Below are 461,373 nucleotides of genomic sequence, written 5' to 3' on the forward strand. Positions count from 1 at the left end.
CAGGGAAGGCGCTTGATTATAGGGCAGATCAAATAACGCCAGTTGATTAAATAACCAGCCAAATAGACCTTCTGTGGTGGGGCGGGAGAGCGAAAATTTCAGGGGAAACAGTAGGAATCCAATGCAGGCAATCAGTGATGCGGTCATTAATCGCCAGCCGTGAAGCCACTGTTCACGGCGATGGGTACAGATAAATAACGATATTCCGTAGAACAGGTCGATACTCCAGTAAGGGATAATCGACCATGACCAAAAAGGGATGTTATGTTCCCAACCGAACATCACAGTGCCGACATCGCCTCTTTGTGCCGTGAACTGATTGACCTGACCATAAGTAAGAAAGAAAAACGGAGTCAGAAACAATAGCCAGATAACACCTGTCAGCCATAGGCGTCGACGACTATCGAGAGAAGAGTGCATGTAGTGTTCCATCTTATATTTATTTATTCATCAGCGATGAACGCGCTTGGCAATCGAAACAGTGAAAATGCCCCAGTTATCTGTCAGTTGGTACAGTTTTTCAAACCCGGCGGCTTCCACCAATGCGTCCATTTCCCCTTGAGTACGGCGCCGCATGATCCACGGTTGATTGTCACGATGGCTGGAAAGAACACGGGCGATGACCTCAATTTGTGGATGCCACGGTTGGCCGGTGTACACCAGATAACCATTTTCTGTCATAGCATCAGCAAAGCCGCGTAGAGAATTTCTGAGTAAATTATTATCAGGGAACAATTCATAGAGACCGGACACAATACCCAGTGTCGGCGCCGGCGTAATGGATGCGATACTTTCAGCATTAAAGGCATCGCCGATAACAAAACGAATTTTGTCCGTCAGATCGCGCTCCTCAATATAAGCCTGCCCTTGATTGACATTGATTTCGCTATAGTCTCTTAACAAAATAGAGTCGACTTTACTGAAATCGTTGATTGCGTCAAGAATATAGCGACCGTGTCCGGCAGCGATATCAACCATATGCACAGGCATATTCTGTTCACGTAGACTGCGAATAGCATGGCGGATCAACATTTCAATATGGATCTTGCGCTGCCGGATACCGCGCCAGCCAATGCTGTTCAAATAATTTTTATCGAGCATTCGCCCCAAAATGCCCTTACCCTGCGGTTGGTTGCGGTAGACATAATCTAATGTGGAGCCGGAATCAAACCCCGTTTTGAGACCGATGCAGATACCCTCGGAAGCTCTGCCCCAGCGAGTATTCATTACCTTACGCATCAACTGATAGCTGAGTTTCTTCGGACACAGACTCGGTAATGATGTGCTGAGTGTTCGAAATTCATCGGCAGAGTGACTCCAGGTATCTTCTCGGCTGTAATCGTGCTGATAACGCGGAAGTGCAAAAACGCGTTCAATAAAGACCCGGATTTTGTCAAAAACCAGATGGCGATCTTTTTCACCCAACGTATCGTGGTAGAAGCCATCCATCACGTGTTTTTCTTTGATAGGGGTATTTAACTGCTGATAAAACTGATGCTGTGGTTTTTTGTTCACGACATAATCACTGCCTGAAATAAACAACAGGGTAGGTAGTGTAATGGCGGCGGCATCTTTAACTACTCGCTCGGCGGTTTGGTAAAGATCCAAGAGAATATTGACGGCGATTTCCCGGGTAATCAACGGATCGCTATTATAAGAGGCAATTCGGGTTTCATCGTGAGTCAGATACCTGGCTTTCACATAGGAATTCACGAAGAAAATACCTCGTGCTTTTTGCATCAATTGCAGTCCCTGCGTGGCAAAAGGGATATACAATTTAATATCAAATGCGGGTGCTGCGAGGATCATGGCGCGGATTTTCGGCGCATAGTCGTGTACCCAAGCAGAGACTAATACCGCTCCGACACTCTGGCCGATAACTACGATATTTCCCATGGCGATGTTGTACTGATTGGCAATAAATCTGACAAATTCATCAACATCACGAATCGACGTTCCCATGGAAGGGCTGTAACCGCGTGGCCCTTCTGTCTTACCGTGTCCACGGGCATCCCACGCAAACATAGGAACATCAGGCAGATCGAGTCCGTCAATGACATGCTGGATGCGTCCTGAGTGCTCATGACCACGGTGAAAAATAATGATCGCTTTGTCTGGATTGGCCTGTTGCTGTGGCCAGTAACGGTAAAATAGAGAAGCATTATCTGATGTGGTGAAATAATGTTCTTCAGCAATACGTTGATCGAGTTGTGGTGTCATGTTAACGCCTCATTTGGAGTGTGACTGTTCAGCCAGCCGGATTTCACGTAAGGCTTTAACAACGCGCTGATAGCAAGTCACTAAGAGTAAAATGATCATGAAAGCAAACAAAGAGCTACTCCAGCCCAAGGCCGAAGGGAAAATCGCAATAATCAACCCATAAGCTCCGAAGATAAAAGCACGGTCACTTTTTCCTATCGGGCCGTCATAGCGCCGTGATGAACCAATCGTTTGTGCCAGTACGCCGATGAATTCGGTCAAGATAGTGAGGAATAAAATAATCAACAGGCTGAAGCTGTTCACATCAGGTAAAAGGCAGAAGGGGAGATAGAGGGCAACATCAGAAATGACATCCCCCAATTCATTATAAATAGCGCCCAGATGGGACTTCTGGTTATGTTCCCGTGCCAGCATGCCATCAATGGCATTCAGGGCCATGCGAATGAAAAGAAAAATGGGTAGCAGCCAGTAGAGGTGGGGCGAAGGAAATAGGCTCAATAGTGAACCGGCAAAGATTGACAAGAACAGCGCGGTTAAAGTGACCTGATTCGCGTTAATTCCTTGTTTATACAGATAAATTACGATAGGACGCAGTAGATTTTGGAAACGGGGTTTTAAATCGTATATGGTCATTTTCTCTAAGTCCTTTAGAGGTCAATTTATCAGCATTATTAATAAAATAAAATAAAATAAAAAATCTGAAAGGGCAATTAAGATAACAATGATCTTATTTAAGGGATCAAAAAACTATCTTTTTAATCAATTAAATTATGATAGTTGCGTATTATTAGAGATTGATGAGTCGGTTAACTTGAATGGATGGGACGAATTGTCTAGAGCACAGCGTTTGTTATCTCTCATGGAAATATTGCGCCGTTATCACTTTCCGGTTCAGGGAAAAGTGTTGGCGCAGAAATTGAATATCAGCTTAAGAACGCTGTATAGGGATATTGCATCGTTGCAGGCTCAAGGCGCGATTATCGAAGGTGAGCCGGGAATAGGATACGTTTTGAGACCTGGATTTGTGTTACCACCGCTCATGTTTACACAAAATGAAATAGAGGCGTTGGCATTGGGCGCGAATTGGGTGGCTAAACGTGCAGACTCCCAACTAAAAGAATCTGCAAATAATGCAATAAGCAAAATTGCGGCTGTGATCCCGGCAGAATTGAAACAAATGTTGGAGGCAAGCTCCTTACTGATCGGGCCTGCTGCGACGGCTGTTCAGCCGGTTGTCGAGATTCAGCAGATACGTCAGGCGATCAATACCCGGCATAAAATCACTTTCGCTTATCTGGATATAAAAGATATCCCATCAGAAAGAACAATATGGCCATTCGCCTTAGGTTATTTTGAAAATATCAGCATTGTGATTGGATGGTGTGAATTACGCGAGGAATTTCGTCATTTCAGATCAGATAGGATCATGCGTTTGAAAATTGAAAAACAATGTTACCCCCGTTCAAGGCAAGTATTGCTCAAAGAATGGAGAGCAATGGAAAAAATTTCTCGTTAGCCAAATAAAGACTACTGACAGAAATTGTCACTCACCATTGATACTCTGCGGGCAGTTCTACTGTATTAAAAAGCTCGCTTAATCTTCAATGTGATACATTTAACTGTGAGAGTTTTGTCATGTTAACACTCAAATTTTCTACATCGGTAAACGCTAAACCATCCCATATTTGGGCACATTATGTTGATTTTAATTTGCGGAAAAAATGGGAAATCGATCTTGAATATCTTCAATTTGAAGGGGAGATCAAAACGGGTCAATACGGCAAAATGAGATTAAGTGGAATGCCGGAAATTCGCTTTTATCTTTCAAATATCGAAGTGAATAAAGAATTTACCAATCAGGTTAACCTTCCGCAAATGGGAATATTAACGTTCAGACATCAAATTATTACAGATGAAAACAATATGGCGTGCCGTATTCAGGTGACCGTTTCATTTGAACCTGATGCTAATATTCCCGCTGTTCAGGCCGAAGGCTTCTTTAAGCAGGGTACGCAAGATCTGGTTGAAACCGTATTAAGGCTGAAAAATATCGTTGAGACAGTATCCCCAAAACCCAATCTCCAGCTTGTTTACGTCTCTGATATTGAGCATTCAACTGCTTTTTACAAAACAATTTTCAATGCCGAACCGATATTTGCCAGCTCTCGTTATGTGGCATTTTCTGCTGGTGGTGAAGTATTGTTTGCTATTTGGAGTGGAGGAGTAAAGCCTGATCGTGCTATTCCGCGATTTACTGAAATCGGTATTATGCTGCCATCCGGTAAAGATGTTGATCGATGCTTTGATGAATGGCGAAAGAACCCTGAGATCAAAATAGTACAGGAACCCCATACCGAAGTTTTTGGCCGTACTTTCCTTGCTGAAGATCCCGATGGCCATATTATTCGGGTATGTCCTTTGGATTAGCCTAGAATAAGGTGTAATTAAGCCATAAATCTTTAAGATATTCCCATTAGAGCAGGTTGTTGAGGTGAACTCTGCGAAGCTTTTCACCTTTATTTCAGGGGAATATAAATGCGAAAAATCCTGAACATAAGTTCAGGATTTTTCTTGAGATATGGCGGTGAGAGAGGGGTTCGAACCCTCGATACGTTTTCACGTATACACACTTTCCAGGCGTGCTCCTTCAGCCTCTCGGACACCTCACCGTGTTTTGTTTCTGCGGTTATCCTGTTAGGAATTTCCGCAAGGGTTACTAAATAATAGATTCAACGCCCTATCAAGAGTAACCAAAAAAGCCTGATTATTGTGTTCAGGCTCTTTTTTAGAATATGGCGGTGAGAGAGGGGTTCGAACCCTCGATACGTTTTCACGTATACACACTTTCCAGGCGTGCTCCTTCAGCCTCTCGGACACCTCACCGCATTTTGTTGTTGTAGCGATATCACTTGAGTTCGTCGCTGCAACGGGGCGTAACTATAGGGAAAAGCAGGGCAGGCGTCAACAGGCTTATGACGATTTTTTCAGGCTTTTTGACTGATTACACAAATAAAAAACAATTTGAATGTTTGATAGTCATTTACTAAAGCAGATGCACTTTTTGTAATATGTAGTGGTAAATATGTTAACTGGGTAACATTATCAATATTTTCATTCCTCGCTTTTTGGCAGAGGCTTGCAACCATTTCAGCAATCGGTTAACCCTATCAAAAAAACAACAAGGAATAAGATTGTATGAATATTATTTTTTTTCACTCTTCCTCTAATACCGATGAGTGGATTCAAGGAATTCAGGCACGTCTGCCTGATGCCAAAGTGAGGCAATGGTTTAGTGGTGATCAAGAGCCCGCAGACTATGCATTAGTTTGGCAGCCACCTTATGAAATGTTAGCCAATCGTCAGGGGCTAAAAGGCATATTCGCACTGGGTGCTGGTGTCGATGCGATTTTCAAACAAGAATCGAAAAATCCCGGTATGTTACCGGCTGATGTTCCACTGATCCGCCTCGAAGATACAGGAATGGGCAGGCAGATGCAGGAATATACCATTACCTCAGTGTTGCATTATTTCCGCCGTATGGATGAATATAAACGATACCAGGAACAGCGCCTCTGGGCTCCTATGTCTCCACATAACCGGAAAGAATTTGTTATCGGGGTTTTAGGAGCCGGAGTATTAGGGCTAAGTGTAATTGGGAAATTAATGGAATTTGATTTCAATGTGCGTTGTTGGAGCAGGACGCCAAAACAACTCAATAGTGTCGAAAGTTTTTACGGTAAAGAGCAATTGGGTGATTTTCTTTCTGGCTGCAAGGTGCTGATTAACCTTCTCCCTGATACTCCCGAAACGCGTGGTATCCTTAATCTGTCATTATTCAGCCAACTAAAATCGGGTTCATATGTGATTAATCTGGCGCGAGGAGCGCAGCTTGTCGAACAGGATCTGCTCGTTGCTATTGATAAAGGTTATATCGCAGGAGCAACCCTTGATGTGTTTGCCGAAGAACCATTGTCAAATATGCACCCATTCTGGACTCACCCTCGTATCCATGTGACTCCGCATATTGCTGCTAACACTGTTCCTGAGGCTGCTATGGATGTCATCTGTGAAAATATCCGGCGGATGGCACGGGGTGAAATGCCAACTGGTCTCGTCGATAGGGAACGTGGCTATTAACAAGTTGCTTTACAGCATGGCAGGCGATTAGGGACAATAACGCTATTTGATAATCTATTGGGATTGAATCAAGTTATGAACGAATTTTCTATTGTTTGCCGTATATTGGGTACATTGTTTAACCGCGCACCGCAAGATCCCGTTCTGCAACCTTTAATCACTATGATTGCTGAGGGGAAACTAAAACAAGCATGGCCTTTGGAACAGGATGAATGGCTGGATCGTTTACAGCAAAACAGTGAATTGTCAGTGATGGCAGCTGATTATCACGCTCTGTTTACCGGAGAATCGGCGAGCGTTGCTGTTTGTCGATCTGATTATACCGACAGAGAAGAAGGTGAAGTACGTCAGTTTTTGACAGAGCGGGGAATGTCACTGTCCGAGACTCCTGCTGATCAGTTCGGCTCTCTATTGCTGGCTGTGTCATGGTTGGAAGATCAGGCAGCTGAAGATGAAGTCCAAGCACAAATTATGTTGTTTGATGAGTATCTTTTACCTTGGTGTGGGCAGTTCCTCGGTAAAGTTGAAGCCCATGCAACCAGTGGTTTTTATCGAACGCTGGCGATTGTCACTCGTGAAGCGTTGCAGGCATTGCGTGATGAATTAGAATCTGAGTGACAGTGTCACGATATTAGTTCAGCTGAAGGCTATGAACAGGCAAGTGTATCGGTCACTAATTGATAAAATAAAAGGGCAAATTATTAATGGATAATTTGCCCTTTTATTTCAATGACGATAAAAATTATTTATCGGTCAATCCAATAACTAATTTCCCGGGTTTAATTTCCAACCTTTTGGCGAATTGTGAGGCCGCTGCCTCGGCCTTGCTTTTTTCTGGATTCAGAACATAAACCGGATGAGTATCGAAAAACTCACTCAAAGAGGTATTCAGATAAGGAATCAATGCCTTAACCGGAGCCGCTGCTTTTTCCGGTGTTGTCTGGTAGTCTACGATTTCCAGCCCTTTCACGAAAATAGCGCCTTTTTCTGCATCAAATACGGGTTTAGCCTTGATAGTGAGTTTCATATCAGCCTGAATCGTACCCAAGAGCGTTGCAAGTTGAATTTTTGCTTGCGTGGATAGTTCAATTTTTTCAGGATCATGACGGCCTATCTGGCTGGATAAATCCCCCAGCGTGATATTGGCATTCGCGATACCCGGAATGCTGATTTTTTTCTGATAATGCACTTTTTTGAGCAAATAATCATTCATCAGACCTTCGTTGATGCTGAAGTCTTTAAATTGATCACAGCCGCTGACTAATCCTACCAGCACTAATGCTGCCCCTAAGAAAAATCTTTTCATATTGACTCCTTCTTATTTTCAACGGACAGATTCTACACTATTTCTAATAGGATTAGTGTCTGCCAAGCATCACAGGATCAATTTTCTTTTTATTGAATTGGTGATGAAGAGCATAAATGGTAATCAAACCAGACAATCCCAGCAAAATCCAAGGTAATTGCGGCATATTCAAGACACGGCCAGTATCATAGAGCCATCCTCCACCGGTGTAACCTATCGCACCACCCAGAGCTAAACCCAGACGGCTAAATCCCATATAACTGCCACGCGCCCGTGGATCAGATAGTGAAGCACTCAGCGTTTCACGAGCAGGATCTGCTGTTACCAAGCCTAAATAGAACAGGCAAAGCAGGCCAAACAGTGTATGTAATTGATTGACCCAGCCGATCGGAAACATACAGATGCTCATCAAAAACAAGCCCGCCATCAAGCGCTGTTCCAGTCGGAAATGTTTTTCACTCCAGCGTGCGATGGGGTAAAGCAATGTCAGGGAGATAACGGTTTCAATGGCATACATCCATTTGACGGCGGTAGGAGTGCCGGTAATTTCATGAATAATAATCGGAAACATCAGCATCACTTGTACTGACAGGACAAAATAACCCGTCAATGTCAGCACATAGTAAAAGAACCGCCGATCTCTAATAACCCGCATAATACCTTCTTTGATAGGAGTACGGATTGTAGAAATACGGTATGCAGGCAGTAGCCAGGCGTTAAATAACGCGGCCAGCACAAAAATGGATGCACCAATCCAGCAGACAATATTGAAATCATATTGCAGCAACCAGCTTCCGAGGAGTGCGCCAACCACGGCACCTGCGCTGTCCTGCATCATCAGGATTGAATAAAAACGCCCTCGCTCATGGGGACGGGTTAACTTAATGACCAAAGCCGCTCTGGGAGGATCAAACAAGGTTCCTCCCAATCCTGATAGAACGCAGGAAAGTAGCAATATCCATGGCTCATGTGCCATTGCCATCAGAGCAAAACCCAGTGCCCGCAATAACATACCAGTAACAATCATCGGCTTGGCACCAAATCGGTCTGCGATGGCACCCCCGAAGATCCCCAAGCCTTGTTGAACAAGCTGACGAAGCCCCAGAGCGAAACCAACAATCAATGCTGTCCAGCCAAGTTGTTCGACGAAACGAATTGAAATTAGGGGGAAAACGACAAAAAAACCTAAAACAACTAATAAATTATCAAATAGCAGGAAGTATTTACCCAAGCTACGTGCTTGTGAAACCAACGACATTGCGCACCATTGAAATATGAGAGAATAAATATAAAGTTCTTATTATTCTGACCCTAATCTCTTCTTTAAGGTAGAGGGTTATAGATGATATTTTTTTATCGTGGGTAATAGGCAATAATTTTAATAAGAGATAAATTATCCAGAATTTTTCAAGACAAACATCAGGAGAAGGCATGTTTGGTTATCGTTCTGCATCGCCCAAAATTCGATTTATTACGGATAGGATGGTTATTCGTCTGGTATATGAACGTGATGCTTATCGATTGGCTGAGTATTATTCAGACAATAAAAATTTCCTGAAGCCATGGGAGCCAACAAGGGATGGCAGTTTTTATCAACCCTCTGGATGGACAAATCGGTTGAACTATATCGCTGAGTTACAACGGCAGAATGCGACATTTAATTTTGTATTATTGGACTCTGATGAGCGTGAAATTATGGGGATGGCGAATTTTACTAATGTTGTACGCGGCGCGTTCCATTCTTGTTATCTTGGTTATTCTCTGGCGGGGAAATTGCAAGGACAAGGATTGATGTATGAAGCACTGCAACCTGCGATTCGCTATATGCAGCGCTATCAGAAAATGCATCGGATCATGGCTAACTATATGCCACACAACCATCGCAGTGGGAATCTGCTCAAAAAATTGGGGTTTGAGCAGGAAGGTTATGCCAAGAATTATTTAATGATAGATGGTATTTGGCAGGATCATGTGCTGACGGCATTAACTGATGATGCATGGGGTAAAGTGGATTTATGAATATCGAGATAAGTCTAATAGGGCGTAATATAGAAAATGTAGACAGGGTCTTTGTCTGTTAGACTTTAAACACTGGCTGCTATCCCGCTAGGTTGCTTTATATGTCATTTTTATGATGCCTTATGGGATAGCTTTACATTTTTATGCTTAACTCCATAAGAATACAACTTTAGAACAATACCATGAACTTATTGAAATCACTGGCAGCGGTCAGTTCAATGACGATGTTTTCCCGCGTGCTGGGCTTTATCCGTGATGCCATTATTGCTCGTATATTTGGCGCAGGAATGGCAACGGATGCTTTTTTTGTTGCGTTTAAATTACCTAACCTGTTACGTCGTATCTTTGCAGAGGGCGCTTTTTCGCAAGCTTTTGTTCCTATTCTTGCCGAATACAAAAATCAACAAGGGGATGAAGCAACACGTACTTTTATTGCGTACATCTCAGGTATGTTGACATTGATTCTGGCTATCGTCTCAGTGATAGGTGTAATTGCTGCACCTTGGATCATCTATGTGACTGCGCCGGGATTTACGGATACACCGGATAAGTTTGTTTTAACCCGTGATTTACTTAGAATTACGTTTCCTTATATCTTTTTGATTTCGCTGGCTTCTTTGGCTGGTGCAATTCTGAATACCTGGAACCGCTTTTCGGTGCCTGCTTTTGCCCCGACACTGCTTAATGTCAGTATGATCTTTTTTGCATTGTTTGTGGCTCCCTATTGCAATCCGCCAGTGTTGGCACTGGGTTGGGCAGTTGTTGCCGGAGGGATTTTGCAATTGGCCTATCAGCTTCCCCATCTGAAAAAGATCGGCATGCTGGTATTGCCGCGGGTTTCTTTCCGTGACAGTGCTGTATGGCGGGTTATCCGTCAAATGGGGCCCGCGATTCTGGGGGTATCGGTCAGCCAGATTTCATTAATCATTAATACGATTTTTGCCTCATTTCTGGTTTCAGGCTCTGTTTCATGGATGTATTACGCTGACCGTTTAATGGAACTGCCTTCTGGTGTACTGGGTGTAGCGTTAGGGACGATTTTGCTGCCTTCACTAGCGAAAAGTTTTTCCAGTGGTAATCACGAAGAATATCGAAAACTGATGGATTGGGGGCTACGTCTTTGTTTTTTGCTGGCGTTACCCTGTGCAGTTGCTCTCGGTATTCTCGCGGAGCCTCTGACGGTATCATTATTTCAATATGGTCACTTTTCTGCTTTTGATGCTGAGATGACTCAGCGGGCGTTAATTGCCTATTGTTTTGGCTTGATGGGATTGATTGTGGTTAAAGTTCTCGCCCCGGGTTTCTATTCCCGTCAGGATATTAAAACACCGGTAAAAATTGCTATCGCTACTTTAATCCTAACCCAGTTGATGAACTTAGCCTTTATTGGCCCGTTGAAACATGCAGGTCTGGCGCTTTCTATTGGTCTGGCTGCCTGCTTCAATGCCAGCATGCTTTATTGGCAACTGCGTAAGCGTGATATTTTCACACCTTTGGCGGGATGGGGAATATTTCTGTTTAAATTGGTGGTGGCAATTGCTGTGATGGTCGGGGTACTGCTGGCAGTATTGTGGGTTATGCCAGCATGGGAACAGGGCAATATGGCAATGCGCCTACTACGCTTAATGGGCGTAGTGATTGCGGGAGCAGGTAGTTATTTTGCAGCTCTGGCCTTGATGGGATTTAGGCTAAAAGATTTTGCCCAAAGGGGATTGCAGTGATTCCCTGATTAATAAATAATTTCATTTAATACAACCGTCCAAGCTTTTATTGGGCGGTTAATGAGATGGTCCCCACCACCCTGTGAGCGGTATGCTGGCAGGGTGTTTCTTTCAGGAGAAGACCATCATGCAAAACGTTACGCTTATTGGTATTGATCTCGGCAAACATTCTTTCCACGTTCACTGTCAGGACAAATCAGGAAAGGCCCTGCTGCGTAAAAAATTTACCCGCGCCAGACTGATGGAGTTTTTAGCGGGATCGCCATCAGCGACTGTTGTAATGGAAGCCTGCGCCGGTGCTCACTTTATGGCTCGCCGGATCGCTGCTTTTGGTCACGAAGCGAAGCTGATTTCTCCACAATTTGTTCGTCCTTTTGTAAAGAGCAACAAGAACGATTTTGTGGATGCTGAAGCCATATGCGAAGCTGCATCTCGTCCCTCCATGCGATTTGTGCAACCACGAACAGAGGCGCAACAAGCTATGCGCGCCCTGCATCGGGTCAGAGAATCACTGGTCAGAGACAGGGTTAAAACCACTAATCAGATGCACGCTTTTTTACTGGAATTTGGCATCAGTATGCCGATCGGAACCGCCGTGATAAAAAGACTTTCAACCGTCTTGGCAGAGAACGAACTTCCTCCCTATCTGGCACAGTTGCTGATGCGCTTACATGCCCATTATCTTTATCTTGTCGAACAGCTCACCGAGCTTGAGACGGCACTGGAGCAGGAGCTGAGACGTGATGAAACAGGACAGCGTCTTCAGACAATACTGGGCGTGGGTCCGATAACTGCCAGCGTCTTATCATCGCAGCTGGGCGATGGTAAGCAGTATGGCTGTAGCCGGGATTTTGCTGCTTCAACCGGTCTGGTACCACGCCAGTACAGCACGGGTGGCAAAAATACGCTTTTAGGGATAAGTAAACGCGGAGACAAAAATCTGCGACGGTTACTTGTCCAGTGCGCCAGAGTCTTTATCCAGAGAATCGATTATCAGTCAGGAAGGCTGGCTGAATGGGTAAAGGCTCAGCTTGAGCGAAAACACTCAAATGTTGTGGCCTGTGCGCTGGCCAACAAATTAGCCCGGATAGCCTGGGCAATCACAACACGGCAAACTGTGTTCGAAAGGTAACGACGACGCCAGTCTGACTGGCAGGTTAATCGTTAATTAAAGCAGTTCCCAATCTGGTTTTGCGAAGACTGATTATTGATGACATGAACGGCTTATCGACCTGATGGAATCCTGACATAAAAAATGGCTCTCTGAAGCCGTGCGGTTTTTTAGGCTTATCAGGTGCGGAACTCATCGAGGCGCGGGCATCCCTGCCCATAGTGACGCCGGATAGATTTAAGCAAGCCAACATCAATCAAAAATCAGTGTTGCAAAAAAGGTGGGGACCATAGATTTTTATTTTTCTTATTGTTTGTAATTTATTGTTTAATATGTTTTTAAATTATTATCTTAATAGTTTTATATTGTAAATTTTAATTAAAATAATAAATTATATATTATAAAAAATAAATTAATAAGTTTTTTGCGAATCTCTTGTTATTGTTTATAATAACTTACAACCGTAAAATTGGTTATTAATAATTAAACTCAATGATATTCTATTTTAAAATTAATACAGCTATAATAAGTTGGAATAATATAATAGCCAAGTATTTCTCTATAATAATCGCCTCTGTTTTTATATATCTCCATAATTAAATATAAACTGTAATTCCAGTTAAATATTATTTATATGGTAGATGATAAAACGCTAACAGAGGTGAAAAAAGGAAAAAACCAGCGTAATAAAATAATATCACGCCAGTTTTCAGCTTTGTGGAGGGTTATTACATCCGTTCTACAGTCTGGATACCCAGAGTATCCAGACCTTGCTTCAAAGTTTTCGCTGTCAGCAGAGCTAACTTCAGGCGGCTCTGGCGCAGCTCTTCGCTATCGGCATTCAGGATAGGGCAGTGCTCATAGAAACCAGAAAACAGACCGGCGAGATCGTACAGGTATGCACACATAACATGTGGCGTACCTTCACGGGCGACAGTAGTGATCGTTTCTTCAAACTGCAACAGGCGGGTTGCCAATGCCTGCTCGCGTTCTTCATTCAGCATCACCGGCAGTGTCAGGTTGTTTTCATCGATATCTGCACGTTTAAAGATAGATGACACACGTGTATAGGCATATTGCATATAAGGTGCCGTGTTGCCTTCAAAGGCCAGCATATTATCCCAGTCGAAAACATAGTCTGTAGTACGGCTCTTGGAAAGATCTGCATATTTCACCGCGCCAATCCCTACCGCTTCCACGATTTTTTTCAGTTCATCTTCTGGCATATCTGGGTTTTTCTCACGAATGAGGGTATCTGCACGCTCAATCGCTTCATCCAGCAAGTCGGACAGTCTTACTGTACCACCGGCACGGGTTTTGAATGGTTTACCATCTTTGCCCAGCATCATGCCGAACATGTGGTGTTCGAGTAACATAGATGCTGGAATATAACCCGTTTTCCGTATAATTGCCCAAGCTTGCATCAGGTGCTGGTGCTGACGTGAGTCGGTGTAGTAAAGCACACGGCTGGCATTCAGGGTTTCATGACGGTATTTGGCACAGGCTATATCCGTCGTGGTGTAAAGATAGCCACCATCTTTTTTCTGGATGATAACGCCCATGGGTTCGCCTTCTTTATTCTTGAATTCATCAAGGTAAACCACTGTCGCACCATCACTCTTAACGGCGATCCCACGTTGTTTCAGATCTGCAACGATACCCGGTAGCATATCGTTATACAGGCTTTCACCCATAACGTCTTTTTCTGTCAATGTGACATTCAGGCGGTTATAAGTTTGCTGATTCTGGGACATGGTGATATCTACCAGCTTACGCCACATTTCACGGCAATATTCATCACCGCCTTGCAGTTTGACGACGTAGTTACGAGCGCGGATAGCAAACTCTTCATCTTCATCGTAATGTTTCTTTGCTTCGCGATAGAAAGCTTCTAAATCTGCTAATGCCATGTCATTGGCATCTTCGTTCTGGATCTTTTCCAGATAGGCGATTAGCATCCCGAACTGGGTTCCCCAATCACCAACGTGGTTGGCTCGAATGACTTTATGCCCAAGAAATTCAAGGGTACGTGCCGCAGCATCACCAATGATGGTTGAACGCAGGTGCCCAACATGCATCTGTTTGGCGACATTGGGAGCAGAATAATCGATAACGATGGTTTGCGGTTCCACAGGGGTGATACCGAGCTTTTCATCTTTCAGGGCAGTTTCTATATTTGCTGCAATCCACGCTTTATCAAGAAAAATATTGATAAAACCCGGGCCTGCAATTTCAATTTTGCTGGCAATTCCTTGCAGATCCAGTTGGCTGATGACTTTTTCTGCCAATTGTCGAGGAGGCATTCCCACCTTTTTAGCAGCTGCCATCACACCATTCGCTTGATAGTCACCAAATTGTGCTTTTGCAGATTGACGGACGTGAGCTTCACTGTCGGTTGGAGCGCCAGCTTCAATCAGCGCATTGCTGATTTTTTCTGAAAGAATAACCTGTATATTCACTGTGTTACCTTAAGTTACGCACGAAAGCTTACGCATTTTGGAAATGCAATACTTTTAAGCGTGTGGGTTATGAGAAAATAATGGGGTTTATACCATATTCGGGGTCCTGCATGCTACCATCAGCCACCTCTGGTGGTGTTACTTTTTGTTTTTAGTCTGTCTTTCAGGTGATTCGTCGTTATGCCAACTTCAATGAGTCGCTTACTGAGTGATATTTCGGCAAAAATAGACAATTTGTGATTTATATCACATTAATGGAACGCAATTTTTACGGTTTATTTAATGGGGAAGAAATGTCTCATTTTTCAAAAATTTCTGAGTTACAGGATTTAGTGGCTGATTTAGCCGGATTTGAGCAAAAACTTAAGCAATTTGAAGGGCATCTTGGCTTACACTTCGAACAATATTCAGCAGACCATATTTCCCTGCGTTGTAATGAAAGTAAAATAGCTGATCGTTGGCGTAAGGGCTTTCTGCAATGTGGTCAGTTAATATCTGAAAGTATCATTAATGGCCGTCCGATCTGCTTATTTGATCTGAACCAGCCAATAGTACTACTTGACTGGAAAATTGATTGCGTGGAATTGCCTTATCCCAGCCAAAAACACTATGTCCACCAAGGTTGGGAACATGTCGAACTGGTGCTGTCTGTACCACCAGAGCAACTTATTTGTGAAGCTAAAAAGTTATTACCTCAACCTTTACCAGATAATTTTCGGATGAAGGAAAGTCATCCGAAAGGAAAAAATGAACGGTTGCCAAACCCGACTTTGGCTGTTACTGATGGTGAAATCACGATCAAATATCATCCTTTCTGTATCAGAGAAATTGTCAAAAGTGAGGTATAGCCAGCCGGTAAAAATGACGTTTTTATCAACTTCCGGTGTAATTATTCATCAACCTCACTTTTACACAGACTTTCTCTGTTAATACGATAGAGCCGCCCCGCACAATTCACCCCGATCAAGCTTCGCAACGTAACTCGGGTAAGGTATAGTCTGCTTTTTACGGAGAAATCATGCTGATCAACCCATCTATTCGTCTTAACAAATACATTAGCGAGAGCGGCATCTGTTCTCGTCGCGATGCCGATCGTTACATCGAACAGGGGAATGTTTTTATTAACGGTAAGCGAGCTGCTGTTGGCGATCAGGTATTTGCCGGAGATATAGTGAAAGTTAACGGTCAGCTTATCGAGCCGCGTGATGAAGAAGACCTAGTGCTTATTGCGCTGAATAAGCCCGTTGGCATCATCACTACGATGGAAGATAGTGAGCGGGATAACATCAGTGATTTCGTTAACCACAGCAAGCGTGTCTTTCCGATCGGGCGTCTGGATAAGGATTCCCAGGGACTGATTTTTCTGACTAATCACGGCGATCTGGTCAATAAGATTCTTCGTGCCGGAAATAATCACGAAAAAGAGTACGTGGTAACAGTTAACAAACCGGTGACCGATGAGTTTATTCAGGGCATGAGCGCAGGTGTGCCGATGCTGGGAACGGTGACCAAAAAATGTAAAGTGCAGAAAGAAGCTTCTTTTGTGTTTCGTATCACGCTGGTGCAGGGGCTTAACCGCCAGATTCGCCGCATGTGTAAACACTTTGGCTATGAAGTTACTAGGCTTGAGCGTACGCGCATCATGAACGTCAACTTGAAAGGACTGCCACAGGGCGAGTGGCGAGATTTGACCGACGACGAACTGATCGAGTTATTTAAGCTGATTGAAAACTCATCGTCCGAAGAAAAATCGGCGAAAAAAGCGCAGACTAAGCACGTTACAGCTAAAAAAACGGGCTTTAACGAGCCGAAAAACGCCGAAAAATCAGACGGCAACTCGGCTTCCCGTAAGCGCTTTACCCAGTCTGGGCGTAAGAAAAAGGGGCGCTGAGCCGGGATAATTCTTGTCAGCTGCTGGATCTAGCAACTATTTTATCTGCCCACAATAGCCTTTTCATCAAGGGGACAATCCTCCCCTTTAACCCATTGATAGTACTCAAAAACAGGTTTCCGACCATGCCCTTTGGAGAAGAGTTTCTATTATTGGTCATAGCCAGTAAACAGTCCTGTGGTTAATGTCTTTTTCCTAGTCGCAAATCCTTGCCAGTTTGTGTGTGATGTTAACTCTTTGAACAGTCGCTCTACCTGCCAGCGGCAACGATAAATCTATGATGTCATTGCCCGTAAATTCCTCTACAGACAAGTTAGTCAGCCAAAGGCAGAAGCGTTTTTCTTCAGCAAATCATCGACGGATAAGGCGAAATTCATCGCCATTTCGCCGACAAATCAGATCCAGTACTTCGGAACGATGAGTCCTGCGCGTAACGGATTTTAAAGGGGTATCTGACAATCATTGAGATCATAACCCCTTGTATTTATATGGTATAAAAAATCATTATCATATTTTCAATTTTTATATTGCTAATCTGGATTATCAGTTTTTCGCCTTACACGTCAAACTTAATGCAAACAATGCTGCCGAGCAGAGCACAACAGAAGGTCCGGCGGGGGTATTATAAAATGCCGATAAAGTTAATCCTCCCGTGACAGCAAGCATACCAACAGCAATAGCAAAAACTGCCATGTGCTCTGGTGTACGGGAAAATCGACGGGCAGTGGCCGCCGGGATAATTAATAGAGAAGTGATGATCAATGCCCCGACAAATTTCATCGCCAATCCAATGGTCAAAGCTGTAACCAGCATTAAAAGCACACGTAAGCGCTGGATTTTGATGCCATCAACAAATGCTAAATCCTGACTGACCGTCATCGACAGCAAAGCACGCCATTGCCATGTCAGCAACCCAGCAACAATGGCAACACCCGCTGCAATCAGCCAGAGATCTTCATAAGTGACAGACAGCAGATCACCAAATAAATATGCCATCATATCGACTCGGATATTGGTCATAAAGCTGACGACTACCAATCCCAGAGATAGCGCACTGTGCGCCATAATACCCAGCAGAGTATCGACCGCTAATTGTGGGCGTTTTTCCAGCCAGACTAAAATCATTGCCAATATCAACGTAACAGCAATAACGGCATAAAACGGATTAACGTCTAGTAAAAAACCGAATGCCACGCCGAGCAATGAAGCGTGTGCCAGAGTATCACCAAAATAAGACATTCTCCGCCAAACAACAAAAGAGCCGAGCGGCCCTGCGGCGATGGTCAATAAAATGCCAGCCAGCCAGCCTGGAAGTAATAACTCAATCATCGACGTGGCTCCCCACCGTTTTTCAAAATAATTTTTCCTCTCAGATCATGTTGATGATTGTGGTGATGGCGGTAGACCGCCAGTTGCTCTGCACCATGGCGGCCAAACATTGCGATGAATTCTGGATGCATAGACACCACTTCAGGTGTGCCAGAACAGCAAATGTGTTGATTAAGGCATAAAACCTCATCTGTTTTCGCCATCACCAAGTGCAAATCATGGGATACCATAAACACGGCGCAATTAAGTTCTGTTCTGATTTGATTGATCAAATCGTAAAGCGCCAGTTGGCCATTCACATCGACACCTTGTGTTGGTTCATCAAGCACCAGAAGCTGAGGATGATTGAGCAAGGCTCTGGCGAGTAAAACCCGTTGGGTTTCTCCTCCTGACAATTTCTGCATGGGTTGCTGTAATAAATGTTCAGCATTGACACGCTTTAATACGGGCATGATGTCTGCTGATTTAACATTTGGCCTTAGCATCATGAAACGTTTAACCGTTAAGGGCAGGGTAGGATCAAGGCTGATTTTTTGTGGGACGTAACCGATTTTCAGTGGATGACTGTGTTCGATAGTTCCAGAAGTTGGTTGAATCAAGCCCAGAACAACGCGAACCAGTGTTGATTTGCCCGCACCATTTGGGCCGATTAACGTTAGGATCTTGCCTTGTCTAAGACTGAAAGTGATATTGTTTAATACCTTGCGGCTACCAAATTCGACCGTAATGTTTTTTAGGGTGATCATAATGGACATGCTAAAAGAGTCTTGCAGAATCATTGAGATGTTATAATATAACATTTTACAATTCAATGCATGGAATATTAATATATGTTACACAAACCACAGAAAGACGCGCATAAATTTTTTCGCAAAATAGTGTTGGCTACTGCGCTAATGACAGGGGTAAATTACTCTGCGCAGGCCGATGTTGTCACATCTATCCGTCCGCTGGGTTTTATTGTTGCCGCTATTGCTGATGGTGTAACAGACACTCAGGTATTGCTGCCTGACGGTGCGTCTCCACATGATTATGCGTTAAGACCTTCCGATATCCGTAAGATTAATCAGGCCGATTTGGTTATTTGGATCGGTCCGGATATGGAAACATTTCTGGCGAAGCCGATAACCAAAATTGCGCAGAACAAACAGTTGGCGCTTGCTCAATTATCCACCATTAAACCATTGCTATTGAAAAACAATGAAGATGAAAATGATTTAGAAGAATCGAGTCAGCCTAAACATGACGCTGATCACGAACATCACCATCACGGTGAATATAATATGCATATCTGGCTTTCTCCGGAGATTGCGAAGCAGGTGGCTCAGGCAATTTATATTCAACTTGTTGAGCAGTATCCGCAACAAAAGCAGCAATTAGAAGTAAACCTACGTAAATTCAATGGACAGCTTGTACAAACTGACAAAAATATTGCTAGTATTCTAAAACCTGTGCGAGGGAAGGGATATTTCGTTTTTCATGACGCTTACGGTTATTTTGAAAAACATTACAAGTTGGCCCCATTAGGTGTGTTCACGGTTAATCCTGAGATACAGCCCGGCGCACAGAAATTACATTATATACGAACACAATTAGTTGAGCAGAAAGCCACATGTATTTTTGCTGAACCTCAATTCAGGCCAGCCGTTATTCACACAGTAGCAAAAGGTACTGATGTACGTACGGGAACACTAGACCCATTGGGAAGTGGCATAGTATTAAATAAAGACAGCTATATGAAATTTATAACTCAGTTGTCTGAACAATACGCGAGCTGCCTGAATTAGTACAATAAGGAACTTTATTAGTGCAGCAGATAGTTAAAACTATCGTTCTGGTATACAACAACTTGCCGAGACCACACAAGCTAATGCTTGGTTCTCTGACGTTAGTCACCTTAGCTGTCGCAGTGTGGCGGCCAGTTGCTTACCATGAACAAGAAGAAAGAACAGGCAGTATTATTCTGAGTACCCCAAATAATATCTCAGATGCGACCGACGATTCGATAGGCGATATCGATGAGCAGCTCCCTGATGAAGGAATTGGAGATGAAGAGGGTGGTTCGGATACAACTGTAAATTATCCTCACCAATATGTTGTCTCCGATGGGGATACCTTAAGTTCTATTTTGACCCAGTTTGGGATTGATTCATCTGATGTGGCTTTATTGGCCAATCAGTATAAGTCATTGCGCGATTTAAACATTGGGCAGTCATTATCATGGACAATCGATGATAATGGTAATTTAAAAACGTTAACATGGGGTATATCACGACGTGAAACCCGTATTTATACCCGTGAAGGTGATGTCTTTAAAGAAACAAGTGCATTTCAGAAAGGGGAGTGGAAAAATACGATTGTCAAGGGCAAGATAAATGGCAGTTTTTCTGGTAGTGCTCTTTCCGCTGGATTAACCAGTGGTGAAGCAAGAGATATCACAAAAGCGCTGCAATGGCAGATAGATTTTCGTAAATTGCGTAAGGGCGATCGCTTTTCTGTGCTGATGTCCCGTGAAATGCTGGATGGAAAAAGTGAGCAGAGCCAGTTAATGGGCGTTCGTTTGCATAGTGGCGGAAATGATTATTATGCTTTCCGTGCAGATGATGGCCGCTTTTATGATGGCAATGCGTCTGGTCTGGAACGTGGCTTCCTGCGTTTTCCGACTATGAAACAATTCAGATTATCTTCTTCTTTTAATCCGCACCGTTTAAATCCTGTTACTGGGAGGATTACTGCACATAAAGGTGTGGATTTTGCCATGCCTGTGGGGACACCTGTTCTGGCTGTAGGGGATGGGGAAGTTATTGTCTCTAAGTTTGATGGTGCCGCAGGTAATTTTATTGCCATTCGGCATGGTCGCCAGTATACCACTCGATACATGCACTTAAGAAAATTGCTGGTGAAACCAGGCCAGAAAGTGAAGCGTGGTGAACGTATTGCCCTGTCAGGTAATACAGGGCGCTCAACTGGCCCACATTTACACTTTGAATTCTGGAATAACCAGCAGCCAGTAAATCCACTTACGGCTAAATTGCCTCGCTCTGGCGGATTAAACGGTAAAGAGCGCTCGGAATTTATAGCTAAAGTCAGGGGTATCAAGCCTCAATTATTGCTGGATTGAATGCATCGCTCACTCGATTATTAACAGACATAAAAGCGGATGATTGATATCATCCGCTTTTATATTATTTTTGTTGGAAGCTTGTGTATTGAAAGCTTGTTTTGGAACCATCAGAGTTAGCTCATGAATAAAGAGAAAGATACAGATAGTAAACTGGGATATGTCCCAACGTTTCATCTATCCTATTTGCATCCTCGTTATTGGGGGCTTTGGACTGGTGTGGGAATATTGGCTGGATTGGCTTATGTTCCGGTAAAATGGCGTGATCCACTGTTAGCCAAGATGGGTATTTGGGCGGGCAAGAAAGCGAAAAGTGCTCGTCGGAGGGCGAAAATCAACCTGGTTTATTGCTTTCCTGAGCTACAGGAACAGCAACGTGAAGCGTTGATTGATAAAATGTTTGCAACCGCGCCTCAGTCTTTTGTCATGCTGGCGGAGCTTTGTCTAAAGGGAGCTGAATCAACGCTTCAGCGCACCCGGTGGCATGGTGAAGAAATACTTCACTCGTTAAAAGCACAAAGTAAGAATGTCATTTTACTGGTTCCCCATGGTTGGGCTATTGATATTCCAGCTATGTTGTTGGCTGCGCGTGATCAAAAAGTGGCGGGCATGTTTCATCATCAGAGCAATCCCGTTGCTGACTATTTATGGAATAAAGTTCGGACTCATTTTGGCGGCCGCCTGCATTCCCGTGAGGCGGGGATCAAACCGTTTATTGCGTCTATCCGTCAGGGGCACTTGGGCTATTATCTGCCCGATCAGGATCATGGCGAAGAACACAGTGAATTCGTCGATTTTTTTGCTACTTACAAGGCGACATTACCCGCGATTGGGCGCTTGATGAAAGTCAGTCGGGCAGCCGTTGTGCCATTATTTCCTGTTTATAATTGCCAGACTCATCAGTTGGATATCTATATCCGTCCACCGATGGATGATATTGAAGGGCAGGATGACACTTATATTGCCCGTCGCATGAATCAGGAGCTGGAGGAGTTGGTGCGTCCTAATCCTGAACAGTATACGTGGATACTGAAACTGCTTAAAACACGGAAAGCAGGGGATATAGAGCCTTATAAAAGGAAAGATCTCTGATTTTTTAATATCAGGGGCAGCATATTCTGCCCCTGATGCTATTCATTGGTAGCCAATTACTCTACTTCAAGCACTCGACAGGTATTGGTACTACCAATCGTTTCCATCTGATCGCCCTGAGTAACCAGCACCACATCACCAGAAGTCAGATAACCCTTATCGCGCAGGCGATTGACGGCTTCGTTTGCGGCGGAGATCCCATCAGTGTGGGTGCTGCAATAAACCGGTGTAACACCACGGTAGAGAGCGGTGCGGTTCAGGGTGGATTCATGGCGTGACATGGAGAATATAGGCAGACCGGAACTGATGCGTGACATCATGCGTGCTGTGCGACCTGATTCCGTCATGGCAATGATCGCCTTGACACCTTTCAGATGATTGGCAGCATACATGGCTGACATTGAAATGGCCTCTTCAATGCTGTCGAATGTAATATCTAATCGATGTTTGGACACATTAATGCTTGGCATTTTTTCTGCGCCCAGACAAACTTGCGCCATTGCTGCAACAGTTTCCGCAGGATATTGACCCGCGGCAGTTTCGGCTGAAAGCATAACGGCATCAGTGCCATCAAGCACTGCATTGGCAACATCCATCACTTCTGCCCGCGTTGGCATAGGGTTAGTGATCATGGATTCCATCATTTGAGTGGCGGTAATTACGACACGATTCAGTTGACGGGCACGGCGAATTAGCTTTTTCTGGACACCAACTAGCTCAGGATCACCAATCTCAACGCCCAAATCACCACGGGCGACCATGACCACATCAGATGCTAAAATGATTTCATCGATAATATCGTCACTGCTGACAGCTTCCGCACGTTCAACTTTTGCGACAATTTGGGTTTCACAACCTGCATCACGGGCAAGGCGACGGGCATAATTCAGATCTTCACCTGAGCGGGGGAAAGAAACCGCAAGGTAATCAACCCCAATTTTTGCTGCTGTAATGATATCTTGTTTGTCTTTTTCTGTCAGCGCTTCAGCCGACAAACCGCCACCTTGTTTATTGATGCCTTTGTTGTTGGAAAGTGGACCACCTACAGTAACTTCCGTGAAAACTTTCATGCCCTGAACATCCAGGACTCTCAATTGAACGCGTCCATCATCCAGTAACAGAGTATCACCGGTTGTAACATCAGACGGCAATCCCTTATAGTCGATACCAACTTTTTCTTTATCTCCCTCTCCCTTACCAAGATTGGCATCCAGTAGGAATTTATCTCCAATATTCAGGAAAATTTTGCCTTCCTTAAAAGTGGATACGCGTATTTTAGGCCCTTGGAGATCGCCGAGGATAGCCACGTGGTAGCCCAAACGGGCTGCGATTTCCCGCACTTTATTAGCACGTTGAACATGATCTTCCGCAGTGCCATGAGAGAAATTAAGGCGGACAACGTTGGCACCCGCACTGATGACTTTCTCTAAATTGCCGTCACGATCCGTTGCAGGGCCTAGCGTAGTGACGATTTTCGTTCTTCTGAGCCGTCTGGACATGTATTACTCCGTTGACCTGTGAAGTATAGGGTTTTTGATTACCGTAAGCTAACCATTTAGATTCTTGATTATCAACCCCGTAATAAGAATGATACTGACGGGAGGAGACTTTCCATTATGCTACCAGCCTAGAGGGCTGATAAATAGTGAACAAAAACACAGTCTATTTTTCTGATTTACTCATACTTATCAAACCGAGAATTGCGTAACGCTTCTTTGACTCTCTTCAAGTTATCCCTGAATTTTGAGCCTCGGCGTAATGTAAAACCCGTTGCCAGTACATCAATAATGGTAAGTTGAGCAATTCTGGAAACCATTGGCATATAAATATCCGTGTCTTCGGGGACATCCAGCAGAATAGACAGGGTTGCTTCGTGTGCCAGCGGTGAGCCCGTTGAAGTGATGGCGATAACAGTTGCGTCATTTTCACGGGCTAATCTGGCGATTTCTACCAGATTTTTGGTTCGTCCTGTATGAGAAATTAGAACTACAACATCCCCTTCGGCACTGTTAATGCAGCTCATTCGCTGCATGACAATATCGTCAAAATAGGTGATAGGGATATTAAAGCGGAAAAATTTGTTCATGGCATCATGAGCGACTGCGGCTGATGCGCCCAATCCGAAAAAAGAGATTTTTCTTGCCTGAGTCAGCAGATCAACCGCACGGTTAATGGCCGTAATATCCAGATTACTTTTAACCGTTTCTAGATTTGCCATCACCGATTCGAAAATTTTGCTGGTATAAGACGTGACGCTGTCACTTTCCTCCACATTACGATTTACGTAAGGCGTACCATTCGCCAGGCTCTGTGCCAGATGTAGTTTAAAATCCGGGAATCCTTTCGTGTTCAGGCGACGACAAAAACGATTAACTGTAGGTTCACTGACATTCGCCATCTTAGCTAAGGTAGCAATACTTGAATGGATGGCAGTATGTGGTGAATCAAGGATGACCTGCGCAACCTTTTTTTCTGACTTACTCAAAATATCAAGGCTATTTTGGAGACGTTCCAGTGTATTCATAAGACGCAGTTCAACCTTTGGTTTTAACGATTTCATTAACAGGAGAAATCTATGTAACTTTCATGAAAATATACTACTTGTTATTGAAGGCTGGCAGTGGCAAAAACTGAATAAATTGCTATTTTTCATGAAAATATGACAAGTGTCTAATTTTCAACTTGGTAAGATTACTTCTTAAACGTTGGAAATTTTCAGTAAATTGTTACAGTGCGGTATAAATATCAACCAAAATACAGTTTTAACGTAAAAATCGTACACAGAACATGAGGAAGGTAGGATTTACCCTTAGCAGTCTACATGAATAAATGAGTGTTTACTGCTTATAATCAAAAGAGTACATTACCCGCGAGTTCTGTAAAAAAATTACAATATCCCGTAATTGAGGAGATGCAACATGGCGGTGACATCCGTAGCTCAGGCTTGTGATTTGGTGATTTTTGGGGCGAAAGGAGACTTAGCACGCCGGAAATTAATGCCTTCCCTTTACCAGTTGGAAAAAGCGGGTTATATCCATCCAGACACCCGAATTATCGGAGTTGGTCGTGCTGACTGGGATAAAAAAGCCTACACAAAGGTGGTTGAGGAAGCGTTGGCAACGTTTATGTCTGAAAAACTTGATCCAGAATTGTGGAAAAAATTCAGTTCACGTCTGGAGTTTTGTAATTTAGATGTCAATGAAACGGAACATTTCACCCGACTGGCGAAAATACTCAAGCAGGACAGCCTGCCAGCTATTCATTATTTCGCCATGCCGCCAAATACCTTTGGCTCCGTGTGTCATGGGTTAGGGGCTGCGGGATTGAATAAAGAGCCTAATCGCGTAGTGATGGAAAAACCACTGGGGACAGATCTTGCATCTTCCAGAGCGATTAATGATGAAGTGGCAAAATATTTCAATGAAAGCCAAATCTACCGCATTGACCATTATTTAGGTAAAGAAACCGTACTGAACCTATTAGCGCTGCGTTTTGCCAATTCACTGTTTGCCAATAATTGGGATCATCGTACGATTGATCATGTGCAAATTACTGTTGCTGAAGAAGTGGGTATCGAAGGGCGCTGGGGGTATTTTGACCAGGCCGGACAGATGCGCGACATGATCCAGAACCATCTGCTGCAAATCCTGACCATGATTGCCATGTCTCCACCATCTGATTTAACCGCAGACCGCATCCGTGACGAGAAAGTTAAAATACTGCGTTCATTGCGTCGCATTGATCAGACCAATGTGCGGGAAAAAACCGTTCGTGGGCAATATACCGCAGGCTTCGTGCATGGGAAGAAAGTACCGGGTTATCTGGAAGAAGAGGGTGCGAATAAAATCAGTAAAACTGAAACCTTTGTATCGATTCGCGTTGATATTGATGATTGGCGTTGGTCAGGTGTTCCTTTCTACCTAAGAACAGGTAAGCGCTTACCGGCTAAATGCTCTGAAGTTGTCGTCTATTTTAAAGAGCCTTCATTGAATTTATTTGCCAATTCTTATCAGCAATTGCCACAGAACAAACTGACGATCCGTTTGCAACCTGATGAAGGTATTGATATTGAAGTCCTGAATAAAGCACCAGGGCTGGAGCATAAGCATCGTTTGCAGACTACAAAACTTGACCTGAGTTTCTCTCAAACATTCAATCAGACACATCTTGCAGATGCTTATGAGAGATTACTGCTGGAAGCCATGCGTGGTATTCAGGCGTTGTTTGTCCGCCGTGATGAAGTAGAAGAAGCATGGAAATGGGTTGATTCCATCATGGACGCTTGGGAAGCAGATAACGAACCACCGAAGCCTTATCAAGCAGGAACTTGGGGGCCAGTGGCTTCCATTGCTATGATTACCCGGGATGGGCGCTCGTGGAATGAGTTTGAGTAACTTAATAACAAAAAGTAATTAATTTTGTTGTACAATCAGCCGGGTTTAATGTCCGGCTGAATGACTGATTTTTATCAATTCCAACGTGTTGTTGTCATTTGTAATGAAAAGCAAACAGGATATTTCTGATAATCACAAAATGTTACCTGATGAAGAAAAATAGATATTATGTGAAGCAGAAAAATAAGAAATAAAAACAAGACATTGCTTTCTATTTTAGGCTATGTTAGAAATATACCCACAATTAACACCACTAATATGGAGATTCGTAGTATATCATACAGTGATCATCGTGTGATGAAAGAATAAAACATCATGAATAGCGCCAAAAGCGTCACAATTCAATACAGCAGTAAAATTCAACGCAGTACACATGTTCTTTTTCTCTCCGCTATCTTATCTAGCGAACACTACTGGTGCGGTGCACTTTAGGGTCTTCTCCTGCTAACCGGTTTTTCACCGGACGATTCTAGTTTTTCGCCAAAATGTCAGGCTGATTCTGATATCACGTTTTTAAATAATCTTATTGGTATTAATGGTTTGGTGTCTTGGCATGCTACATACAGTATGTTCAGGAGAAAAAAATGATTTATTGGATATTTCTTGCACTGGCGATTATGACAGAAGTGATTGGTACTCTGTCCATGAAACAAGCCAGTGTTTCAGGTGATTTTACCGGCATGATTGTGATGTATTCCATGATCACAACTTCTTATATTTTGCTGGCCATTGCCGTGAAAAAGGTCGCTTTGGGCGTGGCTTATGCCCTATGGGAAGGGTTTGGTATCCTGTTTATTACAGCCTTTAGCGTATTGTGGTTCAATGAATCACTGTCACCTATGAAAATCGGTGGATTGGCTCTGTTGATAGCAGGAATTGCACTGATTAAATCCGGTACAAAAAAAGCCTCTAATCCTCAACTGAAGGAGGCATAACATGTTAACACCATTTGAATGGTGGCATGCCGCTTTCCTTGTTTTGGCGGTTCTGCTGGAAATTGTGGCGAATATTTTACTGAAACTGTCCAACGGTTTTCAGCGCTTCTGGATAGGGGTTTTATCGCTGATGGCTGTTTTGGCAGCATTCAGCGCACTGGCTCAGGCAGTAAAAGGTATTGAACTTTCCATCGCTTACGCGATTTGGGGCGCATTCGGGATTATTGCCACGGTTGCAGCAGGTTGGATTATGTTTAATCAAAGACTGAATTTCAAAGGTTGGGGTGGCATTGTATTGCTATTGATTGGCATGGTTATGATTAAAATGTCTTAAGTGCTATGCCTTCAATGGTGATATTTTAAATTTAATTAATAGAATGGCATTGAGTAAGTTGAAAGGTTCTCAATGCCATAGCAAACCTGGAAAATGAAGGTTATAAAGCTGCGATAATCTTGATTTCCACTTTGTATTTTGGATTCATCAGTTCAGCCTGAACAGTGCAGCGTACAGGTGAGCTTCCTGCAACAACCCATGCATCCCACGCCGCATTCATGCCAGCAAAGTCGGCTTTATTTGCCAGAAAAATCGTCGCATCTATGATCTTGCTTTTATCTGAACCCAGACGCTGTAACATGATATCAATCGCAGCTAGTGTATTGGCAGTTTGTTCAGTAATATCCCCATCCAGATTTTCTGGCACGCTAGTATAATAGATAGTGTCATTGTGAATGATCGCTTCTGACCAGCGGGTATCTGGATCAATGCGTTCAATAGTCATTAAATCTCCTGTTAATTTATACAGTTTTACTGCTTAATTGGCTGGTGATTACTGCTCAGTATTGGCATAATTCTGCCACATTTTATTGTAAAGAGACGGTTCGTGTCAGACGATTTTGCGAAAAATGGCGTACTTGCCAAGGCGATACAAGGTTTCAACCCCCGTGATGCACAGCGGGAAATGGCTTCATCCATTACCGCTGCAATAAAAAAACAGCGGCAATTAGTGGTGGAAGCGGGAACGGGAACGGGTAAGACTTTTGCCTATCTGGTGCCAGCACTACGTTCAGGCAAAAAAGTAATTATTTCCACAGGTTCCAAGGCGTTACAGGATCAGCTTTATAACCGTGACCTGCCCACTGTCGCTGATGCATTGAAGTTTACGGGTAGGATGGCCTTATTGAAAGGGCGCTCAAATTATCTATGCCTTGAGCGTCTTGAACAGCAATCATTTGGCAGTTCTCAGCTTGAGCCGGAAATGCTGGCAGAAGTGGTCAGGCTGAGAAGTTGGTCGTCTCAGACAGAAGATGGCGATATCAGTACTTGCCACCAAATCGCAGAAGACAGCATTGTCTGGCCATTGGTAACAAGTACTAATGACAATTGCCTCGGTAGTGATTGTCCACGCTATCAGGAATGTTTCGTACTGAAAGCCCGCCGCAAAGCGATGGAATCGGATATTGTTGTCGTTAACCATCATCTGTTTATGGCGGACATGGTGGTGAAAGATACCGGATTTGGCGAATTAATCCCTCGTGCAGATGTAGTCATTTTCGATGAGGCACACCAGCTTCCCGATATTGCCAGCCAATATTTTGGCCAGCAATTGAGTAGTCGCCAACTGATGGATTTATCACGAGATATCATTATGGCCTACCGTACTGAAGTACGGGATCAGGCTCAATTGCAGAAAAGTGCGGATCGTCTCAGTCAAAGTACGCAGGATTTCCGTCTGTCCTTGGGAGATAACAGTTATCGGGGCAATCTCCGTGAAGCCTTGCAGCAGCCACAGATACAGCGGATGCTGGTACGGTTGGATGATGCACTGGAACTCTGTTATGACGTAATGAAGCTCTCTCTGGGGCGCTCGGCCATGTTGGATGCTGCTTTTGAACGGGCAACGATCTATCGTAATCGTCTTAAAAGGCTGATCGACGTTGTTGTACCCAATTATAGTTATTGGTTCGAAAGTTATGGACGGCATTTTTTGCTGGCACTAACACCCCTATCCGTATCCGATAAATTCAGTGACATGATCCGTGAACAATCCGGTTGCTGGATTTTCACGTCCGCAACCTTATCTGTCAATGAACAGCTTGACCACTTCACGGCACGCTTGGGGTTAAAACAAGCACAGACGTTGCTCCTGCCCAGCCCCTTCGATTATCAGCGCCAGATGTTACTGTGTGTTCCGCGCCATTTACCATCACCAAACCAGAATGGCGGGGCAAAATGGCTGGCACGTATGCTGAAACCATTAATTGAAAGCAATAAGGGGCGTTGTTTTTTTCTTTGTACTTCCCATCAGATGGTGCGCGGTCTGGCGGAGGAATTCCGTGCTAACCTGACATTGCCCGTGTTGGTGCAAGGAGAAACAAGTAAAGGACAGCTGTTGTCCCAGTTTATTTCTGCGGGTAATGCGCTACTGGTGGCGACGGGTAGTTTTTGGGAGGGTGTGGATGTTCGTGGTGATGCATTGTCCTGTGTCATTATTGATAAACTGCCGTTCACCGCGCCGGATGATCCGCTGCTCAAGGCACGGATTGAAGATTGCCAGCTTAAAGGCGGGGATGCCTTTAGTGAAGTCCAGATTCCTGATGCAGTGCTCAGCCTGAAACAAGGTGTAGGACGCCTGATTCGTGATATTGATGATTATGGCGTGGTTATTATTTGTGATAATCGTTTAGTAATGCGCCCATATGGTGAAATTTTTCTTAACAGCTTACCGCCTGCCCGCCGTACACGTGATTTATCGAAAGCGGTGGAATTCCTTAAATCACGTCCAATAGAGTCAGAGTAAAATCTCAGGGGTTATGGTAGTATAGCCCCCTTATTTCGAATTCTATTCTTGCCGGAGTTAAGGCATGTCCACGCGGATTTTAGCTATTGATACTGCAACTGAAGCTTGTTCTGTTGCACTTTGGAACGAAAGTGTCATTGAGGCACAGTTTGAAATTTCCCCCCGGGAACATACTCAACGCATTTTACCGATGGTTCAGGCGGTATTGTCTCAGGGCAATTTGAGCCTGCAACAGTTGGATGCGCTGGCGTTTGGTCGAGGGCCTGGCAGTTTTACTGGCGTGCGGATTGGTATTGGCGTTGCTCAGGGTCTGGCGTTGGGAGCTGAATTGCCGATGCTGGGTGTTTCATCCCTTAAAACGATGGCGCAGGGGGTATTTCGCCTGAAAGGCGTGCAAAATGTTCTGGTTGCTATCGACGCCCGTATGGGAGAAGTTTATTGGGGGCAATATACCCGTAATTTACAAGGTGAGTGGCAGGGTGATGAAACCGAGGCAGTTTTGAAGCCTGAACAGGCATTGGCCATTATGAATGCCTTAACTGGGGTTTGGGCAATTGCCGGAACAGGATGGGAAGCTTATCCTCAATTATTGGATTCTCATTTAGATTTGGTAAAAAGTGACATTACTTTACCCCATGCGGAAGATATGCTTCCACTGGCTGTTCAGATGTGGAAAGCAGGAGAAGCAACGGCAGTTGAACATGCCGAACCCACTTATCTGCGCAATGAAGTGACATGGAAGAAATTACCAGGTCGTTAAAGTAAATAAACGTAATTATGTAAAACTGATGCAACTTGTGATGGGAAATGATGTCCATGGATATAGAAGATGCTCAGGTTAATTTTTTTGCGTGATTTTTACTGCGATGGAGGAGCTTATGCTTAAGGGGACGCACTATCGAGCCATGCTGCAAGTGGTTGCATTGGCGGGAGCAATGATACTTACAGGTTGTGTATCAGTTCCTGATGCAATAAAAGGAACGACCAAAACACCCGTAGAAAATCTGCTTTCTGTCAAAGATACACCTGAACTATATATTGGGCATGAAGGGCGTTTTGGTGGAAAGGTATTGAGTGTTTTAAATGAAAAAGACAGAACTCGGCTAGAAATTTTGGCTTTACCACTGGCAAGTAATGCGGCTCCGCTTTTGAATAAACCGTCTCTTGGGCGAGTTTATGCCTATGTGAATGGTTTTTTGGAACCGAATGATTTTAAAGATCAGTATGTGACAGTGGTGGGTTCGATTACAGATCTGGAAAAAGGAATGGTGGGGAATAGTCCGTATAATTATGTCGTGATGAGTGTCGTCGGTTTTAAACGCTGGTATGAATCTGAACGTGTTAATCTACCACCTGTTGGTAACTCTGTTTTCTGGAACTATTATGGTTCCCCTTATTTTCCAGACCTGAGCCAGATGGCGAGCATGAAGGACGCTTTGTCGGAAAGGCATTGAGTGACTTAAGCGAGACTCAGGCAGTGCCTGTTGAAACGATTTTGACCGAATGATCCTGTCTGACTGATAAAGTTTGCAGATACAAAATAAATGGCCTCATAAAGTAAGTGGCGAGGCCATCCTCAAGGTTTCATATCTTTGTTTACTATTATCTTCCTAATAATTATACTTTATTGGTTTATTCTGCTTATAACTATTTAGAATAATAAAGTTAGTTTAAGTCAAAAATAATTAAATCAGTGTATAATCAAAGCATTATACATCCAAGTATTGATTAATTAAGTAACCAATTGATAAATAATAAAAAAATAAGGCAGCAGAAGCTGCCTTATTTTTTGGCAGCGACATATAGTATTAAATTAGTGATGTATATCGCCAACCTGAACAATGTTTCTTTTCAAACTGGTACGCTGAGTTAATAATTTGTTAAATATACAGGTCTGGTTTTTGTTTCATGGTCAGTGGTTATACAGCAATTAGATTTCAGGAGTATTCAACTTGGAAAAAGTTTGGTTAAAACATTATCCGGCAGATGTTCCGGCAGAAATCGATCCCGACCGTTATTTGTCGTTGATTGAAATGTTTGAAAATGCTGTGGCACGCTATGCCGATCAAGTCGCATTCATCAACATGGGTGAGGTGATAACTTTCCGTAAATTGGAAGAGCGTAGCCGCGCCTTTGCCGCTTATTTACAGAATGGACTGGGGCTGAAAAAAGGGGATCGCGTGGCATTAATGATGCCAAACTTATTACAATATCCCGTTGCTCTCTTTGGCGTCCTGCGTGCAGGGATGGTGGTTGTCAATGTCAACCCTTTATATACCCCGCGCGAGCTGGAGCACCAGCTTACTGATAGCGGAACATCAGCCATAGTTATTGTTTCTAACTTTGCGCATACCTTAGAAAAGATTGTTTTCAACACTCAGGTTAAGCACGTTATTCTGACGCGCATGGGGGATCAATTGTCCCGTCCGAAAGGGACTCTTGTAGATTTCGTCGTAAAATACGTTAAACGGCTTGTACCGAAATATCACTTACCGGATGCCATTTCGTTTCGCAACGTGATCCACAAGGGTTACCGTATGCAGTATGTTAAACCGGATGTGGACGGTGATGCTCTGGCATTTTTGCAATATACCGGCGGAACAACGGGGGTGGCGAAAGGAGCGATGCTGACCCACCGGAATATGTTGGCGAACCTTGAGCAGGGAAAAGCTAATTACGCTCCGCTGATGGCTCCTGGACAAGAATTAGTCGTCACTGCGTTGCCGCTTTACCATATTTTTGCTTTGACGGTCAATTGCCTATTGTTCATTGAACTTGGTGGGCAAAATCTGTTGATTACTAATCCTCGGGATATCAATGGAACGGTCAAAGAATTGTCGCGTTACCCATTCACTGCCTTGTCGGGAGTGAATACGTTATTTAATGCATGGTTGAATAACCCTGAATTTCAGAAACTGGACTTCTCCTCATTACGTTTGTCGGTTGGCGGTGGCATGGCCGTCCAAAGAATAGTGGCCGAAAAATGGCAAAATTTAACGGGGTGTCATTTACTTGAAGGTTATGGGTTGACAGAGTGTGCACCTCTGGTTTCGGGTAATCCTTATAACCTGACTCATTATAGTGGCAGCATTGGTTTCCCGGTACCTTCGACAGAAATTAAGCTGGTTAGCGATGATGGTAATGAAGTTCCTTTGGAGCAAGCAGGGGAAATGTGGGTTCGTGGCCCGCAGGTGATGAAAGGCTATTGGAATCGCCCTGAAGCAACGGCGGAAGTATTGAAAGATGGCTGGCTGGCGACAGGGGATATTGCCAATGTAGATGAAAACGGGTTTTTACATATTGTTGATCGGAAAAAAGACATGATTTTGGTTTCCGGTTTCAACGTTTATCCCAATGAAGTAGAAGATGTTGTTTCTTCCCATCCTAAAGTGTTAGAGTCGGCAGCAATAGGTGTTCCAAACGATAACTCAGGTGAAACCGTCAAAATATTTGTGGTTCGTAAGGATCAGAGCTTAACTGAGAACGAGCTTAAGACACATTGCCGTCGTTATCTGACCGGATATAAAGTACCGAAACTCATTGAGTTCCGAGATGAATTACCGAAATCAAATGTAGGTAAAATTCTTCGCAAGGAACTGCGTAACGAAGAATTAGAAAAAGCGAATAATGCTGCGACAGCGGCAAATTAATCGTGTTATAGATGGTCGTCTTAAAGGGAGATGGTTTAGCCGTTTATAGCCTTAAGAACGATTTTTAAAAGGGTAAAATAGTTTAAGATTGCCTATCACATCAACAACGCCGGTTTTTACCGGCGTTGTTGTACAAGTCTTATGAATGGCTAAGAGAATGATGTTTTGAATTATCAGTCAATAAATAGCCAATAGGGGAAATTAGCGAGTAGTTTGGGGAGAATTGTGGGCAGATATTGGGGATGGTAACACCTATAAGAATAGGTGTTACGTCTTCGTTAATATTGGATTCATTTATTAACGAATCCATTATAATTCATTTTTTTGTTCAAGTTTTACAATTTCCCAACGTTTCGAGGCTTCATTCTGACGGTAAGCAAAGAGAACTCCATTATTCATGTAGGGAATAAAGGTTTCAAAACCATCTTGAGAGTAATTATCGGAGAATACTAGTTTTGTTTTACCATCCGGAGTTAATTCCAAGAACTGAATAGCTGCACTGCTAGTATTGATACAACAGAGATATTTTTTATCACCATCCTCTAGAATAGTTGCATAATCATAATAAATTGGTGAGCTACCGCTTTCAGTCGTGTGACCCAATCTACCGTCTGGTAATATTTCTTGAATGAAATGCTTATTACCTTGGGTTTCGGATTGTCCAAACATAAATTTCTTGTTATCTATTTCGTATATTGCCATCGCATTTCTATGATAGAAATTATATGCATTTTTATATTGAATTGTCGTAATTGATATGCTCATGTTACACCTCGATTATTTTTATATGTAAGTAGTGTTAATTTTAATGCTTATTATCCTTTCGCTTTATTAACTAAAATATACATAGGATGACATAATTATTGTAAATTTGTAGAATATGGAATATCTGCGAATATATTGATGCGACTTACATAGTAGAAGATAAAAATAAATACTCAATTCCATTTTATATAATGCATGAAAAGAAAATCGTAATTCCTGATTATGATGCCAGCTTATTGATGGCGATGAATATATTAAATAATACCCTATGACTCTGTCATGTATTTCTATGGATTTTGAAAAAGACAACGTATTGCGAGTCAGTCTTGCTAAATATTGACGAAGATTCAGATTATGCCTCTATGCACCTGAATGGCACAATCACAAATAGCTACTATATTTAATGGCAATTGCCAAGTCGCGCTGAGTTGACTTTGCCAGTTTGAGTAGAGTAAGGAAAACGTCATGAAAGTATTGATAGCAAAGAACGAAGTAGGTACACGATATCACAGTCATTATATTGAGAATGCCGTACACAGGTTGGCGGATAAATTAACCGATCGAAATGTTGAGGTGGTTATTGCCGATTCATTTGATGATAGTTACACGATAATTGCATCCAATGAGTCGTTCGATTGCTTAATGGTCAGTTGCGCATTGATGGATGATGAATTATATCGGGAAATACAGCAATTATTAAATAAATTGTTTGAACGCCAGGAAAATGTACCAGTATTTTTATTAAGTGATCGGGAAAAAACTGTATTTCTGCTAAATCATGAATTGCTGGAACAGTTGACCGAATTTGCATGGATACTTGAAGACTCTGCCGATTTCATTGCAGGCAGAGCAATTGCGGCAATGCGGCGTTACCGTCAACAGTTATTACCGCCTTTAATGGCCGCACTCATGAAATATAGCCAAACCTATGAATATTCTTGGGCAGCGCCAGGGCATCAGGGCGGAGTCGGGTTTAATAAAACCCCTGTCGGTCGCCTTTATCATGATTATTATGGTGAAAATCTCTTTCGTACCGATATGGGAATTGAGCGCGCTTCGTTGGGATCGCTGTTAGATCACTCCGGCGCATTTGGTGAAAGTGAAAAAAATGCGGCCAGAGTCTTTGGCGCGGATCACTCTTATTCTGTTGTGGTAGGAACATCAGGCTCTAACCGCACGATTATGCAAGCCTGTATGACCGAAGACGATGTCGTCATCATTGACCGTAACTGCCATAAATCCATCGAGCAAGGGCTTATCCTGACAGGCGCAAAGCCTGTCTATCTGCTACCGAGCCGTAATCGTTATGGCATCATTGGTCCCATTTATCCGCAGGAAATGCAGACAGAAACACTACAGAAAAAACTGAAACAGAACCCATTGACTCAAGGTATGGCCAGCCGTAAACCCGCCTATAGTGTTGTGACAAACTGCACTTATGATGGGGTCTGTTATAACGCCAGGCATGTGCAGGAATTGCTGGATAAAAGTGTCGATAGGATACATTTTGATGAAGCATGGTACGGCTACGCGCGCTTTAACCCCATTTACCATGATCATTACGCGATGCGCGGTAATCCGAAGGATCATGCGGGGCCGACTGTTTTTGCCACCCACTCATCCCATAAGTTGCTGAATGCCCTATCACAAGCCTCTTTCATTCATGTGCGCGATGGTCGAAATTCCGTTGATTTCTCAAGATTTAACCAAGCTTATATGATGCATGCGACGACTTCACCGCTCTATGCGATTTGCGCCTCAAACGATATCGCGGTTTCCATGATGGATGGCAATAGCGGTTATTCTTTGACGCAAGAAGTGATTGAGGAAGCAGTGGACTTTCGTCAGGCATTGGCGCGCTTGCATCGCGATTTCAACGAAAAGGGCGATTGGTTTTTTAAACCGTGGAATCAGGAAAAAGTCCTCGATCCCGCGACAGGCAAAAAAATTGCGTTTGAAGATGCACCAAGAGATTTACTGACCAAAGAACAAAGTTGCTGGACTATGCGTCCGGGAGACAGTTGGCACGGTTTTGAAGACTTGCCCGATGACTGGAGTATGCTTGATCCAATCAAAGTCAGTATCTTGGCGCCCGGCATGGGAGATAATGGTCAATTGCTGAAGCAGGGCGTGCCAGCGGCGCTGGTGACAGCGTGGTTAAGTCAGCATGGTATCGTACCCACCCGAACTACCGATTTTCAAATTATGTTCTTGTTTTCAATGGGGATTACCAAAGGAAAATGGGGAACACTGCTCAATACCTTACTTTCTTTCAAACATCATTACGACGCTAATACGCCGCTCAACAAAGTTTTGCCTGATCTGGTGAATCAATATCAGGAAGTATATGGCAACTTAGGTTTGCAAGAGTTGGGCGATAAAATGTTCGCTTATTTGCGTCAGAATAATCCGGGCGATAAGTTAAATCACGCTTATTCTGGTCTGCCGGAAATGGCGATGATCCCAAGGGCAGCTTATCAGGCCATTGTGACCAACAACGTCGAAATGGTAGCGATCGACGATCTTCCTCACCGTATCGCCGCCAACTCCATCATTCCATATCCTCCCGGCATTCCGATGCTACTTTCAGGGGAAAACTTCGGAGATAAAACCAGCCCGCAAATGAGTTACTTACATGCCCTGCAAAAATGGGATCACGAATTTCCCGGATTTGAGCATGAAACGGAAGGAACAGAGATTATCAACGGTGTTTATCACGTTATGTGCATAAAAAAATGAGAACGGGAAACTAAATTATGACTACGGTTTCTGAGACGAAAAAAGTCGGATTGATCCCCGTTACGCTGATGGTCGCGGGCAATATCATGGGATCAGGCGTGTTTCTCTTGCCAGCCAGCCTGGCTTCCACCGGAGGTATTGCCATTCTCGGATGGCTGGTCACGATCATCGGTGCCGTGGGGCTGTCTATGGTGTATGCCAAGATTTCTTCACTGGATGATAGCCCTGGGGGCTCTTATGCCTATGCCCGACGTGCTTTTGGGCCATTTTTAGGCTACCAGACCAACGTTCTGTACTGGCTGGCCTGTTGGATTGGTAATATCGCAATGGTGGTGATTGGCGTCGGTTATCTCAGTTACTTTTTCGCCATCCTGAAAGACCCGATAATTCTGACCATGACTTGCATCGCGATACTGTGGGTATTTGTCTTCTTGAATATTATCGGGCCGCATGTCATTACCAGAGTACAGGCTGTTGCTACCACATTGGCACTTATTCCGATAGTGGCGACGGCTGTATTCGGCTGGTTCTGGTTCAGCGGTAAAACGTATATGGATGCGTGGAACGTGAGCGGGCTAAATACCTTTGGTGCTATCCAAAGTATTTTAAACGTGACGTTATGGTCGTTTATTGGGGTTGAAAGTGCCTCGGTTGCCGCAGGTGTGGTCAAAAACCCCAAACGCAACGTGCCTATCGCGACCATCGGGGGCGTACTTATTGCTGCCGTATGCTACATCTTGTCCAGCAGTGTGATTATGGGCATGATTCCGAATGCCGCGCTGAAACTCTCATCTTCGCCTTTTGGTGATGCAGCGAGATTGGCACTGGGTGATACAGCAGGCGCGGTGGTTGTATTTTGTGCGGCGGTAGGATGTTTAGGATCGCTGGGCGGTTGGACGTTGCTCGCTGGACAGACCGCTAAGGCTGCCGCCGATGATGGCCTGTTTCCTGCTATTTTTGGCAAAGTGAACAAGGAGGGAACCCCGGTTGCTGGCCTGCTGATCCTCGGTGTATTGATGACTATCTTCCAATTCAGCAGCATTTCCCCGAATGCGGCGAAAGAGTTTGGGTTGGTCTCTTCCGTTTCAGTCATTTTTACCCTGATACCCTATCTGTATACCTGCGCAGCCCTGCTGTTACTGGGGCATGGGCATTTCAGACAGGAAAAGCTGCGCTACATAGTGATCACCTTTATTGCCTTTGCCTACTGTATTTGGGCTGTGATGGGGACAGGCGCCGAACAAGTTGTATGGACGCTGGTTGTGATGATGATAGTCACGGCTATGTATACTTTTAACTACAACACAAAACATCCTGCTCCTTTCCCATTGGAGAAAAATGATTGACATCAGTTTGCGGTATTACAGGGGGCTGAAATATCAGCCCCTTTTTTAGGTCTATTGTTGGTTGGTTTATCGATTTTTCGACGCAATTATGCATGGAGTTAGTAACTTTTCCGCCTAATTTCACATCAAGATCGATTTGTGATAAAACTCACATTGCGATTATTAATGGACGCATGAAAGCGGGATTATTTCAGGAAAACATTGAGTTTCTGGGGAAAGAACGGCATTTGGTTGCAAAAGTCAGCCGCCGTGATCTGCCGTTTGTCGTGGCAGAGGAAAAACACGGGGCGACAACCGTGGCTTCAACGATGATTATTGCTGAAATGGCGGGCATTGCCGACTGAACATCTGGAAGCACATGGAGTGCCACTTGTGGGATATCAAACCGAAAAATTACCGGCATTTTTCTGCCGTACCAGCCCATTTCCGGTGAGTGTGACGCTTGAAAATCCCCGGCAGATAGCCCAAGCCATGAAAGCAAAATGGAATTCAGGGCTGAGAGGAGGGCTGGTGATCGCCAATCCCATCCCTGAGCCATTCGCTATGTCGGAAGTTCAAATCAATGCCGCCATTGAACAGGCTGTCCGAGAGTCGCAGGAACAGGGAATTCATGGCAAGGAGAGTACCCCATTCCTGCTGACCAGAGTATCGGAATTGACGGGAGGCGAAGGTTTACAGGCAAATATCGAACTGGTTTTCAATAATGCGAAACTGGCAGCGCAAATTACCATTGCTTATCAAGCAATAAATAAGCATCAGTAAATATCATCCGATATATCTTATCCAATGTTACAATAAAATAAATGCCAGCCTGAAAGAGAAACATGGTAATATCCCTTGGGATTTTTTTAGGCTGGCTAAAAAACAATGGGAATATAATGATGGATATTTTACGCAGTTTAATGGGAATAGTAATACTTCTTCTGGTTGGATATTTGTTCTCTGTCAATAAAAAAATAATTAGCTTACGTACGGTGGTCGCTGCATTATTACTTCAAGTAAGCCTTGGTGCAATAATGCTGTATGTTCCCGCCGGTAAATGGTTAATTCATAACATTGCCAATGGCGTTAATGCCGTTATTTATTATAGTTCTGCTGGCAGTTCATTTATCTTCGGGAGTTTAGTCGGGCCGAAAATGAATGAATTATTTGATGGGGCAGGTTTTGTTTTCGCATTTCAGGTGCTGCCCGCTATTATCTTTATTACTTCTTTGATATCTATTCTTTATTATATTGGGATCATGAAATGGGTCATTAATATTTTGGGATATGCTTTTCAGAAAGCGATGCGAATTAGTAAAGTGGAAGCCTTTGCTGCGGTAACTACAATCTTTTTGGGTCAAAATGAATTACCGGCGGTGTTAAAACCTTTTGTCAATAAAATGAACCGCAACGAACTTTTCACTGTGATATGCAGTGGTATGGCTTCTATTGCCGGATCGATGCTGGTTGGCTACGCGGGGTTGGGCGTACCGATAGAATACCTGCTGGCGGCATCTTTGATGGCTATTCCGGGAGGGATTCTGTTTGCTCGTTTGCTCAGTCCTGCCACGGAGCCTTCACAAGTACAGTTTGAACAGATTTCATTCAGTGAGACGCGTCCGGCCAGCATTATCGAAGCGGCTGCCGGAGGTGCCATGCTGGGGTTGAAAATTGCTGTTGGCGTCGCGACGGTGGTGATGGCATTTGTTGCCTTGATCGCGTTGCTCAATGGCGTAATCGGCGGCATTGGCGAGTTATTTGGCCTGACGGGGCTGAGTATGCAGAGCCTGCTGGGTTATCTTTTTTCGCCTTTGGCTTATATCATGGGGGTTAACTGGGAGCATACTGATCTGGCAGGGAGTTTGATTGGACAAAAATTAGCAATCAACGAATTTGTGGCTTATGTGAATTTTTCTCCTTATTTAAAAGATCCTGCGGTTCTTCTGGATACCAAAACTATCGCGGTTATTTCGTTCGCGCTTTGTGGCTTTGCCAATTTTGGTTCGATAGCGGTTGTTGTCGGTGCATTTACAGCGGTAGTACCCGAAAGGGCTTCAGATATTGCAAGGCTGGGTCTGAGGGCACTACTGGCAGCAACACTGTCCAATCTGATGAGTGCAACAATTGCTGGCTTGTTCATTAATTTGGCAGGTTAAATGCCTATCTATTAACCGTTATCGGCGCTAACATGTTGAGGTGTTAGATAACTCACAGTAAGTTATGCTGAACCCCTCTACAATCGGGGAATCAACTAGGCTTGGTATTTGAATAATAGGAGCGTGCATATGTACAGAACTATTTTGGTACCGGTAGATATTTCAGAAGAAGAACTAACGAGTAAGGCTGTTCGCTGTGCGCTTGATATCGCCAGAGAAACAGGTGCTAAGTTACATATTCTACATGTACTCCCTATTTCATCCGCAATTATTAATGCTTATGCATTAGGCTATATGGAAATTAAAGACAAAGCGACCGTCAAGGCCGAAAAGGAATTGTCTATGCTGGTAGATTCCATTGATTTACCGAACGATCGCATTTCCTATTCAATTTCTTTTGGCTCACCACGAGACGAAATTACCTCCACGGCTGATGAGATTGAAGCCGATTTGATCGTCATTGGTTCAAGGCGGCCGAATATTACGACCCATTTGTTAGGTTCTAACTCGGCGGGGATCGTCAGATATGCGAAAACCTCTGTATTAGTTGTGAGATAACATAGGTTATTGGCAATAATGGATTAATGATTGTTACTGTTTTTTATGGCGGCTTGATTACTTAGAAAAGCGTAATGGCCAGTAGTTACATTCGATTGCAGGGGAGTATGTATGTATAAAGCGATTTTAGTTCCAATCGATATTCCAGAAGATCAACTCACTGATAATGCGATTAAGCATGCAGAATTCTTGGCGAAAATCTCCGGTGCAAAAATTCACTTGTTTCACGCCGTTCCGGATATCTCAAGGTTTTCTGTAAATTACAGCTATCACTATGATTTGCTTAGTGCTTTTGCTAAAAAAGCCGTTACAAATTCTGAAGAGGAACTCAAAAAAGTCGTAGAAAAAATCAATTTACCGAAAGATAGAGTATCGTTCTCCGTTGCTTTTGGTTCTCCACGAGAAAAAGTACTCTCCACTGCCCGTGAAATTGGCGCAGATTTGATCATCGTAGGTTCAAGGCGGCCTGATATTTCAACCCATTTACTGGGCTCAAATGCGTCAGGAATTGTTTCCTACGCTAATATATCGGTATTGGTTGTTCGATAACTATCTGGTAACATGCCTAAAACCGTGCAGGGAATTGCACGGTTATTTATGTCTGATCAGTAAATGAATTAAGGGTAATATCTAATTGATTTTTACCAGCAGTGATAACTTGAATCTGTAAGTTATTTTTTGAGCTGTTAGTCGTCATTATCGTCACTTTTTCATTCCCTGAATATTTCCTTACAACCTCCAGCAACTCTTGCTCAGGTTGTTTAATTTTATTGCTAATAGTCATTTATTTGGTTAAATTTAATTATTATTAAGTTGGTTTAATACTACTCAAATAATTAGAATTCAATAGTTTAATAAACCTGATTATTTTATGAATTAAGTAATATTAATATTAACTAAGTCAAATAGTGAATCAGTTTAACAATAAATATCAATATACACTCGACGAATAAAATTTGTCATTTTATTGCTTTGTCAGGCAGGATAGGGCAGATGTTATACACAATAATTAAATAGGTATCATTTTGAATAGTAAAATTAGCCTGTGGGCAAGTTATTTTTTGTTTTTCGGATTAACCATATCTTTTAATGCATGGAGTGCGCCGACCAGCTTTGAGCAAGCGAAAATAGAATCAAGAAAAAATGTCTATAGTGAACAAACCAAATCAGAAATTGGCACATTGTATTGTGGCTGTGATTGGCAATGGGTAGGTAAGAGTGGCGGACGTGTTGATCTGGCTTCTTGTGGCTATCAGGTCAGGTCACAGCAGTCACGTGCGGAACGTATTGAATGGGAACATATGGTGCCTGCATGGGTATTCGGGCATCAGCGGCAGTGCTGGCAGAATGGCGGGAGAAAAAACTGTGTTGAGAATGATCCGTTTTTTCGCGTAATAGAATCGGATATGCACAATCTGGCGCCTTCGATTGGCGAAGTCAATGGTGATCGCAGTAACTTCGCTTACGGAATGGTTCCCAAAAACATGGCAAATATGTATGGGGCATGTAGCAGTAAAGTTGATTTTAAATCACGACTGTTTGAACCGCGCGATAGAGTTAAAGGCGTAGTTGCCAGAGTTTATTTCTATATGCACGACCGTTATAACCTTGCGATGTCTCGTCAACAGCAGCAACTTATGATGGCATGGGATCGTCAATATCCAGTAGATGGGTGGGAACGAGAAAGAGATAATAAAATTGCCCGGATTATGGGGCACCATAACCCATTTGTTACCGGAAGCCAGAAATGGGAACTGGGGCATAAAAATTCAGGCCAGGGGTTGAGCGTACAAAATGGTGTCCAAAAGCAAAATAGCTTTCAAGCGGTTGGCAACCAGGCACCCGTCAGAAACCCGACCGTAAAAACCGCGCAGAGTGAAAAAATTAAAGGCAATAAGAATAGCCAGATTTATCACTTTGCCCACTGTTCTGGTTATAAAACTATAGCGGATAAAAACGCGGTCTATTTTCGAACGGAAGCCGAAGCCAAAAAAGCGGGATATCGTCTGGCGGGTCATTGTAAAAAATAACCAGAAAATGCAGAATTATTAATTTTTCACGATGACTGGGTAATCTTTTATCAAAAAAAAGTTAAAAAATATTTCAGTAAAATTTATTTTTTTACCTTGTCATAACTCAACAACCACCGACTTTAGTCGGTGGTTGTTGAGTTAACTTTTTGTTTTATTTTGATAAAAATAAAGTTATTCCACTGTCATGGTTAATAAGTTCACTAATAAAGTAGTTTTAGGTTAAATGATGACTTGTTGACGAATTCGTATTCGGAGGGCTTTTTAATGATAAAGCTGGAAATTTGCTGTTATAGCATAAGCTGTGCGCTGGTTGCACAAAATGCGGGCGCTGACCGAATCGAATTAAGCGCAAGCCCGTTGGAAGGTGGGTTGACACCTAGTTTTGGGGCATTACAACAGTCGTTACAGCGGTTATCTATTCCTGTGCATCCCATTGTGCGGCCAAGAGGAGGAGACTTCTGTTATAACAACATGGATTTTGAAGTCATGAAAAATGATGTTGCCCGTATCCGTGATATGGGGTTCCCCGGCATTGTTTTCGGCATTTTGAGCGAAAACGGCCATATTGACAGACTCCGTATGCGGCAGTTGATGTCACTGTCGGGAAATATGGCTGTGACTTTTCATCGCGCTTTTGATATGTGTTTTAATCCGCATGTTGCGTTGGAACAACTGACAGAGCTTGGAGTGCAGCGTATTTTAACATCAGGCCAACAGCAGAATGCTGAACTGGGGCTGACTCTGTTAAAAGAGCTGATGCAAGCCAGCTGTGGGCCGATAATTATGCCCGGCGCGGGTGTCAGGGTGAGTAATATCAGTAAGTTTCTGGAAGCCGGAATGACGGAAGTTCATAGCTCGGCGGGTAAAATAGTGCCTTCTACCATGAAGTACCGAAAGGCAGGGGTGGCGATGAGTTCGGACGATCGTGATGTAGATGAATATTCTCATTACAGTGTTGATGGTGAGTTAGTTGAGTCGATGAAGGGAGTGATGAACCTGATTGAGCGGTAAATGTGATATCGCTTGCGTCATAAGGAAAGTGAAATCTTAGAAATTAAGGTGTGAACTGCCATATTGGACAGTTCACTCATTAATATTTGTTCAATATTATGGCTTGCGGGCAATGAGAACAGCACGCAATGGGGCAGGGTAGCCTTCAATTGTTTTATTGTGATCTGATGGGTCAAGGAAATCTACCAGTGATTCGGTCTTCATCCATTCTGTCCGGCGTTGTTCATCAGGTGTTGTAGCCGCATGATCGACAATTCTGACATCGACAAAACCACATTTTTCCAGCCAGACTTTCAGCATCTTGGCCGAGGGAATAAAGTAGACATTCCGCATTTGTGCATAGCGTTCACCCGGAATGAGGCACTGATTTTCATCACCCTCAATCACTAAACTTTCCAGCACTAACTCACCATCAGACACCAGTTGATTTTTCAGTTGCCACAGATGATCAAGAGGTGAACGGCGGTGGTAGAGCACTCCCATTGAAAATACCGTATCAAAGGCTTGTAGTTCGGGTAATTGTTCGATGCCTAATGGCAGAAGATGGGCTCGTTGATCGTTCCCCAGCAACTTTCTGACCGCTTCAAATTGACAGAGAAAAAGTTGAGTTGGATCAATACCCACAACCAATTGAGCGCCTTCGCCAACCATGCGCCACATGTGATAACCACTGCCACAGCCGACATCAAGTACGGTTTTTCCTTCTAAAGGAGAAATATGGGGCAGCACTCGCTCCCATTTCCAATCAGAGCGCCATTCGGTATCAATTTCAACGTCATACAATGAAAAAGGACCTTTTCGCCATGGCATCAATATTTTCAGGATATTGTGGAGGCGAGCTTTTTCACCTTTTGACAGATCCGGCTCATGAGTCGCAATGACACCATTTTTCAGGTCAAGGTGGCTTGGCTTGATCTCAGGCAAATTTTCCAGAATTTTTACCCATGAGCTGAACTGACCGTGCTGTGATGTTTTTTGCCAGTGGCTCAATTGTGCTGGCAGACTATCCAGCCAATGGCTTAGTGGGTGCTTGGCGATCAATTGATAAAAATTACCGAAATCGATCATTGTTCAGTTCCTTTTATTGCCAGTAATGAACCGAAATTGAAACACTGGAACCAGACTTCTACATGCTGGAAACCGACTTCTTTAAGGCGTGACTTATGGGTGTCAACAGAATCTGTCCGCATGACATTTTCCAGCATACTGCGCTTTTGGCTGACCTCCAGCTCACTATAACCATTGGCTCGCTTGAAATCATGGTGCATATTGAATAGTAACTCGCCAATTTTCTGGTCTTCAAAATTGAATTTTTCAGACAGAACCAGAACCCCGCCGGGTTTTAATCCTGCGTAAATTTTTCTCAATATTTTCTGGCGATCATCAGGGGGCAGGAATTGTAATGTGAAATTCAAAACTACCATCGAAGCATTTTGAATGTCTGTATCAAGAATATTCTGTTCGATCACCTCAACGGGTGTACTGGCTTTGAAAGAATCAATATGGCGGCGACAGCGTTCAATCATAGCTGGTGAATTATCGATAGCGATAATCCGGCAATCATCAGTATTGATACTGCGGCGGATGGACAAAGTTGCTGCCCCAAGGGAGCAACCGAGATCATAAATTTGGCTACCTGGCGTCACGAAACGACCGGCCAGCATACCGATCATGGAGATGATATTGGAATAACCGGGTATGGAACGTTTCACCATATCAGGAAAGACTTCGGCAACACGTTCGTCGAAGCTCCAGTCACCTAAATTGGCGATTGGGGCAGAGAACAAACTGTCCCGTTGATTATGAGGATCTTGATTTGACATAACAACATTAGTTTTGGAAACAATTAAGAAGTGGGCATTCTAACAGAATGCGGGAAGGGGCAGAAAGGGATAATCAGCAGAAACCTCAGGCGGCTGGAATACCGCCCTTGGTAATGATGGGCTTTCTTATGCATGGGTGTCATGATGTACATTAAGGTTTGCATTTATGCATGTAATTTATACATATCGAGTGTAAATTACGCATAGAAAGAAAATATTTGTTCCCAAGGTAAGTAGTAAATGTTGGTGATAATCATTATTATCATTGATATATACGTTGCACCCATTCCCATACGGCGCCAGCGGATTTCGCGATGACGTAGGCCAAAGTAGTGCAGTATCCTACCCGAAAGCAACAATAGGCCACAAATATGTAGCATCCATACGGCGGCTCCATTCATCTCCATCATCAACAGCAATAGCATTGAAATAGGAATATATTCAACAGCATTGCCATGCACGCGAATGGCTGTCTGCAATTCGTAAAAACCGCCATCGCCATAGGCGACTCGATATTGTGTTCTTAACTTGACGACATCCAGAGACAGCTTAATCAATAATAGTGCGCCCAAAACGATATAAAGCGAGCTAACCATTTTTAACTCCATTGCCTAACCCAAAACGGCCGAATGATGATAAACCTCAAAAAGAAAACTGTCGCTATAAATCATAGTATTTAATAATAAATAGTATGAATATTATCAGTTAGCAAAAAATTGTCTTGCCAGGAACTGTGTTATGCCCTTATCTCTGGTCAGAATTTTCAGTATAATGCCTGCCTTTTTTGACAATTCTTCCTAAAGAACAATGCCAAAATTTCCGCAGCAGAATGCATAACGAGCTGAGTAAAAGGATATTGTATGCGTACTAATTATTGTGGGCAGTTGAGCCTGGCCCATGAAGGCCAAAAAGTAACTCTTTGTGGTTGGGTAAACCGTCGTCGTGATTTGGGCGGCCTGATCTTCATTGATATGCGTGATCGCGAAGGTATCGTTCAGGTATTTTTTGACCCAGACCAAAAAGAAGCATTTGCTCAGGCTTCTGAACTGCGTAATGAATTTTGTATTCAAATTACGGGGATAGTCCGAGCCCGTCCTGACAGCCAGATCAATAAAGAAATGGCCACTGGAGAAGTTGAAGTTTTCGCAGATAGCCTGATGGTTTTCAATCGTTCAGAGCCATTGCCACTGGATAGCAATCAGAACAACAGTGAAGAACAGCGCTTGAAATACCGCTATCTTGACTTGCGTCGCCCAGAGATGTCACTGCGCTTGAAGACTCGCGCAAAAGTCACCAATTTTGTTCGTCGTTTTATGGATAATGCGGGCTTCCTTGATGTGGAAACCCCGATGTTGACCAAGGCCACGCCAGAAGGTGCGCGTGACTATCTGGTTCCAAGCCGTGTCCATAAAGGCAAGTTTTATGCGTTGCCTCAATCACCACAACTTTTCAAACAATTGCTGATGATGTCCGGTTTTGACCGTTATTATCAAATTGTGAAATGTTTCCGTGATGAAGATTTGCGGGCAGATCGCCAGCCAGAATTCACTCAAATCGATGTTGAAACCTCGTTTATGACTGCGGAACAAGTTCGAGAAATCATGGAAAACATGATCCGTGAATTGTGGCTTGACGCACGCAATGTCGATTTGGGTAAATTCCCCATAATGACATTTGCAGAAGCGATGCGCCGCTTTGGTTCAGATAAACCAGATCTGCGTAACCCGCTGGAACTGGTGGATGTTGCTGATTTAGTAAAAAACGTGGAATTTGCTGTTTTTGCTGAACCTGCTAACGATCCAAAAGGCCGTGTAGCTACCATTTGTGTACCGGGCGGTGCTGAACTGAGCCGTAAGCAAATTGATGAATATGGCAAATTCGTCGGTATTTATGGCGCGAAAGGGCTGGCATGGATGAAAGTTAACAATCGTGCTGCCGGTCTGGAAGGAGTGCAAAGTCCAGTTGCTAAATTCCTGTCAGCAGAAGTGGTGGAAGGTTTGTTGTCCCGTACCAATGCACAGGATGGCGATATCCTGTTCTTCGGTGCTGACAAGAAAAATGTTGTTACCGATGCAATGGGAGCGCTGCGCCTGAAGCTGGGACGTGATCTGAACATCACTGATCTGGCGAGCTGGAAACCGCTTTGGGTGATTGACTTCCCAATGTTTGAAGACAATGGTGAGGGTGGTCTGCATGCAATGCATCATCCATTTACCTCTCCATGTGATATGTCGGCGACAGAATTGGAACATGACCCGGAATCTGCCATTGCGAATGCTTATGATATGGTTATCAATGGCTATGAAGTGGGCGGGGGGTCTGTTCGTATTCATCGCAATGAGATGCAGCAGGTAGTATTCCGCATTCTGGGTATCACTGAGGAAGAACAGCAGGAAAAATTTGGTTTCCTGCTGAATGCCCTGAAATACGGAACTCCTCCTCATGCGGGTTTGGCTTTCGGCTTGGATCGCCTCGTCATGTTGCTGACCGATACTGATAATATCCGTGATGTGATTGCATTTCCGAAAACAACGGCGGCGGCATGTTTGATGACTGAAGCTCCCAGTTACGCAAATCCTGCATCATTGGAAGAATTGGCAATCTCAGTCGTTAAAAAAGAGAGCGAATAATGGATTACAAGCGCCCTGAGTCTGTATTGGTTGTGATTTATGCGGCTACCAGCAAAAGGGTGCTGATGTTACAGCGGCGGGACGATCCTGAATTCTGGCAATCCGTAACCGGTAGCCTTGAAGGGAACGAAAAACCGTGGGAGGCGGCGTTACGTGAAGTACAGGAAGAAATTGGCATTGATATTATTAATGCGGGTTTTGAACTGACAGATTGTCAACGCTGTCTTTATTATGAGATTTTTTCACATTTACGTTATCGATATGCTCCGGGTGTAACGCGCAATAAAGAACATTGGTTTTTGCTGGTGTTACCTGAGGAGCGTGAGATCCTGCTGACAGAACATTTGGCTTATCAATGGCTGGCGGTCGAAGAGGCTGCCAGATTAACTAAGTCATGGAGTAACCGGCAGGCAATTGAAGAGTTTGTTATTTAATCTATTAGACGTTTTATCGGAGATATTTTCATGGCAGGTCATAGTAAATGGGCCAATACGAAACACCGCAAAGCAGCGCAAGATTCAAAACGCGGTAAGATTTTTACTAAAATTATCCGTGAATTAGTAACAGCTGCACGTCTTGGCGGAGGCGATCCGGCTTCTAACCCACGTCTGCGTGCAGCCGTCGATAAAGCGCTGTCCAACAACATGACTCGTGATACGCTGAATCGTGCCATTGCTCGTGGTGTTGGCAATGATGACGCAGATAACATGGAAACCATCATTTATGAAGGTTACGGTCCGGGGGGTACAGCAGTTATGGTTGAATGTTTGAGCGATAACCGCAACCGTACCGTTTCTGATGTACGTCATGCTTTCACCAAAACTGGCGGTAACTTGGGTACAGACGGCTCTGTTTCTTACCTGTTTACCAAAAAAGGTGTAATTTCCTATGCACCGGGTCTGGATGAAGATGCGGTAATGGAAGCTGCTTTGGAAGCGGGTGCAGATGATGTCGAAACTTATGATGATGGTGCAATTGACGTTTATACCACACCAGAATCTTTTGGCGATGTTAAAGATGCACTGGATGCAGCAGGTTTCAAGGCAGAATCTGCGGAAGTTTCTATGATCCCGTCCACCAACGCGGAATTGGATGCAGAAACAGCACCTAAATTACTTCGTCTGATTGATATGCTCGAAGATTCTGACGACGTTCAAGAGGTTTACCACAATGGTGAAATCTCTGATGAAATTGCAGCGCAGCTGTAATTACCATCAGGGTTCACAGCGTAGAGAAAGTGTTCCTTATCTCAGGGCACTTTCTCTAACGTTTTTATCCCATATCACAGGTGGAATAAATCGATATGGCGATTATTCTTGGTATTGACCCCGGCTCTAGAGTTACGGGGTATGGTGTGATTCGCCAGCAGGGACGGCAACTTATCTATATTGGTAGCGGTTGTATTCGAACAAAAGTAGATGATTTACCCAATCGTTTGCAGAGGATCTATGCCGGTATTACCGAAATTATTATCCAATTCCGACCAGATGTTTTTGCGATAGAACAGATTTTCATGGCGAAAAATGCGGATTCAGCCTTGAAACTGGGGCAAGCTCGTGGTGTGGCGATTGTGGCTGCGGCCAATGAATCCATTCCTGTATTTGAATATGCAGCCCGTCAAGTCAAGCAGACCGTTGTTGGTACTGGGGCGGCAGAAAAAAGTCAGGTTCAGCATATGGTTCGCTCTATGCTTAAATTGTCTGCTAACCCGCAGGCTGATGCCGCAGATGCTCTGGCTATTGCGATTACTCATTGCCATTTGAACCAAAATTTATTGCGTGTGGGTGATGTGCGGTTAAATTTAACGCGAGGGCGTTTGAAATAAACTATGCTGGATATACGTCCAGCTTTTTTTATGCTATAAGCTGCAGCGGAATGATTTATTTTTATTTTCAGGGGGTAAACAGTGATAGGGCGTTTGAGAGGAACCGTGTTGGAAAAGCAGCCACCATTAGTTTTATTAGAAACCAATGGTGTCGGTTATGAAGTTCATATGCCAATGACCTGTTTTTATGAACTGCCTGAAATCGGCCAAGAGGCTACTTTATTCACTCAATTTATTGTGCGTGAAGATGCTCAGTTATTATACGGTTTTAATGATAAACAAGAGCGCGCACTTTTTCGTGAACTGATTAAAGTTAATGGCGTAGGGCCGAAGCTGGCACTGGCGATCCTGTCAGGGATGTCTGCTCAGCAATTTGTGACTGCGATTGAACAGGAAGCCATTACCTCATTGGTCAAGTTGCCGGGAGTCGGCAAAAAAACGGCCGAAAGGCTGGTTGTGGAAATGAAAGATCGCTTTAAAGGCCTTAACGGTGATCTGTTCAACCAAAGCAACGATATTAATTTACCTGCGGTGGCTAAACAAGCCAACTCTAATACGGATATTGAAGCAGAAGCCGCTTCCGCATTGGTTTCACTGGGATATAAACTGCAGGAAGCCAGCCGGATGGTAAGTAAGGTGGCTAAACCGGGCGCAGATTGTGAAACGCTTATTCGAGAAGCGCTGCGTGCGGCTCTGTAGTTACAGGAGTTAAATGATGATTGAAGCTGACCGTCTGATTTCAGCAGAAGTTCTGCAAGATGATGAAGTCATTGATCGCGCTATCAGGCCAAAACTACTGTCTGAATATGTTGGGCAACCTCACGTTTGTGAACAGATGGAAATTTTTATTCAAGCTGCCCGGCAACGAGGAGATGCACTGGATCATTTGCTGATTTTTGGCCCTCCAGGATTGGGTAAAACCACGTTGGCTAATATCGTAGCGAATGAAATGGGCGTCAATCTCCGCACAACATCAGGGCCTGTTCTGGAAAAGGCAGGTGATCTTGCCGCCATGCTAACCAATCTTGAACCCCATGATGTTCTGTTCATTGATGAAATCCATCGCTTGTCTCCGGTTGTGGAAGAGATCCTTTATCCTGCAATGGAAGATTACCAACTGGATCTTATGATTGGTGAAGGCCCAGCCGCTCGTTCAATAAAAATTGATCTGCCTCCATTTACGTTAGTTGGTGCAACGACTCGTGCGGGGTCTTTAACCTCCCCATTACGCGACCGATTTGGCATCGTACAGCGCCTTGAATTTTATAACGTAGATGATTTACAGAGCATAGTTTCCCGTAGTGCTCGCTATATGGGGTTGGGCATTTCAGAAGAGGGAGCAAGGCAAATAGCCATGCGTTCCCGTGGTACACCTCGTATTACCAATCGTCTGCTGCGTCGTGTGAGAGATTTCTCTCAGGTAAAAGGGGATGGCTCTATTAACGGCGACATTGCAGTCCAAGCTCTCGATATGCTGAGTGTCGACTCGGCAGGTTTTGATTATCTTGACCGTAAGCTATTAATTGCGATTATTGATAAATTTATGGGTGGCCCTGTGGGGGTGGATAACTTGGCAGCCGCGATTGGTGAAGAGCGGGAAACCATTGAAGATGTTCTGGAACCATTTCTGATCCAGCAAGGTTTTATCCAGCGGACTCCTCGGGGAAGGATTGCTACCAATCATGCTTATCGGCATTTTGGACTGAGTAAAGAAGCGGAGTAGAAATATTTCAATACTAGCTCGGGTTGGTTGCTAAAAGCTGGAATGTGTGCGCCATTCGTCGCGGTAACAGTGCTGAAATCAGCCTAAAAGCCAGCATACGACGAAAAACGAATATGGCTAATATGAGCAGTGAGTATTTGGACAAGGTATTAATTGCAGGCTTTCAGGTGTTGAGTGAGAAATAAACACTCATGCTCTTGCCCTGGTTAAAGCCGCCTTCTTATTAGAAGGCGGCTTTTTATTATTATTGTTGGTCAAAAAATCATATAAAGATATAACATGGAATAGTCATAAAATTAATATCCAATTAATTTTGATTTAGATCAACTTTAAATATTTAGTAGATGAAATAATAAATTCATTAATACCTTGTTTTGACAAAAAATCTTTAAAAGATGTGATCTGTCTTGGATCACAAAGATAGACAAACAGGTATATTTTTGGCTGATTTAAAACCATATAAATGGGATGGATAATGAAAAAGATTTCTGCGCTTGTATTGGCTGCTGCTACATTAGCTCCGTCATTGACCTTTGCTCATGAAGCAGGTGACTTCCTGTTCCGCGCAGGTACAGCAACGGTAAGACCGAATGCTGGATCTGATGATGTGTTAGGTCAGGGATCTTTCGGTGTAAATAATAATACGCAGCTGGGTTTGACTTTTGGTTATATGATCACCGATAACATTGGCGTTGAATTATTAGCCGCTACACCTTTCCAGCATCGTGTTAATTTACCGAAAGCCGGTGATGTGGCTAAAGTTAAGCATTTACCCCCAACTTTGATGGCACAATATTATTTTGGCGCCAAAGAAAATAACTTACGTCCTTATGTGGGGGTTGGTGTGAATTACACTACATTCTTTAGCGAAAAATTTAATGACAATAATGCAACCGTTGAAGCAGCAAAACTAAATAGTCTGGATCTGAAAGATTCTTGGGGTATTGCTGGTCAGGTTGGTTTAGATTATCAGTTGGATAAAAACTGGATACTGAATACCTCATTGTGGTGGGTGAATATCGAAACTGACGTGAGATTCAAAGCTGGTGATGCAGAACAAAAATATAAAACTCGCCTTGATCCATGGGTATTTATGTTTGGTGTCGGTTATAAATTCTAACAGATTGATATATAATACTTTGTTAGATGGTAATAGAGTAAGTAAGTTCCGTATGTGTTTGACATAAGAGAGAAGCAATGGAGCCTAATCTGGAGTTGTGCGGCGGAATCCCAGATTTTTCCGTCACTTTAGCTTAAAGTGTTATTTCGTTCCCTACCGGAAACGACTCTTCCTAGGTGAAAGCCTTGTTGTATCTTCGATCCGCAATGGCGATATCGCCATTGCGGATCGAAGCAAGTAGACTTTCTCACTTGATTGTCTCGCTATGGAAGGTTTTCCAATAGAAAACGGATTTGATTCTCACCCATCAGTTTAGCAATCCTCTCTGGATGTGCGCCATTTTTCAGTAAAGCGTCAGTAATACTAACGAGGCCAGTAGCGTCGAAGGGCATCTCAACCGCACCGTCAAAGTCAGATCCAAGGGCTACATGATCATCGCCGGCGATATTAGCCGCATAAATCTGCGCCTTAGCGATACCGGTGGGAGTAGGATCGCACACTGCTTTGTCCCAAAAACCGATACCGATCAGTCCACCCATTGCAGCAATCCGCCTGAGTTGGTCATCGGACAGATTACGAATGTTGTCACAAGTACCTTTGACGCCAGTATGAGAAACGACCACGGGTCGCGTCGCGATTACCAGTATGTCATCAATGGTTTTGGTCGAGGCGTGAGCCAAATCAATGATCATACTCTTTGCCTCCATTCGCCGCACCATATCGGCACCGGCAGCAGTTAGCCCACCTTTTTCAATACCATGGGCAGATCCGCCGAACTCTGTATCGAAGAAATGAGTAGGTGCCATCATCCGGTAGCCGGCTTCGAAAAGCACATCCACATTGGTTGGGTCGCCCTCGAGAACCTGTGCGCCTTCTGAGGCGAGCAGCACACCCACAATCTTTGGGTCACTCCTGCGTCTTTCAAGGAAGGCCTTCAAATCAGCACGGCTTTTGATCACCACCAGTTTCCCATTTGAACGAGCGGCAGCCTCATGCAGGCGTGCTGCTTGATAGAGTGCCCGTTCTTTTAAACTGAACAGAGTTCGCCAAGGCCAACATTGTGCCAGAGCAAGCAAAGTCACATCGTCAGTTTCGGCGCTATTCTTCTCGATATTCAACCCACGTGGTGACTTAGAAACAACAGCAAAGACCTGCACAGCCACATTGCCGTCTATCAAACGCGGTATGTCGACTTGCCCACGCGTCGATCGATCCAAAAGGTCCCTGCCCCAGAGCAGCGTATCGGCATGCAAGTCGGCGATCAGCAGACGCTTGTGCAAGTCAACCGCGGTTTGTGTTGCTACATCAGTAACCCCGATCACACGATTCATCCGTGTTTCAACGAGCCTTGGCAGGACGAAAAAGAAAATCAGGGCACAAACACCAATAATTATCCCTACTCCCGTACTCGTCAGAATGATTTTTTCGCGTCGTGTCATATCCTATCTCTCGACTTATTGAGCCAGCAACATACACCCGATAACGCCAATTTGTCCCATTTTTACGTTTGTGGATATATAGGTTCTAACGGATTATCGAAGCTTGATTGAATTAATCACGGTATTGACACCCTTAATGCCTCTAGTGATTTGTATTGCACGTGTGACGTCTTCAGGAGAGCTAACGAATCCACTTAACTGTACACGGCCTTTGAAAGTTTCTACACTGATTTCCCTGGATTTTAGATTGTTGGCCTCAAGTAATGCTGATTTTACTTTGGCTGTAATGACGGTATCGTCAATATAATTCCCTGTACTTTCTGTTGTTGCTGTTGGAGCACATGCAGAGATCGTCATCGCCATAACAGCAGTTACAAAAAACGTAGAGACCACTTTTAATAGTTTCATAATTATGCTCCGTTGTTCTCAATAACAATGTTTATTTATCGAAACATTATTCTCATTTTTACTTTAAGTATCATGCCATTGTGTCATACCCGTACTCAGAAAGTATTGTTGAAAACAGGAAAATCTACAAATGATAGGGGGAAATATTTATTTTCGGATGGTGAAAGGTTGGCGGCAATAGCTTCCCCCATCATCTATTGATGAGGGAAGGGGGAAAATTAACGTTGTGTCGCGGTTTTCATGGTGCGGACAAACGTCTCCAGTTTTTCCAGCATAATTTGGGGCTGGTTTAAATTATCTTCAATGATTTTTACCACAGCGGAGCCGGAAATAGCGCCAGCCGCGCCGCTATCGAGTACTGATGTGACTTGTGCAGGCTCTGATATGCCAAAACCTTGTAGTGCAGGAGCGGCATGATACTCTTTGAGTTTATTAACCAGATGCGTTAGTGGATATTCAGCCCGGTTCTGAGTTCCAGTGATCCCGGCTCTTGACAGCAGATAAGTGTAACCCCGCCCACATACTGCTATTTCACGCAGTAGATCATCATCTGCATTTGGTGGGCAAATGAATATCGGAGCAATGTCATATTTCAGTGCAGCTGAGCGGAAATTACGCGATTCTGATAACGGTACGTCAGCGATCAAAACAGAGTCGACGCCGGCATTTTTACAGCAGCGATAAAATTCATCGATCCCATTGTGAAAAACCAGATTTGCATACATCAGCAATCCAATCGGGATATCAGGATATTTGGTTCGGATTTGAGACAGCAGCTCAAAACACAATGCAGATGTAACATTGGAAGATAATGCCCGTAAATTCGCATTTTGGATGGTAGGGCCATCAGCGAGAGGATCGGAAAATGGAATGCCTAATTCCAGCGCATCCGCTCCGCCAGCGATAAGTGCATCAATAATCTCCAGAGATAACTCAGGATTAGGATCGCCCAAGGTGACAAAAGGAACAAAAGCGCCCTGGTTTTGGTTTTCTAGTTTTTTAAATAGCTGCTCATAACGTTCCATCAGATTTCCCCCCTGGATTGCAAAATATCGTGTACGGTAAAGATGTCTTTGTCGCCACGACCAGATAAATTAACAATCAATAATTGTTCTTTATCAGGAGCCTGATGGATCATTTTCAAGGCGTGGGCAAGTGCATGTGAGGACTCTAACGCGGGAATGATGCCTTCGTTGTGCGACAGAGCCTTGAATGCGTCAATTGCCTCATCGTCAGTGACTGAAACATAATCAGCGCGTCCAATATTGTTTAGGTAAGCGTGTTGGGGGCCGACAGAAGGAAAATCCAGGCCGGCGGAAATAGAGTAAGATTCTTCAATTTGCCCGTCTTCCGTCTGCATGATCGGAGATTTCATGCCGAAGTAGATCCCTAGCTTGCCATGTTTCAATGGCGCACCATGTTCTCCGGTTTCGATACCATGTCCTGCCGGTTCGACACCAATCAGGCGAACATTAGTTTCTGGAATGAATTCAGCGAACAGGCCAATGGCATTTGAGCCGCCGCCAATACAGGCGATAACGGCATCGGGTAAACGCCCCTCTTTTTCCATAATCTGTGCCTTGGCTTCCTCGCCGATCATTCGTTGAAATTCACGCACTATCGTTGGATAAGGATGGGGGCCGGCGGCGGTTCCCAGCAAATAATGGGCTTTGTCATAGCAACCAGCCCAGTCACGCATGGCCTCGTTGCAGGCGTCTTTCAGGGTTGCGGCACCACTGTGAACAGGAATGACTTCAGCGCCCATCAGACGCATACGAAAGACATTGGGGGATTGGCGTTCAATATCTTTGGCTCCCATGTAAATACGGCATTTTAGCCCCAAAAGTGCACAGGCTAGTGCGGTTGCCACACCATGCTGACCGGCTCCAGTCTCGGCAATGATTTCGTTTTTACCCATTCGCTTTGCCAGCAATGCCTGTCCTAATACCTGATTGGTTTTGTGCGCACCACCGTGGAGCAAATCTTCCCGTTTTAAATACAGACGACTTTTTGTGCCTTTGGTCAGGTTCTGGCATAAGGTTAAGGCGGTCGGACGGCCTGCGTAGTTTTTCAGTAGATCTTGAAAGGTTTGTTGAAATTCAGGATCGTTTTGCGCCTCAATAAATACTTCTTCTAACTGATCAAGTGCGGGGATCAAGATTTGGGGAACAAACTGCCCACCAAAGTCACCAAAATAAGGATTCAGTTTACTCATTATTCGCATCATCCGTTTTCTGTTTGTAAGGTTAGTGATAACAGCGTAATTGTTGGAATATTAGTTTGATTTTTTGACTGTTTTTGATGCCAACGCTTGTTTCGACACCAGAATTAAAATCTAGTCCATAACATCCTAGCGCTGCTGCCTGTTGGCAGTTTTCAGGATTTAATCCACCGGCCAGCATGCTGTTACGTTGAAAACGCTGATCGATTGATTGCCAGTCAAAGGTTTTCCCTGTTCCTCCCGCCCCATTATCCAGCAATAAATGGTCGATATTGGATATTTCGGAAAATTCTGTAGCCTTTGACATATCAATAGCTTTCCAAATCTCACAATATTCAGGTAGTAAAGGACGAAGTGCATTGATGTAGTTTTTATCTTCATTGCCATGCAACTGAACTGCATTCAATGAAAGTTGTCGGGCGATACCACTGACAAAATCTAATGGTTGGTTTTGAAATACGCCAACATATTGCAGGGGAGCTTCATTGATGATCTGCTGGGCTTGTTGCAGATTAATTTTGCGCGGTGATTTTTCTGCGAAAATTAAGCCACCATAAACAGCACCGGCCTGTAATGCAGTTTTGGCATCTTGTGGACGGGTAAGACCACAGATTTTATTGTCACCCAGAATCAACCGACGCAAGGCGAGATCTAAATCTGACTGTACCATTAAAGCACTGCCTATCAGGAAACCGTGGGCAAATCGGCTTAATTCACGTACCTGTTGATGCTGGCTGATGCCCGATTCGCTGATGATAATGGTGCCTTCTGGTAAATCAGTTGCCAGCCTGCGAGTGCGATCTAAATCTATGGACAGATCACGCAGATCTCGATTGTTAATGCCGATGACTTTTGCTCCCAGCACAATTGCCCGGCGACGTTCATCTTCGGTACTGACTTCCGTCAATACGCCCATATCAAGGCTGTGTGCCAGTGCGGATAGTTCACGATAAGTCTCATCATTAATCACCGAAAGCATTAACAAAATGGCATCGGCCTGATAATAACGAGCCAGATAAACCTGATAGGCATCAATGATGAAATCTTTGCACAAAACTGGCTGGTGTACCGCAGAGCTAACCATGCGGAGAAAATCATAGTTGCCCTGGAAATATTTTTCATCTGTCAGCACAGAAATTGCGGCAGCGTAAGGTTGGTAAGTTTTAGCAATGCGAACCGGATCGAAATCGGTACAAATTAATCCTTTTGAAGGGGAAGCTTTTTTACATTCCAGAATAAAAACTGTTTGCTTATGGCTCAGTGCCTGATAAAACTGACGATGGCTCGGCACAAGGGAATCAATAAAGCTTTCCAATGGCTGCTCTGCTTTGCGTTTGGCCAGATATGCTGCCTTATCATCAACAATCTTCTGTAATATGTTGTTCTTCATGATTAAATCCTTGCCGCTAATGCGGTCACTTTTTCGTAGGCTTGACCGCTGTAAATCGTATTTAATGCCAGTTGAGTATTTTCCCGTAGATTTTCTTGTCCGTGGACTTTCATCAAGAGAGCTACATTTGCGGCAACGGCATCAACATGCGCTTTTTGTCCACGACCTTGTAGTAATAGTCTCAACATATCGCAATTTTCTTCCGGTGATCCCCCTTTCAGTGAAGATATTGGATAGTTCGGTAATCCAAAATCTTTTGCGGTTAATTGATATTGGATAATTTCACCATGATTTAGCTCCGCAACGAGAGTGGGGGCATGTAAGGCAACTTCATCCATTCCTCCACTATGCACAACTGCGGCACGCTGATAGCCCAATACCTGCAAGGTATGGGCGATGGGAGCCACCAGTTCGGGGCTGTAAACGCCAATCAGTGTCAGCGGGGGACGTGCCGGGTTGATCAATGGACCGAGTACATTAAATAATGTGCGAACTTTCAACTGTTGGCGAACCTGTACAACATGGCGGAATCCACTGTGATATTGTGGAGCGAACAGAAAACAAACACCGATTTCATCCAGCGCACTGCGTGAATCCTCGGCACTGGCATTTAATGCGATGCCAAACGCGGTCAGTAAATCGGATGATCCCGAACGGCTGGAGGTACTGCGATTTCCATGTTTTGCTACTTTAAGGCCACAGGCTGCCGCGACAAATGCGCTGGTTGTGGAAATATTGATGCTGTTTGTCCCATCTCCGCCTGTACCTACGATATCGCAGAATGTGTAATCAGGACGTGGAAAGGGTGAGGCATTCGCCAATAATGCCTGCGCCGCACCCGCAATTTCTTGTGGCTGCTCGCCGTGCAGTTTCATGCTGACCAGTACAGCCGCCAATTGAGCGTCACTCAGTTCACCGCAAACAATTGCGGTAAATAATTGCTGGCTTTCTTGTTGTGTCAGTGTTTGGGCACTGAACAATTTTTCGAAAATTAACTGCATTTTCCTATTCCTTATTATTCCTGTACCCATGCCAGAGTTTGTTCAAGTAATTTAGCTCCCTGTGTGGTCAGGATGGATTCAGGATGGAACTGGAACCCACAGACTTTGTGCCTGTCATGACGTACCGCCATCACTGTATCACCACAAGAAGCTGAGACCACCAGCGTGTCGGGAATATTTATCCCCGTAAGGGAATGATAACGGGCAACGGGCAGAGGGTTGATTAGGCCGGAAAACATGGCCTGCCCATCATGAGTGGCCAGAGTAGACTTTCCGTGCAGAATTTCTCTGGCGGCAGAGATTGTTCCACCATAAGCTTCAATAATCGCTTGGTGTCCAAGACATATCCCAATCACAGGAATTTGGCTAATAATACGTTTGAGTAACTGGGGCATACAGCCAGCATCTGCCGGCTTTCCCGGGCCGGGTGATAACATTAGAAGCGGTGATTTCATCTGACTAAGCTGTGCCATGATTGTTTCTGTTGACACCGTATTGCGGTAGATAACGACCTGATGATCACCGACACGCAGTTGATCCACGAGGTTATAGGTAAACGAATCAACATTATCGAGCAGAAGAATATTTGCCATTAGAATATCACCTCCGCTTTGTGTGCCTGAATAATCGCACGAATAACGGCTCTGGCTTTACTGTGAGTTTCATCGATTTCTGATTCGGGAATGGAATCTAAAACAATGCCAGCACCTACTTGAACGACAGCTATGCCGTTTTCTACATAGGCAGAGCGAATCACAATGCACGTATCAAAATCCCCCTTACCAGTGAAATAACCGACCGCACCACCATAACTGCCACGTCGTTCACCTTCATGTTGTGCAATGAGTTGCATCGCCCGAACTTTTGGGGCTCCTGTCAATGTGCCCATATTCATGCACGCTTGATAAGCATGAAAGACATCCAGATCGTGGCGGAGTGTGCCTACGACACGAGAAACGAGATGCATGACAAACGAATAGCGATCAACTTTGGTTAAATCTGCCACATAGCGGCTACCCGGTTCACAAATGCGTGCTAAATCGTTGCGAGCTAGATCAACCAGCATTAAGTGTTCAGACAGCTCTTTGGCATCTGTACGCATTTCCAGTTCAATCCGGCTATCCAGATCGGCATCCAGTGTGCCGTTGGCATTGCGTCCACGGGGACGTGTTCCGGCTATTGGGTAGATTTCAATCTGACGACTACTGGTATCATATTTAAGGGCGCTTTCTGGAGAAGCACCAAACAGACAAAAGTCCTGATCCTGCATGAAGAACATGTAAGGACTAGGGTTTTGATGTTTCAGCGTTTGGTAAGCATTGAGTGGGGAAGGACAGGGTAAGGTGAAACGCCGTGACGGAACTGCCTGAAAAATGTCGCCTTGACGGATGGATTGCTGTAATTGTTGCACGATATCTGCATATTGGTCATCACTTTGATTACAGGCAATGGTCATGTCTGGTAATTTCACAGATTCAAGTGGTTGGCCGGGTTCCAAAATAGCAGCAGTTAATGTGGTCAGGCGGTCATGAAGACGCTGTTTTTCTGAATCTGATTCACCAAACAGTGACGTTTGTAAGAATGCGTGTTTATTTCGATGGTCGACCACTAATAGCATTTCTGCGAGATAAAAACAGAAATCAGGGCAACGTTGATGAGTTTTGACCTTGGGAAGCGGTTCAAATCCTGCAACTAAATCGTAAGCAAACAGTCCACCCACGAAAATTGCGTCTGGAGTTCCAGAAAGGGAGGATAATGTCATTAGTGCCCGCAATGCATCGAAAATGGAATCGGCCTTTAAGCGACTGTCTTCATCCAGATTGTGCCTGGTGGCGGGAAACTGTGCTTGGAGAATATGTAATCCAACATGTAGTTGGGCTTTTGCTGAGAGTAAATCGGTGAGTATAGGTAGTAGATTTCGGCCATTTTCGGTGAGGGCCTCAAAAGTGACTTGTTGTTCGTTGGCTGTAATTCTCATGGCACTGTCGATGATTAACAGGCTTTTCAAATTCTTCTTGCTGCTTATTTCAGCCGATTCCAGCAATAACGTGGCTGAACGATTACCACAAAGCTGATTGAAAAGTAGAGTTGGGTCTGTTTGGTAAACAGTGTCTACTTGCTTGATTGAAATCTTAAGGTTTAGATCCGTCATACTTTCCCCTTTTCCACTTTCATCCACATAAACATAGTTATAAAAAAACCCGCTTTTTAGAGCGGGTTTTTGCACTTTCGTATCGATACTTATGTGCGTGATTCAACCGCCCTGAATGGGAAGTTTTGCCACCAACGGATTGCTTTCATAAGTATGATCATCTCCAGCGCCTCATTTGTTAAATGGAATAATGGCCATGTGTTCCTGCCAACCTTCGTACTAGTAAACTGGATCAAAATTCGCTTGTCAATCATTTTTACTGAATTTCTTATTTCTTTCTGTGGCCATGTCTGTGTGTCATATCCGTGATATCTTTTGATGGAATATGGAATAGATGGCTATGACACGAAAGTATTAATGGAAGATATACAAAAATAGGGTGTTGGTGCTAAAGATCCTGTTTATAAACCAAATTAAAAAGATAGAATGAAGTGGGATAGAATAGGGGCTGCTGTAGGATTGAGGATTAGAGGGTGATGACCGTAACCAATGACATGATAAAGCGCTATGATTTACATAGCCATACAACCGCTTCAGATGGAGTTTTATCACCAGAGCAGCTTGTGGATAGAGCGGTTTCTATGGGTATCAACGTACTGGCAATCACCGATCATGACACTACGGATGGTATTCCGCCTGCTCGTGTATATATTCAGCAACAGAATTTACCACTGTCGCTGGTGGCTGGCGTTGAAATTTCGACATTATGGGAGAATTTTGAAATCCATATTGTCGCTCTGAATATCGATACTGATTGCGTTTTTTTGACAAATTTTCTCTCCAATCAGGTAACGTTGAGAAAACAGCGTGGTATTGAAATTGGACAACGCCTTGCTAAGGTGGGTATCCCTGATGCCTGGGAAGGTGCCTCCCGCTTGGCAAATGGAGGGCAGGTCACTCGCGGGCATTTTGCCCGTTATTTGATTGAAGCGGGAGTTGAACCGACAATCCCGAAAGTATTCAAAAAATATCTGGCGAAGGGAAAAATCGGTTATGTCCCTGCTCAATGGTGTACAATTGAGCAGGCTATTGAAACTATTCATCAAGCAGGGGGGCAGGCTGTGATTGCCCACCCGGGCAGGTATGATTTGTCGATGAAATGGCTGAAGCGTTTGATAGCCTGGTTTCAACAGCATGGCGGTGATGCAATGGAAGTTGCGCAGTGTCAGCAGGCACCTAATGAAAGGCAACAACTTGGTCAATTGGCAAAGGAATATGGACTTAAAGTATCATTAGGATCGGATTTTCACCAACCCTGTTCATGGATAGAGCTAGGGCGCAATTTGTGGTTACCCGGTGATGTAATACCGATATGGCATGATTGGTCACGCTAGGGGCTGCATAAAGTAAGAGGTTATACTTGTGAGCCAGTTTTTTTATATTCATCCTGACAACCCACAATCCCGCTTAATTGGGCAGAGTGTAGATATGTTAAAAAAGGGTGGGGTTGTTATTTATCCAACTGATTCAGGTTACGCTATTGGGTGCTGCCTTGAAAACAAGGATGCCATGACACGCATATGCCGTATTCGTCAATTGGATGGACGCCACAATTTTACCCTGATGTGCCGTGATCTTTCTGAAATTGCGACTTATGCGCATGTGGATAATCAGGCATTCAGATTGATAAAAAATAATACGCCCGGTAATTACACTTTTATTTTACAGGCGACGAAAGACGTTCCCCGTCGTTTGATGAACGAAAAACGTAAAACTATCGGCCTACGTGTTCCTTCTAATCCTATTGCTTTGGCATTACTGGAAGGAATGAGAGAGCCACTGATGTCATGTAGCTTGATTTTACCCGGAAATGATTTTGCGGAGTCTGATCCAGAAGAGATTAAGGATGTACTGGGTAAACAGGTTGATTTAATTATTCACGGTGGTTATCTTGGGCAGCAACCGACGACAGTAATTGATTTGACCGGAGATTCTCCGGCGGTTCTGCGCGAAGGTGAAGGGGATGTAACGCCTTTTCTATAAGGTGAATGATTCACATTTTTATTTTATGACACGACGCCTGTGAAGGCGACAACAGAGGTTGCTCAATGAGCGATAAAACACAAAAAACGCAAAAAACAGAAAGAACAGAAAAGTTACAAAAAATTCTCGCGCGTGCTGGTCATGGTTCTCGCCGCGAAATTGAGGGCTATATCCAAGAGGGGCGGATTAGCATCGATGGCAAGACCGCAACGTTGGGTGATCGCATCGAAGTCAAACCTTCCATAAAAATTCGCCTTGATGGGCGTATCTTAAGTATCAAAGAACCACAAAAAACGATTTGTCGCGTTCTGGCTTATTATAAGCCTGAAGGTGAACTGTGTACTCGACATGATCCTGAAGGGCGTCCAACTGTGTTTGATCGCCTGCCCAAAATGCAGGATGCTCGCTGGATTGCCGTAGGGCGTCTGGACATCAATACTTGCGGACTGTTGCTGTTTACGACGGATGGAGAACTGGCAAACCGCCTGATGCATCCAAGCCGTGAAGTTGAGCGTGAATATGCTGTTCGTGTTTTCGGTGAAGTAGACAATGCGAAACTTCGGCAGTTGACACAAGGCGTTCAGTTGGAAGATGGGCCTGCCTCCTTTAAAACAGTCTCATTTAAGGGTGGTGAAGGTATCAACCAGTGGTACAACGTGACATTGACGGAAGGTCGTAACCGTGAAGTCAGACGTTTGTGGGAAGCTGTTGGTGTACAAGTTAGCCGCTTGATCCGTGTCCGTTATGGTGATATCGATCTACCGAAAGGTTTACCACGTGGTGGATGGACAGAATTGGGATTGGAGCAGACTAACTATTTACGTCAGCTGGTTGATTTAAATGAAGAAACTATGTCCAAAGTTGCGGTTGAGCGTGACCAACGCCGTATCAAGGCCAATCAGATCCGCCGGGCAGTAAAACGGCATTCTCAGGTCGGTTCTTCCCGTCCAGCGGGGAAACGCCCTGCAAGTAGCTCTCGTCAGAATGCAGGAAGAAAAGCGGCACCTAAAGGTCGTTAATGTTCCGGAGTCGCTGTTTCAGTGTTATATCAAGGCTGGAACAGCGGCTTTTTATCTATCTTACCAATCAACCCCTTTCTGAGCTTTTATTCCCGCATCAAACGCATGTTTTACTGGGCGCATTTCTGTAATAGTATCTGCAAGTTCAAGTAATTCACGATGGCAGCCCCGTCCGGTAATAATGACAGACTGATGGATAGGACGTTGTTTAAGTGCGGTCAGTACATCGATTAGGTCAAGATATTTGTAACTGACCATATAGGTCAGCTCATCCAAAACGACAAGCTGCAATGAGGAGTCGGATAACATCGTCAGGGCATGTTGCCATACAGCTTGGCAGGCTGCGATATCAGTTTCACGGTTTTGCGTTTCCCATGTAAACCCTGTCGCCATGACATGAAACTCAACACCCTGTTGTGCCAGCAGGTTCCTTTCGCCGCTTTCCCAAGTTCCCTTGATAAATTGAATAACACCAGCACGCTGACCATGGCCGATTGTACGAGTGACTGTGCCAAACGCAGCGGTTGTTTTCCCTTTACCATTACCGGTGAATATTATGACGATCCCTCGTTTTTGTTGAGCCGCCTCAATACGGGCATCAACTTTTTCTTTCAGGCGCTGTTGTCTTTTTTTGTACTGTCCGTTATCCATTGGCATTATTTGGCAGGCCCCGCTTTACGACCCGGCTGAGCATCAAAGCTGATACCTGAATCACTCAGGCTGTCATCACCCATCAGATAGAGGTAGATCGGCATGATCTCGGCCGGGATTTTTAATTTGGTCGCATTTTCATCAGGAAATGCACTCGCACGCATACCGGTGCGTGTCCCTCCAGGATTAATGCAGTTAATACGCAAGCCGATTTCTTGATACTCCTGCGCTAAAACCTGCATTAGACCTTCTGTCGCAAATTTAGAAACAGCATATGCACCCCAGCCACTCCTTCCTACACGCCCCACACTGGAACTGGTAAATACCAGAGAGCCTTTGGGGGATTTTAATAACAGGGGAATTAACACCTGAGTCAGCATGAAAGTCGCGTTGACATTCACTTGCATGACTTCATGCCAAAGCTGAACAGGTTGTTCTAGGACAGGTGCGACAACACCCAGCAGACCTGCGTTGTGCAATACCCCGTCCAAACGGGGATAACGTTGAGTGAGTTCATCTGCAAAGGCCTGGCATTCTTCGGCCGTCACGGTTAAAAGATCTATTGTATAAATGGTAACCGGTAAGCCGCCTTCGTTTTCGATTTGCTGTTTGACCGCTTCCAGTTTTGCTGTTGTGCGCCCCAGCAAAATAACCTGTGCACCGTAGCGAGCATAAGTTAGCGCCGCTTCACGACCAATGCCGTCTCCGGCACCGGTGACTAAAATGATTTTCTGTTGCAGCAGATCATGATTGGGTTGGTAATCTAACATCTGACTATCTTCCTGTTTTTTAAAGCTATTACTTAAGGCGTGTACATCTGCCATTTTAGGCTGACACATGAAGTCTGTCATCAGAACAAAACTTAATGCCCCCGTCAAATTTGCTCAAGGTAGACAGAAAAGAACAGAGCTCTGATGAGATAGGATGCAAGTAAACTGTTAGAGCACAGCCTCCGGTTTTTAGTTAGAATGAAGAATATTGTTCATCATAATTGAAGATAAGGTGGATCTGTGGAGTATTTGTCTCTATATGGACTGTTCTTGGCCAAAGTAGCTACTGTGGTATTAGCAGTCGTCGTTCTTGCAGTATTTTGTATTGGATTGGGTGTACGTAAAACCACGCAGAAAGGTGAATTGCGTCTGACCAATCTGGGTGAATCATACAGGGAAAAACAGCGCCAGATGCAGCAGGCTCGGATGAATGATGCAGAGCAGAAAATTTGGCAAAAGGCGTTAAAAAAACAGCAGAAAAATGATGCCAAGCAGAAAAAGGCAGAGGCTAAAGCGAGTCAGAAAGTTTTACAGAAATCGAACCTTTATGTTCTGGATTTTAAAGGCAGTATGGATGCCCATGAAGTTGATTCTCTCCGTGAAGAGATAAGTGCCATACTCGCTGTGGCAGATAGCAAAGATGAAGTGTTACTACGTTTAGAAAGCCCCGGCGGTATGGTACATGGTTATGGGCTTGCTGCATCTCAGTTGGCTCGTTTGCGGCAGAAAGGAATACGTTTGACGATTGCCGTGGATAAAGTTGCCGCAAGTGGTGGTTACATGATGGCTTGTGTGGCAGATCGTATTATTGCTGCCCCTTTTGCGATTATTGGTTCTATCGGTGTTGTGGCTCAACTCCCGAATATCCACCGATTGCTCAAGAAAAATGATATTGATGTAGAACTGCATACTGCCGGGGAATACAAGCGTACTCTGACTGTTCTGGGAGAAAATACTGAGCAAGGACGGCAGAAGTTTCAAGAAGATCTGAACGAAACTCATCAATTATTTAAATCATTTATTTATCAGCATCGTCCATCTCTGGATGTGGAAAAAGTAGCCACTGGCGAATATTGGTATGGTACGCAGGCAAAAGAAAATGGGTTAATTGATGATGTGGGTGTTAGTGATGATTTCCTGATTGAACAGATCGAACACTGTGAAGTTATTGGGGTCAGCTATTCCCGTCGTAAACGTGTGATAGAACGTTTCATGGGGAGCGCAATGGAGAATGTTGATAAATTGTTTATGCGCTGGTGGCAAAGAGGCGAAAAGCCATTGTTCTGATAATTCAGGTATAAGCTATAACCGTTAGATATCAATTTGTTATAAAACAATAAAGGGTAATAAGGTGGCAGTTTGGATCTCCCTTATTACCCGCACAATAATGAATAATCTGTTAGAGATTACCTGATCAAATTTATCGTCTGCTAAATGATATTTTTCGGATAATCTATGTGCTAAATGTTTAAAAATATTAAACGCAACGGTGCTTTTCACAGTAGACAAATTGTCACTATTCAAAAAATATTCCCCCGTTAAAAACGAGCATTTTACCTTTTTATTCTATATCATCTGTATATATTCCCTGAATGAAATCGTCGTATTTCCTAATGATTTCATTTACTTTTTCCTGTAATTGTTAGCACTTAATGGACAATGTTTCAGTTTGCATAGATTATGCTCCTCTGAGAAATAAGTTGTTGCGCATCGTTTTTTATCAGGTAGAGTGTGGGCTTTTCGTCATGCAGATGGAAGATTTTGTTTACAACTGTTAAATCATACAATTGCATGGCATGTGCTGGTATATAAAATACCTTAAATATTTCAAAGGTTTTTGCGCTTGAGCAAAGTACAGGATAAAAATTAGTTGATATCTTGCAAATCTATCGCAATATAAAAAAGAGAATTTATTTTATATATCGCAACATAACGCCGTGATTTCCGCCATCTGAAAAGAAGATAATTAGGTAAAGGTAACTATGGGTAAAGCTCTTGTTATAGTGGAGTCCCCGGCAAAAGCCAAAACAATCAATAAATATCTGGGGAATGACTACGTTGTAAAATCCAGTGTAGGTCATATCCGTGATTTGCCGACCAGTGGAGCAGCGAGTCAAAAGAGTTCGAACTCATCAACTGATAAGAATAAAAAGAAAAAGGATGAGAAGACAGCGCTGGTTAACCGAATGGGAGTTGATCCCTATCACGGTTGGGAAGCGGATTACCAAATTTTGCCTGGTAAGGAAAAAGTTGTCGCAGAACTGAAAATGCTTGCTGAAAAAGCCGATCATATCTATCTCGCGACGGATCTTGACCGTGAAGGGGAAGCCATTGCATGGCACCTACGAGAGGTTATTGGTGGAGGAGAGGCTCGTTTCAGTCGGGTTGTATTTAATGAGATCACCAAAAATGCTATCACTCAGGCTTTCGACAATCCTGGTGAACTGAATATCGACCGTGTAAATGCACAGCAGGCGCGCCGTTTTATGGATCGCGTCGTGGGTTATATGGTTTCACCTCTGTTGTGGAAGAAAGTCGCCAGAGGGCTGTCTGCCGGGCGCGTTCAATCCGTGGCGGTTCGCCTTATCGTTGAGCGGGAACGTGAAATCAAGGCCTTTGTGCCAGAAGAATACTGGCAATTACACGCGGACTTAATGGCTAAAGGAGACATTGATCTTCATATGGAAGTCACCCATGAAGGGGGAAAACCATTCAAGCCCATTAACGCACAGCAAACACAGGCTGCGGTATCCTTGCTTGAAAAAGCCAGATACAAAGTTCTTGATCGTGAAGACCGCCCGACGTCCAGTAAACCGGGCGCGCCATTCATTACTTCAACACTGCAACAGGCTGCCAGTACGCGGCTTGGGTTCGGTGTCAAGAAAACGATGATGATGGCACAGCGGTTATATGAAGCAGGACACATCACGTACATGCGCACAGACTCGACTAATTTGAGTCAGGATGCACTGGACATGGTTCGTGGTTATATCAATGATCAATTTGGTGACAAATATTTGCCAAAAACGGCCAATATCTATAGCAATAAGGAAAATTCGCAGGAGGCTCATGAAGCTATCCGGCCTTCCAGTGTAGATGTCATGGCGGAAGAACTAAAAGATATGGAAGCCGATGCACAAAAACTGTATCAGCTTATCTGGCGCCAGTTCATTGCCTGTCAAATGATGCCAGCGAAATACGATTCCACTACGCTGACAATTCAGGCGGGGAATTTTGAACTCCGTGCCAAAGGTCGTACATTGCGTTTTGATGGTTGGACTAAAGTGATGCCAGCATTGCGCAAGGGGGATGAAGATCATACTTTACCAGTGGTTGAAGTTGGCACTGAACTTGATTTGAAACAGTTGAGCCCAAGCCAGCATTTCACGAAACCATCGGCACGTTTCAGTGAAGCATCTCTAGTCAGAGAGTTGGAAAAGCGTGGCATTGGTCGCCCATCAACCTATGCATCAATTATTTCAACTATTCAGGATCGTGGTTATGTGCGGGGTGAAAACCGTCGATTTTATGCGGAAAAAATGGGTGAAATCGTTAATGATCGTTTAGAAGAGAACTTCAACGAATTAATGAGCTATGATTTTACCGCAAGAATGGAAGACCAGCTCGATCACGTCGCCAATAACGAAGCTAATTGGAAAGGGGTACTGGACGAGTTTTTTACCAATTTCAGTGAACAGCTTGATGTTGCTAGCAAAGATCCTGATGAAGGCGGTATGCGTCCGAATCCAATGGTGAGCACTTCTATTGATTGTCCGACGTGTAGTCGCCCAATGGGTATTCGCACAGCGACAACGGGGGTATTTCTTGGCTGCTCTGGCTATACGCTATCACCGAAAGAACGTTGCAAGCAAACCATCAATTTAATCCCGGAAAACGAAATTCTGAACATTCTTGAAGGGGATGAGGCGGAAACTAATGCATTGCGTGCCCGCCATCGCTGTAAAGAATGTGGTACAGCGATGGATAGCTATCTTATTGATAACCAACGTAAGTTACATGTTTGTGGTAATAACCCAGCATGTGATGGTTATGAAGTGGAAGAAGGCGAATTCCGAATCAAAGGTTATGATGGCCCAATCGTTGAGTGTGATAAATGTGGTTCAGAAATGCACTTAAAAATGGGGCGTTTCGGTAAATACATGGGATGTACAAGCGAAGAGTGCAAAAACACCCGTAAGATCCTCCGGAGCGGAGAAGTCGCCCCACCGAAAGAAGATCCAGTTCCATTGCCTGAACTGCCATGTGAAAAATCGGATGCCTATTTTGTTCTGCGCGATGGTGCTGCCGGCGTATTTCTTGCAGCTAGTACGTTCCCCAAATCGCGAGAAACCCGAGCACCGCTGGTTGAGGAACTTGTCAAGTTCAAGGATCGCTTGCCAGAGAAGCTATGCTATCTGGCCAAGGCTCCTGTTGCTGACCCTGAAGGGCATAAAACAGTAGTACGTTTTAGCCGTAAGACGAAGCAGCAATATGTATCTTCGGAGAAAAACGGTAAGGCGACCGGGTGGGCAGCATTTTTTGTTGATGGTGCTTGGGTAGTAAAAGAAAAGTAATGATTTTAGTGATAGGTTAGTATGTTAGTTCATTGAAATATATTCAGATAGATATTTCTTTTTTTTACTAACAGCATAATTTTTTTTCTAAAAAGCCAGTCCTAATTGACTGGCTTTTTTTGTTTTTATATGGAATTAAAACATAATATTTCTGCAATAAATGTATGATAATCGTTATCATCTCCAATTATTTGTTATATAAATATACAGCAGGTGATATAGTAGTTATATACCCATAAATATATATTCTTTATAGTTATAAGAAAATAACCATTAGCAATATAGAACATGTTTAGACTACAAAACATTCGTACATTTTATTATTAGGGACAGTGCTGATATGAAACTACAGCAATTACGTTATATTGTAGAGGTGGTTAACCATAATCTGAATGTATCTTCTACGGCAGAAGGATTGTACACCTCTCAACCAGGGATCAGCAAACAAGTCAGAATGCTTGAAGATGAATTGGGTATCCAAATATTTGCTCGCAGTGGCAAACATCTGACTCATGTCACACCGGCTGGTGAAGAAGTTGTCCGTATTTCACGTGAGGTACTGTCAAAAATTGAGTCAATCCGTTCCGTAGCCAGTGAACATACTTATCCGGATCGTGGGTCTCTGTATATTGCAACTACACACACCCAAGCAAGATATGCCTTACCTCCTGTTATCAAAGGTTTTATTGAGCGCTATCCCAATGTTTCGCTTCATATGCATCAAGGTTCACCCACTCAAATCGCGGAAGAAGTCTGTAAGGGCAACAGCGATTTTGCGATAGCAACCGAAGCACTTCATCTCTATAGCGATCTTATTATGTTGCCTTGTTATCATTGGAACCGTTCTGTAGTGGTTACGAAAGATCATCCTCTGGCGGCCAGGCAAAACGTAACGATTGAAGAATTGGCGGAATATCCGATTGTGACATACACCTTTGGTTTTACGGGGCGTTCTGAGTTAGATGTTGCCTTTGACCAGGCTGGTCTTAAACCTAAAATAGTATTCACAGCGACAGATGCTGATGTAATTAAGACTTATGTTCGGTTAGGGCTAGGAGTTGGCGTGATTGCCAGCATGGCGGTAGAACCTGTTCAGGACAGTGATTTGGTGCGCATTGATATGCGTGATAAATTCAGTTATAGCACGACAAAGATTGGTTTCCGTCGCAGTAGTTTCCTGCGTAGTTATATGTATGATTTTATCTGGCGTTTTGCTCCGCATTTAACACGAGATGTGGTTGATAAAGCTATCGCGTTGCGATCTAATGAAGAAATTGAAGATATGTTCAAGGACATCGAATTACCGATAGCATAAAGAATCTATAATGAAAAAATCAGAGGAAGGCAGCTGATGTTATCTTCCTCTATTCTTTATTTAAAAATTAATAATACAGTGTTGATACATGAATAAAAGAGCAGGCTGTACAGGATATTGTCAGATACACGAATCTTTTTGAAAATAATAACTTACTGTAATAATCAGATAAGTAATTTTAACTGCCATTCAAATTACACTTTAAATTCACCGTTGAAAAAATTATCAGAATTTTCTATTGATGATTTTTTGTTATTATGAATGAATAGATCAAAGGATGCCTTAATTTCGGGATCTTCCAATGCTTGATAATCAAATAATGAAACACAGGAAGAGTAAGTGAATTCGACATTGATATTATCATTGGAAGCACAATTTGAAGCAATTTCTGAATTGCTTCTGTCAAAATTCACTTTGTACAGTTTCATTTTAGGAATATAAATCACTTGATCTTCAACTCCAATAGCTTCAATGACACTGGCTAAAGTCAGAGTAGAATAATGATCGTTATTCTTCTTCAACCCAAGCCTAATGGTATCTCCTTGTTTTTGCAGAAATTGAGAAAAACTTTTCATGCTGGAAGAATTTGTATTCAAAACAATATCCATGATAAGTTGCAGCAAGTTCGTCGCGATTGAAAATCCTTTCATTACGTGGCTGTAGGTTTGGCTTTCTATATTCCTGACGCTCATTAATGGCAGTTTCTCTATGATATCACCCCAAAATTGCACGTCAGTTCTATATTGTTGGCCGTGGGTATTAGCATATTTGATGATGTAATCAGTCGCAATTGAGGAAAGAGAAATCTGTGTTCTCTTTATTTCATTTAACCTTTGTATCACGCCGGATTTGTCATTGATTTGTGAAGTAATGACAAATTGGACAAGTCCATCTATATCACTGAATTGGTGGTCTGACAGGGGAAAGTTATTCTCAATTCCATCGGAAAAAAATTGTTCAGCCTGCGCTATATGGTTTAAATAGTGTTGGCGGTTTTTATCGACTTTTATATCCATAATTCATCCTCCGGTATTTAAGTAATGATATTCAGTACCGCATGTGTGCTTTAGTTATGAATAAAACACATGTGCTTTCGGGATGTCATCACTAAAATTTGTCAATAAATGAGGATTTACAGCCGGTTAGCAAAATATGTGGTAACTGAATAACAAACGTCCGCTAGTATGTTATGTTTAATGGTGTAGCTGACCATAATAAGAAAGGAGGAGTTATGTCGTTTAAATTGAAAACGGACTGTGCATCAACACTCTCCATTGGCAGTAAAATATATCATTATTACAGTTTATCCCTGTTATCTGAACGATTGGGTGAGATAGCCCGTTTGCCTAAGTCCATGAAAGTCCTGCTTGAAAATCTCCTGCGCAATATTGATGGCGATTCTGTTGTGGAAGAAGATTTGAAGGCATTAGTGGAATGGCAGAAAAACGGTCATGCAGACAGGGAAATCGCTTATCGTCCTGCCCGTGTGTTAATGCAGGATTTTACCGGCGTTCCGGCTGTAGTGGATCTTGCAGCTATGCGGGAAGCGGTTCTGCGGCTTGGCGGTAATGTTGAACAAGTTAATCCATTGTCTCCCGTTGATCTCGTGATTGACCACTCAGTCATGGTAGATAAATTCGGTACAGAGCAGGCGTTTGAAGAAAACGTTCAGATTGAGATGGAACGTAACTATGAACGTTATCTATTTTTACGTTGGGGGCAAAAAGCCTTTAATCGTTTCCGCGTTGTGCCTCCCGGAACAGGAATTTGCCATCAGGTTAACCTTGAATATCTTGGTAAATCGGTTTGGTATGAAAACCAGAATGGTAAGGATTTTGCCTATCCTGATACGTTGGTAGGGACGGATTCTCATACAACCATGATTAACGGACTCGGTGTATTAGGTTGGGGTGTTGGGGGAATTGAAGCCGAAGCTGCGATGTTGGGGCAGCCTGTCTCCATGCTGATCCCAGATGTCGTTGGTTTTAAACTGACCGGGAAATTGCGGGAAGGGATCACGGCAACCGACCTTGTTTTGACGGTGACACAGATGCTGCGCAAGCATGGCGTGGTTGGCAAGTTTGTCGAATTCTATGGTGATGGGCTGTCTGATTTGCCATTGGCAGATAGAGCAACTATTGCCAATATGGCGCCTGAATATGGCGCAACCTGCGGTTTCTTCCCCGTTGATGATATTACACTGGGCTATTTGCGCTTAACTGGACGCAATAAAGATGAAATCGCCTTAGTTGAAGCCTACTGTAAGAAGCAGGGATTATGGCGTAACGCAGGGGATGAACCCATTTTCACCAACAACCTTGAACTGGATATGTACACGGTTGAAGTGAGCTTGGCAGGGCCGAAACGCCCTCAGGATAGAGTAGCACTTGGCGATGTACCACATGCATTCCAAGCTGCCATGGAACTGGACATCCATAAAATACAGGAGCATCGGGCGGACACGCCAGTCACTCTTGATAATCAGACTTTTGCACTGCAAGATGGCGCTGTAGTTATTGCTGCCATTACTTCCTGTACAAATACATCTAATCCCAGTGTCTTGATGACAGCAGGTTTACTGGCCAAAAAAGCGATTGAAAAAGGTTTGCAACGTCAACCGTGGGTTAAAACCTCGCTGGCACCCGGCTCTAAGGTAGTAACGGGTTATCTTGAACTGGCAGGACTCATGCCATATCTGGAAAAATTGGGTTTCAATCTAGTGGGATACGGTTGTACCACTTGTATCGGTAACTCAGGCCCATTGCCAGAGCCGATTGAAGTAGCGATTAAGCAATCTGATCTGATGGTTGGCGCAGTGCTTTCCGGTAACCGGAATTTTGAAGGGCGTATTCATCCTCTGGTGAAAACTAACTGGCTAGCATCTCCACCACTAGTGGTTGCCTATGCACTTTCTGGCAATATGAAAAAGGATCTCACTAGGGAGCCATTGGGGCAAGACCAACAAGGCCATGATATCTATCTGCAAGATATCTGGCCGGATAGCCAAGAAGTTGCTGAAGCTGTTGGTAAAGTTAGGACAGAGATGTTCCACAAAGAGTACAATGCCGTTTTTGATGGTGATGAAAATTGGCAATCGTTGGAAGTGGAAAGCTCAGAAACTTATTCTTGGCAGCAGAATTCAACCTATATTCGCCTTCCCCCTTTTTTCAGCGATATGACGATTGAGCCCAAACCGATAACTGATATCCATCAAGCCAATATACTTGTGATTTTGGGGGATTCAGTCACAACGGATCATATTTCTCCGGCGGGAAACATAAAAGCTGACAGCCCAGCAGGGCGGTACTTGCAGGAGCATGGCGTTTTGCCGAAAGATTTTAACTCTTACGGTTCAAGGCGTGGCAATCATGAAGTTATGATGCGTGGGACATTTGCCAATATCCGTATCTGCAACGAAATGGTGCCTGGTGTGGAAGGAGGATACACTCGCCATATTCCATCTCAGGCTCAGTTGGCGATTTATGACGCGGCCATGCTTTATCAGGAAGATAAGACACCACTGGCTATTATTGCAGGTAAAGAATATGGTTCCGGCTCAAGCCGTGATTGGGCTGCGAAAGGAACTAGGCTGTTGGGAGCGAGGGTTGTGATTGCGGAATCTTTCGAACGAATCCACCGTTCTAATCTGATTGGGATGGGCGTGTTACCACTGGAATTCCCACAAGGTGTCAGCCGTAAGACGCTAAACCTGACTGGTGATGAACGAATCGATATTGTAGGATTGGGGCATATCGAGCCAGGGCAGATCATTGCGGTGAAAATCAACTATGCCAATGGAAAAGAAACTGTCATTGATGCCCGTTGTCGCATCGATACCAATACGGAACTGGCGTATTTTTATAATGACGGCATCTTGCACTATGTGATCCGTAATATGCTGAAATAATAGTAACCGTATAGTTCATCTTCAGGAATATGAATATTTAGAAAAAAACTGCGTCTACACTGACGCAGTTTTTATTCTTAACTGAAAACCACCTCCTGCGGAGGTGGTTAGCAACAGGTTGGCTCTGCCAATAATGCTACTCATGGGAAAATCCGAATCCGTTATCCCCATAACAGAGAAGGATTTAACCATGAGTAGATTCAAGAAAGCATCGCATGTGCTTTGGTGTTGTCAATACCATATCGTATGGACACCCAAATACCGATTTAGGATCCTGAAAAATAATGTAGGAAAGGAAATAAGCAGATAAGGATTTCCAGTGAGCAGCTCGGAATAGAAATTGTGGAATTGAATGTTCAAATAGATCATGTGCATCTTTTAGTAAAAATTCCGCCAAAATTATCAGTATCTCAAGTGCTTGGTCATCTAAAAGGCCGAACAGCTATTCGTCTATTTAATAAATTTCCCTATTTGAGAAAGAAAAAGTTGTGGGGAAATCATTTTTGGTCAAGAGGCTACTGTGTAGATACCGTAGGTATAAATGAAGAAATGATAAGGAAGTATGTGAAGTATCAAGAGAAGCACGAACATGAGGACAATCAATTATCGTTGAAAGGGATGTGAAGTGAAGGCTCTCAGAGTCTGAACTAATAGCGCCCCTTTGGGGCGAAATCAATGCCCCCTTCTATGAAGGGGGATTTTTACTTTTTTGTAGAGATAAACAGAGAAATTTCAGTTTGATTGGGATAGTAGATGTCCCATCCGGCTGGCTTTGGTATCCAGATAATAAGCGTTTTTAGGATTACGTCCTACAACCAGTGGTACACGCTCGACGATATTAATGCCTGCGTCTACCATGATTTCAACTTTTTTAGGATTATTTGTTAGAAGACGGATTGCATTAATACCCAGCAATTTATACATATCTGAGCATAGAGTAAAATCTCGTTCATCAGCAGCAAAGCCTAGTTGATGGTTGGCTTCCACGGTATCAACGCCTTTATCCTGTAATGCGTAGGCGCGAATTTTATTCAGCAGACCAATATTTCGGCCTTCCTGCCGATGATACAGTAGAACACCTTTACCTTCCTTGCTGATTTGTGAAAAAGCGGCTTCTAACTGAAAACCGCAGTCACATCTCAGGCTGAATAAAGCATCCCCCGTGAGGCATTCTGAATGGATCCGTGATAAAACAGGCTCATTACCGGAAATATCACCGAAAACAAGAGCAACATGGTCACGACCTGTTTTAATTTCTTCAAATCCAATCATCAGAAATTCGCCCCATGGTGTGGGCAGTGTCGCTTCAGCTACTCGTTTTAGCTGTGTTTTAGTATTCATATGTTGATTTAGCCCGTTATAAATATTGTGATACTTAGAACAATACCGGTTTAGAAATCAGCTAAAACTACGTAAAAAATTTTTTCTGATTACAGCGTATATACGCTAACGGATTATAACAGAAATAATACGCCTGTCCGTATATAAAATCATCAGATGAATGGATGAAGGGAATGTTAACATACTAAACTATAAACAGATTTTTGCAGATATACACAGGTGCATAGGATGTCGCTATTTGAGTCAAAATGGGTGTATTTGTCGGCAAATAAATAGAATAATGTGACAAAAAAGAGCAAATCAACATTTGTTGAAATAAATTGCTTCCTTTGCGTGGACGAGAAATGTTAATTTAACGAACCACTATGCCTGTTATTTGGCATAATCAATTAGCAACAATCGATAACAGGAAAGAATGTGAAATATTTTCTAATTTTATTACTGGCACTGATTGTTTTTGTCATCTCAGTAACTCTGGGAGCAAATAATGATCAGGTAGTGACATTTAATTATCTGATTGCCAAAGGTGACTACTCGATATCCACACTGCTGTCTGTATTGTTTGCTATCGGTTTTATACTTGGCTGGGGTATCTGTGGGGGTTTTTACCTGCGCGTCTGTGTGTCATTGCGACGTGCGAAACGTAAAATTAAGCGTCTGGAAGCCCAATTGGAACAGCCTGCTGAGTCATCCGTAAAGACTGCATCGCCTGTAGTATTAACCAAGGAATAATTCTCCATGTTAGAGCTGTTGTTTCTGTTGCTTCCTATTGCCGCTGCTTATGGTTGGTATATGGGGCGCAGAAGTGCTCAACAAGATAAACAGCAATCTGCTGACCGACTCTCACGTGGATATGTTGATGGTGTTAATTTTTTACTTTCCAATCAGCAAGATAAAGCAGTCGATTTATTCCTTGATATGCTAAAAGAAGATAGTTCAGCGTTTGAGGCACATTTAACGCTGGGAAATCTATTCCGTTCCCGTGGTGAAGTTGAAAGAGCTATCCGCATTCACCAGTCACTTATGGAAAGTGCATCTCTGACATTTGAACAGCGTTTACTCGCCATCCAACAGCTTGGACGTGACTATATGGCTGCTGGTGTGTATGACCGGGCAGAAAACATGTTCATTCAATTGGTTGATGAAGCCGATTTCTGTGAGAATGCTTTTAACTCCTTATTAAGCATCTATCAGTCAACCAGTGATTGGAACAAAGCCATCGATGTTTCTGAGAAGCTGGTCAAACTAGGTAAACATCATTTTCGGGAAGAAATCGCCCATTTTTACTGTGAGTTGGCACTACAATACATGGGCAGTGATGCTTCCACTGAAGCAGTAGGGTATCTCAACAAGGCGGCTCAGGCGGACAAAAATTGTGCCCGAGTGTCAATTATGTTCGGCCGTATTTATATAGCACAAAAGGAATATACCAAAGCGGCGGAGTTGCTGAAACGTATTCTCGAACAAGATAAACAGTTGGTCAGTGAATCTTTGCCCATGCTGGAAGAATGTTACCAGAACTTGTCTCAACCGGAAGAATGGGAGGCTTTTGTTCAATGTTGCGTGGAAGAAAAATGTGGCGCCATTGCAGAGCTTTACCTGGCTGATATTATCGAGAAAAAAGAAGGGCGTGATATCGCCCAAAATTATATTAACCGCCAGTTGGAACGCCATCCAACTATGCGGCTGTTTTATCGCTTGATGGACTACCATTTAGCAGACGCAGAAGAAGGGCGTGCCAAAGAGAGCTTGCTCCTTCTGCGTAATATGGTGGGTGAGCAGATCCGCACTAAACCCGATTATCGATGCCATAAATGTGGTTTCACTTCCCGCTCACTTTATTGGCATTGCCCATCATGCCGTTCATGGGACACTATCAAACCAATCCGGGGTCTGGATGGGCAGTGACAGTGTCACTATTATGAGTGGCAATATCTGCGTGTTTTCATTAATACATGTTTCATTACGGACATGTTTACTTTTCATTAGTAAATTAAAGGCTGAAAAATGACATCCCACACAGCTCAAACTTTAGGTAAGCAGATTGATTCACCTGTTATTGTCGCATTGGATTATGACAATCAGGACGCGGCGTTAGCATTTGTTGACAAGATTGATCCGCAGTCCTGCCGTCTTAAAGTGGGTAAAGAGATGTTTACGCTGAATGGCCCGCAATTTATTCAGGTATTGCATCAGCGTGGCTTCGAGGTGTTTTTGGATCTCAAATTTCACGATATTCCTAATACAACGGCAAGAGCGGTAGCAGCAGCGGCTGAATTGGGGGTTTGGATGGTGAATGTTCATGCCTGTGGTGGTGCGAGAATGATGACCGCCGCTAAAGAGGCCCTGCTGCCATATGGTAAAGATGCACCTTTGTTGATCGCAGTGACAGTTTTAACCAGTATGGAACAATCCGATCTGCTGGGCGTTGGTATTGATATGACACCAGCACAGCACGCAGAGCGTTTGGCGATATTGACAAAACAATGTGGTTTGGATGGTGTGGTATGTTCTGCTCATGAAGCACAGCAATTGAAAGCAGTCTGCGGACAGGAATTTCAATTGGTTACGCCTGGCATTCGTCCTGAAGGCGCAGAGGCTGGAGATCAGCGCCGCATCATGACACCGCCGCAAGCAGTTCAGGCTGGTGTCGATTATATGGTGATCGGGCGTCCGATTACCCGGGCAGAAAATCCAGCATTAGCATTACAGCAGATTAATTACTCTATTGGGATCGTTCATGGATAATAATTCTCGCTTGGTTTATTCGACGGATATCGGTCGAGTCCAAGAAGAAAAAATTAAACCTTCACGCCATAAAGGCGATGGTATCGTGCGTATCCAACGCCAGACCAGTGGGCGTAAGGGCAAGGGTGTTTGTATAATCACTGGCATTGATGCTGATGACCAAACGCTTGCCAAGCTGGCCGCAGAATTGAAGAAAAAATGTGGCTGTGGTGGCTCAGTTAAAGAAGGTGAAATCGAAATTCAGGGCGATAAGCGTGATTTGCTGAAGCAGCTACTGGAAGCGAAGGGCATGACAGTTAAACTGGCTGGTGGTTGATTCGTTTCTGTTTTTTAACAGGCTATGCATAACTGGATTGTATAGCCTGTTAAGTCATCTGTAGTAAATGGGTGTTTTGTGTGTTTTTTTATCTTTCTTGCGTCATAATACGTGCAGCTGCGGCAAGAACATCAGGATGTGCCTCGGCGTCTTTATCATTTGGTTGGGTAAAATAAGTCACCAGAATCAAGGGAGCCTTGTTTTTATCAGGCCAAATCACCGCAATATCATTTGTAGAACCATAGTCGCAGCGACCTGTCTTATCTCCCACAATCCAATTATCTGGCACCCCGGCACGAATGCTGGCACCGCCTGTTGTGTTTCCTTTCAACCACTCAACCAATTGTGCGCGTTGTGTTGCAGCAAGTGTGTTACCCAATGCCAATTTATACAGGCTGTCAGCCATGGCCTGTGGGGTTGTCGTGTCGCGTTCATCATCAGGCGTAACCATATTTAACTCAGGTTCTTTGCGATCAAGGCGGAACTCGTTGTCACCGATAGATCGGGCGAATCGTGTCACATCATGCGTACCGCCTAATTGATCAATTAGCAGATTCATCGCTGTATTGTCGCTGTATTGGATGGTTGCGGCACTTAGCTTTGCCAGTGTCATGCCATCTTTGAGGTGTTTTTCTGTAATGGGGCTGTATTCGACAATGTCAGATTGCTGGTAGTGGATGCGCTGATTTAACAAACCCTCATTGGTTTCGCTTTTTTTCAGAAGAGCGGATACCGCCATCATTTTGCTGGTGCTACATAATGGAAAGCGTTCGTGTGCACGATAGGTGATTGTTGAATGGTCTGCGGTGTCTATTAATACAACACCAAGACGGCCATTGGCATTTTTTTCCAGAGCCGAAAGTTGATTGGTAATTTGATTTTGTTGAGTAGTAGCATGTATTGGAAACGTTATCAGGGCACCAAGTAGAGGAAAAATCGTTGCTGATATTCGTGTAAGTCTTAATGAGGAAAGTAGCATATAAGGTATTTCCTTAAGGTAATGGAAATAATGTTTACGGGAAGCTGGATTGAGCAAATTATTTCGTGCTGATTATAAAACTGCCGCTTGTTATTGGCGGCAGTTTATTTACTGTCTATTTGTAATATCAGGCAACAGGGCGTGCCACAATATTACGGGTTTCCATTCTGACTTCTTCAATGCGTACATTAATAATGTCATTCAAACGATGAACGGCTTCACCCTTAATAAGAACGGAACCTGTCTCTTGACTGCATTGAAGCTCATCACGCACAGCATGCAGGAATGATCCTGGAACAAAAGCGATAGCACCATTGTCAACCAGACGGATGCGCAGGCCACCACGGGTAATATCCACAATCTCAGCAGAGAAAGTTTTATCTGTGCCAGCATGAGGATGTAGAAAACGCGCATAGAGCCAGTCGCCTACATCGCGTTCTGCCATGCGGTTTGCACGCCGACGCTCTGTCAGTTGCAGACAGACCTCTTCGGATGGTTTTTCTTCTTCGGTTTGCTGAATGATGGCTTTTAACAAACGATGGTTAATAATATCGCTGTATTTACGGATAGGAGATGTCCAAGTTGCATAGGCATCAAAACCCAATCCAAAGTGTGGACCTGGTTCGGGTCTGATTTCTGCAAACGTTTGGAAGCGACGGATACGGCTATCGAGGAATTGAGTCGGTTGTTGATCTAATTCACGGCGTAACTGGCAGAAACCATCCAGTTCTAGCAGTGCATTTGCTTCAGCTTCAATACCATTTTCCTTTAAAACGTCCACAACTTGATCAATTTGTGTTGGTTCGAAGCCAGTATGAACGTTATAAATGCCAAAACCTAATTTGTCACGCAGGATCTTGGCTGCACATAGGTTCGCAGTAATCATCGCTTCTTCAACAATACGGTTGGCAGAACGGCGTTGATCAATAACGATATCAACAACATTGCCACCTTTATCAAGGACAAAGCGATAATCTGGACGCTCTTTGAAAACCAAGGCATATTGATGACGCCATTGATTGCGACGTTCGCACATCTCTTGTAATAGAGTGATTTGGGTAGTGACTGCTTCTGATTCTGGTTTCCAGCCGGTTTGGTGTTCCAGCCAGTCAGAAACATCATCGTAAGCCAGTTTAAATTTCGATTCTACCCATGCAGCGAAAAATTGCATGTCGTCGCCTAATTGTCCATCTTCCAGAATGGAAACCTGGCAAACCAGTGCAGGACGGCGAGCTTTTGGCCGCAGCGAACATAAATCATCAGAAAGTTCGCGAGGCAGCATAGGAATATTGAAGCCTGGCAGATAGTTAGTAAAGCTGCGCTGATAGGCAATTTTGTCTAATTCACTGTCAGCCTTGATATAGGCAGTTGGATCGGCAATGGCGATGGACAATTTCAGGCTGCCATCATTATTTTTGACGATATGCAGTGCATCGTCCATGTCCTCGGTTGTCGCACTGTCGATGGTGACAAAATCGAGAGCGGTCAGATCGATACGCTCCAGCGAACCATCATCCAACTGACAATCGGGCATTGTTGGAGCTTCACGTTGCAGACTATGGCGTGTCAGAGTTACCCACCAAGGTGCATAGTGATCATCACCTTTGATAATATAACCAGTGATTTCAGCCTGAAACCCCCGATCTCCTTTCAGTGGATGACGGCGCATTTCAGCCACTGCCCAATCGCCATTCTCAAAATTATGGGTGACTTGATTAGCAGGACGACAAAGGATTGTATCTTTTAATAATGGATGATCCGGAATAATCCACAGTCGGTTGTCGTTCTCTTTCTTTTGGACTCTTCCTACAAAACGGGTTAGAAATGGCTCAATCAAGGCTTCTGGTTCAGCGATTTCTTTCTCTTTATCGGTGTGAATGGCAGCGGTAATACGATCGCCATGCATCACTTTCTTCATCTGTGGTGGTGGAATGAAATAGCTTTTCTGGCCATCGACTTCCAAAAATCCAAAGCCTTTTTCAGTTCCTTTAACTAAACCTTCTACGCGTAGGGTCTGAGAGTAGAGTTGCTGTTTTAGCTGTGCAAGCAGCGGATTGTTTTGAAACATAATAATCTGGGGAATATGGAGTTATTATCGATAATTTTGGATAACAGTTTTACGCGAATCAGGGGTATGGAGCAAGTAACATCTTATCAAAACACGCAAAACTGCCTGAAAAGGTCAATAATTACCCAGCTTATATCTGCTGAAAGCGAGTCCCTTTAGGCGATTGACCAATGTCATCAAATCTTGTTGTGGGCGGATCCTTCCTGCAACTCATGGTCAAGCGTGTGATAGACAGTTGTTGGCTGGAGAATGGTTCGGCCAGATCGCTGATTAAGGATTTTCCCATACAATATATGAGCTTATGGGTAATATATTTATGTCGCTGTTCTACTTGGTATTTTGTCACTCGGTTTTATCAGCATACTCACACAGATCTTCAATAATACAAGATCCACAGCGAGGTTTACGGGCAATACAGGTATAGCGGCCGTGTAGAATCAACCAATGATGGCAATCAAGCTTGAATTCATCCGGTACAACTTTCAGTAATGTTCTCTCGACTTCATCAACGTTTTTCCCTGGGGCAAATTGGGTACGATTGCAGACACGAAATATATGCGTATCGACGGCGATTGTTGGCCAGCCAAAAGCAGTATTTAAAACGACATTAGCAGTCTTGCGGCCAACTCCCGGCAGTGCTTCCAGAGCTGCGCGATCTTCCGGTACTTCGCCCTGGTGTTTTTCTAACAAAATGCGGCAGGTTTTAATTACGTTCTCGGCTTTGGTGTTATATAATCCGATGGTTTTTATATACTCTTTCAGATTGTCAACACCCAAATTGAGGATAGTCTGTGGAGTATTGGCAACCGGATACAACTTTGTGGTCGCTTTATTGACGCTGACGTCAGTCGCCTGTGCTGACAGTAATACAGATATCAGCAACTCAAAAGGAGAATTGAAAGCCAACTCGGTGGTTGGCTGTGGGTTGTTATTCTGTAAGCGGGTTAAAATTGCTATCCGTTTTTGTTGATTCATACCTAATTACGTCCTTAGCTTTTCGTAATATGGCTGCCACAGCCTTTCTCTACGTTGTCATAGCGACGTGCTTGATTATCAGCCCGATTTTTGATGCGTTTATCAATGATATATTTTCCTGCCAGCATCAAGCCTAATCCGATGAATGCACCCGGTGGCAGGATGGCTAACAGGAATGGAGAGTCCATATGCATAATTTCAAGGCGTAATGATTTTGCCCAACTTCCTAATAACAGATCGGCACCATCAAAAATGGTGCCATTTCCTAAAATTTCTCGTATGGCTCCTAGTACGAATAGGGAAAAGGTTGCGCCGAGCCCCATTGCAAGGCCATCAATTGTGGAATTGTAGATCGAATTTTTTGATGCGTAAGCTTCAGCACGGCCAATGACGATACAGTTAGTCACGATCAAAGGGATAAATATTCCCAATGATTCATATAATCCGAAGGCGAATGCATTGATTAACATCTGGACGGCACTGACGACAGAGGCAATGATCATCACATAAATAGGAATGCGGATTTCATGGGGAACCCAGTGTCGTAAGGCAGACACCGCAACATTGGTACTTAATAGAACCAATGTTGTCGCCAATCCCAGCCCCAGAGCATTGGTGGCAGTAGAAGAGACGGCCAGCAAAGGACAAAGCCCCAATAGCTGGACTAATGCGGAGTTGTTTTTCCATAACCCTTGAGAAAGTAGTTTTTTGGTTTCACTCATTATTCAGTTCCACAAGTTGGTAGTGAAGAAAGTTGTGCGGGAATGGTTTTCAGATAGAGGGTTGTCCGTTTAGCTGCATTTATGACGGCACGGGGCGTGATGGTTGCTCCTGTAAATTGGTCAAATTCCCCGCCGTCTTTTTTGACAGCCCAATGAGGGTCGTTGTCTGAAATGACTTTTTTGTCAGAAAGAGAATAGATCCAATTGGAAATACGTGTGTCAATTTTATCGCCTAAGCCCGGTGTTTCATGATGTTCAGTTACACGAACACCGAATACATTGCCTGAAAAATCAGCACCTACCAATAATTGGATTGCACCTGAATAGCCATCTGGTGCGGTACTTTCTATCGCAGCCGCAACAGGAGAGCCATTTTTACGGGCGAGATAAAGTCTATGGGGTTGTTTGTTGCCCAATGCATCAGCTGTTACCACATAGCATTCATCTTGCATATTGTTGTTATACAGTGTGGGAGGGACAACTTGATCGAGCAGTATCTTGTGTTGTAGTGCAGCTTGCTCGGCAATCCGATCTTTTGTCAAAGAATAGACAATAGCAGTCAGCCCTGTAGTGCAGGCCGCAAAAATTGCGAGGGTAATCCCGTGACGTCGCATGGTTTCTAACATGGAATCCCCTTATTTATGGCCGTACGCACGAGGTTGGGTGTAATGGTCGATCAGTGGCACGCAGATATTTGCCAATAAGACGGCAAATGCTATGGCATCTGGATAACCACCATATACACGAATAACCCAAATCAACATACCAATAATAGCACCGTAAATTAGCCGGCCTTTTGATGTGGTTGATGCACTAACCGGATCGGTTGCGATAAAAAATGCGCCCAACATAGTTGCACCGGAAAAAATCTGGAGCAAAGGTGGTGAATAGCGGGTTGGGTCGATAAGCCAACTGAGTAAAGCACAGGTGCACAGCGCTAAAATAAATGCGGTAGGGATCTGCCAGCTAATAACTTTTCTGTTCAGCATAATCAGCCCCCCAACCAGGTAAGCAACATTGACCCATTGCCAGCCAATACCGACCAAAGTGCCTTGTAACATTGGTTGCTGTAATACTTCATCAATATTGTGGGTCAATCTGCCGGTTTTAAAGCTGTCCAAAGGTGTGGCTTGACTGAGCCCATCGATACCTTGTTGCAGATGAATCAAAGTAGAACCATCAGGCGTATGCCCTGTAAAGATCACCATCAGGCAATCCCAAGGGGTCAACGTGAGTGCCTGAAAGGACACTGGTGGCAGCCAGCTTGTCATCTGTACAGGAAATGAGATAAGTAAAACGACATAACCCACCATGGCAGGGTTAAATGGGTTTTGTCCAAGTCCCCCATACAGGTGTTTGGCGATGATAATCGCAAAGAATGTGCCAAGTACGATCAGCCACCACGGTGCTAAAGGGGGCAGGCTAATTCCTAATAGTAATCCTGTCACTAGCGCTGAGTTGTCTTTGAGGAATGGAGCTATTACCTGTTTTTTCATGGAAATGGCTACAGATTCAGCGAGTAAGGCGGTAATAACAGCCAGCAAGATCTGGAATAGGGTTCCATAGCCAAATAGATAGGTTTGTACCGCAATACCGGGTACGGCGGCTAAAACTACCCACAGCATGAGCTGGCTGGTACTTTTTTGATTGTGTGTAAAAGGCGAACTAGCGACTTTTAGCTGGTTATTGTCAGTTTTTACTGGCCTGAATTTCATCGATAAATATCACTATTCTGTTGGAGTTTCTTGTTTTTCTAGCGCTGCTTTTTTGGCTTTCACACGAGCAATGGCCGCAGCGACGGCAGCTTTGCGTGGATCAATCTCTTCCGGTACAGCGGTAATATCTTCTTGCTGTGGCGTAGGTTCGGACTGATTTTGCGCGGCTTTTTTAGCTTTAGCGCGAGCGATGGCCGCAGCGACGGCTGCCTTACGTGGATCTTGTTTATCATCCGCGTTATTTGGTGAATCTTTTTGTGACGTTGTCACCACTTCACTTTGAGTCGCTTTTTTCGCTTTTACTCTGGCTATTGCGGCTGCAAGTGCAGCTTTGCGGAGATCATCACTTTCAGTTGGTGTGGCGGGTTCTGTATTTACAGTTATTGTTGCTGGTTTCTCTGCCTGACGAGTACGCAATTGTTCTTTTCTGGCCTTACGTGCTGCAATAGCTGCTTCATTATCAGGCAATTTCCCAGCTTGAACATTGATAGCTTCACCCGCATTTTTCTGTTTTTCCTTCACTCTGCTAAGAGCCGCCTGTATAGCGCTTTGATCTTTGCTATCCACTTGAACAGCCGATTTTTTATGGCGTTCCTCTCGAGCCAGTTTTTCTTGTTCCATACGCGATTGTTTGGCTTCAAAGCGGATTTTGGCTTCAGCCGAACGGCGTGTTTCTGCATCTATGGCGCGTATTTCTGCTTTTTCCTGACGGTAGTATTGAACCAAAGGAATATTGCTTGGACATACGTAAGCACAGGCACCACACTCAATACAGTCGAACAGATGATGATTTTTGGCTTTTTTATGTTCCTGCCCGCGACTGAACCAATAAAGCTGCTGAGGTAATAGCCCCGCCGGGCAAGCTTCAACACATAAGCCACAGCGGATACAGGCCTCTTCAACCGTTTTCGGTTCCATTTCCTGAATGGAAGGGGCAAGAATGCAGTTACTGATTTTGACGACAGGTACGTTTAAATCTGGCAGGGTAAAGCCCATTAATGGCCCTCCCATAATAACCATTTGTTCTGACTTGGCTTTGAATCCTGCTTGTTGCAGTAGGAATTGAACGGGAGTACCCAGACGCGCCCAGAAGTTTCCGGGTGCAGTAACGGCTTCTCCAGTCAGAGTCACGATACGTTCGATTAACGGTTCTCCATCGATAATAGCTCGTTTGATGGCCATGACTGTGCCGACATTCTGCATGAGAACACCAATATCGGAGGAACGCCCGCCAGATGGTACTTCTTTACCTGTCAGGATTTTGGTAAGTTGCTTTGCACCACCAGACGGGTATTTTGTGGGAATAACACGTACAACGATGGAGTCGTCACCATTAAGAGCGGTATTCAGCGCATCAATCGCTTCAGGCTTATTATCTTCAATACCAATCAACACTCGTTCTGGATTGAGTAAGTGCATCAAAATGCGTATACCTTCAATCACTTCGTTGGCATGTTCCTGTATCAGACGATCATCTGCTGTGATGTACGGTTCACACTCTGCTGCATTGATGATCAACGTTTTTAAATCATGCCGACTACCTTGTAGTTTTGACGCGGTAGGGAAGCCCGCACCACCCAGACCGGCAATACCTGCCTGTTGAATGCGTTGCAATAAAGTGCTGGTATTGAGGGAAGTGTAATCCGTGGTTTGAATACGTTCACACCATTTATCTTTACCATCTGGATACAGGCGGACACATAATTCTTTCAGTCCGGAAGGGTGAGCAGTGACACAGGGTTCAATTGCCGTGATAGTCCCTGACGTAGATGCATGAACGGGCACGGTACGGCCTGTACCAACCGTCAAAGGTTGGCCTTTCAGTACCTTGTCACCAACTTTAACCAGTAATTCACCTTCTGGGCCTAAATGTTGTTGCAGAGGAATAATTAATTCATCCGGTATTGGTGCGTAGCGTAATGGGGTACGGCTGGATTGCAGTTTCATTTCTGGTGGATGGATACCACCCTCAAAATCCCAGATTTTATTTTTGTTAAGCAAGTTGAACAGATTAAACATTAGCTTTAACCTCAACAGGCTTAGTAGGAGAAACAAAGATTGGATTAATCGGAATATTTCTGACTGGAATGGAATTCAAATCCCATTTCCAGTTTGATGTAGTAGTAGCGACAGGGATCATTGTGATGCAATCTGTTGGACAGGGTGCGACACACAGATCACAGCCAGTACAGAGATCTTCAACTACAGTGTGTATTGCACGGTTTGCGCCAATAATGGCATCGACCGGACATGCCTGAATGCATTTGGTGCAGCCTATGCAGTTCTCCTCATCAATGAAAGCCACCTTTCTTGCCGGATTCTGAACACTGTCATCGCCATCCAGCGGCTGAGGGTCAACACCCAGCAACTCGGCCATTTTGAGCATTACCTGCTCTCCGCCTGGAGCGCATTTGTTTATCATCTCTCCATTATTGGTAATTGCTTCTGCATACGGGCGACAGCCCGGGTAGCTACATTGCCCACATTGGCTCTGAGGCAACAGGTTGTCAATTTTCTCAACAATAGGATCTTCTTCCACTTTAAAACGACGGGCAGCAAAACCTAGAATTAAGCCAAAGGCTAATCCCAGCAGGCTCAACACACCGATAGCAATCCATAATGACATCATTAGAATTTCACCAAACCACTAAAGCCCATAAATGCAAGGGACATCAACCCTGCAGTAATAAGCCCTATCGATGAACCACGAAAAGGAGCAGGAATGTTGGCAACTGCCAGACGTTCACGAATGGCGGCGAACAGTACCATCACAAGGGAAAAACCGACTGCGGCGCTGAAACCATATATAGCTGATTGCAGAAAGTTATGTGATTGATTGACGTTCAGCAACGCGACACCGAGAACAGCGCAGTTAGTTGTGATCAATGGCAGAAAAATTCCCAATAACCGATAGAGCGCCGGGCTGGTTTTTCGGACGACCAACTCGGTGAATTGGACGACAACGGCGATAACGAGGATAAAACTCAGTGTGCGTAAATAAACTAAATCCAATGGTACAAGAATAAAGGTGTTTATCAGCCATGAACTGATGGAGGCGAGGGTCAGAACAAATGTTGTTGCCAGCCCCATGCCAATGGCTGTTTCGAGTTTTTTGGAAACGCCCATAAAAGGACATAAGCCCAAAAATTTTACTAAAACAAAATTATTAACTAACACTGTGCCAATAAATAAAAGAAGGTATTCAGTCATTGCTATACCTGAAAATAATATATTTGAAAGTAAAGTACTGTTTATAGTCAATGTAAATGACAGAGATTGCCCCACCTTGCGATGAAACAAGCGGGGCAATGATAACAATCGATTGTGGGGGATGTTATCGATCTTGTGTGAAAGTCATTTTCACCCGATGGGAACGCTTGATATAAGGAACGAAAACAGCGGCAGCTAATAGCGGCCATAACAGCGAACGAATAGCCATCTCGTCAGAAATGGGGGAAAAGGCGAAGGTTTTTATGGCAATTAGAACAGAGACCATGAGCCAGATAATAAAGATTCGCGGGAATCTTTTTGAATGAATAAAAAGCAGCTTTAATACCCAAAGAGTAAAACACCACATCATTGCAGTGGTTAATACGGATATATACCACATAGTGGTGAAGTTTCCGTCTACTTGGTGGATAGCTTCGTTTCTGTAGATGAGCGTTATTAAATATAGCAACAGCATTAAACTGGCCGCAATAAGTGTCATAATCAGATAGGCGGCGGGAGCCAATAACCAGCCGTTAATACGGTAATAATCATTGGATTGATACATAAAGAATCTTCACTCCATGATGAGCGTTTTGATATAGGAAAAAGATAGTAACACAGGAACTTTGATTATTTGCTAATTGGTGAAAAGTGGTGATATTTTCTGACCTCTTGATACTCGTTAGCTGTATTACAAAAATTTTGAGAGGTGGTTATGAGTGATTTTTTAAAAGTTGGCTTAGTAGGGTATGGTTATGCAAGCAAAACGTTCCATGCGCCATTAATTGCAGGTACATCTAATGTTGAATTAGCTGCGATTTCCAGCAGTGATACAGAAAAAGTCAGAAAAGATTGGCCGACTGTTACTGTAGTTTCCTCGCCGGAAGCATTATTCAGTGATCCAAATATTGACCTGATTGTGATCCCAACGCCCAATGATACTCATTATCCATTGGCACAGAAAGCGCTAGCAGCCGGTAAACATGTCGTAGTTGATAAACCTTTCACCATCACAGTAGAAGAAGCAGAAGCACTTAAGGAGCAGGCGGAAGAGGCTAACTTGTTGCTGTCTGTCTTCCATAATCGTCGTTGGGATGCCGGTTTTTTAACAGTTAAGTCATTGATTCAAGAAAATCGATTGGGAAAATTGAAATATTATGAATCCCACTTTGACCGCTACCGTCCGGTGGTTCGTCAGCGCTGGCGGGAAGCTGCGGGAGCTGGTGGAGGAATTTGGTACGATCTGGGGCCTCATTTATTGGATCAGGCGGTTCAACTCTTTGGTAAGCCACATGCTATCACCGTGAATTTAGGTATGATTCGTCCTAATGCCGAGGCGGTGGATTATTTTCATGCTCAGTTGAATTATCCAGATTTGAACGTTGTATTGCATGCAACAACAGTCGCAGCGGCAGAGTCTCCGATTTATATACTGCATGGTATGGAAGGTAGTTATGTGAAGTATGGTTTGGACACACAAGAAGAGCGCTTGAAAGCAGGGGAAAGACCACCACGGACTGATTGGGGATACGATATACGTGATGGAAGCGTGACAATGTCACAAGGAGACGATTTGATAACGCAAATTATTCCGACTCTACCGGGCAATTATGGAGCATATTATGCGGCTATCCGTGATGCTATTGTGGCTGGGAAATCCAACCCTGTGACGGCAGACGAGGCTATTTTGATCATGAAACTGATTGAAGCCGGTGAAAAATCGGCAAAAGAGCAACGCACGATCCTTATCGACTGGGAATGATAGAGCAAGGGGAACAATAGTGATGAGCTGGTGGCAGAAGTTAAGAATCGACCCTTTTCTGGTAACACTAATTACAGTAGTGATCATCGCAACGCTTTTCCCCTGTGAAGGAGAATCGAAGAAGTGGTTTCAATATTTGACGACCGCGGCTATTGCACTTCTGTTTTTCATGCATGGAGCCAAACTGTCCCGTGGTGCGATTTTAGCGGGAATTGGGCACTGGCGGCTGCATCTGGTGATTTTCTTGAGTACCTTTGTTTTGTTCCCGATATTGGGAATGGGGCTGTATTTTATTGTACCGGAATGGCTGTCGCCAACGGTCTATATGGGATTTCTTTATCTTTGCGCTTTGCCTGCTACTGTGCAATCTGCTATCGCCTTTACTTCGGTAGCAAAGGGCAATGTCGCAGCAGCCATATGCAGTGCTTCGGCTTCCAGTTTGTTGGGGGTGTTTGTTTCTCCATTATTGGTCGGCTTGTTGATTCAGACTAATGATGGTCATACTGATACGTGGAAAGCAATAAAAGATATTATCCTGCAACTGATGGTGCCATTTATTGTCGGGCATCTATCGCGCCCATTAATTGCCAGTTGGGTGGAAAAACATAAAAAATTAGTCAACTCTACTGACCGATCTTCTATTTTGCTGGTGGTGTATGTTGCATTCAGTGAGGCGGTGGTGGAGGGTATCTGGCATAAAATTGATGCTTACTCGCTTATGATTATTGGCGTCGTGTGCTGTGTTTTATTGACTATGATATTGATGATTAATGTATACAGCTCGCGTTTGTTTGGGTTCAGTAAAGAAGATGAAATTACTATTGTCTTCTGTGGCTCTAAAAAAAGCCTCGCCAATGGTGTACCGATGGCTAATGTATTGTTTCCTGCTCCAATGGTAGGTGTGATGCTGCTACCGTTGATGATTTTTCATCAGATTCAATTGATGGTTTGTGCAGTACTTGCCCGGCGTTATGCAAGGCGTCCAAAAAAGGCAGATTAATTTTCTGCCTTCTCAATAAAGACTGCTTTTTAGCAGTCTTCTAGCGATTTGCAGCCTTGGTTTTCAGCGCTTGTTTTTCTGCTTCACTGAGGAATGCAGTTTTCAACCCATTAATCTGTGCTTGTCGGATTTGTTCGGGTGATAACCCAGCTGCAGGAGCAGCAACGTTATATTCGTGGTGAATTTCGATCCCTTCAACCGCTGGATCATCTGTATTGATTGATGCCAGAATGCCATGAGCAAGGAATTGTTTCAGTGGATGGGTTGACAGGGAATTTACTGTACTGGTTTGTAGGTTCGATGTCAGACAAGATTCAATACCGATGCCGTGTTTTGCCAGGTAATCCATCAATGCGGGATCGGTAATTGCTTTCACGCCGTGACCAATCCGGGTTGCTCCCAATTCACGAATAGCATGCCAAATACTTTCTGCACCAGCAGCTTCTCCAGCATGTACACTAATGTTCCAACCTGCATCACGTGCTTGGATAAAATGCTGCTCAAACAAATAACCAGGGAAGCCAAGCTCATCACCGGCCAGATCCAGCGCTGTAATGTGTTGCTTATGAGCGAGAAGGCCAGACAGTTCCTGAGTACAGGCCTTTTCGCCAAACGTTCTGCTTAGAATGCCGATCAGCCGGATCTGAACATCAAGTTGCTGACTGGCAGAGTGAACACCATCAATTACGGCCTCAACCACTCCTTCAACAGGGAGCTGATGTTTCATCGCCATGTAGTAAGGTGAGAAACGCAGTTCTGCATAATCAAGCCCAGCATTGACTGCATCTTCAACATTTTCAATGGCAACGCGGCGGCAGGCATCTAAATCTGCGAGTACCGTTACCCCCCAATCCAGTTTTTGCAGGAAGCTGATAAGATTGGGTTCGTTTTCAGTAATCTGGACATGAGGACGCAATGCTTCCAGCTCATAAGCCGGTAACGGGATATTATACTGACGGGCGAGTTCCAGAATGGTTTCAGGACGAATGTTGCCGTCAAGGTGACGGTGTAAATCGGTCAATGGAAGCCGTATATCAATCATTTTTTATCCTTATTATCAAATAGATATATACAAAAAAGCCAGTCAACACATTGACTGGCAAGAAAATGAAAGTACTATCGAAGTTTTTGCGATCTCGTATATATAATCAAACGGGTCTGTCTGCCATATTAGGAGCCGATTAAGTGATTATCAAGCAAGAATTGATGCAAGTCGGATTTTTTGTCATTCAATTCAACTTTATCACTGGCATAGTGGAGTTTAAGGCCAATCACGTTATTGTCATCGGTGAGGATTTTAAACGAAACACCTTGGCTGGCTATCATCTGTACTTCTTGAGTTGCCTCGGCTTCTGCGGCTTCTTTCGTTTTTCCATCAAGTATTTTTGCTTGGGTGATGGATTCTATCAACATAGGTTTGGGTATCTTAACATCCAAAGATAGCTCTTGAAGGAGGGTACGGATCATTTCTTCCGGTCCCATGGAGATCAGCGAGTCTTTATTTTCTGGTATGTTTTTCAATGCGAGTTTGAAGTTTACCGAGCTTTCGCCTTTACTGTTTTTCCATGTCATCGGCTCAAGGCTGAATTGCGGACTATTATTAAACAGCAGATGTGCGTTTTCGATAACTTTATTAGACACCGAATCGGTAGATAGAGCCTCTGAAGTTAGTGATTTTGCCGTGGCATCGTTATAAGCCTGACTAAATTTACGGATTGATTGACCATCCAGATTATTCATACCGATAACCAATTGACCTGAGCCAAGATCCATGTTCTTGAGTTTGAGGCCATCAATGCCATAAGAGACATTCAGATTCAGGTTCTTGTCCGTTTCTCCTACCTTAGAAGTTATTTTCATTCCCTTGAGAGAGAAGCTGTCATCACTCGTTGAACTCAAGGTGATTTCATCAATATTATAATTTTGATCACCAAGATACAGGTCAAATTTACCTTTTTTGTTATCACCCTTAAAGCCAACGCCTTTAAGAGTCAGTTCTTCGTGTTTGGAAGGAGAACTGAAAATCAGCCTATCGCTGTTCACATTAAATTTGAAATTACTTAAATCACGGGCAATTTCAGCATCGATTTTTGCACCTGAAAAGACCAGCTTATTGCCATTTTTCGCTGTGTAATCAACAGGAATAAAATCAATATTAGTAGAAAGGCTACTGCTATAACCTATTTTGGTTTCCATGGTGAGCAGGGATTTACCTTTGGTAGCTTCAAATAAGGTTTTTGTTACTTTGCTCTGTTCTAGCTCTGAATGGATAGATGCCATTTTTGGAACCAGATTAAATTTTTTCAGGTCAGAAATGGGTAACGGGCCATGCCCTATACTGGATTTGAAGATAATTTCTTCATTTGGTTTGATGTCCGCATTTTTCACGCCATCTTTGATTTTGAGGATCAAGCGGACATCAGAACTGAATACTCCACGTTGAAAATCTTTCGTTTGCAATTCAATAGCACTTTCTGGAAATGATTTTGCAAGTTGAGTGTTTACAGTCTTAATGATGTTATTCAGGCGGCCTTCAATTTGTTTCCCTGTATACCATGATGCGCCAGTCCATACTGCACCTAACGCAACAATAACACCTACAGCTACTAACGATTTTTTCATGTGGAAATTCCATCCTTTTTATGCATACAACATTATGGAAGTATGCGTTCTGTCTTTAATATCGATATGGGTCTAAACTCATTAATTAGATACTTTAGCAATTTTCCCATTACCATGAACAGTCAAGTTTTTTTCTATAGCAGATAAGAAAACTGATTCACCTGAGAATAATCTCAATTGTTGTTGCTGTTCATCCGAGCTGATAATTATTTGACCTTCAAAGCAAAATAGAACTGAAGCAGAATCATTTTCCAGTGTTATTGGCTGTTCTGAAACATTATAAACAGAAAAGTAAAAATCATTGACAGGAACAGGGTAATTCAGAGCATCTTTTTCCTGTTTTGGGAGAGTCAGTAGAGTATCTGCGGGTTTGGAAACAAAATCCAGATTAGCCATCAATTCGGCAACATCAATATGTTTGCTGGTTAAGCCGGCGCGCAGAACATTGTCTGAATTAGCCATGACTTCTAAGGCCACACCTTCGAGATAAGCGTGAGGTGTACGGGCATAGAGAAACATAGCTTGGCCTGGTTTCAGTTCAACTATATTAAGCAGCAGGGGGGTAAATAAACCATTATCATCGGGATAAAAGGCAGCCACTTTTCTGATGGTATCCCAAGGTTCTCCCTCTCGATTGTTCAGCACTGATTTCAAAACGGCGATCGCCAAACGTTTTTGTTCGCCTTGCATAGTCAGCAACTGGGAAAAGAGAAACGATAGATGCGATTCAGTCGGATTATGGATAAATGCCTGAATATCGGGATGTGCAGCAGAAACATGGCCAAGTAATTGAGCAATGTCTGATAAAGGCCGAAAGGCATTCATTGCCTTGAACGGAGTCAGGGCATACACCAATTCAGGCTTATGATTATCATCTTTGTAGTTGCGCTGGGGTGAATTTAAAGGAATACCCGCTGCATTTTCTCGGTCAAATCCTGTTTCTGCTGATGATTTGTCCGGATGTACTTGAATGGAAAGTGGCTGGGCTGCGCATAATACTTTGAACAAGAATGGTAACCGCTGGAATTGTTCAAACACTTTTTCCCCAAGATATTTTCCTGGCTCTTGGGCTATTAGTGCATTCAATGCGATGATCTCACCTGTTTCGGGATCTGTGACCTGAGAACTGCATTTCGGATGTGCACCCATCCATAGTTCTGCCATTGGCTGATTATTTGGATTCTTAATACCGTAGATGTCCGTCAGGGCGGTTTTACTACCCCAGTCATAATGTTGGATCTGGTTGGTCATTTTCAGCATGGCAAGACTTCCTATAATAAAAAACTAAACTTATTTATATGACAACAATACAATAAACACGATTGGGTCGCATTATGGATAATAACTTTATGGCATGATAATAGAATGCCGACTAATTTATCTGCAAATTTTGATCCGGCGTATTCAATTATTCTGTGTGCTAAGGAGATAGTAATGGCAGCCACTCGCATTGAAAAAGACTCAATGGGGCCTATTGAAGTACCTGCTGACCAATTATGGGGAGCGCAAACTCAGCGCTCACTGGAGCATTTCCGCATTTCTCAGGAAAAAATGCCTGTTGCGCTGATTCATGCTCTTGCATTGACTAAACAGGCTGCGGCCAGTGTCAATATGGATCTGGGGCTTTTGCCTAAAGAACGTAGTGATGCAATTATTGCTGCGGCGAAAGAGGTGCTGGAAGGCAAACACCCAACAGAGTTCCCTCTTGCTATCTGGCAGACTGGTTCGGGAACTCAAAGCAACATGAATATGAATGAAGTGTTGGCGAACCGTGGTAGTGAGATCCTTGGCGGTCAGAGGGGTAATGAACGTCTGATTCATCCCAATGATGATGTTAACAAAAGCCAAAGTTCCAATGACGTTTTTCCAACAGCCATGCATGTTGCAGCAGTTATTGGATTGAGTGAGCAGCTACTGCCTGAGTTGAAAACATTACAAAAAACCCTGGCAGATAAAGCGGCAGCATTTAAAGATATCGTAAAAATTGGTCGTACTCACCTGCAAGATGCGACTCCTCTGACTCTGGGTCAGGAAGTTTCCGGTTGGGCGGCAATGTTGACTCATAACCTGAAACATATTGAAGATAGTATTCCTCATGTATGTGAATTGGCTCTTGGCGGTACAGCGGTAGGAACAGGTCTGAATACGCACCCTGAATATGCCGTTCGCGTTGCGAAGAAAATTTCTGAATTATCTGGCCAACCTTTCGTTACTTCCCCAAATAAATTTGAAGCACTGGCAACTTGTGATGCATTAGTTCATTCACATGGAGCATTGAAAGGTTTGGCTGCATCTCTGATGAAAATTGCTAATGATGTTCGCTGGTTAGCTTCTGGCCCTCGTTGTGGTATTGGTGAAATTTCCATTCCTGAAAATGAGCCAGGTAGCTCAATTATGCCGGGTAAAGTGAATCCGACTCAGTGCGAAGCTATGACAATGCTGTGTGCACAAGTGATGGGTAACGATGTGGCAATTAATATTGGCGGAGCATCTGGTAACTTTGAGCTGAACGTATTCCGTCCGATGGTGATCGATAATTTCTTGCAATCAATTCGCTTGTTAGCGGATGGTATGCGTAGTTTCAATGATCATTGTGCTGTTGGTATTGAACCTAACCATGATCGTATTACTCAATTGCTGAACGAATCTCTGATGCTGGTAACGGCTTTGAATACCCATATTGGTTATGATAAAGCCGCAGAGATTGCTAAAAAAGCACATAAAGATGGTCTGACGCTGAAGCAGTCAGCGATGCAACTGGGTTATTTAACCGATGCTGAATTTGACGCATGGGTTCGTCCAGAAGATATGGTCGGTAGCATGAAGTAATTCTGACTACCCAGTGACAAAATTAAGTCACTGACGATATAAGCCGGAGGAGAAATCCCCCGGTTTTTTGCTTTATATTTCCCGATAAAGATGTAAGCGTGGGATAACTAATTCAAGTGGTTTGGCTTTGGGTTTATATCGGTGTTTGATGGCGTTGGCATTATAATTTGATAATGTACCTATCTTCGGTTTTATTTCACAATCGTCTGTATAAAAAGCAATAATTGGCAATGGACAGGCATATTGTACCTGTTTTTGCAATTCTGAATACCAAACGCGGGTAATGGGTTGAACTTTGACAGGTCGTTTGATTTTTAATATTACGTCATCAGATAATTTCTTAATATCCGTAATTTCTAATGCAACCAATGCCGCCCATTGATCGCTAGAGTAGGGAGGAACCGCTCGTCCAGAATTATAACTTTTTTCCAACTGTTCAAGAACTTGTTGCTTGGTTATTTTATTAATGATGTTCTTATTAGCCCAACCAAAATTGATAGAGTCTGGATTTACAAGGGGAGTAATAGTGCGGTAGGCATTCAGGGTGATTAAACCGCGTAGATGATCATGGACAAATTCAAATCTTTGTTCTTTGTTGACGCCTGACTCTTTGGTGACGATATTTTCCAGTTCGGCTTTAAGCTGGTTAACTTCATTGATGACGCTCATCGCTGTTTTATATTGCTGGTGGCTAACAGAAAAACATAACGCACCAGGTAACCGACTTGCAGCTTTGCTGCTGATATTGGGGTGGTTATGGTGTATGAATAGCTTTTGGTAGAAATGTAGTCCTAAGTTGAGAGCGTTATTTCCCTGTAATGGATTGACTGCAATTTCAGTAATCTGCTCATGTTCTTCGCCTTTTTCAATTTGAGGTAATTCAAACACCCGCGCATCAATGAGCGGATAGTCCATTAATAACCTAACGAGTTCAGCCAATTTTTCTTCCTGTTTTTTGAAGCTGGACGTAAGTGATTCTATTGAAAAGTATTTATTCATAAGGACTCTCAGCGATAGACGATGTGGCGTTTACAAACTATATTTAGTTACAACATACATATTAGTATAACAACAAAAGGAGCAGATCTTCAACAAAACATACAAAAAAGCCTAATAAACAACAAAAAGAAAAACGTCTGTTGCGAAACATTTCACTGTTGTGATAAAAATCAAAAAGGAATTACTGATTTTCTAAAAAGTCTCAATAAATATTCATGTAACACATATAAGAAAAACTGTTCACTTTATATCGTTGATAAAGTGGGGGCAAACACAGCACCAGGGTTGTTTAAGATGAAAAAATTAGTCAAACCAGTGAATTCCTTTGAAAAAGTGGTTGATACGCTATTACCGTATTCTGAATTAATTGCTTCTGATTTACCGACACAAGGTAAATTGCTTAGAGTTGAAAATGAATTCGCTAAACTTTTTTTATTGCAGCAGGGGTATGTAAATATACGAAGGGTAGATGATGGTTTAATCATTGCAACGGTTTTTTCACCTTATATTATAGGGTTATCTTTTTACTCTGGCTCTGATGTCTATTATTCTATTGAACTTGGACCTCATTGCAGGCTATATCAACTCCCTCGTATTAATGCTTTTAATGCTATAAAAAAACATGATCTTTATAGAGAATGGATGAGGATAATTTCATACAAGATGGCTTTTTTGTATGCAAGAGATGTCAGTATTTTTCGTCCTGGTGCCAAAGAAGTTGTGTGCAGTCTATTATCACGACTTATAACTCTGCCTGCTGAATTTCACGAAAACACATCTGTCATCAAATATATAGAACAAAGATGTACGCTTTCACGCAGCTGTATACAACGTGTATTATCATCGTTAAAAAGAGAAAATTATATTGAGATGGTTGATGGGCATTTAGTAAAAATTAACTCATTACCGATTCATTCTTATTATTAAAGTGAAAGGGTAAAACAATTTAATGAAGTTAGACTTTATCTGGTGAAAAATTGCCGGAATATATTTATGGATACCGGCAATTTTATTTTATCATTTTTCAAGTTTTTTGAGTTTTAAACCTAAATACAGTGCAATGGTTGTTAGTAATGACATAAATATGGCTACACCATTCCATTGAAAATACAGCCAGAATACACCACCTAATGTTCCAGCAACGCTGGAGCCTGCGTAATAACAGAATAAATAAAGAGACGATGCCTGAGCTTTAGCCCGCTTAGCTCGCCATCCGACCCATCCACTAGCAACCGAATGAGCAGCGAAAAACCCTGTAGTTAGCACCATCATGCCAAGCATAACTGTCCAAATAGAAGAACATATCGTAATGAAACCACCAATCAACATCATACTGATCGCAACCAGCAGCACCTTTCCACGTCCATATTTATTTGTCAAAATACCGGCTTTTGTCGCACTGTAAGTGCCGGTTAAGTAGACTATCGACAATAATCCAATAATAGTTTGATTATAATGGTAAGGTGCACCCAATAGCCGATAACCAATGTAGTTAAACATAGTGACAAAGCAGCCCATTAATAAGAAAGCTTCAGCAAACAATAAAGGTAGGCCTTGATCACGAAAATGCAATTTTAGATTGATAAACAAGGTCTTGGGTTTTAATGAACTTGATCTGAAATTTTTAGAGGGTGGTAACATTTTCCAAAATGCAATAGCTGAAATTAGTGCAAATGAACCCAATAAAATGACAGCGAACCGCCAAGGAAAATAATCCGCAATCACACCTGTAATCAAACGCCCACTCATTCCTCCCAATGAATTTCCACTGACGTAAAGCCCGATAGACAACGCAACATAACTGGGATGAATCTCTTCGCTTAAATAGGTCATTGCAACAGCGGCAACACCACTTAATGACAACCCAATTAGTGCACGGACAACCAAAAGCCCATTCCAGCTTGTCACTACTGTACTCAAGAGTGTAAAAATGGCAGCAGTAGCCAATGACATTACCATGACATTTTTACGGCCAAGAGCATCTGATAAAGGACCGGTTATCAATAAGCCAAGAGATAACATACCGGTGGATAGAGATAGCGCTAAGCTGCTGCTTGCTGGGGAAACATTAAATTCCTCTGATAAGATGGGCAATATAGGCTGAACAAAGTAAAGTAACGCGAATGTTGCTAGTCCTACGGCAAAGAAGGATAGGGTAACACGAAGATATACGGCATCATCTCGTTGAATATAGCGTTGTTCTTTTTCACGTCGTTGATTGATTTTAACATCACTTTCAACGTCAGGAACTGCTGATTCTTCACTGACGCTTGGGGCTGTATTCACGTTACTTCCTTAATTTATGTAAAAATGCTAGCGATTTGATTTTGATCAAGAATAGGAATTCATGAATATTTTGTCTAATATATTAATCATCATGAATGATATGTTTAAAGTATTAATATGGTGATAAGTGATGAGTATAAACATTGAATTAAGGCACTTACGTTATTTTATTGCTGTTGCGGAAGAATTGCATTTTGGGCGTGCAGCGGAACGATTAAACATCTCACAACCGCCATTAAGCCAACAAATTCACGCTCTTGAAACAAGGATCAAGGCACAGTTACTGGCGCGTAATAACCGCAATGTCAGTCTTACTCCCGCTGGAAACATGTTTCTTAAGGAGGCATACCAGATACTTACCCAAGTAGATGCAGCAGCAACTAAAGCCGCCAGAATGCAGCAAGGTGAACTGGGAGAAATATCTATCGGCTTTACATCCACCACACCCTTCATGCGTAAGGTTACTCTTAGTTTACGTCAATTCCGTGAACATTATTCTGACGTAGCCATTCATATGCATCAAATGAACACTAAACAGCAAATAGCACCTTTGCAGACAGGTAGAATTGATATCGGGATTATGCGGAATACGTTATTGCCTGATAGCTTAGAGCATCGATTACTTTTCAGCGAACGCTTTATGCTAGCGGTATATGATGGGCATCCCCTGCTGAATTATGCTGACGAAGGTATCAGTTTGGAAATGTTATCTGGCTATCCACTCGTATTTTTTGAGCGTGATGTAGGAACAGCCTTGTATGATGAAATTATTTCTCTGCTAGCCAATGCTGGAGTCACTCCTATGATTTCACAGGAAGCGGGGGAAGCAATGACAATACTTGGATTAGTTGCTGCGGGGTTAGGGATCAGTATAATAACGGAATCATTTACCCGGATGAAGATCGATGGTGTTCAATATCTCCATTTAGCAAATGCACCTGCCTGCTCCGAAGTCTGGTTGGTCAATCACAAGAATCGACAGAATAGCGCAGCAGTAGACCGATTAACCAATCTCTTAATTTCAAACATTGTTGATGAAATTTGTTAATTAATCGTAATAATCACGAGAAGTTCGTGTGAACGATCACATTTCTATTGTAAACGGATATCTTCTAATTTAAACAGGGACATAATCGTTACTCATTATTTAGAGTCACAAATTAAATAACGGGAGGTGAAGTGAGTGTCGATATTCAGCCGAGACACATTGACCAGATTAAACAGACCAATATTGGTCTGGTTTATCGGTTAATTGATCAATATGGGCCAATCTCACGTATCGCACTTTCTAAAAAATCTCAACTGGCTCCCGCAAGTATTACAAAGATTACACGGGAACTGATTGATGCTCATCTGATAAAAGAAGCAGAATTTCCCGATCTGAGTTTTCGAGGACGTCCCGCTGTAGGGTTGAAAATCGATAGTAAAGGGTGGCAATTCCTGTGCATACGCATTAACAAAGGAAGTGTTGTCTTTGGTCTTCGTGACTTAAGTAATAACTTGAGAATTGAAGAAGAACGACCGTTCTCATTTTCCCTTAATCAATCTTTTCTGGATTGTATCGTTGATGAAATTGATGATTTCTTCTTTCGACATCAATCTTGTCTTGAACGCCTGACGGCCATTAGTATTACCACCAATGCGATTATCGATCCCAACAGTGGGATTATTCACAGTTCACCGTATTATGATATTCAAAATATCCCACTTGGCACATTCTTGCATCAGCGTACTGGGTTACCGACGTTTCTGCAACATAGCATAACCGCATGGACAATCGCGGAATCTTTATATGGTGCGGGTGAAAACTGCCAGAACATTATCCAGATCGTCATTGACGATAATGTAGGGGCAGGGGTTATTACAGCGGGGCAGATGCTTCATGCCGGAAACCATAGCGTTGTGGAAATAGGGCATACTCAAGTCGATCCTGATGGTGAACGTTGTTATTGTGGTAATACAGGTTGTCTGGAAACCGTTGTCGGAATAAAAAACATCTTGGTGAAAGTTCATCGCCTGGCAGAAAACCATCCTGACTCACTACTTTATTCAATATCACCATTGACAATTGATTCACTTTGTCAAGCGGCGAATCAAGGCGATCTTCTGGCAACAAACATCATTCATGATGTCGGAGAACGAATCGGGCGCATCATGGCTATTATGGTTAATATATTCAACCCAGAGAAAATCTTGATCGGTTCCCCACTAAATGGTGCACAGAACATTCTCTATCCTGCCATTCAACAACAGATAGCCCAACTTTCTCTCCCTGGCTATAGCCAACAGGTTAATATTGTTGCCACCCAATTTGACAATACCGGGACACTGCCAGCGGCATCATTGATTAAACAATCTCTATATAGTGGTGAGTTACTGATCGAACTCATGCAAGGATAGAGCACATCAGGCAAAACATTGCGCTAACGCAATCCCTATCTCAAACACATATCCTAAACTTTAAGTCTGCTCGCTAAAGAGCAACCGGTCTTCTGTCATTATGGAAAAATGAATTTATGTTAACGCGCTTATTTGTTACAGGCACGGATACCAACATTGGTAAAACAGTTGTTACCCGTGCATTACTACAAGTATTTAATCGTGAAGGAACAACCGCCGTGGGATATAAACCCATCGCGACAGAGAAACAAGAAACACCGGAGGGAATACGTAATCATGATGCCTTAGTCATACATAAATCTTCACCGGTTCAAGTCTCTTATGAAGAGATTAATCCTATTATTTGGGAAAGCAATTATGAAGAAGGGAACCAGATTAATTTTGTTCAAATGACAAAAAGCCTGAAAAATTTAAGCCAAAAAGCCGATCGTGTGATTATCGAAGGTAATGGTGGCTGGCGTTTATTGCTACAAGATGACTCATTCTACTCAGACTGGGTGGTACAAGAAAAGCTGCCTGTTATTTTAGTCGTAGGGATTCAGGCGGGATGCGTCAGTCATGCCATCCTGACCGCCCAATCTATTATCAATGATGGTGTCCCACTGATTGGCTGGATAGCTAACCGTATTAACCCTGGGCTTGCGCACTATGCCAAGACACTGGATAGGTTACGGTATCATATACCGGCACCACAACTTGGCGAAATTCCTTATCTTTTGAGGCCTGAAGAAAGAGATTTATCTTGCTATTTGGATGTTTCAGCAATATTCAAGTTTGATAACTAATCATTAGAAAAGGGGAGCCAGACATGCTCCCCAGTTTAATTTTAATAATTTCTCATTTTTGAGCTTCTTTTGCATCGCTAGTAGCGTGAGAACCTGTAGTGTGGGAAAGACGGATATAGACGATTTTCTGTTTTCCATAATCACAGCTACCGACAACTTTCCCAGAGCCTTCTACAACTTGATCATTAGGAACAACTTCAAGCCTAAAATCTTCTTTAGAGACATGATTATCAATGATCTTTTGCGAAATTATTTCTCTCAGGCTTTCACATGTTGTCTTTTGTGAGGCTTGTACTGCAAAGGGAGCAAGCGCAAAAAACAAGGCACCAGTCAGTAGGATCTTTTTCACCATCATCTCCTTATTTATTGATGTCGGTGTTTGGTCTATCAAGGTTTGATCGGAAGACCTGTATTGAGATCCAGACAACGTTTTGTATTGGGTTCCCAATAAGCATTCACGTTGGTACTTTTCAAACAGGCATCTCGATTATCAACGTCCACCTCATACTTATCAAACTGTTTTTCTTCACGTTTGTTAATTTTTTTGCGAAGGCTTCCCTGTTCATTCCATTCTTCTTTTTGTTGACGAGCCATTTCTTTGCTCATCGAATTCTCACCGCCCCCATTAATGGTTACGCAAGTACTACTCGATGTACAAGGCGCAGAAAATGCTGGAGTTTGCCACAATAATGGCAACAACAGAGCAACCGCAGAAACAGTCTTAGCTATCAAAGAATTATGGACATTCATATTTAAACCTCTGTCACAAAACTATCAATTAAAGTTACCCCAGAATAATAGTGTATTTTGAACACAACTTGTATTTGGGATAAAAATAACACTTATAAAGTTAACAGTTCATCAAAAGACAATTACGAATTTCTATGCACACTTAAGCCTGCAAATGACTGGCAAACTGGCATCATTTCCAATGTATTAATATTGACGCGAGAAGGCAGGGTTGCAACCCAAAAAACGGCCTCTGCGATATCATCAGGAGTGAGAGCCTCAGCACCGTCGTAAGTTTTGCTGACTTTTTCATCATTACCTTTAAAGCGTACTTGAGAAAACTCTGTTCCGCCAACAAGCCCAGGCTCAATATCTGTCACTCTAATATTCTTGCCTTGTAAATCAGCCCGTAATCCTAAACTGAACTGCTTAACAAATGCTTTAGTCGCACCGTATACATTACCACCGGCATATGGCCAGTTTGCTGCTGTAGAACCAATATTGATAACGTGTCCATGATTGATTTGTACCATATTAGGCAGCAGGGCGCGTGTCATGTTCACCAACCCTTTAGTATTGGTATCAATCATTGTTTCCCAATCATCTGGGTTTGCTTTATGAGCAGGTTCTAGTCCTAATGCTAACCCCGCATTATTAACTAACACATCAACATTTCGAAGTACATCAGGCAGTTCCTGTACAACTTTCTCTATTGCGTTACGATCTCTCACATCAAGTTGAATGGGGTGGAAATTTTCGCCTAATTCGGTTTTTAACCTGTCCAATCGATCCTGCCTGCGTCCCGTAGCAATGACTACAGAACCGTGTTTAATGAATCTCCGCACAATAGCTTCACCAAAACCGGAAGTGGCTCCTGTCACAAAAACAATCATAGTCATCCTCTTCGTTACCAATTGTTACCATTAATTTCATATCAGTAGAAAAAGTTCTTCGTCATTAGTCAATGAGTGAATTCTTTATCCACTATTAACATTTTGTTTTTTTAGTGTCAGATTAACAATGACAAAAATCCTGAAACTCTGCAACTATAGAGGAATCACTATCATGCCATTGAAACTCTACATTGGTTCGCACAATCTATATTATGTTAAATAAGTTATATCGATCAAATTTCACCTATCTTATCAGAGGAATTTAATATCTCCCCAGCAAGCAGCAGCTTGGCTGCTATCTCTTGTTGTGACACTGATACAGAACGAGAATCGCTGGTTTTATTCTTGAATTGAAACTGTACATAAACAATTACTATGTGTTGTCTATTGGAATGCCAATAGATTTTGATTGAACAGGTTTAATCTTCGAAAAGTAATACCTTATCCATAGCGAAATAAATACCAGAATAATAAAAAAGACTGGTACAGATAGAGTAAGTTCCTTAAAAATAAACCTGCTCATATTTATCCCCGATACTTCCCAGGATAAAAATAATGCTAAAGGGCATGTTAAAAAACCTGAGATAAACCCAATACCAATCAGATGGTAAAGTTTTCTTTTGTTCATTTTTTGAACGCTTAGATCCAATTTTTTCTGATATCGCCAGTACTTCATGGTGAGGTACAATAATCCTAATAACGAACTGAGATGCTGTAGTATTTTATATATACTTATCCCCTGCCCGTTGGTAATGGAATGAAAAACGCGGAACTGTAGTAGAGGAATTAGCTCGACAAAAAAACCTTTATCATGTGTGAATGCATCCCAGCCAATATGAGTTACAGCTCCTATAAATAACGACAACACAAAAGCAACTCTGTCCTTATAGTCTGGTTTTTCATAACGAGCAAAGGATATTGGAAAAAGGACGGATAAAGGATATGACAATAGACGTACAATCAAAAATATCAATAAACATAAAGGAAATGCGGTATAAAACCATCCGGGTAAGTGATGCGCAACCGTTGCAACATCATATAACCCAACAGAGTAAAAGAAATCAGGAGACAAACTGCCAGTAATTAGCGCAGGCAAATTTAACAACCTCCCCCCCGGAAAACTCTTCAAAGGAAAAACGGCTGCTGGATGTGAAAATGTCCATGGCATTACGAAAAATCCTAAAAAAATGTTAAAGTCTGCGATAGGGAATATACCACGGATGAATAAGGATAGTTTCCTCCTTATTAAATGTATGATCTCAGACCTGAGCTGATGAGATGGACGTATTGCATGACGTCGGCTGTCCAAAAGTTATGAAGTTGGATTAAAACAACAAAAAGGAACCGATATGTATGACTATATGATCCAGAATTTTTGCCATCTTCCTGACGAGATACTTTCACCACTGGATTTACTGAGATATGCGTAAAAACGATCATTTTAGTGGAATTATTGCCTTTGTGATGACAGCACAATTAGGCAGTTTTACTGCTGCGGCTGAACGACTTGGACTGACGAAATCTGCGGTTGGAAAAAGTCTAAATCGCCTTGAAGAACGATTGGGGCTTAAGCTTTTTCAGCGTTCTACAAGAAGCTTGAGTCTAACTCCTGAAGGTGATATTTTTCTGCAAAGTTGCCAAAATGCGATAGCGATTTTAGAACAAGCCGAAGCGGGGATAGCTTCTCATATCACTTCACCAATAGGTCGATTACGTATTGATCTCCCTGCTGCTTTTGGACGCCAACGCATTCTTCCTATCTTGTTAAATATCACTAAGGAATACCCTGAACTCACATTGTCAGTCTCTTTTAGCGAGCGGTTTGTTGATGTGATTGAGGACGGTATCGATTTAGTGATCCGTATTGGTGAATTAGCAGATAGTAGTGGTTTGATTGCTAGACGCCTCACGACCCAAAAATTAGTAATTTGCGCTACTCCAGACTATTTACAACGTCGAGGAATACCTACAAGTTCTGATGAACTAAATCAACATCATTGTATTGTCGGGTTTCGGCGTCATCAGCCCTTCCACTGGTGTTTAAGAATAACGAATAGTAATAACAAAAATATTACGCCTCCACCTACTTACGAATTGGCGGATGGTGATGCAATGCTTACTGCTGTGTTAGCGGGTTGTGGATTGGCACAATTGCCACTATGGATGGTGAATCGATACCTAAAAAGTGGTGAATTAAAAACTGTTTTACCTGAATATTCGGGGGCTGAAGTACCAATCAGCGCCATTTGGCCAAAAAACCGTCATCTGCTGCCGAAGATACGTTACGTTATGTTGTCGATACTCTTGTTGCAGCAGCAGAAAAAGGTTTATTGGATGAATAATAATGAATTATTAAATAATCGTTTTATCTGAGGTTTGGTTGGCTACCGTTGCACGATTTTTTATGTAAATACTGAAGAAAGAAAATATTAAAAACAGAATTCCCGTCAGTACAATTGAATGTACACCGTAGTGTGATATAACAAATCCACCAGCCATTGCGCCTAAGGTTATTCCTAAATTAGAAAAAGCGATATATAGGCTGTTGGCAAACTCAGGCGCTTCACTTGCTTCATGCATTAACCATGTTTGACTGACGATTAACCCCGATGAGTGAAAAATACCCCAAAATATAATCAATAGTACCATTACAAAAGGTGAAAAACCCAATAGCCACACTAATAAATAGACCAAAATAAATAAAAATGTATAAGCATAGGTAGTTCTAACTGTGTTTTTTTGTAATAGACGGCTAAAGATAAAATTACCCATATAACCACTAGCACCAAATAAAATAAGGAAAATAGCAATCATACTATTACTGAGATAGGTTACTTTTGTAAGATAATCAGAAATATAGCTAAAACTAGAAAACATAGCTAAAACTAGAAAACATAGCTGAAAAAATAAAAGTAACAGTTGCAATGCTTATCCATAACTTTGTTTTTTTCAATACAGTTACTTGTTCAAGTATATTAATTTGTTGGTTAACAGGTAATGACGGAATAAAATAAACAACACCTATAAATGCAATTAAACATGTCACAGAACCAAAATAAAAGGCCGCACTGAGTGAAATATATTCAGCAATAAAAGAACTTAAAGGCATTCCTAGTACCATCCCAAGTGCAACCCCGGAAAACACAGTCGCTACCGCATCAGCGCTCTTCTCTTTAGGTACTGAGTTTGCTGCTATAACCAGTGCTATTGAAAAAAATAGGGCATGAGTTAATGCAGGTAAGATCCGAAAAATCAGTATTATATTAAATGTATTTTCCGTGGCGTAAATAATGTTAGATGCAATAAAGATAAATAAAATGCATAATAAAACATACTTTCTATTATATCTTAATAAGAGTAAAGTAATAACAGGGCCGGCAATCGCAACGACAATTGCATACACACTCACCAAATAACCAACTTGAATGGGAGTTATATTTAACTGACGTTCTAATTGCGGAAGTAACCCTATAACAGAAACTTCCGTTGTAATAACTCCAAAAACGGCAATCGTTAAAGTCATTAATAAGAAAAATGATTTATTTGTCATGATCGTATCCGCACGATAGAAAAACTGTCGTGATTAATGAGATGTTATCTACAATAAGATTTGTACTAATAAATTATTAAAAATAATGTCTTATGCAGTACAGTAAGAAAGTTTGCAGATAATGACAAGATTTTTTTCAAAAGAGAAGCCTACTTTCGTCTACTGTTTGTAGAAAAAAAGTTGTCAGTTAGCCCAGTTATCGTTCCGATATTCGGGCTAACTTTCATTTGAATTACTGTCAGTCTACAAATACGAGTACATTTCAACCTCACTTAAGACTATCTCTGCCGCTCAAGGCACTAGAGGCGGCTGATTTGCAACAGCTCGCTGAACTGCTTAATGAGTTAGAGCTGGTCTGATAAATCGCGTTGCTGTCGCTAATAATATAACGGCGACTTCACTGGAGTTATCCAGCGGAGTCGTTATAAGATGAGTAATTATCTGTGGGTGTTTTAATTCTTCTTTCTAACTCTTTTGATCAGAAAAAACCATGAGATAGTAATTCCCTGCTAGCCCATCTGAGCTTTTAGCTTTCTTGATAAAACCGTTGAATTCGTAGAAATTAATCGCTTTATGGTTTTTAACCAAACATTTTAAACTTAATTGGTGTGGATATTTGGATTTGACGAAATCCAGTAGTTGAGTGCCTATGCCACACCGATGATATTCGGTAGAAACATAAAGATGATGGATAAAATGATTCTGTGCCCAAACAGAGATAAAACCTAGAATCTTACCGTTTTCTACGGCAATATAAATCATCTCACCTTCAGTATCTTTATCGAAATCAGTAAGTTGATAGTTATCCGTATTCAGCCAAGTAAAAGTGACCTTTCTTGATTCCAAGTAAAGAATTCTCAGTGCCTCAATATATTCAGGGAAAAACACGGTTATTTCCATCAGTTATAGCACCTCAATTACCCCAAACTCGATAACAACAACTTCCATATCTGGAGAAAACGTTCCTTCTCGCTCAAAAGAACACTTATGCTCCATCCGCCAACGATGTAGACTTCTATCACCCTCGCCCTCCTTCCAAGCCAGTTCGGTTGTCATTGCTGAAAATTGGGTTAAATGAACAGCAGTTACTCTAACAACACAAACCGGAAGGTTTTTACCATTTAAGACAATATACTCATTGCCAATTTCGATCTCTTCATTAACCTGTTTATAAGCATGATATGAACAACTCGTTGCTGTTTTAGTGCCTTTGGCAACTAAGGCAGAAAGCTTGTCATACATTTCGATTGAGTCACCAAATACCCAACTTTCAGCAGCAGGATATTTATTTTCAATTACTTCCATGAGTTGATGAATTTTCATATTATCTATTGAGCATTATGGGTTCGTGAATAACCCACTTTATTAACATAACAATGCTGCTGTTAACCACCACTTCTAACCAACTCTATGATCTTCCTCTTATTCTAAGTATAGAAAAATATGAGCGGTGTTTTTCACCGCTCATAAGTCAAATTTTACTGAGTAAGACCGTTGATCACCAACCAACTCGTATCCAGTTCACACAACCCCATTAACCGTCAAAAATGTTTTAACAAAACCGGAAGAAATGCAGTAAGATTGACACCCAATCGTGGGAATTGACATGGATCATTAGCTTGTTATCGCTTTTTCGTCTATCACAACGCCGAATACCTGCTTTGATCGCCTCACTGGCGATTTTGATGTTGTTCATTGGACCAGTGGTATCAAAAACTCTGGAGCATCGGCGTGACAGCATAAAAAGCGAAGCCCACCACAACATGCCAATGTCTGGCATGCAAAATAGCAATAATCATCATTACGCATCATCGGTAAATGGTCATGATATGCATCATGGCGCTTCCCATACCCATACGGGGTTGATGGATGATATTGCCTGTGGTTATTGTCAGCTTCTGATTAACCTGCCATTGCTGACGTGGGTGTTTATTCCGTTTATCTGGCTGGCACTGACTATCTCCCGCACCCCTCCAGTCCGGTTTTTTTTGGGTTCTGCTATTCAGCTGTTTTATGGCGAATCGCAACCGCGCGCCCCACCCCTTAATTAATCTATTTAATTGAAATAATTCATTTATTTTCCTTGCTATACGCTGTTTGTAAGGCAAGTCAATATTTTTTCAAGCAAATTTAAAAACAGGATTTGTTTTTAATTAAGGGATATTTTTTTATGTCTACTACACAATTATTTCGCGTATCACCTCTGACAGCCGCTTTAGCTGTCATTCTCTTTATGCCTGCCAGTAGCTTGGCTGCAACAGGTGAAGATAACAACGACAAAGAGATAAAAGACACACAGACAGTTAATGATAGAGAATCTGTGATAATTGTGACCGCTCCGGCAATTTCACCACTCACTATAGCTACCTCACCCAAAACACCTCGTCAGCCTGTACCCGCTAGCGATGGTTCGGATTACCTGAAAACTATTCCTGGTTTTTCCCAAATTCGTAACGGTGGTACTAATGGTGACCCAGTATTTCGTGGCATGTTTGGCTCGCGCCTCCGTATGTTGGTTGATGATGGTGAAATATTGGGTTCTTGTCCGTCACGTATGGATGCACCAAGCTCCTACATTTCACCTGAAAGTTATGATGTTCTGAGTCTGGTTAAAGGGCCTCAAACTGTACTTTGGGGTGCAGGAAACTCCGCAGGAACGGTTCGTTTTGAACGCACCCGTCCTCAGTTCGACAAACTGGGTGCTCAAGGTAATATCAGTACGGTAGCGGCTTCCAATGGGCGTTGGGATGGTAATGCTGACCTCAGTTTTGGTAATGAACTCGGCTATGTGCGTTTGAGCGGTAATAAATCACGCTCTAACGATTATAAAGATGGTGATAGTAATCGCGTACCTTCTCGCTGGGATAAATGGAATACCGACATCGCAGTCGGCTGGACGCCGGATGATGATACTTTGCTGGAGTTAACAGCTGGTCAGGGTGATGGAAAAGCACGTTATGCTGGACGTAGTATGGATGGCTCCAAATTCAAACGGGAAAGTTTTGGTGTGCGTTTTGAAAAGTCCAACATCAGTGACGTGTTCGACAAGTTTGAAACCAATTTTTATTACAATTACACCAACCATATTATGGACAACTATTCCCTGCGTACCCCTTCCCCAATGAGTATGGGAGGACATGGTAGCCATGGTGGTGGAAAACATGGTGGACATGGAATGGGTGCCATGGAACTGGATCGCCGTACTATGGGCGGCCGTATGATGGGGACTTGGATTTGGGAAGATTTTAAGTTACAGAGCGGTGTAGATACTCAGTCCAATACCCATCGAAACAAATATGACACTGTTTGGGTGAAAGATGCTCGCTACCGTAATTATGGTATTTTCAGTGAGTTAACTTGGGACGCCACTGAACAGAGTAAAGCTATCGGTGGTGCTCGCCTGGATAGAGTACTCGTGGATAATTACGTTAAGGCAGCAGAACGGACAGCCACTCTACCTTCTGGCTTCATTCGGCTAGAACATAATCTGACGGAAGTACCGTTGATGTTTTATGCTGGCGTGGGTTATACCGAACGTTTTCCTGATTATTGGGAACTGTTCTCATCAAAATCAGGGAATAACGTCTTCAGAGATTTGAAAACCGAGAAAACCACTCAGTTGGATATCGGGGCGCAATATCATGGCCAATATTTTAGTGGTTGGGTATCTGCTTACGTAGGTAAAGTTAATGACTTTATCCTGTTCCGCTATTCCCCAACAGATAGGACAAAAAATAAGGCGAATAATGTAGATGCCACTATTATGGGTGGAGAAATGGGTGCCAGCTATCAGTTGAGCGACCATTGGAAAACCGACGCAAGTCTGGCTTATTCTTGGGCGAAGAATACTTCCGATCATCGCCCATTGCCACAAACTCCACCATTAGAAGCGCGATTTGGACTGACTTGGGAGCATGGAGACTGGACAAGTAGCGGTTTGCTTCGTGTTGTTAGCAGTCAAAACCGAGTGTCAATCAATGAAGGCAACGTTGTCGGTAAGGATTTTGATCGTAGTGCCGGATTTGCTATCCTGTCTGCAAACACCACCTATAAAGTGACTAAAAATGTTCAGGTTAGCGCCGGTATTGACAACATTTTTGACAGAACTTACAGCGAGCACCTTAACTTAGCCGGAAGTAACAATTTTGGTTATTCTGGCAATACGCCAGTAAACGAGCCGGGTCGTACTTATTGGGCTAGAGTGAACGTTAAATTCTAAACCTACTTTTCGCCCTGACACATTAGTCAGGGCGAATTTTCCGTCTTTATTAAGTGCCTTTCATTAAAGATATATTTTATTGAATCTACTTTTATATCTTTAAAATAAGATACTTTTTTCTATCTTCATTTCTCGGAAACATTTCAAGTCGCAGATTCATTGGTGAGTAACCAATGGCGTAACAATATGGTAATCTGCTCTTGTTCTTCTTCCGTCAATGGCTGGAGAATAGCTCTTTCGTTCTCCAAATGGCTTTCGACAGCATTATCTATAAGTGTTTTTCCTTCAGGAGTCAGAAAAACTTTGCAGCTACGTCGGTCTTCTTCATTGGCGATACGCTCAATTAGCCCTCGCTGTACCATATGTTCAATACGGGTACTCATTGCACCGGAAGTCAGCATAACTGATTGATACATCTCAGTTGGTGTAATTGGCGTGTTATAACGGCGAAGTGTAGCGAGAATATCAAACTCAATGGCACTCAAACCATGCGCTTTAAAGGCATGTTGCAGACGCTGTTCAATGATTTTGTTTACACGGACTAACCTCCCAATCACACCCATCGGTGAAGGATCGAGGTCTGGACGCTGCTGTTCCCACTGTATTAGCAAACGGTCAACGTGATCGTACTTCATTCTTTTTCCCTATTAATTTATTCCAACAAAAAGATACTTGATAAAAATCGTTTAGGCTATTATTTTAATTTACCTTTAAATAAAGATACTTTATATTGAGTTAAAATCCTCAAAAAAGGAAATTTTCATGCAGGAAACGAGAATACACAGTAATATTTTGCTTACCGCACTAGCGCCCATCGTATGGGGCAGCACCTATATTGTCGCCACTGAAATAATACCGCCCAACATGCCCCTGTTGGCTTCTACCGTCAGAGCGTTGCCTGCTGGCATATTATTATTGTTGATTTGCCGCACCGTGCCAAAAGGAATGTGGTGGCTGCGTCTTACCGTTCTGGGGTTACTTAACATTGGCGCTTTTTTCTATTTCCTTTTCGTTGCAGCGGGGTATCTTCCCGGAGGTATGGCGTCGTTAATTATGTCTTGTCAGCCTGTGATTGTTATATTCCTAAGTGCTTATTTATTAAGAACATCACTGACAAGAAAACATTTTTTTTCGGCAATACTGGGGCTTATTGGAATCACATTACTAGTAATGAATTCAGCCACCAGCCTGAACTGGCAGGGCATTATCGCAGGGTTTGCTGGTTGTAGCTGTATGGCATTGGGGATTGTTCTGACCAAGTATTGGAACCGCCCTGTTAATCTATCATTACTGAGTTTTACGGGCTGGCAATTAACACTGGGTGGATTGATGTTACTACCAATCGCAATTTACACAGAAGGTGTGCCACAACAGCTCACACCAACTAATATCATCGGCTATGGTTATTTGTGTCTGATTGGTGCTGTTTTAGCATACATCATTTGGTTTCGTGGCATTGAAAAACTTCCCGTTGTAAGCATTTCATTCTTGGGATTTCTGAGTCCATTATCAGCCTGCGTTCTGGGATTTGTTTTTCTGAAACAAACATTTTCCTTGCTACAATTTTTCGGAGCCTGCACCATCATTGTTTCTGTCTGGCTTTCTATTCCCCGGAATCAGACACAAAAATCCAATAACTCTACAATCTAATAAAATAGTAAAAAGGATGAAAAGAATCATCAATGAAACTTACCCTTATCTCTGGTAGTCAACGTCCGGATTCTCGTAGTCAACGTGTTGCATCATACTTGCAAGAATTAAGTCGTGAATATGGATTTACTGATATATATCTCCTTGACCTGTCTAATGTAGAGCTTCCATTTCACGATGGTTACACAACGGATATATCAGCAGAATCGCATCCTTGGCAGGCTTTCGCTCCGAATCTAAGAGAAAGTGATGCATTTATTTTTATTACTCCAGAATGGCACGGTATGGCAACGCCGGCACTGAAAAATTTCCTGTTGTATTGCTCAGTGACAGAACTGGGTCATAAACCTGCGCTATTGGCCAGTGTTTCCGCCAGCATGAACGGTGTTTATCCTCTTAGCGAATTACGCATGACAGGCTTTAAGAACAATCACGTCTGTTTTCTGCCTGATCATTTAATTTTCCGCCAAAGTGAAGACCTGATTTCGACAGATTTGGCTTGTGGTAATGCTGAATTTGAAGCACGTGCGAAATATACGCTGAAACTATTGAAGGCTTATGCTGAAGCTTTGAAGCAAGTACGCGAAGTCATTGGAGAAGAAAGCAAAAATTACCCTTATGGTATGTAAAACAGATAAAAACAACAACTTGCACTGATGGATAAACCTCGGCTCAACTATCTGAGCCGAGAATAAAACTGAATGGACATGACATTTTTCTATCTTCCTTCATGTTTTTGATGCCGAAAAACATAATAACTGTATAAAAACACAGTACACCGTATTTTTGGCATTTTTGTTTAAAAAACAGACTTTCTTGGATTTAAAAATAGCCATAAGTATCAAAAATTCAGCATTTAAATAGATGCTAGGGTTTCCTACCCTAGAGTGCTTTAACTTAATGTAAATGGAAAAGCCATTCCTTTTGAATATACGTCAATGGTTATTGATTTAGAAAAGCATCTGCGTTTAATTATTTATGCAGAAATCTGAGAGAAAATTCCCCCTCAACTGGGAAAAAACAACATCCACAGTGATATGTAAAGTACAGAGTTACGGGATATTCTGAGCAGTGTTATGACATAATTTTTTTACAATTGTTTTAAAGTTTTTTTAAAAAAATAATAAAATTAATTATTGTTTAAGCTAATTTTTCTTTTTTAAAACAAATATCGTGAAAGGAGAAATAGTAAATTGTGGGATGGTTAGAATTGATTGTTGGTAAAGAGAAAATCCCATCTCCTCCGAAAGAGTTATTAATTTGCTAAAAGACCAAAATGTATCATTAAAAGTAAACTGTTCCCCTGATTTTGTCCGCATGCTGACAGGTAGTGCCTCTCCATCATGGTAAATTTTACCCTCTTCTCCTGTTTTGAATGTCCCGAAGTCTACTCCTATCGCATTCAAGTTAAAACTAAAAACGATATAGTAACCATGTTCAATAAGAGCATCATTGACTTGGCGTAGCAGTAACTTAATTGAATCTTCGGTATTTAGAGTGCAAAGCAAAAAAGAACTTATGACAGCGTCGAATTTACTATTATTATTAATATAATTTGGTAGTTCGCTTGCGTAAATAAACGTAGCTCCGCTATTTTTATGCTTTTCTCTTGCATTTTCTAAAGCGTGTTCTGAAATATCAGCACCAACTACCTGAGAGGCGATAGATGTAAGAAAAGGAATCAGTTCGCCTGAACCACAACCGAGATCTAATACTTTATTTATTGAACGATGTTGTTTAATGAAATTAGAAATAGCAGTAAATCCATATTGCTCCTCAAGGATATTATCGTACTGTGAGAATAATTTAAATATATCTTTTTCTTTCCACTGACTCATAAACTCACCTCAAGAATTATTAATAAGATACATAATTATCGCACCTACAACTATAAGTAAAATTCCAAAGTGTGACTATGTTATTTTTGTAACTAAACTGTTATAAAAAAGTTAATAAGCTTCTTGCATTTCGGGTTTAATTATTATGCTATAGCGGATGTGGGCGAAGGATAGGTATTGCTATTGCTGGGAATGGGCAGCGGCATCTTAGTCAGAATGATCAGAAATTGGCACCGCCTTCTCTATAAATTTATCTCACTTTTCTTATAAAAACTTTCTGAAGAGCAGTATGAAAGACAGCGAACTGAAAGTCACTACTTTCCGAAAAATGGAAGCACTTTTATGAAAAAAAACAATCAGTTACGGCCTATTTTTTTAGGGATAACATTGTTATTTTGGCAATTACCTACTGGTTCGGTAATTGCTGCCACTGAATATCACGAACAGGGTAAAAAAGGTGTACCTGATAGTTGGTTGTCAGATGAATTCAAAAATCAATGGGGATTGGCCTCTATCGGTGCCCATTATGCCTATGCCAGAGGTTATACGGGTAAAGGCATTAATGTTGGTGTATTAGATCAGTCAGTTACCAACCATTCTGAGTTTGCTGACAAACTAAAGATAATCGCTCCATCCGACATTTGGAGCTATAGTTATGATCCCTACAGCGATCTGATCAGCTTTGGTGCACATGGCAATCATGTGTCAGGAACCATTGCGGCGAACAGAGATGGCAAAGAAATGCACGGAGTAGCATTTGATGCTGGCTTGGTCACCGCAAAGTTTCTGCAAAATGATTACAACCGCACAGAAGCTATGATTCAAAGCGATGCTCGCATCATTAATAACAGTTGGGGAGTTCGTCCGCGCTATTTTGTGGGTAGAGACGGTAAACCTATCCGATGGCCTGATGGAACTATCGCTTACTATCCAGTTACACTGAAACAACTAATTAATTATGTCTCGCCAATTAAAGAAAAACTAAACGAGTTAAGCCGCTCCCCGCTCCCTGTGACAGGGGAACCGTTAGCCAGTGATGCCGGCATGTTACGTGCTGCTCGCCAAGGAAAATTAATGGTTTTCGCTGCGGGTAACGCGAATAATTATAACGTGACTTGGTTACACGCGGGGATGCCTTATTTCTTCCCCGACGCACTGAAAAACTACCTTAGTGTCACCAACCTAAAAGAAAACGATGTGATTGCACCGTCGTCAACTAGCTGTGGATATACCGCCAGTTATTGCCTGGCTGCACCAGGCACCAAGATTTACAGTAGCACTGGCGATTTTGTCTCGAAGAGTGGTGGCAAAATTGATGAGGACGCTTTAAAGAAAGGCGAGCTGGAGATTGATCCTACCTATGATTCTTACACAGGTACGTCAATGGCCGCGCCGCATGTGGCAGGAGCCGCCGCAGTTCTGATGCAACGTTTCCCTTATATGACTGCGGCGCAAATTGCCGATGTTATCAAAACTACCGCGACTGATTTGGGGACGCCGGGTCTTGATGATTTATATGGTTGGGGAAAACTGAATCTGAAAGATGCTATCAATGGCCCCAAAATGTTTATTACTAAGCAGGATATTCCCGCTAAATATTACATTGAAGGTTCGTATACCGAAACACAGTTTATCGCTAATATTGCTGGCATCGGTAGTCTGATTGAGCCAGGCACCACCGTACAACGAGTATGTAACAGTATTGAGTGTGCCTACGACTATTGGAGCAATGATATCAGTGGTCATGGTGGCCTGACTAAAACTGGCAGTGGTGCGCTCCTACTTACCGGAGCCAGTACTTATTCTGGTCCAACATGGGTGAATCAAGGGCTGTTATTGGTAAACGGTTCGATAACCTCCGACGTGACAGTGCAACGCGATGCAACCTTGAGCGGAAAAGGCACGATTGGCTCACTCACTGCTTACAATGGAGCTAACGTTGCACCGGGTAATACTGACGCTGCTCTGAATGTTGATCGCGAAGTCATTTTTGAAACAGGCTCCCGCTATCAGGTGACACTAATGCTGGATGGTAATAGTGATCGTATCCTGAGTAATGATATGGCAGGGTTGGAAGGTGGTGAAGTGCAAGTAACTTTGGAAAACCGGGGTAACTTGCTGTCGCAGCAAAAGGTACACAGTTTGCTTGGCCAGCAATACAATATTTTGCAAGCGAGAAATGGCATCTATGGTCAATTTGACACCGTATCACAGGGGCATCTGTTCCTTGATATCCCGCTCAACTATCAATCTGATCGAGCGTTGCTGGATATAAAACGCAACACAACCGAGTTTGCCAGCCTGGCCACAACGGCTAATGGACGTTCAGTTGCCAAAGCGGCTGATATGTTGAATTCAGACCATCCTGTTCATGAAAGTATTCTGATGGTAAATTCAGCCGCACAGGCCAGTCAGGCATTCAGCCAACTTTCAGGACAGGTTCATGCTGATATTGCTGCTGCACAGATCAATAGCAGCCGCTATCTGCGCGATACATTGAATACTCGTTTGCGTCAGGCCAATGGCGGTGCCACTTCTCAGGAAATCAAAGCGGATACAGATGGTGCCTGGGTACAGATAATGGGTAACTGGCAGCGCGCCAGCGGCAACAATGAAGTCAGCGGTTATCGGATGTCCAACTACGGCGTGTTGTTGGGTGTAGATAAAGACTTGTCCAGCGACTGGCGGCTTGGTGTGGCTACCGGCTACACTCGTTCTTCTCTACATGGGGGCGATAATGCGTCAGCACGCAGTGATAACTATCACTTGGCTTTATATGGCAGCAAACAGATTGATGCTCTGGCATTACGTGCTGGTGTAGCCTACAGTTGGCATCGTTTTGACACCGAGCGCTCAGTTGCTTTTGGTGATCAGTCCGACGATCTGAAAGCTAAATACGGTGCACGTACTGGACAATTATTTACCGAGGCGGGTTATGGTATCAAAACCTCTTGGCTGAATTTGGAACCGTTCGCTAACCTAACTTATGTTAACTTCCACAGCAATCGTATTAATGAACAAGGCGGAGCCGCTGCACTACACGGCGACAAAAAATCGCAGAATGCTACCTTCTCTACACTGGGTCTGCGTGCCGACCAAAAATGGAAAATCGAACGCGAATCCCAAAGAGAATTGCATGTGGGTGTATATGGTGAACTGGGCTGGCAACATCGGTTTGGTAACATTAATCGTGGTACTAAGTTAGGCTTCAGCAATAGTAATACGATGTTTACCGTCAACAGTGTTTCGGCGGGGCGTGATGCAGCAGTGGTGAAAGCAGGTACTGAATTAGATATCGGCAAAAATACCACGCTGGCACTGGGATATAATGGCGTTTTATCAGGCAGTCATAAAGATAATGGTGTGTTTTTGAATGCTAATTGGAGATTCTGATCAGTAAAAATTGCCTGAGTATATTCTCAATAAAAAATTCACTGCTGGCAAGCTGGCAGTGAGTTTTTTTCATCCCTGAATAGGGAAATGCATCTAGGCACCAACGTCATTGATCTTGGTTATGAACTCTTATTCTTACACCATGAAATAAAAAGATTCAGTGTCCCTCCACAAAAAATACCATCAAGAAGGCCGCTTAATAGCCCGAAGAATAAATTATAATGTAATGAGTGTAGCAATATTGGGTAAATACTTAATAAAGCAGTCATAATAAACTTACTTACAAAAGTAATTATGATCACTATCAATGTCAAAGGCGTACCTGGGCGAATAATTAAGTTGCTGTGAGTTTTTTTTCTTAATCGTGGCTGTGATCTCCATAGTATCCAACCAATAGTAGTACCGAAAATCAGACCGATTCCCATCATCACCAGTGATAAATTTGAGAAGTAGGTTTCCGTGAGAACACTATGTATCCCCCAGACTAAAAATACGCTAGGCAGCAAGAAAATGCGCCATATGCTCATTTCACGGCTTGAAAGAGCTTTAATTCCTCTTATGACAAGAAATACAAGCAGAATCCAGACCCATATAGGTGTGTCTTTTATAATGGTGATATATTGTGGCATGTTGTCACTCATGAGTTTTTTTATATGAAAAGTTTATCATTAAGGTGATTTTTCTTTCTGTAAGAATTCCTCAGCAAAAACAATAGTACTTAAGGATAATAAACTGGAATGCGACTTTGATATAAAATATAACCTATGATCCCCTTTTATCCATCCCCTACCCAGCTATCTAATGTGGTAACTGTCACATTTATTTCACCAAGGCTATACATTTTCCCTATTTTCATAAAAGGAGGCCAGAGTATGCCGCCACGTTTTATTCTGTCTGTATTGGCACTCGCTGTATTTTTCATTGGTACAACGGAATTTATGTTGTCTCCCATGCTCAAACCACTGGCCGGTGTATTTAAAACAACGCTTGATAATGTTGCTTGGCTCGTATCCGGTTATGCTTTTTCCTATGCGCTTGCAGCCCCTTTTTTCGGCTGGCTTTCTGATCGTGTAAATCGACGCAGATTGTTACTGATATCCCTGCTGTTTCTTATGTTTGATGGATTGGCGTTAACATTTGCCCAAAATTTGAGTACTGCTATTGGATTGCGTATTTTCGGCGGCATCGCTTCAGCGGCACTAATCCCAACAACGTTTGCCTTGATTGCAGAACTTTTCCCACTCCAAAAGCAAGCGTCAGCCATGGGTCTGGTTATGCTTGGCATGACAGCGGGTATTGCTGGTGGCCCAATATTTGCGGGGATTTTAACGGAATTATTTGATTGGCGGGCGCCATTTCTGGTTAATGCTGCGGGGTGTTTGCTGGTTTTTGTCTTAGGCAGGACATGTATTCCAATTCAAGCACCTGTTGAGAGAATAAAGCACCAGATGGTTACATTTAAATCAATGTTTCAGTGGGTGCGTCAGAAAAATCTAATGATTTTTCTTATTGCAAAAGGGTTTTGGAATGGTACAGCGGTGTCTGCTTTGATATTGGCTGGAGAGGTATTACGAAAACACTATGAGATAGGAACAGGAACGATTGGTATCTCAATTTCGACATTCGGAATCGGTCTTGGTTTGGGCAATTTGTCCGTCGGAATGGTGAAACGTCTGGGATTAAGGGATGAACTTATATTGTTACTGGCGATCGTGTTACTTTCCTCAGCGACGACTGCGTTTATGCTGATGCCTTTATCTCTGCCCTTTAGCCTGAGCTGTTTGATTGTATGGGGAAGCGCCCTTGGCCTTGCTGCACCGATCAGTACCGTTATTCTGGCAAATCGAGCGAAACAGCATAAAGGCCAAGTACTGGCGGTTTCAGAAAGCTTGAACAATCTGATGATTTTGCTTTTGTTCCCGATTGCTGCAATGCTGATGACTCATCATGGCATTGCAGTGACCATGCTAATGTTAGGATTCATTTTAATAATAAGTATCGTGCTGACAATAAGAGATCTTTTGAGTGACACTGTCACTTAATGAAAATTGTGAAATCATCCACTCTGCCAAGGCATAAGTAAAAGAAACGTCATTCATTTTTACGAAAAAATTAAGTATAAAACCACTCTAAAAAATAACCCCTAGCTTTCGTTAAGGGTTATTCAATCTAATATTTTTTATGGATTCATATGCGTAGTGTGTGCAAAATTTTGTGACTCAACTATTTTGTTTATTCTCGACGACCTTATTCAGTAAGGCGTCTTGTATCCGATACACCACACATCTTTGGACTGGATAAAGGTAATTTGGATTGCATTATTTCCTGATGTGTTTTAACTGGATCAATAAATAACTTATTAATTTCATCCAGTTGCAGATCAGATAGATAGCCAGTATCAATACCCTGATAACTATCCGGAATTGTGGTGGTGGTAGGAAAAGAAAGTTTTTCGGGGTATAAACGCCCACTCCAGAATTCATCACCTTTCTCCAGAGGCCTTACATTATGAGGATCGACTAATTCAGAAACTTTGGCATTATGGGGAAATCTCAAACTGTTCTCTGCCGCAGGATAGTCATTTTCTACCATCCACTCGACAATATTATTCTGACGCTCCATCAAAACGATATCTTTGAAAAAAGTGGTCAACACGATAGGAATGACAATGCCACCAGCACGGCGATAATGTTCAATCACACCGAGCCGCAACCTTAATTGCTCATTGGTATCCAACGCACTGACTGAGACTCTGACTTCCGCTTTTGCAGCAACTAAACGTTGGATGATATCGTCAGGCATTTTTCTAAATGCTTTGGTGATAAATATCATCAATAATCCCGCCTCACGTGCCAATTCAGCCATTCTTGTAGAAACTGACCAGTTCCATGAAGGATCACTGTTCCACCCACACCTGACATACTTTTGTGAGTGAGGCAATGCATTAAGGTCGGTAACAAAAACGGTTTCATCCAATTGGTTATCGACCCGTTTACCAAAATCGATACCGTTTTCCCAACTGGATATAGCAGCGAAACACATTCCATAGCAGGCCATACTTTCCGGTAAACAACCTACTACCACATCGGTAGTTAAGCTATTAAATGGAAGACCACCTGCTATCCCTGCACGGATCAACATGGGTTTAGCTGGTTTAAGCTCATGACCCTTGGTGTATTCAGCATTACTTTGTCTGACGAGTCGTTTAATTCGATTTTCTTGTCCTTTCTCGATATACATCTCAAGCCTCCTTAATTTCCCGGCCAGGTATTTCGGATTGGTAGTGAACATCAGGATAGATCTTCAGTGCTTTAATAAATCTGTCGCCAGTAAAACATTCCCTGCGATGTAAAAGTTGACTGTTATCGTACAGCAGTAAATCCCCATCAACCCATTGATGTGAATAGATATTATCGGAGGATAATATTTTTTCTAAAATAGCTTGTTTAAGTGCTTCTGAATGCGGCAGTGGCTGATCGTTGTCGAGGAATTTGATGGCGTTTTCACTGATATATACATACTGCTTTTTTGTTTGCTTATTTTCGATTATCACTGGATGAGCAACAGTAATATGAGGAACATTATCATGTGAGACAGCTGGTTGGCGAGTTGACCACAATGTGTTTAGCGTGGAGATTTCATCAATGGAGTATCCCAGATGAGCGGCCGAAGTTGATGCAAAAGAGGTATTACCTCCCTGGCATTTTACAGACTCACCATAAAGTATGCTGACGGAGGCGGGATTGATTCGAAATTCTTGGTCTGAGTGCCAGAAGTCCGTATTGTTGCCAGAAAAACCCAATTTCTCTCCCTTTTCATCACATAGGTTTGTCAGATAAGCAATATGTTTTCGGTTATCGGTCAGGGAAATTTTCCGTGCAGGCTCTTCCAGTCTTCCATCTCCTACGCGCAGGGCAAAATTAACAAGCGCATCATCATCCATTTTCTGATTATTAAAAACCAGCAGACCATAAACAGATATACCCGTCGTCATTGAAGATGCTTGATTTTTCATTTGTATCAGATCATGATTGCGCCCATGAAAATTAATCTAACAGATGCCCAAAAAGACGCCCTCGAATTGATGCATGATACGACTCGCGATGGACGAGTACGTGACCGCATCAAGGCCGTGCTTTTGGCCTCAGAAGGCTGGACTGCCCAGATGATTGCTCAGGCTTTGCGGATCCATGAAAGTACGGTGAGCCGCCATCTGAAAGATTACTTCTCTGAGGAAAAACTCGCCCCTGAAAATGGGGGCTCTGAAAGCCGTTTGTCTGCCGAACAAACAACAGAATTAGTTGAGTATCTGATGGCAAATTTGATGCACACTACCGCACAAATTGTGGCCTATGTTCGGGCACGATGGCAGGTGACTTTCACTGTCGCAGGAATGACGAAATGGCTTCACCGTCAAGGTTTCAGCTACAAGAAGCCAATGGGTGCTCCGCATAAATTTGATGCGGATAAACAGCAACAGTTTATTGAAACCTACAACGCGCTGAAAGAAGAATGTGGCCAGAATGCGCCTATTTTATTTATTGATGCGGTTCACCCGACCCTGTCCACAAAATTAAGTTATGGCTGGATGAAGAGCGGGCGGAAGCACGTCAAAGTGGTTGAAACCACAGGTAGTCGTACTCGACTCAACATCATGGGTGCCCTTAATTTACAACGGATTGAAGAGACTATTGTTCGTGAATATCCGACGATTAACGCGAAAAATGTCGTCCTTTTTTTCGGCTCAATCCGGGAAACCTATCCACTTTCGCAAAAAATCCACATTATTCTGGATGGTGCGGGTTATCACCGTTCCGGAGTCGTCCAATTTTTTGCCGAGGTTTTGAATATTGAGTTGCACTACCTGCCGCCTTACAGCCCTAATCTCAACCCGATTGAGCGATTATGGAAGTATGTGAATGAGCAGGTACGAAACAATGTCTATTTTCCGGATACCAAAACATTCCGTGAAACGCTGCGCCACTTTTTTCATGTCACATTGCCAGAAAAAGCGAAAGAACTCACCACTCGGTTGACTGATAACTTCCAGATTTTAAAACCCGCATCTTCAAGTTAATTGCGTATAGATGCAATTTCAGTATTTCATACTCTTCAAACGACAGTTCGGAAACATTCTGGCACGTCACATATGCACCAAAGTGTTCTTTAGCGGGTTTGAGCGTAAATGGCATTATTTCACTCCTCTGCTTTAGAAATACAACGGTGATTTAAACACCTGATCACTGAAGAGTCACTGAAATATTGTTGTTTTTTTTGATAAAAATTCATATCTAAAATGAAAATTAATTATCATTATTGCGTTAATTTTTAGTGTTATTAAGTAATAAAAAAGGCTTGGAAGCGTTACTCTCCAAGCCTTGACAATCAATATATGTTCTGAATATAAAACTATGATTAAAAATTCATTCTAGTTTGTAAAAATAAATAACCGTTCACACCAATGCCAGTTATTTTGGTTAATTAAGAAAAGATTCCTCACGATTCAAAATCTGGCGTGATTTTTTTTCTTCTTCATCAACCAATTGAGTTAATTTTTTGGCGAAAATAGTTTGTAGTTGTTTCCAGTACTCATCGAAGTGCTCTGGATTGCGTAAGCAATGTGTCATTACTGCCGCACGTAATACATAAACACGGTGTGTGTTTTCCCACTCACTACGGCTAAAGCCACATTTTTCGGCGTAGTACCACGGTGTATCACCGTACTCTTTGTAATCCAGTATGGTTGAAGATGTGAGAAAATCGTTGCTATATGCACGTCCTGAAGAATATGAACACAGTTCATAAATTCGCTTGTTAAGTGCATTGTGGTTGATAAGGCTGGCGTTTCCGACTTCTTTGAAAGTGAAGTTGATCATGTGAAAATCCGGTGTTGGCATAATATACATTTTAAACCGGTACTCACCGACTTCAATGGGGAGCATATTTGCCATTTTATCTAATAGTTGATTCGCGGTGACTATGCCAGCGGCTATCACTTTTCCATAACCACTGATGTTTAAAGGCAATAATCGATGAGCGGCCCAAAGTGCTGCTGCGGTTGCTCCCGCTTTCGAACCTTCCATTATGGAAGCGCCAAGTATCCCTCGGTTACTGGCAGGAAAATTACTTTGATTGTCATTTTCTTCAAAGACATAAAGGGCACGTGAAGAAATCAAATCGAGAATACGTTTGTCTTTCATACAAATTGCCCCGGCTGAATATTGAATAAATCCAACCTTATGCGGGTCAACTGTAATCGAATCGACATATCGCAATGCCTTGAAGCTCTGGTAAACCTCAGGTTTTGGCCAACTGATATTTTCAGGTATGATGCCTAGCGTGTGATGATAGTTAACCAGATCATCATATTCCATAAATTCACCTTGCTCATTGAGAAGCATAGAACAGGCGTATCCCGCATAAGCAGCATCAACATGGATATAGAATGATTCACCATAACGTTCTTCACATTCCTGCCGCAATGCAATCACTTCATCAATCCGATCAATGGCACCGACTTCAGTCGTACCGACTACACCAATCATCGCCAAAATAGGCTCACCCTTCTCGATTAAATCAAAGGTGATTTCACGCATTTTGCCAATATCGGTTTGATAGTGTTCATTCACAGGCAATGGGATAATATTTTCCTGACCGATCCCCAAAATATCTGCTGCTTTCATCCAGGAATAATGTTTGGATTGTGGTACGAGTAGTTTACCTAAAATTTCAGTTTTACTCCCTGTACCACGACATGTCATATTACGTATTTCATCGAAAATTCCACGTCTTTGTAATTCGCTGATTAAATCGAGCACTTCAGCTGTTGGCATATTCATTAATTGTTTTTGTGACTTATGACTAACCAACTCTTTTGTCTCAGGATGTTGGGATACAGCAAAAGGCAATGTTTTTAAGTTCCTGGCAACCCACAAACCTTCATAGTTAGCAACAGTCCCACCGGAAGTGATATGCCCCCATGCGCGCTGGGGGTCATAACCAAGCATCCGGCAGAGATCTAACCCGGATTCAAGTTCCAGTTCTGTTGTTGTGGGTGATACTTCGTAGGTACAATTGTTGGGGTTGTACATCATTGCCATTACATAGGCGAGATTGGAAACCATCAAAGTGTCACTGTTAATGTGGCCTAGATAACGGGGGGAGAAGAAAGGAATCGAAGTGTTTTTTAGTTTTGCTGATAGTTGATTCAATATTCCTTCTGTCCGATAGAGAGTTTCTCTGTAATTATGCTCATAACGATCAACGGATGTAACCAAGGTAGCATCTTCTGGGTGAAATCCTGAACGCCAGTGCATGTGTTCGCTGACTGCATAGTCCATCATTTCTCTGAAAAAAACTGCATTTTCTGATTTTGGGCCTAGAAACAACGCATCTACATTTAAGTTGGTATAAAGAGGCTTAGTCATAATCACGATACCTTTTTGCTGGTTCTTAGTGTTTTATAATATTTTTCAATTTATGCGTTTATAAATTTGTTAATGTTATAATTTTTGTTTCATACGTTAATGGCGCACCTCTTGTGACAAAAGGAAAAATAACAATAACTAATTGAAATTAAATTATTTAATTCTTAATGAGTGTGCTGAAAATTTTCATTAACACATATCAAATTAATCTATTTTAATCGATATAAAACATACTTTTTAAAATATTAATCATAAGTTAATAAATAGTTTCAAATTTGTGCGCTACAACAAATAAATGTGCGGAATGCGGAGTGATATGAATATGGAAAGGTTTCATTTCGAGACTATGAATGTGAGCATGTTTTACCTAACAAAAAACGTGACGCCGTCACTAACTGTGTTATGTAGAACAGGGGGAAGTGGAAAGTTACCCAATCAAGGTAGAATGGCGGTTACATTTTTGCGTGATGATTTATACAGTTATTAATAAGAGAATCTAGCTCTTATCAGAGCGTTTTAAATATGTTAAATTGACGTATATCAATCACTTCTAATGAGCACTCCCTATGATCCCGGAAAAACGTATTATTCGTCGGATTCAATCTGGTGGTTGTGCAATCCACTGTCAGAATTGCAGCATTAGCCAGCTATGCATTCCTTTCACCTTAAATGAACATGAACTCGATCAGCTTGATAATATTATTGAACGTAAAAAACCAATCCAGAAAGGGCAAACTTTGTTTAAGGCTGGTGATGCATTAAAATCACTCTATGCTATCCGTTCTGGGACTATCAAAAGTTATACGATCACTGAAGAAGGCGATGAGCAGATTACCGGTTTTCACCTTGCTGGCGATTTAGTAGGGTTTGATGCAATCATAAATACTGAGCATCCCAGTTTTGCCCAAGCATTGGAAACTTCCATGGTGTGTGAAATTCCATTTGAAACACTGGATGATCTTTCCGGTAAGATGCCAAATCTCCGCCAGCAGATGATGCGCTTGATGAGCGGCGAAATAAAAGGCGATCAGGAAATGATCCTCCTGCTATCCAAAAAGAATGCGGAAGAAAGGCTTGCAGCATTTATCTATAACCTGTCAAGCCGTTTTGCGCAGCGTGGTTTTTCTCCTCGCGAGTTCCGTTTGACCATGACACGGGGCGATATCGGTAATTATCTTGGTCTGACTGTTGAAACAATTAGCCGCCTGCTTGGCCGTTTCCAGAAAAATGGCATTTTAGGTGTTAAAGGTAAGTACATTGCGGTCGAAAATATGGAGAAACTGACGGAATTGGCAGGAAAAGCCCCTGCTTGCGTGTCCTAAAGTTTTCTTAAATTTTAAGCCGGATCGCTATATTTTGCTGATCTGGCTTTCTTTTACCCTGTTATAGTTGGTCATATTGGTTTATCTTCTTACAAAGATATATCCAGCCTCTGTGAGGAATTAAATATGGCAAACTACCAAAACCTCTTAGTTGCAATTGACCCAAATCAGGATGATCAGCCGGCATTAAGACGCGCAGTATATATCGTGCAACGTAATGGTGGCCGGATTAAAGCATTTTTACCCATTTATGACCTCTCATATGAAATGACCACCTTACTTTCTCCAGAAGAAAGAAATGCCATGCGTAAAGGTGTCATTGGCCAAAGAATTGCTTGGATAAAAAAGCAGGCACACTACTATCTTGAATCAGGTATTGACATTGAAATCAAGGTAGTTTGGCATGGCCACCCTTATGAAGCCATTATCCAGGAAGTCATCACAGGAAAGCATGATTTATTATTGAAAATGGCACATCAGCATTCTTTATTGGAATCCATGATTTTTACGCCGCTGGACTGGCATCTATTACGTAAATGCCCTTGTCCTGTCTGGATGGTTAAAGATCAGGCCTGGCCAGAAAAAGATTCTGCCGTTGTTGCGGTTAATTTATCGAATGAAGAATCTTACCATACTGCACTAAATCTGAAATTGGTGAAAGAAACGCAAGATCTCGCTAACCGAATTGTAAAAGAACCTCTGATTCATCTTGTCAGCGCTTATCCTACCGCGCCTTTAAATATTGCAATGGAATTGCCTGATTTTAATCCTAGTGTATATAATCAGGCATTACGTGGGCAGCATTTGGTTGCAATGAAAGAGTTGCGGCAAAAATTCTATATTGATGAACAACAGACTCATGTTCACGAGGGACTACCTGAAAAAGTCATTCCTGAAATTTGTGATGAATTGAATACGGGGGTGGTTGTTCTGGGCATTCTTGGGCGAACTGGGTTATCCGCTGCATTTCTTGGTAATACGGCTGAACATGTCATCGATAAGCTTAAATGTGACCTGCTGGCAATTAAACCAGATGGTTTTGTTTGCCCGATTAGTGTGGATGAAGAGTAACTGATTGTTTTTTTTCTGAGCAGCTCTATTCTCTGATTTTCTAAAAGCCAGCTCCTTTATGAGACTGGTTTTTTTCTGCCTGTAAAACATGGAGTATAAATAATAAAACTTATTACGGGTTTAATTTCAAAATATCTTATCTTCCATGTTAAAAATTCAAATTTTTGGCTGCATTTTTTAAACGCTCATCGCCTCGTCGATCATATTTCTGGGTAGTAGTGATACTTGAATGACCCATTGCATCTTTCACTGTTACAATATCCTCCCCATTGTCCAGCATGGCTGATGCGAATGTTCTACGCAGATCATGAGGAGCAAATTTTTCCAGTCCACTCTCAATTCTACGTGTTTCCAGTATGTGATAGATTGCCTGATCTGACAGACGGTTATCTGTTACATCATCATCACGACGGATACGGGTAAACAATGGCCCGGCATAATCACCCCGGATTTCATCTATCCAACGGTTCAAACGTTCCCACGTTCCTTCAGGCATATAGGATAAACGTTCTTTGTTTCCTTTTCCCATGACTCTCAATGCTTGTTCACGACGAATAACATGTTTCAAATCCAACGAGATAATTTCTGACCGACGGAGTCCGCAACCGACAAGTACACCAATGATGGCTGCATCACGTAAGCCTTTTGTGCTGAAATCATTTTCACAAGTAAAAAATAACGTTTTGATTTCATAACGGTCGAGCGCTCTTCCTTTCGGCAACCGATTCCCCCTGACAGAACGCACTTGTTTGATATGTTGAAAACTGTCGGTATCGATTTGCTTCATTGTCCAAGCTTCCAGCGCCACGCCTTTTAACGCAGCAAGGTAGGTATTGATCGTCGCTGGAGCTTTGCCGGAATCGGAGAGCATTTCCATGATAGCTTGCACATGATGGCGACGTAGTGCATTCCAAGTACAGTCCTGTACATTTTGATACCCAAGCATTTTTGCCACAATATTAAGAAACGATTTCATAGTCTGGCGACTTCGCTTTGAGCCAAGACTAACAAGATATGCAATCGCGGGATTGTTATGTATCTGCTGGCCAGATACAGACAATGGCATGATCATGCTCTGCTTTTGTTGATTACCTGAAATGACCATCCATGATTTTGTGTCTTCATCACTTCCATCGTTATATTCATCTGGGTTTTGGTGGTTCAAAATTTCCTCCTTGTTGCTGATTTCAATGTCTTCCGTTCAAACAAGCTCAAATCGAATTTTTACAAAACAAGCGTGTCGGATAATGGAACTTATCTTATTAGCCCTATTTTTGAGCATAATTATGATTTCGCTATGTAAAAAATGTGGCTCATTACCAATACAATCCTATTGTAGAAAAGCTACTTTTTCAAATGTATATTTTAATAAGTAGGATATTTATTGAGCATTTATTGGTGTTTTTTAGTTGCTTGGTAACAATAACGTCTGTAGTTTGCGTTTGAAACGGCGGTTTTCAACGAGGTAATGCGATAAGTAAGATAGGTTTTCAACCTGATATTGTGTTGTTTTTCGGTAACTCGAACTCCTGTCTGGATCGTCCTGTATTGAAGCAAGTTTCATTTAGCCCGGATTAATTTGTATATTTCATTAAAAAAGCTTCATGCCACAACATGAAGCTCTCTAATATCAAATTATTATTTTACAAAACTACAGTGCACGGAGGATCGCTTCGACACTGGCTTTTGCATCACCGAATAGCATCTGGGTATTTTCTTTAAAGAATAACGGGTTTTGTACTCCCGCATATCCTGTATTCATGGAGCGTTTAAAGACAATCACGTTTTGTGCTTTCCAAACTTCCAGTACAGGCATTCCAGCAATCGGACTGTGTGGATCTTCTTGAGCTGCTGGGTTTACTGTGTCATTGGCTCCGATAACCAGAACGGTATCTGTCTCAGTAAAATCATTATTGATTTCATCCATTTCCAAGACAATATCGTAAGAAACTTTGGCTTCAGCAAGCAACACGTTCATGTGACCCGGTAAACGTCCCGCAACAGGATGGATGCCAAAGCGAACTTTAACGCCCTTCTCACGCAATTTTGCGGTGATGTCATGTACCGGATATTGCGCTTGAGCAACGGCCATACCATAGCCAGGCGTAATAATAACTGAAGTGGAATTTTTCAGCAGTTCAGCAACGTCTTCCGCATTTGTTTCGCGGTATTCGCCCATCTCTTGTTCATCCCCCGTTGAAGTACCATCAGTACCAAAACCACCGGCGATAACGCTAATAAAAGAACGGTTCATCGCTTTACACATAATATAAGAAAGGATTGCACCAGAAGAACCTACTAAAGCACCGGTCACAATCAGCAAGTCATTGCTTAACAGGAAACCAGCGGCCGCGGCTGCCCAGCCTGAGTATGAGTTCAGCATGGAAACAACGACAGGCATATCTGCCCCTCCGATTGACGCGACTAAGTGCCAACCGAAAGCAAGTGCGATAGCAGTCATCACTAGCATAGTGAAAACTTGCAAACCAACACTTTGAGTTTTTATAAAGATAACTATCAGTACAAAGGAAACAATCAACGCGGCCAAATTGAGTTTATGGCGGTGGGGTAACATCAGCGGTTTGGATGAAATTTTGCCGCGCAATTTACCGAATGCCACAATTGAGCCAGTAAAGGTGACTGAACCAATGAAGATCCCCAAGAAAACTTCTGTCAGGTGAATGTTTTCCATAATGGGAGTAGCAAAAATATCATGAGTAATAAAGCTGTTGAACCCGACCAAAACCGCTGCCAGACCGACAAAGCTGTGCAAGATGGCGATCAATTCAGGCATTTCGGTCATTTCCACTTTTTTGGCCAAGCGAATACCAATGACGGCACCGATGATCATCGCCAAAATAATCCAACCTACTTTGCCAGCATCGGGTCCTAAAATAGTGGCAATCAGCGCAATTGCCATACCGGCTATGCCAAAGATATTACCTCGCCTCGAACTTTCATGGCGGGAAAGGCCGGCAAGGCTGAAAATAAATAAAATGGCAGCAACAATATATGCCGCTGTAACTACTCCGTTCGACATAAGTTACCCCTTACCCTTTACGAAACATTTTCAGCATACGTTGGGTGACTGTGAAACCACCAAAAATATTGATGCTGGCAATCAAAACCGCGATGAATGAGAAAAAACTCACCCATCCACCTTCACCAATTTGTAAGACTGCCCCAACGACAATGATCCCTGAAATAGCATTAGTGACCGACATCAGGGGTGTGTGCAATGAATGGCTAACGTTCCAGACGACGTAATAACCAACCACGCAAGACAAAGCAAATACGGTAAAGTGAGACAGAAACTCCTTCGGTGCAACGTTTGCCAACCAGCCGAACAGAATAATGGCAAGAGCAAACAGACCATATTTCAACCATGGAGACCTCGGATTTTTTGCTGGTTTATCTTCTTTCTTCTTCAGCGTCGTAGGTTTGGTGGGTGGAGCGGAAACTTGAATAGGAGGGGCTGGCCATGTAACTTCTCCCTCTTTAATTACGGTAATGCCACGTACAACGATATCTTCAAAATCGATAGTGATTTCGCCATTTTTCTCTTTGCACAATAACTTTGCGAGGTTAACCAAATTTGTGCCGTACAATTGTGACGATTGAGTGGGTAAACGGCTAGGCAAGTCTGTATAGCCTATGATCTTTACACCATTTGGTGTCACAATGAGTTTATCAGCCTCCGTCAGCTCACAGTTACCTCCATTCTGCGCAGCTAAATCGACAATGACACTGCCAGGCTTCATGGACTCAACCATTTCTTTGGTGATCAGTCGCGGTGCGGGTTTTCCCGGAATCAATGCCGTTGTGACGATAATATCAACTTCTTGTGCTTGTGCAGAAAACAATTCCATTTCTGCTTCGATAAAGGCTTCTGACATGACTTTTGCATAGCCGTCACCACCGCTAGCTTCTTCTTTGAAATTCAATTCCAAAAATTCAGCACCCATGCTTTGTACCTGTTCTTTAACTTCTGGACGGGTATCAAAAGCTCGGACAATAGCGCCAAGACTCCCTGCCGCCCCGATAGCGGCCAGCCCTGCAACACCAGCTCCGATAATCATGACTTTAGCTGGTGGTACTTTGCCTGCTGCTGTAATTTGGCCAGTGAAGAAGCGTCCAAATTCATGAGCCGCTTCAACAATAGCCCGATAACCAGCAATATTTGCCATTGAACTGAGGACATCTAATGATTGCGCACGGGAAATTCGTGGTACAGCATCCATTGCAAGAACAGTTACTCTACGTTTTGACAATTTTGCCATTAATTCTGGGTGTTGCGCTGGCCAGATAAAACTAACCAGCGTCGCCCCTTCTTTCATCAGGGCAATTTCTTTATCTTCCGGAGCATTCACTGTAAAAATAATATCTGATTGCCAAACTTCATGATGTTCTGCAATATCAGCTCCTGCTTTTTGATAAGCAATATCATCAAAACTGGCAAGATGCCCAGCCCTTGTTTCCACTCTAACGCTGAATCCCAATTTTCGCAGTTGTTCCACCGTTGATGGTGTGGCAGCAACGCGAGCTTCATTGGAAAGTCGCTCTTTTGGTACACCAATATGCATAATGTTTCCTTCTCTAAGAATGAAATATTGCTGATTATTACCTGTTGAAGCCAATTTAACGATAAGGTTGATTTTATTACTGCTATCAATAAAACCTACCAATAAAAAATAAAATAGTCACTAATTGAAAACAATATCAGGAAAAAATAAAGTGACCTTCAATGTAAACGATGCTATCGCTCGTATAAATCGCTATTTTTATTTAAATTGCTGGCACCATGTACTAAAAACTAATACTCATTTATTTAGATAGCATAAATTTTTGCGACAATTGGCATTATTACATGTAATAATTGCGGCCTATGTGATACATAACAATGTTCAGCACGTTATAAATATTTTAATGCGCAAGGCGAAAGGATTTTTTATGAAGCTGAAAACAACGATCATCGCTACAGCGATGCTCTCGCTAACAACGATTACTGCTGCACATGCGGCTAAAGAATTAACGCCAGAACAAGCTGTAGAGCTGAAGCCATTTGAACGAATCTCAGTCACTGGCCGTTTCAATGCAATCTATGAAGCTGCTGATGCGATTTCCCGTCAGGCGGATAAAAAAGGCGCCTATAGTTTCTATATTCAAAGTCTCGACGATTTTAATGGTGGTGGCAATTTACGTGTTGTAGCCGATTTGTATCATAAAGATGCAGAAAAATCCGATAAAATAACTAACTATCGCATTTATCGTGGAATTAAAGAACTGCCTAAAACTGAAGCCATTACGCTGGAACCTTTTGATACCGTAACCGTGAATGGTTACTTTTCTACTGCTCCTGATCTGAAAGAGGCCATCGCTAAGGCTGCTAAAAAGAAAGATGCTGCCTCTTTCTTTATTGTCCGTGATATTTCTCCCAATAATGGAGGAAACCAAATAGTTACTGCATATGTTTATAAAACAGATGCACCAAAACGTCAGATACAGTCTAATAATGCGGTTATTCCAGCAGATTCGGAGGCTGGCCGTCAGGCTCTGGCTCAAGGCGGCGAAGAAGCCGAGAAAGTTGAAATTCCAGGTGTTGCTTCCTCAACATCTACCAGCAATTTGGTTGGACGATTTTTTGAAACCCAGTCATCAAAAGGTGGTCGTTACACGGTCACGTTATCTGATGGCACAAAAATAGAAGAATTGAATAAGGCATCTGCCGCTCAAATGGTTCCTTTTGACTCGATTACTTTCTCTGGCTATTACACCACAGATCCAGAAATTTCTTATCAAGTTGCTAAACGTGCAGCAAAAAAAGGTGCGAAATACTACCATGTCACCAGAGAGTGGCAATCTAATGGTGGTAACATTACTGTCAGCGCCGATTTATTCAAATAATTAATCTGTTATTGATGGAAAAGGTACAAATCATCATTTGTGCCTTTTTATTATTGCCAAAATACGTTTTTTGAATAATTCGTTCTTTTATATCCCGCCTAACGTACATTATTTTATGCATAAAATTTATATTTTTTTGCATAGTCACCCATTGCATACAATCCTTTCACTCCGTAGAATCGCCCTGTTTTTGGATTTAACGACTGAATCTTCTGTGCAATCCAGAGTATGGATGCAATAAATGTCCAATATGTGTTCGATAGTCAGAACAAGCGTTCTGACTAATCGTGTCGATTATATTACTTTCAGGAACCTATCTTTGGAAAAAAAATTAGGCCTCACATCTCTGACAGCACTGGTACTTAGTTCCATGGTGGGAGCCGGTGTATTCAGCTTGCCACAAAATATGGCACAAGTAGGCAGTCCTGCTGCATTAATGATCGGTTGGGGGATTACAGGCGTAGGTATTCTCTTTTTAGCCACTTCTTTACTATTGCTTTCACGTCTTCGCCCTGACCTCGACAGTGGAATTTTTACTTACGCAAGAGAAGGATTTGGCGAATTAGTTGGTTTCTGTTCTGCATGGGGATATTGGTTTTGTGCCATTATCGCCAATGTTTCTTATCTGGTTATCGTCTTCGCGGCATTAAGTTTTTTTACTGACACCGAATATTCAGTTATTTTCGGTGATGGAAATACCTGGCAATCTCTGATTGGTGAATCTATTTTGCTTTGGTTTGTTCATTGGCTCGTACTCCGAGGAGTACAAACTGCAGCCAGTATCAACCAGTTGGCCACGGTAGCCAAATTGTTACCATTGGGTATGTTCATTATTTTGGCCGTGATTGCATTCAACATGGATGTATTTACGTTTGACTTCACTGGCATTGAAATGGGGATACCTGTCTGGCAACAAGTCAAAGATACGATGCTGATCACCTTGTGGGTATTTATTGGTGTTGAAGGTGCTGTTGTTGTTTCAGCCAGAGCCAAAAAGCGCAAAGATATCGGTATTGCAACTGTTCTCGCTGTTGTTTCAGCATTAGGCGTTTATATTCTGGTTACCCTGCTCTCTCTTGGATTGGTAGCAAGACCTGAATTAGCGGCAATGCGTAATCCTTCAATGGCAAATCTGATGGTAGGGTTAATTGGCTCTACGGGTGAAATTGTTATTATTGCTGGCCTGATCATTTCCGTTTGCGGTGCCTATCTGAGTTGGACAATTATGGCCGCAGAAGTCCCTTTCATCGCTTCCTTGCATGGCTCATTTCCTAAGGTATTCAATAAACAAAACACTAAAAAAGCGCCTGAGTCATCACTGTGGATAACTAATGGAGCTGTTCAGATTTCCTTGATTTTAATCTGGTTAAGTGGCAGCAATTACAATATGTTGCTTTCCATTGCCTCGGAAATGATACTTGTCCCCTATTTTCTCGTTGGTGCATTTTTAGCCAAAGTGGCATTTCAGCGCAGCAACCGGATTTTGTTGTTGATTTCTGCAGGAGCCTGTACTTATGGTGTGTGGTTACTTTATGCATCTGGTTTAATGCATTTGCTTCTTTCAGTTGTATTGTATGCGCCTGGATTGCTTGTTTTCTTGTATGCACGTAGACAGAATCAAGGACAAAAACCACTGAATATGCTGGAAAAAACAGCTATCGTGATTTTAATACTAATGACTATCCCTTCTACATGGCTACTAATACATTAATCATTTATGTATTTTTTGATAGCTATATAAGTTATTTAGATCCCCTAAGGAGAGAATCATCAACTTCTCTCCTTAATTTTTTTGGTTGAAATAGAACCCTTATTAAGCTTTTTTTTGCGGTGTTTATGGGATTTGTTTTTTAAGCTTAAAATGTATGTTGTAACTAAAACAAAAGAAATATGGATGATAGTTATGCAATCCATAAACATTTATACTATTTCCTTGATGATGTATTTTTATTAATTAATAAACAAAAAATAACTTTTTATCATGCTGAACTAGTTATTATTAACAAAGAGTTAACTTTAATTGGATGAATAAATTATCATTCATCTTTATTCTGGATGTAAGCTCTAACAAATACTAAATTTATAGCATTTAAGTTACCCAGGAAACATTTTGTCACAAATAAATAATACTTAGTTAAAAATATGGTAAAAGTATTCAATTACAAAAATAAACACGTTTAAAATCGTATTCATTTTCGCGGAATTTTATCAACTAATAATTAATCTTATAAAACAGAATAAACGTTCATCTCGGGTGGAGAAACATTCCATTTTCTGAATAACAATGCTATTAATATTTACTTAATAGTTAAAAGATTCAAATAATGACTTATGTCGAGTTATTATTTTTATCTTTGTCAATTAATCGCTACTATATTCTTCGAAATGTCTGTCGATAAAGAAACGTCATTTAACGTTTCTTTATCGTGCTTCGGTATAAATTCGGACAAATTACTTGTTATATCATAATTGTACGGATTTACTATTAACTCAATAATCTATATCTCTGCCGTATCAATTCGTCAGAGGTGGAATATATTAAAAATGAAAACCAATCTAATTATTTCCTCTTTATTTTTATCATCTGCACTTGTATCGGCAGCATATGCCGCCGATGGACAAATCAAATTTACAGGCGATATTACCGCGACTGCATGTAAAATTGATCCTAGTTCTGCAAACCAAACTGTTAATATGGGTACTATCAGTTCAAGTTCATTCAATGGGGTAAATAGCACATCAGCTGCAACGCGTTTCAGTATCATACTGACTGACTGTCCTACAGAAGCTAATTATGCCCAAGTTAAATTTGATGGAAACCCGGACAGCCGAAATAATAACCTTTTGGCATTAAGCAACGACAATTCAAAGAAAAAAGCGGCTGGCGGAGTTGCACTCGGTCTTTATGAAGCCGATAGCGCAACTCTTATTTCTCTGGCGCAGTCATCCATAACTCAGAAACTGACTAATAAGTCCAAACAAGAGTTAAATTTTATTGCTAAATATATTGCTACAAATTCAACTGTTAACCCTGGTTCCGGTGATGCGGTAGCCAACTTTACTATTGTCTACAACTAAGGATCCTTATGGCAGGGATGCCACAATAATACAATATCATCAATGAATATGAAAAATAATAATATATTGTTTGGAGCAACCATTTTGAAATATTTTCGTATTTTTATTATTCTTTATATTTTCAGTATCAATATTTCTTTTGCTGGTGTCGTTATCGGTGGCACTCGCATTGTGTATATTAGTGACCGAAAAGAAGCATCAATCTCCATTAGCAACCCTGAAACAGATGTTTCTTATCTTATTCAATCATGGGTTCAGGATGAAAATAATGAAACCAAAGTTCCTTTTATTATCACTCCCCCACTCTTCAAATTAACCGCCGGGAATGAGAATATTCTGCGAATTGTAAAAACCGGCGAAAACTTGCCAAATGATAAAGAATCTCTTTTCTGGCTTAATGTCAAGTCTATCCCGGGAACAGTAAAATCAGATCAGAATCAATTGCAAATCACCGTGAAATCTCGCTTTAAGCTATTTTATCGCCCTGTCGGTTTAGCAGACAACGCCAGTATTGCCTACAAAGCACTGAAGTTTAAAACCGTAGGGCATAAGCTAATCGCAGAGAACCCAACACCATACTATATCTCATTTTCTGATCTAACCACTGGAAATAATTCAATAAATCATGAAATCAAACCCGCTGGTATGATATCGCCTTATAGTCAATTAAGTTGGGATATTCCCATTAAAAATATCAACTATGTCACTTGGAAAACCATCAATGATTTTGGCGGTGTAACGCCAGAAGAAAAACGCATGTTCTGACCATAAATTTATACAGTCTATCAAGGTTAGAAAATCATTATGGATAACTACCGTCATTATCTTCAACATAACATTTCTGATAATTTGGTATTATTTATCAAGCCAAGCAAAGTGTTTTTATATGCTGTGACAATCACATGGCTTTTCACTCATTATAATGAGGCTTATGGTGAAGAATATTTTAATATTAATGCGTTGGAAACTCACTCCGGCTTTCCAGAAGATATTGATCTGTCAATTTTCACTCAAGATGATCAGCAACTACCCGGCCGCTATTGGGTGGATATTTACCTCAATCGGGAAAAAGCAGACACTGGAAATGTCGATTTTATCATTGTAAACCATAAGCTATCGCCGAAGATTAACCTACAGCGGTTAAAGAAGATGGGTGTAAATATTGATTCATTTCCCTCTTTGCGTGATTTACCACAAGAAACAGAAATAGCCGATCTTGGGCAGCATATTCCATCTGCGTCATCTTTTTTCGACTTCAATAAGCAGCGGCTTGATATCAGTATTCCCCAAGCTGCTCTGAATAGCCAAGTCAGGGATTATGTTTCATCTCATTTGTGGGAACAGGGGTTAACCTCTCTGCTGGTTAATTATAACTATAGCGGTTCAACCAATTGGCTGAATAATCAACCCGGATCGACAAGTAATAATTTTCTCAATCTTAGAACAGGCGCCAATTGGGAAGCATGGCGGTTGCGGAATTACTCTACTTACAGCAGCCAAAACCACAAATGGCAAAGTCTTAACACTTACCTGCAACGTGATGTTCATACCCTGAAAAGCCAGTTGGTATTTGGTGACAGTTATACACCTTCCGCCATTTTTGATGGTTTTCAGTTTCGGGGAATGCAATTGGCTTCTGATGACAACATGCTACCTGATAGCCTGAAAGGGTTTGCGCCCACGATACGGGGAATAGCCCAAAGTAATGCTCAAGTTACCATTAAACAGAATGGTTATATCATTTATGAAACCTATGTTTCTGCCGGGCCTTTTGTCGTCAGCGATCTCTACCCAACCACATCCAGTGGTAATCTGGAAATCATTATCAAAGAAGCGGATGGGAGAGAACATCGTTCTGTACAGCCTTTTTCAGCCGTTCCTATCATGTTACGGGAGAATAGTTTGCGATATTCCCTGACTCTGGGGAAATATCAATCTTTCACTCATCGTGGCAAAGAACCTTATTTTATGCAGGGTACGGTGATATATGGTATTTCCAACCGTGTGACGGTTTATGGTGGAACAACCCTCTCAAAAGATTATCAATCCGCTGCTTTTGGTACAGGATATAGCTTTTCTGATTGGGGCTCTCTATCCTTTGATGTCACTCATGCAAAATCAGATTTAGCTGAAAATATCAGTGATTCAGGGCAATCATATCGTTTCCAGTATGCAAAAGATCTTTCCCAGACAGGTACCAACCTCACTTTAGCGGGTTATCGTTATTCAACTCACCGCTTTTATGATTTTAAGGACGCCAATGAGATCGATATTACAAACAACAAGGACAATCGCAGCAACACCAATAAACGCAGTAAATTGCAACTACACATCAACCAGTCACTGGGGAATTTGGGAAGCGTTTATCTATCTGCTTTTCAGCAAGATTACTGGTATCAACAAGGTTACGAACGGAACATCAGCGCGGGTTACAATACCAGTTATCATTCAATTAATTACAATCTGAATTATACCTACAGTGAATTCCCCGGTTCAAAACACAATGATCAGATTTTATCATTCAGTGTGCAAATCCCGCTTGATCGCTGGCTGAAAAATAGCTGGGTAAGTTATAACCTGACCAATAGTAAAAACAGGGATACATCTCATCAGATCAGTCTCAATGGTACAGCCCTGGAAGATAACAATCTGATTTATAGTATCCAGCAAAATTATACCCACCACGATAAAGATATTGGCGGGAATATCAGCGCGGAATATAAAGGTGCATATGGCCAGATCAACGCGGGTTACAATTACGATAAACAATCCAAGCAACTGAATTACGGCTTAAATGGCGGGATTGTTGCACATCCTTACGGTGTTACGCTTTCCCAATCATTGGGAGATACACTGGCATTAGTACGTGCCCATGGTGCCAAAGGGGTTAAAGTTCAGAATCATACCGGTATTTCAACAGACTGGAACGGCTATGCCATCGTCCCTTATGTCAGTAGTTATCGTAAAAACCGTATTGCTCTGGATACTTATTCAATGGGCAACAATGTTGATATTGATATCAATACACAAACCATCATCCCAACCCAAGGTTCATTGGCTTTAGCCAATTTCCAAACCCGTATTGGCTATCGCGTTTTGATGATGCTTTCCCATAAAGGTAAAGAGATTCCATTTGGCGCAACAGCAACACTGGAAAAACAACATGACATCGATGACACCAACAGCACCATCATCAGTAATGATGGACAGGCTTATCTCAGTGGTGTTCCTAAAACAGGTCGGTTATGGGTGAAATGGGGACACAAAGATATTCAGGAATGTCATGTGAATTATCAACTTCCTGATGAAATACCGATATCAGGTTTGTACATGGTGAATGCGGCCTGTGAATAACAATACCAGAACATCTATTTGATATTTTTTATATTATGGAAATTTTATATGATTAGCGGCTTAAAATTATTATTAGCAAGTACGTTTATCGTGGGCATAATGAGTAGTTTTGATGCTCTGGCAAATTATGACTGCCAATATTCGCCGGGGTTTTCAGCCGGCACTACCTACGTCTCTTTTGGCACTATCGTTATTCCTAGAGATCATCCTATCGGAACAACCATCAAGGAAATTCGGCTGGATCATGTGGATGAAAAAGGCGATATCGCCATCTGTAATACGCTCACTCCTACATCATGGGAGAAACCGGATTTTGATCCGGCACACTACAACTATGATGCAATTTATGAATCTGGAGTGCCGGGTGTCGGTATCCGTATCAATACATGGGCTCCCGGCTATGGTATTGATTGGCTACCCAGAACAGCAACATACCCAGTCACTTGTTCCCCGCCGCGTCAGTTTCAAAATAAAAAGCAATATTGTGGCCGAACATGGGGTTATTTGACCGTTCAATTAATCAAAATTGCACCCGCAACCGGTTCGGGGCCAACTCATCAGAAACTGCTAACCAAAGCCAAATTGGGACTCAATCTCCCTATTCATACTTTCTTTTTGACAAATACTTATATCATGACTCAGGGATGTTCCCTCAAGCAAAAAACGACCTTCGTCAATATGGGAGAAATCAGAACCAGTGCATTTCGCGGCATAAATAGCACAGCCGGTATGCGAAATTTCGAATTAAATCTGGATTGCGATGCCAATGTTAAAGTCGGCGTAACGCTGGATGGACGACCTGCAAAAAGCAATGCCAATAATATCTGGGCATTGGATTATAATAGTGACAACGTCACAGCAACCGGAATTGGTTTACAGATCTTATATCAAAATCAACCGTTATCAATGGGTTCTCCGCTTATGATTCACTCCGTCCAAGCAATAAGAAATTTTGCTATTCCACTGCATGCCCGTTATATCCAAACAGAAGGACGGGTGGCACCAGGCAAAGCAGATGCAACGGCAACTATTACGTTGACCTATCAATAAACGCAAATCTCCAAGACGATCCGCCAAACACAGCCCAAAGGCCTTTTCACTTCTTGGGCTATCCTTTTAGTGGTTAGATTGTTCGAAAGGCTGCAATTTTACCTCGTTGCCCAGAGAACGATAACAATTAAACGAATAATTATCGTATAAGTAGCTGCTAAAACAACCACTTGCTTTTAATCCGAGACAGCATATTTATCCTCTTTATCTAGCTAATTTTTCTTAATAATCATACAACTACAATTCATTCACCCCAACATACCCCCTTGCGACGTTTCCGTCAGCAACAAAATATCGACACCAGGGTTTAATTTAGTTAATTTATCTATAATTACTCATTGCTATATATTTTTTCAGGCAAAAATTCTTATTTTTAGATATGTTTTAAGTTCGTTTTCCATCCAGGCATTAAGTTAATCAAAGTCAGTAATTATTTTTCATATATCAGTGAGTCTTAACTATTACAAAGGGGAAATGAGTATGTCACACAGCCAAAATCGCTCCTCAGAAATTTCCTTAGCCGTTGATAACAACAACACTCTTCTTCCTCATGTACATCCGTTGAGTTCTCCTCAGCAAGTCATCTGGCTCGATCAGGTTATCCATCCCGGTTCTCCCAATTACAATATCGGTTTTTTTATCTGCATCGATGGTGAATTGGATGAAGCCTTGTTCACTCGTGCTTTTGAAGCTGTTGTTTATCGTCATGACACACTGCGTTTACAGCTCATCAACACCCACACCTTACCGCTGCAAGAGGTGGCTGGTACGCTCCCTGCGTCCATAGACATACACGATTTATCTCCGCATATCGACGCAGAAGCCCAAGCCAAACAACATATCAATGCCGAGTTCATGCGTCCGTTTCACTTGGATGGAGCACTATGGCGTACCGAATTATTACGGGTGAGCCATACACGTCGGTACTGGCATTTTTGCTGTCATCATTTGATCATGGACGGTATTAGTTTATCCATACTCAGTGAAGATGTTATCGATACCTACAATCGCCTAATGAGGGGAGAAACACTGAACAAAACTGCCCCTTCTTATCTGAATTTCATTACGGATGACCGAGATTATCTGGCTTCTCAACGCTACTCACACGATTTGCAATTTTGGGTGAAACGCTATGAAAGTCTGCCGCCGCCATTACTCCCACCAGCAAATTCCAACAAAGCAGAAAATCACGGACAAGCCAAACCTATTCTTTGGCAAGTAGACAAGGCGCTTTTTCAACGTATCGAAGACACCGTGTCCCGGCAAGGATTATCTATCCTGCATTTTATGTATGCCGTTCTGGCTAGCTATTTCAGCCGGACGACGGGGGAGGATGAAATTGTCATCGGCATTCCCGTGCACAACCGTAAAAATGCCCAACAAAAACGCACTATGGGAATGTTCGCATCCGTTATTCCGATTGGCGTAACAATTTCGCCAGAAGACACGTTCCTTGATGTTATGCACAAAGCCTCTACCGAATTGCGTCGTTGCTATAAGCACCAGCGTTTGCCCATTTCGGAGATCAACCGACAAACACATATCCAGCAGAAAACGGGGCGTGTTCAATTATTTGACATTACATTGTCACTCGAACCGTTCAAAGCTAACCTGCATATGGCAGGAGAAGATACCAATATCCAATTAGTGGATATACACCATGGTGTACCCTATCCTCTTTCGATCATCATCGAACAGTACACAACCGGTCTTGACGATGACCTTCAATCCATCACAATTGAATTCGATTTCTCTACCGATTATCTGAGCACCACAGAGGTCATGGCTCTCCAATCTCGTCTTGCCGTCTTGATCGACGCCGCCATCACCGCTCTGGATACGCCGATAGTGAATTTGCCCATCTTGCCCGAAGATGAACGCCAACAGATATTGGTGGATTTCAATGCCACTCAGGCCAATTTCCCGCAAAATGCATTGATTCATCAACTATTCGAAGCACAGGTGCAACGCAATCCTGACGCCATCGCCGTGGTCTTCGAAGACCAATCCCTAAGTTATGACGAATTGAACCGCCGCGCCAATCGTCTGGCTCATCATCTGATTTCGCTGAATGTGCGTCCAGACGATCGGGTGGCGGTGTGTGTCGAACGCAGTCTGGATATGGTGGTCGGTTTACTGGGTATCCTCAAGGCCGGTGGAGCTTATGTGCCGCTCGACCCGGCCTATCCTGCCGAACGGCTGGCGTATATGCTTGATGACGCGGCACCGATGGTTCTGCTCACACAGACGGCGCTGCTCGACACGCTGAGCACCACCATACCTACGCTGGTGCTCAACGAGCCAGAATCAACCATGGCAACGCAACCGACCCATAATCCGGACGTGCAGGCACTCGGCCTGACGTCACACCATTTAGCCTATGTGATCTACACTTCAGGATCCACCGGACTCCCCAAAGGAGTAATGATCGAGCATCACGGCCTGAGTAATCTGATCTCGACACAGCAGGATGTTCTGGCAATCGAGCCAGGCAGTCATATCCTGCAATTTGCTTCAAACAGCTTTGACGCCTGTATCTGGGAATGTTGCATGGCTCTACTAGGAGGTGCCTGCCTCCATCTTGCCCATCGCATACATCTCCTACCCGGTACAGCACTATCGGATACCTTGGAAGCCAATGCCATTACCCATATATTGCTGTCGCCAACAGCGTTAGCTGCACTGGATTCAATTCCTGTGACACTACAGACCCTGATCGTAGGTGGAGAAGCCTGCCCATCCTCACTGGTCAAACGCTGGGCTACCAGTCGACGCATGATTAATGCCTATGGGCCGACTGAAAGTACCGTCTGTTCAGCTATTTATCTGTGCGATAACCAAGAAGAAAGGACTCCGCCTATCGGCCGTCCAATCGCCAATACTCGTATCTATATCCTTGATCCGTATGGGCAGCCCGTTCCTCTTGGCGTGGTCGGCGAAATTCATATCGCCGGTGCCGGCGTAGCCCGCGGCTACCTGAACCGTCCTGAATTGACGGCGGAACGCTTCCTGCCCGACCCGTTTTCCGGTATACCAGCAGCACGTATGTACAAAACCGGCGATCTGGGGCACTGGCTACCTGACGGCAATATCGAATACCTCGGTCGTAACGATTTTCAGGTCAAGCTGCGCGGCTTCCGTATCGAACTGGCAGAAATTGAGTCTCAACTGGTGCAATGCCACGGCGTACGCGAAGCGGTCGTCCTTGCCCGCGAAGACATTTCCGATGAAAATACGCCGGGCGAAAAACGGCTTGTTGCTTATCTGCTCGCTGAACCGAATGCGGAACTGGTGCCAGCGGAACTGCGCCAGCAGCTCGCGCAGCACCTTGCCGAGTATATGCTACCCAGCGCCTTTGTAACGCTAGACACCTTCCCGTTGACGCCTAATGGTAAACTCGACCGCCAGGCTCTTCCGGCACCCGATCAGACGGCGGTCGTAGCGCGCATCTACGAAGCACCTGCCGATAAAATGGAAATGGCATTGGCTGAGATTTGGCAAGCATTATTGGGGCTGGAAAAGGTGGGACGTTATGACCATTTCTTTGAGCTCGGTGGTCATTCGCTAATGGCGGTGAACCTGATCGAACGACTGCGTAGCCGAGGTTGGGTTCTTGACATCCGTACCGTGTTCTCCACACCGATGCTGGCCGAAATGGCGCAGGCCATGCTGCTTGCTCAAGACAGTATTGCTGCTTTTAGCGTGCCACCCAATCTCATCCCTGACGGCTGTACCACCATCACACCTGATATGCTACCCCTGATATCCTTGTCCCAGCGCGAGATTGATACTCTTGCCGCCACCATCCCCGGAGGTGCCGCTAATATTCAGGATATCTACCCACTCGTGTCATTACAGGAAGGCATTCTGTTTCATCACCTGTTACAACCGCAAGGTGATATTTATCTGTTACGCAACATGCTCGCTTTCGATACTCGTGAAAGTCTCAATGCCTTCCTGACAGCCTTACAACAGGTCATTAATCGCCATGATATTCTGCGTACAGCAGTCTACTGGCAGGGGTTAGCACAGCCAGTACAAGTCGTCTGGCGTCAGGCTCTTCTGCACACCGACATATTTGTACCGACCAGTGACAAGGACGTCCAATCTCAATTGCTGGCACACACCGATCCAGATCAGCGGTGCCTCAATTTGTGTCAAGCTCCGCTTTTCTCCATCGATATCGCCCATGATCCAATCCAGAACGAGTGGTTGCTGGCTCTGTGCTTCCACCATCTGGTCAGTGACCATATCACCTTGGGACTTATCATCGCTGAAATCAGCGAATTGTTGCAAAATCGTGCCGAAAACTTACCCGCAACACAGCCTTACCGCAATTTTGTCGCCCAGTCCCTGAGCGTACCGGCTTCAGAGCACGAAACTCACTTCCGTGAGATGCTCGCCAGTGTAGATGCGCCGACCACACCCTTCGGGATACTGGATGTCCACAGCGGGAATAGACAGATGACTGAAGCCACGCATCTACTTGACGCGATACTGGCCAGAGCCATCCGCACGCAGGCACGCCGTCAAGGTATCAGTCCCAGTGTGCTGTTCCATGTCGCATGGGCGCAGGTGTTAGCTAAAACCAGCGGGCGGGATGATGTGGTTTTCGGTACAGTCTTACTGGGGCGTATGCAAGGGAGTGCCGGCATCGATCGGAGCCTTGGCCTGTTTATCAATACCCTGCCCATAAGGATCCGGCTGGCAGGAAACAGCGTACAAACGACCGTACAAACGGTCTACCGCGATTTGACGAGGCTGCTGGAACACGAGCAGGCATCACTTACGCTGGCGCAACACTGTAGTGGTGTAGCACCATCCCTGCCACTCTTCAGCGCACTGCTTAACTATCGCCATAGTCAACCAGAGACAACCTTTGCCACGTGGGAAGATAAAGGTATACGTCTGTTGGCAGAACAGGAGAGAACCAACTATCCCCTCACCTTGTCCGTGGATGATTTGGGTGAAGGCTTCCGGCTGGTTGCCCAGACTGTGCCGGATATCGAACCGGCTCGTCTGGCCGCCTATATGACCACCGCTCTTACAGGGCTGGTTGAGGCGTTGGAAACCGAACCTCAACGGCCGATCGGGAACCGCTCTATTCTGCCCGCCACCGAGCACCAGCAACTGCTGGTCGATTTCAACGCCACTCAAGTCGATTTCCCACAGTATGCGTTGATTCATCAACTGTTCGAAGCGCAAGTACAGCGCACACCAGACGCCACCGCCGTCGTCTTTGAAGACCAATCGCTGAGTTATAACGAGCTAAACCATCGTGCCAATCGTCTGGCGCACCATCTAATTACGTTGGGGATACGCCCTGATGATCGGGTGGCACTTTATGTCGAACGCAATCTGGCTATGGTAGTCGGTTTATTGGGTGTTCTAAAAGCTGGCGGAGCCTATGTGCCACTCGACCCGGCTTATCCCGATGAGCGGCTGGCGTATATGCTTGAAGACGCGACACCAAAGGTGATGCTAACCCAGAAGATGCTCGCCGATCGTCTGGCCAGCACGGTGCCTACGGTTATGCCCATAATAATACTCGACAACCCAGAACCATTGATTGAGGCTATGCCAACCGATAATCCAGATGTGCGGTCACTGGGTCTGACGTCACGCCATCTAGCATACGTGATCTACACCTCAGGCTCTACCGGTCTGCCCAAGGGAGTGGCGATCGAACACCGCAATACGGTGAATTTCCTCACCTGGGTACAACAAGCTTTCCGCCCTGAAGAGCTAGCCCACACTCTTTTCGCTACCTCGCTCAATTTTGACTTAGCCGTGTACGAATGTTTTGCACCTTTAATCTCCGGTGGCACAGTTCATCTTGTTTCTGATGCACTTTCGCTGGTTACCAAAAAACCATCGGTCAGCCTAATCAATACGGTGCCATCGGCTATCACGAATTTGATCGACACTAACGCGATCCCTGCGGCTACCCGAACAGTCAATTTGGCTGGTGAAGCACTGAAACCTCACGTTGTCGAACAATTGTTTGCTTGTTCTTCTGTACAGGAGGTGTGCAATTTATACGGCCCTTCGGAGACGACAACCTATTCAACCTGGATACGCATGAACCGGATGACTGGCTTTGTCGCTCATATTGGTCGCCCAATCGCCAATACCCAAATTTATATCCTCGACACCGACAGTCAACCTGTCCCGCTCGGTGTTACAGGGGAGATCTATATCGCTGGTGCCGGTGTTGCCCGTGGCTATCTGAACCGCCCCGAACTGACGGCGGAACGTTTCCTGCCCAATCCCTTCACAACAATAGCCGGAGCGCGTATGTACAAGACCGGCGATCTGGGTCGCTGGCTGCCCGACGGCAATATTGAATACCTCGGCCGCAACGATTTTCAGGTTAAGCTGCGCGGCTTCCGGATTGAACTCGGAGAAATCGAAGCCAGATTGGTGCAATGCCACGGTGTGAGCGAGGCGGTTGTGATTGCCCGAGAAGATATTTCTGATGAGAATAGTACAGGTCAGAAGCGTCTGGTTGCCTATCTGCTGCCTCAGGCCGGCGTTGAACTGGTGCCGGCCGAACTGCGCCAACAACTTGCCCAACACCTTGCCGAGTACATGCAGCCCAGCGCCTTTATGACGCTCGACGCCTTCCCGCTGACCCCCAACGGCAAACTCGACCGACAAGCGCTTCCTGCCCCCGACCTGTCCGCTATAGTGACACGCGGCTATGAAGCCCCGATTGGTGAAATAGAAATCGCACTGGCTCAGATCTGGCAAGCGTTATTAGGGCTGGAAAGAGTGAGCCGTTACGACCATTTCTTTGAGCTCGGTGGTCATTCCCTGCTCGCAACCCAGCTTACTTCACGAGTACGCCAGACGCTGGGGTTGGAACTGTCCTTATCCCAACTCTTTGCCTACCCTGTCCTCACTGATTTGGCTGCCGTACTCATCAGCGCATCAGTGACCACGCAAACCGTCATTCTGACCGCCGACCGCCGTCAGTCACTACCGCTCTCTTTCGCCCAGCAACGCCTGTGGTTCATCGCCCAACTCAATCCTAAGGCCAGTCTGGCCTACCATATTCCTACGGTTCTTCGCCTGCACGGACAGTTAGACCACACCGCATTTACAGCCACACTCGATAACCTTGTTGCCCGACAAGAAAGCCTGCGTACACGCTTTGTCCTGATTGGCGAACAGCCTTACCAACAAATCGACGACGCAGATATCGGTTTTACCCTGATCTGTCAGGATCTGCGCGGATTAGACGAGGCTTCCCGCCTAACCCGTATTGACGAATTGATGGAACTCGAAACACAAACCCTGTTTAATTTTGCCAGCGAACCGCTGGTTCGGGGTCAATTGCTGCAATTGGCGGACGAAGAGCATGTGTTGATCCTCACCCAGCACCATCTCATCACTGACGGTTGGTCAGTGGGGGTATTGATCCACGAACTGAGAGCACTCTACTGTGCTGCTCTTGAGGGGCATGGTGATCCTTTACCGCCCCTGTCTATTCAATATGCCGACTATGCCGTCTGGCAACGCGAATGGTTGCAGGGTGATATTCTCACTGCACAACGGGATTTCTGGCGAGAGCGACTTCAGGGCGCACCGACGTTGCTGGCACTGCCCACCGACCGACCACGCCCACCAGAGCAGCGTTACGTCGGCAGTCATGTGCCTATCCATCTGGATGCTGACTTATTGACTGCCCTCAAAGCGCTCGGGCAGCGTCAGGGCACAACGTTATTTATGACTCTGCTTACGGCTTGGGGGATAGTGCTTAGCCGTCTGAGTGGTCAGGACGATATCGTCATCGGCACCCCCGTCGCCAATCGACCACGGAGTGAACTTGAAGGGTTGATCGGCTTTTTCGTCAATACCCTACCTTTGCGTATCGAATTGGGGCAGTGCAACACAGTGGCGGAACTTAGCGTGGCAGAACTGCTCGCCCACGTCCGTGAGCGAGCGCTGGCAGCCTATGCTCATCAAGACCTGCCTTTTGAACAAATAGTGGAAATCCTGCAACCTGAGCGTAGTATGAGCTACAGCCCGATCTTTCAGGTCATGCTGGCGCTGAACAATACCCCCACCCAACCCTTTGAATTACCCGGTTTATCCGTTTCGTTGGTTGAACAAACACATCACAGCGCGCACTTTGACCTGACATTGTCACTCATTGAAACCGTGGATGATCTCAATGGTTATCTGGAATATGCCTCGGATCTGTTCGACCGTGCGACGGTTGAGCGCATGGTGGGTTATATCACTCAAGTACTGACCGCCATGGCGGCCGATGAAACGCAAGCCATTGCCCGTCTGCCGATGTTGTCTGTTGCCGAACGTCAGCAGTTGTTGGTTGATTTCAACGCCACTCAAGTTGACTTCCCGCAACATGGGCTGATTCATCAACTGTTCGAAGCTCAGGTGCAACGCACACCGGACGCCGCTGCCGTAATCTTTGAGAAACACTCACTGAGTTATAGTGAACTCAACCGCCGCGCCAATCAATTGGCACACAGCCTGATAGCCTTTGGCGTGTGCCCTGATGATCGTGTGGCGATTTGTGTTGAACGGGGTTTGGATATGATCATCGGTCTGTTCGGGATCTTAAAAGCCGGTGCCGGTTATATCCCACTCGATCCAGAATATCCCACTGAACGGCTGGTTTATCAGTTGTCAGACAGCAAACCTGTCATATTGCTGACTCAGAAGCATTTACAAACACGCTTCTCAATACAAGACCTGTCCATCTGGCTGCTGGATGATAAAATTCATCAAAATAGCGTAGCGAAACAACCTGCACATAACCCTGACAGCGAGCAAATTGGGCTTCAACCGCACCATTTGGCCTATATCATCTACACTTCCGGCTCAACCGGACACCCAAAAGGCGTCATGCTGGAACATCACAATGTCGTGAGCCTTATCCATGCTCAATGCCAGATCAGTAAGCCCAGCTTGGGCGACCGTATTCTGCAATTTGTAACCGTATCATTTGATATTTCGGTGTCAGATATTTTCCCCACCCTTGCATCAGGCGCCACACTGGTTCTGCGTCCACCCCATATCAAAATACCAAATGTCACTTTTGTCGATTTCTTACGCGAACAGAAAATGACTATCATCAATATCCCGACCGCCTTCTGGCACCATTGGGTACAAGAGATCATGGCAGGACGCGGTGGTTTCAGCCCCTATCTGCACACCGTGATTGTTGGCGGTGATAAAGTAGAACACCGTTATTTAATGGACTGGTTGTCGTGCCCAGAAACGCAATCCTGCCGTTGGTTCAACGCCTATGGCCCCACAGAGATAACCATCACTGCCACGGCACTGATGATAGATGACAAACAGACTCCATCTATGACCGACAACGTTCCGATTGGTCGCCCGCTGTCCAATACCCGCATCTATATTTTGGATGCGCTCGGTCAGCCGGTTCCTGTCGGCGTGAGCGGCGAAATTCATATCGGTGGTATGGGCGTCGCCCGTGGTTATTCGAACCAACCGGAACTAACCGCAGAGAAATTTGTTGTCGACCCATTCAGCAACCACCCCAACGCCCGTATGTATAAAACCGGCGACTTGGGTCGCTGGCGGACTGACGGCAATATCGAATACCTCGGTCGCAATGATTTTCAGGTTAAAATACGCGGTTTCCGTATCGAACTGGGGGAAATCGAAACCAGATTGCTACAATGCCACGGCGTGCGTGAGGCTATTGTGCTTCATCGAGAAGTCCTTACCTGTGAAGGTATGCCGGGCGACAAGCGCTTGGTTGCTTATCTGCTCGCCGAACCGAATGCGGAACTGGTGCCAGCGGAATTGCGCCAGCAGCTCGCGCAGCACCTTGCCGAATATATGCTACCCAGCGCCTTTGTAACACTCGACGCCTTCCCGCTGGCACCCAATGGCAAGCTCGATCGTCAAGCACTGCCGACGCCGGATCAGGCAGCGATCGTAACCCGTGTTTATGAAGCGCCAGTCGGCGACATAGAAATGGCACTGGCCGAGATCTGGCAAGCGTTATTAGGTCTGGAAAAGGTGGGTCGTTATGATCACTTCTTTGAACTCGGTGGCCACTCGCTGATGGTGGTGAGCCTGATCGAACGGCTGCGTGGGCAAGGTTGGAGCCTTGACATCCGCACCGTGTTCGCCACACCCGTGCTTACCGAAATGGCGAAAGTGATGCTGATAGCCGGGGATAACGCGGCTACATTTACCGCACCGTCCAATCTCATTCCTGATGGCTGTACCGCCATCACCCCAGACATGTTGCCCCTGATCTCCCTGACGCAATGCGAGATTGATGCCATTGCTGCTACCCTTCCCGCTGGTGCTGCTAATATCCAGGATATCTACCCACTCGCCCCGTTACAGGAAGGTATGCTGTTCCACCACCTGCTGCAAACACAAGGGGATAATTATCTGTTACATATCTTGCTTACTTTCGACACCCGCGAACGTCTTGATGCCTTTCTGACGGCCTTTCAACAAGTCATTGACCGCCACGATATTCTACGCACCGCCTTCTGCTGGCAGAAATTACCCCAGCCAGTGCAAATTGTCTGGCGTCAGGCGCCCCTGCGCATCGACACCTTTGTGCCGGACAGCGACAAGGACATTCCCGCTCAGTTACTGGCACACACTGACCCGTACCGACACCGCCTTGATATCAGTCAGGCTCCACTCTTATCCACCGATATCGCCCATGATCCGCATCAAGATAAGTGGTTACTGGCTCTATGCTGCCACCATATACTCAACGACCATATGTCATTAGATCTCATCATCAATGAAATTAACGAACTGCTGTACCATCGTACAGGGGACTTACCTCCTGCACTACCTTACCGTCACTTTATCGCCCAGTCCCTGCGTGTACCGATGTCAGATCACGAAGCCTATTTCCGTGAGATGCTCGCCGACGTGGATACACCGACTGCGCCTTTCGGAATACTGGATGTCTACAGTGGGAATCGACCGGTAACTGAGGTCATAAAACCACTTCGTGCAGCACTGGCCAGAGCTATCCGCACGCAAGCGCGCCGTCAGGGAGTCAGTCCCGGTGTGCTGTTCCATGTCGCGTGGGCGCAGGTGCTGGCAAAAATAAGCGGGCGGGATGATGTGGTCTTCGGGACAGTCTTGCTGGGGCGCATGCAGGGAAGCGCCGACATTGAGCGGACTCTAGGTCTGTTTATCAATACGCTGCCCGTGCGGATCCAACTTGCAGGGAACAGTGTACAGGAGACGGTGAAAGCGGCTTATCGTAGTTTGACACGGTTGCTGGAACACGAGCAGGCACCATTGGCGCTGGCTCAGCGCTGTAGCGGTGTAACGCCACCCCTGCCACTTTTCAGTTCACTCCTTAACTATCGCCATAGCCAATCGGATATAACCCGCACTCTATGGGAGGGCATACATCTGACGACTGCACAGGAGAGGACTAACTATCCCCTCTACTTGACTGTGGATGATTTGGGTAAAGGCTTTCTGTTGGCGGCTCAGACCGTACCGGGTATCGATCCGGCGGGTCTGATCGCCTATATGACTACCGCCTTGGCGGGTCTGGTTGAGGCGTTGGAAACCGAACCTCAACGGCCGATCCTGAGCCTCTCCATTCTGACTGCCTCCGAACATCGGCAGTTGCAAGATACCTTGACTCAGCACTTCACCCAATCCCACGGAGTGCGTGAAGAAACTGCCGTGGCTCGCGGCTATGAAGCCCCCATCGGTGACATGGAAACGGCACTGGCACAAATCTGGCAGAAGCTGCTGAAACGGGAAAAAGTCGGCCGGCATGACAATTTCTTTGAGTTGGGCGGCCATTCGCTGACAGCGATACAATTGCTGGCTCGTATGTATGAGCAAAATATGGAGATTCCGTTAGCGGCAGTGTTCACTCACCCCACTCTGTGTGAGCTGGCCTCAACTGTGGGTAAGCCGACTTCCCCACTTGTCGCTGAGCTATGGACAAAATTAGCAAAGAATTTTTATTCTAAATAACGGTGTAGTCATCGTTATCTTTTATCGGCCAATGTAAATACGGGGCTGTTGAGTTACCTACAGCCCCTAAAGACTACATAGCGATATTTTCCATTACCTGCAAAATACGTTTATCCGAAATTGGGTATGCTGTTCCCAATTGTTGGGCAAACAGGCTAATCCGCAGTTCTTCTATCATCCAGCGAACCTCTTTCACTTCAGGTAATTGTTTCTGCTGAATAGACAGTTTCGCCAGCCACTGCTGCCATTGCCGTTGGATATTTTCAATCCGGCTCATGTGCACCCTGTCCCTGTTTGGATCAATCGCCAATTTTTCCAGCCGACGTTCAATGCCATTCAAGTAACGCAAAACATCCGCAAGACGTTTCCAGCCGTGAGCGGTAACAAAACCATTAAAAACTAAACCGGAAATTTGTTCTTTAATATCCGACAAGGCAAGCGCGAGTGCGATATCCACCCTTCCTTTCAAACGTTTATTAATAGAAAAAACAGTCGTCAAGATCTGCTCGACCTGTCTGGCTATATCGACCACTGCATCATTTAAGTCAGCCCGAACTTTATTCTGTAAACTTGCAAATGCTTCTTCATTCCATGCCGGCCCACCATTTTCTGCGATTAATCTATCTACACCGCAGGAAATGCAGTCATCAATCAGATCCAGCACTTTTCCATAGGGATTAAAGTACAGCCCCAGTTTAGATTTGTTAGGTAATTTCTCATGCAGGTACTTAATCGGTGACGGAATATTCATTAGCAGCAATCGACGGGTTCCTTCCCACATTGCGTTTTGCTGTTCAGATTCAGTCTCGAAAAGTTTAATACCGATGCTGTCTTTTTCATCCACCAAGGCCGGAAATGCCTTAACAGAATAACCTCCGCGTTTCTGCTCGTAACGTTCAGGCAATTCGCCAAAGCTCCAGATATGCAGTCCGCTTTGTTCAATGCCATCATCCGCTACCGCCGAGAGTGTTTCCTGTACTTTCCCTTTCAATTGCAGCTTCAGTGCAGACAGAACCTTACCTTCCGCCAGCGGTTTGTTTTTCTCACCAATGATACGGAATGTGATTTTCAGATGATCAGGAATCTGATCCCACTGCCAATCATCACGTGACACTGTCACCCCCGTCATACGACGGAGTTCTTTCTCAAAACTATCCAGTAAGGTAGCCTGCGGCTGTGTTATCCGCTCCAAAAATGCCTGTGCATAGTTAGGTGCAGGCACAAAATTCCGACGTACGGGTTTTGGCAGGGATTTAATCAATGCAACGACCAGGTCATGACGAATTCCCGGAATTTGCCAGTCAAAGCCTTCATCCTTAACTTGATTCAAGATCGGCAACGGAATATGCACGGTGACACCATCCGCATCCGTTCCTGGCTCAAACTGGTAACTCAAACGGAATTTCAAATTGTCTTGATACCAATAGTTGGGATAATCCGAAGCACTAATTTTATCTGCATCCCCTTTGATTAACATGCTCTTTTCAAAGTTGAGCAGTTCAGGTTGATCTTTACTGGCGACTTGCCACCAGCGATCAAAATGTCGGGAAGACATGACTTCTTTACCGATTCGCTGATCGTAGAAACTGAACAAGGTTTCATCATCCACCAGAATATCCCGACGGCGGGATTTATGCTCCAGTTCTTCGACTTCTTCGCGTAACTTGAGATTGGCACGGAAAAATGAGTGGCGGGTCTGCCAGTCTCCTTCCACCAATGCATGGCGGATGAACAACTCCCGACATAACATTGGATCAATCTGGCTATAATTCACTAAACGTCCCGCCACAATCGGCAAACCATACAACGTCACTTTTTCCGTTGCCATCACCGCACCTTGAGATTTCTGCCAATGCGGTTCGCTGTAATGGTGTTTGATTAAATGTGCTGCCAATGGCTCGATCCATTCAGGTTCAATACGTGCAGCAATACGCCCCCATAATCGGCTGGTTTCCACCAATTCAGCCACCATTCCCCATTTAGGTGGTTTTTTGAATAATCCTGAGCCCGGAAATACAGAAAAACGAGCATTACGTGCACCAGTATATTCCTGTTTATCGGTATCCTTCTGACCGACATGAGATAACAGACCCGTCAACAACGCAATATGGATACTGCGGTAATCCGCTTCTTGACTGTTTATCGGCAGGCCAATTTCTTTAACAACCTGCCGAAGCTGAGTATAGACATCCTGCCACTCCCTCACTCTGAGGTAATTCAGATAGTCCTGGCGGCACAGTTTGCGGAATTGTGAGCTGGAAAGCGCTTTCTGCTGCTCAACCAGAAAATCCCACAATTTCAGGAATGTGATGAAATCAGAATCTTTATCTGCGAAACGACGGTGTTTTTCATCAGAAGCCTGCTGTTTTTCCAGCGGCCTTTCCCGTGGATCTTGAATAGATAACGCAGAGGTAATAACCATGACTTCACGGACACAACCATGCGCTCTTGCTTCCAACACCATACGCGCCAATCTTGGGTCGATAGGCAGTTGTGCAAGTTGCTGCCCCATTTGTGTCAGCCGGTAAGTTCCGCCTGACAGGGATTCCGGATCAATGGCTCCCAGTTCTTCCAGCAAACGGACACCATCTTGAACATTACGTTTATCCGGCGCTTCAACAAACGGGAATGCGCTCACATCGCCCAAACCAATGGAGGTCATCTGCAAAATGACAGAAGCTAAATTAGTACGCAGAATCTCAGGATCGGTAAATTCCGGACGAGATAAATAATCGTCTTCCGAGTAGAGCCGGATACAGATCCCATCTGAAACACGACCACAGCGGCCTTTGCGCTGATTAGCAGATGCCTGTGAAATCGGCTCTATCGGCAGACGCTGGACTTTGGTTCGATAACTGTATCGGCTGATACGTGCAAAACCGGTATCAATGACATATTTGATACCAGGCACGGTCAGCGATGTTTCTGCAACGTTAGTGGCCAATATAATTCTGCGCCCGACATGCGGCTGAAATATCCGGTTCTGGTCGCTGTTAGATAAACGGGCAAACAGGGGCAGGATTTCAGTATGCGGAAAGTTCTGTTTATCTAGTGCATCCGCCGTATCACGGATTTCCCGCTCCCCGCTCATAAACACCAGAATGTCGCCTGAACTTTCATGCCCCAATTCATCTACAGCACCAATAATAGCTTCGAGTTGATCCCGATCGCTGTCATTATCATCGCCTGCCACCGGACGATACCGAATTTCCACTGGATAAGTACGGCCAGAGACTTCAATAATTGGTGCATTGTTGAAATGGCGGGAAAAACGCTCAGGATCAATCGTCGCGGAGGTAATGATAATTTTTAGATCAGGACGTTTAAGCAGCAACTGGCGCAAGTAGCCAAGGATAAAATCAATGTTCAGGCTGCGTTCATGCGCTTCATCAATAATCAGCGTGTCATATTGCAGCAGCAGGCGATCTTGCTGCAATTCTGCCAGCAGAATACCGTCCGTCATTAACTTGACCAGCGTATTCTCGCTGACATGATCATTAAAACGTACTTTATAACCAACGGTTGAGCCAAGCGGAGTTTCCAGTTCATCCGCAATACGGCTGGCAACCGAGCGTGCTGCCAGGCGACGAGGCTGCGTATGACCAATTAACCCTTTAACCCCTCTTCCCAACTCAAGGCAGATTTTGGGGATCTGGGTTGTTTTACCTGAACCCGTTTCTCCCGCGATAATAACCACTTGATTATCCCGAATTGCTTTGTAGATATCGTCTTTTTTCTGGCTAACCGGCAGGTTTTCAGGGTATTTAATCGGGGGACATGAGGCTTGACGATTGATAACTTTCTGTTTTGCAGTGGCGATATCTCCAGAAATGGATTGTGCCACGGCCTGTAAGGAGGCCTGATTTTTGATTTTTGCTGCCCCATGCAGACGTTTTTTCAACCGGAACTGATCGCGCAGTGGCGTGTGCTCAAGTTCAGCGAATAATTCAGCAAACGATGCTGTCAAAGGTGATTCCACTGTGATAAATCCTTGTGATGTTCTTAATTGAGTAGCGCTGTCTTTATTCTCAACACCGCTTTTATTGTCAACACAATATCTTCTTATTAAAACACTGAGTCTGAAAACCTATTTCGGTAGATTAATAGGATAGGTTCTTATTGATTGAAATATTAGAAGTGTAACATATCTTGATCACCCCGATGAAATCCATCTGAACCGCAAATCCGTTATTCAATAAATTTGAATGCCAATCTCGAAATATTGAGCTATTGCCTGAACGATATACGACATAAAATAGCTGACACATCGACACAATTAGCAACACATCAGTTACCCTGTGTTAATCAAGGAATTGAAATATGAATAAAGTACTTGTTCTGAAATCGAGCATTCTGGCGCAGCATTCCCAAAGCAACAAAATGGCTGATTACTTTATCGAAAAATGGCAGGCCAACCACATAGATGATAACGTTACTGTGCGCGATTTAGCTGAAAACCCAGTACCAGTGCTTGATAGCGAATTGGTGGGAGCTTTGCGTCCAAGTGATGTCGAGATGACAGCACGCCAGAAAGCTACATTAGCCTTATCGGATGAATTGATTGCGGAGTTGAAAGTTCACGATGTGATCGTGCTTACTGCCCCAATGTATAATTTCACTATTCCAACCCAATTGAAAGCCTATTTTGACCTGATTGCCCGTGCCGGTTCGACCTTCCGCTATACAGAAACCGGGCCAGAAGGTTTGCTGAAAAACAAACGTGCCATTGTGCTGACCAGTCGCGGCGGCATTCATAAAGATAACCCAACGGATTTGATAACACCGTACCTGCGTACTTTTTTGGGATTCATCGGTATTAACGATGTTGAATTCGTCTTTGCAGAGGGTTTCGGATTGGGTGCGGAATCGGCAGAACTGGCTCACCAATCTGCCCAGAATACCATAAATGATATGATGGCAAAAATTTCAGCTTAATGAATAGCTCAGAATTATTACTGCAAAATTAGACCGAGTGTTTATTGCATTTTCTTTGCGCGCCAGATGGCGCGCTTTTTCATTTTACTTCTTCACCCAGTTACCATTAATACCAAGCACATATTCACCTGCCCCAGCACGGTTCACCAACTTTTCACCCGCCATTTTAGCAACCTGATTCGTTGTCATATTATTTTGCGCGGCAATTTCAGCATATTTCTTTTCCCGCTCCTCGTTGACTTTTTGGATCACGGACTGAGTATCCCTGGTCTTCTTCACAGGTGCCAAATAGCCACTGAACGTTTCTCCTACCAGCCCTTGCTGTTTTGCTTCACTCAATGTCATGCCTACAGCAAAAGAACTGAATAGCAGACTCGCCAGAAATATTACTCCTGCTTTTTTCATATTCTGGCCCTTAAAATAAGTTGGAGTTATTTTTGAGCATATCTTCAATTTGTCTATCGACTTTAATATGAATTTCATGCTCAATCTTCACATTCATCTCGATCTTGATCGGTTTATCCGGTGTCGCTACCTCCAGCCTGATGCATCCCGTCAAAATTATGCTGGCCAACATCAGACTCGCTATGCCCACCGACAACCTGAGCCCAGTTTTTGTTATCATTTGTCACTCCTTACAGATATATTTTTCTGTAACCACTCTTCCAGATTACTGCCAAAGCGCAGACTATGCCATAACTGAAAAGTGTTCTCTTCATGGCGATAATTAAGTCTGACTTCTCGTTTTTTATCCACTCTGGGATTAACGCCGATGACCTCTGAATTCAGTATCAAAGTGCCCAAATTATCCAGTGTCACATGTGCCTTTGAATGGCTGATTTCCAAATAACTCAGCCAATCCATTGTCATACCTGCCGTCAGGTCATTTTTCCCTATCGAGTCAACCGTATCTTTATCTAACCTCAATGTCAGAGATCCATCATTGGATACCCAGCCCTGCTGAATAATCCAATTTTTATCATTCAATAATAGTGGCAATTCCCCGCTGATTCTGCCCGACATAGCTATTTGCTTAACTTTCAGAACACCGAACAATTTGCTCAGATTTAATTTATCAAATCGTAGTACCGCAGCCTGTTTTTGGGGTAATTGAAGTTTATCCAGCCCAAGTTTACCATCCAGCATGTCCACATTCACATTGAATAACGTCAACGGCTGGGTTTCAGTGGGTGGGTAGAAACCCAGCAAATCGGCTGTCACATTCTGCATACCAAACAAGCCCTTAATTTCATTGACCCTGAGTTGGACAGGTGATGTGACCCCCAATTGCCAAGTATGTTCCTGCAAACGCCACGGCAAAACAAAATTCAAGCCGTCAATTTCGCCATCCTTTAGCCAAACACTCGCATTTTTCACTACCCAATGACCACCAGCACGTAATCCCTGCCCCTTCGCAGCCGAAAATGCCGCTTGAGCATAGAGGTTTCCACCACGCACCATCATCCCCAAATCTGCGGGGATCAAGGACTGAAGTGCTAATAGAGATTGACTCGGCCAACGAGCCTCTCCCCGCAATCGCGTACCGTCCCAGCGACCATAAAATGGGATTGGCTCAATACCTTTGGGGGATAATTTCCCATTCAGAATAAAATTATCCGGCGACTGACCTGTCACGGTCGCCTTAAAATCGAAAGGAGGCAAAAAACCGCCAGAACGAAAATCTGTTCTTAAGGTGGATAACTGCAAGTCCCCCATGAATGTCGGTTGAGTTGCGGAACGTTCCCACACCAGCGGCTTGATAAGTTGCAAACGCGGTGCCTCCACCTGCACAAGGCCGTATTGGATAACATCAAAACCCGTGTTTAACGCATTCACCGTTACCTGTGAACGATTCCAGCTTCCTGTGCCTGCAATATCCCATTTGGCTTGCAGCGGGGGTAAGTGTCCATTGCCCCAATAACGCCAATGCCAATTTCCCTTATCAGGGATAAAATCCTCGGCATTCCCATCGAGATGCAGTTTGAATTTTCCCCAATAGCTATCCTGTGCAGTCACGATAGCTTGCAGACGACCCGTAAGACCATCACGGGTCAGATAAGTCCCCGCCAATGGTAAACGCGCTTCCTTAACCGTAAAGGTTTCGCTTACTTTTCCCCACGCACGAAACAGCGCACCCGGCTGAAATGTGATTTTAGGTGCCACCAGCGGGCCCGTCACAATAGCGGGCAATGACATCGTTATGACCATCTGCCCATGGTTCATTTGTCCGGTTAACTGAAACGGGATATGAGCATTCGCCATATTGATAAGTGCCGGTTTTATAGAAAGAACGATATTGCCCTTACCTAGTTCATTTTGGGTGATCAAATTCACTCGCCCACTGACTAACATGCCACCCATACCTTCTTTCCAGTGATCAAAGGTCAGATTCACACCTCCTGACAGTGGCTGCCCCATATCCATCCAATGCCATTTACCATCAGTTATCAAAAATTGAGATTGATTGAATGACCATGGCAACTCTGCCAATATCCGTTGTTGCCTCTCTTCCCTAATAGTGAGCATTCCTCCCTGCCCCTGCCATTTTAATATTATCTGCAAAGGATCAGGATATTGACTGATGGATAGCCTCCCTGTTATCTGACCTTGTGCGGGTAGTGCGTCTATATCCAATGGCAACGAGATATCCCCATTCAGGCTGATTTCCTGTTCAGGTAATTTCACAAGGAATTGGTGAATAACTAATGTCTTTTTATCTGCCGTATGAACATTCAGCTTTAATTGCTTGCCTTGATAGGAAAATGTCTGCCCTTGACGTGATGAATCAAATTGGAGTTTGCCGGCAAACTCCTGCCACGGCGTAAGTTCAAAGTGATCAACGACAAGTTTAACCGCAGGAATGGAGGATAATATATCCTCAATCGATAATGGTGCTGACGGGTTTTCTGTCGCTGGCAACTGCACCAGACACGGGCTATTGCTGTGAACACTAAAAGCATGAATATTCCAGTAGTGCTCTTTGGTTTGTTCTTTGCGTGGGTATCCCACAGACAGCCCGGACACATTGACCCATTCACAGCCTTTTGCTTTCAATGCCAAATCATCCAGCCGTAATGTATTCTTTTCCCATTTTGGTTGACTGAGAGAAAGAGTAACGCCCTGTGGCAACCAATGACTGGCAATCAATGGCAGCCAATGCGGAAGTGTGTACCAACCAGCCAACACCAATAACACCAGCAGTGTTATCATCACCGCAAACACTTTGAATATCTTGGTCATTACATCCTTATCTCTTATTTTCAATCTATGCACAACATCCTGTTATGATAGTTTCATATCAGGCTCTAAGCTGGTTTATTATACGGGCTATTATCATGAATAGCTTATTAGTCGGTTTGTTCGAGTAGTGAATGCAACAAATGGTTCGAATGAACGATGAAATTAAAAATTCCACAGTCAATATATAACGGAGACGAGACGATGAAATTGGTTGTTTATAGTAAAAAACAATATGACCGTAAACATTTCGAAATGCTCAACCAAAGACTTGGGCTTGATTACCATATCGAATTCTTTGATTTTTCCTTAAGCCCACAAACGGCCAAAAATGCCATTGGTGCAGATGCTATCTGTATTTTCGTCAATGATGACGCTGGGCGTGAAGTGCTGGAAGAATTGGCAGCAATGAATATCAAAATTTTGGCGTTACGTTGTGCGGGATTCAATAATGTCGATCTGGATGCGGCCAAAGAGCTAGGCATTCAAGTCGTCCGCGTCCCGGCTTATTCACCTGAGTCTGTTGCTGAACACGCGGTTGGATTAATGCTGTGTTTGAATCGGCGTATTCACCGAGCCTACCAGCGTACCCGCGATGCCAATTTCTCTCTGGAAGGACTGACTGGCTTCAACATGTATAAACGCACAGCCGGTATTATCGGTACGGGGAAAATCGGCCTGGCTACACTGCGAATTTTGAAAGGTTTTGGTATGCGTTTGCTGGCACATGATCCCTACCCAAATAAGGAAGTGTTAGAACTTGGCGTGAAATATGTAGATTTAGATACCTTGTACGCCGAATCTGACGTGATTTCTCTTCACTGTCCTATGACGCCAGAAAACCATCACTTACTGGATGAAACAGCATTTAATAAGATGAAAGATGGCGTGATGATCATCAATACCAGCCGAGGGGCACTAATCGATTCAATTGCTGCTATTAACGCGTTGAAACAGCAGAAAATTGGTGCATTGGGTATGGATGTATATGAAAACGAGCGTGACTTGTTTTTTGAAGATAAATCGAATGATGTCATCCAAGATGATATTTTTCGCCGCTTGTCTTCCTGCCATAATGTGTTATTCACAGGCCATCAGGCATTTTTGACAGAAGAAGCATTAACCAGTATCAGTGAAACGACTTTACAAAATATCCAGCAATTAACCTCCGGCAAGTCTTGCCCGAATCTTGTTGGGTAATTTTTACGCACATCAGGAGATAAAATGAAGAAAGCGATTTCGTTTGCGATCGCGACCCTGCTACTCACAGCATGTCAGTCTTCGGGGGTTAGCGCCACGGGGAATGTTACGGTCAGGGATCTACAACATCGTAATTTTGCTTTAATCAGTGTCAATGGTGCAACTGTTTCGAATAAAGAAGACAGTAAACTTTCTATTGCATTTAGTGAAAAAATGTTTGTTTCAGCAACTATGTGCAATCATTTTATGGGAATAGGTAAATTAAAGAAGCGTGTTCTGACTGTCAGTATTTTAGAAAAATCCCAGATGTTTTGTGTCAATGAACAGCTTCATCAATGGGATCAAGTGATTTATGATGTACTGACTGAGGGAGCTACGGTCAGATTAAAGAGAAAACAGCTTACATTAACTAATGACAAAAACACGCTGGTTTATGTTTTGAGGGATATTACCCAATAATTTAATCACATAACGTTATTTTTTCTCATTCTGAGCATACTTTCACCAAAACGATTTTTGATTACCCAGTATCATACTGGGTAATCAGCTCAACCCGCATTTTCAGCTGGTTATCCATTTGATAGCCATTTTCCTCAAATCAATCTCCTGAAATAGAAACGAGGTCACACATTCATGTTATTTTTATCTTTTATGACAACATCACACCAATCATCAGCATTAAAGCAATCCATAATCCTACAAATTTTATATAAACCAGCCATTCACTGTTCATTTTTTCACCTCTCATTATCAAACAGACTTGCATAGCTGCATGAGATAATCTCTGATGGTCTGACTTCAAATCCTCACCAACAGTACTCCATATATATTTGGTAAGTCATATGAATGCCATTCTATTATTTATTACAATTGATACGATCTTGGCTGGATTGTGGCAGAAATAGAACAATATTCATTTGAACATCTGGGGTTAATTATTAAACAGTAAAACACTTAATTTGATTCAGCCGGTTCCTTTATCGGGATACAATGCTGCACTCCAATTGCTGTAAATACAGACAAATATCGACGGTTCTTTGCTTGAGAAAGGGGTCGCGATTGATTTGATTTTTTCCGCTAATTGAAGGGATTCCAGCGATGAGTTACCAATATAAGTTCCACTGGGAAGACGATGCCATTTTCCATTAGGAAATTGTATCGATTTATTGAACTTATTTGCTGTCATTCTGTTATGCAACTTCTCATAGCCATCAGAACCCGTGCCATAAAGTTCTACACGAACCAAATAACTTGCCATTTATCATTCCTTGTATTGACTGTGGAGCAGACAAGTTATCAGTTTTTCTTGGCTGATAAAAGCAAGAAATATGAGAGGAAAATCCGGTATTCATGGCAATCCGATGTGTGGTGATGTCCGGTATGCGCACACATAATTGGTCCCAAACAATAATTTGAGACCAAATTTTTATGTCTGACCTACCTCGTAAATTACAAATCATTACAAAGTTTAACCACCCTGAATCCATAGATACCTTTCGTAAAAATATCCCTATCGAATGGATAACCATTTTGAAAAAATAGCGAATTATCATCACGCAATGTTTATTACGGATATAGTACCAATGACCAAAAAATATAAAATAAAAATCATTTTATATTAATAATTTAATGCATCAAAGAGCCGTTGCTTCAATAATTCAATATCATCTGCATTATTCTTATTTAATAGAGTGAGATTGGCTATATTACTCTCAAGAGTTTCGATTCTATTTTCCAATTGCTTATTTTTTTCATCCAGTAATACATTAATTTTCGCGGTTTCAGAATATAATTGCTGACCATTAACCGCATCAGTACTATGATTTGAAATATCACCGACGGCAACATGCACGATTTTACGTTCATGACCAGATTTTCCTACAGAAACAACATTCGGTTTGTTCGCAATAGAATCTGCCCCCAATGCAACGCTTCCTTTTTCTGTTGCAGAGGAATGTTGGCCAATCGCTACGGCCTGAGATGCACTGGCAGTTACCTTTTGCCCCAAAGCGATGGAAGCCAGGCCACTGGATACAGAATCAGCACCAATTGCAATTGGCCAAACAACGGTCGCATCTCCCTGTTTACCGGCAAGTTGATTTTGCCCAATAGCAATAGCCGCTTCACTGATGGCTTTAGAATTTCGTGGTGAAGCACCAATGGCGACAGCATGTATTGCCAATGCTTCCGCATGCCCAAGTACAACTGAATCTTTACCAATTTTTTGCTCATTGATATTTATATTTTCAATAGACATATTATACCCCTTAATTTATAAGTTAAGTAATTACTTTTTATTACAACGTCAATAAAATATTAAAATAGACTGACATTAAATATCATTAATTAATACCGAAATTCACAATAAAAAATGAAATATATTTACCTATAATATTATATAAAAATTAAATATTGTAAATAATTAAAATAATTAAAATAATTAAAATAATTAAAATAATTAAAATAATTGGGTATATATAATATATTTTACGAGGTTTATTTAATGTGTTATTAATCTTTATGAAATATATATCTTATAATCATTATCTTAATTTGTTAACTATACCAATGAATTTCGATTTGCAGTACGACGGCAAGAAAACGAACCCCGGGAGTATAAGGATTTATTTCTCATGCCCCACCGATACCCAAAATACAGCCATATGATATAAAGTCCCTTTTATATCAATAAGTAATATAACTACTCTGGTTTGTTCATAATATGATCTTCCCAGTCCACCACATCAGCCTCACGCACAGCAATGTGTCTGACAGAAATACGCTCTGCATGCATGGCTGATTTTGAACCACTGACTAATGGGTGCCAAGGAAGGAGTTTTTTTCCTTCACCAATCAAACGATAAGCACAAGTCATCGGTAGCCATTCAAACGTGACCATATTCTCACGCGTCAATTTGATGCAATCAGGCTCATATCTAAAACGATCTGCATAATTCTTGCACTGGCAGGTTTTGATATTCAATTGATTACAGGCAACATTAGTGAAATAGATTGCATCAGTATCTTCATCCATTAGCTTATGCAGACAGCACTGACCACAGCCATCACATAATGCTTCCCACTCTCGGTCTGTCATCTGTTCCAGAGTTTTCGCCTGCCAGAAAGGTTGAGACATAAGTTCAGTCATTCCTCATTGTTAAATCACTCTGGTTGTTAAAACGTGCTCATTAAGAGAGACGTCCAGTACATCACCAGATTGTAGTGGCCCTACACCTTCAGGCGTTCCCGTTAAGATAATATCGCCGGGGCGCAGGGTAAAAAAACGCGACATATAGCTGATCAATGGGATGATGGGCATTCGCATGTCACTCGTATTACCGTTTTGGCGTGATTCGCCATTCACTGTCAGGGAAAGCTGGGCATTTTGTGGTTCACTAAAGACTTTGACAGGAATAAACCCCGATATGGGGCATGAACCGTCAAACGCCTTACTCTTTTCCCACGGTTGCCCAGATTGTTTGAATTTATGCTGCAAATCACGCAATGTCAGATCCAGTGCTACCGCAAAACCTGCAATCGCCTTGCCGACCCGTTCCTCATTGGCATTCTTGAGTGTCGTACCAATCAAGACTGCTAATTCAATTTCATGGTGCACAGCTCCCAATCCCTGCGGGATGGAAACCGGCTGACAGAGATCACAAAGAGCCGTTTCAGGCTTGAGAAATAAAACCGGCTCTTCGGTCACTTTAGAGCCCATCTCTTTCATATGCCTCTCGTAATTACTGCCGACACAAACCACTTTATTGGCAGGAAAATCCAGCAGTACACCCTGCCAGTCTCGATGCTGGTACATAGCATTCTTCCTTATCTGTCTTCAACAGCAGATTCTCAGTGAGTGAGAAAATGGGTTTTCTGGCCAATATGATCTGCCATCATACCAACACTAAGGGCAAAATTGTAAGAACGGTTCCAGTGCATGATGGTACGGAAATTCTGCGTTACCCAGAATGCCCGCTGTTCAGTATCATTTGGTATCACAATCCAACCCTTGGTATTTACCGGCAGACTGGCAAAATTGGGGGATGAAACACCCAATGTCTGCCATTGGATAATCGTTTTTCCCTGCTCTAACTTAACGCCTTCCAAGTTTTGATCGAAACCAGCAGGCAGTGAAACCCCATAACCCCACGGTAATCCTTGTTGCCAACCTTCCTTCGCCAGATAATTGGCAATTGAGGCAAATACATCTTCCTTACTGTTCCAGATATCGATTTTGCCATCGCCATTACCGTCAGCAGCATAATTCAAGTACGAGGTCGGCATAAACTGGCTTTGCCCCATCGCTCCCGCCCAAGACCCTTTCAAAGTTTGATGTTCATCAATATATTTCTTTTCTATGATTTCAAGTGCTGCCATTAATTGTTTTATAAAAAGATCTTCCCGACGACCTTCAAAGGCAAGCGTAGATAATGCCGATATGACATCTTCCTTTCCCTGAATTTTGCCAAAACCACTTTCCAACCCCCATAAAGCAACAATATAGTCTTTCGGTACACCGTATTTGCGGCTGATTATCTCTAACTGGGGCAGGTTATTCTGATACTGGATGACGCCCTGTTCAATCTTCCGGGCTGACAAGACGCGGTTAAGGTAATCAGCCAACGTAATTTTTTTTTCCGGCTGATTACGATCAGATTGAATAACCCGCGAGATAAAATGAATATCAGCAAATGCACGATCCAATGTTTTTTCACTGAAACCCTGCTCTTTAGCTTGTTGTTTCAGTAAAGCCACATAGGTAGGAAATTGTGATGGTTCACGAGAAGCAATGGGAAATTGTCCATCCAATACCCTGATTTCTTTCTGTATCACAACCGCCTGTCTGGATTGATCCTGCAACACTTTTCCATTCGATGAAGTACACCCTACCAACAGTGTTACTGTCATTAAGGCCACACCAGATATTAATTTCATGAATCAATTCCTCACCTTCAGGATCAAATATTTACCGGCTATTTTTGCCATCACTTATTTACAGCCAGATGTTCACTCATCAAACTTTCTACTGGTGGGGGGACTTGCAGGTAAAAACCCTGCTCGCTCAGCATAATTTTTACTTTTTCAATATCTGCATTAGCGAGTTTTTTTCTTCCTGATAACGAAATCATCATGGAGTATTGAGGTTCACCGAATGTTTTCAGCAACGCTTCAGGAACGCGTGAAAAATCACCTTTTTTTTCGACATAGAGAAATGTCTGGTCACGTTTTGGGCTTCTGTAGATTACACAAATCATTGTCATAAACTCTTTTAAATTAACACTGCGACTTGCTTGAATAATTCAGTAACTATAACATGCTTATTATATTTAAGAATAACGCATCCCAGATTCTGGGGAACTTAACCTTGCTGAGTCAAAATATCGATGTCACAGTCGCCAATTGAGCTAAAAGGCAGTAATTTTACGCTTTCGGTCGTTCATTTGCATGATGACCAGCCGGAAGTCATTCAAAGGGCAATGCAGGAAAAAATGGAGCAAGCACCAGAATTCCTCAAAAATGCCCCGGTCGTAATCAATATATCTGATCTTCCAGCCGGTGCCGATCTCCTCGCACTCTATCGTGCTGTTGAATCTGTCGGGTTGCGCATTGTTGGCATCAGCGGCTGTCAGGATGAAGATCAACGAAAAATTGTTCTAAAATCTGGGCTACCTTTACTGAAAGAAGGTAAAAGTCAGAAAATTCCTACTCAAGAAAATAAACCGACTGAACCTATTTTCAAAAAAACTCGTATAATTAATACGCCGGTTCGATCAGGACAAAGAATTTATGCGCCAAATAGCGATCTTATTGTCACCAGTAATGTCAGCGCTGGCGCAGAATTAATCGCTGATGGAAATATTCTTATATATGGTGTGCTACGTGGACGAGTATTGGCAGGCGCATCTGGTGATAAAGAAAGCCAGATTTTCTGCACCCATTTAAACGCTGAACTCTGCTCTATTGCAGGTCAATATTGGCTCAGCGAAAATATTCCAGAAAATTTTGTTGGCAAGGCTGCAAAATTACGTTTGGTAATTAATGAATTAACTATTGAAACCTTAGTCTAGCCCTTATAACAAGGAATCGCTTCATGGCACGCATTATTGTTGTTACATCTGGTAAAGGTGGCGTTGGCAAAACCACTTCAAGCGCGGCCATTGCTACCGGTCTCGCCCAAAGTGGGAAAAAAACCGTAGTTATCGATTTTGATATCGGTCTACGAAATCTCGATCTGATCATGGGCTGTGAACGCCGCGTGGTTTTTGACTTCGTGAATGTTATTCAAGGTGATGCCGCATTAAATCAAGCGCTTATTAAAGATAAACGTACCGAGAATCTGTATATTCTGCCCGCGTCTCAAACCCGTGACAAAGAAGCCCTCACCCGTGAAGGCGTCGAAAAAATTCTGAATGAATTGGATCAACAAGGGTTCGAGTTTATTATCTGTGATTCACCAGCAGGTATTGAAAGCGGAGCATTAATGGCGCTCTATTTTGCCGATGAAGCAATTATCACGACAAACCCGGAAGTTTCATCTGTTCGTGATTCTGATCGTATCTTAGGTATTCTGGCCTCCAAATCACGCCGCGCAGAAAAATCTAATGAACCGATTAAAGAGCATCTCCTACTGACTCGTTATAATCCGGGGCGTGTGAACCGGGGCGATATGCTCAGTATGGAAGACGTGCTGGAAATTCTGTGTATCCCTTTGCTTGGTGTTATCCCGGAAGATCAATCTGTTCTGCGTTCATCGAACCAAGGGGAACCGGTCATTCTGGATAAAGAATCTGATGCGGGTAAGGCATACGAAGATACCGTTTTACGTCTACTCGGTGAAGAACGGCCTTTCCGTTTTATCGAAGAAGAAAAAAAGGGCTTTTTAAAACGCTTGTTTGGGGGATAACGCATGGCTTTGCTAGATTTCTTCCTGTCGAGAAAAAAACCGACAGCCAATATTGCCAAGGAGCGGCTGCAAATCATCGTGGCAGAACGTCGGCGCGGTGATTCCGAGCCTGCTTATTTGCCCGAAATGAAACGGGATATTCTGGCCGTTATATGTAAATATGTACAAATCGACCCAGAAATGCTCTCTGTGCAGTTTGAGCAAAAAGATGATGACATATCCGTACTGGAACTTAATGTAACATTACCGGAGACTGAAGAATCGCCAAAATAACACTATCAAATGGCGTTATTTAATTTAAACAGGTGATTTCTCAATAATGAATCGGGATGTACTGACATCCCGATTTCAAATATTCAACAAATCTATCAATACCTTTTTCTCATTTTTTCCCAATTCCCATCATCCCACGACTTTAGCAATCACCCTCTCCATAATTATTATATGATTAACGAATAATAGGCACTTATCCTATTAATATCAGTTAATTATTAATATATTCAACCTGTATTGTATATACGCAATTAACTTGAAGATGCGGGTTTTAAAATCTGGAAGTTATCAGTCAACCGAGTGGTGAGTTCTTTCGCTTTTTCTGGCAATGTGACATGAAAAAAGTGGCGCAGCGTTTCACGGAATGTTTTGGTATCCGGAAAATAGACATTGTTTCGTACCTGCTCATTCACATACTTCCATAATCGCTCAATCGGGTTGAGATTAGGGCTGTAAGGCGGCAGGTAGTGCAACTCAATATTCAAAACCTCGGCAAAAAATTGGACGACTCCGGAACGGTGATAACCCGCACCATCCAGAATAATGTGGATTTTTTGCGAAAGTGGATAGGTTTCCCGGATTGAGCCGAAAAAAAGGACGACATTTTTCGCGTTAATCGTCGGATATTCACGAACAATAGTCTCTTCAATCCGTTGTAAATTAAGGGCACCCATGATGTTGAGTCGAGTACGACTGCCTGTGGTTTCAACCACTTTGACGTGCTTCCGCCCGCTCTTCATCCAGCCATAACTTAATTTTGTGGACAGGGTCGGGTGAACCGCATCAATAAATAAAATAGGCGCATTCTGGCCACATTCTTCTTTCAGCGCGTTGTAGGTTTCAATAAACTGTTGCTGTTTATCCGCATCAAATTTATGCGGAGCACCCATTGGCTTCTTGTAGCTGAAACCTTGACGGTGAAGCCATTTCGTCATTCCTGCGACAGTGAAAGTCACCTGCCATCGTGCCCGAACATAGGCCACAATTTGTGCGGTAGTGTGCATCAAATTTGCCATCAGATACTCAACTAATTCTGTTGTTTGTTCGGCAGACAAACGGCTTTCAGAGCCCCCATTTTCAGGGGCGAGTTTTTCCTCAGAGAAGTAATCTTTCAGATGGCGGCTCACCGTACTTTCATGGATCCGCAAAGCCTGAGCAATCATCTGGGCAGTCCAGCCTTCTGAGGCCAAAAGCACGGCCTTGATGCGGTCACGTACTCGTCCATCGCGAGTCGTATCATGCATCAATTCGAGGGCGTCTTTTTGGGCATCTGTTAGATTAATTTTCATGGGCGCAATCATGATCTGATACAAATGAAAAATCAAGCATCTTCAATGACGACGGGTATATAGCACACTGGAAGGTTCTGTCGAATTAACAGCGAAAGTTTGAATGAAAGTGGGATTGGTTATTATTTAGGCAATCAAACGGTAAAACATCTCTGTGGGAGATAATGTATTATCTTTGGGTTGTATATATTGACCTTTACGCAACATCGAAACGACTTCGATCCCCGCTAACAGGGTTTGGGCTCGACGAAACGAGTTAAATCCGAGCATAGAGCCTGTCCGACGTTTGATATTGCGGTGGTCTTGTTCAACAAGGTTGTTCAGGTATTTGTTTTGTCTGATGGTTATCATTTCTTCTTCCGGCTTATCGGCGTTGAGCTTGTCTAGCGCCGCGGTGTTGGCACCGCTTTTATCAATGGTCACCACCTCAGGCTCACCGTGGTGGCGTATCGCTTTGTGAAAGAAGCGCAATGATGCAGGCGCATCCCGTTTTGCCGTCAGTAGAACATCGATAGTCTGTCCGGTCGTATCGACGGCTCGATACAGATATTTCCACTGGCCTTTCACTTTGATATACGTCTCATCCATTCGCCATCGACGTCCGACAGGCCGCTTGTACCGGCGAAAGGCTTTATCCAATAACGGCACCAAACGAGTTACCCAGCGGTGCCGTGTCGAGTGGTCAACCTCAATGCCACGCTCGGCCATCATCTCCTCTAAATTACGCAGGCTCAGGGCATAGGCCAGGTACCAACTGACACATTGAGCGATAATATCGACAGGATAGTGTAGCCGTTTGAAGGCTTTCGAATTAAAGACATGGGCAACTGACTCGATAAAAGTACGTAGGTTACCCGATATCGGTTTTTAATGCGACAGAGCTGAAAGTCCTAACGGTGGGGTTTACGTCAGTATCATTTAGACCCGTTTGCCCTGTCGACGCAGCAGTAAAATTCTTCTAAATTAACCATGCCTGAGGATCTCCACAATTTTATTTTCTTTAGCAAAAACTTTGATCGTGCCTCAGGCACTTTAGTTCCCTTCTTAAGCAAATCTCAGGTTAGTCAAGTTTCTGTTTCTCAGCCATCTATGTTTAGGGGGTCTGACGCTCAGTGGAACGAAAACTCACGTTAAGTAATTTCTGATATAACAGATTTCTATCTTCTTTGGCCGGGTCTGAAACCATTTTTCTTGGCTCGCCAGACTAAACTTAATGCAAATAATGAAAGAGCAATCATGGTAATCGGAAAAGAAGTCATACCATAATTATTGAGTAAACCTCCCCCGATAATACCTCCCCCTGCGACTGCTAGATTAAAAATAGTAACCAGCATAGATTGGGCGACATCTGCATTTTCTTCCGCCACGTCAGCAAGTGCTGTTTGCAATAATGTCGGCGCACCACCAAAAGACATTCCCCAGACAATTAATCCGAACCACACAAAAAGGCTATTATAACTCGATAAAATGGTCATGTATTAAATGGTTAGTTGCTGTGATATGCTTCCGGCTTTTTAAGGATGAAGTATGGCCAAAGTTGATGTCTATTGCCGTTATTGCCACAAATCAGAACAGGTCAAAGGACATGGGAAAGGAAATGGCGGACATCCTCGTTATCGCTGTTATAGCTGCTGTAAGGTCTTTCAGTTGGCGTATACCTATCAGGCCTGCAAACCCGGCGTTAAAGAACAGATTGTCGATATCGCGATGAATAACGGGGGAATTCGTGACACCGCTCGGATCCTGAAAGTCGCCACCGCCACCGTCATGAAAACATTAAAAACCTCAGACCCCGAAACGTAACGACACTTCCCCTTGCGGAATGTGGCATCCAGATTGTCTGTGAAATCGACGAGCAATGGTCGTTTGTCGGCAATAAGAAAAACCAACGCTGGCTTTGGTATGCTTGGGAACCCCGCCTGAAGCGAATAGTGGCTCATGTTTTTGGCGATCGCAGTCGAAAAACGTTAGACAAGCTGCTTACCCTCTTATCTTCCTTTACTATTCGGTTTTACTGCACGGATGACTATGTTGTTTACGACCCACTTCCCGAGGAAGAGCACTTGACTGGAAAGGCGTTTACTCAGCGTATAGAGAGAACGAATTTAACGCATCGTACCCGAATCAAAAGGCTGAATAGAAAAACCATTGGGTATTCAAAATCGGAAGAAATGCACGATAAAGTGATAGGAACCTTTATTGAACGTGAACATTATTTTTAATACCTAATCTAATCATTTAATACATGACCGATAAAATAAGTAACAGCGATGCTATAACAGACAAGATAAGACTCAGTAAAGTCAATATCCTCACGCCACTGTCAACAAATAATCCCGTTAACCAAATTCCTATAATGCAGGCGATCCCAAACACGAGTAACACAACATCAATGCTAGAACTCAATCCAAATGCGGTTAAATAAGGAGCAATATAGGTGTACAAAATATTATGCGCTAAAATCCATGCGAAAAGTATGACTAATACTGAACGAACACCCGGCAAAAGAATAACTCGACGAATGGATAATCTTTGCTGACTTGATTGTCCTGCAAAATCAGGTATTGCGAGTCGGATCCAAATCAATAATAGCAAAGCGATTACTGACATAATCCAGAAGACTCCGCGCCAATCGAATAGAGTACCTAACATTGTTCCCAGCGGTACGCCAATACATAGCGCAATAGGCTGACCAACACCTGCAATTGCCAGCGCACGCCCTTGTAAGCGATGAGGAACTAAACGACGAGCGTAACCTGCAAATAATCCCCATATAACGCCCGCCGCCATACCCGCGATAAAACGAGCCACCAAGGTAAGAACGTAATCTGTAGATATTGCAGTAATTGAATTGAATACTAATAATCCACTAATCGCAAATAAAAACAAAAACCTACGATTTAAATTACGCGTTACAGCAACAACAGGTATTGCCGCTAAGACCGAACCAAGTGCATAAAAAGTGACAAGCTGACCAGCCTGAATTTCGGATACATTTAACCCTTCACTAATCTGCGGTAATAATCCAGCAGGTATAGTCTCCGTTAAAATGGTTAAAAATCCAGCCATTGTAAAAGCCAATAATTTCCAAATAGGCAGCCTATTCGGGTTTACATCATATTCAAATGCTGTATTTACTTGATTTAGATTACTCATGCATTAACGCTCTCAAACAATTAAATTATATAGGTTGCGGCCATATCTTTGTCGCCATGACCCGTTTTAAGAGCATGTTCAAATCGGGTAAGACTGACATTTGCACCGTCAATTTGTAGATTAAATTGTTTAGCCGCATCAACGACTAATTGAGCATCTTTTACTGCGTTTTCAATGCTAAAGCTTACGGTGTAATCATCTGATAACATGGCAGCAGCCTTGCTTTGGAAAAATACGCTATCCATTGGGCCGCCTTTAATTACATCTACGACTAACTGTGGGTCGATCCCTAAACCTTTGGCTAATGTCAGACTTTCAGCAATCCCATGTGTCAATGAAAATACCCAGCTATTTAAGGCAAGTTTGAGGCAACTGCTTGATCCCTTTTGCTCTGATACCCAGATAGTCTTTTTACCAATAGCATCAAAAACAGGCTGAACTTCAGTACGTTTATCCATCGGGCCAGAGGCAAGAATGACCAATTGAGCTAATTCAGCGGGTTGTTTAGTGCCCTGAACAGGTGCATCGTAGTAAATCAAACCTATTTTTTCAGCTAAAGCGTCTAAAGAAATTGCCGCTTCGACTCCGATAGTGCTTAGCTGTAGCAAAATAGCGCCTTTACGAATAGCCGATACAGCCTCTTCTAACACCTGTTGTACGTTCATTCCTTCTTTGAGAACGGTGATGATTATGTCTGCGTCACGAACAGCATCCGCAGGCGTATTAAAAATCTGAATTCCTTCTGCTTGAAGCGGTAGTGCTTTTGTTATCGTCCGATTCCATGCATGAACTAAAAATCCTTTTTTCTGTAGATTTCTGGCTATTGGCGCTCCCATTAAGCCAGTTCCTAGCACTGCAATTTTGAGCTGTTTTTGGGTAGTCATAAAAATTTCCTTTAAATATTAATTTGGAATGATCGTTCCAAAATGGAGTAAATAAAAACCGGAGCCTACATACTACGGTAGGCTAATTACAATGTTTCCAATGCAATGTTAATTACATCATGTAAACAGCGTTGACGCTCTTGAACAGGGCAACCTTTGCCCATTATTCTTATGCCCTGTATTGTGTTTACAAAAAAATATGCTAAAGCAGAAGCATTCTTTTCTTTTGAAATCTCCCCTGCAAGTTGTCCTGCCTGAATGCGCTTTTCAAGTGCCTTCTGTAGCCGTTTCAAGTTGTATAGAACCAATTCCGCGATAGTTGTATCATGTCCGGCCAATTCTAATGATGCATTTGCAACCATGCAGCCTCGCATTAGAGAGTCAGATAACTCATCCTCCGCAATACTTGAAAGTAGTTTGCGAATTAATTCCTTAGCGGTTCCTTCTCCCGCAATAAGTTCTACGTTAGCTGATGTGATTGTAGAATAATGTTCCAGTGCTTTCTGATAAAGCCCATACTTATTTTCGAAAGTGTTGTATAGACTACTTCTCGATAAGCCAGTCCCTTCAACTAAATCCTGTATAGATGTTCCTGCATAACCCCGTAGCCAAAAAACCTGCATCGCAGCATCTACAATTTTATCGGTGTCAAATTCCTTTATTCGCATATTTTATATACCTTTTGGAATGATCGTTCCAAGTAAACTAATTCAAAGTTAAAAAAATATCAACATTTATGTTACACACTTAAAAATAGGGCACTGTTGCAAATAAGGATTCTGTCGAATTAACAGCGAAAGTTTGAATGAAAGTGGGATTGGTTATTATTTAGGCAACCAAACGGTAAAACATCTCTGTGGGAGATAATGTATTATCTTTGGGTTGTATATATTGACCTTTACGCAACATCGAAACGACTTCGATCCCCGCTAACAGGGTTTGGGCTCGACGAAACGAGTTAAATCCGAGCATAGAGCCTGTCCGACGTTTGATATTGCGGTGGTCTTGTTCAACAAGGTTGTTCAGGTATTTGTTTTGTCTGATGGTTATCATTTCTTCTTCCGGCTTATCGGCGTTGAGCTTGTCTAGCGCCGCGGTGTTGGCACCGCTTTTATCAATGGTCACCACCTCAGGCTCACCGTGGTGGCGTATCGCTTTGTGAAAGAAGCGCAATGCTGCAGGCGCATCCCGTTTTGCCGTCAGTAGAAAATCGATGGTCTGTCCGGTCGTATCGACGGCTCGATACAGATATTTCCACTGGCCTTTCACGTCTCATCCATTCGCCATCGACGTCCGACAGGCCGCTTGTACCGGCGAAAGGCTTTATCCAATAACGGCACCAAACGAGTTACCCAGCGGTGCAGTGTCGAGTGGTCAACCTCAATGCCACGCTCGGAGCCATCATCTCCTCTAAATTACGCAGGCTCAGGGCATAGGCCAGGTACCAACGGACACATTGAGCGATAATATCGACAGGATAGTGTAGCCGTTTGAAGGCTTTTCGAATTAAAGACATGGGCAACTGACTCGATAAAAGTACGTAGGTTACCCGATATCGGTTTTTAATGCGACAGAGCCTTATGGTGTGGGTGCATTGAATGCGGGACGCCGGATGTTAATGCCAGCTTGATTGTCATAGTATTCGCAATCATATGTATACCAATACTCACTATTACGATCCGATTGGTCGAGAAATATTGGTGATAAATGCCAAGGGATGGCTGAGTCGGGTGCAGTATTATCCATGGTTCAGTATCAGTGAGGATAAAAATGATACCGCTGCTGAAGTGATGACACAAAGTTAACTTCAATCTTCCCTGCCCATCGTACGGTGCAGGGAATAAACATCACAGCAATAATCGTTATTAAGCCGGATAGTTTGCTAATATTTCAGCAACAGGCTCAGCCAGCAACTCTCCTCGCCACCCACGGAGTAATTCAGGCTGATAATCGGGTGACTTCAGTTTCCAATGAGAACTGAGCAATTGATTGATCTGCCGGCGGGAAGCCAATAATTCCACACTAAACTGATGGGACTCACTTATTTGAGTAACCAGCGATTTAATTTCCTTGAAGGCCGTACGATAGCCCGGATAATCAATCAGGTTTGTAATGAGAGCCGGACAGGCTTCATCTGGAATATCTCTGCTCTCTGCAACCATTGCCAGCAAACGACGCCCATGACAACGGATTTCCTGCCCACTTAATCCTAAGGCATCCAGCTCCCCCAAAGAAGTCGGCATATAACGGGCTACCTGCCATAGGTTTTCTTCGCGAATAACAAAATTGATTGCCAAATCCCGCTCACGCGCCTGATTTAACCGCCATCCCGCCAGTTTTTTCAAACAGGCCAGCTGCTTTGGACGTAATTGCCACGCGTTACCTATATCTTTGTAAGCACATTCTGGCATTAAGATTTCTTTGCGGCGTTGGGCAATCAGATAACTTTCATCTTGTGCCGCACCCATGTATCCCGCCTGCTCCGTTGCCGCCATCAGAATATCGGCCAAAGGCAATAAATAATAAACATCCGCCGCGGCGTATTCACACTGCTTTTCACTCAATGGACGAGCCAACCAATCAGTGCGGGACTCACTTTTGTCCAATTCTACGTGCAGATATTGAGCAACCAGTGTTGCAAAACCACATGACATAGGGTGACCAATAAACGCAGCCAGTACCTGAGTATCAATCATCGGCGTTGGCAAACATTGAAAGCTATTCCAAAAAACCTCTAAATCTTCACTACCAGCATGGATGAATTTTAATACATCTCGATCAGTCAACAACTCCCGAAAGGGTTGCCATTCTGAAATATCGAGAGGATCAATCAGAGAAAGTTGTTCTCCATCAAACAGTTGTATCAAACCTAATTGAGGATAATACGTCCGTGTGCGTACAAATTCTGTATCTAATGCAATTGTTGCGTGTTTTTTTGCCCGCTCACAGATTGACTGCAATTGAGCATCGGAAGTAATCAACTGATAATTATAACCAGAAGACAAAATATTATTTAAATACATTACGTTACGCAGCCATTAAAGCTAGAAAATATAATAATGTACACAATTATGTACAAACAATAAAAATCTCTAAACATCCTTTACTCGGATAGTTGTTTCTATAGTATTAGACATGCTTTCCACTTACTACAACTTTGATAAATTTCCAGCAGACAACTACCTGAAAGAGAAGCAGGAGATTGTGGAATGGTGGGAAAGGAAGCTACTGTCGCTACAGGGCAGAAACCTGCCCTTGAGATGGGATATCACACCTTGCGGCAACCGTGGTGATTTCCTCTATATCCGAGGGAAATATTTTACGTTTTTTGATGGCATTCATCATATAAATCACTTTCCGGACTTCAGTTGGATAGGCCAAAGAGCGTGGACAGATTGCCACCGTTTTCTTGCCAGCTAGGAGTTGCTGTTTAATTTTCCTATACGAATGCAATAAGAAAAAACTTGCCTCATTCGAGACAACATCATTGTGGCTGATGATTTTTTAAACTTTTCTTACCATACATTCCACGTTCTATATCGCGCCGTGCTCTTTTTCATTAACCAAATCTTGGGAATTTCCCTGCGCAAATGATTGAGTGAAAACATACAATAAAAAGTTACCGTGTAATCTATTGATTAATAGATATCAATTATTAATGATATCCAAATCGCGGTAGGCCTTTTTTACTTTCCATAAATAACGAGGAGCCTGTGGTGCGGGATGATTATTCTGAACATATTGATAAAACTCATTTGGTGTCATTCGATTAATTTTATTGATTGCCAAAGTTCTGTTTGAATCAAATGTACGCAATAATGCTCCTGCACCATTAACATAAGCGACTATCATCGCATAGTACATCGTTTCAGGATTAGTGATACCTTCCAGATGCTGCTTTTTCAGGATGCTAATGTAGGCGGTTCCAAGATCAATGTTGGTTTCTGGATCTTTCAACTCACGCATAGTTGGCTGCCCCGATTTTCCTTTTATTCGATAAGCATCTCGCCCTGCTGTAGATGCCTTGATTTGCATTAGACCAACGGCATTGGATTTACTGACGATTTCTGGACGAAAACCAGATTCCACCCGAATAATCGCTTTAATAAGCGTTTCATCAACGCCATAACGTCTTGCAGCCTGCTCAATAAAACGATCAAATGGTGTTGATTCAGATCTAGCCATAAATTTACGGGAACTAGAAACAACGTTATTGTTACCGAGCAGGCGTTTTGCTGTTAGTTGCTTACCAACTCCTGACTGATGAATTTCTTGGTCTGCACATCCTGTCAATAGCATTGCCAGCACAATATAGCCGAGTCTTAATTTCACGCTGCCTTCCCCAAACCAAAATTAATTTTATAAATCATATATAACTTTACTAATAAGCCCAAAATACTTTTATACAACTTATCAAAATAAATTGAGCCATTTATATTACGTAAGTCTAGACAATAGGCTAATTTTTTGTTCACATCACCTTCTTTACCAATATCTCAGCAACAAGAAAGTTAAGGAATGTCTATCAAACTATCATTAATTTTGTGCAATATAGCCTTGACTTTGAATAAGTGATATTGATAATCATTATCAATAATTATATGTGTAACAAGTAAGGTTTGCCACAATGAACAAAAGACGTTCAATTTCTGCTTTCCCGATATTCAGTATGATTATCGCATTATTCACGCTCACCCTATTCAGCCAGCAAGCCTATGCAGATAAAAAATTCAGGGTTGTAACTACCTTTACCATTATTCAGGATATGGCTCAAAATATCGCAGGTGATACAGCCATCGTTGAATCCATCACAAAACCAGGCGCAGAGATCCACGATTACCAGCCTACGCCAAAAGACATCATTAAAGCACAGCGTGCAGATCTTATCCTCTGGAATGGCTTGAATCTTGAACGCTGGTTTGAACGTTTTTTTGAAAACATGAAAGACATCCCTACGGCCGTCATTACTGAGGGTATAACCCCGCTGCCGATTCGTGAGGGACCTTACAATAAAAATCCTAATCCCCATGCTTGGATGTCTCCCAAAAACGCCCTGATTTATATTGAAAATATCCGTAAGTCTTTCGTTAAATATGATCCTGCGAATGCAGAGGTTTATAATCGCAATGCAAAAATTTACGCAGAAAAAATGGTCAAACTAGATGCACCACTCAGGGAACGCCTGTCCCGTATTCCAGAAAATCAACGCTGGCTGGTAACCAGTGAAGGGGCTTTCAGCTATCTCACACAAGATTATGGTTTCAAGGAAGTGTATTTATGGCCAATCAATGCTGAAGAACAAGGTTCTCCGCAACAGGTTCGCCGTGTTATTGATACCATAAGGACACAGAAAATCCCTGTCGTCTTCAGTGAAAGTACCGTTTCAGATAAACCAGCAAAACAAGTCAGCAAAGAAACCGGGGCTCACTACGGTGGAATACTCTATGTCGATTCTCTTTCTACCCCAAAAGGTCCAGTGCCTACTTATATTGACCTGCTGAACACCACTGTGGACACCATCGCGAAAGGATTTAATCAATGAGTCATTCATCGTTAAACCATCAATCACTATTTGAGCATCCTCATTTAATTGTTGATGATGCTACCGTCACTTACAACAATGGGCACACCGCCATATATGACGCCAGTTTCGATATTACCGGCGGCACAATTTGTGCGCTGGTAGGTATGAATGGCAGCGGAAAATCCACATTATTCAAAACAATCATGGGATTAGTTACTCCCTCCCACGGAAAAGTCACCCTCAATGCACAAACCATCAAGACTGCCTTAAAACAAAATATCATTGCATATGTTCCACAGACTGAGGATGTAGACTGGAATTTTCCAGTTTTAGTTTCCGATGTTGTGATGATGGGCCGCTATGGAAAAATGGGATTTTTGCGCAGACCCAGTAAACGTGACCATCAAATCGTGGATAAAGCGCTTGAACGCGTCGGGCTGAATGAACTACGAAATCGACAAATCGGTGAGCTTTCTGGTGGGCAGAAAAAACGGACATTTTTAGCACGAGCACTAGCACAGGAAGGGAAAGTGCTACTGTTAGATGAGCCTTTTACTGGTGTCGACGTTAAGACAGAAAATGCCATTGTCGATTTACTCCGTGACTTACGTGATGAAGGGCATCTAGTTTTGGTATCAACGCATAACCTCGGCAGTGTGCCTGAATTTTGTGACCATGTTATCTTGATCAATCGCACTGTTTTGGCTAGTGGCCCAACTGAAACCACTTTCACCCAAAAAAATCTGGAGACAACATTCGGGGGTGTTTTACGCCATATCAACCTTTCTGGCTCAGAGCTTCATGATGATGATGATCTGCGCTCACTGACTGTCATTACCGATGATGAACGGGCTGCTGTCTTCTATGGCTATGACCGTCATGTCCCACCACGTCAAAGCCAAAAGCAGAAGGAAAATCAGCCATGATGGAGTTGCTGCTACAACCATTCAATTACAACTATATGGTGAAAGCCATGTGGGTAAGTGCCATCGTAGGTGCAGTCTGTGCTTTTTTATCTGCCTATCTGATGCTGAAAGGTTGGTCGCTGATGGGAGACGCCCTTTCCCATTCTGTTGTACCGGGCGTAGCAGGCGCATATGCTCTCGGTTTGCCTTATGCGGGTGGAGCCTTTTTTACTGGTATGCTCGCGGCATTATCAATGACTCTGGTTCGTCATATCACGCGGTTACGTGAAGATGCGGTGATCGGTTTTATATTCTCCACTTTTTTCGCTGTCGGGTTATTAATCGTTTCCTTAAACCCCACTTCCGTTAATGTACAAACCATTATTCTCGGCAATATTTTAGGCATTTCTGATGAAGATGTTTTGCAAGTCGAAATCATTATTGCTGTCTCCTTTATTATCTTGATGCTGCTCTGGAAAGATCTTTTAGTTGTTTTCTTCGATGAAACCCATGCACGTTCTATCGGTTTATCACCTCTACGGTTAAAAATCATTTTCTTCACCTTACTTAGTGCCTGTACTGTTGCCGCATTGCAAACAGTCGGCGCCATTCTGGTCATCGCAATGGTAGTTACTCCTGGTGCCACAGCCTATTTATTGACAGATCGGTTTAAGCACCTGCTTATCATTGCTGTCACCATCGGATCATTAACGAGTGCTATCGGTGCTTACTTGAGTTACTTCCTCAATGGTGCAACAGGGGGAGTGATTGTCACGCTACAAACTGTGATTTTCCTACTGGCTTTCTTCTTTGCCCCCAAACATGGCATGTTAGCGTCCCGCAGACGAGCGAAAAAAGAATCTTTAGAATTAACTCAAGGAGGACGCTCATGAGTACATTGATTGAATTCATTACTGAACCCTTCATGCATGATTTTATGCAGAGAGCTATTTTCGCTTCTGTCATTGTGGGGGCAGTCTGCGCGGTACTTTCCTGCTATTTAGTATTAAAGGGCTGGTCACTGATGGGAGATGCCATTTCCCATGCGGTCTTACCTGGTATCGTATTAGCATTTGTCGCTGGAATACCACTCGCAATAGGTGCTTTTCTTTCAGGGATATTTTGCGCATTCGCTACCGGATATCTGAAAGAACACAGTCGAATCAAAGAGGATACAGTCATGGGTATTGTATTCTCCGGCATGTTTGCACTGGGTTTAGTCCTGTTTACTCGCATAGATACCGATCAGCATCTGACGCATATTCTATTTGGTAGCATACTTGGCATTACCCAGCATGAATTGATTCAGACACTATGTATTGCTGGCGTAACACTGGCAATTGTGTTGCTGAAACGTAAAGATTTTATGCTCTACTGTTTCGATCCCAATCAGGCACGCGTTGTCGGTCTGCCCGTGAAACTTATCCATTATGGCTTATTGTCCCTGCTGGCCTTAACTATTGTCGCATCGCTGCAAGCCGTTGGCATTATTTTGGTTATTGCCATGCTGATATCTCCCGGTATTATTGCATTTATGCTCTGCCGGAGTTTTGATCGCATGCTTATTGTTGCAATGATTGCTTCTGTGTCATCCAGTGTGCTCGGTACAATAATCAGCTTTCACATTGATGGTGAAACAGGGCCTTGTATCGTCATTATTCAAGCTATCTTCTTCATAACAGCACTTATTTATGACCAAATAAAATTAGCTAGAAAGAAAATGAGCAAGAAGCGTACCAGAGATATCCCATCCCCATTATCATAAATTTCAGGTAAATCAAATTAATAAAGTAGAGAGCCATATCTAATTTTGGATATGGTTCTCTATTGAGTGCTATTTAAATCACTTTTTAACTTGTTCAATTGTTACATCTGTCTGTAATATGAGCATGGCAATTGTCAACTTAATGAGGTGAATCATGTGGCAAGCAGTGAACCGTCTATTAAGTGAGCATTTTGGTGACGCTGACATTCACAATAAAACAGAATTAGCGGGAGGGGATATTCACCGTTCTTGGTGCGTTGATTACGGCGAAGAACATATTTTTATAAAATCCAACTTGAAAGAAATGTTACCTGTTTTTAAAACAGAAGCAGAGCAACTGGAATTACTGGCCCGCAGCAAAACTATCCATGTCCCTCATGTTTACGGCGTTGGATACGATCGAGACCATAGTTTTCTTTTGCTGGAGTATTTACCTATAAAGCCATTTACTGCCTATAGTGCATACTACTTTGGTCAACAACTCGCGAAATTGCACCAATGGAGTGAGCAACCTAAATTTGGTTTTGATTTTGATAACATGCTCGCGACCACCATACAGCCTAATGGATGGCAAAAGCGCTGGAATCAATTTTACGCAGAAAAGCGGATTGGCTGGCAATTACAACTTGCAGCAGATAGGGGAATGGTGTTTGGCAACATCGAGCTTATTGTTCAAATAATCAGTGACAAGCTACAATCTCACCAACCTCAGCCTTCTCTCCTACACGGCGATTTATGGCCAACAAATTGTGCATCATTAAATAGCAATTCTGCCGTAGCATTTGATCCCGCCTGCTATTGGGGAGATCGTGAATGTGACCTTGCTATGCTGCCCCTTTATCCAGAACTACCCCTACAAATTTTTGATGGTTACCAAAGTATTTGGCCATTACCACAAGGTTTTATTGAGCGACAACCTCTTTATCAACTTTACTACTTACTGAATCGCTGTAACCTTTTTGGAGGGGAAAACTTCATCGTAGTACAAAATATGATTGATAATATATTATCTGAATAGCGATTACCGCTATCTACTTCATCGGCTCAACCGGGGCGGTGATCGTGCAGCGAACAGCGAACAGCGAACAGCGGGCTTCATATTATCGCCATTGGCCGGCTACGTACAGATGCTAAGACACAGGAACTGGAAACAGAAGGAATAACGTTAATCACTCATGTCCGGAATAACATGAAGGCAAAAGCGTTATCTCTCTGGAATAAACTGATGTTGAGAAAGCGATTTTTGATAGAAACGGCCGGGGATCAGCTCAAAAACATTTCTCAGATAGAACATTCAAACACCGTAGTCAGTTCGGTTTTTTATTGGAAATTGTCGCTGGCTTAATTGCTTATACATTCCAACCTAAAAAACCGAGCTTGAATTTACGGGATTGTGATATCGCTATTTTTAAACGAAGCTGAAGTTAACACAGAATTAATAGAACCATCATTTGGTTAAAAATAATCCATTAGCCCCTGATTTCTTCTATCTGTTAATGCTCCTCAACCATTACCTGCTTTATCTTTTAGGTATCCAATAATCCCCCGAACAAGGTACAATTGAGTATCATTGTTGTTTTATCTGATAGGAGCCACTTTCATGCCCATCACGGCAAATATCCTGTATCGTGACAGCTTCAATTTTTTTAAGAATCAGCTGTTGAATATTTTCATACTCTCTATCTTAGCCGCGTTGGTGGCAGTACTGCTTGAACATCTTCTGATGCCTGATGGTGAACAGCTCAAACTACTGGTTGAGATACAAAACGCCTTTAAAGAGTCAGGTAATACAGGAGTTAAAAATTTTGTGGCGCAATTAACGCCAGAAGAACAATTCATGTTCTTACGCACAGCATTCGGTATTCTATTTTCCAACATATTCGGCAGTACATTGCTGACCGCCAATGTGTTGTTACTTATTAATGCCATTTCTAACGGACACCAAACCAATGCGCTCCACGCCAGCAAATCATCAATAGGCTCGCTGCCTAAAATGTTTTTGCTGATGTTTATCTGTACCTTATTGATTCAATTAGGTTACGCGTTGATGTTCATACCCGGCATACTGCTCTCTATTGCATTTGCATTTGCCCCTGTTTTTCTGCTTGAAAAAGGAAAAGGTGTTTTCTCATCCATGCAGGAAAGCTGGAAATTAGCGTTTGCCAATCTGCGCCTGTTAGCCCCGGCCATACTGCTATGGTTTGCAATAAAGCTAATTATCGCTCTTGGTTTCGCTAGAATGCCCGATATCGTACTATCAATACTAAATAACCTACTATCTTCCATACTACTGATTTACCTATTCCGCTTATATATGCTGACTAAATCGCAAAATAAATCTGCAAATGGCATGCAATAAAACAAATCACCTCGCACTATCGAGTCTGTCACAAAAGCTCAATGTTCCTTTCTGATGGGGGAAAGTAACCTCCCATCAGATTTTTTATTGCCTGTTATTTACACTAATAACAGGCAATAAATCACCCATCATATCAGGGCACCACGTAATACAGAAAATTTGTGCAACTAGCCAATTAGATCGACCAGTTGCTTAACACCACGCCATAGAGCCTTTTTCACCAACTCCAGTTTTATCGCAACTGAAGTAGAGTGCTACAGGGGTATAAGTACTGAATACTCCGGAATAGATGAAAACGACTCTAACTTCTCTGTACACTCAGCCGGTTTTACCCTGAGTTCACCTTCTTCTGATACCAGCTCGAAACAGCTGACATCGGGGTTTAATACCGTCAGTTTGTCCATTTTTCTCAGTAAGTGAATTATCTTCATCTTCTTCAGTGGCGAAGTTCCGGTGCTTTCAAACCTCATATAGCGCTGTGCTGCCTGTTCAATATTGACAAGGAATAAACTGGTGTCTTCTGATGCCTGATGAAGCAGCACTAAATTTTGGTCACTGCGCCAGAGTGACAGGTTGGCTATGCAGGTATCAGAAAACCGGATCGCTGAACCCTGACCCCGATCATCTATCGTGATATGCCGGTAGTGGGTCAGCGCCTCGGGGGAGGAAAGCCAGTAATACAATTCTTTTGAACGCCCGGTGATGGCCAGCCGATCAGTGCCCGCCAGTTGCGGAAGACGGATTTTTTCCCCCAGAGGAACCTGCCCCACCTGCAACACCAGACTCTCCGGTGTTCGGTTAACAAAACAGTAATTTCCCTCTAGTGTGGACTGTTCTTCGCTGACTTGCCACAATTCTCCGGTAGTCCGGTCATGGACATAACTGGCCTCCTGCCCGGCGACCTGACCCAAGTAATGCAGAACATGATCCGAATTAACTATGCCGGAACGAAGCATTTTCCCTTCCTCTGGCAGGTACCAAGCAGGATAACTACGCTCAGAAAACAGTCTAACTGCTTGCGGTAATTCAGCCTCATTCCTGAGCGCAGCAATGGCTGAGGCAATTTGACTGTCAGCACGATCCTGCACATGCCAGGCAATCAGCACCGGGCGGTCTGTCATCTTGGCATCAACTGACAGCAGTAAGACCGCGCCGTCCGGGGTTTCCAGCCGGAGTGTATTGCCCTGACGAACCGCACTGCGGTATTGATGGCTGGCCCGAAGCCAAGGCTCCGCTGCAACAGGTTTCTCAGAGAGCACCTGCTTTTCACCCAACTTAAGGTCAGCCTCCACCGACAGTGGCTGACGGTATAACTGATGGTTATCAGTGTCAAAAATCCATGCCTGACTGCCATCTTCCGCTAAACCAAGATAGGTCAGAGTGTGTTCTGTAATGAGACCAACTCCGCCCTGCACCACCCGACCTGCTGTACTGTCATACCAAGCACTGATTGGTTTTCCGTTGCTATCCTGCAATCCCAGCAACAGCAGGGTGCTGAACCGATCTGGATTATCCTGCGCCAACTGATTCAGGGCAGCTGTCAGACCCTTCTGGTGAGGTTGTTGCAACCAATCTGCCGTCACCCCGATCAGACGGATACTGCCCTGATCATCTGCCAGCCACAGCATCCCCCTGCTGGAAAGTGCAACCAACTGCTTGTTCGCTATGGATACGGATCTGATATCATCAACAGCCACTTTGCTGGCCGGAGTGCCGGACAGGCCATTATCCTGCTGAAAATAAAGACTATGTCGCTGATGGCTGTAAAAATAATAACCCGGTTTATCACCGGTCGTGGTGAAAACGCGGGTGAAATCAGCCGTCAGGGTCAGCAAATCCGAATTTTTCTTTTTCAGCTCAGTCAGGATGCCTGCATCCTCCTGATCCGGATTTATCCGGTTCATTCTGACCACATTCTGCAGCTGTTTTCCATCCGTCTGTAACCAGTAATGTCTATCTACACCCGCTACTCGCCCAGAAAGGCTGATCACCTCCGCCGGGCTGCCTTTAACCTGATGTTCCGGCGCACAGAGATCGCCGGTGAACCACTGATTCGCCGCCAGTGGTGCCAGAAGGCCATTAAACTCACCGTCACTGGAATCAAGTGGGACAGGCAGCGCGACAAAGTTTTTTTCACTGATTTTATCCAGGCCCGCCAGCATGACCGTATTCCCGTCAACTGCCACCAGTTTCAGTGCTTCCTCTGCCACCTGATAAGTATATGAGATACAGCCCTCATCCAGCTGCTGTTCCACCACAAACCAGAGCTGGTCATTGCTCTGCATCACATGGCTGCTGATTTTCCCCTGATCACTCCCCGGAAATTTTATCGGCAGATACTGCCGCAGAACCTCGCCACTGACAATATCCACTTGCCAGAGCGTGGTATCCCGGTAACACCACGCCTTATTACCTTCAACTTTCGCCAGCTCTGCATAGCTGAGAAAATCTGCTGCGTCAGGGACGTTGGTGTAAATCATACGATCACGACCGGTCTCATAGAATGCACGGCCGACAGGACGGCTTTGCGGTGAGTACTGGTAGTGTTCCACCACCAAATATGGCCTGTTGTGATGTTCAGAATTGCTTAACTGCCTGAGATGATCATGCAACGCCTGCAGGCTGTTAAACTGCATAGCATTCGTTACGCTCTCTGTTATCTGCCACTGATTCTCTTTGTTCTGCTTGACAGAAAATATCCCTGCATTATTTATCAGAGAAATATTATCCGTCTTTTCAGGCAGGGTTATCTTTATACTGCCGATATGCAGTAGTTGTCTGTTATCTTTTTTGCTGAGACTGGTGTTAACATTAGAGCCGATATGACGGGCATCCAGTATCCAGTGGGTACCGGTGTCTCCCTGTAAGGACAGAGAAACCCCCTCCTGCAAGCTGATACGGTATTTGCCCTTCCCGCCGGTCAATTGATAGGACAGGATCCCGTGATCCTTCTCCGGCAACTGCTGAATGACAATATCCCGGTCTTCATCGTCCAGAATGATATCAATCGGCGTCGCAACAAATTCCGGCTTTATGCGGCGTACCACGCGCTCTCCGGGAAAAGCATAAAAATCAAAGTCGAATCGTCCATCTTCTTCCAGTCGGCGCAGAACGTCAAATCCCCGATCGTTGCGGGCAGTGACGAAGGGCAGGATCATATATTCATAATTAATATAGGACTTCATGGTAACTGGCAGGATCAATATGTCGCTGCTTCTAGGACGGAAATGGAAGTTGATCTGCGCCTGTTTGTGACCGATGCCTTCGCGGATATTAATTGCATGCTTTTTATCCGTATCAGCCGCCCTACCGGGCCACCAGAAAAAGTAATTACTCTTACCCGAACCCCATGAATAAGTCGGGTCGTTGCGATAAAGATACTGGCTGTCAAAAGTCAGATGACCGTGGCGCAAATCGAGCTGACGGGTCACGGCACCGGGAATCGGTTCCATCACCGTATAACGGCTGCCATCTGCTGCCACTTTTTCCGTCTGCCGATATCCACCCTGCTGATAAGCTGCTTCCAGATCGGCAAAATAATTGCCTACCGCCTGTGCATCACTGGCTACCCTGCCGAACGCCTCGGCCAGAGCCGTAAAACCAATACCCAAACCAGCCAGTGGTACCGCCAGCGAGGAGGCAAAACCAGCAACAATAGGAGCACCGAAGATCCCGGCACCGATGCCCACGCCAGTTGTAACCAGACCAGCACTGTCAAACGCCAGCTGGGTACCATAAACAGCCTTCTGGGATTCATTCTGTGCATGCGCCAGTTCTATGCCGTCCAGTGCCACACTGAAGATATTTAACCCCGCCCCGACACCAGTGCTGACATGGGACAGCGATGAAAACAGGCTGCTGGTCACTCCCCGGCCTTCACTAGCCACCACCCTGTACAAACTGGCGAGTTTAGCGCCGTCCTCCAGCATACCGTGAGCCATCTGTGCCAGATTAACATAAGTGTGCACCCGCAGTGCGGTCTCTAACGTATTGGGCACCTTTTCACTGGCTACGGTGGTGCGTTTTCTATCGGCAAACCAAGGGATCAGAGTCTTAACCATAAAGGCGGAATTTAGTCCGTGAACAGCTTCTGCTTCGGGGATGCCTGTGCGCAGGGTTAATTTCCCTTTGGTATATTCGTGAGTTTTGCTGACAGTTTCGAGATCTTTATCATAAGAATGAATAAAATCAATAATACGTCGGTCATCCGTCGTAAATGTCTGGGGAGGAAGCTCAGACCGTGCCATATTAATAAACTGTAAAGAATACCGGGATTCACCCTCCCTGAGGCTGCCCAGTACTGGTAGCCATTCTTCTGCGGGCAGTGCGTTTTTGCTGTACAGCTGTTCCGTGGCCTGCTGAAAATCTTCTGCACGGTTAAGCATCTCCAGCAGCCGGATGTCAATCTGCACATTGTCTGGAACCGGAGCCGTTTTGTTTCCCAGTGGCGGGTTAACCATACCCTCTGCAGGAACTGATTTACCTGGCGTTACGGTTATCGCCCATAGACTATCCTCCGGATTAAAAACAAGAGTGGCTTTATTACCGTTTTCCATGAGTTGTTTCCGGCCTTCAGGGCTGACCGTAATTTGGGTGGTATAAGCCTTAACAGAAAGTGGACGAATACGCTGGTCAAGCGCCCGAGCAAACTTTAGCGCATAGCTTTCCTGCTGGTTTTCACCAGCCAGTGAACAACTTACCATACTGATATGTTCAGGGGACGTTTGAACGCCGGAGTCTGTATAGAACTGGCGGAGTTGTGACGCCAGAGCTTCCGGAGTGCGTTTGGCCAGCGTCTGGTGATTAGGTTTATCCCCACTATCGCGGCTATGACCAACCAGTTGCCAGCGGATTTTTTCTTTATCTTTCAGGATAGTCAGATCACCATGAACCACCTGATATTGACCCCGGGCATCCAGCTGCACCAGCACCGAATTAAGGTGTTTTCCCACTAATTTTGCTGCCGCTTCCCTGACTACAGGGTCGTTTTCAAGCTGAATAATCAGCTGACCATCAAAGCGGGATACTTCACCCTCATGGTGAGCCTCAACTACAGGCTTTTCCCAGTTACTGACAGGTTTTTCATCGAACGGAGCAATACCCTCTGGCTCATGACGATAGCGACCTTCCTCCTGATCCAGCAATGTCGGCATAAAACGCGGTGAATAGAACTTCTTAGCCTCTGGCAAGCCCTGATTGATGATCGGCAAGATTCGTGCCATCACTCCGTCATACAGTTCACCCTTCAATGCCTTCTCTCTGCCCTCAGCGCGGTATTCGTCGAACATCTGTAACATATCTTTGCCGATACTGTCCGCCCCCTCCGGTTCGTAACGTGCAGCGACGTAGAAGGTTTCAAAGAACGAGTGATATCCGTTACGGATCATGAAAGCCGCATTGACCATCTGGAAGTTCCAGTACTCCTTGACGCTCAATGTGTCACCGAACAATTCCGGTAAGACATTGCTGACAGTCTGGGTGGTCCCTGAAATCCCGCCTACGAACGGGGTATCCAGATCATTCATGTAGAGTGTAGCCTTATTCTTGGGATCCGGACGGAATTGGTTGTAGCTGCGGTATTTGTCGTCCTTAATCAGGTACGAACCATCGTGATATACCTGCTCCTCAGGGCGGGTATTGAGGATCAGATACGGGTCTGGCTGATTCAGTCGATTATTGATTATGACCTTGTTATCCCCTCTTTCCGACATCAGTTCAGCATGAGGATTTACCGGGACTGCTGGCTTGGAAAAGCTATCGGCTATCGGTCGCAAGACATGGAACAAGACCTGTTTGCACAGACTCCTGCCCTCATTGCTCAATAAAGCTGCCTTAACGGCCGGATACAGTTGCTCATCGGCTCTTCCAAAGTTCTCGGAACCGACCAACAACAAAGCGAGTAGCTTTCTGTCCAGCGAGCTTTCAACTTCGGTCTGATTGAAAACCTGTACTTTCGGGTTGTTTGGATGCTGTTCTGCATTAGCCCGGTTGATCCGCTGGGTTTCTTCTTCGGTGGCCCGAATGCGCCATTGTTCGTACTGCTGTGCCAGCAATCCCTTGACTTGGGCGATGTCACTTTGCACATAGCTATTTTTTAGGATCTTGTCCACTGCTGTGGAGGAGAACACTAAATTATTCAGTCTATTCGCCAGCTTGAACAATAGCGGGTCATTATTGGTGTTTTCCCAGACCGACGTGGCAAACGCCTGTTCCCACAACACCTTGTTCAGGTTATTGCCCTTGATATCGCGCACTCTGTCATTGGTGTATTCCGACTCCAACACCCCTGCGGGGGTGATGTGGTTGCGTTCGAGCAAACGCACCAGTTGCTGCTCGAACACTTTGCGTTCGCTGCTGCCTTCAAACAAACGACTGGCCTTCGCACCATCGTCTCGCAATCGATCCAGCTTCTCGAAAAATGCGGCGTTGTATTGATACAATTCAGCGGTCTGTGCCTTACTCAAGTGACTACTGCTGACTTTGTCGCCGTCAACGTTCATTACCCCAAAGGGTGTTGCGGACAGGTAGTTTTTGCTCGGGGTTTTGCCCTGTGGCATTTCCAGCAAGTACTGGCGATTGCCAAAACCGACCGTGCGTTCCAGCTCATGGATATTGATGAAAAGCCCATCACGATCCGGGTCATAACTGTTCTGGCGAAAATCCTCCAAGCCGATAGTCTGGAAGCTGGTGATATCAGCATTCTGGTTGATCAGGTCACTCAAGGTGCCAGCCAATGGAACCTCATGGGTGTGGCCGGACACCTTAATCCCAATTTGGTTCGGTACCTTGCGGTCAACGCTGATCAACAGTATCTTGCGATCGTTATCCAGAAAATGCTCCTTGAAGCCTTCGCGCTCAGTGCTTTCCGAAACCAGGTAATTAGCGAAGTACTTCTCGACGAATTCGATTTTGACCAGTACCGAGCGAATTGGTGTATAGGTCGGAGAGCGAAAGGATGGCGGCTCACTTTTGAGCCGGTATTGTTGTTGCCAGGCCAGAGAGCGGGCTGGAGTACCAAAGGAAAAGTTAAATACCCCGTCCTTAGGCACGACCAGCCTGCCATCCTTCAGGAAGAAGTCCTTGAAGCGGCCATCGGGGCTGGCATTAACCAAAGCAACGTTCATGCGGATGTAGCCAGGACGTTCCTCCATCATTAACAGTGAAATATTTACCGGCAAATCATCAGAGGCCAGAGGCATTTCGATCAGCTTGCTGAAAGCCTTAGCTTCTTTTGTTTCATCCTTAGAGGGTGTCTCGAGCAAGGCAGTGTAGCGGGTTTTGACATCCTTGTAGGCCTGTAGCCTGGAAAACAGCCTCACGTATTTTGGGCTGAACGTGGAGTCAGTCACCTGTATAGTCAGTTGCTGTTCCAGATGCTTGATCTCGGTATCCAGATTAGCCTGCTTGACCGCCGCATCCTCCCTCAGAGTCATCGCATTCAAGGTCTTGGAACCGCTGGGATTGAGCATATCCAAGGCCTTTTTCCTAGAGCTGTTAAAGTGCGTTATGGCCGCCTGCTGGCGGCTGTATAACCGGATGTCGCGATCCAGTTGCTGCTTGTAGGCCTTGATCGCCGGCGTGTCAGATTTACCGTCCATCTGCTGCCGTTTTTGCTGTAGCGTCTGCAACTGGTCACCGACAGAAACAGGGTTGTCCTGCATCTGAAAATGCTGAGCAGCCAGCACACTCAGGGTACTCTGCTGCATTTCTTGCAGCCGTTCGTTTACCTGCCTGATATAGTCGGCACGCGCGTCGGCACTCATGTTGAACCATTCGGTCTGACGACCCGCCACCTCTATCTGTCGATCGATCAGAGTATTGAGCAATTTTTTGAAGTCTTTGGACATATAAACCATTACAGTAATCCTTTGCCTGTTTTTGAGCGAAGCTCTTTGCATCGCGAAAATTAGTCAGAATATCTAAAGATATATAACTATGTTGATAATTATTATCAAAATGATAACCAATATCAATTGCGATTTAAGCAAATAATTACAGCTATAAATCAATTAGTTGATTTATAACGATGATGTTTGTTATCTATTTGTTTTCATTTATTTTATTATCTGGATATGACGTCAAAGGCTTTATAACGACCTTTGCAGTTCCGATATAACGGTATGTTATTCGGAACATTTTGTATCTTCGTCATTTTCGGATAGCGGCATTGCGAATGAAGGGTTCTGATCCGGTATTACAGGCTTTAGTCATCAGCATGGAACATATACTGATATTCAGGTCAGAAACCCGGGAGCTCTGACATTACTTATATCAATAGCAATATTTTCGGTATTTTTCGATGGATTTTAAAACGAAAAATAAGCTAATTTATTAGTAAATCTATATACCTAATCTTGAGTGTAAAAACTTTATATTTTGATACACCTAGTTAAAGGGTAATTGCAATAAATTGAATTATATGAAAAAATTATCATTTGGCTAATGAATTAAATAACCCTTCATTCATACCAACTATTAATATAAATCACAATATAATGCAAAATAAATATAAATAAATAGAAAGGATAAACATGCAATGAAATATCAGGAAAAATTCCACTTTATAATATTATTATTTCATAATTCATTACATAATATAAATTACATATAGCCAAATAAACAAATGAAAAATTACTATATTAATTCTAAAAAATATAAAAATTACTTAAAATATTATTTTCAGTGTTTATTTTAATTGATTTATGAAAGAGAACCACTCAGTACAGGTAGGTGTTGAGCCGTAACAAACTGACATCCTGTGTGAACGGAAGGTGTCAGTTTTCGTGTGAATAGCGCCATAAAAGCTCTGTGTTTAAAACAGGAACACAGAGCTTAGCTGATAATGGTGACCTTTTGCGACAACCTCTAAAGGGCGAGGTATTCTAAGCATATTCTTCTTTTTTTTCTTCTACTTGCTGCTTACTTTGAATCAAACGAATGGCAAAATAGAGATCAGGTACGACAATCAAATCTTCATCACTACGACTAAGCCTGTTCTGCTTGATCCAGTAATTTAATTCTGTTCTGCGTCCCGCCAGTACTAAAGTCACATTTTTTTCTTTCAATTCCGTAATCAGCTCATCCAACACAGCAAAAACGCTTACGTCATCATGAGTAAAACTAACCGCTGCATCTACCACCAGCCATGTAGGATGTCTCGATGCTCTCTCTACATGCTGTAATACCCGTTTTTTGAAATACCCAACATTGAAGTAAGTTAAAGGCGAATTAAAGCGGTACATCATGATGCCATCCACCGATGCTATATCATTACCTTGATTGATGGAGTGGATCATCCCCTGCTCATTGACACCCAATAGTTGATCGGAGGGACGGAAAATGATGCGCAGAAATTGTAATAGACCAAGTAATACCGCAAAGCCAATACCATCAATCACACCAACCAGCAAAACGGCTACCAATGTGAAAATAGATAGCGTAAAAGCCCGGCGGTTACGTTTTCGATATGACCAGATATTTTTTAACCCCAACAAGGACCATGTAGAAAAGATCAGAACAATACCCAGTGATGATAAAGGGATATACCCCAGAAATTCGGTCATAAACAGCAGTACCAATAATATGGTAGTAGCAGCAATGACCGACACCATTTGTGTTTTACCACCAATGGTATCATTAACCGCAGTACGGCTACTGGCAGCACTGACAGCAAACCCCAGTGATAATGATGAGGCAATATTAGCAATGCCCAATGCCCGCAGTTCCAAATCCGCATCAACCTGATAACCATTTTTACTGGCAAAGCTACGAGCCGTCATCATAAAGCTGACAAAGCTGATAACCGCAAGGTTAATGGAGGGAACAACCAAATCACGCATAACACCAAGTTGAAATTCAGGCATTGGGACGATGGGCAGACCGCTCTCCATATTGCCAACGATCTGGATACCATATTGATTCAGTTCAAATTGCCAGCTCACATAGGTTGAAACGATCATCGCTATCAGTGGAGCTGGCCAACCTGAATGCAGAAAACGCACACTTAACAATACCAGTAAAGTCATCACTGAAATACCTACTGTTGGCCAGTGAGATTCTAATAATTTATGCGGAAGCGCAATTAACCGCTCAATTAATTCCGGAGGTAAACCCGAAAGTCCGAAGACTTTAGCAAGCTGATCAGCCATGATGGTAATCGCCACTCCATTGATAAAACCTTTTAAAATAGGACGTGACAGAAAATCGGCAAATGCACCCAATCGAAAATGGCTCGCTAAAATACACCAGAATCCGGTCATCAGTGTCATGATAATAGCAAGCTGCCAGCGAACATGTTCATTACCCAAGGCCAATGGTGCAACAGCGGCGGCAATCACAGCGCATGTTGCGGCATCAGGCCCGACAATCAACTGACGGGAAGTGCCAAATAAAGAATAAGCAAACATCGGTAAGATACAGGCATATAGACCAATGATGGCGCTTATTCCCATTAACTCCGCATAAGCAATTGCCACGGGTAACGCAACCGCAGCAACCGAAAGACCTGACCGTATATCATGACTAAAATACTCTTTACGGTAATAACAAAAATTCTCCAACCCCGGCATCCAGCGATATAATCTTTTCCACAACATGGTATTTAGTCCTTTCGTGAATGGAGCGCATTATAATGCGATGTTCAATAAAAACTCACAATCCTATCCGTGACCTCTCAGCTTCTTTGTTCGTTATGGTAGAATTAGCTAAATAGGGTTAAACATGTTTTTTCACCTGATAAATAAACCATTTCATTGAGATCTGATACACTCTGGCACAAATTCAAGAACATGCCACCATCGGCACTACAGTGGATTCAATTTATGAAACAACTTTTAGATTTTTTGCCATTAGTCGTTTTTTTCATCGCCTACAAAATGTATGACATTTTTTATGCGTCAGGGGCATTGATCGCAGCAACGGGATTGGCTGTTGTCATCACCTATCTGATTTACCGCAAAGTTGAGAAATCATCTTTGATCACCTTTATTGTGGTTGCTATTTTCGGCACACTGACACTAGCTTTTCACAGTGATTTATTCATTAAATGGAAAGTGACGGTAATTTATACTATTTTTGCCTTAGCACTGCTTATCAGCCAATGGTTCATGAAAAAAACATTGATTCAGAGGATGCTGGGTAAGGAACTGGAATTGCCGGGCTTTATCTGGAAAAAATTGAACATAGCTTGGGCTATTTTCTTTATTGCCTGTGCACTGGCAAATATTTATGTCGCTTTCTGGCTACCTCAAGATGTTTGGGTAAACTTTAAAGTGTTCGGTTTAACCGCATTGACGCTGGTTTTTACTGTGTTGAGTGTGGTATATATCTACCGTCATCTGCCTCGCGAACAAAAATAATGACCTTCATATGGATACCTGCCGAAACATCGGCAGGTATTGTTGTATTCACCAAATAAAGCAAGTTTTCTAATGACACAACAACAATGCTTACCAAACGGAGAATTGGTCCTCCGTACACTGGCCATGCCCGCTGATACCAATGCCAATGGGGATATTTTCGGTGGCTGGCTGATGTCTCAAATGGATATTGGCGGCGCAATTCTGGCAAAAGAGATTGCAGAGGGGCGCGTAGTAACTGTTAGCGTAGATGGTATCAGTTTTCTAAAACCAGTTGCGGTAGGTGACGTCGTCTGCTGTTATGCCCGTTGTCTAAAAACGGGAAACTCATCTATCACAATTCATATTGAAGTTTGGGTGAAAAAAGTAGCATCCGATCCGGTTGGGCAGCGTTATCGTGCAACAGATGCGGTTTTCACGTATGTCGCTGTTAATGAAGATAATACTTCCCGCCGTTTACCCGAAGGAAAAACTCAGTTCAAACTGGAAAGCAGTGATTCGAAGTAATGATGCATTAGGAACGTGATCCCATAAATTAAAGGGGCGTATTCATTACGCTCCTTTTTATTTATAAAATAAATAATTCAGATAATAATACATTCTTACTTATTTCAACTCCCCTCAGATAAGTATTAAGAAATAATTAAAATCTACTTGCTATAAAATATGATTTCTATATGAGCAGTCAGGGGACGCTTTGCGTCCCCCTGTTTTTGATGAAGATATTGATTAAGACTGTGAAATACCAGTAAGCTTAAATTCAATGGTTGTCACATACCCCGTTGCAGGCGCTTTTTCATAACGCCATTTTCTCATCGCCTGCTTCACTTCCCGCTCAAAGACGTTTTTAGGATCGGCAGCAATAATTTCAATATTTTTAACCCTACCATCTTCGTCAATATCATATTTTACCTTAACCATTCCCTCTGTACCCAATTGCCACGCTCGGGATGGATAAACAGGCACTGATCTGCTTAATGCTTTTGGCCCATTCTGCACTTTAGGTTTGTCATTAAGAGCTGGATGGGTTGGTTTTAACTGATTATTCCGGTTATTCGCCATTTGAGAGTCATCAGAAACTGGTTTGACAGGTTGTTCCGATGTTTTCTCCATTTTTCTCTCCATCGGCTTAGGCTCCTTTTTAACAACCTTTTTCTCTTCCGGTTTTTTCTCAGGTTTAGGCAGAGCAATCTTCGCAATAGGTTCGGGTTCAGGCTCTGGTTCGGGTGGTTCAGGAATTGATTCAGGCATGGCAGGCTCCGAGACAGGGGCTTCTTCCGCTGCCAGTTGGATCATAGCAACAGATATGGGAGTCGCTTCTAGCTGTTTTTCGGGTTCAATAGCATGAAAGAGCGCCGCAGCAATAGAAACATGTAAACAAACAGAAAGTAATACCGGCCAGTGTATCCAACGCATAAGAGAATTCTTGATTAGCAGCATGATAGTCAGTTTTCGGATAGTACTAGTTTAAATGCAAATGACTATCATATTCAATCATGATTCAAAAACATCTGTATCATGCCACACATTATAGTTAGAGAAATTCCCTGCTCTGCACGAACAGAATCGACCTGCGACGCCTGTCACCATCAGTCTTACGCAACGAATAGATGTGTAAATTACGACGTGATTGCCCCTCTAACCAGCGACGACGACGGCGGATGTTTTGGCGAAGCATTCGCCATCGACCGACTTCATTTCTGCTATGTTTCATAAAATGTCCCGATTTAATCCTCTCATTCAGCTAAGTGCCGTATTCTTAATCCCCACTGCTAGTAATGTCAACCAATGTAAGGTTTAACACAATGCGGTATTGAATCTAAGTCATTAGTTAATAGATATATAATTGATTCATGATTTAACTGAATCAAATTACATAATACCTGTGAGACGACATCAGGTATGATATTGGTAATGTTTTGATTATTCTCTGCTAAGTTGACTACATTTAGCTGATGGTTTGTTAGGATTTCCATAAAATGGCGACAAAAACAGTATGAAATACTTAAATAAACAGGATTGATTGCCACGTATGACAACCTTTTATTCAGTACTGAACTGGCTGGCTATTTTCTTATACTGGTTGATTATTGCCGGTATCACAATTCGTGTTTTAATGAAACGTCGGCCTGTAACATCAGCAATGACTTGGGTACTTATCATTTATATCCTTCCTTTGGTTGGAATTGTCGCTTATCTGTCATTTGGCGAATTGTATCTAGGCAAACGCAGAGTCGAACAAGCCAAACAAATGCGTTCATCTGTCACTAAATGGCTCTCTGAGTTAAAAAAATCCCCCCATATTTTTGCCCATGAAAATAGTGAAGTAGCTGAACCGCTATTCCAATTATGCGAACGGCGCCAGAGGATCAAAGGGGTCAGGGGCAATAAAATGCAACTGATGACTTCTTATGATAATTCTCTGAAATCCATCGTTAATGATATTGAAAAAGCCAACCATAATATCGAAATGGTATTCTATATATGGCAGGCAGGCGGGTTAGTTGATCAAGTTACTGATGCCTTGATGTGTGCTGCTAAACGCGGTGTCAAATGTCGTATCATGGTGGATTCCGCAGGAAGCTGGCAATTTTTCCGTAGTCCATATCCTGACATCATGCGCAAAGCAGGTATTGAATTTGTCGAATCACTAAAGGTTAATATTTTCCGTCTGTTCTTGCGTCGCATGGATTTACGTCAACATAGAAAAATTATTCTTATCGATAATCATATTTCATATACTGGCAGCATGAATATGGTTGACCCGCGCTTTTTCAAACAAGATGCAGGATTCGGCCAATGGGTCGATATCATGGTAAGAATGGAAGGCCCGGTCACAACGACTCTGGGGATTATCTATGCTTTCGACTGGGAAATGGAAACAGGTCAGCGCCACCTTCCGTCACCGCCTGACAGCCCTATTATGCCTTTCGAGCAAGCCAGTGGACATACAGCTCAGGTTATCGCTTCTGGGCCAGGGTTTCCTGATGAGTTGATCCAGCAGTCCTTAATGACAGCTATTTTTTCAGCCAGAGAGCAGCTTATTCTTACCACACCTTACTTTGTACCCAGTGATGATTTAATGCACGCAATTTGTACCGCTGCCATGCGCGGCGTTGATGTCAGTATTATTCTTCCAAGCCAGAACAATTCATTTCTCGTTCGCTGGGCAAGCCGGGCATTTTTTACGGAATTGCTAGAAGCTGGCGTAAAAATTTATCAGTTTGAAGATGGTCTGTTACATACTAAAAGTGTTTTAGTGGATGGACAACTCAGCATGGTAGGCTCTGTTAATCTGGATATGCGTAGCCTGTGGCTAAATTTTGAAATCACGGTTGTGATTGATGATAAGCACTTCGGCAATGATTTAACATTCGTCCAGCAGGGCTATATTGCACGCTCGACTTTGCTTGATAATGAGGAATGGGCGAAACGCCCACTCTGGCACCGTATTCTTGAACGTATCTGTTATTTTTTCAGCCCACTTTTGTAACATTTTGCCTAAAAGATTATTTCCATTATCATCAGTCAATATTTTCCACAGCCCCATTAGTATCATTGGGGCTGTGATTAGCAGTAAGGGTATTCAATCACTACAGATCATGTTTTAATTTCTCTCTGTTATTAATTTCGGACAATACCATCATGGAAAATAAACCAACACATTCTCTCCAATTAGATTTCAATAATCGGATGACTGAGGATGAAACGCTTGAAAAAGCCTACGATATCTTTCTGGAACAAGCGATCGCCAATCTCGATCCGGCAGATAGTCTATTGTTTAATTTACAGTTTGAAGAACGAGGTGGCGCTGAATTATTAGCTCCCTCAGCGATATGGCTTGAACATGTTGATTTTGATTTACATCCTGATTTTTTTGCAGAAGTTATTATTGGCTTAGCAGCATCTGACGATGCTGAAATTGATGATATCTTTGCACGAGTGTTAATCTGTCGGGAAAAATCTCACCCAATCAGCCAGATCTTATGGAAGAAATAATTCACCTCAACTGTCCTTGCCTATAAATAAGCCCTCCACAACGAGGGCTTAGAATATAGATTAGTGACAGTGTCACACTAAACAGACACTTAAAACTATAGCGGATCAACCTTAAGACAAGACACGGCATGTTTGAAGCTGCCTTCAAGCAATGGACGTGTTTTGGCACATTCTGCATCAGCCATTGGGCAACGGGTTCGAAATACACAACCGGATGGTGGATCAATCGGCGAAGGCAGCTCTCCCTCCAGCAATTCGATGCGTTTGTTTCGCTCTTTGTCTGGATCAGGAATGGGAACAGCTGACATTAAGGCGCGGGTATAAGGATGTAACGGATTATGATAAACCTCATCATAAGTACCCAACTCCACTGCATTCCCCAAATACATCACTAATACGCGGTCTGAAATATGTTTCACTATTGACAGATCGTGAGCAATAAATATCAGGGAAAGCCCCATTTCCCGCTGTAATTCCTGCAATAGATTGATAACCTGTGCCTGAATGGAAACATCCAGCGCAGAAACCGGCTCATCACAGATAACCAGTTTAGGCTCTAGAATCAGCGCACGGGCAATCCCAATACGCTGGCATTGCCCCCCTGAGAACTCATGGGGATAGCGGTTAATCAGGTTAGGCAACAACCCTACCCGCATCATCATATTTTTGACTTTTTCTTTTATTTCCCCAGATTTCATTTTGGGGTGATAGGTTCTGAGCGGTTCGGCAATAATGTCACCAATCGTCATACGCGGATTAAGGGAAGCCAGAGGGTCTTGAAAAATCATCTGAATATCGTTACGAATATTCCGCCACTGATTGTCACTCATATCCAGCAGGTTTTGTCCAAGCCACGTTACCGTACCGCCAGAGGCTTTAACCAGCCCGATAACCGCTCTGGCAAACGTCGATTTACCGCAGCCTGATTCACCCACTACGCCCAGCGTTTCTCCTTCGTACAATCTCAGTGTAACGCCATCGACTGCCTTCAGAGTTTTTGCTGGTTGCCAGAACCATTGTTTTCCGTCTTTAATGTCAAAATAAACTTTTAGGTCATCGACTTCCAACAGGACTCGTTTTTCAGCTGCTGCGTTCATACCAATTCCCCCTGAGGTTTAAAGCAGGCACGCAAGCGCCCAAGATCAAAATGTTCCAACTGTGGCTCTTCGTTGGCACAACGCTCAGTGGCAAATTGACAACGCGGCTGGAATGGGCACCCTTTTGGCAGTCTCAGTAAGTTAGGTGGGTTGCCCTGAATAGTCGTCAATGATTCCTCATCGTCATCCAGTCGAGGAACCGCATCAAGTAACCCAATCGAGTATGGATGGGTCGGGTGATAAAATATATCACGCGCAGAACCATATTCCATGGTTCTGCCCGCATACATAACCAGTACTTTGTCACAGATACCTGCAACGACACCCAGGTCATGGGTAATCAGGATAATGGCCGTATTAAATTCATTTTTCAGCTCGTTGAGCAGTGTCATGATCTGAGCCTGAACAGTGACATCCAGTGCTGTTGTCGGTTCATCCGCAATCAACAGCTTGGGCTGGCATAATAATGCCATTGCAATCATGACACGTTGACGCATACCACCGGAGAATTCATGCGGGTACATTTTCATCCGCTTACGCGCTTCTGGCATTTTGACAGCATCCAGCATACGAATGGATTCTTCGACAGCTTCACTTTTACTGATACGCTTATGCAACATCAAGACTTCAGTTAGCTGTTCACCCACTCGCATATAAGGATTAAGGGAAGTCATTGGATCTTGAAATATCATTGAGATCTCTTCCGCCCGCATTCGGTTCAGATCTTTTTCTTTCAGGTTGAGTATTTCTCTTCCATTAAAAGCAGCAGAACCACTCACAACACCATTACTGGCTAATAATCCCATCAGGGCAAAAGCAGTCTGTGATTTACCGGAGCCGGATTCTCCCACTATGCCCAGCGTTTCTCCCGCGTTTAAATCAAAGTTCAGTTTATTTACGGCTATCACACTGCCATCGGGTGTGCTGAACGCGACATTCAGATCTTTCACCGTTAATAGTGGCACAGCACTTTTAGCATTTTTTGCAGCTTCTACGCTATTCATAGGCTCTCCTTAACGGTCTTTCGGGTCGAGGGCATCTCGCAGGCCGTCACCAATAAAGTTGAAACAAAACAGGGTCAGTACCAGAAAACCAGCCGGAAACAACAACAACCACGGGGCGACTTCCATTGAATTGGCACCATCACTTAATAAGGCCCCCCAGCTACTGAGCGGCTCCTGCGTTCCCAACCCAAGGAAGCTCAGGAAGGATTCAAACAGGATCATACTTGGCACCAGCAATGAGGCATAAACCACCACAACTCCCAATACATTCGGTACGATATGGCGCAAAACGATATGACGGGTAGATACACCGCCAACTAGTGCGGCTTCAATAAATTCCTTACGCTTGAGGCTTAATGTTTGACCACGGACGATACGCGCCATGTCTAACCATGACACCATGCCTATTGCCACGAAAATCAACAGGATGTTTTGCCCGAAGAAAGTCACCAGCAGGATCACAAAGAACATGAATGGGAAGGAGTTTAATATTTCCAGCAAGCGCATCATGATCATATCGGCTTTACCGCCAAGATAACCTGACATCGCTCCATACAGTGTGCCGAATATCACAGCAATAAAAGCAGCGGCAATACCGACCATCAATGAAATACGCCCGCCGATAGCGACACGAACCAGCAAATCACGCCCTGATGAGTCGGTGCCAAAATAGTGGCTAGATTCGGAATCAGGTGGCATCGTCATCATATTCCAATCCGTATCGTCGTAGGTAAATTGAGACAACACTGGCGCAAAAATCACAAATAGTGTGATAAGAAGCAGCACACACAAACTCGTAATCGCTGCTTTGTTGTGAATGAAACGGCGTCGTGCATCCTGCCACAAACTGCGGCCTTCAACTTCCAGTTGCTCAGAAAAATTTTCCAGAGCTTCGCTATTTCGTTTATTTAGTAACATTGCGTGCTCCAGTCTCAGTAACGAATTTTCGGATCAATGACGGCATACAGCACGTCAACAATGGCATTGAACAGAATCGTCAATCCCCCTACCAGAATCGTCAGGCTCAATACCAGTGAGTAATCACGGTTTAAGGCGCCATTCACGAACAACTGACCCAGTCCCGGTAAGCCAAAGATAGTTTCGATGACCATTGAACCCGTAATGATGCCCACAAATGCAGGCCCCATATAAGAAATGACCGGCAATAAGGCGGGTTTCAGTGCATGGCGGAAGATAATCGCTCGCAATGGCAGCCCCTTGGCTCGTGCCGTACGAATAAAATTTGAATGCAGTATTTCTATCATGGAACCACGGGTGATACGGGAAATGCTGGCAATATAGGCAAGAGACAAAGCCACCATCGGCAGGATCATGTACTTCGGTGCACCACCATTCCAGCCTCCCCCCGGCAGCCATTTCAATATAATGGCAAAAATCAGCACCAATAAGGGAGCGACCACGAAGCTGGGGATCACCACTCCGGTCATGGCAAAACCCATCACCGTGTAATCCCATTTAGTATTCTGATTCAGTGCTGCGATAGTGCCTGCACTGACGCCCAATACAACAGCCATAATAAAAGCAGCAAATCCCAGTTTGGCAGAAACCGGCAATGCTTCGGCCACCAAATCGTTAACACTGTAATCTTTATATTTGAATGATGGGCCAAAATCCCCTTTTGAAAGCTGGACTAAGTAATTGAAGTATTGTTTATAGATAGGATCATTCAGATGATATTTCGCTTCGATATTTGCCATCACTTCTGGCGGTAATTTTCGTTCACCCGTAAATGGACTGCCTGGTGCCAACCGCATCATGAAAAATGAAATAGTAATTAGAATTAAAAGTGTCGGGATCGCCTCTAAACAGCGGCGTAAAATAAATTTAAACATTGCCCGTTCCTATTGTTTGACCAAACCATGGCCTTTAATAATTTTACAGCCGGGTGACCTGATTCAGGCCACCCGACTGTTCCTAGTGTTTTATAATGTAAAAATCCTTGGTATGGATGTTATCCAATGGGTCTTTACCGGTATAACCCCCCACATAAGGTTTCACTAAACGGGTACTTACATAATAATAAAGCGGAACAACGGCGGAATCTTTATCTATCAGAGCATTCGCTTGTTTGTAGATTTCTGCTCGTTCTGCATCGCTCTTCACTTTTAGTGCTTCTTTCATCAAAGCATCAAATGCTTCACTCTTGTAATGAGCTGTATTGTTGCTGCTATAAGATAATTTAACATTCAGGAAAGTAGTGGGTTCGTTATAATCAGCACACCAGCCTGCACGAGCGATGTCATAATTGCCTTGATGGCGGGTATCAAGGAAAGTTTTCCATTCCTGATTCTCTAAAGAAACCTCAGCACCGATATTTTTCTTCCAGATGGCAGCGGCCGCAATCGCCATTTTTTTATGCAGATCAGAAGTGTTATACAACAAACTGATTTTCAGCGGGTTTTCTTTGCTAAATCCCGCCTCTGCCAAGAGTTTTTTGGCTTCTTCATTACGTTGCTGCTGGTTTAATTTAGTGTACCAATCTGGTTTTTCATCTTTAAAATTGGCAATGTAAGGCGGCACCCAACCGTAAGCCGGCGTGTCACCTTGATTCTTAACCTTATTAGTAATCAAATCGCGATCCATACCCAATTTTAATGCGGTACGGACGCGAGGATCATTGAAGGGTGGCTTCTGGTTGTTAATTTCATAAAAGTAAGTACACAAATAAGGATTAACACGTAGTTGATCGGGAATTTCTTTTTTTAGTTTTTGGAATAGCTCGATCGGTAGATTGCTATAAGTTATGTCAATTTCACCGCTGCGATAACGGTTGACATCAGTCACTTCAGACGAAATAGGCAGGAAGGTAACTTGGTCAATGATAGTATTTTTGTTATCCCAATATGTCGGGCTACGCTCGAAAACAAGGCGTTCATTGATGTTCCAGCTTTTCAGTTTATAAGCACCATTACCTACGAAATTTTTCGGCTGAGTCCATCTGTCTCCATATTTTTCAACTGTTGCACGGTGCACTGGTGACATTGTCGAATGAATCAATAGTCTGACCAGATAGGGAACGGGTTCGCTGAGTGTTACCTGAAAGGTATGGTCATCCAACGCCTTAACACCCAGTGACTCCGGCTTTTGTTTTCCCTTGATGACATCATCAACATTAAGAATATGAGCATATTGGAGATAACTTGCGTAAGGCGATGCTGTATTTGGATCAGCCAGTCGGCGCCAACTGTAAACAAAATCCTGCGCAGTAACCGGGTCACCATTCGACCACTTCGCATCTTTACGCAGATGAAATGTCCAAACCTTGAAATCCTGATTTTCCCAATGAGTCGCTACGCCGGGTAAAATTTCGCCATTCGGGCCATTAATCACAATTCCTTCAAATAAATCACGAGCAATATTGGATTCTGGTACCCCTTCAATTTTATGAGGATCTAAAGATTGCGGCTCAGAGCCATTATTACGCACCAAGACTTGTTTTTCAGCCAACTGCACCCCCGCAGGAACTTGTGCGGCAAATGCCTGCCAACCCGTCATCATACCTAACGCTACCGTAATGCCAGCAGCTAACCTTTTCTTTGTTGTGTTCATCATCTTATTATTACTCCAATTGATATCATCCGACTTTTAAAAGCCATATTCATTTTTTGGAATGGTTGTTTTCCGTATCCAAAAGAAACGATTTTGTTTGCAGTAAGACAATCCTTTGCAATAACGATCAATTATTCGCTTTTCTAATATAGAGATTCTTAAGATCGATATAATCAAGGGGATCTTTCCCTGTCAGTCCCACCACCGTCGGGCGAATCAGACGCACACTGACACGGTAATAAACGGGTATCAGCCCTGAGTCTTTATCAAGCTGAGCTTCGGCCTGCTGGTAGAATACCTTACGTGCTGCTTCATCTTTCGCGGCCAGAGCCTGACCAAGATAGTTATCAAAGGCAGCGCTTTGATAGAAGCCTGTATTGTTACTGCTATCGGACAACAAAGTATTCAGGAAGGAAGAAGGTTCGTTATAATCACCGCACCATGTTGCCCTTGCCACATCATAATTTCCTTGATGGCGGCTCTCCAGTGAGGTTTTCCATTCTTGATTCTGCAACATCACTTGTGCACCAATGTTCTTCTGCCACATTGATGCTGCAGCAATAGCTTGTTGTTTGTTTTGATCTGAGGTGTTGTACAACAAAGTGAATTTGAGAGGATTACGGACATCAAAACCGGCTTCTTTCAATAGATCCTTTGCCCGTTGGTTACGTTGTTCCTGCGTCCAGTTTGCCCATTCTGGGTTGGTAGTAAAGCCACGATCACCAATGTAAGTAGGAGTGAAGCCATAAGCCGGAATCTGCCCCTGCCCCATAATCTTTTCAGCGATAATATTTCTATTAAGGCTCAATTTAATCGCTTCACGCACCCGTTTATCTTTAAACAGTGGATTTTTGTTATTAATTTCATAGTAAAACGTGCACAGGAAAGGTGAAACGTGTAGTTGGTCTGGAATATCCCTCTTCATCTTTTGGTACAGATAGGGGGTAATAGCACCATTGGTAATGTCTATTTCACCACTGCGGTAACGGTTAATATCACTGACTTCTGAGACGATAGGCAGGAAGGTGCCTTTTTCAATGATGGTTTCTTTATTATTCCAATATTGTGGGTTGCGTGTTAAGACGATACGTTCGTTGACAACCCAATCTTTCAGTACATAAGCCCCATTGCCAATATAATTTTCTGGTAACGTCCATTTTTTATCGAATGCCTCAACCACATCTTGCCTGACAGGTTTCATTGCTGTGTGGCTCAACATGTCTACCAGATAGGGAACCGGATGGCTGAGAGTCACTTGAAAACGGTGATTGTCCAGCGCTTTGACGCCCAATTGATCAGGCGATTTTTTCCCTTTTAAGATATCCTCAGCATTCTGGACATAAGTATATTGCAGATAACTGGTATAAGGTGACCCCACTTTAGGATCAGCAAGGCGACGCCAGCTATAGACAAAATCATGGGCCGTTACTGGCTTACCATCACTCCACTTGGCATTGTCACGTAAATAAAACGTCCAGACCTTATAATCTTCATTTTCCCATTTTTCTGCCACCCCGGGTACAGTCTCACCATCAGGCCCTGTCGTAACCAATCCTTCCAGTAGATTGCGAATAATTGCCGTCTCAGGTGCACCCTCGACCTTATGAGGATCAAGTGAAGCGACTTCAACGCCATTATTAACGGTCACTTCCTGCTTTTCAGCCAATGCCACTCCTGTAGGAACAATTGCAGCCATTCCCTGCGCTACAGGAAACGATAATAAAGCAATAGTCGATATTAACTGACTCAACTTTGATGGTGTTTTCCTCATTTTCCGCTCCAAGTTATCAACAGTAAATTAATAGTTTTTTAATTGACCAATCCCAACATCTTACTCATTTTGTTAATAAAGGGTAGTTCGTCTATTAAAAATCCACATTCGAATAATAATTGTTATAATATTTTTATAAATGGTTTATTAAATAGTTAAAGTAACTTGCCATTTTCGTGCAAAATACATTCACGAAACAAATATAATCAATTGATAATCATTGATTTTATTTTTATTTTTATCGTCTTGGATCCACACAATTCTACCAAAAAAGAAAATAAACATTATTTTAACAAAATGCAATCATCACAGAGTAAAAGTCCACATTCATCACAAAATAGAGAATCAAGACACCCGTTAGTGGAATAATGGAAAGAAAATAGTGTGGAAAATTACAGTATGGCTTTGCAGCAATAGCCGATAAGAAAGGAATAAAATATAACTAATTGTTTTAAAAAAATGATACAGAAACGACACCATTGATTAATAATGCTTATAATTGGTTGTTTATCAACTCATTTTTGGTTAATGCATTACCTATTTCAGTAAAAAGTTTCTTTTTTTATATTAACTTTCCAAATCAGTACCAGCGTTATCATTACCTGTGCAATATCCCAGTAATCCAGAAAACACAGCTTTTGTTCCTGTAACAATAAATTCAATTCCCAGCGACATTAACAGTAGCCCCATAATGTGGATAATCACATTAATACCTGTTTGCCCAAAAAACTTGACCAGTAAGATCGCTGAATGAAATAATAACCAGCAACAAAAAGTAAATAACAGACAGGTTAATGCAAGTCCTAAATAATTTTGCCATCCTTGATAACGTGCACTCCATACAATACAGGCACTGATAGCTCCCGACCCTGTCATAATAGGCAATGCCAATGGAACACCCCACCTGCGATACGAAATGAATCGATAGAAATGCCAAACATATGCAGGATAGAATCACCTATCAGTAATGAAATACACAAAATAATGGCAACAGATAAATTTGCGATAAGGTTTGTTTTATTACATCCCGCTGGTGTCTGATAATTCGTCATACTAATAAAAACAGGTAAAATTCCGATAGGGTTCACCAACGCGAAAAATCCCATCAAAAATTTAATATATCCAGAAAAACCCAGCAATGATTCGTTCACACATAACCTCTCTTTATATAAATAAACAGAACTTATAACAACACGTAAGAAAATACCGTAAAAGAAATATTTTTTCCGTTACGTTAAATCAATAAACCCGGCGTTCTGATTCAATCAAAGCAACATCCTACGTAAGACATACTATAAAAATTTAGTTAATCAATTGTGCCATTAAAGTTAAATAGATACTTGGATTCGCATAATAAGTGCAATTTCTAAGAAAGGCGGTCAGTTGCTATAGTAGGCATCTTTCTTGCCAAAGGAAAATGCGCTATGGCCTATAAACAACTGACCGAAACAGAAAGATATCAGATTTTCAGCCTGAAAGAAGCCGGTTTTTCACAACGGGAGATTTCAAAGTCACTCAATCGAAACCCATCAACGATTAGCCGGGAATTGAGACGAAATCGGGAGGCAAAGAAATATACGCCTGAACAAGCTCAGCTTAAGGCCGTAGCGCGCCGACAGTGTGCTACAAAAGCAGTAAAAGTGAAACCAGAGATAGAAATGTGGATCAAACAGTTAATTTGGCAAGATTTAAGTCCTGAACAAACAGTCGGTTATCTCAAAAGGGAAAATATAATATCTTTGCATCATGAAACAGTTTATCGATTGATTTATAAGGATAAACTTAATGATGGTAATTTATGGCAACATCTTAGGATTGCGAAAAAACCGTATCGTAAACGCTATGGAAGTTATGAGCGCAGAGGAAAAATTAAAAACAGAGTCAGTATTGATAAGCGCCCCAAACTTGTTGATAAAAAGCAGCGTATTGGTGATTGGGAAGGAGATACTATCGTGGGTAAAAATCATAAAAGTGCATTATTGACATTAGTTGAACGAAAATCGTTATTTACTATTATAATTAAACTTGAAAATAAAACAGCAGAAGGGGTCGCAAAAGCGGCAACAAGACATTTATCACTGATAAAACATAAAATTAAAACAATGACCTTTGATAACGGCCTCGAATTTGCCGAACACGAACTGATCAGTAAAAATTTAGAGACAAAAATTTATTTTGCTCACCCGTATTCCCCCTGGGAAAGAGGGATAAATGAGAACACGAATGGATTAATCAGAGATTACTTCCCAAAAGGAACTGATTTTAATAAGGTGTCAGAGCGGGAGATTAACCTTGTGGCAAACCGATTAAATAATCGTCCTCGTAAAACACGAGATTACAAAACACCGAATGAGTTATTTAAAGGAATACCCTCTCATTTACTTCGTCCATTACGGTGTTGCGCTTAATATGTGAATCCAAGATATTTAAATTCACATTTATCCATCAATTGATAATTATTCTCATAAAGGCATATAGCTGAATGGAGTCAGCTATATGTTTTAGTGATTTAGATCACTAAAAAAAAGCCAGCAAGTGATAAGCTGTGCTCAACATTAAATTTCAGGCAAGGTGCATAATTAATATATCAACTCATTAATTTAGGTAATTTTTTTAAGGTAATTAGCGATGTTCATGATTGAATTTCAAACGATGCATCTCACTATATTGTTTAATAGATGAATCATCTCGCCGCTAATTTCCTTAAAAAATTTAACATTTATCAGGAGTAATTTTATGGCTGTAACTCAGATTGCCGAACTCAATGAATTAATTGCTCGTGTAAAAAAAGCCCAGAGAGAATTCACCAATTTTTCCCAAGAACAAATTGACCGAATTTTCCGTGCGGCTGCTCTCGCGGCAGCAGATGCCCGTATTCCATTGGCAAAGTTAGCTGTAGCTGAATCTGGTATGGGTATTGTGGAAGATAAAGTGATCAAAAATCACTTCGCTTCTGAATATATTTATAACGCCTATAAAGATGATAAAACCTGTGGAATTTTATCTGAAGACAATACCTTCGGTACGATAACCATCGCTGAACCTATTGGCTTGATTTGCGGTATTGTTCCAACCACAAATCCAACGTCAACCGCGATTTTCAAAGCACTTATCAGCCTGAAAACCCGTAATGGTATTATTTTTTCGCCCCATCCACGCGCCAAAAAAGCAACCAATAGGGCAGCAGAAATCGTTCTTCAAGCTGCTGTTGCAGCCGGCGCACCAAAAGATATCATCGGTTGGATAGATGAACCTTCTGTTGAACTATCCAATGCTTTAATGCATCACCCTGATATTAATCTTATTTTGGCAACGGGTGGGCCCGGCATGGTAAAAGCAGCCTATAGCTCAGGCAAGCCTGCAATTGGTGTTGGTGCGGGTAATACGCCAGTGGTGATCGATGAATCTGCGGATATCAAACGCGCCGTAGCATCGATCCTGATGTCCAAAACTTTCGATAACGGCGTAATTTGTGCTTCTGAGCAATCTGTAATTGTCGTCGATAACGTTTATGATCAAGTCCGTGAACGTTTCTCAACCCACGGTGGTTATCTCCTGCAAGGAGAGGAGCTTCAAGCCGTTCAAGATATCATTTTAAAAAATGGCAGTCTGAATGCCGCCATCGTTGGCCAACCTGCAACCAAGATTGCTGAAATGGCAGGTATTTGCGTTCCTGATGAAACTAAAATTCTTATCGGTGAAGTCACTTTGGTGGACGAAACAGAACCTTTTGCCCATGAAAAACTTTCGCCACTGCTTGCTATGTACCGTGGTAAAAACTTTGAAGATGCCGTTGAAAAAGCAGAAAAACTGGTTGAAATGGGTGGTATTGGTCACACCTCCTCTCTCTATACTGATCAGGATAATCAATCCGAACGTATCGAATATTTCGGCGACAAGATGAAGACTGCCCGTATTCTGATAAATACACCAGCATCTCAGGGGGGAATCGGCGATCTTTACAATTTCAAACTCTCCCCTTCTCTAACACTGGGTTGCGGCTCTTGGGGAGGAAACTCCATTTCCGAAAACGTGGGGCCAAAACACCTGATCAATACGAAAACTGTCGCCAAAAGAGCCGAGAATATGTTGTGGCATAAACTTCCCAAATCAATCTATTTTCGCCGTGGCTCCCTGCCCGTAGCACTGGAAGAAGTTGCTACAGATGGCGCGAAACGTGCTTTCATCGTGACAGACCGTTTCTTGTTTAATAACGGCTACACCGATCAGGTTATCAACGTATTGAAATCTCACGGAATAGAAACTGAGATTTTCTTCGAAGTTGAAGCCGACCCTACTTTAGGCATCGTCCGCAAGGGCGCCGAACAAATGCATCTGTTTAAACCTGATGTCATCATTGCCCTAGGAGGGGGTTCACCTATGGATGCAGCCAAAATTATGTGGGTTATGTATGAGCATCCAGAAACTCACTTTGAAGAATTGGCACTGCGTTTTATGGATATCCGCAAACGCATTTATAAATTCCCCAAAATGGGCGTGAAAGCAAAAATGGTAGCGATTACAACCACCTCTGGAACAGGTTCAGAGGTAACACCTTTTGCGGTTGTTACCGATGATATCACTGGACAGAAATATCCATTGGCAGATTATGCACTGACACCTGATATGGCGATTGTCGATGCAAACCTTGTTATGAATATGCCAAAGTCGCTGTGTGCCTTTGGTGGATTGGATGCCGTTACCCATGCACTCGAAGCTTATGTCTCTGTCTTGGCTAATGAATACTCTGATGGTCAAGCATTGCAAGCGCTGAAGCTATTGAAGGATTTTCTGCCTGCCAGTTACCATGAAGGTGCTAAAAACCCAGTTGCCCGCGAACGTGTCCATAATGCGGCAACCATTGCCGGAATTGCCTTTGCCAATGCTTTTCTGGGAGTCTGCCATTCTATGGCTCATAAACTGGGCTCTGAGTTCCATATCCCACATGGATTGGCGAATGCGTTGTTGATCTGTAACGTTATTCGCTACAACGCTAACGACAATCCAACAAAACAAACTGCATTCAGTCAATATGACCGTCCACAGGCACGACGCCGCTATGCTGAAATTGCAGAGCATCTGGGGTTGACGGTATCAGGGGATAACACTGCCGCCAAGATTGAAAAATTACTGGCTTGGCTGGAAGAGCTAAAATCTCAATTAGGTATTCCAGTATCAATTCGTGAAACAGGCGTTCAGGAAACCGATTTTCTAACGAAAATCGATAAACTCGCAGAAGACGCTTTTGATGATCAATGCACAGGCGCCAACCCGCGTTATCCACTAATTTCTGAGTTGAAGCAATTGATGCTGGATTCTTTTTACGGTCGTGAATTCACAGAATATGCCATATCTCAGGAAGCAGAAAAACCAAACAGAAAAAATAAATAAATGATGATGTGATGTAATTTAAAAGGTGCAGAAACCATCCTCTGCGCCTTTTTATAATTTCATTTTCTGGCTTCATGATAATGCAAACATAAAGACGCCAGATTCATGGAATTTTTTTTGTCTGAGCTTCACGAATAACGTCAGTATAGTGCCTACGACACACGGAGACGTATTTTTCATTGCCTCCAATATCAACCTGTGCACCATCATAAACAACCTTTCCGTCACTGCCAAAACGCAGTACGCGGCTGGCTTTTCTTCCACAATGGCAAATAGTTTTCAATTCAACCAATTTATCTGACCAAGCGAGAAGATATTGGCTTCCACTGAATAACTCACCTTGGAAATCGGTTCGTAATCCGTAACAAAGGACAGGGATATCGTCATAATCAACGATTTCACACAGTTGTTCGACGTGTTTTTTTGTTAAAAAATGACATTCATCAATCAAGACACAATGAACTTTTTTCATCTCGTTTTCACATCTGATAAGTTCAGCGATATTTGTCTCCGGTGAAAACAATAAGGCATCGACAGATAGACCAATACGGGAACTGACCCGCCCTTTACCAAATCGCGTATCGATTTCTGCTGTAAAAATCAGCGTTCTCATTCCTCTTTCGTTATAGTTATAGGAGGACTGCAATAAAGAAGTTGATTTCCCTGCATTCATGGCAGAATGATAAAAATAAAGCTGAGCCATTGGCCCGTCCATCCTCTTGTCAAATTTAATCAGGTGATAAAACTCTGCAAGTTTACCACAAATTCCGCCTGAAATTATCCCCTGTTATTGACGAATTCGACGTAGCAGAAAGAAATTAGAACAAATAAGAAAAGATTATTTTCATGATGATCATCACATTTGTGTATATAAAATCAACTCCATAAGCACATTCGGCATGATAAACGAACGAAATTAACATCAAAAAGAAATAGTTATTTTTCTTTCCATTCTTTGCATATTAATAATCAAAGTGGTTTACTTTTGTTCAATTCAATCACTATAATCATAACTAATGGATTACCCATAAAAAAACTTTCATCTTATCCTTGTCTTTCACCTTATTTTGAGAAGAACAGTTAACATTCCTTACGGATTGACTATAAATTAGTTTTATACGTAGAAGTTTATCTCCCACTCAACTTTGTAGTAATCCACCTCAAACGGTTATTGAGAAATGATAAACCCAATAGCAGGATTAAAACGCAATATATCGATTGCTAAAAGAATTGCATTTTAAAATGATATGTTTTAGCCTGAGAAAGTAAATTCACTATTGCAGAAAATAAAATAGCATTCTATTATTATCCGTACATCGGCTATCATCATTATAATTTGAGACCAGGACAATGAGCGAAAATTTAAAATCCTTAAATAACATCCGTACCTTGCGCGCACAAGCAAGAGAATGTGAACTTACTACCTTAGAAGAAATGTTGGAAAAACTAACGATTGTTGTTGAAGAACGTCGTGACGAAGACAGCCAAGCTCGCGCACAAATAGAAGAGCGCAGCCGTAAGCTTCAAGAATATCGTGAAATGCTGGAGAAAGACGGCATTGAATTAAGCGATTTAGTAGATGCTTTAAGCGGTAAAGCCACTAGCAAATCTAAGCGTGCTACACGTCCAGCCAAATATTCATACTTTGACGAAGGTGAAACTAAAACTTGGACTGGCCAAGGCCGTACACCAGCTGTAATCAAAAAAGCAATTGATGAAGAAGGCAAAAAGCTGGAAGATTTCTTGATCTAATCAGTTGTTTTGTAAACTTAATAACAAAAATACCCTATCAAGGGTATTTTTGTTTTATGATTAATATATCTAACTAAGTTATTTATTGGCTGATGTAAAGGCACAGAGTGTTATATTAACGGCCAAATCGCCTGCATATTTGCGATGTGCTGAAAACAAATTTAACACTAACTTAGTTTTTTATTAACATAGAATTATAAAAAAGGAGCGGTTCGCTCCTTTTTACTGCCTTTTCATTGTTCCGATTTCTGGTAAAAATCCAAATACCAATCGACAAACCGTTTCACCCCTTCCTTCACTGGAGTATCAGGTGAAAAGCCAATCTTATCATAAAGTGTGTTTGAGTCCGCACAAGTTGATAATACATCACCATCCTGAATTTCCATAAAGTTCTTCTTGGCGTTAATCCCTAATGACGCTTCAATAGCTTCAATAAAATCACCCAATTTTGTCGGCTGACCGTTACCAATATTGTAAATACGATACGGAGCAGAGCTAGAAGATATCTCCCCATCTTCAACTAACCAGTCTTTATTAGGAATAGGAATGATATCTTGCAATCTGATTATAGATTCGACAATATCATCAATATATGTGAAATCCCTCACCATATTACCATGATTATAAACATCAATTGACCGCCCCTCTAACATAGCTTTAGTGAACTTAAATAAAGCCATATCAGGGCGTCCCCACGGCCCGTATACAGTGAAAAACCGCAATCCCGTTGTTGGTAGTTGATAGAGATGAGAATAGCTGTGAGACATTAACTCATCAGCTTTTTTCGTCGCCGCATATAAAGAAACAGGATGATCAACCGAATCATTAGTGGAAAACGGTTGCTTTTTATTTAATCCATACACTGAACTTGAAGATGCATATAATAAGTGCTCAACACGATTATGACGACATCCTTCAAGAATATTGATATGACCAACGATATTGGCGTCAATATATGCCATTGGGTTTTGTATTGAATAACGAACCCCCGGCTGGGCTCCCAGATGGATGACTCGCTGAAATTGGTGTTTAACAAACAATTCCGAGATTGCAATTCTGTCTGCCAGATCTAATTTTTCAAATTGAAAATTCGTATGAGGGAGTAATAAATTTAATCTCGACTGCTTCAAATTAACATCATAATAATCATTGATGTTATCGATACCGACAACTTCATGCCCCATACTCAATAACCGCTGGCTAACATGAAAACCAATAAAACCAGCGGAACCTGTCACTAAAAATTTCATATCATAACTCAAACAACTGGATTGATAGAGGCGCCACGACCAATGCCATAGTAAGTGAATCCACGCGATTGCAGGCGTTCTGGATCGTAAAGATTGCGCCCATCAAAAATTATTGGCGATTTCATTGAATCCTTCACTATATCGAAATCAGGCGCTCTGAAATTCTGCCATTCTGTACAGATAATCAAAGCATCCGCATCTTTTAATGCCGCTTCTTTTGTTCCCATAAGAGAAAGATCATCACGCTGGCCATAAATACGTTGAGCTTCCTGCATAGCTTCTGGATCATATGCCTGCACTTTAGCACCGCTTTCCCACAATGCTTCCATCAATACGCGACTTGATGCCTCACGCATATCATCCGTATTAGGTTTAAATGATAATCCCCAAATTGCGAATGTTTTACCTGATAAATCATCACCAAAATGGCGTTTAACAAAAGTAGGCAGCTTACTCTTTTGTTTTTCGTTAACCAGTTCCACCGCCTGAAGTATTTTAGGTGTATATCCAATCTGCTCGGAAGTCCGGATCAATGCCTGAACATCTTTCGGGAAACATGAACCACCATATCCGCATCCTGGATAAATGAAATGATAGCCAATACGCGAATCAGAACCTATTCCCTGACGTACATGCTCAATATCAGCCCCTAACATTTCTGCCAAGTTTGCAATTTCATTCATAAAACTGATCTTAGTTGCCAACATGCAGTTAGCTGCATATTTAGTCAACTCTGCACTGCGGATGTCCATGACAATCATACGATCATGATTACGATTAAATGGCTCATACAGTTCGCGCATCACATCAATCACATTGTCATTATCACAGCCAATAATAATACGCTCAGGACGCATACAGTCAGAAATCGCTGCCCCTTCCTTCAAAAACTCGGGGTTGGAGACAACATCAAATGGAAAATCTGCGCTGCGTTGAGTTAATGCCGTTTGCATCACTGCTCTGACTTTATCAGCCGTACCTACAGGTACCGTTGATTTATCAACAACAACTTTGTAGCCATCCATGTTTTCCGCAATAGTACGGGCTACAGCAGTGACATATTGAAGATCTGCTGATCCATCTTCATCAGGAGGCGTTCCTACTGCAATAAACTGTAATTTGCCATGTGCAACACCGGCTTTAGCATCCGTTGTAAAATTCAGGCGCCCTTCCGTAAAATTTTTCTTCACAAGCGGTACTAAACCTGGCTCAAAAATAGGGATCTGGCCATTTTTCAGGTTTTCGACTTTTTTTGCATCAACATCGACACAAAGTACATCATGCCCGACTTCAGCAAATACAGTTGCTTGAACCAAGCCCACGTAGCCAATACCAAATACAGTAACTTTCATATCACACCTTAAATTACCAAGAGATTATTTTTCGATCTGATTCTGCAATGTCATGATCCAATCCTTGAATGCTGTACCTAAGTCCTTATGTTTCATACCATATTCGACGAATGCCTGCATATAACCCAATTTATTACCACAATCATGACTGCGGCCTTGCAAATGATAAGCTTCAACGGGTTCTTTTTCCATCAGCATAGCAATGGCATCTGTCAGCTGAATTTCATCTCCTGCACCCGGTGCAGTTTTCGCCAATAATGGCCAGATTTTTTCAGACAACACATAGCGACCAACGATGGAAAGATTCGATGGGGCTTCTTCCGGTTTGGGTTTTTCAACAACACGAGCAATAGGCTTGCTGTCACCAGGTTGCAGATTTTCGCCAAGGCAATCAACAACACCATAATCTGCGACGCTTTCCAAAGGAACGGGTTCAACCAATATCTGGCTCGCTCCACTGCTATTAAAGCGTGACAACATTTCACTCAAATTATATTTCGACAAATCTGTACTGTATTCATCCAAAATGACATCTGGCAGAATAACAGCAAATGGTTCATCACCAATCAGTGGCTTAGCACATAACACCGCATGGCCCAATCCTTTTGCGATCCCCTGACGGGTCTGCATAATTGTCACATGATTTGGGCAAATCGATTGTACCTCATCTAGCAACTGGCGCTTGACCCTCCTTTCAAGGATCGCTTCCAATTCAAAACTGGTATCAAAATGGTTTTCTATAGAGTTTTTGGATGAATGCGTAACCAGAATAATTTCATTAATACCCGCCTTAATACATTCATTAACGACATACTGAATAAGTGGTTTATCAACCAGCGGGAGCATTTCTTTAGGAATGGCTTTGGTCGCCGGCAACATTCTTGTTCCCAAACCAGCAACAGGGATAACAGCTTTTTTTATCTTTTTGTTTATAATTGACATTATATTGTCTCCTACGGCTAGGTTTTCGCTGAAAAAACTCCTTTTGCAGCTTAAACATTAGCACTAACTTTCTAAAAAAACGGATGTGTGAAGAAAATCGCCCGCGTAAGCAGGCGTAAAAAATGATGCGCTCAAGTATACCAGCTAACTCAGCTAGATATACAGCACGCTGGCGTTTAATCACATTCCCATAATTCAATATTTAATATCGCCTGAGAGTGGTGCATAAATGTTATAGGATCACTGATAAAATGGTGGAGAAAACATCAGTTTTATTTGATTTTTGTTATTCCATATGCGGCATTGCCAAAGAGAACTATGTTCACATACCTGATGTGAATGAATTATCTTCAACGTACCAAGAGGAATCCCTCTACCCAACTGCTGTTGATGATTACCAGACTGAATACGCGCACTTAATCCTGCTGATGACATTAAGATGGTTTTATTATGCGTATTGTAATAACCCAATAATAATGGAAGTGGTTCTGAAATCTCCGTATCATTTAATATCCGGTTCACCCAGTTCATGATCTCTTGCATATCTGGCAGACCACTTTTTTTATGAAACTTTCGTTTTTTCAATAAATTATTGAAAACTACTCTCAATAGCAGTGCAGATACAGCACCATTATCTTTCGAACGGCTAATATCCAGACAATAGAAAATCATTTCATTATCAGAAAGTGCTGTGATGTCAAAAACCAAACCCATTTTACCTACTGTGTTTAATAAGCGGTAATTTACCCTACAGTTAGCAATAGTTTGGGAGACCGGTGGCTGTAGTTGTTTTAATAAACACCAGACTGATTCCGTATTTTGTTTTAGTCTCGACAGTTCCTGAATCAGGCGGTTTTGCTCTATCGCATCAGACATAAATACCTTCGGATGTAAATAATCCAAAGCCATTTCCTTTACCTCATTGAGATTGGCTATCGGCTTTAACAGAATGTCTTTAGCTCCAAGGCGCAGCGCATCATCTATCTCCGTCATCTTACTTGTTGCGGAAACAATAATGATGGGAATAGTCAATCCCTTCATCGCCATATGGCTCATAAATTCAATGCCATCCATAATAGGCATGCTTAAATCGCAGAAAATGAGTTCAGGTTTTATCTCTCTATCAACCATCTGTAATGCCATTTCTCCATTTGATGCACACATCGTTATCGCACCCAGAGAGTTTAGGTAATCTGTTAATAAGGAGCAAAAAACGGGTTCATCCTCTACAACTAATATCCTCTTATCCTGCAATACCTTTTCCACAACAGTAGCCCCTTACCAAGCATTGCGGCTATTACCCATATTCGGGTATCATCAGCCAATGATAGTCCAATAGGTCATTACTATTTGTACTCTTACATATCTTTGCAGTATCGGTCATATTAACAGCAACTATTTAAACAACTGGAGTTATTTTGACAAAAATATGCCCTTGTGGCAGCGACTCTCTTTTCGTACATTGCTGCGGCCCCTATCTTGAAAATCACCACTCCGCTCCAGATGCCGAATCTTTGATGCGTTCCAGATATAGTGCTTATGCAACAAAAAATGCAGATTATCTCATCGCAACTTGGCACCCGGATTGTCAAGCTGAAAGCTGGCGTTCTGAAATAGAACAAAGTTTTGCGAGTGTACAGTGGCTAGGTCTAAATGTTATTGAGACAAGTGAAGGGCAACATAATAACGAAGCCTATGTCGAATTTTCAGCCTGCTTTATTGAGCAAGGAAAGCAAGATAGACAATTGATCCATGAGCGCTCCCGTTTTTTGCGCATTGACCGGCATTGGTTTTATTTAGATGGCATACGTCCCCAAACAGGCCGTAATAGTCCTTGTCCATGTGGTTCAGGCAAAAAATACAAAAAGTGCTGTGGCTAGATCAATATCCAAATATCAAACACAACAACTCACACACAGTGAAGAACCTTTAAGGATCATGTAATCCATGCAAAACGCAAACATACAAAAAAAAATCTTGCGTACAATCTGTCCTGATGCCAAAGGATTAATCGCAAAGATCACGAACATTTGCTACAAGCATCAATTGAATATTGTTCAAAATAATGAATTTGTAGATCATCGTACTGGCCGTTTTTTTATGCGCACAGAGCTGGAAGGTATTTTCAATGATGAAACATTTCTAGCCGATTTGGATGATGCCTTGCCTGCGGGTTCAAACCGTGAATTAAATACAGCAGGTCGTCGCCGTATTGTCATTATGGTGACAAAAGAAGCTCATTGTATCGGTGACATCTTAGTAAAAAGCGCTTATGGCGGATTGGATGTCGAGATTGCTGCCGTTATCGGCAACCATACGATCCTGCAACACTTGGTGGAACAATTTGATATTCCGTTCCACTACATTAGTCATGATGGTTTAACCCGAGAACAACATGACGAAGCATTGATGGTTCAAATCGAACAATATAAACCCGATTATGTTGTACTCGCTAAGTATATGCGTGTCTTGACGCCAGCATTTGTTCAGCATTATCCGAACCAAATCATCAACATTCACCATTCATTCTTGCCTGCTTTTATTGGTGCCCGCCCCTATCATCAGGCTTATGAGCGTGGCGTCAAAATAATAGGTGCTACTGCACATTATGTGAATGATAACTTGGATGAAGGCCCAATCATCACACAGGATGTGATAAATGTGGATCATACCTATACTGCCGAGGAGATGAAGCGCGCAGGATTGGATGTTGAAAAAAATGTGCTGAGTCAGGCATTGCACTGGGTCTTTTCTCAGCGGGTTTTTGTGTATGGTAATCGTACTGTTATTCTCTGATAAAAGATAAAGTATTTTTTATCTGTCAGGTACTTATTGCTGTTGATGATCTGACCTGATGGAACGGGATTTGAGCATCAAGTTTAAAAAATCAGCATTTGATACTTTATTTTCAATTATCTACTTTACAGCGGCGGCTTATCTGATATTATGCCGTCCGCTGTCAACGATAGCATACAATTTAAAAATTTGGTGGGGTTCCCGAGCGGCCAAAGGGAGCAGACTGTAAATCTGCCGTCACAGACTTCGAAGGTTCGAATCCTTCCCCCACCACCATCCAAGAAATATTCTTAATATCCAATAAATCCAAAAGTCAATAAATTCCCACTTTGAGTAAGCTAAAAACCTTCGATCAAGGCTCGAATTAATCACAGCGAAATAACAGTATGTGAAGTAAGATAACAATATGCGAAACTCGTTGATCCGTAGGAAGGGGAAAGAAGTAACGAATTATCCTTCCCCCACACCATCAAATAGATGTTCTGTTACTTTCATCAACTGCCACAATCAACAGGTGTCCGCATGGGGAAAGAACAAGTAATTCGCTCAAAGAGCAGATGAATATTACAAAATTAGCGTATTTGAATAAGCACCAAGAGCGGAGTTTGGGTATGATATTTCACTCCGCTTATGCAATCTGATTACTCCATATCGCTAACAGAGTCTATAAAGCGATTTAACACACTTGAATGAGATTTTGATTTGTAGACATAACACTGATTAACTGCATCAGTTCGTGATATTGGAATAAAGCCTAAGCTTTCTCCCTCTTCCAATGCACCAGAGTGGGAATCTGTAATAAAGATATAATCTGTTGACTGAATAAAATTAAGACAGCACTCGATACTATCCATTTGCCGTATATTGACTTTCTCTCCATTTTTTATCATTTCTTCTTCTAAATTCTTTATCAAATTACCTTTATAGAGTACTGGGTCACATAACCATGTTCTCTTTTTCAGCAATTGAGTAAAGTCGCCGTGAACCTCATCCAATAATTCCTTACGGCAGCAGATCCCTAAATTTGGTCCTTCAATTTTTCGGACAAGGCTGAATCGATCACTGAGTACTTTTTCTGAGCTTAAAATTATCGTATTGCCCTCATAGTCAACTATTTCATCGATGTTATCATAACTGAAGCGTAATATATTAACTTGAGCATTATTTCTGTCTGCTGCTTTATAAAGCGAAATTAGATGCTTTTTCTTACCCCAATCATGGTATATATTTACAACATTACAAATACTCCCGCTGATGTGTTTCTTTGTAATTTCTTTCTCTTTCAAATAAAGTTCTTTTAGGTCATTATATAGTTCCACTCCGTCTTTGGTCAGAATCATCCCAAACTTCTCCCTTTTAAATAAGCGCTTTCCTAACGTCGCTTCGAAGTCTTTAATTGATTTAGCGACTGGGGGAGTAGTACGGTTCATCACTCTTGCCGCTTTGCTTAAAGAACCCATTTCCACCACCGCCATGAATGCTTCTAATTTACGAGAAAAAAACATAATTCACCGTTCCTATGTAACTTGTGGCTAAAATAATTTCCTTGAAATGGCCTTCTCATCAGGTAACCGCTAAATCAAACTTGATATTATGAAGGTATAATTTTGTACAATAAAAACAAATGTTTTTCAAATGGCATTTATATAAAAATACCAGTCCCTGATGCAATAATGCGGTTTAGATGAACTATATTATTCATCTATAGCATGATGAATATTCCACCGTGATTGTAAGCCATTAATAAATATAAGCATGACCTACACGTTTAATTTTCTATCAGAGATTGATTAACTCTTCTACTTTTTCATTAATTATTTTTTGTAATGCGTGACACAAAATAAATTTATAAAATAAAAACACTTTCAAAAATTATAATATCAAATGTTGAATATAACCAATTATAACTAACAGACCGTTATTCATCCATTAACTTACCATTTATTAATTCTATGGTTTTCATTATTTAAAACGATTACTCACTCAAAATTTCAGGTAATGAGAGTATTATATTCAGTATAGTATGTCATATAGGAGTAAAATAGCTAAATATCCAAGTAATCAGCCAAAAATTATTATTTAATAAATAGTTACATTCTTATTTATATCTGTTAACATTGAAAAACAGCTTATTCTAATGGTGATTATAACGATATGAAATTTGTCTCATTCAATATTAATGGCCTGCGGGCGCGTCCTCACCAACTTGCTGCCATCGTTGAACAGCACCAACCAGATGTTATCGGATTGCAGGAAACAAAAGTTCATGATGAAATGTTTCCTTTAGAAGAAGTTAGCAAACTTGGTTACCACATCTTCTATCACGGCCAAAAATCCCACTACGGTGTTGCCCTGCTCACCCGTCAGCAACCCGTTACTGTTCGTAAAGGCTTTCCTACTGATGATGATGACGCACAGAGGCGCATCATCATGGCTGATATCGAAACGCCGCAAGGCTTAATGACCATAATCAACGGTTACTTTCCTCAAGGCGAAAGCCGTGAACATCCGGTTAAGTTTCCAGCAAAAGAAAAATTTTATCAGGACCTGAATCGCTATCTGGAAAAAAACCAATCTCCAGATTCACATATTCTCATTATGGGTGATATGAATATCAGCCCAACTGATCTCGATATTGGGATCGGAGAAAATAACCAGAAACGCTGGTTAAAAACGGGGAAGTGTTCCTTTTTACCGGAAGAAAGAGAATGGATGGGACGTCTTAAAGACTGGGGCTTAATCGACACATTCCGGGCACAGCATCCAGAAGCCAGTGACCAGTTCTCTTGGTTTGACTATCGCTCAAAAGGGTTTGATGATAATCGAGGGCTGCGCATTGATTTGCTGCTTGCCAGCCGCCCATTGGCAGAACGGTGCCTCTCTTCTGGCATAGATTACGCTATCCGCAGCATGGAAAAACCATCTGATCATGCACCGGTCTGGGCGGAGTTTGGAATATAGTTTTCAGACATGAAAACACAGCACCTTCAATAACGGTGCTGTGTTTTCATTCTGGTTACTCTTACTCCGTTTTATTCACTTTTTCTTTGCCCTTTTTTACCTGTTTTGTTTTCCCTTTTTTGCCTTTCATAGGAACAGGAGGCAAGTCCCTAAAAGCTTTCAAGTTCCGATACTGCTTCGCCTGCCAGATTAACTGCTGTAATGTTTCCTGAAGGGGCAGCATAAAATCCTGATAACGAAACTGTTTCTCACTGATCTGCGTTAATTTGGATTCCCAATGTGCAGTCATATCCGGTAATACTGCCATATCCGGCAATACATGAATAAGTGCTCGTCCAGCAGGTGTTGCATGAATATTACGCCCTTTTTTGTACAAGAATTCCCGTTTGAACAGCAGTTCAATAATACCGGCTCTTGTTGCCTCTGTACCTAATCCATCCGTCGCACGTAGCACCTTCTTCAGTGACTTATCCTGTACAAATCGTGCAATACCTGTCATAGCAGATAGTAAAGTCGCATCGCTAAAAGGGCGCGGCGGTTGAGTCTGCCTTTCCACCACTTCCCCTTTTTCACACAAAAGCTCATCCCCCTTGGCAACAACAGGCAATGGAGTGCCTTCATTTTCCTCATCCCGCTCCTTGTTGCCAAGAAGAGTTCTCCAACCTGCTTCGGCCAGAAAACGCGCTTTAGCAATGAATTTGCCACCCGCAATATCAAGTTCAATCGTACATTTACGGAATACCGCATCAGGTAAAAACTGCATCAGATACTGTCTGGCAATCAAACCATAAATTTGCCTTTCATTTTCTGTCAAATTGACTTGGCTGCTTCGAGCAGTCGGAACAATCGCATGGTGTGCATCAACTTTCTTATCATCCCAGCAACGATTCTTCTTATCACTCTCCAGTGCATCCTGCGGAAGTAAATCAGAAGAATGTATCGAAATGGCATTCAAGACAGCATGACGCCCGACGAAATGCTCTTCAGGCAAATAACGGCAATCAGAACGCGGATAGGTGATCAGTTTATGGGTTTCATAAAGTCGCTGACAGATATCCAGTACATTCTGAGCACTTAAACCAAAACGCTTGGCCGCTTCAATCTGCAAAGAAGAAAGAGAAAATGGCAACGGTGCCGTTTCTGATTCCCGCTTATCCTGATAGGCAGTAACATAAGCAGGCTGGCCCGTAATACGAGCCACTACATGCTCTGCCAATGGCTGGTGTATGAGCCGTCCTTCTTCATCTTGAAAATCAATGCAGGATTCACTAGGCTGCCATAAGGCCGTAAATTGTTCCTCGTTTGGCGTAACAATGTACGCCTTAACTTCAAAGAAATCTTTCGGCACAAAGTGCTCTATTTCTTCGTCACGACGAACAACCAGTCCCAAAACCGGTGTCTGGACACGTCCGACAGATAACACTCCCTGATAGCCAGCATTCTGCCCCAATAATGTATAAGCACGGGTCATGTTAATGCCATAGAGCCAGTCGGCTCTGGCTCTGGCGAGTGCGGAAACACACAGGGGAATGAATTCCCGATTACTTCTCAGACGTTCAACCGCCTTGATTACCGCCTGAGGGTTCAGGTCATTAATCAGACAGCGCTGGACGTTCTGTTTTTTATCATCCCTAAGATTCAGAAAATCCAGCACTTCGTCCACCAGTAACTGCCCTTCGCGATCAGGGTCACCTGCGTGAATAACTTCGTCCGCTTTTTCCAGAAGGGATTTAATCGTGTTGAGCTGTTTAGCCACAGCAGCCCGTGGCTTCAACCGCCATTTTTCAGGAATGATCGGTAAATCAGACAAGACCCAACGCGCATAACGGCTATCGTAGGTATCTGGCTCGGCCTGCTCTAATAGATGGCCTACACACCAAGTCACAAATTGGTTGTTACCGCATTCGATAAACCCATCCCCCCGACGATGGGGTTTCGGCAAAATATCTGCAATAGCTCGCGCGAGGCTGGGTTTTTCTGCAATAAAAAGACGCATGGAATTTTATTCAATAACTTCAATCAATGCCCTGTCTGAGTGTGGTTCAGTCAGTTCACCAATGGCAATTAAATCAATGTTGTGGCTTCGTGCAATGGCTTTCGCCTCTTCCACGGCATCTGGCAGTACTGCCAGCAATAAACCACCCGAAGTTTGTGGATCACACAAGAGATGGCGCTGACGCGCTGTCATCTCCCCAATCAAATGTCCATAACTGTCAATTTACATACGGCCCGATCTCCTTCAATAACTTTTTGCGCGATTTCTGGGAATAGTTTAGCAGTTGGCCAGCCCAAAATCGCAATCGCCTGACTGGCTTTCCGCCCATCGCATAGATATCACTGATGGCATTAGTGCCTGCAATGCGGCCAAAATCAAATGGGTCATCGACAATAGGCATGAAGAAATCCGTGGTACTGATGATACCAGTACCATTGCCGATATCGTATACGGCAGCATCGTCACGGGTTTCGTTTCCCACCAGCAGATTTGGGTCGAAAAATTTTGGCCACTCACTGCGCAGAATAGTCTCCAGCACTTTGGGTGAGATTTTACAGCCACACCCAGCACCATGACTATACTGAGTCAGACGGATTTCAGTTGGCATAGCTGATTTCACTTAGAAGTAACTAACAAAGTTAGTCAAATCCGGTAATGCTACTTTTTCAGGTGCTTTGAGTACAGGTGTTCCCAAATAGAGGAACCCGACGATTTTATCATTCTCTCCACATCCCAGACCTGCTTTGACAACGGGATCTTCTGTCCATGATCCTGAACGCCATATTCCACCAAACCCCTGAGCCACAGCCGCCATTTGCATGGCATGTACCGCACAACCAGCCGCTACGACTTGCTCCCATGCAGGTATTTTCGTATTTTCAACAACTTTGGCGATAACAGTGATAACCATGGGTGCACGATAAGGTGCATTTCTCGCTTTTTCCTCAACTTCTTGGCCCAAAGCATTCTCAATCGCTGATTTTTCCAACAATTTACTGAATTTATCAATACCCTCGCCCTGCATGACGACAAAATGCCAAGGACGCAATGCCCCATGATCTGGCGCTCTCATCCCTGCTGCCAGAATATACTCCAGCTCATTTCCTTCGGGAGCGGGCGTGGTCAAACGTGAAGCTGAACGACGATTTAATAAAAGTTCCAAAGCATTCATAATTTTCTCCTGAATAAGATAATCTGTCACGGCTCAACATTCTCTGTTTATTCGTTACTAAATGAAAGTACAGAAACTATTTTTTCAGTCATTCCTGTGATTTCCGGCTGACATTTACGGATTAGCTGATTAGGATAACCCTATTTGCTCTCATACTTGGAGACGACATGCGTATTTTATGGAAGTTTATAACAGCATTATTTAAATGGAGTTGGAAACTGCTAAATTTCGCTCGCCAACTTATTTCAAATCTGATTTTTATCCTACTAGTTATTGTAGTAGCTACTGGTGTTCTAGTTTATCAGCAACAATCCAAATCCGTTGATGATTATCGCGGAGCCTTATATGTTGATCTGTCTGGTATTGTTGTGGATCAAGTCTCCGCCCGCAGTCCATTAGATCAATTTGGCCGGGATCTTATCGGCGTGTCTAGTAGCAGCTCACAGGAAACGTCTCTGTTCGACATTGTTGACAGTATTCGACGGGCAAAACATGACGCTAAAATTACTGGTATGGTCTTAAAACTGGATAATTTTCTCGGTGCCGATCAGCCCTCCATGCAATATATTGGTAAGGCTATCAATGAGTTTAAGGCAGCTGGTAAAACCGTTATCGCCATCAGTGATAGTTATAGCCAACCACAATATTATTTAGCCAGCTATGCCAATAAAGTGTACCTTTCTCCACATGGAGCAGTGTCTCTTCATGGTTTCTCAACCAATCATCTGTATTACAAGTCATTATTGGACAGTCTGAAAGTTTCCACCCATATTTTCCGTGTCGGCACATATAAATCAGCGGTAGAGCCAATGACACGGGACAATATGTCAGAAGAAGCACGCCAAGCAGATAGTCTCTGGCTGAATGAACTTTGGAACAATTACCGCAATACGATTGCAGTTAACAGAAAAATCCCTGCCGTTAGAGTGCTGCCGGAACCTACCCAGTTTATTGAAGAATTCCGTCAAGCGGGTGGAGATAGTGCACTGTACGCTGCAAAAAATAAGTTAGTTGACGAAATTAAACCTCGGAATGTTATTGAAACAGAATTAAGCAACAAATTTGGTTGGGATGAGAAAAACAAACATTTCAATTACATCAGCCTCTATGATTATATCGCACAGCAGCCAATCAAAAATTCTGATCAAAGCAATAGCAACATTGCCGTAATTATTGCCGAAGGTGCAATCATGGATGGCAGACAATCAGAAGGCATAGCGGGTGGTGATACCATAGCGGAACAACTTCGCGAGGCACGGTTGAATCCAAATATAAAAGCCATTGTGTTACGCGTGAACAGCCCCGGTGGTAGTATCAGTGCATCTGAACTTATCCGCAGTGAACTCGTCGCTATCCGTGAAGGCACAACAGTAAAAAATAAAGAAGGTCATACTGTTAAAGAAAATCAAAAACCGATTGTTGTGTCCATGGGTGGACTTGCTGCCTCAGGGGGTTATTGGATTTCAACCCCAGCTAACTACATCATCGCTGACAAAAATACGCTGACAGGCTCTATCGGTGTTTTTGGTGTTCTCAATACTTACGAAAAAGGCTTAAATTATCTTGGTGTAAATACAGACGGTATTTCAACGTATCCGCTGGCAGACATTTCAGTTACCAAAGGAATAAACCCTATGTTTTCTGATGTTATGCAACTGTCTATTGAAAGTGGCTATCATAAATTTATCGAATTGGTCGCACAATCTCGCCAGAAGACACAGAACGAAATTAAAGAAATCGCTCAGGGTCGAGTCTGGAGTGGCAGTGATGCCAAGAAAAATGGTCTGGTCGATCAGTTAGGTGACTTTGATGATGCAGTCAATAAAGCTGCTCAATTGGCTGGTATCAAAACAGTATCATTGAATTGGATGCAACCAGAACTCTCATTCTCTGAAAAACTCATGCTGGAGTTTTCCTCATCAGCACAAGCACTGTTGCCAAATACCCTGCAATCAATGCTGCCGGCTCCAATTGCCCAAATTGCGCAAGATATGAAGCAGCAAGCTGTATTTTATAACCGTATGAATGATCCTCAGAATATCTATACGTTCTGCCTGAACTGTGCAGATATCCGCTAGAAGTAACGTCAGACAATATCACCAAATTTAAAGCCTGATCCTTACATCAGGCTTTTTTTATTCCATATACTCCCTATAATCCGGCTGAGTATTTTTATTGAGGCGTTAACATGCAGAAGAAATCTATTTACGTTGTTTACACTGGCGGCACAATTGGAATGCAGCGCTCCCCTAATGGCTACATCCCTGTTTCTGGTCATTTACAACGACAACTCTCACAGATGCCGGAGTTTCACCGTCCAGAAATGCCAACCTTTACAATCCGTGAACACCAACCTCTGATTGATTCTTCTGATATGAGTCCAAACGACTGGGGAATTATCGCCAACGATATCTACCAGAATTACCATGACTACGATGGCTTTGTGATCCTGCATGGTACAGACACCATGGCTTTTACCGCAGCAGCACTCTCTTTCATGTTTGAAAATCTTAAAAAGCCTGTGATCGTGACAGGGTCACAAATTCCACTGGAAGCTCTGCGTTCTGATGGTCAGACAAATTTACTTAATGCTCTGTATCTAGCTGCTAACTATCCCATCAACGAGGTCGGTTTATTTTTCAGCAATAAACTGTTTCGCGGGAACCGAACAATTAAAGCCCATGCTGATGGCTTTGAAGCCTTCTCATCCCCCAACTGTCAGCCACTGATCGAAGCTGGGATCAACATCCGTACGTTCAATACAAGCCCGATACCTGCCAGTCATGGTGGGTTTACCGTACACCAGATCACATCACAGCCTATTGGTGTTGTGACCATCTATCCGGGATTATCCAGCCAAGTTGTTGAAAATATCCTGATGCAACCTGTCAAGGCATTGATATTGCGCTCCTATGGTGTTGGTAATGCTCCACAACGTGCTGATTTATTGAAGATCTTAAGGGAAGCCACTGAACGGGGTATTATCGTGGTCAATTTAACACAATGCATTTCTGGGCGCGTCAACATGAAAGGTTATGCAACCGGCCACGCTCTGGCTACATCAGGTGTAATCAGTGGCTATGATATGACTTTTGAAGCCACCCTGACCAAATTGCACTATTTATTGAGCCAGCCCTATGAATCCGAAGAGATCCGCCACCTTATGCAACAGAATCTACGTGGCGAATTGAGCTATTCAGATAAATAATAGAAAAAGAAATCGGAGGTATAATGAAAACAGCATTATTACTTATCGACCTGCAAAATGACTTCTGCTCAGGGGGAGCACTGGCAGTCAAAGAGAGTGAAGAGGTCATCGCAATAGCGAATAAGGCTATCAGCCTCTGCCAGAAAAACAATATTACTATTATCGCAAGTCAGGACTGGCATCCCGCCAATCATATGAGTTTTGCAGTCAATGCCTGTCAGCCTGTTGGAGAATCTGGGTTGCTCAATGGCATTCCTCAAATATGGTGGCCCGTTCATTGTGTACAAGGGCAATCGGGCGCAGATTTTCATCCTGCGTTGAATCAATCCGCTATTCAAGAAATTTTCCGTAAGGGTGAAAATCCGCAGATAGACAGCTACAGTGCCTTTTTTGATAATGACCATAAGAGCGCAACCCGGCTACATGGGTGGCTGGCGGAGCAAAATATTCAACGACTGATTATGTCGGGTATCGCTACAGATTACTGCGTAAAATTTACAGTACTGGATGCACTGGAACAAGGTTATGAAACCTACGTGATTACTGATGGTTGTCGTGGCGTCAATCTTCAGGATAATGACAGCCTGAAAGCACTTAAGGAAATGGCAACTAAAGGCGCTAAGCTAATCCCACTGCATGAATTAACAACACTTTTTTAAACCGGCAACCAATAAATACTTCTGGACATAATATTTCAGAATATAACCTCGTCGTATCACTGCACAAGACGAGGTTATTTCTTCATTCTTCTGGCTGTGGTTTCACGACCATTTCTGACTGGAACATGACCTTCAACTCTTGTTTACTTTTTATGGTAATTTGGCCATCCGTACCAATCGTCATATGTTCAGGATCGTGGTTATGCTTGGCTTGCCAAAGCATCACCATCTGTAAACTGTGCTCTTTCTGTTCCGGCGTTAGCGGTACACCATCCTGCCACTTGCCTAATTCAACAGCCTGAACCAATCTCTGATAAATTTCAGGTGTCATGGCGGAAAGTAAATCATCCAACTTCATCGATATTTCCTTACGGCTACGTACATTATGCTGAATCGTTTCTTCTTTAATTACTGATTTACGTTGCTGTTTTGTCAAAAAACAGGCCCAGTAACAAAGCTAACCTTCTGTTTCATCCCCAGTTTCCTCGTCAATGAAGCGCAGTGCCGCAGAATTGATGCAAAAACGCTCTCCTGTCGGTTTGGGGCCATCAGGAAAAACATGCCCTAAATGTGCCTGACAGTGACTGCAACGCACTTCTATTCGATGCATGTTGTGAGAATAATCATCAATACAATTGATGGATTTATCATTGAACGGCTGGTAAAAGCTTGGCCATCCACAGCCAGAATCAAATTTAGTGTCAGAAATAAATAATGGCTGACGGCAGCACAGGCAGTGATAAATGCCACTTTTTTTGTTATGCAGTAGTTTTCCTGAAAATGGCGGTTCGGTTCCTGCTTTTTGCGTAACATAGCGCTGAATTTCACTAAGCTGTTCTATAAAAAGGGAAGTATTTTTAGTTTTAGCCATAGCAACCACCTTTTAAGGCCAATATTTTCAATAAAAAAGCATCGAAAACAACAAAAAATCAACATAAAAATGTTGAGAAGCATTCTAACCCATTCAACATCGCAATTTGCTCTACTAATTGTGATAAGTCTCACATATCTAACCGATAGCAACTTTAAATATCTACTTATGCCCCGATAATGGAAGGCGTAGAGTTGTCTTGGCTGTCTAACAAGCGTTCAGATAGTGATTTCTAAATTGATTTTTTCAATTGTTGACACGATTCCGCTTGACGGTTGACAAGATTTTGGTAACTTTAGAAACAACTTTTAATTCACTAAAAAATAGCTGGTGGAATACTATGACTATCAAAGTAGGTATTAACGGTTTTGGTCGTATCGGCCGTATTGTTTTCCGTGCCGCACAAGAGCGTTCAGACATCGAAATCGTTGCTATCAATGATCTGCTGGATGCAGAGTACATGGCTTACATGCTGAAATACGATTCAACCCATGGCCGCTTCAACGGTACTGTTGAAGTTAAAAATGGTCAGCTGGTTGTTAACGGCAAGACCATCCGCGTTACATCTGAAAGAGACCCAGCTAACCTGAAATGGAACGAAGTGGGTGTTGATGTTGTTGCGGAAGCAACCGGTATTTTCCTGACCGACGAAACTGCACGTAAGCACATCGCTGCTGGCGCGAAAAAAGTTGTTCTGACTGGCCCATCCAAAGACGACACGCCAATGTTCGTTATGGGTGTCAACCACAACGCCTATGCCGGTCAAGAGATCGTTTCCAACGCATCTTGCACAACCAACTGCCTTGCTCCACTGGCTAAAGTTATCAATGACAAATTCGGTATCGTTGAAGGTCTGATGACCACTGTTCACGCAACAACTGCAACTCAGAAAACTGTTGATGGCCCATCAGCAAAAGACTGGCGTGGTGGCCGTGGTGCAGCACAAAACATCATCCCATCTTCTACTGGTGCCGCGAAAGCTGTAGGTAAAGTTATCCCAGAACTGAACGGCAAACTGACAGGTATGTCTTTCCGTGTTCCTACTCCTAACGTTTCTGTTGTTGACCTGACTGCTCGTTTGGCTAAGCCAGCAACTTACAAAGAAATCTGTGATGCAATTAAAGAAGCCTCAGAAGGCGAACTGAAAGGTATTCTGGGTTACACCGAAGATGATGTTGTTTCCACTGATTTCAACGGCGAAAAACTGACTTCTGTATTTGATGCAAAAGCAGGTATTGCGCTGAACGATAACTTTGTGAAACTAGTTTCTTGGTATGATAACGAAACGGGTTACTCTAACAAAGTTCTGGATCTGGTTGCTCATATCTCTAAATAATTGAATAGCATCGCATCCACGTTCATAAAGCCACCTTAAACAGGCGGCTTTATTTTTATCTATTCCGATTTATCTCTTAAAAACATTGAGCTATTCTTGTTCCTAGTCAACCACCAACTCAGGTTTACATAAGGTCATGACAGATGCTTGATAAAATTTTCTCATTACCGATTGTAGAACAAATATCTCCTTATATTAGCCAGCGAAATATTGAAGGATTTCCGTTGATTGTTCTGTCACACCCAAAAGTACGCGGCGCAATCAGTATTCAGGGGGCACATCTTATTACATGGCAGCCCAGTGGTGAAAAACCTGTATTATGGTTAAGCGATAACACTGAATTTAATACAGGTACAGCCATTCGTGGTGGCATTCCCATCTGTTGGCCCTGGTTTGGTTCGACAAGCGCTCCCAGTCACGGTTTTGCACGGATCTTACCTTGGGAATTCAGGGCACACCATGAAAATGAAAACGGCGTGATCTTGACATTTACACTACAAGATAATGCCGAGACACATAAGTTATGGCCGCACGAGTTCACACTCATTGCCCGTTTTAAGTTAGGGGAAACCTGCGAAATAGAGCTGGAGTCTCACGGAGAATATCAAACAACATGTGCTCTCCACTCTTACTTTAATATCAGTGATGTCAATCAAATCCGTGTCAGCGGGCTTGGTGCTCACTTTATCGATACCGTTGCCGATAAAAAACAGTACGTTCACCAAGATCTGACTTTTAAAGGACGAATTGACCGCATTTATACTGAACCAGAAGATTTCAGTCTACTCAGTGATACACCGTGGAAACGAACTATTGAAATTCACCATTATCACCATAGTGATGTAGTTTGCTGGAATCCCGGTGCCGAACTTTCCAGCAGTATGAAAGATATGAGTAAAGAAGGTTACAAGAATATGGTTTGCATCGAAACTGCATGTATCAACTCCCCACAACTATCCAGAAATAACAACCCTGCCAGGCTTTCTGTGGTTATCCGTTGCCGTAAAAATCCTTGATGGAAATAAACGATAAGCTGAACTCTGTCATGACTATTTTGCTATGACTATCTTGAAGAGTTCAGCTTTTCATCTTTCTTGACATAAACAACATCTGTCAGAAAGTATAAGTAATACCCGACCAGATAGTACCGGAGTATGAGCGATTGGTCATCGGGCTGTTTTTCACTTCGCTTGGTAAATGTTCTACACGCCCCATCATGAAAGCAGTCCAATTATTATCGAAGGTATAATAACCAGATAATTCAAGATAAGGACTCCAGCTATCGCCCGGTGTATATTCAGCCAGACCGCTGCGAACAGATTCGTTCTTTTTGATGCCATAACTATAACGGTTCTGTTTTTTGCTATCCCAGACAATGCCTATCCCTGGTTCCAATAACCAGCCGTTTTGCTTGAAACTATATAAGTAGGCGAAATCAGCACTGATACCGTTACTTTCGCCCAGTATATCGGCAGCTAATGAGGCACGCAGGCTCCCCCAGTCTTCATGATGTTTATAAGTGAAACCACCCATAACCGTGTCACGACGACGATCCAGTTTTTTCATCTGCTCATCTGTACTATCCTTGGGGTGGAAAGCTCGTGGAGCATAGAATAGATCTACAGAAAGCTTATCCTTTGGCTGGTTCCAGAGGTAATAACCTGCCGCCAGAGTCTGAAAATAAAAGTTTTCACTCTCATAAGATACCATGGGAACCGGCAGTATCTTATCTTTTGTTTTCAATCCCTTGTAAGGTTTAGCTTCATACAATGCCGACAACCCAATAGACCATTCGCCAGCATATGCCACAGAAGAAGACAGGCAAAGCCCCACTACTGCAATAAACACCTTATTAGTCATTATAAGTTATTTCCTGTCAGACAAATTGTTGTGAAATCAGGCATAAAGTGTATGTATCCGGTGATTTATTGCCAAGCAATTGATAATGATTTTTAATTTAATCGCACTATATGCATAAAATCCGGAACTGGCAGCTTGATGTTACCATTGGTTAAAAATCATCAAGTGACAACGTCACACTTAGATATTATCTGAATATTAATTTTGCTGATGTTATAAAAAAATACAGGCATTATTCCAAATTTCGGTACGGAAAAATGCCTGAAAGAGATAAGATCAGTTAACAACTACCGGAACACGTATAGCTAAAGCACAGAGCAGTTCATAACCAATGGTTCCTGCGGATTCGGCCACTTCATCCACTGGCAAGTTTTCCCCCCATAACTCCACGGTACTACCTATTTCTGTTTGTGGACACGGCGTCAAATCAACCGTCATCATATCCATCGATATGGCACCCAGTAACTGTGTACGGACACCACCAACAAGGATGGGGGTACCCGTTGAGGCGTGCCTTGGATAACCATCAGCATAACCACATGCCACCGTACCTATACGGGTAGGATACTGGGTTGTATAACGGCTGCCGTAGCCAATTTTTGCCCCTTTGGGTAGGTCATGAACCGCAATGATTTCACTGTGTAAACTCATCGCTGGTTTCAAACCCACATCAGCAATATCACGCCATTTTCCACTCGGGGATGCACCATACAGGATGATACCCGGCCTAACCCAATCACCATGTGTCTTCGGATGCCACAAAACTGCACCAGAATTGGCTAGACAGCGAGGAAGTAAGTCCATTTTCAGACATTCAACAACCGCAAATTGCTCATCAATACCAATCTCATTATCTGAATTAGCAAAATGAGTCATCAACGTGACTGACTTGATATTTTTTATGCAATTCGCCATTGAGACCACTTGTGAATATTCTTCGGGGGTAAAACCCAGCCGATTCATTCCGCTATTGATTTTCAAATAGATATCAATGGGGTTATTCAGTCTGGCTTCTTCTATTGCCTTGAGTTGCCAGTAACTATGCACTGTAGTTGTCAGGCCATATTGATCAATGAGCTGCAAATCCGAAAGTTTGAAAAAACCTTCCAATAACAGGATTGGCCCTTGCCACCCGTGTTCCCTTAAATAAATAGCTTCATTCATATCAAGCAGCGCGAATCCATCCGTTTGCATGAGTGACTGCCATATTCTGTCCAATCCATGCCCATATGCATTAGCTTTCACTACTGACCAGATTTTGCTGTCACCGACTTTCTGGCGGATAACCGCCAAGTTATGGCGGAATGCATCGAGATGGATCGTCGCCAAAATAGGACGTGGCATGACGACCCCTTATAATTTATGCAGTATGTAAACGATGCTTCACTCGAAGCACTTTTGTATTGAATCCATTGATATATCTAAATACCGAGAGATCATCTGCCGCGATTTCCGGCGTCTTGCCAGAAATTAAATCAGACAATAACTTCCCTGAACCACAGGCCATCGTCCAGCCTAGCGTTCCATGTCCTGTGTTTAAATAGAGATTACTATATTTGGTTGGGCCGACGATAGGAGTACCATCTGGCGTCATTGGGCGTAGCCCCGTCCAAAATGCAGCTTCAGCAATATTGCCACCGCTGTGGTAGAGATCCTGCACAACCATTTTTAACGTTTCACAGCGATTATTCGGTACATTCATATTGAAACCGACCATTTCTGCCATGCCACCAACGCGAATACGGTTATCAAAACGAGTAATAGCTATCTTGTAAGTTTCATCCAGTACAGTTGAGGTTGGCGCTCTTGCTTCATCCATAATCGGCATCGTCAGAGAATAGCCTTTCAGCGGATAAACGGGGATTTTAACGAATTCTTTCAGTATGTTGGTAGAATAAGACCCCATCGCCACCACATAGTTATCCGCCGTCATGATGCCACCATCACACCGGATACCCGTGATTTTGTTTCCATCCACCAGAATCTGTTTAACCTGATTGCTAAACACAAACTTGACTCCCGCCTCTTCTGCCATTTTTGCCAGCGCTTTGGTAAATATCTGACAATCACCCGTTTCATCATTCGGCAGTTGTAACCCACCTGTCAATTTATGGGAAACATGGGCAAGTGCAGGCTCCACTGATGCCAGTTGTTCTGCGGTCAATAATTGGTAAGGAACACCTTCTTGTTCCAATACTGCGATATCATTGGCGGCATTATCAAACTGTCTGGCAGTTCTAAATAATTGCAGAGTTCCTCCCTGACGCCCTTCATATTGGATGCCAGTATCTGCCCTTAACTGTTTAATGCAATCACGGCTATATTCCGCCAATCGCACCATCCTGCTTTTATTCATGGCGTAATGGTCAGCATCACAGTTGCGCAGCATTTGCCACATCCAGCGTAGCTGAAATAGTGAACCATCAGGGCGAATAGCCAGTGGTGCATGGCGTTGAAACATCCATTTTACTGCTTTCAGTGGTATCCCCGGTGCTCCCCATGGCGTTGCATATCCCGGTGAGATCTGACCGGCGTTACCTGCACTCGTTTCTTCAGCGGCACTATCCTGGCGATCAACCACAGTCACTTCATGACCTTCCTGTGCCAAATACCACGCACTGGTGACACCAATAACGCCACCGCCTAAAATAAGGACTTTCATTCTGCCCCCTGTTGATATGAGTAATATGTGCAAGCATAATATGCTGAATATAAAAAGCCAATATAGAATAATAGACTACAACACCATTAATTTAATTTTAGGATTTGAATCACATTTTTATTACAAAATATTGATAATATCGTCATTCTAATTTCGATCAAAAATTAATAAAAATCAAATTAATTCAATAAATTAAATAAAAATTTAATACTGATAATTATCTTATTTCACTACCTGTTAAGTGATTTTCACGGAAAAAAGAAACATAAAATTTACAACTCCAAATTTCATTAAATTATTGTCAAACCAAAATATTCAGAATTAAATATCCAAGCAAGAACAATTAGGCAGAATAATAATTTAAAAAATTGAATTTTACAGTTTGCGTAAATTTTCAACATCAATTGAAAAATAAAAATACCGGGGTGTGAATAAGATGGAAAAACAACCTAATGTAAAAGAGCGCACTAACTAAGCTAGTACGCTTTTAGAATGTGATGGCAGATAAAAAAACAGAAATTAGAAATGAAATGTGATCAGCTGTGACGTGCTTCTGTTAAATCATTCAGCATAACACTTTGCATGTCATGCCAAATGGTTCCACTTTCTTTACCATAACTACGCACACAATCCATGATTTTGTCATAGGATTGTTCCCGACACATCGTACTCAATTGCTGATAGAAATTCAGTGCCAGCATACGGGCATCAGGATTTGAGAAATAATAGCGGCCAACGCGGGTATAAAGCCCTCTTAATCCATTGATAATCAAACCGTAAATTGGATTTCCTGACGCAAAAGCCAGCCCACGAAAAATATCATAATCCACGGCACTGAAAGATTCGGCGGTATCTTCCACACTCTCTTTTTCTGCCAATACTTCCAATGATTTTTCAGGATTATGTCTAAATGCAGTACGAATAAAAATCGCGGCGATATTGGTACGAACCGCCAGTAGATTATCAATTAACTGGGGAACGCGATCATGATCAAGCCGTGCCAGCGTCTCCAGAATATTAAGACCAGATGTTTCCCAGAAGTTATTGACCTTTGTTGGCTTTCCATGCTGAATAGTCAACCAGCCATCACGGGCAAGGCGCTGCAACACTTCACGTAAAGTAGTACGGGTAACACCGATCAACTCAGATAATTCACGCTCTGCTGGCAGCATGGAACCTGGTGGAAAGCGATTATTCCAAATGCTTTCAATGATATACTCTTCCGCGAAACCCGCAGGGCTTTGAGCCTTAATTACCATATTTTAACTATTCCAAAGCAATTTTCTTAGCTAATAATAATCATCGATCATACCAGAACGCGTCTGAACGACATAGTTACATAGTAAATAAACAGCGAAAGAGTGAAAGGAATCATAAAAAATGGAATTATTCGCTGATTAATTATGTTCTGATACCCTTAAATTGCTATCGTTTAGAGCGTACTATGACTCTTTAGATTTGTCCCATGTATCCACAAAGAGGAATATTTATAATAATGGAAATCAGTATTCGACATGCAGTGGTGAAAAACTTTCTCGGCAACTCGCCGGATTGGTACAAATTGGCTATCATTGTTTTTCTTATTATCAATCCACTGGTTTTTTTCTTTGTCAATCCCTTCGTTGCAGGGTGGATGCTCGTTGTCGAGTTTATTTTCACGTTGGCAATGGCGTTAAAATGTTACCCTTTACAACCCGGAGGATTACTCGCTATTGAAGCGGTCATCATCGGGATGACTTCGCCAAAACAAATAAGTCATGAAATTTCCAACAATCTCGAAGTTATTTTGCTGTTGATTTTCATGGTTGCTGGCATTTATTTCATGAAGCAACTGCTACTATTTGTTTTCACGAAGCTACTGTTAACTATTCGCTCTAAAAAAATGCTGTCACTCGCGTTTTGCCTGGCGAGTGCCTTTTTGTCTGCGTTTCTCGATGCCTTGACCGTTATTGCCGTCGTTATCAGTGTCTCGGTAGGGTTTTACTCCATTTATCACCATTTCCTTTCCGCCAGCCAAAATAACAACTCTGACCTGAACGATGATCAGTTTATTGACGGCGAAGATAAGAAGCAGACTCTGGAACAATTCCGGGCATTTCTGCGCAGCCTGATGATGCATGCAGGTATCGGTACAGCTTTGGGTGGTGTGATGACCATGGTGGGCGAGCCACAAAACCTGATTATTGCTAAACACGTTGGCTGGGATTTCGTAACGTTCTTTATTCGTATGTCTCCTGTCACCATACCGGTATTTGTCTGTGGTCTGCTGGTCTGCTTGCTGGTCGAGCATTTTAAATTATTTGGTTACGGCGCTGAATTACCCGTTCATGTTCGTTCGGTTTTAGAAGATTACGATAAAAAAACCAGTGAAAAACGCACTCGGCAGGAAAAAACTCAACTTGCCGTTCAGGCATTAATTGGTATCTGGCTGATTTTGGCACTGGCTTTCCATTTAGCAGAGGTCGGGCTGATTGGTCTGTCGGTAATCATTCTGGCTACGGCATTCTGCGGTATCACCGAAGAGCATGATTTAGGTAAAGCGTTCGAAGAAGCTCTTCCGTTTACTGCACTGTTAACCGTCTTTTTCTCTGTCGTTGCCGTGATTATTGATCAGCAATTATTTACACCATTTATTCAATATGTGCTGCAATCTTCGCCAGCCTCACAATTGTCATTATTCTATTTGTTCAATGGATTGCTTTCTGCCGTTTCTGACAACGTATTCGTAGGTACGGTTTACATTAATGAAGCGCTAATTGCCTTGAAGAATGGTTTAATTTCACAGCAACAATATGAATTTCTGGCAGTAGCTATCAATACAGGCACAAACTTACCGTCAGTGGCAACACCAAATGGACAAGCCGCATTTTTATTCTTACTGACATCTGCCCTGTCTCCATTGATTCGTCTGTCTTATGGCCGCATGGTGGTGATGGCGCTGCCTTATACCATTGTAATGACCTTGGTCGGCTTGTTGAGTGTGGAATTCTGGCTTGTTCCAGCGACTGAGTATCTGATGAAACTCGGTCTGATCACTCCGCTTTAATTGCTCCGTAATTTACCTCAAACTCAACCGGATGGTGGAAATGTGCACTGTCCGGTTTTTTATTGCCCCTTTTTAAAAAGATAATGTGATTAATTTTATTTTTTTATGGTTTTTAAAACGGCAAAATGAGCCATCATTTATAGTTAAATTTAAACTATGGGATAAACAGAAAAATGTTTCGATTTTTAAAACAGAGTTCACAAGGGCGAAGCGCATGGTTACTGATGGCGTTAACAGCTCTTATATTGGAATTGACAGCACTTTATTTTCAACATGTGATGAAGTTACAGCCCTGTGTGATGTGTATTTATGAGCGGATTGCACTATTTGGCATTTTGGGAGCGGCTCTGCTCGGTGCCATTACACCAAAAACGCCACTACGTTGGCTGGCAATCCTGCTATGGCTGTATAGTGGGTGGCAGGGATTACAACTGGCGTGGGATCATACCATGATGCAGCTCCATCCTACCCCTTTTAATACCTGCGAATTTTTTGTCAGATTCCCGTCATGGCTACCCTTGAATGAATGGCTGCCTTCTGTGTTTCAAGCCACTGGTGATTGTTCGGTGAAACAGTGGTCATTTCTGACTCTGGATATGCCACAATGGTTAATTGGTATTTTTGCTGCTTATTTGGTAGTGGGTGTTTTGGTTCTGATCAGTCAGTTTTTTATTATCCGGGGTAAGAACTGAAAACATAACTTAATTGCAAAAAGTTATTTATTGTTATCAGTTTAACGAACTTCCGAGATATCAGGAATAATTGCACCACGATAAAAAGAAACAGCCCTTACGGGCTGTTTCTTAAGAAAAAATATCGTACAAAATAGCAAACACAGACTCCAACATCGCCGTCGGTGTGTTTACAATAATTGTGGGTTATTTTTGACAATCAGAAAACTCAAATAGACGTACAGCCACCATCCAACAAGGCTCGTTCATCACAGCGCCGCCCATTCGCTAATTGGCAAACCGGCGTTTGATTTCCATTAATCTGTATTGCCCTCGCGAGAATTCCCCCTGCATCAAAACAGTTCATACTGGCATTTTCACTCAGATTGATTCCCAGATCAGAATACTGATAATTTTTATGGCGTTTAGATGAATGATCAGTTTGTTGCCCACTGCAACCCGCTAATACCCATCCCATCAGAAAAAAGCTGCCCAAAACGAGCCTACGTTGCAAAAACATTTTTTCTCCCACTGTATAACCGATACATTAGATATTTTTGTCTCTTATTTCATAATAATGCTCACAAACCAAGCAACAAATCAATGACCAGTGCTTTTGAAAACAGGTTTACCAAAACTTGGTACATATTTAATATGTGGTTATTATACAAATATTTAATAAATATTTGTATAATCCATCAGAAGCGGAATCACCCTATATCAAAACTCAGGAACTGGCAGCTCGATGCAGTGTAAAACCACATACTATCAGGTTGTGGTGTGGTAATGGGAAGCAAAGAAGAGAAAGCTTCCCAAAACCTAATTAACGAAAAAAAGATTTTTATTACCAAACTTTTCATAAACCCTAAGCCATGCTTATCTGGAAGACTTTTTTGCCAACTCTGATTGATAATCCCTTTTCATCCTCTATCATTGTTTCCTTTTTTATGTTATCCGCCATAATAAACTGATTTCAGTTTTTTAAAGGTCTTTCAATCCATTGCTAAACAGGCAACCAAAAAAGTAAAGAACAATCAGAAATGAATAACCATAAAAATCAATATAATTTCAATAAATTACAAAAACGCCTGCGTCGTGACGCGGGTCAGGCCATTGCAGATTTCAAAATGATCGAAGAAGGCGATCGTATTATGGTCTGCCTTTCTGGTGGAAAAGATAGCTATACGCTTCTATCCATTTTGCAGAACCTGCAAAAAAGTGCACCAGTTAATTTCTCTCTGGTGGCAGTGAATCTGGATCAAAAGCAGCCAGGATTCCCTGAACATATCCTGCCAGCCTATCTGGAAGAGCTGGGCATTGAGTATAAGATTGTCGAAGAGAACACTTACGGTATTGTAAAAGAGAAGATCCCTGAAGGGAAAACGACTTGTTCGCTCTGCTCTCGCCTTCGTCGTGGTATTTTGTACCGCACGGCAACTGAGTTAGGGGCGACCAAAATAGCTCTGGGCCATCACCGCGATGATATCTTGCAGACCGTATTTTTGAATATGTTCTATGGCGGTAAGTTAAAAGGTATGCCTCCTAAATTGATCAGCGATGATGGCAAGCATATTGTTATCCGCCCACTTGCCTATTGCCGGGAGAAGGACATTGAACGTTATGCCGAGGCCAGAGCGTTCCCGATCATTCCTTGTAATCTGTGCGGCTCGCAACCCAACTTACAGCGTCAGGTCATTAAGGATCTGCTGCGTGACTGGGACAAACGTTATCCAGGACGAATCGAAACTATGTTTCGTGCCGTGCAAAATGTGGTTCCATCACATCTCAGCGATTTTAATCTGTTCGATTTCAAGAATATTACTCATGGCAGTGAAGTGATTGATGGTGGGGATTTGGCCTTTGATCGTGAAGAACTGCCCTCGCAGCCAGCCGTTGAATCAGATGACCAACTTGATTTTCAAGCAGATCGTCTGGATGTGGTCGAAATAAAATAGCGAAAAAAATAGCCGATGTAAAAACTGACATCGGCAATAATTAATCAATTATTCTGTACAAAACTCAATTTGAGAAAAACTACAATTATGGAGCACAACGTTCATCACCCAACGTTGTATTCACCTGCGAAGGCTATAGTGCCTTAATTGTAGGATCTAATTATTGATATATCTCAAACCAGATAACATTAACCGTTCTATTTTGCGATAACAGCCAGTTTGAGGATAGTAAACTATTAAATCGCCATATGTCTCTTACATTTTTATTTAGTTCCCTATAACCATTTGGTTCGTCTTAACCACCAAGCAAAAATAGTTATCAGTATGAATAGTAAGAGACAGAATATGCCGAATCCAAACCGATACTCATTGCCAGGTATTCCACCAAGGTTAACGCCAAACAAACCTGTCAAAAAGGTCGTTGGCAGGAATACCATCGTCAACAAAGACATCATATAAATGCGGCGATTCATCGCATCCGCCATCATAGACGATATTTCATCTGCAAGGACTGCTGTCCTCGCTATACTGCCATCAAGATCATCTAGCCCCCGCCCGAGACGATCAGCGATCTCCTGCATCAGACGACGATCCTCATCATTCATCCAAGGTAGCCGTTCACTGGCCAAACGCAGGAATACATCACGCTGTGGTGCCATATACCGACGCAAAACGATTAATTGTTTACGTAATAACACTAATTCTCCGCGTCCGGGGACTTTCTGCTCCAGAATATCGTCCTCAAAACCTATTAGGCTATCATGTAGCTCTTCAATAAAATCGTTCATTTCATCGGTAATGGCCCCGGCTATTTCAACCAGCCAATGACCCGTACTTTTGGCACCAACGCCATTATGTAAATCATCCATGGCTTGATCGATACAACGAACTTTCCGGTGACGGCTGGAAATAATCATTCTGTCATTGATATAGATGCGGAACGAGACCAAGTGATCAGGACGTGCATTTTCATTGCGATTAACTGTCCGCAAGGTGATCATCGTGCCTTCGCCAGTGCGAAGCACTTTTGGTCGGATACTTTCACCTGACAACCCTTCTTTCACTGAGGTCGGCAGCAAAGCCGTACCCATGATCCATCGCTGGCTAGCCTGATTTTTATAATCAAGGTGCTGCCAGAATGGCTGTTCTGCTGTTGCGGCTTCGTTTTCCCCAAATGCCATGATACCTCCCTTGCCATTCAACTGGCAGGAATACACAGCGTCGGAATCTTTAAAAACTGAGCCATAAATCGTTTCCACATCTGCTCCTTTTTAGTGCTTGATGATGTACATACTATGACTATAGGCCACGTCTTCAGGATTGGTGATCGGGTATCCTTTTAGCCATGATTTGATCAATCGGCCATTGGTATATTGATAAATCGGAGCAATTGGCGCTTGTTCGGTAATTATTTTTTCTGCCTGATTGTAATCACGGTTTCTCGCCATTTCATCAGTTTCCTGACTAGCTTCTTTTAGCAATGTGTCATAGGCAGAATTGTGGAATTTAGCGAGATTGCCACTATGCGTTGAAGTCAAAAGAGATAAAAAACTTGATGGCTCATTGTAATCCCCAGTCCAAGATGCTCTGACGACATCAAAATTACCGGTGTTACGATTATCAACATAGGTTTTCCATTCCTGATTAACTAATTTCACCTCAACACCCAGTTTCTTTTTCCACTCTGAACTTATTGCAATAGCGATCCGTTGGTTATTTTCTAAGTTGTTATAAAGCAGGGAAAGTTTTAATGGATTACCGAAGCCATATCCGGCCTCTTTCAGTAATGTTCTCGCCTGATCATCCAATTCCTGTTGGGTTAAAACTTCATGCTGGCTTTTTTCTGGCTGGAATCCAGCAGTGACATCAGGTGTAAAGCGCCATGCAGGTTTTTCGTTCGTTCCCAAGATTTTTCCTGCAATCAGTTTCCTATCTATCGTCATGGAAAGCGCTCGCCTAACGCGAATATCATTGGTGGGTGCCCGCTGTGTATTGAATGCGTAATAATACGTACCTAGTTGATCCGGCGTGAATACTTCTCCTGGGATATCCCGCAATAGTTTCTGATACCTATTTTTAGGGAAAGATTCAGTAATATCCAAATCCCCTGCCAAATAACGCTTGGTCGCGTGGGATTCCTGATTGATAGGTAAAAAAGTGACTTTTTTCAATACAGTACTTTTATGGTCCCAATAATAAGGATTTGGTGTCAGAACAATTTTTTCATTTACAACACGTCCCGTAAGCATAAATGCGCCATTACCAACCAAATGACCGACCCTTGTCCAATCATTCCCATATTTGTCAACACTCTGTTTATGAACGGGATAAAGACTAAAATTGGTTGTCATATTAGGAAAATAAGGAACAGGACGATCTAGGCTGACTTTTAATGTATATGGATCAATCGCTTCCACTCCCAACTTTTCTGATGGTAATTTGCCATCAATAATTTCCTGTGCATTCTGAATGCCTGATAAAGCCGCAAACCAAGAAAAAGAGGATGCATTAGCAGGATTAACCAACCTCCGCCAGCTATAAACAAAATCAGATGCCGTGACCTTGTCACCGTTAGACCAGTGTGCATTCTGCCGTAACGTAAATACCCACGTCTGGTTGTCTGTTGTCTTCCAATCAATAGCAACGCCAGGGATGGGCTCTCCATAAACATCCTGATTCACCAATCCTTCAAGCAGGTCACGCAGCACCTGTGCTTCTGTCAAGCCAAAGGATTTAATAGGATCCAATGATGCAGGTTCATCTTTCAATTGACGAACCAGTTCCTGACGGCCGTCAAGTTGAGTTCCAATAGGTACATTAGCGGCAGAAACAGAAAAAGAAAGTCCAGTCATCAGCAATACAGAGGGAAGCAACTTAAAATTATGCATGAATTTTTGCCTTGTGAGTCTAAAAATTATCCTAAGAATAAATTATAAAACATTGTTAACTAAAGGAAGGCAGAGTATTTCTGAATATCGCGTCTATTTTGGTGGGCAAGATCGCACTCTTCCTTTACACTGATAATGCAGTTTACTTAATCAAGGAATAAAAACCATGACACAAACAGTCAAGTTTCAAGGTAGCGATATCACCATTAATGGAGATTTTCCACAGGTAGGCCAAACAACAAAAGAATTCTCACTGGTAGCTAAAGATCTCGCCGATGTGACACTGAGCCAGTACGCAGGAAAAAGAAAAGTACTCAATATTTTCCCAAGTATTGATACCGGTGTTTGTGCCACATCCGTCCGTAAATTCAATCAAGTTGCCAGCGAACTGAATAATACTGTCGTGCTTTGCATTTCAGCAGACTTACCTTTTGCACAATCCCGTTTCTGTGGTGCTGAAGGTTTGTCAAATGTGGTGATGCTTTCTACATTACGTGGTGGTAAATTTCACGAAGATTACGGTGTTGCGATAAGCCAAGGCCCATTAGTTGGGTTAACTGCACGTGCCGTTGTTGTCTTGGATGAAAATAATCAGGTTATTTATAGCCAGCTAGTTGATGAAATCACCAATGAACCTGACTATGACAGCGCATTATCAATACTAAAATAAAATAAAATTACTTTTGTTTTCCAACATGGCAAACCAATTGTTTTATAGATAAAATTTATTTTCTTGGCGGCGAGCTATTTGTAGTTGCCGCCAACTTATTTTATCAGTACACCAAAAAAATCCTCATTTCAGTAATGATAACTGACAAAATACACAGAAATCATACAACCTAATATCCCCCATAAAAAATAATTTCAAATCAAAATATTAAAAACCACCTATTTCTTAAATTCATTATTTTATTATTTGACAGTCATTTCTATAAATAAAATTAATATCAATATAATTTAATTGAAAAGCAATTAACTATATGAAATAGTTCATTCAAATTAGTAATATGAATTACATGGAAAGGTACATCCTGACTATGGTGAAGGATGATGTTTCACCTACAGGTATCGTTCGAGCAAGGTGAGTTTCAATACACAAATTAGATCTGTGTTCAGGAGAACATTCATTATGCAGAATACTCATAATAACTACTCAAATGGCGAGTTTTCTCTATCTCATACACTTCCTATAGGGTATTGTTTCAACGAATTTAAAATTGAAGAAGTCATTGGCGAAGGGGGATTCAGTATTGTATATCGTGCATGGAATCACCGACTGAGATGCACTATGGCTATTAAAGAATATATGCCTTCTATTCTTGTTGTACGTCGTCAGGATCTAAAGCTAAATCTACGCAGAGCAAGTCTCAAAAAGAGATTTCAGGTCGGGCTACATAATTTTATGCATGAAGCCCATTTGATGTCCTGTTTTAATCACCCCTGCCTGCCACGCTTTCTGCGTTTCTGGCAACAAAATAGTACTGCTTATATTGCAACTCCATTTTACAGTGGGATAACATTAAAAAAATTACAAACGAAATGCCCGAAGATCATCAATCAGAATTGGATTTATAATATGTTGTTTCCTTTGCTTGATGCTATCGATACGCTCCACCAAGCAGGATATCTGCACTGTGATATTTCTCTGGATAATATTCTTATTCAAGATGATCAGTTACCCATATTACTTGATTTAGGCTCTGCCAGAAAAGCAACGGAACGTTTGTCAGATGAAAAGGAAGTGACCATAAGTCCTGGATTTACGGCTGTTGAGCAATACACCGTCAACGAAGAAGGGCAACAAGGTCCTTGGACAGATATTTACTCTCTAGGAGCGGTATTGCATACCTTGATTGTCGGAACCCCTCCCCCAGTCAGTATTGTGCGAAATATTGAAGATAACTATCTGCCATTGAGTAAGCTTTGTCCTGCGGGATATTCTTCATCATTTTTACATATAATTGACCGTACTTTGAAAATAAAACTATCAGAACGCCCATTGTCTATAACAGAACTAATAACGCAGATAAAAGCGTCGACTATAAAGACATGACGAGTCTCTGTATTATTTTAAACCCGACCAAACACCTTTACGGCTTACATTCCTCCCGTAAGTTCAAACAGCGAATAATCACCAGGTAATCCTTTCATTTATGAAGTCCAAAAATTGGCCCCATCAGATAAAATATTTGATGGAGCTAATACTTAACAACAGCTAATTTGATGAAAACTACTCATCATCTTCATGTTCGGCCATCTGTTTTTTCCCGCTTAAACTATATTCACGTAATTTATTCGCGATGGCTGTGTGAGAAACTCCTAGCCGTTTAGCCAGTTTTCGGGTGCTTGGATAATGACGGTAAAGGCGAATGAGTACAGAACGTTCAAAACGTTTACTAATTTCATCCAAAGAGCCTGACAAAATATCGTCACTGAATGCAACCTCTGTCTCTAATTCAGGTAACTGAATATCCTGAGGGCGTAACTGGTGACCTTCAAACTGAGTTAGTGCCCGATAAATAGCATTGCGCAATTGTCTGACATTTCCCGGCCAATGATAACTACACAAAAAGTGTTCCAGTTCATGAGCGAATTTAGGCTTTTCTAACCCCTGTTCTTCAGCAAAGCGGGTAACAAAAAAATCCGCCAACGGCATGATATCCGCCTGACGTTCCCGCAAAGGAGGCAATGTGATAGTCAATACATTAAGCCGATAATAGAGATCCTCCCTGAATTCCCCCTTCTGCACCAGCTCGACCAAGTTTTTTTGGGTAGCGCAGATAATCCTGACATCAACTTTGACTTCATCATCTTCACCAACACGACGAAACGTCCCATCATTGAGAAAACGCAGTAACTTGATCTGCATTTGTGGCGACATTTCACCAATTTCATCCAACAAAACCGTGCCGCCATTAGCCTGCTCAAAAAAACCTTTCTTACCTTCCAGTGCATTCGGATAAGCTCCTGCGGCATAACCGAACAGCTCGCTTTCTGCAACATCATCCGGCATGGAAGCACAATTCAATCCTAGAAAAGGCTGTTTTCTTCTTGAACTCCGCAGGTGGCAAGCTTTGGCAAACTCATCTTTTCCTGTTCCTGTATCACCAATCAGCAATAAAGGTGCATCCAGCATCGCTATTTTACGTATTTGCTCAACGACATGAACCATTTTCGGGCCGACAGCAACAATTTTGTCAAAAGCACTGTCATCGCTCACAGTAAACTTTTTACGCGATGGGACAAGAGCAACACGCGTGGTTGAACGAAGCATAATCACAGCTCCCACACATTTAACAGACTGATTTTCATCCGTTAATTGCATGGGAATAATATCCATGCAGTAATCTTGACCTTTGATGACTAAATTTGCCGAATGAGGTTGATGATGTTCACTCTCAAGCCAGCGGAGGAAATTGTAATTACTGATAAGGTGGCCAATGTTTTTTTGACCAATTCTCTCTTTGTTGAGACCAAATAATACTAAAGATGCCGGATTAACCAGATCAATATTTCCTTTCATATCAATAGAAAATATGGGCTCAGGAACAGACTCCAGCAATGTCCACATTGCCCTGTGCTCTTTTTCTGACGGCATAAAAGCAACCGTCCTGACATCTATTACTCCGTTAATACGGCGAATTTCCGCCATCAATAAGCGAAAGGTGTTGAAATCAATTTGAGTAAAATTAAGGTAAATACGACGTGCAGGAGAAATCTCAATTCCTTTCAGGTCAATATTTCGTAAAACCAATAAATCAAGTAGCTCGCGTGTCAACCCAATTCGATCCTGACAAGTAACTTCCAATCGCATTTATTCCGACCTTATTTACACGATGTTCATAGCCGTCTGAAATGTTACCCGTTACGGTGCAATAGATGAAGCCCCTGTCAGTAAAAGTTGACGATAAAACAGGGCGTCAAAATAACGTGACAGTAACCACTATTTGATTACTGCGCTGTTCTCTGTTCCTTTTACTGCACTTTTCATCTTCGTCGGTAACGTGCTTTTAAGCTGAGTGATCAACTGGTGACGGAAATCCCCCAGTTTTGGCTTATCACTATCAATCCACGGTAAAGGACGGCACAGTTCCATTGCCTTGATACCCAAGCGTGCCGTCAGCAACCCGGCACCAATACCTTGAGCGGCACGTGCCGAAAGCCGGGCAGCAATGTCCTGTGACAGCCAATCCATACCAACTTCCCTGACCAGCTCCGATGCACCAGCAAAAGCTATATTCAACAAAACCAATCGGAACAGGCGAATACGGCTGAAATAGCCCAATTCGATCCCATATAATGCCGCAATGCGATTAATAAGGCGAATGTTTCGCCATGCAATAAAGGCCATATCCACGATAGCCAGTGGGCTGACAGCAATCATTAAAGCCGATTCTGCTGCCGAGCGGCTGATCTCCTTTTTAGCCTGAACATCCAAAACAGGCTGAACATGTTTGCTGTAGAGCATGACGATTTCACGATCATTATGTGTCTCATGTACCGCAGCCTGCCAACGTTGCAATGCCGGATGCTGCTGCCCGATTCCAGCCTGCTCCGCCAGCTTCTCACAAAATTGACGCCCTTTACCTATGCCATGACTTTGCAATAATGACTTCGCTATATCGCGCTCTTCTGTCCGTTGACGCAAACGATAAAGACGCTGCCATTCGCTTATTACAGTACCTATGCCTGCAAAAACAATCATGCTGCCTGCGGCGGCCACCCCCAGCGAAATCCAATCGTGTTGCTGCCATGATTGGTATATCCATTGAATAAACTGCGCAACCACACTAATACCCAACAACAGAACCGCACCAGAAAAAACTTTTCGCCAAAAACTACGCTTTGGTTTCAGAGCGGCATTGACTGCGCCTTCAAACTCGCTTTTTTGCTCTTCTGCTTCCCGTTCAGGCGCGACTGGACAAAACTCATTTTCCTGTCCATTGAATTCTTTCTTAGATTTCAATGAGGGTTCCGACTGGGTCTTTAAACAATCGTCGAAATCAATTCTCGGTTTCAAGGGATCAGTCATGTTAGTTTATCTCCCAATAAAAACTCCATCGCACTGTCCATACGGATGTGAGGTAACGGTGTATCTACATTTACTTGTTTTGGCCGAAAAGATTCAAAATTAAACCCTTGTTTTTGCCAGAAGTCATTGTTCGGTAAACGCTGTGGCACCTCTCCCGGGAAAAACGTCAGCAATTTATCATCTGACAACCGATTTCCCTTGATAGCGGGGATTTTTTCACCATCGTGAAGCACAATACCACTTTCAGTAGCCTGAACAGATGCTAAACCAACACAATCCATGCTGATCCCTTCAAAAGCCGCATTCTGCCACGCTTCCTGAACTAATTGCTGTAAGAGAGATATGAGGTTAGCGTGTTGATCAGCAGTCACGTGATCAGCTTTGCTTGCTGCAAACATCAATTTATCAATGCAAGGTGAAAATAAGCGGCGAAATAAGGTTCGCTTACCATAATGAAAACTCTGCATGAGCTGTGCCAGAGCCAGACGCATGTCGTTAAAAGCCGGTGGACCGCTGTTTAATGGCTGCAAACAATCAACCAGAACAATTTGTCGATCAAAACGAAGAAAGTGCTCTTTATAAAAACCTTTTACAATGTGATCGCAGTAGTAGGCAAATCGTTCCCGCAACATACCAATATTGGTATGTTTATCCGCCTTGGCCAGTTGTGACTCCCCGATGCCGTTAATATCCAGCCACGGAAAAAATTGTAGTGCCGGCGCCCCTGCCAGATCACCCGGTAATATGAAACGACCCGGCTGAATGAAATGCAACCCCTGAGCTTTGCATTGATGCAGATAATGCGTATAAGCCTGTGCGATTCTGGCAAGCAAATTTTCATCGGCAGGTGCCAGGGGATCGCACTGTTGGCATAATTCGAGCCATGGTTTAGCCCAATCTGCCCTTTCCCCTTTCAGCATACCGTTCATCTGTCGTGACCATGCCAGATAATTCTGCTCCAACATCGGTAAATCCAGTAACCATTCCCCCGGATAATCAACGATTTCCAGATACAGGGTGGAAGTTTCTTTGAGATAACGCAGCAGGGAATCTTCAGAGCGATAACGCAGAGCCAGACGGATTTCACTCACGCCCTGCGTTGGTATTGGCCAATAAGGGGGTGTATCGTGCAATGCGGTAATATTTTCATCATAAGCAAAACGGGGAACACCAAAATCCCGTTGAGGCACCCGCTTCACACCAAGTAAACGCCCATCCCGCACAGCAGAAAACAACGGCAATCTAGCCCCGCTGTGGACATGAAGAAGCTGGTTCACCAAAGAAGTAATAAATGCCGTTTTTCCACTACGGCTTAATCCTGTCACCGCCAGCCGCAAATGACGGTCTACTCCACGATTAACAAGAGATTTCAATTCGTTTTGCAACCGTTTCATGTTTCTCCTAAATGGAATACCGTGACTCAATTTATATCCGGCCTGGTAACATCAACAGAATTATTGCCAAAATTTGGCATCCTCACTGTCGTTACTGGCCAGATTTCATATTTATCTATGGCTTAGATGCTATTGCATAAAGTTTGCCACGGTTTAAAGCTGACGAAAACGGCTGCGCACACTGTAGGTATCAGAGGTGATATAGCGCTCCATCTGACGCAGGCGCATTTCACCTGCCCTCAGTTGGTAATCAACCTCATCCAGTATCTTTTGTCCCGATGGCCTCTTATTTATGTCCTCTGCCTGATATCCCGCTGGCGCGGGATCCATAACAAAGGTCAAGATAATATATACCAATACCGTGAAGCCAAATAATCCAAAGAACAACGATAATACCGTGATGGTACGCATGAGCGGAACCGGTACATTAAAATAACTCGCCAACCCAGCACAAACTCCTTTCACCATCCCCTGCTCTGGAAGACGGTAAAGTTTCCGGCGATAAGTATTCGACATTATGATTGCCTCCAGTTTGGATGCTCTGCATCAAGTATCTCTTCCAGCGTTTTAATTCGCTCCTGCATATGCCGTGCATTCTCTGCCAATTGCTCCAAACGCTGAATTTCATTGCTCCCTAACTGACCCCGACTCTGGTTACTATAGTGCAACCACAACCAGATGGGTAAAACAAAAAGCACGAAGAGGATCAGCGGGATTCCAAGAAATATATAGCCCATTATCTTTCCTTAAATGGTGAGTCAATGATTAATCATTGTGAATCTTTGACACTCATTTTAGCTTTCAAGGCTGCCAATTGTGCACTAATTTCGTCATCCGCTTTTAATTCTGTGAATTGCTGCTCCAGTGATTTCTGTTTGCCCAGCCCAATAGCTTCCGCTTCTGCTTCCATATGATCAATTCGACGTTCAAACTGTTCGAAACGTGCCATCGCTTCATCAATTTTACCGCTGTCCAGTTGGCGGCGTACTTCACGGGAAGATGCGGCGGCCTGATGGCGCAGGGTCAGTGATTGTTGTCTTGCACGCGCTTCTGTCAGTTTGTTTTCCAATTCAGTTACTTCCCCTTTAATACGTCCAAGGGTTTCATCCAGAATAGACAGTTCATTTTTCAACGCGTAAATCAAATTACTGATTTTCTGTTTTTCAATCAAAGCGGCGCGAGCCAGATCTTCTTTTTCTTTACTTAACGCCAGTTCGGCTTTTTCTTGCCAGCCTTCTATTTGATTCTCACCAACACCGATACGACGCAAAAGCTGTTTTTTCTCTGCTAATGTGCGGGCCGATGTTGAACGAATTTCCACCAGCGTATCTTCCATTTCCTGAATCATCAGGCGGATCATTTTCTGTGGATCTTCTGCTTTATCCAGCAGGGAAGAGATATTGGCGTTAACGATATCAGCAAAACGAGAAAAAATACCCATAGTCATAAACCTCTTTCATTAGAATGTATGTATGTTATGCCTGTGTACTATTAAAACAGATATACGGTAAGGCACTTAATTAAATACAAGATACATGCCAACTTTCATACCTTGCTTATCCAATTGAATTATTTGATATAATTTCTCTTTAACTTTTTAGCGCTATAGTTTATCGTGGTTAAATTGACCAACTATTGGTGAAAAATACCATGCATCAATTCATTGATAACCTATTAGGCGAAGCAAACTGCTTTATTGAAATTCTGGAGCAAGTCTCTGCACTTGCAAAATTAAATAAACCCGTTTTGGTGCTGGGAGAACGAGGAACCGGCAAGGAATTGATTGCACGTCGTTTGCACTACCTTTCCCCACGCTGGCAAGGCTCTTTTATTTCCCTCAATTGTGCTGCACTTAATGAAAACCTGCTGGATTCTGAGCTGTTTGGCCATGAAGCTGGGGCATTTACGGGTGCACGTTCAAAACATCAAGGACGTTTTGAACGTGCCGATGGGGGAACACTGTTTCTTGACGAACTGGCTACCGCACCTATGCAGGTACAAGAAAAGCTACTGCGGGTAATTGAATACGGTTACCTTGAGCGGGTGGGAGGCAATCAATCGCTACAGGTGGATGTACGATTGATCTGTGCAACCAACGAAGATCTACCTGCCATGGCTGCCCGTGGAAAATTCAGAGCTGACTTGCTCGACAGGCTGGCATTTGATGTTGTTCAAATTCCGCCACTACGCCAAAGGCAGCAAGATATCATGTTACTGGCACAACACTTTGCCATTCAGATGTGCCGAGAGTTGAACCTGTCGTTCTTCCCCGGATTTACCGATGAGGCTAAGCAACAGTTACTTACTTATCACTGGCCCGGAAATATTCGTGAATTGAAGAATGTGATAGAACGCTCTATTTATCGACACAGAGATAATGAAAAAGAATTAGATACCATCATTATCAATCCCTTTGCATCATCACAAATATTTTCTTCACAAATGTCTATTCCTGCGTGTAATCATAACGAAGTGATGCCTTATTCCCTCCCCTGCTTACCTTTTGATTTAAGACAATGGCAAAATGACAGTGAAAAGCAGTTGATTATACAGGCATTGGAAGAAAGCCAGTTCAGCCAGAAAAAAGCGGCAGGGAAACTCAACCTGACCTACCATCAACTGCGTGGATTAATCAAGAAACACCATATCAACATTCATGTCATGGATTAAAAGGGAAGAGGAATTAGAGGATAAAGGGATAAAAAAATAGCCAGCACCCGAGCTGGCTAATAAAAACACTGGAAGCAATGTGAGCAATGTCGTGCTTTTTCTGAGAAAACATATTTAGTATCACAAGATGTCTCTCCAAAGCACGGTATAAATGATAATGTTTCTCAATAGTATTTGTAAAGTATTTTATTGAGAATTTTTCTCATTATAGTGATCTACCCGTTGTTTTTGAGCAGAAAGCGTTAATTAAGTTACAATGCACAAACTCTTTTTTATGATTGATGTTTTATATGCGCTATTTGATTTACTGGATCATATTATTGCTTTCAGCATCCACACTGGCTGCTGACAATGCTATTCCAGAAACGACTAAAGCTACTCACCAAGCGATTCCTGACGACACATTGGATAATTTATCCTATATGTCGGCTGCCTTGCGGCAGAATGGTTTTATTTATTGCGTTAACGGCAATCTGAATACTTTTAACCCTCAGATGGCTATCAGCGGCCTGACTGTGGACACTCTGGCTGCCCAGATTTATGATCGTCTCTTAGGTGTTGACCCTCTGACCTATCGTTTGATACCAGAACTGGCTTCCCGCTGGGAAGTGCGGGACAACGGGGCAACATACCGTTTTTACCTGCGCCATAATGTCGCTTTCCAATCAACGGACTGGTTTACGCCAACCCGCACCATGAATGCCGATGATGTTGTTTTCAGCTTCCGTCGCTTATTCGATAAAACGCACTATTACCATTATGTCAACGGTGGGGATTACCCCTATTTTGATAGTTTGCAATTTGGTGATTCTGTACTGAGTATTCAAAAAATCGATAAATATACAGTCGAATTTCGCCTTAATGCACCTGATGCGTCGTTTCCCTGGCACTTGGCAACTCACTATGCCTCAATATTGTCTGAAGAGTATGGGCAAAAACTGCATAAGATAAATCGGCAGGAACAAATTGATTGGAAACCAGTCGGAACAGGGCCATTCATGCTGGAAGATTATCGGGCGGAACAATTTATTCGACTTATCCGTCATGATAAGTATTGGAAGGGCAAGCCATACATGGAACAGGTTGTTATAGATGCCGGCGCCGGCGGCACAGGCAGAATTTCTAAACTGCTGACGGGGGAATGTGATGTATTGGCCTATCCTCCCGCGAATCAGTTCAGTGTGCTGCATGATAATCCGAACCTGCACCAGACATTACGCTCAGGTATGAATATCGCCTATCTTGCGTTCAATACTAGCAAACCACCGCTGGACAAGCTGGCAGTTCGTCAAGCCATTGCATATGCCATCAATAATCAGCGACTGATGAAATCCATCTATTATGGCACGGCTGAAACGGCTGCCTCAATTTTACCACGCGCATCATGGGCTTATGATAATAGTGCGGAAATAACCGAATATAATCCCGAAAAATCACGAAAAATGCTAACTGAACTGGGATTAAATGGATTAGAACTGACATTATGGGTACCAACGGCTTCACAATCTTATAACCCGAGCCCATTGAAAATGGCAGAACTGATTCAGGCCGATTTGGCACAGGTTGGTATTAAGATGTCTATCCATCCTGTCGAAGGCCGTGCTCAGGAAAACCAACTGATGGATAAAACCCATGACATGACTCTAGCTGGCTGGTCTACTGACAGTAACGATCCTGATAGTTTTTTCCGGCCACTATTGAGTTGTGCAGCCATCGCTTCCCAAACCAATTTGAGCCATTGGTGCGACTCAGCCTTTGATGATGCACTCCATCAAGCTTTATTAAATCAGCAACTTGCATCACGTATTGAAAACTATCATATTGCCCAGAAAATCCTTGCCCAGCAATTACCTGTACTACCATTAGCTTATCCAACACAACTACAGATATTTCGTTATAACATTAAAGGATTAGTATTGAGCCCATTTGGCAATAGCTCCTTTGCTGGAGTCTACCGCGTACAGGAAACGACCACGCCTACTGGAAATAAAAAGGGAAGCAAATGATTATTTATATTCTGCGTCGTTTATTGCTTCTGCTTGTGACGCTGTTTTTTCTTTCATTAATCAGTTTCAGCCTGATGTATTTCACGCCTCATGGACCTTTGAGCGGTGCATCATTGACTGATGCCTATGTGTTCTATCTCCACAGCCTGTTACAGTGGGATTTTGGCATTTCCAGCATTAATGGCGAACGTATTATTGAACAGTTGTACAGCGTTTTTCCTGCAACTATGGAGCTTTGTATTCTCTCTTTTTCTATGGCGTTATTAATCGGCATTCCTTTGGGGATCATTGCTGGCGTCTGGCGCAACAAAAAGGCAGATACAATCATCAGTACATTTGCCCTATTGGGTTTTTCCATTCCTGTTTTCTGGCTGGCCCTGTTACTCACTCTCCTCTTTTCACTGTATTTGGGATGGCTGCCAGTCTCAGGACGATTTGATTTACTGTATCGGATGGAGCAAGTGACAGGTTCCGCACTGGCTGATGCCTGGCTGTCCAAAGAACCTTATCGCAATGAAATGATCGTGAATGTCATTTTGCACATGATCTTACCCGTCATCACACTAGCCGTTGCACCCATGACCGAAGTCATTCGTTTAATGCGCAACAGTGCAGAGGAAGTCTCCGCATCAAACTATATCAAATCGGCAGCCACTCGCGGACTGTCACGATTGACGATTATTCGGCGCCACTTGTTGCATAATGCCCTGCCTCCCATTATTCCTAAACTGGGATTACAATTTTCAACCATGCTCACGCTGGCAATGGTAACAGAGCAGGTATTCAACTGGCCGGGTTTGGGACACTGGCTCATCATCGCCATTCGCCAGCAGGATTATTCAGCCATCTCGGCTGGCGTGATGGTGATCGGAGCTTTGGTTATTTCAGTGAATGTGCTGACTGATATTATTGGCGCGATAGCTAATCCCCTGAAGCATAAGGAATGGTATGCCCTTAGATAATTTCTACCGTGAAAAGAAAATGCCTTCTCCACTGAAAGTTATCTGGCGTTTTTTCTATGCTGATATACTGGCAATGACGGGTTTTTATGGGGTACTGATTTTAATTGCATTAAGTCTTTTGGGTGGACAAATTGCCCCCTATCAACTTGATCAGCAATTTATGTACCAGCTTATGCCCCCGTCATGGTCACACCACGGGAATGTCGCCTTTTTCCTTGGAACTGATGATCTCGGGCGAGATATTTTCAGTCGTTTGCTGATTGGCACGTCTTCCACATTTGGAGCGGCATTAATTGTGACTGCCGCAGCGGCAATTGCTGGATTAGCTATCGGTAGCCTTGCTGGTATGACTCATGGACTGAGATCTGCTGTCTTGAACCATATTCTTGAGACATTACTTTCAATTCCCTCACTGTTACTGGCTATCATTGTCGTGGCTTTTGTAGGAGCCAGTCTGCAACATGCAATGATTGCTATCTGGCTGGCATTACTGCCGAGGATAGTGCGCACAATTTATACTGCTGTACACGATGAGCTGGATAAAGAGTATATTATCGCAGCACGTCTGGATGGTGCTTCAAATTATCGGATTTTGCGATATGCCGTCTTTCCTAATATTACAGCGGCGATAGTCAGTGAATTAACCCGCGCACTCTCTATCGCTATTCTTGATATTGCTGCATTAGGCTTTCTCGATCTAGGTGCTCAATTACCATCACCTGAATGGGGAGCCATGCTGGGGAATTCATTAGAACTCATTTACTCTGCCCCTTGGACCGTCATGTTACCCGGTGCTGCCATTACGCTCAGTGTCTTACTGGTTAATTTACTCGGTGACGGACTGCACCGCGCCATTAATGCAGGAGTCGAATAATGCCTCTGCTCGATATCCGAAATCTCACCATTGAATTTATGACGTCAGAAGGCCCCGTTAAAGTGGTTGACCGTATGAGTATTTCACTGACAGAAGGTGAAATACTCGGATTAGCGGGTGAATCAGGATCTGGTAAAAGTTTGATTGCCAAGGCAATCTGTGGTGTCACGAAAGACAACCTCAGCGTCACCGCAGACCGTTTTCGTTTCAACGACATTGACTTATTGCGCCTGACGTTAAGACAACGTCGGAAAGTCATCGGACACAACATTTCGATGATTTTTCAAGAGCCTCAGTCATGCCTTGATCCATCAGAAAGTATTGGCAAACAGCTCATTCAATCCATCCCGGGCTGGACCTATAAAGGTCGCTGGTGGCAGCGGTTTAATTGGCGAAAACGGCGTGCCATCGAACTACTGCATCGAGTTGGGATTAAAGATCACTATGCCATCATGCACTGTTATCCTTATGAGTTAACGGATGGAGAATGTCAGAAAGTGATGATTGCCATTGCACTCGCCAACCAGCCACGACTGCTGATTGCAGATGAACCCACCAACGCAATGGAGCCAACAACACAAGCCCAGATATTCCGCTTACTATCGAGCCTAAACCAGAACAACAACATGACAATCTTGCTGATTAGCCATGATCTGCAAATGATGAGCAAACTGGTCAAGCGCATTAATGTACTGTATTGCGGTCAAACAGTGGAAAGTGCCACACCCGATGAATTGCTAGTGACACCTCATCATCCTTATACTCAGGCACTTATTCGCTCAATTCCTGATTTTGGCAACAATCCATTGCCTCATAAAGGCCGTTTAAATACTTTATCAGGGGCTATTCCATCACTGGAGCATTTACCGATAGGATGCCGCTTGGGACCTCGTTGTCCCTATGCCCAGAAAACCTGTATTGAAACCCCACGTTTGCGGGGAGTTAAAAATCATTCCTTCGCCTGTCATTTCCCCTTGAACATGGAGGAACAGTAATTGATTGAGACATTACTGGAAGTTAAAAATCTGACTAAAACATTCCGCTACCGAACCGGACTGTTTCGCCATCACCACCTTGATGCTGTAAAGCCCGTAAGCTTTACTCTGCAGCCCAAAAAAACGCTGGCAATCATTGGTGCGAATGGCTCCGGTAAATCCACGCTGGCAAGAATGCTGTCAGGTGTTATCGAACCCACTTCGGGCGATATTCTGATTAATAACCATCAACTGGCCTATGGGGATTACAGTTATCGCAGCCAACGTATCCGCATGATTTTCCAAGATCCCAGTACATCATTGAATCCCCGTCAGCGTATTGGGCAGATTCTAGATGTGCCATTAATCTTGAATACGGAGCTTTCTTCTTCTGAGCGAGAGAAGCAAATCAACCAGACGTTACGTCAAGTTGGTTTGCTGCCAGATCATGCCTACTATTATCCGCACATGCTCGCTTCAGGTCAGAAACAGCGCGTGGCATTGGCACGGGCGCTGATATTACAACCACAGATTATTGTTGCAGATGAAGCATTGGCTTCTCTTGATATGTCCATGCGTTCCCAAATCATTAACCTGATGTTGGAACTACAAGAGAAGCACGGCATTGCCTATATCTATGTCACCCAGCACCTCGGCATGATGAAACACATCAGTGATCAGGTGCTGGTAATGCATCAGGGAGAAGTAGTAGAACGTGGCAATACAGCGGAAGTATTGGCCTCACCATTACACGATATTACGCGTAAACTGATATCCAGCCATTTTGGCGAACCACTGTCCGCCGAAGCATGGCGGCAGGATATCACTTAATATTTTTTTACTACTGGACGTATTTTATTCACTGCTCGGAGCAGAGTGGGAAACTCACCACATTTTTCTCCAGCGTGGTAGAATCATTCCCGTTTATTAACAACAAATACCCTAGTTATAGTAATTATATATTTTTGTTACTCCACAATATAACTCTGGTGTTGACCACTAAGAACAATAAGGATACTGCTATGGGTTTCATGACCGGCAAGCGCATTCTCATTACTGGCGTAGCCAGCAAACTGTCTATCGCTTATGGAATTGCCAAGGCAATGCACGATCAAGGAGCTGAGCTGGCTTTTACCTACCAGAATGACAAGTTAAAACTTCGTGTCGAAGAATTCGCGGCATCATTGGATTCGAACATCATTCTGCCATGTGATGTGGCTGAAGATGAAAGTATTGACGCATTATTCGCTGAACTAGGTAAAGTATGGCCTAAGTTTGACGGCTTTGTTCACTCTATTGGTTATGCTCCTGCTGAGCAGCTTGATGGTGATTATGTTAATGCCGTCAACCGTGAAGGTTTCAAAATTGCACATGATATCAGTGCATACAGCTTCGTCGCTATGGCGAAATCATGCCGCAACATGTTGAATCCTAACTCAGCCCTTCTCACTCTGAGCTATCTGGGTGCAGAACGTGCAATCCCTAATTACAACGTAATGGGTCTGGCAAAAGCTTCTCTGGAAGCTAACGTGCGTTATATGGCGAATGCAATGGGTGCTGAAGGTGTTCGTGTTAACGGTATCTCCGCAGGCCCAATTCGTACACTGGCAGCATCTGGCATCAAAGATTTCCGCAAGATGCTGGCACACTGCGAAGCGGTAACACCTATTCGCCGTACTGTAACAACAGAAGATGTAGGTAATGCAGCAGCATTCCTGTGTTCTGATCTTGCTGGTGGTGTGACAGGCGAAATTATGCATGTCGATGGCGGTTTCAGTATCGCTGCCATGAATGAGCTGGAATTGAAATAATTTCAATAACTCATTGATATCTTAAAATAAGCCTGGTGATAACTGTATTTCTGGGCTTATTTTTTTCCCTCCACCTCTGTATTATCTTCATCTATCCTCATATTGTTCTAATTGAACGCTACCAACAAATCGAATGGCTGAGTTATGTCGCCAGCGAAATACATCGAAGCCTCTGGGCATTCTCCCCAGCAATGGAGGCACCAGAAAGCTATCCTTCGATTACTCGCCATAAATTACTGTAAAAATTTACTTACCTTGATGATATTTTGTCAAGACGCTCGTATATTGCTGGCGATCATTTTACAGTCATAGATGCTTATCTCTTCACAACCTGTGGCTGGACATCTGATATAAAACTGGATTTATCCGAACTCAGCCATTTGAGTGCCTATCTGCAAAATATCAGACAGCGCTCACATGTTCAGGATGCTTTAAAAGCAGAAGGGTTAATTTAAATCTGAGAATTATCGCTTCCGGTGCGCCAAAAAAATAATTTAAGCTACCGGAAGCATAACTTTATCGACAATCTTGATCGTCAGTCAATTTGCGCCGCACTGAATTGATGTGTTGGAATGACCATTTTATCTTGAGCGGCAATAATCTGTAACTCATATTCCCCTCTCTCCTGAGTCTCCAGCATCACTTCGTAGACTGCTGATGCAACATGCTCCAGCGCCGCTTGTAATGCTTCATCTGTTAGAGATGTACTTTTCAGTAAATTGACGAGCAACAAACCACTCGTTAAATCACCAACACCCACAGGTTGACGTTCACCCGTATTAATCAATGGACGACTAATATGCCAACTATGTTCTTTAGTCACCAAAAGCATTTCAAAGCGATCTGCTCTGTAGCCTGCACGATTGAGGTGTTTGACTAAAACAATCTCTGGGCCTTTTTCGCACAATGCGCGGGCTGCGGATATAGCTTGTTCTACATTTTCGATTTTCCGCATGCTCAACGTTTCCAGCTCCAGTAAATTAGGAGCAATGATATCGCTGATGGGTAATGCTTTCTCACAGAGGAATTCTGCAATTCCAGGAGCGACAATACACCCTTTTTCTGGATGTCCCATCACGGGATCACAGAAATACCATGCTTCGGGATTGGCTTGCTTAACCTGTCTTACAATATCAAGAATATGGTTTCCCTGTTCCGCAGAACCAATGTAACCACTCAGTACCGCATTGCAGGAAACTAATTTATCAATTTCACCAATTCCCTGGGCAATTTCAGCCAAATGCTCTGGCGGCATAACACAACCACGCCATTGAGGATATTGGGTATGATTGGAAAATTGAACCGTATTCAATGGCCATACGTTCACTCCCATTCGACGCATTGGAAAAACAGCAGCACTGTTCCCAGCATGACCAAAAACAACATGAGACTGAATTGAAAGAACATTTTTCATGATAAGGCCTAATTTATTATTTTGTGATTCATGAGCGGCTTATTAACAAGTCGAATTTTTTAAGGGCAACATTGCTGTTGCCCTTAACTTTGTTTTTCACTGTGTCTTTAACTACAACTACGTCTTTATGAGTTATTTCCAGTTGATAAGGCAATAATGCTTTTTACCACGGCGTAACAAAGTATAACGCTCAAACAAACGATCGCTGTCCGCGAACGTATATTCAGCATCGGATTGTTTTTCACCATTGATGGAAACCGCATTAGAACCGATCATGGTACGAGCTTGACCACGGGAAGGTACCAGCCCAGCGGTGACCAGAGCTTGTTGCAAATCAGCGTCTTTTTCCAGTTCAATCGCTGGCATACCATCTTGCGCCAATTGAGCAAGATCTTCTTCAGTCAAATCTGCAACAATGCCAGAAAACAGGCTATTAGTAATGCGTTTCGCCGCAGCAAGACCGGCTTCACCATGTACCATACCCGTCACTTGCTCTGCCAATACATACTGGGCGCGCGGAGCCTTACCGCTGTTCTTATCTTCTTCTTCCAAAGCATTAATCTCTTCAATGCTCATAAAAGTAAAGAACTTCAGGAAGCGATAAGCGTCCGCATCCGCGGTACTAATCCAAAATTGGTAGAATTTATACGGGCTGGTTTTCTTTGGATCTAACCAAACTGCACCACCTTCTGTCTTACCGAATTTAGTACCATCAGATTTAGTGATCAGTGGCACTGTCAAACCGAAAACTTGTTTCTGGTGTAAGCGGCGCGTTAAGTCGATACCTGAAGTAATGTTGCCCCATTGGTCTGAACCGCCAATCTGCAATTCAACACCATATTTTCCATTCAGGTTAGCAAAGTCATATGATTGCAACAGGTTATAAGAAAACTCAGTGTACGAAATACCAACATCATCACGATGTAGACGCTGCTTTACCGCCTCTCTGTTGATCATCTGATTAACAGAGAAATGTTTCCCGATATCACGCAGGAAAGTAAGCACATCCATTTCCCCAAACCACTCATAGTTATTGGCAATTTCCGCACGGTTTTCACCACAATCGAAATCGAGGAATGGTGAAACCTGTTTACGAATTTTTTCAACCCACTCTTTAACGGTCTCTTCTGTATTTAATTTGCGTTCAGTTGCTTTAAAACTGGGATCGCCAATCAAACCTGTCGCACCACCTACCAACGCGATAGGCTTATGCCCGGTCAGTTGGAATCGTTTTAAACACAGCAAGGGAACCAGATGCCCCAAATGCAAGCTGTCAGCGGTAGGATCGAAGCCGCAATAGAGAGAAACCGGACCTTGCGCCAGCCTCTCTGCTAACGCTTCTTCATCCGTTACCTGGGCAACAAGGCCCCGATCTTGCAGTTGTTTTATCAGGTTATTGCTAAACATCAATGGCTCCATCGGTTTGTATACTTTACCTATATAATGACCTATATAAGTAACTCGTTATAAATTGCGTGCTATAGCATAAAACGCCAGTAATTTAAGTACCAGTATTAAAAACAGTAATTAATCTCTTAGGGTGCAAGGCGATCAATATGCCACTCTTCGCCTTCCCGCTGGTATAAAAAACGATCGTGAAGGCGATACGCGCCTCCCTGCCAAAACTCCACAGAATCGAATTCGACTTTGAATCCTCCCCAGAAACTGGGTAGCGGCACTTCTCCACTCTGGAATTTCTGTTTCAACTCCAGAAATTTACCTTCTAGAATGCCTCTAGTAGAAATACGGGAAGATTGTTGTGACACCCATGCAGCGATTTGGCTATCTCTTGGGCGGCTATGGAAATATTTCACAACCTCTGTAGGAGATAAGCGTTCAGCTTTGCCAAGGAAACTGACCTGCCGTTCAAGCTGGTACCACGGAAAATGGAGGCTGATTCGGTTATTCTGGGTCAGATGCTTCGCCTTGCGGCTACCAAGGTTGGTATAAAAAACCAAGCTACGGGCATCAAAATGTTTTAATAAAACAATACGTTGGTAAGGCTGACCGTGTTCATCAACTGTAGCAATGCACATTGCCGTAGGGTCAATAAGTTTGGCTTCACAAGCCTGTTTCAACCAAAGTTCAAAAAGTTCAATCGGTTCTTTAGTAAGATCCTTTCGCCTCAATCCACCACGTATATATTCGCGGCGCAGGTCTGCGATACCCGTTTCATTATGTTCTGACATTTCTAACTCTCGATTTCTTAGTGAGTATTAACATATCATTGTTATCTGCTGGCAACAGGATAAATTGCCCCTAAAATCGTTTCCCTGTCCGCACCCGTTACTGACGGCAAGTTACCCGACAATCCAGACATAGTGCGGAATGCCAGCCAAGCAAATGCCAGTGCTTCCATATCGTCACCACTCAACCCATATCTGTCGGTCGTAGCAACTTCAGTAATTGGCAATAAATCAGATAAGCGGCTCATTACACGTGGATTCCGTGCTCCACCTCCGCAGACAAGCAAACGCTCACACCCACCACTCAAGATGACCTGTTGTGCAATACTTACCGCGGTTAGTTCAGCCAGCGTTGCCTGAATATCTACAGATGAGACGTCGGGAAAATCTGCCAACTGTTTTTCCAACCATGCCATATTGAAGTACTCACGCCCCGTACTCTTCGGTGCAATACGTGCAAAGTAAGGATCAGAAATCATTTTTTGGAGCAAGCGTTGATTGACTATTCCTTCATTCGCCCACTGAGCATCCTTATCATAAGGTAACTGCTTATGCCGCCATATCCATGCATCCATCAGCATATTCCCTGGCCCAGTATCATATCCTTTAACAGCAGAATCTGGCAGAAGTGCGGAGATATTTGCGATCCCGCCAATATTCAGAATAATGCGTCTTTCTGTTGGATGCCCGAGAACCGCCATATGAAATGCGGGTACTAAAGGTGCGCCCTGACCACCATAAGCCATATCACGCCGCCTGAAATCGCCCACAGTAGTAATATTGGTCAATGCAGCGACACGATTATTATCACCGATTTGCATAGTAAAGGGTTTTTCGCCGTCTGGTTCATGCCATACTGTCTGCCCATGACAGCCAACTGCTGTAATGTCGCTTGCGGTTAGCCCAGCTTTATTCATCAGGCCTTTTACTGCTTCGGAAAAAAGTGTTCCAAGTTCATAGTCAAACTGGCCGACCATAGATAATGTCGTCTGTTGACCTTGACAGATGGAAAGCAATTTTTGCTTAAGCTCTTGTGGAAATGGGTGAGAATAACTCACTTGCTGTGCAACAATCTTATCGCTAATCTCCGCCAGAACAACATCAACTCCATCCATGCTAGTACCAGACATGACACCGATATAACGTCCTGACTTCATAAATACTCCCCTATTTAAAGAGTGGATTACATTTCGTTCGTAGATTACATTTAATCTTACATAAACTATGAAACACATCTATTTGGACTATATATGTTTAGCAGTCAATATCAGAGATAAAATCTGAGTTTTGGAGAGTCCTTCACAAAACATGCTAAACTTTTGGTCAGGAATTATTCCTTTAGGAGTTCGTCTTCAGTATTTATTATTTATCGAGAAATGCGCTGTTAGTGTATCGGCAATTAGTCGCCAGACTGTCGCTGGCAATAGTAGCCTAATGCTTGGTTGTAGGTTTATTATCAGGCTTTCCCATTGGGCATTAAAATTAGGAGTAACTATGTTCAAACGTTTCCTGGTTGGTGCAGTTGTAGTAACAACATTGTCTGGTTGCGCAGACATGGGAGCACTTTCTAGTGATACCTACTCTATTGATCAAGCCAAACAAGTTCAAAACGTAACCTACGGCACTATTCTGTCTGTACGTCCTGTGTATATTAAAGGTGCTCAGGCTGGTAACCAAAATATGCTGGGTTTGATTGGTGGTGCTGTTTTAGGAGGGTTATTGGGTAACACAGTCGGTGATGGTACAGGCCAAAGACTTGCTACAGCCGCAGGTGCTATTGCTGGTGGGATGGCTGGCCAGGGGATTGAAGGGGCCATCAATAAAACGAAAGGTGTCGAATTAGATATTCGCACTGATAGCGGAAGGAATATCGTCGTAGTACAGAAACAGGATCAAGTCGTCTTCAGCAAAGGCCAACGTGTCAAGATCGCTGACGGTGGAAATTCGACTACAGTATCGCCACTCTGACATTATTAGTTCACGTACAATCAAACCAAAAAAATCGCGGCTTGCCAGTATCTACTGGACCGCGATTTTCTCTTTATCGGTTAATTTTTATATTACCTGTTTATGCAATTGGCTAATATTCTTCTCAATCTTTTTTATTACAGAAGCAAGCAGAATTAACTCATCATGAGTAATTCCCTCCAAGATATCTTTCCTTGTAGAGCCAATAACACTGTCAACTTCTCTGATAAAAGTTTCCGATTCCTCGGTTAATTTGATTCTTTTCGCACGCCTGTCATTAGCACATGTGTGACGTGTAATCAGTTGCTTTTCTTCTAATTGATCCAGAGTCCTCACCAAAGAGGGTTGTTCGATACCAATAGCTTTCGCAAGTTGTATCTGTGACTGCTCTGGTGGTAACTGACTAATATTGTATAGAGTAACCCAATGTGTCTGAGTTAATTTCAACGGTTTCAAACGATGATCAATTAAAGCGCGCCAAACACGAACTAAACGTGCTAGGTCTGATCCCAATGTCAATTCCAATTACCCCTCCTTATAATTAGAGACTCATATAACATCAATGAATTATCCAATCAGTTTATTCATATGAATAATGGATACGCACCTATATCATGCTTACATTAGCAGAGTCAGGAATTTCGCTAATTACCTAATTAGTGTCGCGTTGGCTTGTTACTCAAAGTTGACATCTTCGTCGCCCTAAAGAGCGAAGTTTTACGGCGCACCGAATAAAATCGCGCATTAATCCACCAACGATATAAACTGTATAAAATAATCCTCTAGCTAAACTATTGTAATTTTAAATATCAAAAAAATAAATACAAACCCTAAAAATAGATACAGTTCCACTCGGTTAAAGTTCTATAAGAATAACCGCCATCCAAATACTAATCTATATATTTTTACATTAATATCATTTTTCTCTTACAACGATAGTTCATATTATAATAAATAACATTAAAAACAATAAGATAGAAAATAAGCTCTTTTATTGTTCAATAAGTAATACTTTGATAAGAAAATTTTATCGAAACACGGTAATTAGTCAACATGAACGATATTTAAAAATGACCTATGTTAAATAAAAAGCGTGTAATATAAATTATACATCATTTAATACTAGTAATATTTCTTATTTTTAAGGTAATAATAAACTATTATTCATGTAAGTGTTTTTTTTAAACAAATCAGTGAAAAATCAAAATAATTCAGGTTAATTCAGGTTAATATCGTATTTTTTCCTTAATTCTTTAAATTATTTAGATGACTTTAATAACATAACCTAAATATTTCTATTTTTTGTCTATCGGATAATTTCATCCACATAAACCACCCTTCTCTGCTCCGATAACATCCTCGGCAAAAACCACGGGAATCAGATTCACAACCCCCTTTGCAAGGGGTTGGAATAGCGAAAAACTCTAATTGTTCAGCCATCTAATCCTCCTGTATCTAGACCTACCAAGCACTTACCCTGTGAGAATTGACATACTGACGCAGGATAAGAACAATTGTGATAATTTAAAATTAAATAGTAATAGTATGAAATAATATATGAAAGTTGAAAGGACAAATTGAATTATTTTATCTATACAAGTTATAGTTATAGCTAACCACACATATGTAGTTAATGAGCGAAATTTCGCCATAATATTATCCCAAATAAGGACTTTCCTAAATAAGGATATTTCGCAATAAAATTATAAAGTTCAAGAGGTAATTATGCGTTTACTCCATACCATGATCCGTGTTGGCAACATGCAGCGCTCGATTGATTTCTATACTCAAGTGATGGGTATGCGTCTACTTCGCACCAGCGAAAATCCAGAGTATAAATATTCCCTCGCTTTTGTCGGTTATACCGATGAAAGCCAAGGTGCAGTCATTGAGTTAACCTATAATTGGGATGTTGAAAGCTACGAAATGGGAACCGCATTTGGGCATATTGCCTTGGGTGTGGACGATGTTGCGGCAACTTGTGAGCGCATCAAGCTCTCTGGTGGAAATGTGACTCGCGAGGCTGGACCTGTCAAAGGCGGAACAACAGTCATCGCGTTTGTTGAAGATCCCGATGGCTATAAAATCGAATTAATCGAAAACCAAAGCGGCAGTAGTGCATTAGGAAATTAACTATTTCTACATGCAAAGGGCATTCCCCATGCCCTTCATTTCTAAATTGGATAGGCATTACTTCTGCAATACATGCCAAATTTTGTCATAATATCCACTATCATGAAGTTAAGAACTGAATCAGATGTCTAATAAAAAAGATCAAAACATGCTAAGTGGACGTTTTCGTGGCTACTATCCTGTTGTCATTGATGTAGAAACCGGTGGTTTTAATGCACAGACAGATGCTTTACTTGAAATCGCAGCAATTACTTTAAAGATGGATGAAGAGGGTTGGCTGATGCCAGCTGACACACTGCATTTTCATATTGACCCCTTTGAAGGCGCTAACCTTGACCCAGCAGCGCTGGCATTCACAGGGATTGATCCGACCAATCCATTGCGGGGAGCAGTCAGTGAATACACCGCATTACATGCCATTTTCAAAATGATCCGCAAAGGTATGAAAGACAATAATTGCAACCGCGCGATTATAGTCGCCCATAATGCCAGTTTTGATCACAACTTTGTCATGGCAGCAGCAGAGCGTTCTGGTTTGAAACGTAACCCATTTCACCCTTTCGCCACTTTTGATACCGCAGCTCTGAGTGGTTTGGTGCTCGGCCAAACAATCCTGGCCAAAGCCTGTATCACAGCGGAAATACCATTTGACAGCAATCAGGCTCATAGCGCGCTGTATGATACAGACCGGACTGCCCTGCTGTTCTGTGAACTCGTTAACCGCTGGAAACGACTAGGCGGCTGGCCATTACCTTCCCCAAATAACGAATCCTGATAAATCAAGCCCCATACCTACTGAAGATGTATGGGGCTTTAACCATTATTCACCAAAATGATAAATTATTCGCTATCGCAGCCTGCCTGTTCACGGTACTTGTCAGCAGTATCTTTGATCAACGCTTGTAATTCACCACTCTGATACATTTCAATGAGAATGTCACAACCACCTACCAACTCACCATCTACCCAAAGCTGAGGAAATGTCGGCCAGTTTGCATATTTAGGCAATTCTGCACGGATATCAGGATTTTGCAGGATATCTACGTAAGCAAAACGTTCACCACAGGCAGACAGCGCCTGAACCGCCTGAGCAGAGAAACCACAGTTTGGCAGCTTTGGGGAACCTTTCATGTACAGCAAGATTGGATTTTCTTTGATCTGGCGTTCTATTTTTCCAATAGTCGTTGTTTCTTCAACCGGGCGTTCGTTTTTCTCAATACTCATCATTTTTACTTCCTTAAACCACAAGCGCTGTTTATCAGCATCAGAAAAGATTGATTCAGAATACCACTTTCTACCGCGAATTTTCTACCGCGAACTTTCTTATGTAACTTTTATGTTGCAATCTGCTATAGATGGCTATGTGATGCTTTCATCCCCTGTGATCGTTTACAATCAGTACTACAGTTCAGTTCCACTCCAAATCGCAGTTAAGTCGTATCTTTTTCCCTGTTATTTAGCTGAAAAGTTGTTAAGATAATTATCAAAATAGCAACATGATAATAAGCTTGAATTTGCTCTGCCCATGGTTGTCACCTTGTTAACCATGGCTTGTAGAGCCAAAAACCCGATATTAAAAAGGAGCATGCAATGTCTTTTGAATTACCAGCATTACCTTATGCCAAAAATGCCCTGGAACCACACATTTCAGCCGAAACTCTGGAATATCATTACGGCAAACATCATAACGCCTACGTTGTGAACCTGAACAATCTGGTTAAAGATACCGAATTTGCCGGAAAATCACTGGAAGAAATCATCAAAACATCCGAAGGCGGCATCTTCAATAACGCAGCACAAGTCTGGAATCACACTTTCTACTGGAATAGCCTGTCACCAAACGGGGGTGGTGAACCAACTGGAAAAGTTGCAGACGCTATTAACAGTGCTTTCGGCTCTTTTACTGAGTTCAAACAGCAGTTTACTGATGCTGCACTGAAAAATTTTGGTTCGGGTTGGACATGGCTGGTCAAGAAAGCTGATGGTAGCGTGGCTATCGTCAATACTTCCAATGCCGCAACTCCATTGACTGGTAAAGATAAACCTGTACTGACAGTTGATGTTTGGGAACACGCATATTACATCGATTACCGTAATGCGCGCCCTCAATATCTGGAGCATTTCTGGGCTCTGGTCAACTGGAAATTTGTTGAAGAAAATCTGGCTTAAGTTTTCTGAGATAAACGCTCAAGCCAGTTTGAAATAGCAAGGGTAGACTTTCCCAATTCCATAAGTCTTGGATAGCGAAAGTTTACCCTTAAAACAAAAGCAGGCGACGCTGCCCTTCAATTTTTTCTAGACCAGGCAAAGACTTGCTAGAGTAACAATCATTACTAATGCGCTACTGGCAGTCAATAATCCCAACTTCAAATCTATATCCATAAAACCCTCAATGTGAAAACTAAGGCCCCGCAATACCATAAACTTTAAATGGTTATTCACCCTATTACATAAAAAGCATCATTTGACATTTAGTGCATATACTTTATAGCATCGATTATTGCTTTCACTTTTGAGCTAGATCAGACAAAATTCAAGGTTTACCGCTAAATTATTGCCAGCCTTCATCCTATATAAATATACTGGCAAACGATTAACAAAGATCTATAAATTTAGACCATAAGGTCAGGAGTCTTTTTTATCATGGCAACGATTAAAGATGTGGCTAAACGCGCTGGTGTTTCGACCACAACCGTATCCCATGTTATCAATAAAACCCGTTTCGTCGCCGAAGATACAAAAATCGCAGTTTGGGCTGCCATAAAAGAATTAAACTATTCTCCCAGCGCCGTTGCTCGTAGTTTGAAGGTTAACCACACCAAATCCATCGGATTACTGGCAACTTCAAGTGAGGCACCTTATTTTGCCGAAATCATAGAATCCGTTGAAAATAGTTGCTATAGCAAAGGCTATACGTTGATTTTGTGCAATTCTCACAACAATCTCGACAAGCAGAAAGCTTATCTCGCAATGCTCGCTCAAAAGCGTGTGGATGGTTTACTGGTAATGTGTTCAGAATATCCTGAACAACTTTTGGGTATGCTAGAAGATTATCGCAATATTCCCATGGTGGTCATGGACTGGGGTGAATCTAGAGGAGATTTCACCGATGCGATTATCGATAACGCTTTCCATGGTGGTTATTTGGCCGGCCGCTATCTTATTGAACGCGGTCACCGTGATATTGCTTCCATTCCTGGACCATTAGCAAGAAATACAGGTGGCGGGCGTCATCAAGGTTTTCTCAAGGCACTGAAAGAGGCAAATATTGACATTCGGAATGAATGGATTGTGCAGGGCGATTTTGAGCCTGAATCTGGCTATCAAGCTATGTATCAGATCCTGAATCAGAAACATCGCCCCACAGCCGTTTTCTGTGGTGGCGATGTGATGGCAATGGGTGCAATCTGTGCAGCCGATGAGCTAGGTTTACGTGTCCCTCAAGATATTTCCATCATTGGTTATGACAATATTCGCAATGCACGCTACTTCACGCCAGCGCTGACAACCATCCACCAGCCCAAAGAACGCTTGGGACAGATGGCCTTCTCGATGTTACTGGACAGGATCATCAATAAACGTGAAAATGTACAAACTATCGAAGTGCATCCGCGTCTTGTTGAGCGTCGATCTGTTACAGATGGGCCTTTCATCGATTATCGCCGTTGACGATCAGTCCTCCTGCAACCATTCAGCATTAAGTGTTTCACTATCTCCAAGATAATCAAGCAACCAGCTTAATGCTGGTGAATGGCTTTTTTGCGACCATGCCAAGCAACATGGGCTATCAGGCAATGGTTGTTCAAGCTCAAGTGCGATCAATTTTCCGCGGCGGATAAGTGGTAATGCACGATGCTTGGGCACCATTCCTACACATAGACCATCCATCAGGCAAGCCAACCCAATATCCCAATCAGGCACAATCAATCGCCGTTGATTATCCAAAGCCCATGTATCACGCTTGGGCAGGCTGCGAGAAGTATCTTCCAGGCATAAACTGGAATAAGCTCGCATCTGGTCGTCATGCAATTTTTCTGCTATCGAAACCAGTTCATGTGCAGGGCTAGCAACGCATAACCACGGCATAAACCCCATATCCCTGAAACTGTATCGTTCTCCGACCGGAGAAGCGCGGGTGGCACCAATGGCGACATCAACCCGTCCATCTACCAGTGCATCCCACACACCATTAAAAACTTCAGGATAGATAAGCAACTCAATATCTGGAAAATGCCGGTAAAAATCCAGAATAAGTTGGAGCGTTCGTTCAGGTTTTACAACTTGATCAACGGCAATGCTGAACTGCCCTCTCCAACCATTAGCCACCTGCTGACATTGATGGCGAGTGTGATGCATTTTTTTGATAACAGAACGAGCTTCTTTAACAAAAATACCTCCCGCTTCCGTTAATTCTACATCACGGTGACGACGCTCAAATAAAGGTACAGCCAACCATTCTTCGAGTTGTTTTACCGTATAGCTGATAGCAGAAGGGACACGATGAAGTTCTGATGCAGCTGCACTGAAACTTCCTGTTCTGGCTACAGCATCAACAACTTCCAGCGAGTATTCAGACCACATATTTATTCCTTTCAATTTTTTTCATAACATGATGCAAATATTACCGTTTCACAAGTAAAAATCATGCCATATAGAATAAGCCTTGTATCTTCTTATCAATTACCACACCAAGTTATTAACACAATGACAACAAATAAAAATTCCATTTCATTCATGTTTTATCTCGCTGGCCTGAGTATGCTCGGCTATTTGGCTATTGATATGTATCTACCTGCTTTTGGAGTAATGAAAACAGAGTTAAATACATCAGAAAGTGCTATCAGTGCGAGTCTCAGCATTTTTCTTGGCGGTTTTGCCTTTGCTCAGTTGTTATGGGGGCAACTGTCTGACCGATTAGGAAGAAAGCCTGTTCTTATTATCGGCTTATCTCTGTTTTCCATTAGCTGTCTAGGTATGCTCTGGATAACTGATTCCACTCAACTGCTTGTATTGAGATTTCTTCAAGCGGTTGGAGTCTGCTCTGCGGCAGTTTGCTGGCAGGCTTTAGTTGTCGATCGGTATGATCCTGAACGTACTAAACGTGTTTTTGCCATGATAATGCCTCTGGTTGCCCTTTCCCCTGCACTCGCTCCTTTGGTCGGTGCATGGCTATTGTCACACGTTGGCTGGAAAATCATTTTCCTTGTCTTGATGGCTGTAACACTTTTACTGCTGATACCCACATTTTTCCTGACCAATAAACACAAAGCTATCGATACCGACTCTGATAAAAAGGGAGTTTCTTTCTTTACCTTATTGAAATCCCCAATATTCAGTGGAAATGTACTAATTTATGCTGCTTGCAGTGCTGGTTTTTTTGCTTGGCTAACTGGCTCACCAACAATTCTGGCCGATATGGGTTATGATCCTACAGATATCGGCTTGAGTTATATTCCTCAGACTCTGGCATTTATGGTCGGTGGATATGGTTGCCGTATTCTTTTGGAAAAAACCAAAAGTGAGACGGTATTTCCATTCTTACTGGCAGGTTATGCCGTCAGCATGGTGATCATTTATTTAATTTCCCAATTCTATGAACCTTCATTTATGGCTATTCTCATCCCTTTCTGCTTTATGGCAGCAATGAATGGTGCTTCTTATCCTATTGCTGTAGCAAATGCACTCTCTGTTTACCCTAAAAACAGTGGGAAGGCAGCAGCATTGCAGAATGCCCTGCAATTAGGGTTCTGTTTTGTCGCAAGCCTGATAGTCTCTGTATTCATGAAAAACCCTCTTTTATCTACCACAACAGTGATGGTTTCTACTGTTGCTCTGATGGCAATAGGGTATTGGTTGCAAAAGCAAAAATATGACAAGAAAGATTAAACATGAATTTAATAATCACGCCAAAAAATAATAATTAAGAACATTCTCATCTAAAGGTTGCGTCATAAATGTGACCTTTAGATGATTGTTTAAATATTATTTCACTCATATACTCATACAGGTTCATTATTATAAAAACTTGGAATTTGAGGCTTGTAAGGGCAATGAAGCTCTGTTTGCTTTCAGGATGAATGAGTATATATGTTTTTACTTAATGTTCTATATTATTTCCGAATAAAACCTTTTTGGTTTTAACATAATAAGTAATCAGCCACAAAGAGATACCTCAAAATTCCCTTGTATAAATATTGGAGAGTATATGAGTTCATCTTGCATTGAAGATAAAAAAATAATTACTGATCCGTGGCATAGAATCGCCAGTGAGTTGCTTCAAGAAGCTGATATTGAGATCAACGGCAAGCGCCCTTTCGATATACATGTCAAAAATCCAAATTTTTATAAAAGAGTGTTAAAAGAAGGCTCCCTTGGGCTGGGTGAAAGCTATATGGATGGCTGGTGGGATTGTGAACGTTTGGATGTATTCTTTCATAAAATACTGCGAGCTGGTCTGGAGTACCGCATTCCCAAAAATGCCAAGGATATTCTGAAAATCATTACCGCTCGCATATTTAACCTACAATCACCCAAAAGAGCCTGGGTTGTAGGGGAAGAACACTATGATTTAGGTAACGATCTTTTTACTCGCATGCTCGACCCTCACATGCAGTACTCATGTGGTTACTGGAAAGATTCAAACACACTAGAAGAAGCCCAAACCAGTAAACTCCGCCTGATTTGCGAAAAACTACAATTATCTTCAGGTATGACACTATTGGATATCGGATGTGGATGGGGTGGTCTGGCTGCCTATGCCGCAAAAAACTATGGTGTATCCGTCACTGGCGTTACTATTTCCGCAGAGCAACAGAAATATGCTCAGGAACGCTGTAAGGATATGGATGTGAAAGTCATCCTTGAAGATTATCGCAATTTGAACTTTCAGTTTGATAGGATTGTCTCTGTCGGTATGTTTGAACACGTTGGCCCTAAAAATTATGCTAGTTATTTCAATATCGTGCGCAAAAATCTGAAGCCTGATGGCCTGTTCCTGCTTCATACTATCGGCTCTAATCGTGATAAATTGAACGTCGATTCATGGGTGAACAAGTATATTTTTCCCAATGGTTGCCTACCTTCGGTTGCAAAGATAGCCAAAGCCAGTAATGGAAAATTAGTCATGGAAGACTGGCACAACTTTGGGGCGGATTATGACCGTACGTTGATGTCATGGTATGAACATTTCACCGCAAGCTGGAGCGAGATAGAACATAATTACAGCCCACGCTTTAAACGGATGTTCAGTTATTACTTAAATGCTTGTGCAGGTGCATTCCGTGCCAGAGACATTCAACTGTGGCAAATTATGTTTAGTCCACGAGGAATTGAAAACGGCCTGAGAGTTCCTCGGTAAGATGTTAACCTAAAAAGGTTGTACAAAAAGCTACAGAACCATATTTCTGTAGCTTTCCCCTGTAATGAGAAATGTTTTTTTATTCTTCTTCTTCCGTCTGTGACAATACTTTTTCTTGTTCTTTCTGCGCCATAACCCGTTCAACGGTATCTACGATTGCCTGTGTCTGTGGGTCAATCTCAATATTGACTTTCTGCCCAAGGCGTTTTTTACCCAGTGTCGTACGTCCCAGTGTTTCGGGGATCAAGTGAACACAGAATCGGTTATTCACAACATCTCCAATCGTCAGACTAATCCCATCAATACCAATAAATCCTTTGTGCAGAATATATTTCATCAACTGCTTATCATGAATGCGGAACCAAATTTCATGGTTATTTTCTGAAGTGAAAATTTTGGCAATTTCAGCCATCGTAATAACATGACCGGACATCAGATGCCCGCCAATTTCATCACCAAATTTTGCTGCTCTTTCCAGGTTAACTAAGTCACCTACGTTAAGATCACCGAGATTAGTCAAGCGCAGCGTCTCTTTCATCAAATCAAAACTAATCAGATTGCTATCGATATTGGTCACTGTCAGGCAACAACCATTGTGGGAAACGGAGGCTCCCGTTTCAATTCCGGGTAATAATTCAGCCGGAAACTTAACAATATGAGTTCGAAAATGCGCTTTTTCATCAATCGCAACTATCGGCGCTTTTCCCTGAATGATGCCTGTAAACATGGGAACCTCTTTCGTCATTTGCATAAATGAATTAGTTTAACCCACCCATCATTTTTAAACACTATTTCGATAAGTACGCGCTCTCATTGAGTATTAGTATCGCGCAGCGATTGGCTTAGTAAAACGAGTCCTATACAATATCCGCGTTAATAAGCGATTAATTTTTCAATAAAATCGTTTACCCGTAGAAATATTCTTTGTTTTTCTAATTAATTTTCAATCAAAAAAGGTGTAGTACGTGCAGAAATACTTAAATGAAGCGCGTAGTTTGCTCGCTCTGGGGATCCCAATCATCATCGCACAATTTTCACAAACTGCGATGGGTTTCGTCGATACAGTCATGGCTGGTAAAGCGGGTGCTGTCGAAATGTCTGCAGTTGCCGTCGGTACGTCAATCTGGTTACCAACTATTTTATTTGGTCAGGGTTTACTGATGGCCCTAACGCCGATTGTGGCACACATGAACGGTTCTGGTCAGCGAAAAAATGTGGCAGTTCAGATCCAACAAGGCTTCTGGCTGGCAACTTTTCTCTCTATTTTAGTTATAGCTGTTTTGTATAACTGCCGATTCATTATAGAGGCACAACACAATGTTGATCCTGTGTTGGCACAAAAAGCAATAAACTTTATCCATGCCATTATGTGGGGTGCTCCTGGCTATCTGTTCTATCAGACCCTACGCGGGCAGTGTGAAGGATTGTCGAAAACCAAACCCGCAATGATTATCGGCATTGTGGGATTACTGGTTAACATTCCTGTCAATTATATTTTCATTTACGGTAAATTTGGCGCACCAGAATTAGGCGGTGTGGGCTGTGGTGTTGCGACGGCCACGGTCTATTGGGTCATGTTCCTGTTACTACTTGCGTATGTAAAACACACGCCTTCACAGAAAGATATCCATACGTTCGATAATTTTACCGGCCCTAATTGGCGTACACAAAAACATATTGTGTTACTTGGCTTACCTATCGCACTGGCCCTGTTCTTTGAAGTCACACTTTTTGCTGTTGTTTCTCTGTTGGTATCTCCTCTCGGAGTCGCTGCCGTTGCTGGACATCAGATCGCACTCAATTTCAGTTCCATGATGTTTATGTTTCCCCTGTCATTTGGGATCGCAGCAACCATCCGCGTGGGCTATAACCTTGGAAAAAAATCGACTGAAGGTGCCAAAATTTCAGCTTACACAAGTCTTGCTGTCGGTTTGATGATAGCCTGTATGACCGCGGCTTTTACAACTTTGTTCCGCGAACCGATCGCACTTATGTATAACGATAACTATGAAGTTGTCACTCTTGCATCCCATTTGATGCTGTTTGCAGCCATTTATCAGATTTCTGATTCAGTTCAGGTTATTGGTTCCGGTGTATTGCGAGGATATAAAGATACGCGTTCCGTCTTCTTTATCACCTTTATTGCTTATTGGATCTTAGGACTACCTAGTGGTTACATTCTGGCGCTAACCCATTATGTCACTGAACCAATGGGGCCACAGGGTTTCTGGATTGGGTTTATTATCGGCTTAACCGCAGCCGCGGTCATGGTAGGTCTCCGAATTTTGTGGTTACAAAAGCAACCAACTCACTTTGTTCTGGAACGCTCTGCTCATTAATTTAGTCTATTAGGTCGGAAAACAAGAGGAAAAGCCGCAAATTCACTCCAAAAGGTGTAAATACGAGCAATCGAATAAGAATTCGCGTTTTTCCTCTTGCCAGAAGGCCACGTGATCGTTAATATTCTTCCCCGTTGTCAGCCACAGAAATGTAGATTGCGTCCGTAGCTCAGTTGGTTAGAGCACCACCTTGACATGGTGGGGGTCGGTGGTTCGAGTCCACTCGGACGCACCATATATCTGTCTGACATAGAAAATTTTATGTGCGTCCGTAGCTCAGTTGGTTAGAGCACCACCTTGACATGGTGGGGGTCGGTGGTTCGAGTCCACTCGGACGCACCATCTATAGGATAGTATCCTAAGTTCCTTTCTAGCCATTTTTTTATTTCACACTTTGCTGAACTCTACTTCCCTACCATATACTTAATGTTACCCAACCTATCGTGCGATACTAACAATTCAATTCTATCCCGTTTGCGCAACAACTCTCTGATTTCCTTAACATGAGCCAGAATATTTTTCGCTTTTTACTCATAAATATCTTCAAGAATCATTTTTTTGATTCATTTCACAGAAATTAGCCTCTATAATACGCTCCTGTCATAAGTTGAATGGTTTCAGCCAATTGATTTACCGAATTCAGAAAAAATTACCGATGCTTAATCGATTCAAGTCCACATATCTACACATGCCTGACTTCACGCAAAAAAAACCATTTGACACTTTCTGCCATCCGTTTTCCGTTATGTTGCGCAACTTACAAAGCCAGATGATGCTGGCATAAATGTCAATGGTTGGTGATTCATTCTTTTAATCCATTAAAACCAGTAGATAGATTGTCATGAAAAAAACCAAAATTGTTTGTACTATCGGGCCAAAAACAGAATCCGAAACAAAACTGACCGAATTGCTTAATGCAGGCATGAATGTCATGCGCCTAAATTTTTCTCACGGTGACTACGAAGAACATGGCCAACGTATTAAAAACCTTCGTGCAGTCACTGCGAAAACAGGCAAAAAAGCAGCTATCCTACTGGATACCAAAGGCCCTGAAATTCGTACCATAAAGCTGGAAGGTGGTAATGATGTCTCTCTCACTGCGGGTCAGACTTTCACTTTTACAACTGATAAATCGGTTGTTGGTAATCAAGAATGTGTCGCCGTCACTTATGCTGGTCTGCCAGCAGACCTGAAACCGGGTAATACCATTTTGGTTGATGATGGTTTGATCGCCATGACAGTAAAAAACATCACCGAGACTGAAGTCATCTGTGAGGTATTGAACAACGGTGATTTAGGCGAAAACAAAGGCGTCAATCTGCCAAATGTCGCCATCAACTTGCCTGCACTGGCAGAAAAAGATAAACAGGATCTTATTTTCGGTTGCGAGCAAGGTGTTGATTTCGTCGCAGCATCTTTCATCCGTAAGCGTTCTGATGTACTGGAAATCCGTGATCACCTGAAAGCTCACGGTGGAGAGCACATCCAAATCATCTCCAAAATTGAAAATCAGGAAGGCCTGAATAATTTTGATGAAATTATGGAAGCTTCAGACGGTATCATGGTTGCCCGTGGTGATTTGGGTGTTGAGATCCCAGTAGAAGAAGTTATCTTCGCTCAGAAGATGATGATCGAAAAATGTAATGCAGCACGCAAAGTTGTCATCACTGCAACCCAAATGCTGGATTCCATGATCAAAAATCCACGCCCTACCCGCGCTGAAGCAGGTGACGTTGCCAATGCTATCTTGGATGGCACTGATGCCGTGATGCTTTCCGGTGAAAGTGCAAAAGGGAAATACCCTATCGAAGCGGTTTCTATCATGGCAACCATCTGTGAACGTACAGATCGCATCATGAACAGCAGAATTGAAAATATCAAAACCCAGAAGCTGCGCGTTACTGAAGCAATCTGCCGTGGTGCAGTTGAAATTGCAGAAAAACTGGAAGCCCCCCTGATTGTCGTTGCAACCTATGGTGGAAAATCTGCAAGATCTATCCGTAAATATTTCCCTAACGCGCCTATTCTCGCTCTGACTACCAATGAAATCACTGCCCGACAATTGCTGTTGGTCAAAGGTGTTTCCACACAAATTGTCAAAGAAATCGCCTCTACCGATGATTTCTATCGGATTGGTAAAGAAGCAGCACTGGCAAGTGGTATCGCCAATAAAGGTGATGCCGTTGTAATGATATCTGGTGCGTTAGTACCAAGTGGTACAACAAATACTTCTTCAGTCCACGTTCTATAAATTTGCACCACGCCCAATCCTGAATAAGCTGCCCAGACATTGGGCAGTCTTGTTAGCGATGTTAATAACTATAAAAAGATCCAAGTTTGGTTTATATCCAAATGGATCTTTTTATATTTCTATGCCATATCGTTATCATTATAAACTTTATAAAAGTTATACAATTACAGTGAGCAAATTTATCTACAGGTTCCAGTACAAAAACATTTACTGTTTTTATTTATTTGTATTTAGAGTAAATATTCACTATATGGCGAATCCAAGATAACTAAATAGACTATGTTGACAGTTACCGACCTTCTCTATTTATTAGTCTAAAACATCGAAAATGGAATGCATATCACGTAATTATTGATGATTGTTCTGATGAAATCACTGAATAAACCACTAATTTATTGCAGTTATCTAAAAATTATTGGCTTACTTTACGATTAAAGAACAGTAGAATTTTTTTCAGTAGCAAAATTTTATTCTCTTTCTAAAAAAGTTTGTGTAATACTTAGGTAGCTACTTGGAGATTAATTTAATCTAGAGGGTATTGTAATGAATCGTACTAAAGTTATATTTGGTGCAGTAATTTTGGCTTCCACTCTGTTAGCAGGTTGTTCAAACGCGACTAAAGTTGAACAACTTGCCACTCAGGTTAACACTCTGGGTTCTAAAGTTGACCAATTGAGAAATGACCTCAGCGCTGTTCACTCTGATGTTCAGTCAGCCAAAGAGGAAGCAGCTCGTGCGAATAAGCGCCTTGATAATCAAGTGCGTTCCTACAAGAAGTAATCTTGCAGCAGATAACAAAAATGGCGTACCAAGTAAGGTACGCCATTTTTATATTCGCCCATCCATTTGTTCTTCTCAGAAATCAATTACCAATCCCCCTATCTCAAGTCAGGATAAGGGTTCAGTCTGATAAATGGGACTAGGCTGATTTAATGGCGGTAATTTAACTGGGCTAACACTGTGAATGGCTTCTTCGTGAGTCTCAATCGGCCTTGAAACTTCTTGCTCTTCCTGATTAGATAAAGCAATACCTTTATTTACCCGCACAGGTATTCCTGAACGTCGAATGATCGCCTGATCAACAAGAACAGCGTCTGTTTCACGATTATCAATAAATTTTATCAACCCTTTTGTGCGCTGAATCGGCCTAGTCTGAGGGTCATCGGCCTGTTTATCTGAAAGTGGCTGATGAATTTCCACGTAACGTTTCCCCGTTGGCTCCACTGTATATTTGATTGGTTCATTAATTACCTGAACACGGGTTCCTCGTGGAACGCTATAAAACAAATTTTCAATATCATCGGGACGCAAACGAATACAGCCCGAACTGACACGCATGCCAATACCAAAATTTGCATTCGTACCATGAATCAAATATTCTCCACGGCCAGCAGCCAAACGCAAGGCAAAATCCCCCATCGGATTATCCGCTCCGGCAGGTACTACCGTTGGCAAAATAATCCCTCGGCTCGCATAATCTTTCCGAATATTGGTAGTTGGTGTCCATGTTGGATTTTTAATCAATTGGCTGACAGACGTTGTCATCGTCGGTGTATCACGTTCAAGCTGACCGATCCCAATGGGATAGACGACAACATAGTTTTTCCCTTTGGGGAAATAATAGAGCCTAAATTCTGCCAGATTAATGATAATACCTTGACGAAGAGTATCGGGAAGCAGCATCTGTGATGGAATAATCAGCTTAGCGCCTAGTTTCGGCAGATAAGGATCAACGCCAGGATTAGCCTCCAGCATGGCCAGCAAACCTATTTGGTATTTGGCGGCAATGGCTTCCAGCGAAAGCCCATCATCAGATACAATATAGATGGCGTTCTCACCAATCAGGCGACTGTTATTTGGTGGCAATGGATACTCCATCGCATTGGCTATATTGACTACACTACTTAACAATAACATACCGATCAAAGAGATACCGATAAAAGTCAAAAATCGCTTCATATACGCTTCCTGAAATGATGTTTGAAAGACAATGGTTAATTAATAGCCCACTTTAAGAAACTCATCTATCTCTTTTACGGAAATCAAAGAGTAATCCGAACAAAATAAAAACAAAAATACATATTCTTCCATGCACACTATACGCGCTAGTGTCACTCAATATACAGTCCTGTAACCCATCATTAGTGAAGGAAGTTCAAATCACATTCACCAAAATACCAAACTGTTCCTGTCAATAAAGTACTGACAGGAACTGAACTCAATGAACGGGTGTCATAAGATAAGAATCTACGACAAGACTGCGGTTGTCAGGCGAGATGTGCAGCATAACTGTTGCCGTTCATTATAGATGTCAATCTGCCAGACTTGGTGAGAGCGCCCAAGATGAACAGGTTTACAAACACCTTTAACAGCACCTTTACTCACCGCTTTGATATGGTTGGCATTGATCTCTACTCCCACAACTTTCTGCTCACCCTCTAAACAGAGATACCCTGCAAGAGAACCGAGCGATTCAGCCAGCACCACAGATGCCCCACCATGTAAGAGACCAAACGGCTGTTTAGTGCGCTGATCGACAGGCATTGTTCCTTCAATAAAATCTTCACCAATCTGGGTAATTTCTATTCCTATATGTCCTAGCATGCACTCGCGATTAAATTGATTAAGCGCGTTCACATCTGTAGTACGTTTCCAAATCACGGTATTATCTCCAATAAGGCTTGTAATGGATGTTTAACTGTTTGTCCTTCCATGCGTTTCACCTGACTACGGCATGAATAGCCAGTGCTGAGACAACGTTCCAGACCAAGATTGCCCAGCGCCGGAGCCCATGAAAGTTTATAGATACCGATCGAGTTATCAATATTCTTTTTTTCATGACCATATGTACCGGCCATACCACAGCATCCCACGCTGACATTATTCAATTGACAGCCAAAATGACGGAAAATATCCGTCCATTGCTTACCGCTGTTGGGTAACGCTGTCACTTCTGTACAATGCCCCAGTAAATACCAGTCATAGCTGGATGTTGAATCGTCACGTTTCTCTTGTGCTGGTGTCTCTGGCAGAATATCCATGAGCCATTCATGTACCAATTGGACGCTAAAGTTACCCCGTCGCTCACCAAGAATATCTTTGTATTCATCTCGGTAACACAGCACCAGCGCAGGATCAATTCCCACCATAGGAATATTCAGGCAAGCTATTCGATTAAGAAAACTGGCTGTCTTCTCAGCAGTCTTGGCAAATTTAGTCAAGAATCCTTTAACATGTTGTGCTTTTCCATTAGGTGAGAACGGTAATAGCACAGGTTGATATCCTAGTTTTTCGGTCAATCGCACAAAATCAGCGACAACTTTTGCATCGTGGTAACTCGTGAAAGGATCTTGGACGATAAGCACATGCTGCTTACGTTGAGATTGTGACAGTGTTTCGAGCTGTTCCAGTGTCGTTCTTGCGGCATAGTGGCCTGAAAGCTGCTGTTGCAGTGTTGGATAGGAAAGTAGCGGCAGATCAACCATACCAATGGTGTGCTGGCTGATTTTCTGTACCCACGGTTGTTTCAAAAAAAAGTTAAATACTTGAGGCACCTTTGCCATCAACGGAGTACTGCTTTCAACATTGGCAACAATATGATCACGCAGCGGACGCAGATAACGGCTGTGATAAAGCGACAGAAAACTCGAACGAAATGAAGGTACATCAATCTTAATTGGGCACTGTGTCGAACAGGCTTTACAGGCCAGACAGCCTGACATAGCCTCTTTCACTTCATGCGAGAAATCATATTCACCCCGCCAGGCCTGCCAGCTATAGCGCGTCTTGTCAATTAACCCCCGCAGGCTAGGATGCGCTTGATCAAGCCCCTGCTCCAACAACTTAGGGTTCACCCCCTGTTCAGTCAGAAGCCGCAACCATTCTCTGACAAGCGTCGCCCTGCCTTTGGGTGAGTGAATGCGATGTTGACTTACCTTCATTGAAGGACACATTGGGCTTTTGACATCGAAATTGAAGCATAGTCCATTGCCATTACATTCCATGGCTCCACGAAATGCCGTTCTGACATTAACAGGAATAGTACGGTCATAAGTTCCGCGCTTGGCCGCATCTACCTTCATCATTGGGGCGTCAGTGTCAATCGGTGAGCAGATCTTTCCCGGATTAAGACGATTCAGCGGATCAAATGCCGCTTTTATCCGACGCAATTCGTCATACAAAATATCGCCAAAAAAGTCTGGACTGTATTCCGCCCGAAAACCTTTGCCATGTTCTCCCCATAGCAGGCCGCCATATTTGGCTGTCAGACGAACAATTTCATCGGAAATCTGCTTCATCAAGATTTCCTGTTGTGGATCACACATATCCAACGCAGGCCGAACATGTAAGACACCCGCATCGACATGCCCAAACATACCATAGTTAAGCTGATGGCTATCGAGGAGCTGACGGAATTCAGTGATAAAATCGGCAAGATGCTGAGGAGGTACACAGGTATCTTCGACAAACGGGATCGGTTTGGCGTTCCCTTTGCTATTACCGAGTAACCCAACAGACTTTTTCCTCATGGCATAAATACGCTCAATATCCACTAAATGATGGCAAATTTGATAACCAATGATGCCGGTCTGGTTTTCCTCCATCAATTCATCAAGGCGCTGACAAAGATCATAAACCTGCTGGTCAATTTGCTGTTCATCATTGCCACTGAATTCGACAATATTCAGCCCCTGCATATCTTTATCAGCTACATCCGTAATCAATTCCTTTACTGAGTGCCAAATAATATCTTCACGTGCCAAATTGAGCACTGTGGAATCCACAGTCTCAACCGAAAGCGCTTTGGCTTCCACCATGAAAGGAGCATTGCGCAGGGCTGAATCAAAGGAATCATATTTGGCATTCACCAACCGCCTGACTTTTGGCAGTGGCGTAATATCCAGTGTTGCTTCCGTAATAAAAGCCAATGTTCCTTCAGAACCAGTCAAAATTCGGGTCAAGTCAAATGTTTGCATATCATCACTGTAAACATGACGCAAATCATATCCGGTCAGAAAACGATTGAGCTTCGGGAATTTTTCGACGATTAACTTCCGTTGCTCACGGCAACGTTCAAGCACCGTTTTATAGATCTGTCCAATGACAGATTCTTCTTGAGCAATCGATTCCGCGAATAACGTACTCATAGGACGGGTATCAAACATTTCCCCACCCAATAAAACGGCGCGGACACCAAGTACATGATCAGAAGTTTTGCCATAAACCAGTGATCCCTGACCAGAAGCATCAGTATTAATCATACCGCCTAACGTAGCACGGTTACTGGTTGATAATTCGGGAGAGAAAAAATAACCGAAAGGTTTTAGATATTGATTGAGTTGATCTTTTATGACACCGGCTTCGACTTTAACCCACCCTTGTTCTGGGTTGATCTCAAGAATACGGTTCATATAACGGGACATATCCACCACAATACCATTATTAAGTGATTGTCCGTTGGTACCCGTTCCTCCCCCGCGAGGAGTAAATGTCAGGGAATAAAAACGTTCTTCTCCAGCAACTCTCGCCAGCAGAGCAACATCAGCACTAGAGCGCGGAAAGATAACTGCTTGTGGCAATAATTGATAAATACTGTTATCCGTCGCCATAGTCAATCTATCGGCATAACTGCTGACAGTATCGCCTGTAAAACCAACTTCCTTCAGTGCAGTCAAATATTCCTGTGCCAGTTCACTGACATGGGGGGCTTGTGGTATACGTGGGATCATTGGCTTGTGCCCCTTCTCTAATTAGTGTCCACATTGCTTCATTTATATACTATCTTGGATCAGGTGACTCAGACAGCTTTCTGAGTAGGCAAGCTTTCAACGATATCACAATCTTTATCAATTTTGAGCAATCTGTGAAATAACGTTATATTTACTTACTATCGTTACTGCCAACAGTACTTTCAATTGCAAAAGAGAAATAATTTCATGGAAAAATCGCAATCACGCCAGGATTTACCCAAGCTGCTATTTGTGCTGTTCTTTATTCTACTGCTCATTGCGACCTGCTTTTGGGTTTTAAGTCCATTTGTCCTGGGGTTCATTTGGTCCGGAATGGTCGTTATTGCAACTTGGCCATTATTAGAAAAATTACAACAACATCTATGGGGAAAACGCTGGATTGCCGTTTCTATTATGACATTGCTGCTAGTTTTATTATTTGTTATCCCAATTGCATTATTGGTTAGTAGTTTGCTGGAAAACAGCACTCCATTGATTGAATGGGCAAAATCCCCCTCGACGTTTCAATTACCTCAACTAGAATGGCTCAGCCGGATCCCGGTCATAGGTGAAGATTTATATGTTAAATGGCAGGACACGGTTGCTGATGGAAGCAACATTCTTCTCACCAAAATTCCACCCTATATTGGTAAAACGGCAACATGGTTTTTTACCCAAGCAGCCAACGCTGGCCGTTTCTTGTTCCATCTTGTACTCATGGTGCTGTTCAGTGTTCTGCTTTATTGGAAAGGTGAACAGGTCATGTTAAGTATCCGTCATTTTGCCATCCGGCTGGCAGACCAACGTGGTGATGCAGTCGTACTGCTGGCTGCCCAGTCTATTCGTGCGGTTGCTCTTGGTGTGGTTGTCACGGCACTGGTACAAGCAATCGCCGGTGGAATTGGATTAGCAATTGCAGGCATTCCCTATGCAATGATACTGACTGTATTAATGTTTATATGCTGTGTTGCCCAGCTGGGGCCTCTATTGGTGCTCGTTCCGTCTATCGCGTGGCTTTATTGGACAGGTGAAACAACTTGGGGAACTGTTCTAGTTATCTGGAGCCTGGTCTTGACCACAATGGATGGCGTTCTTCGCCCTTTCCTTATTCGACTTGGGGCAGATTTGCCCATGGTTTTAATACTCACAGGTGTAATCGGTGGCATACTTTCACTGGGTTTGATTGGGCTATTTATTGGCCCCGTTGTATTGGCTGTCTCTTATCGCTTACTGCTGGCATGGATGAATGAAGTTCCTAAACCTGAAAATAAGACAGAAGACACTGAAAAATACTTCCAAAAAGATCATATAGAATAATTAAACAGCTGCGCGAAAATATTATTTTTTCGCGCAATTATCATATTGATGAATACAAACCCACAGTTCTATCATAAATATAAATTCATACCAAAATGTTAATAAAAAAACCATGTAATTTGTTGCAAAAAAGTTATATCCCTCGTTTTTCTTTTCCGGCTCCTATTTATTAAGAGGATTCTTAATGAATAAACTCATTTATTAAATTAGTATTCTTTTCATCGAAACAAACGTTTCCTAAGAATTACTGTTCCAGCCTATACACGCCAAAAGCTGGAGCGAGTGACGTAATAAATATTGCTGTGTGTAGTCTTTGCCTGTCAGCCCATGATAGGCTTTTTTTTTTGGAGTTTTTACTGTGATTCCTCAATTATATTATTCATCCATGTCAAAAAAAGATTGTGCTACACAAAACAAAAAAGCCTGTAAATATTCCAACAGGCTTTTTAATTCAGGCTTAAATTATTTTCTATTAATTGTTTTCAGCCAACGAAATCCAGGTTTTTACCACGGTATCTGGATTCAACGATAAACTGTCAATGCCTTCTTTCACTAACCACTCAGCAAAATCCTCGTGATCCGAAGGACCTTGTCCACAGATACCGACATACTTACCTTGACGCTTAGCCGCTTGAATTGCCATAGAAAGTAATTGTTTTACGGCATCATTACGCTCATCAAATAACTCAGACACCACACCAGAATCACGATCCAATCCCAGTGCTAGCTGAGTCATATCATTTGAGCCAATTGAAAAACCGTCAAAATGTTCGAGAAATTGTTCTGCCAATAATGCATTCGATGGAATCTCACACATCATGATGACTTTCAACCCATTTTCACCACGTTTCAAGCCCTGCGCAGCCAATTCTGCCACAACAGCTTCTGCTTGTGCTACCGTGCGTACAAACGGGACCATCACTTCAACATTAGTTAACCCCATAACATTCCGCACCCGCTTGATGGCTTCACACTCCAGTGCAAAACATGCGCGGAAACTGTCAGAAACATAGCGACCAGCCCCGCGGAAACCTAACATAGGGTTTTCTTCATTCGGTTCGTATCGTTCCCCACCCACTAAATTTGCATATTCATTGGATTTGAAATCAGACAAACGAACAATCACACGCTTCGGCCAAAATGCGGCTGCCAGTGTCGCAACGCCTTCCGTTAACCGTCCAATATAAAATTCAACCGGATCGTCATAGCCGACCATCAACGCGTTAATTTGCTCTTGCAATTCGGGTGTCTGTTGGGAAAATTCGAGCAAAGCACGGGGATGAACACCAATCATTCGGTTAATGATGAATTCCAGACGAGCCAGACCAACACCTTCATTTGGCAAGCAGGCAAAATCAAATGCACGATCAGGATTACCCACGTTCATCATGATTTTAACATCCAGTTTTGGCAATTCATCAACTTGGGAGCTTTGGATGCTAAAATCCAATTTATTTTGGTAAACGAAACCGGTATCCCCTTCAGCACAGGAAATCGTTACTTCTTGTCCTTCCTTCAAGCGTTCAGTAGCATCACCACAACCTACCACAGCAGGAATACCCAGTTCACGGGCAATAATAGCTGCGTGGCAGGTACGCCCTCCACGATTGGTGACAATCGCAGCCGCTTTTTTCATTATCGGTTCCCAATCTGGATCAGTCATATCAGTAACCAACACATCACCAGCCTGAATACGATCCATCTCACTAAGGTTATGAATGACCTTAACCGTACCAGCACCGATACGATGTCCGATAGCACGACCTTCTACCAATACCGAACCCTGTGTGTTGAGTTGATAGCGCTCCATCACCTGTTGATTTGATCGAACGGTTTCAGGGCGAGCTTGTACAATATATAACTTGCCATTATTTCCATCTTTCGCCCATTCAATGTCCATTGGACGGCCATAATGTTTTTCAATCAACAGCGCTTGTCTGGCCAGCGCTTCTACTTCGTCATCCGTCAAAGAGAAACGATTGCGTAGCACATCTGACAGATCTTCTGTACGTACCTGCTTTCCATGCTCTTTACTGTCCGCATAAACCATGCGTATTCTCTTTGATCCCAAATTACGACGCACTATCGCAGGGCGATTGTTTTGCAGTGTGGGTTTATGGACATAAAATTCATCAGGATTCACTGCTCCCTGCACGACCATCTCACCGAGGCCATAAGCAGACGTAATGAACACAACTTGATCAAAACCAGATTCAGTATCAATCGTAAACATCACACCAGACGATGCTAAATCAGAGCGTACCATGCGTTGTACTCCCGCAGAGAGCGCGACACCGCGATGGTCATATCCCTGATGGACACGATAAGAAATGGCCCGATCGTTAAAAAGTGACGCAAAGACATGCTTGATGGCAACCATAACGGCATCAATGCCCTGCACATTCAAGAAAGTTTCCTGTTGTCCTGCAAAAGAGGCATCTGGCATGTCTTCTGCTGTGGCGGAAGATCGCACAGCAAAAGAGGCACCGGGCTCACCTTCAGACAATTGCAGGTAGGCATCTTGGATATCGTTTTCCAGCTGTGCCGTAAATGGCGTATCAATCACCCACCGACGAATCTGTGCGCCAGCCTTGGCCAATTGATTAACATCATCAACATTGGTTTCATCCAGCAACTGATAAATACGCTGGTTGACGCCGCTTTGTTCCAGAAAATCATTAAATGCCTGTGCGGTCGTAGCAAAACCATTGGGGACAGACACACCAAGTTCAGCCAGATTGGTGATCATCTCACCAAGAGAGGCGTTTTTACCACCGACTCGATTAACATCATTCATGCCTAATTGGTTATACCAGAGCACATTGCATGGGGTGAGGCCATTGTTGGACATTGAAACTATCCTTTTTACATTCGGAAGTACAAATCGGAAAATTAAGGCTGTTCTTTACAGCGTAAAATAGCCTAGCACATTGTTTTGTCATATATGGAAAGGTGAATCGATCAACCCAGCAATATTATTTTTTTGCGGGTATAATCGGGAATGTTATCTATAGTTCTAGTTTGTGATAAAAACGATTCAGCCAACAACTTCACAAATTCGATAATACACCGTCAACCTAACAATAAAAGAAAGATACAATGACAGAAAACCATACCTCCAAAACACAGGAAAATGAAACTCTGGAACGCAGTGTGTTTTTTATTTCCGATGGTACGGCAATTACAGCTGAAGTACTTGGACATGCCGTATTGTCCCAATTTCCGATTACAGTCACTTCTTATACTCTGCCTTTTGTAAACAGTAAAATGAGAGCAGAAGAAATCAAAACTCAGATAAACGCGATATATCAAGAAACACAGCTTAAGCCACTGGTTTTTTATTCCATTATTTCGGATGAAGTCAAAAGTATCATCACAAGCAGTGACGGTTTCTGTCAGGATATTGTCCAGACACTGGTGGCTCCACTGCAACAGGAAATCGGGCTGGAACCCAAGCCAGAATTACACCGTACCCACGGTTTATCCAAAAAGAATCTGGGGCAATATGATGCTCGTATTGCAGCCATTGATTATGCTCTCGCTCACGATGATGGCGTTTCATTACGTAATCTTGAACAGGCTCAAGTGATTATTCTGGGCGTATCCCGCTGCGGTAAAACCCCTACCAGCCTCTATCTTGCCATGCAATTCGGTATTCAGGCAGCAAATTATCCTTTCACCGCAGACGATATGGACAATCTACAATTACCTGCTGCCTTAAAACCCTTTCAACATAAATTATTCGGCCTGACCATCAGCCCAGAAAGACTTGCTGCTATTCGAGAAGAAAGACGTGAAAATAGTCGTTATGCCTCATTGCGACAATGCCGATTAGAACTTGCTGAAGTTGAAGCATTGTTTCGTAAGAATAAAATTAACTATTTAAATACCACCAATTATTCTGTCGAAGAAATTTCAACCAAAATTATTGACAGTATGGGATTGAAACGCCGCATGTTCTGATCCCGAAACCTCCAGCATTTTCTACGGTACTTTTTTCACAATATCTTTGCACGATACTTTCTCGGGCAAATGTCATTATTACTTGTTGAATTTACCGGGTGTTGAGTTATTGTGATTTCAATCATTACAGACACTGCTTTAATGTGAAGTAGAATTCGAGAAAATATATGCACAAAACAGATGAATTAAGAACCCGTTCCATTGGTCGTTTGATTACACCCAAAGCACTTGCTGAACAATATCCTATATCAGAAAAAATCCGGCAAAATGTGACATTGTCACGTAAGCGAATTGAATCCATTCTTACAGGCAATGACCCGCGTTTACTGGTCATTATTGGCCCTTGTTCAATACACGATGTTGATGCGGCTCTTGATTATGCCGCCCGCCTGCAAGTATTACGTGAAAAATACCAGCACAGTCTGGAAATAGTAATGAGAACCTATTTCGAGAAACCCCGTACTGTTATTGGCTGGAAAGGGTTAATTTCAGATCCTTTGTTAGATGGCTCCTGTCAGGTTAATAAGGGAATCTCTCTCGCCCGTAAGCTATTAAATGATATTAATGAACTGGGTATGCCAACGGCCACTGAATTTTTGGATATGGTCACAGGGCAATATATTGCCGATTTAATTAGCTGGGGTGCCATCGGAGCCAGAACGACAGAAAGCCAAATTCATCGGGAAATGGCATCTGCTCTGTCATGCCCCGTTGGATTTAAAAATGGGACAGACGGAAATACGCATATCGCTATCGATGCGATACGCGCAGCACGTGCCAAACATATGTTCTTGTCTCCTGACAAAGATGGGCGGATGACTATTTACCAGACCAACGGAAATCCCCATGGGCATATCATTATGCGGGGCGGTAAAAAGCCTAATTACAAAGCAGAAGATATTGCTGCCGCCTGCCAGAAATTACATGAATATCAATTAACTGAACGCCTGATTGTGGATTGTAGCCACGGTAACTGTCAAAAGATCCATCGCCGCCAGCTAGATATCGCGAAAGATATCGGCCAGCAAATTCAATCGGGTTCAACATCTATTGCGGGTGTCATGGCTGAAAGTTTCTTGATAGAAGGTACTCAAAAAGTAGTACATGGAGAACCTTTAACCTACGGGCAGTCCATTACTGATCCCTGTCTTAGCTGGCAAGATACCGAACAGTTTATCAATATTCTGTCCAGAGCGGTCAAAGATCGTACTTGAATACCTCTTTTATCTGACTCCTGTTTCTTGCAAGAGCCAGATAAAATTCAAAAATATTAATATAAATCAATAGATTAAATTATCACCGCAAGCTTTAAAAAAATAACTTGAAGTTAGTCAAATTTGAAACGATAATTATTCTCGATATTAGAATAGTTATTATTAAGATTTGACCATGGGAAAATTAGCTTATTACCAGTACTACCACGCAAATCTCCTGCAACAGCAGATTCTTCTTGAACTATTCAGTGATCCCGTAAAAAACGATTGTACTGGTGTGCCGACAGTCAGAAATTATTGGGATAATCACGTACCATAAAAATTAATCGGCAAAATGGCTTATGCCATTACGCCAGACCAAAACTCGTAGCTTTATTCGAACAAATAAAACCCCAGCAAACTCGCCTGATCAATATCGTGGTGATGGGTTATTTTTATGCACAAAACACCGTTAAATTATGGAGATTAACCTGTATGAACCCAATTAAATTACCAAACCTAAAATTATCATCATTAAGTGTGGTCATTTTGACTGGGTTATCTTCTGCTCATGCAACAACAATCCTTGCTGAAGAAAATAAATCATCCAAAGATACTTTGACTGTTTACGCGACTGGCAATGAGCGCGATAGTTTTGAAGCGCCTATGATGGTAACAGTCATTGAAGGAAACTCAGCCAACAATAGAGTGGCAGGCAATGCCCATGATTTACTGCGTAACCTTCCTGGTATTAACGTTTCTGGTTCTGGGCGCACCAATGGACAAGACATCAGTATGCGCGGTTATTCTAAAAAAGGTGTTTTAACGCTTGTTGATGGTATTCGTCAGGGCACCGATACTGGGCATCTCAATGGTTTATTTCTCGATCCAAGCTTGATTAAACAGGTCGAAGTCGTTCGTGGTCCATCCGCCCTACTTTATGGCAGTGGTGCACTGGGAGGCGTTATTGCCTATCAGACAGTTGATGCAGCCGATTTATTGCAAGAGGGAAAAAATACTGGCTTTCGTGTTTTCAGTCGCGCAGCAACAGGTGATCATAGCCTGGGATTTGGTGGTGCTGCATTTGGTAAGACAGAGCAACTCGATGGGTTATTTGCATTCAGTAGCCGTGATGTTGGCAATATTCGCTATGGTAACAGCCTAATCGGTCATAATGACGAAACCATTGGTAATATGCTGGCAAAAGGGAAATGGAATATCAATGATAGCCAATCACTCAGTAGCGAACTTCGCTATTACCGCAATCAGTCCCATGAGCCTAAAAACCCACAAGCTATCACAGATAATGCTAAAAACGATAACCCGAGAGCAGATCGCACCACGACACAACATGATGCACAACTGACTTATCGACTCAATCCGGCTGAGTACAACTGGCTGAATACCAAAGCGGATATCTATTACTCGGACGTCACTATTAATGCAAAAACCAAAGAGAAAGGTTTTGAAGGTCGCAAACAAGAAACTTACGGCGTTAAATTAGAGAACCGTTCACATCTGGGTGCAAACACTTTTTCAGTTCATCAATTCACGTACGGTGGCGAGGCTTACAAACAGAAACAGAAGCCAAACGGCAATACAGAAAGTTTCCCTGATGCCGATATCCGTTTTGCATCCGGTTGGGTTCAAGATGAAATAACCCTGCGTGATTTGCCTGTTTCATTCATCGTCGGTACACGTTACGACAATTACAACGCTTCAAATGCTAAATATGACGATATCAGTGCCAATAAATGGTCATCAAAAGGCGCTGTCAGCATTACGCCAACTCCTTGGTCAATGTTATTCACTTCCTATTCTCAGGCATTTCGTGCTCCAACCATGGGTGAAATGTATAACGATTCTAAGCACTTCCACATGCCAGCAATGAGAGGAAAGCCGGGATTCACTAATTACTGGAAACCTAATCCTAACCTGCGTCCAGAAAGCAATGAAACTCTGGAATCTGGCTTTGGACTGCGTTTCGATGATTTATTCTCCAGTAACGATGAGTTGAAATTCAAAGTCAGTTATTTTGACACTCAAGCGAAGGATTACATCACTTCCATCGTGACAATGCCGGATATGAGATCTACAACGTCAATCAATATCCCTAAAACCAAAATTTGGGGCTGGGATGCTTCAATGAGTTATGAATCAAATTGGTTCTCATGGAATCTCGCTTACAACCGAACAATGGGAAAAAACGAAGAAACAGGAGAATCTATCGCCGACCTCAGTCCCGATACTTTGAGCAGCATGCTAGATATCCCTCTATCTAACACCGGTTTTTCCCTTGGTTGGATCGGTAAATTTACCCAACATACTCAGTTCAGAGGGATTAATGGTGATAAAAATGAGCGCGGTCAGAAACTCTCTCAATACGCAGGCTACGGAATCAATGATTTCTATGTCAGTTATCACGGCGATGGAAAATTAAAAGGGCTAACAACTTCTGTCGTACTTGGAAACGCGTTCGACAAAGAATATTACTCGCCATTGGGCGCCCCACAGGATGGCCGCAACGGTAAACTGTTCATCAGCTACCAGTGGTAGATAACAACCACCCGGTTTTTTTAATACGTTTTTAACACACTATTTTTAAACACAGTTTTTAAGGAGCCAGCAATTGTGAATCAGTCACTTTATGAACGTTACCTACAGGCCAAAGCGGATAACAAAGCTAAATATGCACGTGATCTCGCTGCTTACCTCAATGTCAGCGAAGGAGAATTATTGCATAGTCGTGTTGGTATCGACGCAAAACGTTTGAACGTTGATGCTCCTGCCCTGCTTCAAGAGCTGGCAACGGTCGGAGAAACTAAAGCCATTACCCGTAATGATTTTGCCGTTCACGAACAGGTAGGTCGTTACGAAAATACACAGTTCAGCCCACATGTCGGTTTGATTCTCAACCCACGAGAACTTGATCTGCGACTATTCTTCGACCATTGGGCCTGCGTTTTCTCTCTGGTTGAACCAGCCAAAAATGGCCTGCGTCACAGTATTCAATTCTTTGACCGCCAAGGTGATGCTCTGCATAAAGTGTACACAACCAAAGATACCGATATGGCTGCATGGGAAGCCTTGATCGAAAAATATCAGACCGATGAAAATCCAGCTCTGGAAATTCAACCTGAAAAAGTATCTGAGCACAAAGAAGTCACAGAACAACTGAAAGCTCAATTGGATGAAGAATGGCGTGCTATGACTAATGTTCACCAATTTTTTATGATGATGAGCCGTCATAACCTAAACCGTCAGCAAATTTTCAATGCTGTCGGTAATGATCTGGCCTACCGTGTTGAAAATTCATCACTGACTCAAATCATTGAAACCGCGCATAACGATCAAAATGAAATCATGATTTTTGTCGGAAATCGTGGTTGTATCCAGATTTTCACGGGTAAACTGGAACGTTTGATGCCTTATCAGGAAGAAAATTCTCCTCAGAAATGGGTCAACATTTTCAATCGTGATTTCACTTTGCACCTGATTGAAAGTGCTATTGTAGAAAGCTGGGTAACACGTAAGCCAACAACTGATGGTTTTGTCACCAGCCTTGAGCTATTTGATGCCGAAGGTAACCAAATCGCACAATTGTACGGCCAGCGTACCGAAGGTACGCCTGAACAGGCACATTGGCGTAAGCAGATTGCCGCACTGCCTAAACTGGAATCAGAAAAGGAAACTTGCATAGTATGAAAAAGTGGCTTCTAACATTTATGTTTGCCATCTCTGGCAATGCATTCTCTGCTGAACGCATTGTCACAATTGGTGGTGATGTGTCTGAAATTGTTTTTGCACTTGGCGAAGGGCAGAATGTTGTCGCAAGGGATAGCACCAGCCAAAACCCTAAAGCATTACTCTCACTACCCGATGTGGGATATATGCGAATGCTGAATTCAGAAGGGATCCTATCCATGCGCCCATCACTGGTGATTGTAAGTGAATCGGCGCAACCGTCTCTCGCACTTAAGCAAGTCGAAAATTCAGGTGTAAAAGTTATTAAAGTGACCAGCAAAGCCTCGTTAGAAGCCGTTTCTGAAAAAATTTTGACCGTTGCAAAGGCGGTCAATCAGGAAAAAAGCGGTGAAATGCTGATCTCCCAATATCGACAACAGTTAGCCGAAATCAACACGTCAAATATTCCCACTAAGGTGATCTTTGTCATGAGCCACGGCGGGATCATGCCAATGGCAGCCGGTCAACAGACAGCCGCAGACCAGATTATCCGTAGTATAGGTGCACAGAATGCCATGCAGGGATTTAAAGGATATCGTCCCCTATCTCAAGAAGGAGTCATTGCCAGCCAGCCTGATTTGCTGCTAGTCAGTACTGAGGGGCTGAAAACGCTGGGAGGTATGGATAAACTCTGGCAGCTTCCGGGATTAAATTTCACTCCGGCAGGCAAGAAAAAACAGGTTATTATTGTGGATGAAATGGGTCTGCTTGGATTTGGCATCCAAACTCCAGCCGTCATGAAACAAGTCCGCGAGGCGGCGGAGAAAGTGCAATGAGTCGTTCCCACTCCCCCAGTTTCGGCTTGATGGCTCTCGGCTTGTTGCTATTCTTGTTAGCAATCAGCTCAGCCAATATGGGGGCATTGCCACTTTCTTTTAAAACCCTGTGGGAGTCCTCATTGGATGACCCACAGTGGCAGATTTGGTTAAATATCCGCTTACCGCGCATTCTGCTGGCTATTTTGGTTGGCGGTGCGCTGGCTGTGTCCGGTGCCGTGATGCAGGGATTGTTCCGCAATCCCCTTGCCGATCCTGGCTTATTAGGGATCAGTAGTGGTGCTGCACTTACCGTAGCAACGGTGATTGTTCTGCCTTTTACGCTACCTGCCAGTATCGCGTTATATGGCCATATTATTGCGGCTTTTATCGGCAGTTTACTGGTTTCATTCCTGATATTTTCGTTAAATAAATATAACCACGGTAATCTATCCAAATTATTACTTGCCGGTATTGCCATCAATGCCCTTTGTATGTCGTTTATCGGTGTGTTGAGCTATGTCAGTAATGATCAGCAATTGCGCCAATTTTCGATTTGGATGATGGGTTCATTGAGCCAAATTGAATGGCCAACACTGATTATCGCCGCGTCTCTCATTATTCCTGTTTGCATTTTGGCATTCAGTCAATCACGAAAACTCAATCTGCTTCAATTAGGCGATGAAGAAGCTCACTATCTCGGTATTAATGTCCAACGTACTAAGTATCAATTATTATTGCTGAGTGCCCTGCTGATTGGCTGTGCTGTCGCTTTGAGCGGTGTCATTGGTTTTATCGGTCTGGTGATTCCACACCTTGTCAGACTACGGTTTGGCGGTGACCATACTTGGCTTCTGCCAATCTCGGTACTGGGCGGAGCATGCCTGCTGTTAAGTGCTGATACACTGGCTAGAACATTAGTTTCTCCTGCAGAAATACCAGTAGGACTTATCACCGGTTTGATCGGTGCTCCCTATTTTTTATGGTTGATTCTTAAACCATCAGGAGGCCGTTTATAATGGAATCAGTAATGTCGGAAAATTTACTTGAAGCCAGAAATTTAAACTATTTCATTGGGCATCGTCAGATTATCAAGGATATTTCACTTTCCCTTCAGAAAGGGGAAGTTGTTGCAATTATTGGCCCCAATGGGGCCGGGAAATCTACGCTGTTACGCTTATTAACAGGCTATATTCCGTCCAATTCAGGCGAATGCCTGTTAAAAGGCGTTCCAATCTCCCGTTGGCCAACCCAGCAACTTGCACGTATTCGTGCCGTTATGCGGCAATACAGTTCTCTTTCTTTTCCCTTCAGTGTGGAAGAAATCATTGCCATGGGCCGTGTGCCACATGAAAATACCCACAGAAAAACGGCCATTGATGAAGCGATTATGCTGACAGAATGTGAAGAGCTAAGACATCGAAATTATCAGCAGTTATCTGGAGGGGAACAACAGCGGGTTCAACTGGCAAGAGTACTGACACAGCTTTGGCATCCAGAGCCAACAGAATCTTGTCTATTTCTGGATGAACCCACATCAGCATTGGATCTTTACCACCAGCAACATACATTACGGCTGGTACATCGCCTGACACGTCAGCGCCCTCTGGCTGTTTGCTGTGTACTGCATGATTTAAATTTGGCTTCACTCTATGCAGACAAAATTATCCTGTTACACAAAGGAAAACTGGTGGCGTCTGGTTCCCCGCAGGATGTGCTTCGCGATGATATTCTTAAACAATGGTATCGGGCTGATTTAGGGGTTACTCAGCATCCTGAAACCTATCAGCCACAAGTTTATCTCCGGCAATAACCAATCTCGGTAACCATATTGAAAAGGCAAATTTTGTTGGTATTCACAAAATTTGCCTAAACAACGAGGATCTACACATTCAGCCATATCCAACTTTGACCATTGGTGGATTTTAGGATTATCAATGAGTTAAATGGGAAGGCTATTCCTTTTTCGTGGAGTAACACAAAAAACATCTAAATTTACCGAATAAGCAATTCCACACTTATATCCATATACGATGAGCTTCCGTAAACGTTATTCTGATTGCAGTCAGCATCTCCACAAGTCGCGCTTTTGACTATATTCGGACACCCTTTAATTACTGTATACCATCCTCCATCAAACCCACGCTCAAATCTCAAAGCACAACTCGTCGAGCCACTAGAAACCGCCCACTCAACCCATTTAGGCCTAAGTGTACAAGCACTAAATAAATTATCGTTGTCTTGTAAATGAGTACTTTGCTGGTTACCAGGCTCAACCCTTATCTGATCTGCACCACTATCATACATACAGTCGGTGCTTCGTTTGGCTATCATGAAATCATTTACAGAAGAAGAGGAATTTTTAAATTCCATATTATAGTCAGCAGAAAGAATCTGTTGTTTTTCTGCATTAACCATTTTCTCATCTGCCCGGACTGGGGATATCAACAAACAATATAAAGCTGCACAAAATAATATATTGATAATCTTCATGACGTGCTCCTTCTGATGAAATTACTAAAAATATTTCGTCAATATTTTTGATTCGTTATTGCTTCACCGTTAATGGAGTACTGAGATGATAGTTACTAATAGCATACGAACTATCGTGATTCTATCAACTTTAGATTATAAAGAATTATTTTTACTGCTATACATCAAAGATAAACAGATGAGTAAGAGGTTTTAATGTATTTATATTACTCTTTTACGCAGGGTAGGTAATAAGTAAAATAGATGGATTGCAATTCCGATCACAATAATAAATATATTAAAATCAATGCATTAGGTTATTTTATTATTTTATTATTTTATTATTTTATTATTTTATTATTTTATTATTTTATTATTTTATTATTTTATTATTTTATTATTTTATTATTAAGAGAAGTCATCTGCAACATTATACCAATAAAAATTAGCTGTTATATTAATATTAGCGCTTATATCTCCTTCAAGGAAAACTTTCGGGTTGCCCGACCTAACAGTTAAAGACTTAGAACCAGCGATTGGCAAATCGACCGTGTTTATGAGGTTCTGAACCGTAAGCGTAATCAAACATTACCCATGATCCGCAATTTACACGTTATGTTAGGTATTCCCGCAGATGTCCTGATAAAACCAACAAAAAACAGTCCTGTTATGGGTAATACCACTCGCTTAAGCAAATTCGATTGCATTACAGCCTCATTTATAATTAATAACGTAGCTATAATATCACTGTACTTAAAAACAAATAAACATCTGATGCGCACCATTAATTCATAAAAGAAAAAATGAACAACACATAATGCTGATTAAATTGAAATCGCACATTTTGCGTATACGATTCAAAAGAAATTCTTAAAATGTCCCACAAAATAACGTAAGTTATTATTTATTTATCGGTATCTTTTCAGCAAAAGGCCCACCTATGTGGGAGGTAAATATGTTAGAAAGTGTCATCAACGATATTGTCAGATGGCTAGAAAGCCAGCTTCAACGTACTGAAGGTATCAAAATAGATGCCATTGCACATAAAAGTGGCTATTCAAAATGGCATTTACAGCGAATTTTTAAGGAACTGAAAGGCTGTACACTGGGTCAATATGTGCGTAGACGTCGTCTCCATGAAGCAGCAAAGTCTTTGCATGAAGATAGCTTGCCGATTCTTGATATTGCTTTGCAATATGGTTTTAGTTCTCAGGCTACATTTACCCGAATATTTAAGAAGCATTTTAATACAACACCCGCTAAATTCAGGGCAAGTGGGCAGTTACCCGAGTTTAAGACTTTCTTACATTGCGAATAATAAAGACGCAGTGTAATAAAAAATAGCCCAAATAATGTTTCAAAGCCAAATTTCTAAACCATATTTATAGTAAGTGTCACCCTTTTATGGTCAACTTCCCTATTGTTGACCATTTTTTTGCCTTCATGCCATGTCTGGCTATTCACTCATTTCAATTCGTCAACCAACCAGTGATACAACTGCTGTAATTCTTTATCCAGTAAGGAATATTGTTCTCTGATTTGTTGAATCACTTGCCCAACTGCCTGTGGTTGATACAGTACACCAACAAGCTTTTCAGCCAATAACTCGAATGGCGCAGGTTCCAGGCTATCAGTGAAAATCTGGCAACGACCAATAGTACCGTGTTCAATATCAACATGGAGTTCAATTCCTCCCCAACAGAAACGGTTATCCAATGTATGACTGAACTCGGGTGCCTGACCAAAATTCCATTCCCAACTACCCTGCTTGGCAAAAACGTCAGTAAATCCCGGTAAATCAGGTACGGCCTGCGGCGAAATGAGTTCTGACTTGGCTACTTCACCGAAATATTCAAAAAATGCTTCGGTAATTCCACCACACACTTTTTCATGTGTGATATCAGGTAATAATTCCGATAAATTCGTCACTCTGGAACGAACAGACGTTATACCTTTCGCCTGTAATTTTTTAGGATCAGGATTAAGATAATCGGCAAGGCGGTTCAAATCTGCATTAATCAACAACGTACCATGATGAAAACCTCTGTCTTTGGTTTCGCGATACGCCGAGCCTGAAATTTTACGCTCACCTTCAGGGGATGATAAAATTAAGTCATTACGACCAGAAACCATCGCATGGATGCCCGCTTTTTTTAATCCTTCCAGAATGATTTGAGTGGAAACAGTTTTATTATATTCTGGCTTACCTGCCATAAAGGTAAAACAGGTATTACCCAAATCATGAAAAACAGCGCCCCCACCACTACTGCGCCGAGCCAATTTTATTCCATCCTGCTCCATTCTCCGTGTATTGCACTCTTTCCATGGGTTCTGAGCGCGCCCTACCACAACCGTATTGGCGTTACGCCATAAAAACAAGACGCGCTGATCTGGTGACATCTGTCGGAAAATACATTCTTCAACTGCAAGATTAAACCAAGGATCATGGGAATCAGACAACAGCAGGCGTAATGTAGACATATTTGTCTCCGGCAAAAAAACAGAGCGTTAAGATATCATAAAGCACTACTGAATTTGATGGCTAAAGACGGGGTTACATCCTGCGGGCTTGCCAAAAAACACGTCGCCAATACACATTACCAAGAGAAGAACGTATAACGCCTTTACTGGTCGATGCATGAATGAACTCGTCGTTGATATCATAAATACCTACATGCAAACCACTCTCGCCACTGCCTGTCTTGAAAAATACCAGATCACCCGGCATCAAATCATCTTTACTAATCTGGGTGCCTAATTTGGTTTGTTCGTTTGTTGTACGCGGAAGGTGAATATTAAAACGATCGTGAAATGTACGGTAAACAAAGCCAGAGCAATCAACACCACGCTGATCTATTCCACCATATCGATAAGGCGTACCGTGCCATTGATTAAGTTGCTCTTTTAACTGAGCAATGACCATAATTGGATCAGAAAGTGCTGTCCGCAATGGAGGTAAATTGGATTTAGAAACAGGATTGGTACAGCCAATTAAGAGTAGATTAAATGATAAAAATAAATACCTAAATCTCACGCGAAGCCCCCGCCATTGCTTACTATCACATTGAATTTACTGAACTGCTATTTTTGCTGATTTTCGTGCATTTAAGATTATTTTAGGCTGTTTTTGTACTAACGGCACGCCCATCAGCACCCCATTAATTCGGGGACCCGGATAGGAGAACTTCAATTATAGCCTACTATAGCATAGAAAAACGCCCCCGCGCAGACGGTAACGCGGCGCGCAATGCTCCCGTTATATAAAAGTCTCAGGAAGGATCCAAAAGATTTATGTGATTCAATTTCTATCTCATTCCCGTATAAGATATGCCGGAACTATTAAAAGGAAATTCACATGATTGATAATGAAGTTTAAGGAGCAACTATCAATTTAGATTGGCACGATGTAATTAATCTTAATAACATTGAATTTAAAGATAGTCATGAACTCATAAAAGAAACCCCTAAAACAGCCGGCATCTATGCCTTCTGGCGAAAATTTGCTGATACACATGAATGTCTGTATATCGGGAGAGCGTCAAATTTAAATCGTCGGATAGTGCAACAACTTAATGCTAAAAAACTGGTTGACCATGTTCAAGATGCAAAAAAGGAGCTAAATTACTTTCCTTTGCTGAAATCCGTATGCATCAAAGTTGCGATATCTCTGCCTATCTACCGAAAAATAAGTGACGTAAACTATTTAGCTGTTTGTATCGCCTCGCTCAATGCCTGACTGATAGCAGCAGGCATCAACGATTGAGCCATTTGTTGCGCCCGTTCCTGATAACTGAGTATTGGCTCGACTGGCAGAGCATCACCAAACCGGCGGCGCTTACTCTTCTTCGATTTGGATTTCTTACGTTGCCATACATCATCATGCGCAACGCTGGTCAGTACCTGAGCCATAGCGAACGGAATTTGTTTTCGTATCAGTGCCAGTTGGTTGGATAGATCTTTGAGATTAGGCATGATTACCCCGCAATTTCCTGTATTGCCTTTTTGGCAGCGCCAAGTGAAGTGATGTCCTTGTCAATCCCTACAACAAACAAAAAATTCAGATGCAAATACAAGTTGCTGGTCACTTTTATTATAAAAATGAAGAGCAATATATTGAATTTATTGCCCCTTTTTTTTTCTCTTCCATTTCATTCCCCAAACAAATAACCCGGTGTACTATTGGGCTGTCATTATTTGAATCATCTATAATGAATTTGCTAATTGCTAATCACAGGAGTTCATATGAAAAAATTAGCGATCCTGTTAGCCGCATTACTTTCGTTTGGTGCTTGTGCTAAAACCAAAGTCGATGTGTCTAAAATTTATGGGAACATTAAAGTTGTTAGCTCTGGTGCGGACTATAAGGTTAAGGTCGTTAGCTCGTCACCTGACCTGAAAGTCAAAATCGTCACCAGTTCCGCTAACTCGCCGGGTAAATGGAAAATGGTAAATTCATCCCCTGATTACAAAATTCAGTTCGTAAACTCATTCCCGGACTTTACTATCAAATACGTCAATTAGTTTACCGACCCGACTAAATGATTCACCTTACCTACGGAGGGTGTTGTCTGCCCTCCATATAGCAAAAAATCACCCGAAGGTGGTGGTTGGCTATCTATAGCGAAGTGGCCTTAGCTCACTAACATTACCCCTAACAGACGGTCATGAACCCAATAGTTAGATTTCTTATGAAATAGAGTAGTTACGCTCAATGAACGTTCCTATCACTTTATCGTGCATCTCTTCGGATTTGGAGGTGAAGTTTATCACAATATCTAACCATTAGAATCACGACCATTAATGAGATCATTTGGCATCTGGTCGGCTAATAAGCCAGACTCCCAATAAAATAAAAAGAACTCCAGCCGTTTTCAACCATGAGAGGGTTTCATTAAACCAAGGCAATAAAGCTGCCATTAAATAAACAAAAACGTAGCTCAAACTGATCATCGGATAAGCTTTATTCAATGGCAGGTATTGCAGAACAAAAAGCCAACATAACATGGATAATGCATAACCTGCCAATCCTGCCATAACCATCAACAAAGGATTATGATGTGCCCAAATCCAATCTATATCCAACCAATATGTTGATAACGAAAGCTCAGGTAAACGAGCAGCTCCCCATTTTAACAATAGTTGTGCCACAGTGATCAATAGCACACTCGTTAGTCCCCAAAGATAACCTCTCATTGATTTAGACTCATCAATAAAATTCCGAACATAATCGCAAAAACGCCTATCCAGTGTTTTAGCCCCACTTTTTCCTGATACAGGAATTGCCCGACCAGAGTTACTACGACAAAATTAATACTAAGCATGGGATATGCAATACTCAGTGGCAAATATTGCAGCAGTCGCAGCCAGAATATCATCCCTATCCCCAACAAAAGAATAGCACCCGTCAGCCAGATCGCCACAGATACCCCCTTATGGTGGGTATCTGTTTTCTGCCAACAGGTGACGGCTTGTTTCTGGCATAGCTGTCCGGCACAGGTCAGCAGGCTAACTAATATCAATAATGCTAAATTGCTGGTCATGATTGTTTTTTATAAATCACAAGAACAAAACGGTCACTACGGCGCACAAGATCAGGTTTAGGCAACTCAGGAAGACCTCCTTTTGAAGACAATAGGAAAACAATCGCTACTTGACCTTCTTTACGCGCTTTCTCCAGCCACGCAGGGAATTTTTCTTGTGCTACATATCGGTATTGGCTGTCAGGATAGGCAAGACCGTATTCTAACTCGCCTGTGCGATCAAACATGTAAATGTCACTGCGTTTTAATTCCCATGCTACTGCAGCTCCCAAGCCTACTGCCTCAGATAAAATATATTTACTGTCAGTCAGTTCTTGCACATTTTGCCTAATGAAATTCTGAGGTAATTTAGAATCGATAGTCCTGTTGGGCAATGTGCTACTAAATGACAAACTGAGTACCAATGAACAGGCGGCTGCCCACAACCAACGTTTACCATTATGAATGAAACACAGGTAACCGATGATTCCCCAGGCACCAAAAGCCACCGTTCCCAATAGCCATTTTGACCATTCGCTGGGTTGATAAAAGGGGCGATTTAAGAGTGTCTGCATAACGAGCAACACCAATATCGCAATAATGCCAAAGAGAACATTCACCAACCCATTTATTTTCAGCGCTTTCATCTTGCCATTACTGACACAATCAATACTGTATTTTGCCATCATCAGTGCCAAGGGCCCGATAAATGGCAAAACGTAAGTCGGCAATTTTCCTTTTGCAATACTAAAAAAGACGAATGGAATGATGAACCAACAAAGCAAGAAAAACATTTCTGGATGGCTTTTTTTCTCTTTCCAGCTTTTCATCAAGGAACCAGGCAATAATCCAAGCCAAGGAAGTACACCCAACACCAGTATTGGCAGGTAATACCACATCGGTGCAATATGCTGTGCCTTATCTGATGCAAAACGTTGTATATGCTCTACCCAGAAAAAATAATGCCAATAATCAGGTTCCCGCAGGGCAATCGCAATCACCCACGGCAAACTAATCAAAATAGCGAAAATAACAGCAAGTGGCCCAAAGCGAACCATTTCCCAAAAACGTTTCTGGTATATCGTGATAGGTATCATGGAAATGACGGGCAAGGCTAATGCTAAAAAGCCTTTAGTCATAAACGCCATGCCACAAGCCAGCCCTAAGGCAGACCATGCCAGCATTCGCTCACGAGTACTGCCAGCTTTAAGTGCCCAATAGCAGCTGACAATCCCCGCAGTGACCCATAAAGAGAACATGGGGTCAAGAACGCTATAAGAGCCAATAGAAAAAACAATAAACATGGAGATGTAAATCAGACTGGAAACAAAGGCAATCTGACGGTTTTTCCACATCATCATCGCTAATAGATAAAGAAGAAATGCGCTGAGTAAGGTACTGAACACTGAGCCAAAACGAACGGCGAAGTTGTTGTCTCCAAAAATCCATTGGCTAATATTATTAAACCAATAACCTGCTACCGGTTTCTCAAAATAGCGGATATCGAAGAAATAAGGAACAATCCAATCTCCGCGTTGTAACATTTCCCGGCTGATTTCAGCATATCGAGTTTCATCCGGCTGCCACAAAAGGCGGCCATTCAGGGGTAATAAATAAGTAAGAATAAAAAAAAGAGCCATCAAAAAGGCTCCAACTCTACTTGCCCAACTATTCAACATGTTTGCGTTATACCTTTTGTTGACAACCTAACCAGCCTTCACGACCAGGAAAATCTGAACGAACAATTTTCCCAATAGGAAGCGTTTCTCTATTTTCAGGTAGTAAATGACTTAATTTACAAAACTGAATATCTTGCTGATGGAGCATATTCAGTAAGGTTTCAAACTGTGGAGACTTCGACATGCCCTCAACTTCTGTATGAATAGTATAAACAGAAACACCAAGATCATTTTTCATTGCGTCAAGGATAAAGCGATTGAAATCTGCATCGCTGACCTGTGTTCCAACAACTTCATCATAGGTCGGTAATGTGACAGGGATTTGCACAGTGCCAATGGTTCCATCAGGTAATAGTGGCCTGAATGGATGTGTTCCACGACAATCACTATTGTAATCAAAACCAAATCTCTGTTTAACCGTCAGTACGCGTTCATCCGCCCGCCATCCTGCAACTGCCGAGCACGTAATCGCTTGCCCTGTTGCTTTTTTCAATGCATCAATACCTAGCTGCACCTGCTCTGCTAATTCAGCTTCTGACCAGCGCTCTACTTTGGCTTGCCAGCCTTGATGATCCCATGCATGCAGACCAATTTCATGACCAGCATCCACTGCCTGTTTCATCAAATACCCTAAATTTTTTGCGATCTTCTTCCCTGGCCACGCCGTACCCGCCAGTAAGATATCCAAACCATAAAGGGACACAGCATTTGATCTCAACATTTTCCAAAGAAATTTTGGTCGCAGTAGGCGCCACAAATGGCGCCCCATGTTATCCGGCCCTACACTGAAGAAAAAGCTGGCCTGAATGTGGTGTCGCTGCAAAATTTCAAGCAATTGGGGTACACCTTCCTTTGTGCCTTGATAAGTATCCACATCAATTCTCAAACCAACTTTCTTCATCGCATTATTTCCAACAGTTTTAGTCTTCCCTGGTTAATTCTTCAACTTCCCCACACAAGAAGAAATCTAGCGTTTCATCAATGGTTTGTTTCATATCAATGGTTGGTTTCCATCCCAGCAGACGCTCCGCATTCTTGATGCTGGGTTTACGATGTTCAACATCTTGATAGCCCTGACCATAGTAGCTACTGCTTTCGATCTTTTTGAATCCGGCAAACGGAGGGAAATTTCCGCGCAATTCATGTTTTTCAAAGCTCTCCAGTAACATTTCAGCGAGTTGGCGAATGCTGGCCTCGTTGGTTGGGTTACCGATATTAATAATTTGCCCGTCACACAGTCCATCACGGTTTTCGATGATTCTGAACAGAGCTTCAATTCCGTCATTGATATCAGTGAAACAACGTTTCTGTTCTCCTCCATCAACCAATTTGATCGGTGAGCCTTCTACCAGATTCAAAATCAACTGAGTGATCGCTCTTGAGCTACCAATACGCGCCGAATTCAGGTTATCCAATCTTGGCCCCATCCAGTTAAATGGACGGAATAAAGTGAATTTCAAACCTTCTTTTACACCGTATGCCCAAATAACCCGGTCAAGTAACTGTTTGGATACTGAATAGATCCAGCGTTGTTTATTGATTGGCCCGACAATCAGGCGCGAAGTATCTTCATCAAATTCCTTGTCGTCACACATGCCATAGACTTCAGATGTTGACGGGAAAATAATGCGTTTATTGTATTTCACACAATAGCGAACAATTTTCAGATTCTCTTCAAAATCCAGTTCAAAGACACGGAGTGGATTGCGGGTATATTCAATAGGTGTTGCAATCGCCACTAATGGAAGAATGACATCACATTTTTTAATGTGATATTCAATCCATTCTGTATGGATACTGACATCTCCTTCAATAAAATGAAAACGGGGATTGCCGATAAACCGCTCAATGGCAGAAGACCCAATATCCATCCCATAGATGTCATACTTTTCATCGTCTAACAAACGTTCCGTCAGGTGATTGCCGATAAATCCATTAACTCCCAGAATCAGCACACGCTTACGACGACTAATTTGTGCGGTTGCTTTCGAGCCGACTCGAACATCTGTCACAATGCCCATTTCCAGCACCAGTCGGCTTCCTTGAACATAAAGACCGGATTCGCCCTGGCCACTGGTAATTTCCAGTGCACCTTCTCCACAGGCAATGACAAATGGAGTAGTAGAAAGCACCGTTCCTGGAAGTTTGTCATGAACCTGAATGAGTGGACGCGAACGCCAAACCGTAATTTTACGCTCGCCAAGGAACGTAAATGCCCCAGGATATGGCTCAGTTACCGCCCTAACCAGGTTATTAATCTCTTTAGCAGATTTATGCCAATCAATTTCGCCATCTTCAGCCGTACGACGACCAAAATAAGTGGCCTGATTTTCGTCCTGTGGGATGGATAAATAATGACTTGATTTTATTTGAGGTAAGATACTATCCAGTAATTCAACGGCTGCCTCACGGATTTTGCCATGCACGTCCAGTGAAGTATCGGTTTCACCAATCAGTACAGCCTGCTGTGCAACGATATCTCCTGCATCCGGCTTCATCACCATTCTATGCAGTGTCACGCCTGTCTCGGTTTCACCATTTAACACCGCCCAGTTAACGGGAGCACGACCACGATATTTCGGCAATAATGAACCGTGCAGGTTAAACGCACCTTTTTCTGCTAAAGATAAAAGATCCTGACTAAGCATGTTGCGATAATAAAAAGAAAAGATAACATCCGGCTTCATCTCACGGATGCGCTCAATCCAAAGCGGATGATTTACATTTTCTGGCGCAAATACAGGCAATCCCAAATCGGCACCAATGCGTGCAACAGAAGAGAAAAAATGGTTTTCATTCGGGTCATCAGTGTGTGTAAATACAGCCTGAATGTCAAAGCCTGCTTTAACCAGCGCATTAAGTCCGACACAACCAATATCATGATAGGCAAAAATTACTGCTTTCATTAGCTTTTTTCCTGATTGTCGTTGATCTTTCTAACTCCGACTACTTTTTGAATAAAATAACGCGGGCGGGCGCGAACATCGTTATATATTCGGCCAACGTATTCACCGAGCAATCCCATCGCAACGAATTGTGCACCAATGAACATGAAAAGGATGGCAAATAGAGTAAATACACCTTCAGCAGCCCATATTGATCCGAAAATGAGGCGCAAAGTGATCAGTAATACCGCCAGCAGAAAACCTGTCACAGCAATAATGCTTCCCACAACACTCAATAACCGTAGTGGTGCGGTTGTCAGGCAGGTCAACAGGTCATACATCAGATTGATCAGCTTCATGAAACTGTACTTAGAATCCCCAAACTCACGTTCTGCATGAGTTACATCAATTTCAGTCGTTCTACGGGCAAATGTGTTAGCGAGAATGGGAATAAATGTACTGCGTTCATGGCATTGCAGCATCGCATGTACGATATGACGGCGATAAGCGCGCAGCATGCAGCCGTAATCACCCATCGAACGGCCTGTAGCCTTAGTTATCATCACATTAATTATTTTGGACGCAGTTTTACGGAACCAAGAATCCTGACGATTGGCACGACGTGTTCCCACAACGTCATATCCTTCTTCTGCCGTTTTCACCAGACGGGGGATCTCTTCTGGTGGATTCTGCAAGTCTGCATCAAGTGTGATGACAAGATCACCATCAGCCTGATGAAATCCCGCCATGATTGCAGAATGTTGCCCATAATTACGGTTAAGTAAAATAGCAATAACGTGATTTTCGGGAGTTTCCGCCGCCTGAGTTAAAATATCGGCAGAGCTGTCACGGCTGCCATCATCCACCAGAATTAATTCATATTTCTGCTCAAGTTGTTGGCACGCAGCGATCGTTCTTTCCAATAATTGGGGTAGACTTTCTTCTTCGTTATAAACTGGAATAACAACCGAGACTTTCTTAATTTTTTCAAATGTCACTATTTCTATGCTCCGAAAGAATTTCAGTGATTGAATTCACGACACGATCTACATCGTCATTATTCATATCTGGAAAAAGTGGCAACGAGCAAAGTGTTGCCGAGTTCCACTCCGATGCAGGCAAAGACAGCATCGGAAAACGTTCCCGATAATATTTTTGTGTATGTGCAGCCCTGAAATGCAAGCCTGTACCAATATTTCTTTCTTTTAAACGTGCCATAAAAGTATCGCGATCAATACCACAGACATCTTGGTCAACACGCACCATGAATAAATGATGGGTATGCCCGTGTTCATATTCAGGAACACTCAACATTTGTAACGGTGAATTGCTCAGAGCAGCAGCATACCGAGCTACTAACTCCCCGCGACGGGCATTCATGGATTCCAGTTTGCCTAACTGTACAACCGCCATCGCCGCATGGATGTCTGATAAATTATATTTAAAACCGGGCTCAATGACTTCTGCCTGAGGTTTCCTGCCCTGAAGCTGCCGATCAAATGCATCGACAGCCAATCCATGAAATTTTAGGCAGCGAACCCGTTGTGCAAGCTCGTCATTATCCGTAACGAACATGCCGCCTTCAGCGCATGTCATGTTTTTAATGGCATGAAAAGAGAAGATTGCTGTTCCTCGCTCTCCCACCCACTCATTTTTATAACGGGTTCCTACAGCATGAGCAGCATCTTCAATCAGAGGGATATTAGCTTCGTCAGCAACAATACGCAGGGCATCAAGATCACAAGGTGCTCCCGCATAATGGACAGGTATAATAGCTTTAGTGTTTGGTGTAATCGCTTTTCTGACTGTTTCCGCACTGACCATCAGCGTATCACGGTCAACATCGACCATAACAGGCTCTGCGCCCAGAAGACAAATCATGTTGATAGTGGAAACCCAAGTCTGGGAAGGGGTGATAACTTCATCACCTGGGCCGATGCCCAATGCCAGCAGAACCAAATGCATCCCCGCCGTAGCAGAACATAATGCAATCGCGTGTCTGCAACCAAACATACGAGAAAAATCCTGCTCTAACTGGTGGTTTTGTGGCCCTGTCGTAATCCAACCTGAACGTAAAACCTGTTCTATTGCTTCTATCTCTTCATGTCCAATTGCTGGACGAGAGAATGGCAGAAAATTATCCATAATCGCTTTGCGTAGCCTGATTCGTTTTATAATTCCCAAAAATTTTAAATGACGTTTGTTCAACGAAACATCAACGGATAGACAAAATCAGGGTCAATCACAATACTAAAAAGAGATTAAAAGCAATAAATTAAGACAATATTTACTAATAGAAATTTAAAGATGATCAACCCTCCATAGTTTATAGCTGGTATTTTGGATATGTCTAATATTTACTTCAAAAATTTCTGATAAATTTTGATTAGTCATAACATTTTGTGGTATTCCAGATACTAACAATTTTCCATGCGACAATAACCATACACTGGTAGCTTGTTCATAAGTGTGATTAAGATCATGGCTGCTCATTAAGACCGAGCCGCCCAGTGAACAAAATTGTTTGATTAACTGATCCAAAACTGTTTGCTGTGTAATATCGAGGTTGTTTGTCGGTTCATCAAGGAGTAATAATTTTCCATTCGGATTCAACTCTGGCCATATCTGCAAAAAGACTCCTGCCAGCCTGACACGCTGCCATTCACCTCCTGATAGCTGCCCAATTGAAGAAGACAGCAATGAAGTGAGTTTTAGCTGCCGACAAAGTTCATATAACACACTTTCACTCTGATCCAATGGCGCTGAATCAGGACGATACATATCCAGATACTGGTAAACTGGCATGATAGGAACAGAAACTGATTGAGAAAACCATGCCCGATATTTCGCCAACTCGTACTGTCGATAATCACGCAGGTTTCTGCCGTTCAGATGAATCTTGCCACTGTAAGGTAAAATTCCTGCAATTGCTGAAAGCAGCGTGCTTTTCCCTGAACCATTCAGCCCGACCAGATGAATTTGCTCTTTTGCTATAACAGATTCAGACAATGTGGTCAGTCTCTTGTCAACCGTAATATTATTCAATTCTAAAATCGGTTGACAGGTCATTTTGTTTCTCCCATGACACTCATCGAATATATTTATCTATGATGTGTTTTTAATAGTAGCCATATAAAAATTGGTGCTCCCAAGGTTACTGTGACCACTCCAATCGGCACTTCCGCATGGGATAATGACAAGCGGGAAAATAGATCTGCCAATAATAAACCACTACTTCCCGCCAGCGCACAAGCGGGAAGCAAGGTCTTATGATCTGTCAGACCAGTTAACCTTAAGATATGTGGAATCACCAAACCAATGAAACTAATCGCCCCTGCCAAAGCAACGCTCAAACCAACCAACAATCCAACTATCGATATAAATAAATTACGCCACTTATTATGTGATATTCCCAGCTGTTGAGCCTGTAACTCACCAAGCGATAGGTAATTAAGGACTTTCCCTTGTTGACTCAGCCAGAAAATAGCGGGAACCAGTGCAATAACCAACCATTTCTGGCGCCAGTCAATACCGCTGAAGCTACCCATCATCCAATACATCAACTGACGTAAATCCAGACTGGTACTGAAGTAAACCATCCATGTCATCATAGCGCCAAACATCACTCCGAAGGCGACGCCAATCAATAGCAACCGTGTATTCGTCACTTGATGTTTTCTGGAAAAGCCCAACAAAATAGCAGTCATAGCGAACGCCCCAAGAACCGCACCAATACTTAATAACCACAATGGAGCAATGCCATGAAAGACAAGGATCAGACATACCACAACAACTCCAGCGCCATTACTGATCCCCAATAATCCCGGCTCTGCCAGCGGGTTTTCAAATAACGCCTGCATGACAGCGCCGGACACAGCCAAACTCGCACCAACCACTATCACCGCAATCGCTCTGGGCAACCTCAATTGCCAGATAAATAATCGGGCCGAGTCAGACAGCCATTGATCAGGCCAGAACCATAATTCTCCTGCACACAATGACAAAATAAATAACATAATAAATAAGATGGATAGGAGTGCTATCACACGATAGTCACGTTTTTTCTGGAGAGTGATTAATTCATAAACAGAGTGCATTGGCGGCACCAGAAAAAAGAAATGTATCCCACTGTATACAACAGGATATTAAAGGTAAGAAAAAGACCGCACAAAAATGCGGCCTTTTTTATATGTTTTATTCTTTTGGTAAAGCTTTTTCCACCCGATTTTTCAACTTTTGACCTGGGCGAAACGTGACAACACGGCGGGCCGTAATTGGAATATCTTCACCCGTCTTCGGATTACGACCTGGACGTTGATTTTTGTCTCGTAAATCAAAGTTGCCAAATCCAGATAATTTAACCTGCTCCCCATTCTCTAAAGAATGACGCACTTCTTCAAAGAATATTTCCACTAGATCCTTAGCATCACGTTTGCTAATACCCAGTTTCTCAAACAGATTTTCTGACATTTCAGCTTTAGTAAGCGCCATAAGTTCAGTCCCTCAAGGATGCTTTGAATCGCTGTTCTAATGCAGCAACGCATTTGTTGACGGTCGCAGCAATCTCTTTTTCTTCCAGTGTACGCACGGTATCCTGCAAGATTAAGCTAATAGCAAGGCTCTTGTGGCCTTCCGCGACACCTTTACCACAATACACGTCAAATAAGTTTATGCCAACTATATGATTTACGCCAACTTTCTTACATTCAGCAAGAACATCTTCTGCGGCTACATTTTCAGGCACAACTATGGCGATATCACGGCGATTGGATGGGAAGCGAGAAACTTCCTTCATTTCAGGAATCACGCGGTCCACCAGACTGGCCCACAATAATTCGAATATCACGGTACGACCATTTAAGTCAAATTTGCGCTCCAATTCTGGATGAACAACACCTATATAACCAATATAATTATTTTCCAGATAAATCCCAGCGCTTTGTCCAGGGTGTAAAGCAGGATGTTCCTCCGCCCTAAATGAAATGCTAGATAGCATACCAGTCAATTCTAAAACGGATTCTAAATCGCCCTTAAGATCAAAGAAGTCAACTGCTTGTTTTTCAAGCATCCAGTGTTCTTCAAAACGATTTCCTGCTATCACACCACCAAGCATCAATTCCTGACGAATACCATGTTCAGCATTTTCATCAGGCACAAAACGCAAGCCAGTTTCAAATAAGCGGATACGGTTCTGCTGACGGTTCTGGTTATAAACAACAGTGGTCAATAATCCTGTCAACAATGACAAGCGCATAGCCGACATGTCAGCCGAAATCGGATTTGGCAGGATTAATGCTTCTTCCTGCGGATGCAAATATTGCTGAATCTTTGGATCAACAAAACTGTAGGTAATCGCTTCTTGATAACCTTTATCCACCAGCATCGTTTTGACGCGTTTCAATGGCAGATTAGCTTCACGGTGTGCAGTCATCACAAGATCAGCGCGCACAGGCACGTCTGGTATGTTATTGTAACCGTAAATACGTGCAATTTCTTCAACCAGATCTTCTTCAATCTGCATATCAAAACGCCAGCTAGGTACAACAGCCTGCCAGCTATTGCTCTGCACTGTCACCTGACAGCCTAAACGTGTCAGAATATCCGTGACTTCGTCATCAACGATATGATGACCAATCAGGCGATCCAATTTCTTGCGATTCAGAGTAATAGTCGCCGATTTTGGCAAATAAGAACCACTGGTAACATCAATGATTTCTCCGGCTTCCCCACCACAAATGGCAATCAGCAATTGGGTGGCATATTCCATCGCTTTATGCTGAAGTTGTGGATCTACGCCACGTTCAAAACGATGGGAAGCATCAGTATGCAGGCCATAACAACGAGCACGACCTGTAATCGCTAATGGTGCAAAGAAAGCACACTCCAGTAAAATATGCTGTGTTTCAGAATTCACACCAGAATACTGACCGCCAAAAATTCCTGCCATTGCAAGGGCTTGCTTTTCATCAGCAATAACGAGTGTATCAGCAGAAAGTTCTATTTCGTTACCATCTAGCAGTGTTAATTTTTCACCCTGCTCAGCCAGACGAACAATAATTGAGCCACTTAAGCGTTCCAAATCGAATGCATGCAGTGGTTGTCCCAACTCTAACAGTACATAATTAGTAACATCAACAATTGGGTCAATAGAACGAATACCACCACGACGCAGTTTTTCACGCATCCACAGTGGTGTTGTAGCCTTGACGTTTACATTCTTGATAACGCGCCCCAAGTAGCGTGGGCAGGCTTCTGGTGCGTCGACACGGATAGGGAATGTGGCTTCTGTAGTGAGTTTTACAGCCTCGATCTGTGGCTCTGTCATTGACAGTTTATTGATAACAGCAACGTCACGAGCAACTCCCATGATGCTTAAACAATCTGCACGGTTAGGTGTAATGCTGATTTCAATGGCACTATCATTCAATTTGATATAATCTCGCAGATCAATACCAATCGGTGCATCCGCAGGCAGTTCAATAATGCCATCATGATCATCTGCAATACCCAGTTCAGAGAAAGAACAAAGCATCCCTTCTGATGGCTCTCCGCGCAATTTCGCAGCTTTAATCTTGAAATCACCCGGTAATACCGCGCCCACTGTAGCAACGGCGACACGTAGTCCCTGACGGCAATTTGGTGCTCCACAAACAATATCCAGCAGGCGATCGCCACCTACATTAACTTTTGTGACACGCAATTTATCTGCGTTTGGATGTTGGCCACATTCAACGACTTCACCCACAACAACACCGTGAAATTGACCTGCCACTTTTTCAACACCATCAACTTCTAAACCTGCCATGGTGATTTGATCAGACAATGCTTCACTGCTGATGGCAGGGTTAGTCCACTCGCGTAACCAGAGTTCACTGAATTTCATGAGATATTCCTGCCTTATTTAAATTGTTTGAGGAAACGCAAGTCGTTTTCGAAGAAAGCACGTAAATCTGTGACGCCGTAACGCAACATAGTTAAGCGTTCCATCCCCATACCAAAAGCAAAACCAGAATAGATTTCAGGGTCGATACCAACACTGCGCAATACATTTGGATGTACCATGCCGCAACCCAATATTTCCAGCCACTTACCATTTTTACCCATCACATCGACTTCTGCGGAAGGTTCCGTAAATGGGAAATAGGAAGGACGGAAACGAACTTGCATCTCTTCTTCGAAAAAGTTATTCAAAAAGTCATGTAATGTACCTTTCAGATTAGTAAAGCTGATATCTTTATCAACAATCAGCCCTTCTACCTGATGGAACATTGGAGTATGTGTCTGGTCATAATCATTTCGGTATACGCGACCTGGTGCAATGATACGGATCGGCGGCTGGCGTTCTTTCATAGTACGGATCTGTACTCCTGAAGTTTGTGTACGCAGCAAGCGCGTTGCATCAAACCAGAATGTATCATGATCAGCACGAGCAGGGTGATGTGCCGGAATATTCAGGGCATCGAAGTTATGATAGTCATCTTCGATTTCTGGGCCAGATTCAACAGAAAAACCCAATTCGCCAAAGAAAGTTTCAATACGTTCAATCGTGCGGGTAACAGGATGTAATCCACCATTTTCCATACGACGGCCAGGCAATGAAATATCGATTTTTTCTGCTGCCAAACGTGCATTCAGAACATCAGCTTCCAGTTTAGCCTTGCGAGCATTCAATGCTTCCTGCACTTCCTGTTTTGCCTGATTAATAACAGCCCCTGCCGCTGGACGTTCGTCGGCTGGTAAGTCACGCAGCGATGACATCTGGAGGGTTAAATGGCCTTTTTTTCCCAGGTATTCAACTCGCACCAAATCCAACGCGGCAACATCCTGGGCTTCCTCTACGGCTGCTTCTGCCTTTGCAACCAGCTCAGTAAGATGTGACATCGTTTTCCTCTTCCTTCGGCCAGATGGCCCTTTAGTAGTTGTTATCGACTATGCCCCAAATAGCTATTAGTGAGGTCATAAAAATAAAAAAGCCTCCACATTGGAGGCTCAAGCGCTTTTTTTCGTTTCTTTTCTTACGCTCAAAGCCCCCCGATTTCAGGCGCTAAAGTAAAAAAAGAAACGAAAAAAAGCTAATTTCATCATTGCCATTCTCTCCATTATGTCCTTATTAACCCAATCAATAGTAAGCCATATTTTGGGGGAAAGTAAAAGAGGGAGCTTGCTCCCTCTTCTAACCTGACTTATGCCAGAGCGCCCTTCGCTTTTTCAACCAAAGCAGCAAATGCTACTTTGTCGAATACAGCGATGTCAGCCAGAATCTTACGGTCGATTTCAATCGAAGCCTTTTTCAGGCCATTGATGAAACGGCTGTAAGACATGCCGTTCTGACGTGCAGCAGCGTTGATACGTGCAATCCACAATTGGCGGAATTGACGTTTACGCTGACGGCGGTCACGGTAAGCGTACTGACCAGCTTTGATAACTGCCTGGAAAGCAACACGGTAAACGCGCGAACGGGCACCGTAGTAACCTTTCGCTTGTTTTAAAATTTTCTTGTGACGTGCACGGGCAATAACACCACGTTTTACGCGAGCCATATACTTCTCCTATCGTCTCTGAATTCTAATCTAAAAATTTGCTTATGCGTATGGCAGACAAGCAACAACCAGGCCCAAATCTCCTTTGGAGACCATGCCTTTTGGACGTAAATGACGCTTACGTTTAGTTGATTTTTTAGTCAGAATGTGACGAAGGTTAGCGTGCTTACGCTTGAAACCACCACTGGCAGTTTTCTTGAAGCGTTTAGCCGCGCCGCGTACTGTTTTAATCTTTGGCATTTTAATTTCCACTTCGCATTGTTGATTACAACGAATTAGTAAGGCGAATAGACTCCAACCAAAAACTGACTGGAGCCCATTACTTGACTGCCTGACTATTTCTTCTTAGGAGCGAGCACCATGATCATCTGGCGGCCTTCGATCCTCGATGGGAAAGATTCGACCACAGCCAGTTCACTCAGATCTTCACGAATGCGGTTAAGCATTTCGATACCAATCTGCTGATGCGCCATTTCACGTCCACGGAAACGCAGGGTGATTTTAGCTTTATCGCCATCTTCCAGAAAACGAATCAGGTTGCGTAGTTTGACCTGATAGTCGCCTTCATCTGTACCAGGACGGAATTTGATTTCCTTAACCTGAATAACCTTTTGTTTCTTTTTCTGTTCTTTGACTGATTTACTCTTCTCATAGAGGAACTTGCCGTAGTCCATGATACGACAAACCGGCGGTTCGGCATTTGGGCTGATTTCAACTAAATCAACACCAGCTTCCTCAGCTTTCTCAAGAGCTTCTCTCAGACTGACAATACCAATCTGTTCGCCATCTAATCCTGTTAAACGAACTTCAGAGGCGCGAATCTCTTCATTAATGCGATTTGGGCGCGCCGGTTGAATTCTTTTTCCGCCTTTAATACCTTATTCCTCCAATTGATGAAGATTGCGACTGCGTATTTCTGTCAGTAATTTTTCTATAAACTCACTGACATTAATGCTACCTAAATCCTTGCCACGGCGGGTACGAACAGAAGTTTTTCCTGATTCGACCTCTTTATCGCCGCAAACAAGCATGTAAGGCACTCGACGCAGAGTGTGTTCGCGAATTTTAAAACCAATCTTCTCATTTCTCAAGTCTGCTTTTGCACGAATGCCAGCATCTTGAAGTTTTTTAACCAATTCCTGTACATAACCTGCCTGACCGTCAGTAATATTCATGACGACAACCTGTTGAGGTGCCAACCATGTTGGGAAGAACCCAGCATATTCTTCAGTCAGGATACCAATGAACCGTTCCAGAGAGCCTAGAACAGCACGGTGGATCATTACAGGAACCTTACGTTCGTTATTTTCACCGACATATGACGCATTCAAACGCGCTGGCAATGAAAAATCGAGCTGCACAGTACCACATTGCCACGCACGATCCAAACAATCATATAGAGTAAATTCGATCTTAGGGCCATAAAAAGCACCTTCACCCGGCTGATATTCAAATTCAATACCGCTTTGTTTCAGTGCTTCAGCAAGATCAGCTTCTGCTTCATCCCACTGTTTTTCAGTGCCAATACGTTTTTCTGGACGAGTCGATAATTTGACAACAACCTTCTCGAAACCAAATGTATTATACACGTCATAAATCATTTTGATGCAATTGCTAACTTCTTGATGAATTTGGTCTTCAGTACAGAAGATGTGTGCATCATCCTGAGTAAAGCCGCGTACACGCATCAATCCATGCAATGCCCCTGACGGTTCATTACGATGACAGCTACCAAATTCAGCCATACGCAACGGCAGGTCACGATAAGATTTCAGACCCTGATTAAAAATCTGGACATGTCCTGGGCAGTTCATCGGCTTCACGCAGTATTCACGGTTTTCCGATGATGTGGTGAACATATGTTCTTTGTAGTTTTCCCAGTGACCTGTTTTTTCCCACAGGATACGATCCATCATGAATGGGCCTTTCACTTCCTGATAATGGTACTCTTTCAGCTTAACTCGGGCAAATGTTTCCAGCTCACGGAAAATTGTCCAGCCATCATTATGCCAGAATGCCATGCCCGGCGCTTCTTCCTGCATGTGGTACAGATCAAGCTGTTTGCCGATTTTACGGTGATCGCGTTTTGAAGCTTCTTCTAAGCGTTGCAAATAGGCATTGAGTTGTTTTTTGTCTGCCCATGCAGTACCGTAAATACGCTGCAACATTTTGTTGTCGCTATTGCCACGCCAGTATGCGCCCGCTATTTTCTGCAATTTGAAGTGATGGCAGAAACGCATATTAGGGACGTGTGGCCCACGGCACATATCCATATATTCTTCATGGTGATACAGACCCGGATAATCATCACGGCTGATATTCTCATCCAGAATCTGGATCTTGTATTCTTCGCCACGAGCTGCGAATGCTTCACGCGCTTCCTGCCAACTGACTTTTTTCTTGATGACGTCATAATCTGTCTTGGCAAGCTCCAGCATGCGTTTCTCAAGCAACTCGATATCTTCCTGCGTCAAAGAACGATCCAAATCAACATCGTAATAGAAACCATTGTCAATCACAGGACCGATTGCCATTTTCGTATCAGGCCATAGCTGCTTAACTGCATGACCTAATAAATGTGCACATGAGTGGCGAATAATTTCCAGACCGTTTTCATCCTTGCTGGTAATAATTGCAAGGTTAGCATCGGTTTCAATTAATTCACATGCATCCACCAATTCGCCATTAACACGGCCAGCAATACACGCTTTTGCCAAGCCCACACCGATATCGCGAGCCACATCCATTACAGAAACAGCATGCTCGAATTGACGTTGACTACCGTCAGGAAGAGTAATTACAGGCATTTAAAATCCTTATCTACAGTGGTGACCCACACGAAAGATCACTTGCATGAAATAAAATTTGTTTATTTTCAATTCGTTATTAGCAATCTCTTACTTCACTCTGTAAGTTATGTACACAATTCATCAAACTACCTATGTACATTGCTAAAACTCAAAATCCATATTAACACACAGAGTTACTATCTGACTATGTTGATAAATTATCAATCATCTCTCCACCCCACCCATCCGTTTGCCGACTACATTGATGAGATATCAACCCCCTTCGCGACTACCTGAAAGAAAAGTGGGAGATTGTGGAACAGTGGGAAAGGAAGCTACTATCACTATCCAACTTGAGGTTAACCCTATTAATTGCCTTATACTGGAAGATTTTTTCAACGGTATGGTAGCAACCAAAGCAGCAAGAATGCGCTCTATTGTGATTCCGGCCTTCCACCATTTTGATGACCCCCGCTGGTCACTGGCTGATATTAAGTTAAATTCACTGGAAGAGTTAACCATAGAAAACATTACTTGATAGTTGCTCTGTGCTGCCATTTTTTGATTTGTATTTTCCCTACAGGGCAGCGCAAATATTCATCATAATGTACTTTATCCTAGCTGCTCTAGGTAAAAATCAATTAAATCTTAGTGTTCTATATTAATAAATAACAGATTTATCTTATTTACCCCCTATCATACTTGTGAAAAACCCTCTATACTGCCTCACTGTATGTATAAACAGCAATCAGCATAAATAATCAATATAAATCGTTATGACAGCAGAAGGGCATCTCCTTTTTTCAGTTGCCAGCCTCATATTGGCTCACCAGCTAGAAATTACACCAGAAATAGCACAGGGAGACTGGCTTCATATGCTTCCCGGAGTGCTTCTGGCCTCATTGTTACCTGATATTGATCATCCCAGTTCAACGTTAGGTAGATTATTTCGTTTTATATCAATTCCTATTGCCCGACTATGTGGGCATCGTGGATTTACTCACAGCTTACTAGCCCTGGGAGTAGGAATTATTCTCTTCCAGGCTGAAATACCGTCTGGGTGGCCCATTCCAACTGACTTTTTTCATGCAATGATTGTGGGTTATATCAGCCATCTGATTGCTGATATGCTTACACCCGCAGGCATCCCACTCTTATGGCCACTGAGGATACGTTTCTGTATCCCTATTCTTAGAGGAAAGGAACGCAAAAAAGCGGAGCGATTTATTGCTGTGCTGGTGCTCGTCATTGCCATTCTCCTTCCACATCAAATTGATTTTTCGTTTATCCACCACTATTTTGATAAATTACAAATCGATAAGTTGCAAATTGACAAGTTACAGAGTCTATATAAGTAGCGGATTAAATATAGTCTTATTAGTTCATGACCCCATTTCCTCAATGGGGTCACCCTCAAAAACATAAACAATGTTTATTTTTTTCACTTTTATCACTATGTGTAAATCCACAAATTATATCAATAATCAGCAAATATCAGACGAAAATCAAATATAATAATATAAGTATTTATAATCAATTTTACTAGGTAGTAAGAAATCATTATATTTAATTCCATTTAATTATAAGTAAGGCTTTTCTTATGCTGATAACATGTTTTCTTATTCTATTAAATGGTATAACGTTCCGTTATAACCTAGTACGATTAAATACCATACAAAAAATCATATAGTTAGAAATTTTGGAGTCTAGGGATGAATTTACCACTCGTCATTAATGTGCTGGTTTTTGTAGCACTACTTATAGTATTAGCAAAAGCGAGCTCAAATAAGTGGAGCCTGTCCAAAAAAGTTGTTGTTGCCCTAATCATGGGTGTTGTTTTTGGGCTGGCATTGAACGTCATTTATGGTGCACACAATATCATTGTGAAAGAATCAATTAAATGGTTCAATATCGTCGGCAATGGCTACGTGCAGTTACTGCAAATGGTCATTATGCCATTAGTTTTCGCTTCTATTCTGAGTGCAGTCGCACGTTTACATAAAGCGTCCGCTTTAGGAAAAATTAGTTTCCTGACAATTGGAACCTTGTTGTTCACCACTGCTATTTCGGCTTTAATCGGCATCATTATCGCCAATGTGTTTGGTCTGACTGCTGCAGGATTAATTCAAGGCACACAAGAAACGGCGCGCCTGTCTGCTATTGAAACAAGTTATATCGGCAAAGTTTCAGATCTGGGTGTACCACAGCTTATCCTCTCTTTTATTCCTAAAAATCCATTTGCTGACCTTACTGGAGCAAGCCCTACTTCAATTATCGGTGTTGTAATTTTTGCCGTGTTTCTAGGTATCGCTGCATTACAAATGCTTAAAGATGACCATGAACGTGGTGAGCGAGCTCTTATTGCCATTGATACCCTGCAAGCATGGGCAATGAAACTCGTCAGGCTGGTTATGCGCCTAACACCATACGGCGTTATGGCTCTGATGACTAAAGTCGTTGCCAGCTCCAACATTCACGATATTGCACAATTGGGCAATTTTGTCGTTGCTTCCTATATTGCCCTTGGGTTGATGTTTGTCGTACATGGAGGACTTTTGGCACTTACTGGCATCAACCCGATCAAATTCTTCAAGAAAGCCGGCCCTGCTCTGACGTTTGCATTTACCAGCCGTTCAAGTGCTGCCAGTATTCCGTTGAATGTTGAAACACAAACACGTCGCCTTGGTATACCAGAATCCATTGCCAGTTTTTCTGCTTCTTTTGGTGCGACTATCGGTCAAAATGGCTGTGCCGGTATTTATCCAGCTATGTTAGCGGTAATGATTGCCCCAACCGTCGGTATTGACCCTTTCGATCCCCTGTGGATTGCGACTCTCGTCGGTATTGTGACGATCAGCTCTGCAGGTGTCGCTGGTGTTGGTGGAGGTGCAACATTCGCAGCACTGATTGTTTTACCTGCTATGGGGCTACCTGTGACTTTAGTCGCACTACTGATTTCTGTTGAACCTATTATCGATATGGGCCGCACAGCATTAAACGTCAATGGTGCAATGACAGCTGGTACAATCACTAGTCAATTGATGGGTACAACTAACAAAGAAATATTAGAGCAAGATGAAACGGTAGGATTAAGTCAGTCCTAATCTGTATCAGATAAAATTCCGCTCCCTGTGTATATCAATGATCAAAGGGAGCATTTTTTATCTGTATCTCCCCTCATACTACCTATATATTAGTTGCATAATATCCTCAAAAAACTAAATTTCGCTCACAAGAGCAATAAAAAAGCCGGCATTCATGATGAATACCGGCTTTTTTCACTGAATATTTACTTCAGACCATAATAGAGCAGGTCACTATGGTATTACTTTATATATTCACCACTACGAAGGGCTTCAATACGCTTATCTAATGGAGGATGAGATAAGAATAATTCACTGAAGCTCTTAGACTTACCATTAATACAGAATGCCATCATACGACCCTCTTCTTGAGGCTCATAGCTGGTTTTAAGACGTTGCAACGCAGCAATCATTTTTTCACGCCCAACCAGTTTCGCTGATCCTGCATCGGCGTGAAATTCACGGTAACGGGAGAACCACATGGTAATAATGCTTGCCAGAATACCGAATACAATCTCCAGTACCATCGAAAGCACCATATAAACAATTGGATTACCGTTGCTGCTACTTTCATTCTCATTATCATTGCTGGACAGGAAACTTGAAGCCGCCTGTGCGATGATACGCGAGATAAAAATAACGAATGTGTTCACAATTCCTTGCAACAGCGTCATCGTTACCATGTCACCATTAGCGATATGGCTGATCTCATGAGCAATAACAGCTTCCGCTTCATCACGACTCATGTTATTCAGCAACCCAGTACTGACAGCAACTAACGAAGCGTTACGACGTGCGCCTGTCGCAAATGCGTTAATATCAGGAGCATTGTAAATAGCTACCTGTGGCATGGTAATACTAACCTGATCTGACTGACGGCGAACAGTTTCCATCAACCACAATTCCATTTCATTGGAAGGTTTTTCAATGACCTGACCACCAACAGCACGCAATGCCATCCATTTCGACATTAACAGAGAAATGAACGCGCCACCAAAACCAAACAAACCAGCCATAATCATGAGACCAGCTACACTACTTTGCTGAACTCCTGTGAGTGAAAGTATTATCCCAAACACCACCATGACCGCGAGGTTAGTGAGAAGGAACAAGGCTATTCGCATCATATAAATTTATTTCCTTTAATTATCAAACAATTCAACTAAGAGCCAAACCATAAATATGGAGATTCATTCCATATTATTCAATTTTTTTAAGATGCTAAGCGATAGAATCAACATAACTTTACAGTGTCACAAAAAAGGCCGACTACCAAGTCGGCCTTTTATCTGTAACGAACTTTAAAATCACTTCGTCAGAGTTATTTCGGCTGGTTGATGTGCCAAATCCAGAGCAATTTGTACCGATTCATCTAAGTAGGGATCTGGCCCTTTGTAATCTTTCGGTAAATCATCAAGTGACTTGAGTGGTTTTTTATCCTCTCGTTTAAATCGCTCATTAATACGATTCAACTTGATTGATTCATACTCCTTATTCTCTTTCTCTCTCTGCGCATAATTCAGAGAATAAACGCCATTACGAGCTTTTATTAATTTGTAATAAGCAATATCTTGCTTGATATATTTAAACTCAGGAGCATTGGCAATACGCTGGTTATGCAATTGAGTCAGTAACGGCACCCACGCTGAAATAACCTTTGAGAAGGGATAAGATGCCGGCTGAATACTATCCCACGGTAACGCATTGTCCTCTTGGCTTTCACCTATATCAGCAGGCTCTTCCGCTGTTGGCATAAGGATATCAGGAGTTACACCTTTAAGCTGAGTACTGCCACCATTCACCCGGTAAAATTTCTGAACAGTATATTGCACTGAACCAATCTCTGGCCAGTCAGGTTTTAACATCTGATCATAAATACGATTTAGAGAACGATGATTCTGAACAGTGCCTTTACCAAAAGTAGGATCACCAACAATTAAGCCCCGGCCGTAATCTTGCATAACAGCAGCGAAAATTTCAGATGCTGAAGCACTCCTGCCATCCACTAAAACGACTAGAGGGCCTTTATAATATATTGCTTCATCAGTATCCGAGTCTTGTTTTATTCTACCGGTATTATCCCGGATTTGAACAATCGGACCAGTAGAAATAAACAAACCAGACAGCGATACAGCTTCAGTTAACGCTCCACCACCATTGGTCCGTAAATCAATTACAATTGAGGACACGCCCTGTTTGGTCAATTTTTGCAGCTGTATTTTCACATCGTTAGTCAGGCCAACATAGAAACTCGGTATATCAAGGACGCCAATTTTTTCTTTTCCTACCGTTTTTACTGACATCTTAACTGCATTATCTTCAAGGCGAATATTCTCACGAGTTAACGTGACGATATGATTTTTAGCCCCTTTCGTGCTGGGTATGATTTCAAGGCGAACTTTACTTCCTTTCGGTCCTTTTATCAGAGTCACAACATCTTCCAGACGCCATCCGACAACATCTACAATTGGCTTCCCGGCTTGCCCGACCCCAATAATTTTGTCCCCATCCTTCAGTAAATTGCTTTTCGCTGCGGGGCCTCCCCCAACCAGTGAACGAATAGCGATATATTCATCATCATATTGTAAGACAGCGCCAATTCCTTCAAGAGAAAGGCTCATTTCTGAATTGAATTGTTCTGTATTGCTAGGTGAAAGATAGCTAGTGTGAGGATCTATTTCACGCGCAAAAGCCATCATGATAATTTGAAAAACGTCCTCACTCTTACTTTGATTAAGACGTTTTAGATGAGTTCGATAACGTTTGGTAAGTATTTCCTTGATTTCTTTATCATCTTTACCAGACAGTTTGAGATTTATCCAATCAGATTTAATCTTGGCATCCCAGAGTTTATTTAATTCCACAACGCTGGTCGGCCACGGAGCCTTAGTACGCTCGGTTTCAAACGTATCATTGCCATCTAAATTAACAGGCTGTTCCAAGCGAGAAAGAACATATTGATAACGTTCGAAACGGCGCTTCTGCATCAAGTTAAACAGAGCATAAGGCAGCCTTAAATCACCATTTTCAAGCTCTTTACCTAAAAGCCCTTTCTGTTCAGCAAACTGTGCAATATCTGATGCAAGAAAAACATTATGGCCATAATCTAATGCGTTCAGGTAGCGATCAAAGACTTTCCCTGAAAAAGCAACATCCAGATAAAAATGGCGGTAGTGAGAACGCAGAAAGCGAGAAACAATCCGCTTACTCACGGTTGAATGTTGTTGTTCCGGTTTTAAATCTGGCAATTGACTGAGGGCAATAACAGGCGCATTGTTCCCATTAACGGTACTGCTACCGATGACATTAGCAGTATTTGCATACCCTATACCAGAAAATGATAGACCTAAAACGAAAGCCAAATTAATGAGTTTGTTCATGCCCAAGTTGGCCTCCGTATCAGAACTTTAAGTGTTCTGCGCGTACAATCATTGCCAGACCAGTAGGTAATTGCACTCTTACACCATCTTTTGCAATTTCGAGTACAGAAGCATCCATTAAACTTTTACCTACATTTACTTTGATTGTCTGCCCGACTTTCAAAGAGGATACGTCTGTGACTGAGGTTAACTCAGGTTGTGAAATTCTTGGTTGTGCAATTTTTCTTGTAACGTTATCTGCTGGTTTACGTGACTGTTGCAGACGATTTTGCGAACGAGATGAACGTTTTTCACCATCACCTGATGCTTGACGACGAGGTGCCGTCTTTTTATTCACAGGATGTTCACTTTTTTTGTCGGATGCGTTTTCGGTTTCACGTTTCTTGGCACGTTGTTCAGCCCGTTGAGCCTGTACTCGCGCTTTCGCTTCTGCCAGTTGCTGACGCGCATGTTCAATGTGCTCCACTTCCAGCTCACCACACGCATTACCATCAAGGTCAACACGCTGGGCACCTTCTTTAACACCATAAAGGTAGCGCCAACTGGATGTATACAAGCGCAAAGCAGAACGAAGTTGTGTTTTACTTAAACATTCTTCACTCTGAATACGTTCAACGATATCCTGAAAGATCCCGATCTTTAGAGGACGTGCTTCACCTTCTGCTGCGAAACAGAGCGGAAAGCGCTCCGCCAAGAAAGCAATGACTTCTTTACTACTATTCAACTTAGGTTCAGTTTCCATGAAATTTCCTGATTACAACGGTTTTGCCAACCAGCGCAGGCATGAACAGGCGACATTATAATAGCCTTACTGATAAATGCCACGTTATACGTATGTTAAGTTACGTTCTGTTGTAGATATTTTGGCACAACGCATTGCCCCAAATGCTTACAAAGCCTGATAACAAGCGCTTTCAAGCCCTGTTCATCATTTTCATCAAACCGTTCAAAAACAGTGCTGTCGATATCCAATACGCCAATAATTTGCCCATTAATTTCCAAAGGAAGGACAATTTCAGCGTTACTGGCAGTATCACAAGCTATATGACCGGGAAAAGCATGTACATCAGAAATGCGCTGAATACTATTTTTTGCCACAGCAGTTCCACATACCCCTTTTCCTATAGGAATACGGACACAAGCGATCTTACCTTGAAATGGTCCTAAAACTAGAGTATTACCATCCACCAAATAAAAGCCGACCCAATTAACATCATCCAAATAATCACTTAATAATGCACTTGTATTGGCAAGAGAAGCGATTAAATCATATTCACCTGACAATAGAGCCATCAAACTATCTGATAGCTCCTGATAAAATTTATGCTTATCCATACGCACCTATTATAAAGACCATATTATTTAACGTTATTAGTACAAAATTTTAACATAAAAGTTATCATCCTGCTATCTATAAACTACTTTGAACAATAGCCTATCATCAAGGCAGGCATCCTTCTAGAATACCGTTTGTATTCCTGAATTAGAATTTTCTTTAATTATTTTTACCAGTACTCACTTATAAAATTCAGGTAAATATCACAATTTATATTAAAAACTCGCCTGACTTGCAGTCAGATCCGTGTCCTTGTTCATATTATTATGATAAAACACCTTATCAATATACTGAGGGTTGTTTGATCTCCATTCTCTTAATATATATCAGGAGAAAAAACAATTTATTGAAAAAATTTCCAGCGCTATATGGTAAGAAAATAAAAAAAGGCCGAGTATACTCCTCTACTCGGCCTATGGAAAATGGCTCTATCAAAAAGCCTTGCGCTAAAAACTACCATTGAGACGTAGAACAACCTACCACTTAAAGCATAGTTGACATGCAATGATTTACCAAGTTTTGTCTCTCACAGACTGTAACTAAGCCGCGCTTCACACTAGCAGTATCAACTTATAGTCATTTTTTGTCACGTGTATTGTCACATAAAGCTAGTGCCGCTTTTTGGAATGGCTCAATACTCATTTTTTGATTGGAATGCTCAGGATCATCTAAAAGGATCTTATTTAACGATGTAGCAATGACTTTATTGGATACCATAAGCTGTGTTGCACGATCATTCAACGGGTACTGCATTAATGTACTGGGATTAATCACAAATAGCGCCCCATCTGAGCGGCAATCAAGCATAACTTCTTCACGGTTAAAGGCCCATTGTTTCCCAAACTGCAATTTGCTGACAGTTTGTATTGATGCGGCAATGCCCTGAAAAGAGAAAAACAAAAAAGCTAAAACCCAATATACTCGTTTCATTATCATTCCTCTGATAGACATATGCGCCTGATTCTACCGATCACTTTCGTGTTTATATAGCCATCACTCAGGAATCATACGGGGGGTTCCGTTGCAAAGATGGCTATGCATAACAGTACAGATGTTCCCAGAATAATCTCCAACCAGCTATTCAGGGTCAACCATTCATAGCGTCTTTTCTGATTTAACCTGGGTACCAAAATATAACGATTGATCAGCGCCAGAAGCACCATGCCAGCAACCAAGGCAATTTTCAACCACAGCATTGATTGATACTCAGAAATGGTGGTACAGAAAACTGGCCAGTCTGGGATTAAAATGATGCTGCTCACAATACCCGTGGTGATCACCATAAAAACGGCAAGATGCCCGTAATTCGAAAATTTCCGCATTGCAGCTACGCTTTCACCAGATAGCTTGTCTGCTATATAACCGCTATATGTACCATCGCGATATAAGTTAAAATACAATGTATTCTTCAGCCGCAAGAATTGCAAACACAGTAAAAAAGGCCACAGGCCACCAAACCAATAACCAGCACTCAGTAAATGAACAATCTGGTTAGCCTGAAGTAACAACCCGATATTCCCCTCATGCATTGCAGCATGACCAATGAAAGCATGGCTTGACAGCAAAATAACAGAGCAGGCCAACAATAAGAAATTTCTAGTTTTAGTATGAAAAAAGAACAAGCACACAACAGCAAGTGCTGCAACCAACAGCTGCCATTTCCACACTTTGCCAAAAGCAGTTCCCAGCACGGCTAGCCAAATATCGAACTGATAAACATCATGCCAGCCATCTCCCATTAATCCTGTCTGTATGATAAACCAGGCTATTGAAGTTATTAAGGCCAGCACAGTGCTGATTGACACTCCGACTCTCAACCGTTCTCTCATCAGTACCGAAAAACGGCCTGAGGCGAGCATGACAGTAAACAGACTGAGGCCAAACATCAGCATGACTACCACAAAATGAAAGAAACGGCAAAGTATGTATAACGCCTCAAGCGAAATCATTATTTTACAGTAAAGTTATAAGCGCCTTTTGTTTTATGTCCATCGACAGAGAGCACACTCCAGTCGACGCTATATTCTCCCGCGACAAGTTTATCTTCAACTGGCAGAATTAATTTAGTCTTAGTGTCAGGATCAAGTTCTAGCTTACCCGTTTTGACGGTTTTCTTTTCTGGGCCAATCAGTTTTACTTTACTAAACCCAAGCTCAATACGCTCTGAAAAGCTCAAAGTTATAGCTTGTGGAATTGCTTCAACGGTTGTGTTTTCTGCTGGCGTCTGGTCTTTCAAATACGCATGAGCCAAAGCCTGTTGACAAGACATTCCGACAAATAGAACCACTAGAGCAGATAATTTAGCCCAGAATGAACGGAGACTAAGAATGGACATAATAGATAACCCTTTAATATACAGGTGAATTTTCATACCTAAATAGGGATTCTATATCAAAAAACAGGTTTAATCTGCGATAATCTGCGGCCAAAGTCATGACCTGTGAACCACTACGCAAAAATGAGGACAAAAATGAAAAGAACCGTAATTCCTGCCACAAAAACAAACGAAAAAGCGGAAATTACGGTAAAAAAACCAGATGAACTTATTTTGCTTATCTATCAGGCATGTGCTGGTACAGACAATCCTTTCAGATCTTTATCCAGTAAGAACAGCGAGTTGCCACTTTCACCTACCATACCCAATTTATCCAGAATGGATTTGAACAGTTTTTCTTCTTCATGTTGTTCAGCAACGTACCACTGTAGGAAATTAAAAGTAGAGTAATCCTGTGTCATCATCGCTACATGAGCCAGCTTGTTAATCTCTTCTGTGATCAATTTTTCATGTTTATAGGTCTGATTGAATACATCAGAGATGGAGTTAAATTCAACCGGAGGGGCCTGAATAGCACCGAGAACAGGCATTGCTCCCGTGTCACCCAAATAATCAAACAGACGCTGCATGTGCTGCATTTCTTCCTGTGAATGGGCTCTCAAAAATGCAGCCGCGCCTTCATATCCTTTGTCACTACACCATGCACTCATTTGCAAATATAGGTTGGCAGAATAAAACTCCAGATTTAATTGCTCATTTAATTTCTTAACCATTTCTTGTTTTAACATCAACCCATACTCCTAGTAACTTATTAAATTCCGCATATTATGCCTATTAAAAATAAATAAAACAAAAATAAAATAAAAATATTCAATCGATTGATAATTAAGAGTTTATTTAAAATAAATAATAAGAATAAATCTCATTAAATATAAGAAAATAAGAATCACTTTTATTTAATTAAATATCTAATTGAAAAAATAAATAGTCAATAGAAATGATAATTAATATTATTAATGTTTAGTTGGTCATTTTTACCACAATTAAACAACTTGCTAAATAAAGAGGTCTCGATTAATTTTATCTCGTAAAAATGAGTGTTAATTTTTAGAGAGGATATGATGGTTCATAACTTAGCCAAGTTATCTAAAGATGAAATGGATAAGGTCAATGTTGATTTAGTTGCATCAGGAGTTGCATTTAAAGAACGCTATAACATGCCTGTCATTCCTGACACAGTTGAACAATCTCAACCACAGCACTTGAGAGAATATTTCCGGCAGAGATTAAGTCATTACCGCGAGCAATCAAGGTACTTTTCACGCTTACCTTATGAACCCAGAAGTCGTTAGAGATGGGACAAAGAAGATAACCACCACTTAAGTGGGTGGTTATCTCTGCTATTTTCCAGCAAACTTATCAGTCGCCTTGATCAATTGGTGTAAAATACCTGCTTCGTCAAAGGAATGACCAGCACCTTCTACAATATGCAACTCCGCTTCCGGCCATGCTTTTGCCAGATCCCATGCATTCTGTAACTGACATACCATATCATAACGTCCATGAATGATCGCCGCAGGAACATGCCTGATAAGATCAATATGGTCTAATAACTGCTGTGTATTATCCATAAAGCCGTTATTAACGAAGTAGTGATTTTCAATACGAGCAAATGCCAGAGCAAATTTATCTTCTGAGAATGAATCTACATTTTCAGAAGGCAATAATGTTACTGTCTCACCTTCCCAAAGGCTCCATAAACGGGCAGCTTCCAACTGTACTTCCGGATCATCACTCATCAGACGTTTACGGTAAGCGTCCATTACATCTTCACGTTCTTCCTCGGAAAGGATAGATATCATGCGTTCCCATTTATCTGGGAAAAAACGGGAAGCACCGTCCTGATAATACCAATGCAATTCTTGGGTACGAAGTAGAAAAATACCCCTTAACACCAGCTCTGATACACAACTCGGATGTTTCTGAGCATAAGCCAGAGACAAAGTTGTTCCCCATGAACCGCCAAAAACCAGCCAGCTATCAACTCCCATCAAATTACGCAGGCGCTCAATATCATCAATCAAGTGCCATGTTGTATTGTTTTCAAGACTGGCATGGGGTTTGGAGCGCCCACAACCACGTTGATCAAACAACATGACATGGTAGCACTCAGGGTCAAATAACTGTCGATGATAATTTGCGCTCCCTCCACCAGGGCCTCCATGAATGAATACCGCAGGTTTACCTTTTGGATTGCCGCACAGTTCCCAGTAAACCTGATGTCCATCTCCAGTATCCAGATATCCCGTTTGGTACGCGTCATAAGCCGGATAGAGTTTTCGTAGTTCCGCCATAAAGACCTCTCACTGGTTAAATAAAACGGGATACACTCCCAGTATCCCGAATACATTTAAAAATATCATGACAAACTATTTACTTTACCTCACTATAATTGATTGTATCTTTTTGACAATCAATTGTGACATTGTAACTTTTGTCTCTTTGGGAGCCACGAACAATAAGCGGAACCTGTAACGCATTTCTATCGCCAGTCATATCATTGACATTTACCCATGCAATGGGCTTTGACGTTCCTAATTGTTTCCTGTCCTTATCCCAGTGATGAATACGATTTTGTAAGAAATCTTGTTTGACCTGTGCTGCTATTTGGTCTTTGGTTAAGTTTTTGCAAGAAACAAACTTCGCCATGTGATCATTTTCAGCGGCTGACGCAATAGTCAATGAAACGGAAAGCAGAATGCCTGTTCCCAATAAACCAATACGATGAATAAATTGGTTTGACTTCATATTACCTCCTATTACCACCCAAAGAATATGGATTAAATGTTGGGGTAAACTAACATGTAATAGAAAGTAATTATGTGAGTTTTGTTAAAAATGCGTTGCGGTTATTTCTCGTCATCCTCAAATAAAATATGAATCTGCTCCTTGCCCTGATGTTTCTCCCTCAGCTCTTGAGCAACAATAGCAATAGCTTCTCCACTGCTCATACCTTCTGAAATTAGCTGATGGATCCTTTCTACTGCAACTTGCTGTTCTTCATGGGATAATGCCGGCATACCTGAAAACATGACCATAACCTCAAATATACGTTCACAATTAACGACAAGCGGGATTATATACCCAATAGGTTTTAATAGACGCTTTTATCTCAAGTCAGGAGTGAGATTCTGTGATAATCTCCACCAGTTAATAAGTTATTTATTCGAATTACCCAACGCCAACACTGGTTACATCATGAAGATTGCATTACAAAAACGACTTTTACCTTATTCTCCTGATCTTGCCACCCGATATTTTGCTCCTCTCTCAGTATCACCTTGGGCAATGTTGTTACATTCTGGAACGGCTGAACATCCCCATAACCGATTTGATATTTTAGTTGCCGAACCAGTAACAACGCTTATCACACGGGACGAATCAACAGAAATAAACTGTAATGGTGACGTTTCGCTCTCTCAGGAAGATCCATTCTTGTTGTTGAAAAAGCATCTGCATATTCGCAATATTGCTCCGCAATTCGATCCTGATTACCCTTTTCAGGGGGGTGCATTAGGTCTATGGGGATACGATCTTGGCCGCAAGATTGAAAAATTACCTGCCATTGCTGCCAATGAACTGGATTTTCCGGATATGGCCGTTGGGATTTACGACTGGGCTCTGATCATCGATCATCACCAACAGAAAGCAACATTACTGGGTTATCACAATCTCGATAATCGTCTGGCATGGCTAGAATCGCAGAAAAAAAACCGGGAAACAAATTTCTCCCTGAGCAGTCAATGGCAATCTAATATGACTGCTCAGCAATACCACGAAAAAATCGCCCAGATTCATCGCTATCTGCGTGATGGAGACTGCTATCAAGTCAATCTGTCGCAGCGCTTTCATGCCAGCTATCAGGGTGATGAATGGCAGGCCTTCACCCAACTCAATGATAGTAACCGCGCTCCCTTTTCTGCTTTTATCCGTTTGCCTGAAAACTGCATTATCAGCGTTTCGCCTGAACGTTTTTTATTACTGGAAGATAAGAAAATCCAGACGCGTCCAATTAAGGGAACATTACCACGATTGCAAGATCCGGAAGAAGATCATTTACAAGCCAAAAAATTGGCTAACTCCCGTAAAGATCGCGCTGAAAATCTGATGATTGTTGACTTATTGAGAAATGACATCGGACGGGTTGCAACGCCAGGCTCAGTCAAAGTTCCTGAATTGTTTGTCGTTGAACCCTTTCCCGCTGTGCATCATCTGGTCAGTACCATTACAGCGACATTACCTGATGAATATCATGCCACCGATTTACTCCGAGCCTGTTTTCCAGGTGGTTCAATCACTGGCGCACCCAAAATTCGTGCTATGGAAATCATTGAAGAATTAGAACCTCATCGTCGGCATGGATATTGCGGTGCCATTGGCTACATTAGTTTCTGCGGTACAATGGACAGCAATATCACCATACGTACCTTACTGACAGAAAAGGGAAAAATTTACTGTTGGGCTGGAGGTGGTATCGTCGCAGATAGCATTGCTGAAAAAGAATATCAGGAAACATTTGATAAACTGGGGCGCATTTTACCTCAATTAGGAGAACTCCATATACCATGACATCGCTTTCTGACTTCATTCATCGGTTTCAATTGCAACTTCCTGCGCAGCCAGCAAATTTGGCGAGCAACCAGCGAAATGCTGCTGTATTGCTACCGATCATCTGTAAGCCAGAGCCAACACTTTTGTTAACCCAGCGCGCTAAAAACCTGCGTTCACATGCCGGCCAGATCGCTTTCCCTGGTGGAGCCACCGATCCCGAAGATCATTCTCTGATTGCCACCGCTTTGCGTGAAGCAGAAGAAGAAGTCAGCATTCCACATCACAAAGTACAAGTATTGGGGCAGCTAGCCCCCTTAGACAGCAGTGGAGGCTATCGTGTTACTCCCGTTGTCGGGTTAGTCTCTCCCTCTCTTTCTTTTCGGACAAATCCAACAGAAGTGGCAAGAATTTTTGAAATTCCACTTTTTGATGCCCTCACTCTTCCCCACTACCAACATTTAGATATAAAAATCCGCAATCGACAGCACCGGGTCTATTTTTATTGGTATCGTGAACAAATGATTTGGGGATTAACTGCGGCTATTATTTATCGGCTGGCACAACAAGTTCAAAGATCGGTCTAACAATAATCGCAAAGCATCACCAAAATGTGCGTTTTTTAGCCACATTCATATCAATTGCTATTATAATTAAAAAAAAACTGTAAACTCCTTTATCAACGCTACTAAATAACAGTAAAGTAGCGCGCTTTAATATAAATAACTATATCTCTTTCTTCTTAAAGGAGTCTGGCGTGATTAGCGTTTTCGACATGTTTAAGGTGGGTATTGGCCCATCCAGCTCTCATACTGTTGGTCCTATGAAAGCAGGAAAACAATTTGTCGATGATCTTGTAAACCAAGGAGTAATGTCCTCTATCACGCGTGTAGCTGTTGATGTTTACGGCTCACTTTCATTAACTGGGAAAGGTCACCATACGGATATCGCCATCATCATGGGGCTGGCAGGTAACATGCCCGCGACTGTTGATATTGATTCAATTCCTGGTTTTATTCGTGATGTTGAGCAAACTCAACGTTTGCCGCTGGCAAATGGTTTACATGAAGTCGATTTTCCTCGTGACGGAGGTATGAACTTCCGCAGCGATAATCTGTCACTACATGAAAACGGTATGCAGGTTCATGCATTCGCAGGTGACGAAAAAATTTACAGCAAAACTTACTACTCCATCGGTGGTGGGTTTATTGTTGATGAAGAACATTTCGGCAAACCCTCTCAAGATACCAAACCAGTTTCTTATCCATTCAGCTCTGCTGCTGACCTGCTGATGAATTGCAGCAAAACAGGTCTGTCTGTTTCTGGCTTGATGATGAAAAACGAGCTGGATTTGCATAGTAAAGAAGAAATCGGCGAATACTTTGCCGATGTATGGAATACCATGCAAGCCTGTATTGACCGAGGTCTGAACACGGAAGGCCTATTGCCAGGCCCACTGCGTGTGCCTCGCCGTGCCGCAGCTCTGCACCGTATGCTGACATCATCAAATAATTTTTCCAATGACCCAATGAACGTGGTTGATTTGATCAATATGTTTGCATTGGCGGTCAATGAAGAAAATGCGGCGGGTGGCCGAGTTGTAACAGCGCCAACCAATGGTGCATGTGGGATCGTGCCAGCGGTACTGGCTTATTACAACCACTGCATCGAGCCAGTTACACCAGATCTTTATATCCGCTATTTCCTTGCCTCTGGTGCAATCGGCATCCTGTATAAGATGAACGCGTCTATTTCTGGTGCAGAAGTAGGCTGTCAGGGCGAAGTTGGGGTTGCCTGCTCAATGGCAGCGGCAGGTCTTGCTGAATTGTTGGGTGCGAGCCCTGAGCAAGTTTGCATTGCGGCAGAAATTGGTATGGAGCATAACCTCGGTCTGACTTGTGACCCAGTTGCGGGTCAGGTGCAGGTTCCATGTATCGAGCGTAATGCGATTGCTTCAGTTAAAGCCATCAATGCGTCTCGCATGGCACTTCGCCGTACCAGCGAACCACGCGTTTCGCTAGATAAAGTCATTGAAACTATGTACGAAACAGGTAAAGACATGAATGCGAAATACCGTGAAACATCACGCGGTGGTTTGGCGATTAAAGTTCAGTGTGATTAATCACAGATGCCGTTCATCAACACCATGATGAGTGGTCTTCCTATCCATTATTAGCGCACACACCTTACCTAGAAAAATATCCCTGCTGCATAGCAGGGATATTTTTTTGGCTGAAACGGATCACTTAAGTACATTATTTTCTCTATTCTCCACTAAACATCACATTTTTTTTATACAAACATTAATGAAATGTTACCGAAAACAGTTCAATGAACCATTCAAACAAAAATAAAAAGAACTAAAATTCATTATTTAATAAAAAATAAAATGAAAATCTTGTTTTCATCTATCAAAACAGCCCATCTTAATTTTTCTGACTGATAGCAATTTTCTTAAATGCTTCAAATGATAATCTAACGATATATTTTCTTATGTAACAAAATATAAAGCCATGAGAAATGAAATAGTTGAGATAGATTTTCGATAGGACATGATGTTTGCAACTATCATATTGATTAATAGGAGGCGCAATACATTAGAAATATTGAGAGTAAGCTTGCAGTAGACCTGAGTTCAATTGTTACAGAAAGGGGAAAAACAAGTGAGTATAGCCATTATGATTGGCACACATGGGGCTGCGGCAGAGCAACTGCTTCATACCGCAGAGATGTTGATTGGAGAACAGGAAAACGTTTCTTATATTGACTTCGTACCCGGTGAAAATGCCGATACATTGTTCGACAAATACAACCAGAAACTGGAATCACTTAATACAGAGCAAGGTGTCTTATTTTTCGTGGATACCTGGGGTGGTAGCCCATTCAATGCCGCTAACCGTATCGTGGTTGATAAAAACAACTACGAAATCATCACTGGCGTAAACGTCCCCATGCTGGTTGAAGCCTTCATGTGCCGTGACGATAATCCATCAATGGAAGAACTGGTTTCTGTGGCACTGGAAACAGGAAGAGAAGGTATCCGGGCCCTTAAAACAGAACAAGCTGAAGAAACCCAAAAACCAGAACCAGTCAAACCCGCAGCACCAACCATTGCTCCCGCTTCATCACCTACCGTTTCAGGTGGCGGGCACATGAAAATTGCCCTTGCGCGCATAGACGACCGCCTTATTCACGGTCAAGTTGCAACTCGCTGGACAAAAGAAACCAATGTTAAACGCATCATTGTGGTCAGCGATGATGTGGCACAAGATACCATCCGCTCTACTTTGCTGAAACAAGTTGCTCCTCCTGGCGTCAGCGCTCATGTGATAGACGTTGCTAAATGTGTTCGTGTTTACAACAACCCTAAATATGCGGGTGAGCGTGTCATGCTCTTGTTCACAAATCCTACAGATGTACTGCGTATTGTCGAAGGCGGTGTTTCGCTTGAATCCATCAATATCGGTGGTATGGCTTTCCGTCAGGGCAAAACTCAGATCAATAACGCCATTTCGGTTGATAGCGCTGACATTGAAGCTTTCGAGAAATTAAATTCCCGCGGTATAGAACTTGAAGCTCGTAAAGTTTCCAGTGATACCCGCTTGAATATGATTGATCTGCTTAAAAAAGCTTAAAAAAGCTTAAAAAAAGACAGATGCTATTTTACTAACCATTACTCAATAACGAAATTCTAACCAAATTCCATTTGGTTACAGGAGAAAAACAATGGAAATTACCGTTGTTCAACTTTTGTTGATATTCATCGTTGCCTGTATTGCAGGCATGGATTCCATTCTTGATGAATTTCAATTCCACCGTCCGCTGGTTGCCTGTACATTAGTCGGCTTAGTGCTGGGTGATATGAAAACCGGCATCATCATCGGCGGTACACTCGAGATGATTGCCCTTGGCTGGATGAATATCGGTGCAGCAATCGCCCCCGATGCAGCATTAGCTTCCATCATTTCAACCATTCTGGTTATCGCTGGTGGGCAAGATGTTGGTGCAGGTATTGCACTGGCTATTCCTCTGGCGGCGGCAGGACAAGTATTGACCATTATCGTCCGTACCCTGACCGTTGGCTTCCAGCACGCGGCGGACAAAGCCGCAGAAAACGGTAACCTCCGTGCAATCAGCGCCCTTCACATTTTTGCTTTAGCGCTTCAAGCAATGCGTATCGCCCTGCCTGCATTAGTCGTGGCATTATCAGTCGGCACGTCTGAAGTTCAGAGCATGCTGAACGCGATTCCACAGGTTGTCACCAGTGGCCTGAATATCGCAGGGGGCATGATCGTCGTTGTCGGTTACGCCATGGTGATTAATATGATGCGCGCTGGCTACTTGATGCCCTTTTTCTACCTTGGTTTCGTCACAGCGGCCTTTACTGATTTCAACCTTGTTGCATTAGGTGTCATTGGCGTTGTTATGGCTATCCTGTATATCCAACTTAGCCCTAAATATAACCAATCACAAGCAGCCGCTTCTGCCGGCAATACTTCAAATGACCTTGATAACGAATTAGATTAAGAGGATGAACAACATGTCAGATACAACAAACATAGGTCAGAAAAAGCTGACACAAAGTGATATCCGGGGTGTTTTTCTCCGTTCTAATCTATTTCAGGGTTCATGGAACTTTGAACGTATGCAGGCATTGGGTTTTTGCTTCTCAATGGTGCCAGCCATTCGTCGCCTCTATCCTGAAAATACTGAGGAACGAAAACAAGCCATAAAACGCCACCTGGAATTCTTCAACACCCATCCTTATGTGGCAGCACCTATCCTTGGTGTCACCATGGCAATGGAAGAACAGCGTGCCAATGGTGCCAATATTGATGACGGTGCCATCAACGGGATCAAAGTCGGCTTGATGGGGCCACTGGCTGGCGTGGGCGACCCGATTTTCTGGGGAACCGTGCGTCCAGTTTTCGCCGCCCTTGGTGCCGGAATTGCTATGAGTGGTAGCATGATGGGGCCAATTCTATTTTTCTTCCTGTATAACTTAGTACGATTGCTCACCCGTTACCTTGGTGTGGCTTACGGCTATAAAAAAGGCTTGGATATCGTTAAAGATATGGGCGGCGGCTTCTTGCAAAAAATGACAGAAGGAGCGTCAATTCTTGGCCTGTTTGTCATGGGCGCGCTAGTCAATAAATGGACTAAAGTCAATATTCCGCTGGTAGTTTCTGAAGTACCCGATCCTACCACTGGCGTAATAAAAGTCACCACAGTTCAAACTATCCTTGACCAATTAATGCCTGGTTTGATGCCGCTATTGCTGACTTTCGGCTGTATGTGGCTGCTGCGGAAAAAAGTCAATCCACTGTGGATCATCATGGGCTTTTTCATTCTGGGAATCGTGGGCTTTCGTTTTGGTTTCCTTGGCTAAGTTTGATTTCTCTACGTTATTTTCGTATTTGGGGAGGTTATCCTCCCCCATTTCTTTATTGCAAGAACAAACATATTCTAAAAAAACCATTAGCTATATAAAAATTAAGGATTTGAAATGAACTTCAATGATATCATATTGATAATATTGATTTTATTAATGTTCGCTTTTGCGATTTATGATGAATTTATTATTAATCAGCTCAAAGGAAAAACGCTATTAAATATAAAATTAAAAAGAAAACATCGGATCGACGCCTTAATATTTATCGTTCTGATTTCCATCGTCATTTATAATAATGTTATCGTACAAGGCAATCAATTAACCACCTATTTACTGTTGTTTATCATCTTGTTTACAATATATTTAGGTTATATTCGCTCACCTAAACTTATTTTCAAAAATAAAGGATTTTATTACGCCAACCGTTTCCTTCAATATGAAAAAATAAACGCAATGAATCTATCTGAAGACGGTATTTTAATGATAAGCTTTGAAAAAAATAATATCTATATTACTGTAAGTAAACTAGATGATTTAGAAAAAATCTATCAATTCCTTATCAATAATAAATAATATTATTATTCCTCATCGATACCCATATTTTAAATGAGGCGAATAATTAATATTAGCTTCATTTCTCAATCATGATGAATAATGATAAGCATTATCAATAACAACTTTTAATATATAACTAAATATTTTTTGCCTTTTATTTTAAATCTGGTATTGTCACTTTCAGTCATTGGGGAGTAGCCTGTTCCAAAACATTTTTGGAAAATTCGTATCAACATACTCGTTTTCAACAAAACGTGGTACGAGTGCCTGAAGAGTCTAACAAAAATAAGCTCTGAATCGGTTGGCAAGACCATAGACACATGACACCACCATTGGTTGGGTGTGGGTTATGTGTATATGGAATCACCCAGCCGAGGCTATGTTGATGAATCTCTACGCAACACTCATTCTCGCATTCGCACTATCTATGGACGCTTTCGCTGCCGCAGTAGGAAAAGGTGCTGTTCTTCACCGCCCACGTTTCCGTGAAGCGATCCGCACAGGTATTATCTTTGGTTTGGTTGAAGCCTGCACGCCTTTAATCGGTTGGTTTCTGGGACTTTATGCCAGCCAATATATTATGGAATGGGATCACTGGATTGCATTTTCACTGCTGTTCATGCTTGGCTGTCGGATGATTATTGAAAGCTTGAAAATTGATGCACAAACTACTGTTGAATCTACTCCTCGCCGCCATAGTTCAATGACATTAATTATCACTGCAATAGCAACTAGTCTCGATGCAATGGTAATTGGCGTCGGTCTCGCCTTCTTACAGGTCGATATTTTTCATACCGCCATGACAATTGGAATAATAACCATGATTATGGCTACATTAGGAATGTTAATTGGGCGCTATATTGGTCCATTATTAGGCAAACGGGCAGAATTGATTGGTGGTCTGATATTAATTATCATTGGATTCAATATATTATTTGAGCATCTTAAATTATTTATGTATGCAGCATAATTATCTTTCCGGAATAGATATCTTCCTATATCTATTCCGAATCAAACTATCATTATCAAATACGCCGATAAACTTTTAGCGTAAAATCAGCTTCACAATTAAATAGTTTTTCAGTCATCAAATTAGTTTTAACCTGTTCTGATGCCCGCCAGGCAAAAGGGGTCATCTGCAATAAATTATGGGCTTGCTCACCACCCAATGGCATTGCATAGGCCAGCATTTCTGTCGAAATTAATTCAAATCCCTCCCATTGTTCCTTGTTTTCAGGGTGTAAATTCACTTCCTGATAAATCAATTCCTTCAGCTGATATAAATGACGAGGGCCGGGTGTAACCGTCAAAACAATGCCATGCGGTTTTACAACACGAGCTAATTCAGTCGCTTTGCAAGGAGCATAAATCCGCAGAATTCCGTCAAGCGAGCCATCAGCAAATGGCAGACGATGGCTGGATGCTACGCAGAAATTGACTTTTGGATAACATTTAGCCCCATAACGAACCGCTATTTTCGCTACATCCAGGCCATATACCGTCATATCCCGATGGAGATTCAACTGTGCCTGTACCGCAGCCGTATAATAGCCTTCACCACAACCAATATCCAATAACGTTCCGGCGCCCTCTGGCAAATATTTGTCAAGCAACTGAATAGTTTTCTGTTGTAATGCCCGATAGTAGCCAGAATGTAAAAACGCCCTTCTCGCCTGCATCATTTCAACACTGTCACCCGGTTCTTTTGAGCGTTTATGTTGAACTGGCAGCAAATTAACGTAACCCTCTTTCGCGCAATCAAACTGATGATTGTTTTCACAGCGCCATTGATGATGAGTGAACAGTAATGGTGAATGACATAGAGGGCATTGATAAGACATAACATTCCGATGAATAGGGAAATTTAGAGGCTTACTATAACATATTTTTTATCGGATTACGGGTGATACTGGATTGACTATTCCGAGTTCTAAATTTATTGTCTTTATTACATTTAACAAACATTGTGATTACAAAAATAATGATTATGCGATTTGACAACTTGGAAACCGAACGACTGCTATTAAGAAAATTAGCTTATGATGATGCCCCTCAAATTCAGCAAAAATTCCCTCATTGGGAGGTCGTGAAGTATTTAGACAGCAATGCAGTTCCTTGGCCATATCCGGATAATGGTGCAGGATACTTTGTCAATCACATTGCTATGCCTGAAATACAAACTGAAAAAGCATGGATATGGTCAATCAGAATGAAAAGTAATCCTGATGAGCTAATTGGTGTGATCGGGTTATATGACAAACCGGACAACAATCGAGGTTTCTGGCTTTCTCCAGAATATCACGGCCGAGGATTGATGCGAGAAGCCAGCAAAAGGGTCACTGATTACTGGTTTAATGAGTTGGATCGAACCGTTCTCAGAACACTCAAAGCCAGTATTAATGAAAATTCGAGAAAAATTTCATTAGCACAGGGAATGCGCTTGATCAGCACCAGTAAAAAGCAATATGTGTCAGGTACATATGATTCTGAACTGTGGGAAATAACCAAAGATGAGTGGTGTAATAAGCCCCCTTTTCCTTGACATAAATTATCCATAAATATGTACTACAATGATGGCTTAAACGGTATCGCAATACCTGTAATCAAAAATAATGCGATGGAGAAAAAAGTATTTAATATATTGTTAGTTACGTTATTTTTTGACACTAATGAATTCTCATTAGAATCATCCAATTGGTAACAACCTTGTTCAATTTGAATAATAATGTTTTTTGCCCGTTCAATATCTGAATTATGAACCAGTAATTTAACGCCACCTAACGCCTGTGAATACATATAGTTGTTCCATACTACATTTTCATCAATCAATTCAGCGTTGATCCCTTCTGACAGCATCCTACCTAATACAATACGAGCAGCTAATGGTGAAATAAAATTTGCCAAAAATCGCATATTCCCTCGATTTGGAAAGGTATTCAACATTTGTCACCTCAGTAGTTTTCATTATAAAAACAGTATATTAAGTCATTGAAACCTAACTTCAACATCTTACCAAAATTACACCACTAAATTGATAAAGTCACGTATTCATCACTATCCCTCACGTATAATGAGAGTAAATACGTGAGGGATAGTGATGGCATTAGTTGAAGTGAAGTGTCGGTTTTGTGACCAAACCACGTCTGTTAAAAAACACGGTAAAGGAGAAGGTGGGCATCAACGATATTATTGCCAGTCCTGTCGTAGAACCTTCCAGCTCGAATACACTTACCGGGCTTGCCATTCGGGTATGAAAGAGCAAATCGTCAAGCTTGCCATGAATAACGCCGGTATTCGTGATACGGCACGGGCACTTCATGTCAGCATTAACGCTGTTGTACGCACTTTAAAAAACTCGCGCCGCGATGTGTAACCACGCTGCCGCTGGATACCCCTGAGCTTCAGCTTATCTGTGAAGTCGATGAAATGGGGTCATTCATCAGTAACAAAAAACGGCAACGCTGGCTGTGGTACGCGTGGGAGCCTCGCTTGAAACGTATTGTCGCTCACGCTTTTGGCGCTCGTAGCAAACAGACACTCAGGACGTTGCTGGAAAAGTTATCCACTTTTGATGTGGCATTCTGGTGCACCGATAATTTCGGGGCATATGACATATTGGCTGATGAGAAACATGTCACCGGTAAACTTTATACTCAACGTATTGAACGAGAAAATCTGAACCTGCGTAACAGGCTAAAGCGACTCAATCGCAAGACGCTGGGTTATTCTAAGTCAGTTGAAATGCATGACAAGATCATTGGTACATTCATCGAGCGTGAGTTCTATTATTGATGGCCAATTAACAGGTTGAATACACGACCCAAAAAAGAGGGGAACCATAGATTTTTATGCTCTCGAACAATTCTATTTACTGGCTGCCTAAATAACCGGCAACACCACTTTTGCTAACTTGTCACCGTTAACGCGACATTGCCCTTTAGTTCCCTTCTTAAACAAATCTCAGGTTTATTAATGCGACAGAACCAGTACACGTAAAACCGTCAATACATCTCCTTCAACTTAGTATATCAGGTCATAATGGGGCCTTACCACTATCTCGCTTTTTTGAAGTTGTACCGACCGGTAAAGAACAGGTGCTGCCACGCAATGTTAGCGGGAGCTGACGACCATTTTCATTTTGCTATCAATATTGCCAGTACCTGTCTACACCGTCGTCTGCCGTTGCTGGGGTTCTGATGAATTGGTCAACTCTGTCCTCATTCGTGGAAAAATGTGTTATTAGACTTTTTATGACTTGTTAACAATAATAAAGCTGATTTGTCTACTTTTTCTGGTTAAGTTATTGCAATCAAGACAACTGGAATGTCATTAACCTTGAGGCTATCTAAAGGTGTTACTTATGAAGATATGCAAGCAAGCTTTAATGCCTATCGCGATTAAATTAGCTTTGTTTTTTCCTGGAGTAAGTGTTAATGCAATAGCCGCTTCATCATGCGGTTCTTCAAATACAACGACGATTATTTCTGATAATGAGGCAGAACCCTGTAATTTATCAAATGGCGAAAATCTGACTATTAATCAAAGTGCATCCATTGATATTCCTCAAGGGCAGACAGATAACTCGGATAGATACGGCCTGAAAAAAAGTGCGGTCAATGTTGGTGGTAACAATGATGTGGCTCCTGTGACGTCTATCGATCACATTGAAAATCACGGGATTTTGAAAGGAGACAGTGGAATTACAGTAACTTATAGTGGTTCTGTTGGAAAGCTGCTTAATCATGGTGTCATAAGTGGCGCTTCAGGAGGTGTGTGGGTTTCTGGCCATATGAATACGTTAGATAATTATGGCGTAATCAAAGCCGAAAATATTGATACCGCACTCTATTCAGTCATGCTCAGTCAGGCGTTGAACCAAAAGAATGGCAGTCAAGGAAGTATTGATACCATTTTTAACCGGGAGGGGGGATCGATTGATGGAATATCTGTCAGAATGGCAAAACTTAATACGCTTGATAATCATGGGACGTTGACATCTCAGGTGAATTTTGCCGGCTCTACGGGCGGAACGCTCATTGTTGATAGTGGTGGTCATGTCGGCACTTTTAATAACTATGGATCAGTGACTGGACCCAATCATGGCATTGTAATTACAGGAGGAGGCTATCTCGAAAACGTCAATAATCAGGCCGGGAGTAAAGGTATCATGACTGGGCAGGATGCCATTCAGGTCACCGGGCAAGACACGTCTGATTCCCAAAAAAAATCATCCAACATTAAACAAATCACCAACGCTTCGTTCATACGTGGAAAGCACAATGGCATTTCTATCGACGATAAAGGAACTGTTGATACTATAACGAATTTAGATGGTGGAGTGATACAAGGGGATAAATTTTCTATAAATAATAAGGGAACCTTAATCAACGGCATTGATAATGCGGGCACGATTGACGGCGATGTTGAGCTTGGAAGCGCCAGCCTTTATATGTCTGGCCCGAATGCAATCCTTAAAGGCAATGTTTCTGGGACGAAAGATTCGGTTGTCACCATAGGGTCAAAAGATGCTATGACCAAAAATCTTAATCTTTCCTTTACTCACAACATGAATGCCGGAGCGGTTAGAATATTATCAGAAAATGCGTTAACTCTGGGTGACGGACACACAACCGGAAGCATCTTCAGTGACATAAATAATGAAGGCCGCCTTAATTTCAACCACAGCGATAAAACAACTTATAGCCATATCATAAGCGGAACAGGCTCAGTTCATCAAGTGGGGAGTGGCACAACCCTTTTGACGGGAGAAAATACCTATACCGGCGAGACAAAAATCGACTCGGGGACGTTGCAACTCGGTGATAACGGAACGACAGGAAGTATTGATAAAACTTCCAGAGTGGCAATCGGACAGTCTGGGGTGCTGGCTTTTGATCATAATAACAATATTACCTTTTCCAATAATATCTCTGGTACTGGGGGTGTGGAGCATGTTGGTAAAGGAATGACTATTCTGAGTGGTCAGAATACGTATGTTGGAAAAACTAATATCAAATCTGGCACGTTACAGTTTAACACCCGAAATAATGGGCCGGACACTCGCTTAGTTGCCATCGGGTCTGAAGGTACTCTGGCACTCAATTTGAATGGAACAAACCGTTTTGACGGTGTGATTTCCGGCAATGGTCATCTCGGGAAGATTGGTGCTGGCACCACAACACTCAGCTCGAATTCCTCTGACTTTACAGGGTCAACGGGTGTTGAGGAAGGAACCCTTATCGTTGACGGGAAACTGGGTACAGCTGCTTCGACCTTTAATGTGAAAAATGGAAGCACGGTTAATGGTTCCGGCACAATAGGCGGCACTGCAACGATTGAAAACGGGGGCCACCTTGTCGGCAAGCAGGGTGATACCTTAACATTTGGTCATGATCTTATTCTTGGCCACGGTGCAAATGTCGGTATTTCACTGGGAGCGGCGGAGACTTCTACGTCTGCGTTATTTAATGTGCGTGGCAACCTGACATTGGCAGGCACGCTTAACGTCACCAACCTTGGTGGTTTCTCAGCGGGTGAATACGATATCTTCCATTATGGCGGCACCTTAACAAACAATCGAATGACGCTCACTGGCGGAGAACCCGGAACTCTCTCTCTCGATACGAGCAGAGACAAGAAAGTTTACCTCACCAATACGGGCGGCATGCTTCTGAACTATTGGGATGGCGGAGATGCCGGCAAACATAGCAATGGTGTTGTTGACGGGGGAAGCGGCGTCTGGCAGGTCGGTGGAAGGAATAACTGGACGTCAAAAACAGGGTGGCCAAATGCCAGTTGGAGCAATGCCGATCAGTTTGCCATCTTCTCCGGTACCGCAGGAAAGGTGCAGGTTGATAATGGCGGTGGCCAAGTCACCGTCAATGGTATGCAATTTGGCACCGAGGGTTATACCCTCACCGGCGCCCCGCTGCTTTTAAAAAATGACAATACAGGCAGTGCCAAAATCCGTGTCGGCACCGGCAATCAGTCAGCGGCGGGCAGTACAGCCACGATTGAGTCAAACCTGACGGGTTCAGCGACACTTGAAACCACTGATTACGGTACTCTGGTTTTAAAAGGGAAGAACGATTACACAGGCGGCACGAAAGTGACACAGGGTATTCTTCAGCTCGGTGACGGCGGCACTACGGGGAGTATCTCTGGGGATGTTGTCACAGGAGATAAAGGTACGCTTGCCTTTAACCGTTCAAATACAGTGACATTTGGCGGTCATATCACGGGCAAGGGAAATCTGGTTCAGAACGGGGGCGGTACAACTCTTCTGACGGGCGGGAATAACTATACAGGCACGACAGAAATACAAAAAGGAACCCTTCGTCAAGGCGCAAAGGCGGCTTTCAGCACGGTTTCTTCCTATACAATCGGACAGAATGGTACGCTTGATATGGGGGGATTTAATACAACAATTTCCGCGTTAAGTAACAATGGCAGAGTGCTGGTTGGCGGAGATAATCAAACTGTAGGACGTATGTTGACAGTGGCGGGTGATTACAGTGGCAATAACGGTACGGTGAGTTTATCAACGGCATTGGCGGCTGATAACTCAAAGACTGACAAACTTGTGGTGAATGGCAGTACATCAGGTACAACGCAGCTCGCGATCAAAAATGTCGGCGGAACGGGCGCAAAAACGCAGGAAGGTATCAAGGTGATTGATGTGCAAGGTTCATCGGACGGAACTTTCAATTTAGTGGCTGACTATCATTATCAGGGAGACCCCGCCATTGTCGCGGGTGCCTATGCCTACCGTCTCTATAAGAATGGCACTGATAATTCGGATGGAAACTGGTATTTGCGATCGTCGTTAACCCGTGCAAAACCCAATCCAGAACCGGCACAACATTATCAGGCAGGGGTTAGCGTTTACGAAACTTATGGCCGGATTTTGCAGACACTGAATGCGCCGGAATCTTTGCGTGACCGGATTGGAGGACGTCAATATCCGTTGCCTGACATAGATGAGTTCAGAAGCGCCGAGGGTAAAGACAGTACAGACGAGAGTACAAACCCGACGCCCAATGGGGTATGGGGACGGCTGACCGCTTCTCACGGTAAATTGTCGCCACGTGTGACAACATCGGGTGCTGATGCGACTACCTATAACCTGTTCCGTGCTCAGATAGGTATGGACAAACGTTTTTATGAAAATAACCAAGGCTCCTTGGATGGCGGCGTTTTCCTACAATATTCGAATATTGATGCCAAAGTCGGCTCTGTGCATGGTGAAGGTGACATTCGGGCAAAGGGTTACACGGTCGGGGCGACCAGTACGTGGTACAGCAAGAATCAGTTCTATTTGGATGGGTTGGCTCAGGTGACCTACTTTAATAATGACCTGAATTCAAAGACGGCCAGCCAGCCTTTGGGCAATAATAAGTCCGCCCTGGGATATGCCTTGAGTCTGGAAGCAGGACAAGCGTTTGATTTGAGTCCGAGATGGTCACTGACTCCACAAGCACAGCTTATGTTCTCTTCTGTTAATATGAACGGATTCCATGATCCGTTTGGTGCCAGAATCCACTTTAACCAAAGTAAAAGTATGAAACTCCGTGTTGGCACGACAATAGATTACCGTCAAAAGTGGCACGACTCTCTGAGTAAAGAGGAAAAATCCACCCATTTATATGGCTTTATCAATATAAATCAGGAAGTTTTGGGGCGCAGTGACTTGACTGACGTTGCCAATGTTGGCTTTATCAGTGGTAACGACCGCACTTGGGGAGGCATGGGGACAGGCGGCTCTTACAGTTGGGGGAATGGCAAATATCTCATCCATGGTGAAATTTCAGCCAATTCTAGCCTGAATAATTTTGCTGATAGCTACGATATGAAGGCCAAAATTGGCATCAAGAGAGCATGGTGATTAAATCAGTGCCACTGTCACTAACAAAAACCGTGGGGATAATTCCCCACGATGGAAATTTCAGCGGGTTTCACTGATGGTAAGACAGGTATTTATCCTTCATGGGTCCATCCCACCAGACAGACAAAAAAGTCATTATAATCAATTGAGCCACCAAAATCCTCAAAGGCCGCACAATAGGTATATCCCAGTGTTGGAGATCCCGCACTTGGCGTTATCAGATTTGCGCTAAAGGAATTATCAAGTTTCTGACTTTCTGGACAATCAACAACGCAAATAAGCTCTCCATCCGATCCTGTATATTCAAATGAGCTGGAGTATTTATAGATTGAAGCATCGCCATCCTCATTTTTTGTCCATGTACCGTAAATAGTTCCGGTGCTTTTATCGGTTAGTGTTATTGTATAATCATAACCCGCTTCGGTCATAAAGTAATATGAGACATACCACCCGCTTTTTATTGCAACAAATGAAAGGGTTTTCGTTGCCATGATTAATATCTCCCTAATTTTTATTTGGTGTATTTTATGCTGCCGATATAATTATTGGCCGTAGCTGATATAATACAATACCCGCCTATTTTACCTTTTAGGTTTATTTTGAATTGTCCGTATTCATCTGTAGACATGGATTGTATCGTATCGGGGTTATAGCCAATGTCCAGTACGGCATTGATATTATGAGCCAAGTCTATTTTATAATAGACGGTCGCATTTTTAATTTGTTTAAGTGTCTGTTTATCGTGAACCTGAATTGTAATTATTTCATATTCTTCGCTAATTTGTTCTTTTCCTGTTATTTCTAATATTGCTTCATTTGTAGGTGAGAAATACAACTCAGTCGTATTGAGTGTAGAGCCTGATGATACTTGGATTGAGAAAAAACCATCAGCACGTGAAGTTGAACAGAAAACAACTTTTCCATCCTGATCTGTGATACAGGAAGACGGCGCAATACTCATATTATCGTTGGAGACAATGTGTATTGGCACACCGGATACCGACTTCTTTTTTTCATCTAAGGCCGTGATGAGTACAACATTCGGTGTGTAATCATTGGCCGGCATCCCATTCGTCAAAACTTCCGTTTTCAGGGAGGCAATTACCGGAAATGGTGAAGGATCTGACTTTATAATTGTGACGCTGCTGGTTACCGAATCCGATGTGTTTCCGGCACAGTCGGTGACGGTATAGAAAATATTGTAGCTACCAAGAGGAATCGTAGAAAAAGGTATGGTTATTTCATAAGCGGGATAATCTTTATTTGCATTTGTAATATAATAGAGAATTGACGATAGATATTGATTCAGATGAACAATGATAACATCACCAATATGGACGGCCTCATAGTGATTTATTTTTATCACCAGTATGGATTGATCCAATTTTGATAAGTCAATGGCTCCATCGTAACTTTGTGGTAAAAAAGGCGCAACAAGGCTGTTTTTCTTTATAGGCATACAATGACCTCTTCACAAAACAAACCATTTTATTGATAAGGGGGACATGCTAATAACAGTGGCTATCAGCATGTTAAATATTTGGGTTATTAAGGTGCAACCGTGTCGAATCCTCGGGTGAAAAGTTGCGATTTCTGATTCTGGGCAAGACGGCTATAGTCTATTGAAATCGAACCTTCAAAATCCCCCTGTATTGTGTCATAACCGAGAAGTTTATCGGCCGCGATGGTGTGCTTATAATAACCACTATCAATTTCTTTCTGTTGTACAATGTGATTTTCAGTGACCACAATTGGTAGAGGACGGGCGGGTGTTTCTGTATCGACGCAGTATGAAATATAGGCTTTAATCGTAATAGAATCACCCTCGGCTATTTTATTCAGGTCATTAGCGGTAGCGGCTACTGGCAGCCAGACCTCAATTCCTTTGTTACCGATACTGTGGATATTGATTGACTGATATATACCAATAAATAAGCCGAACTGGTCATGTACCTCTGGTGCATCTAAAGTCCGGCTTTGGTCATTAGGACTTGGGTTGTTATTGCCGCCACTATCATAACTGATGTAATTCGGTTCGGACCCAACTAAGTTGCCTCCCTGATCAAGAGCAGCATAGCTGATAAAATTGGTTCCGTTATACATATCGCTATAAGCCACTTTAAATCTAAAATATCCATCTTCGGCAACCGCTACCTCCCCGAAGATCAGGTTTTTTTTATAAATGTGTTTATCATCATCCGTCACAAATCCGATGATGAAATCACCGGGATGTAAATGATTATTCTGCGGGATCATGAAATGGAAATAATCGGGTTGATCTGGCCTTGTTAAAGTGGAGGACTGATATGTTTCCTCAATGATGGGTGGATCGAAGTCGTCGGAAACAGCAATTGGAGAAGACGTAATAAACATAACTTGTTTTTGATTGTATACCCTCCGACTGAATATTGTTTCAAACCCGATGAATTGAGCAATACCGGTAGTGGCGTATATTTTAAGGTTAACAGCCGATTTTGTTGATTTCTGGACTAAATAGTCATAATACTGTTTTTGATCATCAACTTCATAAGGCAAAATTTCAACATCGTCTACAGTAAATATCCGCACAGGACCTGTGGCACGAATCTGAATATCATATTTTGAAATTGAACCTCCGCTCACTCCCATCGGATTGATCGACGCCAGAATGAATGGATTGCTTGATGTAGGAGGAGTGCCTGATAAGCCAACGGGACTCGGGTCATACAGATAAGATGATGAACCTCTTAGCACGCAGCTATCGGGGATCAGTTCTGGGTTTTCTACAGGTTTATAGTCTACCGATCCTTTTGGACTGCTTGCTGACTTCGCGGTAAACGAGATTTTGTAATCAGCGTCAGTGTCGTCTGCAAGAAATATCATTTGTTGGATAAAATTAGTTTTAACAACGGTGCCTGGGAATTTCTTTATTAAATGTACCCCTTGTGAACTAACAATATCAATTTCTGTATTTGCACTAATATTTGTCTCACCACTCACGGTTACAGTCACCCTAAAGGGTTGGCCTTTGATAATATTAGAGAGGGTTGCAGGAAGTATATCTATCTTTCCAGCCATTATATTACTCCTTTCAAAGATTAAGGTTTATTAATAACTTATAATTGACTTTATGGTTTCAAAAGATATAATAAAGCGTTATGTTTAATTGCTTATATTTATTAAGAATAAACATTGAAATATACCCGTCGTCATTGAAGATGCTTGATTTTTCATTTGTATCAGATCATGATTGCGCCCATGAAAATTAATCTAACAGATGCCCAAAAAGACGCCCTCGAATTGATGCATGATACGACTCGCGATGGACGAGTACGTGACCGCATCAAGGCCGTGCTTTTGGCCTCAGAAGGCTGGACTGCCCAGATGATTGCTCAGGCTTTGCGGATCCATGAAAGTACGGTGAGCCGCCATCTGAAAGATTACTTCTCTGAGGAAAAACTCGCCCCTGAAAATGGGGGCTCTGAAAGCCGTTTGTCTGCCGAACAAACAACAGAATTAGTTGAGTATCTGATGGCAAATTTGATGCACACTACCGCACAAATTGTGGCCTATGTTCGGGCACGATGGCAGGTGACTTTCACTGTCGCAGGAATGACGAAATGGCTTCACCGTCAAGGTTTCAGCTACAAGAAGCCAATGGGTGCTCCGCATAAATTTGATGCGGATAAACAGCAACAGTTTATTGAAACCTACAACGCGCTGAAAGAAGAATGTGGCCAGAATGCGCCTATTTTATTTATTGATGCGGTTCACCCGACCCTGTCCACAAAATTAAGTTATGGCTGGATGAAGAGCGGGCGGAAGCACGTCAAAGTGGTTGAAACCACAGGCAGTCGTACTCGACTCAACATCATGGGTGCCCTTAATTTACAACGGATTGAAGAGACTATTGTTCGTGAATATCCGACGATTAACGCGAAAAATGTCGTCCTTTTTTTCGGCTCAATCCGGGAAACCTATCCACTTTCGCAAAAAATCCACATTATTCTGGATGGTGCGGGTTATCACCGTTCCGGAGTCGTCCAATTTTTTGCCGAGGTTTTGAATATTGAGTTGCACTACCTGCCGCCTTACAGCCCTAATCTCAACCCGATTGAGCGATTATGGAAGTATGTGAATGAGCAGGTACGAAACAATGTCTATTTTCCGGATACCAAAACATTCCGTGAAACGCTGCGCCACTTTTTTCATGTCACATTGCCAGAAAAAGCGAAAGAACTCACCACTCGGTTGACTGATAACTTCCAGATTTTAAAACCCGCATCTTCAAGTTAATTGCGTATAGAATCAATATTTATTGAATGTTATTTTATATTATTCTTAGCCAGAATCTCAGATAGAATCAATAATTGCAATACTTATAATAAAAAAAAATTAAATGCTAAAATTAATAGTGGATTAATTTTATTACTCGCATATTCATCAATGAATCATCAGTAAAGCAGATTATTTTTCCACCTTCCGTACCGGACAACCTTTATGCTTACCGTGAAATGTATGTCTGGTGATTGAGTGGTGATCTTCTTTCTTAGGGAATATCACTGGTTCAGGCCAAAGTCCGGTTGCCGTGATTCATGGCTTGAGCCACAATCACAGCCATCAGACTGTCAGCATCAGCATCCTTATTTTTTGCATAACGGGTGCGCAACGCGGTTGCATCCTGAAACGGGTGCGACCCAGGGCAATCGCATATAAATTTGCTGGGCTTTACCCAATACCGTAAGCAGATATTTGTCCTCCCAATCCGCCCGTTTACGGCGGGCTTTAATTCCTGCTTTGGTAGGGGACAACCGAAGTAAATTCAACGCGATTTTATTGAGTAATGCCATATTAGCCGCCGCATTGCCCTCCTGCATCCGCTGTTGATCTTCATTAAATGCAATGTCCAGACACCAATGGAGTTGCGTTTCTATTTGCCAGTAACTGCGGATCGCTGTCGCTGCCCGTTGAGCCTCTGTCGGACGTAAAGTGCTGATAAAATAACAGCTCTCCCGGCTCACTTCATTTCCTACATAGCGTTCGCGGATCACCCGTATTATGCTGTGTAAACCACACCAGCACGCCTTTTCCGGCAACCAATCAACATGGGTCATTTGTACTGTGCGTCGCTCAATGCGGCCATGTCCGGCATCCACGTCTTCATATTCGCTCAGGTGCTCCGGTTGGGATGAGACATAATCGAAATAATGGCTGACATCATTATACAGGCCGGGATGATTTTCTTTCAGGCTCAGTACGTAATCCGCGCCCGCTTCATGTAATTGATGAGCAATCGCTTTCTGGCATCCCATGGCATCGATAGTCACCAGACTTCCAGACAAAACCAATCGTCGAAGTAACTCAGGAATAGCGGTGATTTCATTGGATTTACTCTCCACTTTCACTTGTCCCAGAACTAAGCGATTGGTACAGGCAAAGGCGCTGACCAGATGGATTGCCGCCTTGCCGTTGGCTTTATCGAGTGACCGGCGCATGGTTTTGCCATCAATAGCGATGATATCCTGATCAACTCCTTGTGCCAGCGTAGATATCCAGGAGGTGAAACAGTCGGCAAAAGCCTGCGTATCAAGTGCAGCAAAGACACGACCAAAGGTATCGTGAGAGGGGATGCCATTAGTGAGATCAAGCAGTTGGGTAAAGAAATCCTGTTTAGATTCGCCAAACTCTTCAATTTCGACCCAACCTTCAGCGCCACAAATCACAGCGCAGATGGCGATAGTCAGGATATTTTCCAAACTATGCAACTGAGTTCGTTGAACTCGGGGATCTTCAAGTGAGGCAAAATGCTGTAACAAAGGGCTGACAGAGGACATAAGGATGGATTTAAAAGCTGCATAACGACATGAAATTAAACCATTGTCAATGAATTTTAGATGCGATTGCCCTAGTACTGTGGCTAAGGGCTATAGCTAAATCATATTAATATGACATAATATCTAACTCTAAGATAACAAGGCATAAAATGAGATGGGCTACAGCTTAGATTTTCGAAAGCGAGTACTGGCATACAAAGACAAGCATTCGTTGACTTTCGAACAAACGAGTGCCCATTTTGAGATCTCCATGCGTACCTTGTTCCGGTGGTGCAATAAAATAGAACCTTGCATGACCCGCGATAAACCCGCCACGAAAATCCCTGATAAGGTACTCATTGCAGATGTCCAAAATTTTTCTGATGACTCTCAATGGGAAAGAGCAAAACGTTTAGGTGTCTCATAATCGGCTATTCATTACGCCTTGAAACGGCTGAATATCACCCCGAAAAAAAACGCTCCAACACCCTCGCGCTGATCCTCAAGCTCGTCAGGCATTTATCGAGCACATCAGCGATGATGAACAGACTGGCAGACCCCTTGTTTATTTGGATGAAAGTGGTTTTGCTCAATCGATGCCACGTAAACAGGGGTATTCGGAAAAAGGGTTACGCTGTTTTGGTACGCATGACTGGCACGCAAAAGGCCGTCTCAACGTCATTGGCGCCATTCTCGAAAATACCTTCGTCACCTTAAGCTTATTTACCGGGAATATTAATGCCGATGTTTCTTATGCGTGGATGACGCAAGATTTGCTGCCAAAGCTTCCACACGGAGCAGTGATAGTGATGGATAATGCGCCTTTCCATAAACGGAATGACACGACACAAGCGATAGCAGACAGCAGATGTCAACTGGAATGGCTTCCCGCTTATAGTCCGGATTTAAACCCTATAGAACACAAATGGGGCGGAGCAAAAGCGATAAGGAGGCAAAAAAGATGTTCAGTTGATGAGTTGTTTACGGAGCATATTGAATAGGTCAGGTTATGTTGATTCTGCTATATCTCCGGACACTCCAGACGCATTCGTAGTCAATATTCTCTGGCGACCAACCCATTGATAATCCCTCAGACAAGATGTTTTCATGCCGGGGGTGGTATTTTCTAAACTTAAAAGCGGTCTTTTTTCGATTATTTTTCAATATTTCAGCAGACTTAGCACAATATTGTTTATTGTTTGCATTCCGTTTCAGTTCACGTGAAACCGTGCTGGAATGAACACCAAGCGATTCAGCGTTTGATGTTGTGGAAAGCCCCTGTTATACAGGGCTTGAAGCTGATATCTTTGCTCGGGAGTCAACTGTCGGTACTGTCTGGTTTGTTTATGCATATCAGGCCATGATTTCAGGTGTGAGAGCCATGAAATGTATCACAGTTGACTCACTCCTTTTAATATCCCGCCGATTGCACTTAATATGTTAACTCAGCGCATGTTGGTATCCTTTTATTGATCTGATACCGTCAATTTAGAGTAAAACTGTGACGGTCTTTTGAGTCAATTAATATAACGTATATTGCGATACCGTCAAAAATTGAATACTGAGGTGGTGTGATTTGGTGAGATACAGGGATAAAAAGACCCTGAAATCAGGGTCTTAATTAGAAAATTATGATGATTTGGGGAGGCTTGGGAAGACTCTAGATCATTCCCACTCGATCGTCGCAGGTGGCTTACCGCTGATATCATAGACTACCCGCGATATACCATTGATCTCATTAATGATCCTGTTCGACACACGACCTAAGAAATCATATGGCAGGTGTGCCCAGTGAGCAGTCATAAAGTCAATGGTTTCTACTGCACGCAGGGAAACGACCCAATCGTATTTACGGCCATCACCCATTACGCCGACAGAGCGCACTGGCAGGAATACAGTGAACGCCTGACTGACTTTATTGTACAGATCCGCTTTATGCAGTTCTTCAATAAAGATAGCATCTGCACGGCGCAGCAGATCACAATACTCTTTCTTCACTTCACCTAATACACGCACACCAAGACCTGGGCCTGGGAATGGATGGCGGTACAGCATGTCATATGGCAGACCCAGTTCCAAACCAATACGGCGAACTTCGTCTTTAAACAGCTCTTTCAGCGGTTCAACTAATCCCAGTTTCATATCGTCCGGCAGACCACCCACATTGTGGTGAGATTTGATAACGTGGGCATTGCCTGTCGCAGAAGCAGCAGATTCGATAACATCTGGATAAATTGTACCCTGTGCCAGCCATTTAACCTGAGTTTGTTTTGATGCTTCTTCATCAAATACATCAATAAAGACATGGCCGATGGTTTTACGCTTGGCTTCTGGCTCATCAATACCCGCCAACGCAGACAGGAAGCGCTCTTCTGCCTTAACATGAACGAGGTTCAGGTCGAATTTACCCTCAAACATTGCCATAACCTGATCGGCTTCATTCAGACGCAACAGACCGTTGTCTACAAAAACACAGGTCAGACGTTTACCAATCGCGCGGTTCAGCAGCAATGCGGTTACGGAAGAATCCACACCACCAGACAGTGCCAGAATAACGTGATCATCACCAATCTGCGTACGCAGGCGTTCTACAATATCGTCGATAATGGAAGCTGGCGTCCACAATACTTCACATTGACAGATATCCAGTACAAAGCGTTGTAAAATATTCAAACCCTGATGAGTATGAGTCACCTCTGGGTGGAATTGTACGCCATAAAAACGTTTTTCATCATTGGCCATAATGGCAAACGGGCAGGTATCCGTGCTGGCAACGGTGATGAAACCTTCTGGAATAGCAGTGACTTTATCACCATGGCTCATCCAAACATCCAACAAAGGTTTACCGGATTCACTCTGAACATCCTGAATGCCACGGAATAATTCACAGTCATCTTTGATTTCAACTTGAGCATAACCAAATTCGCGCTCAGTAGAATTGCCCACTTTGCCGCCCAGTTGCATGGACATAGTTTGCATACCATAGCAAATTCCCAGTACCGGCACACCTGCATGAAAGACATATTCCGGTGCACACGGGCTATTATTCTCTGTTGTACTTTCCGGCCCACCCGAAAGGATGATACCACTCGGGTTAAATTCACGGATTTGCTCTTCCGTGACATTCCATGTCCAAAGTTCACAATAAACACCAATTTCACGAATACGGCGGGCAATTAGCTGGGTATATTGCGAACCAAAATCAAGGATCAGGATGCGATGCTGGTGGATATTAGTTGTCATTTGAGGTGAATTCCAAAAACAAGTGGCAAGAAAAATAAAGAAGTCAGTGGCCCGATAGTGGGCCACCCTAAATAAATTACAAACCTAAACGATAGTTTGGTGATTCTTTGGTGATGGTCACGTCATGTACATGACTTTCCTGAATGCCTGCACCACTGATACGAACGAATTCTGCTTTAGTTCTCAGTTCGTCAATAGTGGCACAGCCTGTTAACCCCATGCAGGAACGTAAGCCACCCATTTGCTGGTGAACGATGCTTTTCAACAGGCCTTTGTAAGCCACACGGCCTTCGATGCCTTCTGGCACCAGTTTGTCTGCCGCGTTATCGGTCTGGAAGTAACGGTCAGAGGAGCCTTTGGACATCGCGCCCAGTGATCCCATACCACGGTAGGATTTGAAAGAACGGCCCTGATAGAGTTCAATTTCCCCAGGGGATTCTTCTGTACCGGCCAGCATTGACCCCACCATGACGCATGATGCGCCCGCCGCAATCGCTTTAGCGATATCACCAGAGAAGCGGATTCCACCGTCAGCAATCACAGGAATACCAGTACCTTCCAGGGCTTCCACTGCATCAGCAATCGCCGTGATTTGAGGGACACCGACACCAGTAACGATACGGGTAGTACATATAGAACCAGGGCCAATACCGACTTTCACTGCGTTAACGCCGGCTTCAAACAGTGCCTTAGCACCTTCGCCAGTCGCTACGTTACCACCAATGATTTGCAAATCAGGATATTTAGCACGAGTTTCGCGAATACGCTGCAAAACACCTTCAGAATGACCGTGGGATGAGTCGATAAGCAGGATATCCACGCCCGCAGCTACCAGCGCATCAACACGTTCTTCATTGCCAGCACCTGCACCGACCGCAGCACCAACCCGCAGACGACCCTCTTCATCTTTACAGGCGTTTGGCTTACGTTCTGCTTTCTGGAAATCTTTCACAGTGATCATGCCAAGCAAGTGGAAACTATCATCAACGACCAGTGCTTTCTCAACACGCTTTTCGTGCATTTTCTGCAACACAACTTCGCGCGCTTCACCTTCTTTTACAATGACTAGACGCTCTTTCGGCGTCATTACCGCAGTCACTGGCTGATCCAGATCAGTAACGAAACGTACATCACGGCCAGTAATGATACCTACCAGTTCGTTCTCTTCTGTCACGACAGGATAACCTGCGAAACCATTACGTTTAGTCAGTTCATGTACTTCACGCAGTGTAGTTTGTGGCGTTACAGTAACAGGGTTAGTCACCACACCACTTTCGTGTTTTTTCACGCGGCGGACTTCTTCTGCCTGACGCTCAATGGGCATATTCTTGTGAATAAAGCCGATACCCCCTTCCTGGGCCAGTGCAATTGCCAGAGCAGATTCCGTCACTGTATCCATGGCCGCTGAGAGCATAGGAACGTTCAGACGAATAGTGGAAGTTAATTGAGTGGACAGATCTGCTGTATTAGGCAGGACTGTAGAATGGGCAGGAACCAACAAAACGTCATCAAAAGTTAATGCTTCTTTTTTAATTCGCAACATGGGCAATATCTCACCAAGCTATGGGCAATAAGGCATAAAATATTGCCGCGGCATTATACAGGCCGTAATCGATTGCCTCCAGCATTTTTTAAAAAAATTTCTTGATTCGTATTCTGGGATGATTAGTATCAGTTAATTAACCTCTTGCTTTGAAATTTGATCTGGCTCACATGTCACTACCAACCAACACCGGAATTTTTTCTGTTAGTCGCCTGAATCAGACTGTCCGTCAGCTATTGGAGCTGGAAATGGGTAGAATTTGGCTAAGTGCTGAAATTTCTAATTTTTCCCAGCCTTCATCAGGGCATTGGTACTTCACGTTAAAAGATGAACGAGCACAAATTCGTGCTGCCATGTTTCGTAGCAGCAATCTGCGGGCAACATTTCGTCCACAAAATGGTCAGCAGGTGTTGGTGCGTGCACAGATTACGCTATATGAGCCACGGGGTGACTATCAACTGATTGTGGAAAGTATCCAACCTGCTGGAGATGGACTGCTACAGCAACAATTTGAGATACTGAAACAGAAACTCACCTCAGAAGGGTTATTTGATTCGATCCATAAAAAGCCACTGCCCTCACCAGCAAAACGCCTCGGTGTCATTACCTCCGCCAGTGGCGCGGCGCTGCATGATATTCTCCATATCCTGAAACGCCGAGATCCATCACTGCCAATTATCATTTATCCCACTGCGGTTCAGGGAGCTGAAGCGCCGTTACAGATTATTCGGGCGATTGAACTGGCAAATGATCGGCAGGAGTGTGATGTTTTAATTGTCGGCCGTGGCGGAGGTTCGCTGGAAGATTTGTGGTGTTTCAATGATGAGCAGGTAGCGCGGGCAATCTTCCAGAGCCGTATTCCTATCGTTAGCGCAATTGGGCATGAGACCGATGTCACAATTGCAGATTTTATAGCCGATCTACGCGCACCTACGCCTTCTGCGGCCGCTGAGCTAGTCAGTCGCAATCAAATTGAGCTGTTGAGGCAGGTTCAATCTCTGCAACAACGACTCGAAATGGCGATGGATTACTTTTTTGCCCAAAAACTGCGTATTTTTAATACGTTGCAGCATCAGCTCCAGCAACAGCGCCCTGATTTGCGGCTGGCTCGTCAGCAGAATAAATTAGTGGAATTACGTCAAAAACTGGTCGATAGCCTCCTGCGCTGTTTGAAGCAACATTTTCTTTCACATGAGAAGCTAAATCTACGACTCTTACAGACAAATCCTGAGCAGCAAATTCGGCATTATAGCCAACAGATCCAACAATATGATTTTCGGTTGAAGCAAGCGATTGAACGCCAATTAGGACATTATCGGGAGAAATTTGCGGTTTCCTGCTCCCAGCTCAATGCAGTCAGCCCACTGGCGACGCTGCAACGCGGTTATAGTATCAGTGAAACTGCGGATGGCACTTTACTGAAGGAAACTAAGCAAGTGAAAGTTGGGGATACCCTAAACACTCGATTACAGGATGGCTGGGTTAAAAGTCAGGTGATTCAAGTAAAAAGACCGACCAAGAGAGAAAAATTACAATAGATACAAAAAATAGAAATAGCGGTGATTTCCTACCGCTATTTCTATTCTATTAGAAGCGAACTTCCGCACCCATTACGTAGGTTCTGCCACGAGCAGTTTGGGTCACTGCATCATCATCTCCCATAAATGCTGAGGAATTCATACGGTTCAATGCATCAGCATAGTTTCTATTGGTCAAGTTCTGTACGGATAATTTAACAGAAATATTTTTATTGACCTGATAATCCGTGTATAAATCGACAATGGTTGGTATCTTATCATCTTTCACCATCTTTATATGACCACCATTGTTTTTATCCACCTCCATTAAAGGATCTTGGTGATAAGATTTTCCCGTATATTTCACTATAGCCCCAACACGAATTTTTTCGTCTAATAAACGAACGCCCGTATCCAATGTGATATAACGTTCTGGCAATTGAGATGCTGGACTCGCCCCAAATTCGGATGTTGCTCTGGAAGTCGGCTGTTGTGTTTTTTGCTGGCTATACGCCAATGAACTGTAGAATATACCAGCATCATAGTTTGCCGAAAGCTCGTAACCACTCATATTAGTTGGTGTTAAGTTATTGGTATAAACCATTATATTAAACGATCTTTCATGGTAATCTTTGAATTCCAATGAACCATCATCTTTGCAGATTTTTCCTGTTGCACATAGTGTATAAGATTCACTCCTAATGTAATTTTTAATCTTGGTATGGAAATATACTGCTTTCAGGCGGAACGTATCTCTTTCCACAATTAAATTTGGGCGATAGCTATTAAAACCAATTTGATAAGTATCCGCTTTCTCCCCTTTCAGGAAGGGATTTACAGAAGCCCCCGCTTCATTGGAATAAAAAACCTCCTGTGCATTTGGTGTTCGCATTGAATGGGCGTAACTTATAAATGGCTGGAATGCAGGGATGATTTCTGCGGATAATAAAATTCCCGGATTAAATCCACGCGATTTTATATTCAATAATGATCTTCCCTGTGGAAAACAATCTAATATCTCATCACAAGCTGGTTTTATTCCTTTTAAGCTGGAATCTAGATAATTTAGTCCCAGATCTGCGGTATAAATATCGTGTTCAACTTTTAACTTGCTATAAATACTGGTAGTATTCTGTTTCCCGCTTGGGGAAAATACGTTATTATCTTCTGTAGATACATACTCTTTCCCATCACCGAAATCAATACCCGTTCTCTTGCGATATTCATTACGTATCAATTTGCTACCAAGCGTAAACGCAAAATCGGTATCACCGTAATTAAATCGACTGGTGTTTTTGATATCAATGGCATCAGATTTATTACGTGATTCACTTCTGCTTAGTCCAGCCAAAGCGCCACCTTGAACGTCTTGAATACTATTTCCTGTACTGAGCAAAATTCTTGTGTCAATTAATTCACTAAATGGTGTGTAATGATATTTCAAATAATAGTCATAACTATCAATATTACGTTTATTAAATTTATTGTGATAAAAACGCCCGCTTAACTCCAGATCATGAAAATCATTGGGTTTGATATTTATTTTCATCAGTTGAGATTTTGGCTTTTGTTTAAATGAATCTCTTGTACCAAATTCATTACTACTAACACCCATAGCATTTTTATAATGTGCATCAATACTGTGCCCACTAACAGCAAACATTGCACCAAGGGAACCTTCTGGACTAAATGTTTGTATTTTTCCTGCAACCGCCATCATTCCACTTTTGCCAATACCATTGTTACCGTATGCCCATTTAGTACGCACTCCTAGTTTACTCCCTTCAAAGATGACATCATCGACACCAATGGTACGGAAGTTAGCACTTCCCACCAACGCATTGACTGAGTCAGAATCACTGGATTGCCCACGATCAATATCTGTTCGTATAATAAAATTAGGATCAAGCAACACACCAAATTGGTTATAAGGCTGCGCCCCATGCCCATATTCACTCGGCGAAGTACCATAAAAACTCTGACTGACACCATCTACCATCATATTGACGCGGCCAAAACCACTTAACCCACGGATATTAACACTTATAGTTCCCTGACTTGCATCCATCTGAGTATAAGTCCCCGGCAGGCTGCGCAGGACGCTGTCCATCGATTCCAGCTTATTATCTTCCCCGACAGAACTATAAGCGCCGGGTTTTTCCATTGCTTCAACCTGTGGGGAATTATTATCTTGAGCACCTGAAACTTTCAGGCTGCTAAAGCGCATAACTTTTTCTTTTTTATTGTCACTCGCATTTTCAGCATGAGCTATCCCCTGAAGCCCAATAAGTATTGCACTGGCTCCCGCTATTTTTGCCACAATTTTCATTAACATCACATCCTAAATAAAATAATACTGATGAATACTCATATTGCTTCGCAAATTTGGCGATAAAATACCCATGACACTGATAACAAATTATCAGCGCCTTGGGTTATAAATATATTTTTTATTAGTCTTTTAGTTGTGGAAAATAAACTTTGGTATCATCCAACATTAAAAGAAAACTATAATCAAAGGCAATATCATTCAAGCGATTAAAACGCCCTGGTTTTCCACCATGCCCGGTATCCATATTCGTTTCCAGTAATAAGAGACTATCCCCCTGCTTTATTTCCCTTAATTTAGCCACCCATTTTGCAGGCTCCCAATATTGCACCTGAGAATCATGCAAACCCGTCGTAACCAATAAATGAGGATAATGCTGATGTTTGACATTATCATAAGGGCTATAGGACTTAATGCGGAAGTAATCTTCTTTGTTATTTGGATTGCCCCACTCTTCATATTCACCCGTCGTCAATGGAATGGATGGATCAAGCATTGTGGTCACAGCATCCACAAAAGGGACTTTTGCAATCACTCCGCGATAGAGTTCCGGAGCCTGATTGATCACCGTTCCCATCAATAAACCGCCTGCGCTGCCACCTTCGGCATATACGCGCTGGCTGTCACCATACCCGTCAGCAAGCAATGTTTGGGTCGCATCAATAAAGTCATGGAAACTGTTCATTTTGTTTTCGACTTTACCTTGCAGATACCAGTTCTTACCCAATTCACCACCACCACGCACATGTACCAAGGCATACACGAAGCCACGCTCCAGCAAACTCAGCAGCGGAGAGCTGAAATAAGGGTCCATACTGATACCATAAGAACCATAACCGTAAATCAAGATTGGATTTTCACCTTTCTTAAATAATGACTTACGGTATACCAGAGAAACCGGTACTTCTACACCATCGCGGGCTTTTACCCAAATACGCTGGCTTTCATAGTTCTCTTTATCGAACCCTTTCACTTCCTGCTGTTTCAGTAACTCACGTTCACCTGTTTGCATATTCCACTGGAATACCGAACTGGGTGTAGTCATGGAGGAATAACTATAGTGCAGTAAATCAGTATCGGGTTCCGGGTTATAGTCTAACGATGCCATATATGCAGGTTCGTCAAACTTAACGCGTTTTTCCTGCTGGGTTTTCCAATCAATCTGGCGAATTGTTGACAATCCTTTGGTACGCTCTTGCACTACCAGCCAGTGATTGAACAGGGCAAAATTTTCCAGATCAGTCTCTTCCTGAGGTGCAATCACCGTCTTCCACGGCTTATTAATAGCGTCTGCTCGATATAAGCCAAACAATGGATGCTCATGGTTGGAACGGATATAAAATTGTCCACGGAAATGATCGAGATCATATTCACGCCCAGCCTGACGAGCGGAAAAAATCTGAGTTTCTGATTGAGGATTATTGGCATCAATCAGCCGATATTCCGAGGTCGTACTGCTGGTAATAGAGATCAGAATATAGTCAAGCGAGGTGCTTTCTGATATTCCCAGATAAAAGCGGTCATCATCTTCCTGATAGATTTTTTTATCCTGTTGGATATCAGTGCCATATTGATGACGGAATAATTGATAAGGCAACAGAGTCTGTGGATCTCTACGCACATAAAACAGCGTACTACCATCATTTGCCCACACAATATTGCCAGATGTGTTTTCAATGACATTGTTCTGCCATTCACCATCATCTAAATTTTTAAATGAAACCTGATAATTGCGGCGACCTTGAGTATCTTCTGCCACAGCTATACGCTTGTTGTCCCGCGTAACCGCAAATCCACTGACTCGATAAAACTTATGGCCTTTTGCCCGCTCATTGCCATCAACCATCACCTGCCAGTCGGTTGAATTATCGACAGGTTTACGCTGATAGATCGGAAAATCTTTCCCTGCCTCATAAACGGTACGATAAACATACCCATTATAGGTATAAGGAGCTGACTGGTCTTCTTTACTCATTCTGCCAGCCATTTCGTTATACAGTGTTTCCCGTAATTCCTGGCCTGATTTCAGCATCTGCTCGGTATACGTATTCTCAGCCGTCAAATAATCAATAACGTCTTTATCCTGACGAGTGTCATCGCGCAGCCAGTAATAATTGTCAACGCGGGTATCACCGTGGAACGTCATCTTATGTGGCTGTTTTGTGGCCATAGGTGGCACCATATTTTTCTCCATTGCAATAGTGGCAAAACTGTTACACAGCAAACTACCACCTAGTAGAAAGCTGCGCACTACCCTTTTTGTTTGAGGTGAAAATACCGTTTTATGCTGTAACATGCCATTCATCCTGTATTTTTACTGAGATAAATAAAAATCAATCGGTAGTTCAACTGTCACCCTGCCATTGGTTAAAATAACGTCAGGTGGTAAAGGTAAGGGTTGTGCCCTCTCCAACACGAGCCTTGCTTCCCGGTCGAGTGAGTTCGTCCCCGAACGTTGTATTAATTCACTATCAATCACAGTACCCAACTGATTAACTGTGAATTTTACCATCGGTCGCCCTGTTCGATTTCTTCTCTGGGCATCCGGCGGATATTTCTTATAGCGATTTAAATGCCCACTGACCTCAGCCTGCCAAATAGCTTTGGCATCAGCAATGGCATCGGAATTACTTTCATAAGATGCAGCTGTACGAGAGGCTATGTTATCTGCCGTCGCACTACTGGTTGTTGGTGCAACACTACTGCGGGATTTTTCACTTTCCCGTTCTTTTGCCTTCACACGCTTAACAGGCTGTGTTTTTTTAGGGATCTCTTGCTCTTTCTGCTTTTTCTTTGGTTTATGTACCAAAACATGGGCATTCTCATTTACGTCTAATTTTGGCATGTTGACTTCATCAACCTGACTTTCCTGTTGCTGGCTAGCAACAGACAATTGCTGTTCAATTCCAATAGGTTGATTCTGTATCTTGTGTATCGCTTCTGTCTGCAATGACAACTCCACCATAACCGCTGGCGGAGGCAGAAACTCCTCAATATCAATGTTCTCGGGTGTATAAATGAACCAACCCACCAGCAAAGCATGGAGAGTGATCGCAGCGAGAAAGGATTTTGTCACGTGACCAACGTGAGTGGTTTGATACGTGGTATACGTCAACATTTCTTATAACACATAATATCAATGATAAATTAAGAGAATGATAATCAATTAGATATACAAATGAAAACTATTTTTATTTATTAGTGTCATCACATCCTTGTGATATTTACAACTATTGGGTTATAGCTTTAGTCACTTTGGGGGTAAACCAGACAAAATCAGCATATTCTTTGTTCAGAGAAACCCCTTGCTCTGCGATAACGAATACAGCAACCTGCTCATTTGGCACTATTTTTTTCACATGTTGAGGGACTCCCATCGCTTTTACTGCGTGGTATCCGCCCGCAAATAGCAAAGCGGGTGATGGCGCGTTAACCAATTGCTCAGCCATCCGCCGATCACGCATTTGTTGAATCATCGTCATGGCAGAAAGGTGTTTTGCCTCTACGTCCGCACCGTGAGAATTTTTAATCGTTTCTTCGATTAATTTTTTAACATCATCAGAAACCCATGCCGCTTTATCCGTAGGGGAATGATTTTTATATGCCTGATCAATCTCCGAACGATCCAAATTCGCCGCCAGCAACGGATAAGGTGCTTTCATCAACTCCGTGACCAGTTCCCCATACAATTCCCACGGCCAGCCCTGCTGCCACGCCAATAATTGTTTAATTCTTTCCTCTCTGACAATCGGATTGCTCTGCAACCAGCTTTTGACTTTATTCACTTTTTCCTGCTGGTTTGGGTTAATCATTTCCAGCAATACGGAACCGTGGGGGCGTTTTTGCCCAAGCTGCTGAACCAGCCATAACTCGATCTGATGGTGATAGGGATTATCATGCTTTTCACCCACAATGACTCGAGGATAAACAGCCAGTTGCTCAAGCAGTTCTGCGGAGGTGATCGCTTTGCCCGTCTTCATATCAAGCAACATGCCGGATTGCACTAATTCACTGGAAAGGGTTTGAAGCGCTCTTTGAGATCCATTTTGAGGATCGTGCTGTGGTGTTACACAGCCGCCAAACAGGAAGGCACACGCTAAAAAAGTCGATTTTATACAGGTAGGTGCTTTCATAGGTATTCATTATCAAAATATAAATTTTCCGCATACTATAGATAATGAGAATTATTTACAAATAAAACTACCCTGTTAAGCCTATGCTTGGCAGGGTAGCTGATTTCTTCATCCCGACCTGATTACTGCTATCGGGACGGGTTATAAAGATAACTTACAGTGGATCGGTTTGTGCTTCAACGGCAGCCAACGCAACCATATTCACGATACGACGGACAGAAGCAATCGGCGTCAAGATATGCACCGGCTTTGACACGCCCATCAATACCGGGCCAACCGTTACCCCATCGGAGCTGGTGACACGCAGCAGGTTATAGCTGATACGCGCAGCTTCCATATTTGGCATGATCAACAAATTAGCTGAACCTTTTAATGGACTGTCCGGCATGATGTCACGGCGAATATTTTCCACCAGTGCCGCATCCCCGTGCATTTCACCGTCGATTTCAAGTGACGGAGCCGCTTCCTGTACCAGTTCCAGCACCTTACGCATTTTTTGTGCTGAAACACAATCAGAAGAACCAAAACTTGAACGTGATAACAAAGCAACTTTAGGTTCAATACCAAAACGTCGCACAGTTTCGGCAGCCATCAATGTAATTTCAGCCAGTTCCTCTGGAGTAGGATCTTCATTGACATAAGTATCTGCAATAAAAGTATTCCCCATCGGCAACATCAAAGCATTCATCGCACCTGCGGTATGTACCCCCTGACGGAAGCCAAAGAAATCTTTCACTACTTGATAATGTTCGCTGTAGCTGCCGACGGTGCCACAAATCAAGCCGTCTGCTTCACCACGATGTACCATGATTGCACCGATCAGTGTCGGATTACCAATAACTGTACGACGAGCCTGCTCCTGAGAAATACCACGGCGTTTCATCAGTTGGTAATATTCCTGCCAATACTCTTTAAAACGTGGATCATTTTCGTTATTCACTACTTCAAAATCTTTACCAATTTCAATGTGCATTCCTTGCTTCTTAATACGCATTTCAATGACGCTTGGGCGACCAATCAATACTGGGAATGCCAATCCAAGGGAAACCAATTCCTGCGTGGCATGCAGTACACGGATATCTTCCCCTTCCGCCAATACAATACGCTTTTTCTCTTTTTTCGCCTGAGAGAAAATTGGCTTCATAAACAGGTTGGTTTTATAGACAAACTCGTTGAGTTTCTCAATATATGCCCCGAAATCAGCGATAGGCCGCGTTGCGACACCAGAATCCATCGCAGCTTTCGCCACGGCAGGCGCGATTTTGACAATCAGGCGTGGATCAAATGGCTTCGGAATAATATATTCAGAGCCAAAGAACAAATCTTGATCGCCATAGGCTGAAGCCACTTCCTGGCTTTGTTCGGCCAATGCCAAATCCGCAATCGCGTGAACACAGGCGAGTTTCATCTCTTCATTAATCGTTGTCGCTCCGACATCGAGTGCGCCACGGAAGATGAATGGAAAGCAGAGTACGTTATTAACTTGGTTAGGAAAATCAGAACGACCTGTACAGATAATGGCATCAGGGCGCACCGCTTTTGCCAGTGGTGGCAGGATTTCTGGTTCTGGATTCGCTAACGCCATGATGAGCGGATCTTTCGCCATCGTCTTCACCATCTCTGGTGTCAGGACACCCGGCCCAGAACAACCAAGGAAAATATCGGCATCTGGGATCACATCCATCAACGTACGACAGCCATTATCTTCGATAGCATAATCGGCTTTGGTCTTTTCCATATTCTCTTCGCGACCACGATAGATAACACCCTTCGAGTCACAGACGGTAATATTTTCACGTTTCAGACCCAGAGCCACCAGCAGGTTCATACAGGCGATGGATGCTGCACCCGCACCAGATACCACCATGCGTACTTTGCCGATATCTTTATTGACAATTCGCAACCCATTTAATACCGCAGCCGTACAGATAATCGCCGTGCCGTGCTGATCATCATGGAATACAGGAATTTTCATCCGCTCACGGAGTTTCTGCTCAATATAGAAACATTCTGGTGCCTTGATATCTTCAAGATTAATACCACCAAAAGTCGGCTCCAATGCAGCAATGATATCAATCAATTTATCAGGATTGGACTCATCAACTTCAATATCAAAAACATCAATACCAGAGAATTTCTTAAATAGAACGCCTTTACCTTCCATTACGGGTTTGCCGGCTAATGCACCGATATTCCCCAAGCCCAAAACAGCAGTACCGTTAGAGATAACCGCTACAAGATTGCCGCGTGCAGTATATTTATAAGCCGCCAGGGGATCTTTTGCTATCTCAAGGCAAGGCGCAGCAACGCCTGGCGAATATGCCAATGCCAAATCACGCTGTGTTGCTAATGGTTTGGTCGGGGTAACGGTGATTTTTCCTGGTTGTGGGAATTCATGAAAATCAAGAGCACTTTGTTTTAATTTCTCGTCCATCATCTGATCCTTTGCGAGTCATATCGAAGTGAAAACCCGCCCAGTATAGTAGTTACAGAAGGTTAAATCATGATGTCAGCAACATTTTGTTAAGAACCATTGGGAATCAAGGATAAAAAACAGACAAAATATGATCTTATGTTAATCAATATTATATAAATATTATTCTCATAGCACTCATAAAGAGGTATTTTTATCTTTAATTAGTTAATAACCCGCTAAATTAATTAATGAAGTATTCTAAAAACAACTTTTAAAATAAGCTTACAAAAACGAAATTTAATCTATAAAATCATTATGCGTACTTTATTTAGAAAATTACTAGCAATTAAGGAAACGCATTTTCTTATGGCAGTGAATTTTATTTCGCCTGAATGGATAAACCTGTTTGCGATATTTTTATATCAGGATATATTTTCAGAATCTCATTATCTATGATTCAACATACTCTATAAAAATTACACAGCAATTTAACATAAAGCAGAGTCCTGTCTTTTATGTTTTATTAAATATAAAAATCTGCATTTCTATATGGGAGAAAGAACATGCATAATCACTCAGTCATGATAGTCGATGATCATCCTATCATTCGTCACGGTTTAAAAAGGTTGATTGAACTGGAACGTGAACTCATTGTGACTGCTGAAACAGACAATGGTGAAGATGCTATAAATATCGCCTGCCAGATAAAACCTGACATTATTCTGATAGATTTAAAAATCCATGGCCTTTCCGGAATTGATACGATTAAATCTCTCCGCCGAAAAGGTCTTGATTCCTATGTTTTGGTACTCTCAGATTCAGATAATCGCGGTGATATTTATGATGCCATTGATGCCGGGGCAAATGGTTATTTATTAAAAGATATTGAACTGACTCCTCTGATAAGTAAGATAAAAAAAGCCGCAAATGGCGATGCGGTGTACAGTGAAAAAGTCTATCAATATTTATCCACCCGTCATCTTTATATTGATCCTTTATCAAAATTAACCAAACGTGAATTGGATGTCCTAAAAGAAATCTCAGAAGGAATGACAAATAAAGAAATCGCTGACTTTCTTTTTATTTCAGAAGAAACTGTGAAAGTTCATACCCGTAACTTATTGAAAAAGCTTAAATCCCGCTCCCGACTAGAAGCTACCATCATCTATCTAAGACATAGAAAACCAGAGTTAGTCTGACATTTGGTTGATCAATGTCCTCAATATGCAACACAATTTCCCTAAGTCTGCCAACGGGGAAATTGTGAGTTAACGAAACTGTCAATCAATTACCAACCAATTAGTTTCATATATGATTAATAACAATTGTTATTTGTATAATTTATTATTTTGCATGATTAACTAATGTAACAGACAGAATAATTTGATCATAAGCAGAACAGATTGTTATCCATTCTAAAGAAATGACGTAGATGGCGTACATGAAAGATGTCGTGTTATCTGGATAAAATGCCAAATTTCCCGCATTATGTCGGATGTGTAAAACCAGACTAAGGATCTCATCATGTCAGATACCACTTATCACACAGCATTCACTCTCTACGGTATCAAAAACTGCGATACCATGAAAAAAGCGCGTCGCTGGCTAGAAGACCAAGAGATCCCCTATCAGTTTCATGACTATCGCGTTGATGGTCTATCCTCAGAATTGCTACAGTTATTTATTGAACAAGTCGGTTGGGAACCCCTGTTGAATACTCGCGGTACAACTTGGCGCAAATTGTCTGATGATCAAAAGTCAGCTATTAATAGTACAGACGCTGCCAAAAAATTGATGCTGGAACAACCTGCAATCATAAAACGCCCACTATTGGTGTCAGAAACAGGGAATTATTTACTCGGCTTTAAAGCCGAACAATATCAACAGTTTTTCTTTCATGACTAGATAAAGGCCAAATAATGATTTGCCCAGTAATTGAACTTGCCCAGCAGCTAATCAAACATCCTTCTGTCAGCCCTGATGACCAAGGATGTCAGGATATACTCATTCAACGTCTGCAAGATACTGGTTTTACAATAGAACGAATGCCTTTCGGGGATACCCTGAATTTCTGGGCTTATCACGGAACAGGCACAACGTTTGCTTTCGCAGGACACACTGACGTCGTTCCTGCCGGCGATACTTCTGAGTGGCAAACCCCTCCTTTTGATCCCGTTATTCGTGATGGCATGCTGTATGGCCGTGGGGCAGCGGATATGAAAGGTTCTCTGGCGGCCATGATTGTTGCTGCTGAACGTTTTGTCAAAGATAATCCTGACCATCCGGGCCGCCTCGCTTTCCTGATTACTTCAGATGAAGAAGCCAGCGCGACAAATGGCACCGTCAAGGTGGTCGAAACTTTAATGTCACGCCATGAACGCCTGGATTACTGTCTGGTAGGAGAACCTTCCAGCCAGCAACGTCTGGGTGACATAATTAAAAATGGGCGTCGTGGTTCCCTGACAGCCAGTCTGACTATCCACGGTATTCAAGGGCATGTTGCCTATCCACAGCTGGCAGATAACCCTATTCACCATTCACTGCCTTTTCTACAAGAACTAGTCAATACCCAATGGGACAATGGCAATGAATTTTTCCCCGCCACCAGTATGCAAATCGCCAATATTCAAGCGGGAACCGGCAGCAATAACGTCATACCGGGTAAATTGTGGGTTCAATTTAATTTCCGTTTCAGTACTGAATTGACAGATACCGAAATCCGCCAGCGGGTTGAAGATATGCTGAAAAAACATAATCTGAAATATGACATTGACTGGTGGCTATCCGGCCAGCCTTTTTTGACCTGCAAAGGTGAACTGGTCGATGCCGTGGTTGAATCCATTGAACAGTGTTGCGGATATAAACCAGAGATATCAATGAGTGGCGGCACATCGGATGGGCGTTTTATTGCTAAAATGGGAGCGCAGGTTGTGGAATTAGGGCCTATTAACGCCACTATCCATAAAGTTAATGAAGGTATCAGCGTGTCAGATTTACAGAAATTGAGCCTGATTTACCAACGTATCATGGAGCAATTAATCAAATGATGACGCCTGAAATGTTGACAGGTCTGTCAACAGATCACTTGGTGACATTCGCGGGTAATCACCGTTTACAGTTCAATGCCACCAAAGCGTTTCTTGCCATGCAAAGAGATGCAGCCAAGGCAGGCTTTAAATTACAGCCCGCCAGTTCATTTCGTGATTTCGCACGCCAGCAAGCTATCTGGAATGAAAAATTTCGGGGACAACGTCCGGTATTGGATGACAATAGCCAGCCCCTTGATATTACAAAAATGACCGAAGGAGAGATTTGCGAAGCTATTCTCCGCTGGTCTGCTCTGCCGGGAGCCAGCCGTCATCACTGGGGTACTGAACTGGATATTTATGACCCATTCCTTCTGCCACAAGGTCAGAAATTGTTACTGGAACCATGGGAATATGAAAACGGTGGCTATTTTGAACCACTATCAGACTGGCTGACTGAAAATATGTCTATTTACGATTTTTATCGCCCATTCAACCGACATAGCAGTGGTGTAGCATATGAACCGTGGCATATCAGTTTTTGGCCGTTGTCCCATGAAGCAGAAAATTTGTTCAATGAGCAAGTGCTGCTAAAGGCCTGGCAGGATCACAACATTGCTGGTATTGATTGGTTATCAGCCAACCTCTCCTCTCTTTTTGCAAAGTATGTCAAAATTGCCGAGCAGGATTAAGCGTAATCCCAGCAGGCGCTAATTTCATAATATTCTCAGGAGAGCATGATGCACTGGTTGATGGATTATTGGTGGGTTATTCTGTTACTACTCATCGGTATTATTGTTAATGCGATAAAAGAGCTGAGCCGCGTCGATCAGAAGCGCTTTTTAGATAACAAACGAGAATTACCCCCTCACCGAGATTTTAATGATAAATGGGATGATGAGGACGATTGTTCCCAGAAACACCGCAAGAAATAGTCCAATTTTTCCACTGATTGGCAAGTATCTCATCAATGCTTGCCAATGCTCCTGCGGTTTCTTCCCGACAACGTTTCAACAACGCCTTACGTCCGCTCAGGAATAAATCGCGCGCGCACTGTTCAATATCTATCTGTTGTTGAAGATATTTTCTTAATGCTGGCAAAGCCAGATCAAGTGCCAACAATAGCCGCTGTAACGCAAAATAAGACGCAGACAGGGGACGATGAGCGAATGCAAAACCCGCCAGTTCCTGCCAGTCATTATCACTGAGCTGGTTATCATCATGATGATCAATGGGTAAGGAAAAACCGATCAGTAATTCCAGCCAGTATGCATCACGACATAGTTGCTGTTGTGCGGACTCAGCCAGCCATTTTCCCTTCTCACTCAGTGGCAAAATAGCCATTGCGGTATAGCAACCACTGCTTGCTTCGAGATGGGTTCCTATCCGCACCAATCGAAAGCCGCATGTTTGCCAGAGTGACCAAAGTTCAGCGGTATAACCAAAGCTGACAGAAAGAAAATCCTGCTTTTGCGTGCGAGCTTCTTGACACTGTTGAGCAACCAAGCGTTGAGCAATGCCACGACGGCGATATTGTGCCCGGACAGCAATACGACTGACACGCTGTGAACGCATCATCGCAGCCTGTGGAAAGCCACTATGGGCGGCCAGAGACTGAGCCACCAGATTTCCCCTTGGACGACGGCGACCTGCCCACACTTCATGCGCCAATGTCTGTGGCAACCCACCTTCACTTACCATCCATAACGCGCCGATCAATTGTTGATTATTCACAGCGGAACGAGATGTAGCGGCCAGAAAAGTCATTCCGTTACCATCCAGCAAACGGCGCAAATCAAGAGGAGATGTGCGGTAGTGAGCACTCGTCAACAGTCCATAAAACTGACGCAGTAATTCAGGTTGTCGCAACCACATTGCCTGAGTGATGGGATAAAAGTGCAAATTTTTCTCAGGTTCGGAATAAACCAATGGCTTACCAGACAACGATTTTTCATCAAATAACAGTGTGCTATCTAACCATGTTTCCAGTGGATCATTTTCAGCCCAGCGCATCGGTGTTTCCAGTTCTCTAACATGGCAATCAGGCAATGTGGCACACAACTTCAGCAAAAATCCACGCCCGGTTCCTTCATAGCCCTGTACCGTTGTCGTTAATAACACTCGTGGAAAATATCGGATTAATTCGGCTAACTGCGGGGTTGGGATCGCCGCGGCTTCGTCAATCAGAAGCCAGTCTGCATCAATATCATGTCCTTCCCGATTATTTTTCAATCGACAATATTTCAATAAATTGTCTACCGCCCAGAATGGGGTTTTATCAACGGGAGAACCCTGCTCAGGATCGGAAGTCCCGGAATAATACCGAATAACTTCTGTTGTGATTTTTGCAGGTGCACATAGCCAACACTTCCCCTGCCATTGCTGTATGAGCATTCCGGCCAAGGCAGATTTTCCGCGTCCTCGGGGCGCAGTGACCACCCAAACTCCCTGTGAAGCCCGTAGTAATTGCTCAAGAATAGCCTGCTGGCTGGCAGTAGGATTACCATCAGGCATCTGCCACGATGCGGTTTGTGGTAATTGCATTGGCTGAAAGGGTTTTCCCTGTTGCCATAGCAGGATATCGGGAAACCCTAGGATTTGCTGTTGAATATGTTGGATAAAATAAGGTGTAGAGATCACGCCAGCCGACTCGTTCCAACGCGAACTGTCTTCATCTGGCTGTGCTGGCCATTGTGACCAAGTGGGTACACGCATCACCAGCCAGCTTCCTGTTTTTAGCGTACCAGCCAGAATCGCCAGCGCTTCGGCATTAAAACCACGGGTGACATCAAAAACCCCATGCATAAATTCGCGCCCAAGCAAACTACACGCTTTTACTGGCTCAATCACACCCTCGTCTCCAGATGCGACTGTTACCCAATCCCCCTGAAACTGTTTTTTCAGCTGATTGACAATCTGCTCGCTCCACAGGACATCACCACTTAAAACCACCAAGCGGCGCTGCCCTTGCTGCTGCATTTGCTCCTGCAACTTTTTCCAGATCGAATCTAACATGGTCATGGTTTACCAATCATGATAGATAAAATACCCGCTGCAATCAGCGGGCCGACGGGAACGCCCTTGAACAACGCTACGCCCAATACAGTACCAACCAATAACCCCGCCACTGTAGATGGCTGACTCGACATCAAGGCAACACCACGGCTTCCCAGCCACGATACGATAATGCCGACAGCGATAGCGAGCAGCGACTTCCAATTCAGGAATGAACTGAATATGTCCTGCGCAGAAATTTTCCCACTTGCGATAGGTGCCATGACTCCGATGGTGAGAATCAGGATACCTATCGTCAAGCCATACTTTTCCACCCAAGGGAAAAAGTGATTCAGTGGTGTAATACGGACTATCAGCAAAAACAGCATAGCAAGCGTTACTGTCATGTTATGGCTGATAATGCCAAGGCCTGCCAGCACTAACAAAATAAGTAAAGTAGGATCAACATAGCTCATGAATTTTTGTTCCCTGCAAAAAACTTTGACTGATGGTTTTTACACCGACCAATACACAGCAGAATAATAACTTAAAATTTAATATGTTAGTCATATTATTTACATTCAATAAAATATTGCTAATTCATGATCATATTGACCAGATTAGGGGCTGTTGACGTTTTATGAGGGGAATTTGAACAGCATGATGCTCTGGTATCATTGTCTTCGCGAAAAAACCATTACCCCAGACCATCATACCAAGAACAATGTTATCAAAACCTTTATGGAATAAGCTAGCTGTATTGATGCAACAAAGTGGATATGTATATCACAAAGAAGAACATTATCTGACTTTCGAGGGGATCCTTTACCGGATGCGAACAGGCTGTCCCTGGCGAGATGTCCCCACTGAATTTGGCAAATGGAACACCATTTTTAAGCGCTTTAATGATGGGTCTAAGAAAGCTATTTTTAATTTATTATTCAAATTATTATCTGAGAATACAGATACAGAATGGTTGTTCATTGATGGCAGTATTGTTCGGGCTCATCAACATAGTTCAGGGGTCGTGTATTCAACCTGTTGATTGGCCATCAATAATAGAACTCACGTTCGATGAATGTGCCAATGATCTTGTCATTCATTTCAACTGACTTAGAATAACCCAGCATCTTGCGATTGAGTCGCTTTAGCCTGTTACGCAGGTTCAGATTTTCTCGTTCAATACGTTGAGTATAAAGTTTACCGGTGATATGTTTCTCATCAGCCAATATGTCATATGCCCCGAAATTATCGGTGCACCAGAATGCCACATCAAAAGCGGATAACTTTTCCAGCAACGTCCTGAGTGTCTGTTTGCTACGAGCGCCAAAAGCGTGAGCGACAATACGTTTCAAGCGAGGCTCCCACGCGTACCACAGCCAGCGTTGCCGTTTTTTGTTACTGATGAATGACCCCATTTCATCGACTTCACAGATAAGCTGAAGCTCAGGGGTATCCAGCGGCAGCGTGGTTACACATCGCGGCGCGAGTTTTTTAAAGTGCGTACAACAGCGTTAATGCTGACATGAAGTGCCCGTGCCGTATCACGAATACCGGCGTTATTCATGGCAAGCTCGACGATTTGCTCTTTCATACCCGAATGGCAAGCCCGGTAAGTGTATTCGAGCTGGAAGGTTCTACGACAGGACTGGCAATAATATCGTTGATGCCCACCTTCTCCTTTACCGTGTTTTTTAACAGGCGTGGTTTGGCCACAAAACCGACACTTCACTTCAACTAATGCCATCACTATCCCTCACGTATTTACCCTCATTATACGTGAGAAACAACGGGATGAATACGTGACCTAGTTCAGGTGCCAGGGCAATCGCATCTAAAATTCATTGACAATGGTTTAATTTCATGTCGTTATGCAGCTTTTAAATCCATCCTTATGTCCTCTGTCAGCCCTTTGTTACAGCATTTTGCCTCACTTGAAGATCCCCGAGTTCAACGAACTCAGTTGCATAGTTTGGAAAATATCCTGACTATCGCCATCTGCGCTGTGATTTGTGGCGCTGAAGGTTGGGTCGAAATTGAAGAGTTTGGCGAATCTAAACAGGATTTCTTTACCCAACTGCTTGATCTCACTAATGGCATCCCCTCTCACGATACCTTTGGTCGTGTCTTTGCTGCACTTGATGCGCAGGCTTTTGCCGACTGTTTCACCTCCTGGATATCTACGCTGGCACAAGGAGTTGATCAGGGTATCATCGCTATTGATGGCAAAACCATGCGCCGGTCACTCGATAAAGCCAACGGCAAGGCGGCAATCCATCTGGTCAGCGCCTTTGCCTGTACCAATCGCTTAGTTCTGGGACAAGTGAAAGTGGAGAGTAAATCCAATGAAATCACCGCTATTCCTGAGTTACTTCGACGATTGGTTTTGTCTGGAAGTCTGGTGACTATCGATGCCATGGGATGCCAGAAAGCGATTGCTCATCAATTACATGAAGCGGGCGCGGATTACGTACTGAGCCTGAAAGAAAATCATCCCGGCCCGTATAATGATGTCAGCCATTATTTCGATTATGTCTCATCCCAACCGGAGCGCCTGAGCGAATATGAAGACGTGGATGCCGGACATGGCCGCATTGAGCGACGCACAGTACAAATGACCCATGTTGATTGGTTGCCGGAAAAGGCGTGCTGGTGTGGTTTACACAGCATAATACGGGTGATCCGCGAACGCTATGTAGGAAATGAAGTGAGCCGGGAGAGCTGTTATTTTATCAGCACTTTACGTCCGACAGAGGCTCAACGGGCAGCGACAGCGATCCGCAGTCACTGGCAAATAGAAACGCAACTCCATTGGTGTCTGGATATTGCTTTTAATGAAGATCAGCAGCGGATGCGGGAAGGCAATGCAGCCGCCAATATGGCATTACTCAATAAAATCGCGTTGAATTTACTGCGCTTAGCTCCCACCAAAGCGGGAATTAAAGCACGCCGTAAACGGGCTGGTTGGGATGGTGAATATCTACTTACAGTACTGGGCAAAGCGCATCAAATTTAGATGCGATTGCCTTGGATGAGAACCCCCTGTTCATCGCCCAATTGAATGCCATCGGGAGTACTTTCCCCCATCCATTCAGCCAGTTGCCAGCTATTCTTACGTTCAACATCACTGAGCAATCCCCCGAAGATAGGCGAGGCTGCGTTGTCGTGGGCCGATAGAGTGAAATAAGGGAGTCAGACGGGCATGTCATGCCTGTAGCGCCTGTTCCCAGATTTTGGCAGAGGATGACATGTAACACCGCCTTTGATTTAAGGAAGAAGAGCCCTATCATGGCACAATATGGATTACGGCTGTAGTACAAATCAACGTGTTATCTGATAATCGCTAAATTAAGAAACTATGCAATTTCAATCTTTTTATGGCGGATTTCCTATCGATAAATAGTGTTTACGGCTGTAGTACTAAGCGCATGGTGAAAAAACAGCAAATGCAATGGAGTCAACAAGGTGCACATTATCTACTCCAGACGCGAACAGCGGTACTCAATAATGATTTAAAAACGCGATTTGAGCACTGGTATCCGGGGATCAAATTAAGCAAAGAAACAGATCACTATTTGGCAGAGATTATTGCTGCATGAGTGCACCAAGGATTTTTATGCTTTCATAAGCTAAGTACCTACGGACACATTGAACGATAATATCGGTAGGATAGCGTAGACGTTTGAAGGCTTTTCAAATTAAAGAAATGATGAAACCACAACCACAGAGTAAAAGTCGCTATTTTACCTCACTTCTCCTTAATGCGACAGAACCGTTTTTACAAGAAAATTATTAATACCAATAACGCTAATTATATTGATAATCATTTACATCTAAAATATTGTAATAGTGTTTTCTTCCTCAAGAGCTCATACCTCTTTATGACGAACATTTTGTTTCCAGCGCCGCCTGTAAGCAGTACAAATTCATTGATGGTTATTAAATTATTTTTATAAGGCAAATCAGACGGTGTTTGATTATGTTTAAGATAAGAAAAAAACTTGTGGTGAAAATCATCTCCAGATGCACCGGATTTGGGTTTCAGGTGGTACTGTTTTCAATACCCACGTTATCTGATGAGGCGTATGCGGCTAGCACGGGATTGGCATCATGAGAGTGATAACCGCGAAGCTGAAAAACGTAATAGTATTAATGCAAGGAATCGTAGCAAAGAGGAGTGCACCAGGCACCAAAACGGCAATTCCGCTTTTCAAAATACGGCAGACAATTTTCGTCGTTACGCGTAACCAGATGGCGCTTGCAAGCGCAACCTCCGTATCCGACGCATTGATTGACACTAGTAGTACCTTCACCAACTATTTAGGCTTATCTAACCGCAACGCTGAAGTCGTAGTCCACCTCTTTCACTACATTCCAGATCACGATGCGTTTTGCGCCATGGTGGAGAGCGCGCTGAGTCCTCTACGCATTGGAGAGCTCGATAAAGTTGTGCTGTCGCGTCTGCTACAGATTGAAAGCATCCCCCCGCTTAGCGCACTGAATCTGTGGCTGCAGCTCAACAGACAGAATCCAGAGAGCTACAACTTTCACTTACCGCTGGCAGATGGCACGCTGATTGGTGCTAGCCCTGAATTGCTGCTACGCAAAGAGGGTAATGTCTTGCGCTCCTGTCCCCTTGCAGGCTCAGTGCGGCGAGGCGACAATACCGCCAGTGACCGAAATGCCAAAGAAAAGCTGTTGGTCTCCGGAAAAGATCGCCATGAACATCGGGTGGTCACGGAGGCTATCCGTCGCCAACTGACGGATCTTTGCCAGTCTCTGACGATCCCTGAACCTTCGCTGTTCAGCACGCCCACGCTCTGGCATCTCGCTACTGAGATTCAGGGTATATTGGCCAATGATCGCGATAGTGCTCTATCGCTTGCCTGCCTACTTCATCCCACGCCCGCATTATGCGGCGCTCCTTATACCTCATCCCGCAATTTGATCGGCGCGCTGGAACCCTTCGATCGCGGCTGGTTTGGCGGTATCGTCGGCTGGTGCGACGCCCGCGGAAACGGGGAATGGGTAGTGGCGATCCGCTGCGGTAAAGTGCGGCCCCATCAGATTGAGCTATTCGCCGGCGCCGGCATCGTTCCGGACTCTGTTCCGGAAAACGAATGGATGGAAACCCATACCAAATTTAACACCATGCTGAACGCACTTGGTTTTGCGATGCAACAGGAGCAGACATTATGATTGAATTCAACCGTTGGCCTCAGGATCTGGCTGCACTCTATCGCCTGAAAGGGTACTGGATTGATCGTCCATTGAGCGAGATTCTTGATATTCACCGCGAGAACGATACCACAGCACTATTTTGCGGTGAGCAGAGCTGGAGCTATCGGGAGCTGAATGAGGCAGTAAACCGATTAGCCGCCTCTCTGCACCGACGCGGCGTGCGTCAGGGACAAACTGCACTGGTTCAGCTTGGCAACGAGGCTGAGTTTTATATCGTCTTTTTTGCCTTACTGCGCCTAGGTGTCGCACCTGTCAACGCGCTTTATAGCCACCAAAGCAGCGAATTAACCGCGTATGCACGCCAAATTATGCCAAGCATACTCATTGCCGATCGCCAACATCGCCAGTTTCATGATGATGTTCTTATTGATCTTCTAATAGATCAGTGTCCAGAACTGAATATAGTGGTGCTTCACCATGCGAATTCAGATTCAGACCATTCGCTTGCACGCCTGATATCGGAAGAACCGGGAGACTTCACGCCAACACCAACGCCGGCAGATGAGGTCGCATTTTTCCAGCTTTCCGGCGGCAGCACTGGCACACCCAAGCTGATTCCACGTACCCACAACGACTACTATTACAGCATCCGCGCCAGTAATCCGATCTGCAACGTAAGCAGTAAGACCCGATATCTCTGTGCACTGCCGGCTGCACATAACTATCCTATGAGTTCACCGGGAGCTCTGGGCGTATTCTATGCGGGTGGTCAGGTTGTCCTCGTTCCCGATCCTAGTCCAGATGGATGTTTTCCTGCTATCGCACATCATCAGATCAATCTTGTTGCCCTGGTGCCACCTGCTGTCAGCATCTGGCTGGAGTATGCCAATCTCATCGGTCACATCAACGAACTCTCCAGTCTGGAGGTGATGCTGGTCGGCGGTGCTCCTCTGGGAGAAGCACTGGCCAGACGCATCCCAAAAGAGCTAGGGTGCCAGCTCCAACAGGTATTTGGTATGGCGGAAGGTCTGGTGAACTACACCCGACTAGATGATGACGACACACATACCTTCACAACTCAGGGTCGCCCCATCAGCGAAGATGATGAGGTGTGGGTAGCAAACCAAGAAGGTCTCCCAGTGCCGCTCGGAGAGCCAGGATTGTTAATGACCAGAGGTCCATACACTTTTCGGGGCTATTACCGCAGCCCAGAACATAACCAAACCGTGTTCGACAGCGATGGGTTTTATTGCTCTGGTGACGTCGTCATTCAGCTTCCCGGCGGATACCTCAAAGTCGTCGGACGTGAAAAAGATCAAATAAATCGTGGCGGCGAAAAAATTGCGGCTGAAGAGGTTGAACATCTTCTGCTGCGCCACCCAGCGGTGGTATACGCCGCATTGGTCGCTATTCCTGACTGTCTGATGGGTGAGAAAACTTGCGCATATGTGGTAACACGCGAACACGAAGCTGTAAAGCCAGCCGTATTCCGTCGCTGGTTGCGCGAACAAGGTATAGCCGACTACAAAATTCCCGATCGTTTCGAAAATCTGCCTACACTACCGCTCACCCCGGTAGGAAAAATCAATAAACAGGCGTTGCGTACACTTGCCAGCGCCGCCTTAGAAAATTGAGGAAATACGCCATGAGCATTCCTAAACTTCAGGACTATACCCTGCCCGATGAGGCCACCTTACCTGCAAATAAAGTGGAATGGACGTTAGAGCCGCAGCGTGCTGCTCTGCTGATTCACGATATGCAGGAATATTTCCTCAACTTCTGGGGAAAAGAAAGCAAAATGGTTCAGCAAGTTATCGACAACATTGTTATTCTGCGCGCCCGTTGCCATGCACTTGGTATCCCAGTGTTTTATACAGCTCAGCCGACCCAACAGAGTGACGTCGAACGAGCGTTACTAAATGATATGTGGGGACCGGGGCTGAACAACTACCCAGAACAGCAAAAAATCGTGGCAGCACTGTCCCCCGAGCAACAGGATAATGTGCTGGTGAAGTGGCGCTACAGCGCATTTCAGCGCTCTGATTTGGAGACTCAGCTGAAAGAACACAAGCGTGATCAGCTGATGATCTGCGGCGTGTATGCCCATATCGGCTGCCTAACCACTGCCACTGACGCCTTTATGCGCGATATACAGGCTTTTATGATAAGCAATGCGCTGGCAGACTTCAGCCGAGAAGAGCATATGATGGCACTACGCTATACTGCAGGCTGTTCCGGTCAAGTGTTGAGTACCGATATGGTGCTGTCGGCGCTCGATTCTTCCACAGCAGAAAGTCAATGGGATCGAGAACGGTTGCTTACCCTGTTACAGTCTACACTGGACGAAGATGTACACGACATTGGTGATGATGAAAACTTGCTTGATTATGGCTTAGACTCGCTACGCATGATGTCTTTCGTCTCAAAACGCCGGCAGGAAGGGTACGATCTTGATTTTACCTCGTTGATGAAACAACCCACATTGCGCAATTGGCTCACATTACTGAACGGCGATTTGGAGGCGAAATGAACAGCTTTAAGGGAAAAACCGTCTGGGTGACAGGAGCCGGGAGCGGTATCGGTTACCGCACAGCACTCCGCTTTCACGAGGCAGGCGCTAAGGTGTTTGGATTCGATCTGAAATTCCCTGATTCAATGCCGTTTGAGACGCTGATTCTGGATGTCAGTGACGATTGTGCGGTACAAAAAATCTGCCCGCCACTGCTAAAGGAAAACGGGCTGGATATACTGGTAAACGGTGCCGGAATTTTGCGCCTTGGTTCAGCAGAAACATTAAGTCGTGAAGACTGGGAAAGCTCAATCAACGTTAATGCGGGTGCAGCATTCAATCTGTTTAAGATATTAATTCCACATTTCCAGCGTCAGCGCAGCGGTAATATCGTTTCGATCGCCTCCAACGCCGCCCATGTACCACGCGTTAATATGGCCGTTTACTGCGCTTCTAAAGCAGCAATGCGGAGCCTGTGCCTGAGTGTAGGGCTTGAACTGGCTCCTTTTGGGATACGATGTAACATTGTTTCGCCGGGTTCCACGTTAACCCCAATGCTGGAAGGAATGTTCGATGATGATATCGCGCACCAGCGTTTGATTCATGGCGTTACCGAACAATTTAAGCTGGGCATTCCACTCGGGAAAATCGCCCATCCCGACGAAATAGCCAGCGTCATTCTGTTTTTAGCCTCCGAACAAGCAAGTCACATGACGTTGCAGGATATTGTTATTGATGGCGGTGCCACTCTCGGTGCCTGATAACCCATATGTCTATCTCCAATGGATTTCGAAGACTATAATTCCAGATAATTGGTAAGCATTAAAAACTCAAACCAAAAACTCACTAAAGGAAAGGTATATAACATGAGCCAGATGACTGCATTGAGAAAAGTAAAAAATTTAAAACAAGAATTTGATTTAATCAAAGAAGTATGGTCACCGAAGGTAATAACTCAAACAAACGAATATAAGATAATTATATTACTCGCAGACGGTGATTTTATATGGCACACCCATAAAGATGAAGACAAGGTATTCATGGTTATTGAAGGTGAACTTCGCATCGATTTTAAAGATGATCATGTAATAATAAAGCAAGGTGAGTTTTTTGTGGTGCCGAAAGGAGAAGAAAGTAAGCCTTCGTCCAAAGAATTAACCAAGCTGCTATTAATAGAACCTATCGTGACAAATTCAGGCCAATAAATTATTAATCAAAATTGGCAGGTCGTGAATTCAGATAATAAGTCCCACACGTAATGAGATGGAGGCAGGAGGCGCGGCCGATTAGTCGCCCCTACGCCTCCCCCATCGTTAACGGGGTGCGCTAACCTTACTCAATTGACAGATCAGCGCGGTTAATGCTGATTTTTAGAAACTCACTTTCGCTCCAATACCCACTTCACGTGGCTCCAGCATATTTCCTGCAATCCCAGCCGTGCGATCATGAGATTTATGGCAGTGTCGCGTTAACGGCGGCAAGTTAGCAAAAGTGGTGTTGCCGGTTATTTAGGCCGCCAGCAAATAGAATTGTTCCGCGGGTGATAATCCATCACTTTGTGGATGTTGATATTGCCCTTTGCGTATCATGTGAATCAGTTCGATGCCGGCCAGGAGCGTCTGTGCCCGGCGAAACGATTTGAACCCCAGCATCTGTCGTATCCGACGTTTGATATTGCGGTGATCTTGCTCAACCAGATTATTCAGGTATTTATTTTGCCGGATTTCAATCCCCTGCTGAGGCGATCCTTCCGCATTGAGGAGAGTGAGCGCGGCAGTATTGGCCCCACTTTTATCGATAGTCACAACGGCGGGTCTGCCGTGCAGGCGTATCGCTTTACGGAAAAAACGCTGGGCAGCCATTGCATCGCGGCGAGCGGTCAGCAGGAAGTCAACCGTCTGACCGTCGGTATCGACCGCCCGGTAAAGGTATTTCCACTGACCTTTCACTTTGATATACGTTTCATCCATTCGCCACCGGGAGCCAACGGGCTTTTTGCGAGGTCGGAAAGCCTTGCCGAGCAGGGGCACCAGACGTAACACCCAACGATGTATTGTGGCATGGTCGACCTCAATGCCGCGCTCTGCCATCATCTCTTCGAGATTGCGCAGACTCAAGGCATAAGCGAGGTACCAACGGACACATTGGGCCATGATATCGACAGGATAATGGAGGCGTTTAAACGCGTTTCGGATCAGGGACATCACTCTGGACTCGCTCAAAAACAGGGGAGCTTACCTGATGACCGCTTAATGCGACAGAACCACAGATGCTGGGGTTCAAATCGTTTCGCCGGGCACAGACGCTCCTGGCCGGCATCGAACTGATTCACATGATACGCAAAGGGCAATATCAACATCCACAAAGTGATGGATTATCACCCGCGGAACAATTCTATTTGCTGGCGGCCTAAATAACCGGCAACACCACTTTTGCTAACTTGCCGCCGTTAACGCGACACTGCCTTTTTCAATGCTATAATAGGCCACCTGTGATGTTCTCCTTGTTTAAATTTTTGCAAAGCAACGGGGTGCTATGAGGGGTGCTGATAATCCAAAAATAGCTTAAAACTTCTTTAAATGCACGAAAATCAGCAAAAACAACAATTCAGTAAATTCAGCATAATAGCAAGCTATAGCGGGAACTTAGCGTAATATTTGAATATTTTTTTTTATCTGCCGGCTATATACAGTAGGAGAAACGCATGAAGATCGTTGAAGTTCAACACCCACTAGTTAAACATAAACTCGGCCTGATGCGAGCTCATGATATAAGCACTAAGCGCTTTCGTGAACTGGCCTCAGAAGTGGGTAGCCTTCTGACATATGAAGCAACTGCTGATTTAGAAGTAGAAAAAGTGACCATTGAAGGATGGTGTGGTCCGGTAGAAATAGACCAGATTAAAGGGAAGAAAATTACTGTGGTTCCTATCCTGCGTGCCGGTTTGGGCATGATGGATGGTGTATTGGAAAATATTCCAAGTGCTCGGATCAGTGTTGTCGGTGTTTATCGTGACGAAGAAACGTTCGAACCTGTGCCTTATTTTCAGAAACTGGTTTCTGATATTAGTGAGCGCATGGCTTTGGTTGTTGATCCGATGCTGGCGACCGGCGGTTCTATGATTGCCACGATTGATCTGCTGAAAAAGGCAGGATGTCCTGTGATTAAGGTATTGGTTTTGGTTGCCGCACCAGAAGGGGTTGCCGCACTGGCGAAGGTTCATCCTGATGTCGAACTGTTTACTGCCTCGATTGACGAATGTCTGAATGAGCATGGATATATTGTTCCTGGTCTGGGAGATGCGGGCGATAAAATATTTGGTACTAAATAACATTTAGCCGGCTGAAAAGCCGGCTTTTTTTGGTTTCTAGCAAAGTAACATAGAGGATATAAATAAGGTTCTGTCGCATTAAGCGGTCATCAGGTAAGCTCCCCTGTTTTTGAGCGAGTCCAGAGTGATGTCCCTGATCCGAAACGCGTTTAAACGCCTCCATTATCCTGTCGATATCATGGCCCAATGTGTCCGTTGGTACCTCGCTTATGCCTTGAGTCTGCGCAATCTCGAAGAGATGATGGCAGAGCGCGGCATTGAGGTCGACCATGCCACAATACATCGTTGGGTGTTACGTCTGGTGCCCCTGCTCGGCAAGGCTTTCCGACCTCGCAAAAAGCCCGTTGGCTCCCGGTGGCGAATGGATGAAACGTATATCAAAGTGAAAGGTCAGTGGAAATACCTTTACCGGGCGGTCGATACCGACGGTCAGACGGTTGACTTCCTGCTGACCGCTCGCCGCGATGCAATGGCTGCCCAGCGTTTTTTCCGTAAAGCGATACGCCTGCACGGCAGACCCGCCGTTGTGACTATCGATAAAAGTGGGGCCAATACTGCCGCGCTCACTCTCCTCAATGCGGAAGGATCGCCTCAGCAGGGGATTGAAATCCGGCAAAATAAATACCTGAATAATCTGGTTGAGCAAGATCACCGCAATATCAAACGTCGGATACGACAGATGCTGGGGTTCAAATCGTTTCGCCGGGCACAGACGCTCCTGGCCGGCATCGAACTGATTCACATGATACGCAAAGGGCAATATCAACATCCACAAAGTGATGGATTATCACCCGCGGAACAATTCTATTTGCTGGCGGCCTAAATAACCGGCAACACCACTTTTGCTAACTTGCCGCCGTTAACGCGACACTGCCAACATTACTGTATCTGTTTATTTGTAAAGGGAAAATTCCGGCTTATTTAGGCTCAAGTTTTGCATTTATTTCGCCGGTACTTTTGTTGTTGCCTCTGGGATATGAGCTGGCTCTGGGTGGATTTATTGTTTGTGGACTGTTGTTTTGTCTGGTTTCGTTGATTGTCAAAATTGCAGGACGGGGTTGGATCAATGTGATTTTTCCGCCAGCGGCAATGGGAGCAATTGTTGCTGTCATTGGTCTGGAGCTGGCAGGGGTTGCAGCAGATATGGCTGGTTTGCGCGTAGCCATTGGAGCTGAAGTCAATACGGCTAACCTGACTATATCGATGGTAACATTAGCCGTGACAATTTTGGGTTCGGTGATGTTCCGTGGCTTTATGGCGATTATTCCAATCTTGATTGGTGTTTTAGCAGGCTATGCGCTGGCGTTTTTTATGGGAGCAGTGGATTTTACTCCTGTACTTGAGGCACCGTGGTTTGCATTACCGACATTCTATACACCGCGTTTTGAATGGTTTGCCATTATGACTATACGCAATTAACTTGAAGATGCGGGTTTTAAAATCTGGAAGTTATCAGTCAACCGAGTGGTGAGTTCTTTCGCTTTTTCTGGCAATGTGACATGAAAAAAGTGGCGCAGCGTTTCACGGAATGTTTTGGTATCCGGAAAATAGACATTGTTTCGTACCTGCTCATTCACATACTTCCATAATCGCTCAATCGGGTTGAGATTAGGGCTGTAAGGCGGCAGGTAGTGCAACTCAATATTCAAAACCTCGGCAAAAAATTGGACGACTCCGGAACGGTGATAACCCGCACCATCCAGAATAATGTGGATTTTTTGCGAAAGTGGATAGGTTTCCCGGATTGAGCCGAAAAAAAGGACGACATTTTTCGCGTTAATCGTCGGATATTCACGAACAATAGTCTCTTCAATCCGTTGTAAATTAAGGGCACCCATGATGTTGAGTCGAGTACGACTACCTGTGGTTTCAACCACTTTGACGTGCTTCCGCCCGCTCTTCATCCAGCCATAACTTAATTTTGTGGACAGGGTCGGGTGAACCGCATCAATAAATAAAATAGGCGCATTCTGGCCACATTCTTCTTTCAGCGCGTTGTAGGTTTCAATAAACTGTTGCTGTTTATCCGCATCAAATTTATGCGGAGCACCCATTGGCTTCTTGTAGCTGAAACCTTGACGGTGAAGCCATTTCGTCATTCCTGCGACAGTGAAAGTCACCTGCCATCGTGCCCGAACATAGGCCACAATTTGTGCGGTAGTGTGCATCAAATTTGCCATCAGATACTCAACTAATTCTGTTGTTTGTTCGGCAGACAAACGGCTTTCAGAGCCCCCATTTTCAGGGGCGAGTTTTTCCTCAGAGAAGTAATCTTTCAGATGGCGGCTCACCGTACTTTCATGGATCCGCAAAGCCTGAGCAATCATCTGGGCAGTCCAGCCTTCTGAGGCCAAAAGCACGGCCTTGATGCGGTCACGTACTCGTCCATCGCGAGTCGTATCATGCATCAATTCGAGGGCGTCTTTTTGGGCATCTGTTAGATTAATTTTCATGGGCGCAATCATGATCTGATACAAATGAAAAATCAAGCATCTTCAATGACGACGGGTATATTTTGCCCGCAGCGCTGGTCGTGATTGCGGAACATGTTGGTCATCTGGTCGTCACGGCTAATATTGTGCAGAAGGATTTATTGAAAGACCCCGGTCTGCACCGTTCGATGTTTGCGAATGGTTTTTCAACTATGATTTCGGGTTTTTTTGGTTCGACTCCCAATACAACTTATGGTGAAAACATTGGTGTTATGGCGATTACCCGAGTGTACAGTTCATGGGTGATTGGTGGAGCAGCGATACTGGCCATTCTGCTTTCTTGTGTTGGCAAACTGGCTGCGGCAATTCAGGTCATTCCTGTCCCGGTTATGGGCGGCGTTTCTTTGTTGCTATACCCGTCGTCATTGAAGATGCTTGATTTTTCATTTGTATCAGATCATGATTGCGCCCATGAAAATTAATCTAACAGATGCCCAAAAAGACGCCCTCGAATTGATGCATGATACGACTCGCGATGGACGAGTACGTGACCGCATCAAGGCCGTGCTTTTGGCCTCAGAAGGCTGGACTGCCCAGATGATTGCTCAGGCTTTGCGGATCCATGAAAGTACGGTGAGCCGCCATCTGAAAGATTACTTCTCTGAGGAAAAACTCGCCCCTGAAAATGGGGGCTCTGAAAGCCGTTTGTCTGCCGAACAAACAACAGAATTAGTTGAGTATCTGATGGCAAATTTGATGCACACTACCGCACAAATTGTGGCCTATGTTCGGGCACGATGGCAGGTGACTTTCACTGTCGCAGGAATGACGAAATGGCTTCACCGTCAAGGTTTCAGCTACAAGAAGCCAATGGGTGCTCCGCATAAATTTGATGCGGATAAACAGCAACAGTTTATTGAAACCTACAACGCGCTGAAAGAAGAATGTGGCCAGAATGCGCCTATTTTATTTATTGATGCGGTTCACCCGACCCTGTCCACAAAATTAAGTTATGGCTGGATGAAGAGCGGGCGGAAGCACGTCAAAGTGGTTGAAACCACAGGCAGTCGTACTCGACTCAACATCATGGGTGCCCTTAATTTACAACGGATTGAAGAGACTATTGTTCGTGAATATCCGACGATTAACGCGAAAAATGTCGTCCTTTTTTTCGGCTCAATCCGGGAAACCTATCCACTTTCGCAAAAAATCCACATTATTCTGGATGGTGCGGGTTATCACCGTTCCGGAGTCGTCCAATTTTTTGCCGAGGTTTTGAATATTGAGTTGCACTACCTGCCGCCTTACAGCCCTAATCTCAACCCGATTGAGCGATTATGGAAGTATGTGAATGAGCAGGTACGAAACAATGTCTATTTTCCGGATACCAAAACATTCCGTGAAACGCTGCGCCACTTTTTTCATGTCACATTGCCAGAAAAAGCGAAAGAACTCACCACTCGGTTGACTGATAACTTCCAGATTTTAAAACCCGCATCTTCAAGTTAATTGCGTATATATGGTGTTATTGGTGCATCAGGTATTCGGGTATTGATTGATTCTAAAGTTGATTATAGCAAGGCACAGAACCTGATCCTGACCTCCGTTATTTTGATTATTGGTGTCAGTGGGGCGAAAATCCAGATTGGTACAGCAGAATTGAAAGGTATGGCACTGGCGACGGTAGTAGGTATCGGTTTGAGCATGATTTTCAAATTGATCAGTGTTATCCGCCCGGAGGAGCCTTATATTACTTCTTCTGTAGAATCGATTGACAATGATAAAAAACGTGAAGCTGTAGAGTAAGTAAGATTAATTCAATTTATAAGGAAGGGTTTTAAAGAACAAACCCTTCTTTTTTTGACTCATAATGAAAGTCTACTATTTAATATTCTTTCATAACGTTATTTTTATTAATTCATTCTATATCTTGGTTTTTTCTTTAATATTTCACTGAGAGGTCAGGAAGATGATATAGAGTGATTTTAATTGATACGTCAATCGCCTAAATAAATTTTAATCAACGTTAATGTCTATTTATTGATTCTTTTTAGTTAAGATTATCGCTGATTATAACTATTAAAATCAGGGTATTAATTATTAATAAAGATCAGTAGTCTGTATCCTGATGAATCCATTCTATGGGCAGTTGATAAAGACGGCTTGATGATGGAAAAATAGGCTTTGATGCTAATCTGGATGTCAATTCTAATTCTAATCAGAAAAACAACACGTTGTTATCTCCTGTATTATAAACCTTATCTTTCATGAAAAGGCAGGCGCTAACAATCAAGGCCTGTTTTAAACAGCGTATTTATTTCATTTATAGTTACTTTCTGTGGTAGACTTAGTGCTGTTCGTTATCCATTCTGTTTGAGGTGCTTCTGAATACACCGTCGCAGCTTTCATTGCCCCTATATTTGCCCGATGATGAAATATTTGCCAGTTTCTTTGCAGGTGAGAATACTTCCTTATTAGCTGCAATAAAACTGGCCATTAGTCAGTCACACGGCAGTTATATCTATTTTTGGTCCCGCGATGGCGGGGGCAAGAGCCATTTGCTTCATGCATCTTGTGCCGAATTATCCCAACAGGGAGAGGCGGTGGGATATGTACCACTGGATAAACGTGCCTATTTTGTTCCTGAAGTCCTTGATGGCATGGAACATTTATCATTAGTGTGTATTGATAATATTGAATGTATTGCAGGCGATCAAGAATGGGAAATGGCTATCTTCAATCTTTATAACCGGATTGTAGAGATTGGCCGCACCTGCTTATTGATCACCGGGGATCGTCCTCCACGGCAAATTAATCTGACATTGCCGGATCTGGCTTCTCGTCTGGATTGGGGGCAGATTTACAAATTGCAGCCACTGTCTGATGATGAAAAGATTCAGGCATTGCAATTGAGGGCGAAATTACGGGGATTTGAATTACCCGAAGATGTAGGGCGTTTTGTGTTGAAACGACTCGATAGGGAAATGCAAACACTGTTTAGAACGTTAGATGAGCTTGACCGTGCTTCTATTGTGGCGCAGCGCAAGCTGACGATACCATTTGTGAAAGATATTCTTGATCTCTGAGCGAACCAGTCAGGAAGGGAACAGGAAAAAAGTGATAGTGAATATGTCCCTATCACTTTTTTGTTTGTATGATTTTTCTGGAAAGTGAGGTGTCAGCCAAGAATCTCCTTAACTTGTTCTGGTGGGCGACCTAGACGAGCTTTATCACCGACAACAACAATCGGACGCTCTATCAATATAGGGTATTTTTCCATCGCTTGGAGTAATGCGGCTTGGGATAATGTGTCATCACCAAGATTGAGATCCTTATAAAGTTCTTCTTTGGTTCGCATTAACTGACGGGCATCTTTGAAACCCAGTTGCTTCAGTAAAACGGTAAGCTGCTCTACCGTTGGTGGGGTGTCGAGATAGTGAATGATTTCTGGTGCAATACCGAGATCTTCAACCAGCTTGAGTGTTTCGCGGCTCTTTGAACAGCGAGGATTATGATAAAAAATAACTTGTGGCATGTAAAAAGTCCTCATTTGTCATATTGGATATGACGTTGTTGCAGTTGGCGCAATTGATCAATACGGGCATCATAACGAGCCTGATCGTCACTATTTAATGTTACCAAGGCACTGGCTTGGCTGAGATAGTTTATAGCCATGTCAAATTTGCCTTGCAATGCCATAGTCTCAGCGTAGGAAGCCAGCTCTTTATCACGTTTTTTCTGTTTTTTGGCTAATTCTGTCATTAGTGACCAGCCAGTGGGATCATTAGGATCGTTGAAGGTATAACGAAATAGCAGTTGTGATGCTTGCGGATAGTGTTTGGCCTGAATATAGGCATTGGCAAGATTGATTTGTAGTACCGGGTTATTTTGATGTTTCTGGAGAGCTTGCTGTAAACGGGTAATCGCTTGCTCATACTGTTTTTGCTCAATATCGATATCCGTCATAGCATCGATAAACCAGATGTTATCAGGCTGCTTATCCAGTAATGGGGACAATACTGTTTTGGCTTCAGCATACTTTTGAGCCTGAGACAGAAGGAGAACCCGCCCATAAGCAGCGGCGAGCTGTTCTTTAGCGGTTCCTTGACTGTAATTATTCAGAATTTGTTCAATGTAATTGAGCTGATCTGTAGCGCTGATTATCAGGATGCGAACACGGGCAAACAGAAAATTTTGAGATTCTGATTCTGGAACGGTTTTTTTCGGATACTGATTTGCCCTGTTACGAGCATCGGATAAACGGCTATCGGGTAGTGGATGGGTTAATAACATTTCTGGCGGTTTAGAGCTATATCGCGTCTGATCAACCAGAATCTGCATGAAATTAGGCATACCATGAGGGTTAAAACCTGAATTGTTGAGAATCTGCATACCAATGCGATCAGCTTCTTGTTCATTTGACTGGGTAAAACTGATAATACCTTGCTGAAAACCACCCAGTGTGCCGCTGAGTGTCGCCATTCCTGCTTGTGGATTGGCCATCATCAACAGTATAGATCCTAATACTCCTGCCCATGCGAATGGCGTTTTGCGCTGTGTATCCTCCATAAAACGAGCCAAGTGGCGTTGTGTTACATGGGAGATTTCATGAGCTATGACAGAAGCCAGCTCACTTTCATTGCGGCTATAGCGGAATAGACCGGAATGTAGCACTACGTTACCACCGAAAACAGCATACGCGTTAATAGCGGGGTTATTGATCAGATAAAATTGAAAAGGCGTTTTCACTGAATCGGCATGGTTAACTAATTTATGGCCTAATTGATTAATGTATTGTTTAAGCAGAGGGTCATCAATTAGCGGCGCTCCAGCACGTATCTGGCGTATAAAAAAATCCCCCATTTCTATTTCTTGGTTGATACTGAGGGTCGCCCCCGCACTTGTTCCGATATCGGGTAGTGAATTTTCGGAACTTACAGATAAAGCGGGTGAATTTCCAAATAATAATAGGCTAATCAATGTCACTATCAGGGATTTCTTAGGTGTTTTTATCATAAAATGTTTCTCGTAAAAACAATGTGTCCCAGTTAGTTATTAACTTATGAATGTGTGTATGATAGCAAATCATAACTTAAAATCAGTCCATCGTAATAAATTTAGTAAAAATCATAAAAGATAAACGCCAGATAGTTGCAGCATGACAGAGTGTGTTGCCACGTAATTATGGTTTAGCGGGTAATCTATAGCATGAAATGAGAATCAACAGAGCATCAATTATATTCGTGAAAAAGCCACGGAGATGGTTATTCTGACTATTTGTACTTATGCGATATTTGTTGGTTTGTCTGTACTTATCCCTTATATCGGCACGGTGATTGTCACAATTCCTGTCATTATTTTTGGCGGATTTCTGGGGCGTCTTTTTCACCATTCCACTGGCAACTTTGATCAAGGCGGTTATTCGTGTTTGGCCTGAAGAAAAACTCGTCGGATCAGAATAATAATTGTATTGACATTTCAGGCACGACGTTAATGTAGATAGCGAAATTCCCCCTGTTTGACAGGGGGATTGGTCGATGCCGGATTATGATGAATGTTGTTTCAGGTAGTCCAGTACGATTTGGTGATGGTTACTGGTTTTGAATTTATCAAAAACGTGTTCAATATCACCTTTTGGGTCAACTAAGAAACTAATACGATGGATGCCCTCATAGGTTTTCCCCATAAACTGTTTTACTCCCCAAACACCAAATTGCTCGGCAACCTGATGGTCAATATCGGCAAGAAGTGTGAAATTCAGCATCTCTTTTTTTACAAAGCGGGATAACTTTTCGGGTGTATCTGTACTGATGCCCAACACTTCAACACCGATTTCTTTTAGTTCATTCATCTTGTCACGTAAGCCACAAGCCTGAACAGTGCAGCCTGGCGTCATTGCTTTGGGATAAAAATAAACTAAAACACGCTGACCTTTGAAATCAGATACGCCAACGGTTTTGCCATCTTGGTCAGGAAGACTGAATTTTGGGGCCTTATCACCGGCTTTCAATCGGCTCATCACGTATTCTCCGTTTAATCGTTTTTATTTAAATGATCCAGTACGCTAATACTGCCTTGTGCATTTAATTCTGTACATAGGCGATAAAAGGATTCTTTGAACATGAGGCCATTATCATCCAGTGGGTTATGGCCTGTAATGTGGATTTGCAGACGGGCGGGCATATTTTCCACAGCGGGATGAGTTTTTGATGCCAGTTCAGCAATATTGAAATTCTGGGTCGTGAACAGATTGGTAAAACGTTCAACAATACCCGGTGAATCATCCACATCCACTCTGACGGAAATTGTCGAAGGAAATTTTGTCTGGACACCGCACCGGGTTCGTTTCATCACAATAAGCAATTCGAGTTCAGCCCCTTTCTGTGGCAGAGTGGATTCGATCAGGGTAATGGCGTTCCAGCTACCGGATAGCAGCATGATAAAGGTAAACTCTTCGCCAAACATTGCCAGACGGCTGTCTTCAATATTACAACCACATGCGCTGGCAAGGCGGGTAATGGTATTGACGATGCCGGGGCGATCTGCACCAAGGGCGGTGATCACTAAAAAATGCTGTTCTGATTTTGGCAAAGCGATTTTCCTTTCTACGGTAGATGTTTGCTGTGTGTCGTCATTAAACATAAAAAATGATCAGGAGAAGGTCAATCGTATTTGTGAAGGGAAGTGCGATTATAATCTCTGTTTAATCGACTACACTTGATATTAACAAAATTCATTGAAATCGTGCGCTTAAAGAGTTTTCTTCTGTATGACAAGAAAGTACCATGAACTTCTCATCCGCAGTTTAAGGTTTAGTTAAGGGGGAAATGGCAATGGTGAGTGGTAACTCTGGTTTTACGGGCAGTATGGTTGCAATGGTAACGCCAATGAATTCAAACGGTCAGATTGATAAAACCAGTTTGAAAAAATTAATTGATTATCATGTCGCCAGTGGTACATCTTCAATTATTTCTGTTGGGACAACGGGTGAATGCGCAACACTCAACCAAGATGAGCATGTGGATGTTGTACTGACAACACTGGAATTGGCTGATGGCCGCATTCCGGTGATTGCCGGAACAGGGGCAAATGCGACGGCAGAAGCCATTTCGCTGACTCGTCGTTTTGAAAATACGGGTATTGCTGGTTGCCTGTCTGTGACACCTTATTATAATAGACCATCACAGGAAGGTTTATATCAGCATTATAAAGCGATAGCTGACAATACTGACTTACCGCAAATTCTGTATAATGTACCCTCTCGGACCGCATGTGATTTACTGCCATCGACTGTTGCCCGTCTGGCAAAACTGGAAAATATTGTTGCGATTAAGGAAGCGACTGGGAACTTAGGTCGTGTCAGTCAGATCCAAGAATTGGTTAATGATGAAAATTTCATTTTGCTGAGTGGTGATGATGCAAGTTTTCTCGATTTTGTGCAGCTTGGTGGAAAAGGGGTTATTTCTGTGACAGCGAATGTAGCGGCTGCGGAGATGGCACAAATATACGAACTGGCTCAGAAGGGTGAATTTGTGAAGGCGCGTAGCCTGAACAACCGACTGATGGAATTGCATCATCAATTATTTGTTGAACCTAGCCCGACGCCAGCCAAGTGGGCCTGTCGTAAACTGGGGTTGATTGCCGATGACACGCTGCGCCTGCCAATGATTCCGTTGACGCAGGCGGGACAAGTTTCGGTCAATAATGCCTTGAAATTGGCTGGATTACTGTAAAAATTAGGGAATTTTAATGGCAACATTATTGCAAAAATCGAAGGTCATGAAGGTTGCTGGCCTGTCATTAGTTGTTTTGCTGGCAGCCTGTTCTAAAGATCAGCACTATAAACGTCAGGTGAATGGGGATGAGTCCTATCTTGAGACGCCACCGCTGAAAGCATTGAACGTTCCAGCAGGAATGATATTGCCGCCGCAAAATAGTGAATATAATATTTCATCAGCGACCGAAAAAGGGGTGGTGGGTAAATCCCTTGATATTCGTCCGCCAGTACAGGCTATGCAGTTATTGACGGGTTCCCACATGGGAAATAATGTACGAGCCGGTAAGTTGTTGATTGAAAATACCCCAGAACACAGCAACCTGTGGTCACAAGTGGTTAGTCTATTGGCGAAGAAGAATTACCAAATTAGCGAAAAAGATGATACCAGGCAAACTCTGGTCACTGATTGGATCTCATGGCCGCGGGCAGATGAAAATATTCCTTATCGTGGACGTTACCGTATTGAAGTGTCTCCACAGGGTTCCCAAATCGCGCTGTCTGTTACAAATGAAAGTTTGGAACATGATGGAAAAGTTGTCTCTGATCCGGCAATAATCCAAGATTATGATTTAATCATGCTTAACGAGCTGTCTGATGGTTTAAATCAGCAGCAGGAGTTAGCAAGTTTGAACAGCACGAAGAATACAGGGGCGTTAATAGTAAACAGTGGCAGCGATAATACAGCTTTGCCCCAAATCATTGTCCGTGCGCCTTACACTGTGGTCTGGAACCGATTACCGCATACACTGGAAAGTATAGGCATGCGTGTCACTGATCGTACGCGTGCGACGGGAATGATAGAGGTGACTTATAAAGAGCTGAGTTCTTCAGGCTGGAAAGAACTGGGCGTCGAGGCTCCTTCCATCAGCGAAGGAAATTACAAGTTACAGGTGGGCGACTTGGATAACCGAAGCAGCCTGCAATTTATCAAAGAGAAAGGCCAGCCGTTAACTCAGGCTGAAAATGATCAAATGATGGCTGTATTTAAGGCCGCATTCAGCAGAGCTACAGACAAGTAATACATAAAGGGGCCAAGGCCCCTTTATAGTTTGGGTAAAATTTTTTCGTTTAATTTTTTTGTTTAAAGATGTCACATCTCTGGAGTGTAAGATGCAGAAAAAAGCTGAGTTGTATCGTGGGAAAGCAAAAACAGTGTATTCCACTGACAATCCTGACCTGCTTGTGCTGGAATTCCGTAATGATACATCAGCCTTGGATGGTGAACGCATCGAACAGTTTGATCGCAAGGGTATGGTGAATAATAAATTCAATCATTTCATTATGAACAAACTGGAAGAGGCGGGTATTCCGACGCAAATGGAACGGCTGCTGTCAGACAACGAATGCCTGGTGAAAAAGCTGGATATGGTGCCGGTTGAGTGTGTTATCCGCAACCGTGCTGCGGGTTCTCTTGTGAAGCGCCTTGGTGTGGAAGAAGGAATGGTATTGAATCCCCCCCTGTTTGATCTGTTTTTGAAAAATGATGCCAAGCATGACCCGATGGTCAATGAGTCCTACTGTGAAACATTCGGTTGGGTTAGCAAGGTGCATCTGGCCGAGATGAAACAACTGAGTTACAAGGCTAACGAAGTATTGAGCAAACTGTTCAATGATGCTGGCTTGATTCTGGTGGATTTCAAATTAGAGTTTGGTTTGTTCAACGGCAACGTTGTATTGGGGGATGAGTTTTCTCCGGACGGTAGTCGCCTGTGGGATCAGCAGACTTTGGATAAAATGGATAAAGACCGTTTCCGCCAGAGTCTTGGTGGCTTGATTGAAGCGTATGAAGAAGTAGCACGCCGAATCGGGGTGATTTTGGACTAACAACGCAAACGATTACTTAAGCCGATAATCAGAGATATCCTACACTAAAGTCGTGGGGTATCTTTGATCGCGATGACGGGGTATTTATTTGATAAATATGAAAAAGAGATGTGGTAATAGGAAATATTCAGGATAGCCAATAGCTTGATTGACTACCCAGACCATGATTCTTATTTATTACAGCACATTAAAACAGATATTTTGTCTGTTTTTCCCAACCGTTTCGTTCCATACAGCTGCTATATAATTGATGTCTGGAGCGTTCGTTAACATCCATAACATAACTTTCGGTCGTAGGGACACTCTGATCGAAATAACAGTCTTTGTCAGATTTATCAGCTTTGTCAGATTTACAACAGGCAGGACAGTAATGTTTTACAGTTTTGATTGAAGACCGTTGGGCAACTTCGTTTCTCACAGGGAACTGCTGGAATGCTTCTATATTGCACTCTGAATTCGCTTCATTAAAAGGCGTGTAATGACTTCCTACCGGCACCCATTGAGTGGTGCAACCAGTTAATGTCACACTGAACATGATTGAGAAGAGTATTTTTTTCATATCTTTCATACGAGTGCATCCCGTTTGCAAGGCTTCCCTTACAATCTTTCCGCATTTTCCCTGTTAAAAGTATTAACGTGTGTTTGTGTAGTATGGTTAATGTAGCTTGATGTTGAACTAACAAATATATCGTCACAATCTATGATATTTCAGACACTTAGTAAGTGAATTAATTTGATTGTTACTAAATATTATTATTGATAATCGTTATTATGTAAACCAATAATTCTAAATGCCAGCAATTCTATGATCAGGATTGTAGACATTGGGTAAATGGAAAAGATTATCTTAAAGTATTTTCTGAAACGATTGGATATTCTGGAGATGTAGCGCGCCGCGTGAATTGAAAAAACGTTTCATTTAAATCGCGAAAAATTATATTACGATGTTTTTATCAAAATACGCGGTATATTTAGATTATTTTAACATCAATAGATAATTGCTTTTTGCCCATTAATTCCTATGTCTCTGTAGTCAATTGATATCCGTAAAACCTCCCCAAAATGTATCTTCATTCCTACAATCCTGTTCGATTTCACAAAAAATCAGGAGCTGTATCATTCCTCGGTCTTTTCAATATAAGAGGTAAAAAAACATGAGTGATTTAGAGCCTATCCCAATAGGATTATATTCCAGACAATTAAACTACAAGCCAAATGAAGCATGGCTTCATAATTTTCAACCCGTTTTTCCCAACGAACCAGAATACGACGAAAACGATTAAGCCAACTGTGTGTCCTTTCAACAACCCAACGGTTCACTTTAAAATCATATTGTTCGGCCAGCGCATCTTGTTCTTCTTTTCTTGATTGTATGCAGGGGACGTATCCACGGGTTTTTAATTCTTTTTCCAGCCATTCCGCCTCATAAGCTTTATCCAGATGGAGTTTGGTTCCATAACCCCGGCGTCCTGTCTGTAAACCGTCCAGGGTGGCTATAACAAGTCTGATATCATGAATATTAGCGGGCGCAACGGCAATCGCTAATGGCAAGCCCTGTCCATCCGTGAGCAAACTTCGCTTTACGCCTTGTTTTCCCCGGTCTGTTGGGTTGCGGCCTGTTTTTTTGAGCCGGCCAGGGGCGCTTTAGTCAAACAGCCATCCAGTGCCAATTTGCCCCAGTCGATAGCCCCTATTTTTTCACTGGCGAGTAAGCCATTTTGCCAGAGTCGCTCAAAGACGCCTCCCGCCACCCATTCCTGAAAACGGCGGTGAGCACTGCTTGAAGAACAAATCCCTGTGGCATTGAGGGCATTCCACTGGCATCCGGTTCGTAACACAAAAAAGATAGCATTCATAGCGGCCCGATTATCGACACGGCGGCGATGGCAGCCCAAAGGGTGATGGGTTTTATGTGGAGGGAGTAAGGGTTCAATTTTCTGCCAGAGTTCATCAGAAATGAACCATTGGGCTATTGATTTCTTATTCATGAAAAAATCCCCTAAATGTAAAAAAACAGGCTGACTATAATATCAAATATCTCCTATTGGGATACACTCTTAGTCGCAAAAGAAGGTTCTTATGCATGGGCAATATTGCAACTACAAGCGGGTAAATGCGTGAGGAGAAAGAATTGGGATGGTAAGTATGCTTTCTTAATACGTAACCCAGGACTCACTAATCAAACGGTCAAAGAAGGTGATTATTGGGCGCAAGCAGGTGTCGAAGTGGGTACCCGCTTTAACTATCTGTCTGACATAGAACATCATGCATCATCAGGCAATGTCATTTCTTGGGTTGCCTTACCGAATGATTTAGATGGTAATGACTGGGAGGTGCTTACCCGTGTATCAGAGCCTTCCGATATAGCTAGTTATTGGGCGCTTATGTCCGTAACGCCATCTGAAATTATTCCCGGAAAAAAATGGGGGGATAATAACGCGAGAACAGGGACTCTCTCTTATCCAGATTATAGCCTTGACGGTATTTTCTGGACTCTTGACGATAAGACCAATGATGGTGTGTTAAGCCTGCGTTTTCTTTACCGCAATAAAGAAGATGCACTGCAGAAAGCTACCAGTAAAAAGCTGACAATAACAGTTAGTGGTGTTGTTTATCACCTTGGATATTACTCTGCATTGACCGAATTTTATGAACCTCAATATAGGGGAACGGAAGCGAAGAAAATTGGTGAATTGCTGATGCAAAAAAATCATCCTCTTAAAATTGAGGCTAAGTGGTATAACTACTGAGATTAGGCTTTCATTTCCCCCTAGTTTCTTGTTAGGGGGAATATGACTGTTGTTTTTATTCTCTCAATAATGACTTCGGCTGCTCCGGCCATTTGACATCGGGGGCGGTAGAGCAGTCCACCCGATTGAGCAGCACCATATATTTTTTCCACTCTGTCAATGCCGCCCGTTCGCTATCCGTTTCCATTTTTAGGTCTACGGCGTACTGTAACGGTGCTATAGAGTTTGCAGCTTTCGACATTCGGTATCGTTTCTCATACTCTGCATTTTGTTGTAGCTGCTCCGGTGTGGGCGGGGAATTCGTAATTGCGTCAGCCTCAGCCTCGGTAATGGGCACAAGACCCGGTTTTATCCACGAATCCTGCGAACCGTCTGATTCATACGCGTACACTTTATTATCTGTTGATTTGTAGTACTTCATGATTACCTCAATTCAGACCATGATTCGATAAAATTGCCTTCGCTCGCGAGGTACGCATCAACTTCGTAATTCGCGCCAACCGGAACGATAAAAAATACACTCAAAATTGATAGCGGGCCGTCATAACCTGACCAATTATACGCAACCTCAACGCCATTTACGCTAGCACCAATCCCCAGCGCGACATTGTATTTTTCTCGTTTTTTCGTGTTAACGAATACCGCTATCGGCCTGCCTGCCGTATTCGTATATTGCCTGCCCCCCGTGCGTTGAGACCGAACATCCCGCCAACTCTGGTTAATACCGATACTCGCGTTATCTGCCACATCAGATAGCAATGCTATCTCACCGGATTTTTTGCGCAGACTGGCGTAATATTGTGTTTTATTTGCGCCATCTCGGTAATACACTGTCAGCATTACGGGATTTTCATGCGGGGTAGCAGAGAACTGAACGTAATAACCGTTTGCGTTTTTTAATTTAAGCCCCGCCCAGTCATGTGTCGCCTCAACATCCACACCGCCGCACGAAAACGTTTCATGCGATTTTTTCAGTGCATAACGGTCATTCGCTTCTTTCATCGAATAGGCGCCAACCACTGCCGCTGAAGGGGGAAATGCTTCACTGTACGCCCGCGACCAGCCGCCATGATCAAAACGATCGTATAGCTTGGTAGCCCCAACCCACCCTTTAGCTTCAATATCCGCCGAGACACCCGAGACAAACAATTTCCCCGTTAATACTCCGCCGGTTGTGGGGAGCGCACCAATATTTTTCACAAACTCCGGCTTGTTCGGAATGTCTGCGCCGTTCTGGTTTTTCTCCATACGGCTATTAGCATTCTCATTAACTTCAGTCACCAGTTTCTGACTGGCGGCCATTTTGCTGCTGTTACCCGTTCTGTCGGTCAGTGTAATGCCATTAGCAACGATACTTTTGATGGCAACAGCCAGTTGATTCAGTTTGCTTTTATCTGGCGTGATACCTGCCTCTTTCAGTACGCCCAACAATTCAGCCTGAATCTGGTTAAACCATTCCTGACCGGGATAGCTGGCACTCAATCCCGCGCCCCCTTCAGTAAACCAAAGGGGGACAGAATTGTTGGTGGGGGTGATGGCAGGCATCACGTTGATACCTGACGGGTTATCGAGTCCGAACATCGTTATTCCTCACTCATAAATAAAAACAAATTCGGTTTCAGCGGGCGCGTAACGCGCCAGCAGGCATTCCAAATCGGCGGCATCGGCAATGCGTAAGCGTTGCTGGCAGTGATCCAGTACGGTGGCAAAATGGGTTATCCTGTCCGCGACGTGGACGAACACGCGAAACCAGTTGATATCGGGGTAAATGGGATAATGGCAGTCACGCAGGCAGTGATGCGGGTAGTGCTCTTCCAGTCTGATGCGGTAGCCACGGTCGGCAGCCAAACGTTCATAGAACTGATTGCACAGGCTGCCGGACATGATTAATTTTGTCTTGACAGCCTGACGACGGCTGTTGATTGATGACTCTTTATCAATGCTGCAATCAGGCAATCCGACAAAATCTTCCCAATCGTCCAGTAACACAAATGCCCGGTCGGCAAAGATTTCTTCTAGCAACACGGCATTGATAGCATCAACCCGGGCGAATTCTTCCCCAGTGGCCAGCATCAATTTGGCCAGATTGCTGTCAAGATTTTTTGACCAGGCCAGGCCATTCGGCAGCAATTGCAGCCCTGAGCGTTGGTAATCTTTGGCTGTCATCGCCATGTGATATCTCCCAGCACAAAAATCTCATTTTCTGCGGCGTGAATATCGCCAGTCGGGCTGAAGACTGTGTTATCAATTTCACCGGGGGCGTTCGAGATGGCGGCACGGATTTCAGACAGGAATGCCAGGCCACCGGGACGCAGGTTTTCCAGATAGATTTTCAGGTGCGTTTTGACGGCATCACGCACCTCTTCCGTATTGGGTGACAGGCGAATAGCGAAGTTGGTGACTTTCGCGGCCGGACTCATCACGATCAACTCCGCCCCGGTGGTCTTGCCTTCCACCTGATTGGTGACGGGGTTGATATGACCGGTCAGGTAGTCTTTTATTCTGTTCAGGTCAGCCGTGCCGGGGAAGATGTCAGGCTCTTCATCCATCACGAACATCACGCCCACCGTGCCATGTCCACGATAACGGGGAATGCACCAGGCGCGGGTGACGCCGGGGACTTCCAGCGCCCAGCGCTCGTAGTCATACTGGTTGCCGCCGGAAGGTGGATACTGCACCCGAAACAACAAACGGGAACGCAGCGAATCCATCGATTCCTGTTCAGCCCCGCCGCCGAGGTATCGACAACGGGCCTGTGTCTGAACATTCACCACCGGAGAAATTAACTCCAGTGGCACGCCTTCAGCGGTGTTGCCTTTACGGCCTGCCTCAATCGCGGTCACTGAAACCGGATTATCACCCGCGATGGCCTGGACATCATCAATAGACTCTAACACCACCCCATCAGGGCGCTGCCAGCGGGTGCCTTCAGGGATTAATGTATCCGCAGACACGGTCACGGTTAATATGCCGCTGGCGTTCGTGGCGGCTTTACGCCAGACACCCCAGAATTCGCAATGTTCCAGCAGCTTGTCATCATCCGCAAGATGCGGGACAACCTGCCGACTGGTCCACGCCAGATGGTCATGCAGTCCGGCAGCATTGCCTGCATTGGCATACGCGATAGCACGGGTTGTCCGAAATGCCGTTCGGGCATAGGTTCCCGGCAACCGGCTTTCAATGTCAGCCTGATTGCGGGCGATTAATGTTGAAAGTGCGGGGGCTTTATACGGCATTTAAATCCTGCTTAACAATGTTTTAAAAGGCAGTGGCAACACACTGCCATCAAATAACGTGACAGAGACGGTCAACAGTAAAACGCCGGATGCAGGCGCCGTCGCCATTACATCGATTTTTCTTACGTGACGCTCATCAACCAGCCAGGCCAGCGCTTCATCGGCGTAGGCTTTGGCGCGGTGCAGAACGGCAGACAGTTGCTTTTCACGGGCCAGCAGCCAGAGCCGGCTGCCGATAGGCCGTGAGTTAAAGCTATCGCCCCACCAACCGCGCCTGTCTGTCCCCGAGCCTGTCGGGAGTTCGTCGGAGTCGAGCGCCCGGCGGTCAGTGAATAATGAAATGATGACGGCGGTGCTGAGTGAATCATCCAGTGCGATATCGGCATTATTGATAACAATATCGGCACCGTTGATTTGCCACTGTAAGGCGATATCATTCATTGCATTCATCGGGGGGGACTCGTACTGTATCCGTCATGCTCATGGTGAATATGGTCTTTACCACTCGTCTGGCCGGACATATGATCCTGAGCCTGGCTGATGCCGACTATATCCACATTGCCCGTGAAGCGGGTTTGTGGCGTGTCAAACACAACCCCTTCTTCCGCCACGACTTCCAGCCGTTTACACTGAATACGAACAACCCCATTTTCAGTGAGTAAGAGGTGATGCCCTTCCAGATGATAGACGGCACTGTCACCACTCTTCAGGTTCCCCAGACGGAAACGGCGGTTATCCACGGCAATGGCGACCAGGTGCTGGCGAACGCCGCCCACGGATAACACGATCGCTTCACTGCCCGCAGGCGGAACGCTGGTCTGTCCATAGTTCTGGAAGCGTTCGACATCATCGGCAGTTTCTTCAGCCAGCAATGACACCTGAATATTCTGTTGCTTCAGGGTGTCATTCACGAAGTTAACCACACCCCGCGATACCAGTAGCCGGATACGGCGGGACAGGCTCGCGGTAAATTTATTGAACTGGGCAATCATGGTTTCCACCTTATGTCTCTGACTTTTTGTTCGGGTTCGGCGGCTTCGGTGAAGCCGTCACGGGGCATCAGTTCCAGCCGGGTTATCGTGCCGTTGTCGTTATCCAGCAGGTAATTCACGGAGACGATCAACAAGGGTTCATCGGGGAATCCCGCTTGCGGGGCCTGTAATCTGACCATGTCATTGATTTGCCAGAGTTGGCCACCGGGTTTGAACCATCCCCTGATGCCCACCGATGCGGTTGTGGAATGCGCCATGGCGCGCTTTTGTTCCCATGCGGCGCGGGCGGTGCCTTTGGCTTTCGTCATATTGTCATCGGCCAGAAAGAGAGTCGGGCGATAACGCGTAATAGCCGGATCTCGCGCATCCATATAAATAGCCGTTGACTGTACCGGGGTTTGGGTTTCCCCCCAGCGGCCGCCCGCCGCCGATGCCCCCTTGACACGATAGAGGCTAAACCGCTCCTGCCAGGATAAGGCGGTATCCAGCGTTTTGATTTTGACGCCTGTCGGCGGGGCATTGCCCAACACCAGTGTTGCCACGGACTGGCTGCCCGCGGTGGCAAAAACCAGCTCGCCTGCGGCATTGCTGGTCACTATTGCGCCCCGGTGCCGGGCAGCACGGGACAGGTTGTCAAAGACGGTTTCACCGGGTTCGATTTGCCACTGGCGAAACACCGTTGCGGCGGCGGCATCCTTAACCTGCCAGCGAACGGTGACCCCGAAGGGTTTACACAGGTCTTTCGCTATCGTCTCCAGACTGACATTGCGCCATTGCCCCCGACCATGAATGGCAGCGCAATCCACCAAATCGCCTGTCTTGTCACGGCCGGATAACGTAATCGTGCGCTCGTCGGCATTGATCCCCACTTCAACCGCATCGATATATCCGGTAACCACCCGCTGGCCATTAATGGCCAGCTGGCAGGCGTGACCGGGTTTCAGTACCAGCGGGGAATCGTTATTTCTGACGGTAATGCCCAGACTAAACTGGCCGGACATCTCTTCCAGACTGCGGGTGACATTCAGTGTTTTCCAGCCGGAATAAATGTTATTGCCCAGAATCAACTCAATGGTATTAGCCATTAATCACCTCAACTTCCAGCCCGCCCGAGACGAACGCGGGGTGACGAATGCCATTGCGGCGGATAAATCGGCTAATCTGCGCGACACTGCCTGTTTCACGGTATAACGCCACCAACGCAGGTTCAGTCCCGACCACCCGAATAGGCCGTGCCGTCGGCAAGGGGAGGAAATCTTCGTCAATAAAGACGGCGCGATTAAAGTGCATTTTCACTGGAACCGCTATGACGACCCGGATGACGGCGCTTCCTGCTGGGTACGTGTCGCGCAGGGCTGGAACGGCAACGGCTATGGCTTTATGGCCATCCCCCGCATCGGGCAGGAAGTGATTATTTCCTACCTGAACGGAGATATTGACCGCCCGATTGTCACCGGCTGCGTTTATAACGGCCTGAACCGCCCGCCGCTGGATTTACCGGCGCAAAAGACCCACACGACCTTTAAAACCAAAACCCACAAGGGCAAGGGTTTTAACGAACTGCGCTTCGAGGATGCGAAAGGCAGCGAAGAAATCTATTTTCACGGCCAGAAAGATTTTACCGCCCATATCGAAAATGATGCTTACTGGCATATCAAGCACAACCAGAAGAGCCGCATCGACAGTAACCGCTACCACGATATCCGCGCCGATGACCATCATCAGGTGGCCGGTTCGCGCAAAATCACCACCGAAGGGGATGTGTCACACCGGATTGCCGGCAGCCAGCATATCCAGACCGGGGATGCCACAGTGTTTGACAGCGGGCAAGAAATCCACCTGAAAAGTGGCGGCAAAGTGGTACTGGAAGCGGCATCTGAAATCACGCTGAAAGTAGGTGGCACGTTTCTCAAAGTCACGCCGGGCGGCATTCTGTGCTCACCGATTAATGTCGGGCAAGGTTCGGGTGGCAGCGGGCGCGGGCTGGCATTGCAATTGCCGGAAGGTGTAGCACCATTGCCGATGGTGGAATTCCCGGCTCATCCATACTGCCCGTTACTGGCACAGCAGGATGTCAGTCCGGTGATTAAACCCGCCAAAAAGGAATAATCATAATGACGGAAGAAATGATGACAGAAACAGCAACAAGCTGGCAGGCATGGCTGAATAAATCCAATGATGCATCGGTATTCTTTATCCTCAATTCGCTGGCGCAACCCAATCCGGTCGATCAGTTTTACCATAACGACTGGGTTGAGCAGGCATTTCCGCTCTACAGCGGTACGCCGATGCACAAGATGCTGAAACAAAGCCCGTGGCTGGTACAGGCGAAAAGCAGCCGGCTATACCAGATAGGGGAGATGCTGGAGCGCCACGCACTCAGTGATAACAGTTGGGGCTGGGCATACCGCAGTCATATACCTTGGCAGGAGCAGCTTACCCACTGGCAACACCGGCAACTGGTCATGATGAATGGCGAACAGGTGCTGTTCCGCATTATGGATGCCCGTGTTTTTAGCGCGATGATACCTGCCTTCACTCCGGGCGACTGGTCACTGATGCTGTCGCCTGTCACAGAACTGATGATCGACACACCACAGCCGGTGCCGTTTTGCCGTCCCAAAGATTGCGGAGAAGGTAACCCTGAAATTCCGTTTACGTTAGGCGAACACCTGCTGGGCGTTTGGTTATGCTCCCCTTACGGCCTGAAAGTGTTAACCAGTTCACTATATTGTGATTTATGGGAAAAGCACGGGGCAATGGCGAAGCAATGGGATCAGCCCGCAGGCAGTTTAGAACCCCGGATTGAACAGTGGTTGAAGCAAAAGCTGGAAGCCGGACAACGTCTTGAAAAAGTATCCGGTCAGGATTACCTGCTGGCGCTGGAACAGGAGAAAGCTCGATGAGTAATGAAAACTCGATTTATACCCATGACTGTCAGAAAATACTTAAAAATGATTTATACATTAAAATTATCGAAGATAGCACGAATACACCGATACCGAATACGCCTTATACACTGAATAGCAAAATGGTGCATTCAGGAATCAGTGATGGTCAGGGTATAGATCTTGCAGAAGGGCTAACCAGTACGCCCTTCACGGTCAAAATAGAACCGCCTCAGTCAGTGTAGCTGTTGTGCTTCATTAAGTGAGGTGTATAAACGGCGGTATATATTTTAGTAACAGGATGATATTGAAACTATTTTTATCAGGAAGACGGACATGATCGAAATCTTAAAAAAACATAAATATGATGATTTGGCTTTACACCAAAGTACCCAACCTGTCGCTGCGTGTGATTGTCATTTCGAAGAAAAAGACGGAAAACAGATTAAAGTTATTGATGTCCCTATACTCACCTGTGAGTGTGTCTGGCGCAGGTATCAGAAAGAGGCCGAAGACATTGTTGCACCCGGTGGTAAACTGATTGCCGACCCCAAAGAACGCAATAAACGTATTAACGCGGCTTACGCGAAACTTTGGCTGAACGACAATCGCTTCCAATGGGCGGGGCTTGCTGCTTTTGCTTCTAAGCAGGTGGGGTGCGGGTTGTTGCATGCCTCTGAGATGGCCAAAAAGAATCAAGCTCATCAAGATGCCAACAGACGTGTGCGTCAAAGCGCAAAAGAATTAGAACACACAATGGATAACCCACTTTACTTTCTTCATCCAAAGTTAAAAGCTCAAGGCGAAATAGCAATTGAAGATTTTCCTCGTGCCATAGAAGAAGCCAGAGAAGCCAGTAGAAACAATAAATTATCAATATTTTCCAATGTGCCGGGTCTTCAGCCAATTTCGGGTCTGGCACAGTATTCATTCAATTATGTCTATGACATGATGGCGCTGGGGAACACAACATTATTTTTGGATGTGTATCCATTGCATGCTTTTTATAAGCAACGTGGGTTGGAAGAACTCAAAACTTGTATAAAGAAGCGTGAAAATATTTATGGTAATAGCCAATTCCCAATATTGTGGCCGATAGGACAAGAAAAATTTACATTTGGCCGTTTCTATCCAGATATTCTATTCGCGTTTGAAGCGATAGAAGCAGGTGATATCGCTCAAGGTGTTGTGCATCTTGCCAACCACGAGCAAATCAACATATTACAACCCACTATGTACAGTGATACTCGTTTAGTAACATTCTTGTTTGGCAATCAGATTTCCTTTGTCACAGGACTCCCTTCTGGTGTCGCGGAATCTGTTGAATTAACGCTGGCGAGTCAGTGCAGACGTGTTGATGATGGCCGTACTATCGAATTTAGTGATGAGGCGCTGGCCGATCTTTCCGATATAAAACAACGTATGCCTTTCGTGTACAAGGCAGCAGAACGGTTTGATGAGATGCTGCATGATAGCAACCGAAGTTTACTCGAAGAATCTCTACAAAATATTGCAGCAGGGCGAGGTGTAGAATGAGTTTATTACAACAAATAAGTCGGCAGCGCGGTGGTTTAATCTTCATATTATTAATCGTTTTCGGCCTGGCTAGCGCTTATCTTTACCATTCTTTTTATTCCGATAAACCAGAGATAGCGCTGGTGATCGGTGAACCTTACGAGGATATGCGGCAGCGCTCCAGTGCCGATATTGATCCGCATCTTCCGGGTAAAATTTGGCATAATATTCCCAAAACAGATGCCCGTTTACGCTTTATCGATCCAAAATATGGATTTGTTACCCCTCCAGCCCGATTTTTTACTGTTCTATATGCGAATGACATTATTACGAGTGTACGCATGTCTCCACAAATCGAGCCATTACCCTACGATGATGCAATCAAGATGGTCTTGGATTTACAAGATCAGTGGCGTAAAACGGGTTGGGTGATGGCTAAAGGGTATAAACCCTTAGTAAATACACCAGAACTGCATGAAAATCTTCGTCGTATGAAAGGTGGTGCAGGAACAACCTATTGGCAAGCTGCTGATCAGTATCAGATTATGCTGAGTTTAGCATTTTTCAAGGACGACAAGCATCCCAATGACGAACGGTATTTGATCACAATGGTAATTTATAAACCGTGGTAAGCAGGGGATAGCACAAACCAAAGTGGGTGTGAGAATGTTATCTTTCACACCCACTATTCAGGATATTGCTTCAGGACGAGGTATAAAATGAGTCTTTTACAACGCATAGGTCGGCGACGTTCTGGATTAATCTTTGCATTATTAATCGTTCTTGGTCTGGCTAGCGTTTATCTTTACCATTCCTTTTCCGATAAACCAGAGATAGCGCTGGTGATTGGTGAACCCTACGAGGCAATGTGGCAGCGATCCAGTGCAAATATTGCTCCCAAATAAATACCCTAATAACATCGGGTTCAACACACCTAAAACTGATGCGCGTTTACGTTTTACTGATCCGAAATATGGGTTTGTTACCCCTCCCGCACGATTTTTTGTTGTGCGGTATACTGATGGAATAATCAACAGTGTACGTATGTCGCCACAAATTAAGCCGTTACTCTACAACAATGCGATCAAGATTGTATTAGATTTACAAGATCAGTGGCGCAAAGCGGGCTGGAAGCTTACTAAAGGATACCATTCCTTGGTTAATACACCAGAATTGCATGACAGTCTTCGTAAGATGAAAGGAACCGGAATGACCTTCTGGCAAGCAGGTGACAAGTATCAGATCATGCTGAATATAGCGCGTTTCAAAGATGATCGGCATCCTGATGAAGAGCGATATTTGATCACGTTAGCAATAGCCACACCGTGGGTAAATCAGTAAAGTAAACTCAGATGGGTGTGAGAACATTATTTCTCACACTCGCTATTTAGAACGATACTGACGCGCTGCGCTTGTCTTCTCCGAGTTACCGGGCTAATGAATTCACCCGGTAACTCGGAGAATCGAAGAAACATAATCGTTACGATTGGTTATCTCTATACCACTACACATATTTTCACGGAATAACGGGGTAAATAGCATATTTATTATATATTTCATTTAGTTACTCTATCCCATATTATCCCAACATATCCCGTAATAGTGTGTCACTACTTTAAATTCAAGATATTAATACCTACCAGAGAGAAATTTTTTTTCGGGATAACCTCCATTGTTATAATATTTATTTTTGTAATAACACTACGTTACGGGATATACTGGGATAACACGGGATAATTAAAATATTTATAACTTATTGATATAGTTTAAAATAAATCTCTCTTATCCCAATATCCCGTTATCCCAACGTTTTTTTAACCCTAAGTGAGAGTCAATCTTCATCCCTGAAAATCAGCACCACAAATCGCCCCTGAGTGCCGTTTACTGAAATGGTTTTGCTGATAAAGCGATCTTTTTCCGCTTTAACCAGCATTCCGGCTTCTTCTAAGGCCTCAAAACCGGATTTCTTCTGTAATCCCTGCAATATCTCTGCTTCAAATACACTGGGAATAATGTGGTATTCCGTTTGCCCATCATTACGACGGTTATGCACCAGATACCCGGCAAGATCGCTAATTCTCATGGAGTGTGATGTATCAATATCACCATTTGGCCTGCCGTAGGTATAAGGTTGGAAGCGTGAAAGCCCGTATTTTTGGATAAAGTCACGAGTACGGGTGATAACCTGATATTTTTCCCGATTTCCGATGCCAAAATCAGCTAACCAATCATCGAAACTTTGCTTTATCGCCGCATGACTCGCTTCTTTACTCCAGCCGGTAATATGGATTGCCAGCTCTCCGGCAGCATCCAGTAACGCGAAACGAACAGCAACGCGCTTGACTTGGGCTGAGGCTTCTTCTGGCAGGCCATCAAGCCACTCTTTTTCTTTACGGGCGGTTACTTCGATTACCTGCTCCTGATTTACAGACAACCATTGAACCCATGCCCGACCCGCTGCACCACAATAGCGTTTGGATTCACGTTTGATGGCTCTTGCATGAGAATCACCATCCTCATAGCCATTGAAACATTCCGTATCAATAAAGGGCACACTGAGCAACCTGACAAGCTGCCCGGCTTTTGGGGTGATCCCACCTTTTATCAGGAACGTTTCTAAATCTTCCTCGCCTGTTGAAAGGGCGGCAATTTTCCAGCGGATCACCGCACGGTTCCCACCTTCCCGTTTCCCCTGAATTTTTCCGACACCGTTAAACAGGCTATAGGCACTGTTAGCGATTTCTTTCGGATTCGAACTTTGTCCGATTTCGTCAATGGGCATGAAACCATCATTACGAGCAGCGGCTTCATTATTTAAAACCGTGATTAGTACCGTGCCACGATAATTTAAGTTCTTCGGGATCACCGTATAAGCTGCTGGCAGCCTCAACGGTGGTGGTTTTCCCTGCGGAGGATTGGGCGAATGAATGCACACCAAAGCAGCTACCACCTGTCAGTGAGTTAAGTGGTGCAGACAATCCCACCAGTACGCCCAGCATCATTGACCGGTTGCCTTTCAGTAATGACGCAACGTGCATTTTCCAATCTTCGGCTGTTCCTCTGACCACATAACCGGCAATTGCGGATGTGCCGCCACTGAACGCGACAGGCATATAAGGCTGACCGATGATTTCACCGTCCGGCATCACATAAGCCCCGCAGTGCCAGCCTGCTTTCTGTGTCACAATCCATTCACGGCGATCACCGCTGCGTTGCAGGTGCTCAGCTAAAACAGGCAATAGGCTATTTTTTACGGTGATATTCATTCCCCGTGAACGCAATCTTGCCCAGCCTACCGGCATTCCGATTTCACGGCGGGGAAGCGCTTCAATGATACATTTTCCCGTTCCTTCCTGATGCAGCTTAATAATGAGATAGCCTTCGCTACCATCATTGCCAATGCCGACTATCTCCATGTAATCACTCAACCATTTTTCAACTTCGACGATTTTGCCACCTTGCTCTTTAGGTTCAACCCAGTAAATTCCGTTCTTGCGAATATCGATATGGGGTTTTAGCGGGTCGTATTCTTTCTCTCGGTATTCATCTGAATTAGCGGTCACAGATTTTGACACCGCTACGTTCTCTACCACCTGATACAACCCATTACTGAATGTCTGTTTTGCTGACTCAATGCCATGCTGCTGACGATAATCATCCCAGTCAGCTTTGTATTCCGTGGAGGGCAACGTAACCCAACCATTAACCGCAAGGGCAACTTTTTCTGCTGAAATCTTGCCGATATTTACCTTTGGGTTGCCGTTTTTATCCAGTTCGTCGGGATGATGCCAGTCGTTATCTGCTGCCAGAATAATTTTCGTGTCCGGCCAGCGCTCCCGAACGGCTTTTGCGACAGAAAGCAAATTGCCTGCATCTAGCGCTGCCAAAATAGTACCTTTATAGAACTGGTTAACTGTCAATGCTGTAGCATAACCCTCGGTAATGGTCACCGTATCCGGGTTATCTTTTAGCTCAGACAGCGCGATAAACGAACCTTTCTTCTGGCTGCCAGACAGTAATTTTTTCTCACCATCAGGTTTGATAATCTGTGCACCTGTTACTTTTTCGTCCAATGTTGCGAGTCGCAACACTGCCGAATTATCGGACAGCAGCCGCTGATTAGGGCAATGCAGCCCCTTTGCGGTCAGATAGGGAGACTGCCCAGCAACAGTTTGAGCCATCAGTGCCGCGACTCTTTCGGCAATTGGCTGTACTGGATAAGTGGTTTCTTTGGCTGGTTTGAGTTCTGACAAAGGTAATGCCAGTACGTTAGCAACAATCTTAGCAGCCTCAAGAACTGAGATACGGTTGGTTTTTGCTACTAAATCCAATCCATCTCCGTAGTTCGGAAGATCACACTGGCGACAGTGCCAGTTGCCGTGATGGTGGTCATCAATAAAGTGAAAACGGTCGGTGCCGCCGCAGACAGGGCAAGCGCTATGTTTACCCTTTGCAGGAATATCGATACCACAGGCAGGCAACAGATTTTCCCAATGGTACATAGCGGATTGCTTCACGGTTTGGATAAATTCGAACGGTTTTTGGCTGCTTGATTTATCCAAAGATGTAAATTTAGGACGAGTTTGGTTATGCTGTGTATCAGCCATTATCGTTACTCCAATTAACGGTTATTGGTCAGACGCCTCAGATGTGTTCCAGCACGCTGGGCGTTGTTTTTTCATATTGATATAGGTAATGTGTAATGACACATAAACACATTACAGTGAGTGTAATTGACATGTCAACACACAAAAATACTCGTCGGGGCAATCCCCCATTCCAATTCAGACTTGATCCTGAACTACGGGCACTCATGGAAATAGCCCAGGCACAAGATGGTGATGAATCTTTAGCTGCGTGGATTAAGCGCATTGTCCGTAGAGAATTGCAGTCAAGATGTATTGAATCTAACCCCTGAAAAAAGCAAGTTGAGGGTAGGCAAGTGCTACCCTTAGTTTTTGTATTCTTATCAAATGGTAGGTACATGTCATTAAATACCACGAGATTCAGCAATTCGTTGATCTACCCAGCCATCAATTTCTGATTCAACAAACGCAACCGACCGAGGGCCAATTTTGACTTGTTTCGGGAATTTATCTTCTTTAATCAGCCTGTAGATCCATGCCTTGCTATAGCCCGTTCTGCGCTGAACTTCTGGCAGGCGAATAAGACTTTTTTTAGATGTTGTAATTGTTGGCATGTATACTCCCCTGTTATCGAGTCCTTGAAATGCCTTGGTAGACGTTACTTGATGACAGAGGATTATTTAAAAATTCTGTTTAATTGAAAGCGTAAACTCTTTATGCAATTCGTAAAATTAAATGCGGGGTATTGACTGTATGAAAAACAGGCTATTGTGCCCCGGGCACAGAAGATTAAAAAGCAATCATGTGTATAATGAATGGTTTTTATTAATGAATTGAAAAATAAGGAAATATATTATTTATTCAGAGACTGGAGCTTTAACTATCTATTTTTTGTATGAAAAACAGTCTTAAAAAAGGATGAAATATCACCATATGATGATTGTTATACTATGATGGATTTATCCGTTACTCTATCTGGCAGGATTCTGTAGAAAGGTACGGCTAAATCTGAAAGTCGGCGAGGAGCGGAATTTGTGTTATGTAAACGAAGGGAATGTCATACCCTGATAGATATATTTCCGTTTTTTACTTCCGATGGGATAGTCGTAATAAACTGATGAACCTTTGCAACTAATGATTTTTATTTGAATTTCACGCATGATAGACCCAATATTCTGCGGGCGGTCAAAATTCCTACTGTTTTTGCTAAAGCCAAATCCATTCAGATCCAAAGCTCGCCATACCTTGCCGTCAAATATAGTTGCATCGATAAATGGCGTTCTGCCAACCCCTGGGTGAATTGCTACATCACCAATGGTTGCAAGGGCAAGGGATACCTTCGAAGGATAAACAGTTCCAGAGAGTACAAGTTGAGTAGTGGGAGGCATTTGCGACAGGTCCTTTTATGTTATTAAGCCTAATGTTTATTTGACGGAGAAATTTGTGTTTAAAACATATTTTCTCGCATTTGCGGGTTCATTATCTATCATGAACCATACTCTACTTATTATTAAGATTCCATTAGTTGGGTGTAAAAGTGTTATGAAATTAGCGGAGGCAAGTACATCATGTTGCTCCCAATTCAGACCCTACAGCCACATCTTCAGCACCAGAGTGATCATGCAGCTCTTCGATGGTAGCTCCTGTCATCATGCTGTAGTGGCCAATTTGACCTGCTTTACCAAAGATGCTTCGAAAGACACGAAGATATGCTTCATTGGTTTGCTCACCATGGTTGATGTACAGGTCGTCATGAATTGAGTGAGAGCCATCGTTGACCCAGGAAAATAGAGATTGGCAAATCAACTTGTCACGTCCTTCGAAGAGTGTACAGATTTCATCTTTACTCATTCCACCCCACATAGTGAAGTAGTTTTCCAATATGCGGCGTAATGTATTTTGCAGGCTGATACTGGAAATGTTTTTTGATTTCACATTTTCCCATAGAAGTTCATAGGCTGAACGGATTGGATTAGTTTCATAACGCTCAACAACTGAACCATGCTGTAGCTTTTTGACCAGCCAGAAACTTTCCTCATTGAGTACGCCACCGGCTGGCCTGCTCCTATTGAAGCTGATTTCTTTGTGAAAATAGACATTATGAGTCAGTATAAATATCTGTTTGATCGAAGAGCTCTGGTTTCTTGCCTCATCCATCACACTTTTCATAAGACTGCTGACGATATAGAGAATATCGCTGTCTAACGAAGATATGGGATCATCAAACACAACTACCCGATTTGTTGTAATGCCTGAGGGGGATTGAGCCCCTTTGATGAGGTAGTAAAAGTACAAAAAAGTGATAAATGTTTTTTCGCCTTCACTTAGTGAACGGCCTACATCCTCACCGTTTGCACGAATTATTCGATAGTGATAGTCTTCATCGGCCTCAGCGATAGAAAAGGAATGGAAACCGAATTTCTGTAGTAGATCGTTGATTGCTGAAATAGTTGGTTGAATAGATGTAGTTTGTTTTTCCAGCTCTTTTACTTGATTTTGTAGACCTCGAAGCTGTATTTTCTCTTCCCTCCGGCTTTTTTCCATGCCTTGAATGGTTCTTGTCAGACGATCCTTAGTTTGATGATATAGCTGCAAGTCGTCCGCTAATTCATTTAATACATAACGCCAGACTTGAGAAGTTAGTGTCTGCTTCTCCGTTGCAATATTAGCCATAGTTTGGTTATGACGGGTTGTCGCTTCATTGGCTTCTATCACCAAGGCCTGCAACTGTGTGATCAGGGGTTGAACTGATTCCAGCTCCATTTTTCGGCTTGGTTCATCAAGCTTGTTTACCAATTTGGATTGATTGACTTTCAATCGTTCAACAAGCGCTTGGGTTTCTGCATTAAACAGATCTATGTTTAGGAACGGATTATTAATTTCTACGTTGCGCTGTATGGCAGCTGTCAACCGATCGCTTGCCTTCTGGTAGTTCGCTTGCAACTCCTTTAGCAATTGTATGTCGTTGTCATAGGCTTCGCTAAAGAATGCCGTGAGTTTATTAGAGAAATGATCATCCGTTGGCTGCTGGCAGAAAGGGCATATCTCTGGATTCTGCTCATGATACTTACGACCTTGTTTTACCCAATCGCTGTTACCCAGACGGTTGATGAGAGCTGCAATTTCAATATCTTGATTCCCGACAATCACTTTTTGCAGTAATACATGTCCTTCAACGATGACAAGATCATCGGCTAACAAATTCCCAAGTGGTGTGACGCGCTCAATATTGCTTGAAAAAACAGTTTCTGCTTTTTGTTTTAGTTCCTCTAATGAAAGCAATTCCGCCGTATTAGAATTTGCTTCCGACAACACTTTCTCTTTGAATCGTTCTTTGTTACGCCGAACACTTGCTGCAGAGTATGCTTCCTTAAAATCAGCATCATGGAGCTCCTTTTGCTTCCAACACTTATCACGCAGTGTAGGTTCGAGGTCTTCGAGGCCTTTTCTTTTACCGGGCTGCTCTTCCGAACCATCCAATTGGATATTAAGGCTTGATATTTGCTCATTTACCTTAGCTATTTTAGTCTGTAAACGAGCGATTTTGCGCTCAGCTTCAATCTGATTTTCACCTAAGGTAAAAACACCCTGTAGAGGGTCGTCCTGATTAAAGTTTCGATCAACGAAATCCCTATTATACACCATCCGCTCAAGCTCTATGCCGCCTTGCCATTGAAGTTGGCAATGTTCATGGTCATGTGCTTGAGCAATTACACGACTAATGGTCGTCTTACCTGTACCGTTCGCACCAAAAATATAATTGATGCGGCGGAGATCACTGAGCCTTGCAGGGTTCTGGTAGGTAGCTAGTGGTGAATTGATTTGGATTTCGCCGATCATGTCCTCTCCTCAGAGTTCGCCTGAAAAGGCTTTTTTTTTCTGATCGATAAGAAATTGTTGCTGGTAGCCTCATTGTCTTCGCATTAGTTTTCAATCAACTTTGCTACCTTTTCTGAAATAGCTTTGTATTCCTTTTGTTCATTGATAGGTACAATAGGAATCGGCATTACCTTGATCATTCAAATGTTTTAATCCATCTATTATCAGATTAAAGATAAAATAATGCAACCACGGGTTGTATAAAAAATAGACTTTATTGGCACTACCAACAAAGTCTAAAAAATCATCTTTTATTCAGTGTGTTATAAGTATTAATGAATGTTACTTCCGCCGTTTCTTAGCAAAATCATACGGAGTGATATGTTTTTCCCGGTTTGTATCCAGATAATCAGCCCACCACTGAACCATCAGTCGCCGTTCATCCAGATGCTTAGATGTGTGAATATAAGCTGCTCTGACGTTTTTTCTTTCTACATGGCTTAACTGACGTTCGATGGCGTCATCGTTCCATAATCCCGATTCGCCCATTGCTCCACGAGCCATTGTTCGGAACCCATGTCCGCAAACATCGGTTTTGGTGTCGTATCCCATGCCACGGGTCATGTATTAAATGGTTAGTTGCTGTGATATGCTTCCGGCTTTTTAAGGATGAAGTATGGCCAAAGTTGATGTCTATTGCCGTTATTGCCACAAATCAGAACAGGTCAAAGGACATGGGAAAGGAAATGGCGGACATCCTCGTTATCGCTGTTATAGCTGCTGTAAGGTCTTTCAGTTGGCGTATACCTATCAGGCCTGCAAACCCGGCGTTAAAGAACAGATTGTCGATATCGCGATGAATAACGGGGGAATTCGTGACACCGCTCGGATCCTGAAAGTCGCCACCGCCACCGTCATGAAAACATTAAAAACCTCAGACCCCGAAACGTAACGACACTTCCCCTTGCGGAATGTGGCATCCAGATTGTCTGTGAAATCGACGAGCAATGGTCGTTTGTCGGCAATAAGAAAAACCAACGCTGGCTTTGGTATGCTTGGGAACCCCGCCTGAAGCGAATAGTGGCTCATGTTTTTGGCGATCGCAGTCGAAAAACGTTAGACAAGCTGCTTACCCTCTTATCTTCCTTTACTATTCGGTTTTACTGCACGGATGACTATGTTGTTTATGACCCACTTCCCGAGGAAGAGCACTTGACTGGAAAGGCGTTTACTCAGCGTATAGAGAGAACGAATTTAACGCATCGTACCCGAATCAAAAGGCTGAATAGAAAAACCATTGGGTATTCAAAATCGGAAGAAATGCACGATAAAGTGATAGGAACCTTTATTGAACGTGAACATTATTTTTAATACCTAATCTAATCATTTAATACATGACCAACGTTCACGCCAGATATAATCACCATTGCCATTTTTCAGTTTTTGCACCTGAGCGGCGGTACTGGAGTTCATCACCCAGACAGAGTTTTTACGGTATTTGTTTTTAAGTAAGAATTTCAGGTCAATCAGGCTATCGGCGGAAAGCGCTGTAGTTTCCAGTTTTTGCAATGTGCCAAACGCACGAATCTTATCGGCTTGAGTATCACGGGGATAAGACAGGAAGCCTTTCGCTTTTTTACTGCCGTCACCGCTCAAGAGATCGGTTTCTTCGGTATCGACGAATGTGTCGGCAATTTCAGACGTCAGCCAGCCTAAGATATCCACATCGCTAAAATCGATAATCTCTTGCGTAGTTTTAGGGTAGGCGTAGATGGGGAATAGCTTAATGCTGACTTCTTCCATTTTTGGCGTGCCAGTCTCACCGCGTGCCTTGCCTTCTTCCCCATGTGCAACCGCTGCGCCACCGACCGAAACCAACTGCTTATATTCGTTGCTGCGTGTGGTTTTCACTGAACAGATCCGGCGCATCACTGACTCATCAGTCAGTTGCTGCATGATTTGTTTGTTCAGTTCAGGAATAACGGTATAGCCGCCCTCAGACGGAACTCCCGTAGATAGGGAACGAGTTTCACCAGTCAGAACATAGTGGCGCAGTTCGTCATTACTGAGGTTCTTGTTGGTCGGTTGGGGTTTGCTTGCCTGACTGCGTTCTTCATCAGACAGCGCCTCATAACGGGCAATCTCTGCATTGAGCGCATCAGACTGATTGCGCAGCTCGTCGAACTGTTTGGCTTCATCGGCATTAAGTGAGCGTTTTTCGTCTTCTGCTTTGGTAAGCAGTGAACGCATTTGATGGGTTAAATCAGCTTTTTGTTGACGTAATTCGAGTAGTTTTTTCATGGTGTTTTTATATCGATTTATTTTTGATGGAATATATTTAACAACATGAAAAATAATAAGAAAGAAGGTTTGCTATGGTGTTCAATCACACAATAATAAAAAAGCCTCTGAAACTTAGAGGCTAAACAGAGATAAACATGAAAACAGAAAACTTACAAAAAATCATTTTAATTTATTTAGATGGATGCTTTGATATCCATTATCTGTTGGGTATATAAAAACATCATTATTAGTGGTTGGAAGGCTAAATGAAGCAAAAAATGCCTCATATGATATTGATGTAAATGGAGAACTCTTCCAGATATCTCTGTTTTTATTATCATATAAAACAATAAAATATTTATCTCCCATAATGACATACCTCCACATTGAATATGGAGATATTGGCAACTTCTTATATACCACTGCGGTATATTGACCATCTTCACCCCTCTCCTCAAAATACTTATTCCAATTACCGAAGAGCAATGTTGATGGAAATAATATCCATATTATAAAGATAATGATAAAAAATAAAACCAACCATGGTTTTCTAAAAAAAAAAAATTACATTTATTTTTCATAAGTTAATAATTTTATGTTGTGATAGCGGGTTCATCCATAGAACATCGGAATAAACAATGAAATCGCCGCCTTCATTATATTTTTTCTGCCATTTCCTAAAGCTATCATTAATTACAGGAACATATCCATTGTATTTAACCCATAAGGCCATCCAGCTTCCAGTCGCATAAAGAGCGGCATAATCAACGGAACTAATTTTATCTAATATACCATTTTTACTCCAAATGCCTAAAGGTTCATTAGCACCAACAAAATCATAGGTATCTTTTAAATACATCCCAATTTGTTCGGTGACAAAAACATCTTTACCGTTTAATTTATCCACATAACCTTTGACAGCCACCTTCATATTGGAATTACCCATGGCACCATACCAATCGTCAATCGTATCAAATTTAGAACCAAACCTTCTAGAGTTAACCACTGAAAAAGTATCTATTTCTCGCATATCCTTTTCATACCCTAACTCTTTCTTTCCGCCTTCTTTTTTTAATTGTATTTTTAATTGATCTATGCCCGCACTACTAGACCAACCATTAATTAATACAGACATCACGTCTTGAGGTTGTTTATATTTTAACGCCCATTCCATTTTTATGATAGAAGCATTAATTCTTTCATCCGGTATATCTATTGCTTTATCTCTAACATACTTTGTCTTTACTTCTTCTGTAAATGTATAGGCGGGTTTTGTATTAAACCAATGCCGCATTAACTTAGGTGCCATCTCCCATCCCATTTTTTCCATTGCATCTGGGATTTGGTTTAAATAAAAGATATCCATTTCAATATCTGTCTTTTCGCCACCTTTAACTGTTTTAGTTTTTAAAATCGACATGATTAAATCCCTATTTTTGTTTGAAATAAATATTTAACTTCAAGGTCTTCTTCTTTTTTGGTATCAAACTGTTTTGTCATTCCTGATGTTTGGCATATTCCTTCAATCAGTCCCTTTCCCGTTTCCACACCATACGCAATATCTTGGCAGGCATCCCCTTGGTGTTTCAATATGAACTTATGGCTAAATAGAGCCGCGACAGCTTCTTCAATCAGCGGTTTAATATTCGAGAACCCGGATAAAAGCGGTTTGCCTTCTTCACGCCCGGCTAATTGCGTAATGCTGTAGCCCGAAGTTCCTGCCGCAATATGCTGACATGAGATAGATTTATAATCGAGCATGACCACTTCATGGGGTATTGCGCCGTTATCATTGATGGAATGGGGATAATTATAGGCAAATTCGACAATTGTCGCGCCTGTTAGTTTGATTTCATAAAAGAATTCCAGTTGCCCCATCGGGCTTGTCCGGTAGTGCATAAAGCGTGCTTCCAGCAATTCGTTTCCATCGATTGCCATCGCTAACAAAGGTGAAGATTTATCAATGGGCTTGGTAAAGCTGACAGGGTGATGATTCGCGTTCTGGTCACGGCTCACTGAATGGCTAACACTTAGTACCTGTATTTCATCTTCCCGGCCTGCCTGATAGCGGTTTCCGATAGATTCGGGCGTTGAACAGCCCGCTGAGATAAGGCCTTGCTTCTTGCCCTTTAACGACAAGTAAATAATATGTGACATCTTGTCTCCTGTGACATGGTTTCCAATAAATGCCCAATGATGCTGAATGAAACAGGATACAACAGTATTATTTATCTGTTCCAGAGTGAATACAAATGCAGCAATAAAATTGTGATTAACCTCTATGCTTAAACAAAATCAGACAATTACCTAATGTGAATTTCAGGTAGTGCCAAAAAATAAAAAACCAGATTACATATCTGTATTTGTTTTCTCTGGTTTACCTCATTTCGTTTACTTACCAGAAGCCCCCCTAAAAATCTTTTTCATCCTCTCAGTTATTCACCCTCTGCACAATACCCTGAAAGCCTTGCTACATCTGGGTTTGATGCAATTAATATGATATTCACTGACTGTATCATCTGTTCACCCACTTTTTACATTAATGAAGATAATGTAGAGTTGATGTATAGCTAAAGAATAACTATACATCTATTATTTCCTTTTAAATACAATTAGATATTTAAAATGGTGTATGGAATGCAGACTTAAAGCACAAAGTTTTATACAGGTGACTTAAAATCTCGGCATTCAGGCACTGACGGTAGCCATTCTTCGGCCTCTTCCGATAACTCAACGTTATAAGAGTAACCTTTCTTGGTTCGCACTTTCCGATACTCTTTCCGGTATTCCAGCATAATCTTGGGGATGGATTCACCAAACTTAGTCAGTGTTAGCGGACGTTCAAAGCCGTGCGCTTCCATAAAAGAGAGATAGGCGTGATACAAGTACAATCTTGGTGCGCGTGGGCTGATATTCTTATTGCCCATCTTCATTCCGGTCACATCATTGACAGATACCAGATAACCACAAAAACGATACAACGGATCGGAATGACTCTTTACCGTTAACGCTTCGTTCGAGTCGCGTTGCGCCTGTAGCAGTTTTTTAGCCTTATTCTGGTCGGCAAATTCTGTTAATAAATGACGGATAATCACTGGCAGTTCACGACTGATTTTCTCCGGTAACTGTGGGTCTTTCTCGGATTCTTTGACCGGAATATTAAACGGAAATATCACTCGCCGCCGTGCAATGCCGCCGTTACGTTCGGTAAAGCTCATGGGTTCGTTATTGGTGGCTAATACCACGGCTTTGATGATGGTAGAAAACTGTTTCTCGTATTTCCCGTCAACTTCAATCAGGTCGCCGCCGGTAATGGCCTTAATTCCTGCCCCTTCACCGACATATTTAACCTGATCGGGCAGCGTAATTAAGCTCTTGCCAACAAACTGATAACGGCCTCTGGCTTCATCCAGCGCTCTCATATTGCCACTGGCGGTATTGTGCTCTCCCGCCAGTAAGGTGGCGATATATGTAAATACGCTTTTACCGCTGCCGCCTTCGCCGGTGACTTCAATAAAGAGCTGCCAATCATAACGGTTTGCCAGGATCATAAACAGGGCAGCTTTGATACGATTCATCTTATTTTCATTCTGCCCCGCTGCATGGGATAACCAGCGGTAAAAGTCAGGGGCATGATCCGACAAGTTTTCACCGATAGCGGGCTGAGTAAACTCAATGCCATTATGATTCATAAGCCAATGCTCAGGCTGATGGGGAGTAAATTTCTGTGTCGATAGCTCATACACACCATTACAAAACCCGATTAAATCTGACCGTTGTTCGCCAATGACCGGAATTTGTAATTTCATGGCGTAGATAGCGTTATTGATCCCGTTTGGGCTGTAAGGGGTGTCGTGCTGGTCAAAGATTGCCACCATTGCGCGACGCAGCTCGTTATCTGACACAGTTTCCCATGTCGGGCCGTTATAGTGATAAACGGCTTCGCTTTCAGCATGTACCGCGATTTTTTGGTAATGCTCAACCAATAGTGCCCCACGTTGACTGGCTGCCATTTGTGCCAGATTGTTATTAGCCTTTTTGGGTTTAGTTTCGTGGATCACTGCCGCTTCTGCTTCCATGAGTTTTTTCTCTCCAACCTGATATAATCCGTTGCTGAATACCTGCTTTGCTGCCTCTATGCCGTGATGCTGGCGATAATCGTCCCAATCGGCCTTATGCCCTGTCGGTGGCAGTGTTACCCAACCATTGATAGCTTTGGCGACTTTCTCAGCGGCAATTTTCCCGACGTTCTTTTTGAATTTTCCGTTTTTGTCCCGTTCGCCTTGTGCGTGCCAATCATTATCGGCGGCAAGGATAATTTTTGATTCAGACCACTGTTTTCTGACCAATTCGGCAACATTCAGTAAATTGCTTTCATCAATCGCAGCCAGTACCACGCCATTATGTAACTGGCTGACAGTCAGCGCTGTCGCGTAACCTTCGGTAATGATGATGGTGTCCGGTGTTCCAGTTATCTCAGATACCGGAATAAAGCTCCCTTTCTTCTGCGTGCCGGAAACAAGGCGTTTTTCGCCGTTAGGCGTGATGATTTGTGCGCCCGTATTGGTATCGCTTAGTGTCTGAGTCACCAGTAATAGAGAGCCATCTTGCAGTAGCCGCTGATTGGGGCAATGCAGCCCCTTTTTCACCAAATACTGAGATTCTCCCCTTATTGATTTTGCCACCAGCACCGCGATCCGTTCTGCAATGGGTTTTACTGTTAGAGGCTGCTCTTTAACTGGTTTGAATATAGGTTCAGGTAACGGCATTGCCAGCACATCTGCAACCTGCTTAGCGGCGGTCAGAACAGTGATACCTTTAGCTCTCGCCACTAAATCCAGACCGTCACCGTGATTGGGCTGATCACACTGGCGACAATGCCAGTCGCCGTGATGGTTATCATCTATAAAGTGAAAACGGTCAGTGCCACCGCATATCGGGCAAGCGCCATGCTTCCCCTTTGCCGGAACATCAACACCACAGGCTGGCAACAGGCTTTGCCAGTGATTCATAGCTGATTGTTTCACTGTTCGGATAATGTTTATCGGGTGGGTTTCTACGCTGCTTTTATGAGCTTTATATCCATATGAAGATGATTGACTCATGCTTTATTCCTCGTAAACAGCCGCTTGAAGCGCATGGTAAACGTCCTGATTGATATCACAGGCCAGCGCAATCAGGTTATTTAAATCGATAGAGCATTCGTCCTTGGCTTTTTCAAGAATGACGTAGAATAAAGAAGTTGCCAGCCCCGTGTTGTGCATAGCCTGAGTAAGTGAAATAGGCGCTCGACGTTCGTACGTTCTGACTATTTCAATGTCGATAGATTTATTATCTGGTATGCAAGAATGGCGAATACGCATAGCGGCTTTCTCCGCGCCGCGCAATGTCTTGTATTTGTAACGGATTGTTTCTTTTTTTATCTCGCCAGTATGCTGATTTATGGTTGTGATAATGAGCTTAAACATGGCTCACCTCCAGAATGGAGATGAGGCACATAGGAAAGAATTTAGGTAAACGTGCTTTGCCCTTTCCAGTTAGAAAGGTATATTGAAACATAGCTACCTCGATATTGTAGTTATCGTTGGTGGTTAGCCCTCGTTTGATACGGTCAATATCATTCGGGGGCGTTTCTTTTTGTACATATACCGTGATAAAGTACGTACATAATAAATCACATGCTATAAGGTTACGTACGTACATGTCAATCTTAAAAAGAGACAAAACTGAAAAAGGAAAAGGTTTGTCTCCCACTTTCCAAATCAGAATAACACCAGAATTAAAAGCACAATTTGAAGATGCTGCGTCCGATGCAGGAATGACTTTAGGTAATTGGTTAAAAACATTAGGCCGCAAAGAATTAGAAAGACTGGGTGTCGAGCCAAAAGGCTGAACCAACCAATAATAAATCTGATAGTTAACTAACTCTCTAAAAGATAGCAAGTTAAGGGTAGCATTCACTGTACTACCCTTTTTTGCTTTCATTGTGCTACCACGCCGCGAGATTCAGCTATACGTTGATCTATCCAGCCATCAACTTCTGATTCAAGAAAAGCAACTGAGCGAGTGCCAATTTTAATTTGTTTCGGGAATTTATCTTCTCCAATAAGTCTATAGATCCACGCTTTGCTATAACCTGTTCTGCGTTGAACTTCTGATAAACGAATAAGACTTTCTTTAGATGTGGTAATTATTGACATGTGGTTTTCCCTGTTAACTTATCTATATTTGATGTTTCTAGACGTTATTAGAACAGGGACAATTAAAGCGAAGTTCCAATATGAGATCATCACATAGGAATAGTAATCCGTTTCACACAAAGAGTATGCTGCGTCTTATTATTTTGATTATTAACTATTTTTGGTTAGAAAAGACTATCACTGGAAGATATGCCAGCCCGTATATTTTCACGAATTGGCATTATGTATTGCGTTATTTTTATCAGTTTTGACTAAATTTGATAGTCAGAATGCTTTGTACATAATTATTTGTTTTTTAATTTAAGCAGTGCTCTTGTTGGTTCGTCATCGTAAGGATGTTCAGAGAGAATACGATTAATCTTATCCTCAATTTTGGGAACCCATTCGGGGTTGGCTTGCTTCATTAACTCAATAGCTTTAGGAAAAGCAAGCCGCCTACAATCTTGATCTTCAATTCGATTTTCCAATTCATAACTGAATGCCATACCCAAAACAACAGATGACATCATCCAGTACAACAACTCATCCAATGATTTTGTTCTTTTTCTTTCAAATTCACTTCCTCTTTCAGAAAAAACGAGATTGTACCGATTATTTTCAAACGAAATATAAGGTGTTCCATCACCAAGAGGGCCATCAAAAGCCTGTATGGAATTCTTTGATAGGCCAAGTTTAGAACCCAGCTCGTTTAATTTCTCTTGTATCTCTATGATTGTAAATAACATTACTATCTCTCATAAATCCGGTTTAGTGGGAAAATAATATGTGAACAGAATAAAAAATGAGTAACTAACAGATTAAATCTGAGCTAATACATATAACTTACTACATTTACCCGATGCCTTAGTTATGTAATATACAGTGATATTTAAGGCTATTTCCGCCGTTTTTTAGCAAAGTCATACGGCGTTATATATTTTTCCCTATTTGCATCCAGATAATCAGCCCACCATTGAACCATTAGCCGCCGTTCGTCCAGATGCTTAGATGTATGAATATACGCAGCGCGGACGTTCTTTCTTTCCACATGGCTTAACTGGCGTTCTATTGCGTCATCGTTCCATAATCCAGATTCTCCCATCGCACCACGTGCCATTGTTCTAAATCCATGACCCCAAACTTCTGTTTTGGTGTCATAGCCCATAACGCGTAAAGCATTATTTACGGTACTTTCGCTCATGACTTTTGCCGGATTATGGTCATGAGGAAACATCACCTCACATTCTCCACTCAAACCCTGCAAGATTTTAAAGAGAGATACGGCCTGACGACTCAGTGGCACAATATGCTCAGTTTTCATTTTCATGCCACGCTCAGAGAATTTAACGCCTTCAATAGGTTTTCTTGTGGCGGGAATTTTCCAGACTGCATTTTCAAGATCAAGTTCTTCCCAACGGGCAAATCTCAACTCACTGGAACGGACAAACGTTAATAAAGTCAGTTCTACAGCGATTTGGGTAATCAAGCGCCCGCGATAGTGAGAAAGACGGGTAAGAAATTCAGGTAAGCGTTCGTGAGGGAGTGCTGGGTGATGTTTGGCTTTTACAGTGGAAAGCGCGCCAGACATATCATTTGCGGGATTAGATTCAAGAATATCATTCTGGACAGCATACCGCATGATAGAGGTAACACGTTGCTGTAATCGCTGGGCGATATCGTGTTTACCATCAGCATCAACGGATTTGATAGGCGCTAAAAGTTGGCTTGTTCTTACAGTGGAGATGTCGAGCTTGCCAATATGAGGAAAAATATAGTGCTCAAGGCTGCGCAGAATACGGTTGCTGTGATCTTCACTCCATCGCTTATTGCTGGCGTGCCATTCACGGGCTACCTGTTCAAAAGATGGTGCCCCTTTTGATTCGAGTTGTGTCCCCCTTTTCTCTGCTTTGGGGTCAGAACCTTGGGCTATGAGTTTTTTGGCTTCATCCCGTTTAGCTCGTGCATCAGCTAAAGACACTATAGGATAAACACCGAAAGCCAGTCGGTCTTCTTTTTTATCGGTAGGGCGGCGATACTTCATGTGCCAGTATTTAGAGCCGCGTGAGGTGATCTCCAAATAGAGTCCGCCACCATCAGCGAGTTTGTAGGTTTTTTCTTTGGGTTTTGCTGTTTCGATTTGCCGTGCGTTTAGTTTCATTTTTAGGGGCACATTTAATAATAGAAGTGTAGGTGCCCCAGATTATGCCCCGTGGTGCATGTTGATTGCAAAGGACTAAAGTAGACCTAAAAAGAAAAGACCTGATTGATTTATCAGGTCTTTATAAGATTTAGTTTACTAGAGTAGACGTTAGTAAACTTATGTTTGGTGCCCAGGGCGGGACTTGAACCCGCACAGCCTTACAGCCGAGGGATTTTAAATCCCTTGTGTCTACCGATTTCACCACCTGGGCTTGAATCTGGAGGCGCGTCCCGGAGTCGAACCGAGGTAAACGGATTTGCAATCCGCTGCATGGCCACTCTGCCAACGCGCCTTTTTTGGAGCGGGAAACGAGACTCGAACTCGCGACCCCGACCTTGGCAAGGTCGTGCTCTACCAACTGAGCTATTCCCGCCTTTCTCGAACCTGCTGATTTACTTAACTTGTTTCGTAAATCTCATGTGCCGTTCGATGCGTTGCATTCTACTTATTTCACGAAACGAGTCAACACAATTATTATTAAAACCCGATTATTCGATGATTTTTGCGTCACTTCGATCAACCTTCACGCAGATCATTCCATGCAGCGCTCAAATATTGAAACATTGACCAGAACGTCAATACCGCAGCAGCGTATAATAAGATAAATCCACCCACCTCAACTTCAATGCTGGGACGCCACAGTAAAGCAACCAATGCTGCCATCTGCGCTGTCGTTTTTATTTTCCCCAGCCAGGATACAGCAACACTACTGCGTTTTCCTAATTCAGCCATCCATTCCCGCAGAGAAGATATAATAATCTCTCGAGCAATCATGGTCGCTGCCGGTAACGTAATCCACCATGCATGATAATGTTCAGCTATCAACACCAGCGCACTAGCAACCATGACTTTATCCGCAACCGGATCAAGAAATGCCCCAAAGCGCGTTGTTTGCTTCCATAAACGAGCAAGGAAACCATCAAACCAATCTGTCGCAGCCGCAATAACAAAGATAATAGCGCACAGCATCGGTGACCACTGGAATGGCAGGTAAAATGCCAAAACAAAGAATGGGATTAAGGCAATACGGAATAGAGTAAGCCATGTTGGAATATTTAATTGCATAATGCTTCGTAACTATCTGGCCATGTAAAGTTTATCAGTATGGTGCATCAATAATCTTAGTGTTTCAACGCATTATAGATTTTTTCTGCTAACGAATACGAAATAGAAGGCACTTTTGCGATCTCCTCTACACTTGCGTTGCGTAACGGCTGTAATCCACCCATGTATTTTAACAACATTTGTCTGCGTTTTGGCCCGATACCTTCTATTGATTCCAATGTGCTGGTCTTTTTCACTTTATCCCGCCGCTGGCGATGTCCTGTGATGGCATGGTTGTGAGATTCATCACGAATATGCTGGATAACGTGCAACGCCGGTGAATCCGAAGAAAGTGCCTTTCCCCCGCCTTCTGCCTCGAAAAACAGAGTTTCCAGACCCGCTTTGCGATCACTACCTTTCGCAACTCCAATTAGCTTAGGATGGTTTTTATTCCATTCAACATCCAGCGAGCCAAAAACCTCCAGCGCTTGCGCTAATTGCCCTTTACCTCCATCAATAAAGATGATGTCAGGAATTCTGGTCTGCTCAATGGCTTTGCCATATCGGCGGCGTAAAACTTGATTCATCGCCGCATAATCGTCTCCCGGTGTGATTCCCGCAATGTTATAACGGCGGTATTCAGAGCGCACAGGACCATTCCCATCAAAAACGACACAGGATGCAACGGTCTGTTCTCCCATCGTATGGCTGATATCGAAACATTCCATTCTATGAACTTTTTTAATGCCAGCAAATTCAGCAAGTGATGCCAACCGCTGGTGGACAGTCGATTGCTGGGATAGTTTCGTGGTCAATGCTATTGCAGCATTGGTACGTGCCAATTTGAGATAACGCGCCCTGTCACCTCTTGGGCGAGGTTGAATATGCACTTTCCTCCCCGATAATTCAGAAAGGGATGCTTCCAAAAGTTCTTTTTCAGGCAACGAGAAATCCAGCAGGATCTCCGCCGGCAATGTCCTGTTCTGGCTGCCTTGAAGGTAGAATTGGCCGAGAAAAGTCTGTACTACTTCATCCAATTTGGTATCAGCGGGAATTTTAGGGTAGTAACTGCGACTGCCCAGGATTTTTCCCTGACGGATAAACAAAACATGCAGGCACGCCATTCCTGTATCAAAAGCAACACTGATAACATCCAGATCATCCCCTTCTCCAGAAACAAATTGCCGTTCAGTTACCTGTCTCACGGCTTGGATCTGGTCACGGTAGCGAGCCGCATCTTCAAATTGCAGTTGTTTACTTGCTGCTTCCATTCTGCCAACCAGCTCTGTCAGTACCTGCTGATCTTTGCCAGACAGAAACAGACGGACATAGTCAACCTGCTGCTGATATTCTTCATTCGTCACAAAACCGTTGACACAAGGAGCAAGACAGCGACCAATCTGATATTGCAGACAGGGCCTTGAACGATTGCGATATACGCTGTCCTCACATTGACGAATCGGAAAAAGTTTCTGCAAGAGAGCTAAGGTATCACGCACAGCATGGGAGTTAGGAAATGGTCCGAAATACTCGCCTTTCGCATGTTTGGCACCACGGTACAGGGTCAGACGCGGATGGGTATCTCCGCTCAAGAAAATGTAAGGATAGGATTTATCATCCCGCAACAAGACATTGTAGCGAGGTTGATAAAGTTTGATGTAGTTATGTTCGAGCAGGAGCGCTTCCGTCTCTGTATGCGTAACCGTGACATCTATCTGGACGATATTTTTTACCAGTGATTCTGTCTTGCGGCTGCCAACTTGTGTCCGAAAATAACTGGATAGCCGTTTTTTCAGATCCTTGGCCTTACCAACATAAATCACCGAGCCAGTGGTGTCATACATTCGATAGACTCCCGGCTGGCTGGTTACTGTTTTTAAAAATACCGTTGAATCAAATTGCTCTGCCACGATTTACCACCCATCAACTGTCATCCACTATGGTTTACCATATTCTGTGCGTCAAGCAACCCACAACGTATCGCCATATGGGTCAACTCTACATCACCCTTGATATTTAGTTTACTGAACATTCTATAGCGATAGCTATTTACTGTTTTTGGGCTAAGGTTAAGTAACGTGGAAATCTCATTAACTTTTCGGCCCTGAGTGATCATCGTCATTATCTGTAACTCCCGCTCTGAGAGTTCAGCCAGTGGGTTTTCTTTTGGTGGGGATAACTGGTCGAGTGCCATCTGCTGTGCAATATCAGGAGAGATATAACGCTGACCTGCATAAACCGTCCGAATAGCATTAATCATGTCTTGAGGTGTTGCTGCCTTACTCAAATATCCTCTGACTCCGGCCTGCATCACTTTCGCTGGCAAGGAGCTTTCCGTATGGATAGTCAGCATAATTACCCGCGTATCAGGCGAATAGCGAATGATTTTTTTGGCTGCCTCAAGGCCACCTATTCCCGGCATTCCAATATCCATAATAACAACATCCGTACTGTTTGATCTGCACCATCTGACCGCCTCTTCTCCGCTACCGGCTTCTCCTGCAACCTTAATTCCTTTTACATCCTCGAGTATGCCTTTCACGCCAATGCGAACCAGTTCGTGATCATCAACTAACAAAACATTAATCAAACAACGTCTCCACTAACGTAATATCCACTGAAATAGTGGCAACATCTTCTGTCGATAGATATCAAGATCTTTTTGATAAGTAAGCGATTATACGGATATTAATCCTAAACAGAAAGAAAATTGTTACCTATAAATAAAGTAAAAATCAGATTAATAAATTTAATAAACCACATTTATTATTCACCCTATATTAAATCATTATTAAATAGAATTAAAATATCTTATTCTAAAACATATATTTATATCAAAAAATATGAGGGAATAATTCCCCTCATATTAAAACCATTATTTAAATAAATTAAGAATATCCTGTTTATTCTTAACTGAAAACCACCTCCTGCGGAGGTGGTTAGCAACAGGTTGGCTCTGCCAATAATGCTACTCATGGGAAAATCCGAATCCGTTATCCCCATAACAGAGAAGGATTTAACCATGAGTAGATTCAAGAAAGCATCGCATGTGCTTTGGTGTTGTCAATACCATATCGTATGGACACCCAAATACCGATTTAGGATCCTGAAAAATAATGTAGGAAAGGAAATAAGCAGATAAGGATTTCCAGTGAGCAGCTCGGAATAGAAATTGTGGAATTGAATGTTCAAATAGATCATGTGCATCTTTTAGTAAAAATTCCGCCAAAATTATCAGTATCTCAAGTGCTTGGTCATCTAAAAGGCCGAACAGCTATTCGTCTATTTAATAAATTTCCCTATTTGAGAAAGAAAAAGTTGTGGGGAAATCATTTTTGGTCAAGAGGCTACTGTGTAGATACCGTAGGTATAAATGAAGAAATGATAAGGAAGTATGTGAAGTATCAAGAGAAGCACGAACATGAGGACAATCAATTATCGTTGAAAGGGATGTGAAGTGAAGGCTCTCAGAGTCTGAACTAATAGCGCCCCTTTGGGGCGAAATCAATGCCCCCTTCTATGAAGGGGGATTTTTACTTAACATCGATGTTTTTTCAACAAAATTATAGTACGCAGGTTTACTGTCCACATAGACTTGATTAGATAATTTACTTGAATGACTATTTTCGAACAGGGCAACCGGAACATAATATACACTAGGCTGAAGTAAATGGTAGAAAAGGTGTGTTCCACATTTATTACAAAAAGCCCGTTCTGCCCACGCGGAAGAGAAATACGTTGAAATATTTTCAGCACCTTCTATTTGCAGATCATTCTTACAATCTACAGATAAAAACGGGCCTCCATTCCATTTTTGGCACGTTTTGCAGTGACATATCCTTATGTATAAAATAATCGATTAAAAACAATTAATTAATTATAATTAAAAACTATAAAAATCATATATGAACATACATATACAGGCTCTTAAGAATTAAGCCTTTCAAAACACGCATCCAATGTTTTGTATTTACATGATTTTCTTTGTGGTGTTTTGAACGCGTTCTGACATAAATACGCTTGGGCTTTTTCCAGCCAAAAACAGGTTTCCGACCACGCCCGTTGGAGTAGGTTTTCGATTATGGGCCACAGCCAGACTTCCGTATTTTGGGTCGTGTATTAAATAGTTAGAATGCTCACTAAATATAGTTTTCACTCTCAATGAAAGTGCCTATCACTTTATCGTGCATTTCTTCAGATTTGGAATAACCGATTGTTTTTCTATTCAGCCTTTTTATTCGGGTACGATGGGTAAGGTTGGTTCTCTCTATACGTTGGGTAAATATCTTTCCAGTAAGATGGACTTCTTCAGGAAGACAATCATAAACGGCATAATCATCCGTACAGTAAAACCGGATATTAAAGGGTGACAAGAGTGCCAGTAGTTTTTCCCATGTTTTTCTGCTGCGATCCCCAAAAGTATGTGCCACTATCCGTTTCATACGCGGCTCCCAGGCATACCAGAGCCAGCGCTGATTTTTCTGACTCCCCACAAACGACTCCTGCTCATCCACTTCACAGATAAGATGAATGTCATCCCCGTCAAGAGGAAGCGTCGTCACGTTCCGGGGGTTGAGTTTTTAAGCGTTTTCATCACAGTAGCTGTTGCCACCTTCAATACGCGGGCCGTGTCACGGATGCCGCTGTTATTCATCGCCATATCAATAGTCTGCTCTTTGACTCCCGGTTTGCAAGCTTGATAGGTGTATGCCAACTGAAAGACTTTACTGCAGGCATAGCAGCGGTAGCGGGGATAACCTCTATGACCTTTTCCCTGTCCTTTGACATCTTCTGATTTGTGACAATAACGACAATCAATTTCTACTTTAGCCATGTTCCACCACGAAATACCGGAAGATTATCATAACAACTAACTATTTAATACATGACCATACGTTGGGTAAATATCTTTCCAGTAAGATGGGCTTCTTCAGGAAGACAATCATAAACGGCATAATCATCCGTACAGTAAAACCGGATATTAATGGGTGACAAGAGTGCCAGTAGTTTTTCCCATGTTTTTCTGCTGCGATCCCCAAAAGTATGTGCCACTATCCGTTTCATACGCGGCTCCCAGGCATACCAGAGCCAGCGCTGATTTTTCTGACTCCCTACAAACGACCCCTGCTCATCCACTTCACAGATAAGATGAATGTCATCCCCGTCAAGAGGAAGCGTCGTCACGTTCCGGGGGTTGAGTTTTTAAGCGTTTTCATTACAGTAGCTGTTGCCACCTTCAATACGCGGGCCGTGTCACGGATGCCGCTGTTATTCATCGCCATATCAATAATCTGCTCTTTGACTCCCGGTTTGCAAGCTTGATAGGTGTATGCCAACTGAAAGACTTTACTGCAGGCATAGCAGCGGTAGCGGGGATAACCTCTATGACCTTTTCCATGTCCTTTGACATCTTCTGATTTGTGACAATAACGACAATCAACTTCTACTTTAGCCATGTTCCACCACGAAATACCGGAAGATTATCATAACAACTAACTATTTAATACATGACCGTATTTTGGGCTGCTTTGAGGGTTCTGTCGCATTAAGCGGTCATCAGGTAAGCTCCCCTGTTTTTGAGCGAGTCCAGAGTGATGTCCCTGATCCGAAACGCGTTTAAACGCCTCCATTATCCTGTCGATATCATGGCCCAATGTGTCCGTTGGTACCTCGCTTATGCCTTGAGTCTGCGCAATCTCGAAGAGATGATGGCAGAGCGCGGCATTGAGGTCGACCATGCCACAATACATCGTTGGGTGTTACGTCTGGTGCCCCTGCTCGGCAAGGCTTTCCGACCTCGCAAAAAGCCCGTTGGCTCCCGGTGGCGAATGGATGAAACGTATATCAAAGTGAAAGGTCAGTGGAAATACCTTTACCGGGCGGTCGATACCGACGGTCAGACGGTTGACTTCCTGCTGACCGCTCGCCGCGATGCAATGGCTGCCCAGCGTTTTTTCCGTAAAGCGATACGCCTGCACGGCAGACCCGCCGTCGTGACTATCGATAAAAGTGGGGCCAATACTGCCGCGCTCACTCTCCTCAATGCGGAAGGATCGCCTCAGCAGGGGATTGAAATCCGGCAAAATAAATACCTGAATAATCTGGTTGAGCAAGATCACCGCAATATCAAACGTCGGATACGACAGATGCTGGGGTTCAAATCGTTTCGCCGGGCACAGACGCTCCTGGCCGGCATCGAACTGATTCACATGATACGCAAAGGGCAATATCAACATCCACAAAGTGATGGATTATCACCCGCGGAACAATTCTATTTGCTGGCGGCCTAAATAACCGGCAACACCACTTTTGCTAACTTGCCGCCGTTAACGCGACACTGCCGGTTTGATTGCCTATTGTTTGAAGCCAAAAAAGCCATCACTGAATCTCTCAAATACCGAGAAAACAGGACTTCAAGTAATGGCTTAAACCGATCCCAGGTTAAATTACATAGTTTCTTACATAGCGTCGTCATGATATTATTCTCTGTTACGTCACGACGGCTAAAAACGATATTTGCGCACAAACCAGCGACCAGATATTTGGTCGCTGCTGCTGTCTCGCTGAATAAAAATATAACCTGAACATAAAAGATTTAATAAGTGTAAAAACCCCGGCCGGATTTTCGTCCCAAACGTCCCGCATCAACCATTGTCCGCATCAGCGGACAGACCCGATATTTTGAATCCTGAAACATCTGGTAAAGTACATCGAGGGAATTAACCACTGTGTCAATACCGATCAGATCCGCTGTTTCAAGCGGCCCCATTTTATGGCCGAAGCATTGTTTAAAGATAGCGTCCACATCCGCAGGTTGAGCAACGCCATCCTGTATGGTGAAAGCGGCTTCATTCATAAATAAATGGGAAATCCGGTTAGAGACGAAACCGGGACCATCTTTCACTACGACGGCGTTTTTACCCAACATCCCCAAGATTTCCAGACATCGCGCTTTGGTTTGCTCAGAAGTATTCAGACCGACAATCACTTCGACGGTATGCTTCAGATAAACCGGGTTCATAAAATGCACACCAATCACTTGAGAAGGCGTTTTATGAAACGATCCCAGTTTTGTGATAGGGATGCAGGAAGTGTTCGCCGCCAATACCGCGTGGGGTGCAATAAACTCAGACATACGGGCATATAATGCCTGTTTAAGCTCGATATTTTCCGTGATGTTTTCCACCACAAACCCACAATCCGACACAGCTTGCAAATCCTGCGACCAGACGATGTTGAGCAGTATCTCCTCGGTTGTTTTTCCTTTAGCGAGCGGACTGAACAAAGGTGCATAACCCGCCGTTTCCGTGACGCGTTCCCTGCTCTGTTCGCAGGCAAGAACATCTTTTTCGATAACAACAACATCATGCCCGTGCAACGCACAATCGAAAGCAAGACTAGAACCAATATTTCCGCCACCAACCACAGCTATTTTAAGTTTTGACATAGTGACTACTTTCTTGTTGGGTTTTAAAAGGTTGCTATTTCCGGTTCATTTATTGGATCACCGGCACCGTTCACTCAGTAGAATCAGGAGAAATCACTTCCCACTTGCCAAACAGCGTCAATCCCGCCGCTTTAGCCAATGACGTAGACGCATAGTTATCGAGCTGGCATCGGTACTGAGGTTCATAGCCCTGATGACAGGCATATTGACTGATTGAACGCACGACTTTGCTGGCATGGCCTTTGCCTCTAAAAGATGTCAGCGTTAATACACCAAGATCCGCAATTTGCGCATTCTCCCACGGATACATACTGGCCGCGCTGACCAGACGATGCTGTTCAAAAGAGCCGAACACCGCCCAGTGATCCAATTCTACATAAGCGTCATCCAAGTCTTGTTCTGAGGAAGATGATTCGAATTCGGAGAAAACCGCCTCATCTTGCTCTGTTAACTGACGCAAGACACCTGCCGGACTCTCTTGCAGCAAAACGTTCTTATCCACTTCTGAAAAATAAAAAATATAATCTGCACCATGCAGCGTGACGCCCGCTTCAGTCAATTTCTGGCGGAAAATCGATTCAGACAGCTCTTGCTGTTGATAAAGACCGGCCTTATCAGCCAGTGCAGGCGTCAGAACCGCCATCACTCGGCCGTCGGAAGTTTCCAGCACCATGACCCGACGATCTTCGTTCAGATCAGGGTTGACAGTGACCGTAAAGGTTCCATCACTATAGAGAACGTCTCCGTTCAAAAATGGGGTCTGCCAAAAATCAGTTATTGTTTGTGAAAATAAAGGCATACTTCTTACTCGCGTTGGTTGGAATCAGCGAGCGCACGATGGCGCTCAGTCAAATAACTCAGGGAAAGACAAGCGGAAGTTTGAGATACTCACCCCCTTGCTCGTTCTTCAAACTATGGTATCACTTCATCACATGTAAATAGGCTTGGTCAATCTGGACAGAGCCGCCAGCAACAGTCAAAACTAAAGCCTCTGGTTACGCTGGTAAATACGGGCGAATTCTGGAACAGCGGCAATCGGTGCATTTGCTATCCAGCCATGGCCGCGCTCGCGTTTGAAATTGAAGTAATCACGATATTCCGAATTAGTGACAAAGTTATAAGTCAAAGAAATACTCGGCGATAAGGTATGCACTTCATGGGCTAACCCTTTGGGGATCAGCATAATCTCACCCGGCAGCAAATCGAATTGCCATATGCAATCTTTGCTGTGTGGTGAATCTGCCTGATTTTTTCTACCGGAGATTTGGGAGGCGACGGGTGATAAAGCAATACGACTTTCAGCAGCATCTCTGACCACATTTTCAAGCGAAGCAGAAAAGATCCAGCCTGCTTTTCTGCCCGCAACCTGACACAACACCGCATTGGTTCGCATACCATCGACATGTAAACGGGTACACGCTCCCGGAGCAGAAAAATAGAGTCCCCAATCCTGACACATCCGCTTGTTGGGGTGCAGAGATCCTATCTGAACCCAGGGGATCTTATAACCGCCATCCGGCAGAAAATATGGTCTGCGCCAATGCTCCTGAATGCGTTGAAACGCCAGAAAACTGAACGAGTTGGTTTTCACCCTGTGACCAAATCCCCAAGTGAACAGCAGGTGTTTAAAAAATGAATCGTAGGTGTATCGCAGATAGCTAAGGTTGTCCCCCATTTCGCCCAGTTCAACGGCAGGCAATGACGCGATTTCCCGCAAATAGGTGCGCAACTCAACATGGTCTTTCGGTTTGAATCCCGCATCCTGCAATCGTACGGACATATCGCCGAACTCCTGACAAAAGTAATCAAAGCTCCAGATTTGCTTCGCTCGCCAGCCTCTCAAACCATCAGTGACAATAACCGGTTCTTTCTTCATTAAGTAGCGTTCGCTGAACTCAGCGACAGAAATGTCCGAAACTTTCTCCACCTTGCGATATTCAGCCGCCTCAAAGTGCGCCAGTGCATCGTTGTTGCCAACCTCTCGCTGTGTCCCCTGCCTGCGCCGATAAATACTCATTTCTTCAAACGCCCACATCGCGACATCACCGAGCGCATTCCATGTATTACCAAAAAGACTCATCTCTCGCCCTCCCCTAAAAATTAAACTCTGAATCCACATTCTGGCCGCTCGTCTGAGCGGACATTTCCGGCGTAGGCTCACCGCTAAGGTTCTTGAGTAATTCCTGTATTTCCGTATCAGGATCGGTGAGTACTTCCTCTATCAACGCGAAGAAGTACTCAAACACCGCCATAATGATGGCTTCACTAAACATGCGTTCACGAAATTGTATCGTGCAATCAAATGTCTCTTGGGTTTCGGATATTTCCATCACCAAATCAAATTTGGCCGTATCTGACGTCAGTTCCAGTCGGGAAAATCCGGGACGCCACGCGGATTCATCCGCACCGCTCAGACTCAGTGGCAGATACCCGAAAACCACGTCGAACAACGGATGTTTGCCTTGACGGTTTTGGAAGTCATGCTCAGTACTCAGATCATCCAGCAGCGCGCTCATCGGATAAGTCTGATAAGGGATGCTTTCAGACCACTGTGCATTAAGCTCCAGAAGATAATCCGTCATGGCAAAATCCGTATCCGGCTCAATTTTCAGAGCCAGCATATTGACAAGATAGCCCACCAGCGCCAATTCTTCCGGCTGTGTGCGTCCGGTGACGGGAACACCGAGAAGAAAGGATTCGGCACGGGCGATTTTCGTCATCAGCACCCCGAATGTCCCGAGGAAAAAGGTAAATACAGGGAGCCCCAGATCACGGCAAAAACACCTGATTTCTTCGCTGGTTTGCGCAGAAAGACTTTTAACCCGCGTTACTCCCCGATGGCTGTCGGCGTCGATATGTCCGTCATAATCATCTACTGTAGGCAATACCAGCGACGCAGGTAAAGGCAATAGATTGGCGAGCCAATAGGCTTTATTTTTCCGCACCTGATCTTCGTTCTCAAACTCCAGCCTATAGCGCCGATAGGCCGCGAAACTGTACTCCGGCTCAGGTAACGGACGCTCCTCAAGCCTATTCTGAAAATCATGGGCGAGTATGCCCAGAGAAACCGCATCGCATACGATGTGATGGACGACGATCAACACCTGATGGAACTGGCCGGCATCCGTACCTTTTATCATCATGGCGCGCATTGGCAGTTCGGTATGCAGGTCAAAAGGGGCTTTAGCAAACTGTTCGAGGCGAGCCTGATTTTCCTCCTGCGCGGGTTCAGCCTCAAATATGGCCAAGCTGACTTTAGCGTCAAGCTGAGGCAGCATCATCAAATTAGTCCCCTGCCTTTTAAACAGACATTTCAAGACCGGATGCCGGTCTGCAACTTGTTCTATCGCTGTAGCGATGGCGATCGCACTGATCGCCGCCGGGCATTGGAAAGCCATTGGCATGTTATAACTGGCGTCGGTAAACGTGGTTTGATGTATATACAACAATTCCTGATCAGCGCTGGCGATAATTGGCTCAGACGGGTCGATGGCCGGCAAGATAGGATGAGAAGCGTTTTGGTCGTTGACTAACTGTCGTTCAATCTCCCGTAATGTGGGCTGTGAAAAAAAGTCCTGAATAGAAACTCGCTTACCGAGTTTTTTATACACTTTTTCCGCCATCACAATGGTCTTCAGACTGTCGCCGCCTAGTTCCATAAATCGGTCATCAATGCCGATACCGTCAATACCGAGAATACTGCTCCATATAGCGGCGATTTCCTTCTGCATCTCATTGGCAGGCGATTGATAAACGGAAGTCAGCGTTTTCGGTCTGGGCTTCAATTTGACGTTCCCTCCGGCCTGCGGTCTGTGATCGATCTTGGCAGCACGTCTTCCTCCCCAGGCATACAATCTATCCATAAACTGGCCGGCAGAGAAAATTTTCTGGTTTTCGTGATCATATTCACGCAAGCTGCGTTCAAACAGAGCAGGAAACTCAGCGCCAGAGAGAGCAACTTCATTGGCACCCCAGACGAGTGCATCAGCCCGACGATCTTCGTCGAAATGAACCGTTTCCCAGTTCACAACAACCCAACGCGTTCCTGTCAACCGTCTGTTTTGCATCTGCCCCCAACCATCCAGAAACAGATTGGCCGCAGCGTATGGCGCATGGGCAATCCCCCCGAAAAACGCCGACATCGAAGATGTCACGAAGCAATATTCAACGGGAATGCTTTCGAATACGTTGGCGAGTACTGCCGCCACCTGAGCTTTTGGCGCGAGTTGCGTGCAATAATGGTCGGCATTGAGTTGAACCAGAGGGGAAAAGGAATCACCATCCGTGACGCCAGCGGCGTGAAGAACCACGTTGATCTCCCCAAAACGACGGCGAATGGACTCAAACAGCGCCAATGCGTCGGCTTCCGATTCCAGTGCATACGGAAAAATCTCCACCGCCTCAGCGCCCGCGTCCTTCAACTCTTCCTGTAAACTCCTCATGGCAGGAGAGTCCGCAGGCTGGCGACTGATTAGTGCCAACCGTCCCTGAAAACGTCGTGCGATCACCCGTGCCATCGCCTTGGCCATCCTGCCGCCAGCACCCGTAATGACGTAAGTTTTTCCGCTGAAATACGCCGCATCCAACACGTCATTTTCTTCCGCATCCGGACAACGGAAATCTTCAACAAACAACCCCTCATCATTAAGTTTCAGAGGCCCGTGCAACGGAGTTTGCAGCAGTCTGGTCAGCGCGGCGGGCGTCCAATCTGTACTGGGATTCTGAATGCTCAGAAACGCACAACTGACACCGGGAATCTCCTGAGGTATCACTAACGCTAACGCTTTAAGAGCCGCCACCGTCAATACAGATTCAGCCAGATATCCATTATCGCCGGTCATGGAGAAAGCGGGCGCGATCAAATAAATATGCACGGAAGTAAACACGGAGAAATCAGTCTCCGCAAGCGCCCGGCCTAATTCAGATAAAATTTGGAGTGACGCTGGCGCAAAAGAAAAACCCTCTGTCGGAAACGCCAGCGACAACACCAGAGACGGGTTCTTTTGCGAACCTGTTATTTGCGAACCACTAGACAATTTTGCCAGAACGTTCCGCATCCGTACCGGACACAGCATATCCAGACTGACAACCTCAATCTGACTGTTGTCTGCCAACCCGCTCGCAAGAGACGCTAACGTCTGGTCAACCAGCAGCACGGTATCCGGCTTCACCTCCGACATCGGTTGTGCCGGCAAGCGTAGAGGTTTCCAGAATGGTGTTAGCAGACCCGCCGTATTTTTAGACAGATCTTTGCCATCAGGTGCCGCGACGATATCGGCAATCTGCGACCAGATTTTATCTGTAATGTGTCCGATTCCATGCTCCTCGCGAATGAAAGCGTATCCGGGGACATCCATCAACGGTTGTCCGTTACCGGGGCTGAAAAGACATTTCTCAAGCTCTTTTGTCTGACCGGATACCCAGTCGCTGATAGCAGCAAAATTCTCTGAGAGACTATCCGGCGATGTCGTTTCCAGGACTTGCCGAACCAGCGCCAGACTCTCCGTCTGTTCATCCGGTGCCAGATAGCGTTCAATTTGCTGCATCAGAGCAAACTTCGAATCTGCCGCAAACACGGCTCGATACGGAAAACTGTGCCGTTTGCCCAAGGTATGGGACAGCGCGGATAAATCCGGATCGGGCTGTGAAACCAACCACTGGGATACTGATTCCAGTTGCCGTGCCAGAGAAGTGCTGTTTTTTGCTGAAAACGGAAAAAAACAGACTCCGGGTACTTTGTCACCGCCGCTTGTCTTCATGGTCTGCGGAGGGAGCACATATTGCTGTAACACCATATGCGCATTGGTTCCGCCAATACCAAAACTGCTGACGCCACCGGTTCTCAATTTCCCTTGGTTTGACGGCCACAGTTCAGCGCGGGTATTGACATAAAACGGGGAGTGTTCAAATTCCAATTGAGGATTCGGCCGTTGGAAATGCAGCGTGGGCGGTATCATGCCATGTCTGAGTGCCAATACCATCTTAATGAAACCCGCGATACCCGCGGCAGAATCCAGATGCCCGATGTTGGTTTTAACGGTACCCAATGCACATTGATTGAGTGTCTCCTCTGCACTGGCGGAAGATCCTCTTTCGTTGAAAACCTCACGCAACGCCATAAATTCGATGCTGTCTCCCAAAGAGGTCGCCGTGCCATGACACTCGATGAAATCCAGATCCGCCGCGTCTACCTCTGCCATCTGCAAAGCAGAGCGAATCACTTCCGCCTGCCCTTTAACGCTAGGCGCGGTGTAGCCTACCTTGCGGGCACCATCGTTGTTAATGGCAGAGCCTTTGAGGATCGCCCAGATAGGATCGTTATCCGCAATAGCATCTCCCGCCCGCCGCAATACTACCGCGCCGAGTCCGCTACCGAACACGCTGCCGGTAGCCTCCGCGTCAAACGCTCTGGTCTTGCCGTCTTTCGAAAATAACATCCCGTCTTGATAGGTATGCCCGTTTTGCTGCGGTAACAGCAGGCTGACTCCGCCGGCAACGGCGAAATCACATTCACCACTCAACAAGCTCTGCACGGCCTGATGGACACTGACCAAACTGGTTGAACAGGCGGTCTGCAAGGTGAAACTGGGGCCTTCCAGTCCTAACTTCCAGGAGATTAGCGTACTCATCGCATCTTTATTGGACAATTGGGAGGCAAGAAAGCCGCCTGTATTCTCAACCTGTTCAGACAACATCGCCTGCATCGTCCACTGCACCGAACTACGCGCCCCCAGAAACAGCCCGATATTACGACTCCGTTTGTCCGGATCGACGCCGGCGTTCTCTAAAGCATGCCAAACGCACTCCATCATCAAACGGGTTTGCGGATCCAAAAGCGCCGCTTCTGCCTGACTGTAGCCGAAGAACTCCGCATCGAAATACTGTGCACCTTCCAGTACTCCGTTAACCGGCACGAAGTCTTTATGACGTATCTTGCCGGCATCATGCCCTGCTTTAAGCAATTCTTCTGCCGTAAAGCGGGAGATCCCATCCACGCCCATCAGTAAATTTCGCCAGAACTCACTGTAATTCCCTGCTCCCGGAAACCGGCCTGATAAACCGATGACAGCGATATCCAAATCTTCTCTTATTTCTGTACGCATAATGTCTTACCCTGTTCCAGATCGATAAAGTCATCGGACGTTAATTGCTTAACGAATTCAGCGTGATCACCGCTTTTACGCCGGACGGTGCAGCACCCTTTCATTTTTTGCGTAAGTCCATCAATACCGGCTTCGTCTGCATCGTCGGAAAAGAACATCGCGACAGGGAGATTTTCTGATGGCAGAGCCAGAATCCGCTCATAAAATGTCTTGTTTTCAAGGATCTGATGCTGTAATTGGTAATAGCGCCACTCCTGATAGAGCGAAGGAAACTGCCGCCGCAATGTTTCAACATCCATATCGGCATCAAAACCTGCACAATCAAAAGCCAACCGATTAACATCGCGAAAGAACTCAACGAACTCTGCATACAGCTCATCCCCCGCAAAAATATCGGTGCGCAGGTTAGGATCGAGAAATACCAATTTGTCTATGTATTGGGAAAAATGCTGCGATGGCTGCGATAGTTCCGCTTGTTGCGCCAGCAATGCCACCAGCATCTCCGCCCCAAGGGAATAGCCGCCCAACCACAGTGAGCGTGACGGGTGTATGCCCTGCGCTTTAATGTGCGATGTCAGAGCATCTAGCAACGCCTGTTTAAATTCCTGCACTGACAGGTTTTCAACATCGCGGGGTTCCGTTGTTAAAACAGACACGGTGACGCGACCGGCCAATTTGTCCGCCAGCGCCTGCAATTCAATCAATCCCCCTAACGCCGGCGGCAACAGTATCAGTTTGGCAATGTTAGGATCATCGGCGTTCAGAAAACGCTCTTGTAACAATTTCACTGGCATTGTGTCATCCGCTCCCTGCCGTGCGTTGATCAGCGACCATTGCCCGCCGATCGTGGCATTGCGGAACACATCGACGGGGCTGAATGTCACGTTGAACAGCGTTTCCAGTTGATTAGCCAGTCGCACGGCACTCAGGGATGATCCGGATACCAGAAAGAAGTCAGAATCCTGTGTCAACTCCCCTTTATATCCCAAACATGTCCTCCAGCAGGCGATTAATTTTTGCACTCCCTCGCTCATTGTTGCTACCTGCTCCTCCTGTGTTTGGTGCGTGTTTTCACGCCATTCCAGAAACCGTGCCACGATCCGCTGCCGATCCAGCTTGCCTATTTCGGTTCGCGGCAAAGACGCCAGCGGAAATATCGCCGACGGCAAGTGGGAACGGGGATAATGTCGCGCCAGATACTGTTGCAGATCCGACTGTATATTCTCTTTTCCTTCAATCGCCAGTACCAGACAGGCCTCCGGTGTTCCGGCGAACGCCACTGCGGCACCCGCCGCAATCACATCAGGATACTGTCCGGCTCGGTTTTCCAATTCGCCCAAGCCGATGAAATTCCCTCGCACTTTACAGCTATCATCCATTCGCCCTCTGAGGTAAAACAGGCCGTTTTTGTCCGCCATCGCTAAATCGCCGGTACGGAAGAACGTTCCCTGAACGTCCCGGCCAAATTTACTTGCAGTCAGCGCCGGGTCATTCAGATAACCGTGACGCTCAAAATCCCCATAAATGACCAGTTCTCCCCATTGACCGATCCGAAGCCGGCCGCCATCCTGATCGATCACGGCAAAAGCGGCATGTTCGAAGGGTTCTCCGATGGAAAGTGCCGCGCCTGACGCCAACTGAGTGCAGTTCACCATCGATACAGCAATGCAGGTCTCTGTGGGGCCATAACTGTTCCAAATCTGTGTACGTTCGAGTAATTGGCTGATATCTCCGGCAGCGAGAAAATCACCACCACTAATGCAGATCTTGGGCAAAGGTGCCAACTCTGGCATACGGTTCCAGGCTGAGAAAAGAGCCGGAGCCGCAGAAATGACATCAGGGCAGTAGCGAAGTAAAAACGCCCTCACCTTGCGTTCATCCAATAAACTGTAACGGTCAGCGACCACACTTGTTCCCTGCAACGCCCAAGCGAGCAGAACTTCTTCAAGATAACCGTCAAAACTGGGCGAGAACTGTTGCACAATCCGCAATCCCTGCGGCGTTGTCTGCAATTCTTGCTTTAACCCCAGCTTATTGACGAGTGAATCCACATACTGCGCCGCCGTATGCGCGGCAACACAGATGCCTTTGGGTTTGCCGGTAGTCCCGGAACTGTACAATATCCATGCGATAGGATTATCGTCGCAGGACTTCAGGCTGTGAAAGCCTTGCCAATTAATGGAAACAGGAGCAAGCAGATTATTATCCTGCAATTGCACACCCATCTCTGACACCGCCGCCGCGTCAATTTCCGCTCCGTGCATGATCACAAGATCCGGCTCTGCATGGCGGATCACTTCGTTAATACGCTCCTCCGGCGTCCCCGTTTCGAGTGCCAGATAAGTGGTATGCGTCAGGAAACACGCCGCCAGAAATGCCTGTAATTGACGCCCCTGACGTCCTAAAATGAGTGCCCGTCGAATCGTCCCCTGATTTAGAACCTGCATATATGCAGCGGTTAATGCAGCGAATTCTTCCCAAGTCATGATGCCTTCTTCATCAATCACTGCGGGACGGTCGGTCAATGTCAGAAACCCATTAATCAGCATGGCATCGATTTGGCGATACGACGCACGTCGTTGTACTGGCCGAAAGGCCTTTTTAACTGCATCAGCAGACACCATCAGCTCATCAATCTGCAAAATGGAAGGAGCGTGACTCAAGATCTGCCGCAAAATTTCCTGATAGCCGGTTGCGATGGCTTCTATTTGTGAATCAGGGAAAGCCTCGATCTGATATTCCAGTGTCAATCGGCAACTTTGTGTCTTTTGTATACCTTGCGTACGATGGCTGACGGTAAGATTGAGCGGCCCATGCGCTTCCAGCGATAAATCGTCTGCATCCGGCGCTTCATGATCTGCTGCGTCAAGATAGGAATAAGCGACATTAAGCAGTGGATTGCTGCCAAACATCCTGGGATCACGGCTGAGCAATGCAAAAGCCTCTTCAACCGGAAAAAAAAGCTGATCCACCATACGCCACTGCTCATCGGCCAATTTCTTAATAAATCGGTCAAAGGTTGCTGTCGGCTTATCAAAACGAAACGCGCAAGGGGATAACGAGACGAACATACCCACGGTCTCCAGCGCATTTTTTGGGCGAAATGCATTCGCCACTGAAATGGAAAAGGCATGACTTCCCCCTTCGCGCGCCACAGTAAGCCCCCACACCGACAGGAAAAACATGGCCGGAGTCACGTTGACGGCTCCGCAAAGATGTTTCACTGCTGCCATATCTGCGGCCGATAGATGCCAGGATAGGGTTTTCACCTTGCCACCTGCATCCACCGCGCCATGTCCGAACGGATCGAATTCCAGCCCTTCAAGATAGTCTACCCAGAATGCCTCAGCCTGTGTCCAGACCGGGCGTTGACGGGCATCCGCTAATGCCATTGCGTAGTGCCTGTAACTCAGTGCCACGCAAGACAACGATTCGTGCGCCAGCAATTGCTGAAACTCACGCTGTAGGATCTCCAACGAAGGTTTGTCCACTAAAATATGGTGGATCTGTAACTGCAAACAGGCGTGCTCTGTGTTTATTTCCTGTAGACAGCCTCTCAACAAAGGGGCTTCTCCCAACTCGAAAGCCTGCGTCCGCATCTGCAACCACTGATTCCGATCATCGATCAGTACCCTGTCAACCGGCAGAGACGGTAATATCTCAGCATAGGGAATACCTTCACTATCAATACGATATCGGGTACGCAAAATATCGTGGCGGTCAATTAGAGCCTGTAGGGCTTGTTTCACTGCATCAGGAAAGAGGTCATGGGATAGCGGGATCTCCAGCGCCAAAATATAAGCCTGTGATTCTGGATGCAGACGATATTCTGCATAAAGCCGAACTTCTTGTGCCGATAACGGCCCACGCCCGTCAACCGCAAACTGAGGTGCGGTTTCCAGCAGATTTGAGAAACTCTCCGTCACCATGCTGTCACCGCCGGTTCGTCTGGCGTCGATTGTTTTCGCAAGTGCCTCAATCGTATCGTTTTGAAAAAATTCCAACAAAGAGACAGCCTGCCCAAATTCATGTTGAATCTCCGCCAGAACCCTTGCAGCCCGTAACGAATGACCCCCCAGAGAGAAAAAACTTTTGTCTACCGACAAGGTGTCAACATCCAACTCCAAATACCGCGCCCAACAGGCTGCCAGCCATTCTTGGGTTGCCCCGTCAGGCCGGACAACTTTACCGTTCATCGCCTTGCCAAACGCCTGTTTTAGCCCTTGTCGATTCAGTTTGCCATTGCGCGTCAGCGGTAATTCCGCTACCAGAATCACCTGACTTGGCACCATATAAGCGGGCATCCGGCTTAATAACGCCTCTCTGACGTTTTGTTCCGTGACCCCACTGTCCGTCGTTACGATAAAAGCACCTACGTGAGTGTGCCCCCGCTGGTCTTCTATGCCAATCACTGCCGTTTGAGCCACCGTCGGCAGATCTAAGATGTTTTTTTCAATGGCATCCAATTCGATGCGGAAACCGTTCACTTTCAGTTGGCGATCACGCCTTCCTTCAATTTCAATCTCACCCTGAACATTCCAGCAACAGAGATCACCGCTGCGATAATATTTCCCCTTCAACCATTCCGTATCCAGATCTATGAACGCCTTTTCAGTGAGATCAGGGCGATTTATGTAGCCCGCCCCAACGCCGGCTCCTCCTATCAACAACTCACCCGATACACCGATAGGACAGGGTTCTAAGGTATCGGGAAATACCACAACACACTGGCAGCCGCCGAACGGTTTACCGATAGTGACTTTCTGGTCATTACGCACTATGGATAAATAAGTTGTCAGAACGCCGGTTTCACTGGGGCCGTATACATTAAACAGCTCGTAATTATTTTTTTGAAACGTTCTCAGACTTTCGCCGCCAAAATACAATTGCCGCAAGTTAGGAATATCTCCCTGCTCCATGATGTATTCCGCCAGCACGGTCGTGGTGAACAATAAATCGATGCGGCTTTCCCGCAGAAATCTGACGCATTTTCCAGCGTCTGAACGCGCTTCTTCCGGCGGCATGACCAGCACGATGTCCTGAGTCAGACACTGCACACATTCCAGTACGAAATAATCAAAAGTATGATTCGCTACGGAGGCAACTCTGGAGCCGGCGGTGTGATACAGGGCTTGTTTTTCAGCACTGAGATTAAGTAAGGCTTTGTGAGTATTGATACAGCCTTTCGGTTTGCCCTCACTGCCGGAGGTCATCACCACACACAATGGGTCGTCGGGATTGACTGCCTCACCTTTGCGCAGCAACGCCGCCAGAACAGACATCTCCGTTCGATGCGTCAGCCTGACTGGCGCATCCGGTACATAATAAGGCAGCATAACGACCTGACAGCCCTGAGCGCGAAAGAGTTCGGCCATCTCACCGCAACTTTCCTGTAGCAGAACCACCTTGGTGTTATGCAGCTCGATGATGTCCAATAACTGGCTTTCAGGCGCGCTGTGGGATTGCAGGCAGAACGGCTTACCGATACGCATACATGCCATTGCGGCGAGTGTGATTTCCACTCCCTTGGCGCCGACAATAAGCACACAGTCGCCTAACGATTCCCATTGTGGCAAATTAGGATCGGTCAACAAAATAGCCGTGTACTGCTCCAACTGTTTAAAGTTAACGGTCTGATCACCGACCTCCAGAAACTGGGTTTCAGCTCTGTCGCGCATGGAGGCGGTCATGGCCTGCTCCACATTTTTGTACCTCAGTGGCTGCGCGGGTACGGGGGCGGACAGCGCAGCGATTCTCTCCCGCTCTTGCACCGGCATCCAGGGCATCGACGCGAGCGGGGAGTTTGGCTCGAATACCATGCTGTTCAATAACAAGGTCAAGCGATCCATCAGAAGCGATGTCAGTTCTGCGTCCACCCTCTGCGAATCGAATCTCATATGCAGACAGGTCTTTTGGGGACAGGCTTCGATCCAGATACTCAGTGAATAATGCGCCGTATCTGTTCCCTCAAAGGGTGTCTGTGTTTCAGAGTAACCTACCAACACTTGCGGCGATTGCGACATAACAGAAGACGCCGATTGCAAAGGCATGCCGGACGTCAACGCGGCTATTCGCTTCCATTGCGCAAGCTCCTCACCAAACAGCCGTTTTACCGGTTGTGTCAGCTCCGTTTCCGTCAGATGCCATTTAGCTGGGACGAGATAAACTCCGGCGGGAGGGTCATTGGACAAAACCGCCGGTGTTCCGTTGCCCGACCTATCTTGCGCCCCGATCGCCCAAATCAAGCTCCCTTCCGGCTCCCGGCTGTGCAAAAAGGCGAGATACTTGATGCAGGCGGAAAACAGCGACAAACGATGCAGCGGAGACGCCGCCATAGTGAAAATTCTGCTGTTCAGTGGTTCGGCAAGAGTGAATGACGTCGTGACAACCTCTGTGTTCATCCCCGAGGCCGCCAGCCGAGACACAAAAAAGGGACATCCCTGATATCCGGCATCCAGTTGTTGGCGAACATAATCTTTTAATGCTTGTTTTCTTGCATTCATCACAATGGGATCATTAGTGTGCATTTCCGCAATTTCCTGCTTTATTTTCATATCACCCGACACTCAGCGCACTTTGCACAATCGACTTAAACAGCGCTTCCCAATTTCCTGCGTCGCTTCCTGTACTGAACGAGAGCGCTTCCAGATGAACGTCAAAGCCCGTGGTATGCTCGGCAATTTCGCAGGTCAGATTCCAGTGCGATTGCCCGCCTGCAACATTGGGCGTTTCCAGCTGCCGGCAGAGCCGGCCTGCAATACGGCCGTCAAAGCCCTCTTTCTGGAAGTAACCGAAAAAAGACGTGGGGGATAATACCTGTTTAGCCAGCGCCGGATACCGTACCGTCAATTCTTCGGCATCAAACAGGTAATGACGACAGGCCGCGCGCACCGCTATGCTCACTTCATGAAGCATCTCCGGTTCCATCGTCTCGCCCCGCAACCTTACCCGCACGGGCAGAACCGACATCAATGGCACGATGACCGTCTGTTGATCCAACCTGTCCCGACCATGAAAGATCATGGACGTCAGTTGATCGTGCGGATTGCGTTGAGCGGGCTGATAATCCAGACGGGCTTTAAACAACAAGAATGCGGCCATAAAGAATTCAGGAACGCTGATCTTTAATCGTGACGTGAGCGTTTCAATCTGCCCTTTAAGCCCTGTGTCGAGCGTAATCAGGCAAGTGTGCGTGACTGACTCGGTGTCCTGCGCATGCACAAGGGGCGACCACTCCTGTAACTGCGTTCGCCAGAAGTCCGCGTGTTCTTGTCGCAGAGTGGTAAATTCACGGCTGTAGAAAAGCTCAGAATAAGTTGCCAGACGGGTTCCCGAAGGAGCAGGGTCATTTTCAGTGGCTAACTCGCTGAGTATTTGCATCAGACCAGAACCATCAATACAGGCGTGGGAAAAATCCAACAGCAAAAGCGGATGCCGCCCATCAACAACCCACCGACCGCGAACATTCATACCATCTTCCAGCGAGAACGGGCGGATAAAATCGCGCAGATCTTCTTCCAGAGCGCCAAGAGTTTGACGTTTCTCCAGCCGGAATAAAAAACGCTTGGCAGGGCGCAAATAGAGTTCATCGCCTGTAAGAACAAATTGCGCCCGGAGGCTTTCATGACGGGAAAGTACCGACTGCAATAGATTACGCAGTTGTTTAAGATCCGGCTCCACATCATCGTCGAACGACAACGCGAGAAAACTGTTATTGCTTAAGTCTTGAGGATTAAGTTTTACTGCTTTATATATGGCTTTTTGCGTTGGTAACGCCCGGATCTGCTCGACAGGCGTCGGTTCGATTGGCTCGGTTAAATGCGCTCGCTCCCCGTTTTCCCTTGCTGCGTTTCCTTTTTCTATTTCAGTCTCGATAAGCTCGGCCTGCGAAGCCAAATCCAAGTGTTCCACTATCGCACTCAGCAGCAATGACACGCTGAACGCTTGCTGTATCCGCGCCATAAGAGCGACAGCCAGTAATGAATGCCCTCCGGCTTCAAAAAAGTGAGATTGACGTCCGATCGCATTGGGATTGAGATTGAGTAACTCGGCCCACAACTGGGCTAATTGAGTTTCCGTTCCTTCCTGTGGAGGCTGTACGGTTATTGTTTGCCCCATCGGGGCATCAGCAGGAGATGGCAACGCTTTACGATCCAGTTTTCCATTCGCAGTGAGAGGAAACGCATCAAGCCAAAGCAAGTGAGACGGCACCATAAATAGGGGCAGATTCGTCTGTAAGTGCATTCTCAGCGTTTGACTCCGCTCCTCCGGAACCTGATCGACGTAGCCGGAAGCAGGGGTCGCATAGGCAACCAGACGAGCATCGCCCGGCACATCCTCACGCACCAGCACCACACACTCTTTCACGCTGTCATGCGATAACAACGCCGCTTCCACTTCACCCAATTCAATGCGGAAGCCACGTAACTTGACCTGAAAGTCATTACGTCCCAGATATTCAATGTCGCCGCCGGGTAAATACCGAGCCAGATCCCCCGTTCGGTACATGACGCCATTTAATGCCGGACTAAAGGGATCTCTGATGAATTTTTCCGCTGTCAGTTCGGGCTGGTTCAGATAGCCGCGCGCCACGCCCACCCCGGCAATGTGAAGCTCACCCGCCACACCGACCGGGCACGGCTGACCGTAAGCATTGAGGATATAAAGCTGAATGTTATCAATCGGCTTACCTATCGGGATCACATTTTCCGGGATCAAGCTATCCGTTTCATCAAGGCAGCAATTCCAGGCGGTGACGTCAATGGCCGCTTCGGTCGGCCCATACAGGTTATGTAATTCGACCTTGGCAAAACGCTCCCGAAACCGATGCACACTGCGAGCCGGCAGTGCTTCACCGCTGCAAAACACGCGT

Annotated in this window: 390 protein-coding genes, 8 tRNA genes, 1 other RNA gene, 27 pseudogenes, 1 riboswitch and 2 other annotated features (2 of these 429 running past the window's edge); of the genes and pseudogenes, 197 read left to right on the top strand and 229 right to left on the bottom strand. The window is 43.4% G+C overall.

Going from position 1 to position 461,373, the window contains the following annotated elements; genetic code table 11:
* The 3 genes in view from XBJ1_RS09365 to XBJ1_RS09375 are tightly spaced (at most 30 nt apart) and all read right to left on the bottom strand, a layout consistent with a single transcriptional unit that may run on beyond the window.
* On the bottom strand, positions 1-420 hold the 5' end (the start) of the coding sequence (locus XBJ1_RS09365; RefSeq protein WP_230578768.1) for a phosphatase PAP2/dual specificity phosphatase family protein. 888 nt of this gene lie to the left of the window's left edge; only the first 420 of its 1,308 coding nucleotides appear in the window; the start codon lies at positions 418-420; the stop codon falls past the left edge of the window.
* Positions 421-450: 30 nt separating this feature from the next.
* The gene (locus XBJ1_RS09370) at positions 451-2,220 is read right to left on the bottom strand and encodes a bifunctional alpha/beta hydrolase/class I SAM-dependent methyltransferase (RefSeq protein ID WP_012988654.1); all 1,770 of its coding nucleotides are present in this window, start codon (positions 2,218-2,220) and stop codon (positions 451-453) included.
* 9 nt (positions 2,221-2,229) lie between these two features.
* Positions 2,230-2,853 carry a CDP-alcohol phosphatidyltransferase family protein gene (locus XBJ1_RS09375; RefSeq protein ID WP_012988655.1) on the bottom strand — a complete coding sequence of 208 codons (624 nt, stop codon included), beginning with the start codon at positions 2,851-2,853 and terminating at the stop codon, positions 2,230-2,232.
* A 196-nt stretch (positions 2,854-3,049) separates the two neighbouring features.
* Here XBJ1_RS09375 and XBJ1_RS09380 point away from each other — a divergent pair, with 196 nt between their 5' ends.
* Both XBJ1_RS09380 and XBJ1_RS22490 read left to right on the top strand, forming a co-directional pair.
* Positions 3,050-3,736: a helix-turn-helix transcriptional regulator gene (locus XBJ1_RS09380; protein ID WP_038198827.1), complete on the top strand. Its 687-nt coding sequence runs from the start codon at positions 3,050-3,052 to the stop codon at positions 3,734-3,736.
* Positions 3,737-3,855: 119 nt separating this feature from the next.
* On the top strand, positions 3,856-4,647 hold the full coding sequence (locus XBJ1_RS22490; protein WP_012988657.1) for a VOC family protein: 792 nt from the start codon (positions 3,856-3,858) through the stop codon (positions 4,645-4,647).
* Between the two features lie 152 nt (positions 4,648-4,799).
* Here the strand turns inward: XBJ1_RS22490 and XBJ1_RS09390 are convergent.
* Positions 4,800-4,889, bottom strand: a tRNA-Ser gene (locus XBJ1_RS09390).
* 124 nt (positions 4,890-5,013) lie between these two features.
* Positions 5,014-5,103: transfer RNA gene (locus XBJ1_RS09395), tRNA-Ser, on the bottom strand.
* A 312-nt stretch (positions 5,104-5,415) separates the two neighbouring features.
* Between XBJ1_RS09395 and ghrA the strand changes: the two genes are divergently transcribed.
* Both ghrA and XBJ1_RS09405 read left to right on the top strand, forming a co-directional pair.
* Complete coding sequence (gene ghrA, locus XBJ1_RS09400) at positions 5,416-6,357, top strand: glyoxylate/hydroxypyruvate reductase GhrA (RefSeq protein ID WP_012988658.1); 942 nt, start codon at positions 5,416-5,418, stop codon at positions 6,355-6,357.
* Between the two features lie 75 nt (positions 6,358-6,432).
* Entirely contained in the window at positions 6,433-6,975 is a 543-nt protein-coding gene (locus XBJ1_RS09405) for a TorD/DmsD family molecular chaperone (protein WP_012988659.1), read from the top strand.
* Between the two features lie 124 nt (positions 6,976-7,099).
* Here XBJ1_RS09405 and XBJ1_RS09410 read toward each other — a convergent pair whose 3' ends face one another.
* Both XBJ1_RS09410 and mdtH read right to left on the bottom strand, forming a co-directional pair.
* The gene (locus XBJ1_RS09410) at positions 7,100-7,663 is read right to left on the bottom strand and encodes a lipoprotein (protein ID WP_012988660.1); all 564 of its coding nucleotides are present in this window, start codon (positions 7,661-7,663) and stop codon (positions 7,100-7,102) included.
* A gap of 52 nt (positions 7,664-7,715) precedes the next feature.
* A complete protein-coding gene (gene mdtH, locus XBJ1_RS09415; protein ID WP_012988661.1) occupies positions 7,716-8,921 on the bottom strand; it encodes a multidrug efflux MFS transporter MdtH in 1,206 nt (401 codons plus the stop codon).
* Between the two features lie 173 nt (positions 8,922-9,094).
* On the opposite strand from mdtH, the gene rimJ reads away from it, so the two are divergent.
* The 3 genes from rimJ (at position 9,095) to XBJ1_RS09430 (ending at position 12,535) form a co-directional block, all read left to right on the top strand.
* On the top strand, positions 9,095-9,682 hold the full coding sequence (gene rimJ / locus XBJ1_RS09420; RefSeq protein ID WP_012988663.1) for a ribosomal protein S5-alanine N-acetyltransferase: 588 nt from the start codon (positions 9,095-9,097) through the stop codon (positions 9,680-9,682).
* A 182-nt stretch (positions 9,683-9,864) separates the two neighbouring features.
* The gene (gene murJ / locus XBJ1_RS09425) at positions 9,865-11,403 is read left to right on the top strand and encodes a murein biosynthesis integral membrane protein MurJ (RefSeq protein WP_012988664.1); all 1,539 of its coding nucleotides are present in this window, start codon (positions 9,865-9,867) and stop codon (positions 11,401-11,403) included.
* Between the two features lie 127 nt (positions 11,404-11,530).
* A complete protein-coding gene (locus tag XBJ1_RS09430) occupies positions 11,531-12,535 on the top strand; it encodes an IS110 family transposase (protein WP_012988665.1) in 1,005 nt (334 codons plus the stop codon).
* Positions 12,536-12,560: 25 nt separating this feature from the next.
* Here the strand turns inward: XBJ1_RS09430 and XBJ1_RS21895 are convergent, their stop codons facing one another.
* The gene (locus XBJ1_RS21895; protein WP_162467458.1) at positions 12,561-12,767 is read right to left on the bottom strand and encodes a hypothetical protein; all 207 of its coding nucleotides are present in this window, start codon (positions 12,765-12,767) and stop codon (positions 12,561-12,563) included.
* A gap of 475 nt (positions 12,768-13,242) precedes the next feature.
* Entirely contained in the window at positions 13,243-14,973 is a 1,731-nt protein-coding gene (gene argS, locus XBJ1_RS09435) for an arginine--tRNA ligase (protein ID WP_012988666.1), read from the bottom strand.
* A gap of 293 nt (positions 14,974-15,266) precedes the next feature.
* On the opposite strand from argS, the gene XBJ1_RS09440 reads away from it, so the two are divergent.
* Positions 15,267-15,821, top strand: coding sequence for a VOC family protein (locus XBJ1_RS09440; protein ID WP_038198840.1), 555 nt, complete (start codon positions 15,267-15,269; stop codon positions 15,819-15,821).
* 170 nt (positions 15,822-15,991) lie between these two features.
* Complete coding sequence (rluF, locus tag XBJ1_RS09445; RefSeq protein ID WP_012988668.1) at positions 15,992-16,864, top strand: 23S rRNA pseudouridine(2604) synthase RluF; 873 nt, start codon at positions 15,992-15,994, stop codon at positions 16,862-16,864.
* A 170-nt stretch (positions 16,865-17,034) separates the two neighbouring features.
* On the opposite strand, the pseudogene XBJ1_RS22495 reads toward rluF, so the two are convergent.
* The 3 genes and pseudogenes from XBJ1_RS22495 to znuC all read right to left on the bottom strand — a co-directional run.
* Positions 17,035-17,308, bottom strand: a pseudogene (locus tag XBJ1_RS22495) (transposase); the annotation flags it as partial.
* A gap of 99 nt (positions 17,309-17,407) precedes the next feature.
* Entirely contained in the window at positions 17,408-18,193 is a 786-nt protein-coding gene (znuB, locus tag XBJ1_RS09450) for a zinc ABC transporter permease subunit ZnuB (protein WP_012988670.1), read from the bottom strand.
* Complete coding sequence (znuC, locus tag XBJ1_RS09455; protein ID WP_038198842.1) at positions 18,190-18,948, bottom strand: zinc ABC transporter ATP-binding protein ZnuC; 759 nt, start codon at positions 18,946-18,948, stop codon at positions 18,190-18,192. Before znuC ends, znuB begins: the two co-directional genes overlap by 4 nt.
* 75 nt (positions 18,949-19,023) lie before the next feature.
* Between znuC and znuA the strand changes: the two genes are divergently transcribed.
* The 3 genes from znuA (at position 19,024) to lpxM (ending at position 22,406) form a co-directional block, all read left to right on the top strand.
* Positions 19,024-19,980 (top strand): zinc ABC transporter substrate-binding protein ZnuA, encoded by a 957-nt coding sequence (gene znuA / locus XBJ1_RS09460; protein WP_012988672.1) that lies wholly within the window; start codon positions 19,024-19,026, stop codon positions 19,978-19,980.
* 20 nt (positions 19,981-20,000) lie between these two features.
* A complete protein-coding gene (gene mepM / locus XBJ1_RS09465) occupies positions 20,001-21,314 on the top strand; it encodes a murein DD-endopeptidase MepM (RefSeq protein ID WP_012988673.1) in 1,314 nt (437 codons plus the stop codon).
* A 123-nt stretch (positions 21,315-21,437) separates the two neighbouring features.
* A complete protein-coding gene (gene lpxM, locus XBJ1_RS09470) occupies positions 21,438-22,406 on the top strand; it encodes a lauroyl-Kdo(2)-lipid IV(A) myristoyltransferase (protein ID WP_012988674.1) in 969 nt (322 codons plus the stop codon).
* Positions 22,407-22,462: 56 nt separating this feature from the next.
* Here lpxM and pyk read toward each other — a convergent pair whose 3' ends face one another.
* Both pyk and XBJ1_RS09480 read right to left on the bottom strand, forming a co-directional pair.
* Positions 22,463-23,905: a pyruvate kinase gene (pyk, locus tag XBJ1_RS09475; RefSeq protein ID WP_012988675.1), complete on the bottom strand. Its 1,443-nt coding sequence runs from the start codon at positions 23,903-23,905 to the stop codon at positions 22,463-22,465.
* Between the two features lie 176 nt (positions 23,906-24,081).
* Complete coding sequence (locus XBJ1_RS09480; protein ID WP_269763706.1) at positions 24,082-24,966, bottom strand: MurR/RpiR family transcriptional regulator; 885 nt, start codon at positions 24,964-24,966, stop codon at positions 24,082-24,084.
* 358 nt (positions 24,967-25,324) lie between these two features.
* On the opposite strand from XBJ1_RS09480, the gene zwf reads away from it, so the two are divergent.
* From zwf to mdtI, 3 genes are all read left to right on the top strand, one after another.
* Complete coding sequence (gene zwf / locus XBJ1_RS09485) at positions 25,325-26,800, top strand: glucose-6-phosphate dehydrogenase (RefSeq protein ID WP_012988677.1); 1,476 nt, start codon at positions 25,325-25,327, stop codon at positions 26,798-26,800.
* A 584-nt stretch (positions 26,801-27,384) separates the two neighbouring features.
* A complete protein-coding gene (mdtJ, locus tag XBJ1_RS09490) occupies positions 27,385-27,735 on the top strand; it encodes a multidrug/spermidine efflux SMR transporter subunit MdtJ (protein ID WP_012988678.1) in 351 nt (116 codons plus the stop codon).
* A gap of 1 nt (position 27,736) precedes the next feature.
* Positions 27,737-28,069 carry a multidrug/spermidine efflux SMR transporter subunit MdtI gene (gene mdtI, locus XBJ1_RS09495; protein WP_012988679.1) on the top strand — a complete coding sequence of 111 codons (333 nt, stop codon included), beginning with the start codon at positions 27,737-27,739 and terminating at the stop codon, positions 28,067-28,069.
* Between the two features lie 100 nt (positions 28,070-28,169).
* On the opposite strand, the gene XBJ1_RS09500 is transcribed toward mdtI, so the two are convergent.
* On the bottom strand, positions 28,170-28,514 hold the full coding sequence (locus XBJ1_RS09500; protein WP_012988680.1) for a RidA family protein: 345 nt from the start codon (positions 28,512-28,514) through the stop codon (positions 28,170-28,172).
* 102 nt (positions 28,515-28,616) lie between these two features.
* Here XBJ1_RS09500 and XBJ1_RS09505 point away from each other — a divergent pair, with 102 nt between their 5' ends.
* The 4 genes from XBJ1_RS09505 to fadD all read left to right on the top strand — a co-directional run bounded on the left by XBJ1_RS09505 (position 28,617) and on the right by fadD (position 34,183).
* Entirely contained in the window at positions 28,617-30,533 is a 1,917-nt protein-coding gene (locus XBJ1_RS09505; protein WP_012988681.1) for an ATP-dependent DNA helicase, read from the top strand.
* 64 nt (positions 30,534-30,597) lie between these two features.
* Positions 30,598-31,293: a tRNA (adenosine(37)-N6)-threonylcarbamoyltransferase complex dimerization subunit type 1 TsaB gene (gene tsaB, locus XBJ1_RS09510; protein ID WP_012988682.1), complete on the top strand. Its 696-nt coding sequence runs from the start codon at positions 30,598-30,600 to the stop codon at positions 31,291-31,293.
* A 118-nt stretch (positions 31,294-31,411) separates the two neighbouring features.
* Positions 31,412-31,987 carry a Slp family lipoprotein gene (locus tag XBJ1_RS09515; RefSeq protein ID WP_012988683.1) on the top strand — a complete coding sequence of 192 codons (576 nt, stop codon included), beginning with the start codon at positions 31,412-31,414 and terminating at the stop codon, positions 31,985-31,987.
* Between the two features lie 498 nt (positions 31,988-32,485).
* Positions 32,486-34,183: a long-chain-fatty-acid--CoA ligase FadD gene (gene fadD, locus XBJ1_RS09520; RefSeq protein WP_012988686.1), complete on the top strand. Its 1,698-nt coding sequence runs from the start codon at positions 32,486-32,488 to the stop codon at positions 34,181-34,183.
* Between the two features lie 309 nt (positions 34,184-34,492).
* Here fadD and XBJ1_RS09525 read toward each other — a convergent pair whose 3' ends face one another.
* Positions 34,493-34,948 (bottom strand): hypothetical protein, encoded by a 456-nt coding sequence (locus XBJ1_RS09525; RefSeq protein ID WP_038198835.1) that lies wholly within the window; start codon positions 34,946-34,948, stop codon positions 34,493-34,495.
* Between the two features lie 255 nt (positions 34,949-35,203).
* A pseudogene (locus XBJ1_RS21430) lies at positions 35,204-35,308 on the bottom strand (IS1 family transposase); the annotation flags it as partial.
* 105 nt (positions 35,309-35,413) lie between these two features.
* Between XBJ1_RS21430 and adiA the strand changes: the two are divergent.
* The 6 genes and pseudogenes from adiA (at position 35,414) to XBJ1_RS09555 (ending at position 42,278) form a co-directional block, all read left to right on the top strand.
* Complete coding sequence (gene adiA, locus XBJ1_RS09530; RefSeq protein WP_012988689.1) at positions 35,414-37,687, top strand: arginine decarboxylase; 2,274 nt, start codon at positions 35,414-35,416, stop codon at positions 37,685-37,687.
* 17 nt (positions 37,688-37,704) lie between these two features.
* Positions 37,705-39,033, top strand: a complete 1,329-nt coding sequence (gene adiC / locus XBJ1_RS09535; RefSeq protein WP_012988690.1) for an arginine/agmatine antiporter — start codon at positions 37,705-37,707, stop codon at positions 39,031-39,033.
* A gap of 152 nt (positions 39,034-39,185) precedes the next feature.
* Positions 39,186-39,795, top strand: a pseudogene (locus XBJ1_RS20790) (pseudouridine-5'-phosphate glycosidase); the annotation flags it as partial.
* A gap of 119 nt (positions 39,796-39,914) precedes the next feature.
* Positions 39,915-41,171 (top strand): NupC/NupG family nucleoside CNT transporter, encoded by a 1,257-nt coding sequence (locus tag XBJ1_RS09545; protein ID WP_012988694.1) that lies wholly within the window; start codon positions 39,915-39,917, stop codon positions 41,169-41,171.
* Positions 41,172-41,300: 129 nt separating this feature from the next.
* Positions 41,301-41,729: a universal stress protein gene (locus tag XBJ1_RS09550; RefSeq protein WP_012988695.1), complete on the top strand. Its 429-nt coding sequence runs from the start codon at positions 41,301-41,303 to the stop codon at positions 41,727-41,729.
* A 111-nt stretch (positions 41,730-41,840) separates the two neighbouring features.
* Positions 41,841-42,278 carry a universal stress protein gene (locus tag XBJ1_RS09555; protein ID WP_012988696.1) on the top strand — a complete coding sequence of 146 codons (438 nt, stop codon included), beginning with the start codon at positions 41,841-41,843 and terminating at the stop codon, positions 42,276-42,278.
* 46 nt (positions 42,279-42,324) lie between these two features.
* Here the strand turns inward: XBJ1_RS09555 and XBJ1_RS09560 are convergent, their stop codons facing one another.
* On the bottom strand, positions 42,325-42,513 hold the full coding sequence (locus XBJ1_RS09560) for a hypothetical protein (protein ID WP_012988697.1): 189 nt from the start codon (positions 42,511-42,513) through the stop codon (positions 42,325-42,327).
* Between the two features lie 241 nt (positions 42,514-42,754).
* Between XBJ1_RS09560 and XBJ1_RS09565 the strand changes: the two genes are divergently transcribed.
* The gene (locus XBJ1_RS09565; RefSeq protein ID WP_012988698.1) at positions 42,755-43,759 is read left to right on the top strand and encodes an endonuclease; all 1,005 of its coding nucleotides are present in this window, start codon (positions 42,755-42,757) and stop codon (positions 43,757-43,759) included.
* Positions 43,760-44,026: 267 nt separating this feature from the next.
* Positions 44,027-44,773: a copper homeostasis protein CutC gene (gene cutC / locus XBJ1_RS09570; RefSeq protein WP_012988699.1), complete on the top strand. Its 747-nt coding sequence runs from the start codon at positions 44,027-44,029 to the stop codon at positions 44,771-44,773.
* Positions 44,774-44,869: 96 nt separating this feature from the next.
* Here the strand turns inward: cutC and cmoB are convergent, their stop codons facing one another.
* The 3 genes from cmoB to XBJ1_RS09585 form a co-directional block, all read right to left on the bottom strand.
* Entirely contained in the window at positions 44,870-45,841 is a 972-nt protein-coding gene (gene cmoB / locus XBJ1_RS09575) for a tRNA 5-methoxyuridine(34)/uridine 5-oxyacetic acid(34) synthase CmoB (RefSeq protein ID WP_012988701.1), read from the bottom strand.
* Positions 45,838-46,596, bottom strand: coding sequence for a carboxy-S-adenosyl-L-methionine synthase CmoA (cmoA, locus tag XBJ1_RS09580; RefSeq protein WP_012988702.1), 759 nt, complete (start codon positions 46,594-46,596; stop codon positions 45,838-45,840). The genes cmoB and cmoA overlap by 4 nt, the downstream gene beginning before the upstream one ends.
* A 197-nt stretch (positions 46,597-46,793) precedes the next feature.
* A complete protein-coding gene (locus XBJ1_RS09585) occupies positions 46,794-47,192 on the bottom strand; it encodes an MAPEG family protein (protein WP_012988703.1) in 399 nt (132 codons plus the stop codon).
* Between the two features lie 264 nt (positions 47,193-47,456).
* On the opposite strand from XBJ1_RS09585, the gene aspS reads away from it, so the two are divergent.
* The 7 genes from aspS (at position 47,457) to ompW (ending at position 53,894) form a co-directional block, all read left to right on the top strand.
* Positions 47,457-49,226, top strand: coding sequence for an aspartate--tRNA ligase (gene aspS / locus XBJ1_RS09590; protein WP_012988704.1), 1,770 nt, complete (start codon positions 47,457-47,459; stop codon positions 49,224-49,226).
* Positions 49,226-49,660 (top strand): dihydroneopterin triphosphate diphosphatase, encoded by a 435-nt coding sequence (gene nudB, locus XBJ1_RS09595; RefSeq protein ID WP_012988705.1) that lies wholly within the window; start codon positions 49,226-49,228, stop codon positions 49,658-49,660. The genes aspS and nudB overlap by 1 nt, the downstream gene beginning before the upstream one ends.
* Before the next feature lie 30 nt (positions 49,661-49,690).
* Positions 49,691-50,434: a YebC/PmpR family DNA-binding transcriptional regulator gene (locus tag XBJ1_RS09600; RefSeq protein WP_012988706.1), complete on the top strand. Its 744-nt coding sequence runs from the start codon at positions 49,691-49,693 to the stop codon at positions 50,432-50,434.
* 95 nt (positions 50,435-50,529) lie between these two features.
* Positions 50,530-51,051, top strand: a complete 522-nt coding sequence (gene ruvC / locus XBJ1_RS09605; protein WP_012988707.1) for a crossover junction endodeoxyribonuclease RuvC — start codon at positions 50,530-50,532, stop codon at positions 51,049-51,051.
* An 81-nt stretch (positions 51,052-51,132) separates the two neighbouring features.
* Positions 51,133-51,750: a Holliday junction branch migration protein RuvA gene (gene ruvA / locus XBJ1_RS09610; RefSeq protein WP_012988708.1), complete on the top strand. Its 618-nt coding sequence runs from the start codon at positions 51,133-51,135 to the stop codon at positions 51,748-51,750.
* A gap of 16 nt (positions 51,751-51,766) precedes the next feature.
* Positions 51,767-52,774, top strand: coding sequence for a Holliday junction branch migration DNA helicase RuvB (gene ruvB, locus XBJ1_RS09615; protein ID WP_012988709.1), 1,008 nt, complete (start codon positions 51,767-51,769; stop codon positions 52,772-52,774).
* A 475-nt stretch (positions 52,775-53,249) separates the two neighbouring features.
* On the top strand, positions 53,250-53,894 hold the full coding sequence (gene ompW, locus XBJ1_RS09620; RefSeq protein ID WP_038198838.1) for an outer membrane protein OmpW: 645 nt from the start codon (positions 53,250-53,252) through the stop codon (positions 53,892-53,894).
* 263 nt (positions 53,895-54,157) lie between these two features.
* Here the strand turns inward: ompW and XBJ1_RS09625 are convergent, their stop codons facing one another.
* The 8 genes from XBJ1_RS09625 to XBJ1_RS09660 all read right to left on the bottom strand — a co-directional run bounded on the left by XBJ1_RS09625 (position 54,158) and on the right by XBJ1_RS09660 (position 62,505).
* Positions 54,158-55,333, bottom strand: a complete 1,176-nt coding sequence (locus XBJ1_RS09625; RefSeq protein ID WP_012988713.1) for a dipeptidase — start codon at positions 55,331-55,333, stop codon at positions 54,158-54,160.
* 93 nt (positions 55,334-55,426) lie between these two features.
* On the bottom strand, positions 55,427-55,741 hold the full coding sequence (locus XBJ1_RS09630; RefSeq protein ID WP_012988714.1) for a BON domain-containing protein: 315 nt from the start codon (positions 55,739-55,741) through the stop codon (positions 55,427-55,429).
* A gap of 218 nt (positions 55,742-55,959) precedes the next feature.
* A complete protein-coding gene (gene trpA, locus XBJ1_RS09635; RefSeq protein ID WP_012988716.1) occupies positions 55,960-56,766 on the bottom strand; it encodes a tryptophan synthase subunit alpha in 807 nt (268 codons plus the stop codon).
* The gene (gene trpB / locus XBJ1_RS09640) at positions 56,766-57,956 is read right to left on the bottom strand and encodes a tryptophan synthase subunit beta (RefSeq protein WP_012988717.1); all 1,191 of its coding nucleotides are present in this window, start codon (positions 57,954-57,956) and stop codon (positions 56,766-56,768) included. Before trpB ends, trpA begins: the two co-directional genes overlap by 1 nt.
* A gap of 31 nt (positions 57,957-57,987) precedes the next feature.
* A complete protein-coding gene (trpCF, locus tag XBJ1_RS09645; protein WP_012988718.1) occupies positions 57,988-59,352 on the bottom strand; it encodes a bifunctional indole-3-glycerol-phosphate synthase TrpC/phosphoribosylanthranilate isomerase TrpF in 1,365 nt (454 codons plus the stop codon).
* Between the two features lie 2 nt (positions 59,353-59,354).
* Complete coding sequence (gene trpD, locus XBJ1_RS09650) at positions 59,355-60,353, bottom strand: anthranilate phosphoribosyltransferase (protein ID WP_012988719.1); 999 nt, start codon at positions 60,351-60,353, stop codon at positions 59,355-59,357.
* A 14-nt stretch (positions 60,354-60,367) separates the two neighbouring features.
* On the bottom strand, positions 60,368-60,946 hold the full coding sequence (locus tag XBJ1_RS09655; protein ID WP_012988720.1) for a glutamine amidotransferase-related protein: 579 nt from the start codon (positions 60,944-60,946) through the stop codon (positions 60,368-60,370).
* Positions 60,946-62,505, bottom strand: coding sequence for an anthranilate synthase component 1 (locus XBJ1_RS09660; protein WP_012988721.1), 1,560 nt, complete (start codon positions 62,503-62,505; stop codon positions 60,946-60,948). Before XBJ1_RS09660 ends, XBJ1_RS09655 begins: the two co-directional genes overlap by 1 nt.
* 39 nt (positions 62,506-62,544) lie before the next feature.
* Positions 62,545-62,645 (bottom strand) — a sequence feature (Trp leader region).
* A gap of 336 nt (positions 62,646-62,981) precedes the next feature.
* Here XBJ1_RS09660 and rnm point away from each other — a divergent pair.
* From rnm to rluB, 3 genes are all read left to right on the top strand, one after another.
* Positions 62,982-63,839: an RNase RNM gene (rnm, locus tag XBJ1_RS09665; protein ID WP_012988722.1), complete on the top strand. Its 858-nt coding sequence runs from the start codon at positions 62,982-62,984 to the stop codon at positions 63,837-63,839.
* A 28-nt stretch (positions 63,840-63,867) separates the two neighbouring features.
* On the top strand, positions 63,868-64,488 hold the full coding sequence (locus XBJ1_RS09670; RefSeq protein WP_012988723.1) for an L-threonylcarbamoyladenylate synthase: 621 nt from the start codon (positions 63,868-63,870) through the stop codon (positions 64,486-64,488).
* 65 nt (positions 64,489-64,553) lie between these two features.
* Positions 64,554-65,507, top strand: coding sequence for a 23S rRNA pseudouridine(2605) synthase RluB (gene rluB, locus XBJ1_RS09675; RefSeq protein WP_012988724.1), 954 nt, complete (start codon positions 64,554-64,556; stop codon positions 65,505-65,507).
* A gap of 60 nt (positions 65,508-65,567) precedes the next feature.
* Here the strand turns inward: rluB and cobO are convergent, their stop codons facing one another.
* Positions 65,568-66,164: a cob(I)yrinic acid a,c-diamide adenosyltransferase gene (cobO, locus tag XBJ1_RS09680; RefSeq protein WP_012988725.1), complete on the bottom strand. Its 597-nt coding sequence runs from the start codon at positions 66,162-66,164 to the stop codon at positions 65,568-65,570.
* Positions 66,164-66,928 carry a YciK family oxidoreductase gene (locus XBJ1_RS09685; RefSeq protein WP_012988726.1) on the bottom strand — a complete coding sequence of 255 codons (765 nt, stop codon included), beginning with the start codon at positions 66,926-66,928 and terminating at the stop codon, positions 66,164-66,166. The genes cobO and XBJ1_RS09685 overlap by 1 nt, the downstream gene beginning before the upstream one ends.
* A gap of 240 nt (positions 66,929-67,168) precedes the next feature.
* Here XBJ1_RS09685 and sohB point away from each other — a divergent pair, with 240 nt between their 5' ends.
* A complete protein-coding gene (sohB, locus tag XBJ1_RS09690) occupies positions 67,169-68,215 on the top strand; it encodes a protease SohB (protein ID WP_012988727.1) in 1,047 nt (348 codons plus the stop codon).
* A gap of 39 nt (positions 68,216-68,254) precedes the next feature.
* Here sohB and XBJ1_RS23005 read toward each other — a convergent pair whose 3' ends face one another.
* Entirely contained in the window at positions 68,255-68,428 is a 174-nt protein-coding gene (locus tag XBJ1_RS23005) for a DUF2498 family protein (RefSeq protein WP_419184851.1), read from the bottom strand.
* 482 nt (positions 68,429-68,910) lie between these two features.
* Here XBJ1_RS23005 and topA point away from each other — a divergent pair, with 482 nt between their 5' ends.
* Together topA and cysB are read left to right on the top strand one after the other, a co-directional pair.
* Entirely contained in the window at positions 68,911-71,502 is a 2,592-nt protein-coding gene (topA, locus tag XBJ1_RS09695) for a type I DNA topoisomerase (RefSeq protein WP_012988731.1), read from the top strand.
* 340 nt (positions 71,503-71,842) lie between these two features.
* Positions 71,843-72,817 (top strand): HTH-type transcriptional regulator CysB, encoded by a 975-nt coding sequence (gene cysB / locus XBJ1_RS09700; RefSeq protein ID WP_012988732.1) that lies wholly within the window; start codon positions 71,843-71,845, stop codon positions 72,815-72,817.
* A gap of 194 nt (positions 72,818-73,011) precedes the next feature.
* Here cysB and XBJ1_RS09705 read toward each other — a convergent pair whose 3' ends face one another.
* Complete coding sequence (locus XBJ1_RS09705) at positions 73,012-73,833, bottom strand: hypothetical protein (RefSeq protein ID WP_012988733.1); 822 nt, start codon at positions 73,831-73,833, stop codon at positions 73,012-73,014.
* A gap of 215 nt (positions 73,834-74,048) precedes the next feature.
* Between XBJ1_RS09705 and acnA the strand changes: the two genes are divergently transcribed.
* Entirely contained in the window at positions 74,049-76,724 is a 2,676-nt protein-coding gene (gene acnA, locus XBJ1_RS09710; RefSeq protein WP_012988734.1) for an aconitate hydratase AcnA, read from the top strand.
* A gap of 190 nt (positions 76,725-76,914) precedes the next feature.
* Positions 76,915-77,348: pseudogene (tnpA, locus tag XBJ1_RS09715) on the top strand (IS200/IS605 family transposase).
* A gap of 108 nt (positions 77,349-77,456) precedes the next feature.
* Here tnpA (XBJ1_RS09715) and ribA read toward each other — a convergent pair.
* Positions 77,457-78,065 carry a GTP cyclohydrolase II gene (gene ribA, locus XBJ1_RS09720; RefSeq protein ID WP_012988738.1) on the bottom strand — a complete coding sequence of 203 codons (609 nt, stop codon included), beginning with the start codon at positions 78,063-78,065 and terminating at the stop codon, positions 77,457-77,459.
* 417 nt (positions 78,066-78,482) lie between these two features.
* Here ribA and XBJ1_RS09725 point away from each other — a divergent pair, with 417 nt between their 5' ends.
* From XBJ1_RS09725 to yciH, 4 genes are all read left to right on the top strand, one after another.
* Positions 78,483-78,797, top strand: coding sequence for a LapA family protein (locus tag XBJ1_RS09725; RefSeq protein WP_012988739.1), 315 nt, complete (start codon positions 78,483-78,485; stop codon positions 78,795-78,797).
* A gap of 6 nt (positions 78,798-78,803) precedes the next feature.
* The gene (lapB, locus tag XBJ1_RS09730; RefSeq protein ID WP_012988740.1) at positions 78,804-79,973 is read left to right on the top strand and encodes a lipopolysaccharide assembly protein LapB; all 1,170 of its coding nucleotides are present in this window, start codon (positions 78,804-78,806) and stop codon (positions 79,971-79,973) included.
* A 99-nt stretch (positions 79,974-80,072) separates the two neighbouring features.
* The gene (gene pyrF / locus XBJ1_RS09735; protein WP_012988741.1) at positions 80,073-80,813 is read left to right on the top strand and encodes an orotidine-5'-phosphate decarboxylase; all 741 of its coding nucleotides are present in this window, start codon (positions 80,073-80,075) and stop codon (positions 80,811-80,813) included.
* The gene (gene yciH / locus XBJ1_RS09740) at positions 80,806-81,129 is read left to right on the top strand and encodes a stress response translation initiation inhibitor YciH (RefSeq protein ID WP_012988742.1); all 324 of its coding nucleotides are present in this window, start codon (positions 80,806-80,808) and stop codon (positions 81,127-81,129) included. Before pyrF ends, yciH begins: the two co-directional genes overlap by 8 nt.
* A gap of 88 nt (positions 81,130-81,217) precedes the next feature.
* Here the strand turns inward: yciH and bla are convergent, their stop codons facing one another.
* The 10 genes from bla to XBJ1_RS09790 form a co-directional block, all read right to left on the bottom strand.
* The gene (bla, locus tag XBJ1_RS09745; RefSeq protein ID WP_012988743.1) at positions 81,218-82,108 is read right to left on the bottom strand and encodes a class A beta-lactamase; all 891 of its coding nucleotides are present in this window, start codon (positions 82,106-82,108) and stop codon (positions 81,218-81,220) included.
* A gap of 127 nt (positions 82,109-82,235) precedes the next feature.
* Entirely contained in the window at positions 82,236-84,176 is a 1,941-nt protein-coding gene (locus XBJ1_RS09750; RefSeq protein ID WP_012988744.1) for an exoribonuclease II, read from the bottom strand.
* A gap of 342 nt (positions 84,177-84,518) precedes the next feature.
* Complete coding sequence (nth, locus tag XBJ1_RS09755) at positions 84,519-85,151, bottom strand: endonuclease III (RefSeq protein ID WP_012988745.1); 633 nt, start codon at positions 85,149-85,151, stop codon at positions 84,519-84,521.
* A 14-nt stretch (positions 85,152-85,165) separates the two neighbouring features.
* A complete protein-coding gene (locus XBJ1_RS09760) occupies positions 85,166-85,873 on the bottom strand; it encodes an electron transport complex subunit E (protein WP_012988746.1) in 708 nt (235 codons plus the stop codon).
* Positions 85,873-86,499: an electron transport complex subunit RsxG gene (gene rsxG / locus XBJ1_RS09765; RefSeq protein ID WP_012988747.1), complete on the bottom strand. Its 627-nt coding sequence runs from the start codon at positions 86,497-86,499 to the stop codon at positions 85,873-85,875. Before rsxG ends, XBJ1_RS09760 begins: the two co-directional genes overlap by 1 nt.
* A 9-nt stretch (positions 86,500-86,508) precedes the next feature.
* Positions 86,509-87,588, bottom strand: a complete 1,080-nt coding sequence (gene rsxD, locus XBJ1_RS09770) for an electron transport complex subunit RsxD (RefSeq protein ID WP_012988748.1) — start codon at positions 87,586-87,588, stop codon at positions 86,509-86,511.
* A 12-nt stretch (positions 87,589-87,600) separates the two neighbouring features.
* Positions 87,601-89,607, bottom strand: coding sequence for an electron transport complex subunit RsxC (gene rsxC, locus XBJ1_RS09775; RefSeq protein ID WP_012988749.1), 2,007 nt, complete (start codon positions 89,605-89,607; stop codon positions 87,601-87,603).
* The gene (gene rsxB, locus XBJ1_RS09780; protein WP_012988750.1) at positions 89,600-90,217 is read right to left on the bottom strand and encodes an electron transport complex subunit RsxB; all 618 of its coding nucleotides are present in this window, start codon (positions 90,215-90,217) and stop codon (positions 89,600-89,602) included. The genes rsxC and rsxB overlap by 8 nt, the downstream gene beginning before the upstream one ends.
* Positions 90,217-90,798: an electron transport complex subunit RsxA gene (gene rsxA / locus XBJ1_RS09785; RefSeq protein ID WP_012988751.1), complete on the bottom strand. Its 582-nt coding sequence runs from the start codon at positions 90,796-90,798 to the stop codon at positions 90,217-90,219. Before rsxA ends, rsxB begins: the two co-directional genes overlap by 1 nt.
* Before the next feature lie 124 nt (positions 90,799-90,922).
* Complete coding sequence (locus XBJ1_RS09790; protein ID WP_012988752.1) at positions 90,923-91,363, bottom strand: DUF2569 domain-containing protein; 441 nt, start codon at positions 91,361-91,363, stop codon at positions 90,923-90,925.
* Between the two features lie 150 nt (positions 91,364-91,513).
* Here XBJ1_RS09790 and XBJ1_RS09795 point away from each other — a divergent pair, with 150 nt between their 5' ends.
* Together XBJ1_RS09795 and XBJ1_RS09800 are read left to right on the top strand one after the other, a co-directional pair.
* Complete coding sequence (locus XBJ1_RS09795) at positions 91,514-92,560, top strand: oxidoreductase (RefSeq protein WP_012988753.1); 1,047 nt, start codon at positions 91,514-91,516, stop codon at positions 92,558-92,560.
* Between the two features lie 22 nt (positions 92,561-92,582).
* A complete protein-coding gene (locus XBJ1_RS09800) occupies positions 92,583-93,560 on the top strand; it encodes a bile acid:sodium symporter family protein (protein WP_012988754.1) in 978 nt (325 codons plus the stop codon).
* A 40-nt stretch (positions 93,561-93,600) separates the two neighbouring features.
* On the opposite strand, the gene add is transcribed toward XBJ1_RS09800, so the two are convergent.
* The 3 genes from add to manA all read right to left on the bottom strand — a co-directional run bounded on the left by add (position 93,601) and on the right by manA (position 97,442).
* Positions 93,601-94,602: an adenosine deaminase gene (gene add / locus XBJ1_RS09805; RefSeq protein ID WP_012988755.1), complete on the bottom strand. Its 1,002-nt coding sequence runs from the start codon at positions 94,600-94,602 to the stop codon at positions 93,601-93,603.
* 128 nt (positions 94,603-94,730) lie between these two features.
* On the bottom strand, positions 94,731-96,182 hold the full coding sequence (locus XBJ1_RS09810; protein WP_012988756.1) for a YdgA family protein: 1,452 nt from the start codon (positions 96,180-96,182) through the stop codon (positions 94,731-94,733).
* An 81-nt stretch (positions 96,183-96,263) separates the two neighbouring features.
* Positions 96,264-97,442: a mannose-6-phosphate isomerase gene (gene manA, locus XBJ1_RS09815; RefSeq protein ID WP_012988757.1), complete on the bottom strand. Its 1,179-nt coding sequence runs from the start codon at positions 97,440-97,442 to the stop codon at positions 96,264-96,266.
* Positions 97,443-97,616: 174 nt separating this feature from the next.
* Between manA and fumC the strand changes: the two genes are divergently transcribed.
* Positions 97,617-99,011 carry a class II fumarate hydratase gene (gene fumC, locus XBJ1_RS09820; protein WP_012988758.1) on the top strand — a complete coding sequence of 465 codons (1,395 nt, stop codon included), beginning with the start codon at positions 97,617-97,619 and terminating at the stop codon, positions 99,009-99,011.
* Between the two features lie 72 nt (positions 99,012-99,083).
* Here the strand turns inward: fumC and tus are convergent, their stop codons facing one another.
* Positions 99,084-100,010 carry a DNA replication terminus site-binding protein gene (gene tus / locus XBJ1_RS09825; RefSeq protein ID WP_012988759.1) on the bottom strand — a complete coding sequence of 309 codons (927 nt, stop codon included), beginning with the start codon at positions 100,008-100,010 and terminating at the stop codon, positions 99,084-99,086.
* Between the two features lie 21 nt (positions 100,011-100,031).
* Here tus and XBJ1_RS09830 point away from each other — a divergent pair, with 21 nt between their 5' ends.
* The gene (locus XBJ1_RS09830; protein ID WP_230578770.1) at positions 100,032-100,937 is read left to right on the top strand and encodes a helix-turn-helix domain-containing protein; all 906 of its coding nucleotides are present in this window, start codon (positions 100,032-100,034) and stop codon (positions 100,935-100,937) included.
* 90 nt (positions 100,938-101,027) lie between these two features.
* Here the strand turns inward: XBJ1_RS09830 and XBJ1_RS09835 are convergent, their stop codons facing one another.
* Complete coding sequence (locus tag XBJ1_RS09835; protein WP_012988761.1) at positions 101,028-102,296, bottom strand: MFS transporter; 1,269 nt, start codon at positions 102,294-102,296, stop codon at positions 101,028-101,030.
* Positions 102,297-102,432: 136 nt separating this feature from the next.
* Between XBJ1_RS09835 and XBJ1_RS09840 the strand changes: the two genes are divergently transcribed.
* From XBJ1_RS09840 to bioD, 3 genes are all read left to right on the top strand, one after another.
* On the top strand, positions 102,433-103,344 hold the full coding sequence (locus XBJ1_RS09840) for a LysR family transcriptional regulator (protein ID WP_038198857.1): 912 nt from the start codon (positions 102,433-102,435) through the stop codon (positions 103,342-103,344).
* A gap of 131 nt (positions 103,345-103,475) precedes the next feature.
* On the top strand, positions 103,476-104,696 hold the full coding sequence (gene mlc / locus XBJ1_RS09845) for a sugar metabolism global transcriptional regulator Mlc (protein WP_012988763.1): 1,221 nt from the start codon (positions 103,476-103,478) through the stop codon (positions 104,694-104,696).
* A gap of 116 nt (positions 104,697-104,812) precedes the next feature.
* The gene (gene bioD, locus XBJ1_RS09850) at positions 104,813-105,481 is read left to right on the top strand and encodes a dethiobiotin synthase (protein ID WP_012988764.1); all 669 of its coding nucleotides are present in this window, start codon (positions 104,813-104,815) and stop codon (positions 105,479-105,481) included.
* Positions 105,482-105,533: 52 nt separating this feature from the next.
* Here the strand turns inward: bioD and XBJ1_RS09855 are convergent, their stop codons facing one another.
* The 4 genes from XBJ1_RS09855 to XBJ1_RS09870 form a co-directional block, all read right to left on the bottom strand.
* Positions 105,534-105,836 carry a DUF1161 domain-containing protein gene (locus XBJ1_RS09855; RefSeq protein ID WP_232503275.1) on the bottom strand — a complete coding sequence of 101 codons (303 nt, stop codon included), beginning with the start codon at positions 105,834-105,836 and terminating at the stop codon, positions 105,534-105,536.
* Between the two features lie 32 nt (positions 105,837-105,868).
* Positions 105,869-106,231, bottom strand: a complete 363-nt coding sequence (locus XBJ1_RS09860) for a DUF1283 family protein (RefSeq protein ID WP_012988767.1) — start codon at positions 106,229-106,231, stop codon at positions 105,869-105,871.
* Between the two features lie 122 nt (positions 106,232-106,353).
* The gene (gene ydfG, locus XBJ1_RS09865; protein WP_012988769.1) at positions 106,354-107,103 is read right to left on the bottom strand and encodes a bifunctional NADP-dependent 3-hydroxy acid dehydrogenase/3-hydroxypropionate dehydrogenase YdfG; all 750 of its coding nucleotides are present in this window, start codon (positions 107,101-107,103) and stop codon (positions 106,354-106,356) included.
* A gap of 373 nt (positions 107,104-107,476) precedes the next feature.
* A complete protein-coding gene (locus XBJ1_RS09870; protein ID WP_012988770.1) occupies positions 107,477-108,271 on the bottom strand; it encodes a DUF4184 family protein in 795 nt (264 codons plus the stop codon).
* 254 nt (positions 108,272-108,525) lie between these two features.
* Between XBJ1_RS09870 and XBJ1_RS09875 the strand changes: the two genes are divergently transcribed.
* A complete protein-coding gene (locus tag XBJ1_RS09875) occupies positions 108,526-109,476 on the top strand; it encodes a LysR family transcriptional regulator (protein ID WP_012988772.1) in 951 nt (316 codons plus the stop codon).
* On the opposite strand, the gene XBJ1_RS22500 is transcribed toward XBJ1_RS09875, so the two are convergent.
* The 4 genes from XBJ1_RS22500 to XBJ1_RS09890 all read right to left on the bottom strand — a co-directional run bounded on the left by XBJ1_RS22500 (position 109,456) and on the right by XBJ1_RS09890 (position 111,958).
* A complete protein-coding gene (locus XBJ1_RS22500; RefSeq protein WP_230578771.1) occupies positions 109,456-109,980 on the bottom strand; it encodes an MFS transporter in 525 nt (174 codons plus the stop codon). The genes XBJ1_RS09875 and XBJ1_RS22500 overlap by 21 nt on opposite strands.
* Positions 109,970-110,653: an MFS transporter gene (locus XBJ1_RS22505; protein WP_230578772.1), complete on the bottom strand. Its 684-nt coding sequence runs from the start codon at positions 110,651-110,653 to the stop codon at positions 109,970-109,972. Before XBJ1_RS22505 ends, XBJ1_RS22500 begins: the two co-directional genes overlap by 11 nt.
* A gap of 465 nt (positions 110,654-111,118) precedes the next feature.
* Positions 111,119-111,553, bottom strand: coding sequence for a GNAT family N-acetyltransferase (locus tag XBJ1_RS09885; protein ID WP_012988774.1), 435 nt, complete (start codon positions 111,551-111,553; stop codon positions 111,119-111,121).
* A gap of 3 nt (positions 111,554-111,556) precedes the next feature.
* Positions 111,557-111,958 (bottom strand): ASCH domain-containing protein, encoded by a 402-nt coding sequence (locus XBJ1_RS09890; RefSeq protein ID WP_012988775.1) that lies wholly within the window; start codon positions 111,956-111,958, stop codon positions 111,557-111,559.
* Between the two features lie 314 nt (positions 111,959-112,272).
* Between XBJ1_RS09890 and XBJ1_RS09895 the strand changes: the two genes are divergently transcribed.
* A complete protein-coding gene (locus tag XBJ1_RS09895; RefSeq protein ID WP_071822478.1) occupies positions 112,273-112,704 on the top strand; it encodes a DUF2946 domain-containing protein in 432 nt (143 codons plus the stop codon).
* A 119-nt stretch (positions 112,705-112,823) separates the two neighbouring features.
* Positions 112,824-114,872, top strand: a complete 2,049-nt coding sequence (locus tag XBJ1_RS09900) for a TonB-dependent copper receptor (protein ID WP_012988778.1) — start codon at positions 112,824-112,826, stop codon at positions 114,870-114,872.
* A 143-nt stretch (positions 114,873-115,015) separates the two neighbouring features.
* Here XBJ1_RS09900 and XBJ1_RS09905 read toward each other — a convergent pair whose 3' ends face one another.
* Positions 115,016-115,507 (bottom strand): MarR family winged helix-turn-helix transcriptional regulator, encoded by a 492-nt coding sequence (locus XBJ1_RS09905; RefSeq protein ID WP_012988779.1) that lies wholly within the window; start codon positions 115,505-115,507, stop codon positions 115,016-115,018.
* Positions 115,508-115,634: 127 nt separating this feature from the next.
* Here XBJ1_RS09905 and XBJ1_RS09910 point away from each other — a divergent pair, with 127 nt between their 5' ends.
* Together XBJ1_RS09910 and XBJ1_RS09915 are read left to right on the top strand one after the other, a co-directional pair.
* Positions 115,635-116,522 (top strand): EamA family transporter, encoded by an 888-nt coding sequence (locus XBJ1_RS09910; protein WP_012988780.1) that lies wholly within the window; start codon positions 115,635-115,637, stop codon positions 116,520-116,522.
* Positions 116,523-116,554: 32 nt separating this feature from the next.
* Positions 116,555-117,151, top strand: coding sequence for an NADPH-dependent FMN reductase (locus XBJ1_RS09915; protein ID WP_012988781.1), 597 nt, complete (start codon positions 116,555-116,557; stop codon positions 117,149-117,151).
* Between the two features lie 516 nt (positions 117,152-117,667).
* Here XBJ1_RS09915 and XBJ1_RS09920 read toward each other — a convergent pair.
* On the bottom strand, positions 117,668-118,360 hold the full coding sequence (locus XBJ1_RS09920; RefSeq protein ID WP_012988782.1) for a class I SAM-dependent methyltransferase: 693 nt from the start codon (positions 118,358-118,360) through the stop codon (positions 117,668-117,670).
* Positions 118,361-118,702: 342 nt separating this feature from the next.
* Here XBJ1_RS09920 and XBJ1_RS09925 point away from each other — a divergent pair, with 342 nt between their 5' ends.
* The gene (locus XBJ1_RS09925; RefSeq protein ID WP_012988783.1) at positions 118,703-121,753 is read left to right on the top strand and encodes an autotransporter domain-containing protein; all 3,051 of its coding nucleotides are present in this window, start codon (positions 118,703-118,705) and stop codon (positions 121,751-121,753) included.
* Positions 121,754-121,872: 119 nt separating this feature from the next.
* Here the strand turns inward: XBJ1_RS09925 and XBJ1_RS09930 are convergent, their stop codons facing one another.
* On the bottom strand, positions 121,873-122,394 hold the full coding sequence (locus tag XBJ1_RS09930) for a DUF6622 family protein (RefSeq protein WP_012988785.1): 522 nt from the start codon (positions 122,392-122,394) through the stop codon (positions 121,873-121,875).
* Between the two features lie 231 nt (positions 122,395-122,625).
* Between XBJ1_RS09930 and XBJ1_RS09935 the strand changes: the two genes are divergently transcribed.
* The gene (locus XBJ1_RS09935) at positions 122,626-123,795 is read left to right on the top strand and encodes an MFS transporter (RefSeq protein ID WP_012988787.1); all 1,170 of its coding nucleotides are present in this window, start codon (positions 122,626-122,628) and stop codon (positions 123,793-123,795) included.
* 205 nt (positions 123,796-124,000) lie between these two features.
* Here the strand turns inward: XBJ1_RS09935 and XBJ1_RS09940 are convergent, their stop codons facing one another.
* On the bottom strand, positions 124,001-124,993 hold the full coding sequence (locus XBJ1_RS09940) for a hypothetical protein (RefSeq protein WP_012988788.1): 993 nt from the start codon (positions 124,991-124,993) through the stop codon (positions 124,001-124,003).
* Between the two features lies 1 nt (position 124,994).
* Positions 124,995-125,768, bottom strand: a complete 774-nt coding sequence (locus XBJ1_RS09945) for a TauD/TfdA dioxygenase family protein (protein ID WP_049778819.1) — start codon at positions 125,766-125,768, stop codon at positions 124,995-124,997.
* Between the two features lie 24 nt (positions 125,769-125,792).
* Here XBJ1_RS09945 and XBJ1_RS09950 point away from each other — a divergent pair, with 24 nt between their 5' ends.
* Positions 125,793-126,830: an IS630 family transposase gene (locus tag XBJ1_RS09950; RefSeq protein WP_041573280.1), complete on the top strand. Its 1,038-nt coding sequence runs from the start codon at positions 125,793-125,795 to the stop codon at positions 126,828-126,830.
* A gap of 400 nt (positions 126,831-127,230) precedes the next feature.
* Here XBJ1_RS09950 and XBJ1_RS09955 read toward each other — a convergent pair whose 3' ends face one another.
* On the bottom strand, positions 127,231-129,180 hold the full coding sequence (locus XBJ1_RS09955) for a pyridoxal phosphate-dependent decarboxylase family protein (RefSeq protein ID WP_012988791.1): 1,950 nt from the start codon (positions 129,178-129,180) through the stop codon (positions 127,231-127,233).
* A gap of 566 nt (positions 129,181-129,746) precedes the next feature.
* Here XBJ1_RS09955 and XBJ1_RS09960 point away from each other — a divergent pair.
* Together XBJ1_RS09960 and uspE are read left to right on the top strand one after the other, a co-directional pair.
* The gene (locus XBJ1_RS09960) at positions 129,747-130,502 is read left to right on the top strand and encodes an FNR family transcription factor (protein WP_012988792.1); all 756 of its coding nucleotides are present in this window, start codon (positions 129,747-129,749) and stop codon (positions 130,500-130,502) included.
* A gap of 126 nt (positions 130,503-130,628) precedes the next feature.
* Positions 130,629-131,573, top strand: a complete 945-nt coding sequence (gene uspE, locus XBJ1_RS09965; protein WP_012988793.1) for a universal stress protein UspE — start codon at positions 130,629-130,631, stop codon at positions 131,571-131,573.
* 148 nt (positions 131,574-131,721) lie between these two features.
* Here uspE and XBJ1_RS09970 read toward each other — a convergent pair whose 3' ends face one another.
* The 3 genes from XBJ1_RS09970 to pntA form a co-directional block, all read right to left on the bottom strand.
* Positions 131,722-132,639, bottom strand: a complete 918-nt coding sequence (locus XBJ1_RS09970) for a tyrosine-type recombinase/integrase (RefSeq protein WP_012988794.1) — start codon at positions 132,637-132,639, stop codon at positions 131,722-131,724.
* Positions 132,640-133,224: 585 nt separating this feature from the next.
* Positions 133,225-134,613, bottom strand: coding sequence for a Re/Si-specific NAD(P)(+) transhydrogenase subunit beta (gene pntB, locus XBJ1_RS09975; protein WP_012988795.1), 1,389 nt, complete (start codon positions 134,611-134,613; stop codon positions 133,225-133,227).
* Positions 134,614-134,623: 10 nt separating this feature from the next.
* The gene (gene pntA / locus XBJ1_RS09980) at positions 134,624-136,156 is read right to left on the bottom strand and encodes a Re/Si-specific NAD(P)(+) transhydrogenase subunit alpha (RefSeq protein WP_012988796.1); all 1,533 of its coding nucleotides are present in this window, start codon (positions 136,154-136,156) and stop codon (positions 134,624-134,626) included.
* A 367-nt stretch (positions 136,157-136,523) separates the two neighbouring features.
* On the opposite strand from pntA, the gene ydgH reads away from it, so the two are divergent.
* The 7 genes from ydgH (at position 136,524) to XBJ1_RS10015 (ending at position 156,947) form a co-directional block, all read left to right on the top strand.
* A complete protein-coding gene (gene ydgH / locus XBJ1_RS09985; RefSeq protein WP_012988797.1) occupies positions 136,524-137,477 on the top strand; it encodes a DUF1471 family protein YdgH in 954 nt (317 codons plus the stop codon).
* Between the two features lie 319 nt (positions 137,478-137,796).
* A complete protein-coding gene (locus XBJ1_RS09990) occupies positions 137,797-139,188 on the top strand; it encodes a basic amino acid/polyamine antiporter (protein WP_012988799.1) in 1,392 nt (463 codons plus the stop codon).
* Between the two features lie 833 nt (positions 139,189-140,021).
* On the top strand, positions 140,022-140,555 hold the full coding sequence (locus XBJ1_RS09995; RefSeq protein WP_012988802.1) for a fimbrial protein: 534 nt from the start codon (positions 140,022-140,024) through the stop codon (positions 140,553-140,555).
* A gap of 42 nt (positions 140,556-140,597) precedes the next feature.
* Positions 140,598-141,320 (top strand): fimbrial biogenesis chaperone, encoded by a 723-nt coding sequence (locus XBJ1_RS10000; RefSeq protein WP_012988803.1) that lies wholly within the window; start codon positions 140,598-140,600, stop codon positions 141,318-141,320.
* Between the two features lie 39 nt (positions 141,321-141,359).
* Positions 141,360-143,909 (top strand): fimbria/pilus outer membrane usher protein, encoded by a 2,550-nt coding sequence (locus tag XBJ1_RS10005; protein ID WP_012988804.1) that lies wholly within the window; start codon positions 141,360-141,362, stop codon positions 143,907-143,909.
* A gap of 99 nt (positions 143,910-144,008) precedes the next feature.
* Positions 144,009-144,959 carry a fimbrial protein gene (locus XBJ1_RS10010; RefSeq protein ID WP_232503276.1) on the top strand — a complete coding sequence of 317 codons (951 nt, stop codon included), beginning with the start codon at positions 144,009-144,011 and terminating at the stop codon, positions 144,957-144,959.
* 480 nt (positions 144,960-145,439) lie between these two features.
* Positions 145,440-156,947 carry a non-ribosomal peptide synthetase gene (locus XBJ1_RS10015; protein WP_012988806.1) on the top strand — a complete coding sequence of 3,836 codons (11,508 nt, stop codon included), beginning with the start codon at positions 145,440-145,442 and terminating at the stop codon, positions 156,945-156,947.
* Positions 156,948-157,020: 73 nt separating this feature from the next.
* Here XBJ1_RS10015 and hrpA read toward each other — a convergent pair whose 3' ends face one another.
* Complete coding sequence (gene hrpA, locus XBJ1_RS10020; protein ID WP_012988807.1) at positions 157,021-160,926, bottom strand: ATP-dependent RNA helicase HrpA; 3,906 nt, start codon at positions 160,924-160,926, stop codon at positions 157,021-157,023.
* Positions 160,927-161,267: 341 nt separating this feature from the next.
* On the opposite strand from hrpA, the gene XBJ1_RS10025 reads away from it, so the two are divergent.
* A complete protein-coding gene (locus XBJ1_RS10025; RefSeq protein WP_012988808.1) occupies positions 161,268-161,882 on the top strand; it encodes an FMN-dependent NADH-azoreductase in 615 nt (204 codons plus the stop codon).
* 84 nt (positions 161,883-161,966) lie between these two features.
* On the opposite strand, the gene XBJ1_RS10030 is transcribed toward XBJ1_RS10025, so the two are convergent.
* Genes XBJ1_RS10030 through XBJ1_RS10040 form a run of 3 tightly spaced genes read right to left on the bottom strand, consistent with a single transcriptional unit; the run spans position 161,967 to position 165,122 of the window.
* Positions 161,967-162,287 carry a YdbL family protein gene (locus tag XBJ1_RS10030; protein ID WP_012988809.1) on the bottom strand — a complete coding sequence of 107 codons (321 nt, stop codon included), beginning with the start codon at positions 162,285-162,287 and terminating at the stop codon, positions 161,967-161,969.
* Positions 162,288-162,297: 10 nt separating this feature from the next.
* Entirely contained in the window at positions 162,298-162,459 is a 162-nt protein-coding gene (locus tag XBJ1_RS10035; RefSeq protein ID WP_230578774.1) for a YnbE family lipoprotein, read from the bottom strand.
* A gap of 44 nt (positions 162,460-162,503) precedes the next feature.
* Entirely contained in the window at positions 162,504-165,122 is a 2,619-nt protein-coding gene (locus tag XBJ1_RS10040) for a YdbH family protein (RefSeq protein WP_012988811.1), read from the bottom strand.
* A 201-nt stretch (positions 165,123-165,323) separates the two neighbouring features.
* On the opposite strand from XBJ1_RS10040, the gene XBJ1_RS10045 reads away from it, so the two are divergent.
* Both XBJ1_RS10045 and XBJ1_RS10050 read left to right on the top strand, forming a co-directional pair.
* On the top strand, positions 165,324-166,319 hold the full coding sequence (locus tag XBJ1_RS10045; RefSeq protein WP_012988812.1) for a 2-hydroxyacid dehydrogenase: 996 nt from the start codon (positions 165,324-165,326) through the stop codon (positions 166,317-166,319).
* 24 nt (positions 166,320-166,343) lie between these two features.
* The gene (locus XBJ1_RS10050) at positions 166,344-166,778 is read left to right on the top strand and encodes an META domain-containing protein (protein ID WP_012988813.1); all 435 of its coding nucleotides are present in this window, start codon (positions 166,344-166,346) and stop codon (positions 166,776-166,778) included.
* A 505-nt stretch (positions 166,779-167,283) separates the two neighbouring features.
* Here XBJ1_RS10050 and XBJ1_RS10055 read toward each other — a convergent pair.
* From XBJ1_RS10055 to XBJ1_RS10080, 6 genes are all read right to left on the bottom strand, one after another.
* Positions 167,284-167,577, bottom strand: a complete 294-nt coding sequence (locus XBJ1_RS10055) for a type V toxin-antitoxin system endoribonuclease antitoxin GhoS (RefSeq protein WP_012988815.1) — start codon at positions 167,575-167,577, stop codon at positions 167,284-167,286.
* Between the two features lie 360 nt (positions 167,578-167,937).
* Positions 167,938-168,576, bottom strand: a complete 639-nt coding sequence (locus XBJ1_RS10060; protein ID WP_012988816.1) for a hypothetical protein — start codon at positions 168,574-168,576, stop codon at positions 167,938-167,940.
* 444 nt (positions 168,577-169,020) lie between these two features.
* A complete protein-coding gene (locus tag XBJ1_RS10065) occupies positions 169,021-169,455 on the bottom strand; it encodes a YcgN family cysteine cluster protein (RefSeq protein ID WP_012988817.1) in 435 nt (144 codons plus the stop codon).
* 21 nt (positions 169,456-169,476) lie between these two features.
* Positions 169,477-170,133, bottom strand: coding sequence for a fumarylacetoacetate hydrolase family protein (locus XBJ1_RS10070; RefSeq protein ID WP_012988818.1), 657 nt, complete (start codon positions 170,131-170,133; stop codon positions 169,477-169,479).
* Between the two features lie 35 nt (positions 170,134-170,168).
* Positions 170,169-171,254, bottom strand: coding sequence for a lytic murein transglycosylase (locus XBJ1_RS10075; protein WP_012988819.1), 1,086 nt, complete (start codon positions 171,252-171,254; stop codon positions 170,169-170,171).
* 50 nt (positions 171,255-171,304) lie between these two features.
* Positions 171,305-171,574: a YcgL domain-containing protein gene (locus tag XBJ1_RS10080; protein WP_012988821.1), complete on the bottom strand. Its 270-nt coding sequence runs from the start codon at positions 171,572-171,574 to the stop codon at positions 171,305-171,307.
* A 129-nt stretch (positions 171,575-171,703) separates the two neighbouring features.
* Here XBJ1_RS10080 and minC point away from each other — a divergent pair, with 129 nt between their 5' ends.
* Genes minC through minE form a run of 3 tightly spaced genes read left to right on the top strand, consistent with a single transcriptional unit; the run spans position 171,704 to position 173,496 of the window.
* The gene (minC, locus tag XBJ1_RS10085; protein WP_012988822.1) at positions 171,704-172,387 is read left to right on the top strand and encodes a septum site-determining protein MinC; all 684 of its coding nucleotides are present in this window, start codon (positions 171,704-171,706) and stop codon (positions 172,385-172,387) included.
* 23 nt (positions 172,388-172,410) lie between these two features.
* Positions 172,411-173,223 carry a septum site-determining protein MinD gene (gene minD, locus XBJ1_RS10090; protein WP_012988823.1) on the top strand — a complete coding sequence of 271 codons (813 nt, stop codon included), beginning with the start codon at positions 172,411-172,413 and terminating at the stop codon, positions 173,221-173,223.
* Positions 173,224-173,226: 3 nt separating this feature from the next.
* Entirely contained in the window at positions 173,227-173,496 is a 270-nt protein-coding gene (gene minE, locus XBJ1_RS10095; RefSeq protein WP_012988824.1) for a cell division topological specificity factor MinE, read from the top strand.
* 251 nt (positions 173,497-173,747) lie between these two features.
* Here minE and XBJ1_RS10100 read toward each other — a convergent pair whose 3' ends face one another.
* From XBJ1_RS10100 to XBJ1_RS10110, 3 genes are all read right to left on the bottom strand, one after another.
* Complete coding sequence (locus XBJ1_RS10100) at positions 173,748-174,785, bottom strand: IS630 family transposase (protein WP_041573280.1); 1,038 nt, start codon at positions 174,783-174,785, stop codon at positions 173,748-173,750.
* 126 nt (positions 174,786-174,911) lie between these two features.
* Positions 174,912-175,622, bottom strand: coding sequence for an IS6 family transposase (locus XBJ1_RS10105; RefSeq protein ID WP_041573272.1), 711 nt, complete (start codon positions 175,620-175,622; stop codon positions 174,912-174,914).
* A gap of 320 nt (positions 175,623-175,942) precedes the next feature.
* Positions 175,943-176,260 (bottom strand): MFS transporter, encoded by a 318-nt coding sequence (locus XBJ1_RS10110; protein ID WP_012988827.1) that lies wholly within the window; start codon positions 176,258-176,260, stop codon positions 175,943-175,945.
* Between the two features lie 52 nt (positions 176,261-176,312).
* Between XBJ1_RS10110 and XBJ1_RS20800 the strand changes: the two genes are divergently transcribed.
* A protein-coding gene (locus tag XBJ1_RS20800; protein ID WP_143827612.1) for an IS1 family transposase occupies positions 176,313-177,007 on the top strand; the annotation gives its coding sequence in 2 pieces (ribosomal slippage) (positions 176,313-176,568 and positions 176,568-177,007; 696 coding nt in all).
* A 16-nt stretch (positions 177,008-177,023) separates the two neighbouring features.
* Here XBJ1_RS20800 and XBJ1_RS10120 read toward each other — a convergent pair.
* The 4 genes and pseudogenes from XBJ1_RS10120 to XBJ1_RS10135 all read right to left on the bottom strand — a co-directional run bounded on the left by XBJ1_RS10120 (position 177,024) and on the right by XBJ1_RS10135 (position 180,341).
* Entirely contained in the window at positions 177,024-177,941 is a 918-nt protein-coding gene (locus tag XBJ1_RS10120) for an MFS transporter (RefSeq protein ID WP_012988828.1), read from the bottom strand.
* 20 nt (positions 177,942-177,961) lie between these two features.
* Positions 177,962-178,825: an NAD(P)-dependent oxidoreductase gene (locus tag XBJ1_RS10125; RefSeq protein ID WP_012988829.1), complete on the bottom strand. Its 864-nt coding sequence runs from the start codon at positions 178,823-178,825 to the stop codon at positions 177,962-177,964.
* Positions 178,826-178,911: 86 nt separating this feature from the next.
* Complete coding sequence (locus XBJ1_RS10130) at positions 178,912-179,493, bottom strand: TetR/AcrR family transcriptional regulator (protein ID WP_012988830.1); 582 nt, start codon at positions 179,491-179,493, stop codon at positions 178,912-178,914.
* Between the two features lie 160 nt (positions 179,494-179,653).
* Positions 179,654-180,341 (bottom strand): annotated as a pseudogene (locus XBJ1_RS10135) (IS6 family transposase).
* Positions 180,342-180,477: 136 nt separating this feature from the next.
* On the opposite strand from XBJ1_RS10135, the gene XBJ1_RS21800 reads away from it, so the two are divergent.
* Positions 180,478-180,630, top strand: coding sequence for a hypothetical protein (locus tag XBJ1_RS21800; protein ID WP_155270690.1), 153 nt, complete (start codon positions 180,478-180,480; stop codon positions 180,628-180,630).
* Positions 180,631-180,690: 60 nt separating this feature from the next.
* Here the strand turns inward: XBJ1_RS21800 and rnd are convergent, their stop codons facing one another.
* Positions 180,691-181,848, bottom strand: coding sequence for a ribonuclease D (gene rnd / locus XBJ1_RS10140; protein ID WP_012988831.1), 1,158 nt, complete (start codon positions 181,846-181,848; stop codon positions 180,691-180,693).
* Between the two features lie 112 nt (positions 181,849-181,960).
* On the opposite strand from rnd, the gene XBJ1_RS21435 reads away from it, so the two are divergent.
* A complete protein-coding gene (locus tag XBJ1_RS21435) occupies positions 181,961-182,245 on the top strand; it encodes a hypothetical protein (RefSeq protein WP_012988832.1) in 285 nt (94 codons plus the stop codon).
* Positions 182,246-182,473: 228 nt separating this feature from the next.
* On the opposite strand, the gene XBJ1_RS10145 is transcribed toward XBJ1_RS21435, so the two are convergent.
* Entirely contained in the window at positions 182,474-183,157 is a 684-nt protein-coding gene (locus tag XBJ1_RS10145) for a transglycosylase SLT domain-containing protein (RefSeq protein ID WP_012988833.1), read from the bottom strand.
* Positions 183,158-183,452: 295 nt separating this feature from the next.
* Between XBJ1_RS10145 and XBJ1_RS10150 the strand changes: the two genes are divergently transcribed.
* The 7 genes and pseudogenes from XBJ1_RS10150 to XBJ1_RS10175 all read left to right on the top strand — a co-directional run bounded on the left by XBJ1_RS10150 (position 183,453) and on the right by XBJ1_RS10175 (position 189,378).
* Complete coding sequence (locus tag XBJ1_RS10150; protein WP_012988835.1) at positions 183,453-184,367, top strand: metal ABC transporter substrate-binding protein; 915 nt, start codon at positions 183,453-183,455, stop codon at positions 184,365-184,367.
* Complete coding sequence (locus XBJ1_RS10155) at positions 184,364-185,275, top strand: manganese/iron ABC transporter ATP-binding protein (RefSeq protein WP_012988836.1); 912 nt, start codon at positions 184,364-184,366, stop codon at positions 185,273-185,275. The genes XBJ1_RS10150 and XBJ1_RS10155 overlap by 4 nt, the downstream gene beginning before the upstream one ends.
* Entirely contained in the window at positions 185,272-186,147 is an 876-nt protein-coding gene (locus XBJ1_RS10160; protein WP_012988837.1) for a metal ABC transporter permease, read from the top strand. Before XBJ1_RS10155 ends, XBJ1_RS10160 begins: the two co-directional genes overlap by 4 nt.
* Positions 186,144-187,019 (top strand): metal ABC transporter permease, encoded by an 876-nt coding sequence (locus XBJ1_RS10165; protein WP_012988838.1) that lies wholly within the window; start codon positions 186,144-186,146, stop codon positions 187,017-187,019. Before XBJ1_RS10160 ends, XBJ1_RS10165 begins: the two co-directional genes overlap by 4 nt.
* Before the next feature lie 154 nt (positions 187,020-187,173).
* Entirely contained in the window at positions 187,174-188,037 is an 864-nt protein-coding gene (locus XBJ1_RS10170; RefSeq protein WP_012988839.1) for a fructosamine kinase family protein, read from the top strand.
* Positions 188,038-188,056: 19 nt separating this feature from the next.
* Positions 188,057-188,441: pseudogene (locus tag XBJ1_RS22095) on the top strand (transposase); the annotation flags it as partial.
* Positions 188,442-188,619: 178 nt separating this feature from the next.
* Positions 188,620-189,378: a YciC family protein gene (locus XBJ1_RS10175; protein WP_012988841.1), complete on the top strand. Its 759-nt coding sequence runs from the start codon at positions 188,620-188,622 to the stop codon at positions 189,376-189,378.
* 254 nt (positions 189,379-189,632) lie between these two features.
* Here XBJ1_RS10175 and XBJ1_RS10180 read toward each other — a convergent pair whose 3' ends face one another.
* Entirely contained in the window at positions 189,633-197,225 is a 7,593-nt protein-coding gene (locus tag XBJ1_RS10180; protein WP_232503277.1) for a TcdA/TcdB pore-forming domain-containing protein, read from the bottom strand.
* A gap of 1,035 nt (positions 197,226-198,260) precedes the next feature.
* Positions 198,261-199,973 (bottom strand): SulP family inorganic anion transporter, encoded by a 1,713-nt coding sequence (locus XBJ1_RS10185; RefSeq protein ID WP_012988844.1) that lies wholly within the window; start codon positions 199,971-199,973, stop codon positions 198,261-198,263.
* Positions 199,974-200,198: 225 nt separating this feature from the next.
* On the opposite strand from XBJ1_RS10185, the gene XBJ1_RS10190 reads away from it, so the two are divergent.
* Positions 200,199-200,735 (top strand): septation protein A, encoded by a 537-nt coding sequence (locus XBJ1_RS10190; RefSeq protein WP_012988845.1) that lies wholly within the window; start codon positions 200,199-200,201, stop codon positions 200,733-200,735.
* Positions 200,736-200,807: 72 nt separating this feature from the next.
* Entirely contained in the window at positions 200,808-201,242 is a 435-nt protein-coding gene (gene yciA / locus XBJ1_RS10195) for an acyl-CoA thioester hydrolase YciA (RefSeq protein ID WP_012988846.1), read from the top strand.
* Positions 201,243-201,464: 222 nt separating this feature from the next.
* Here the strand turns inward: yciA and tonB are convergent, their stop codons facing one another.
* Both tonB and XBJ1_RS19875 read right to left on the bottom strand, forming a co-directional pair.
* Positions 201,465-202,151 carry a TonB system transport protein TonB gene (gene tonB, locus XBJ1_RS10200; RefSeq protein WP_012988847.1) on the bottom strand — a complete coding sequence of 229 codons (687 nt, stop codon included), beginning with the start codon at positions 202,149-202,151 and terminating at the stop codon, positions 201,465-201,467.
* Between the two features lie 118 nt (positions 202,152-202,269).
* Positions 202,270-202,449 carry a YciY family protein gene (locus XBJ1_RS19875; RefSeq protein WP_071822479.1) on the bottom strand — a complete coding sequence of 60 codons (180 nt, stop codon included), beginning with the start codon at positions 202,447-202,449 and terminating at the stop codon, positions 202,270-202,272.
* Positions 202,450-202,767: 318 nt separating this feature from the next.
* Here XBJ1_RS19875 and cls point away from each other — a divergent pair, with 318 nt between their 5' ends.
* Positions 202,768-204,228, top strand: coding sequence for a cardiolipin synthase (cls, locus tag XBJ1_RS10205; RefSeq protein WP_012988850.1), 1,461 nt, complete (start codon positions 202,768-202,770; stop codon positions 204,226-204,228).
* A gap of 152 nt (positions 204,229-204,380) precedes the next feature.
* A complete protein-coding gene (locus tag XBJ1_RS10210; RefSeq protein WP_012988851.1) occupies positions 204,381-204,734 on the top strand; it encodes an HI1450 family dsDNA-mimic protein in 354 nt (117 codons plus the stop codon).
* A gap of 95 nt (positions 204,735-204,829) precedes the next feature.
* On the opposite strand, the gene oppF is transcribed toward XBJ1_RS10210, so the two are convergent.
* The 7 genes and pseudogenes from oppF to XBJ1_RS10245 form a co-directional block, all read right to left on the bottom strand.
* Positions 204,830-205,831 carry a murein tripeptide/oligopeptide ABC transporter ATP binding protein OppF gene (gene oppF / locus XBJ1_RS10215; protein ID WP_012988852.1) on the bottom strand — a complete coding sequence of 334 codons (1,002 nt, stop codon included), beginning with the start codon at positions 205,829-205,831 and terminating at the stop codon, positions 204,830-204,832.
* Positions 205,828-206,835, bottom strand: a complete 1,008-nt coding sequence (locus XBJ1_RS10220) for an ABC transporter ATP-binding protein (protein ID WP_012988853.1) — start codon at positions 206,833-206,835, stop codon at positions 205,828-205,830. The genes oppF and XBJ1_RS10220 overlap by 4 nt, the downstream gene beginning before the upstream one ends.
* Before the next feature lie 9 nt (positions 206,836-206,844).
* Entirely contained in the window at positions 206,845-207,753 is a 909-nt protein-coding gene (oppC, locus tag XBJ1_RS10225; RefSeq protein ID WP_012988854.1) for an oligopeptide ABC transporter permease OppC, read from the bottom strand.
* A 14-nt stretch (positions 207,754-207,767) separates the two neighbouring features.
* Complete coding sequence (gene oppB, locus XBJ1_RS10230) at positions 207,768-208,688, bottom strand: oligopeptide ABC transporter permease OppB (RefSeq protein ID WP_012988855.1); 921 nt, start codon at positions 208,686-208,688, stop codon at positions 207,768-207,770.
* A gap of 82 nt (positions 208,689-208,770) precedes the next feature.
* Entirely contained in the window at positions 208,771-210,408 is a 1,638-nt protein-coding gene (gene oppA / locus XBJ1_RS10235) for an oligopeptide ABC transporter substrate-binding protein OppA (RefSeq protein ID WP_012988856.1), read from the bottom strand.
* Positions 210,409-210,532: 124 nt separating this feature from the next.
* The gene (locus XBJ1_RS10240; RefSeq protein ID WP_012988857.1) at positions 210,533-212,176 is read right to left on the bottom strand and encodes an ABC transporter substrate-binding protein; all 1,644 of its coding nucleotides are present in this window, start codon (positions 212,174-212,176) and stop codon (positions 210,533-210,535) included.
* Between the two features lie 567 nt (positions 212,177-212,743).
* Positions 212,744-213,327: pseudogene (locus XBJ1_RS10245) on the bottom strand (MarC family protein).
* A gap of 273 nt (positions 213,328-213,600) precedes the next feature.
* Here XBJ1_RS10245 and XBJ1_RS10250 point away from each other — a divergent pair.
* Together XBJ1_RS10250 and adhE are read left to right on the top strand one after the other, a co-directional pair.
* Positions 213,601-214,584 carry an IS30 family transposase gene (locus XBJ1_RS10250; RefSeq protein WP_012988237.1) on the top strand — a complete coding sequence of 328 codons (984 nt, stop codon included), beginning with the start codon at positions 213,601-213,603 and terminating at the stop codon, positions 214,582-214,584.
* Between the two features lie 328 nt (positions 214,585-214,912).
* The gene (gene adhE, locus XBJ1_RS10255) at positions 214,913-217,567 is read left to right on the top strand and encodes a bifunctional acetaldehyde-CoA/alcohol dehydrogenase (RefSeq protein WP_012988860.1); all 2,655 of its coding nucleotides are present in this window, start codon (positions 214,913-214,915) and stop codon (positions 217,565-217,567) included.
* A 103-nt stretch (positions 217,568-217,670) separates the two neighbouring features.
* Here adhE and XBJ1_RS10260 read toward each other — a convergent pair whose 3' ends face one another.
* Positions 217,671-218,270: a thymidine kinase gene (locus XBJ1_RS10260; RefSeq protein WP_012988861.1), complete on the bottom strand. Its 600-nt coding sequence runs from the start codon at positions 218,268-218,270 to the stop codon at positions 217,671-217,673.
* 647 nt (positions 218,271-218,917) lie between these two features.
* Here XBJ1_RS10260 and hns point away from each other — a divergent pair.
* Positions 218,918-219,319 (top strand): histone-like nucleoid-structuring protein H-NS, encoded by a 402-nt coding sequence (hns, locus tag XBJ1_RS10265; protein WP_012988862.1) that lies wholly within the window; start codon positions 218,918-218,920, stop codon positions 219,317-219,319.
* A gap of 233 nt (positions 219,320-219,552) precedes the next feature.
* Here the strand turns inward: hns and XBJ1_RS10270 are convergent, their stop codons facing one another.
* The 4 genes from XBJ1_RS10270 to rssB form a co-directional block, all read right to left on the bottom strand.
* The gene (locus XBJ1_RS10270; protein ID WP_012988863.1) at positions 219,553-220,569 is read right to left on the bottom strand and encodes an NAD-dependent epimerase; all 1,017 of its coding nucleotides are present in this window, start codon (positions 220,567-220,569) and stop codon (positions 219,553-219,555) included.
* Between the two features lie 8 nt (positions 220,570-220,577).
* Positions 220,578-221,921 carry a UDP-glucose dehydrogenase family protein gene (locus tag XBJ1_RS10275; protein WP_012988864.1) on the bottom strand — a complete coding sequence of 448 codons (1,344 nt, stop codon included), beginning with the start codon at positions 221,919-221,921 and terminating at the stop codon, positions 220,578-220,580.
* A 24-nt stretch (positions 221,922-221,945) separates the two neighbouring features.
* Complete coding sequence (galU, locus tag XBJ1_RS10280; protein WP_012988865.1) at positions 221,946-222,863, bottom strand: UTP--glucose-1-phosphate uridylyltransferase GalU; 918 nt, start codon at positions 222,861-222,863, stop codon at positions 221,946-221,948.
* Positions 222,864-223,103: 240 nt separating this feature from the next.
* On the bottom strand, positions 223,104-224,129 hold the full coding sequence (rssB, locus tag XBJ1_RS10285; RefSeq protein WP_038198883.1) for a two-component system response regulator RssB: 1,026 nt from the start codon (positions 224,127-224,129) through the stop codon (positions 223,104-223,106).
* A gap of 152 nt (positions 224,130-224,281) precedes the next feature.
* On the opposite strand from rssB, the gene XBJ1_RS10290 reads away from it, so the two are divergent.
* From XBJ1_RS10290 to XBJ1_RS19880, 4 genes are all read left to right on the top strand, one after another.
* Positions 224,282-224,743 (top strand): YchJ family protein, encoded by a 462-nt coding sequence (locus XBJ1_RS10290; RefSeq protein ID WP_038198885.1) that lies wholly within the window; start codon positions 224,282-224,284, stop codon positions 224,741-224,743.
* 67 nt (positions 224,744-224,810) lie between these two features.
* A complete protein-coding gene (purU, locus tag XBJ1_RS10295; protein WP_012988868.1) occupies positions 224,811-225,659 on the top strand; it encodes a formyltetrahydrofolate deformylase in 849 nt (282 codons plus the stop codon).
* A gap of 191 nt (positions 225,660-225,850) precedes the next feature.
* A tRNA-Tyr gene (locus tag XBJ1_RS10300) sits at positions 225,851-225,935 on the top strand.
* Positions 225,936-225,976: 41 nt separating this feature from the next.
* Positions 225,977-226,129: non-coding RNA, RtT sRNA (locus XBJ1_RS19880), on the top strand.
* A gap of 171 nt (positions 226,130-226,300) precedes the next feature.
* Here XBJ1_RS19880 and XBJ1_RS10305 read toward each other — a convergent pair.
* Positions 226,301-227,164 carry a helix-turn-helix domain-containing protein gene (locus XBJ1_RS10305; RefSeq protein WP_012988869.1) on the bottom strand — a complete coding sequence of 288 codons (864 nt, stop codon included), beginning with the start codon at positions 227,162-227,164 and terminating at the stop codon, positions 226,301-226,303.
* 649 nt (positions 227,165-227,813) lie between these two features.
* Here XBJ1_RS10305 and xthA point away from each other — a divergent pair.
* The gene (xthA, locus tag XBJ1_RS10310; protein WP_012988870.1) at positions 227,814-228,620 is read left to right on the top strand and encodes an exodeoxyribonuclease III; all 807 of its coding nucleotides are present in this window, start codon (positions 227,814-227,816) and stop codon (positions 228,618-228,620) included.
* A gap of 61 nt (positions 228,621-228,681) precedes the next feature.
* Here xthA and XBJ1_RS10315 read toward each other — a convergent pair whose 3' ends face one another.
* The 4 genes and pseudogenes from XBJ1_RS10315 to XBJ1_RS10330 form a co-directional block, all read right to left on the bottom strand.
* Positions 228,682-230,616 (bottom strand): DNA topoisomerase III, encoded by a 1,935-nt coding sequence (locus XBJ1_RS10315; RefSeq protein WP_012988871.1) that lies wholly within the window; start codon positions 230,614-230,616, stop codon positions 228,682-228,684.
* Positions 230,617-230,622: 6 nt separating this feature from the next.
* On the bottom strand, positions 230,623-230,808 hold the full coding sequence (locus XBJ1_RS22510; protein WP_230578222.1) for an AIR synthase-related protein: 186 nt from the start codon (positions 230,806-230,808) through the stop codon (positions 230,623-230,625).
* Positions 230,809-230,840: 32 nt separating this feature from the next.
* Positions 230,841-231,223 (bottom strand): annotated as a pseudogene (selD, locus tag XBJ1_RS22515) (selenide, water dikinase SelD); the annotation flags it as partial.
* A 12-nt stretch (positions 231,224-231,235) separates the two neighbouring features.
* Entirely contained in the window at positions 231,236-231,787 is a 552-nt protein-coding gene (locus XBJ1_RS10330) for an NAD(P)H nitroreductase (RefSeq protein ID WP_012988874.1), read from the bottom strand.
* A 167-nt stretch (positions 231,788-231,954) separates the two neighbouring features.
* On the opposite strand from XBJ1_RS10330, the gene sppA reads away from it, so the two are divergent.
* From sppA to pncA, 3 genes are all read left to right on the top strand, one after another.
* Positions 231,955-233,865, top strand: a complete 1,911-nt coding sequence (gene sppA / locus XBJ1_RS10335) for a signal peptide peptidase SppA (protein ID WP_012988875.1) — start codon at positions 231,955-231,957, stop codon at positions 233,863-233,865.
* Between the two features lie 110 nt (positions 233,866-233,975).
* On the top strand, positions 233,976-234,995 hold the full coding sequence (gene ansA / locus XBJ1_RS10340; RefSeq protein ID WP_012988876.1) for an asparaginase: 1,020 nt from the start codon (positions 233,976-233,978) through the stop codon (positions 234,993-234,995).
* Between the two features lie 23 nt (positions 234,996-235,018).
* Entirely contained in the window at positions 235,019-235,654 is a 636-nt protein-coding gene (gene pncA / locus XBJ1_RS10345; protein ID WP_012988877.1) for a bifunctional nicotinamidase/pyrazinamidase, read from the top strand.
* A gap of 82 nt (positions 235,655-235,736) precedes the next feature.
* Here the strand turns inward: pncA and XBJ1_RS10350 are convergent, their stop codons facing one another.
* Positions 235,737-236,012, bottom strand: coding sequence for a YeaC family protein (locus tag XBJ1_RS10350; RefSeq protein ID WP_012988878.1), 276 nt, complete (start codon positions 236,010-236,012; stop codon positions 235,737-235,739).
* A gap of 99 nt (positions 236,013-236,111) precedes the next feature.
* Entirely contained in the window at positions 236,112-236,525 is a 414-nt protein-coding gene (gene msrB, locus XBJ1_RS10355) for a peptide-methionine (R)-S-oxide reductase MsrB (RefSeq protein WP_012988879.1), read from the bottom strand.
* A 340-nt stretch (positions 236,526-236,865) separates the two neighbouring features.
* Between msrB and gapA the strand changes: the two genes are divergently transcribed.
* Together gapA and XBJ1_RS10365 are read left to right on the top strand one after the other, a co-directional pair.
* Entirely contained in the window at positions 236,866-237,861 is a 996-nt protein-coding gene (gene gapA / locus XBJ1_RS10360; protein ID WP_012988880.1) for a glyceraldehyde-3-phosphate dehydrogenase, read from the top strand.
* A 143-nt stretch (positions 237,862-238,004) separates the two neighbouring features.
* Positions 238,005-238,877 (top strand): D-hexose-6-phosphate mutarotase, encoded by an 873-nt coding sequence (locus XBJ1_RS10365; RefSeq protein WP_012988881.1) that lies wholly within the window; start codon positions 238,005-238,007, stop codon positions 238,875-238,877.
* Between the two features lie 97 nt (positions 238,878-238,974).
* Here the strand turns inward: XBJ1_RS10365 and XBJ1_RS10370 are convergent, their stop codons facing one another.
* The 4 genes from XBJ1_RS10370 to fadR all read right to left on the bottom strand — a co-directional run bounded on the left by XBJ1_RS10370 (position 238,975) and on the right by fadR (position 243,642).
* Complete coding sequence (locus tag XBJ1_RS10370) at positions 238,975-239,721, bottom strand: MipA/OmpV family protein (protein WP_012988882.1); 747 nt, start codon at positions 239,719-239,721, stop codon at positions 238,975-238,977.
* A 276-nt stretch (positions 239,722-239,997) separates the two neighbouring features.
* Positions 239,998-241,065, bottom strand: a complete 1,068-nt coding sequence (gene dadX / locus XBJ1_RS10375) for a catabolic alanine racemase DadX (protein WP_012988883.1) — start codon at positions 241,063-241,065, stop codon at positions 239,998-240,000.
* A 16-nt stretch (positions 241,066-241,081) separates the two neighbouring features.
* The gene (locus XBJ1_RS10380; protein WP_012988884.1) at positions 241,082-242,383 is read right to left on the bottom strand and encodes a D-amino acid dehydrogenase; all 1,302 of its coding nucleotides are present in this window, start codon (positions 242,381-242,383) and stop codon (positions 241,082-241,084) included.
* Between the two features lie 536 nt (positions 242,384-242,919).
* The gene (gene fadR, locus XBJ1_RS10385; RefSeq protein WP_012988885.1) at positions 242,920-243,642 is read right to left on the bottom strand and encodes a fatty acid metabolism transcriptional regulator FadR; all 723 of its coding nucleotides are present in this window, start codon (positions 243,640-243,642) and stop codon (positions 242,920-242,922) included.
* Between the two features lie 236 nt (positions 243,643-243,878).
* Between fadR and nhaB the strand changes: the two genes are divergently transcribed.
* Entirely contained in the window at positions 243,879-245,429 is a 1,551-nt protein-coding gene (gene nhaB / locus XBJ1_RS10390) for a sodium/proton antiporter NhaB (RefSeq protein ID WP_012988886.1), read from the top strand.
* A gap of 173 nt (positions 245,430-245,602) precedes the next feature.
* Positions 245,603-246,121, top strand: a complete 519-nt coding sequence (dsbB, locus tag XBJ1_RS10395) for a disulfide bond formation protein DsbB (protein WP_012988888.1) — start codon at positions 245,603-245,605, stop codon at positions 246,119-246,121.
* 208 nt (positions 246,122-246,329) lie between these two features.
* Here dsbB and XBJ1_RS10400 read toward each other — a convergent pair whose 3' ends face one another.
* Positions 246,330-246,620 carry a putative hemolysin gene (locus tag XBJ1_RS10400; RefSeq protein ID WP_080515964.1) on the bottom strand — a complete coding sequence of 97 codons (291 nt, stop codon included), beginning with the start codon at positions 246,618-246,620 and terminating at the stop codon, positions 246,330-246,332.
* A 517-nt stretch (positions 246,621-247,137) separates the two neighbouring features.
* Here XBJ1_RS10400 and ttcA point away from each other — a divergent pair.
* Positions 247,138-248,055: pseudogene (gene ttcA, locus XBJ1_RS10405) on the top strand (tRNA 2-thiocytidine(32) synthetase TtcA); the annotation flags it as partial.
* A 275-nt stretch (positions 248,056-248,330) separates the two neighbouring features.
* Here ttcA and zntB read toward each other — a convergent pair.
* Both zntB and XBJ1_RS10415 read right to left on the bottom strand, forming a co-directional pair.
* On the bottom strand, positions 248,331-249,314 hold the full coding sequence (gene zntB / locus XBJ1_RS10410; RefSeq protein WP_038198889.1) for a zinc transporter ZntB: 984 nt from the start codon (positions 249,312-249,314) through the stop codon (positions 248,331-248,333).
* Positions 249,315-249,326: 12 nt separating this feature from the next.
* Positions 249,327-250,943, bottom strand: coding sequence for a peptide ABC transporter substrate-binding protein (locus tag XBJ1_RS10415; RefSeq protein ID WP_012988893.1), 1,617 nt, complete (start codon positions 250,941-250,943; stop codon positions 249,327-249,329).
* 166 nt (positions 250,944-251,109) lie between these two features.
* Here XBJ1_RS10415 and tpx point away from each other — a divergent pair, with 166 nt between their 5' ends.
* Together tpx and XBJ1_RS10425 are read left to right on the top strand one after the other, a co-directional pair.
* Positions 251,110-251,613, top strand: coding sequence for a thiol peroxidase (tpx, locus tag XBJ1_RS10420; protein ID WP_012988895.1), 504 nt, complete (start codon positions 251,110-251,112; stop codon positions 251,611-251,613).
* Between the two features lie 459 nt (positions 251,614-252,072).
* Positions 252,073-252,996, top strand: coding sequence for a serine/threonine protein kinase (locus XBJ1_RS10425; protein ID WP_012988896.1), 924 nt, complete (start codon positions 252,073-252,075; stop codon positions 252,994-252,996).
* Between the two features lie 177 nt (positions 252,997-253,173).
* Here the strand turns inward: XBJ1_RS10425 and tyrR are convergent, their stop codons facing one another.
* The 6 genes from tyrR to pspA form a co-directional block, all read right to left on the bottom strand.
* Positions 253,174-254,757, bottom strand: a complete 1,584-nt coding sequence (gene tyrR / locus XBJ1_RS10430) for a transcriptional regulator TyrR (protein WP_012988897.1) — start codon at positions 254,755-254,757, stop codon at positions 253,174-253,176.
* Positions 254,758-254,886: 129 nt separating this feature from the next.
* A complete protein-coding gene (locus tag XBJ1_RS10435) occupies positions 254,887-255,975 on the bottom strand; it encodes a YcjF family protein (protein ID WP_012988898.1) in 1,089 nt (362 codons plus the stop codon).
* Positions 255,972-257,369, bottom strand: coding sequence for a YcjX family protein (locus XBJ1_RS10440; protein ID WP_012988899.1), 1,398 nt, complete (start codon positions 257,367-257,369; stop codon positions 255,972-255,974). Before XBJ1_RS10440 ends, XBJ1_RS10435 begins: the two co-directional genes overlap by 4 nt.
* Positions 257,370-257,522: 153 nt before the next feature.
* A complete protein-coding gene (gene pspC, locus XBJ1_RS10445) occupies positions 257,523-257,885 on the bottom strand; it encodes an envelope stress response membrane protein PspC (protein ID WP_012988900.1) in 363 nt (120 codons plus the stop codon).
* Positions 257,885-258,106 (bottom strand): envelope stress response membrane protein PspB, encoded by a 222-nt coding sequence (gene pspB / locus XBJ1_RS10450; protein WP_012988901.1) that lies wholly within the window; start codon positions 258,104-258,106, stop codon positions 257,885-257,887. Before pspB ends, pspC begins: the two co-directional genes overlap by 1 nt.
* Positions 258,107-258,138: 32 nt before the next feature.
* Positions 258,139-258,810 (bottom strand): phage shock protein PspA, encoded by a 672-nt coding sequence (pspA, locus tag XBJ1_RS10455; protein WP_012988902.1) that lies wholly within the window; start codon positions 258,808-258,810, stop codon positions 258,139-258,141.
* Positions 258,811-259,019: 209 nt separating this feature from the next.
* Here pspA and pspF point away from each other — a divergent pair, with 209 nt between their 5' ends.
* From pspF to XBJ1_RS19890, 9 genes and pseudogenes are all read left to right on the top strand, one after another.
* Positions 259,020-260,039 carry a phage shock protein operon transcriptional activator gene (gene pspF, locus XBJ1_RS10460; RefSeq protein WP_012988903.1) on the top strand — a complete coding sequence of 340 codons (1,020 nt, stop codon included), beginning with the start codon at positions 259,020-259,022 and terminating at the stop codon, positions 260,037-260,039.
* A gap of 290 nt (positions 260,040-260,329) precedes the next feature.
* Complete coding sequence (gene sapA / locus XBJ1_RS10465) at positions 260,330-262,045, top strand: ABC transporter substrate-binding protein SapA (protein WP_012988904.1); 1,716 nt, start codon at positions 260,330-260,332, stop codon at positions 262,043-262,045.
* The gene (sapB, locus tag XBJ1_RS10470; protein ID WP_012988905.1) at positions 262,042-263,007 is read left to right on the top strand and encodes a putrescine export ABC transporter permease SapB; all 966 of its coding nucleotides are present in this window, start codon (positions 262,042-262,044) and stop codon (positions 263,005-263,007) included. The genes sapA and sapB overlap by 4 nt, the downstream gene beginning before the upstream one ends.
* Positions 262,994-263,881 carry a putrescine export ABC transporter permease SapC gene (gene sapC / locus XBJ1_RS10475; protein ID WP_012988906.1) on the top strand — a complete coding sequence of 296 codons (888 nt, stop codon included), beginning with the start codon at positions 262,994-262,996 and terminating at the stop codon, positions 263,879-263,881. Before sapB ends, sapC begins: the two co-directional genes overlap by 14 nt.
* Positions 263,881-264,876, top strand: a complete 996-nt coding sequence (gene sapD / locus XBJ1_RS10480) for a putrescine export ABC transporter ATP-binding protein SapD (RefSeq protein WP_012988907.1) — start codon at positions 263,881-263,883, stop codon at positions 264,874-264,876. The genes sapC and sapD overlap by 1 nt, the downstream gene beginning before the upstream one ends.
* Complete coding sequence (gene sapF, locus XBJ1_RS10485; RefSeq protein WP_012988908.1) at positions 264,877-265,686, top strand: putrescine export ABC transporter ATP-binding protein SapF; 810 nt, start codon at positions 264,877-264,879, stop codon at positions 265,684-265,686.
* A 191-nt stretch (positions 265,687-265,877) separates the two neighbouring features.
* The gene (fabI, locus tag XBJ1_RS10490; protein ID WP_012988909.1) at positions 265,878-266,666 is read left to right on the top strand and encodes an enoyl-ACP reductase FabI; all 789 of its coding nucleotides are present in this window, start codon (positions 265,878-265,880) and stop codon (positions 266,664-266,666) included.
* 35 nt (positions 266,667-266,701) lie between these two features.
* Complete coding sequence (locus XBJ1_RS21450; protein WP_012988910.1) at positions 266,702-266,908, top strand: hypothetical protein; 207 nt, start codon at positions 266,702-266,704, stop codon at positions 266,906-266,908.
* Positions 266,909-266,923: 15 nt separating this feature from the next.
* Positions 266,924-267,121: pseudogene (locus XBJ1_RS19890) on the top strand (glutathione S-transferase C-terminal domain-containing protein); the annotation flags it as partial.
* Positions 267,122-267,201: 80 nt separating this feature from the next.
* Here the strand turns inward: XBJ1_RS19890 and pdxY are convergent.
* From pdxY to anmK, 4 genes are all read right to left on the bottom strand, one after another.
* Positions 267,202-268,080 (bottom strand): pyridoxal kinase PdxY, encoded by an 879-nt coding sequence (gene pdxY / locus XBJ1_RS10495; RefSeq protein ID WP_012988912.1) that lies wholly within the window; start codon positions 268,078-268,080, stop codon positions 267,202-267,204.
* Between the two features lie 132 nt (positions 268,081-268,212).
* Positions 268,213-269,487, bottom strand: a complete 1,275-nt coding sequence (tyrS, locus tag XBJ1_RS10500) for a tyrosine--tRNA ligase (RefSeq protein WP_038198890.1) — start codon at positions 269,485-269,487, stop codon at positions 268,213-268,215.
* A 128-nt stretch (positions 269,488-269,615) separates the two neighbouring features.
* The gene (pdxH, locus tag XBJ1_RS10505) at positions 269,616-270,269 is read right to left on the bottom strand and encodes a pyridoxamine 5'-phosphate oxidase (protein ID WP_012988915.1); all 654 of its coding nucleotides are present in this window, start codon (positions 270,267-270,269) and stop codon (positions 269,616-269,618) included.
* Between the two features lie 41 nt (positions 270,270-270,310).
* Positions 270,311-271,423, bottom strand: a complete 1,113-nt coding sequence (anmK, locus tag XBJ1_RS10510; protein WP_012988916.1) for an anhydro-N-acetylmuramic acid kinase — start codon at positions 271,421-271,423, stop codon at positions 270,311-270,313.
* A gap of 337 nt (positions 271,424-271,760) precedes the next feature.
* On the opposite strand from anmK, the gene XBJ1_RS10515 reads away from it, so the two are divergent.
* On the top strand, positions 271,761-272,234 hold the full coding sequence (locus XBJ1_RS10515; RefSeq protein ID WP_012988917.1) for a glycine zipper 2TM domain-containing protein: 474 nt from the start codon (positions 271,761-271,763) through the stop codon (positions 272,232-272,234).
* An 87-nt stretch (positions 272,235-272,321) separates the two neighbouring features.
* On the opposite strand, the gene slyA is transcribed toward XBJ1_RS10515, so the two are convergent.
* The gene (slyA, locus tag XBJ1_RS10520) at positions 272,322-272,759 is read right to left on the bottom strand and encodes a transcriptional regulator SlyA (protein WP_012988918.1); all 438 of its coding nucleotides are present in this window, start codon (positions 272,757-272,759) and stop codon (positions 272,322-272,324) included.
* Positions 272,760-273,512: 753 nt separating this feature from the next.
* Positions 273,513-273,674: pseudogene (locus XBJ1_RS19895) on the bottom strand (DUF1289 domain-containing protein); the annotation flags it as partial.
* A 285-nt stretch (positions 273,675-273,959) separates the two neighbouring features.
* Here XBJ1_RS19895 and gloA point away from each other — a divergent pair.
* Together gloA and rnt are read left to right on the top strand one after the other, a co-directional pair.
* On the top strand, positions 273,960-274,367 hold the full coding sequence (gene gloA / locus XBJ1_RS10525; RefSeq protein WP_012988919.1) for a lactoylglutathione lyase: 408 nt from the start codon (positions 273,960-273,962) through the stop codon (positions 274,365-274,367).
* Between the two features lie 124 nt (positions 274,368-274,491).
* Positions 274,492-275,142 (top strand): ribonuclease T, encoded by a 651-nt coding sequence (rnt, locus tag XBJ1_RS10530; RefSeq protein WP_038198893.1) that lies wholly within the window; start codon positions 274,492-274,494, stop codon positions 275,140-275,142.
* A 65-nt stretch (positions 275,143-275,207) separates the two neighbouring features.
* Here rnt and XBJ1_RS10535 read toward each other — a convergent pair whose 3' ends face one another.
* On the bottom strand, positions 275,208-275,591 hold the full coding sequence (locus XBJ1_RS10535) for a Grx4 family monothiol glutaredoxin (protein WP_012988921.1): 384 nt from the start codon (positions 275,589-275,591) through the stop codon (positions 275,208-275,210).
* Positions 275,592-275,957: 366 nt separating this feature from the next.
* Here XBJ1_RS10535 and sodB point away from each other — a divergent pair, with 366 nt between their 5' ends.
* Both sodB and purR read left to right on the top strand, forming a co-directional pair.
* Complete coding sequence (sodB, locus tag XBJ1_RS10540) at positions 275,958-276,536, top strand: superoxide dismutase [Fe] (RefSeq protein ID WP_012988922.1); 579 nt, start codon at positions 275,958-275,960, stop codon at positions 276,534-276,536.
* A gap of 474 nt (positions 276,537-277,010) precedes the next feature.
* A complete protein-coding gene (purR, locus tag XBJ1_RS10545; RefSeq protein ID WP_012988924.1) occupies positions 277,011-278,036 on the top strand; it encodes an HTH-type transcriptional repressor PurR in 1,026 nt (341 codons plus the stop codon).
* Positions 278,037-278,039: 3 nt separating this feature from the next.
* Here purR and punR read toward each other — a convergent pair whose 3' ends face one another.
* Complete coding sequence (gene punR / locus XBJ1_RS10550; RefSeq protein WP_012988925.1) at positions 278,040-278,948, bottom strand: DNA-binding transcriptional activator PunR; 909 nt, start codon at positions 278,946-278,948, stop codon at positions 278,040-278,042.
* Between the two features lie 123 nt (positions 278,949-279,071).
* Between punR and punC the strand changes: the two genes are divergently transcribed.
* The gene (gene punC, locus XBJ1_RS10555; RefSeq protein ID WP_012988926.1) at positions 279,072-280,253 is read left to right on the top strand and encodes a purine nucleoside transporter PunC; all 1,182 of its coding nucleotides are present in this window, start codon (positions 279,072-279,074) and stop codon (positions 280,251-280,253) included.
* A 319-nt stretch (positions 280,254-280,572) separates the two neighbouring features.
* Entirely contained in the window at positions 280,573-281,724 is a 1,152-nt protein-coding gene (cfa, locus tag XBJ1_RS10560; protein WP_012988928.1) for a cyclopropane fatty acyl phospholipid synthase, read from the top strand.
* A 79-nt stretch (positions 281,725-281,803) separates the two neighbouring features.
* Here cfa and XBJ1_RS10565 read toward each other — a convergent pair whose 3' ends face one another.
* Complete coding sequence (locus tag XBJ1_RS10565; protein WP_012988929.1) at positions 281,804-282,451, bottom strand: riboflavin synthase; 648 nt, start codon at positions 282,449-282,451, stop codon at positions 281,804-281,806.
* Between the two features lie 238 nt (positions 282,452-282,689).
* On the opposite strand from XBJ1_RS10565, the gene XBJ1_RS10570 reads away from it, so the two are divergent.
* From XBJ1_RS10570 to XBJ1_RS10590, 5 genes are all read left to right on the top strand, one after another.
* On the top strand, positions 282,690-284,063 hold the full coding sequence (locus XBJ1_RS10570) for an MATE family efflux transporter (protein ID WP_012988930.1): 1,374 nt from the start codon (positions 282,690-282,692) through the stop codon (positions 284,061-284,063).
* A 158-nt stretch (positions 284,064-284,221) separates the two neighbouring features.
* Positions 284,222-284,298: transfer RNA gene (locus XBJ1_RS10575), tRNA-Val, on the top strand.
* A gap of 30 nt (positions 284,299-284,328) precedes the next feature.
* A tRNA-Val gene (locus XBJ1_RS10580) sits at positions 284,329-284,405 on the top strand.
* Positions 284,406-284,904: 499 nt separating this feature from the next.
* Positions 284,905-286,314: a pyruvate kinase PykF gene (gene pykF, locus XBJ1_RS10585; protein WP_012988931.1), complete on the top strand. Its 1,410-nt coding sequence runs from the start codon at positions 284,905-284,907 to the stop codon at positions 286,312-286,314.
* 543 nt (positions 286,315-286,857) lie between these two features.
* Positions 286,858-287,094, top strand: coding sequence for a major outer membrane lipoprotein (locus tag XBJ1_RS10590; RefSeq protein ID WP_012988932.1), 237 nt, complete (start codon positions 286,858-286,860; stop codon positions 287,092-287,094).
* Between the two features lie 108 nt (positions 287,095-287,202).
* Here the strand turns inward: XBJ1_RS10590 and XBJ1_RS10595 are convergent, their stop codons facing one another.
* From XBJ1_RS10595 to ydiJ, 3 genes are all read right to left on the bottom strand, one after another.
* Positions 287,203-288,273: a L,D-transpeptidase family protein gene (locus tag XBJ1_RS10595; RefSeq protein ID WP_012988934.1), complete on the bottom strand. Its 1,071-nt coding sequence runs from the start codon at positions 288,271-288,273 to the stop codon at positions 287,203-287,205.
* A gap of 288 nt (positions 288,274-288,561) precedes the next feature.
* On the bottom strand, positions 288,562-288,975 hold the full coding sequence (locus XBJ1_RS10600; protein ID WP_012988935.1) for a hotdog fold thioesterase: 414 nt from the start codon (positions 288,973-288,975) through the stop codon (positions 288,562-288,564).
* Positions 288,972-292,043 (bottom strand): D-2-hydroxyglutarate dehydrogenase YdiJ, encoded by a 3,072-nt coding sequence (ydiJ, locus tag XBJ1_RS10605; RefSeq protein WP_012988936.1) that lies wholly within the window; start codon positions 292,041-292,043, stop codon positions 288,972-288,974. Before ydiJ ends, XBJ1_RS10600 begins: the two co-directional genes overlap by 4 nt.
* Before the next feature lie 207 nt (positions 292,044-292,250).
* Between ydiJ and ydiK the strand changes: the two genes are divergently transcribed.
* Positions 292,251-293,360, top strand: a complete 1,110-nt coding sequence (gene ydiK / locus XBJ1_RS10610) for an AI-2E family transporter YdiK (RefSeq protein WP_012988937.1) — start codon at positions 292,251-292,253, stop codon at positions 293,358-293,360.
* A gap of 472 nt (positions 293,361-293,832) precedes the next feature.
* Here ydiK and ppsA read toward each other — a convergent pair whose 3' ends face one another.
* Positions 293,833-296,211, bottom strand: a complete 2,379-nt coding sequence (gene ppsA / locus XBJ1_RS10615; RefSeq protein WP_012988938.1) for a phosphoenolpyruvate synthase — start codon at positions 296,209-296,211, stop codon at positions 293,833-293,835.
* A gap of 248 nt (positions 296,212-296,459) precedes the next feature.
* On the opposite strand from ppsA, the gene ppsR reads away from it, so the two are divergent.
* The 7 genes from ppsR (at position 296,460) to XBJ1_RS10650 (ending at position 304,828) form a co-directional block, all read left to right on the top strand.
* A complete protein-coding gene (ppsR, locus tag XBJ1_RS10620; RefSeq protein ID WP_012988939.1) occupies positions 296,460-297,323 on the top strand; it encodes a posphoenolpyruvate synthetase regulatory kinase/phosphorylase PpsR in 864 nt (287 codons plus the stop codon).
* A 167-nt stretch (positions 297,324-297,490) separates the two neighbouring features.
* Positions 297,491-298,537 carry a 3-deoxy-7-phosphoheptulonate synthase gene (locus tag XBJ1_RS10625; protein ID WP_012988940.1) on the top strand — a complete coding sequence of 349 codons (1,047 nt, stop codon included), beginning with the start codon at positions 297,491-297,493 and terminating at the stop codon, positions 298,535-298,537.
* A 474-nt stretch (positions 298,538-299,011) separates the two neighbouring features.
* Entirely contained in the window at positions 299,012-301,072 is a 2,061-nt protein-coding gene (locus XBJ1_RS10630; RefSeq protein WP_012988941.1) for a TonB-dependent hemoglobin/transferrin/lactoferrin family receptor, read from the top strand.
* Positions 301,073-301,147: 75 nt separating this feature from the next.
* The gene (locus tag XBJ1_RS10635) at positions 301,148-302,221 is read left to right on the top strand and encodes a hemin-degrading factor (protein WP_012988942.1); all 1,074 of its coding nucleotides are present in this window, start codon (positions 301,148-301,150) and stop codon (positions 302,219-302,221) included.
* The gene (locus XBJ1_RS10640; RefSeq protein ID WP_012988943.1) at positions 302,218-303,036 is read left to right on the top strand and encodes a heme/hemin ABC transporter substrate-binding protein; all 819 of its coding nucleotides are present in this window, start codon (positions 302,218-302,220) and stop codon (positions 303,034-303,036) included. The genes XBJ1_RS10635 and XBJ1_RS10640 overlap by 4 nt, the downstream gene beginning before the upstream one ends.
* Entirely contained in the window at positions 303,033-304,034 is a 1,002-nt protein-coding gene (locus XBJ1_RS10645) for a FecCD family ABC transporter permease (RefSeq protein WP_012988944.1), read from the top strand. The genes XBJ1_RS10640 and XBJ1_RS10645 overlap by 4 nt, the downstream gene beginning before the upstream one ends.
* Positions 304,034-304,828, top strand: coding sequence for a heme ABC transporter ATP-binding protein (locus XBJ1_RS10650; protein ID WP_012988945.1), 795 nt, complete (start codon positions 304,034-304,036; stop codon positions 304,826-304,828). Before XBJ1_RS10645 ends, XBJ1_RS10650 begins: the two co-directional genes overlap by 1 nt.
* A gap of 182 nt (positions 304,829-305,010) precedes the next feature.
* Here XBJ1_RS10650 and XBJ1_RS10655 read toward each other — a convergent pair whose 3' ends face one another.
* The gene (locus XBJ1_RS10655) at positions 305,011-305,508 is read right to left on the bottom strand and encodes a hypothetical protein (RefSeq protein ID WP_012988946.1); all 498 of its coding nucleotides are present in this window, start codon (positions 305,506-305,508) and stop codon (positions 305,011-305,013) included.
* Between the two features lie 487 nt (positions 305,509-305,995).
* Here XBJ1_RS10655 and XBJ1_RS22520 point away from each other — a divergent pair.
* A pseudogene (locus XBJ1_RS22520) lies at positions 305,996-306,132 on the top strand (transcriptional regulator); the annotation flags it as partial.
* A gap of 310 nt (positions 306,133-306,442) precedes the next feature.
* Positions 306,443-306,805: a helix-turn-helix domain-containing protein gene (locus tag XBJ1_RS10665; RefSeq protein WP_012988949.1), complete on the top strand. Its 363-nt coding sequence runs from the start codon at positions 306,443-306,445 to the stop codon at positions 306,803-306,805.
* Between the two features lie 146 nt (positions 306,806-306,951).
* Here XBJ1_RS10665 and XBJ1_RS10670 read toward each other — a convergent pair whose 3' ends face one another.
* From XBJ1_RS10670 to XBJ1_RS10680, 3 genes are all read right to left on the bottom strand, one after another.
* The gene (locus XBJ1_RS10670; RefSeq protein ID WP_012988950.1) at positions 306,952-307,968 is read right to left on the bottom strand and encodes a lipoate--protein ligase A; all 1,017 of its coding nucleotides are present in this window, start codon (positions 307,966-307,968) and stop codon (positions 306,952-306,954) included.
* A gap of 73 nt (positions 307,969-308,041) precedes the next feature.
* Complete coding sequence (locus tag XBJ1_RS10675; protein WP_038198901.1) at positions 308,042-308,521, bottom strand: C40 family peptidase; 480 nt, start codon at positions 308,519-308,521, stop codon at positions 308,042-308,044.
* 665 nt (positions 308,522-309,186) lie between these two features.
* The gene (locus tag XBJ1_RS10680) at positions 309,187-309,459 is read right to left on the bottom strand and encodes a hypothetical protein (protein WP_012988954.1); all 273 of its coding nucleotides are present in this window, start codon (positions 309,457-309,459) and stop codon (positions 309,187-309,189) included.
* A 270-nt stretch (positions 309,460-309,729) separates the two neighbouring features.
* Between XBJ1_RS10680 and XBJ1_RS10685 the strand changes: the two genes are divergently transcribed.
* Positions 309,730-310,008, top strand: coding sequence for a hypothetical protein (locus XBJ1_RS10685; protein WP_012988956.1), 279 nt, complete (start codon positions 309,730-309,732; stop codon positions 310,006-310,008).
* A gap of 285 nt (positions 310,009-310,293) precedes the next feature.
* On the opposite strand, the gene arnF is transcribed toward XBJ1_RS10685, so the two are convergent.
* The 17 genes from arnF to thrS all read right to left on the bottom strand — a co-directional run bounded on the left by arnF (position 310,294) and on the right by thrS (position 326,917).
* Positions 310,294-310,680: a 4-amino-4-deoxy-L-arabinose-phosphoundecaprenol flippase subunit ArnF gene (gene arnF / locus XBJ1_RS10690; RefSeq protein WP_012988957.1), complete on the bottom strand. Its 387-nt coding sequence runs from the start codon at positions 310,678-310,680 to the stop codon at positions 310,294-310,296.
* On the bottom strand, positions 310,677-311,027 hold the full coding sequence (gene arnE, locus XBJ1_RS10695; RefSeq protein ID WP_012988958.1) for a 4-amino-4-deoxy-L-arabinose-phosphoundecaprenol flippase subunit ArnE: 351 nt from the start codon (positions 311,025-311,027) through the stop codon (positions 310,677-310,679). Before arnE ends, arnF begins: the two co-directional genes overlap by 4 nt.
* The gene (arnT, locus tag XBJ1_RS10700; protein WP_038198903.1) at positions 311,024-312,685 is read right to left on the bottom strand and encodes a lipid IV(A) 4-amino-4-deoxy-L-arabinosyltransferase; all 1,662 of its coding nucleotides are present in this window, start codon (positions 312,683-312,685) and stop codon (positions 311,024-311,026) included. Before arnT ends, arnE begins: the two co-directional genes overlap by 4 nt.
* 7 nt (positions 312,686-312,692) lie before the next feature.
* Positions 312,693-313,586, bottom strand: a complete 894-nt coding sequence (arnD, locus tag XBJ1_RS10705) for a 4-deoxy-4-formamido-L-arabinose-phosphoundecaprenol deformylase (protein ID WP_012988961.1) — start codon at positions 313,584-313,586, stop codon at positions 312,693-312,695.
* A 19-nt stretch (positions 313,587-313,605) separates the two neighbouring features.
* Complete coding sequence (arnA, locus tag XBJ1_RS10710; RefSeq protein WP_012988962.1) at positions 313,606-315,591, bottom strand: bifunctional UDP-4-amino-4-deoxy-L-arabinose formyltransferase/UDP-glucuronic acid oxidase ArnA; 1,986 nt, start codon at positions 315,589-315,591, stop codon at positions 313,606-313,608.
* Positions 315,591-316,571, bottom strand: coding sequence for an undecaprenyl-phosphate 4-deoxy-4-formamido-L-arabinose transferase (gene arnC, locus XBJ1_RS10715; RefSeq protein ID WP_173346414.1), 981 nt, complete (start codon positions 316,569-316,571; stop codon positions 315,591-315,593). The genes arnA and arnC overlap by 1 nt, the downstream gene beginning before the upstream one ends.
* Positions 316,558-317,715: a UDP-4-amino-4-deoxy-L-arabinose aminotransferase gene (gene arnB, locus XBJ1_RS10720; RefSeq protein ID WP_038198904.1), complete on the bottom strand. Its 1,158-nt coding sequence runs from the start codon at positions 317,713-317,715 to the stop codon at positions 316,558-316,560. The genes arnC and arnB overlap by 14 nt, the downstream gene beginning before the upstream one ends.
* A gap of 156 nt (positions 317,716-317,871) precedes the next feature.
* Positions 317,872-318,639 (bottom strand): vitamin B12 ABC transporter ATP-binding protein BtuD, encoded by a 768-nt coding sequence (gene btuD, locus XBJ1_RS10725; RefSeq protein WP_012988965.1) that lies wholly within the window; start codon positions 318,637-318,639, stop codon positions 317,872-317,874.
* A 32-nt stretch (positions 318,640-318,671) separates the two neighbouring features.
* Positions 318,672-319,667 carry a vitamin B12 ABC transporter permease BtuC gene (gene btuC / locus XBJ1_RS10730; protein ID WP_012988966.1) on the bottom strand — a complete coding sequence of 332 codons (996 nt, stop codon included), beginning with the start codon at positions 319,665-319,667 and terminating at the stop codon, positions 318,672-318,674.
* Between the two features lie 97 nt (positions 319,668-319,764).
* Positions 319,765-320,061 (bottom strand): integration host factor subunit alpha, encoded by a 297-nt coding sequence (ihfA, locus tag XBJ1_RS10735; protein ID WP_012988967.1) that lies wholly within the window; start codon positions 320,059-320,061, stop codon positions 319,765-319,767.
* A gap of 4 nt (positions 320,062-320,065) precedes the next feature.
* Entirely contained in the window at positions 320,066-322,453 is a 2,388-nt protein-coding gene (gene pheT, locus XBJ1_RS10740; protein ID WP_012988968.1) for a phenylalanine--tRNA ligase subunit beta, read from the bottom strand.
* Between the two features lie 14 nt (positions 322,454-322,467).
* Complete coding sequence (gene pheS, locus XBJ1_RS10745; RefSeq protein ID WP_012988969.1) at positions 322,468-323,451, bottom strand: phenylalanine--tRNA ligase subunit alpha; 984 nt, start codon at positions 323,449-323,451, stop codon at positions 322,468-322,470.
* 82 nt (positions 323,452-323,533) lie between these two features.
* Positions 323,534-323,656, bottom strand: a sequence feature (Phe leader region).
* Positions 323,608-323,670 carry a pheST operon leader peptide PheM gene (gene pheM / locus XBJ1_RS23010; RefSeq protein WP_143827731.1) on the bottom strand — a complete coding sequence of 21 codons (63 nt, stop codon included), beginning with the start codon at positions 323,668-323,670 and terminating at the stop codon, positions 323,608-323,610. Its footprint overlaps the feature before it by 49 nt.
* Positions 323,671-323,753: 83 nt before the next feature.
* Positions 323,754-324,110 carry a 50S ribosomal protein L20 gene (gene rplT, locus XBJ1_RS10750; protein ID WP_010847342.1) on the bottom strand — a complete coding sequence of 119 codons (357 nt, stop codon included), beginning with the start codon at positions 324,108-324,110 and terminating at the stop codon, positions 323,754-323,756.
* 42 nt (positions 324,111-324,152) lie between these two features.
* Positions 324,153-324,350: a 50S ribosomal protein L35 gene (gene rpmI / locus XBJ1_RS10755; protein ID WP_006118955.1), complete on the bottom strand. Its 198-nt coding sequence runs from the start codon at positions 324,348-324,350 to the stop codon at positions 324,153-324,155.
* Between the two features lie 95 nt (positions 324,351-324,445).
* On the bottom strand, positions 324,446-324,985 hold the full coding sequence (gene infC, locus XBJ1_RS19905) for a translation initiation factor IF-3 (RefSeq protein WP_071822481.1): 540 nt from the start codon (positions 324,983-324,985) through the stop codon (positions 324,446-324,448).
* 3 nt (positions 324,986-324,988) lie between these two features.
* A complete protein-coding gene (gene thrS / locus XBJ1_RS10765; protein WP_012988971.1) occupies positions 324,989-326,917 on the bottom strand; it encodes a threonine--tRNA ligase in 1,929 nt (642 codons plus the stop codon).
* Positions 326,918-327,248: 331 nt separating this feature from the next.
* Between thrS and XBJ1_RS10770 the strand changes: the two are divergent.
* The 3 genes and pseudogenes from XBJ1_RS10770 to XBJ1_RS10780 all read left to right on the top strand — a co-directional run.
* A pseudogene (locus XBJ1_RS10770) lies at positions 327,249-327,437 on the top strand (hexitol phosphatase HxpB); the annotation flags it as partial.
* A gap of 238 nt (positions 327,438-327,675) precedes the next feature.
* Entirely contained in the window at positions 327,676-328,257 is a 582-nt protein-coding gene (locus XBJ1_RS10775) for a metal-dependent hydrolase (RefSeq protein WP_012988974.1), read from the top strand.
* Between the two features lie 354 nt (positions 328,258-328,611).
* Positions 328,612-330,003: an L-cystine transporter gene (locus XBJ1_RS10780; RefSeq protein WP_012988975.1), complete on the top strand. Its 1,392-nt coding sequence runs from the start codon at positions 328,612-328,614 to the stop codon at positions 330,001-330,003.
* A gap of 221 nt (positions 330,004-330,224) precedes the next feature.
* Here the strand turns inward: XBJ1_RS10780 and htpX are convergent, their stop codons facing one another.
* The 8 genes from htpX to ftnA form a co-directional block, all read right to left on the bottom strand.
* The gene (gene htpX, locus XBJ1_RS10785; protein WP_012988976.1) at positions 330,225-331,109 is read right to left on the bottom strand and encodes a protease HtpX; all 885 of its coding nucleotides are present in this window, start codon (positions 331,107-331,109) and stop codon (positions 330,225-330,227) included.
* A 180-nt stretch (positions 331,110-331,289) separates the two neighbouring features.
* Positions 331,290-333,362 carry a carboxy terminal-processing peptidase gene (gene prc, locus XBJ1_RS10790; RefSeq protein ID WP_012988977.1) on the bottom strand — a complete coding sequence of 691 codons (2,073 nt, stop codon included), beginning with the start codon at positions 333,360-333,362 and terminating at the stop codon, positions 331,290-331,292.
* Positions 333,363-333,381: 19 nt separating this feature from the next.
* On the bottom strand, positions 333,382-334,104 hold the full coding sequence (gene proQ / locus XBJ1_RS10795) for an RNA chaperone ProQ (protein WP_012988978.1): 723 nt from the start codon (positions 334,102-334,104) through the stop codon (positions 333,382-333,384).
* Between the two features lie 95 nt (positions 334,105-334,199).
* On the bottom strand, positions 334,200-334,697 hold the full coding sequence (locus tag XBJ1_RS10800; RefSeq protein WP_038198908.1) for a GAF domain-containing protein: 498 nt from the start codon (positions 334,695-334,697) through the stop codon (positions 334,200-334,202).
* A 577-nt stretch (positions 334,698-335,274) separates the two neighbouring features.
* Positions 335,275-335,628: a YebY family protein gene (locus XBJ1_RS10805; protein WP_012988980.1), complete on the bottom strand. Its 354-nt coding sequence runs from the start codon at positions 335,626-335,628 to the stop codon at positions 335,275-335,277.
* 74 nt (positions 335,629-335,702) lie between these two features.
* On the bottom strand, positions 335,703-336,647 hold the full coding sequence (gene copD / locus XBJ1_RS10810; RefSeq protein ID WP_012988981.1) for a copper homeostasis membrane protein CopD: 945 nt from the start codon (positions 336,645-336,647) through the stop codon (positions 335,703-335,705).
* A complete protein-coding gene (copC, locus tag XBJ1_RS10815; protein ID WP_012988982.1) occupies positions 336,647-337,033 on the bottom strand; it encodes a copper homeostasis periplasmic binding protein CopC in 387 nt (128 codons plus the stop codon). The genes copD and copC overlap by 1 nt, the downstream gene beginning before the upstream one ends.
* Before the next feature lie 224 nt (positions 337,034-337,257).
* Complete coding sequence (gene ftnA, locus XBJ1_RS10820; protein ID WP_012988983.1) at positions 337,258-337,761, bottom strand: non-heme ferritin; 504 nt, start codon at positions 337,759-337,761, stop codon at positions 337,258-337,260.
* A gap of 333 nt (positions 337,762-338,094) precedes the next feature.
* Between ftnA and XBJ1_RS19910 the strand changes: the two genes are divergently transcribed.
* Positions 338,095-338,325, top strand: a complete 231-nt coding sequence (locus tag XBJ1_RS19910) for a DNA polymerase III subunit theta (RefSeq protein WP_012988984.1) — start codon at positions 338,095-338,097, stop codon at positions 338,323-338,325.
* 48 nt (positions 338,326-338,373) lie between these two features.
* Here the strand turns inward: XBJ1_RS19910 and pip are convergent, their stop codons facing one another.
* The 3 genes from pip to XBJ1_RS10835 all read right to left on the bottom strand — a co-directional run bounded on the left by pip (position 338,374) and on the right by XBJ1_RS10835 (position 340,065).
* Positions 338,374-339,327 carry a prolyl aminopeptidase gene (gene pip, locus XBJ1_RS10825; RefSeq protein ID WP_012988985.1) on the bottom strand — a complete coding sequence of 318 codons (954 nt, stop codon included), beginning with the start codon at positions 339,325-339,327 and terminating at the stop codon, positions 338,374-338,376.
* Positions 339,328-339,406: 79 nt separating this feature from the next.
* Complete coding sequence (gene yebF / locus XBJ1_RS10830; protein ID WP_012988986.1) at positions 339,407-339,781, bottom strand: protein YebF; 375 nt, start codon at positions 339,779-339,781, stop codon at positions 339,407-339,409.
* Positions 339,782-339,882: 101 nt separating this feature from the next.
* Positions 339,883-340,065 (bottom strand): YoaH family protein, encoded by a 183-nt coding sequence (locus XBJ1_RS10835; RefSeq protein WP_012988987.1) that lies wholly within the window; start codon positions 340,063-340,065, stop codon positions 339,883-339,885.
* Positions 340,066-340,231: 166 nt separating this feature from the next.
* Here XBJ1_RS10835 and pabB point away from each other — a divergent pair, with 166 nt between their 5' ends.
* From pabB to mntP, 8 genes are all read left to right on the top strand, one after another.
* Positions 340,232-341,602: an aminodeoxychorismate synthase component 1 gene (gene pabB, locus XBJ1_RS10840; RefSeq protein ID WP_012988988.1), complete on the top strand. Its 1,371-nt coding sequence runs from the start codon at positions 340,232-340,234 to the stop codon at positions 341,600-341,602.
* On the top strand, positions 341,599-342,168 hold the full coding sequence (locus tag XBJ1_RS10845; RefSeq protein WP_038198910.1) for a CoA pyrophosphatase: 570 nt from the start codon (positions 341,599-341,601) through the stop codon (positions 342,166-342,168). The genes pabB and XBJ1_RS10845 overlap by 4 nt, the downstream gene beginning before the upstream one ends.
* Positions 342,169-342,338: 170 nt before the next feature.
* The gene (locus XBJ1_RS10850) at positions 342,339-343,703 is read left to right on the top strand and encodes an L-serine ammonia-lyase (protein ID WP_012988990.1); all 1,365 of its coding nucleotides are present in this window, start codon (positions 342,339-342,341) and stop codon (positions 343,701-343,703) included.
* 541 nt (positions 343,704-344,244) lie between these two features.
* Positions 344,245-345,216 (top strand): PTS mannose transporter subunit IIAB, encoded by a 972-nt coding sequence (manX, locus tag XBJ1_RS10855; RefSeq protein ID WP_038198914.1) that lies wholly within the window; start codon positions 344,245-344,247, stop codon positions 345,214-345,216.
* A 91-nt stretch (positions 345,217-345,307) separates the two neighbouring features.
* The gene (locus XBJ1_RS10860) at positions 345,308-346,108 is read left to right on the top strand and encodes a PTS mannose/fructose/sorbose transporter subunit IIC (RefSeq protein WP_012988992.1); all 801 of its coding nucleotides are present in this window, start codon (positions 345,308-345,310) and stop codon (positions 346,106-346,108) included.
* A gap of 13 nt (positions 346,109-346,121) precedes the next feature.
* A complete protein-coding gene (locus XBJ1_RS10865; protein ID WP_012988993.1) occupies positions 346,122-346,970 on the top strand; it encodes a PTS mannose transporter subunit IID in 849 nt (282 codons plus the stop codon).
* 117 nt (positions 346,971-347,087) lie between these two features.
* Positions 347,088-347,546: a DUF986 family protein gene (locus XBJ1_RS10870; RefSeq protein WP_012988994.1), complete on the top strand. Its 459-nt coding sequence runs from the start codon at positions 347,088-347,090 to the stop codon at positions 347,544-347,546.
* A gap of 159 nt (positions 347,547-347,705) precedes the next feature.
* Positions 347,706-347,907: riboswitch (yybP-ykoY riboswitch) on the top strand.
* Between the two features lie 6 nt (positions 347,908-347,913).
* Positions 347,914-348,498: a manganese efflux pump MntP gene (gene mntP / locus XBJ1_RS10875; RefSeq protein ID WP_012988995.1), complete on the top strand. Its 585-nt coding sequence runs from the start codon at positions 347,914-347,916 to the stop codon at positions 348,496-348,498.
* A 55-nt stretch (positions 348,499-348,553) separates the two neighbouring features.
* Here mntP and rlmA read toward each other — a convergent pair whose 3' ends face one another.
* The gene (gene rlmA / locus XBJ1_RS10880) at positions 348,554-349,369 is read right to left on the bottom strand and encodes a 23S rRNA (guanine(745)-N(1))-methyltransferase (protein WP_012988996.1); all 816 of its coding nucleotides are present in this window, start codon (positions 349,367-349,369) and stop codon (positions 348,554-348,556) included.
* A gap of 146 nt (positions 349,370-349,515) precedes the next feature.
* Here rlmA and XBJ1_RS10885 point away from each other — a divergent pair, with 146 nt between their 5' ends.
* A complete protein-coding gene (locus XBJ1_RS10885; RefSeq protein WP_038198920.1) occupies positions 349,516-350,070 on the top strand; it encodes a GNAT family N-acetyltransferase in 555 nt (184 codons plus the stop codon).
* A gap of 23 nt (positions 350,071-350,093) precedes the next feature.
* Here the strand turns inward: XBJ1_RS10885 and XBJ1_RS10890 are convergent, their stop codons facing one another.
* Positions 350,094-350,471 (bottom strand): hypothetical protein, encoded by a 378-nt coding sequence (locus tag XBJ1_RS10890; protein ID WP_012988998.1) that lies wholly within the window; start codon positions 350,469-350,471, stop codon positions 350,094-350,096.
* A gap of 154 nt (positions 350,472-350,625) precedes the next feature.
* Between XBJ1_RS10890 and XBJ1_RS20810 the strand changes: the two genes are divergently transcribed.
* Both XBJ1_RS20810 and XBJ1_RS10905 read left to right on the top strand, forming a co-directional pair.
* Positions 350,626-351,320 (top strand): IS1 family transposase gene (locus XBJ1_RS20810; RefSeq protein ID WP_143827664.1). Its coding sequence is split into 2 segments (ribosomal slippage): positions 350,626-350,875 and positions 350,875-351,320, totalling 696 coding nucleotides; the frame shifts between segments, so codons are not numbered across the junction.
* Positions 351,321-351,888: 568 nt separating this feature from the next.
* A complete protein-coding gene (locus tag XBJ1_RS10905) occupies positions 351,889-356,412 on the top strand; it encodes an autotransporter outer membrane beta-barrel domain-containing protein (protein ID WP_012989001.1) in 4,524 nt (1,507 codons plus the stop codon).
* Positions 356,413-356,504: 92 nt separating this feature from the next.
* Here the strand turns inward: XBJ1_RS10905 and XBJ1_RS10910 are convergent, their stop codons facing one another.
* The 3 genes from XBJ1_RS10910 to XBJ1_RS10920 all read right to left on the bottom strand — a co-directional run bounded on the left by XBJ1_RS10910 (position 356,505) and on the right by XBJ1_RS10920 (position 359,469).
* Positions 356,505-356,903, bottom strand: a complete 399-nt coding sequence (locus XBJ1_RS10910) for a hypothetical protein (protein WP_012989002.1) — start codon at positions 356,901-356,903, stop codon at positions 356,505-356,507.
* Between the two features lie 20 nt (positions 356,904-356,923).
* Positions 356,924-357,871, bottom strand: coding sequence for an Ig-like domain-containing protein (locus XBJ1_RS10915; RefSeq protein WP_012989003.1), 948 nt, complete (start codon positions 357,869-357,871; stop codon positions 356,924-356,926).
* Positions 357,872-357,960: 89 nt separating this feature from the next.
* The gene (locus XBJ1_RS10920; protein WP_012989004.1) at positions 357,961-359,469 is read right to left on the bottom strand and encodes a hypothetical protein; all 1,509 of its coding nucleotides are present in this window, start codon (positions 359,467-359,469) and stop codon (positions 357,961-357,963) included.
* A 180-nt stretch (positions 359,470-359,649) separates the two neighbouring features.
* Here XBJ1_RS10920 and XBJ1_RS10925 point away from each other — a divergent pair, with 180 nt between their 5' ends.
* Entirely contained in the window at positions 359,650-360,687 is a 1,038-nt protein-coding gene (locus XBJ1_RS10925; protein WP_041573280.1) for an IS630 family transposase, read from the top strand.
* A gap of 347 nt (positions 360,688-361,034) precedes the next feature.
* Here the strand turns inward: XBJ1_RS10925 and XBJ1_RS10930 are convergent, their stop codons facing one another.
* Positions 361,035-362,225 (bottom strand): ISAs1 family transposase, encoded by a 1,191-nt coding sequence (locus XBJ1_RS10930; protein ID WP_012989005.1) that lies wholly within the window; start codon positions 362,223-362,225, stop codon positions 361,035-361,037.
* Between the two features lie 154 nt (positions 362,226-362,379).
* On the opposite strand from XBJ1_RS10930, the pseudogene XBJ1_RS10935 reads away from it, so the two are divergent.
* Positions 362,380-362,703 (top strand): annotated as a pseudogene (locus XBJ1_RS10935) (IS630 transposase-related protein).
* Positions 362,663-363,205 carry an IS630 family transposase gene (locus XBJ1_RS10940; RefSeq protein WP_155270707.1) on the top strand — a complete coding sequence of 181 codons (543 nt, stop codon included), beginning with the start codon at positions 362,663-362,665 and terminating at the stop codon, positions 363,203-363,205. The pseudogene XBJ1_RS10935 and the gene XBJ1_RS10940 overlap by 41 nt, the downstream one beginning before the upstream one ends.
* Before the next feature lie 664 nt (positions 363,206-363,869).
* On the opposite strand, the gene guaA is transcribed toward XBJ1_RS10940, so the two are convergent.
* The gene (gene guaA, locus XBJ1_RS10945) at positions 363,870-365,447 is read right to left on the bottom strand and encodes a glutamine-hydrolyzing GMP synthase (protein ID WP_012989008.1); all 1,578 of its coding nucleotides are present in this window, start codon (positions 365,445-365,447) and stop codon (positions 363,870-363,872) included.
* 76 nt (positions 365,448-365,523) lie between these two features.
* Entirely contained in the window at positions 365,524-366,990 is a 1,467-nt protein-coding gene (guaB, locus tag XBJ1_RS10950) for an IMP dehydrogenase (protein ID WP_012989009.1), read from the bottom strand.
* A gap of 170 nt (positions 366,991-367,160) precedes the next feature.
* Between guaB and xseA the strand changes: the two genes are divergently transcribed.
* Positions 367,161-368,528, top strand: a complete 1,368-nt coding sequence (xseA, locus tag XBJ1_RS10955) for an exodeoxyribonuclease VII large subunit (protein WP_012989010.1) — start codon at positions 367,161-367,163, stop codon at positions 368,526-368,528.
* 49 nt (positions 368,529-368,577) lie between these two features.
* Here the strand turns inward: xseA and XBJ1_RS10960 are convergent, their stop codons facing one another.
* The 5 genes from XBJ1_RS10960 to maeB form a co-directional block, all read right to left on the bottom strand.
* On the bottom strand, positions 368,578-370,842 hold the full coding sequence (locus XBJ1_RS10960) for a TonB-dependent receptor domain-containing protein (protein WP_038198934.1): 2,265 nt from the start codon (positions 370,840-370,842) through the stop codon (positions 368,578-368,580).
* A 118-nt stretch (positions 370,843-370,960) separates the two neighbouring features.
* Positions 370,961-373,132: a S9 family peptidase gene (locus tag XBJ1_RS10965; protein ID WP_012989012.1), complete on the bottom strand. Its 2,172-nt coding sequence runs from the start codon at positions 373,130-373,132 to the stop codon at positions 370,961-370,963.
* 18 nt (positions 373,133-373,150) lie between these two features.
* Positions 373,151-373,912: an energy transducer TonB family protein gene (locus XBJ1_RS10970; RefSeq protein ID WP_232503278.1), complete on the bottom strand. Its 762-nt coding sequence runs from the start codon at positions 373,910-373,912 to the stop codon at positions 373,151-373,153.
* Between the two features lie 154 nt (positions 373,913-374,066).
* Complete coding sequence (locus XBJ1_RS10975) at positions 374,067-374,969, bottom strand: ChaN family lipoprotein (RefSeq protein WP_012989014.1); 903 nt, start codon at positions 374,967-374,969, stop codon at positions 374,067-374,069.
* Positions 374,970-375,123: 154 nt separating this feature from the next.
* Complete coding sequence (gene maeB, locus XBJ1_RS10980) at positions 375,124-377,403, bottom strand: NADP-dependent oxaloacetate-decarboxylating malate dehydrogenase (RefSeq protein WP_012989015.1); 2,280 nt, start codon at positions 377,401-377,403, stop codon at positions 375,124-375,126.
* Positions 377,404-377,948: 545 nt separating this feature from the next.
* Here maeB and XBJ1_RS10985 point away from each other — a divergent pair.
* The 5 genes from XBJ1_RS10985 to XBJ1_RS11005 all read left to right on the top strand — a co-directional run bounded on the left by XBJ1_RS10985 (position 377,949) and on the right by XBJ1_RS11005 (position 381,346).
* Positions 377,949-378,584: a response regulator gene (locus XBJ1_RS10985; protein ID WP_012989017.1), complete on the top strand. Its 636-nt coding sequence runs from the start codon at positions 377,949-377,951 to the stop codon at positions 378,582-378,584.
* A 325-nt stretch (positions 378,585-378,909) separates the two neighbouring features.
* Positions 378,910-379,290, top strand: a complete 381-nt coding sequence (locus tag XBJ1_RS10990) for an ArsC family reductase (protein ID WP_012989019.1) — start codon at positions 378,910-378,912, stop codon at positions 379,288-379,290.
* 14 nt (positions 379,291-379,304) lie between these two features.
* A complete protein-coding gene (dapE, locus tag XBJ1_RS10995; protein ID WP_012989020.1) occupies positions 379,305-380,432 on the top strand; it encodes a succinyl-diaminopimelate desuccinylase in 1,128 nt (375 codons plus the stop codon).
* A complete protein-coding gene (locus XBJ1_RS11000; RefSeq protein WP_038198936.1) occupies positions 380,429-381,103 on the top strand; it encodes a M15 family metallopeptidase in 675 nt (224 codons plus the stop codon). The genes dapE and XBJ1_RS11000 overlap by 4 nt, the downstream gene beginning before the upstream one ends.
* Positions 381,104-381,151: 48 nt before the next feature.
* Entirely contained in the window at positions 381,152-381,346 is a 195-nt protein-coding gene (locus XBJ1_RS11005) for a YpfN family protein (protein ID WP_012989022.1), read from the top strand.
* On the opposite strand, the gene XBJ1_RS11010 is transcribed toward XBJ1_RS11005, so the two are convergent.
* Both XBJ1_RS11010 and XBJ1_RS11015 read right to left on the bottom strand, forming a co-directional pair.
* On the bottom strand, positions 381,291-383,432 hold the full coding sequence (locus tag XBJ1_RS11010) for a tRNA(Met) cytidine acetyltransferase TmcA (protein ID WP_012989023.1): 2,142 nt from the start codon (positions 383,430-383,432) through the stop codon (positions 381,291-381,293). The two genes, XBJ1_RS11005 and XBJ1_RS11010, sit on opposite strands and share 56 nt — an antisense overlap.
* A complete protein-coding gene (locus XBJ1_RS11015) occupies positions 383,429-383,881 on the bottom strand; it encodes a DUF441 domain-containing protein (RefSeq protein ID WP_012989024.1) in 453 nt (150 codons plus the stop codon). Before XBJ1_RS11015 ends, XBJ1_RS11010 begins: the two co-directional genes overlap by 4 nt.
* Positions 383,882-384,117: 236 nt before the next feature.
* On the opposite strand from XBJ1_RS11015, the pseudogene XBJ1_RS11020 reads away from it, so the two are divergent.
* Positions 384,118-384,429 (top strand): annotated as a pseudogene (locus XBJ1_RS11020) (transposase); the annotation flags it as partial.
* Between the two features lie 28 nt (positions 384,430-384,457).
* Here XBJ1_RS11020 and XBJ1_RS20815 read toward each other — a convergent pair.
* A protein-coding gene (locus XBJ1_RS20815; protein ID WP_143827666.1) for an IS1 family transposase occupies positions 384,458-385,152 on the bottom strand; the annotation gives its coding sequence in 2 pieces (ribosomal slippage) (positions 384,458-384,903 and positions 384,903-385,152; 696 coding nt in all).
* 147 nt (positions 385,153-385,299) lie between these two features.
* On the opposite strand from XBJ1_RS20815, the gene XBJ1_RS11035 reads away from it, so the two are divergent.
* Positions 385,300-386,421, top strand: a complete 1,122-nt coding sequence (locus tag XBJ1_RS11035; protein ID WP_012989028.1) for an ISAs1 family transposase — start codon at positions 385,300-385,302, stop codon at positions 386,419-386,421.
* Between the two features lie 41 nt (positions 386,422-386,462).
* On the opposite strand, the pseudogene XBJ1_RS23015 reads toward XBJ1_RS11035, so the two are convergent.
* Positions 386,463-386,601, bottom strand: a pseudogene (locus XBJ1_RS23015) (IS701 family transposase); the annotation flags it as partial.
* A gap of 226 nt (positions 386,602-386,827) precedes the next feature.
* Here XBJ1_RS23015 and XBJ1_RS11040 point away from each other — a divergent pair.
* From XBJ1_RS11040 to XBJ1_RS11065, 6 genes and pseudogenes are all read left to right on the top strand, one after another.
* A pseudogene (locus XBJ1_RS11040) lies at positions 386,828-387,004 on the top strand (ISKra4 family transposase); the annotation flags it as partial.
* A gap of 511 nt (positions 387,005-387,515) precedes the next feature.
* Complete coding sequence (locus XBJ1_RS11045) at positions 387,516-388,604, top strand: isochorismate synthase (protein ID WP_143827667.1); 1,089 nt, start codon at positions 387,516-387,518, stop codon at positions 388,602-388,604.
* Complete coding sequence (locus XBJ1_RS11050) at positions 388,598-390,220, top strand: (2,3-dihydroxybenzoyl)adenylate synthase (RefSeq protein ID WP_038198946.1); 1,623 nt, start codon at positions 388,598-388,600, stop codon at positions 390,218-390,220. Before XBJ1_RS11045 ends, XBJ1_RS11050 begins: the two co-directional genes overlap by 7 nt.
* A gap of 11 nt (positions 390,221-390,231) precedes the next feature.
* Positions 390,232-391,116 (top strand): isochorismatase family protein, encoded by an 885-nt coding sequence (locus XBJ1_RS11055; RefSeq protein ID WP_012989035.1) that lies wholly within the window; start codon positions 390,232-390,234, stop codon positions 391,114-391,116.
* Positions 391,113-391,856: a 2,3-dihydro-2,3-dihydroxybenzoate dehydrogenase gene (gene dhbA / locus XBJ1_RS11060; protein ID WP_012989036.1), complete on the top strand. Its 744-nt coding sequence runs from the start codon at positions 391,113-391,115 to the stop codon at positions 391,854-391,856. Before XBJ1_RS11055 ends, dhbA begins: the two co-directional genes overlap by 4 nt.
* A gap of 105 nt (positions 391,857-391,961) precedes the next feature.
* The gene (locus tag XBJ1_RS11065) at positions 391,962-392,300 is read left to right on the top strand and encodes a cupin domain-containing protein (RefSeq protein WP_012989037.1); all 339 of its coding nucleotides are present in this window, start codon (positions 391,962-391,964) and stop codon (positions 392,298-392,300) included.
* Between the two features lie 303 nt (positions 392,301-392,603).
* Here XBJ1_RS11065 and XBJ1_RS11070 read toward each other — a convergent pair whose 3' ends face one another.
* Complete coding sequence (locus XBJ1_RS11070) at positions 392,604-393,299, bottom strand: IS6 family transposase (protein ID WP_012989038.1); 696 nt, start codon at positions 393,297-393,299, stop codon at positions 392,604-392,606.
* 65 nt (positions 393,300-393,364) lie between these two features.
* Between XBJ1_RS11070 and XBJ1_RS21470 the strand changes: the two are divergent.
* From XBJ1_RS21470 to XBJ1_RS11090, 4 genes and pseudogenes are all read left to right on the top strand, one after another.
* A pseudogene (locus XBJ1_RS21470) lies at positions 393,365-393,508 on the top strand (IS6 family transposase); the annotation flags it as partial.
* 291 nt (positions 393,509-393,799) lie between these two features.
* On the top strand, positions 393,800-394,426 hold the full coding sequence (gene upp / locus XBJ1_RS11080) for a uracil phosphoribosyltransferase (protein WP_012989040.1): 627 nt from the start codon (positions 393,800-393,802) through the stop codon (positions 394,424-394,426).
* A 127-nt stretch (positions 394,427-394,553) separates the two neighbouring features.
* Complete coding sequence (locus XBJ1_RS11085; protein ID WP_012989038.1) at positions 394,554-395,249, top strand: IS6 family transposase; 696 nt, start codon at positions 394,554-394,556, stop codon at positions 395,247-395,249.
* A 53-nt stretch (positions 395,250-395,302) separates the two neighbouring features.
* Positions 395,303-395,836, top strand: a pseudogene (locus XBJ1_RS11090) (solute carrier family 23 protein); the annotation flags it as partial.
* Between the two features lie 5 nt (positions 395,837-395,841).
* Here the strand turns inward: XBJ1_RS11090 and XBJ1_RS11095 are convergent.
* Complete coding sequence (locus XBJ1_RS11095; RefSeq protein ID WP_041573280.1) at positions 395,842-396,879, bottom strand: IS630 family transposase; 1,038 nt, start codon at positions 396,877-396,879, stop codon at positions 395,842-395,844.
* Positions 396,880-396,938: 59 nt separating this feature from the next.
* Here XBJ1_RS11095 and XBJ1_RS11100 point away from each other — a divergent pair.
* The 4 genes and pseudogenes from XBJ1_RS11100 to hda form a co-directional block, all read left to right on the top strand.
* A pseudogene (locus XBJ1_RS11100) lies at positions 396,939-397,274 on the top strand (solute carrier family 23 protein); the annotation flags it as partial.
* Positions 397,275-397,329: 55 nt separating this feature from the next.
* Positions 397,330-398,367, top strand: a complete 1,038-nt coding sequence (locus tag XBJ1_RS11105; RefSeq protein WP_041573280.1) for an IS630 family transposase — start codon at positions 397,330-397,332, stop codon at positions 398,365-398,367.
* Positions 398,368-398,664: pseudogene (locus tag XBJ1_RS11110) on the top strand (uracil permease); the annotation flags it as partial.
* Positions 398,665-399,236: 572 nt separating this feature from the next.
* Positions 399,237-399,944 (top strand): DnaA inactivator Hda, encoded by a 708-nt coding sequence (gene hda, locus XBJ1_RS11115; protein WP_038188693.1) that lies wholly within the window; start codon positions 399,237-399,239, stop codon positions 399,942-399,944.
* A gap of 92 nt (positions 399,945-400,036) precedes the next feature.
* Here hda and arsC read toward each other — a convergent pair whose 3' ends face one another.
* Both arsC and XBJ1_RS11125 read right to left on the bottom strand, forming a co-directional pair.
* Positions 400,037-400,393, bottom strand: coding sequence for an arsenate reductase (glutaredoxin) (arsC, locus tag XBJ1_RS11120; RefSeq protein WP_012989045.1), 357 nt, complete (start codon positions 400,391-400,393; stop codon positions 400,037-400,039).
* Positions 400,394-400,404: 11 nt separating this feature from the next.
* Positions 400,405-401,874, bottom strand: a complete 1,470-nt coding sequence (locus XBJ1_RS11125) for a beta-barrel assembly-enhancing protease (RefSeq protein ID WP_012989046.1) — start codon at positions 401,872-401,874, stop codon at positions 400,405-400,407.
* A gap of 110 nt (positions 401,875-401,984) precedes the next feature.
* Between XBJ1_RS11125 and XBJ1_RS21475 the strand changes: the two are divergent.
* A pseudogene (locus XBJ1_RS21475) lies at positions 401,985-402,320 on the top strand (AI-2E family transporter); the annotation flags it as partial.
* An 83-nt stretch (positions 402,321-402,403) separates the two neighbouring features.
* Here XBJ1_RS21475 and bcp read toward each other — a convergent pair.
* Together bcp and XBJ1_RS11135 are read right to left on the bottom strand one after the other, a co-directional pair.
* Positions 402,404-402,877, bottom strand: a complete 474-nt coding sequence (gene bcp / locus XBJ1_RS11130) for a thioredoxin-dependent thiol peroxidase (protein WP_012989048.1) — start codon at positions 402,875-402,877, stop codon at positions 402,404-402,406.
* A 14-nt stretch (positions 402,878-402,891) separates the two neighbouring features.
* Entirely contained in the window at positions 402,892-403,449 is a 558-nt protein-coding gene (locus tag XBJ1_RS11135; RefSeq protein WP_038198962.1) for a glycine cleavage system transcriptional repressor, read from the bottom strand.
* A gap of 242 nt (positions 403,450-403,691) precedes the next feature.
* Here XBJ1_RS11135 and dapA point away from each other — a divergent pair, with 242 nt between their 5' ends.
* The 3 genes from dapA to purC all read left to right on the top strand — a co-directional run bounded on the left by dapA (position 403,692) and on the right by purC (position 406,459).
* Positions 403,692-404,591: a 4-hydroxy-tetrahydrodipicolinate synthase gene (dapA, locus tag XBJ1_RS11140; protein WP_012989050.1), complete on the top strand. Its 900-nt coding sequence runs from the start codon at positions 403,692-403,694 to the stop codon at positions 404,589-404,591.
* A gap of 16 nt (positions 404,592-404,607) precedes the next feature.
* On the top strand, positions 404,608-405,654 hold the full coding sequence (bamC, locus tag XBJ1_RS11145; protein ID WP_012989051.1) for an outer membrane protein assembly factor BamC: 1,047 nt from the start codon (positions 404,608-404,610) through the stop codon (positions 405,652-405,654).
* A gap of 91 nt (positions 405,655-405,745) precedes the next feature.
* On the top strand, positions 405,746-406,459 hold the full coding sequence (gene purC, locus XBJ1_RS11150) for a phosphoribosylaminoimidazolesuccinocarboxamide synthase (RefSeq protein ID WP_012989052.1): 714 nt from the start codon (positions 405,746-405,748) through the stop codon (positions 406,457-406,459).
* 187 nt (positions 406,460-406,646) lie between these two features.
* Here the strand turns inward: purC and XBJ1_RS11155 are convergent, their stop codons facing one another.
* Positions 406,647-407,027: a hypothetical protein gene (locus tag XBJ1_RS11155; RefSeq protein WP_012989053.1), complete on the bottom strand. Its 381-nt coding sequence runs from the start codon at positions 407,025-407,027 to the stop codon at positions 406,647-406,649.
* A gap of 602 nt (positions 407,028-407,629) precedes the next feature.
* Positions 407,630-408,447, bottom strand: a protein-coding gene (locus tag XBJ1_RS20820) for an IS5-like element ISXbo1 family transposase (RefSeq protein ID WP_143827669.1) whose coding sequence is annotated in 2 segments (ribosomal slippage) — positions 407,630-408,087 and positions 408,087-408,447 — 819 coding nt in all. Because the reading frame shifts where the segments join, the coding sequence is not laid out codon by codon here.
* 48 nt (positions 408,448-408,495) lie between these two features.
* Here XBJ1_RS20820 and XBJ1_RS11170 point away from each other — a divergent pair.
* Entirely contained in the window at positions 408,496-409,209 is a 714-nt protein-coding gene (locus tag XBJ1_RS11170) for a Thoeris anti-defense Tad2 family protein (protein WP_419184852.1), read from the top strand.
* A 55-nt stretch (positions 409,210-409,264) separates the two neighbouring features.
* On the opposite strand, the gene XBJ1_RS11175 is transcribed toward XBJ1_RS11170, so the two are convergent.
* From XBJ1_RS11175 to XBJ1_RS11210, 8 genes are read right to left on the bottom strand one after another with little or no spacing between them, the layout of a single operon-like run.
* The gene (locus tag XBJ1_RS11175) at positions 409,265-409,630 is read right to left on the bottom strand and encodes a tail fiber assembly protein (RefSeq protein WP_012989056.1); all 366 of its coding nucleotides are present in this window, start codon (positions 409,628-409,630) and stop codon (positions 409,265-409,267) included.
* Positions 409,631-409,632: 2 nt separating this feature from the next.
* The gene (locus tag XBJ1_RS11180) at positions 409,633-410,790 is read right to left on the bottom strand and encodes a tail fiber protein (RefSeq protein WP_012989057.1); all 1,158 of its coding nucleotides are present in this window, start codon (positions 410,788-410,790) and stop codon (positions 409,633-409,635) included.
* A 9-nt stretch (positions 410,791-410,799) separates the two neighbouring features.
* Entirely contained in the window at positions 410,800-411,381 is a 582-nt protein-coding gene (locus XBJ1_RS11185; protein ID WP_012989058.1) for a YmfQ family protein, read from the bottom strand.
* Positions 411,372-412,445, bottom strand: a complete 1,074-nt coding sequence (locus XBJ1_RS11190) for a baseplate J/gp47 family protein (protein ID WP_012989059.1) — start codon at positions 412,443-412,445, stop codon at positions 411,372-411,374. The genes XBJ1_RS11185 and XBJ1_RS11190 overlap by 10 nt, the downstream gene beginning before the upstream one ends.
* On the bottom strand, positions 412,446-412,895 hold the full coding sequence (locus XBJ1_RS11195) for a phage GP46 family protein (protein WP_012989060.1): 450 nt from the start codon (positions 412,893-412,895) through the stop codon (positions 412,446-412,448). It lies immediately after the preceding gene.
* On the bottom strand, positions 412,892-413,437 hold the full coding sequence (locus XBJ1_RS11200) for a phage baseplate assembly protein V (RefSeq protein WP_012989061.1): 546 nt from the start codon (positions 413,435-413,437) through the stop codon (positions 412,892-412,894). Before XBJ1_RS11200 ends, XBJ1_RS11195 begins: the two co-directional genes overlap by 4 nt.
* Entirely contained in the window at positions 413,434-414,522 is a 1,089-nt protein-coding gene (locus XBJ1_RS11205; protein ID WP_012989062.1) for a phage baseplate assembly protein, read from the bottom strand. The genes XBJ1_RS11200 and XBJ1_RS11205 overlap by 4 nt, the downstream gene beginning before the upstream one ends.
* Positions 414,515-414,727: a hypothetical protein gene (locus tag XBJ1_RS11210; RefSeq protein WP_012989063.1), complete on the bottom strand. Its 213-nt coding sequence runs from the start codon at positions 414,725-414,727 to the stop codon at positions 414,515-414,517. Before XBJ1_RS11210 ends, XBJ1_RS11205 begins: the two co-directional genes overlap by 8 nt.
* Here XBJ1_RS11210 and XBJ1_RS11215 point away from each other — a divergent pair.
* From XBJ1_RS11215 to XBJ1_RS22530, 7 genes are all read left to right on the top strand, one after another.
* Positions 414,722-415,546, top strand: a complete 825-nt coding sequence (locus tag XBJ1_RS11215; protein ID WP_012989064.1) for a type VI secretion system Vgr family protein — start codon at positions 414,722-414,724, stop codon at positions 415,544-415,546. The genes XBJ1_RS11210 and XBJ1_RS11215 overlap by 6 nt on opposite strands.
* A 5-nt stretch (positions 415,547-415,551) precedes the next feature.
* Complete coding sequence (locus tag XBJ1_RS11220; RefSeq protein WP_012989065.1) at positions 415,552-416,343, top strand: DUF4123 domain-containing protein; 792 nt, start codon at positions 415,552-415,554, stop codon at positions 416,341-416,343.
* On the top strand, positions 416,340-416,570 hold the full coding sequence (locus tag XBJ1_RS11225; protein ID WP_012989066.1) for a hypothetical protein: 231 nt from the start codon (positions 416,340-416,342) through the stop codon (positions 416,568-416,570). The genes XBJ1_RS11220 and XBJ1_RS11225 overlap by 4 nt, the downstream gene beginning before the upstream one ends.
* Positions 416,571-416,661: 91 nt before the next feature.
* Positions 416,662-417,861 (top strand): DUF2515 family protein, encoded by a 1,200-nt coding sequence (locus XBJ1_RS11230; protein ID WP_012989067.1) that lies wholly within the window; start codon positions 416,662-416,664, stop codon positions 417,859-417,861.
* Positions 417,858-418,472 carry a hypothetical protein gene (locus tag XBJ1_RS11235; protein WP_012989068.1) on the top strand — a complete coding sequence of 205 codons (615 nt, stop codon included), beginning with the start codon at positions 417,858-417,860 and terminating at the stop codon, positions 418,470-418,472. Before XBJ1_RS11230 ends, XBJ1_RS11235 begins: the two co-directional genes overlap by 4 nt.
* A gap of 87 nt (positions 418,473-418,559) precedes the next feature.
* Positions 418,560-418,745: a hypothetical protein gene (locus XBJ1_RS22525; RefSeq protein WP_012989069.1), complete on the top strand. Its 186-nt coding sequence runs from the start codon at positions 418,560-418,562 to the stop codon at positions 418,743-418,745.
* 103 nt (positions 418,746-418,848) lie between these two features.
* Positions 418,849-419,181 carry a hypothetical protein gene (locus XBJ1_RS22530; RefSeq protein WP_232503279.1) on the top strand — a complete coding sequence of 111 codons (333 nt, stop codon included), beginning with the start codon at positions 418,849-418,851 and terminating at the stop codon, positions 419,179-419,181.
* A gap of 490 nt (positions 419,182-419,671) precedes the next feature.
* On the opposite strand, the gene XBJ1_RS22755 is transcribed toward XBJ1_RS22530, so the two are convergent.
* Both XBJ1_RS22755 and XBJ1_RS22760 read right to left on the bottom strand, forming a co-directional pair.
* A complete protein-coding gene (locus tag XBJ1_RS22755) occupies positions 419,672-420,706 on the bottom strand; it encodes a DUF927 domain-containing protein (RefSeq protein ID WP_269763707.1) in 1,035 nt (344 codons plus the stop codon).
* Positions 420,651-422,447 (bottom strand): DUF927 domain-containing protein, encoded by a 1,797-nt coding sequence (locus XBJ1_RS22760; RefSeq protein WP_268987532.1) that lies wholly within the window; start codon positions 422,445-422,447, stop codon positions 420,651-420,653. The genes XBJ1_RS22755 and XBJ1_RS22760 overlap by 56 nt, the downstream gene beginning before the upstream one ends.
* Positions 422,448-422,578: 131 nt before the next feature.
* Here XBJ1_RS22760 and XBJ1_RS11250 point away from each other — a divergent pair, with 131 nt between their 5' ends.
* The gene (locus XBJ1_RS11250) at positions 422,579-422,758 is read left to right on the top strand and encodes a hypothetical protein (RefSeq protein ID WP_038198973.1); all 180 of its coding nucleotides are present in this window, start codon (positions 422,579-422,581) and stop codon (positions 422,756-422,758) included.
* A gap of 72 nt (positions 422,759-422,830) precedes the next feature.
* On the opposite strand, the gene XBJ1_RS11255 is transcribed toward XBJ1_RS11250, so the two are convergent.
* From XBJ1_RS11255 to XBJ1_RS11270, 4 genes and pseudogenes are all read right to left on the bottom strand, one after another.
* Positions 422,831-423,040, bottom strand: a complete 210-nt coding sequence (locus XBJ1_RS11255; RefSeq protein WP_012989072.1) for a helix-turn-helix transcriptional regulator — start codon at positions 423,038-423,040, stop codon at positions 422,831-422,833.
* Positions 423,041-423,463: 423 nt separating this feature from the next.
* Positions 423,464-423,814, bottom strand: a complete 351-nt coding sequence (locus tag XBJ1_RS11260) for a hypothetical protein (RefSeq protein ID WP_012989073.1) — start codon at positions 423,812-423,814, stop codon at positions 423,464-423,466.
* A gap of 178 nt (positions 423,815-423,992) precedes the next feature.
* Positions 423,993-426,266: an AAA family ATPase gene (locus XBJ1_RS11265; protein ID WP_012989074.1), complete on the bottom strand. Its 2,274-nt coding sequence runs from the start codon at positions 426,264-426,266 to the stop codon at positions 423,993-423,995.
* A gap of 321 nt (positions 426,267-426,587) precedes the next feature.
* Positions 426,588-426,863, bottom strand: a pseudogene (locus XBJ1_RS11270) (tyrosine-type recombinase/integrase); the annotation flags it as partial.
* A gap of 58 nt (positions 426,864-426,921) precedes the next feature.
* On the opposite strand from XBJ1_RS11270, the gene XBJ1_RS20825 reads away from it, so the two are divergent.
* A protein-coding gene (locus XBJ1_RS20825; protein ID WP_143827612.1) for an IS1 family transposase occupies positions 426,922-427,616 on the top strand; the annotation gives its coding sequence in 2 pieces (ribosomal slippage) (positions 426,922-427,177 and positions 427,177-427,616; 696 coding nt in all).
* 30 nt (positions 427,617-427,646) lie between these two features.
* Here XBJ1_RS20825 and XBJ1_RS11280 read toward each other — a convergent pair.
* The 6 genes and pseudogenes from XBJ1_RS11280 to XBJ1_RS11305 all read right to left on the bottom strand — a co-directional run.
* Positions 427,647-428,546 (bottom strand): annotated as a pseudogene (locus XBJ1_RS11280) (phage major capsid protein); the annotation flags it as partial.
* A gap of 162 nt (positions 428,547-428,708) precedes the next feature.
* Positions 428,709-429,068 carry a DUF6201 family protein gene (locus XBJ1_RS22535; protein ID WP_268987533.1) on the bottom strand — a complete coding sequence of 120 codons (360 nt, stop codon included), beginning with the start codon at positions 429,066-429,068 and terminating at the stop codon, positions 428,709-428,711.
* 37 nt (positions 429,069-429,105) lie between these two features.
* Positions 429,106-429,948, bottom strand: coding sequence for a DUF6402 family protein (locus XBJ1_RS11290; RefSeq protein WP_012989079.1), 843 nt, complete (start codon positions 429,946-429,948; stop codon positions 429,106-429,108).
* A 2-nt stretch (positions 429,949-429,950) separates the two neighbouring features.
* Positions 429,951-430,685, bottom strand: a complete 735-nt coding sequence (locus tag XBJ1_RS11295; protein ID WP_012989080.1) for an Hcp family type VI secretion system effector — start codon at positions 430,683-430,685, stop codon at positions 429,951-429,953.
* A gap of 503 nt (positions 430,686-431,188) precedes the next feature.
* Complete coding sequence (locus XBJ1_RS11300; protein ID WP_230578778.1) at positions 431,189-433,540, bottom strand: primase-like DNA-binding domain-containing protein; 2,352 nt, start codon at positions 433,538-433,540, stop codon at positions 431,189-431,191.
* A gap of 96 nt (positions 433,541-433,636) precedes the next feature.
* The gene (locus XBJ1_RS11305; RefSeq protein ID WP_012989084.1) at positions 433,637-433,996 is read right to left on the bottom strand and encodes a hypothetical protein; all 360 of its coding nucleotides are present in this window, start codon (positions 433,994-433,996) and stop codon (positions 433,637-433,639) included.
* A 233-nt stretch (positions 433,997-434,229) separates the two neighbouring features.
* On the opposite strand from XBJ1_RS11305, the gene XBJ1_RS19930 reads away from it, so the two are divergent.
* Positions 434,230-434,421: a hypothetical protein gene (locus tag XBJ1_RS19930; protein ID WP_071822489.1), complete on the top strand. Its 192-nt coding sequence runs from the start codon at positions 434,230-434,232 to the stop codon at positions 434,419-434,421.
* An 88-nt stretch (positions 434,422-434,509) separates the two neighbouring features.
* Here the strand turns inward: XBJ1_RS19930 and XBJ1_RS11315 are convergent, their stop codons facing one another.
* From XBJ1_RS11315 to uvrY, 9 genes are all read right to left on the bottom strand, one after another.
* A complete protein-coding gene (locus XBJ1_RS11315) occupies positions 434,510-434,728 on the bottom strand; it encodes a helix-turn-helix transcriptional regulator (protein ID WP_012989086.1) in 219 nt (72 codons plus the stop codon).
* A 284-nt stretch (positions 434,729-435,012) separates the two neighbouring features.
* The gene (locus XBJ1_RS11320; RefSeq protein ID WP_012989087.1) at positions 435,013-435,453 is read right to left on the bottom strand and encodes an Imm63 family immunity protein; all 441 of its coding nucleotides are present in this window, start codon (positions 435,451-435,453) and stop codon (positions 435,013-435,015) included.
* A gap of 149 nt (positions 435,454-435,602) precedes the next feature.
* On the bottom strand, positions 435,603-436,865 hold the full coding sequence (locus tag XBJ1_RS11325) for a tyrosine-type recombinase/integrase (RefSeq protein WP_012989088.1): 1,263 nt from the start codon (positions 436,863-436,865) through the stop codon (positions 435,603-435,605).
* A gap of 166 nt (positions 436,866-437,031) precedes the next feature.
* A tRNA-Leu gene (locus XBJ1_RS11330) sits at positions 437,032-437,118 on the bottom strand.
* Between the two features lie 7 nt (positions 437,119-437,125).
* Positions 437,126-437,199: transfer RNA gene (locus XBJ1_RS11335), tRNA-Cys, on the bottom strand.
* Between the two features lie 5 nt (positions 437,200-437,204).
* Positions 437,205-437,280, bottom strand: a tRNA-Gly gene (locus XBJ1_RS11340).
* A gap of 143 nt (positions 437,281-437,423) precedes the next feature.
* Positions 437,424-437,972 (bottom strand): CDP-diacylglycerol--glycerol-3-phosphate 3-phosphatidyltransferase, encoded by a 549-nt coding sequence (gene pgsA / locus XBJ1_RS11345; protein WP_012989089.1) that lies wholly within the window; start codon positions 437,970-437,972, stop codon positions 437,424-437,426.
* Between the two features lie 56 nt (positions 437,973-438,028).
* On the bottom strand, positions 438,029-439,861 hold the full coding sequence (gene uvrC, locus XBJ1_RS11350; protein WP_038198988.1) for an excinuclease ABC subunit UvrC: 1,833 nt from the start codon (positions 439,859-439,861) through the stop codon (positions 438,029-438,031).
* A gap of 20 nt (positions 439,862-439,881) precedes the next feature.
* Complete coding sequence (gene uvrY / locus XBJ1_RS11355; protein WP_012989091.1) at positions 439,882-440,541, bottom strand: UvrY/SirA/GacA family response regulator transcription factor; 660 nt, start codon at positions 440,539-440,541, stop codon at positions 439,882-439,884.
* Between the two features lie 432 nt (positions 440,542-440,973).
* Here uvrY and tnpA (XBJ1_RS11360) point away from each other — a divergent pair.
* A pseudogene (gene tnpA / locus XBJ1_RS11360) lies at positions 440,974-441,407 on the top strand (IS200/IS605 family transposase).
* Between the two features lie 61 nt (positions 441,408-441,468).
* Here tnpA (XBJ1_RS11360) and XBJ1_RS19940 read toward each other — a convergent pair.
* The 3 genes and pseudogenes from XBJ1_RS19940 to XBJ1_RS22540 form a co-directional block, all read right to left on the bottom strand.
* The gene (locus XBJ1_RS19940) at positions 441,469-441,807 is read right to left on the bottom strand and encodes a GFA family protein (RefSeq protein WP_071822550.1); all 339 of its coding nucleotides are present in this window, start codon (positions 441,805-441,807) and stop codon (positions 441,469-441,471) included.
* Between the two features lie 283 nt (positions 441,808-442,090).
* Positions 442,091-442,785 (bottom strand): IS1 family transposase gene (locus tag XBJ1_RS20830; protein WP_143827671.1). Its coding sequence is split into 2 segments (ribosomal slippage): positions 442,091-442,533 and positions 442,533-442,785, totalling 696 coding nucleotides; the frame shifts between segments, so codons are not numbered across the junction.
* Between the two features lie 56 nt (positions 442,786-442,841).
* Positions 442,842-443,407, bottom strand: a pseudogene (locus XBJ1_RS22540) (IS1 family transposase); the annotation flags it as partial.
* 138 nt (positions 443,408-443,545) lie between these two features.
* On the opposite strand from XBJ1_RS22540, the gene XBJ1_RS11385 reads away from it, so the two are divergent.
* On the top strand, positions 443,546-444,241 hold the full coding sequence (locus XBJ1_RS11385; RefSeq protein ID WP_012989038.1) for an IS6 family transposase: 696 nt from the start codon (positions 443,546-443,548) through the stop codon (positions 444,239-444,241).
* Positions 444,242-444,546: 305 nt separating this feature from the next.
* On the opposite strand, the gene XBJ1_RS11390 is transcribed toward XBJ1_RS11385, so the two are convergent.
* The 6 genes and pseudogenes from XBJ1_RS11390 to XBJ1_RS11415 all read right to left on the bottom strand — a co-directional run.
* The gene (locus XBJ1_RS11390) at positions 444,547-445,398 is read right to left on the bottom strand and encodes a 3-hydroxyacyl-CoA dehydrogenase family protein (RefSeq protein ID WP_012989099.1); all 852 of its coding nucleotides are present in this window, start codon (positions 445,396-445,398) and stop codon (positions 444,547-444,549) included.
* A gap of 70 nt (positions 445,399-445,468) precedes the next feature.
* Entirely contained in the window at positions 445,469-446,197 is a 729-nt protein-coding gene (locus XBJ1_RS11395) for a GNAT family N-acetyltransferase (RefSeq protein ID WP_012989100.1), read from the bottom strand.
* Between the two features lie 183 nt (positions 446,198-446,380).
* On the bottom strand, positions 446,381-447,478 hold the full coding sequence (locus XBJ1_RS11400) for a cupin-like domain-containing protein (protein WP_012989101.1): 1,098 nt from the start codon (positions 447,476-447,478) through the stop codon (positions 446,381-446,383).
* 13 nt (positions 447,479-447,491) lie between these two features.
* Positions 447,492-452,501 (bottom strand): beta-ketoacyl synthase N-terminal-like domain-containing protein, encoded by a 5,010-nt coding sequence (locus tag XBJ1_RS11405; protein WP_012989102.1) that lies wholly within the window; start codon positions 452,499-452,501, stop codon positions 447,492-447,494.
* Positions 452,486-459,055: an AMP-binding protein gene (locus XBJ1_RS11410; RefSeq protein ID WP_143827673.1), complete on the bottom strand. Its 6,570-nt coding sequence runs from the start codon at positions 459,053-459,055 to the stop codon at positions 452,486-452,488. The genes XBJ1_RS11405 and XBJ1_RS11410 overlap by 16 nt, the downstream gene beginning before the upstream one ends.
* Position 459,056: 1 nt before the next feature.
* Positions 459,057-461,373: pseudogene (locus XBJ1_RS11415) on the bottom strand (non-ribosomal peptide synthetase); its annotated part runs 4,223 nt beyond the window's last position; the annotation flags it as partial.

Origin of the sequence: Xenorhabdus bovienii SS-2004, from assembly GCF_000027225.1 — a bacterium.
Lineage (GTDB): Bacteria > Pseudomonadota > Gammaproteobacteria > Enterobacterales > Enterobacteriaceae > Xenorhabdus > Xenorhabdus bovienii_C.

What these genes read in the sequence shown, in the direction of transcription:
- fadR (WP_012988885.1), bottom strand. Translation starts at nt 243,642, where the DNA reads ATGGTAATTAAGGCTCAAAGCCCTGCGGGTTTCGCGGAAGAGTATATC.
- XBJ1_RS10180 (WP_232503277.1), bottom strand. Translation starts at nt 197,225, where the DNA reads ATGTCCAAAGACTTCAAAAAATTGCTCAATACTCTGATCGATCGACAG.
- btuD (WP_012988965.1), bottom strand. Translation starts at nt 318,639, where the DNA reads ATGACCTGTCAACCGATTTTAGAATTGAATAATATTACGGTTGACAAG.
- XBJ1_RS10130 (WP_012988830.1), bottom strand. Translation starts at nt 179,493, where the DNA reads ATGCGAATAAAGGAATTTGACACCGATAAAATTGTAGATGCTGCGATG.
- XBJ1_RS09545 (WP_012988694.1), top strand. Translation starts at nt 39,915, where the DNA reads ATGGATATTTTACGCAGTTTAATGGGAATAGTAATACTTCTTCTGGTT.
- XBJ1_RS10250 (WP_012988237.1), top strand. Translation starts at nt 213,601, where the DNA reads ATGGCCTATAAACAACTGACCGAAACAGAAAGATATCAGATTTTCAGC.
- yebF (WP_012988986.1), bottom strand. Translation starts at nt 339,781, where the DNA reads ATGAAGTCAAACCAATTTATTCATCGTATTGGTTTATTGGGAACAGGC.
- XBJ1_RS09790 (WP_012988752.1), bottom strand. Translation starts at nt 91,363, where the DNA reads ATGTATCAATCCAATGATTATTACCGTATTAACGGCTGGTTATTGGCT.
- pntA (WP_012988796.1), bottom strand. Translation starts at nt 136,156, where the DNA reads ATGCATATTGGTGTACCAAAAGAGCGACTTTCCAATGAAGCTCGCGTT.
- cls (WP_012988850.1), top strand. Translation starts at nt 202,768, where the DNA reads ATGACAACCTTTTATTCAGTACTGAACTGGCTGGCTATTTTCTTATAC.
- rpmI (WP_006118955.1), bottom strand. Translation starts at nt 324,350, where the DNA reads ATGCCAAAGATTAAAACAGTACGCGGCGCGGCTAAACGCTTCAAGAAA.
- rsxA (WP_012988751.1), bottom strand. Translation starts at nt 90,798, where the DNA reads ATGACTGAATACCTTCTTTTATTTATTGGCACAGTGTTAGTTAATAAT.
- XBJ1_RS10175 (WP_012988841.1), top strand. Translation starts at nt 188,620, where the DNA reads ATGCCCATCACGGCAAATATCCTGTATCGTGACAGCTTCAATTTTTTT.
- cobO (WP_012988725.1), bottom strand. Translation starts at nt 66,164, where the DNA reads ATGCCAATGGATAACGGACAGTACAAAAAAAGACAACAGCGCCTGAAA.
- XBJ1_RS10050 (WP_012988813.1), top strand. Translation starts at nt 166,344, where the DNA reads ATGAAGAAAGCGATTTCGTTTGCGATCGCGACCCTGCTACTCACAGCA.
- ydfG (WP_012988769.1), bottom strand. Translation starts at nt 107,103, where the DNA reads ATGATTGTTTTTGTGACAGGAGCCACTTCCGGTTTTGGTGAAGCTATT.
- XBJ1_RS10070 (WP_012988818.1), bottom strand. Translation starts at nt 170,133, where the DNA reads ATGTACCAGCATCGAGACTGGCAGGGTGTACTGCTGGATTTTCCTGCC.
- XBJ1_RS10440 (WP_012988899.1), bottom strand. Translation starts at nt 257,369, where the DNA reads ATGAAACGGTTGCAAAACGAATTGAAATCTCTTGTTAATCGTGGAGTA.
- arnF (WP_012988957.1), bottom strand. Translation starts at nt 310,680, where the DNA reads ATGAGAGGTTATCTTTGGGGACTAACGAGTGTGCTATTGATCACTGTG.
- XBJ1_RS21800 (WP_155270690.1), top strand. Translation starts at nt 180,478, where the DNA reads ATGTATACCAATACTCACTATTACGATCCGATTGGTCGAGAAATATTG.
- XBJ1_RS09375 (WP_012988655.1), bottom strand. Translation starts at nt 2,853, where the DNA reads ATGACCATATACGATTTAAAACCCCGTTTCCAAAATCTACTGCGTCCT.
- yciH (WP_012988742.1), top strand. Translation starts at nt 80,806, where the DNA reads ATGGATAATAATTCTCGCTTGGTTTATTCGACGGATATCGGTCGAGTC.
- XBJ1_RS10630 (WP_012988941.1), top strand. Translation starts at nt 299,012, where the DNA reads ATGAACCCAATTAAATTACCAAACCTAAAATTATCATCATTAAGTGTG.
- rnm (WP_012988722.1), top strand. Translation starts at nt 62,982, where the DNA reads ATGACCGTAACCAATGACATGATAAAGCGCTATGATTTACATAGCCAT.
- XBJ1_RS10435 (WP_012988898.1), bottom strand. Translation starts at nt 255,975, where the DNA reads ATGACTGATCCCTTGAAACCGAGAATTGATTTCGACGATTGTTTAAAG.
- XBJ1_RS21895 (WP_162467458.1), bottom strand. Translation starts at nt 12,767, where the DNA reads ATGTTGGCTTGCTTAAATCTATCCGGCGTCACTATGGGCAGGGATGCC.
- XBJ1_RS10260 (WP_012988861.1), bottom strand. Translation starts at nt 218,270, where the DNA reads ATGGCTCAGCTTTATTTTTATCATTCTGCCATGAATGCAGGGAAATCA.
- sapD (WP_012988907.1), top strand. Translation starts at nt 263,881, where the DNA reads ATGCCTCTGCTCGATATCCGAAATCTCACCATTGAATTTATGACGTCA.
- XBJ1_RS10170 (WP_012988839.1), top strand. Translation starts at nt 187,174, where the DNA reads ATGTGGCAAGCAGTGAACCGTCTATTAAGTGAGCATTTTGGTGACGCT.
- XBJ1_RS10010 (WP_232503276.1), top strand. Translation starts at nt 144,009, where the DNA reads ATGAGTAGTTTTGATGCTCTGGCAAATTATGACTGCCAATATTCGCCG.
- oppC (WP_012988854.1), bottom strand. Translation starts at nt 207,753, where the DNA reads ATGTTACTAAATAAACGAAATAGCGAAGCTCTGGAAAATTTTTCTGAG.
- tonB (WP_012988847.1), bottom strand. Translation starts at nt 202,151, where the DNA reads ATGCGTTGGATACACTGGCCGGTATTACTTTCTGTTTGTTTACATGTT.
- XBJ1_RS10915 (WP_012989003.1), bottom strand. Translation starts at nt 357,871, where the DNA reads ATGCCTATAAAGAAAAACAGCCTTGTTGCGCCTTTTTTACCACAAAGT.
- XBJ1_RS09800 (WP_012988754.1), top strand. Translation starts at nt 92,583, where the DNA reads ATGAGCTGGTGGCAGAAGTTAAGAATCGACCCTTTTCTGGTAACACTA.
- XBJ1_RS10120 (WP_012988828.1), bottom strand. Translation starts at nt 177,941, where the DNA reads ATGAGTAATCTAAATCAAGTAAATACAGCATTTGAATATGATGTAAAC.
- ydiK (WP_012988937.1), top strand. Translation starts at nt 292,251, where the DNA reads ATGGAAAAATCGCAATCACGCCAGGATTTACCCAAGCTGCTATTTGTG.
- XBJ1_RS11210 (WP_012989063.1), bottom strand. Translation starts at nt 414,727, where the DNA reads ATGCACTTTAATCGCGCCGTCTTTATTGACGAAGATTTCCTCCCCTTG.
- XBJ1_RS11260 (WP_012989073.1), bottom strand. Translation starts at nt 423,814, where the DNA reads ATGCCTCCCACTACTCAACTTGTACTCTCTGGAACTGTTTATCCTTCG.
- bla (WP_012988743.1), bottom strand. Translation starts at nt 82,108, where the DNA reads ATGCTACTTTCCTCATTAAGACTTACACGAATATCAGCAACGATTTTT.
- tsaB (WP_012988682.1), top strand. Translation starts at nt 30,598, where the DNA reads ATGTCCACGCGGATTTTAGCTATTGATACTGCAACTGAAGCTTGTTCT.
- XBJ1_RS09970 (WP_012988794.1), bottom strand. Translation starts at nt 132,639, where the DNA reads ATGCCATTGTCTGTATCTGGCCAGCAGATACATAACAATCCCGCGATT.
- XBJ1_RS11385 (WP_012989038.1), top strand. Translation starts at nt 443,546, where the DNA reads ATGTCCCTGATCCGAAACGCGTTTAAACGCCTCCATTATCCTGTCGAT.
- XBJ1_RS10650 (WP_012988945.1), top strand. Translation starts at nt 304,034, where the DNA reads ATGGAATCAGTAATGTCGGAAAATTTACTTGAAGCCAGAAATTTAAAC.
- XBJ1_RS11190 (WP_012989059.1), bottom strand. Translation starts at nt 412,445, where the DNA reads ATGCCGTATAAAGCCCCCGCACTTTCAACATTAATCGCCCGCAATCAG.
- guaB (WP_012989009.1), bottom strand. Translation starts at nt 366,990, where the DNA reads ATGTTGCGAATTAAAAAAGAAGCATTAACTTTTGATGACGTTTTGTTG.
- tus (WP_012988759.1), bottom strand. Translation starts at nt 100,010, where the DNA reads ATGAATAAATACTTTTCAATAGAATCACTTACGTCCAGCTTCAAAAAA.
- cutC (WP_012988699.1), top strand. Translation starts at nt 44,027, where the DNA reads ATGATAAAGCTGGAAATTTGCTGTTATAGCATAAGCTGTGCGCTGGTT.
- pykF (WP_012988931.1), top strand. Translation starts at nt 284,905, where the DNA reads ATGAAAAAAACCAAAATTGTTTGTACTATCGGGCCAAAAACAGAATCC.
- XBJ1_RS09795 (WP_012988753.1), top strand. Translation starts at nt 91,514, where the DNA reads ATGAGTGATTTTTTAAAAGTTGGCTTAGTAGGGTATGGTTATGCAAGC.
- XBJ1_RS10350 (WP_012988878.1), bottom strand. Translation starts at nt 236,012, where the DNA reads ATGAAGTTGGATGATTTACTTTCCGCCATGACACCTGAAATTTATCAG.
- XBJ1_RS09945 (WP_049778819.1), bottom strand. Translation starts at nt 125,768, where the DNA reads ATGAAAAATCAAGCATCTTCAATGACGACGGGTATATCTGTTTATGGT.
- pyk (WP_012988675.1), bottom strand. Translation starts at nt 23,905, where the DNA reads ATGTCCAGACGGCTCAGAAGAACGAAAATCGTCACTACGCTAGGCCCT.
- XBJ1_RS10040 (WP_012988811.1), bottom strand. Translation starts at nt 165,122, where the DNA reads ATGACCAAGATATTCAAAGTGTTTGCGGTGATGATAACACTGCTGGTG.
- XBJ1_RS10060 (WP_012988816.1), bottom strand. Translation starts at nt 168,576, where the DNA reads ATGTCTATTGAAAATATAAATATCAATGAGCAAAAAATTGGTAAAGAT.
- thrS (WP_012988971.1), bottom strand. Translation starts at nt 326,917, where the DNA reads ATGCCTGTAATTACTCTTCCTGACGGTAGTCAACGTCAATTCGAGCAT.
- XBJ1_RS10835 (WP_012988987.1), bottom strand. Translation starts at nt 340,065, where the DNA reads ATGTTTTCAGGTATGCCGGCATTATCCCATGAAGAACAGCAAGTTGCA.
- XBJ1_RS10780 (WP_012988975.1), top strand. Translation starts at nt 328,612, where the DNA reads ATGAATTTACCACTCGTCATTAATGTGCTGGTTTTTGTAGCACTACTT.
- XBJ1_RS10330 (WP_012988874.1), bottom strand. Translation starts at nt 231,787, where the DNA reads ATGAATGCTTTGGAACTTTTATTAAATCGTCGTTCAGCTTCACGTTTG.
- mdtI (WP_012988679.1), top strand. Translation starts at nt 27,737, where the DNA reads ATGTTAACACCATTTGAATGGTGGCATGCCGCTTTCCTTGTTTTGGCG.
- XBJ1_RS10400 (WP_080515964.1), bottom strand. Translation starts at nt 246,620, where the DNA reads ATGTTTTTGCAACGTAGGCTCGTTTTGGGCAGCTTTTTTCTGATGGGA.
- XBJ1_RS09600 (WP_012988706.1), top strand. Translation starts at nt 49,691, where the DNA reads ATGGCAGGTCATAGTAAATGGGCCAATACGAAACACCGCAAAGCAGCG.
- XBJ1_RS10425 (WP_012988896.1), top strand. Translation starts at nt 252,073, where the DNA reads ATGCAGAATACTCATAATAACTACTCAAATGGCGAGTTTTCTCTATCT.
- XBJ1_RS11220 (WP_012989065.1), top strand. Translation starts at nt 415,552, where the DNA reads ATGACGGAAGAAATGATGACAGAAACAGCAACAAGCTGGCAGGCATGG.
- cmoB (WP_012988701.1), bottom strand. Translation starts at nt 45,841, where the DNA reads ATGATCGATTTCGGTAATTTTTATCAATTGATCGCCAAGCACCCACTA.
- add (WP_012988755.1), bottom strand. Translation starts at nt 94,602, where the DNA reads ATGATTGATATACGGCTTCCATTGACCGATTTACACCGTCACCTTGAC.
- XBJ1_RS11390 (WP_012989099.1), bottom strand. Translation starts at nt 445,398, where the DNA reads ATGTCAAAACTTAAAATAGCTGTGGTTGGTGGCGGAAATATTGGTTCT.
- rsxG (WP_012988747.1), bottom strand. Translation starts at nt 86,499, where the DNA reads ATGTTAGAAACCATGCGACGTCACGGGATTACCCTCGCAATTTTTGCG.
- prc (WP_012988977.1), bottom strand. Translation starts at nt 333,362, where the DNA reads ATGAACAAACTCATTAATTTGGCTTTCGTTTTAGGTCTATCATTTTCT.
- uspE (WP_012988793.1), top strand. Translation starts at nt 130,629, where the DNA reads ATGGCAAACTACCAAAACCTCTTAGTTGCAATTGACCCAAATCAGGAT.
- XBJ1_RS22490 (WP_012988657.1), top strand. Translation starts at nt 3,856, where the DNA reads ATGTTAACACTCAAATTTTCTACATCGGTAAACGCTAAACCATCCCAT.
- XBJ1_RS10380 (WP_012988884.1), bottom strand. Translation starts at nt 242,383, where the DNA reads ATGAAAGTCCTTATTTTAGGCGGTGGCGTTATTGGTGTCACCAGTGCG.
- znuB (WP_012988670.1), bottom strand. Translation starts at nt 18,193, where the DNA reads ATGATTGAGTTATTACTTCCAGGCTGGCTGGCTGGCATTTTATTGACC.
- XBJ1_RS10045 (WP_012988812.1), top strand. Translation starts at nt 165,324, where the DNA reads ATGAAATTGGTTGTTTATAGTAAAAAACAATATGACCGTAAACATTTC.
- XBJ1_RS22505 (WP_230578772.1), bottom strand. Translation starts at nt 110,653, where the DNA reads ATGACAAATAAATCATTTTTCTTATTAATGACTTTAACGATTGCCGTT.
- XBJ1_RS09875 (WP_012988772.1), top strand. Translation starts at nt 108,526, where the DNA reads ATGCGTAAAAACGATCATTTTAGTGGAATTATTGCCTTTGTGATGACA.
- arnD (WP_012988961.1), bottom strand. Translation starts at nt 313,586, where the DNA reads ATGAAGAAAGTTGGTTTGAGAATTGATGTGGATACTTATCAAGGCACA.
- pdxH (WP_012988915.1), bottom strand. Translation starts at nt 270,269, where the DNA reads ATGTCAGAACATAATGAAACGGGTATCGCAGACCTGCGCCGCGAATAT.
- acnA (WP_012988734.1), top strand. Translation starts at nt 74,049, where the DNA reads ATGTCGTTTAAATTGAAAACGGACTGTGCATCAACACTCTCCATTGGC.
- XBJ1_RS09660 (WP_012988721.1), bottom strand. Translation starts at nt 62,505, where the DNA reads ATGACGGATCTAAACCTTAAGATTTCAATCAAGCAAGTAGACACTGTT.
- XBJ1_RS10165 (WP_012988838.1), top strand. Translation starts at nt 186,144, where the DNA reads ATGAGTACATTGATTGAATTCATTACTGAACCCTTCATGCATGATTTT.
- XBJ1_RS10065 (WP_012988817.1), bottom strand. Translation starts at nt 169,455, where the DNA reads ATGTCTCAACCTTTCTGGCAGGCGAAAACTCTGGAACAGATGACAGAC.
- XBJ1_RS22760 (WP_268987532.1), bottom strand. Translation starts at nt 422,447, where the DNA reads ATGGCTGATACACAGCATAACCAAACTCGTCCTAAATTTACATCTTTG.
- XBJ1_RS09750 (WP_012988744.1), bottom strand. Translation starts at nt 84,176, where the DNA reads ATGTTTCAAAACAATCCGCTGCTTGCACAGCTAAAACAGCAACTCTAC.
- XBJ1_RS10595 (WP_012988934.1), bottom strand. Translation starts at nt 288,273, where the DNA reads ATGAAGCGATTTTTGACTTTTATCGGTATCTCTTTGATCGGTATGTTA.
- XBJ1_RS11065 (WP_012989037.1), top strand. Translation starts at nt 391,962, where the DNA reads ATGAGCCAGATGACTGCATTGAGAAAAGTAAAAAATTTAAAACAAGAA.
- znuC (WP_038198842.1), bottom strand. Translation starts at nt 18,948, where the DNA reads ATGTCCATTATGATCACCCTAAAAAACATTACGGTCGAATTTGGTAGC.
- XBJ1_RS10905 (WP_012989001.1), top strand. Translation starts at nt 351,889, where the DNA reads ATGAAGATATGCAAGCAAGCTTTAATGCCTATCGCGATTAAATTAGCT.
- XBJ1_RS09550 (WP_012988695.1), top strand. Translation starts at nt 41,301, where the DNA reads ATGTACAGAACTATTTTGGTACCGGTAGATATTTCAGAAGAAGAACTA.
- XBJ1_RS11300 (WP_230578778.1), bottom strand. Translation starts at nt 433,540, where the DNA reads ATGAATCACTGGCAAAGCCTGTTGCCAGCCTGTGGTGTTGATGTTCCG.
- XBJ1_RS11105 (WP_041573280.1), top strand. Translation starts at nt 397,330, where the DNA reads ATGAAAATTAATCTAACAGATGCCCAAAAAGACGCCCTCGAATTGATG.
- pip (WP_012988985.1), bottom strand. Translation starts at nt 339,327, where the DNA reads ATGGCGGAACTACGAAAACTCTATCCGGCTTATGACGCGTACCAAACG.
- XBJ1_RS10015 (WP_012988806.1), top strand. Translation starts at nt 145,440, where the DNA reads ATGTCACACAGCCAAAATCGCTCCTCAGAAATTTCCTTAGCCGTTGAT.
- XBJ1_RS10080 (WP_012988821.1), bottom strand. Translation starts at nt 171,574, where the DNA reads ATGATTTGTGTAATCTACAGAAGCCCAAAACGTGACCAGACATTTCTC.
- XBJ1_RS10655 (WP_012988946.1), bottom strand. Translation starts at nt 305,508, where the DNA reads ATGAAGATTATCAATATATTATTTTGTGCAGCTTTATATTGTTTGTTG.
- XBJ1_RS10270 (WP_012988863.1), bottom strand. Translation starts at nt 220,569, where the DNA reads ATGAAATTTTTAGTGACAGGTTCCGCTGGTTTTATTGGTTTTCATGTT.
- anmK (WP_012988916.1), bottom strand. Translation starts at nt 271,423, where the DNA reads ATGAAGTCAGGACGTTATATCGGTGTCATGTCTGGTACTAGCATGGAT.
- XBJ1_RS10645 (WP_012988944.1), top strand. Translation starts at nt 303,033, where the DNA reads ATGAGTCGTTCCCACTCCCCCAGTTTCGGCTTGATGGCTCTCGGCTTG.
- trpB (WP_012988717.1), bottom strand. Translation starts at nt 57,956, where the DNA reads ATGAGTAAACTGAATCCTTATTTTGGTGACTTTGGTGGGCAGTTTGTT.
- XBJ1_RS10370 (WP_012988882.1), bottom strand. Translation starts at nt 239,721, where the DNA reads ATGACTAATAAGGTGTTTATTGCAGTAGTGGGGCTTTGCCTGTCTTCT.
- XBJ1_RS10805 (WP_012988980.1), bottom strand. Translation starts at nt 335,628, where the DNA reads ATGAAACGAGTATATTGGGTTTTAGCTTTTTTGTTTTTCTCTTTTCAG.
- XBJ1_RS10885 (WP_038198920.1), top strand. Translation starts at nt 349,516, where the DNA reads ATGCGATTTGACAACTTGGAAACCGAACGACTGCTATTAAGAAAATTA.
- XBJ1_RS11095 (WP_041573280.1), bottom strand. Translation starts at nt 396,879, where the DNA reads ATGAAAATTAATCTAACAGATGCCCAAAAAGACGCCCTCGAATTGATG.
- XBJ1_RS19930 (WP_071822489.1), top strand. Translation starts at nt 434,230, where the DNA reads ATGTCAATCTTAAAAAGAGACAAAACTGAAAAAGGAAAAGGTTTGTCT.
- arsC (WP_012989045.1), bottom strand. Translation starts at nt 400,393, where the DNA reads ATGCCACAAGTTATTTTTTATCATAATCCTCGCTGTTCAAAGAGCCGC.
- btuC (WP_012988966.1), bottom strand. Translation starts at nt 319,667, where the DNA reads ATGCACTCTGTTTATGAATTAATCACTCTCCAGAAAAAACGTGACTAT.
- rsxD (WP_012988748.1), bottom strand. Translation starts at nt 87,588, where the DNA reads ATGAAATTCAGGCCAGTAAAAACTGACAATAACCAGCTAAAAGTCGCT.
- XBJ1_RS09370 (WP_012988654.1), bottom strand. Translation starts at nt 2,220, where the DNA reads ATGACACCACAACTCGATCAACGTATTGCTGAAGAACATTATTTCACC.
- XBJ1_RS09655 (WP_012988720.1), bottom strand. Translation starts at nt 60,946, where the DNA reads ATGGCAAATATTCTTCTGCTCGATAATGTTGATTCGTTTACCTATAAC.
- pheT (WP_012988968.1), bottom strand. Translation starts at nt 322,453, where the DNA reads ATGAAATTCAGTGAACTCTGGTTACGCGAGTGGACTAACCCTGCCATC.
- XBJ1_RS09480 (WP_269763706.1), bottom strand. Translation starts at nt 24,966, where the DNA reads ATGAAATCGTTAAAACCAAAGGTTGAACTGCGTCTTATGAATACACTG.
- XBJ1_RS10925 (WP_041573280.1), top strand. Translation starts at nt 359,650, where the DNA reads ATGAAAATTAATCTAACAGATGCCCAAAAAGACGCCCTCGAATTGATG.
- XBJ1_RS10965 (WP_012989012.1), bottom strand. Translation starts at nt 373,132, where the DNA reads ATGTTACAGCATAAAACGGTATTTTCACCTCAAACAAAAAGGGTAGTG.
- XBJ1_RS11000 (WP_038198936.1), top strand. Translation starts at nt 380,429, where the DNA reads ATGATGACGCCTGAAATGTTGACAGGTCTGTCAACAGATCACTTGGTG.
- XBJ1_RS10160 (WP_012988837.1), top strand. Translation starts at nt 185,272, where the DNA reads ATGATGGAGTTGCTGCTACAACCATTCAATTACAACTATATGGTGAAA.
- sapA (WP_012988904.1), top strand. Translation starts at nt 260,330, where the DNA reads ATGCGCTATTTGATTTACTGGATCATATTATTGCTTTCAGCATCCACA.
- XBJ1_RS11255 (WP_012989072.1), bottom strand. Translation starts at nt 423,040, where the DNA reads ATGCCAACAATTACAACATCTAAAAAAAGTCTTATTCGCCTGCCAGAA.
- cmoA (WP_012988702.1), bottom strand. Translation starts at nt 46,596, where the DNA reads ATGTCAAATCAAGATCCTCATAATCAACGGGACAGTTTGTTCTCTGCC.
- pabB (WP_012988988.1), top strand. Translation starts at nt 340,232, where the DNA reads ATGAAGATTGCATTACAAAAACGACTTTTACCTTATTCTCCTGATCTT.
- pheS (WP_012988969.1), bottom strand. Translation starts at nt 323,451, where the DNA reads ATGTCACATCTTACTGAGCTGGTTGCAAAGGCAGAAGCAGCCGTAGAG.
- XBJ1_RS09830 (WP_230578770.1), top strand. Translation starts at nt 100,032, where the DNA reads ATGTGGCGTTTACAAACTATATTTAGTTACAACATACATATTAGTATA.
- arnB (WP_038198904.1), bottom strand. Translation starts at nt 317,715, where the DNA reads ATGGATAATTTTCTGCCATTCTCTCGTCCAGCAATTGGACATGAAGAG.
- tyrR (WP_012988897.1), bottom strand. Translation starts at nt 254,757, where the DNA reads ATGCGATTGGAAGTTACTTGTCAGGATCGAATTGGGTTGACACGCGAG.
- XBJ1_RS10000 (WP_012988803.1), top strand. Translation starts at nt 140,598, where the DNA reads ATGAATATGAAAAATAATAATATATTGTTTGGAGCAACCATTTTGAAA.
- pgsA (WP_012989089.1), bottom strand. Translation starts at nt 437,972, where the DNA reads ATGCAATTAAATATTCCAACATGGCTTACTCTATTCCGTATTGCCTTA.
- XBJ1_RS11045 (WP_143827667.1), top strand. Translation starts at nt 387,516, where the DNA reads ATGAGAGTGATAACCGCGAAGCTGAAAAACGTAATAGTATTAATGCAA.
- dsbB (WP_012988888.1), top strand. Translation starts at nt 245,603, where the DNA reads ATGTTTCGATTTTTAAAACAGAGTTCACAAGGGCGAAGCGCATGGTTA.
- gapA (WP_012988880.1), top strand. Translation starts at nt 236,866, where the DNA reads ATGACTATCAAAGTAGGTATTAACGGTTTTGGTCGTATCGGCCGTATT.
- arnA (WP_012988962.1), bottom strand. Translation starts at nt 315,591, where the DNA reads ATGAAAGCAGTAATTTTTGCCTATCATGATATTGGTTGTGTCGGACTT.
- xseA (WP_012989010.1), top strand. Translation starts at nt 367,161, where the DNA reads ATGTCACTACCAACCAACACCGGAATTTTTTCTGTTAGTCGCCTGAAT.
- XBJ1_RS11400 (WP_012989101.1), bottom strand. Translation starts at nt 447,478, where the DNA reads ATGAGTCTTTTTGGTAATACATGGAATGCGCTCGGTGATGTCGCGATG.
- XBJ1_RS22510 (WP_230578222.1), bottom strand. Translation starts at nt 230,808, where the DNA reads ATGACAGCGCGTCAGCGCCATCTCTTGTGTGATCCACAAACTTCGGGT.
- XBJ1_RS10005 (WP_012988804.1), top strand. Translation starts at nt 141,360, where the DNA reads ATGGATAACTACCGTCATTATCTTCAACATAACATTTCTGATAATTTG.
- rsxB (WP_012988750.1), bottom strand. Translation starts at nt 90,217, where the DNA reads ATGATGTCATTATGGATTGCTATCGGTGTGTTGAGCCTGCTGGGATTA.
- XBJ1_RS09625 (WP_012988713.1), bottom strand. Translation starts at nt 55,333, where the DNA reads ATGACACGACGCGAAAAAATCATTCTGACGAGTACGGGAGTAGGGATA.
- XBJ1_RS09405 (WP_012988659.1), top strand. Translation starts at nt 6,433, where the DNA reads ATGAACGAATTTTCTATTGTTTGCCGTATATTGGGTACATTGTTTAAC.
- XBJ1_RS10680 (WP_012988954.1), bottom strand. Translation starts at nt 309,459, where the DNA reads ATGCCTAATCTCAAAGATCTATCCAACCAACTGGCACTGATACGAAAA.
- XBJ1_RS11180 (WP_012989057.1), bottom strand. Translation starts at nt 410,790, where the DNA reads ATGTTCGGACTCGATAACCCGTCAGGTATCAACGTGATGCCTGCCATC.
- trpCF (WP_012988718.1), bottom strand. Translation starts at nt 59,352, where the DNA reads ATGAAGAACAACATATTACAGAAGATTGTTGATGATAAGGCAGCATAT.
- XBJ1_RS09810 (WP_012988756.1), bottom strand. Translation starts at nt 96,182, where the DNA reads ATGAAAAAATCGTTAGTAGCTGTAGGTGTTATTGTTGCGTTAGGTGCA.
- XBJ1_RS10035 (WP_230578774.1), bottom strand. Translation starts at nt 162,459, where the DNA reads ATGTTGGCCAGCATAATTTTGACGGGATGCATCAGGCTGGAGGTAGCG.
- XBJ1_RS11125 (WP_012989046.1), bottom strand. Translation starts at nt 401,874, where the DNA reads ATGATAAAAACACCTAAGAAATCCCTGATAGTGACATTGATTAGCCTA.
- XBJ1_RS10185 (WP_012988844.1), bottom strand. Translation starts at nt 199,973, where the DNA reads ATGTTGTGGAAAAGATTATATCGCTGGATGCCGGGGTTGGAGAATTTT.
- rnd (WP_012988831.1), bottom strand. Translation starts at nt 181,848, where the DNA reads ATGTATTTAAATAATATTTTGTCTTCTGGTTATAATTATCAGTTGATT.
- guaA (WP_012989008.1), bottom strand. Translation starts at nt 365,447, where the DNA reads ATGACAACTAATATCCACCAGCATCGCATCCTGATCCTTGATTTTGGT.
- XBJ1_RS11155 (WP_012989053.1), bottom strand. Translation starts at nt 407,027, where the DNA reads ATGAAAGATATGAAAAAAATACTCTTCTCAATCATGTTCAGTGTGACA.
- XBJ1_RS11405 (WP_012989102.1), bottom strand. Translation starts at nt 452,501, where the DNA reads ATGCGTACAGAAATAAGAGAAGATTTGGATATCGCTGTCATCGGTTTA.
- XBJ1_RS10025 (WP_012988808.1), top strand. Translation starts at nt 161,268, where the DNA reads ATGAATAAAGTACTTGTTCTGAAATCGAGCATTCTGGCGCAGCATTCC.
- rlmA (WP_012988996.1), bottom strand. Translation starts at nt 349,369, where the DNA reads ATGTCTTATCAATGCCCTCTATGTCATTCACCATTACTGTTCACTCAT.
- adiC (WP_012988690.1), top strand. Translation starts at nt 37,705, where the DNA reads ATGACTACGGTTTCTGAGACGAAAAAAGTCGGATTGATCCCCGTTACG.
- XBJ1_RS09515 (WP_012988683.1), top strand. Translation starts at nt 31,412, where the DNA reads ATGCTTAAGGGGACGCACTATCGAGCCATGCTGCAAGTGGTTGCATTG.
- XBJ1_RS10775 (WP_012988974.1), top strand. Translation starts at nt 327,676, where the DNA reads ATGACAGCAGAAGGGCATCTCCTTTTTTCAGTTGCCAGCCTCATATTG.
- XBJ1_RS09685 (WP_012988726.1), bottom strand. Translation starts at nt 66,928, where the DNA reads ATGTTAGATTACCAACCCAATCATGATCTGCTGCAACAGAAAATCATT.
- XBJ1_RS11250 (WP_038198973.1), top strand. Translation starts at nt 422,579, where the DNA reads ATGTCAACACACAAAAATACTCGTCGGGGCAATCCCCCATTCCAATTC.
- sapB (WP_012988905.1), top strand. Translation starts at nt 262,042, where the DNA reads ATGATTATTTATATTCTGCGTCGTTTATTGCTTCTGCTTGTGACGCTG.
- msrB (WP_012988879.1), bottom strand. Translation starts at nt 236,525, where the DNA reads ATGGCTAAAACTAAAAATACTTCCCTTTTTATAGAACAGCTTAGTGAA.
- XBJ1_RS11290 (WP_012989079.1), bottom strand. Translation starts at nt 429,948, where the DNA reads ATGTCGATTTTAAAAACTAAAACAGTTAAAGGTGGCGAAAAGACAGAT.
- XBJ1_RS10870 (WP_012988994.1), top strand. Translation starts at nt 347,088, where the DNA reads ATGAACTTCAATGATATCATATTGATAATATTGATTTTATTAATGTTC.
- XBJ1_RS10240 (WP_012988857.1), bottom strand. Translation starts at nt 212,176, where the DNA reads ATGAGGAAAACACCATCAAAGTTGAGTCAGTTAATATCGACTATTGCT.
- XBJ1_RS09630 (WP_012988714.1), bottom strand. Translation starts at nt 55,741, where the DNA reads ATGAAACTATTAAAAGTGGTCTCTACGTTTTTTGTAACTGCTGTTATG.
- purC (WP_012989052.1), top strand. Translation starts at nt 405,746, where the DNA reads ATGCAGAAAAAAGCTGAGTTGTATCGTGGGAAAGCAAAAACAGTGTAT.
- XBJ1_RS22500 (WP_230578771.1), bottom strand. Translation starts at nt 109,980, where the DNA reads ATGTTTTCTAGTTTTAGCTATATTTCTGATTATCTTACAAAAGTAACC.
- adhE (WP_012988860.1), top strand. Translation starts at nt 214,913, where the DNA reads ATGGCTGTAACTCAGATTGCCGAACTCAATGAATTAATTGCTCGTGTA.
- dapE (WP_012989020.1), top strand. Translation starts at nt 379,305, where the DNA reads ATGATTTGCCCAGTAATTGAACTTGCCCAGCAGCTAATCAAACATCCT.
- XBJ1_RS09870 (WP_012988770.1), bottom strand. Translation starts at nt 108,271, where the DNA reads ATGCCATGGACATTTTCACATCCAGCAGCCGTTTTTCCTTTGAAGAGT.
- pyrF (WP_012988741.1), top strand. Translation starts at nt 80,073, where the DNA reads ATGACATCCCACACAGCTCAAACTTTAGGTAAGCAGATTGATTCACCT.
- yciA (WP_012988846.1), top strand. Translation starts at nt 200,808, where the DNA reads ATGACACAACAACAATGCTTACCAAACGGAGAATTGGTCCTCCGTACA.
- gloA (WP_012988919.1), top strand. Translation starts at nt 273,960, where the DNA reads ATGCGTTTACTCCATACCATGATCCGTGTTGGCAACATGCAGCGCTCG.
- ansA (WP_012988876.1), top strand. Translation starts at nt 233,976, where the DNA reads ATGCAGAAGAAATCTATTTACGTTGTTTACACTGGCGGCACAATTGGA.
- punR (WP_012988925.1), bottom strand. Translation starts at nt 278,948, where the DNA reads ATGTGGTCTGAATACTCGCTGGAAGTTGTTGATGCTGTAGCCAGAACA.
- cfa (WP_012988928.1), top strand. Translation starts at nt 280,573, where the DNA reads ATGAGTTCATCTTGCATTGAAGATAAAAAAATAATTACTGATCCGTGG.
- tyrS (WP_038198890.1), bottom strand. Translation starts at nt 269,487, where the DNA reads ATGTTTAGCAATAACCTGATAAAACAACTGCAAGATCGGGGCCTTGTT.
- XBJ1_RS09930 (WP_012988785.1), bottom strand. Translation starts at nt 122,394, where the DNA reads ATGAGTGACAACATGCCACAATATATCACCATTATAAAAGACACACCT.
- XBJ1_RS21435 (WP_012988832.1), top strand. Translation starts at nt 181,961, where the DNA reads ATGCTTTCCACTTACTACAACTTTGATAAATTTCCAGCAGACAACTAC.
- sapC (WP_012988906.1), top strand. Translation starts at nt 262,994, where the DNA reads ATGCCCTTAGATAATTTCTACCGTGAAAAGAAAATGCCTTCTCCACTG.
- XBJ1_RS09920 (WP_012988782.1), bottom strand. Translation starts at nt 118,360, where the DNA reads ATGAGTCAGTGGAAAGAAAAAGATATATTTAAATTATTCTCACAGTAC.
- copC (WP_012988982.1), bottom strand. Translation starts at nt 337,033, where the DNA reads ATGTCCATTCTTAGTCTCCGTTCATTCTGGGCTAAATTATCTGCTCTA.
- ppsR (WP_012988939.1), top strand. Translation starts at nt 296,460, where the DNA reads ATGACAGAAAACCATACCTCCAAAACACAGGAAAATGAAACTCTGGAA.
- XBJ1_RS11295 (WP_012989080.1), bottom strand. Translation starts at nt 430,685, where the DNA reads ATGTCACATATTATTTACTTGTCGTTAAAGGGCAAGAAGCAAGGCCTT.
- XBJ1_RS09855 (WP_232503275.1), bottom strand. Translation starts at nt 105,836, where the DNA reads ATGATGGTGAAAAAGATCCTACTGACTGGTGCCTTGTTTTTTGCGCTT.
- XBJ1_RS09925 (WP_012988783.1), top strand. Translation starts at nt 118,703, where the DNA reads ATGAAAAAAAACAATCAGTTACGGCCTATTTTTTTAGGGATAACATTG.
- XBJ1_RS11320 (WP_012989087.1), bottom strand. Translation starts at nt 435,453, where the DNA reads ATGTTATTTACAATCATAGAGATACAAGAGAAATTAAACGAGCTGGGT.
- sodB (WP_012988922.1), top strand. Translation starts at nt 275,958, where the DNA reads ATGTCTTTTGAATTACCAGCATTACCTTATGCCAAAAATGCCCTGGAA.
- XBJ1_RS10960 (WP_038198934.1), bottom strand. Translation starts at nt 370,842, where the DNA reads ATGTTAATGAAAATTGTGGCAAAAATAGCGGGAGCCAGTGCAATACTT.
- XBJ1_RS09900 (WP_012988778.1), top strand. Translation starts at nt 112,824, where the DNA reads ATGTCTACTACACAATTATTTCGCGTATCACCTCTGACAGCCGCTTTA.
- lpxM (WP_012988674.1), top strand. Translation starts at nt 21,438, where the DNA reads ATGAATAAAGAGAAAGATACAGATAGTAAACTGGGATATGTCCCAACG.
- trpD (WP_012988719.1), bottom strand. Translation starts at nt 60,353, where the DNA reads ATGCAGTTAATTTTCGAAAAATTGTTCAGTGCCCAAACACTGACACAA.
- bioD (WP_012988764.1), top strand. Translation starts at nt 104,813, where the DNA reads ATGTTAACGCGCTTATTTGTTACAGGCACGGATACCAACATTGGTAAA.
- hns (WP_012988862.1), top strand. Translation starts at nt 218,918, where the DNA reads ATGAGCGAAAATTTAAAATCCTTAAATAACATCCGTACCTTGCGCGCA.
- fumC (WP_012988758.1), top strand. Translation starts at nt 97,617, where the DNA reads ATGGCAGCCACTCGCATTGAAAAAGACTCAATGGGGCCTATTGAAGTA.
- XBJ1_RS10125 (WP_012988829.1), bottom strand. Translation starts at nt 178,825, where the DNA reads ATGACTACCCAAAAACAGCTCAAAATTGCAGTGCTAGGAACTGGCTTA.
- XBJ1_RS09585 (WP_012988703.1), bottom strand. Translation starts at nt 47,192, where the DNA reads ATGGTTAGCTCGCTTTATATCGTTTTGGGCGCACTATTATTGATTAAG.
- XBJ1_RS10110 (WP_012988827.1), bottom strand. Translation starts at nt 176,260, where the DNA reads ATGACCATTTTATCGAGTTATAATAGCCTTTTTGTGTGGTTCGGATTA.
- ydgH (WP_012988797.1), top strand. Translation starts at nt 136,524, where the DNA reads ATGAAGCTGAAAACAACGATCATCGCTACAGCGATGCTCTCGCTAACA.
- XBJ1_RS10515 (WP_012988917.1), top strand. Translation starts at nt 271,761, where the DNA reads ATGTTCAAACGTTTCCTGGTTGGTGCAGTTGTAGTAACAACATTGTCT.
- XBJ1_RS10920 (WP_012989004.1), bottom strand. Translation starts at nt 359,469, where the DNA reads ATGGCTGGAAAGATAGATATACTTCCTGCAACCCTCTCTAATATTATC.
- XBJ1_RS10275 (WP_012988864.1), bottom strand. Translation starts at nt 221,921, where the DNA reads ATGAAAGTTACTGTATTTGGTATTGGCTACGTGGGCTTGGTTCAAGCA.
- ruvC (WP_012988707.1), top strand. Translation starts at nt 50,530, where the DNA reads ATGGCGATTATTCTTGGTATTGACCCCGGCTCTAGAGTTACGGGGTAT.
- purR (WP_012988924.1), top strand. Translation starts at nt 277,011, where the DNA reads ATGGCAACGATTAAAGATGTGGCTAAACGCGCTGGTGTTTCGACCACA.
- XBJ1_RS09940 (WP_012988788.1), bottom strand. Translation starts at nt 124,993, where the DNA reads ATGTATATCGAGAAAGGACAAGAAAATCGAATTAAACGACTCGTCAGA.
- bamC (WP_012989051.1), top strand. Translation starts at nt 404,608, where the DNA reads ATGGCAACATTATTGCAAAAATCGAAGGTCATGAAGGTTGCTGGCCTG.
- XBJ1_RS19875 (WP_071822479.1), bottom strand. Translation starts at nt 202,449, where the DNA reads ATGAAACATAGCAGAAATGAAGTCGGTCGATGGCGAATGCTTCGCCAA.
- XBJ1_RS09430 (WP_012988665.1), top strand. Translation starts at nt 11,531, where the DNA reads ATGCAAAACGTTACGCTTATTGGTATTGATCTCGGCAAACATTCTTTC.
- tpx (WP_012988895.1), top strand. Translation starts at nt 251,110, where the DNA reads ATGACACAAACAGTCAAGTTTCAAGGTAGCGATATCACCATTAATGGA.
- znuA (WP_012988672.1), top strand. Translation starts at nt 19,024, where the DNA reads ATGTTACACAAACCACAGAAAGACGCGCATAAATTTTTTCGCAAAATA.
- minD (WP_012988823.1), top strand. Translation starts at nt 172,411, where the DNA reads ATGGCACGCATTATTGTTGTTACATCTGGTAAAGGTGGCGTTGGCAAA.
- trpA (WP_012988716.1), bottom strand. Translation starts at nt 56,766, where the DNA reads ATGGAACGTTATGAGCAGCTATTTAAAAAACTAGAAAACCAAAACCAG.
- nudB (WP_012988705.1), top strand. Translation starts at nt 49,226, where the DNA reads ATGGATTACAAGCGCCCTGAGTCTGTATTGGTTGTGATTTATGCGGCT.
- XBJ1_RS09910 (WP_012988780.1), top strand. Translation starts at nt 115,635, where the DNA reads ATGCAGGAAACGAGAATACACAGTAATATTTTGCTTACCGCACTAGCG.
- XBJ1_RS10565 (WP_012988929.1), bottom strand. Translation starts at nt 282,451, where the DNA reads ATGTTTACAGGCATCATTCAGGGAAAAGCGCCGATAGTTGCGATTGAT.
- XBJ1_RS09890 (WP_012988775.1), bottom strand. Translation starts at nt 111,958, where the DNA reads ATGGAAGTAATTGAAAATAAATATCCTGCTGCTGAAAGTTGGGTATTT.
- pdxY (WP_012988912.1), bottom strand. Translation starts at nt 268,080, where the DNA reads ATGAAAAATGTTCTTTCAATTCAGTCTCATGTTGTTTTTGGTCATGCT.
- XBJ1_RS10865 (WP_012988993.1), top strand. Translation starts at nt 346,122, where the DNA reads ATGTCAGATACAACAAACATAGGTCAGAAAAAGCTGACACAAAGTGAT.
- XBJ1_RS10860 (WP_012988992.1), top strand. Translation starts at nt 345,308, where the DNA reads ATGGAAATTACCGTTGTTCAACTTTTGTTGATATTCATCGTTGCCTGT.
- pspF (WP_012988903.1), top strand. Translation starts at nt 259,020, where the DNA reads ATGCATCAATTCATTGATAACCTATTAGGCGAAGCAAACTGCTTTATT.
- XBJ1_RS10305 (WP_012988869.1), bottom strand. Translation starts at nt 227,164, where the DNA reads ATGTTTTTTTCTCGTAAATTAGAAGCATTCATGGCGGTGGTGGAAATG.
- punC (WP_012988926.1), top strand. Translation starts at nt 279,072, where the DNA reads ATGACAACAAATAAAAATTCCATTTCATTCATGTTTTATCTCGCTGGC.
- XBJ1_RS10415 (WP_012988893.1), bottom strand. Translation starts at nt 250,943, where the DNA reads ATGCATAATTTTAAGTTGCTTCCCTCTGTATTGCTGATGACTGGACTT.
- XBJ1_RS10190 (WP_012988845.1), top strand. Translation starts at nt 200,199, where the DNA reads ATGAAACAACTTTTAGATTTTTTGCCATTAGTCGTTTTTTTCATCGCC.
- XBJ1_RS10670 (WP_012988950.1), bottom strand. Translation starts at nt 307,968, where the DNA reads ATGTCTACATTACGCCTGCTGTTGTCTGATTCCCATGATCCTTGGTTT.
- pspB (WP_012988901.1), bottom strand. Translation starts at nt 258,106, where the DNA reads ATGGGCTATATATTTCTTGGAATCCCGCTGATCCTCTTCGTGCTTTTT.
- XBJ1_RS19910 (WP_012988984.1), top strand. Translation starts at nt 338,095, where the DNA reads ATGGTTCATAACTTAGCCAAGTTATCTAAAGATGAAATGGATAAGGTC.
- XBJ1_RS10625 (WP_012988940.1), top strand. Translation starts at nt 297,491, where the DNA reads ATGCACAAAACAGATGAATTAAGAACCCGTTCCATTGGTCGTTTGATT.
- galU (WP_012988865.1), bottom strand. Translation starts at nt 222,863, where the DNA reads ATGTCAATTATAAACAAAAAGATAAAAAAAGCTGTTATCCCTGTTGCT.
- copD (WP_012988981.1), bottom strand. Translation starts at nt 336,647, where the DNA reads ATGATTTCGCTTGAGGCGTTATACATACTTTGCCGTTTCTTTCATTTT.
- maeB (WP_012989015.1), bottom strand. Translation starts at nt 377,403, where the DNA reads ATGGACGAGAAATTAAAACAAAGTGCTCTTGATTTTCATGAATTCCCA.
- XBJ1_RS09440 (WP_038198840.1), top strand. Translation starts at nt 15,267, where the DNA reads ATGTCTCATTTTTCAAAAATTTCTGAGTTACAGGATTTAGTGGCTGAT.
- XBJ1_RS11005 (WP_012989022.1), top strand. Translation starts at nt 381,152, where the DNA reads ATGCACTGGTTGATGGATTATTGGTGGGTTATTCTGTTACTACTCATC.
- rplT (WP_010847342.1), bottom strand. Translation starts at nt 324,110, where the DNA reads ATGGCTCGCGTAAAACGTGGTGTTATTGCCCGTGCACGTCACAAGAAA.
- rluF (WP_012988668.1), top strand. Translation starts at nt 15,992, where the DNA reads ATGCTGATCAACCCATCTATTCGTCTTAACAAATACATTAGCGAGAGC.
- XBJ1_RS11070 (WP_012989038.1), bottom strand. Translation starts at nt 393,299, where the DNA reads ATGTCCCTGATCCGAAACGCGTTTAAACGCCTCCATTATCCTGTCGAT.
- XBJ1_RS10930 (WP_012989005.1), bottom strand. Translation starts at nt 362,225, where the DNA reads ATGTCCTCTGTCAGCCCTTTGTTACAGCATTTTGCCTCACTTGAAGAT.
- XBJ1_RS09860 (WP_012988767.1), bottom strand. Translation starts at nt 106,231, where the DNA reads ATGAATGTCCATAATTCTTTGATAGCTAAGACTGTTTCTGCGGTTGCT.
- ompW (WP_038198838.1), top strand. Translation starts at nt 53,250, where the DNA reads ATGAAAAAGATTTCTGCGCTTGTATTGGCTGCTGCTACATTAGCTCCG.
- mdtJ (WP_012988678.1), top strand. Translation starts at nt 27,385, where the DNA reads ATGATTTATTGGATATTTCTTGCACTGGCGATTATGACAGAAGTGATT.
- XBJ1_RS10535 (WP_012988921.1), bottom strand. Translation starts at nt 275,591, where the DNA reads ATGAGTATTGAGAAAAACGAACGCCCGGTTGAAGAAACAACGACTATT.
- mdtH (WP_012988661.1), bottom strand. Translation starts at nt 8,921, where the DNA reads ATGTCGTTGGTTTCACAAGCACGTAGCTTGGGTAAATACTTCCTGCTA.
- XBJ1_RS09760 (WP_012988746.1), bottom strand. Translation starts at nt 85,873, where the DNA reads ATGAGTGAAACCAAAAAACTACTTTCTCAAGGGTTATGGAAAAACAAC.
- XBJ1_RS09950 (WP_041573280.1), top strand. Translation starts at nt 125,793, where the DNA reads ATGAAAATTAATCTAACAGATGCCCAAAAAGACGCCCTCGAATTGATG.
- XBJ1_RS09560 (WP_012988697.1), bottom strand. Translation starts at nt 42,513, where the DNA reads ATGACTATTAGCAATAAAATTAAACAACCTGAGCAAGAGTTGCTGGAG.
- manA (WP_012988757.1), bottom strand. Translation starts at nt 97,442, where the DNA reads ATGCTGAAAATGACCAACCAGATCCAACATTATGACTGGGGTAGTAAA.
- XBJ1_RS11185 (WP_012989058.1), bottom strand. Translation starts at nt 411,381, where the DNA reads ATGGCGATGACAGCCAAAGATTACCAACGCTCAGGGCTGCAATTGCTG.
- dapA (WP_012989050.1), top strand. Translation starts at nt 403,692, where the DNA reads ATGGTGAGTGGTAACTCTGGTTTTACGGGCAGTATGGTTGCAATGGTA.
- XBJ1_RS11195 (WP_012989060.1), bottom strand. Translation starts at nt 412,895, where the DNA reads ATGAATGCAATGAATGATATCGCCTTACAGTGGCAAATCAACGGTGCC.
- arnE (WP_012988958.1), bottom strand. Translation starts at nt 311,027, where the DNA reads ATGACCAGCAATTTAGCATTATTGATATTAGTTAGCCTGCTGACCTGT.
- upp (WP_012989040.1), top strand. Translation starts at nt 393,800, where the DNA reads ATGAAGATCGTTGAAGTTCAACACCCACTAGTTAAACATAAACTCGGC.
- XBJ1_RS09410 (WP_012988660.1), bottom strand. Translation starts at nt 7,663, where the DNA reads ATGAAAAGATTTTTCTTAGGGGCAGCATTAGTGCTGGTAGGATTAGTC.
- rimJ (WP_012988663.1), top strand. Translation starts at nt 9,095, where the DNA reads ATGTTTGGTTATCGTTCTGCATCGCCCAAAATTCGATTTATTACGGAT.
- oppA (WP_012988856.1), bottom strand. Translation starts at nt 210,408, where the DNA reads ATGATGAACACAACAAAGAAAAGGTTAGCTGCTGGCATTACGGTAGCG.
- XBJ1_RS10365 (WP_012988881.1), top strand. Translation starts at nt 238,005, where the DNA reads ATGCTTGATAAAATTTTCTCATTACCGATTGTAGAACAAATATCTCCT.
- cysB (WP_012988732.1), top strand. Translation starts at nt 71,843, where the DNA reads ATGAAACTACAGCAATTACGTTATATTGTAGAGGTGGTTAACCATAAT.
- aspS (WP_012988704.1), top strand. Translation starts at nt 47,457, where the DNA reads ATGCGTACTAATTATTGTGGGCAGTTGAGCCTGGCCCATGAAGGCCAA.
- XBJ1_RS10845 (WP_038198910.1), top strand. Translation starts at nt 341,599, where the DNA reads ATGACATCGCTTTCTGACTTCATTCATCGGTTTCAATTGCAACTTCCT.
- rsxC (WP_012988749.1), bottom strand. Translation starts at nt 89,607, where the DNA reads ATGTTTAATCTGTTCAACTTGCTTAACAAAAATAAAATCTGGGATTTT.
- ribA (WP_012988738.1), bottom strand. Translation starts at nt 78,065, where the DNA reads ATGAATACTAAAACACAGCTAAAACGAGTAGCTGAAGCGACACTGCCC.
- XBJ1_RS10685 (WP_012988956.1), top strand. Translation starts at nt 309,730, where the DNA reads ATGAAAAAATTAGCGATCCTGTTAGCCGCATTACTTTCGTTTGGTGCT.
- rnt (WP_038198893.1), top strand. Translation starts at nt 274,492, where the DNA reads ATGTCTAATAAAAAAGATCAAAACATGCTAAGTGGACGTTTTCGTGGC.
- XBJ1_RS10910 (WP_012989002.1), bottom strand. Translation starts at nt 356,903, where the DNA reads ATGGCAACGAAAACCCTTTCATTTGTTGCAATAAAAAGCGGGTGGTAT.
- murJ (WP_012988664.1), top strand. Translation starts at nt 9,865, where the DNA reads ATGAACTTATTGAAATCACTGGCAGCGGTCAGTTCAATGACGATGTTT.
- XBJ1_RS09915 (WP_012988781.1), top strand. Translation starts at nt 116,555, where the DNA reads ATGAAACTTACCCTTATCTCTGGTAGTCAACGTCCGGATTCTCGTAGT.
- XBJ1_RS11205 (WP_012989062.1), bottom strand. Translation starts at nt 414,522, where the DNA reads ATGGCTAATACCATTGAGTTGATTCTGGGCAATAACATTTATTCCGGC.
- XBJ1_RS10315 (WP_012988871.1), bottom strand. Translation starts at nt 230,616, where the DNA reads ATGCGTCTTTTTATTGCAGAAAAACCCAGCCTCGCGCGAGCTATTGCA.
- XBJ1_RS10890 (WP_012988998.1), bottom strand. Translation starts at nt 350,471, where the DNA reads ATGTTGAATACCTTTCCAAATCGAGGGAATATGCGATTTTTGGCAAAT.
- XBJ1_RS10800 (WP_038198908.1), bottom strand. Translation starts at nt 334,697, where the DNA reads ATGGATAAGCATAAATTTTATCAGGAGCTATCAGATAGTTTGATGGCT.
- XBJ1_RS10220 (WP_012988853.1), bottom strand. Translation starts at nt 206,835, where the DNA reads ATGAATAGCGTAGAAGCTGCAAAAAATGCTAAAAGTGCTGTGCCACTA.
- XBJ1_RS10665 (WP_012988949.1), top strand. Translation starts at nt 306,443, where the DNA reads ATGTTAGAAAGTGTCATCAACGATATTGTCAGATGGCTAGAAAGCCAG.
- XBJ1_RS11325 (WP_012989088.1), bottom strand. Translation starts at nt 436,865, where the DNA reads ATGAAACTAAACGCACGGCAAATCGAAACAGCAAAACCCAAAGAAAAA.
- XBJ1_RS11175 (WP_012989056.1), bottom strand. Translation starts at nt 409,630, where the DNA reads ATGAAGTACTACAAATCAACAGATAATAAAGTGTACGCGTATGAATCA.
- ftnA (WP_012988983.1), bottom strand. Translation starts at nt 337,761, where the DNA reads ATGTTAAAACAAGAAATGGTTAAGAAATTAAATGAGCAATTAAATCTG.
- topA (WP_012988731.1), top strand. Translation starts at nt 68,911, where the DNA reads ATGGGTAAAGCTCTTGTTATAGTGGAGTCCCCGGCAAAAGCCAAAACA.
- pntB (WP_012988795.1), bottom strand. Translation starts at nt 134,613, where the DNA reads ATGTCGAACGGAGTAGTTACAGCGGCATATATTGTTGCTGCCATTTTA.
- XBJ1_RS09885 (WP_012988774.1), bottom strand. Translation starts at nt 111,553, where the DNA reads ATGGAAATAACCGTGTTTTTCCCTGAATATATTGAGGCACTGAGAATT.
- XBJ1_RS11235 (WP_012989068.1), top strand. Translation starts at nt 417,858, where the DNA reads ATGAGTTTATTACAACAAATAAGTCGGCAGCGCGGTGGTTTAATCTTC.
- XBJ1_RS11230 (WP_012989067.1), top strand. Translation starts at nt 416,662, where the DNA reads ATGATCGAAATCTTAAAAAAACATAAATATGATGATTTGGCTTTACAC.
- XBJ1_RS10150 (WP_012988835.1), top strand. Translation starts at nt 183,453, where the DNA reads ATGAACAAAAGACGTTCAATTTCTGCTTTCCCGATATTCAGTATGATT.
- XBJ1_RS11305 (WP_012989084.1), bottom strand. Translation starts at nt 433,996, where the DNA reads ATGTTTAAGCTCATTATCACAACCATAAATCAGCATACTGGCGAGATA.
- bcp (WP_012989048.1), bottom strand. Translation starts at nt 402,877, where the DNA reads ATGAGCCGATTGAAAGCCGGTGATAAGGCCCCAAAATTCAGTCTTCCT.
- zwf (WP_012988677.1), top strand. Translation starts at nt 25,325, where the DNA reads ATGGCGGTGACATCCGTAGCTCAGGCTTGTGATTTGGTGATTTTTGGG.
- xthA (WP_012988870.1), top strand. Translation starts at nt 227,814, where the DNA reads ATGAAATTTGTCTCATTCAATATTAATGGCCTGCGGGCGCGTCCTCAC.
- XBJ1_RS09960 (WP_012988792.1), top strand. Translation starts at nt 129,747, where the DNA reads ATGATCCCGGAAAAACGTATTATTCGTCGGATTCAATCTGGTGGTTGT.
- ruvB (WP_012988709.1), top strand. Translation starts at nt 51,767, where the DNA reads ATGATTGAAGCTGACCGTCTGATTTCAGCAGAAGTTCTGCAAGATGAT.
- XBJ1_RS10030 (WP_012988809.1), bottom strand. Translation starts at nt 162,287, where the DNA reads ATGAAAAAAGCAGGAGTAATATTTCTGGCGAGTCTGCTATTCAGTTCT.
- proQ (WP_012988978.1), bottom strand. Translation starts at nt 334,104, where the DNA reads ATGGAAACTGAACCTAAGTTGAATAGTAGTAAAGAAGTCATTGCTTTC.
- XBJ1_RS11315 (WP_012989086.1), bottom strand. Translation starts at nt 434,728, where the DNA reads ATGTCAATAATTACCACATCTAAAGAAAGTCTTATTCGTTTATCAGAA.
- XBJ1_RS11200 (WP_012989061.1), bottom strand. Translation starts at nt 413,437, where the DNA reads ATGATTGCCCAGTTCAATAAATTTACCGCGAGCCTGTCCCGCCGTATC.
- fabI (WP_012988909.1), top strand. Translation starts at nt 265,878, where the DNA reads ATGGGTTTCATGACCGGCAAGCGCATTCTCATTACTGGCGTAGCCAGC.
- nhaB (WP_012988886.1), top strand. Translation starts at nt 243,879, where the DNA reads ATGGAAATCAGTATTCGACATGCAGTGGTGAAAAACTTTCTCGGCAAC.
- XBJ1_RS11265 (WP_012989074.1), bottom strand. Translation starts at nt 426,266, where the DNA reads ATGATCGGCGAAATCCAAATCAATTCACCACTAGCTACCTACCAGAAC.
- pspA (WP_012988902.1), bottom strand. Translation starts at nt 258,810, where the DNA reads ATGGGTATTTTTTCTCGTTTTGCTGATATCGTTAACGCCAATATCTCT.
- rluB (WP_012988724.1), top strand. Translation starts at nt 64,554, where the DNA reads ATGAGCGATAAAACACAAAAAACGCAAAAAACAGAAAGAACAGAAAAG.
- XBJ1_RS11225 (WP_012989066.1), top strand. Translation starts at nt 416,340, where the DNA reads ATGAGTAATGAAAACTCGATTTATACCCATGACTGTCAGAAAATACTT.
- XBJ1_RS10985 (WP_012989017.1), top strand. Translation starts at nt 377,949, where the DNA reads ATGCATAATCACTCAGTCATGATAGTCGATGATCATCCTATCATTCGT.
- XBJ1_RS11015 (WP_012989024.1), bottom strand. Translation starts at nt 383,881, where the DNA reads ATGAGCTATGTTGATCCTACTTTACTTATTTTGTTAGTGCTGGCAGGC.
- XBJ1_RS09500 (WP_012988680.1), bottom strand. Translation starts at nt 28,514, where the DNA reads ATGACTATTGAACGCATTGATCCAGATACCCGCTGGTCAGAAGCGATC.
- XBJ1_RS09705 (WP_012988733.1), bottom strand. Translation starts at nt 73,833, where the DNA reads ATGGATATAAAAGTCGATAAAAACCGCCAACACTATTTAAACCATATA.
- XBJ1_RS10055 (WP_012988815.1), bottom strand. Translation starts at nt 167,577, where the DNA reads ATGGCAAGTTATTTGGTTCGTGTAGAACTTTATGGCACGGGTTCTGAT.
- XBJ1_RS09995 (WP_012988802.1), top strand. Translation starts at nt 140,022, where the DNA reads ATGAAAACCAATCTAATTATTTCCTCTTTATTTTTATCATCTGCACTT.
- XBJ1_RS09905 (WP_012988779.1), bottom strand. Translation starts at nt 115,507, where the DNA reads ATGAAGTACGATCACGTTGACCGTTTGCTAATACAGTGGGAACAGCAG.
- XBJ1_RS09935 (WP_012988787.1), top strand. Translation starts at nt 122,626, where the DNA reads ATGCCGCCACGTTTTATTCTGTCTGTATTGGCACTCGCTGTATTTTTC.
- nth (WP_012988745.1), bottom strand. Translation starts at nt 85,151, where the DNA reads ATGAATCAACAAAAACGGATAGCAATTTTAACCCGCTTACAGAATAAC.
- XBJ1_RS10590 (WP_012988932.1), top strand. Translation starts at nt 286,858, where the DNA reads ATGAATCGTACTAAAGTTATATTTGGTGCAGTAATTTTGGCTTCCACT.
- XBJ1_RS11035 (WP_012989028.1), top strand. Translation starts at nt 385,300, where the DNA reads ATGTCCTCTGTCAGCCCTTTGTTACAGCATTTTGCCTCACTTGAAGAT.
- minC (WP_012988822.1), top strand. Translation starts at nt 171,704, where the DNA reads ATGTCACAGTCGCCAATTGAGCTAAAAGGCAGTAATTTTACGCTTTCG.
- XBJ1_RS10640 (WP_012988943.1), top strand. Translation starts at nt 302,218, where the DNA reads ATGAAAAAGTGGCTTCTAACATTTATGTTTGCCATCTCTGGCAATGCA.
- XBJ1_RS10990 (WP_012989019.1), top strand. Translation starts at nt 378,910, where the DNA reads ATGTCAGATACCACTTATCACACAGCATTCACTCTCTACGGTATCAAA.
- mntP (WP_012988995.1), top strand. Translation starts at nt 347,914, where the DNA reads ATGAATCTCTACGCAACACTCATTCTCGCATTCGCACTATCTATGGAC.
- oppF (WP_012988852.1), bottom strand. Translation starts at nt 205,831, where the DNA reads ATGAACGCAGCAGCTGAAAAACGAGTCCTGTTGGAAGTCGATGACCTA.
- pspC (WP_012988900.1), bottom strand. Translation starts at nt 257,885, where the DNA reads ATGTCGAATACTTATCGCCGGAAACTTTACCGTCTTCCAGAGCAGGGG.
- XBJ1_RS11085 (WP_012989038.1), top strand. Translation starts at nt 394,554, where the DNA reads ATGTCCCTGATCCGAAACGCGTTTAAACGCCTCCATTATCCTGTCGAT.
- arnT (WP_038198903.1), bottom strand. Translation starts at nt 312,685, where the DNA reads ATGTTGAATAGTTGGGCAAGTAGAGTTGGAGCCTTTTTGATGGCTCTT.
- XBJ1_RS10075 (WP_012988819.1), bottom strand. Translation starts at nt 171,254, where the DNA reads ATGAAATTAATATCTGGTGTGGCCTTAATGACAGTAACACTGTTGGTA.
- XBJ1_RS09555 (WP_012988696.1), top strand. Translation starts at nt 41,841, where the DNA reads ATGTATAAAGCGATTTTAGTTCCAATCGATATTCCAGAAGATCAACTC.
- minE (WP_012988824.1), top strand. Translation starts at nt 173,227, where the DNA reads ATGGCTTTGCTAGATTTCTTCCTGTCGAGAAAAAAACCGACAGCCAAT.
- dhbA (WP_012989036.1), top strand. Translation starts at nt 391,113, where the DNA reads ATGAACAGCTTTAAGGGAAAAACCGTCTGGGTGACAGGAGCCGGGAGC.
- ydiJ (WP_012988936.1), bottom strand. Translation starts at nt 292,043, where the DNA reads ATGATCCCACGTATACCACAAGCCCCCCATGTCAGTGAACTGGCACAG.
- XBJ1_RS11010 (WP_012989023.1), bottom strand. Translation starts at nt 383,432, where the DNA reads ATGACCATGTTAGATTCGATCTGGAAAAAGTTGCAGGAGCAAATGCAG.
- XBJ1_RS10210 (WP_012988851.1), top strand. Translation starts at nt 204,381, where the DNA reads ATGGAAAATAAACCAACACATTCTCTCCAATTAGATTTCAATAATCGG.
- ghrA (WP_012988658.1), top strand. Translation starts at nt 5,416, where the DNA reads ATGAATATTATTTTTTTTCACTCTTCCTCTAATACCGATGAGTGGATT.
- XBJ1_RS10975 (WP_012989014.1), bottom strand. Translation starts at nt 374,969, where the DNA reads ATGAAAGCACCTACCTGTATAAAATCGACTTTTTTAGCGTGTGCCTTC.
- ihfA (WP_012988967.1), bottom strand. Translation starts at nt 320,061, where the DNA reads ATGGCGCTTACTAAAGCTGAAATGTCAGAAAATCTGTTTGAGAAACTG.
- XBJ1_RS11055 (WP_012989035.1), top strand. Translation starts at nt 390,232, where the DNA reads ATGAGCATTCCTAAACTTCAGGACTATACCCTGCCCGATGAGGCCACC.
- XBJ1_RS10155 (WP_012988836.1), top strand. Translation starts at nt 184,364, where the DNA reads ATGAGTCATTCATCGTTAAACCATCAATCACTATTTGAGCATCCTCAT.
- adiA (WP_012988689.1), top strand. Translation starts at nt 35,414, where the DNA reads ATGAAAGTATTGATAGCAAAGAACGAAGTAGGTACACGATATCACAGT.
- ppsA (WP_012988938.1), bottom strand. Translation starts at nt 296,211, where the DNA reads ATGTCCAACAATGGCCTCACCCCATGCAATGTGCTCTGGTATAACCAA.
- XBJ1_RS11410 (WP_143827673.1), bottom strand. Translation starts at nt 459,055, where the DNA reads ATGAAAATAAAGCAGGAAATTGCGGAAATGCACACTAATGATCCCATT.
- purU (WP_012988868.1), top strand. Translation starts at nt 224,811, where the DNA reads ATGCAAAACGCAAACATACAAAAAAAAATCTTGCGTACAATCTGTCCT.
- dadX (WP_012988883.1), bottom strand. Translation starts at nt 241,065, where the DNA reads ATGCCACGTCCTATTTTGGCGACGATCCATCTCGATGCATTCCGCCAT.
- pncA (WP_012988877.1), top strand. Translation starts at nt 235,019, where the DNA reads ATGAAAACAGCATTATTACTTATCGACCTGCAAAATGACTTCTGCTCA.
- XBJ1_RS22525 (WP_012989069.1), top strand. Translation starts at nt 418,560, where the DNA reads ATGAGTCTTTTACAACGCATAGGTCGGCGACGTTCTGGATTAATCTTT.
- XBJ1_RS11395 (WP_012989100.1), bottom strand. Translation starts at nt 446,197, where the DNA reads ATGCCTTTATTTTCACAAACAATAACTGATTTTTGGCAGACCCCATTT.
- XBJ1_RS09525 (WP_038198835.1), bottom strand. Translation starts at nt 34,948, where the DNA reads ATGAGCATATCAATTACGACAATTCAATATAAAAATGCATATAATTTC.
- lapB (WP_012988740.1), top strand. Translation starts at nt 78,804, where the DNA reads ATGTTAGAGCTGTTGTTTCTGTTGCTTCCTATTGCCGCTGCTTATGGT.
- XBJ1_RS09955 (WP_012988791.1), bottom strand. Translation starts at nt 129,180, where the DNA reads ATGACTAAGCCTCTTTATACCAACTTAAATGTAGATGCGTTGTTTCTA.
- sppA (WP_012988875.1), top strand. Translation starts at nt 231,955, where the DNA reads ATGCGTATTTTATGGAAGTTTATAACAGCATTATTTAAATGGAGTTGG.
- oppB (WP_012988855.1), bottom strand. Translation starts at nt 208,688, where the DNA reads ATGTTTAAATTTATTTTACGCCGCTGTTTAGAGGCGATCCCGACACTT.
- htpX (WP_012988976.1), bottom strand. Translation starts at nt 331,109, where the DNA reads ATGATGCGAATAGCCTTGTTCCTTCTCACTAACCTCGCGGTCATGGTG.
- XBJ1_RS10100 (WP_041573280.1), bottom strand. Translation starts at nt 174,785, where the DNA reads ATGAAAATTAATCTAACAGATGCCCAAAAAGACGCCCTCGAATTGATG.